At 70.9% G+C, this 461,373-nt stretch carries 338 protein-coding genes, 1 tRNA gene, 1 other RNA gene and 1 pseudogene (2 of these 341 cut by a window edge); 206 read left to right on the forward strand and 135 right to left on the reverse strand.

The window, feature by feature from the left end; translation table 11 throughout:
- From Pla133_RS08615 to murB, 16 genes are all read left to right on the forward strand, one after another.
- Window positions 1-1,370, forward strand: the 3' portion of a protein-coding gene (locus Pla133_RS08615) for a glycosyltransferase (RefSeq protein ID WP_419192478.1). 31 nt of this gene lie to the left of the window's left edge; 1,370 of the gene's 1,401 nt are visible here — the last part of the coding sequence; its start codon lies beyond the left edge, outside the window; its stop codon occupies window positions 1,368-1,370.
- Window positions 1,367-2,635 (forward strand): glycosyltransferase family 4 protein, encoded by a 1,269-nt coding sequence (locus Pla133_RS08620; RefSeq protein ID WP_145064512.1) that lies wholly within the window; start codon window positions 1,367-1,369, stop codon window positions 2,633-2,635. The genes Pla133_RS08615 and Pla133_RS08620 overlap by 4 nt, the downstream gene beginning before the upstream one ends.
- A 204-nt stretch (window positions 2,636-2,839) precedes the next feature.
- The gene (locus Pla133_RS08625; RefSeq protein WP_419195436.1) at window positions 2,840-3,751 is read left to right on the forward strand and encodes a HEAT repeat domain-containing protein; all 912 of its coding nucleotides are present in this window, start codon (window positions 2,840-2,842) and stop codon (window positions 3,749-3,751) included.
- A 42-nt stretch (window positions 3,752-3,793) separates the two neighbouring features.
- Window positions 3,794-4,507, forward strand: coding sequence for a hypothetical protein (locus tag Pla133_RS26110; RefSeq protein ID WP_419192257.1), 714 nt, complete (start codon window positions 3,794-3,796; stop codon window positions 4,505-4,507).
- Window positions 4,508-5,032: 525 nt separating this feature from the next.
- Window positions 5,033-5,530: a division/cell wall cluster transcriptional repressor MraZ gene (locus tag Pla133_RS08635; RefSeq protein ID WP_145064514.1), complete on the forward strand. Its 498-nt coding sequence runs from the start codon at window positions 5,033-5,035 to the stop codon at window positions 5,528-5,530.
- A 5-nt stretch (window positions 5,531-5,535) separates the two neighbouring features.
- Window positions 5,536-6,465, forward strand: coding sequence for a 16S rRNA (cytosine(1402)-N(4))-methyltransferase RsmH (gene rsmH, locus Pla133_RS08640; RefSeq protein ID WP_419192258.1), 930 nt, complete (start codon window positions 5,536-5,538; stop codon window positions 6,463-6,465).
- The gene (locus Pla133_RS08645) at window positions 6,462-6,707 is read left to right on the forward strand and encodes a hypothetical protein (RefSeq protein WP_145064516.1); all 246 of its coding nucleotides are present in this window, start codon (window positions 6,462-6,464) and stop codon (window positions 6,705-6,707) included. Before rsmH ends, Pla133_RS08645 begins: the two co-directional genes overlap by 4 nt.
- Window positions 6,704-9,328, forward strand: coding sequence for a penicillin-binding transpeptidase domain-containing protein (locus tag Pla133_RS08650; RefSeq protein WP_145064517.1), 2,625 nt, complete (start codon window positions 6,704-6,706; stop codon window positions 9,326-9,328). Before Pla133_RS08645 ends, Pla133_RS08650 begins: the two co-directional genes overlap by 4 nt.
- Entirely contained in the window at window positions 9,322-10,860 is a 1,539-nt protein-coding gene (locus tag Pla133_RS08655; RefSeq protein ID WP_419195437.1) for a UDP-N-acetylmuramoyl-L-alanyl-D-glutamate--2,6-diaminopimelate ligase, read from the forward strand. The genes Pla133_RS08650 and Pla133_RS08655 overlap by 7 nt, the downstream gene beginning before the upstream one ends.
- A complete protein-coding gene (locus tag Pla133_RS08660) occupies window positions 10,857-12,257 on the forward strand; it encodes a UDP-N-acetylmuramoyl-tripeptide--D-alanyl-D-alanine ligase (protein ID WP_145064519.1) in 1,401 nt (466 codons plus the stop codon). Before Pla133_RS08655 ends, Pla133_RS08660 begins: the two co-directional genes overlap by 4 nt.
- 1 nt (window position 12,258) lies before the next feature.
- Complete coding sequence (gene mraY, locus Pla133_RS08665) at window positions 12,259-13,407, forward strand: phospho-N-acetylmuramoyl-pentapeptide-transferase (RefSeq protein WP_419192260.1); 1,149 nt, start codon at window positions 12,259-12,261, stop codon at window positions 13,405-13,407.
- On the forward strand, window positions 13,408-14,595 hold the full coding sequence (locus Pla133_RS08670; RefSeq protein WP_145064521.1) for an FtsW/RodA/SpoVE family cell cycle protein: 1,188 nt from the start codon (window positions 13,408-13,410) through the stop codon (window positions 14,593-14,595). It abuts the gene before it with no gap.
- A 6-nt stretch (window positions 14,596-14,601) separates the two neighbouring features.
- Entirely contained in the window at window positions 14,602-15,747 is a 1,146-nt protein-coding gene (locus tag Pla133_RS08675) for a LysM peptidoglycan-binding domain-containing protein (RefSeq protein WP_145064522.1), read from the forward strand.
- Window positions 15,744-16,031, forward strand: a complete 288-nt coding sequence (locus Pla133_RS08680) for a hypothetical protein (RefSeq protein WP_145064523.1) — start codon at window positions 15,744-15,746, stop codon at window positions 16,029-16,031. The genes Pla133_RS08675 and Pla133_RS08680 overlap by 4 nt, the downstream gene beginning before the upstream one ends.
- 55 nt (window positions 16,032-16,086) lie before the next feature.
- Complete coding sequence (locus tag Pla133_RS08685) at window positions 16,087-18,690, forward strand: glycosyltransferase (RefSeq protein ID WP_145064524.1); 2,604 nt, start codon at window positions 16,087-16,089, stop codon at window positions 18,688-18,690.
- Window positions 18,644-19,642: a UDP-N-acetylmuramate dehydrogenase gene (gene murB, locus Pla133_RS08690; protein WP_145064525.1), complete on the forward strand. Its 999-nt coding sequence runs from the start codon at window positions 18,644-18,646 to the stop codon at window positions 19,640-19,642. Before Pla133_RS08685 ends, murB begins: the two co-directional genes overlap by 47 nt.
- A gap of 398 nt (window positions 19,643-20,040) precedes the next feature.
- On the opposite strand, the gene Pla133_RS08695 is transcribed toward murB, so the two are convergent.
- Window positions 20,041-21,657 carry a hypothetical protein gene (locus Pla133_RS08695; RefSeq protein ID WP_145064526.1) on the reverse strand — a complete coding sequence of 539 codons (1,617 nt, stop codon included), beginning with the start codon at window positions 21,655-21,657 and terminating at the stop codon, window positions 20,041-20,043.
- A 216-nt stretch (window positions 21,658-21,873) separates the two neighbouring features.
- On the opposite strand from Pla133_RS08695, the gene thrS reads away from it, so the two are divergent.
- From thrS to Pla133_RS08725, 6 genes are all read left to right on the forward strand, one after another.
- Complete coding sequence (thrS, locus tag Pla133_RS08700; protein ID WP_145064527.1) at window positions 21,874-23,688, forward strand: threonine--tRNA ligase; 1,815 nt, start codon at window positions 21,874-21,876, stop codon at window positions 23,686-23,688.
- Window positions 23,689-23,800: 112 nt separating this feature from the next.
- The gene (locus tag Pla133_RS08705) at window positions 23,801-24,772 is read left to right on the forward strand and encodes a HipA domain-containing protein (RefSeq protein ID WP_145064528.1); all 972 of its coding nucleotides are present in this window, start codon (window positions 23,801-23,803) and stop codon (window positions 24,770-24,772) included.
- A 70-nt stretch (window positions 24,773-24,842) separates the two neighbouring features.
- Window positions 24,843-25,691 (forward strand): HIRAN domain-containing protein, encoded by an 849-nt coding sequence (locus Pla133_RS08710; protein ID WP_145064529.1) that lies wholly within the window; start codon window positions 24,843-24,845, stop codon window positions 25,689-25,691.
- Window positions 25,692-25,708: 17 nt separating this feature from the next.
- On the forward strand, window positions 25,709-27,136 hold the full coding sequence (locus tag Pla133_RS08715) for a sulfatase (RefSeq protein WP_419192263.1): 1,428 nt from the start codon (window positions 25,709-25,711) through the stop codon (window positions 27,134-27,136).
- A 23-nt stretch (window positions 27,137-27,159) separates the two neighbouring features.
- Window positions 27,160-28,563 (forward strand): sulfatase family protein, encoded by a 1,404-nt coding sequence (locus Pla133_RS08720; protein WP_145064531.1) that lies wholly within the window; start codon window positions 27,160-27,162, stop codon window positions 28,561-28,563.
- Between the two features lie 71 nt (window positions 28,564-28,634).
- Entirely contained in the window at window positions 28,635-29,534 is a 900-nt protein-coding gene (locus tag Pla133_RS08725) for an AraC family transcriptional regulator (protein ID WP_145064532.1), read from the forward strand.
- Between the two features lie 168 nt (window positions 29,535-29,702).
- Here the strand turns inward: Pla133_RS08725 and Pla133_RS08730 are convergent, their stop codons facing one another.
- From Pla133_RS08730 to Pla133_RS26120, 13 genes are all read right to left on the reverse strand, one after another.
- Window positions 29,703-30,734, reverse strand: a complete 1,032-nt coding sequence (locus tag Pla133_RS08730) for an NAD-dependent epimerase/dehydratase family protein (RefSeq protein WP_419192264.1) — start codon at window positions 30,732-30,734, stop codon at window positions 29,703-29,705.
- Window positions 30,731-32,365: a fatty acid CoA ligase family protein gene (locus Pla133_RS08735; protein ID WP_419192479.1), complete on the reverse strand. Its 1,635-nt coding sequence runs from the start codon at window positions 32,363-32,365 to the stop codon at window positions 30,731-30,733. Before Pla133_RS08735 ends, Pla133_RS08730 begins: the two co-directional genes overlap by 4 nt.
- Before the next feature lie 89 nt (window positions 32,366-32,454).
- Complete coding sequence (locus Pla133_RS08740) at window positions 32,455-33,495, reverse strand: alpha/beta fold hydrolase (RefSeq protein WP_145064535.1); 1,041 nt, start codon at window positions 33,493-33,495, stop codon at window positions 32,455-32,457.
- Window positions 33,496-33,547: 52 nt separating this feature from the next.
- Window positions 33,548-34,372 (reverse strand): enoyl-ACP reductase FabI, encoded by an 825-nt coding sequence (locus Pla133_RS08745; protein ID WP_145064536.1) that lies wholly within the window; start codon window positions 34,370-34,372, stop codon window positions 33,548-33,550.
- Window positions 34,369-34,848: a 3-hydroxyacyl-ACP dehydratase FabZ family protein gene (locus tag Pla133_RS08750; RefSeq protein ID WP_145064537.1), complete on the reverse strand. Its 480-nt coding sequence runs from the start codon at window positions 34,846-34,848 to the stop codon at window positions 34,369-34,371. Before Pla133_RS08750 ends, Pla133_RS08745 begins: the two co-directional genes overlap by 4 nt.
- A gap of 19 nt (window positions 34,849-34,867) precedes the next feature.
- Window positions 34,868-36,313, reverse strand: a complete 1,446-nt coding sequence (locus Pla133_RS08755; RefSeq protein WP_145070797.1) for a phytoene desaturase family protein — start codon at window positions 36,311-36,313, stop codon at window positions 34,868-34,870.
- Window positions 36,314-36,412: 99 nt separating this feature from the next.
- Window positions 36,413-37,813 (reverse strand): phytoene desaturase family protein, encoded by a 1,401-nt coding sequence (locus tag Pla133_RS08760; RefSeq protein WP_145064538.1) that lies wholly within the window; start codon window positions 37,811-37,813, stop codon window positions 36,413-36,415.
- Between the two features lie 91 nt (window positions 37,814-37,904).
- The gene (locus Pla133_RS08765; protein WP_145064539.1) at window positions 37,905-38,180 is read right to left on the reverse strand and encodes an acyl carrier protein; all 276 of its coding nucleotides are present in this window, start codon (window positions 38,178-38,180) and stop codon (window positions 37,905-37,907) included.
- Window positions 38,181-38,227: 47 nt separating this feature from the next.
- Window positions 38,228-39,469: a beta-ketoacyl-[acyl-carrier-protein] synthase family protein gene (locus tag Pla133_RS08770; RefSeq protein ID WP_419192265.1), complete on the reverse strand. Its 1,242-nt coding sequence runs from the start codon at window positions 39,467-39,469 to the stop codon at window positions 38,228-38,230.
- Window positions 39,466-40,200 carry a GbsR/MarR family transcriptional regulator gene (locus Pla133_RS08775; protein WP_145064540.1) on the reverse strand — a complete coding sequence of 245 codons (735 nt, stop codon included), beginning with the start codon at window positions 40,198-40,200 and terminating at the stop codon, window positions 39,466-39,468. Before Pla133_RS08775 ends, Pla133_RS08770 begins: the two co-directional genes overlap by 4 nt.
- A 287-nt stretch (window positions 40,201-40,487) precedes the next feature.
- On the reverse strand, window positions 40,488-40,652 hold the full coding sequence (locus tag Pla133_RS26115; RefSeq protein WP_419192266.1) for a hypothetical protein: 165 nt from the start codon (window positions 40,650-40,652) through the stop codon (window positions 40,488-40,490).
- A complete protein-coding gene (locus tag Pla133_RS08780; RefSeq protein WP_419192267.1) occupies window positions 40,649-42,454 on the reverse strand; it encodes a carbamoyltransferase family protein in 1,806 nt (601 codons plus the stop codon). The genes Pla133_RS26115 and Pla133_RS08780 overlap by 4 nt, the downstream gene beginning before the upstream one ends.
- Window positions 42,455-42,467: 13 nt before the next feature.
- Complete coding sequence (locus tag Pla133_RS26120) at window positions 42,468-43,271, reverse strand: hypothetical protein (protein ID WP_419192268.1); 804 nt, start codon at window positions 43,269-43,271, stop codon at window positions 42,468-42,470.
- A 173-nt stretch (window positions 43,272-43,444) separates the two neighbouring features.
- Between Pla133_RS26120 and Pla133_RS08785 the strand changes: the two genes are divergently transcribed.
- Complete coding sequence (locus Pla133_RS08785; protein ID WP_145064542.1) at window positions 43,445-44,671, forward strand: radical SAM protein; 1,227 nt, start codon at window positions 43,445-43,447, stop codon at window positions 44,669-44,671.
- A 39-nt stretch (window positions 44,672-44,710) separates the two neighbouring features.
- Entirely contained in the window at window positions 44,711-45,793 is a 1,083-nt protein-coding gene (locus Pla133_RS08790) for an SGNH/GDSL hydrolase family protein (RefSeq protein ID WP_145064543.1), read from the forward strand.
- Window positions 45,794-45,801: 8 nt separating this feature from the next.
- On the opposite strand, the gene Pla133_RS08795 is transcribed toward Pla133_RS08790, so the two are convergent.
- Entirely contained in the window at window positions 45,802-46,521 is a 720-nt protein-coding gene (locus Pla133_RS08795) for a hypothetical protein (RefSeq protein WP_145064544.1), read from the reverse strand.
- A 36-nt stretch (window positions 46,522-46,557) separates the two neighbouring features.
- Window positions 46,558-47,595, reverse strand: coding sequence for a 3-oxoacyl-ACP synthase III (locus Pla133_RS08800; protein WP_145064545.1), 1,038 nt, complete (start codon window positions 47,593-47,595; stop codon window positions 46,558-46,560).
- 57 nt (window positions 47,596-47,652) lie between these two features.
- Here Pla133_RS08800 and dinB point away from each other — a divergent pair, with 57 nt between their 5' ends.
- From dinB to Pla133_RS08815, 3 genes are all read left to right on the forward strand, one after another.
- Window positions 47,653-48,885 (forward strand): DNA polymerase IV, encoded by a 1,233-nt coding sequence (gene dinB, locus Pla133_RS08805; protein WP_419192269.1) that lies wholly within the window; start codon window positions 47,653-47,655, stop codon window positions 48,883-48,885.
- An 84-nt stretch (window positions 48,886-48,969) separates the two neighbouring features.
- The gene (locus Pla133_RS08810; protein ID WP_145064546.1) at window positions 48,970-52,683 is read left to right on the forward strand and encodes a hypothetical protein; all 3,714 of its coding nucleotides are present in this window, start codon (window positions 48,970-48,972) and stop codon (window positions 52,681-52,683) included.
- Window positions 52,684-53,100: 417 nt separating this feature from the next.
- The gene (locus tag Pla133_RS08815; protein ID WP_145064547.1) at window positions 53,101-54,666 is read left to right on the forward strand and encodes an SGNH/GDSL hydrolase family protein; all 1,566 of its coding nucleotides are present in this window, start codon (window positions 53,101-53,103) and stop codon (window positions 54,664-54,666) included.
- A 379-nt stretch (window positions 54,667-55,045) separates the two neighbouring features.
- Here Pla133_RS08815 and Pla133_RS08820 read toward each other — a convergent pair whose 3' ends face one another.
- From Pla133_RS08820 to Pla133_RS08845, 6 genes are all read right to left on the reverse strand, one after another.
- Window positions 55,046-56,353, reverse strand: coding sequence for a serine hydrolase (locus Pla133_RS08820; protein ID WP_145064548.1), 1,308 nt, complete (start codon window positions 56,351-56,353; stop codon window positions 55,046-55,048).
- A gap of 40 nt (window positions 56,354-56,393) precedes the next feature.
- Window positions 56,394-57,215, reverse strand: a complete 822-nt coding sequence (locus Pla133_RS08825) for a hypothetical protein (protein WP_145064549.1) — start codon at window positions 57,213-57,215, stop codon at window positions 56,394-56,396.
- Window positions 57,212-57,817: an RNA polymerase sigma factor gene (locus tag Pla133_RS08830; protein ID WP_145064550.1), complete on the reverse strand. Its 606-nt coding sequence runs from the start codon at window positions 57,815-57,817 to the stop codon at window positions 57,212-57,214. The genes Pla133_RS08825 and Pla133_RS08830 overlap by 4 nt, the downstream gene beginning before the upstream one ends.
- Window positions 57,818-57,912: 95 nt before the next feature.
- On the reverse strand, window positions 57,913-58,215 hold the full coding sequence (locus Pla133_RS08835) for a YciI family protein (protein ID WP_145064551.1): 303 nt from the start codon (window positions 58,213-58,215) through the stop codon (window positions 57,913-57,915).
- 29 nt (window positions 58,216-58,244) lie between these two features.
- Complete coding sequence (locus Pla133_RS08840; protein WP_145064552.1) at window positions 58,245-58,874, reverse strand: NADPH-dependent F420 reductase; 630 nt, start codon at window positions 58,872-58,874, stop codon at window positions 58,245-58,247.
- Window positions 58,875-58,889: 15 nt separating this feature from the next.
- On the reverse strand, window positions 58,890-59,597 hold the full coding sequence (locus Pla133_RS08845) for a type 1 glutamine amidotransferase domain-containing protein (protein ID WP_145064553.1): 708 nt from the start codon (window positions 59,595-59,597) through the stop codon (window positions 58,890-58,892).
- 111 nt (window positions 59,598-59,708) lie between these two features.
- Between Pla133_RS08845 and Pla133_RS08850 the strand changes: the two genes are divergently transcribed.
- Window positions 59,709-60,305 carry a TetR/AcrR family transcriptional regulator gene (locus Pla133_RS08850; RefSeq protein ID WP_145064554.1) on the forward strand — a complete coding sequence of 199 codons (597 nt, stop codon included), beginning with the start codon at window positions 59,709-59,711 and terminating at the stop codon, window positions 60,303-60,305.
- Between the two features lie 73 nt (window positions 60,306-60,378).
- Here the strand turns inward: Pla133_RS08850 and polA are convergent, their stop codons facing one another.
- The gene (gene polA / locus Pla133_RS08855) at window positions 60,379-63,090 is read right to left on the reverse strand and encodes a DNA polymerase I (protein WP_419192270.1); all 2,712 of its coding nucleotides are present in this window, start codon (window positions 63,088-63,090) and stop codon (window positions 60,379-60,381) included.
- A 109-nt stretch (window positions 63,091-63,199) separates the two neighbouring features.
- Between polA and Pla133_RS08860 the strand changes: the two genes are divergently transcribed.
- Both Pla133_RS08860 and Pla133_RS08865 read left to right on the forward strand, forming a co-directional pair.
- On the forward strand, window positions 63,200-64,237 hold the full coding sequence (locus tag Pla133_RS08860) for a rhomboid family intramembrane serine protease (protein ID WP_145064556.1): 1,038 nt from the start codon (window positions 63,200-63,202) through the stop codon (window positions 64,235-64,237).
- 72 nt (window positions 64,238-64,309) lie between these two features.
- Complete coding sequence (locus Pla133_RS08865) at window positions 64,310-64,780, forward strand: GIY-YIG nuclease family protein (protein WP_145064557.1); 471 nt, start codon at window positions 64,310-64,312, stop codon at window positions 64,778-64,780.
- A gap of 160 nt (window positions 64,781-64,940) precedes the next feature.
- Here the strand turns inward: Pla133_RS08865 and rsgA are convergent, their stop codons facing one another.
- Window positions 64,941-66,098, reverse strand: a complete 1,158-nt coding sequence (rsgA, locus tag Pla133_RS08870) for a ribosome small subunit-dependent GTPase A (RefSeq protein ID WP_145064558.1) — start codon at window positions 66,096-66,098, stop codon at window positions 64,941-64,943.
- A 520-nt stretch (window positions 66,099-66,618) separates the two neighbouring features.
- Between rsgA and Pla133_RS08875 the strand changes: the two genes are divergently transcribed.
- Complete coding sequence (locus Pla133_RS08875; protein WP_145064559.1) at window positions 66,619-67,140, forward strand: flavodoxin; 522 nt, start codon at window positions 66,619-66,621, stop codon at window positions 67,138-67,140.
- 58 nt (window positions 67,141-67,198) lie between these two features.
- On the opposite strand, the gene Pla133_RS08880 is transcribed toward Pla133_RS08875, so the two are convergent.
- The 3 genes from Pla133_RS08880 to Pla133_RS08890 all read right to left on the reverse strand — a co-directional run bounded on the left by Pla133_RS08880 (window position 67,199) and on the right by Pla133_RS08890 (window position 69,731).
- Window positions 67,199-67,672 (reverse strand): hypothetical protein, encoded by a 474-nt coding sequence (locus Pla133_RS08880; protein WP_145064560.1) that lies wholly within the window; start codon window positions 67,670-67,672, stop codon window positions 67,199-67,201.
- Entirely contained in the window at window positions 67,669-68,946 is a 1,278-nt protein-coding gene (locus Pla133_RS08885) for a BtrH N-terminal domain-containing protein (protein WP_419192271.1), read from the reverse strand. The genes Pla133_RS08880 and Pla133_RS08885 overlap by 4 nt, the downstream gene beginning before the upstream one ends.
- A gap of 317 nt (window positions 68,947-69,263) precedes the next feature.
- The gene (locus tag Pla133_RS08890; protein WP_145064562.1) at window positions 69,264-69,731 is read right to left on the reverse strand and encodes an SRPBCC family protein; all 468 of its coding nucleotides are present in this window, start codon (window positions 69,729-69,731) and stop codon (window positions 69,264-69,266) included.
- A 222-nt stretch (window positions 69,732-69,953) separates the two neighbouring features.
- Here Pla133_RS08890 and Pla133_RS08895 point away from each other — a divergent pair, with 222 nt between their 5' ends.
- The 5 genes from Pla133_RS08895 to Pla133_RS08915 all read left to right on the forward strand — a co-directional run bounded on the left by Pla133_RS08895 (window position 69,954) and on the right by Pla133_RS08915 (window position 76,452).
- The gene (locus Pla133_RS08895) at window positions 69,954-71,342 is read left to right on the forward strand and encodes an MATE family efflux transporter (protein ID WP_145064563.1); all 1,389 of its coding nucleotides are present in this window, start codon (window positions 69,954-69,956) and stop codon (window positions 71,340-71,342) included.
- A gap of 94 nt (window positions 71,343-71,436) precedes the next feature.
- Window positions 71,437-72,222 (forward strand): hypothetical protein, encoded by a 786-nt coding sequence (locus tag Pla133_RS08900; protein WP_145064564.1) that lies wholly within the window; start codon window positions 71,437-71,439, stop codon window positions 72,220-72,222.
- Window positions 72,223-72,232: 10 nt separating this feature from the next.
- Window positions 72,233-72,784 (forward strand): RNA polymerase sigma factor, encoded by a 552-nt coding sequence (locus Pla133_RS08905; protein ID WP_145064565.1) that lies wholly within the window; start codon window positions 72,233-72,235, stop codon window positions 72,782-72,784.
- Complete coding sequence (locus Pla133_RS08910) at window positions 72,781-73,743, forward strand: FecR domain-containing protein (protein WP_145064566.1); 963 nt, start codon at window positions 72,781-72,783, stop codon at window positions 73,741-73,743. Before Pla133_RS08905 ends, Pla133_RS08910 begins: the two co-directional genes overlap by 4 nt.
- A gap of 243 nt (window positions 73,744-73,986) precedes the next feature.
- The gene (locus Pla133_RS08915; protein ID WP_145064567.1) at window positions 73,987-76,452 is read left to right on the forward strand and encodes a zinc metalloprotease; all 2,466 of its coding nucleotides are present in this window, start codon (window positions 73,987-73,989) and stop codon (window positions 76,450-76,452) included.
- 107 nt (window positions 76,453-76,559) lie between these two features.
- On the opposite strand, the gene Pla133_RS08920 is transcribed toward Pla133_RS08915, so the two are convergent.
- Window positions 76,560-77,174 (reverse strand): TfoX/Sxy family protein, encoded by a 615-nt coding sequence (locus Pla133_RS08920; protein ID WP_145064568.1) that lies wholly within the window; start codon window positions 77,172-77,174, stop codon window positions 76,560-76,562.
- Between the two features lie 99 nt (window positions 77,175-77,273).
- Between Pla133_RS08920 and Pla133_RS08925 the strand changes: the two genes are divergently transcribed.
- The gene (locus Pla133_RS08925) at window positions 77,274-78,338 is read left to right on the forward strand and encodes a DUF368 domain-containing protein (RefSeq protein ID WP_145064569.1); all 1,065 of its coding nucleotides are present in this window, start codon (window positions 77,274-77,276) and stop codon (window positions 78,336-78,338) included.
- 142 nt (window positions 78,339-78,480) lie between these two features.
- Here Pla133_RS08925 and Pla133_RS08930 read toward each other — a convergent pair whose 3' ends face one another.
- A complete protein-coding gene (locus Pla133_RS08930; RefSeq protein ID WP_145064570.1) occupies window positions 78,481-78,741 on the reverse strand; it encodes a hypothetical protein in 261 nt (86 codons plus the stop codon).
- A gap of 16 nt (window positions 78,742-78,757) precedes the next feature.
- Window positions 78,758-80,533, reverse strand: coding sequence for a single-stranded-DNA-specific exonuclease RecJ (gene recJ / locus Pla133_RS08935; RefSeq protein WP_145064571.1), 1,776 nt, complete (start codon window positions 80,531-80,533; stop codon window positions 78,758-78,760).
- Between the two features lie 270 nt (window positions 80,534-80,803).
- Here recJ and Pla133_RS08940 point away from each other — a divergent pair, with 270 nt between their 5' ends.
- From Pla133_RS08940 to selD, 3 genes are all read left to right on the forward strand, one after another.
- Window positions 80,804-81,994, forward strand: a complete 1,191-nt coding sequence (locus Pla133_RS08940) for a bifunctional methionine sulfoxide reductase B/A protein (protein ID WP_145064572.1) — start codon at window positions 80,804-80,806, stop codon at window positions 81,992-81,994.
- 82 nt (window positions 81,995-82,076) lie between these two features.
- Window positions 82,077-83,498: an L-seryl-tRNA(Sec) selenium transferase gene (gene selA, locus Pla133_RS08945; protein ID WP_419192272.1), complete on the forward strand. Its 1,422-nt coding sequence runs from the start codon at window positions 82,077-82,079 to the stop codon at window positions 83,496-83,498.
- A gap of 129 nt (window positions 83,499-83,627) precedes the next feature.
- Window positions 83,628-84,617: a selenide, water dikinase SelD gene (gene selD, locus Pla133_RS08950; RefSeq protein WP_145064574.1), complete on the forward strand. Its 990-nt coding sequence runs from the start codon at window positions 83,628-83,630 to the stop codon at window positions 84,615-84,617.
- A gap of 224 nt (window positions 84,618-84,841) precedes the next feature.
- Here the strand turns inward: selD and Pla133_RS08955 are convergent, their stop codons facing one another.
- Both Pla133_RS08955 and Pla133_RS08960 read right to left on the reverse strand, forming a co-directional pair.
- Window positions 84,842-85,675, reverse strand: coding sequence for an FkbM family methyltransferase (locus tag Pla133_RS08955; protein WP_145064575.1), 834 nt, complete (start codon window positions 85,673-85,675; stop codon window positions 84,842-84,844).
- A gap of 133 nt (window positions 85,676-85,808) precedes the next feature.
- The gene (locus Pla133_RS08960; protein WP_145064576.1) at window positions 85,809-87,473 is read right to left on the reverse strand and encodes a TolB family protein; all 1,665 of its coding nucleotides are present in this window, start codon (window positions 87,471-87,473) and stop codon (window positions 85,809-85,811) included.
- Between the two features lie 168 nt (window positions 87,474-87,641).
- Here Pla133_RS08960 and Pla133_RS08965 point away from each other — a divergent pair, with 168 nt between their 5' ends.
- The 5 genes from Pla133_RS08965 to Pla133_RS08985 all read left to right on the forward strand — a co-directional run bounded on the left by Pla133_RS08965 (window position 87,642) and on the right by Pla133_RS08985 (window position 94,767).
- Window positions 87,642-89,141, forward strand: coding sequence for a glycerophosphodiester phosphodiesterase (locus Pla133_RS08965; RefSeq protein ID WP_145064577.1), 1,500 nt, complete (start codon window positions 87,642-87,644; stop codon window positions 89,139-89,141).
- Window positions 89,142-89,234: 93 nt separating this feature from the next.
- Window positions 89,235-90,683, forward strand: a complete 1,449-nt coding sequence (locus Pla133_RS08970) for a sulfatase (protein ID WP_145064578.1) — start codon at window positions 89,235-89,237, stop codon at window positions 90,681-90,683.
- Window positions 90,680-91,936: a glycosyltransferase family 4 protein gene (locus Pla133_RS08975; protein WP_419192273.1), complete on the forward strand. Its 1,257-nt coding sequence runs from the start codon at window positions 90,680-90,682 to the stop codon at window positions 91,934-91,936. Before Pla133_RS08970 ends, Pla133_RS08975 begins: the two co-directional genes overlap by 4 nt.
- Window positions 91,933-93,252: a glycosyltransferase gene (locus Pla133_RS08980; RefSeq protein WP_145064580.1), complete on the forward strand. Its 1,320-nt coding sequence runs from the start codon at window positions 91,933-91,935 to the stop codon at window positions 93,250-93,252. The genes Pla133_RS08975 and Pla133_RS08980 overlap by 4 nt, the downstream gene beginning before the upstream one ends.
- A gap of 42 nt (window positions 93,253-93,294) precedes the next feature.
- Window positions 93,295-94,767, forward strand: coding sequence for a glycosyltransferase (locus tag Pla133_RS08985; RefSeq protein ID WP_145064581.1), 1,473 nt, complete (start codon window positions 93,295-93,297; stop codon window positions 94,765-94,767).
- 3 nt (window positions 94,768-94,770) lie between these two features.
- Here the strand turns inward: Pla133_RS08985 and Pla133_RS08990 are convergent, their stop codons facing one another.
- The 3 genes from Pla133_RS08990 to Pla133_RS09000 are packed head-to-tail and all read right to left on the reverse strand — an operon-like array spanning window position 94,771 to window position 97,057.
- Window positions 94,771-95,052 carry a hypothetical protein gene (locus tag Pla133_RS08990; protein ID WP_145064582.1) on the reverse strand — a complete coding sequence of 94 codons (282 nt, stop codon included), beginning with the start codon at window positions 95,050-95,052 and terminating at the stop codon, window positions 94,771-94,773.
- A 56-nt stretch (window positions 95,053-95,108) separates the two neighbouring features.
- Window positions 95,109-96,290: a glycosyltransferase family 4 protein gene (locus Pla133_RS08995; protein ID WP_145064583.1), complete on the reverse strand. Its 1,182-nt coding sequence runs from the start codon at window positions 96,288-96,290 to the stop codon at window positions 95,109-95,111.
- Complete coding sequence (locus tag Pla133_RS09000) at window positions 96,287-97,057, reverse strand: histidine phosphatase family protein (RefSeq protein WP_419192274.1); 771 nt, start codon at window positions 97,055-97,057, stop codon at window positions 96,287-96,289. Before Pla133_RS09000 ends, Pla133_RS08995 begins: the two co-directional genes overlap by 4 nt.
- A 193-nt stretch (window positions 97,058-97,250) precedes the next feature.
- Between Pla133_RS09000 and Pla133_RS09005 the strand changes: the two genes are divergently transcribed.
- The 17 genes from Pla133_RS09005 to Pla133_RS09090 all read left to right on the forward strand — a co-directional run bounded on the left by Pla133_RS09005 (window position 97,251) and on the right by Pla133_RS09090 (window position 117,917).
- Window positions 97,251-97,532, forward strand: coding sequence for a 2Fe-2S iron-sulfur cluster-binding protein (locus tag Pla133_RS09005; protein ID WP_145064585.1), 282 nt, complete (start codon window positions 97,251-97,253; stop codon window positions 97,530-97,532).
- 129 nt (window positions 97,533-97,661) lie between these two features.
- Window positions 97,662-98,342 (forward strand): isoprenoid biosynthesis glyoxalase ElbB, encoded by a 681-nt coding sequence (gene elbB / locus Pla133_RS09010; RefSeq protein ID WP_145064586.1) that lies wholly within the window; start codon window positions 97,662-97,664, stop codon window positions 98,340-98,342.
- On the forward strand, window positions 98,326-99,234 hold the full coding sequence (locus Pla133_RS09015; protein WP_145064587.1) for a hypothetical protein: 909 nt from the start codon (window positions 98,326-98,328) through the stop codon (window positions 99,232-99,234). Before elbB ends, Pla133_RS09015 begins: the two co-directional genes overlap by 17 nt.
- On the forward strand, window positions 99,231-99,974 hold the full coding sequence (locus Pla133_RS09020) for a hypothetical protein (protein ID WP_145064588.1): 744 nt from the start codon (window positions 99,231-99,233) through the stop codon (window positions 99,972-99,974). Before Pla133_RS09015 ends, Pla133_RS09020 begins: the two co-directional genes overlap by 4 nt.
- A 123-nt stretch (window positions 99,975-100,097) precedes the next feature.
- Window positions 100,098-100,913 (forward strand): prephenate dehydratase, encoded by an 816-nt coding sequence (locus Pla133_RS09025; protein ID WP_145064589.1) that lies wholly within the window; start codon window positions 100,098-100,100, stop codon window positions 100,911-100,913.
- A 186-nt stretch (window positions 100,914-101,099) separates the two neighbouring features.
- Window positions 101,100-103,079 carry a glycoside hydrolase family protein gene (locus Pla133_RS09030; RefSeq protein ID WP_145064590.1) on the forward strand — a complete coding sequence of 660 codons (1,980 nt, stop codon included), beginning with the start codon at window positions 101,100-101,102 and terminating at the stop codon, window positions 103,077-103,079.
- A 436-nt stretch (window positions 103,080-103,515) separates the two neighbouring features.
- The gene (gene ccoN, locus Pla133_RS09035) at window positions 103,516-105,819 is read left to right on the forward strand and encodes a cytochrome-c oxidase, cbb3-type subunit I (RefSeq protein WP_145064591.1); all 2,304 of its coding nucleotides are present in this window, start codon (window positions 103,516-103,518) and stop codon (window positions 105,817-105,819) included.
- Entirely contained in the window at window positions 105,806-106,003 is a 198-nt protein-coding gene (locus Pla133_RS09040; RefSeq protein WP_145064592.1) for a hypothetical protein, read from the forward strand. Before ccoN ends, Pla133_RS09040 begins: the two co-directional genes overlap by 14 nt.
- Window position 106,004: 1 nt before the next feature.
- Window positions 106,005-106,628: a cbb3-type cytochrome c oxidase N-terminal domain-containing protein gene (locus tag Pla133_RS09045; protein ID WP_145064593.1), complete on the forward strand. Its 624-nt coding sequence runs from the start codon at window positions 106,005-106,007 to the stop codon at window positions 106,626-106,628.
- Window positions 106,629-106,736: 108 nt separating this feature from the next.
- Window positions 106,737-108,158, forward strand: coding sequence for a cytochrome c oxidase accessory protein CcoG (ccoG, locus tag Pla133_RS09050; RefSeq protein WP_419192275.1), 1,422 nt, complete (start codon window positions 106,737-106,739; stop codon window positions 108,156-108,158).
- The gene (locus Pla133_RS09055; protein WP_145064595.1) at window positions 108,155-108,637 is read left to right on the forward strand and encodes a FixH family protein; all 483 of its coding nucleotides are present in this window, start codon (window positions 108,155-108,157) and stop codon (window positions 108,635-108,637) included. The genes ccoG and Pla133_RS09055 overlap by 4 nt, the downstream gene beginning before the upstream one ends.
- 3 nt (window positions 108,638-108,640) lie before the next feature.
- Window positions 108,641-109,411, forward strand: coding sequence for a sulfite exporter TauE/SafE family protein (locus Pla133_RS09060; protein ID WP_145064596.1), 771 nt, complete (start codon window positions 108,641-108,643; stop codon window positions 109,409-109,411).
- Window positions 109,404-111,863: a heavy metal translocating P-type ATPase gene (locus tag Pla133_RS09065; protein ID WP_419192276.1), complete on the forward strand. Its 2,460-nt coding sequence runs from the start codon at window positions 109,404-109,406 to the stop codon at window positions 111,861-111,863. The genes Pla133_RS09060 and Pla133_RS09065 overlap by 8 nt, the downstream gene beginning before the upstream one ends.
- A 321-nt stretch (window positions 111,864-112,184) precedes the next feature.
- Window positions 112,185-115,514 carry a hypothetical protein gene (locus Pla133_RS09070; RefSeq protein ID WP_145064598.1) on the forward strand — a complete coding sequence of 1,110 codons (3,330 nt, stop codon included), beginning with the start codon at window positions 112,185-112,187 and terminating at the stop codon, window positions 115,512-115,514.
- Window positions 115,504-116,943: a P-loop NTPase fold protein gene (locus Pla133_RS09075; RefSeq protein WP_145064599.1), complete on the forward strand. Its 1,440-nt coding sequence runs from the start codon at window positions 115,504-115,506 to the stop codon at window positions 116,941-116,943. Before Pla133_RS09070 ends, Pla133_RS09075 begins: the two co-directional genes overlap by 11 nt.
- 159 nt (window positions 116,944-117,102) lie before the next feature.
- Complete coding sequence (ccoS, locus tag Pla133_RS26125) at window positions 117,103-117,498, forward strand: cbb3-type cytochrome oxidase assembly protein CcoS (RefSeq protein WP_419192277.1); 396 nt, start codon at window positions 117,103-117,105, stop codon at window positions 117,496-117,498.
- Window positions 117,495-117,917, forward strand: coding sequence for a hypothetical protein (locus Pla133_RS09090; protein ID WP_145064600.1), 423 nt, complete (start codon window positions 117,495-117,497; stop codon window positions 117,915-117,917). The genes ccoS and Pla133_RS09090 overlap by 4 nt, the downstream gene beginning before the upstream one ends.
- Here the strand turns inward: Pla133_RS09090 and Pla133_RS09095 are convergent.
- The 4 genes from Pla133_RS09095 to Pla133_RS09105 all read right to left on the reverse strand — a co-directional run bounded on the left by Pla133_RS09095 (window position 117,898) and on the right by Pla133_RS09105 (window position 121,777).
- Window positions 117,898-119,904, reverse strand: coding sequence for an LTA synthase family protein (locus tag Pla133_RS09095; RefSeq protein ID WP_145064601.1), 2,007 nt, complete (start codon window positions 119,902-119,904; stop codon window positions 117,898-117,900). The two genes, Pla133_RS09090 and Pla133_RS09095, sit on opposite strands and share 20 nt — an antisense overlap.
- A 224-nt stretch (window positions 119,905-120,128) precedes the next feature.
- The gene (locus Pla133_RS09100; protein WP_419192278.1) at window positions 120,129-120,998 is read right to left on the reverse strand and encodes a DUF4013 domain-containing protein; all 870 of its coding nucleotides are present in this window, start codon (window positions 120,996-120,998) and stop codon (window positions 120,129-120,131) included.
- On the reverse strand, window positions 120,995-121,159 hold the full coding sequence (locus Pla133_RS26130; RefSeq protein WP_419192279.1) for a hypothetical protein: 165 nt from the start codon (window positions 121,157-121,159) through the stop codon (window positions 120,995-120,997). The genes Pla133_RS09100 and Pla133_RS26130 overlap by 4 nt, the downstream gene beginning before the upstream one ends.
- A gap of 129 nt (window positions 121,160-121,288) precedes the next feature.
- On the reverse strand, window positions 121,289-121,777 hold the full coding sequence (locus Pla133_RS09105; RefSeq protein WP_145064603.1) for a DoxX family membrane protein: 489 nt from the start codon (window positions 121,775-121,777) through the stop codon (window positions 121,289-121,291).
- 126 nt (window positions 121,778-121,903) lie between these two features.
- Here Pla133_RS09105 and Pla133_RS09110 point away from each other — a divergent pair, with 126 nt between their 5' ends.
- The 7 genes from Pla133_RS09110 to Pla133_RS09140 are packed head-to-tail and all read left to right on the forward strand — an operon-like array spanning window position 121,904 to window position 129,725.
- A complete protein-coding gene (locus Pla133_RS09110) occupies window positions 121,904-123,073 on the forward strand; it encodes a hypothetical protein (RefSeq protein WP_145064604.1) in 1,170 nt (389 codons plus the stop codon).
- A gap of 39 nt (window positions 123,074-123,112) precedes the next feature.
- A complete protein-coding gene (locus Pla133_RS09115) occupies window positions 123,113-123,493 on the forward strand; it encodes a hypothetical protein (RefSeq protein WP_145064605.1) in 381 nt (126 codons plus the stop codon).
- Entirely contained in the window at window positions 123,490-124,518 is a 1,029-nt protein-coding gene (locus Pla133_RS09120; protein ID WP_419192280.1) for an AAA family ATPase, read from the forward strand. Before Pla133_RS09115 ends, Pla133_RS09120 begins: the two co-directional genes overlap by 4 nt.
- 57 nt (window positions 124,519-124,575) lie before the next feature.
- Window positions 124,576-126,447, forward strand: coding sequence for a hypothetical protein (locus Pla133_RS09125; RefSeq protein WP_145064606.1), 1,872 nt, complete (start codon window positions 124,576-124,578; stop codon window positions 126,445-126,447).
- Window positions 126,444-127,379 carry an ABC transporter ATP-binding protein gene (locus Pla133_RS09130; RefSeq protein WP_145064607.1) on the forward strand — a complete coding sequence of 312 codons (936 nt, stop codon included), beginning with the start codon at window positions 126,444-126,446 and terminating at the stop codon, window positions 127,377-127,379. The genes Pla133_RS09125 and Pla133_RS09130 overlap by 4 nt, the downstream gene beginning before the upstream one ends.
- The gene (locus tag Pla133_RS09135; RefSeq protein WP_145064608.1) at window positions 127,376-128,851 is read left to right on the forward strand and encodes an ABC-2 transporter permease; all 1,476 of its coding nucleotides are present in this window, start codon (window positions 127,376-127,378) and stop codon (window positions 128,849-128,851) included. Before Pla133_RS09130 ends, Pla133_RS09135 begins: the two co-directional genes overlap by 4 nt.
- Window position 128,852: 1 nt before the next feature.
- A complete protein-coding gene (locus tag Pla133_RS09140) occupies window positions 128,853-129,725 on the forward strand; it encodes a DUF58 domain-containing protein (RefSeq protein WP_145064609.1) in 873 nt (290 codons plus the stop codon).
- A 44-nt stretch (window positions 129,726-129,769) separates the two neighbouring features.
- Here Pla133_RS09140 and Pla133_RS09145 read toward each other — a convergent pair whose 3' ends face one another.
- Window positions 129,770-132,541, reverse strand: coding sequence for a vWA domain-containing protein (locus tag Pla133_RS09145; RefSeq protein WP_145064610.1), 2,772 nt, complete (start codon window positions 132,539-132,541; stop codon window positions 129,770-129,772).
- On the reverse strand, window positions 132,538-134,373 hold the full coding sequence (locus Pla133_RS09150) for a vWA domain-containing protein (protein WP_145064611.1): 1,836 nt from the start codon (window positions 134,371-134,373) through the stop codon (window positions 132,538-132,540). The genes Pla133_RS09145 and Pla133_RS09150 overlap by 4 nt, the downstream gene beginning before the upstream one ends.
- A 178-nt stretch (window positions 134,374-134,551) precedes the next feature.
- Here Pla133_RS09150 and Pla133_RS09155 point away from each other — a divergent pair, with 178 nt between their 5' ends.
- From Pla133_RS09155 to Pla133_RS09170, 4 genes are all read left to right on the forward strand, one after another.
- On the forward strand, window positions 134,552-135,178 hold the full coding sequence (locus tag Pla133_RS09155) for a hypothetical protein (RefSeq protein ID WP_145064612.1): 627 nt from the start codon (window positions 134,552-134,554) through the stop codon (window positions 135,176-135,178).
- Between the two features lie 19 nt (window positions 135,179-135,197).
- Window positions 135,198-136,196, forward strand: coding sequence for an alpha/beta fold hydrolase (locus Pla133_RS09160; RefSeq protein WP_419192281.1), 999 nt, complete (start codon window positions 135,198-135,200; stop codon window positions 136,194-136,196).
- A 193-nt stretch (window positions 136,197-136,389) separates the two neighbouring features.
- Window positions 136,390-137,055 carry a SanA/YdcF family protein gene (locus tag Pla133_RS09165; protein ID WP_145064614.1) on the forward strand — a complete coding sequence of 222 codons (666 nt, stop codon included), beginning with the start codon at window positions 136,390-136,392 and terminating at the stop codon, window positions 137,053-137,055.
- A gap of 514 nt (window positions 137,056-137,569) precedes the next feature.
- Window positions 137,570-139,282, forward strand: a complete 1,713-nt coding sequence (locus Pla133_RS09170; RefSeq protein ID WP_419192282.1) for a hypothetical protein — start codon at window positions 137,570-137,572, stop codon at window positions 139,280-139,282.
- Window positions 139,283-139,627: 345 nt separating this feature from the next.
- On the opposite strand, the gene gcvP is transcribed toward Pla133_RS09170, so the two are convergent.
- Together gcvP and Pla133_RS09180 are read right to left on the reverse strand one after the other, a co-directional pair.
- The gene (gene gcvP / locus Pla133_RS09175; protein WP_419192283.1) at window positions 139,628-142,558 is read right to left on the reverse strand and encodes an aminomethyl-transferring glycine dehydrogenase; all 2,931 of its coding nucleotides are present in this window, start codon (window positions 142,556-142,558) and stop codon (window positions 139,628-139,630) included.
- 161 nt (window positions 142,559-142,719) lie between these two features.
- A complete protein-coding gene (locus tag Pla133_RS09180) occupies window positions 142,720-143,994 on the reverse strand; it encodes an SGNH/GDSL hydrolase family protein (protein ID WP_145064616.1) in 1,275 nt (424 codons plus the stop codon).
- A 108-nt stretch (window positions 143,995-144,102) separates the two neighbouring features.
- Between Pla133_RS09180 and Pla133_RS09185 the strand changes: the two genes are divergently transcribed.
- From Pla133_RS09185 to Pla133_RS09200, 4 genes are all read left to right on the forward strand, one after another.
- Entirely contained in the window at window positions 144,103-145,023 is a 921-nt protein-coding gene (locus Pla133_RS09185; RefSeq protein ID WP_419192284.1) for an ABC transporter ATP-binding protein, read from the forward strand.
- Window positions 145,020-146,699: a putative ABC exporter domain-containing protein gene (locus tag Pla133_RS09190; RefSeq protein WP_145064617.1), complete on the forward strand. Its 1,680-nt coding sequence runs from the start codon at window positions 145,020-145,022 to the stop codon at window positions 146,697-146,699. The genes Pla133_RS09185 and Pla133_RS09190 overlap by 4 nt, the downstream gene beginning before the upstream one ends.
- Before the next feature lie 47 nt (window positions 146,700-146,746).
- A complete protein-coding gene (locus Pla133_RS09195) occupies window positions 146,747-147,250 on the forward strand; it encodes a YHS domain-containing (seleno)protein (protein WP_145064618.1) in 504 nt (167 codons plus the stop codon).
- Between the two features lie 224 nt (window positions 147,251-147,474).
- Window positions 147,475-148,362 carry a YHS domain-containing (seleno)protein gene (locus tag Pla133_RS09200; protein ID WP_145064619.1) on the forward strand — a complete coding sequence of 296 codons (888 nt, stop codon included), beginning with the start codon at window positions 147,475-147,477 and terminating at the stop codon, window positions 148,360-148,362.
- 113 nt (window positions 148,363-148,475) lie between these two features.
- On the opposite strand, the gene Pla133_RS09205 is transcribed toward Pla133_RS09200, so the two are convergent.
- The 4 genes from Pla133_RS09205 to Pla133_RS09215 all read right to left on the reverse strand — a co-directional run bounded on the left by Pla133_RS09205 (window position 148,476) and on the right by Pla133_RS09215 (window position 153,055).
- Complete coding sequence (locus Pla133_RS09205) at window positions 148,476-150,356, reverse strand: ABC transporter ATP-binding protein (protein WP_145064620.1); 1,881 nt, start codon at window positions 150,354-150,356, stop codon at window positions 148,476-148,478.
- Complete coding sequence (locus tag Pla133_RS09210; RefSeq protein WP_419192285.1) at window positions 150,353-152,200, reverse strand: ABC transporter ATP-binding protein; 1,848 nt, start codon at window positions 152,198-152,200, stop codon at window positions 150,353-150,355. Before Pla133_RS09210 ends, Pla133_RS09205 begins: the two co-directional genes overlap by 4 nt.
- A 154-nt stretch (window positions 152,201-152,354) precedes the next feature.
- Window positions 152,355-152,483, reverse strand: a complete 129-nt coding sequence (locus Pla133_RS26135) for a hypothetical protein (protein WP_419192286.1) — start codon at window positions 152,481-152,483, stop codon at window positions 152,355-152,357.
- A gap of 131 nt (window positions 152,484-152,614) precedes the next feature.
- Window positions 152,615-153,055, reverse strand: coding sequence for an SRPBCC family protein (locus tag Pla133_RS09215; RefSeq protein ID WP_145064622.1), 441 nt, complete (start codon window positions 153,053-153,055; stop codon window positions 152,615-152,617).
- A gap of 116 nt (window positions 153,056-153,171) precedes the next feature.
- On the opposite strand from Pla133_RS09215, the gene Pla133_RS09220 reads away from it, so the two are divergent.
- On the forward strand, window positions 153,172-153,915 hold the full coding sequence (locus tag Pla133_RS09220) for a hypothetical protein (protein WP_145064623.1): 744 nt from the start codon (window positions 153,172-153,174) through the stop codon (window positions 153,913-153,915).
- Window positions 153,897-154,262: a hypothetical protein gene (locus Pla133_RS09225; RefSeq protein ID WP_145064624.1), complete on the forward strand. Its 366-nt coding sequence runs from the start codon at window positions 153,897-153,899 to the stop codon at window positions 154,260-154,262. Before Pla133_RS09220 ends, Pla133_RS09225 begins: the two co-directional genes overlap by 19 nt.
- A gap of 130 nt (window positions 154,263-154,392) precedes the next feature.
- On the opposite strand, the gene Pla133_RS09230 is transcribed toward Pla133_RS09225, so the two are convergent.
- The 6 genes from Pla133_RS09230 to Pla133_RS09255 all read right to left on the reverse strand — a co-directional run bounded on the left by Pla133_RS09230 (window position 154,393) and on the right by Pla133_RS09255 (window position 163,584).
- On the reverse strand, window positions 154,393-155,421 hold the full coding sequence (locus Pla133_RS09230) for an aspartate-semialdehyde dehydrogenase (protein ID WP_145064625.1): 1,029 nt from the start codon (window positions 155,419-155,421) through the stop codon (window positions 154,393-154,395).
- 59 nt (window positions 155,422-155,480) lie between these two features.
- Window positions 155,481-155,678 (reverse strand): hypothetical protein, encoded by a 198-nt coding sequence (locus tag Pla133_RS09235; RefSeq protein ID WP_145064626.1) that lies wholly within the window; start codon window positions 155,676-155,678, stop codon window positions 155,481-155,483.
- 168 nt (window positions 155,679-155,846) lie between these two features.
- Window positions 155,847-156,839 carry a hypothetical protein gene (locus Pla133_RS09240; protein WP_145064627.1) on the reverse strand — a complete coding sequence of 331 codons (993 nt, stop codon included), beginning with the start codon at window positions 156,837-156,839 and terminating at the stop codon, window positions 155,847-155,849.
- Between the two features lie 48 nt (window positions 156,840-156,887).
- Window positions 156,888-158,561, reverse strand: coding sequence for a glycoside hydrolase family 20 zincin-like fold domain-containing protein (locus Pla133_RS09245; RefSeq protein ID WP_145064628.1), 1,674 nt, complete (start codon window positions 158,559-158,561; stop codon window positions 156,888-156,890).
- Window positions 158,558-161,560, reverse strand: a complete 3,003-nt coding sequence (locus tag Pla133_RS09250) for an alpha-mannosidase (RefSeq protein ID WP_419192287.1) — start codon at window positions 161,558-161,560, stop codon at window positions 158,558-158,560. The genes Pla133_RS09245 and Pla133_RS09250 overlap by 4 nt, the downstream gene beginning before the upstream one ends.
- 50 nt (window positions 161,561-161,610) lie before the next feature.
- Window positions 161,611-163,584, reverse strand: a complete 1,974-nt coding sequence (locus Pla133_RS09255; protein ID WP_145064630.1) for a right-handed parallel beta-helix repeat-containing protein — start codon at window positions 163,582-163,584, stop codon at window positions 161,611-161,613.
- Window positions 163,585-163,692: 108 nt separating this feature from the next.
- Between Pla133_RS09255 and Pla133_RS09260 the strand changes: the two genes are divergently transcribed.
- The 6 genes from Pla133_RS09260 (at window position 163,693) to Pla133_RS09285 (ending at window position 171,303) form a co-directional block, all read left to right on the forward strand.
- Window positions 163,693-165,066, forward strand: coding sequence for an extracellular solute-binding protein (locus Pla133_RS09260; protein WP_145064631.1), 1,374 nt, complete (start codon window positions 163,693-163,695; stop codon window positions 165,064-165,066).
- Between the two features lie 3 nt (window positions 165,067-165,069).
- Complete coding sequence (locus Pla133_RS09265) at window positions 165,070-165,993, forward strand: hypothetical protein (protein WP_145064632.1); 924 nt, start codon at window positions 165,070-165,072, stop codon at window positions 165,991-165,993.
- 246 nt (window positions 165,994-166,239) lie between these two features.
- Window positions 166,240-167,115, forward strand: a complete 876-nt coding sequence (locus Pla133_RS09270; RefSeq protein WP_145064633.1) for a carbohydrate ABC transporter permease — start codon at window positions 166,240-166,242, stop codon at window positions 167,113-167,115.
- The gene (locus tag Pla133_RS09275; RefSeq protein ID WP_145064634.1) at window positions 167,112-168,011 is read left to right on the forward strand and encodes a carbohydrate ABC transporter permease; all 900 of its coding nucleotides are present in this window, start codon (window positions 167,112-167,114) and stop codon (window positions 168,009-168,011) included. Before Pla133_RS09270 ends, Pla133_RS09275 begins: the two co-directional genes overlap by 4 nt.
- 17 nt (window positions 168,012-168,028) lie before the next feature.
- Window positions 168,029-168,811, forward strand: a complete 783-nt coding sequence (locus Pla133_RS09280; protein WP_145064635.1) for a carbohydrate-binding family 9-like protein — start codon at window positions 168,029-168,031, stop codon at window positions 168,809-168,811.
- Window positions 168,808-171,303 (forward strand): glycoside hydrolase family 2 protein, encoded by a 2,496-nt coding sequence (locus Pla133_RS09285; protein ID WP_145064636.1) that lies wholly within the window; start codon window positions 168,808-168,810, stop codon window positions 171,301-171,303. Before Pla133_RS09280 ends, Pla133_RS09285 begins: the two co-directional genes overlap by 4 nt.
- A 59-nt stretch (window positions 171,304-171,362) precedes the next feature.
- Here Pla133_RS09285 and Pla133_RS09290 read toward each other — a convergent pair whose 3' ends face one another.
- Window positions 171,363-172,229 carry a glycosyltransferase gene (locus Pla133_RS09290; RefSeq protein WP_419192288.1) on the reverse strand — a complete coding sequence of 289 codons (867 nt, stop codon included), beginning with the start codon at window positions 172,227-172,229 and terminating at the stop codon, window positions 171,363-171,365.
- Window positions 172,230-172,490: 261 nt separating this feature from the next.
- Here Pla133_RS09290 and Pla133_RS09295 point away from each other — a divergent pair, with 261 nt between their 5' ends.
- Window positions 172,491-173,534 (forward strand): hypothetical protein, encoded by a 1,044-nt coding sequence (locus tag Pla133_RS09295; RefSeq protein ID WP_145064638.1) that lies wholly within the window; start codon window positions 172,491-172,493, stop codon window positions 173,532-173,534.
- 9 nt (window positions 173,535-173,543) lie between these two features.
- Complete coding sequence (locus Pla133_RS09300) at window positions 173,544-174,917, forward strand: S41 family peptidase (protein WP_145064639.1); 1,374 nt, start codon at window positions 173,544-173,546, stop codon at window positions 174,915-174,917.
- 102 nt (window positions 174,918-175,019) lie between these two features.
- Here the strand turns inward: Pla133_RS09300 and Pla133_RS09305 are convergent, their stop codons facing one another.
- The 6 genes from Pla133_RS09305 to Pla133_RS09330 all read right to left on the reverse strand — a co-directional run bounded on the left by Pla133_RS09305 (window position 175,020) and on the right by Pla133_RS09330 (window position 182,865).
- Window positions 175,020-176,396, reverse strand: coding sequence for an HNH endonuclease (locus tag Pla133_RS09305; protein WP_419195438.1), 1,377 nt, complete (start codon window positions 176,394-176,396; stop codon window positions 175,020-175,022).
- Window positions 176,397-176,959: 563 nt separating this feature from the next.
- A complete protein-coding gene (locus Pla133_RS09310; RefSeq protein WP_145064641.1) occupies window positions 176,960-177,385 on the reverse strand; it encodes a DoxX family protein in 426 nt (141 codons plus the stop codon).
- Window positions 177,386-177,480: 95 nt separating this feature from the next.
- A complete protein-coding gene (locus Pla133_RS09315) occupies window positions 177,481-179,577 on the reverse strand; it encodes an alkaline phosphatase D family protein (protein WP_145064642.1) in 2,097 nt (698 codons plus the stop codon).
- A 12-nt stretch (window positions 179,578-179,589) separates the two neighbouring features.
- Window positions 179,590-180,777, reverse strand: a complete 1,188-nt coding sequence (locus Pla133_RS09320) for a DUF819 family protein (RefSeq protein WP_145064643.1) — start codon at window positions 180,775-180,777, stop codon at window positions 179,590-179,592.
- 153 nt (window positions 180,778-180,930) lie between these two features.
- Window positions 180,931-181,695, reverse strand: coding sequence for a methanethiol S-methyltransferase (gene mddA / locus Pla133_RS09325; RefSeq protein ID WP_419192289.1), 765 nt, complete (start codon window positions 181,693-181,695; stop codon window positions 180,931-180,933).
- 126 nt (window positions 181,696-181,821) lie between these two features.
- Window positions 181,822-182,865, reverse strand: coding sequence for an inositol monophosphatase family protein (locus tag Pla133_RS09330; protein ID WP_145064644.1), 1,044 nt, complete (start codon window positions 182,863-182,865; stop codon window positions 181,822-181,824).
- 147 nt (window positions 182,866-183,012) lie between these two features.
- Between Pla133_RS09330 and trxB the strand changes: the two genes are divergently transcribed.
- The gene (gene trxB, locus Pla133_RS09335) at window positions 183,013-183,969 is read left to right on the forward strand and encodes a thioredoxin-disulfide reductase (protein WP_145064645.1); all 957 of its coding nucleotides are present in this window, start codon (window positions 183,013-183,015) and stop codon (window positions 183,967-183,969) included.
- Window positions 183,970-183,982: 13 nt separating this feature from the next.
- Here trxB and Pla133_RS09340 read toward each other — a convergent pair whose 3' ends face one another.
- Together Pla133_RS09340 and Pla133_RS09345 are read right to left on the reverse strand one after the other, a co-directional pair.
- The gene (locus Pla133_RS09340; RefSeq protein WP_145064646.1) at window positions 183,983-184,579 is read right to left on the reverse strand and encodes a sigma-70 family RNA polymerase sigma factor; all 597 of its coding nucleotides are present in this window, start codon (window positions 184,577-184,579) and stop codon (window positions 183,983-183,985) included.
- Between the two features lie 85 nt (window positions 184,580-184,664).
- Window positions 184,665-187,196, reverse strand: coding sequence for a bifunctional serine/threonine-protein kinase/formylglycine-generating enzyme family protein (locus Pla133_RS09345; protein ID WP_145064647.1), 2,532 nt, complete (start codon window positions 187,194-187,196; stop codon window positions 184,665-184,667).
- A gap of 286 nt (window positions 187,197-187,482) precedes the next feature.
- Here Pla133_RS09345 and Pla133_RS09350 point away from each other — a divergent pair, with 286 nt between their 5' ends.
- Window positions 187,483-188,277 carry an SDR family NAD(P)-dependent oxidoreductase gene (locus Pla133_RS09350; protein WP_145064648.1) on the forward strand — a complete coding sequence of 265 codons (795 nt, stop codon included), beginning with the start codon at window positions 187,483-187,485 and terminating at the stop codon, window positions 188,275-188,277.
- A 95-nt stretch (window positions 188,278-188,372) separates the two neighbouring features.
- On the opposite strand, the gene Pla133_RS09355 is transcribed toward Pla133_RS09350, so the two are convergent.
- The gene (locus tag Pla133_RS09355; protein ID WP_145064649.1) at window positions 188,373-189,617 is read right to left on the reverse strand and encodes a hypothetical protein; all 1,245 of its coding nucleotides are present in this window, start codon (window positions 189,615-189,617) and stop codon (window positions 188,373-188,375) included.
- 258 nt (window positions 189,618-189,875) lie between these two features.
- On the opposite strand from Pla133_RS09355, the gene Pla133_RS09360 reads away from it, so the two are divergent.
- Window positions 189,876-191,267, forward strand: a complete 1,392-nt coding sequence (locus Pla133_RS09360; RefSeq protein ID WP_145064650.1) for a hypothetical protein — start codon at window positions 189,876-189,878, stop codon at window positions 191,265-191,267.
- A gap of 142 nt (window positions 191,268-191,409) precedes the next feature.
- Here the strand turns inward: Pla133_RS09360 and Pla133_RS09365 are convergent, their stop codons facing one another.
- Both Pla133_RS09365 and Pla133_RS09370 read right to left on the reverse strand, forming a co-directional pair.
- Complete coding sequence (locus tag Pla133_RS09365) at window positions 191,410-192,735, reverse strand: glycosyltransferase (RefSeq protein ID WP_145064651.1); 1,326 nt, start codon at window positions 192,733-192,735, stop codon at window positions 191,410-191,412.
- Window positions 192,736-192,766: 31 nt separating this feature from the next.
- On the reverse strand, window positions 192,767-193,435 hold the full coding sequence (locus tag Pla133_RS09370; protein ID WP_145064652.1) for a hypothetical protein: 669 nt from the start codon (window positions 193,433-193,435) through the stop codon (window positions 192,767-192,769).
- Window positions 193,436-193,716: 281 nt separating this feature from the next.
- On the opposite strand from Pla133_RS09370, the gene Pla133_RS09375 reads away from it, so the two are divergent.
- The gene (locus tag Pla133_RS09375; protein ID WP_145064653.1) at window positions 193,717-195,900 is read left to right on the forward strand and encodes a glycosyltransferase family 4 protein; all 2,184 of its coding nucleotides are present in this window, start codon (window positions 193,717-193,719) and stop codon (window positions 195,898-195,900) included.
- Window positions 195,897-196,871 (forward strand): glycosyltransferase family 2 protein, encoded by a 975-nt coding sequence (locus tag Pla133_RS09380; RefSeq protein ID WP_145064654.1) that lies wholly within the window; start codon window positions 195,897-195,899, stop codon window positions 196,869-196,871. The genes Pla133_RS09375 and Pla133_RS09380 overlap by 4 nt, the downstream gene beginning before the upstream one ends.
- Here Pla133_RS09380 and Pla133_RS09385 read toward each other — a convergent pair.
- A complete protein-coding gene (locus tag Pla133_RS09385) occupies window positions 196,835-198,004 on the reverse strand; it encodes a glycosyltransferase family 4 protein (protein WP_145064655.1) in 1,170 nt (389 codons plus the stop codon). The two genes, Pla133_RS09380 and Pla133_RS09385, sit on opposite strands and share 37 nt — an antisense overlap.
- Window positions 198,005-198,204: 200 nt before the next feature.
- Between Pla133_RS09385 and Pla133_RS09390 the strand changes: the two genes are divergently transcribed.
- On the forward strand, window positions 198,205-200,505 hold the full coding sequence (locus tag Pla133_RS09390; RefSeq protein WP_145064656.1) for a hypothetical protein: 2,301 nt from the start codon (window positions 198,205-198,207) through the stop codon (window positions 200,503-200,505).
- Window positions 200,506-200,614: 109 nt separating this feature from the next.
- Here the strand turns inward: Pla133_RS09390 and Pla133_RS09395 are convergent, their stop codons facing one another.
- The 3 genes from Pla133_RS09395 to Pla133_RS09405 form a co-directional block, all read right to left on the reverse strand.
- Window positions 200,615-202,165, reverse strand: a complete 1,551-nt coding sequence (locus tag Pla133_RS09395) for an endonuclease/exonuclease/phosphatase family protein (RefSeq protein ID WP_145064657.1) — start codon at window positions 202,163-202,165, stop codon at window positions 200,615-200,617.
- A 255-nt stretch (window positions 202,166-202,420) separates the two neighbouring features.
- Window positions 202,421-204,502, reverse strand: a complete 2,082-nt coding sequence (locus Pla133_RS09400; RefSeq protein WP_145064658.1) for a vWA domain-containing protein — start codon at window positions 204,500-204,502, stop codon at window positions 202,421-202,423.
- A 167-nt stretch (window positions 204,503-204,669) separates the two neighbouring features.
- Window positions 204,670-206,049 (reverse strand): lipopolysaccharide biosynthesis protein, encoded by a 1,380-nt coding sequence (locus Pla133_RS09405; protein ID WP_419192290.1) that lies wholly within the window; start codon window positions 206,047-206,049, stop codon window positions 204,670-204,672.
- 323 nt (window positions 206,050-206,372) lie between these two features.
- Here Pla133_RS09405 and Pla133_RS09410 point away from each other — a divergent pair, with 323 nt between their 5' ends.
- Both Pla133_RS09410 and Pla133_RS09415 read left to right on the forward strand, forming a co-directional pair.
- Window positions 206,373-208,169 carry a hypothetical protein gene (locus tag Pla133_RS09410; protein WP_145064660.1) on the forward strand — a complete coding sequence of 599 codons (1,797 nt, stop codon included), beginning with the start codon at window positions 206,373-206,375 and terminating at the stop codon, window positions 208,167-208,169.
- An 11-nt stretch (window positions 208,170-208,180) separates the two neighbouring features.
- Window positions 208,181-208,576: a hypothetical protein gene (locus Pla133_RS09415; protein ID WP_419192291.1), complete on the forward strand. Its 396-nt coding sequence runs from the start codon at window positions 208,181-208,183 to the stop codon at window positions 208,574-208,576.
- A gap of 365 nt (window positions 208,577-208,941) precedes the next feature.
- On the opposite strand, the gene Pla133_RS09420 is transcribed toward Pla133_RS09415, so the two are convergent.
- Together Pla133_RS09420 and Pla133_RS09425 are read right to left on the reverse strand one after the other, a co-directional pair.
- A complete protein-coding gene (locus Pla133_RS09420) occupies window positions 208,942-210,333 on the reverse strand; it encodes a hypothetical protein (protein ID WP_145064662.1) in 1,392 nt (463 codons plus the stop codon).
- A gap of 265 nt (window positions 210,334-210,598) precedes the next feature.
- The gene (locus tag Pla133_RS09425) at window positions 210,599-211,132 is read right to left on the reverse strand and encodes a transposase (RefSeq protein ID WP_145064663.1); all 534 of its coding nucleotides are present in this window, start codon (window positions 211,130-211,132) and stop codon (window positions 210,599-210,601) included.
- A 199-nt stretch (window positions 211,133-211,331) separates the two neighbouring features.
- Between Pla133_RS09425 and Pla133_RS09430 the strand changes: the two genes are divergently transcribed.
- Complete coding sequence (locus tag Pla133_RS09430; RefSeq protein WP_145064664.1) at window positions 211,332-211,757, forward strand: hypothetical protein; 426 nt, start codon at window positions 211,332-211,334, stop codon at window positions 211,755-211,757.
- Window positions 211,758-211,768: 11 nt separating this feature from the next.
- Window positions 211,769-212,140 (forward strand): hypothetical protein, encoded by a 372-nt coding sequence (locus Pla133_RS09435; protein ID WP_419192292.1) that lies wholly within the window; start codon window positions 211,769-211,771, stop codon window positions 212,138-212,140.
- A gap of 87 nt (window positions 212,141-212,227) precedes the next feature.
- Here Pla133_RS09435 and Pla133_RS09440 read toward each other — a convergent pair whose 3' ends face one another.
- A complete protein-coding gene (locus Pla133_RS09440) occupies window positions 212,228-214,498 on the reverse strand; it encodes an FG-GAP repeat domain-containing protein (protein WP_145064666.1) in 2,271 nt (756 codons plus the stop codon).
- A 111-nt stretch (window positions 214,499-214,609) separates the two neighbouring features.
- Here Pla133_RS09440 and Pla133_RS09445 point away from each other — a divergent pair, with 111 nt between their 5' ends.
- From Pla133_RS09445 to Pla133_RS09470, 6 genes are all read left to right on the forward strand, one after another.
- Window positions 214,610-216,361 carry a collagen binding domain-containing protein gene (locus tag Pla133_RS09445; RefSeq protein WP_145064667.1) on the forward strand — a complete coding sequence of 584 codons (1,752 nt, stop codon included), beginning with the start codon at window positions 214,610-214,612 and terminating at the stop codon, window positions 216,359-216,361.
- Between the two features lie 78 nt (window positions 216,362-216,439).
- Window positions 216,440-217,984 carry a histidine ammonia-lyase gene (gene hutH / locus Pla133_RS09450; protein ID WP_145064668.1) on the forward strand — a complete coding sequence of 515 codons (1,545 nt, stop codon included), beginning with the start codon at window positions 216,440-216,442 and terminating at the stop codon, window positions 217,982-217,984.
- A 4-nt stretch (window positions 217,985-217,988) separates the two neighbouring features.
- Window positions 217,989-218,693, forward strand: coding sequence for an outer membrane protein (locus tag Pla133_RS09455; RefSeq protein WP_145064669.1), 705 nt, complete (start codon window positions 217,989-217,991; stop codon window positions 218,691-218,693).
- Between the two features lie 76 nt (window positions 218,694-218,769).
- Complete coding sequence (locus Pla133_RS09460; protein ID WP_145064670.1) at window positions 218,770-219,402, forward strand: hypothetical protein; 633 nt, start codon at window positions 218,770-218,772, stop codon at window positions 219,400-219,402.
- Complete coding sequence (locus Pla133_RS09465) at window positions 219,402-220,526, forward strand: MBL fold metallo-hydrolase (protein WP_145064671.1); 1,125 nt, start codon at window positions 219,402-219,404, stop codon at window positions 220,524-220,526. Before Pla133_RS09460 ends, Pla133_RS09465 begins: the two co-directional genes overlap by 1 nt.
- Before the next feature lie 82 nt (window positions 220,527-220,608).
- The gene (locus Pla133_RS09470) at window positions 220,609-222,768 is read left to right on the forward strand and encodes a hypothetical protein (protein ID WP_145064672.1); all 2,160 of its coding nucleotides are present in this window, start codon (window positions 220,609-220,611) and stop codon (window positions 222,766-222,768) included.
- A gap of 24 nt (window positions 222,769-222,792) precedes the next feature.
- On the opposite strand, the gene Pla133_RS09475 is transcribed toward Pla133_RS09470, so the two are convergent.
- Window positions 222,793-224,958, reverse strand: a complete 2,166-nt coding sequence (locus tag Pla133_RS09475) for a HEAT repeat domain-containing protein (RefSeq protein ID WP_145064673.1) — start codon at window positions 224,956-224,958, stop codon at window positions 222,793-222,795.
- 110 nt (window positions 224,959-225,068) lie between these two features.
- A complete protein-coding gene (locus tag Pla133_RS09480) occupies window positions 225,069-227,066 on the reverse strand; it encodes a formylglycine-generating enzyme family protein (RefSeq protein ID WP_145064674.1) in 1,998 nt (665 codons plus the stop codon).
- A 23-nt stretch (window positions 227,067-227,089) separates the two neighbouring features.
- On the opposite strand from Pla133_RS09480, the gene Pla133_RS09485 reads away from it, so the two are divergent.
- On the forward strand, window positions 227,090-227,818 hold the full coding sequence (locus tag Pla133_RS09485) for a DUF6624 domain-containing protein (protein WP_145064675.1): 729 nt from the start codon (window positions 227,090-227,092) through the stop codon (window positions 227,816-227,818).
- Between the two features lie 44 nt (window positions 227,819-227,862).
- Here the strand turns inward: Pla133_RS09485 and Pla133_RS09495 are convergent, their stop codons facing one another.
- From Pla133_RS09495 to Pla133_RS09515, 4 genes are all read right to left on the reverse strand, one after another.
- Window positions 227,863-229,209, reverse strand: coding sequence for a hypothetical protein (locus Pla133_RS09495; protein WP_419195439.1), 1,347 nt, complete (start codon window positions 229,207-229,209; stop codon window positions 227,863-227,865).
- 388 nt (window positions 229,210-229,597) lie between these two features.
- Complete coding sequence (locus tag Pla133_RS09505) at window positions 229,598-232,783, reverse strand: efflux RND transporter permease subunit (protein ID WP_145064679.1); 3,186 nt, start codon at window positions 232,781-232,783, stop codon at window positions 229,598-229,600.
- On the reverse strand, window positions 232,780-234,156 hold the full coding sequence (locus tag Pla133_RS09510; RefSeq protein ID WP_145064680.1) for an efflux RND transporter periplasmic adaptor subunit: 1,377 nt from the start codon (window positions 234,154-234,156) through the stop codon (window positions 232,780-232,782). Before Pla133_RS09510 ends, Pla133_RS09505 begins: the two co-directional genes overlap by 4 nt.
- Window positions 234,157-234,173: 17 nt before the next feature.
- Window positions 234,174-234,941: a TetR/AcrR family transcriptional regulator gene (locus Pla133_RS09515; protein WP_419192294.1), complete on the reverse strand. Its 768-nt coding sequence runs from the start codon at window positions 234,939-234,941 to the stop codon at window positions 234,174-234,176.
- A 193-nt stretch (window positions 234,942-235,134) separates the two neighbouring features.
- Here Pla133_RS09515 and hutU point away from each other — a divergent pair, with 193 nt between their 5' ends.
- Complete coding sequence (gene hutU, locus Pla133_RS09520; protein WP_145064682.1) at window positions 235,135-236,826, forward strand: urocanate hydratase; 1,692 nt, start codon at window positions 235,135-235,137, stop codon at window positions 236,824-236,826.
- The gene (locus Pla133_RS09525; protein ID WP_145064683.1) at window positions 236,826-237,263 is read left to right on the forward strand and encodes a VOC family protein; all 438 of its coding nucleotides are present in this window, start codon (window positions 236,826-236,828) and stop codon (window positions 237,261-237,263) included. The genes hutU and Pla133_RS09525 overlap by 1 nt, the downstream gene beginning before the upstream one ends.
- Window positions 237,264-237,451: 188 nt before the next feature.
- Here the strand turns inward: Pla133_RS09525 and Pla133_RS09530 are convergent, their stop codons facing one another.
- From Pla133_RS09530 to Pla133_RS09550, 5 genes are read right to left on the reverse strand one after another with little or no spacing between them, the layout of a single operon-like run.
- On the reverse strand, window positions 237,452-239,116 hold the full coding sequence (locus tag Pla133_RS09530) for a solute:sodium symporter family transporter (protein WP_145064685.1): 1,665 nt from the start codon (window positions 239,114-239,116) through the stop codon (window positions 237,452-237,454).
- A gap of 2 nt (window positions 239,117-239,118) precedes the next feature.
- Window positions 239,119-240,234, reverse strand: a complete 1,116-nt coding sequence (locus Pla133_RS09535; RefSeq protein ID WP_419192480.1) for a Gfo/Idh/MocA family protein — start codon at window positions 240,232-240,234, stop codon at window positions 239,119-239,121.
- Between the two features lie 5 nt (window positions 240,235-240,239).
- Window positions 240,240-242,531, reverse strand: coding sequence for a c-type cytochrome domain-containing protein (locus tag Pla133_RS09540; RefSeq protein ID WP_145064687.1), 2,292 nt, complete (start codon window positions 242,529-242,531; stop codon window positions 240,240-240,242).
- Window positions 242,528-244,024: a DUF1501 domain-containing protein gene (locus Pla133_RS09545; RefSeq protein ID WP_145064688.1), complete on the reverse strand. Its 1,497-nt coding sequence runs from the start codon at window positions 244,022-244,024 to the stop codon at window positions 242,528-242,530. Before Pla133_RS09545 ends, Pla133_RS09540 begins: the two co-directional genes overlap by 4 nt.
- The gene (locus Pla133_RS09550) at window positions 244,024-246,987 is read right to left on the reverse strand and encodes a PSD1 and planctomycete cytochrome C domain-containing protein (protein ID WP_145064689.1); all 2,964 of its coding nucleotides are present in this window, start codon (window positions 246,985-246,987) and stop codon (window positions 244,024-244,026) included. The genes Pla133_RS09545 and Pla133_RS09550 overlap by 1 nt, the downstream gene beginning before the upstream one ends.
- A gap of 89 nt (window positions 246,988-247,076) precedes the next feature.
- On the opposite strand from Pla133_RS09550, the gene Pla133_RS09555 reads away from it, so the two are divergent.
- The gene (locus Pla133_RS09555; protein WP_419192295.1) at window positions 247,077-248,291 is read left to right on the forward strand and encodes a substrate-binding domain-containing protein; all 1,215 of its coding nucleotides are present in this window, start codon (window positions 247,077-247,079) and stop codon (window positions 248,289-248,291) included.
- Here the strand turns inward: Pla133_RS09555 and Pla133_RS09560 are convergent.
- Both Pla133_RS09560 and Pla133_RS09565 read right to left on the reverse strand, forming a co-directional pair.
- Window positions 248,279-249,322 carry a radical SAM protein gene (locus tag Pla133_RS09560; RefSeq protein ID WP_145064691.1) on the reverse strand — a complete coding sequence of 348 codons (1,044 nt, stop codon included), beginning with the start codon at window positions 249,320-249,322 and terminating at the stop codon, window positions 248,279-248,281. The two genes, Pla133_RS09555 and Pla133_RS09560, sit on opposite strands and share 13 nt — an antisense overlap.
- Window positions 249,319-251,130: a class I SAM-dependent methyltransferase gene (locus tag Pla133_RS09565; RefSeq protein ID WP_145064692.1), complete on the reverse strand. Its 1,812-nt coding sequence runs from the start codon at window positions 251,128-251,130 to the stop codon at window positions 249,319-249,321. Before Pla133_RS09565 ends, Pla133_RS09560 begins: the two co-directional genes overlap by 4 nt.
- A 241-nt stretch (window positions 251,131-251,371) precedes the next feature.
- On the opposite strand from Pla133_RS09565, the gene Pla133_RS09570 reads away from it, so the two are divergent.
- From Pla133_RS09570 to Pla133_RS09590, 5 genes are all read left to right on the forward strand, one after another.
- Entirely contained in the window at window positions 251,372-251,968 is a 597-nt protein-coding gene (locus tag Pla133_RS09570) for a LemA family protein (protein WP_145064693.1), read from the forward strand.
- Between the two features lie 28 nt (window positions 251,969-251,996).
- A complete protein-coding gene (locus Pla133_RS09575) occupies window positions 251,997-253,988 on the forward strand; it encodes a M48 family metallopeptidase (protein WP_145064694.1) in 1,992 nt (663 codons plus the stop codon).
- A 93-nt stretch (window positions 253,989-254,081) separates the two neighbouring features.
- Entirely contained in the window at window positions 254,082-254,708 is a 627-nt protein-coding gene (locus tag Pla133_RS09580; RefSeq protein WP_419192296.1) for an RNA polymerase sigma factor, read from the forward strand.
- A 67-nt stretch (window positions 254,709-254,775) separates the two neighbouring features.
- Window positions 254,776-255,849: a FecR family protein gene (locus tag Pla133_RS09585; protein WP_419192297.1), complete on the forward strand. Its 1,074-nt coding sequence runs from the start codon at window positions 254,776-254,778 to the stop codon at window positions 255,847-255,849.
- Between the two features lie 272 nt (window positions 255,850-256,121).
- A complete protein-coding gene (locus Pla133_RS09590) occupies window positions 256,122-257,180 on the forward strand; it encodes a porin (protein ID WP_145064697.1) in 1,059 nt (352 codons plus the stop codon).
- A 34-nt stretch (window positions 257,181-257,214) separates the two neighbouring features.
- On the opposite strand, the gene Pla133_RS09595 is transcribed toward Pla133_RS09590, so the two are convergent.
- Window positions 257,215-258,249: an alpha/beta hydrolase gene (locus Pla133_RS09595; RefSeq protein ID WP_145064698.1), complete on the reverse strand. Its 1,035-nt coding sequence runs from the start codon at window positions 258,247-258,249 to the stop codon at window positions 257,215-257,217.
- A gap of 48 nt (window positions 258,250-258,297) precedes the next feature.
- Between Pla133_RS09595 and Pla133_RS09600 the strand changes: the two genes are divergently transcribed.
- The 4 genes from Pla133_RS09600 (at window position 258,298) to Pla133_RS09615 (ending at window position 263,738) form a co-directional block, all read left to right on the forward strand.
- Window positions 258,298-258,813: a hypothetical protein gene (locus Pla133_RS09600; protein ID WP_145064699.1), complete on the forward strand. Its 516-nt coding sequence runs from the start codon at window positions 258,298-258,300 to the stop codon at window positions 258,811-258,813.
- 71 nt (window positions 258,814-258,884) lie between these two features.
- Complete coding sequence (locus Pla133_RS09605) at window positions 258,885-261,125, forward strand: ATP-dependent helicase (protein ID WP_419192298.1); 2,241 nt, start codon at window positions 258,885-258,887, stop codon at window positions 261,123-261,125.
- Window positions 261,122-262,051, forward strand: coding sequence for a sigma-54 interaction domain-containing protein (locus tag Pla133_RS09610; RefSeq protein ID WP_419192299.1), 930 nt, complete (start codon window positions 261,122-261,124; stop codon window positions 262,049-262,051). The genes Pla133_RS09605 and Pla133_RS09610 overlap by 4 nt, the downstream gene beginning before the upstream one ends.
- A 202-nt stretch (window positions 262,052-262,253) precedes the next feature.
- On the forward strand, window positions 262,254-263,738 hold the full coding sequence (locus Pla133_RS09615) for an FHA domain-containing protein (RefSeq protein WP_145064700.1): 1,485 nt from the start codon (window positions 262,254-262,256) through the stop codon (window positions 263,736-263,738).
- Here Pla133_RS09615 and Pla133_RS09620 read toward each other — a convergent pair.
- Window positions 263,701-264,867 (reverse strand): lipopolysaccharide kinase InaA family protein, encoded by a 1,167-nt coding sequence (locus Pla133_RS09620; RefSeq protein WP_419192300.1) that lies wholly within the window; start codon window positions 264,865-264,867, stop codon window positions 263,701-263,703. The genes Pla133_RS09615 and Pla133_RS09620 overlap by 38 nt on opposite strands.
- Window positions 264,868-264,960: 93 nt before the next feature.
- On the opposite strand from Pla133_RS09620, the gene Pla133_RS09625 reads away from it, so the two are divergent.
- The 3 genes from Pla133_RS09625 to Pla133_RS09635 all read left to right on the forward strand — a co-directional run bounded on the left by Pla133_RS09625 (window position 264,961) and on the right by Pla133_RS09635 (window position 268,569).
- The gene (locus Pla133_RS09625; protein WP_419192301.1) at window positions 264,961-266,025 is read left to right on the forward strand and encodes an LptF/LptG family permease; all 1,065 of its coding nucleotides are present in this window, start codon (window positions 264,961-264,963) and stop codon (window positions 266,023-266,025) included.
- Window positions 266,022-267,164: an LptF/LptG family permease gene (locus tag Pla133_RS09630; RefSeq protein ID WP_145064702.1), complete on the forward strand. Its 1,143-nt coding sequence runs from the start codon at window positions 266,022-266,024 to the stop codon at window positions 267,162-267,164. Before Pla133_RS09625 ends, Pla133_RS09630 begins: the two co-directional genes overlap by 4 nt.
- A 142-nt stretch (window positions 267,165-267,306) precedes the next feature.
- Window positions 267,307-268,569 (forward strand): tetratricopeptide repeat protein, encoded by a 1,263-nt coding sequence (locus tag Pla133_RS09635; protein WP_419195440.1) that lies wholly within the window; start codon window positions 267,307-267,309, stop codon window positions 268,567-268,569.
- Window positions 268,570-268,598: 29 nt separating this feature from the next.
- Here Pla133_RS09635 and Pla133_RS09640 read toward each other — a convergent pair whose 3' ends face one another.
- Window positions 268,599-269,699, reverse strand: coding sequence for a glycosyltransferase family 9 protein (locus Pla133_RS09640; protein ID WP_145064704.1), 1,101 nt, complete (start codon window positions 269,697-269,699; stop codon window positions 268,599-268,601).
- 54 nt (window positions 269,700-269,753) lie between these two features.
- Between Pla133_RS09640 and Pla133_RS09645 the strand changes: the two genes are divergently transcribed.
- The 4 genes from Pla133_RS09645 (at window position 269,754) to Pla133_RS09660 (ending at window position 277,680) form a co-directional block, all read left to right on the forward strand.
- On the forward strand, window positions 269,754-271,781 hold the full coding sequence (locus Pla133_RS09645; protein WP_419192302.1) for an ATP-binding protein: 2,028 nt from the start codon (window positions 269,754-269,756) through the stop codon (window positions 271,779-271,781).
- Window positions 271,778-272,773: an NAD-dependent epimerase/dehydratase family protein gene (locus Pla133_RS09650; RefSeq protein WP_145064706.1), complete on the forward strand. Its 996-nt coding sequence runs from the start codon at window positions 271,778-271,780 to the stop codon at window positions 272,771-272,773. The genes Pla133_RS09645 and Pla133_RS09650 overlap by 4 nt, the downstream gene beginning before the upstream one ends.
- A 28-nt stretch (window positions 272,774-272,801) precedes the next feature.
- A complete protein-coding gene (locus Pla133_RS09655) occupies window positions 272,802-276,428 on the forward strand; it encodes a carboxypeptidase regulatory-like domain-containing protein (protein WP_419192303.1) in 3,627 nt (1,208 codons plus the stop codon).
- Between the two features lie 73 nt (window positions 276,429-276,501).
- Window positions 276,502-277,680 (forward strand): peptidylprolyl isomerase, encoded by a 1,179-nt coding sequence (locus tag Pla133_RS09660; protein WP_145064708.1) that lies wholly within the window; start codon window positions 276,502-276,504, stop codon window positions 277,678-277,680.
- A gap of 25 nt (window positions 277,681-277,705) precedes the next feature.
- On the opposite strand, the gene Pla133_RS09665 is transcribed toward Pla133_RS09660, so the two are convergent.
- Window positions 277,706-278,914, reverse strand: coding sequence for a GNAT family N-acetyltransferase (locus Pla133_RS09665; protein WP_145064709.1), 1,209 nt, complete (start codon window positions 278,912-278,914; stop codon window positions 277,706-277,708).
- A 46-nt stretch (window positions 278,915-278,960) separates the two neighbouring features.
- On the opposite strand from Pla133_RS09665, the gene Pla133_RS09670 reads away from it, so the two are divergent.
- Window positions 278,961-279,803: a glycosyltransferase family 2 protein gene (locus Pla133_RS09670; RefSeq protein WP_145064710.1), complete on the forward strand. Its 843-nt coding sequence runs from the start codon at window positions 278,961-278,963 to the stop codon at window positions 279,801-279,803.
- Here Pla133_RS09670 and Pla133_RS09675 read toward each other — a convergent pair.
- Window positions 279,733-280,083 carry a hypothetical protein gene (locus tag Pla133_RS09675; RefSeq protein ID WP_145064711.1) on the reverse strand — a complete coding sequence of 117 codons (351 nt, stop codon included), beginning with the start codon at window positions 280,081-280,083 and terminating at the stop codon, window positions 279,733-279,735. The two genes, Pla133_RS09670 and Pla133_RS09675, sit on opposite strands and share 71 nt — an antisense overlap.
- A gap of 134 nt (window positions 280,084-280,217) precedes the next feature.
- On the opposite strand from Pla133_RS09675, the gene galK reads away from it, so the two are divergent.
- Window positions 280,218-281,411 carry a galactokinase gene (gene galK, locus Pla133_RS09680; protein ID WP_145064712.1) on the forward strand — a complete coding sequence of 398 codons (1,194 nt, stop codon included), beginning with the start codon at window positions 280,218-280,220 and terminating at the stop codon, window positions 281,409-281,411.
- Window positions 281,412-281,476: 65 nt separating this feature from the next.
- On the opposite strand, the gene Pla133_RS09685 is transcribed toward galK, so the two are convergent.
- The 8 genes from Pla133_RS09685 to Pla133_RS09725 form a co-directional block, all read right to left on the reverse strand.
- The gene (locus Pla133_RS09685; RefSeq protein ID WP_145064713.1) at window positions 281,477-283,747 is read right to left on the reverse strand and encodes a LamG-like jellyroll fold domain-containing protein; all 2,271 of its coding nucleotides are present in this window, start codon (window positions 283,745-283,747) and stop codon (window positions 281,477-281,479) included.
- 245 nt (window positions 283,748-283,992) lie between these two features.
- The gene (locus tag Pla133_RS09690) at window positions 283,993-285,948 is read right to left on the reverse strand and encodes a LamG-like jellyroll fold domain-containing protein (protein ID WP_145064714.1); all 1,956 of its coding nucleotides are present in this window, start codon (window positions 285,946-285,948) and stop codon (window positions 283,993-283,995) included.
- A 78-nt stretch (window positions 285,949-286,026) separates the two neighbouring features.
- Window positions 286,027-288,540 (reverse strand): hypothetical protein, encoded by a 2,514-nt coding sequence (locus tag Pla133_RS09695; RefSeq protein ID WP_145064715.1) that lies wholly within the window; start codon window positions 288,538-288,540, stop codon window positions 286,027-286,029.
- Between the two features lie 80 nt (window positions 288,541-288,620).
- Window positions 288,621-290,387: an RNB domain-containing ribonuclease gene (locus Pla133_RS09700; RefSeq protein ID WP_145064716.1), complete on the reverse strand. Its 1,767-nt coding sequence runs from the start codon at window positions 290,385-290,387 to the stop codon at window positions 288,621-288,623.
- A 145-nt stretch (window positions 290,388-290,532) separates the two neighbouring features.
- On the reverse strand, window positions 290,533-292,863 hold the full coding sequence (locus Pla133_RS09705; protein WP_419192304.1) for a hypothetical protein: 2,331 nt from the start codon (window positions 292,861-292,863) through the stop codon (window positions 290,533-290,535).
- A 147-nt stretch (window positions 292,864-293,010) separates the two neighbouring features.
- Window positions 293,011-294,042, reverse strand: coding sequence for a hypothetical protein (locus tag Pla133_RS09715; protein WP_145168341.1), 1,032 nt, complete (start codon window positions 294,040-294,042; stop codon window positions 293,011-293,013).
- A 224-nt stretch (window positions 294,043-294,266) separates the two neighbouring features.
- Window positions 294,267-295,370 (reverse strand): aminotransferase class I/II-fold pyridoxal phosphate-dependent enzyme, encoded by a 1,104-nt coding sequence (locus Pla133_RS09720; RefSeq protein WP_145070818.1) that lies wholly within the window; start codon window positions 295,368-295,370, stop codon window positions 294,267-294,269.
- A 115-nt stretch (window positions 295,371-295,485) separates the two neighbouring features.
- Window positions 295,486-296,529, reverse strand: coding sequence for a HEAT repeat domain-containing protein (locus tag Pla133_RS09725; RefSeq protein WP_145064719.1), 1,044 nt, complete (start codon window positions 296,527-296,529; stop codon window positions 295,486-295,488).
- 122 nt (window positions 296,530-296,651) lie between these two features.
- Between Pla133_RS09725 and Pla133_RS09730 the strand changes: the two genes are divergently transcribed.
- From Pla133_RS09730 to hrpB, 3 genes are read left to right on the forward strand one after another with little or no spacing between them, the layout of a single operon-like run.
- Window positions 296,652-297,800 (forward strand): Glu/Leu/Phe/Val dehydrogenase dimerization domain-containing protein, encoded by a 1,149-nt coding sequence (locus Pla133_RS09730; protein ID WP_419192306.1) that lies wholly within the window; start codon window positions 296,652-296,654, stop codon window positions 297,798-297,800.
- A gap of 17 nt (window positions 297,801-297,817) precedes the next feature.
- The gene (locus Pla133_RS09735; protein ID WP_145064721.1) at window positions 297,818-298,861 is read left to right on the forward strand and encodes a DUF3108 domain-containing protein; all 1,044 of its coding nucleotides are present in this window, start codon (window positions 297,818-297,820) and stop codon (window positions 298,859-298,861) included.
- Window positions 298,848-301,391, forward strand: a complete 2,544-nt coding sequence (hrpB, locus tag Pla133_RS09740; RefSeq protein WP_419192307.1) for an ATP-dependent helicase HrpB — start codon at window positions 298,848-298,850, stop codon at window positions 301,389-301,391. Before Pla133_RS09735 ends, hrpB begins: the two co-directional genes overlap by 14 nt.
- Window positions 301,392-301,431: 40 nt before the next feature.
- On the opposite strand, the gene Pla133_RS09745 is transcribed toward hrpB, so the two are convergent.
- The gene (locus Pla133_RS09745) at window positions 301,432-304,455 is read right to left on the reverse strand and encodes an outer membrane protein assembly factor BamB family protein (RefSeq protein WP_145064723.1); all 3,024 of its coding nucleotides are present in this window, start codon (window positions 304,453-304,455) and stop codon (window positions 301,432-301,434) included.
- Window positions 304,456-305,476: 1,021 nt separating this feature from the next.
- Between Pla133_RS09745 and Pla133_RS09750 the strand changes: the two genes are divergently transcribed.
- From Pla133_RS09750 to Pla133_RS09765, 4 genes are all read left to right on the forward strand, one after another.
- Entirely contained in the window at window positions 305,477-306,085 is a 609-nt protein-coding gene (locus Pla133_RS09750; RefSeq protein ID WP_145064724.1) for a type IV toxin-antitoxin system AbiEi family antitoxin domain-containing protein, read from the forward strand.
- 6 nt (window positions 306,086-306,091) lie between these two features.
- A complete protein-coding gene (locus Pla133_RS09755) occupies window positions 306,092-306,952 on the forward strand; it encodes a nucleotidyl transferase AbiEii/AbiGii toxin family protein (protein ID WP_145064725.1) in 861 nt (286 codons plus the stop codon).
- Between the two features lie 293 nt (window positions 306,953-307,245).
- On the forward strand, window positions 307,246-308,109 hold the full coding sequence (locus Pla133_RS09760; RefSeq protein WP_145064726.1) for a metallophosphoesterase: 864 nt from the start codon (window positions 307,246-307,248) through the stop codon (window positions 308,107-308,109).
- A gap of 545 nt (window positions 308,110-308,654) precedes the next feature.
- On the forward strand, window positions 308,655-309,542 hold the full coding sequence (locus Pla133_RS09765) for a hypothetical protein (RefSeq protein ID WP_145064727.1): 888 nt from the start codon (window positions 308,655-308,657) through the stop codon (window positions 309,540-309,542).
- A 90-nt stretch (window positions 309,543-309,632) separates the two neighbouring features.
- Here Pla133_RS09765 and ygfZ read toward each other — a convergent pair whose 3' ends face one another.
- Window positions 309,633-310,742, reverse strand: a complete 1,110-nt coding sequence (gene ygfZ, locus Pla133_RS09770; RefSeq protein ID WP_145064728.1) for a CAF17-like 4Fe-4S cluster assembly/insertion protein YgfZ — start codon at window positions 310,740-310,742, stop codon at window positions 309,633-309,635.
- A 177-nt stretch (window positions 310,743-310,919) separates the two neighbouring features.
- Between ygfZ and Pla133_RS09775 the strand changes: the two genes are divergently transcribed.
- The 3 genes from Pla133_RS09775 to Pla133_RS09785 are packed head-to-tail and all read left to right on the forward strand — an operon-like array spanning window position 310,920 to window position 312,363.
- Window positions 310,920-311,465, forward strand: coding sequence for an RNA polymerase sigma factor (locus Pla133_RS09775; RefSeq protein WP_419192308.1), 546 nt, complete (start codon window positions 310,920-310,922; stop codon window positions 311,463-311,465).
- Complete coding sequence (locus Pla133_RS09780) at window positions 311,462-311,980, forward strand: zf-HC2 domain-containing protein (protein ID WP_145064730.1); 519 nt, start codon at window positions 311,462-311,464, stop codon at window positions 311,978-311,980. The genes Pla133_RS09775 and Pla133_RS09780 overlap by 4 nt, the downstream gene beginning before the upstream one ends.
- The gene (locus Pla133_RS09785; protein ID WP_145064731.1) at window positions 311,977-312,363 is read left to right on the forward strand and encodes a hypothetical protein; all 387 of its coding nucleotides are present in this window, start codon (window positions 311,977-311,979) and stop codon (window positions 312,361-312,363) included. Before Pla133_RS09780 ends, Pla133_RS09785 begins: the two co-directional genes overlap by 4 nt.
- A gap of 55 nt (window positions 312,364-312,418) precedes the next feature.
- On the opposite strand, the gene Pla133_RS09790 is transcribed toward Pla133_RS09785, so the two are convergent.
- A complete protein-coding gene (locus Pla133_RS09790) occupies window positions 312,419-313,459 on the reverse strand; it encodes a hypothetical protein (RefSeq protein ID WP_145064732.1) in 1,041 nt (346 codons plus the stop codon).
- Between the two features lie 318 nt (window positions 313,460-313,777).
- On the opposite strand from Pla133_RS09790, the gene Pla133_RS09795 reads away from it, so the two are divergent.
- From Pla133_RS09795 to Pla133_RS09810, 4 genes are read left to right on the forward strand one after another with little or no spacing between them, the layout of a single operon-like run.
- The gene (locus tag Pla133_RS09795; protein WP_145064733.1) at window positions 313,778-314,707 is read left to right on the forward strand and encodes a c-type cytochrome; all 930 of its coding nucleotides are present in this window, start codon (window positions 313,778-313,780) and stop codon (window positions 314,705-314,707) included.
- Window positions 314,704-315,693: a COX15/CtaA family protein gene (locus Pla133_RS09800; RefSeq protein WP_145064734.1), complete on the forward strand. Its 990-nt coding sequence runs from the start codon at window positions 314,704-314,706 to the stop codon at window positions 315,691-315,693. The genes Pla133_RS09795 and Pla133_RS09800 overlap by 4 nt, the downstream gene beginning before the upstream one ends.
- A 37-nt stretch (window positions 315,694-315,730) precedes the next feature.
- Window positions 315,731-316,642, forward strand: a complete 912-nt coding sequence (gene cyoE / locus Pla133_RS09805) for a heme o synthase (protein WP_419192309.1) — start codon at window positions 315,731-315,733, stop codon at window positions 316,640-316,642.
- Complete coding sequence (locus tag Pla133_RS09810; protein WP_419192310.1) at window positions 316,639-317,130, forward strand: DUF420 domain-containing protein; 492 nt, start codon at window positions 316,639-316,641, stop codon at window positions 317,128-317,130. The genes cyoE and Pla133_RS09810 overlap by 4 nt, the downstream gene beginning before the upstream one ends.
- 1,001 nt (window positions 317,131-318,131) lie before the next feature.
- On the opposite strand, the gene Pla133_RS09820 is transcribed toward Pla133_RS09810, so the two are convergent.
- Window positions 318,132-318,686 carry an NUDIX hydrolase gene (locus Pla133_RS09820; RefSeq protein ID WP_419192311.1) on the reverse strand — a complete coding sequence of 185 codons (555 nt, stop codon included), beginning with the start codon at window positions 318,684-318,686 and terminating at the stop codon, window positions 318,132-318,134.
- A gap of 74 nt (window positions 318,687-318,760) precedes the next feature.
- On the opposite strand from Pla133_RS09820, the gene Pla133_RS09825 reads away from it, so the two are divergent.
- Window positions 318,761-320,506 (forward strand): hypothetical protein, encoded by a 1,746-nt coding sequence (locus Pla133_RS09825; protein WP_419192312.1) that lies wholly within the window; start codon window positions 318,761-318,763, stop codon window positions 320,504-320,506.
- A 338-nt stretch (window positions 320,507-320,844) separates the two neighbouring features.
- Here the strand turns inward: Pla133_RS09825 and Pla133_RS09830 are convergent, their stop codons facing one another.
- Window positions 320,845-321,186 (reverse strand): hypothetical protein, encoded by a 342-nt coding sequence (locus Pla133_RS09830; protein ID WP_145064739.1) that lies wholly within the window; start codon window positions 321,184-321,186, stop codon window positions 320,845-320,847.
- Window positions 321,187-322,021: 835 nt separating this feature from the next.
- Between Pla133_RS09830 and hpt the strand changes: the two genes are divergently transcribed.
- From hpt to Pla133_RS09860, 5 genes are all read left to right on the forward strand, one after another.
- Window positions 322,022-322,567, forward strand: coding sequence for a hypoxanthine phosphoribosyltransferase (hpt, locus tag Pla133_RS09835; RefSeq protein WP_145064740.1), 546 nt, complete (start codon window positions 322,022-322,024; stop codon window positions 322,565-322,567).
- A gap of 443 nt (window positions 322,568-323,010) precedes the next feature.
- Entirely contained in the window at window positions 323,011-324,144 is a 1,134-nt protein-coding gene (locus Pla133_RS09840; protein ID WP_145064741.1) for an RluA family pseudouridine synthase, read from the forward strand.
- Window positions 324,141-327,167 carry a tRNA pseudouridine(13) synthase TruD gene (truD, locus tag Pla133_RS26140; protein WP_419192313.1) on the forward strand — a complete coding sequence of 1,009 codons (3,027 nt, stop codon included), beginning with the start codon at window positions 324,141-324,143 and terminating at the stop codon, window positions 327,165-327,167. Before Pla133_RS09840 ends, truD begins: the two co-directional genes overlap by 4 nt.
- Before the next feature lie 415 nt (window positions 327,168-327,582).
- Complete coding sequence (gene mtnP / locus Pla133_RS09855) at window positions 327,583-328,452, forward strand: S-methyl-5'-thioadenosine phosphorylase (RefSeq protein WP_145064742.1); 870 nt, start codon at window positions 327,583-327,585, stop codon at window positions 328,450-328,452.
- Window positions 328,453-328,740: 288 nt separating this feature from the next.
- The gene (locus tag Pla133_RS09860; protein ID WP_419192314.1) at window positions 328,741-330,411 is read left to right on the forward strand and encodes a M28 family peptidase; all 1,671 of its coding nucleotides are present in this window, start codon (window positions 328,741-328,743) and stop codon (window positions 330,409-330,411) included.
- A gap of 49 nt (window positions 330,412-330,460) precedes the next feature.
- Here the strand turns inward: Pla133_RS09860 and Pla133_RS09865 are convergent, their stop codons facing one another.
- The 4 genes from Pla133_RS09865 to Pla133_RS09885 all read right to left on the reverse strand — a co-directional run bounded on the left by Pla133_RS09865 (window position 330,461) and on the right by Pla133_RS09885 (window position 336,648).
- On the reverse strand, window positions 330,461-331,222 hold the full coding sequence (locus Pla133_RS09865) for a hypothetical protein (protein WP_419192315.1): 762 nt from the start codon (window positions 331,220-331,222) through the stop codon (window positions 330,461-330,463).
- A gap of 351 nt (window positions 331,223-331,573) precedes the next feature.
- Window positions 331,574-333,379 carry a S16 family serine protease gene (locus tag Pla133_RS09870; RefSeq protein ID WP_419192316.1) on the reverse strand — a complete coding sequence of 602 codons (1,806 nt, stop codon included), beginning with the start codon at window positions 333,377-333,379 and terminating at the stop codon, window positions 331,574-331,576.
- 557 nt (window positions 333,380-333,936) lie between these two features.
- Window positions 333,937-335,085, reverse strand: coding sequence for a DegT/DnrJ/EryC1/StrS family aminotransferase (locus Pla133_RS09880; RefSeq protein WP_419192317.1), 1,149 nt, complete (start codon window positions 335,083-335,085; stop codon window positions 333,937-333,939).
- A 39-nt stretch (window positions 335,086-335,124) separates the two neighbouring features.
- Window positions 335,125-336,648 carry an alanine/glycine:cation symporter family protein gene (locus Pla133_RS09885; protein WP_145070829.1) on the reverse strand — a complete coding sequence of 508 codons (1,524 nt, stop codon included), beginning with the start codon at window positions 336,646-336,648 and terminating at the stop codon, window positions 335,125-335,127.
- A 397-nt stretch (window positions 336,649-337,045) separates the two neighbouring features.
- Between Pla133_RS09885 and Pla133_RS09890 the strand changes: the two genes are divergently transcribed.
- Window positions 337,046-339,817, forward strand: a complete 2,772-nt coding sequence (locus tag Pla133_RS09890; RefSeq protein ID WP_145064747.1) for an FG-GAP repeat domain-containing protein — start codon at window positions 337,046-337,048, stop codon at window positions 339,815-339,817.
- 141 nt (window positions 339,818-339,958) lie between these two features.
- On the forward strand, window positions 339,959-341,317 hold the full coding sequence (locus Pla133_RS09895; protein ID WP_145064748.1) for a hypothetical protein: 1,359 nt from the start codon (window positions 339,959-339,961) through the stop codon (window positions 341,315-341,317).
- Window positions 341,318-341,338: 21 nt separating this feature from the next.
- Here the strand turns inward: Pla133_RS09895 and Pla133_RS09900 are convergent, their stop codons facing one another.
- Window positions 341,339-343,942: a carboxypeptidase regulatory-like domain-containing protein gene (locus tag Pla133_RS09900; RefSeq protein ID WP_419192318.1), complete on the reverse strand. Its 2,604-nt coding sequence runs from the start codon at window positions 343,940-343,942 to the stop codon at window positions 341,339-341,341.
- A gap of 909 nt (window positions 343,943-344,851) precedes the next feature.
- Here Pla133_RS09900 and Pla133_RS09905 point away from each other — a divergent pair.
- The 6 genes from Pla133_RS09905 to Pla133_RS09930 all read left to right on the forward strand — a co-directional run bounded on the left by Pla133_RS09905 (window position 344,852) and on the right by Pla133_RS09930 (window position 349,035).
- Window positions 344,852-345,112: a hypothetical protein gene (locus Pla133_RS09905; protein ID WP_145064750.1), complete on the forward strand. Its 261-nt coding sequence runs from the start codon at window positions 344,852-344,854 to the stop codon at window positions 345,110-345,112.
- A 158-nt stretch (window positions 345,113-345,270) separates the two neighbouring features.
- Window positions 345,271-346,392, forward strand: a complete 1,122-nt coding sequence (locus tag Pla133_RS09910) for a cytochrome-c peroxidase (RefSeq protein ID WP_145064751.1) — start codon at window positions 345,271-345,273, stop codon at window positions 346,390-346,392.
- A complete protein-coding gene (locus tag Pla133_RS09915; RefSeq protein ID WP_145064752.1) occupies window positions 346,382-347,224 on the forward strand; it encodes a cupredoxin domain-containing protein in 843 nt (280 codons plus the stop codon). Before Pla133_RS09910 ends, Pla133_RS09915 begins: the two co-directional genes overlap by 11 nt.
- Entirely contained in the window at window positions 347,224-348,129 is a 906-nt protein-coding gene (locus tag Pla133_RS09920; protein WP_145064753.1) for a hypothetical protein, read from the forward strand. Before Pla133_RS09915 ends, Pla133_RS09920 begins: the two co-directional genes overlap by 1 nt.
- The gene (locus tag Pla133_RS09925) at window positions 348,104-348,583 is read left to right on the forward strand and encodes a hypothetical protein (RefSeq protein WP_145064754.1); all 480 of its coding nucleotides are present in this window, start codon (window positions 348,104-348,106) and stop codon (window positions 348,581-348,583) included. Before Pla133_RS09920 ends, Pla133_RS09925 begins: the two co-directional genes overlap by 26 nt.
- On the forward strand, window positions 348,580-349,035 hold the full coding sequence (locus Pla133_RS09930) for a hypothetical protein (RefSeq protein WP_145064755.1): 456 nt from the start codon (window positions 348,580-348,582) through the stop codon (window positions 349,033-349,035). Before Pla133_RS09925 ends, Pla133_RS09930 begins: the two co-directional genes overlap by 4 nt.
- 35 nt (window positions 349,036-349,070) lie before the next feature.
- On the opposite strand, the gene Pla133_RS09935 is transcribed toward Pla133_RS09930, so the two are convergent.
- Both Pla133_RS09935 and Pla133_RS26145 read right to left on the reverse strand, forming a co-directional pair.
- Window positions 349,071-350,816 (reverse strand): glycosyltransferase family 117 protein, encoded by a 1,746-nt coding sequence (locus Pla133_RS09935; protein ID WP_419192319.1) that lies wholly within the window; start codon window positions 350,814-350,816, stop codon window positions 349,071-349,073.
- 154 nt (window positions 350,817-350,970) lie between these two features.
- Window positions 350,971-351,735 (reverse strand): hypothetical protein, encoded by a 765-nt coding sequence (locus tag Pla133_RS26145; protein ID WP_419192320.1) that lies wholly within the window; start codon window positions 351,733-351,735, stop codon window positions 350,971-350,973.
- A 294-nt stretch (window positions 351,736-352,029) separates the two neighbouring features.
- Between Pla133_RS26145 and Pla133_RS09940 the strand changes: the two genes are divergently transcribed.
- A complete protein-coding gene (locus tag Pla133_RS09940) occupies window positions 352,030-352,218 on the forward strand; it encodes a hypothetical protein (RefSeq protein WP_145064757.1) in 189 nt (62 codons plus the stop codon).
- A gap of 15 nt (window positions 352,219-352,233) precedes the next feature.
- A pseudogene (locus Pla133_RS09945) lies at window positions 352,234-353,022 on the forward strand (TlpA family protein disulfide reductase); the annotation flags it as partial.
- Between the two features lie 135 nt (window positions 353,023-353,157).
- Here Pla133_RS09945 and Pla133_RS09950 read toward each other — a convergent pair.
- Complete coding sequence (locus Pla133_RS09950) at window positions 353,158-354,582, reverse strand: aldehyde dehydrogenase family protein (RefSeq protein ID WP_145064759.1); 1,425 nt, start codon at window positions 354,580-354,582, stop codon at window positions 353,158-353,160.
- 129 nt (window positions 354,583-354,711) lie between these two features.
- Here Pla133_RS09950 and Pla133_RS09955 point away from each other — a divergent pair, with 129 nt between their 5' ends.
- Window positions 354,712-355,710: a peroxiredoxin family protein gene (locus tag Pla133_RS09955; RefSeq protein ID WP_145064760.1), complete on the forward strand. Its 999-nt coding sequence runs from the start codon at window positions 354,712-354,714 to the stop codon at window positions 355,708-355,710.
- 36 nt (window positions 355,711-355,746) lie between these two features.
- Here the strand turns inward: Pla133_RS09955 and Pla133_RS09960 are convergent, their stop codons facing one another.
- The 5 genes from Pla133_RS09960 to Pla133_RS09980 form a co-directional block, all read right to left on the reverse strand.
- Entirely contained in the window at window positions 355,747-356,994 is a 1,248-nt protein-coding gene (locus tag Pla133_RS09960) for an integrin alpha (RefSeq protein WP_419192321.1), read from the reverse strand.
- Window positions 356,995-357,367: 373 nt separating this feature from the next.
- On the reverse strand, window positions 357,368-360,352 hold the full coding sequence (locus tag Pla133_RS09965) for an O-antigen ligase family protein (RefSeq protein WP_145064762.1): 2,985 nt from the start codon (window positions 360,350-360,352) through the stop codon (window positions 357,368-357,370).
- Entirely contained in the window at window positions 360,349-362,058 is a 1,710-nt protein-coding gene (locus Pla133_RS09970; protein ID WP_145064763.1) for a hypothetical protein, read from the reverse strand. Before Pla133_RS09970 ends, Pla133_RS09965 begins: the two co-directional genes overlap by 4 nt.
- The gene (locus Pla133_RS09975; RefSeq protein WP_145064764.1) at window positions 362,055-362,786 is read right to left on the reverse strand and encodes a hypothetical protein; all 732 of its coding nucleotides are present in this window, start codon (window positions 362,784-362,786) and stop codon (window positions 362,055-362,057) included. The genes Pla133_RS09970 and Pla133_RS09975 overlap by 4 nt, the downstream gene beginning before the upstream one ends.
- Window positions 362,783-364,372 (reverse strand): sulfatase, encoded by a 1,590-nt coding sequence (locus Pla133_RS09980; RefSeq protein WP_145064765.1) that lies wholly within the window; start codon window positions 364,370-364,372, stop codon window positions 362,783-362,785. The genes Pla133_RS09975 and Pla133_RS09980 overlap by 4 nt, the downstream gene beginning before the upstream one ends.
- A 176-nt stretch (window positions 364,373-364,548) precedes the next feature.
- On the opposite strand from Pla133_RS09980, the gene Pla133_RS09985 reads away from it, so the two are divergent.
- The 6 genes from Pla133_RS09985 to Pla133_RS10010 all read left to right on the forward strand — a co-directional run bounded on the left by Pla133_RS09985 (window position 364,549) and on the right by Pla133_RS10010 (window position 372,501).
- Window positions 364,549-366,978, forward strand: a complete 2,430-nt coding sequence (locus Pla133_RS09985; RefSeq protein WP_145064766.1) for a HEAT repeat domain-containing protein — start codon at window positions 364,549-364,551, stop codon at window positions 366,976-366,978.
- A 13-nt stretch (window positions 366,979-366,991) separates the two neighbouring features.
- Window positions 366,992-367,567 carry a ferritin family protein gene (locus Pla133_RS09990; protein WP_145064767.1) on the forward strand — a complete coding sequence of 192 codons (576 nt, stop codon included), beginning with the start codon at window positions 366,992-366,994 and terminating at the stop codon, window positions 367,565-367,567.
- 607 nt (window positions 367,568-368,174) lie between these two features.
- On the forward strand, window positions 368,175-369,749 hold the full coding sequence (locus Pla133_RS09995) for a hypothetical protein (RefSeq protein ID WP_419195448.1): 1,575 nt from the start codon (window positions 368,175-368,177) through the stop codon (window positions 369,747-369,749).
- A 103-nt stretch (window positions 369,750-369,852) separates the two neighbouring features.
- Window positions 369,853-370,098, forward strand: a complete 246-nt coding sequence (locus tag Pla133_RS10000; protein WP_145064769.1) for a carboxymuconolactone decarboxylase family protein — start codon at window positions 369,853-369,855, stop codon at window positions 370,096-370,098.
- A 15-nt stretch (window positions 370,099-370,113) separates the two neighbouring features.
- Entirely contained in the window at window positions 370,114-370,428 is a 315-nt protein-coding gene (locus tag Pla133_RS10005; RefSeq protein WP_145064770.1) for a carboxymuconolactone decarboxylase family protein, read from the forward strand.
- 12 nt (window positions 370,429-370,440) lie between these two features.
- Window positions 370,441-372,501: an O-antigen ligase family protein gene (locus Pla133_RS10010; RefSeq protein WP_145064771.1), complete on the forward strand. Its 2,061-nt coding sequence runs from the start codon at window positions 370,441-370,443 to the stop codon at window positions 372,499-372,501.
- A 7-nt stretch (window positions 372,502-372,508) separates the two neighbouring features.
- Here Pla133_RS10010 and Pla133_RS10015 read toward each other — a convergent pair whose 3' ends face one another.
- The 6 genes from Pla133_RS10015 to rnpB form a co-directional block, all read right to left on the reverse strand.
- Window positions 372,509-374,215 (reverse strand): hypothetical protein, encoded by a 1,707-nt coding sequence (locus tag Pla133_RS10015; protein WP_145064772.1) that lies wholly within the window; start codon window positions 374,213-374,215, stop codon window positions 372,509-372,511.
- A gap of 28 nt (window positions 374,216-374,243) precedes the next feature.
- Window positions 374,244-376,010 carry a hypothetical protein gene (locus Pla133_RS10020; RefSeq protein WP_145064773.1) on the reverse strand — a complete coding sequence of 589 codons (1,767 nt, stop codon included), beginning with the start codon at window positions 376,008-376,010 and terminating at the stop codon, window positions 374,244-374,246.
- A gap of 251 nt (window positions 376,011-376,261) precedes the next feature.
- Window positions 376,262-378,727, reverse strand: coding sequence for a CRTAC1 family protein (locus Pla133_RS10025; protein WP_419195441.1), 2,466 nt, complete (start codon window positions 378,725-378,727; stop codon window positions 376,262-376,264).
- Between the two features lie 368 nt (window positions 378,728-379,095).
- On the reverse strand, window positions 379,096-379,329 hold the full coding sequence (locus tag Pla133_RS10030; RefSeq protein WP_145064775.1) for a hypothetical protein: 234 nt from the start codon (window positions 379,327-379,329) through the stop codon (window positions 379,096-379,098).
- A gap of 147 nt (window positions 379,330-379,476) precedes the next feature.
- On the reverse strand, window positions 379,477-380,181 hold the full coding sequence (locus Pla133_RS10035; protein ID WP_145064776.1) for a hypothetical protein: 705 nt from the start codon (window positions 380,179-380,181) through the stop codon (window positions 379,477-379,479).
- Window positions 380,182-380,589: 408 nt separating this feature from the next.
- Window positions 380,590-380,982: RNase P RNA component class A (gene rnpB / locus Pla133_RS10040), an RNA gene on the reverse strand.
- Between the two features lie 149 nt (window positions 380,983-381,131).
- Here rnpB and Pla133_RS10045 point away from each other — a divergent pair.
- Window positions 381,132-382,019, forward strand: coding sequence for an alpha/beta fold hydrolase (locus Pla133_RS10045; protein ID WP_145064777.1), 888 nt, complete (start codon window positions 381,132-381,134; stop codon window positions 382,017-382,019).
- A 136-nt stretch (window positions 382,020-382,155) separates the two neighbouring features.
- On the opposite strand, the gene Pla133_RS10050 is transcribed toward Pla133_RS10045, so the two are convergent.
- Together Pla133_RS10050 and Pla133_RS10055 are read right to left on the reverse strand one after the other, a co-directional pair.
- Complete coding sequence (locus Pla133_RS10050) at window positions 382,156-383,013, reverse strand: alpha/beta hydrolase (protein WP_145064778.1); 858 nt, start codon at window positions 383,011-383,013, stop codon at window positions 382,156-382,158.
- A gap of 481 nt (window positions 383,014-383,494) precedes the next feature.
- Window positions 383,495-385,525, reverse strand: coding sequence for a DEAD/DEAH box helicase (locus Pla133_RS10055; RefSeq protein WP_419192324.1), 2,031 nt, complete (start codon window positions 385,523-385,525; stop codon window positions 383,495-383,497).
- A 407-nt stretch (window positions 385,526-385,932) separates the two neighbouring features.
- On the opposite strand from Pla133_RS10055, the gene Pla133_RS10060 reads away from it, so the two are divergent.
- From Pla133_RS10060 to Pla133_RS10115, 12 genes are all read left to right on the forward strand, one after another.
- A complete protein-coding gene (locus Pla133_RS10060; RefSeq protein WP_145064780.1) occupies window positions 385,933-386,832 on the forward strand; it encodes a cell division protein FtsQ/DivIB in 900 nt (299 codons plus the stop codon).
- A complete protein-coding gene (locus Pla133_RS10065) occupies window positions 386,829-388,472 on the forward strand; it encodes a hypothetical protein (RefSeq protein WP_145064781.1) in 1,644 nt (547 codons plus the stop codon). Before Pla133_RS10060 ends, Pla133_RS10065 begins: the two co-directional genes overlap by 4 nt.
- 236 nt (window positions 388,473-388,708) lie before the next feature.
- Window positions 388,709-389,149 carry a 50S ribosomal protein L13 gene (rplM, locus tag Pla133_RS10070; protein WP_145064782.1) on the forward strand — a complete coding sequence of 147 codons (441 nt, stop codon included), beginning with the start codon at window positions 388,709-388,711 and terminating at the stop codon, window positions 389,147-389,149.
- 14 nt (window positions 389,150-389,163) lie between these two features.
- A complete protein-coding gene (gene rpsI / locus Pla133_RS10075) occupies window positions 389,164-389,562 on the forward strand; it encodes a 30S ribosomal protein S9 (protein ID WP_145064783.1) in 399 nt (132 codons plus the stop codon).
- Window positions 389,563-389,782: 220 nt separating this feature from the next.
- A complete protein-coding gene (locus Pla133_RS10080; protein ID WP_145168347.1) occupies window positions 389,783-390,532 on the forward strand; it encodes a YebC/PmpR family DNA-binding transcriptional regulator in 750 nt (249 codons plus the stop codon).
- Window positions 390,533-390,717: 185 nt separating this feature from the next.
- Complete coding sequence (locus Pla133_RS10085) at window positions 390,718-391,662, forward strand: GGDEF domain-containing protein (RefSeq protein WP_145064785.1); 945 nt, start codon at window positions 390,718-390,720, stop codon at window positions 391,660-391,662.
- 143 nt (window positions 391,663-391,805) lie between these two features.
- Window positions 391,806-392,972 (forward strand): hypothetical protein, encoded by a 1,167-nt coding sequence (locus Pla133_RS10090; RefSeq protein WP_145064786.1) that lies wholly within the window; start codon window positions 391,806-391,808, stop codon window positions 392,970-392,972.
- 44 nt (window positions 392,973-393,016) lie between these two features.
- Entirely contained in the window at window positions 393,017-394,369 is a 1,353-nt protein-coding gene (locus tag Pla133_RS10095) for a serine/threonine-protein kinase (RefSeq protein WP_145064787.1), read from the forward strand.
- 47 nt (window positions 394,370-394,416) lie between these two features.
- On the forward strand, window positions 394,417-395,394 hold the full coding sequence (locus Pla133_RS26150; RefSeq protein WP_419192325.1) for an RNA polymerase sigma factor: 978 nt from the start codon (window positions 394,417-394,419) through the stop codon (window positions 395,392-395,394).
- A 75-nt stretch (window positions 395,395-395,469) separates the two neighbouring features.
- Window positions 395,470-397,041, forward strand: a complete 1,572-nt coding sequence (locus Pla133_RS10105; protein ID WP_145064789.1) for a M28 family metallopeptidase — start codon at window positions 395,470-395,472, stop codon at window positions 397,039-397,041.
- A 232-nt stretch (window positions 397,042-397,273) separates the two neighbouring features.
- Window positions 397,274-397,867 carry a hypothetical protein gene (locus tag Pla133_RS10110; protein ID WP_145064790.1) on the forward strand — a complete coding sequence of 198 codons (594 nt, stop codon included), beginning with the start codon at window positions 397,274-397,276 and terminating at the stop codon, window positions 397,865-397,867.
- 218 nt (window positions 397,868-398,085) lie between these two features.
- Complete coding sequence (locus Pla133_RS10115; RefSeq protein ID WP_145064791.1) at window positions 398,086-400,164, forward strand: hypothetical protein; 2,079 nt, start codon at window positions 398,086-398,088, stop codon at window positions 400,162-400,164.
- A 158-nt stretch (window positions 400,165-400,322) separates the two neighbouring features.
- Here Pla133_RS10115 and Pla133_RS10120 read toward each other — a convergent pair whose 3' ends face one another.
- From Pla133_RS10120 to Pla133_RS10135, 4 genes are all read right to left on the reverse strand, one after another.
- The gene (locus tag Pla133_RS10120; protein WP_145064792.1) at window positions 400,323-401,357 is read right to left on the reverse strand and encodes a hypothetical protein; all 1,035 of its coding nucleotides are present in this window, start codon (window positions 401,355-401,357) and stop codon (window positions 400,323-400,325) included.
- Between the two features lie 223 nt (window positions 401,358-401,580).
- A complete protein-coding gene (locus Pla133_RS10125; RefSeq protein WP_145064793.1) occupies window positions 401,581-402,027 on the reverse strand; it encodes a Dps family protein in 447 nt (148 codons plus the stop codon).
- 177 nt (window positions 402,028-402,204) lie between these two features.
- Window positions 402,205-405,033 carry a pyruvate, phosphate dikinase gene (gene ppdK / locus Pla133_RS10130; RefSeq protein WP_419192441.1) on the reverse strand — a complete coding sequence of 943 codons (2,829 nt, stop codon included), beginning with the start codon at window positions 405,031-405,033 and terminating at the stop codon, window positions 402,205-402,207.
- Window positions 405,034-405,308: 275 nt separating this feature from the next.
- A complete protein-coding gene (locus Pla133_RS10135) occupies window positions 405,309-405,998 on the reverse strand; it encodes a hypothetical protein (RefSeq protein ID WP_145064795.1) in 690 nt (229 codons plus the stop codon).
- A gap of 98 nt (window positions 405,999-406,096) precedes the next feature.
- Here Pla133_RS10135 and Pla133_RS10140 point away from each other — a divergent pair, with 98 nt between their 5' ends.
- From Pla133_RS10140 to Pla133_RS10220, 17 genes are all read left to right on the forward strand, one after another.
- Window positions 406,097-407,299, forward strand: a complete 1,203-nt coding sequence (locus Pla133_RS10140) for a DUF1573 domain-containing protein (RefSeq protein WP_145064796.1) — start codon at window positions 406,097-406,099, stop codon at window positions 407,297-407,299.
- Between the two features lie 161 nt (window positions 407,300-407,460).
- Window positions 407,461-408,993 carry a DUF1573 domain-containing protein gene (locus tag Pla133_RS10145; protein ID WP_145064797.1) on the forward strand — a complete coding sequence of 511 codons (1,533 nt, stop codon included), beginning with the start codon at window positions 407,461-407,463 and terminating at the stop codon, window positions 408,991-408,993.
- Window positions 408,994-409,154: 161 nt separating this feature from the next.
- A complete protein-coding gene (locus Pla133_RS10150; protein WP_145064798.1) occupies window positions 409,155-410,831 on the forward strand; it encodes a GspE/PulE family protein in 1,677 nt (558 codons plus the stop codon).
- A 79-nt stretch (window positions 410,832-410,910) separates the two neighbouring features.
- Window positions 410,911-411,963, forward strand: coding sequence for a type IV pilus twitching motility protein PilT (locus Pla133_RS10155; protein ID WP_145064799.1), 1,053 nt, complete (start codon window positions 410,911-410,913; stop codon window positions 411,961-411,963).
- The gene (locus Pla133_RS10160) at window positions 411,960-413,654 is read left to right on the forward strand and encodes a GspE/PulE family protein (RefSeq protein ID WP_145064800.1); all 1,695 of its coding nucleotides are present in this window, start codon (window positions 411,960-411,962) and stop codon (window positions 413,652-413,654) included. The genes Pla133_RS10155 and Pla133_RS10160 overlap by 4 nt, the downstream gene beginning before the upstream one ends.
- 64 nt (window positions 413,655-413,718) lie before the next feature.
- Complete coding sequence (locus Pla133_RS10165) at window positions 413,719-414,864, forward strand: type II secretion system F family protein (RefSeq protein ID WP_419192326.1); 1,146 nt, start codon at window positions 413,719-413,721, stop codon at window positions 414,862-414,864.
- 146 nt (window positions 414,865-415,010) lie between these two features.
- Window positions 415,011-416,507, forward strand: a complete 1,497-nt coding sequence (locus Pla133_RS10170; RefSeq protein ID WP_419192327.1) for a sensor histidine kinase — start codon at window positions 415,011-415,013, stop codon at window positions 416,505-416,507.
- Window positions 416,504-417,751, forward strand: a complete 1,248-nt coding sequence (locus Pla133_RS10175) for a hemolysin family protein (protein ID WP_145064803.1) — start codon at window positions 416,504-416,506, stop codon at window positions 417,749-417,751. Before Pla133_RS10170 ends, Pla133_RS10175 begins: the two co-directional genes overlap by 4 nt.
- Complete coding sequence (locus tag Pla133_RS10180) at window positions 417,748-418,725, forward strand: CNNM domain-containing protein (RefSeq protein WP_145064804.1); 978 nt, start codon at window positions 417,748-417,750, stop codon at window positions 418,723-418,725. The genes Pla133_RS10175 and Pla133_RS10180 overlap by 4 nt, the downstream gene beginning before the upstream one ends.
- Window positions 418,726-418,963: 238 nt before the next feature.
- A complete protein-coding gene (locus Pla133_RS10185; RefSeq protein WP_145064805.1) occupies window positions 418,964-419,362 on the forward strand; it encodes a hypothetical protein in 399 nt (132 codons plus the stop codon).
- A 126-nt stretch (window positions 419,363-419,488) separates the two neighbouring features.
- Window positions 419,489-420,037: a MerR family transcriptional regulator gene (locus Pla133_RS10190; RefSeq protein ID WP_145064806.1), complete on the forward strand. Its 549-nt coding sequence runs from the start codon at window positions 419,489-419,491 to the stop codon at window positions 420,035-420,037.
- Between the two features lie 26 nt (window positions 420,038-420,063).
- Window positions 420,064-420,810, forward strand: coding sequence for an OmpA/MotB family protein (locus Pla133_RS10195; protein ID WP_145064807.1), 747 nt, complete (start codon window positions 420,064-420,066; stop codon window positions 420,808-420,810).
- A gap of 260 nt (window positions 420,811-421,070) precedes the next feature.
- Window positions 421,071-421,976, forward strand: a complete 906-nt coding sequence (locus Pla133_RS10200) for a formylglycine-generating enzyme family protein (RefSeq protein ID WP_419192328.1) — start codon at window positions 421,071-421,073, stop codon at window positions 421,974-421,976.
- On the forward strand, window positions 421,973-422,863 hold the full coding sequence (gene rsmA / locus Pla133_RS10205) for a 16S rRNA (adenine(1518)-N(6)/adenine(1519)-N(6))-dimethyltransferase RsmA (protein ID WP_419192329.1): 891 nt from the start codon (window positions 421,973-421,975) through the stop codon (window positions 422,861-422,863). Before Pla133_RS10200 ends, rsmA begins: the two co-directional genes overlap by 4 nt.
- A 677-nt stretch (window positions 422,864-423,540) precedes the next feature.
- Window positions 423,541-425,511 carry a DNA primase gene (dnaG, locus tag Pla133_RS10210; protein ID WP_419192330.1) on the forward strand — a complete coding sequence of 657 codons (1,971 nt, stop codon included), beginning with the start codon at window positions 423,541-423,543 and terminating at the stop codon, window positions 425,509-425,511.
- Window positions 425,512-425,593: 82 nt separating this feature from the next.
- On the forward strand, window positions 425,594-427,324 hold the full coding sequence (gene rpoD / locus Pla133_RS10215) for an RNA polymerase sigma factor RpoD (protein WP_145064812.1): 1,731 nt from the start codon (window positions 425,594-425,596) through the stop codon (window positions 427,322-427,324).
- A 414-nt stretch (window positions 427,325-427,738) separates the two neighbouring features.
- Window positions 427,739-428,434 carry a zinc ribbon domain-containing protein gene (locus Pla133_RS10220; protein WP_419192331.1) on the forward strand — a complete coding sequence of 232 codons (696 nt, stop codon included), beginning with the start codon at window positions 427,739-427,741 and terminating at the stop codon, window positions 428,432-428,434.
- A gap of 132 nt (window positions 428,435-428,566) precedes the next feature.
- Here the strand turns inward: Pla133_RS10220 and mnmL are convergent, their stop codons facing one another.
- Window positions 428,567-429,520 (reverse strand): tRNA modification radical SAM protein MnmL/YtqA, encoded by a 954-nt coding sequence (mnmL, locus tag Pla133_RS10225; RefSeq protein ID WP_419192332.1) that lies wholly within the window; start codon window positions 429,518-429,520, stop codon window positions 428,567-428,569.
- Between the two features lie 470 nt (window positions 429,521-429,990).
- Here mnmL and Pla133_RS26155 point away from each other — a divergent pair, with 470 nt between their 5' ends.
- Both Pla133_RS26155 and selB read left to right on the forward strand, forming a co-directional pair.
- Complete coding sequence (locus Pla133_RS26155; RefSeq protein WP_419192333.1) at window positions 429,991-434,277, forward strand: IPT/TIG domain-containing protein; 4,287 nt, start codon at window positions 429,991-429,993, stop codon at window positions 434,275-434,277.
- A gap of 230 nt (window positions 434,278-434,507) precedes the next feature.
- Window positions 434,508-436,412, forward strand: a complete 1,905-nt coding sequence (selB, locus tag Pla133_RS10230) for a selenocysteine-specific translation elongation factor (protein WP_419192334.1) — start codon at window positions 434,508-434,510, stop codon at window positions 436,410-436,412.
- A 43-nt stretch (window positions 436,413-436,455) separates the two neighbouring features.
- On the opposite strand, the gene Pla133_RS10235 is transcribed toward selB, so the two are convergent.
- Together Pla133_RS10235 and Pla133_RS10240 are read right to left on the reverse strand one after the other, a co-directional pair.
- Complete coding sequence (locus Pla133_RS10235) at window positions 436,456-437,007, reverse strand: ATP/GTP-binding protein (RefSeq protein ID WP_419192335.1); 552 nt, start codon at window positions 437,005-437,007, stop codon at window positions 436,456-436,458.
- Window positions 437,004-437,693: a histidine phosphatase family protein gene (locus tag Pla133_RS10240; protein WP_145064822.1), complete on the reverse strand. Its 690-nt coding sequence runs from the start codon at window positions 437,691-437,693 to the stop codon at window positions 437,004-437,006. Before Pla133_RS10240 ends, Pla133_RS10235 begins: the two co-directional genes overlap by 4 nt.
- Before the next feature lie 164 nt (window positions 437,694-437,857).
- On the opposite strand from Pla133_RS10240, the gene Pla133_RS10245 reads away from it, so the two are divergent.
- From Pla133_RS10245 to Pla133_RS10285, 9 genes are all read left to right on the forward strand, one after another.
- Entirely contained in the window at window positions 437,858-439,579 is a 1,722-nt protein-coding gene (locus tag Pla133_RS10245) for a hypothetical protein (protein WP_145064824.1), read from the forward strand.
- 90 nt (window positions 439,580-439,669) lie between these two features.
- Entirely contained in the window at window positions 439,670-441,208 is a 1,539-nt protein-coding gene (locus Pla133_RS10250) for a HEAT repeat domain-containing protein (protein WP_145064826.1), read from the forward strand.
- A gap of 273 nt (window positions 441,209-441,481) precedes the next feature.
- A tRNA-Pro gene (locus Pla133_RS10255) sits at window positions 441,482-441,558 on the forward strand.
- 1,432 nt (window positions 441,559-442,990) lie between these two features.
- Window positions 442,991-444,424: a transcription termination factor Rho gene (rho, locus tag Pla133_RS10260; protein WP_419192336.1), complete on the forward strand. Its 1,434-nt coding sequence runs from the start codon at window positions 442,991-442,993 to the stop codon at window positions 444,422-444,424.
- Window positions 444,425-444,502: 78 nt separating this feature from the next.
- The gene (locus Pla133_RS10265; protein WP_145064830.1) at window positions 444,503-445,444 is read left to right on the forward strand and encodes an ATP-binding cassette domain-containing protein; all 942 of its coding nucleotides are present in this window, start codon (window positions 444,503-444,505) and stop codon (window positions 445,442-445,444) included.
- Window positions 445,441-446,190 (forward strand): ABC transporter permease, encoded by a 750-nt coding sequence (locus Pla133_RS10270; protein ID WP_145064832.1) that lies wholly within the window; start codon window positions 445,441-445,443, stop codon window positions 446,188-446,190. Before Pla133_RS10265 ends, Pla133_RS10270 begins: the two co-directional genes overlap by 4 nt.
- Window positions 446,187-447,992 (forward strand): GldG family protein, encoded by a 1,806-nt coding sequence (locus Pla133_RS10275; protein ID WP_145064834.1) that lies wholly within the window; start codon window positions 446,187-446,189, stop codon window positions 447,990-447,992. Before Pla133_RS10270 ends, Pla133_RS10275 begins: the two co-directional genes overlap by 4 nt.
- Complete coding sequence (locus Pla133_RS10280) at window positions 447,992-449,047, forward strand: DUF4340 domain-containing protein (protein ID WP_145064836.1); 1,056 nt, start codon at window positions 447,992-447,994, stop codon at window positions 449,045-449,047. Before Pla133_RS10275 ends, Pla133_RS10280 begins: the two co-directional genes overlap by 1 nt.
- Window positions 449,044-450,888: a glycosyltransferase family 39 protein gene (locus tag Pla133_RS10285; RefSeq protein WP_145064838.1), complete on the forward strand. Its 1,845-nt coding sequence runs from the start codon at window positions 449,044-449,046 to the stop codon at window positions 450,886-450,888. The genes Pla133_RS10280 and Pla133_RS10285 overlap by 4 nt, the downstream gene beginning before the upstream one ends.
- Window positions 450,889-450,982: 94 nt before the next feature.
- On the opposite strand, the gene Pla133_RS10290 is transcribed toward Pla133_RS10285, so the two are convergent.
- The 4 genes from Pla133_RS10290 to Pla133_RS10305 are packed head-to-tail and all read right to left on the reverse strand — an operon-like array spanning window position 450,983 to window position 456,693.
- Window positions 450,983-451,921, reverse strand: coding sequence for a hypothetical protein (locus tag Pla133_RS10290; protein ID WP_145064840.1), 939 nt, complete (start codon window positions 451,919-451,921; stop codon window positions 450,983-450,985).
- 40 nt (window positions 451,922-451,961) lie between these two features.
- Window positions 451,962-452,624 (reverse strand): NUDIX hydrolase, encoded by a 663-nt coding sequence (locus tag Pla133_RS10295; RefSeq protein ID WP_145064842.1) that lies wholly within the window; start codon window positions 452,622-452,624, stop codon window positions 451,962-451,964.
- Complete coding sequence (locus tag Pla133_RS10300) at window positions 452,621-455,479, reverse strand: pyruvate dehydrogenase (protein ID WP_145064844.1); 2,859 nt, start codon at window positions 455,477-455,479, stop codon at window positions 452,621-452,623. The genes Pla133_RS10295 and Pla133_RS10300 overlap by 4 nt, the downstream gene beginning before the upstream one ends.
- A gap of 59 nt (window positions 455,480-455,538) precedes the next feature.
- Entirely contained in the window at window positions 455,539-456,693 is a 1,155-nt protein-coding gene (locus Pla133_RS10305) for a glycosyltransferase (RefSeq protein WP_419192337.1), read from the reverse strand.
- Window positions 456,694-457,685: 992 nt separating this feature from the next.
- On the opposite strand from Pla133_RS10305, the gene guaB reads away from it, so the two are divergent.
- The 3 genes from guaB to Pla133_RS10320 all read left to right on the forward strand — a co-directional run.
- Window positions 457,686-459,140: an IMP dehydrogenase gene (guaB, locus tag Pla133_RS10310; protein WP_145064848.1), complete on the forward strand. Its 1,455-nt coding sequence runs from the start codon at window positions 457,686-457,688 to the stop codon at window positions 459,138-459,140.
- Window positions 459,140-460,729 (forward strand): glutamine-hydrolyzing GMP synthase, encoded by a 1,590-nt coding sequence (guaA, locus tag Pla133_RS10315; protein ID WP_145064850.1) that lies wholly within the window; start codon window positions 459,140-459,142, stop codon window positions 460,727-460,729. The genes guaB and guaA overlap by 1 nt, the downstream gene beginning before the upstream one ends.
- 68 nt (window positions 460,730-460,797) lie before the next feature.
- A protein-coding gene (locus Pla133_RS10320) for a class I SAM-dependent methyltransferase (protein ID WP_419192338.1) crosses the window boundary here: on the forward strand, window positions 460,798-461,373 show its 5' portion. The gene runs 66 nt beyond the window's last position; 576 of the gene's 642 nt are visible here — the first part of the coding sequence; the start codon lies at window positions 460,798-460,800; its stop codon lies off the right edge, out of view.

Raw genomic sequence — 461,373 nt, forward strand, 5'->3', positions numbered from 1 at the left:
AGCAGGTGGGGGGGACCGAGCTCTCGGTCCGCACCCTGGCCCACAACTTGGTCGCCGAAGGGCTCGAGGTCGTGGTCATCGCGGGCACCCTCGATTGGTCGCCGGGCTTCGCCACGACGACTTCGATCGACGAGGGCGCGTCGCGTCCGATCACTGTCTACAAGCTCCATCGCGGCGATCTCTACTTCGATCACTGGCAGAAGGGACGTGAGCCCCGCGTCTCCCGCGCCTTCGCCGAGATCCTGCGCAGCGAACGGCCCGACGTGGTCCACGTGCACCATTGGGTGCGGCTCTCGAACGATCTGGTGGCTGTCGCGGCGCGCTGCGGCATTCCGGCCGTGGTGACCCTGCAGGACCTGTGGAGCACCTGTCTGTTGACCTTCCGCGTGCGGCCGGACACTCGCAGCTTCTGCGAGGCCGAGATGGCGCCCGACCCGTGCCTGGACTGCGCGAGCGTCCTGCGGCCGCGTACGCCGTGGATGTCGCGCGCCCAGGCCGAAGCTCGCTTCGGCGAGCGCACCGCGTTCCTGCGTCGCGAGCTCGACCTCGCGCGGATCCGCATCGCCGCCTGCGGCTCGCACGCCCAGACGGTGCGGCAGTTCCTTGGCGTGTCCGATGTAGAGATCGATCTCTTGCCGCCGGGGGTCGACGTCCAGCTGGCTCGCCGAGCGCCCCGCGCTCTGCCCGGCGAGGGGGAGCCGCTGCGCATCGGCGCTTGGGGGCACCTCGCGCCCCTCAAAGGAGCCGACGTCCTGATCGAAGCCCTGCGGCTGCTGCCGAACCCGAACGCTGTGCGGCTGGAGTTGGCCGGCGGCGAGGTCGACCCGGCCTTCGCGGCGCACCTGCGCGAGCGCAGCGAGGGCCTGGACGTCCACTTTCATAGCGCCTACGAACTGGCGGAGCTCGACCGCAACTCGGTCAGCGACGTGCACCTGATGGCGACTGGCACCCGCGCCCACGAGTCCTGGGGGCTCGTGCTCGACGAGGCCCTGCTGATGGGACTGCCGAGCCTGCTGCCGGCCGCCGGCGCCCTGCTCGATCGCGCCCAGGGCCGGGGCTTCGCGGCCCTGTACCGCCAGGGCGACCCCGCCGACCTGGCGCGGGTCATCGGCGAACTCTTGGCCGACCCCGCGCGCATCGAGGCCATGCGTGCCGCAATCCCGGCTCCGGACGATTGTCGTCTGACCGGCGTCGACCACGCGCGGCTCACGGTCACGCTCTACCAGCGCGCGATCACCGCCGGCGCGCCGGCAGTCGAACCCGTGGACGAGGCCGACGAGCAGCGCGCCATCGAGTTCCAGGACGCCTGGGACGAGGGACTCAAGGCCGCTTCCGCCGTGGAGCTCGGCTTCGAGGAGGAGCCGTCGTGAGGATCCTCGCCGTGGTCCACGACTACCTCCCGGCCCACATCGGCGGGACGGAGATCCACGCCCACCAGATGGCCTGCCACATGTTGGCCGCCGGCCACGAGGTGGCGGTGGCCTTCACCGAGCGCGATCTGAGCGCGCCCGAGGGCCAGGTGCGCCGCGGCGAGCTGGACGGCGTTCCAACCTTCGAAGTCGTGCACCAGCGCGAGTACGGCGACGTGCGCGAGACGTTCCGTCCGCCGGTCACGCCCAGCGTCTTCGCGCAGCTGCTGGCCGAGTTGAAACCGGAGCTGGTCCACTTCCAGCACTTCGCCCACTGGGGTGCCGAATGCGTGGGCCTCGCCCGGCGCTCCGGCGCGGCGGTGGTGGTGACCCTGCACGATTACCACCTGATCTGCGACGCGGCCACCCTGATGCGGCCCGACGGGTCGCTCTGCACCACGGCGTCCAGCGGCGACTGCAGCGCGTGCCTCGAGCGCTACCCCCACGCGGCCGTGGGTGAGCGGCCGGAGCTGGCGAGTTTCCGCTGGGCCGAGGTGGCCCGCGACCGCATCGAGACCCACCGCTGGTTCCTGCGCGAGGCCGACCGGGTCATCTGCCCGTCGCACTTCCTGGCCGCACGCATGGTCGAGGCGCGCATCCTGCGCGAGGACCAGGTGGAGGTCATGCAAGCGGGCTATCCGGGCACCTACCACCCCCTGCGCCCGGCGCGGCGCGGCGCGGCGCTGCGCGTCGGCTACATCGGCGGGATCTACCCGTCGAAGGGCGTGCACGTCCTGGTCAACGCCATGCGTCATCTGCCCGCCGGTGTGGCCGAGCTGAACGTGCACGGGATCCTCGAGTGGTTCCCCGACTACGTCGAGCGCCTGCGCGCCGCGGCCGAGGGCTTGCCGGTGACCTTCCACGGACGCTTCGAGCCGGCGGAGGTCGATCGGGTAATGCAGTCGGTCGACGTGCTCGTGGTGCCCAGCGTCTGGTACGAGAACATGCCGCTGACGATCCAGGAGGCCTTCCGCAACGGGGTGCCCGTGGTCGTCACGGGCTTCGGCGGCATGGCTGAAGCCGTGCGCGACGGCGTCGACGGCCTGCACTTCCCGCGCGGCGACGCCGAGGCCCTGGCCGGGGTTCTCACGCGACTAGCGGGCGACCGCGAGCTGCTCGAGCGCCTGTCCGCCGGCCGCCCGCCCGTGGCCACCGTGGAGCAGGTGGGCGAGCAGCTCGAAGCCATCTATCGCGCCAGCGTCGACCGTCGTCTCCGCGAAGCCTGAGGCTCCCCTTCGGCGGGCTGGGGACCGGCCGGGATGGCCTACAATCCCGCGATGGCAATCCTGGCAGGCGTCCTGGGTCGGAAACTCGCCGGCACCTCCCGGGCCGCGGGCGGCGATGCGCCACGCGCGCGGATCGCGGCGGATTCGAGCCCATGCCGCGTCATGCCCGGGACGACCCGGACGCCCGCGCACGACCGCGATCGAGTGAAGCGCGGCACTTCGCGCTCGCGGTTGGGACCGGCGGGTCTGCTCCTGGCCCTGGCCGCCGGCTGCAGCACGCCCGAGGGTCCCAAGCGAGTCTCATTCGACCAGCTCCCCCCCGAGTACCGCGCCGCCCTCGCGGCCTACGACGAGGGCGGGGAGACTTGGAGCGCGACGCGGGAGCAGGCCCTGGCGAACCCTGACTTGGCCCGGTTCCTGGTCGACAACCTCTCGGTCAAGATGGTGCGCTCCTTCGAGACGGCGAAGATGGGCTCGCCGGAAGCGCGCAACTTTCCCTTCCAGCGGGCCCAGTCGGAGCTGGTGCTGATGGCCCAGTACTCCCTGCCGTTGATGACCGGCATGGTCGCCACGGACGACGAGATCCTGGCGCACCTGGGGGCGGAGACCTGCGCTCGGATCGGGGTGTCGGCCCTGGAGCCCGCGATCGAGCTGCTCGGCCACGAGCGTTCCCAGGTGCGCCGGCGCGCCGCCGACCTCCTGGGTCGCCTGCCGAGCGCTGGCGAAGGCGAGCTGGAGCTGATCGCGGCCCTGGCACGCACCGCGAGCGACGATCCCGATTGGGTCGTGCGGGCCCAGGCGGTACGCGCACTCACCGCGCGCGCCGGACACCAGTTGCGAATCGGCGCCCTGCGCGAGGCCCTCGAACGGGCAACGCGCGATCGAGATCCGGCCGTGGCGGGGGAGGGTGCACGAGGCCTGGGACACCTCGGTGACCTGGAGGCGATCCCGACCCTGCTGAGTACACTCGAGCGCGCGTATGAGGACGGCGAGATGACCCTCTGGAACGACACCCAGGACGCGCTGGTCGCCCTGGCCGGCGGCCCCAAGCGCGATCTGGCGGGTTGGCGCCAGTGGTCGAAGGACCAACGCCGCCAGGACCGCAACCGACGCTGACGAACCCGCGGACCGATCCGCACGCGACCTCCCCGACAGGCCATGAGCCAATCCACCTGGAAGTACTCCCGCCGCCATCCCTCCTGCGTCGACTGCGAGCGGGAATTCGCCGATGGCGAGGCCCACTACTCGGTCCTGCGGGTCGACGACACGGCGGCGCTCCTGCGGGACGACGTCTGCAAGGCCTGCTGGAACGAGGAGCGCGAGGGCAGCGGAGACCTGTGGTGGAGGACACGGCGCCAGATCGAGCGCCGTGGTGGCCTGCAAGTCGACATGGAAGCTCTGGAGCACGTGTTCCACCAGTTGGCGGAGCGCGACGAGCCGCGCCTGCGCGAGCTGCGCTACGTCCTGTGCCTGCTGCTGATGCGTAAGCGACGCCTGCTCCTGGGTCGCGCGACCCGGCGCAAGGGCGGCGAGTACATGCTCGTCCGCCGGCCCCGCCGCAAGGAGGAGATCGAGGTCGAGGTCTTCGACCTGGGCACCGAGCGGCTGGACGAGGTGCGCGCCATGCTCCAGAGCCTCTTCGAGGGGGAGGGGCTGACCGAGGAGAGCCAGCTGACCGGCGAGGGCGAGCCTTCGGCCGACGGCAGTGTTGGAGCCAGCGACGGCGACAACAGCGACGACAGCGACGAGGCCGACGAGGCCGACGAGGCCGACGAGGCCGACGAGGCCGACGAGGTGGTTGCTGTTGCATCCGAGCCCGCGGATGCCGGCGACGGCTCCGAGGGGCGTCAGGACCTTCCGACGGGCAACTGACCCGGGCGCCGCGGAACCGGTCGGCCGGTCGCGGCGGCCGCGCCGGCAGCCGGGCCGTTCCACTTTCTGCCACCGCGCCGCGCGGGGACTGGTCGCGGCCTGGCCGCGAACGGCTCGTTCGGGCGCCTGGGCCTGGTCGAGTGCTCCACTTTGCCCCACCGCCTTGACGGGGTCGTGGGGGCCCCTCGCCGGCGCCCGGAGTGGCGCCAGCCGAAACCCCACCCCGGCCAGGTCCCCGGAATGGCCCTCGAATGCGGGATCTATTCCAGGACGAGGGGATTCCTACCACACGAGTTGGCGCTCGGTGGCATGATGTGCCGATAGGTGGTGGAGGGTGGAGCGAAGTGCTCAGCGCGTCTGGGCAGCCCCCGAGTGGGGCTCGCGACGATCGTTCCTGACCCGCCCGGCCGTGGGCGCCCCGACGGGGTGCCTGGACGTCGACGAGATCGACGGACGGTCCCGCGGGCCTGAACGCCGCCGCCCCCCCGACCCGGTCGGGATTCGCGCGCTGAAAGCCATTCGGTCGTGTACGGAAAGTCCACTCACAGTCTCGACGCCAAGGGTCGCGTCTTCGTTCCCAAGCGCCTGCAGTCTCACCTGCCGGTCGGGGACGACGGCCAACGTCTTGGAATGTTGTCTCGCGGCTTCGACGGCTGCCTGGCTCTGATGAGCCCGGAAGAGTTCGAGCGCGAGATCGCCCGTTTGGAGACCGGCCTCTTCGCCGGGCCCGAGGGCCGTCGTTTCCAGCGCATCTTCTTCTCGTCGACCTTCCCGGTCACCCTCGACAAGTCGGGCCGCCTGCAGATCCCCAAGGAGCTGCGGTCACTGGCAAAGCTGCCCGAAGAGTCGAGCGTCGAGCTGATCGGCATGCGCGGTCGGATCGAGATCTGGGGCGCCGACCACTGGCGAGACGAGGTCGAGTCGCACAGCGACGACTTCGATTCCATGGCCCCGCAGGTCTCCGATCCGTGGTCGTCCCAGAGCGGGACGGCTGGCGGCGGCGCGGGAGAGGGGGCGAGGTGATCGCCGTGGCGGAAAGGCAACCCGTCCACAGCCCCGTCCTCGTGGCTCCGATCCTCGCGGCCTGCGAGCGGGTGCTCGGCACCGATCCCCGGGGTTGGTTCGCCGACGCCACGGTGGGGGCGGGCGGGCACTTGACCGCCGCCCTCGAGCGCTTCGAGGGTCTCTGCGGTGTCGGCTTCGACTGGGACCCCGACTCCCTGGCGGAGGCCCGCGCGAACCTCGAGCCCTTCGGCGATCGAGTGCGCCTGGCGCGGTCGGCCTTCGCCGAGCTCGAGTCCGGCCTGGCGGCGACCGAGGTCGAGCGCCCCTTGGCGGTCCTGGCCGACCTGGGCGTGTGCTCCCTGCACTTCGACCGCCCCGAACGGGGCTTCTCGGCCCTCAAGGACGGTCCCCTGGACATGCGGATGTCGCCCGACGTGGAGCTGACCGCGGCCGAGATCGTCAACTCCTGGTCCGAGGAGCGTCTGGCCGACCTGTTCTTCATCGAAGGTGGCGAGCGCCGCTCGAGGCGCGCCGCCGCGGCGGTGGTGGAGGCGCGCCGGCGTGTACCCTTCCAGCGCACCATGGCCCTGGCCGAGACGGTCGAACGCGCCCTCGGCCCCGGCGGCAAGGTCCACGCGGCGACTCGCGTGTTCCAGGCCCTGCGCCGCGCGGTGAACGACGAGGGCGGGCAACTGGAGCACGGCCTGGCGGCCGCCGAGCGCGCCCTGGCCCCCGGGGGGCTGTTGGCGATCATCAGCTTCCACTCCGGCGAGGACGGCGTCGTGAAGCGCTTCCTCGCCGCAGCCGCCAAGGCCGGCCGCTTCGAGTCGGACGGGAACAAGCCCGTTGGGCCCGAGCGTTCGGAAGCTCTGGCGAATCCGCGTTCGCGCTCCGCGCGCCTGCGTACGGCCCGCCGCACCGACGTCCCCGCCCCCGCGGAGGAACGCCCGTGACCCGCGGCGTGCCCCTCTACCTGCTCGGAGTGTCCTGCGTCGCCTTGGGGCTCGCCGTGGCCTGGATCCAGTCCGAGAACCACGCCGTGGCCGACGAGCTGCAGCGCACCGAGCGCGCCAACCTCGACCTCGAGGTGCGGATCGAGGCCCTGGACAACGACTGCGTGATGGAAGTTCACCGGGTCCTGGCGGGCGAGCCCGCCGTCCTCGAGCCCGGCATCGACGGCGAGGTGATCCAGTGAGCCCCGCCCTGCTGGATCGTCGTCAACGCAACGTCACCGGCGCCGGCTTGTTCCTGCTGCTCAGCCTGGCCCTGGTGGGCGTGGGCGCGCGCATGGGCACCCTGGCCCAGACGGTTCCGACACCCGCCAAGCGGCTGACCCACGATCGCGGCGAGTTCAAGCAGCCGCCCTTCTTCACCCTGCTCGATCGAGACGGGCGCGCCCTGGCTCGATCCCTGCCGACCTACGCCGTCGAAGCGTCGCTCTACAACCTGTGGCTCGGCCACACGCCGGAGCGGATCATCGACGGCCTGGCCGAGGCCCTCGACCTGGACGACGCGGGCCGCGACGAGCTGCGCGACACCATGCTCGACCTGGACCAGGCGGGGGAGCGGCGTGTCACGCGCTGGCCCTTGACCCAGGTCGAGGCCCTGGCCCTGTCCGAGTGGATCGGCGCCGGGGGCCCCGGCGACTCCGGACGGCCCGTGCCCGGTTTCCGACTCGAGCGGTACGCGCCCGATCCTGACGTGGCCGACGCGGTCGCGCTCCTGGCCGATGTGTCCGGCCCCTTCTTCGAGCTCGTCTGGCGGCCCCAGGTGGTGCTGTCGGAGGAGACTCGCGAGCGCGTCTGCTCCGAGCTCGATGGCATGCGCGGAGCGGCGGCCCGTTGGGTGCGCGTGCTCGGGCAGGGCCTGGCGCCCTTCTTCGAAGCGGCGCGCGAGAGGGAGCTGGCCCTGATGCGCGCCAAGGGTGAGGCCGACGCACCCCGCTACCACGTGCTCGCGGCGGACATCGCCCCCAGCCGTGGTCTGGCCGCCGAGCTGCGCTCCATGCTGGTCGGCGACGCCAACGCTCCCGATCCCGACGAGTGGATCTTCGTCGGGCCCCTGCACGAGTGGGTCTTCGACGGCCTGATGCCCCGCCGCCACGCGGAGCTGGCCGCCCTGCTGCCCGTCGAGCACCTCGAGACGGTGCGCGCGTTGATCGAGTCCGAGGACATCTCGGCCTACCAGCTCTGGCTCCAACCCACCGCGGAGCGCGTCTATCCGTTGGGGGAGTCCGGCGTCGTCGGCTCCTGGGAGTGGTTGCCGCCGCTCGATCCCGAGCCCACCGTCGACGGGCGCGATCCCGATCCGGTGCTGCGTCCTTCCCGCGGCCTGGAGCACCTCGGCTTCACGGTGTTGCGCGCGATCGAGCAGAGCGAGGGCCCCGAGATCCCCCTGGTGGAGGACGGCCTGACCCTGCGCTTGGATCACCTCGTGGCTGGGGAAGGCGACGAGCTTCAGCGGCTCCTCTTGCGCCCGCGCCGACCGGGCACGCCGCGCGACTACTACCTCGACCGCCGCGACGGCATCCATCCCGCCGAGCTCGAGACCACACTCGACCTGGACCTGCAGGCCTACCTCGGCCAACGCCTCCAGCGCGTGGTCGAGGGGCAGGACGCGGCCCTGGTCATGGCCGTGGCGATCGAGTTGGAGTCGCGCGAGGTCCTGGCCATGGACTGGCGCTCGAAGTACGGCTCGATCACCTTCCCGCCGCTGCAGCACGGCTTCACGCCCGGCTCGACCTTCAAGCTGGTGACGATGGCCCTGGCGCTGCAACAGGGAGTCGTCACGCCGAATGAGTTGATCAACGTCGGCGAGGGGCAGTTCCAGGTGAGCCCGCCCGAGGGGCGTCGGGGCAGGGCCCGCATCATCCGCGAGGCCGAGGGCTTCGCGCGCGGCGTGATCACGGCCGCCATGTGCGTGGCGCGCTCGTCCAACGCCGGCATGGTGCAGATCGGCCTGCGCGTCCCGGTCGCCGTGTGGAAGCGCGCCACCGCGGACCTCGGCTACGGCACCGCGGCATGTCCCGAGCTGCTCGCTTCGGGCCTGCTCAACGTCGACGGGCAGATCGGCGAGAGCGACACCCGCGGGGGCGACCCCTGGGAGCGCCGCCGCAGCCACGCCTCGGTCTCCTTCGGCGATTCGATCACGACCACACTGCTGCAGCACGCCGCGGCCATCTCGGCCCTGCTCGACGACGGCGCCTGGCGTCCACTGCGTTTCGCCCGCGGGCTCGAGGTCGATGACGGCTACCACGAGCTCGTCGACGCCCGCAGCTGCCAGGTCGTGCGCCCCGAGATCCCGGGTCAACTGCGCGCGATGATGGCCATGGGCGCCACGATCGGAACCGGCAAGGACCTCGTGCGTCCGGCCGGCTTGACCCTCTACAGCAAGACGGGCACGACGGAGAAGCTGGCCTTCGACGTCTGCGAGCACAAATACCGCAGCGAGTACTCCCACGCCCTCGAAACGGGCGCGGACTGGGACGACGCCGCGGTGCGCAGCCGACTGCGCGGGGACTTCTCCCCGCGCCGGGCGTGCTACGTGCCTTCGATCGTCGTCATGGCCGCGCACCCGGAGACGGGGCGCGAGGTGCTGGTCATGCTGGTCGTGGACGACCCGCACGGCGACGAGAAGTTCGGCTCGAAGGTCGCGGGTCCCGCCGCGGTCGACGTTCTCTGCCGCGCGCTCGGACTGCGCGCGCCCTCCGAGCCGGTCGCGCAGGCGCAGGAGCAGCCGGTCCTCGATCTGGCCCCCGGCGCCGACTTGCCCTGGGCCCCCGCCGCCTCGGCCGCAGCGGAGGTTTCGCCGTGGTGAACCTCGGTCACCTCGTGCGCGACTTCGGCGGGCGCGCCGTGGGACTCGACGGGCCTGGCCCCGACGTGACCGACGTGCGCCTCGACAGCCGCCAGGTCACCGCCGGCGACCTGTTCGCGGCCCTGCCCGGTGCGGCCGCCGACGGGCTCAGCTTCGCGGGACAGGCCGTGGCCAACGGCGCCGTGGCGCTCCTCGCTCCCGAGGATGCGGGCGCGCACCTGGCCAGCGTCCCCGACCTGCGCGGCGTCCCGGTCTGGCTCCACGGCGAGGCCCGCCGCGCGGTGGGCGAGGCCGCCGCTCGCGTGCACGGCGACCCCTCGGCCAAGCTGGACGTGATCGCCGTCACGGGCACCAACGGCAAGACCACCGTGGCCTGGCTAGCCACGCAGTTGTTGCGGGCCGCCGGTCGCCGCCCGGCCTTCGTCGGCACGGTCGGACACGAGCTGAGCGCCGGGACCCTGGCGCCGACCCGCAACACCACCCCCGATGCCTGCGATCTGCAGCGGCTGTTGGCCGCGCACCTGGCGGCGGGGGGCGATTGCGTGGCCCTCGAGGCCAGCAGCCACGCCCTGGTCCAGGACCGCCTCGCCGGGTTGCACCTGGACGTGGCGATCTTCACCAACTTGACCCGCGACCACTTGGACTACCACGGCGACATGGCGAGCTACGCGGCCGCCAAGCGTCGCCTGTTCGAGTCCCTGCCCGAGGGCGGCACGGCGATCGTGCCGGCCACCGGGGAGTACGCGGAGTTCATGGCTCGCGCCGCCGCCGAGCGCGGCGCGCGGGTCATCACGTACGGCATGGGGTCCCGAGCGGACCTGCGTGCCACTCGACTTGTCGTGTCGCCCGAAGGTTCCACCTTCGCCATCGCTGGAATGGGGATTCCAACAAGCTCGGATCTGGTCACTGTCTCCGGGCGACACAACGTCGAGAACGCACTGGCGGCATTCGCCGCCGTGCTGGTTACGGGAGCGAGCCCTGACGCGCTGCGTTCAGGGCTGCGTTCCTGTGACCCCACGGCCTCTCACGACCGAATCTCTCTCTCTCTGCCCCCGGGGCGTCTCGAGCGCGTCTCGGCCCCGGGGCACCCCTTCCGCGTGTTGGTGGACTACGCCCACACGCCGGACGCCCTGCGCGCGGTGCTGACGGCCCTGCGGGAGGAGCTGGATGCTGCGGGCGAAGGCCGGCTGATCTGCGTCTTCGGCTGCGGCGGGAACCGCGATCGCGGCAAGCGAGCGCCCATGGGGAGCGTGGTGGGGGAGCTGTCCGACGTGGCCGTGTTGACCAGCGACAACCCGCGCGGCGAGACGCCCGAGGCGATCATCGACGAGGTGCTCGAGGGCCTCGTCGGCGCCCAGACGGAGCTGTTGGTGGAGGTCGATCGCCGCGATGCGATCGAGCGCGCCATCGGCCTCGCCCGGCCGTGCGACGCGGTGCTGATCGCCGGCAAGGGGCACGAGGACTACCAGATCCTGCCCACGGGCCGGATCGAGTTCGACGACCGCGCCGTGGCACGGGAGGTGCTCGGATGATTCGACTGACTTTCAAGGAACTGCTCGCGGCCACCGGTGCACGGGAAGTTCGGCCGCACCACGGCGAACCCATGGTCGGTGTCAGCACGGACTCCCGTTCCGTGCGACCTGGCGAGCTCTTCGTGGCCCTCTCCGGCCCCAACTTCGACGGCACGCGCTTCGCGCCCGGGGCCGCCGCGGCCGGCGCGGCCGCGCTGCTGGTGCGCGAGGGCGGCATGCTCGACCTCGAGGCCCTGCCGCCGGGCATCGGCGTCGCGGTGCACGACGACCCCCTGCGGGCTCTCGGTGACCTGGCGGCCTGGCATCGTTCGAGACTGAAGGCACCCGTGATCGCGATCACGGGTTCCTGCGGCAAGACCTCCACCAAGAACATCCTGGCCCAACTGCTGCAGCAGGCGGGCGAGACCGTCGCCAGCCCCGGCTCGTTCAACAACGCCATCGGCGTGCCCCTGACCCTGTTCCTCGCCGACGAGGACACGGACTTCGTGGTGGTCGAGGTGGGGACCAGTGGACCGGGCGAGATCGCGGCCCTGTGCCGCATCGCGCGACCGGACGTGGGCCTCGTGACGAACGTGGGGGCCTCGCACCTGCTCGGGCTCGGCTCTGTCGACGGTGTGGCCGAAGAGAAGTCGGCCCTGCCGGCCAGCCTCTCCGACACGGGCCTGCTGATCGTCAACGACGACTGCCGCTACTCGAAGCTGATGCGCTCGCGCAACCGCGGACGCACGATCGGGTTCAGCGTCGACGGCGACGGCGCCTCGGACCTGGACGCCACCGACGTGCTGTTCCACTCCGGAGGGACGAGCTTCCGACTGGACGGCGTCGAGGTGGCCTCGCCGCTCCTGGGGACGCACAACGTGCAGAACCTGCTGGCGGCTCTGGCCGTGTGCGACGGGCTGTCCGTCCCGCGCGCCAAGGTCCTGCCCGCGGTGCAGCGCCTGGCCGGCGCCCGTCGGCGCATGGAGCGCCACGAACTCGGTGAGCTGACCGTGTTCGACGATTCGTACAACTCGAACCCGTCCTCCGCCCTCGCCGCCGTGCGAGTGCTGGAGGGCCTGTTCGGCTATCGCCGCCGCGTGCTCGTGCTCGGGGACATGCTCGAGCTGGGGGAGCTCGCGGCTGAACTCCACCATCAGGTGGGAATGGAAGCGGCCCGCGCGGGCCTGGAAGTAGTCGTCGCCGTGGGGGAATTGGCGAAGGCTGCTGCAGCGGGCGCGCTCGAGGGAGGGATGCCACCGGAGGCGGTGCACCACCTCGAGCGCGCCGAGGATGCGGCGCGCGTCGTGCCGGACCTGGTCCGGCACGGCGACGCCGTCCTCGTCAAGGCCAGCCGCGCGCTGGCCCTCGAACGCGTCGTCGACGCGCTCATCGCTCGCCACCGCCGCGAGGCCTGCTGAAATGCTCGCGGAACTGCTCGGTCGCCTGTTCGGCTACTCGCTGTTCGACTACCTGTCGTTCCGCACGGCCATGGCGGCCATGACGGCGTTCGCCCTGGCGCTGATCACCGGGGGTCCGACGATCGCCTGGCTGCGCGCGCGCAGCGTGCGCGACAACGTCGACACGAGTGGTTCCGCGGACCTGGCCGAGAAGGCTCGGCAGGGCGGCAAGAACGACACCACCACGATGGGCGGGGCCTTCCTGATCGTCTCGCTCCTGGCGGCGGTGCTGCTGTGGGCGGACGTGACCTCGATGCCGGTCGTGCTGGCGGTGGTGCTGACCGCCGGCCTGGGCGCCGTGGGCTTCGTGGACGACTACCGCAAGCTGACCGAGCCCGAGAGCCGCGGCCTGACGCGTCGGGCCAAGCTGGTGGGCATGAGCGTGGTCACCCTGGCGGTGCTGGTGGCCCTGGTCCAGTTCGCCCTGCTGCGCGAGAGCGAGACCCTGCTTGCGCTCTATCCGCCCCTGTTCAAGGACGCGCGCATCGACTTCCTGGCCTGGGGTCCCTTGGGCTTGGTGGTCTTCGTCGGCTTCCAGTGGCTGGTGGTGGTGGGCACCGCCAACGCCGCCAACATCGTCGACGGTCTCGACGGCCTGGCAGCCGGCTGCATGGCCATCTCGGGCCTCGCGCTGACCCTGTTCTGCTACGTCACCGGTCGCGCCGACTGGACCGCCTACCTGAGCCTGCCCCACGTGCCCGCCGCCGGCGACATGGCCGTGGTCGGTGGGGCCCTGTGCGGCGCGTGCCTCGGTTTCCTGTGGTTCAACGCCTACCCGGCCAAGGTCTTCATGGGCGACTCCGGCTCGCTGCCCCTGGGCGGCCTGTTGGCCTGGATGGCCGTGGTCTCGAAGCAGGAGCTGGTGCTGCCCCTGATCGCGATCGTGCTGGTGGTCGACCTGGGCTCGTCTTGGTTGCAGACCTTCTGGTACCGCCGCTCGGGCGGCCGCCGCATCTTCACCTGCGCGCCCGTCCACCACGGCCTTCAGCTCTACGGCGGCGTCTTCAAGCGGCGCGCCGAGGGCATCCACGAAGTCACCGTCGTGATCCGCTTCTGGATCCTGGCGATCGTCGGCGCTCTCGCGAGCCTGGCCCTCTTGAAGGTGCGCTGAATGGTCCGCGTGCCCCTCCCCAGGTCGCGCCGCGACCCCGCCGCCGACAGCGGTCTGAAGCAGCTTCGCATCGGCGACGTGCTCCAGAGCGTCGTGCGGCATGTTGAGGACGCCGACCCCTCGCGGCCGGCCCGGCGCCTGTTCGCGGTGACCCTGGCGCTGCTGGGCTTCGGCCTGGTACTCCAGGCCAGCCACGCCGCGACGACCCTGGGCCCGGGTCAGTTCCGCGTGGACCTGCTCTGGGAGGTCGCCTTCCGCTCCGTGGCACTGGGTGTGCTGCTGGTCGCCGCCATGGTCGGTCCCGCGCGCCTGCGCCCGCTCTTGCCCCTGGTGATCTGTGGCGCCATCGCGCTGCTCGTCTGCGTCTGGGTGCCCGGCCTCGAGGCCCCCTACAACGGCGCCCACCGCTGGGTGCACCTGGGTTTCAGCCTGCAACCGTCGGAGCTGGCGCGCGTGGCGCTGATCCTGTGGATCGCCGATCGCACGGCCAAGATGGGGGACAAGGGGCGCACCTACGGTCGCCCTGTCTTCAAGACCCTGGCCCTGGTGACCCTCTTCGCGGGCCTGATCGGCCGTCAACCCGACCTGGGCGGGGCGCTGGTCCTTCTGATCTGCGCCTTCGCGACCATGTGGGAGGGCGGCGTGGACATCAAGCGCGCCGGTGCGCCCTTCCTGCTGCTGGTCGCCACGGTCTTCGGCTTCGTCGCCGCCGTGCGCCCCTACGTCCGCAGCCGCCTGGGCATGTGGTTCGGGGACGTCCAGAACGACCAGGTCGCCGCCAGCATCGAGGCCCTCTCGAACGCCGGGCCGGTGGGCACGGGTCTCGGCCTGGGCGTGCTTCGCAACCAGGGCTTCCACTACAACGACTCGGACTTCGTCTTCGCTCTGGTGGCGGAGGAGTTCGGTTGGTTCGGCATGGCCCTCGTGCTGCTGTTGCTGTTGGCCTTCCTGGCCTTCGCGCTGCAGCTCGTGGCCTCGATCCGCGATCGGTTCTGCGCGACCGCCGCATTCGGGCTGTGTATCTCGGTCCTGTTCCAGGCCCTTGTACACGTCCAGGTCGTCGCCGGAGTCGCGCCCCCCAAGGGAATGACGTTGCCGTTCTTGAGTGACGGCGGCACATCGTTGATCGTGTCCTCACTAGCGGTCGGTCTCGCCATAGGCGCCGGTCGCAGACACCGCACGGAGTGAAATCAGATGCAGGAGATCGAACGCTACGGACTGATCACGCTGCTCTTCCTCGTCGTCTCGGCGGTGGCCGTCTCCCTGTGGGACGGCTCCGACTCGAACGCGACGAGCGAGGGCGGGCCCCTGCCCCTCGTGGCTGACGTCGACCAGGCCCAGGTGGGCCGGGACTCGGCGGCGCGCGAGAACCGGCGTCGGGAGAGCGAGCGCCTCACCAGTGGGGCGCCGGTCGCTGAGCCCACGGGCCCCGCCGGCAACGCGAGTGCCCAGACCCGCGGAACGGCCGCAACGGCCGCAACGGGCGCGGGAGAGGAGCGGGGCCAGCGCGGACCTGGCGCGGCCGATTCCGAGGCCAACCGCCTGGCCAACGCCAGATCCGCGGGTGCGGTGCCCCAGGACGGGAGCAGGGGCGAGGCGCCGAGCCCGACTTGGTCGCCGGACGGCCGTCGCTTGACCCCGGCCGATGCCGACAAGGACCCGGCCCCGACCGCGTCGGAGCGCGAGGCACTCCTGGCCGCCCGAGCTGCCGCCGAATCGAACCGGACCGGCGACCGACGGGAAGGTCCCGTGTCTCCGGTGGGCGATGGCACTGTCGAGCGCCCGGGCGCCCGGAAGACCGCGGGAGCCCATGGCCTCGGGGGTGCCGCCAACGCGCCGCTGCAGGTCAAGCTGCCCGAGGGGGAGACCCTCTCCCACCTGGCCCAGCGCTACCTGGGCAAGGCTTCGCGCTGGCAGGAGATCGCTGCGGCCAACCCGACCCTGAACCCTGACAACGTGTTGGCGGGCACCCTGGTCACGATCCCGCGCACGGACGATTCCGTCCCCGCGGCAGCCCCGTCTTCATCCGGCAGGGACGCCGATTCCAAGTCGGCCGAGCCGAGTGCGTCCCTCGCCGAATCGGCGCGGGCCAAGACGGCAGCCGCCGACAAGGCCCAAGGCGCGGGCATGCCGTCCGGGACCCGCGCCTATGTGGTGGCCCGTGGCGACAGCGCCTGGAAGATCGCGGAGCGCGAGTTGGGCAGCGGCGCTCGCTACGTCGAGTTGGCCGCCCTCAACCCGAGCCTGAACCTCGATCGCCTGACCGAGGGCGCGACGCTCTACCTGCCGCTGGGGGCCGTGGCCTCGAATGGTCCCGGACGACGGAGCGGCGTCCGATGAGCCGAGGGCTCCTGACCGTCCTGCTGCTCGGTAGTGCGGCTGTGGTCGGCGCTCACCTGGGATCCTCGATCGACTCGGCCGCCGGCGCCGTGGCGCGGGCGATCGAAGTCGGTCGCGGTTCCACCGCCCTGATCGACGCGGCCCAGGCCCTGGGGCTCGGCGACGATCCCTCGGCGGCCGATGCGTCGGGGATCGAGGGCGTCGGAGCCGTCCTGATCGCTACCGAGGGCGAGAACGAGACGATCCTCGTCGCCAGCGCAGTAGAGCTCGACGGCCAGGGGTGAGTATCGTCGTGGCTTCGCAGCGCGCAGGCCACACCGAGACGCCCCCCCTCCGTCCTTGACCGCCTCCATCCAACCTTCGATCCCGACCCCCCTGCGGCTGGCCCTGGCCGGCGGCGGGACGGGCGGGCACCTGGCTCCGGGTCTGCACCTGCTCGACTGGCTGGTCGAGGCACGCGGCCTGGACGACGTCCTCTGGCTGGCCGGGGACCGTCGCGTCGACCGACGCATGCTGGCCGACCTGGCGGCGCGCCTGGACGGGGTGCCGGCGCGGGTTCGGTCCCTGGGGATCGAGGGCGGCCGCGACGCGGCCCCTTCCCACGGGACCCAATTGGTGCGGATGCCCGTCGCGTTCGCGCGCGCCCGTCGAGCGCTGGTGGAGCACCGCAGCGAGCTGCTCCTGGGCCTGGGCGGCTACGTCAGCCTGCCCGCGGTCCTGGCAGCACGCAGCCTGGGGATCCCGGTCGTGTTGCTCGAAGTCAACGCGGTGATGGGCGGAGCCACCCGACTCCTCTCGCCCCTGGCGGCGCGGATCCTGCACTCGGTCCAAGCGAGCATGCCCACCGGCGCTCCGAAGGACAGCCGTCACCGCGTCAGCGGCCCGCCCCTGGCGCCGGTCTACACCCAGGACGATGGGGCGGCTCAGGCGGAGGCGTCGGCCTTCGTTGCCGCGCTCGGACTCGATCCTGCGCGGCCCCTGCTGCTCGTGCTCGGGGGCAGCCAGGGGGCGGGTCCATTGAACGGCTTCGTGCGCGAGCACCTGGATCTGTTGTTGGAGGGCGGCGTGCAAGTCCTGCACCAGGTTGGACCCGGTCGTCGCGACGAGGGGGCGGCGGACCGGCCGGGCTACCGCGCCGTGGAGTTCGTCGATCCGACCCATCGGGCCCTGCGCGCGTCGACCGCGGTCCTGGCCCGCGCCGGCGCTTCGAGCCTGGCGGAGATTGCCGCGCTGGGCGTGCCCGCGGTGCTCGTGCCCTACCCCCAGGCCAGTGGCAATCACCAGCAGCTCAACGCCGCGCAGCTCGGCGCTGGCGTCGTCGTGCTGCCCCAGGCCCAGCTCGACGCGGAGCGCGCCTCGGCCCTGGCGCGCCTGATTGGCGAGGAGGGCGCAGAACGCAGGACCAGCATGGCCGCCGAACTTCGTCGCCGCGTGCCTGGTGACGGTTCCGCGCGACTTGTCGTCAAGCTCGAAGAGCTGCTCGGACGCACGATCGTCGAGCGCGCGCCCCGCGAGGTCGCGGTCCCCGCGGGGGGCGAGCCCCTGCACCCGGCCCTGCCGCGGCGCATCCACCTGCTCGGCGTCGGTGGCGCGGGCGTGTCGGGCATGGCCCGCCTGCTGGTTGCCCGCGGCCACCGGGTCAGCGGGCACGATCGCAGCCCGTCGCCCGCGCTCGAGCGGCTCGCCGCCCTCGGAATCGAGGTGCGCCACGGCGACTCGTCCGCCGACGGCCTGCCGCCTGAGGCCGAGCTTGTGGTGCGCTCCGCGGCCGTGCCGGAGGACGATCCCCAGGTCGAAGCGGCGCGGGAGCGGGGCATCCCGGTGCTGAAGTACGCGGCCGCCCTGGGGCGGCTGGCCCCGGCCGGCCGGACCCTGGCGATCACGGGCACCCACGGCAAGACCACCACCTCCTGGTTGACCCTGCACGCCCTGCGCGCGGCGGTTCATGAACCCACTCCCGGTGGGCTGATCGGCGGGGTGTGCCTCGACCTCGCCACCAACGCGATCCCGCCCGGACCCGACGGTTGGTTCGTGGTAGAGGCCTGCGAGTTCGACCACAGCTTCCTCGAGCTGCGTCCCACCGCCGCCGCGATCACCAACGTCGAAGCCGATCACCTGGACTGCTACGGCGACCTGCAGGGGGTGATCGACGGCTTCAGCGCCTTCGCGGCGCGGGTCGACCCTGGCGGACTGTTGGTCGTGGGGGCCAATGTGCCCGAGCGGGTCGAGCGGGCGGCGCGCTGCGCGGTCTGGCGCCTGGGGCGTGAGTTGATCGTGACGCCGCGCGGCCAGCGGGACGGCCACCACGCCTTCGCCCTCGCCGGGCCGGGCTTCGAGCTGGACCTGGTGGTGCCCGGGGTGCCCGGCCGCTTCAACGTGGAGAATGCGGCCCTGGCACTGGCCCTGGCCGTTCACGCAGCCGGCCCCGGCCGGGCCGCAGCGGCCGCCGAGGGCCTGGCGCGCTTTCGCGGTGCCGGTCGCCGCTTCGAGCGCTGGCTCGACGAGGAGGGCCTGGCCGTCGTCCACGACTACGCGCACCATCCGACGGAGGTCCGCGCGACCTTCGAAGCGGCGCGCGAGGTGTTTCCCGATCGACGCCTGGTGGTGCTCTTCCAGCCGCACCAATACAGCCGCACGGCGCACTTCCTCGAGGAGTTCGCGGCCGCATTGGCCCTCGCCGACGAGGTGCTCGTGTCCGACGTCTACGGCGCGCGTCGGCCCGCTCCCGGTGAGCCCTCCGCCGAAGCGCCGGATCTGGTCGCGCGAATCCAAGTGGCGGGCACCGCGGCCCTGGCGGCGGGTAACCTCTGCGCTGCCACCGAAGCCCTGGCCCAACGCTTGACGCCGCCCTGCGTCGCGATGGTCATCGGCGCGGGCGACGTGGAGTCCATAGCCCATGATCTCCTTGGAAGACTGGCCCTGCGCGGCGGTTCGCAACGCTGACCTCGCCGCTCGCACCACCCTGAAGGTGGGGGGCACGACACCCCTCTTGCTCGAGCCCGGCGATCCCGAGGAGCTGCGCCGCGCGGTGACCTGGGTGCGCGAGCGCGGCTTCGAAGTGCGCATCCTGGGCGGCGGTGCGAACCTGATCATCGCCGACGGCGAGGTGCCCGGCCCGGTGATCGCCACCGATCGGATTCGCCGCGCCTTCCGCTACGTGCCCTTCGAGCTGCGGATGGACCTGGGCGGCTCGCGCGAAGAAGAAGAGGCCGACCCCTTCGTCGAGGTGCAGCCGCGCCAGCACTTCCCCGAGTCCGAGCCGACGCCGCGCCTGGTGGCCTGGGCCGGCGCTTCGATGCCCGGCCTGGTCGGCATGTCCAAGCGCCTGGGTTGGAGCGGGATCGAAGGCTTGGCCGGGGTACCCGGCTCGATCGGGGGCGGCGTGGCCATGAACGCCGGCGGCTCGTGGGGCGACCTGTGGGACGCGGTCGAGCGCGTGCGCGTGATCGACGAGACGGGGGAGTTCAAGGATCTGCTGCGCGCCGACTGCCAACCGAGCTACCGCAACGGCAACCTCGGTGGGGCGATCGTGGCCGGCGTGGTGCTCGAGTTCGAGCCGAGCCACCCCAGGGTGGTCGACGAGGAGGTGCGCCGCTACCTGCTCCACAAGCGCCAGGTGCAACCGGTCACCGAGCAGTCGGCTGGCTGCGTCTTCAAGAACCCCGACCCCGAGCTCTCGGGCGGCCGCAGCGCGGGGCAGCTCGTGGACGAGGCCGGCCTCAAGGGTCGCACCCGCGGCGGTGCCCAGGTCTCCGAGAAGCACGGCAACTTCGTGGTCAACCGTGGCGGCGCGACCGCCGCCGACGTGCTCGCGCTGATCGAGGAAGTGCGCCAAGAGGTCGCCAGCCGCTTCGGCGTGGAGCTGGCCACCGAGGTCAAGCTCTGGGGCGTCTGAGCGCTCTGGCCCGGCCGCCGTGCGGGGCCACCGCGCGGGGCCACCGCATCCGGAGCCGCCGGTCGGAAACGTCGGGGCCGACGTCAGCCGGTGCCCGTGGCGCACCGATGGGAAGCCGGAAGCTCTTTGTATCGAGAGGGTTAGCGCAGCCAGTCCGGCAAGCGGGGCGCAGCGTGGACTGAACCACCAAGGTTCTGGGCCCAGCGCCCGATACCTGGTGTGCGGCCGCGGCACCCACCGAAGCCGACCCCCACCGCAGGGCGGACCGACCCCCACTTCCCCGTGTCCCCCCGGGCCCCGTCTCGCACGGAACCCATTGCCCTGCGACCCCCCTTTCGGAATCTCGCGGGTGCCGCGGCCGCAACTCCATTCGCCGGTCGGAGCTGATCGGTGCGGCGTCAGCCCTCCAGGATCAACGAGGTCGTGAAGGAGATCGCCAGCACGTCGCCGGCGCCGGGCACGTCGAAGACCAGGGCAGCGTGCCACAGGGTCGAGCCCGCGAGGGTCGCTGGGGCGCCGCTGGGCAGGGCGAAGGTCGCCGTCGCTGAACCGTCGGGCGCGAGGAACCCCGAACTCCCGATCAAGGGCGCAGTGCCCGGATGGGAGAGGGTGAGCAGGGTGTAGCCGTCGACCGTGAGGGGCAGGGTCAGGCCATCGACGAGGGGACCCGCGGCTGTTCCCGTCGCGCTGCCGAGCACCAGGTAGAAGCGGTTGCCCAGGCCGCCGCAACCGTCCAGCGAGAGGGTCTGGGTCCCGCCACTCGCGAGCGAGAGGCTGGCGGGTGCGCTCGACAGGGCCAGAGCCTGGGCGGCTGCGGTCCCGAGCACGTACACGGCGCCCGAGCGGGGCGCCGATGGATCCGCCAGCGGAGCGCCGACGAACGCGCCCAGGGAACCGAGGGCGACGGACCGTCCGAATTGATCCAGAGTCTGGGTGCTGTCCGGAACGACCTGCGTGTGTTCCGTGAAACCATTCGGCGTGCGCTCGAACAGGTGCGCCGAGCCCTGGCCGAGCGGACCGCCGCCCGGCGCGCCGGCCAGGATCCAATCGCCGCGGATGTCCACCGAGGTGCCGAGTTGGGCGTTGCCCGGCACACTGGTCGAAGCCAGGGTCGCGACCTCGACCCAGCCCTGGCCCGCGACCCAGTCGTAGACCGCGCAGGCACCGGACAGGCCGGCGGTGACGTTGGCGAGGGGCGCGCCGATGACCGCTGTGTCACCGTCCACGGCCACCCAGGCTCCGGCGAATGCGGGGCCCGAGGCCACCTGGGGCACCAGCTTCTGCTGCTCGACGAACAAGCCCGCCTGTCGCTCGAAGTAGTAGACCGCGCCGGCGTCCTCGCCGCCCTCGTCGTCGTGCCGCGCTCCCACCAACAGCCGGTCGCCGTCGAGGGCGAAGGACAGTCCGAAGTGGTCGTGCACGTGCGAGCCCGAGGACGCGAACGTCTGCACCAGTTGCCAACCGCCGGGCCCTGGCTCGAAGTGGTAGGCCCGGCCGGCTACAGGGGCTACGTCGTCGGCCACGTGCATCCCGACCAGGATCGTGTCGCCGTCGACGGCGCAGGACTCGCCGAAGCGTTCCTTGACCAAGGGCTGGGGGGCGACGAGCTTCGCCTGCTCGGTCCACGTGCGGCCGGTGCGCTCGAAGACGTAGGCCGCGCCCGCCTGGACCACGGTGCCGTCCGCCGTGTTGGCGCCCACCACCAAGCGCTCACCGTCGAGGGCGACCGAGTAGCCGAAGGTGTCGTTGGGCGCCGCGTCCGAAGCGGTCAGGACAGTCTCGAGGGTCCATCCCGGGGGGCTCCACTGGTAGACGTAGACCGCGCCGGCACCGGGGCCGGCGCTCGAGTCGAAGCGGGCGCCGACGACCAGGGTCGTGCCGTCCACGGCCAGGGCGTAGCCCAGTTGGGAGTTGAGGTCCCCGTCCGTCAGCAGGTCCAGTTCACACTGGGCTGCTGCAGTGGGCGCGGTCAGGGCAAGGGCGACGAGCAGGCTTCGGACCTTCGAGTGGCGCATGGCAAGAACTCCTGGATGCCGCGAGGCTAGGCCGTGTCGACGGCTCCAGCCAGGCCCCCGATCGCAGATCGCTTCCAGGTCAGGGGGCGAGAGGCCGCCGGGGGTGGGCTAGACTCTCACCCTCGCACGCCATCGGGGACGGCGTGCGACGTCGGCGTCCCAGGTGGGGGCGCGCGACGCGCCCAGATCCCCGCTTCATCCCGAAGGAGATCCGACATGGATCCCGCTTCTCAAGTCGCGTCCGGAGCCGAGTCGGCTGCCGGCGCTGACGCCTCGCAGGGCCCCTTCCCCCTCTCGACCCTGCGCCACTCGGTGTCGCACTTGATGGCCTCGGCCGTCGAGCGGCTGTACCCGGGCACGAAGTTCGGTTTCGGTCCGTCGATCGAGCACGGCTTCTACTACGACATGGAGCTCCCGGAGCCGCTCGAGGAGAAGGACCTCAAGCGGATCGAGAAGGAGATGCGCCGCATCGCCAAGCAGACCCCGCAGATGGTCTGCACGGAGCTCTCGCGCGACGAGGCCAAGGCCAAGCTCGCGGCCCAGGATCAGACCTACAAGGTCGAGGCCGTGGACCTGATCCCGGAGGACGAGACGATCACCTTCTGGTCCCACGGAGACTGGGCCGACCTGTGCGAAGGTCCCCACGTCGACCGGCTCGACCGCGAGTTCCACTTCAAGCTGCTCAGCCTCGCCGGCGCCTATTGGCGCGGCGACGAGAAGCGGCCGATGCTGCAGCGCATCTACGGCACCGCCTTCTGGACCAAGGAGGACCTCGAGGCACACCTGGCCTGGCTCGAGCAGGTCAAGCTGAGCGACCACCGCCGTATCGGCACCGACCAGGACCTGTTCTCGGTCCACGCCGAGGCCGGTGCGGGCTTCGTCTTCTGGCACCCGCGCCTGGGCGTCGTGCGCAAGGAGATCGAGGACTTCTGGTGGCACGAGCACCGCGTGCGCGGCTACCAGCCCGTGTACACGCCGCACGTGTCGCGCGAGGACCTGTTCGCCGTCTCGGGTCACCTCGAGAACTACGGCGAGATGATGTACGCCCCGATGGACATCGAGGACATCCCCTACCGGGTGAAGCCGATGAACTGCCCCGGGCACATCCTGATCTACCAGAACCGTGGGCGCAGCTACCGCGAGCTGCCCCTGCGTTGGGCGGAGCTCGGCACGGTCTACCGCTTCGAGAAGTCCGGCGTGGTCCACGGCATGCTGCGCGTGCGCGGCTTCACCCAGGACGACAGCCACATCTTCTGCACCCCCGACCAGCTCGCCGACGAGATCGCCGGGGTGCTCGAGCTCGTGCGCACGATCCTGGACGCCTTCGGCTTCAGCTTCACCGCCTACCTGGCCACCCGGCCGGAGAAGGCCATCGGCGAAGAGGACATCTGGGAGCGCGCCATCGACGCCCTGCAGCGCGGCGCGCAGAAGGCCGGAATCGAGCTCGAGCTCGACGAGGGCGGTGGCGCCTTCTACGGCCCCAAGATCGACTTCAAGGTCAAGGACGCCATGGGTCGCGAGTGGCAGCAGTCGACGGTCCAGTGCGACTTCAACCTGCCCGATCGCTTCGATCTGACCTACACCGACACGGACGGTCACAAGAAGCGGCCGATCATGGTGCACCGCGCCATCCTGGGCAGCTTCGAGCGCTTCGTCGGCGTCTTGATCGAGCACTTCAGCGGCAAGTTCCCCTTCTGGCTCGCGCCGGACCAGGTGGCCGTGATCCCGATCCGCGAGGACCACGCGGACTATGCCCGCGAGCTGACCGCGCGTATGGAGCGTGAGGGTTTCCGTGTCAACTGCATGGATGACCCGAGCCACATGAACAAGCGCATCAAGCACGCCCAAGGGGATCAGACACCGTTCATGCTGATCGTCGGCGAGCGCGAAGCGGCTGAAGGCACCTGCGCCGTGCGCCCGCGCGGCACCCGCGACCAGGTGGACATGCCCTTCGAGCGCTTCCTCGACCTGGCCCGCGACCTGCGCGCCAGTCGGGCCCTGGAGTTGCCGAACCTGTCGCCCGCGACGTAGCGGGGGTGAGACTCGGAGTTCCGGGTGCCTGACGCGCACCCGGAGCTCCGATTCTCGACCTTCGAGCTGTAACCTCGAGCCGCGCGACCAGTCCTGAGGCTGGAGACCTGACTTGAGCCTGTTCCCCATCTACGACTTGAGCTCGGCGTCGGTGGACCCCGAGCGGCCAGAGCCCGAGGGCACGAAGGCGAAGTTCTGGTTCGAAGCGACCGACGAACTGGCTGCCCGATTGGGTGTGCGCGTCGAGGACGCGGTGCTCTACAAGTTCCATCGCCTCGATCAAGGCCGCTACCGCGGCGAGGACTGGGCCGAGAAGATCGCGGCGGAGCTGGCCGGGTTGTTGGGGTTGCCCGCAGCTCAGGTGGACCTGGCACGCTACGACGGTCGTCGAGGTATCGTCAGTCCAAGCTTCCTGCGGCGCGAGTCACCCACGGGCAATCGCCAGTACGCCGCGCTGACATCGGGGGATCGACTGCTTCAGGAGGACGATCCGGACTATCCGATCGACCGTCACGATGGTCGGCAATTCCGCCGGGTCTCGAGGCATACGCTGGCGTCGATCCTTGCGGCCATCGACCGCCGCCCCGACGGGACCGAAGTGGGCGCACCTCGGACGGGACTCGCTCGATCAGACTCTGCCCCCGCCGGCGGGGGCGTTGAGGTCCGCATCCCGGCAAGCTTCTTCATGGTCGGCTACCTGATGCTCGACGCGTGGATCGCGAACACGGATCGCCACCATGGCAACTGGGGCGTGGTTCAGGAGCCGTCCGGCGGGCTGACCCTAGCGCCCACCTTCGACCATGCTGCGAGCTTGGGGGCGAGCCTACTCGAGGCGAAGCGGGCCGCGAAGCTGACCGGGGGGGTGACCATGGCGTCGAGGGATTCGCCCGATCCACCAAGAAAGGAGCCCGCTCAGCGATCTTCCTCTCTGAATGCGCGGAGGCTCCGGCATTCATGCACGACGTCTGGCGTGCGGCGTCTGAGCGCTACCCCGAGGCGGGCTCGCGGTGGCTCCAGGCTCTCGAGGCAGTGGAGCCCGAGGCGATTCGGACCCTGTGCGCTCGAGTCCCGGAGGAGTTCATGAGTCAGGACGCGCAGGAGTTCACCTGGCGGCTACTGGTCTACAATCGTCGGCGACTCCTCGAAGTGAACCAATGAGCGAAGCAACCCTCTATATCGCCTGGCAAGACGCCGAGCGGCGACGCTGGTACCCGGTAGCGCGTCTGGATCGCAGCGCAGATCACTTCGTCTTCGAGTACCTGCGCGGTGCTGCAGCCGCGGCGACCGAGAGTGAGTTCGGTGGATTCCTCGAGTTTCCGTCGACGTTGGATCGCTACCGATCGAAGGAGCTCTTTCCGTTGTTTCGCAATCGGATCCTCTCCAAGAGTCGACCGGAGTACGCCGACGTGATGCATTGGCTCGACCTCGAGGCAGGCGAGCTCGAGCCGATCGACGCCGAGCTGGAGGTTCTGGGGCGCTCCCACGGATTGCGTGGGACGGACCGGCTCCAGCTCTTCGCGCCGCCTCGACTCCGGGAGGATGGCCGGTGGGGCGTGACCTTCCTCGTACATGGCAGTCGCCACCTCAAACGGCGCGGGGGCGAAGTCTTCGAGGCGCTGGCCCCTGGCGACCGGCTACTGCCCATGCTCGACATGGAGAACGAGCAGGATCCCGGAGCGGTGTGCCTGCGGACGGACGATGGCCACAGCTCGGGGCTCCTGGTGGTGGGCTACTTGCCGCGATTCTTCGCGCCATTCGTGTATCGAGCGCTCGAATCGCAAACCGCCGAGATGCGAGGGCGGGAACCCATCGATGTCGCCATCGAAGTCGTGCGGGTCAACTCAGCGGCGACGACGCCCATGGCCTACCGCTTGCTCTGTCGGATGACGTGGCCGTCTGACAGCGTGGTAGGGGCGAGTATGCCGGGCGAGTCGTTCGAGAGCGCGGTGGGAGATGAGGGCGTCGCCGCGCAGCTGAATCCTCTGCGCCGGCATCCCGCGTGACCAGCACTTCCAGCGCAGTGAGTCGACGCGGTGAGGCGCCGGTCGTTGCGGTCCTCGCCGGGCTGCTGGCCCTGTCGCTTCCTGCCTGCTCGGCGGGGGATGATCCCGGGGCCGGGCGCGGGCCGGACATCATCCTGATCAGTCTCGACACGGTCCGTGCGGATCGCCTGAGCTGCTACGGGAACCCGGCCGAGACGACGCCGTTCCTCGATCGCACCGCGGCCCTGGGTGTGCGCTTCGAGCATGCCTACAGCTCGGCGCCGCACACGGCGCCGAGTCACATGAGCCTGTTCACCGGGCTCGATCCGATGGCCCACGGGATTCCCAACAAGCCGGCCGGGCGGGGGGAGCTGCGGATGGTCAATCCGGGGGTTCCGACCCTGCCCGAGGTGTTGTCGGCCAACGGGTACCACACCCTGGGCATCACGGATCGCGGGCAGCTCTCGCCGGCCATGGGCTTTGGGCGCGGCTTTGACGAGACCTACTTCAAGTACTCGAAGTTCGACGAGAAGCTCGACGCCTTCGGGGACCTGGTGGCCGAGGTGCCCGACGACGGCGCGCCGCTGTTCGTCTTCTTCCACAGCTACGAGTGCCACGCGCCCTACCTGCCGCCCCTGGCCGTGATGCGTCGCTTCTGCGACATGGAGTACCGGGGCGAGTTCCGTACCCGCTACGACAGCCTGCGGCGCAGTCCGACGGGCTTCCTCACCACCCAGGCGGGGCGCTTCCTGGAGCGCTTCCCCGGGATGGGGGACGAGGACCTCGCTTGGCTGCAGAGCCTCTACGACGCGAACCTGTCCTTTGCCGACAGCCAGGTGGCGGAGCTGTGGCGCCGGTGGGCCGAGCTGCGCGATGCGGACAACACGGTCCTCATGGTCGTCTCCGACCACGGCGAGGGCTTCGGCGAGCACGGCTTCCTCGGGCACCCCGCACGCCTCGAACGCGAGCTGCTGCGGGTGCCGCTGATCGTGCGCGGTCCCGGCGTGGGCGTGGGCGTGGTCGACGAGCCCGTGCCCACCAGTGGCCTGCTCGCGACGGTGCTGGAGCTGATCGGTATCGACGCACCGAGCCACGCCGAGCCGAGCTTCGTGGACGCCCTGCGCGATCCGAGCCGCGCCCCGGCACCCCGCGCCCTGCATCAGCAGCTCGTCGGCATCCCCGGCGACCGGCGCAGCGATGCGGTCGCCGTCGGCGGCGTGCGCCTCCTGCGCCGTCCGGGTCCCGAGGACGTGCTGTTCGATTTCCCCGGCGATCCGCTCGAACAGTCGCCCCTCGAGGCCGGCGAGGCGCGCCTCGAGCCCCTGCGCGAGGCGATCAGCGAGCGCAGGCGAGTGGGCATGGAGTTCCGCGACCGATTCCCAGCCGAGCTCGCCGATCCGGACGAGACAGATCGCGCAGACGAGCTCGAGGCCCTGGGCTACATCGAGGGCGCAGACGAGCGGTGAACTCGGGTTGTAGACTCGTGCCCATGATCCGGCGTCCCTCGACCCCTCTCGCCGTCGCCGCGCTCGGCCTGGTCAGTGCCTGTGGTGGCGGCGGCCCCGAGAGCCCGCCGGACATCCTGCTGATCAGCCTCGACACCCTGCGGGCCGACCGCGTGTCCGCCTACGGCTCGAGGCAGGAGACGACCCCCAATCTGGACCGCATCGCGGCCTCCGGGGTGCTCTTCTCCGAGGCCTGCTCGCCCGCCTCGCAGACCGCACCGAGCCACGTCAGCATCTTCTCCGGCTTGGATCCCTTGGCCCACGGAGTGCGCAACACGTCGCGCTACGACGAGAGCTCGACGCGCCTGGCCGACAATGCGCCGATGCTCAGTGAGCTGGTCCAGGCCGCCGGTTGGTACACCGGCGTGATCGGCGACACCGGCAACGTCCATCCGGACATGGGCTTCGACCGCGGCTTCGACTTCCAGGTCTTCGGGATGCAGCAGCTGCCCGCGAAGCTGCCCCAGGTGAACGACTTCTGTGACGAGGTGCCGGACGGCCAGCCGGCCTTCCTCTTCGTGCACACCTATCAGATCCACTCGCCCTACGTGCCGCCGGCGCGCTACTTCGGCAAGTTCGCCGACCAGGAGTACCAGGGGGTCTTCCGCCAGCGCTACGACCGATTGGTCGGCAAGCCGATGTCGGCGGTGTTCGGCGAAGCCGCCGAGTTCCTGACCGAGTTCGAGGGCATGGGGCCGGACGACGTGGCCTGGCTGTCGGACCTCTACGACGACAACGTGCGTTGGACCGACTTCGGCATCGGCAAGCTGCTCGAGATCTGGAGGGAACGTCGCGGCGAGGACTCGATCGTGATCGTGCTCTCCGACCACGGCGAGCAGTTCGGCGAGCAGGGCAACCTCGGGCACCGCACCGGCCTGACCCGCGTCTTGACCCATGTGCCGTTGATCGTGGCCGGCCCAGGAGTCGGTCGGGGCGTCGTCGATCGGCCCGTGAGCTTGACCGGCATTCCCGCGACCCTCTGCGACCTGCTCGGGCTCGAGATGCCTGCGGCCTTCCAGGTTGGCTCCTTCGCCGATGCGCTGCGGGATCCCGCCACCTTCGCGCCCGGCGGCCCGGCCTTCGAGCAGCTCCTGATCGGTCGCAAGGCCGGCTTCTTCGAGGGTGTCACCGACGACCGCTGGCACCTGGTGCGTGCGTCGGTGGACGGCGACGTGACCGAGAGCCTGTTCGACCTGGACTCGGACCCCAGTGGCCTGCTCGACGTGCGCGACCAGCACGAGGAAGTGGTCGGGTCGCTGCTCTCGGAGCTCTCCGACCGGCGGCGGCAGAACGTGGACCTGCAGACGCGCTTCGCGACCCTGCGCGGCCCCAGGCTCTCGGTCCAGCGCCAGCAGGAGCTCGAGGCCCTGGGCTACACCGATCGGTAGGGCTGCGGGCGGATCTGCCCTTCAGCAAGCACGATCAAGCACCGCGGACTTGGCCGGCCGAGGCTGGGGCCATGCAACAGACTCAGCCGACCGTGACCGAACCCCCCGCCCGCTCGGACCAGGACTATGCCGCCCGCATCCGGCGGGCCCAGCGCCTGCTCGAGGAGCGGTTGTCCGAGGACCTGCCCCTGGCCGAGGTGGCCGCGGCGGCGGGCCTTTCGCCCTTCCACTTCCACCGGCTCTTCCGCGGGCTCGTCGGCGAGCCGGTCGCGGCCCATGTGCGGCGCCTGCGCCTCGAGCGTGCCGCCCACCGGTTGGAGCAGACCGACGCCGACATCCTGTCGATCGCCCTCGACGTCGGCTACGGCAGCAACGAGGCCTTCACCCGGGCCTTCGCACGGCAGTTCGGCGTGGCCCCCTCGACCTACCGAGCCGAGGGTGCCTCCAGCGGTGGGGGCGGCGATAGGGAGGGTGACGGCGGAGGCGACGATCTGCCGCCGATCGACGTGCGCCTCGAGCCACGCGAGCCCGAGCGCGTGGCCTGCGTACGCCACGTGGGCCCCTACTCCGATGTCGCGAGCGCCTGGAAGACCCTCTTCAAGTGGGGTTGGCGACACATGATCTTCGGCCGCCCGGCGATGTTCGCCCTGTGCCACGACGACCCGGAGGTGACCCAGCCCGAGCGCTGCCGCTACGACGCCTGCCTGGTGGTCAAGGCCAGCGCGAGGATCGCCGGACCGGTCAGCGAGATCCGCCTGCCCGGCGGCAACTTCGCCGTCGTCCGGCACCGCGGACCCTACGACGGGTTGGGCCAGACCTACGCCGCCCTGTTCGCCCGCGTCGCCTCGGGCCCGATCGACGGCGAATGGCGCCGCCTGGGCGACCCGCCCTCCCTCGAGCGCTACCTCAACGATCCGCGCAAGACGGCACCGGAAGACCTCGAGACCGAGGTTTGGATGCCGCTGGTCTGAAGAACTCGCGGGTAGATCGAGGGGTCGCGCCGAGTTAGAGCAACGCCGTCGCGCGCGTCAGGCCCGGGTCGTCACCCATTGGCCCCCGCGGCCCCGGGACCTGTTCATTGCTTGCCGCCCGCGTTCCGAAGCCGATCCGATGCGGCCAAGCCGCTTTGATCGGAAGCCCTACGCGCAGCAGCCCTCGATCACCCGCCTGGTGCACCCGGCCAGGGAGAAGCGCTCCTCGTAGCCGAAGTCGCGCACCGCGGGCTCGATCGAATAGGTGTGGTCGAGGGCCAGTTGCTGGGCCACGAAGCGCGTCATCGGCGGCTCGCCCGAGAATCGCAGGAGCTTCCACAGTCCTTCGAGCGCGGCGCCGAGGCGGTAGGCCGCGGGGGCCGACAACCGACGGCCCGGGCGAGGTGCGCCGGCGGCGTCGAGGATCTGGCCGATCCAGTCCCACAGCACGACTTCCTCGCGCTGGTTCACGAAGTAGGCGCGGCCGGCGTGGGGGGCGTCGGGCGCCAGGCGCGCTGCCGCCTGGACGTGGGCGGCCGCGGCGTTCGCCACGTCGGTGATCGAGACGCGATTGCGACCGTCGCCGACGATCGCCAGGCGGCCGGCGCGGGCGCGGTCGAGCAGGCGCGGAACCAGATGGGGATCGCCGGGGCCCACGATCAGGTGCGGGCGCAGGGCGACCGTGGCCAGGTCGCCGCCGCCGGCGAGGGGGCTGCCATTGGCCGTGAGGACGCGACGCTCGGCCTCGGCCTTGGACTCGGGGTAGGGCGACAGGAAGCGCGTTGGGTAGTCGAGCTCGTCCGCGGTGGCGCCCAGATGGCCCCTGCCGCCGAAGACCACGCTAGGACTCGAACAGTGCACCAGGCGGACGACGCCTGCGTCGACGCAGGCGTCGAGCACGCTCTGGGTGCCGTCGACGTTGGTGGTCCAGAAGTCGGCCCGGCGGCCGAAGACGCCGGTCAGGGCGGCCACATGAAAGGCCGTGTCGTGTCCGGCGAGGGCGGCTCCGACGGCCGTGCGGTCACGCAGGTCCACCGCCGCGCACTGGGCGCCGAGGCGCTCCACGGCCGGATGCCTGCTGCGGCTGGCGCTGGTGACCTCGCAGCCGGCCGCGCGCAACTGGCGCACCAGTTCGAGGCCCAGGAACCCGCCGCCGCCGGTCACGAAGCAGCGCCCGAGTTGCGCCGACAGACTGCTCAACGCAGTTGCTCCGTGGCCCATTCGGCAAGCAGCGGGCGATCGATCTTGGCGTTGTGGCGCACGTCGACCGGGAAGCCGGGGTGGAACAGGGTTCGCGTCACGCGGCTCGCGGTCGCCACCCGATCGCGGCCGTGGGCCAGGATGGCGTCGGCCAGGGCCTCGGTCGGCCGCTCGCTCGGTTCCAGCTCGATCACCAGCACCGGCAGTTCGGAACCCCGTGCTCCAACCCCGACCAAGGCCGTGCGCCGCACCGCCGGATGGGTGTTGAAGGCGTTCTCGGTGGGCACGCAGGGCAGCACGCCCAGCTCCGTCTCCAAGCGGTGACTCTTGCGACCCTGGAACCAGAACCGACCGTCGCCGTCGACGCAGCCCAGATCGCCCATGCGGTGCCAGACGCCGCCGCGGCCGTCGTCGATCTTGGCCAGGGCCGTGGCGCCGGGGTCCTCCGCATAGGCCGGCGTCACCACCGGCCCGCGCACGCAGAGCTCACCCAACTCGCCGGCTGCGACCTCGAGCTCGTCGCTCCAACTCGCGATCGGTCCGTCGTCGATGCGGATCACGCGCAGGTCCATGCCCGGGGCCGGTCGGCCGATGCAGTTGCCGCCGCCTGTCTCCGAGTGGGAGCGGATCGAGGCGTCGACGATCTCCGCGCCGGAGACACTGGACACCGGCAGGGACTCGGTCGCGCCGTAGGGAGTGTGGACGTCGCCGCCGTCGGGCAGCACCGCGCGCAGCGCTTCGACCAACTGCGGCGGGACCGGGGCTCCGGCCACGAGCACGCGGCGCAGCCCGCCCAGGCGTTCGCCGCGGGCCGCGCACCAGGGCGCCACCCGGCGCCAGATGGCGGGCGAGCCGAAGGCCAGGGTCGCCCCGCTCTCGACCACCGCCCGGTGGATCAGGGCCGGATCGCACTGCGCCGGGCGCGTCGGATCCATGTCCGGGAAGACGCTCGTCATCCCCAGGGCGTTGTCGAACAGGGCGAAGAGCGGGAAGCAGGCCACGTCGACCTCGCCCGGCTGCAGGTCGTACAGGTCGCGCAGGGCCGCGACCTGGGCTTCGAAGATGCCGTGGGTGTAGACCACGCCCTTGGCCGGACCGGTGCTGCCGCTGGTGAACAGGATCGCCGCCGTCTCGCGGGCGGTGGTGTCCGCGTGGGTGAAGCGGCCGTCGCCGGCGGCTTCGAGGGCATCGAGGCGCAGCGCGCCGAAGTGCGGGCCGGGGCCGACGCCGACTCGCACGCGGCAGGTTCGGAAGGCGTGGCGGAAGAGCAGCCGAGCCACGTGGGCGCGGCGCACGCCGATCAGGGCCGCCGGCGCCATGCGCTCGACGCAGGCCAGGAAGGAGCTGCGGCCCATGCCCGGATCGATCAAGACCGGCACGAGCCCCGCGCGCAGGCAGGCGTAGGTGATCGCGATCAGGTCGATGCCGGGCTCCACCAAGAGGCTCACGCGGTCGCCCCGCACGAGCCCCTGGGCCAGGAGCCCGGACGCGATGCGCCGACTGCGCGCGGCGAGCACCGCGAAGCTCTGGGACTCCCACTGGCCCGGTCGCCTGCGCACGGCAGCGCGCACCGCCGGGCGCTCGGGGGCGTCGGCGGCGAAGCGGTCCAGGTGGCGCGCGACGTTGGCGATCCCATCGCCCGCAGTCCCATCGCCCGCAGTCCCTCGTCCCGAGCCGTCGGTGTCACCGCGCGATCGGCGCGGAGCCCCCGCCGGCCCGGTCACGCCCCGCTGGCCCCGGGGGCTGCCGCGACCTCGACCGGGTGGGCTTCGAGGAAGGCCGCGATGTGGTTCAGCACCTCTTCGGGCGCGTCCTCGAGCACCCAGTGCCCCGCGTTGGCGATGGTGTGGACCTCGGCGGCGGGGAAGAACTGCTGGTAGCGATCGCGGAACTCGGTGGTGAAGCACCAGTCGCGCGCGCCCCAGACGATGCAGGTGGGTCGATCGGCGAGCCCGCTGAGGGACTCCTCGATCGCGACCAGGTCGTTCCAACTGCGATGGGAGGGGTCCATCGGGATGTCGTCCACGAACGCCTGGATCGCGACGCGATCGGCCCAGGAGGCGTAGGGCAGCAGGTAGCCGCGCCGCTCGGCGCGGGTCCAGCGCTTGCGCTCCACCGCCCACATCAGGGCCAGGCGCGAGAAGAGCCCGAGGCCGCGGATGCCCAGGCGACCCAGGAAGGGCACGCGACCCATGGCGATGCGCCCGGGCATGCGCGTCGAGCGAAAGGCGCCCGAGTTGAGGATCACGAGGCGCTCGACCAGCTCCGGCCGACGCGCCGCCAGGCCGAGTCCGATGGCCCCGCCCCAATCCTGGACCACGAGCGTCGCGCGCTCGATGCCGAGCTCGTCCACCAGGGTCTCGAGCGAGTCGATGTGCCGCGCGAGGCGGTAGTCGAAGTCGGCCGGCTTCTCGGAGAAGCCGCAGCCGATCAGGTCCGGGGCCACCACGCGGTGGGTGAAGCGGAAGCGGTCGATCAGGCGACGCCAGTGGAAGGACCAGCTGGGGTTGCCGTGTACGCAGAGCAGCACCGGCGCGGCGGGGTTGCCCTCGTCGACGAAGTGCATCCACGGGCCCCCGTCCACGCGCACGAAGTGGGGCGTCACCTCGTACTCGGGGACCAGCTTGTTCTTGAGGCGGCGGCGGTCGTCGGCGAGGTCGAGCGGAGCCCGCTCGGCGCCGCGCTGACGCGACTTGCCTCCGGCCGGACGCACGGTGCGGCCCTGGGCGGCGGGCTCGGAGGTCGGATCGGTGGAGGGCATGGGAGGTGGGGGGGCGCGCAGAGGATAGCGGCCCGGCCGCCATCGGGAGCGATCAGACTCCGTCGGGTCGCGTGGCGCGGCTCACGATCTCTTGGTCGAAGTAGTTCAGCTCCATCCCGGCGTCGACCACCAGGCCCTGGCCGTTGAGGCCGCTGGAGCGGGGCGAGAGCAGGAAGACGGCCGTGTCGGCGACCTCCACCGTCGCCAGGCCGCGCTTTCTGGGGATGGCCGCCTCCGCGAAGAGGTAGCTCTCCAGGTAACCGGGGATGCCGGCGGAGGAGCTGGTCTTGAGCAGGCCGGCCTTGACGGCGTTGAAGCGCACCTCCGTGTCGGCCGAGAAGCTCTTGGCCAGGAAGGCCACGGACGAGTCCAGGGCGGCCTTGACCGGGGCCATGTAGCCGTAGTTCTCCGAGGCCATGCGGGTGGTCGAGATCGAGATCGTGACCACGGAGGCGTCGTGGGCGAAGAGCGGCTTGAGCGTGCGCGAGAGCTGCACCAGGGAGAAGCACGAGACGTTGATCGCCTGCAGGAAGTCGTCGCGGCCGGTCTCGTGGAAGGGCTTGGGGCCCTCCGAGTAGTTGGCGAAGGCGATCGAGTGGCACAGGCCGTGGAGCTGGTCCACGCCCGCGTCGCGCAGGGCGCCGGGTAGGGCCTCGATCTGGCCCTGGTCCTCGACGTCGCAGACCACCACGGGGCCGTCGCCGGGGAGCTTGGCGGCCAGCTCGTCGCGGCGCTGCTCGCTGCGAACGCTCCAGCAGACCCGAGCCCCGGCCTCGACCAGGCGCTTGCCCACCTGGAATCCGACGCTCTTCTTGTTGGCCACCCCGGCGATCAGGATGCGCCGGCCCGCGAGGCCCATGAAGTCGGTGGCGCTCATCGGTCCACGCGACCCATGGCGCCGGCGGCGCTGAGCACGAAGGAGAGGTCCACCGCCTTCTTGCCTCCGCAGCGCACCACGCCGCGCAGGATCCAGGCCGGGCCGAGGCGCTCGACCAGCTTGACCTCGGTCTCGACGGTCTCGCCCGGCAGCACCATGCGGCGGAAGCGCGCGCCCTCGAGCTTGGTGACCACGGGCACACCGTCACCGGCGTCGAAGCCCGCCAAGGCGCGGCTGACGAGCAGCGCCCCGGACTGCAGGGCGTGCTCGCACAGCAGTACCCCCGGAGTCACCGGCTGACCCGGGTAGTGCCCGCGGAACCAATCGGCATCAGCGGGCACGGTCCAGCGCGTGACGATGCGCTCGTCCTGCGCCTCGAGCACCTCGTCGACCAGCAGGAAGGGCTCGCGGTGGGGGATGGCGGCTTCGATCGCCGCGCGATCGGCGGGTGCCTCGAGTCGGGTGGACTGGGTCATGGGAGCGGTTCGCGCGGGGTCAGGCGCTGACTTCGGCCAGGGAGTAGAGCCAGGCGTCGACCTTGTTGGCGCAGATCGCGCCGTAGTTCGCCGCCCCGAGCCAACCGGACATGATGATCCCGACGCTGCCGGCGTGGAACAGGCCGCCGATCTCGTCGGGCAGCTGGGTCGAGACCTCGAGGCCCTCGAACTTGGTGCCGAAGGAGGTCCCGGTGGGGTGCTCGGTGTAGAAGGCGAAGGTGCGCGGCGTGGCGACCTCCACGTGGTCGATCAGTCCGCCCACCCCGGGCACGTAGCCCTCCAGGCAGGCCAGGGTGTCGGCGGCGAGCTTGTCCTTGGCGGCGTCGTAGGCGGCCTGGTCGAGCTCGGCCCAGTCCTCCCAGCGCGCGTTGGTGGAGCTGACCACGCTGTAGCGCGGACGACCCTGGGGGCGGGTCTTCGGGTAGTAGAAGGAGAAGGTGCGGCTCTCGCCGTGGAAGTCGCACAGGGACTCGGACGTGAAGGTCGGCCGTGTGGACGTGAACAACAGGTCCGTCACCCAGGGCAGCTCGGCGCCATCGCGCACGCCCATGTAGACCTGGCAGCTCGACGTGTTCAGGCGCACCTTGCCGGCCTTGGCCACGAAGTCCGGGTCGAAGTGCGCCGCGCCGACCAGCTTGTGGACGGTGGTCAGCACGTTGGCGTTGGAGACCACGGCCTTGGCGGCGATGAAGCGTCCCAGGGCCTCGACGCCGGCTACGCGGCGCTCACCCATGGGGCTCTCCTCGATCACGATCTTGTCGACCAGCACGGAGTTGAAGATCTCTACGCCGTTGGCGACCAGCTCGGCCTTCATCTTCTTGATCAGGGTGTCGGTGCCGCCACTGAAGGTGTACACGCCCTTGCTCATGAAGTTCGAGAAGACGATCCCGTAGCTGATCGCCGGGTCGTCGAGGGTCGAGCCGTTGGCGTAGCTGATCGGCTCCATCAAGAGCCGGTGGACGTCGTTGCGCCCGGGGAAGCAGCGCTCGAGCAGCTCGCCCGTGGTCTCGGTGGTCGGGTCGAAGAAGTCCATCCGACGCAGTTCGTCGTAGAAGGCCTCGACCTTCGCGCGCTCGAGCCCGAACACGTCGACCAGCTTGTTCGTGAAGTCGACCCGCGTGAACTCGGTCTCGAAGGAGAACTGCGGGTTGTCGAAGCGCACCCCGTCGAGCTGCTCGATCGAGTCGGCGATCTCCTGGGTCCAGTACTTGCGGCACGTCTTCTTCATCCCGATCGGGAAGCCGTGCAGGGAGATGTCGAACGTGTGCCCGCCCTTGCGGCGGAACCAGGTGGCCAGGCCGCCGAAGTTGTAGTGCTGCTCGAGCAGGGCCACCCCGTGTCCGGCGCGGCCGAGCACGTTGGCCGCGGTCAAACCGCCCAGGCCACTGCCGATCACCACCAGGTCGTAGGCGGAGGCGGCCCCTTCGAGGGGGTCCTTGGTCAGGGGCCGCTTGCCGTCGGTGCTGCCCTTGAAGTAGCGCACGTCGCGCTCGCCCCGGGGGCGCGGGATCTCGTCGGAGTGAGTCATGGCTGGAGTTCGGGGCTAGCGGGCGGCCATCGCGTGCTGGGTGGCGATCGAGATCCCCGAGACCGCCGCGCCGATCACGCCCAGGAAGCCCTGGTCGGTGCCGCAGAGGTACAGGCCCGCCACGGGGGTGGAGCCGTCGGGACGCTTGCGCGGGCTGCCGTAGATCGCGCCGCCGAGCTTGCGCGTGTACTTGGTGAGCGTGCGCGGTGTGAACACGTCCCGGAAGGTCTCGTGGGGGCGCACGTCGGCGCAGAAGGCGGTCGTGGCCTCGAGCGCTGCATCGGACAGGAGCTGCTTGCGGGCCACGTACTCGTCCTCTTCCAGCGCGACCCAGCGCTCGTGGTCCGCCAGCACCGTGACGCGGAACAGCGGCTCGCGCTCCGCCGGCGTGCCCGCGAAGTTGGTCGGCATCGAGATCACGCCGGAGCTCACGTCCACCAGGCGGTCGGGCCGCTCGTAGCGGAAGCGCTCACCCGTGGAATAGAAGATCACCGCTGCGTCCATGTCCGGCCCCAGCTCGTGGGGCCAGCGGTCGAGCACGCAGATCGTCTCGACGAACGACAGGCGGCCGGCGTCGCCAGGGCGCACGTGCTCGGACTCGAGCGCCTCTCCGCACAGGTGCATGGTCTCGACCCAGCCGGCGGAAGAGATCACCCGGTCGGTCGCCAGCCGCGTCCCGTCGGCCAGGACGACCGCGCGAGCCGCGCCGCCCTCGACTTCGATGCGCGCCACGTCGGACTTGAGCCGCAGCTCGGCACCGGCGGCGACGAGGCGGTCCTTGAACAGGGCCAGGAAGGGCCGGATGCCCTCGGCGGGCATGGCCAGGCCTTCCAGGAAGATCGAGCGGAACAGGATCACGAACTGGTCCCAATCCACGTCGTTCTCGCGCGCGCTGCCGTAGTAGCAGGTGGGCACCAGTAGGAGGTCGACGAGGTCGGCGTCGCCGAGGCGCGCCGTCAGGCGCTCGCGCGCGCTGGACGGGTCGGGCTCGCCCAGGGGGGCGTCGCGGAGCTCGTCGACCAGCGCGACAAAGGCGTCGACGCGCGCCGGGAAGCAGCGACCGATCTCCTCGATCAGGAGCTCGACCTGATTCGAAAAGCGCACGCGATGCCCGGCACAGACGACCTGCGACGTCTTCTGGGGCAACAGGTTCAGCTCGTCGTGGCTGATCCGCAACTGCTTGCAGACCCGGGCCAGGGGCGTGCCCCGGGTGCCCTTGGGCACGTAGTTCGTCAGGGCGTGCATCCCGGTGTCGAACAGGTGCCCGCCGCGCTTGTAGAACGAGTTGAGGCCGCCCCAGAGGTAGTGTTGCTCCAGGACGGCCACACGCTGGCCGAACATGGCCAGCCTGATCCCCGCCGCCATGCCACTCAGGCCGGCGCCGATGACGATCGTGTCGTAGCGCTCAGGGATCATGGAGAGGGACCATCCGCCGACAGCAGGCGCCCATTCGGCGCATGCTCCAACGCCGCCAGGCGTTGGGCCAACAGTACCTGCGCTACTCGGGCTATGCCCGAGAAGCGCAGTGAAGCTCTTTGTCCGCGAGCTTCGGGCCGAGGTAGTCGACGCAGCCCTGCAGGGTGCCGAGCTCCTTGTAGTCCTCCTCGGGGACCTGCACGCCGTAGAGCTTGCGCAGCTCCATGACGATGTCGAGGAAGTCCATGGAGTCCAGCTCGATCTGGTCGCGCAGGCGCTCGTTCATGTCCAGGCCGTCGACCTCCTCGTCGGGGGCGATGGTCTGGATGATGTCCTTGATGGCGACGACGACTTCTTCCGGGGTCATGGCGGTGGTGGGGTAGGCGGTCAGGGGTGGGGTGGTTCCAGGTGAACTCAGCCGCGGTGGTACTTCTTGACCACGACGGCCGAGTTGATTCCGAGCATCCCGAAGGACATGTTCATCACGTGCTCGACCTCGCCGATCCGGCGGGGCTCGTTCAGCACCAGGCCGCGCAGGTCGCACTCGGGGTCGAGGTCATCGACGTTGATCGTGGCGTGGACCACGCCGTCCTCGAAGCTGGGCAGGTTGCCGGCCAGCTCGAGGGCGCCGGCCGCGCCCATGGCGTGGCCGATGAAGCTCTTGGTGTTGTTGACGTGGACGCGCGGCTCGTCGCCGAAGACCTCGCGCACGGCTCGGCACTCGACGGTGTCGCCCGAGGGCGTCGAGGTGGCGTGGGTCGACAGCACGTCGATCTCGCCCGGCTCGATCCCGGCGCTCTCCAGGGCCAGGCGCATGCAGCGGTTCTGGCCGTCGGAGTCGGGCAGCACGAAGTCGGTGGCGTCCGAGTTGACCGAGTGCCCGACGACCTCGCCGTAGATCCGCGCACCGCGGGCCAGGGCGTCGTCCAGGCGCTCGAGGGTGTAGAGCGCGCCGCCCTCAGCCACGACGATCCCGTTTCGAGCGGTGTCGAAGGGTCGCGAGGCCTTGGTCGGGTCCGCGTGGGTGGCCAGGGCGCCCTGGGCGTTGAACGAGGCGAAGATCCCGAAGGTGTGGATCGACTCCGAGACGCCGCCCGCCAAGGCCAGGTCCACCTGCCCGAGCTGCAGCATCTGCATGCCCTGGATCAGGCCGAGGTTGCCCGCCGCGCAGGCGCCGCCCAGGCAGTAGGCCGGCCCGCCGATGCCGAGGTTCAGGGTCACCTCGCCCGCGGGGTTGTTGGCCACCGTGCGCGGGTTGTGGTGGTGGGACCAGTAGGAGCAGTCGTAGCCGTACTGGCTGATGTTGAAGACCTCGGCCTCGGTCTCCACGTTGCCGTGCTCGGTGGTGCCGATGTAGATGCCCACGCGGTTGCGGTCGCGGGTCTCGAGGTCGATCCCGGCGTCGGCCAGGGTCTCGTTGGCGCAGAACACCGCGATCGAACCGGCGCGGGTGCCGCGGCGGACTTCCTTGCGCTTCTGGTAGCGCAGGGCGTCGAAGTCGCAGATGCCGGCCAGGGTCTTGCCGAAGTAGCGGATCTCGTAGGGCTGGACGCCCGAGACGCCCGCGAGCAGGTTCTTGCGGTACTCGGCCAGGGAGTTGCCGTTGGGGCTCGTCAGCCCGATCCCGGTGATCACGACGCGGGGCAGGTCGATCACGATCGGGCCTCCTGCGGCTCGTCGTCGCCCGACGGACCCTCGAGGGTGGACTCGGCCTGTTGGCGGGCCTCCTCCTCGGCGCGGATCGCGGCCAGGGCCGGGGTGGCGAGGGCGACGAGGTCGTCGGTGGTAGCGTCCTTGCCCTTGCCGCCGAAGCCGACCTTCAGGGCGGCGTGGATCGCGCGGCTCAAGATCGACTGGCTGTCGCCGAGGGCGTTGGCGACCGCGCCCACGAGCAGGGTCATCAGAGCCTCCGCGATCTCGCAGGCCGAGATGATCGAGCGCAGGGTCAGGACCCGCGGGTCCCGCTCGCCGTAGCGCTTCTGGACGAACTTGAGGGAGCGGTCGGCGGTCAATCGGAACTGCTGGAAGGCCACCGCCTCGCGCCGGCGCAGGATCGTCGCCGCGATCGAGAGGGCGTTGCCGACCGGGCTGTGGAGGTGGCAGCGGCGGTGGCTGTCGAAGGTCCGCGTGACTGCGCCCCACTCGACCAACTCGCCCAGGGTGGTGCTGGCCGCCCCCTGGCTGATCTCGATCTGCTCGCAGATGTCCTTCGCGGACAGGTGCTGCTCGGAGAGCACCAACAGGCCCCAGACCCGGCCGTGGACGCGCTTGAACCCGAAGGTCTTGAAGAACTGCTCGAACGCCGGGAGCTCGGCCGCAAGCTCGGGGTCGAGCGGCGTCAATCCACCGCCGGTGGCAGTGGAGGGGGGGTGGAGGGTCGAGGACATGGCTGGCGGGGCCCCGGATTTCAGGAATCCCTGAAATCGGGGGCGGGGGTTGTCCCACAAGCCGGTTGCCCTGTCCACCGGTCCAGATGCCTTTTCCGCCAGCCGGGACCAGCACCCGGCGACGCGCCTCACCGGCCCGAGCAGCGGCCGGGACAGGCGCGGATGGCGGCTCGGCGTTCAGGGCACTCGGGCCTTGCCCCCGAGCCGGGGTGGGCCGGCAGGGCCCCGCCCCTGGTCAGAAGGACGGGGCTCGAGCCCCCTGTGGAAGCCCCCAGGTCCTGCGCCCCTCAGAACATCGAGTACAGGAACGGCGACAGCAGGGGGAAGGCCGCGCCGATGCCGATCACCGAACCGACCAGGACCAGGGCCAAGACGATCACCAGCATGTGACGGTTCTCGCGCCGGGTCGCTTGCCCCACCAGATCGGCGAGGGTGGAGAGCTTGTCCTTCATGCGCTGGGCTCCAGGGTCGCGCTTTCGGCCGGGACGGGAACCGGGTCCTTGGCCGGTCGAACGAGGTGGGGGTAGGCGGCGAGCAGGCCCAGCCCGCAGCGGCGGGCGGAGCGCAGGCCGTCGTCGAGGCTGTTGACGATCGGCTCGCCCGCGTCGTTGAAGCTGGTGTTCACCAGGGCCGGGATGCCGGTGAGCGCGTGGAAGCGGGCAAGGACCCGATGCAGCAGCGGTCCGTCGCAGGGTCGCAGGCACTGCACCCGCGCCGAGCCGTCCACGTGGGTCACGGCCGCCAGGCGCCCGCGCCACGCCTTCCGGGTCGTGACCGTGGCCAGCATGTGCCGCTCGAGCTCGCGCCCGGGGCACAGGCCCTCGAACAGCTCCTCGGCCCACTCGTCCAGGACCACCGGGGCGAAGGGCCGGAAGTCCTCGCGGTGCTTGACCATCCGGTTGAGCCTGCGCTGCTGCCCGGGCGAATCCGGGCGGGCCAGGATGCTGCGCGCTCCGAGCGCCCGCGGACCCCACTCGGCGCCGCCCTGCATCCAGCCCACCACCTCGTCGTCCGCGAGGGCCTGGGCGACGTGCTCGACGAACTCGTCCTCGCTCTGCGTTCGCTGGAACGAGTCGGAGCCCGAGTCGGAGCCCGAATCGTCGAACGTCAGCCCCGCGAACTCCGCGCTAGACACGTCCAAGCCCAGGAAGGGGCTGAACGCTCCAGCCGGTCGGTAGATGCCGTGGCTGGCGCAATAGGCCAGGGCCGCTCCCAGGGCGCCGCCCGCGTCACCTGACGCCGGGTGGATGAGCAGGCGCGAGAAGGGACCTTCCCGCGCCAGCTTGCCGTTGGCGACGCAGTTCAGCGCCACACCGCCGGCATAGCAGAGCACCGACTCCCCGGTCAGCTCCCGCGCGCGCTCGAACAGGCGCAGGAGCTCCTCTTCGAGCACCACTTGGAGCGACGCCGCGATGTCCGCGCAGCGCTGGAACTCGGTGCCCTCGCGCCCCAGCCGCAGTGGACGGCCAGGATTGCGAGGCGGGCCCAGGAGACGCTCGAGCTCCGCCGACCAGCCGCGAGTGACCGAGCGGTCGTGGCTGAAGTAGCGCAGGTCCAACTCGAACAGCCCATCGTCCGGGTGCCGGATCAGCTGCCGCAACTCCGGTACGAAGCGCGGCTGGCCGTAGGGCGCCAGGCCCATCACCTTGTACTCGCCCTCGTTGACGCGAAAGCCGAGGAAGGCGGTCAGGGCCGAGTACAGCAGGCCCAGGGAGTGGGGGAAGTCGACGGACCCGAAGACGTCGTAGACCATGGCCCCCTCGGCGCGCGACAGGCGACCCAGGGTCGTCGAGGTCCACTCGCCCACGCCGTCCACCACCAGCGTCGCCGCCGAGGGCACGTCGTGGGTCAGGAACGCCGCGGCGGCGTGGGACAGGTGGTGGTCGGAGAAACGCACCCTGTCGAGCGGGACTCCGAGGGCCTTGGCGATCTCGCTCTTGATCCAGAGCTTGCTCTCGAACCAGGAGTGCAGGGCGCCCTTGAAGGCGCGGAACCCGCCCGGCGCGTTGGCGAGGGACGTCGAGACGATGCGATAGAACTTGCGGAAGGGCTTCTCGTAGAAGACCACCGCGTCCAAGTCGGTGGCTTCGATGCCGCCTCTTTCCAAGCAGAACGACGCCGCGCGGATCGGCAGGCTCGAATCGCCCTTGCGCCGGGAGAAGCGCTCCTCCTGGGACGCGGCAATCGGGCGACCGTCGATCACGAGGGCTGCTGCCGAGTCGTGGAAGTGGGAGGAGAGACCGAGGACTTTCAAAGACGGCTCCGGGCTACTGCTCGGCCCAATAGGTCGAGTCGAGCTGAACGCGCTGGGGCGCCACCGGCCCGTCTGTTTCTGTTCGGCGTAAGCGGTCGCGACGGGCGAGACCCAAGAGTCGCAGGCCGAAACCATAGGGCGTGACGAGCAAGAAATAGAACAGGCTGCCCATCACCGCCGAGCCACCGACCTGGATCAGCTTCGAGAGGTCGACGAGGTCTTGCCGCGCGATGTAGACAGCCACGCGTGCGGCGCCCCTGATGCGCGCCAGGGGCGCGCGGCGAAACTCGCGCCAAGCGTAGTGCAGCGAATAGGCCACGTGCCGCTTCTCGTCCACGAGCACGCTGGGGATCCAGGTTCGGCAGCGCTCGTCGTAGCGGTTGAGCCACTGGTAGAGCTTGAACTGGATCACCGCCCGACTCTCCGACAGGAAGATGTAGAGCATGTAGTCCCCGAGCTCGGGCAGGCGCCGGTTGGGCGCGGCCTCCTGCTCCGCGGACCAGCGCACCGATCGACGATCGGGCTGCTCGACGCCATCGGGGTCACCGAAGTTGACGCCGTTGTTGTGCGAGGCCGTATAGGGCGCAACCCGCTGGGCCCACTCCTTGAAGATCTTGTAGTGGCGGCCCTCGTCGCTGGCGTGGCGCTCCATGGCCTCGCGCACCTCGCCCTCCTGCCGCCGCGCCACGGCACCGATGTCGTAGCTGGTGTACAGCTCCGTGTACGCGAACTTCAGTAGCTGACGACTGAAGCGCGGTTTCGACAAAACCACAGCGGGCGAAATCAACCCAGCAATGAACTCTCGGATGTAGATCATGGCGAGCGCCTCGTGTGCCCGGACCGGGCGGGGGGCCCGGACTGCGAGTTGGGCCATCCTAGGGGCGGCAGAGCGGTCCGTGTAGGGGTGGCCGTGAAGTCCCACGAGGACTCGAATTTCGGGCAAAACCCACCGCGCGCCGATGGCGAGCGTTGGTCTAGGGTGGGGCTTCGATGAGCGGCAAGATCCCTAATCCCAGGCGGCTTTCGGGCCGGCTGCTCAATCGGTTGGAGTCCAGGCTGGGGCGCGAGCGACTCCATTCCAAGCCGGTTGCCGTCGATGTCGTGTTGACCAAGGCCTGCAACCTGGCTTGCAGCTTCTGCCGCGACTACGAGCTGGTCGGTGCCAAGCGCATGACCGTCGAAGGCATGGAACTCCTGGCGGCGGAGCTGTTCCCCAATGCCGCCTGGGTCAACATCTGCTCCGGTGGCGAGCCCTACCTGCACAAGGGCTTGGAACACCTGCTGCTCCTGGCCCAGGGGCACGGGGCCCAGCGTTGGGTGCTCTCCAACGGCATGCTGCTGGAGGGTCAGCGCATGCAGTCCATCGTCGAGCGGGACCTGATCACGCTCCACGGCTTCTCGGTCGACGGTATCCGTGCAGACACCGTGGAGTCGATTCGAACCGGCGCCGAGCTGCCGCGCATCCTCGCCAACATCGAGCGCTACCTGCGGCTCGGCGAGCAGATCCACGGCCGTCGCTCGCGGGTGGTGATCCGCTACGCGCTGATGCGGCGCAACGTCGACCAGTTGGCGCAGGCCGTGCGCTACTGGGGCGAACGCGGAGTCGAGCGCATCGACGCGGGCTACCTGGCCCTGGCCAACGGGATCGATCGCAACGAGAGCCTGTTCTTCCACCAGGACCACATGCGGCGCGCCTTCGACGGGGCCCGCGCGGTGGCCGAGGACTATCCCGAGACCGAGCTGCGCCTGCCCCCGACGGTGGAGGAGGACCGTGCCCGGCGTGACTCGCCCAAGGCCTGCCGCGCGCCCTGGGAGTTCGTGATGATCGACGCGAGCGGTGCGGTGCTGCCGTGCTACCGCGCCTTCGAGGCGATCCAGATGGGGCACGTGCTCGGCTCCGAGGCGCGGCCGTTCAACGAGATTTGGAACGGACCCCTGTACCGCGAGCTGCGCCGGAACGTCAACGTCGATCGCGACACCGGAGACCCCGCCGCGCCGAACCGCAAGGGCTATGGCTACTGCCGTGTGTGCGAGAACCGCTTCGGTTGGAGCTCGATCGAGCCCCACCTGGGCGACGACACGTGGCAGCGGACGGCCATGGGCGAGGGGGGCCAGGCCATCGACCACCGACGCCAGGGATTCAGGGACTGGTCACCCGAGGCCAGGCCCGCTGGCGGGCCGATCGACGGCCAGCGGGATGGAGAGCAGCGCGCCTGAGGCGCGCGCGGTCGAGGGCGGCCGCCGACGGGAGCATCGATGCGTAGACGGACCTTCTTCCTGACCCTGGCGGCGATCTTCGTAGGTGGTCTCGGCGCCGCCGAGTGGGTCGTGCGCCTGCGGGCCCATTCGATCTACGGCGAGTACCTGGACATCTACGAGATCCACGAGCGCCTGCCGGAGCTGGACCTGATTCGTCCCCTGCCGAACCTGGACGTCGTGTTCGGCAAGCGCAGCCGCATCGAGACCGACTCCCACGGCTTCCGCAGCCCGGAGCTGGCCGAGCCCAAGCCGGGAGGGAGCCTGCGCCTGGCCTTCGTGGGCGGATCGACCACCTTCTGCGCCCAGGCCGAGACGAACTCCGGCACCTGGCCGGCGCGGGTCGTCGAGGGGCTGGGCGAGCGCTTTCCCGAGGTCCAATGGGAGTACCTGAACGCGGGCGTGACGGGCTACCGCACCGTCGACTCGCGCACGAACATGGCCCGGCGCATCGCGCCCCTGGAGCCGGACGTGGTCGTGATCTACCACGCCACCAACGACCTGGCCGTGGACAGTCGACCACTGGCGGTGGACGCGGGGCTGGTGGACGAGGTCGAGCCGCGGCCGCCGTCGGGGCCGTCGCTCCTGTGGAACCTGGTGGTGAAGAACCTGCGCTACATGGCGGCCCAGGAGGCAGGTCGCGACGATGGGCGCAAGTTGAGCTACGACGCGGGTGAGTTGGCGCGCACATTCCACGGCCACCTGCTGGAACTGGTGCGGGAGTGCCAGCGATCGGCAGACCTGGTCGTGCTGGTGACCTTCAGCCAGAAGGTCCGCCGGGACCAGCCGCGCGAAGACCAACTCGAGAACCTGCAGCAGGCTTTCACCTTCATGCCCTACTTGAGCGTCGAGGGCATCCTCGAGGGCTACGAGGCCTTCAACGCCACGATCCGCGCGGTGGCCGCCGAGACGGGCGCGCTCTTGATCGAGGGCGAGGCGTCGATCCCCGGCGATGACGCGCACTTCATCGACTCCGTGCACTTCACCGCCCTGGGCTGCGAAGCGATGGCCCAGCGGGTGCTCAGGGGTTTGAGCGAGTCCGGGGCTCTGTCTGCGCTCGCATCCGAAGCCGCGCGCCGCTGACGGCCGGCCTAGCGCTTCCGCACGGTCGCGCCGATGTAGACGCCGCCCGGGTGAATCGGGTTGGCGAAGTACCGTTCGACCTGATCGGGCGTCAGCACCTGCCCCAACTCGTCCACGAACGTCTCCTTGTCGGCCCTGGCCCTGTCCGCGAGGACCTCCTTGTCGACCCGGTCACGCCACAGTCGCGCCTGGTCTTCCTCGCGCGCGACCTTGGCATGCAGGACCGATGCCAGCCTCTCGGCCTGGTCCGAGGTGATGCCCAGGTCCTCTGCGAGGCGGGGCATGACCGTCTCGATCGTCGAGCGCTCCGCAGCGAGTCGGGAGAGCCACTTCTCCACGCCCTCTTCGTGCTCGAGCTCCTCGATCGCCGCGGCCACGCGCTCCCGGAAGCGCGCGGGATCCGCAGCTCCGTCGGTCGTTCCTGCATCGCGCTCGGTCAGGGCAGCCAAGAGCTCCGCGCGCAGGGCGTCGAGATCTTCGCTCGACGCGGCGTCCGGGGAGACGGCGACGCGGGCGCTGCTCACTGGGCGCAACTCGAGGGCGTCGAGCCGCTCGCGGAGGTCGCGATTCTCCGCGGCGAGTTGGTTGACGCGATCGAGCAGAAGGGGCTCCGGCACGGCAACGGCTTGATCGAGCGTGCGGACGGGAGAGGGGCGCAGGAGCGTCAGCGCCAGTGCGGCGCCGCCGAGGGCCATGGCGAGGGCGGATGCAGCGTGGGAAGGGTTCATCAGCCTGCTCAGTCGTGTGGGCGCACGGCCGGGCCTCTAGACCTCGACCCCCAGCATCAGGCACTGTAGCCCCGAGCCGATCCCCAGCAACGCCACCCGCTGCCCCGCCACGATGTGCCCCGCCTCGCGCGCCAGGGCGTAGGTCGCCGGAAGGGACACCGAGCCGATGTTTCCGAGCACCTCGACCGTCGGCCAGTCGAGCTGCGGATCGACGCCGATCGAGCCCAGCAGTGCGCGCCGGTGGGCGACGCCCACCTGGTGGGTCACGATGCGGTCCACGTCGCTCGCCGACCACTCGAGCTCCTCGAGGAACCGTGGCCAGGTCTCCGCCGCCAGGGCGCATCCGGCCACGAGCAGCGCCTCGCTGTCGGTTTCCATCAGCGGACCGCTCGCGCCCTCCACCCGGTCACCGCGGCAGAGGTGGTTGTGCTCGGTCGCCGCGCGCAGGAGGCCACCGCGCAGGCGCGCGCCGTCCGGGGCCAGGTCGGCGTGGCACAGCACCGCCGCCGCACCCCCGGAGCCGATGGTGAGCGAAGCGAAGGCGCGCTTGAGCTCCGCCTTGCCCACGGACTCGGCCCCGAGCAACTGTTCGATCGTGGCTTCCACCAGCGGCCCCCCGTCCTCACCGGCCACCACCAGCGCCGCCTCGAGGTCGCCGCGCTCGATCTGGCCCGCCGCCACCGTCATCGCGTGGGCGAAGCCCAGGCAGGCGTTGGACAGATCGAAGGCGGCGCAGTGGTGGGCCAGTCCCAGAGCAGCGTGGACCACGGTGGCCGTGGCTGGCTCCATGAAGTCGCGGCAGACAGCCGAGTGCACCACCAGACCGATTCGAGCGGGGTCGATCCCCGCCTCGCCCAGGGCCCGCCGGGCGGCCGCGATCGAAGCGTCGCTGGGCAGTGTCCCCGGATCCCAGAAGCGTCGCTCGCGGATGCCGCTCATCAGCTCCAGGCGCCCGACGCGCAGCCTCAGCGCCTCGTAGACCGGGCTCAGCCGCTGCTCGAGCTCCTCGGACGTGACCACCCGTTCGGGCAGGGCCGGGGCCAAGGCGGCGATACGTACGTCGCGGAAGCGCATGGGGGCGTTAGCTTACCCGGTTCCGCAGGGGAGATTCCCCAGCCGCGACCACCCCCCATGACTGCCGCCGCACCGGATCCCAAGATCCTCCACGTCGACATGGACGCCTTCTATGCGTCGGTGGAGATCCGCGATCGGCCCGAGCTGGCCGACCGGCCGGTGGCGGTGGGGGGCACGGCCGAGGGCCGCGGGGTGATCTCCGCCGCCAACTACCCGGCGCGCGAGTACGGCGTGCGCTCGGCCCTGCCCACGGCGCGCGCCTTGCAGCTGTGTCCGGAGTTGGTGCTGCTGCCGCCGGACTTCGACAAGTACACGACCGTCAGCCGCGAGATCATGCGGATCTTCCGCAGCTACACGCCGCTGGTCGAACCCCTCTCCCTCGACGAGGCCTTCCTCGACGTGTCCGGCTGCGAGCGGCTGCACGGCAATGCCGAGACCATCGGACGCAAGATCCGCTCGGACATCCTGCGCGAGACAGGCTTGGTCGCCTCGATCGGCGTGGCCCCGACCAAGTTCCTGGCCAAGCTCGCCTCCGACCTCGACAAGCCCGACGGCTTCCGCGTGATCCGCGGGCCGGAGCTGCGCGAGGTGCTCGACCCCCTGCCGGTCTCCAAGATCTTCGGCGTGGGCGAGCGCACGGCCAAGCGCCTCGAGTCCATGGGCGTGACCACCATCGGCCAGCTCGCGTCGAAGTCGCGCGACGAGGTCAAGGCGACCTTCGGCGCGACCGGCACGTGGATCCACGACCTGGCCCACGGCATCGACGACCGGCGGGTGACGCCCAACCGGGTCGAGAAGAGCCACGGCAAGGAGCGCACCTTCCCCGAGGACGTCACGGACCGCGAGCTGCTGCGACGCTGCCTGTACGACTTCGCCGAGGAGGTCGCCTACGACCTGCGCGACCGCGGCCTGCGCGGCAAGACGGTCTCGGTCAAGGCGCGCTTCTGGAACTTCAAGACGGTCACGCGCTCCAAGACCCTCGACTTCCCGACCAACCTGGGCCCGCGCATCTTCGCCACCGCGCGGGAGCTGCTCGAGCGCGTCCCGGCCGGGCCCCTGCGCCTGCTCGGCGTACAAGTCTCGAACCTCGAGGACGTGCGGACCCCGGTGCAGACCGGATTGTTCGACGACGGGGCCGCTTTCCAGGCGCCGCGGGAGGACACCCGCCTGGGCCGCGCCACGGAGGGCGTCGACCAGTTGCGGCGGCGCTTCGGCCGCGACGTGGTCAGGCCCGCCAGCTTGATCGACGCGCCCGACGAGCGGCGAGGATCGCGCGACCCGCGCCCCTGACCTTCCGCGGCGCAGAGTACCTTCTAGCCTCCCGCAGACTGCCGAGGCGCGCTTGCCCCGGCCGCGAGGGCGCGAGAACCAGCGATGACCCAGGTGGCGATTGGCGACGACGAACAGCAGCAGCTCCGTGCCCCGCGCGCGGCTGGGCTGGTCCTATTGGCACTGACCGCCCTGTGCGGCGCCCCGGCCTGCGGCGGTGGGGGTGGCGGAGGACCGGCCGCCACCAGCGTCGGTCCCGCGAGCCCCAACCCGCTGGGGATCTCGATCGTGCCGCCGCCCGCTGCGACCCTGGCCCCGGTGGTCGTCGTCGCCGGCAAGGCCTCGGCCGCGGGGAGTGCGGTCACGGTCCAGGGCGGCGCGAGCGAGGCGAGCGTCGTCGCGGGCACCGACCGTTCGTTCAGTGTCAACGTGCCGCTGGTCGCCGACCGCCGCAACGCCCTGTTCCTGCGCGAGACCACACCGACCGGCGAGGGCCTCCCGGCCGTGCCGCTCGAGGTCGTGCAGGACGGAACGCCGCCCCGCGTGGCGATCGAGTTCCCCGCCGACGGCGCCACGTTGACCAGCTCGACCACGGCGGTGAGCGGTCGCGTCGGTGACCTGTTGAGCGGCTTCGCTGGACTCTCGGTCACCGTCGACGGCGTCCCGGCCGTCGTCGACCGCGGCTTCGGGTCCGACGGGAGCTTCTGGCTCGATGGCGTGGTACTCGATCCCTTCGCGCCGACGCAGATCGAAGTCGTGGCCACGGACGCCGTCGGCAACGAGTCCACGACGAGCGCCACCGTCGTCTTCCAAGAGCCCGCCGGCTTCACCCTCGCGGCGGATGGCGGGGACGGTCAGACCGCCGTCGCCGGTCAGTTCGCCGCAGCGCCCTTGGAGGTGGGTCTGTCGCGTCCCGACGGCAGCCCCCTGGCGGGCAAGTTGGTCCGCTTCGAGGTCGCCGCCGGCGGCGGGAGGCTGGCGCCGGACGACGGATCCGGCGTGGATCCGAGCTCGCCCCAGCGGGTGCAAGTCCTGACCGACTCGATCGGCGTCGCGCGCGCCCGCTTCGAGCTCGGGTCCCGCGCCGGTCGCGGGGTCCACCGCGTGCGGGCCGACAGCGTCGACGTCGAGGGCCAGGCCTGGTTCCTGGCCTCCGCCGTCGCCGGATCCGAGCTGCAGGTGCACGCGGTGACGGGCGAGCTCCAGTCCCAGGTCGCGGGCGGCGTCGCGGGCCGCATGCTCGAGGCGCGGGTCACCGACGGGGCCAACCCGATCGCCGGGCGCGCCGTGCGCTTCCAAGTCATGGGTGGCACCGGAGTCGTGCGCAATCCCGCCACGGGAGTCCAGGCCGCCGCGGTCACGGCCAACAGCGACGCCACCGGCCTCGCTCGAGTCCAGTACTTCACGGGCGCCGAGCCCGGCATCGAACGGATCGAAGCGCGGCTCGACGGGCTGCCCGAAGCGGGCCTGACGCAGTTCACTCTCCGGGTCCTGGCGGCGGGGCAGCCCGCGACGTCTTTCGGCGGCTTCGTCATCGACGGTGGGCTGCAACCCCTCGTCGGCGGCACCTGTCGGTTGCAGCTCGGCGAGCTCGAACTGACCGCGGTGACCGACGAGCGCGGTCGCTTCCTCTTCAGCGGCATCGAGGGCGACGGCCCGGCGACGCTCACCATCGACGGCGATACGGTTTCGGCGGTGCTCGGCCCGGCGGGCTTCGTGCCGGTCAGCGTGGTCGCGCCCTACCCGACGGTCACACGCGAGGTCTTCATCGCGCCCGGGGTGGCCGGCAGCCTGCCGGGTCCCCTGGTCCTGCCGCGCCTGCCGTCCAGTGGTGGCCAGCTCTACAACGGGACCAGTGACGTGACGCTGACCCTGGCCGGGCTGCCGGGCTTCCGGCTGACGATTCCCGCGGGCTCCCTGACGCTCCCGCCGCACACGGTGCTGGGCGACGGTTCCTCGCTCGGCGCCACGGTCACTCCCTCGCCCGGCGATCCGCTGCCGGTGCCGGCGATCCTGACCGCGGTCCAGGTCGCCATCGACGACCTGCCCGCGCCGCTTCCGGACGGCGCGCCGGCCCTCTTGGGCTGGTACCTCTCGCCTGGTGGTGCGAGCGTCTCGGCGCCGACGACCCTGAAGCTGCCCAACCTCGGCGGCCTGCGCCCCGGCGCGCGCGCGGCGGTTCAGTTCTTCGACGAGGCGGGCGGACGCTTCGAGCGCTTCGCCCTCGCCACGGTCGAACCCGACGGTCGAAGCCTCGTGGCGAGTCTCGAGGGCGGCCTGGCGACGAGTGGCTGGATGGCCCTCTCCGCCGGCGGCGCCGCGGGGATCGCCGCGACCTTCGACGAGAGCGCCGCCGCTACACCGAAGTTCAGCCCCCTGTGGTCCATCCGACTCGGTGGCCGCGTCGTCCCCGGCGGGGCCCAGGGTGGCTTCGAGCTGCGCGACGTGCCCGTCCGCGACGGCATCGGCGATCAGGGTGCCGGCGGCGTCGCCGATGGCCTGGCCGATCGAATGCTGCGCGTCACCGGCGTGCGCGAGAGCGGCGGCGGCCTGCTCTTCGCGACGACCGCGCCCCTGACCTTCTCCGCCGGCGAGAGCCTGGCGGTCACCCCCGGCTCCCTCTCGAGCCTGCCGCCGAACCTGCCGGCCTCCCTGGCGTTCGGTCTGGACCTGACCGCCCTCGTCAGCGGCGGCGTGGCCTTCCCCAGCTTCGTGGCGACCCTCTCCAACGGCGCCAAGGTGAGCGTGGTCTCGGCTGCCGCGGGGGCGACCTACGTCAGCACCGATGCGCACGTCGCCACGGTCGACGACGGCGGGGTGGTCACGGCGACGGGCGCGGGCAGCGCCACCATCGGGGCCTTCAACGACGGCTTGGCGGCCTCGGTCGACGTCGCCGTGACGAATCCTGCGCCACTCACGGTCTCGGTGGTGGGGTCGGTCGTGACCGCGGAGGGCGCGCCGGTGCCGGGAGCCACGGTGAGTCTCGGTGGTCTGGGTGTTTCGGTTCTGAGCGCCGCGGACGGTTCCTTCGCATTGGCCGACCTGGTGGTGCAGCAGGGGGCGGGTTTGTCGGTGACCGCGCTGCTCGAGGTCGGCTCGAGCCTGCTCCTGGGCAGCGCCGCGCTGCCCGCACCGGTCGACGACGGAATCGTCGATGCGGGCCTGTTGTCGCTCCAGGTCGCCGACCGCGCGCTGGTCTTCGGCGAGCCGGTGGACGGGACCTTCCAGGCCGAGCTCGTGGCGGACGCCCTGACGGCGGCGGGTCTCTTCGCGGAGTACCTGCCCACCCTCCCGACCGACCTGGACGCCTATGCAGTCCTGTGGTGCGCGGAGACCTTCGGCTCCCTGACCCTGGCGCAGGAACAAGCACTGGTCGAGTTTGTCCAGTCAGGTCGGGGACTGCACCTCTCCGGTGAGCGCGATGCCTGCTGCTCGGCGGCCAACGCGTTCGTCCAGCGCATCTTGGACGGGTTGCTCGTGAACGGTGTCACGGTGGGCGGGGCGGGCGACGTCTCCGGGCCCTACCTGGTCAATCCCTCCGCCGCGGGCAACGCGGACAGCCAGCCCAACGACCTGGCGCAGCTGCCCCTGTGCGCCGCCGGCGCGCTGGTCGGCAGCATTGCGCCCAAGAACGTCCTGGCAGCCGGCGTCACCGATCTGGTCGTGGCCGCCGTCTTCGAAGGCAGCGACCTGATCGGCGGCCTGGGCCGGGTGAGCGTGGTCATGGACACCGACTGGGAGTTCCTCGCCGGCTGCGAGAATCCCAACGCGGACGCCTTCGAGGCCATCGCGAACATCGCGTCGTTCCTGGCGCCCTGATCGCGAGCGCGGCGCCGCGCGATGGGCGGCCTGGACCGGGGCCCGAGCTCGCCGGCGGACTCTGCCAGTTCCTGGCAGGTCGTCAGGTCGATGTCCTCGAACTCCTGCCTGCGCTCGGGGCGCGCGATCACCAGTGTCCCTTGCCGTCCAGGTCGATCCGGACATCGACCCCATGTGGCGCGGAGTTCGAGGCACGGCCGGGAGATCGGCAGCCCCGAACCGTGTTCACGACCGCGGGATGGAGCTCCCGTTGCTCGAGTCTGAATTCGACTCTTGCACCCAGGTCCGTGATCGGACTCCTGTCGCTCGGCCTGGCATTCAGAAGCGCGAACGAAGCGACTCCAGGACCCGAGCCGCTCGAGAAGAGGTCCACCGCCACTTGGATCCGGTTGTAACCTAGACCCGGGGACTGCTTCCTTGGAACGAGCTGACTTCAAGAATCGACTGGCGGCAGGCGTCGTCGGGGTTGCGCTGGGGCTCTTCGTGACGGAAGGAGTCGCCTCCTTGCTCGTGGGGACCTCGCTGCGGCAACTGCGCGTCGAGGTCGAGGGCAGCGGGCCCGCAGGGGTGCTGGGGGAGGCCGAGCGCCGGGCAGCCGGGGCACTCACGGAGGGGCCCTACCGACTCAGCGTCGACCCCCTGGTCTGCTACGAGTTCAAGGCCGACTGGAACGCCGCCTACTTCGGCGTGCCCGCCAGCACCGACGCCCAGGGACTGCGTTCGCGCCTTGGACCCGAGCCCACCGCCGACGCGCCTCGGATCGTGATTCTCGGCGACTCCGTGGCCTTCGGCATGGGGGTGCGAGATGACGAGACTCTCGCGCACCATCTCGAGGCGATCTTGACCGAGGCTGGTGGCGTCCGTCCCATCGTCCGCACCGTCGCATGCCCTGGCTGGAACTTGCTCAGTTCCACGGCCATGCTCCGCGCGCGGCTCATGGAGTTGCGACCGGACGTCGTCCTGCTCGTCCCGGTCGGCAATGACCTCAGCGATTCCATGGTGGTGACCGAGACGGGGCACCTCACCGTGGGCTGGAGCCCGGCGACCGGGATCGCGGCCCCCTACATCTCGGACGCCTTTCCGCAGTTCTTGTATTCGGAGCTGGCTGAGATCCTCCCCGCAGCGCAGTACCGCGAGCTGACGAGGCCGGCGATCAGCATCGCACTCATGGGGGCGGTGACGCCCGAGTCGCTGCGCCGCTACCGCGAGGCGGCGCAGGCCATCATCGGTCTCGAGCGGCAACTGCGCGAGTTGGACTGTGAGTTCGGACTCGTCTTCACATCGGAGGGCTACTTCCAAGAGCGGCTGCAGCAGGTGGTGGCGGCCACCGGCGCGACGACGGCTGTCCTGCCGGTCTTCGAGGGCTTCGACAATGCCCGCGACCGTCTCAGCGACAACGCTCACTTCACCTCCAGCTGCATGCGTGCGATGGCCTGGCGGCTGGCCGAGGCCCTGGTCGATAGGGGCTGGTACGAGCTGCCGCCGGGCGCCGCGCTGCCCCCCGAGGATGAGGACTACGTGGGCAATCGCGGCCGCTTCCCTGTCGGGGACGAGCTCGTGGCCGAGAGGCTTCGCATGGACGCGCAGGCCGCCGCCCTGCTGCGGCCGCGAATCGACATGACGACCGGGACCGGAATCGACCAGGTCTACGGCGGCCTTCGACCCGACGGCCACTTCGGTATCTCCTGCCTCGTGGCCCTCGCGAACCCCGGAGGGGGCCGCCTGCGATTCGAGCTCGAGCCCCTCGCCGACTCCCCGGGGCTGTATCCGCTGGAGCTCGCGATAAGCGTGAACGGTCAGTTGGTGGCGGCCATCGAGGTCACGGACGGATCCTCCGCCTCCCACTCTGTCGAGCTGCCACCGGAGCTGCGCGGGGCCCCCTCGTTCGACGTCTTGATGTCTGCGTCGGCCTGGATCCGCGAGAGCTATCGAGGGCTACAGCGGCTCGGGTCGGTCCGCTTGCTGCGGATCGAGGCCGAGTAGCGCGCGGACGCGTAGTGCCAGGCGGAGCCGAGCGCTGGCGCGAAGGCTCCGACGCCTGACGGGACCGCAGCAGGCCTCAGCGCGAATGGGCGGCGAGCCCGACCGATTCGCAGCTCTCGGCCGAACCTGGGATCGCGGGACGGTCACGATGGCGCCCAGGGCCGAGATCGAGAGCACGACCGGCGTCCGTCGGCGCGCGCCTGACTGGGCAGGGCCAGGTGTGCAGGCAGGACGGTCTTGGGCGTCGGCATGGGAGCGCGTCTCGGTGGACGGTCGGGCCGTCGCCATGGAGGCTCCCGCGTCACGCAGTCCCCATGGGCCGCGGTCACCGTTCGGGGCCGCGATGGGTTCGGCGCTCTTCGCGGCCCCCCGAGCACCGCTACTCGCTTCGACGTGCTGGCTCCAGCTCGATGGTCAGGTGCTCCTCGCCCCGCCGCAGCTCGAGCAGCAAGGTCGCGCCGCCGTTGAGCGCGGGGCCCAGTGCAGCCATCGGATCGGGCCAGATCGAGCTGCCGTCGGCCCCGACGATCACGTCACCGGCGCGGATGCCGGCCGCCGCTGCGGGACCGCCGGGGGTGACCGAGGCCACCACCAGGGACTGGGGCGGTTGGAACTCGAGCTCGAGCCCCAGGGTGAAGGGCGGCCGGGCCTCTGTCAGGCACAGCTCGGCGATCGGCTCGGCGACGCCCGCGAAGGCGTCCATGGTGTCGGGCCCCACGGAGTTGCTGACCACGAACATGTAGGTGTCGGGCCCCTCGGTGTAGAGGATCTCGAAGCCCCACATGTCGCCGCCGTCGAGCACCGCGCCCGGCGGGGACCAGTAGCGGGCCAGGAACTCAGGGCTCAGGATCTTCCCCGCTCGCAGGGCACGGAACCAACGGTCCATGTCACGGGTGGTGGAGACCATGCCGCCCGAGCCCATCACGAGCCACGAGGTCGGTCCCCAGTGGGGCGGCTTGTTGACCTCGCCGGTGGTGCGGAACCCGTAGCCGACGGCGACGCGTTCGTCGGGCAACTCGACTCCGAAGAACTCGGTCGAGGCCATGCCCGCGGGGCCGAACAGGCGCTGCTTGGTGAAGTCGGGGTAGCTCTTGCCGCTACGCAGCTCGACGATCGCGGCCAAGAGGCCCCAGGCCGCGTGGCTGTGCTCGTTACCCGTGCCGGGTTCGAACAGGAGTTCTTGACCGAGGATCCGGCGCACGGCCTCCGCACGGTCGATCCAGAAGTGGTCCGGGTCCCGGTCCGTGGGCAGGCCGAGGAAGTCCTGCAGGCCCGACGCGCCGCTCATCAAGTGCGTGATCGTGATCTGCCGTTTGTCCGCCGGGACCCGCTCGCCGAAGAATGCCGGCAGCTTCTCGTCGAGGGTCAGCTTGCCCTCCTGCGCCAGGAGCAGGATCGCGGCCCGCGTGAAGTCGATCGGCGTCGAGCCGATGGCGAAGATCGTGTCGGGCGTGCAGGGGATCTCGTGCTCGCGGTCGGCCAGGCCGTAGCCGCGGTCGAGCACCACCTCGCCGTCGCGGATCACCAGCGCCGCGCCGCTGAATCCCGCGGCTTCGGCGGCCTCCAGGTGAGCGGGGAGCTGCTCCCAGGTGAGATCGGGGCCGCTCGCAAGGGACTGGGTGGGGTTGGCGAGGGCGAGGGTCGCGCCCAGTAGACAGACCGGTAGATACATGGCGGATCGCTCCATTGCGGTAGATCGGACTCGCGCGGCGCGCAACGCGCCGCGATCAGCGGGGACGCTCGGGCTCCAGGCGGACCTTGATCCGCCCGTCCTGTGTCTCGAGCGTGGTGGGGGGCGCAGGCGCTTGCGCGGCGCCCTCGGAGAGGCGCACCAGCAGCTCGAGGTCGAAGGCCTGCGCTGCACTCAGGTGCACGGCCAGGTCGCCGCCGTCGAGCAGCTCGCACTCCACCAGCGGCGCCGAGTCCGGAGGGAGGTCCGGCAGGCGGCTCGTGACCACGGCTCGGCCGGCGTCCTGGTGCGGCCGGAAGAGCAACAGGCGCGGGCCTGCGGGGCCGCGGTCCAGGTACAGCGTCGCCACGTGCCCCTCGGCGTCGCGACCGTCGAAGATGGGCGCGAGGCCGTCCAGGTCCCCGATCGAGACCCATTGGAGCTCGCGGACCGGCGCCCCGAACACGTCGTCGGACTCCTCGACCTCGACCCGGCCGTCCTCGCGGTGCTCGATCGACATCTGGCGGCGCGACCCGCCCTCGGGCAGGGACTCGTTCGACACCTGGACGCGGGCCTCGCCGCCGGAGTCGGTGGTGAAGAGCAGTGCCTGCTGCTCTCCGTCCCCGAGGGGCCCCTCGACGCGGGCGCCATCGACCTCGACCGTGACCCACAGGGAGCGCAGCCAATCGACGCCACCCCCGGCCGCGAAAGCTATGCCGGTCAGGGCGCTGGTCGCCACGAGCAGCGGCAGCAAACGCGGCCGGCGCCGGGTCCAGCGGTGCTGGGCGAGCAGGCGCACCTCGAGCGTGCGATCGGCAGGCTCCAGTCCTTCGGAGTCGCGCAGGGCCTGCAACGCGAGATCGACTCGATCCTGGCTCACGACGTCACCTCCGCGGATTGGACTTCCAGCCGCGCGCGCAAGAGCTCGCGGCCTCGGGACAGGCGCGCCTTGACCGTCCCCGGCCGGCAGCCCATGACCCCGGCGACTTCCAAGACCGACAGGCCCTCCAGGTAGTGCAGGGCCAGGGTCGTCTGGTAGCGCGCCGGCAGCGACAGCAATGCCACCCGCGCCGACTCGGCCGCGTCCACGGCCGGCGCCTCGCCAGCGTGGGCCGGCTCCGCGGTCTCCTCGAGGCCGCAGTGGCGCCGGTGCACCGAGCGCCGCAGCCAACGTCGGATCCCATTCGACGCCAGCCCGTAGAGCCAGGAGCGGAAGGGCAGGCCCCGGTCCCGATAGCGCCCGAGCTTGGCCAGGGCCGTCGCGAAGGTGTCGGCCACGAGGTCGTCGGCCGTGTCCCGGTCGCCGACGCGCCGCCGGATGTAGCGCGCGATGGCCGGGTGGTGCAGCCGGTAGAGCTGGCCGAAGCTGTCGGGGTCGGTGCGCGCCCGACGGACCAACTCGGCCTCGCTCGAAAGCCCCGGGTCCGGCAGGTTCCCGGTGCCCGACAGGCCTGGCAGGGTCGAAGGGGTGCTGGCGCGCATGGCGGTCACGCCCACCAGAAGCGCCGAGGCCCCTGCGAGGTTGCACGAAAGCTCGAAAATGGTCGATCGGGCGGGGTTCTTCCACGCCGCGCCGATCAGCCCAGGCCCGGCTCGAACAGTGTCTCGTAGGGCGTGAACGCGCCGACCGGGATGAACCGGAATTCGATCAAGCCCGCCTTCACGAGCGGGAAGGTGTCGGTGATCGACCGGGCCTGCTCGACCGAGTCGACCTCCATCACGATCAGCGCGCCGGGCTTGTCCGTCCGCAGGTAGTTCTCGCGGATGACGCCCTGCTTGTAGAGCTCCCAGGCATGGCGGGCCTCCTGCTTCAGAAGCGGCGCAACCTGCTCGAGCGTCACGCCCGGCTTGAATTCGTCGAAGGCGAATACCTTGGCCATCTCGAGCTCCTGTCGGCGCGTGGGCGCGGTCAGCGACGCAGCAGGCCCCACGCGAAGCCCCGCTCTTGTCCGTGCTTGGTCACCAGCTCGATCCAGAGCACGGCGTGGGGCTCCAGGAGCCGAGCGCTGGTCAGCTCGCCGACCTCGATCGCCTCGAAGCCCAGTTCGCTGACGAGCGCCGTCGTGGTCGCCCGCGCGTCGGCGTCGTCGCCGGCCACGAACATCACGGCCTTGCGACCCGCGAACACCGGGTCGGCCATGTTCTCGAAGCCCGTCTGGTTGAGGGCCTTGGTCACGCGCCCGCCCTTGGCCCAGGAGGCGATCTGCTCGGCGCCGGAGGTCTCGAAGCCGAGCTTGAGGCCCTCGCCCCAGACCCAGGGGTTGGTGCAGTCGATCAGCACCTTCGAGCCGAGGTCACCCAGGGACTCGACGGCGGCCTGCGCTGCACCCCACGGGACCGACAAGAGGATCACCGCGGAACCCGCAGCGGCGTCCTGCACCGTTGCGACCTCAACGGATCCCTCGCAAGCGCGGGCCAACGCATCCGCCTTCGCGTCCGGAAGCGACCGCACGCCGAGGGTGACCTCGTGGCCGAGCTCAGCCCAGCGCGCAGCCAGTGTTCCGCCGACGTTCCCCGCACCGATGATCGCGATCTTCATGTTGCCGCCTAGGAGTTAGAGCCCGAGCGCCTTGGCGACCGCTTCGCCCACGAGGCCGCCCGAGAAGTTGTTCTGGCCCGTGATCAGCCGGCCCTCGCGCGCGACGGTCAGGTAGGGCGTGAAGGGGTCGCCTTCGCTGTACCGGCCGCCCTTCTCGATCAGCGCGTCCTGGAGGTAGAAGGGCATGTACTTCTGGCCGATCTGCTCCTCGGCCATGTGCTCTTCCCGGTTCGAGAAGCCGGTCACCGACTGGCCCTCGATCAGCGGTCGCCCGTCGGCCTCGACACCGAGCAGGGCCGCGGAGCCGTGGCACAGGGCCGAGACGATCCCGCCCCGCTTCCAGATGGTCTCGGCGCTGCGCTTCACGTCGCGGCTCTCGGGGAAGTCGAAGATCGCCCCGTTGCCCCCGGCGAAGACGATCGCGTCGTAGTTCTCGAGCTCCACCTCCGACAGCTTCGCGGCCCCGTCGAGCAGGCCCGACTGCTCGGCCAGGAAGCGCTTGGTGACCTCGTCGTCCTTGGTCTTGCTGACCTCCGTGCCGGGGTCCGAGAAGGGGTCGATCGGAGGGCGGCCCCCGGCGAGGGTCGCCAGGTGGACCGAGGCGCCGGCCCTGGTCAGGGCGTCGAACGGATGGGCGACCTCGGTCAGCCACACGCCGGTCGGATAGCCGGTGGTGCCGAGGGTGTCGTGGCTGGTGGCGACGACCAGGACCTGCTTGGTCATGGGGAGCTCAACGGGTGACGGGGCGGGGGGATGACTGGATTACGATACGGTGCGGTATCGTAATGCTCAATGGGCGGAGCCGTAAGATCACCAGCCTGACCAGGAGCGGACTTGCCGAGCGAGAACCACCAACAGACCGAGCGCAACGCTCCCGGACGCCGCCGAGATCCGGACATCGACGAGGCGATCTTGACCACGACCCTCGACCACCTCGGTCGGATCGGTTTCACCGCCATGTCCATCGCGGGGATCGCCCGCGACGCCGGGGTGACCAAGCCGGCGATCTACCGCCGCTGGTCGTGCAAGGCGGACCTGGCAACGGCCGCCCTCTCGCGCCTGCAGGCCGCCGAGGGATCCCCGTCCACCGGCTCCCTGCGCGGCGACCTGATCGCCCTGCTCGACAACTTCCAGGGCTCCCTGACCCGACCCCAGGGCTTGGCGATGATCGGCATGCTGCTCAGCGAAGAGTCGCGCATGCCCGAGCTGATCGCGCACTTCCGCGAGCGCATCACGACCCAGCGTCGGGCGATGTTCAGGGAGGCCTTCGAGCGCGCGCAGCCCGACGAGTTGCCGCCGGGCTTCGACGTCGACGCCGCGGTCAACATGCTGATCGGGTCGCTCTACGCGAAGTACATCGCGGACGGTTCGATACCGAAGCGCTGGGCCGCGCGGGTGGTCGACACACTCCTGCCGCAGTCGGAGACCTGATCGCGGCGACCGACGCGGGCCGATCCGAAAGCGCGGCCCGCTGGGGGACGAGCGCCGACGCCCGCCGGGCGGCTCAGTGCGCCTCGAGCCAGTTGGCGCCCGTACCGATGTCGACCAGGAGCGGCACGTCCAGGGCGACCGCGTTCTGCATGCCGGTTCGCACCAGCTCGGAGAGGGCCTCGACCTCGGACTTCGGGCACTCGAACAGGAGCTCGTCGTGGACCTGCAGCAGCATCCGCGCCGAGAGCTCCGATGCCTTCAGCGCCGCGTGAACGTCGATCATGGCGCGCTTGATGATGTCTGCCGCGGAACCCTGCACCGGCGTGTTGATCGCGGCGTTCTCGGCGAACGAGCGCTGGCGCGGGTTCTTCGAGTCGATGTCCGGGATGCGGCGCCGGCGCCCCAGGAGCGTCTCCACGTAGCCCTTCTCGCGCGCCTCGGCCAGAACCCTGTCCATCCAGTCGCGCACGGTGGGGAAGGACTCGAAGTAGCGCTCGATGAAGGCCTTGGCCTCCGGCACGGTCATGTCGTTCTCGCGCGCCAGGCGCTGGGGCCCCATGCCGTAGAGCAGGCCGAAGTTGATCACCTTGGCGCGGCTGCGCATGGTCCGGTCGACCTTGTCGGGCTCCACGTCGAAGATGATCGACGCCGTCGAGGCGTGGATGTCCTGGCCCTCGACGAAGGCCTGGCGCATCAGCGCGTCGCCGGACAGGTGCGCCATCACGCGCAGCTCGATCTGGCTGTAGTCGGCGGCCAGGTAGACCCAGTCGGTCTCGCCCTTCGGCCCGCGGGGCACGAAGGCCTGGCGCAGCTTGCGGCCCTTCTCCGTGCGCACCGGGATGTTCTGGAGGTTGGGGTCGCTCGAGGCCAGTCGCCCAGTCGCCGCGGCCACCTGGCTGAAGGAGCAGTGCACGCGCCCCGTGTTCGGGTTGACGTAGCGCGGCAGGGCCTCCACGTAGGTGCTGCGCAGCTTGGAGAGCTCGCGGTACTCGAGCAGCACCTCGACGATCTCGACGCCCTCGTAGGACTGCTGCAACGTCGCCGCGTCGGTCGAGTAGCCCGTCTTGGTCTTCTTCGGGTTCTTGACCCCGGCGGCGTCCTGGATGCGGAGCTTTTCGAACAGGATCGTGCCCAGGACCTTGGTCGAGTTGACGTTGAAGACCTCGCCGGCCAGGTCGTGGATCTTCGACTCCAGGCGGTCGATGTCCGCCGTCAGCTCCTTGCCGAAGACCTGCAGCATCTCGGTGTTCAGGGCGATGCCGTTGAACTCCATCTCGATCAGGGTCGGCACCAGGGGCATCTCCAGCCCCTCGAACAGCTCCCGCGCCCCGGCCTCGTCCAGCTCCGGGTCGAGCACCTCCACCAGGCGCCAGGTGGAGTCCGCGTCCTCGCAGGCGTACTCGGCCACCGTGTCCACCGGCACCTCGGCCATGGTGATCTGCTTGGCGCCCGTGCCGATCAGCTCCTTGGTGGGGATCTTGCGCAGGTTGAAGTAGTGCAGCGACAGGCTGTCGAGGTTGTGTGCGCGGGTCGAGCCGGCGATCGAGAAGCTGGCGACCATCGTGTCGAAGTCCGGCGGCGGGCAGTGCACGCCCTTGCCGGCGAAGACCAGCCAGTCGTACTTGGCGTTCTGGGCGCAGCGCTCGAGCTGCGGGTCGGTCAAGAGGCCCTCCAGGCGCTTCAGGAGTGAGGCCGGCCCATCGGGATCGACCGGCGGGTCGAGGTTGAAGGGCACGTAGAAGGCACGGCCGGCCTGGCCCGAGAACGACGCACCGACGATGTCGACCTCGAGCGGCTTGAGGCCGGTGGTCTCGGTGTCCACCGCGAACTTGCCCAACTCGCGCAGCTCGGCCTCCATCGAGGCCAGCTCGTCCAGGTTGCGGATCGTGACGTAGTCGCGCTCCTGTTCGACCTTGGGCGCGTTGCCCCCGAGGTCCGCGAGCAGGCTCTTGAACTCCAGCTTGCCGAACAGCTCGGCCAGGATCTCCGCGTCCGGCTCGGCCGGGCCCACGACCTCGAGCCCGGGATCGAGGGGCACGTGGGTGTCGATCGTGACCAACTCGCGCGAGAGGGTCAGGTTCTCGCGGTCCGCCTCGATCTTCTCGCGCAGCTTGGGCGTCAGCTCGTCCAGGTGCTCCAGCACCCCGTCGACCGTGCCGTACTTCTCGATCAGCTTGATCGCGCCCTTCTCGCCGATGCCCTTGACCCCCGGCACGTTGTCCGAGCTGTCGCCCATGATCGCCAGCACGTCGATCACGTGGTCCGGCGTGGTGCCGAACTTCTCGGCCACGGCCTCGACGTCCTGGATCAACAGGTCCTCGCCCGCCTTGAACACGTTCCAGAGCTTCACGCGGTCCGACACCAGCTGCATGAAGTCCTTGTCGCCGGTGACGATGAAGACCTCGTCCCCGGCCGCCTCGGCCTCGCTCGCCAGGGTCCCGATCACGTCGTCGGCCTCGAAGCCCGGCACCTCGAAGATCGAGATCCCGTGGGCCCGAACCACGTCGCGGATCCAAGGCCCCTGGGCGATCATCTCCTCGGGCGCGCGGTCCCGGGTGGCCTTGTACTCGGGGTACTGCTCGTGGCGGAAGGTCTTGCCCTTGTGGTCGAAGGCGATCGCGATGCGGTCCGGGTTGCCTTCCTTGAGGATCCGCCGCAGCACCATCGTGAAGCCGTAGGTGGCTCCCGTGGGCTGTCCATCGGCCGTGGTCAGCCCCATCCGGGCGAAGGCGAAGTGGGAGCGGAAGGCCAGGGCCGTGCCGTCGAGCAGGAATACGCGCGCCATGGGCCGGAAGATAAGGGCGCGGGAGCCGCCAGCGAAGCGGAGTGACGAGTGAGATCGTCCGGCCGCCGGTCCCATCGGCGCGTGGGCCCCGTAGGCTCGTCCCACGGCCATGCAGGAACCCAGACCCCAGCGCAACGTCGACCGCGGCGAGCCGGCACCCGGTGACGGTCCGCGGCCGGTGGGCCAGCCGCTTCCATCGAGTGGCCCGCAGCCCCTGGGGCCGGTGGACCGTCGTCCGCGCCGTCCGACGGAGGCCGACCTGCCGCCGACCCGCGTGGTCGTGTTCCGCGGGCCGAGCCCGCGCTCCTGCTCGGAGCCCTCCCTGGTGCTGTCGGCGGTCGGGATCCCCAGCGAGCTGGTGCGGATGGACGGCACGACCCTGCTCACCGTCGCCGAGGAGGAGTCCGAGCGCGCGCGCTACGAGCTGCGCCAGTACATCCACGAGAACCGCCGGCGCGGGGTGGTGACGGAAGAGTTCCACCCCCTCTCGGACGGCGTGGCGATCGGCGCGGTCTGGTGCCTGTCCCTGATGTTGATCCGCGCGGCGGCCGTCACCGGCGCCGGGGGCTTCGACTGGAACGACCTGGGCGGGATGCGAGCGGGGCTGCTGCTGGAAGGGGAGTGGTGGCGCGCGATCACGGCCCTGTTCCTGCACGTGGACGCCCTGCACCTGGGCAGCAACCTGGTCTTCGGCACCGTCTTCGCGGTCTTCCTGGCCCAGCACCTGGGCGGCGGCGGCGCGGCGTTCACGCTCGTCGCCGCGGGCGCCCTGGGCAACTGGATGAACGCCCTGGTGCTGTCCCCCGATCACCGCTCGATGGGCGCTTCCACCGCTGTCTTCGCCGCGGTCGGCGCCTTCGTCACCGACGAGTTCCTGCGCCGCCGGCGCACCTCGCGCGAGGCCATGCGCCGCTGGGCACCCATGGTCCTGGGCGTGCTGATCCTGGGCTGGTACGGCGCCGGCGACGAGCGCACGGACGTCTCCGCCCACGTCTTCGGCTTCCTGGCCGGCATCGGCGTGTCGGCCTGGCTGGCCCTGATCGACCGCCACTGGTCCCTGCGCGAGCGCGGCATGCAGGCCCTGGGCTGGAGCCTCGCGGGCCTCGCGTCGACCGCCGCCTGGTTGTGGGCCTTGGGGTTGGTCTGACGCGACGGCCGCGGAAGTCGTACGCGATAGGGGGAGTGCTACGCTTCGTGGCCACGACCTGGAGCGATAGCCATGAACCTCAGCCTCGACTGGCACAAGCCGATCGCCGTGAAGCGAGTGACCGCTCGCACGCTGGAGTACGCGATCGACATCGATCTCGTGCCGCGTGAACCCGGCGTCTACATCTTCGCCAGGAGGTGGGGAGCGCGGTACGAGGCGCTCTACGTCGGCAAGGCGCGCAGGTTGCGGGGGCGGATCCAGAGCCACCTGAACAACCGCAGCCTGCTCAATCACTTGGCGGACGCTCGGACGGGCAAGCGAGTGCTGCTCCTCGGCCTGTTGCAGTCGCGGCCCGGCCAGCAGTTGGACCGCTGCCTGACCGTCGCGGAACGGGCGCTGATGCGGCACTTCCTCAGCGAAGGGCACGACCTGGTCAACATCCAGGGCACCAAGATCCGGCGGCACGTGGTCGAATCCACGGGACACGCGCCGAAGCGTTTCCTGCCCCAGGAAGTCCAACTAGAGGTGGGGCGCGGGGAGTGAGACCCAGGGCGCGGGTCTCGAGGTTCTGAGTAGGCGCGCCGTCGCACGTCGAAAGTCCGGACGGGATCCGAGCCGAGGCCTCGAGTGGCAATCGACCCGTCGCCCCCGGGGGCTGGCGCCCCGGACCGACGGACCGATCACCACTCGACGCCTCGCGAACTCAACCCGCGCCCATGCGCCGGTACGCGTCCCAGCGCGCCCTGTCGAGCTCGCCGCTCTCCAGGGCTGCGCGAACGGCGCAGTCCGGTTCGGAGTCGTGGCGGCAGTCGCCGAAGCGGCAGTCGGCGGCGAGGGCTGAGACCTCCGGGAAGGCCTCGTCCAGGGCGGCTAGCTGCTCGGTGGCCAGGCCCAGGGCGCGGATGCCGGGGGTGTCGATCAGGACCGTGCCGTTCGATAGGCGCCGCAGCTCGCTCGAGGTCGTGGTGTGGCGGCCCTTGCCGTCGCTCTCGCGCACCTGGCTCGTGACGCGCTCCGCACCCTCGGGGTCGAGGGCGTTGAGCAGGCTCGACTTGCCGACGCCGGAGTGACCGACGGCGACGATCGTGCGCCCGGCGATCTCGCGGATCAGCTCGTCGAGCCCAAGGCCGGCCGAGGCCGAAACCAGGTGCACGCGCACGCCCGCCTCGCGGTAGGGCGCGAGCCTCGCCTCGAGCTCCGCTCGCGCGTCCTCGTCCGCCAACAGGTCGACCTTGTTGACCACCATGCGCGGCTCGATGCCGCCGGCGATCAGGGCCACCTGGAAGCGGTCGAACAGGCCCGGCTTGAAGGGCGGGCCGACCACCGAGAGCACCACTAGGGCCAGGTCCACGTTCGCCGCCAGCACCCGGCGACGGCCGGGCATGGTCGGATCGGCGCGGGCCAGCTCGGTGCGCCGCTCGTGACGCCCGACCAACCGCGCGAGTTCAGTCGTCAACGGGATCACCCGGGCGCGGTCGCCCACGGCCAGGTCCTCCTCGCGGCGCATCGGCACCTTCAGGGTCTGGGAGCCGCACACGACCCGCGCGCCGTCGCGGGCCACGGCGATGACCGTGCCGTCGAGGGCGCCGGGGGTGTCTGGCGGACCCGCCGCCACGGTCGTCGAGGAGACCCTCGGCGCGAGGGGACCCTTGCGGCTGGAACCCATGGGCTGGAAGTCCTCCAGCTCGTCCCAATCGTCCTCATCTCTCACGCGCTCGCGCGCCCGCGGCTCGTCGCCGCTGCGGCGGGCCTTGCGTTCCTTGGCGCGCTGCTTGCGTTGCTTCTGCTCGTCGAGGCTCACGGCGCGGTCGAAGTTGGCCATCGCCCTGCGCCGCGTCTCGTCCTTCTCTTCGGGGGTCATCCCCCGTCCACGTTTTTCCAATGGATCGATACTCGTGCTGCTCCCGGATCTTGATCGATCGGCGGGGAGCGCGCACCGTGCGCACTCACCCGCGGCCCCAGCTCGCAAGCTGGATCGGGCGGCGCGATCGGACCGGTCGCGAGCGGCGGAGGAGGGAGCGAACCTCTGGCGCTGGACGAACGGGAAGCACGCCGCCGAATCGGCGGACGGTGCCTCCAGCGCGCGCGGACGGGACGGGACCCTCGGGGCCCCGGGCCAGCTCAGCGACGCGCGGAGGCGCGTGCGGCGGTGACTTGCTTGTTCGTCATCGGGGGCCTCCAGTGTGTTCGTCGGGTGCGGGTGGCGGGCCGCGCTGACTCGCGCGCCTCGCCGGGCGGGATCGCGACGCTCGCGATCCGACGGCCGCACGCTACCCCGAATCCGGGGCGGCGTCGAGGGGGCACTGGCGCGGGCGCGCCGCTATCCTGCTCGGCCCTCCCCCCGACCCGACCCCCGTCCGCGCGCCCCGCGCCCCCTCTCGATGAAGATCGGCCTCGTCTACGGCAGCACCACCGGCAACACCGAGGATGCCGCCGAGAAGATCCGCGACCACTTCGACGACCACGTCGACGAGTGCCTGAACATCAGCGGCCTCGACCTCGAGCGCCTGAAGGCCTTCGACGTGCTCCTGATCGGCATCCCGACCTGGAACATCGGCGAGCTGCAGCAGGACTGGGACGAGGTCTTCAACAAGCTCGACCCCGTGCGCTTCGACGGCATCCGGGTGGCCTTCTTCGGCCAGGGTGACCAGCGCGGTTACCCCGACAACTTCCAGGACGCCCTGGGGATCTTGCGGAACAAGCTGGTCCAGCTCGGCGCGCAAGCCGACCTCGGGCACTGGTCCACCGAGGGCTACTTCTTCCAGCGCTCCCTGGGCGTGATCGACGAAACGAAACAGCACTTCGTCGGCCTGGCCCTCGACGAGGACGGCCAGCCGGAGCTGACCGACGAGCGCATCGAGGGTTGGTGCGCCCAGGTCAAGTCCGAGCTGGGGCTGGAGTAGCGGCGGCGCGGTCCCTCCTCGACCGGTGCGTTCAGCTGGGGAAGTGCCGCGACGATGCTCACGGGGTAGGCGGCGACGCGCCTGCCGATCGACGCCGCACGGACGCCCAACCGACGAGGATCCCGGTCAGTCCGAGCAGCGGGTTCGAGATTCGCGTGACCAGCGGCTCGCGTCCGTGCTCGGCCAACGCGGCCATCACCTCGCGGGCGCTCGCGCCCTCGACCCGGGGCGGCGGATCGGGCCGTCCGTCGCCCGCGATGGCCGCTCCGGTCCCGAGCACCAGGACCGCCGCGGCAAGCACGCGCGCGGGCCCGGTGCCGCGTCCGATCAGGGTGCTGACGACGCCCGCGCACAGGGCGGCAACCAGGGTGATCCCCGACGAGATCGCGATCCACAGCGGGCTGGCGTCGTAGCTGCCAGGCCGCAGCACGCGCTCGAACCCCAGGGCCATGGAGCCCAGGGCGAAGCCGGCCATCACGACCACGGTCAGCACGAGCCAACCGGCCAGCACGGCGAGGACCTTGCGACTCATCGCTGCACCTCCCCAGCGGCGAGCAGGGCGGCGTGGGCAGCGCGCTCGGCCTCGATCGCCGCGAGGAGCTGCCCCCGGAGGGACGCGTAGAGCTCGAGGGCATCGTCCCGTGTCAACTCGCACTCGCCCGTCGCGGCCTCCAGCCGGCCGCGCAGCTCGTCCCGCTCCGCCTCGGCGGCTTGGGCGTCGAGCAGCTCCGCGTAGGTGTCGAGCATCTCGCAACCGGAGCGGATCGCGGGCACGTCGCACTCCGCGATGGACGCGCTGATCGTGCGCCAGCGCTCCGCCGCCGCATCGAAAGCCCGAGCCGCGGCGGCCAGGCGATCGTTCCCGGTCAGCGGCGCCGCCTCGCGCAGGAACTCGGCGTAGAGACCCCGACCGGCGTGGGGCGGGGTCAACTCGTGCTCGAGCCCCTGGTAGGTGCGCCGCAGGGCCAGGCCGGCCCGCGCACCCTCGGGGAACAGCGTGGGCCAACCCTTGGCGTCCTTGCGATCCACCAGCAGGCGCGCCCACTTCTCCATCCCGGCCAGTCCGAAGTTCGAGGCGAAGCCCTTGTAGGGCGATTCGGTGTAGCGCCGCGCACAGTCGGCGACGGCCGCCTCGATCGCCGCCGATAGGTCGCCGTGCCCATGTCCTGGCGCAGCCGTGACCATGTGGTGCTTGGCCTTCTTGAAGGCGGCCCGCGCCGCGGCGAACACGTCGGCGTGGATCAGCGCGGGGTCTGAGCTGCCCTTGTCGATCAAGAGGTCGTCACCCTCCCGACCGACGACCGCGACCAGGGTCGGCGCCGTGCCCAACATGGCAGAGGGCGGATCGGTCCGCGCCAGGGCCAGGGCATCGACCACGCACAGAGCCGGACTGCCGGCGTCGATGGCGGCGTCGAGGGCGGCGCGCGCCTTCTTGGCACTGGTCGTCTGCAACGAGTCCAGCTCCAGCCCCAAGCGTTCCACGGCGCCCAGGGCAAAGCGGTCGGCCGCCGAGTCGAAGCGAGTCAGCACCGAGAGCAGCGGTGGCGTCCCCGTGTACTCGAACACGATGTAGAGGAAGCCGACGCCGCCGGCGAGGCCGGTCAGCATGGCCTCGCTCAGCGGGTCGGCGCTCCCGGTTGCCCGCACGCTGAGCGCCGCGAGCCAGTTCCGAACCGCCCCGGTATCGCCGCACACGCCGGGCTGGAAGGGATAGCCGGAGCCCGCCGTCGCCTCGCGCGTGCGGTAGCCGAGCTTGGCCAGGACCTGTGCTCGGGCGGTGGTGTAGCGCTCGCCTGTCTTTTCCATACGCGCCCTCACGGCGCGCTTGAAACTCTTCGCTCTCGTCATCGGATCATCTCGCTGCGGCGAAATGCACCACGACCCGTCCGTCGCCGTGCCTCCGCCGGTGTGCTGGGTCGGCCGATACGTCGATCGACCGGACAGCTGGGATGATCGGTAGTGGCGAACGCATCCCGGGGAGTCGAGCTCCTCTTTGCTCCCGTGGAGAGGTCCTGGACGGCGGACCGTTGGGAGTTGGGCGGGGGATGGACCGCCGAGGGGAATGGTCGTCGGGGATGGCCCGAGCGTCAAGGGGGCCGTCGCACCGGACCCCGGCCCCCCAATCAACGGGGCGCGGCGTCGAGGGCCGCCGACAGGCGCTCCAACTGATCGCCGTCGGCCCGACGCATGTAGCGGACCAGGGGCCCGACCAGGAGTCGGCCGAGGAGATTGGTGGGCTCACCGGTGCAGTCCATGGTCAGGTCGGTGCCGCCTTGGCCGTCGTCTGCGAAGGTGTAGCGGTAGCAGCATCGCACGCCCATGGCGGCCGACGACGCGGCGTGGACGAAGGGCGGCTCGTGGCCCTGGGACGGGCCCGAGTGCTCGACGATCGAGATCTGTGCGGTGCACTCGCGCCGCCCGATCTTGCGCGTCTCGCGCAGCACTGCGCCGTCACGCATGGGCCCGCCGCCGACAACCTCGCAGGCGAGCACATCGGGGAGCCAGGTGCGGATCCGCGCCAGGTCCGTCGCGAAGGCGAAGACTTGGGCCGGGGGGTGGGGAATCGACTTCTCGAGGCTGAATCCGGCCATTTCCGCAGCGCAGTTCGCAGGGGGGGCGTCGCGATCCTAACCCGCACCAATCGGTGTCCGCGCCCAGCGCGCCTGAACAGCGGGCTGCGGCTACTCCTCGCCCGCTGACGGCACCCCTCGAGCCGACCCGACCTCGGCGGGTCCTCGGCCCGCAGGGCACCGTCACCAGACGAGCTGTGCGGGCTGGCTTCCACGTCCCCCCGTCTTTAGCTTCCTCGCCCCGTGTCCACCTTCCGAGCCGAGCTGCGCACCCAGGTCCGTCTGGCGGGCCCCGTGGTCCTGGCCCAGCTCGGAATGATGGCCATGGGGACCGTCGACACGGTCATGGTCGGCCACCTGCCCGCCGACGGCACGGCGCGCATCGCCCTGGCCGCCGTGGGCATGGGCAACGTGATCTTCTTCGCGGGCGCGTCCTTCGCCATGGGCGTGCTGATGTCCCTCGACCCGGTGGTGTCCCAGGCCCTCGGCGCCCGGGACCGTACCGCCATCGGCCTCGGGGTGCAGCGCGGCTTCGTGCTCGCGGCCCTGTTGACCCTGTTGGTGCTGGCGCCGGTGCCCTTCGCCGACCGCATCCTGGCCCTGCTCGACCAGCCCGACGAGGTCGTCCCGGTGACCTCGGCCTACCTGCGGGCCATCGCGCCCAGCGTGCCGCTGTTCCTGATCTTCGCGGTGCTGCGACAGTCGCTGCAGGCGATGCACGTGCTGCGGCCGATGCTGATCGCGATCGCGATCGCCAACGTCGCCAACGTGCTGTTCAACTGGGCGCTGATCTTCGGCAAGTTCGGCTTGCCGGCCCTCGGTGCGGTCGGGTCCGGTCACGCCACGACCCTGTCGCGGCTGGTCATGGTCGCAGCGCTCTTGGTCTTCAGTTGGCCGGTGCTGCGCGAGCACGTGCGGCCCTGGCACCGCCAAGCCCTGAGCCTGAAGCCGCTCTTGCGGATGCTGAAGGTCGGGGTGCCGGTGGGCTTCCAGAGCTCGCTCGAGTTCTGGGCCTTCGGCATGGTCACGCTCTTGATGGGGCGCCTGGGATCGCTCGAGCAGGCCGCGCACATGGTCGCGATCCAGCTGGCGTCGATCAGCTTCATGGTGCCCCTGGGTGTGAGTGCGGCCGGAGCGGTGCGCGTGGGCTACAACGTCGGCCGCGGCGACCCCCCGGCGGTGCGGCGCTCGGCGGCGGTCTCGCTGCTGCTCGGACTGCTGGTGATGAGCTTTTCGGCGATCCTCTTCCTGCTCCTGCCCGAGACCCTGACGGGGCTCTTCTCGAACGACGAACAGATCGTGGCCCTGGCCGCTTCGCTGTTGCCCTTGGCCGCGGCCTTCCAGCTCTTCGACGGCACCCAAGTGGTGGCCCTGGGCTGCCTGCGGGGCGTGGGCGACACCATGGCGCCGATGGTGATCAACTTGATCGGCTACTGGGCCGTGGGCTTCCCGGTTGGCTACTGGCTCGCCTTCCACGGGGGCGCGGGGCCCCACGGATTGTGGTGGGGGCTGGTGGCGGGACTCGCGACCGTGGCCGTGGTCCTGGCCCTGCGCGTGCGCTCGCGCCTGGCGGGGGAGCTGCGCCGGATCGACCTGGAGGGCGGCTCCGAATCCGAGGGCTATCCGGGCTGAACTCGGCTAACAGGCGATCGGCGTCGTGGCTCTAGGGGTTGGCGCGCCGAAGTGCCGCGCGCATCGATCCAACCCTGACCCGACGGAGTCCGCCATGCTCGCCCTGCTGCTCGCCACGCCCCTGGTCCTGCCCCCCGCTGCCGCTCCGACCCTCGGGTGTACGGCCTGGGGAGCAGTGCCGTCGCTCGTCGTGACCTCGAGGGTGGCACCAGCGAGCGCAGGCCCCCCCGGCCTGTGCTTCCCCTTCAGCCTGCCCCGTGGTGCAGCGAGCCTGCCCTTCGGCAACGGAGCGTTCGAGATCGATCCCGATTACGACCTGGGCCAGATGGTGGGCGACACCCTGGCGATCCTGCGGGGCTCGGACGATCCGCTGGTCCACGTGGAGACGCTGCGCCGCGCGATCATCTATGCGGACGGCAATCTGGGCGCGCCGGAGCGATCCTCGGCGCCCTCGCGTGCGTTCCTCGCCGACGCCCTGCGTGCGAGCCTGATGTTCGAGCTGCACGCATTCAGCGAGGACGTGGCCGCCGGACGCCGCCCCGCCGACGAGCGTCGATCGGCGTTGCTGTACTTGGACCTGGGTTACTTCCAGGGAGCGACCCAGCAGAGCGGCAGCCGCCGCTTCGACGACACGGGCGACCTGCTCCGGTCGGCCGTTGAGTTGGCGCCCGGCGACGGCGCCCTGCGACTGGCCGGCGCCATGGGCGGATTCGATGCGCTCGAGCGGCACGAGTTCGAGCGCTGGATGCTGGCCGCGCTCGACGGACCCGAGCGCGCCGACGGCCTGATCGCCGACAACGCACTACAGGTCGGCAAGCGCTTCTACGGGGCCGAAACGGTGGCCGCCCTGCGCGAGCGGCTGCGGAGGGAGATCGGCTGAGCCGAAGCGGGTGATCGAGGACGACGATGTCGCAGCGGCGCCCGTCGCCGACGAGGTGCGGGCGGCGCGGTCGGGAGACCGCGCCGCCTTCCGGCGTTTGTTGGCCCGCTTCGGCCCGGCGGCCCACGGAGCGATCGTGGCCCTGGCGGGCGTCGTCGAGGCGGAGGACCTGATGCAGGATGTGTGCTTGACGAGTTGGCAGAAGCTGGACGACCTGCGCGAGCCGTCGCGCTTCGGACCGTGGCTGCTGAGCATCGCACGCAACGCGGCGCGGCGCTCCCTGCGCGCGCAGGGCAGTCGCGTCGAAGTCGGAGCCGTCGAGGTCGAACCCGCGCAGCTCGCAGGGGACGACGATGCCCTCGCCGCGACCGAAGTGCTGGCACAGCTCGCCAAGGTGCCCGAGGCCTTTCGTGAGGTGCTGGCCATGCGCCTGGTCGACGGACTCAGCGGCCAGGAGATCGCCGCGGCCACCGGGCGCAGCCACGGCGCCGTGCGCGTCGCCCTGGCGCGCGGCATGGAGCGGCTGCGAGAAAGGCTGATCCAGGAAGGTTGGCGGGCATGACCGAAGAGCACGAACTCGAGCGACTTCTCGCGCGGCACGCATGGAGCGGCGAGATCCCCGAGCTTCCGGAGCGGGTGGTCGCGCCGGTCCGTCGGCCGCCCTCGCCCAGGCCCTGGCTGCGTCCCTTGACCCTGGCGGCGGTGGCCCTTGGCGTGGCATCGATCGGGCTCCTGTGGCTGTTGACCCGGATGGTGGAGCAGGTCGGAGAGGTCGCAATCGAGGGCCGCAGCTACCCCGTGGCCTACCTCGAGGGCGGCGCGGGCTCGCAGCTGCGCCGCATCGAGCGGGGCGACACGATCGCCACCGGCACCGGGGAGCGGCTCGAGATCGAAGTGGGGGACATCGGTCGGCTGTTCCTGGAGCCCGGTTCGCGTCTGACGGTCGCAGAGCCCACGGGCGAGGGCGCGAAGCACCAGCTGCGGCTCGATCTGGGTACGGCGCGGGCTTCGATCGTCGCCCAGCCGCGCGCCTTCCAGTTGGAGACGCCGGCGGGCGTGGCGGTGGACCTGGGCTGCGTCTACCGCACCGAAGTCCGCGTCGACGGGACGGCGCGCGTCGCGGTCGAATCCGGTCGGGTGGCCTTCGAGCGCTCCGGCCAGCGGATCCTGGTCCCGGCCGGAGCGGAGGTCGAGGTGGCGACGGGCGCGGTATTCGTGCTGCCGGTCTGGAGCGACGACGGCGACGCAATCCGTGAACTCTGCCGGCAGCTGGCGCGGCCCGCCGTCTCGCCCACAGGCCTGGCCGCTGGTCTGGTCCAGCTCGAGGCCGCCGGGGCGCGGCGCGGGAGCCTGGCCCTGTTCCACCTGCTCGACCATCCCGACCAGCGCGTACGCCTCGAAGCGTGGCGAGTTCTCACGCGCCTGGTCGATCCACCGGTCGAGGCCACTCGGGAGCGGACCCTGGCCGGCGAGGCCTCCGCGCGGCGACTCTGGGAACGCCGTTTGCCCTGGCCGGGCTGAGACGTAGACGTCCCCAGGGCCGCGGATCCCCCTCGTAGGGCCCGCGGAGCCCTATCTCGGATCGCCGGCACCGAGGTTGGCGGAGGAGGAGTAGTCTCGGTTCGGCCCGAGTTCCCTCGGCCATCAACCATCGGCGATGCCTTCCGCTTCCCCGCGGAAACCACGGATCGCCGGCCCCCCGTCCCGGTGCGCCCTCCAGCCCAGGGGCACTCCCAACCCCCACACCAAGCGATCGTGAACTCGATGCAGCTCCACACCCTCCGTGCTCCGAGCTTGATCTGGCTCGGTGCCCCGCTGGCCCTGATGGCGCCCTCCGCCATGGCCCAGGACATCACCCCCATCGGCTCCCAACTGGTTCAGGCCATCCAGACCGGGGTCAACCCCTACATCGCGGGCAAGTCGACCATGGCCCGCGTCGCGCTGAGTGTCGAGGGCACCCTCCCGGCCGGCGCCGGGGTCGACGCGCTCATGCGCGTCTTCGTCGGCGGCGTCGAGGTCGCCGAGTCCCCGTACTACTCGGTCAACGGCCCGATCGATCCGACCCTGTCCCCGGCCCAGACGGACCTGGACACCACGGTCAATTTCGAGTTCCGCCCGCCCCAGGGCACGGACGTGACGCTCGAGATCGAGCTCAACCCCTCCGGCCCGGGCCAGCTCTTCGAGACCGACTACTCGAACAACACCCTGGTCCTGGGTCCGATCAACTTCCAGTGCCGCGGCCTGCCCGAGGTCGTGTACTCGCCGATCGACTACCGCCCCAGCGGCGGCGCCACCCCCAACCCGCCGAACCCCCTGCTGATCGAGCCGGGCGTGGGTGACAACTTCATCCAGGGCATCTGGCCGTCGGAGGACATCGAGTACCACCGGACCGACGCGCCGACCAAGCTGTGGACCAGCTCGCTCTCGGGCTCGGGCTCGGCCCTGAACTCGTCGCTGCTCAGCGACCTGAACATGATGAATCCCCAGCCGGACTTCATCTACGGCTGGATCCCCGGCTCGCTGCCCTACAACGGCCAGGCGATCGGCATCCCCGGCAAGGCGGCCATGGGCAACACGGATCCGATCCGCCACCAGCGCACCTTCGCCCACGAAGTCGGTCACCTGTTCGGGTTCAGCCACATCTCGAGCAAGATCAGCACCGTCGGCATCGACGTCGAGGAGCACCTGGCGATCACCGAGGGCCTGGGCCAGATCAAGGTCTCCTCGCTGAACGACATCATGGTCGCCGGGCAGTTGACCAACACGGCTTGGATCTACTCCCCGAACTACAACTCGATGGCGGCCCACCCCGCCTTCACCTGCGCCGCGCCCGACTCGGCGGACGTCGAGCAGCGTGAGTCGTTCATGCTGGCCGGGGTCTGGAACCCGAACGCGGGTACGGTCGAGGTCGTCCACGCGGTGACCTTCCCGGGCGGTCGGGCGACCGCCAGCGATCCGATCGCGGAGTCGCAACTGGCCCTGCGCGCCTACGCCGGTGGCCAGCTCGTCAGCGAGGTCACCCTGCTCGCCAACGGCGCGCCGGACTGCGCGGTCAACGAGGTCGACCACGAGCACGGCGAGGCCTGCGAGCACGGCGACGAGAGTGGTGCCGACAGCGAGGTCGAGCTCCCCGACGTCGGCTTCTCGGTGGTCTTCCCGGCCTCGGTCGATCCGGCCACCCTCGAGCTGGTCGAGGTCGTCGAGCTCGCCACGGGCAAGGTGCTCCGCAGCCTCGTCGCCAGCGACAGCGCGCCCGCGATCAAGCTCGTCGAGCCGCGCCCCAGCGCCGTTCTCGGCGGTCAGGTCGAGGTCATCTGGGAGTCGAGCGACGCCGACGGCGACGCCCTGCAGCACTTCCTGCGCTACAGCCCCGACGGCGAGCGCATGGTGCCCCTGGCGTCGAACGTCGAGGGCAGCCGCTTCCTGGTCGACTTCGACCAGCTTCCGAAGCTGGTCCCCGGCCAGGGCTACCTCGAGGTCCTCGCCACCGACGGCCTGAACACCTCGCGTGCGCTCACGGTCGATCTGACCGGCGCCGGCCTGACGCCGGAGGGCGGCGGCAGCAACGCGCCCTTCTGTCACATCCTGACCCCCGACAGCGGCAAGTCCTTCCCCAAGGCGGCCAACGTGCTGCTGCACGCTTCGGGCTGGGACCTCGAGGACCGTGGCCTGCACGGCAGCTCGATCGTTTGGACCAGTGACCTCGACGGGCTCGTCGCCGTCGGTCGCACGACCGCCATCGCGACCCTCTCGGTCGGCGTCCACCAGCTCTCGGTGACCGCCACGGATTCGTCCGGCATGACCACCACCGACACCCACACGGTGACCATCACCGACCGGGTCGTCCCCGACGGTGGCGGCAGCGGCGTGACCTGCCAGACCGACCTGGGCTCCCAGGGCCCCGGCGGCGCGGTGCTGACCCTGTGCGGCGGCAACCTGTCGAGCGGCACCACCGCCGACCTGGAGCTCGTCGGCGCGGCCCCGAACTCGATGCTCTGGATCGTGCTCGGCGCGGGCAACAGCCCGACCCCGCTGTTCGGCGGCACCCTTGTGCCGACCGCTGACAACGTCCTGTTCGACATGGCCGATGCCGGCGGCGCCTGGATCGCCCCGAACATCCCCGGCGGCGGCGGCCCGGCGACCCTGTACCTGCAGGTGGTCTTCGACGACGCAGCGCTCGCGGGCGGCTTCGGCTTCTCGAACGCGCTGCAGGTCGACTTCCTGCCGTGAGCCCGATCGGTGGCTGAACGATCAGCCGCTTCGAGTGCAACGGGCCCCCCGCGGTGTGAATCGCGGGGGGCCCGTTGCGTTCTCGGGGTGGTCCTCGTGGAGCGGCCCTACTCGCGCCCGACCGCCCGGCGCAGTTGGCGCTTGATCTCGTCCGGCAAGGACCCGATCGGCAGATCCGCCAGCCCCGACTCGATCGCCCACAGGAGGTTGAGGGTGGGGGCGTGCCCCGCTTCCTCGACCGCCAGGAAGGCCCGGGCGGCGCCGGCTCGCTCGAGGGCGGCTCGGTCGCCGATGCCCGCGTCCTGGAGCATGCGGCGAGAGGCCGGGCCCAGGTTGCGGACGGAAGTCAGGCTGGCCGGCTTCGAGCTCTTGCACCTGCGCGCGGGTTTGCGCGCAGCGGCGGCACGGGCCTCGGCCAGGGAGGACTCGATCCACGGCCTCGCGCGCTCGGGCGAGTCGAGCAGCTCCTCGGGCAGCTCGCGGTAGGCCATCGGCTTGCCCTGGCCCATGGGATCGAAGTGGGCCGCGTCCACCGCGTCGAAGCGCGTCCGGTTGCCGTCGCCCACGCGCAGGAAGACGGAGCCGTCGTGGATCACGCCGACGAAGACCTCGTCGACCCAGAGCCCGACGCCCCCGAACATGCGCTGCAGCCTCGGCCGGCCCACGGGCGCGAGCAGCTCCCGCGTCGCCAGCACGATCGGATCGTCGAGGGACATGCCCATGGCGGCCGATGGTAGTCCGGGGCCCCGCGCCCCGTGGCAGAATGCCCGGCTCCGCCGAGCGCGGCCCAGACTCCCCGGTCCCCCCAGCCCACGCCCCCCGTGTCCAACGCTGATTCCCCCAGCGGCGCCCACGCGTCGACCCACGCCCCCTCACCTGCTTGGCGCACCGCGCTCGGCGGCTTCCTGATGGGCCTCGCGAACCTGGTTCCCGGGGTCAGTGGGGGGACGATGATCCTCGCCCTGGGGCTCTACGATCGCTTCATCTCGTCGATCGCGGAGCTGACCACCCTGCGTTGGTCGAAGTCGCTGTTCGTCTTCATGGCGTTGATCGGCAGCGGCCTGTTGGTCGCCCTCTTGTCGATGTCGGGTCCGGCCGTGTGGCTCGTCTCCGAGCACCGCTGGATCGCCTACAGCATCTTCGTCGGGCTGACCCTGGGCGGCGTGCCCGAGCTGATCAAGCTCTGCGGCGGCCTGCGCCCCGGGGCGCTGATCGCCGGCGCGGTCGGGGTCGCGATCATGGTCGCCCTGGCGAATTCCAGCGCCAGCAGCGTCCCGCCGACCTGGATCAACCTGGTGTGGATCGGCGCACTGGCGGCGTCGAGCATGATCCTGCCGGGCATCTCGGGCTCGTACCTGCTGCTGATCTTCGGCCTGTACGAGACGGTGGTCGGCAGTCTGTCGCTGCTGAAGGAAGAGCCGGTCGAGGCGATCGGGATCCTGGTTCCGGTGGGCATCGGCGCGGCGATCGGGATCGCGGCCCTGTCGAACATCCTCAAGGTCGCCCTCGAGAAGCGGCCGGTGTCGTCGCACGGCCTGCTGCTCGGGCTCCTCGTCGGCTCGGTGGTGGGGCTGTGGCCCTTCCAGGAGGCGGTGCACCCCGACCTCGCGAACCGTCCGATCCGCAAGGGCATCGAGCTGGTCGTGCTGGAGGGCGCGGACGCGGCGCAGGTGAACGAGGAGCGCGGCCTGGGCTGGACCGACGAGGACGTGGCACGCGCGACCGCTGAGTACGGTGGCAAGACCAAGAACGAGCTGAAGGCGCTCTCGAACGAGCTGCGTAGGTTCGCGCCGTCGGGCGGGCAGATCGCCGGAGCGGTGGGACTGTTGGTGCTCGGCTTCGGGGCGACCTTGCTGCTCGGGCGAGGACGCCCCGGGGCCCGGTAGGCGTTCGTACGGTGCCAGGCACAAAACCGCCGCCTAACCAGGATGGCCCCAGCCGCCGAAGGCGGCTGGGGCCATCCTGGTTAGGCGGCGGTTTTGTGCCTGGCACCGTACGAACGCCTACCGGATCCCACGCCCCAAGGGACTACCCGGGTGTGGCCGAGCCGCGGTGTCGGATGAATCGACTCATCGCGAGCCCCCAAGCTCCGCCGCCCGCGAGCCAGATGGGCAGGCTGGCCGCGGCCAACAGCGGCAGGTCGTCCCAACCCCAGTCCATGGCGACGATCATCAACGGGCACCAGACGATCCAGACCGGGAGACCCCACCACAGCACGCCGCGCTTGATCCACGCCTGGCGCCTGGCCTGTGCCCCCTGACTCTCGGACTCGTGAAGGGTCTGATCCATGTCCTCGCTCCCGTCTCTAGCTGATCTTCGGGTCGTCGCCGACCTGGAAGTCGAGCGCGATCAGCTCCAGGTTCGTCTCGCCGCGGAAGGTATTCCAACGCGGCGTGTGCACCAGGTGCAGGGGTGCGCCGAGGACCAGCTCGTCGGCGCGGTGACCGGCGGAGAAGGCCATGGCTTTCAGGACGTGGGCGCCGCTGCGCACGCGCATCATGACGTGACGCCGATCGGCCCCGACCAGGCGCGGCTCTTCCGCCAGGCGCACGTTGCGCGAGAGCAGCACCGGCTTCTCGTTGGCGGCGCCGAAGGGTTCGAGTCGATCGAGCTGACGCATCAACGTCGGTGTCACGTCGCCGAAGGCGATCTCGGCGTCGATGGAGAGCTCCTGCTCGGGGTGCTCGGCGCCCTCCAAGATCGACTTGGCGCGCTCGCAGATCGCCGCGCGCGCCGCTTCGATGTCGACGGCGCGCACTTCACAGCCCGCGGCCTGCTCGTGGCCGCCGTAGCGGCCGAAGATGCCGTCGGCGCCGCGCATGGCGTCGAGCACGTTGAAGCCGGGCACCGAGCGCGCGCTGCCGCGGCCCTCGTCGCCGTTCAATCCGATTACCAGCGCCGGCCGGCCGTACTCCTCGGTCAGGCGCGCGGCGACGATCCCGACCACGCCCTGGTGCCAGCCCTGGTCGGCGAGCACGAGCACCGGCGGGTCGCCAGCGGCCATCAGGGCCTGGGCCTGCGTCCGAGCCTGCTCGAGCACCTCGCGCTCGATCGTGCGCCGGCGGGTATTCAGCTCGTCCAGCTCCGCCGCCAGGCGCCGCGCCGTCGGCACGTCGTCGGCCAAGAGCACCTCGACCGCGCGCTCGGCGCTGCCCAAACGGCCCGAGGCGTTGATCCGCGGACCGATCTGGAAGCCGACGTCCTCCGCGGTCAGAGGGCGCCCGTCGATGCCCGCCGCGGCGCACAGGGCGCGCAGGCCGGGGTTGGTCGAGGTCCGCAGCGCCTTCAGACCCCAGTGGGCGAAGACGCGGTTCTCGTCCACCAGCGGCACCACGTCGCAGACCGTCGCGATGGCCACGTAGGCCATGGCCTCGGTCAGGAATTGGCGCAGGTCCGGCCGCACCTTGTCGGTGCCGGAGATCTTCTTGGCCAGGCCCCAGGCCAGCTTGAACGCCACCGCGCCGCCGCACAGCTCGCGGAAGGGGTAGGTCGAGCCGTCGAGCTTGGGGTTCACGATCGCCGCCGCGTGGGGCAGGGCGCCGTAGACCGGGTGGGGCAGGGGCGGCTCGTGGTGGTCGGTGACCACCGTGTCGACCCCGGCCGCCGCCAGCTCGGCGATGGTCTCGAAGGCGCTGGTGCCGTTGTCGACGCTGACGCCCACGGTCGCGCCGGTCTCCCGGGCCCGCGCCACGCTGTGGGCGCCGAAGGAGTAGCCGTCGGTCAGGCGGTTGGGGATGTGCCAGCGCGCGTCGGCGCCCAGCATCCGGAACAACCGCATCAAGAGCGAGGTTCCGGTCACCCCGTCCACGTCGTAGTCCCCGTGGATCAGGATCGTCTCGCGGTCCACGATCGCCCGGTGCAGGCGGTCGCAGGCGGCCTCCATGCCCGGCATCAGGTCGGGCTCGTGCAGGCCCTGGGCGCTGCGGGCCAGGTGCGCCGGGGCGGTCTCGAGGGTCTGGCCCCGCAGGACCATCAGCCGCGCGAGCAGCTCGGGGAGCTGGTGCTCGACGGCCAGGGCGCGGGTCAGAGCGCCGTCGGCGGCACGCAGCTTCCAGGTGACTTTCGTTTCGGTGGGCGGCACCGGGCCAGTGTCCCGTCCGTCGCGCAGGGAAGCGAGGGCCGTGGGGCGCGAAGCGCCGCGGGCGCCCCGAATCGTGGCGCGGGGACGGGTTTGCGATCGATCGCGCCGACGGACGCGCAGCGGCGAGCGGCGAGGACGGCGCGACTTCCCGGCGCCCTGGGCCCGGATTGGCCGCCGGCCTGTCCGACTGACGACGCGGTCCCGTAACCTCCGTCGGAACCCTGGCCCGCCGAGCTTGATCGCGCGCTGTCAGGGCCTAGGAAACCGACCATGCTGACGACTCGACTGCTCGCCGCCCTGGCTCCGATCGCCCTGACCCTCGCCGCCTGCGTCAACCAATCCGACGGGACGTCGGGGGTCGCGATCGGCGGAACGGCCAGCGGGAACGCCGCCGGCGGGGTTTCCGAAGCGAGCCCCGGCGAGTCCGACGCGCCGACTCGGCCCGGCGAGTTCGTCAAGCCCTCCGACCAGGAGCTGCGCGAGCTGCTCACGGACGAGCAGTACCGCGTCACCCAGCAGAGTGGCACCGAGCGCGCGTTCAGCGGCGAGTACGACAAGTTCTGGGAGCCCGGGATCTACGTCGACGTGGTCAGCGGTGAGCCGCTGTTCAGCAGCCTCGACAAGTTCAACTCCGGCACCGGCTGGCCCTCCTTCACGCGGCCGATCGAGGCCGAGAGCGTGGTCGAGCTGGAGGACCGCGACGGGCGCTGGGTTCGGACTGAGATTCGCAGCGCCAAGGCGGACTCGCACCTCGGCCACGTCTTCCCCGACGGGCCCCGCGAGGCCGGCGGCATGCGCTACTGCATGAACTCGGCGGCCCTGCGCTTCGTCCCCCTGGACGAGCTCGGCAGGCGCGGCTACGACGAGTACCTGGGACGATTCGAGGCGGCGGGTCTGGTGCCCGCGGCGGATTCCGCGACCGATCAACAGGCGACGGGCGAGCAGGCGATGGGTGAACAGACCGAGAAGGCAATTATCGCGGGCGGCTGCTTCTGGGGCATGGAAGAGCTCCTGCGGAAGATCGACGGCGTGCTCGACACCGAGGTCGGCTACTGCGGCGGCTCCAACGCGGATGCCACCTACCGGAACCACCCCGGCCACGCGGAGGCCGTGCTGGTGACCTTCGACCCGTCGAAGATCAGCTTCGAGCGGCTGCTCACCGACTGGTTCTTCCGCATGCACGACCCCACGACCCTGGATCGCCAGGGCAACGACCGCGGTTCGAGCTACCGCAGCACGATCTTCTACTTCGACGCCGAACAGAAGCGCGTCGCCGAGGACGCGATCGCCGAGGTCGGAGCGTCGGGCAAGTGGAGCGACCCGATCGTCACCACGGTCGAGCCGGTCAAGAACTGGAGCGTGGCGGAGCCCGAGCACCAGGACTACCTGGCGTCGCGGCCCAACGGCTACACCTGCCACTTCCTGCGGCCTTGGGACGAGGGCGTCACGAACCAGCGCTGAACTCGCGGACGAGCCGGGAACGCCCTGACCGCACCCGCGGATGGACGCTCCTGGGGCGCGCTCCTCTGGCTATGGTGGACCAATGCCGAGCGCTGCCGACAACCCCTACCGGGCCTTGCCGTCCGTGGACGCCCTCGCGGCCGAGCCTGCCCTGGCGGATCTGGCCGGTGAGTTCGGCCCCGAGCTCGTCACGCGGCTGATCCAAGGTGCCGTCGACCGCATGCGTTCGCAGATCCGCGAGCGGGACCTCGATGGATCCGCCGTGCGCGCGCGGGTCGATGCGGGCGACTTGGTGCGCGACGTGCAGGCCGCCGTGGCCCGCGAGCGCCGCGCCGGCGTCGTGCCGATCGTCAACGCCACCGGGGTCGTGCTGAACACGGGGCTCGGACGGGCGCCGGTGCACCCCGAGGCGGCGGCGGCCATGGCGGCGGTGGCGGGCGGCTACTGCGTGCTCGAGGTCGACCGCGAGAGCGGCAAGCGCAACCGCCGCGACGATCGCGTGGGGGAGTTGGTCGGACGCCTGGTCGGTTGCGAGGCAGCGATCGCCGTCAACAACTGCGCCGCGGCGGTCTACCTGTCCCTACAGACCTTCGCCGGGGCGCGGGCGGCGGTGCTCAGCCGCGGTGAGCTGGTGGAGATCGGCGGCTCCTTCCGCATGCCGGATGTGATGTCGCGGGCGGGAGTCAGGCTCGTCGAGGTGGGCACCACGAATCGCACCCGCGGCGCCGACTTCGAGCGCGCCCTGGACACCGAGCCCGACGTCGCGGCCCTGCTCAAGGTCCACACCAGCAACTACCGCGTGGTGGGCTTCGTGGAGGAGGTCAGCCCGGCGCAACTGGCGCAGATCGGCGCCGCGCGCGGCGTGACGACGATCTACGACCTGGGCTCGGGCCGCCTCGACGCGCCGGGCACGGCCTCCCTCGATTTCCTGGGCGACGAGCCCGACGTGCGCGAGGCCGTGGCCAGCGGCGTCGACGTGGTCTTGTTCTCCGGCGACAAGCTCCTGGGCGCCCCCCAGGCCGGGATCCTGGCCGGCAAGGCCGAGGCCATCGGTGCCCTGCGCGCCAATCCGATCTACCGCGCCGTGCGCCTCGACAAGGTCGGCCTGGCGGGCCTCGAGAAGACCCTGGAGCTGCTACTCGCCGGGCGCGGCGACGAGTTGCCGGCGCGCGCCCTGCTGACCGCCAGCGCGGCGCAGATCGAGCCCCGCGCCCGGGCCCTGGCGGCGGAGCTTGCCGGGCTGCCCCAGCTCACCGCGGAGGTCGTGGGGGAGCTCTCCCAACCCGGTAGCGGCAGCGCGCCGGACGTCTTCCTGCCCACGTTCTGCATCCGCGTGGTCCATGAGCAGCACTCGGCCGAGGCCCTCAGCCGCGCCCTGCGCCGCGGCGAGCCGCCGGTCTTCGCCCGCGTCCACGACGATCGGGTGCTGCTCGACCCCCGCACCCTGTTGCCCGGCGACGACGCGCGCCTGGTGCAGGCCTTCGCGATCCTCACCGGAGCCTGAGCCGTCGCGGATCCCCGCGAGCCACGTACGCCGCCCACGGCAGGCAGTATGCTGCCGACCCTTCCCATGCAAACCGAACCGAACAAGCGACTGACCGACTACGCAGCCTGCGCCGGGTGAGCAGCCAAGATGCCCTTGGGGCGGCTCGCGCAGGTCTTGCGTAGCGTCAATCGTCCGGGTGACGCCCGGTTGCTGGTCGGGCCTGACACGCTCGATGACGCTGGCGTCGTGCGCATTCCGAACGCGGATCCGACCGCGCCGGCCCTTGTGCAAACGGTCGACTTCTTCCCGCCGGTCGTCGACGACCCGTACTACTACGGCGCCGTCGCAGCGGCGAACGCCCTGTCCGACGTTTACGCCATGGGCGGCCAGCCCCTCTGCGCCCTGACCATCGCCGGGTTCCCCAAGGACTTCGACGAAGGGACCATCGGCGAGATCATGCGCGGCGGCTTCGAGAAGGTCGCCGAGGCGGGCGCGGTCGTCGCCGGGGGCCACACGGTCGAGAGCGACGTGCAGTTCGGCTTCGCGGTGACCGGCCTGGTCGATCCCGCGGCCGTGACCGCCAACACCGGCGCCGCAGCGGGCGACCGCGTCTACCTGACCAAGCCCGTGGGCATGGGCACCATGACCACCGCGGCCAAGCGCCAGGTCATCGACTGGCCCACGATGCTGCCTGCCGCGGTGCAGATGGCAACCCTCAACGCCGCCGCCGCCCAGGCCATGGTGTCTGCCGGCGCGCGCGCCGCGACCGATGTGACCGGCTTCGGCCTGATGGGCCACGGCCGCAACCTGGCCCGCGGCAGTGGCGCGACCCTGCGCCTTTGGCCCGCGTCGATCCCGGTCTTCCCGGGCGCCCTCGAGTTGGCCCGCCAGGGCATCGCCTCGGGCGGCTCCAAGCGGGGTCAGTCGACCCTGGCAGACGAGGTCTCCGTGGGCGCTGACGTGGACCCGGCCCTGGTCACGATCTGCTTCGACTCCGAGACCTCAGGCGGCCTGTTGATCGCGATCGCTCCCGAGCGCGCCGCGGACCTGGAGCGGGAGCTCGCAGCGCGCGGCGTCCCGGTGGTCGAGGTCGGCGAGTTCGTGGCCAGCACCGGGCGCCTGGTCGAGCTGGGCTGAGCGAGGCGGGGTAGCGGTGCCGAGCCGCGCCGAGCCGCGCCGATCGGCGCCGGTCGCGGTACGTCGCGCGTCCTCGCACCCTGCGCCGCGGCGTGCCGGCGCAAGTGCGCGCCGGCTGCGAGCTCGGGCGGCAGGGCTGCCAGGACCGCAGGGCTGCGTAGCCGCACGGCCGCGCCGATCACACCGCCGCGCAACCCGCACGGCCGCATGGACCGATCAGTGCCTCAGATCGGGCGGCAGAGCAGGGTGCAGAGGTCGGCCGGCACGTTGGCCGCGGTGATCGGCTCCAGTCCGTGGCCGCGTCCGTCCTCGCCGGGACCCACGCGCAGGGTCTCGTAGCCGGCCTTCCACAGGGGGCGCAGGGCCTCCACCGGGGCGTGACCGCGCGACAGGATCATGGGCGGGTGGAAGGCGAGCTGGATCACCGGGCGGACCTTGGACAGCAGTCCGGCCATGCCTGAGATGCCGGCCACCTCGTGGCCCTCGATGTCCATCTTGATCAGCTTCGGAGCGAGGCCCTTGGCCTGGCAGTAGTCGTCCAGGGACACGGCCGCGCGGGAGTTGCTGTCGGCGAAGTTGGTGAAGCTCACCGCTTCCCCGCCGGAGCCGATCGCGGCGCGCTCGACGGTCACGTTGTCGAGGCGGTTGTTCTTGGCGTGGCGCTCGATCTCGTCGGCGAAGTCCTCGAGGATCTCGAAGGCGACCACACGGCGCCCGGGGTTGTCGGCGGCGGCCAGCAGGCCGTAGTAGCCGATGTGCCCGCCGACGTCGAAGAACGTGTCGACGCCGGGCAACTGACTGCGGAACAGGCTGGTCTCCTCCGGCTCGTAGTCGAGTCGGCCGTCCGTCGAGTTGTGGAGCACGAAGTTGGCCGTCTCCCAGGTATCGGCGCGCAGCTTGACCGCGCGGCCGCTGGTCTCGATCTCCACCTCCCGGGGGCTCTCGCGGATCACCCGGCGGCGGGTGACCGTGTGGCTGTAGAGCCGCCGCATCGGGCCCACCAGGCCCGGGGCGGCGTCGTTCAGGAGTTCGAACAGGGTGCGGGCGGTCTGCTGCATGGTCGAGCCGGGGTGGTGCCGGGAGGGTGGGGCCTGCTCCTGGTTCGGCAGGCCGCCGCCCTCCCTGAGGGACCATCTCCCGCTCCGGGAGCCCGGGGTTCCGAGATCGAGACCCCGGGCGCCGCCGGGCGAGCTACTGGACCGTCACGGCGACCGAGTCGCTCCAGGTCCCGTCGAAGACACCGTCGGCGTCGTTGTCCACGTAGAAGTGGATCGTGTAGGTGCCCGCGGGCAGCACCGCGCCGTTCAGCACGCCCACGCCGGCGAAGTCGATCAGGGGGAACTGCAGCAACAGCTGGGGCGCGAAGGACGGAACCCAGGTCAAGGTCGGCAGCAGCCAGAAGTTGCCGAAGGGTGTCTCGGCCAGGACCCACCAGTCGGCGTTCTGACCGAAGAGGCTGCCCGCGTCGAGGCCCAGGGTCACGTTCAGGGGCGTGCCCGCCGGAACGGTCAGGGCCACGTCCGAGCCGTTGATCTTCACGTCCGGCTGGGGCACCGCGAAGGCGTAGTCGTGGACGAAGACGTCATAGAACCCGTTGAAGTCGTCGGTGACCAGATTGGTGGCAGAGGAGTCGTACGTGACGAACTTGCCGTCGGCCGAGATCTCGGGGTCGTAGCTGTGGTTGTTGGCCAGCACCGCGGTGGAAGAGACGGTCACCTGCTCGACCTCACCGGTGACCCGATCGAGGACGAAGACGTCCAGGTAGTTGGGACCCGCGGGCGGGCCGATCAGGTTGCTGGCCCAGGAGTGGAAGGCGACGTAGCGCCCGTCGTCCGAGAGCGACGCCGTGGTGCTCCGGCCGTTCGCCGCGGAACCGTCGTAGCCCTGACTGACCCTGGTCGTCTGACCTGTCACACGATCGCGCAGGAACACGTCGGGGAGGATGTTGGTGTCGCCGGGCACCAGGCTAGACGAGTACGAGTCGAAGGCCACGTAGCGGCCGTCGGCGGAGACGGTCGGATCCCAACAGTCGGAGTTCGCCTGCAGGCCGAAGGTGCTGATGCTGATCAGCTCGGTCGCCCCCGTCTGACGGTCGTACAGGAAGATGTCCTGCCAACCGTTGTTGTCGCCGGGAACGATGTTCGACGCATGGCAGGCGTAGACCACGTAGCGGCCGTTGGCCGAGACCGTGGGCTGGCGTGAGTCGCTGTTCGGGTTGACGCCGCCGACACCCTTCGTGACCAGCTCCGTCACGCCGGTGGTCATGTCGCGGGCGAAGACGGCCCACTGCACCGGGTCCTGGAGGGTCAGGTCGCTGGCGTGCGACAGGAAGACGACGACGTTGCCGTCGGCGGAGATGTCCGGCTCGTAGCTGTCCCAGTCGCCGACGGTGCCGTCGAGCGCGGCGCTGACCAGAGCCGTCGTGCCGGTGAGGCGGTCGTAGCGCACGATGTCGCGCCGGTTGTTGTCATCGCCGGGGATGATGTCGGTGGCGTAGGTCGCGTAGACGATGTAGCGGCCGTTGTCGGAGATCGCGGCCTCTTCGCAGCTCTTGTCCGGGTTGCCCCCGCCCGAGTCGCGGCTGACGACCTTGGTCGAGCCGGTCAAGCGGTCGTGGAGGTAGACGTCGAGGTAGAACTGTCCCGGCGTCGTGTCGCTCGGGTCGAGGTTGGCATTGGTCTGGAAGGCGACGTAGCGCCCATCGCCGGAGATCGACGGATGGTTGCTGGAGCCGGCGCCTTCGAGCCCGGAGCTGTCGACGCTGACGCGCGTGGTCTGGCCCTGGGAGATGGCGATGCCGGCCGAGAGGGCGACGGCGAGGGGCAGGCGGAGATACTGGAGACGGTGTGTGTTCATCGGGTCGGGGCCCTCCCTCGGGCCGTGGGTGTTCGCCCCCATATCCGCAGCCGCGCGCGCCCGTGGCACGGAATCTCGATCGAATCACGCCGCCGTGGCCCTCGGCTCGCTCGCGGAGCCCGCGCGCCCTGTGGCTCGGCCGCCGGCCCGGCCGTAGGCTCTGCGCCCATGCGCGAGGCCTCCGAGCTCGAGAGCGATGCCCCGCTCTTCATCCCGGGTCCGCCCTGGATCCTGGGCCACCGCGGCAGCCCGCGGGAGGCGCCCGAGAACACCACCGTGTCCCTGCGCCGCGCCCTGATCCACGGCCTGGACGGGTTCGAGTACGACGTCCACGGGACCATCGACGGGGAGCCGGTGTTGATCCACGACGACACCGTCACCCGCACCACCGACGGTCGCGGCGCGGTGGGGGACAAGCCCCTGACCGAGCTGTTGCAGCTCGACGCCGGCGGCTGGTTCCATAAGCGCTTCGCCGGCGAGCCCCTGCCCCTGCTCGAGGAGGTGCTGCCCCTCGAGCGGCCGGGGGATAGCGCGCTGGACCCGCCGATCCACATGATCGAGCTGAAGGAATCTGGCCTGGTCGATCGCGTGGCCCAGTTGGTCGAGGCCTTCGCCCGCGACCGCTCGATCCGCATCGCCTCCTTCCACCGCTCGGTGGTGTTGGCCGCCCGCGACGCGGGGCTGCCGACCATGCTCCTGGCCCACCGGCCCGACGAGGACGACCTGGGCTTCGTGCGCCGCGAGCGCATCGACGCCCACGGCCTCGAGGCGGGGGGCTGGGCCTGGCCCGGGGGCGATCGGACCTGGCCCTGCGAGCGCTGGGAGTGGAGCGTCGACGACCCCGGCGACCTCCTCGCCGCCTGCCGACGCCCGCTGTTCGGCTTCAACACCAACGAGGCCCGCCGCGCCCTGGCCGTGCGCGCCCTGTGCCACCTCACGCCCGACGACGAGGGCGGCTACCCCCTGGCCGTGCCCGAGCTCGAGATCCTGCCCGGCGATCCCTTCGCCCCGGCGGGGGAGTGGGCCGGGCGCTGGACCCTGGTGGCGTCGATCCGCAACCCCTTCCCCCACGCGGTCGACGTCGAGCTGGGCTTCGCCGGCCGCAATGGCGCCTTCGAGGTGGCCGCCGAGCCGAGCGCCATGACCCTGGCCGCAGGCGAGGCCCGTCCGATCGAGCTGCGCCTGGTCGGCGGCTCCTTCTCGCCCGGCGCGGATCCCCTGCTGTTCGCGCGCTTCGCGTGGAAGGCCGGTCCGGGGCGGTCGGCGGGGGCGCTCTTGCTCGACGCGCCCCTGACCCGGCTGCGGCGGGTCGTGCTGCGCGACCACTCGACGCGCCTGGACTGCCTGCGCGAGTCTCCGCGAGCCCGGGCCGCGTCCCTGTCCATGCGCCGCAGTGGGCGCTGGCTGATGCTCGCGATCGAAGACGCCGGCGGCCTAGCCGAGGCTCAGGTCGTGGCGCACCTGGACGGGCGCACCCATTTCGGCGCGCGCAGCCTGCGCCTGCCGCTCCCGGACGACTTCGACCACCGTCGCGGCGGCGTGTCCTTCAGCGCGGGGCTCGTGGGCCACGGGGAGGGATCCACCGATCCGCTCTACCGCCGCTGGGCCGGGGGTCTGCCCGCGGACCTCTTGTCGGGCTCGCCGGGGCGCCTCCTGCCGGCGGTCTGAAGCGGCGTCCCGGAGCGGCTTCCGCGGCGAGATGGAACAGGGCCGCGCCACGACGCTTGCCGGAGGCACCCCCGCGGGCGATCCTCCAGGCCCATGCGCGTCCCCGTCCGATCCCTGCTCGTCTCGAGCCTGGCCGCGCTGCCGCTCTGCGGGTGCGGCGTGGGCGGGGACGGGAGCCCTGGGCACGGGGTGCTTCTGATCGCGGTGGAGTCCCTGCGCGCCGATCACCTGTCGAGCTACGGCTACGACCGGCAGACCACGCCGGGGCTCGACGAGCTCGCGGCCGGCGGGGTCCTGTTCGAGCGCGCCCTGGCGGCCTCGCCCCTGCGCCTGCCCTCCCACGCGGCGCTGCTGACCGGTTCGGACCCGAACCTGTCCCGCCGCATGGTGCCCCAGTGGCGCGAGGCGACCCTGGACCAGGCCTGGAACATCCCGCGCGAGGTGCCGCGCCTGGCGGTCGAGTTGGCCGTGGCCGGCTACCGCACGGCGGCGTTCGTGGACGATCCCGAGCTGGCCGGCGGCTTCGGCTTCGACGCGGGCTTCCACACCTACGTGCACGGCTGGGAGGCCGACGATCCCCAGGCGCGCGGCATCGACAGCCAGTCCTTCCGCCTGCGTCAGTGGCTGCGCGGGGTGGACCGCGACGAGGACTGGTTCAGCTTCGTGCACCTGGCCGATCTGGAGCGCATCTGGATCGAGCCGGACGCCATGCGCGACACCTACTTCGAGCCGCGTCCGGAGCTCGACATGATCCCGCCGGTGGGGGGCAGCGACCCCTGCCTGTTCGCGATCCCGCCGTCCCGTTGGCTCGGCGGGTCGTTCACCCTCGGCCAGCAGGAGGCGCGCTACGACGGCTCCCTACGCAGCCTCGACGAGAACCTCGCCCGGCTCCTGCGCGACCTGGACGCCGACGGTCGCCTGGAGAACACGACGATCTGCATCGTGGGTAGCTACGGCGTGCAGTTCGGCGAGGCCGGGATGCTGCTGGACCACGGCCGGCTGTCCGCGGCCGACCTGCATGTGCCTTGGATCCTGAAGCCGGCCGCCGATCGCGCCCTGGCGGGCGGCGTGCGCGTGGACTCCGTCGCCAGCCTGTGTGACGTGGCGCCGACGCTGCTCGAGCTGTGCGGCGTTCCGATCCCGCCGCGGATGCTGGGGCTCAGCCAACTCGCCGTCGCGCGCGGCGAGGCCGAGGCGCCGCCACGCGAGTACGCCTTCGCCTCCTGCGCCATCCAGGGGGGCTACGCCGTCTTCGAGCACGACTGGGCCCTGGAGGTCGTCTTCCCGACCGAGGCCTCCGAGCGCCTGGTCGAAGCCTGGTACGGATTCACCCCCGAGCAACCGGGCGAGGTCCTCGAGCTGCACTACCGCTGGTTCGACGATCCCTACCCCGCGCTCTACGGAACACCGCCGCGCACGACCGCGCGCGCCCGCCTGCGCCGCGCAGGGAGCAGTTGGATCGGACACGTGGAGAACCTGCGCTCGGAGGTCCAGGTGGCGACGCCTTTCTTCCTGCCCGAGGCGCCGGAGGACGCGCCTTGAAGGACGGCGTGCGGCCGCTTCGCGTTCTGTTGGCCACCCTGCGCTACCCGCCCCACGTGGCCGGCGGGTACGAGCAGTTGGCCCAGGACGTGGCCGAGGGCCTGCGCGCCCGGGGTCACCGGGTGGATGTCCTGTGCGGCAACAGCGCCGATCTGGCCGGGATCGAGGGTTGTCATCCGCGGCTCGCCCCCGCGATCGACACGGACGAGAACCTGTTCGAGCTCGGCTATCGCAGCGGCAACCTCGAACGGCTCAAGCTGCACTTCCATCGCCCGGCCAATGCCGAGGCGACCCGGCGCGTGATCCAGGCCGTCCGACCGGACGTGTTCCTGTACCTCAACCTGGCGCTGGTCTCGCTCGCACCGCTCCTGGCCGCCAAGCGCGCCGGACTGCCGCGGGTCGGCATCGTCTGTGACCTGTGGCCGGGCAACCACTGGCTGCGCGACTGGCGCGAGCGCGGCGGCAAGACCGGGCGGTTGCGTCTCTTGGAGCTGGCCTGGCGCCTGTGGTCGCGCCACGTGGGTTGGGGGCGTGTGCTGACGCCCAGCGACGCCATGCGCGGGGCCCTCGCGGCCGAGGGACTGGACCCGGCCATCGTGGAGCGCCTGCCCACCGGCATCACCCCCGCGATCGAGGAGCGCGCCTTCGCCCATTCGATCGCCGTGCGCCGGCAGGGCGAGCCCCTGCGGATCGCGTCTACGTCCATGCTGTGGGAGGGCAAGGGCGTGCACGTGCTGCTCGAAGCGGCAGCGCTCGCCGTGGAGCAGGGCGTCGACCTGCAACTGCGCCTGGCCGGCGGCGGCGAGGGCGAGTACCTCCAACGCCTGCGCCGCCTCGCCGGAGTGCCGGCCCTCGGGGGTCGGGTCGAGTTCCTCGGCCTGCTGCCCCAGACCGAGCTCGACGGACTGCTGCGAACCAGCCACGTGTTCGCCTTCCCCAGCCTGTGGCACGAGCCCTACGCGCGCGGGCCCATGGAGGCCATGGCCTTCGGTCTGGCCCTGGTCGCCACCGACGCGGGCGGCACCCCCGAGCAGTTCGAGCACGACGCGAGCGGGCTCCTGGTGCCGGCGGGCGACCCCCGCGCCATGGCCGACGCCTTCGTGCGCCTGGACCGCGACGAACTCCTGCGCGAGCGCCTGGCAGCGGATGCCCGCGTCCACGCGCGCACCCACTTCTCGATCGATCGCTTCCTCGAAGGGCTGGAGGCGATCCTGGTCGAGAGCGCCGACGGGATCGGGGGGGCGAAGCGATGAGGATCCTCGTCGTCTCCAACGGCTTCCCGCCGCGCGGTCGCTGGGGCACCGAGTTCTACACGGCGCAAATGGTCGCCGGCCTGCGCGAGCGCGGGCACGAGGTCGCCGTGCTGCACCCCGATCGCTCGGGCTCGTCGCCGCGCTACACCGTCGAAGAGGTCAAGGGCGAGGGCGACGTGGACGTGTTCCTGCTCCACAACACGGGCGATCCGGGCAAGGCCTTCGACGATTCCTATTCGAACCGGCAAGTCGATCGCGTCTTTGGCGAGGTGATCGAGCGCTGGCAGCCCGAGCTGGTGCACTTCACCTACCTGCTCTGGGGTCTGTCGATCGGGATGCCCGAGGTCGCGCGCGCGCGCGGCCTGTCGACGGTGCTGACCACCACGGACTACGGCCTGTTGTGCCACCGCGGGCAGATGTTCGATTGGCACTACCGTCGCTGCGGTGGACCGCACCCGGCCGAGGTCTGCGCGCGCTGCGTGCGGGAGTTCTCGCGCGACGACGCTCCGCCGGTGGAACGCGCCCTGCGCCGCGCCCTGGTGGCCGGCTTGGCGGCGATGGGGGGCCTGGGCATGGTCGTCACCACCGCCGACCTGGAGCAGCGCGCCGCGCGGGTGGCCGAGGCCCTGGCCGCCGTCGACCACGTGATCCTGCCCACGCGCGTCCTGGGCGAGGCCTTCGCCCGCTCCGGCGTGCCGGCCGATCGCATGACCGACCTGGTCTACGGGATCGATGACCGCCCCTACCACGCCGCGCGCACGGCGCCGCCCGCGGAGCCAGTGGTCTTCGGCTACCTGGGGCAGTTCACGCCGCACAAGGGTCTCGACGTGTTGGTGGAGGCCGTCCACATCCTGCAGCACCGCCTGCCCGAGTCCGTCGAGCCGTGGTTCGTGCGCCTGTACGGTTCGGCCGCGGGTGGCCGCCACACGCGCTACGCGCCACGCGTGCTGGGCAAGCTCTCGCCGCGCATGGTGACCATGAAGGCCTTCTCGCCGGAGCAGGCGCCGACCGTTCTGGCGGAGCTGCACGCGCTGATCATGCCGTCCCTGTGGGACGAGAACGCGCCGCTGACCTGCCTGCAGGCGCGGGCCGCGGGGATTCCGATGTTGGCCAGCGACGTGCGCGGCATCTCCGAGGTCATCGAGCACGGGGAGCACGGGCTGCTGTTCCCGCCGGGCGACGCCGCCGCCCTGGCCGACGCGATGCGCGAGGTCATCCTCGGCCGCCTGGGCCGCCACCCGAACCCGTCCCTGCCGGTCGGACTCGACGAGCACCTGGACGTGCTCGAAGGGATCTACGACCGCGTCGCCCACTGATTCCCGCGCGCGCCGACGCGCCGCTCCGAGCCCCACTCCCAGATGCCCGCCGACACCTTCCAGTACGCCCGCGGCCGCGGCCTGAACATCGGACTGATCGCCATGGGCTGGCCGCCCGACGTGGGCGGCGTGCCCAGCCACACCGCCGACCTGGCGCGCGAGTTCATCGCGCGCGGTCACCAGGTCTACGTGCTGTGCCTCGACACGCGCGGCGAGCTCGAGCCCCTGTCGACCTTCGACAGCGACGTGGACGGCGTCGAGGTGCGGCGCGTGGCCTACGCCTACGGCGACCACGCGAAGCTCGCCGACCTGATGGTCCACGACGGCCTGCGCAACGTGATCCTGGGTTGGATGGCGGAGACGCCCTGCGATCTGATCCACGTGCACCACGTGACGGGCTTCGGCGCCAGCGCCCTGCACGCGGTGCACGACGTGGGCCAGCCCCTGGCCCTGACCCTGCACGACTACTGGCTGCTCGACCCTCGCGGGCAACTCTTCGGCAGCGACGGCCACGCGCGCGACGCGAACGACCTCGAGGGACTGACCGCGGACATCGCGTCGAGTTGGAAACACCTGTTGCCGTCGGGGGGCGGCGCGGCCGTCGGACCCCTCGGCGAAACCCTGACCGACGACCTGGCGGCCGTGCGTGCCCACCGCGAGTACGCCCTGGGGGCTCTGGCGCTGCCGGGCCTGTTGGTCGCTCCCTCGGAGGCGGCGCGGGCGGTGTACGAGTCGGCAGGAGTGCAGAAGGGGCGCATTCGCGTGGTGGAGAACGGAGTCGAGGCCGAGGACCTGGCCGCGGAGGTCGCCCGCCTGCGCGCGGCCGCGCCGCCGCGTCCGGCCGACGAGCCCCTGCGACTGGGATTGTTCGGCACGACCCTGCCCAGCAAGGGGGCCGCCGAGCTGGCCGAGGCCTTCGTCGAGGCGGACCTACCCAACCTGCGGCTGGTGATCGCCGGCAACCGGCCGAGCTTCCACGGGGACAACTCCTACGTGGAGCGGCTCGAGGCCCTGGCCGCCGCGCACGACTCGATCGAGCTGCGACCGGAGTACGCGCGCAGCGAACTCGCCGCGCTCTTGGCCGAGGTGGACGGTGTGGCCGCACCGTCGCGCTGGGAAGAGGTCTACGGACTGACGGTGCGCGAGGCGCGCGCCGCCGGTCTGCCGGTGCTCGTCAGCGACCGCGGCGCCCTGCCGGCGGTGGCCGAAGGGGGGCGCGCGGGGCTGGTGGTGCCAGCTGACGATCGCGCTGCTTGGGTCGATGCCCTGCGCCGGTTCGCCGCGGACGACGCCGCGCGCGCCACTTGGGGGTCACACGAGTCGAGCCTGCGCACGGCGTCGCAGATGGCGGCCGAACTCGAGGGCCTGTACCTCGACCTGGTGGAGGAGTCGACCGGCATCCGGCCGGACCTACGCCGCTCGGAGCCGGACGGGGGCGACGCGGAGCCCGCAGCGCCGAGCGCACCGGAGCAGCCCGCCAAGCGCGGCTTCCTGGGGCGTCTCTTCGGTCGCTGACGGCTACTCGTTGTCGGCGGGGGTCTCGAGCTCGAGTTCCCCGTCGCCCGACGGCCGCTCGCCCGAGATGGAGAAGTCGTCGGCCTCGCGGAAGCCGCGCAGGTTGGACTCCTTGGCGGCCGCGGCTTGGGCCGCCTCGGCCTCGTCCCAGGCCTGCTTGCCGGAGTAGACCGTCCACAACAGCCAACCCAGGCCGGCGATCAGGACGGCGTCGATGATCAGCAGGCGGCGGCGCCAGGTGGTGTCCATCACCTTGGGACCGTCGTGGGCGCTCGTGGAGGACATCGTGGGGGAGTGGGGGTCAGTCACGGGAGTTCTTGTAGCGGGTGGTCCGACCGGGCTCACCCCGCCGGCTGGGAAGTTTCGGGCCCGGTCCCCGCGGCGATGCGTCGCCACTGGGCCACCAGGTCGTGGGCCAACTCCGGCCATCGAAAGCGCCGCTCGGCCTCGATGCGACCGGCGCGGGCCAGGCTCGCGGCCTTGGACGGATCTGCCAAGGTCTCGACCAGGGCCGCGGCGATGGCCGCCGGCGTGTCCGCCAGGCGCAGGTGCCGGCCGTCCACGAGCTCCAGGCCCTCGGCTCCGACGCGGGTGCTGACCACCGGAGTCTCCATGGCCAGGGCCTCGGTGATCTTGAGTCGCGTGCCGCCGCCCACGCGCAGGGGCACGGCCAGGGCAGAGGCCCGCGCCAGGTGCGGGCGCACGTCGTCCACCGGCCCGACGATCTCGATGTCCGGCGCCGCCAGGGCCAAGACGTCGGGGTGCGGCGCGCGGCCGACCACCTCGAGCCGCGCAGCGGGGCGCGCAGCGCGCACCGCGGGCCAGACCTCGCGCACGAACCAGACCAGGCCGTCCACGTTGGGCGCGTAGGAGAGCGAGCCCAGGAACAGCACGCGGTCCGTCGCCCGCGGTCCGGCCAGGGGCGCGAAGTACGCCGGATCGAAGCCGTTGGGCACGATGCTGACGTCGAGTCCGTCGTGGCGCGCGAGAAGTTGGTGGCGGTCCTCGTCGCTACACACCAGGTGGTGCCGGAAGCGCCGCGCCGCCGCCCGCTCGAGCTGGGCGACCTTGGCCAGGTCGAAGCGCGCCATCAGGCCGCCGTCCGTGGCGGTCGAGCGTTGGAAGTCCAGGTCCAGCTTCGGATGGTGCAGGAGGGTGCGCGTGCGGTGTCGCCGGGGCAGGGCCCGCGCCAGGGGTAGCTCGTCGAGCTGAATCAGGTCGTAGGCTCCGGACTGGTCGGCCTCGCGCACGCGCCGCACCAGCTCGGCCGAGTGGAACCAACGCTCGATCTTGGGTCGCGCCGCCTGGCCGGGTACGCCGACCCGCGCGCGCGGGACGATCTCGAAGTTCGCGAAACGACCCGTCAGGGCCGCGCGGGCGCCCGCGTGGTCGACCTCTTCGTCCACCGCGAGCAGGTCGACCTCGACCTCCGTGGCTGCGTGGACGTAGAGCTGGTAGGAGCGGATGCGCCCGCCGGAGTCCTGGGGCCAGGGGACGAAGGGGGAGGCGATCAGGACTCTCACGGGTCGCGCCGGCTCCCTTCGTGCGCGTCCGCGGGCGGCGCCGACGGCATGGCGGCGAGGTCACCGGGGCGCACGCCCATGTGCTCGTCGCCGATGTCGTGGTTGCCCGGATCGGCGACGTTGCTGGCCAACAGGCGCCAGCCGTCGGCCGAATCTTCCAGGGCCACCGCGCGGCCCTTGTCGACGCGCAGGGCGAAGGAGCGCGCCGGCGGCAGGCCGAGGGCGCAGCCGGTCAGGACTCGGATCACGTTGTAGTGCGCGGCGATCACCAGCACGCCGTCCCCGACCTCGGCCAGGGCGCCGAGCACCAGGGGCCAGGCCCGCTCGGCCACGTGCCCGTCGCCCTCGCCGCCGTGGCCGTCGAAGTGCCACGGATCGGCGTAGAAAGCGCTCACCTCGGCGGCGCGGTCGCGGTGCAGGTCACCCACGTCCAGGGAGTGCCAGCGGCCTCGATTCACCTCGCGCAGGCGCGGGTCGAGGCGCAGGGGACAGGCGGCCTCGCGGGCGGCCCGCTCCGCCAGGTGGCGGGCGCGGCTCAGATCGGAGCTCAAGATCAGGCGCGGCCCCAGGCGTGCGACCGAACTCGCGAGCTCCGCGCTGCGCCGCTCGCCCTCGGTGGACAGGGGCACGTCCTGGTCGCCGCCGTAGGAGCGTCCGACCCAGTCCGCGTGAACCTCGGCGTGGCGCACCAACCACAGGCGAGCGCCGCGCGCAAGGCCGGGTCGAGGCCCAGCGAGGTGGGGCGGCGGGGGGAGCGGGGAGGACATCGGGGCAGGAGGGTAACCCCTCGGGCCCGATGCCGATCCGGTCGGGCGACCCACCCGCGCCGACAAGGCGAGGCCGGACTCGCCTTTGGCCCCGCGCGGCCTCGGCTTGCAGATCGCGGACGCACGGGGCACGATCCCGGCCGGCGCTCGCGCGCGTCCGCCTTCGAGAATCCCCACTGCCCCCCCGAGACAGATGCCCAAGATCACCTTCGAGCCCACCGGCATGTCCTACGACGTCGCCGCCGGCACCAGCTACCTCGAGTTCTGCCAGGACAACGAGGTTCCCCACGACTTCGGTTGCACGGTCGGGAGCTGCGGCACCTGCCGTTGCGTCGTCGCCGCCGCACCCGGCGCCGTGAACGAGATCAGCGACGACGAACGCGACACGGTCGAGATGGCCACGGACTTCGACGGCGCCCGCCTGGGCTGCCAGCTCGTGATCAAGGGCGACGTCAGCATCCGCCCCGTCGACTGAGAGCGGGGGGGGGGCACCGGGCTCACTGCTCGGGCCCACGGCTGGGCCGTGCTCGAGCCCGGGATGTGTTCCAGCCCGGGCCGTGCTCGAGCCCGGGCTTCATCCGTTGATTCCATCCCTCGAAATTCCATGGTCCGCGTCGGTGTCCTGTTGTCCGGTTGTGGCGTCTACGACGGCGCCGAGATCCACGAGTCCGTCCTGACCTTGCTGGCCCTCGAGCGGGCCGGAGTCGAGGTGGTCTGCATGGCCCCGGACATCGACCAACGGCACGTGATCGATCACCAGACCGGTGATCCTGCGCCCGAGACCCGCAACGTGCGGGTGGAGTCCGCGCGCATCGCCCGCGGGCCGGTGCGCGACGTGGCGGAGGTCGGCGCCGACGAGCTCGACGCCCTGGTTCTGCCCGGCGGTTTCGGCGCGGCCAAGAACCTGTGCAGCTTCGCGGTGGACGGCGCCGACTCGGTCGTCGATCCCGGCGTGGCGCGGTTGATGGGCGCCATGCTGGACGCCGGGAAGCCCCAGGCGGTGGCCTGCATCGCGCCGGCGGTCATGGCGACCGTGGTTCGCGATCGCGGCGAGAGTGTCGAGTTGACGATCGGCAACGAGCCCGGTGCGATCGCGGCCCTCGAGGCCATGGGCGTGCGCCACGTGACCTGCGACGTGCGCTCGGTCCACGTGGACCGCGAGCGGCGGGTGGTCAGCACCCCCGCTTACATGTTGGCGGCCAACGTCTGCGAGGCGGCCGACGGGATCGAAGCCATGGTCCGCGAGCTGCTCGCGCTGGTTGGAGCCGATGCCCGCACTCGCTGAGCGACCGGGGCGCGGCGGCGCGCGCGCGCTGCTGGCGAGCGTGACGTTGGGGGCGTCGCTCGGCCTGTGGGGCTGCGTGACGCCCGTCTGGCTCGTACCCGTGGACACGGTCTACGCCGACGAGGAGCTGGTGGAGGTCGAGTCCCTGACCAACGAGAACAAGACCTTCGCCCGGCACACCGCCCACATCTACGCCGTGGACGACCAGGTCTTGCCGGAGTTCGCCGACGCGGTCGTGATCGAGCCGGGCGAGCGGGAGTTGCGCGTGTCGGTCCGGCCCTGGCCGCGGACGGGAGCGGGGCTCCAACGCTTGAGCGCCCGGTTCGAGCCTGGCGAGCGCTACTGCCTCAAGGTGCGCGCCTCGGACCACGGCAACTCCACCGTGGTCGACGTGGTGCGGCGCGAGGGCGGGGAGCGCGTGGCCACGTCGGAGCTCCATCTGTCCGAGCTGGAGTCGGATCTGCCCGCCGCCGCGGCCCTGCCGGACGCCAGAGTCGTCGGCTACGGCGAGATGAGAGCGACCGGAGTCCTGCGCCGGTGGGTGACCGCCGAGGACGGGCGCGGCGTGCGCCTGCGGCTGCAGACCACGGCGCTCGAGGGTGCGCGCGCGCAGGATCGGATCGGGCCCGCGTGGCTCCTGGCGGGCGAGCTCGCTTGCTATGGCTTCGAGTTCGACATCGACGATCCGCGGACCCGCGTTCGCGAGAGCGGAGTCTGGTCGGCGGAGACCACGGTCGTGGACGGCAAGCGCAGCTTCGAGGTGTGGATCGCGAGCAACGGCCGCGACGTGGTCGTGGCAGAGGTGCCGAGCGGGCCGACCGCGCCCTTGCTGTTGGCGGAGCTGACCGGTCCGCAGATCGAGCGCCTCGCGCGGGCCGGGGCCGCGCGATGAGGCTCTCGGTCCTGGTCGCCTGCTTGGCCTCGACCTCGTGCGTCGCATTCGGGGGCAGTCTGGACGACGTGCTCGAGCCCGAGCGCCCCGCACTGGCGGGGGAGATCGTGGAGGGGCGCTACTTCGGTCCCGGGGGCGCCTGGTCCGTGACCTTGCCCCATCCGCCCCTGCTCGCCGCGTACGGTTCGATCGACGAGTACGACGCTTGGGCCGTTCCGATCACCGTGGAGGTCCCGGCCGAGGCCCCGATCCAGGCCGTGCGCTTCGCCCCGGTGACCAGGTTCACGTTCGAGACGGAGTTCTTCGTCGAGGTGGCCTGGTTGCCGCGCGCGGGCGGACCCACGTCCGATTTCGCGAGCTTCGAGGCGGCCGCCGTCTCGGGCTTCGAACAGGCCGCCGCGCGTCAGCCGGGGGGGCCGGCGCAGCTCTTGGTGCACGCACCCCTCGAACTGCCGGGCGGCCGGGGCTCGCGCTGGATCTACCAGCTCCATCGCGAGGGTTGGATCCTGCCGTACCTGCCCAGGGAGCGGTCCTTCTTCGTGATCCGGGACCTGGTCGAGTTCGAGCAGGGCTTCGCGGCCTGCATGGGCGTCGTCAACCTCGTGGACCTGGCGGGGCTGGAGTCCCGCGAGGACCTCGACGAGCTGCTGCCCACGGCGCTGGCGCGCTACGGCCCGACCCTCGACGCGGTCACCGCCAGCTTCCGGGTCCACCCCCAGCCCGCCGGTCCAACCGACTGAGTGCTGCTCGGGTAGGCGTTCGTACGGTGCCAGGCACAAGACCGCCTACCCCACCGCAAAACCTGCTCACGCTCCCGGCCGATCCGACCGATCGGACCTTGAGACGCCGAACACTCGCCTCCCATGCATCGCCTCTCCACCGTTCTCCCCGTGGCCTTCAGCGGCGCACCCGGTGCCTACAGCGAAGAGGCCGCCCTGCGGCACTTCGGGCCCGGCGCGCCGACCCTGACCTGCCCGACCGCCGCCGACGCCATCCTCGCGGTGGACGATGGAAGAGCGGGCCATGCGGTGGTGGCGGTCGAGAACTCGATCACCGGCCCCTTCGCGGGGGTCGCCGAGGCGCTCATGGACTGCAAGGTCTTCGCGGTGGGGGAGGTCATGCTGCCGATCCGCCACTGCCTCCTGGGCGCGCCGGGGGCGCGGCTGGACGAGATCGCCGTGGTGACCTCGCACCAGATCGCCCTCTCCCAGTGCCGTGACTTCCTCGCCCGCTGGGGCGTCGCCACACGCACCTCGCCGGACACCGCCGACGCCGCCCGCGAGCTCGAGCGGACGAGCGACGCCGCCTTGGCGGTGATCGGCAGCCGGGCCCTGGCGGACCTCTACGGGTTGCAGGTGCTGGCCGAGGGCGTCGCCGACCACGCGGACAACACCAACCGCTTCATGGTCATCGCCGCCAAGCCGACCTCGCCCGACGGCGCGCGGCGGACCGCCGCCCTGATCGGTCCCGGCGTCGCCCCCCGGTCCCTCAAGACCCTGCGGATCCAGCTCGAGGCCCACGGCGCCAGCCGCGTGCGCGCCCCCTTCCTGGGCTCCAGCGACGGCTCGCGCTACCTGGTCGAGTTCGATCATCGCGCCGGCTACGGCCCGGAGCTGGTCGAGCGGGCCTGCGCGCGCCTGCCGCACCGCTACCTGGGCTCCTGGGACCCCGAGAGCTGATCGAGCGCAGTCCGTCGGCGAGTCCGAGGCTCGCTCGAATACGACTTCGTTTCAATACCTAGCATCTCCAGGGAAAGTGGGCCCCAGCGGCGCGCCAGTTCGGCGAACCGTTCCTGGGGAGAGAAGGAGGCGGGCGCAAGCAACCTTTCCAGGGTCGCAATCTCAGCCCGCCAGCCACTCTCGAAGATGCTCAGCCTCCCCCTGGCGATTCTCGCCCTGACCCAGTCCGGACCTCCGCCCCAACCCGGGAACGGTGTCGCCTTCTTCGTCGACACTTTTGGTGCTACGCCCAACGATGACTCCGACGACGATGCCATCGCCATCCGGCAGGCGATCGATGCTGCGTCGTCGACCGATGACGACGTGATCGTCGTCTTCTCGGACGGCGTGTATCACTTGAAGTCGGCTGCACCCTCCGGCGGGACTTGCGGTGCCCACGCGCAAGCGTTCGAGATTGGATCTGGATTCGATCCGGCCTACGTCGCCGACTCCTTCCACTTCTCGGGCAACGGTGCCGAGTTCGTCATGGTGGACGGACCGGACTTCTGCGTGGAAGGTCTCGGGCAGAAGTCCATGGCCGACCTCAGCTTCATCCAGGTTCGAGTAGCCGAGAACTTCAAGGCGTCCGACTTCAGCCTGGACTATCTGGATTCCGCCGGCGATCCCGTGACCTCCACCATGGCGACGATCATCGCGGAGGCGAACAACGTGTTGGTTCCAGGCAGCAATCCACCCAAGTACGTCAGCACGACTGACGTGCAGATCCTGGCCGGGTACGGGCCGCCGGAGGTCGGCAGCTTCAGCAACTACTCGTTCAACGTGGTCATCGACCCGGCAACGCTCAGCGTCAAGCCGAGCTGCGGAAATCGCAGTGTCGGGCTGATCGAGACGATCGATGCACCGACCGGGCAGTACAGGCTCTACCACCAGAACATGGATCCAGGGTTCGACCAGGCAGCCGTCGGTGACCTGATCAAGATCCCTAGGCCCCAGATCGGAACTCAGGTTGCGATCAGGGTCGTACGCTCGACGGGAGTCGTGATCGAGGACGTCACCGTCCACTCCGCGCCGTTCTTCGCACTGCACTTCATCGGCACCACGGATACGGTCGTGGAGGGAGTGAGCATCGTTCCCGGCCCGACCCCTGCGCTGGCGACGATCCCCCGTCTGTTCTCCGCCAACAGGGACGGCATCCACTTCCAGAGCCCTCGTGGCGTCGTCGAAGTAGTGAATTGCGAGATCACGCACACGGGTGACGACGCGATCGCGATTCACGGCGCCGGGCTGATAGTCGACGGCATTGGCGCAGATCCCCACGATCTGATCGTCGATACCCAAGTGCTCGGTGGCGGCGCGGGGCCGATGGTCGGCGATAGTCTGCGCGCGTTCTTCGACTCGCCGACGCCTGGCGGGGACACGTACACCGACCTGACCGTCACGGCGTCGGCCTACCTCTCGGGTTCCACGTTCGCGATCTCGACTGCTCCAGCCCTGAGCTGGGGCGTCGGCACGTGGATGGAGAACTTCGATGCCATGGGTGTGGGCTACTTGGTAAGTGGCAACACCTGTTCCGAGATCGCAGGTCGCGGAACCATGATCCACTCGGGACCAGGGACGATCTTCGGAAACTCGATCGACCATACGGTCGGGACCGGGATCGCCGTTCACTCGGCGATCTACAACACCACTACCGACGCTCCGATTGCCGGTGTACCTCGCGGCGTCACGATCGACGGCAACTACGTCACCCACGCCGCCCTGCGCGAGGGACCAGAGGACTTCTACCGCGGTGCTATCTCGGTCTATCACACCACCACCAAGAAGCAGCCGCAGAACTGGACCTCAGCCGATCTGATCCAGAACGCGGTCATCACCGGCAACGTGATGCGGAGTACGCACGGCCCGGACCTGCTGATCTCGAACACCACGACTGCGACGGTGGTCGGCAATACGTTCCTGCTCTCGAACGTCCAGCCGCTCGGTGTGACGGATTCGTTCCGGATGGCGAACCTGGCGAGCCTGGTTGATCTCGAATGGGTGGACCAGATCCATTTCTCGGGCAACCATGTCCACGCATGGGGCAATCCCGGGGGCACGATCGTGGCCGAACGCAACACGTCGAGCGTGAGCCCGTCGCCCGCGAGTGGCGGATTCACGATCCACTGATCAAGGGGCTCGGAACTGAGAGCGAGGGGGGGGGCGGATCAGCCGCCCCCCCAGAAGAACTCGCACCCGGACGAGGGGAGCGCTTCGAGGCGACGGGGCCGACCCGAGCCGGGTCGTCAGGGGGCGACCGTCGGCGAAGAGGTGGTGCGCCCTGCGCAGGGGTCGTGGGCGTCCAACCGCCGGCCCGGGGAGGTCTGGGAGCGCCGAGCCGAAGTCCGCGTCGGACCGGCGGCTGACGGGGTTGCGACCGCTCGTGACCGAGCCTGAGTCTGGACAGCGGGCGCCTCCTTGCCTCAAAGGAGATATACGGGTCGAAAAAGCTGCTCAGAGTCCACGGGGCAGGCGATAGGGTTTCAGGCGACTTGGAGGTCTCGTTATCCAGGCGGCCGGCGGGCGGCCGCCGCGGACCTCCGAAGTGCCACAGCGCCAGTCCCTCATGGCCACCACCGTCCCTCCCTCGCCAGCGGTCGAGACCTTCCGCTACGACGACGACATCGTCCGAAAATTCGTCTTCGCCACCGTCCTCTGGGGCGTGGTGGGGACGTTGGTCGGGCTGCTCCTCGCTTTGCAGTTGGCCGCACCGGCCCTGAATTTCGACCTGCCCTGGTTGAGCTTCGGCCGCCTGCGCCCGCTGCACACCAACGCGGTCATCTTCGCCTTCGCCGGCAACGGCATCTTCGCGGCGATCTACTACTCGTCCCAGCGCCTGCTCAAGGCGCGCATGTTCAGCGACCTGCTCGGTCGGCTGCACTTCTGGGGCTGGCAGGCGATCATCGTCGCGGCGGCGATCACCCTGCCCCTGGGGATCACCCAGTCCAAGGAGTACGCGGAGCTCGAATGGCCCATCGACATCGCCGTCGTGGTCGTTTGGGTGATCTTCGCGATCAACTTCTTCGGGACCCTGGCGCGGCGGCGCGAGCGCCACCTGTACGTGGCCATCTGGTTCTACATCGCCACGATCGTCGCGATCGCGGTGCTGTACATCGCGAACAACCTCGTCCTGCCGGTCACGGCGACCAAGAGCTACTCGGTCTACGCCGGGGTGCAGGACGCGTTCATGCAGTGGTGGTACGGCCACAACGCGGTCGCGTTCTTCCTGACCACGCCCTTCCTGGGGCTGATGTACTACTTCCTGCCCAAGGCGGCAGGGAGGCCGGTGTTCAGCTACCGGCTCTCGATCCTCCACTTCTGGTCGATCGTGTTCATCTACATCTGGGCCGGCCCGCACCACCTGCACTACACGGCGGTGCCGGCCTGGATGAGCACCCTCGGGATGCTCTTCTCGCTGATGCTGTGGATGCCGAGCTGGGGCGGGATGCTCAACGGCCTTCTGACCCTGCGCGGCGCGTGGCACAAGGTCACCGAGGACCCGATCCTCAAGTTCTTCGTGGTCGGCGTGACCTTCTACGGCATGAGCACCTTCGAGGGCCCGATGCTCTCGATCAAGAGCGTCAACGCCCTCAGCCACTACACCGACTGGACCATCGCCCACGTCCACGCCGGCGCCCTCGGCTGGAACGGGTTCATGATCTTCGGGATGCTCTACTGGCTGGCGCCGCGTCTGTACCAGGCGCCGCTGCACAGCCGGGCATTGGCTACGACCCACTTCTGGATCGGCACGGTCGGGATCGTGCTCTATATCGTCCCGATCTACATCGCCGGCCTGACCCAGGGCCTGATGTGGCGCGCCTTCGACGCTTCCGGGGTGTTGTCCTACGGGGACTTCCTCGAGACGGTCCTGGAGCTGCGTCCGCTCTACGTGCTGCGCGCCGTGGGCGGGTCGCTCTACATCGTCGGCCTGCTGATCGGTGGCTACAACCTGATCCGCACCTGGGGCGCACGCCCGGCGAAGTACGCCGAGCAGGTCGCCGAAGCCGCGCCCCTGGCCCGCAACTTCGTCGATCCGCCGGTACCGGACAGCCCCCTGGAGGGCGTCTCCAACGTCGGCCGCAAGCTCGACTACTGGTTCCGCGCCGACTGGCACCGCCGCTGGGAGCGTCGCCCCCTGCGCTTCACGGTCTGGGTCGCGATCGCGGTCGTCTCCGCTTCGCTGTTCGAGATCATCCCGACCTTCGCGATCAAGTCGAACGTGCCGACGATCGCGTCGGTGCAGCCCTACACCCCGCTCGAGCTGGCCGGGCGCGACCTGTACGTGTCGGAGGGCTGCTACAACTGCCACTCGCAGATGATTCGGCCCATGCGCCACGAGACGGAGCGCTATGGCGAGTACTCGAAGGCCGGGGAGTTCATCTACGACCGGCCCTTCCAGTGGGGCTCGCGGCGGATCGGCCCGGATCTGGCGCGCGAGGGACAGACCAACACCTCGATCGCCTGGCACGTGCGCCACATGAACCGGCCTTCCGATACGAGCCAGGGCTCGATCATGCCGGCCTACCCGTGGTTGCTCGAGGACGACCTCGATTTCGAGGGCATCCAACGCAAAGTCGACGTGATGGCGGCCTTCGACGTGCCCTACGGCCCCGAGTTGGGTGATGCGCCGGGAATGGCGCGGGTCCAGGCCCAGGAGTTGTTCGACCGCTTCATCGCGGAGCTCTCGGAGAACGAGCGACCCGAGTGGGAGGGCAGTGGCCTCCAGGACAAGCAGATCATCGCCCTGGTGGCCTACCTGCTGCGCCTGGGGGTCGACATCAACAAGCCGATCCCCGGCACCAAGGCGGCCGAGCTGGCCGCTGCGGCCGCGAATGGCGCGTCGAAGGAGGTGCCCAGTGGTACTCGCTGATCTGACCGCCGGCCTGCCGGCCCTGCTCGGCCTGGTCTGGCTCAAGGACCTGGCCACGGTGCTGTTCTTCCTGTTCTTCGTGGGCGTGATCGTGCTCCTGGTGGTGCGCGGCAAGGCGCACTACGAACCCCAATCCAGAATCCCCCTCGAAGACGACGTGGTCGAGCCCCGGGAGGTGCGCTGACATGAGCGAACCCGAGAACGAACTGCTGCTGGACCACGAGTACGACGGCATTCGCGAGTACGACAACCCTCTGCCGGCCTGGTGGGTCTACACCTGGCTGGCGACGGTGCTGATCTGCTTCCCGTACGTCGCCTGGTTCCACGGCGCGGAAGGGCGCACGATCCAGGACCAGTACGAGCAGGAGCTGACCGACTTCGCCCAGGCCATGATCGCCACCTACGGTGATCTCGACGCCGACCAGGACACGATCCTGCGCTACATGCAGGACGACGTGGCCATGGCCGGGATGGCCAGCCAGTTCAAGGGCAAGTGCGCCACCTGCCACCGCGCCGACGGCTCCGGCAACGTGGGGCCCAACCTGACCGACGACTCCTGGATCAACGTTACCAAGGTCGAGGACATCGTCGGCGTGATCCGCAACGGCGTGCCGGCCAAGGGCATGACCGCCTGGGGCGGGACTTTCTCGGACACCCAACTGGTGCTGATGGCGGCCTACGTCGCCTCGCTGCGACTGCACCCGGTGGACGGCAAGGCGCCCCAGGGCAACGAGATTGCGCCCTGGCCCGAGCTGGCGCCGACGGCGAACGCCTCCGGCGCTCCTGCCGCCGACGCGGGGACGCAATAGCGCCCCGTACCCGGGCGGGCGTCACGACGACCGACGCCCGCCCGGGTCCGACCGATCCTTCTCGTCCGACCTCCCAGTCACCACCGTCCCTCCCGGGAGGAGGCCATCGTGAGCCCGCTCACCGACCACAACGCACCGTCGCGACCCCAGGATGGGGTCCTCGCAACCCTGAACGAGGACGGCAGCCGCCGCTGGCTGCGTCCGAAGCTGGCCAAGGGCCGCTTCCTGCCGCGCCGCGCGGTCGTGGCCTGGGCGCTGATCGCCCTGTTCACGATCACGCCCTTCATCAAGATCGACGGAACACCCCTGTTCCAGTTCGACGTCGCACACCGGCGCTTCACCTTCTTCGCGACGACCTTCAACGCCGACGAGACCCTGCTGCTCGCGCTGCTGGTGGTCTCGATCTTTGTCGGGATCTTCTTCGTGACCGCGCTCTTCGGTCGCGCCTGGTGCGGCTGGGCCTGTCCGCAGACGGTCTACATGGAGTTCGTCTACCGGCCCCTCGAGCGCTTCTTCGACGGCAAGCACTACACCAGCGGCGGGCGCACGCCCATGCCGAACTGGCGGCGAGCGCTCAAGTACGTCGCCTTCACGTTGATCTCGCTGCACCTGGCCAACACCTTCCTGGCCTGGTTCGTGGGCGTCGACGCCATGTTCGAGTGGACGCGGCAGTCGCCTTTCGAGCACCCGGGTCCCTTCGTCCTGGTCCTGGTGGTGACGGCGCTGATGATGCTCGACTTCTGCTTCTTCCGAGAGCAGATGTGCACCCTGGCCTGCCCCTACGGCCGGCTCCAGTCGGTGCTGCTCGACAAGGACTCGATGATCGTCGGCTACGACGCCCGGCGCGGCGAGCCGCGCGGCAAGCTCAAGAAGGGTGCGCAAGCCGAGGGTCGCGGCGACTGCGTCGACTGCAAGCTGTGCGTGCAGGTTTGCCCGACCGGCATCGACATCCGCGACGGACTGCAGCTCGAGTGCGTGGGCTGCACCCAATGCATCGACGCCTGCGACGGCGTGATGGACAAGATCGGCAAGCCCCGGGGCCTGATCCGCTACAGCTCCGAGAACCGCCTGGCGGGGATCGCGCCCAAGTTGCTGCGCCCGCGGGTGGTGCTCTACCCGATCGTGCTGGTCGTCATGCTGAGCGCCTTCGGCTTCGCCCTGGCCAAGCGCTCGCCCCTCGAGATCGAGCTCCTGCGGGTGCGTTCGACGCCCTACGAGGTGCTCGAGGACAGCCGGGTGTCCTCCAAGGTGCACGTCAAGCTGACCAACCGCGACGACGCGCCCCGCCGCTACAGCCTGGCCGTCGACGGCCAGGGCGCGGAACTGCTGGCGCCGGCCTTCCCGGTCACGATCGAGCCCGCCGACGACTTCGAGTCGACCGTCTTCGTGCTCGTGGACCGGGAGCGCTTCGAGCGCGGTCGCGCCGACGTCGTCTTCCGCGTGGTTGACGACCTGGGCCGCGAGACGCTGAAGCGGGGCTACGTGATGGGGCCGCTCTTCAGCTCGAGTTCGAAGGCGGGTGACCAATGAAGATCCAAGCACACCACCGTTGGGTCGGGATGATCGTGGGCCTGTTGGGCATGAGCTTCGTGATCCAGTTCACGGCCCTGTGGTTGGCGAACAGCGATCCGTCCTTCGCCGTGGTCGAGGACTACGAGCGCAAGGCGCACGACTGGGACGACTTCCAGGCCCAGGTGGCCCACAACGCGGAGTTGGGTTGGCGGGCGGACCTGCGCACGAGCCCCCTGGCCCGCGGCGTCGAGGTCGTGTTGACCCTGACCGACGGGGAGGGGGCCGCGATCGAGGGCGCCGAGGTGGCGCTCGTGGCCTTCCACAACGCACGCGCAGGCGAGAAGCTCCGCGTCGCCCTGCCGCACATCTCGGGCTCGCGCTACGGGATGGCCCTGCCCCTACAGCGCGCAGGCCTGTGGGAGTTCCAACTCGAGGTCCGCAGCGGCGATGACCTCTTCACCGACACGATCCGCAAGTCGGTTGCGGTGGGGGGCTGACCCATGTGGGAGCTGACCCTCGCAGTGGCCCTGGCGAGTCTGCTCGGCTCGGTGCACTGCGCCGCGATGTGCGGGCCGTTCGTCGCACTGTTGGCCCGGCCGGGCGAGCGGCGCCTGCCGGCCGACCTCGCCTACCAGGCTGGGCGGCTCGCGAGCTACGTGGCCCTCGGCGCGCTGGCTGGCGGCATGGGGGCGGCCCTCGACCTCTCCGGTGCGATCTTCGGCCTGCAGCGCGCTGCGCTCGTGATCGCGGGGGCGGGTCTCGTGCTCTTCGGCCTGGTCTCCCTGGCGCGCAACTTCGGCTGGCGGATCGGCTTCGGACACGGAGGCCGCCTCGCCCGCCTCGCCCGCGGGCTGCAGGTGCGCGCCGCCAAGGCACCGCCACGCCGGCGCGCGTTGTTCGTGGGCCTCGCGACCGGCCTCTTGCCCTGCGGCTGGCTCTACGCCTTCGTGCTGAGCGCCGCGGCGACTGGCGACGCTCTGCACGGCGCCCTGACCATGGCGGCCTTCTGGTTCGGCGCCCTCCCGGCCCTCAGCGCGGTGGGCCTGTCCGCTCGCCGGCTGCTCGGGCCAATGCAGCGTCGCGCACCCGCCGTCGGCGCCCTGGCCCTGGTGGCCCTGGGACTGGTCGCGCTCTCCGGTCGGTTCAGGGTGCCGGCGCTGAGCGCCCAGGGCGGGCGCGCCGGGGACCAATCGGCCCTCGGACTCGCCGAGGAGGCGGCGCTGGCCACTCCCTCGTGCTGCGCCGCCGATGGGGACGCCGTCGATGGCTGACACCAGCACGGAGCGACACCGAGTCTTCCGCGGCGCCGCGGTGCTCTGTGACCACTGCCGGCTGGTGGTCCCGCCGGGCCTCGTCGATCCGTCGGCGCAGTGGCAGTTCTGCTGCAACGGGTGCGCCACCGTCTTCGAGGCCATCCACGAGGCCGGCCTCGACCGCTTCTACGACCTGGCGGCCGACGAGGGCGAGGCGGCGACCGAGCCCGCCGCCCCCAGCGGCAAGCGCTACGACGAGTACGACGACCCCGCCTTCCGCGCTCTCTACGCGCGCGAGCTGCCGGACGGATCGAGCTCGATCGAGCTCTTCCTCGAGGGCGTCCACTGCGCCAGCTGCGTCTGGCTTGTCGAGCGCCTGCCGCGCATCGTCGACGGCTGCCTCGAAGTGCGCCTGGACCTGCGACGTCAGGTGGCGACCGTGCGCCACGACCCCGCGCGCGTGGAGCTCTCGGTCGTGGCCAGGGCCCTCGACCGCCTGGGCTACCCCAGCCATCCGTCGCGCGCGGCGGAGCACAGCGCCCTGCGCAAACGCGAGGAACGCGGGCACCTGCTGCGCCTGGGCATCGCCGGGGCCTGCGCGGGCAACGTCATGCTGGCGGCCTTCGCCCTCTACGGCGGCGCGGCGAGCGGCATGGACCCCTGGACCCTGCGCCTGTTGCGGGGCTGGTCCCTGGCCTTCACCCTGCTGGCGGTGCTCGGCCCCGGGCGCGTGTTCTTCGTGGGCGCTCTCGGCGCGATCCGCGCGCGCACCGCGCACATGGACCTACCCGTGGCCCTGGCCCTGACCATCGGGACCCTCTGGGGTGCCGTCAACACGGTTCGCGGCCGGGGCGAGGTCTACTTCGAGTCGCTCACGGCGGTGGTGTTCCTGCTGCTGCTCGGCCGCTGGTTGCAGCACCGTCAGAGCCGCGCCGCGGCCGAGGCGGTCGAGCTGCTGTTCGACCTGACGCCCTCGTCGGCCCGCCGGCTCGAGATCGGCGACGACGGAGCGGAGTCGGTGCGCGAGGTGCCCCTGGCCGCGATCGAGCCGGGCGACCTGGTCGAGGTGCGGCCCGGAGACTCGGTCCCGGCCGACGGCGTGGTCGCGAGCGGCCTGAGCCACGTGGACCTCTCCCTGCTGACCGGCGAGTCCCTGCCCGTGCCCCTGGGCCCTGGCGATCGCGTCCACGCGGGGACGGTCAACCTCGAGGGACGCCTGGTGGTCGAGGTCGAGGCCGCCGGGGCACAGACGCGCGTCAGTCGCCTGATGCAGTTGGTGGAGCGCGGCGCCGCCGACCGCCCGCCGATCGTGCGCGTGGCCGATCGGGTGGCGCATTGGTTCGTGCTCGCGGTGCTGGCCCTGGCCGCCGTGACCTTCGGCCTGTGGTGGAGGGTCGACCCCGCCCTGGCCGTGGAGCACACCGTCGCGCTGTTGATCGTCACCTGTCCCTGCGCCCTGGGTCTGGCCACGCCCCTGGCGGTCCAGGCGGCCCTCGGCCGCGCGGCGTCGCGCGGGATCCTGATCCGCAGCGGTGAGGCCCTCGAGCGCCTGCGCGGGACGGGAACGGTGTTGCTCGACAAGACCGGCACGCTCACCGAGCCGCGGCTCCATGTGATCGAGTGGATCGGCGACTCGCGCTGGCGCGCCCACGTGGCGGCGGCCGAGGCACAAGTGGCACACCCGATCGCGCGAGCCCTGGCCGCATTGCAATCGGAGCTGCCGTCGATCGAGGTGTGTGACCTACGCTCCTTCGGACGCGGCCTCGAGGCCCGTGTCGGTGATCACAGCCTGCGGGTCGGATCGCCGAGCTTCGTCGCGGCCCGGGCCAGCGCCGCGCCCCAGGCGATCGAGGCGGCCACGGCGACGTCGATCGCAGCCGGGCGCACGGTGGTCTGGATCGCCGTCGACGGCAGCACCGTGGCGGCCGCGAGTCTGGGCAACCCGCTCCAGGAGGGCGCGGCCCAGGCCGTGGGCGAGCTGCGACGCCTGGGCTTCGACGTGCGGGTCCTGTCCGGCGACGACGAGCGGGTCGTGCGCGCGGTGGCGGCCGAGGCCGGCATCGGGCCCGAGGCCTGCGAGGGCGGAGCCAGCCCCGAGCGGAAGCTGGCCGTGGTCTGCGAGCTGCGCGCGCGCGGCCCCGTGATGATGGTCGGCGACGGCGTCAACGACGCCGCGGCCCTGGCGGCGGCGGACTTTGGGCTCGCGGTCCACGGGGGCGCCGAGGCCAGCCTTGCGGCCGCCGACGCCTTCCTCTCGCGGCCCGGCATCGGCGCGATCGGCGACCTGATCCACGGAGCCCGGCGCGCGGTCCGCGTGATCCAGCGCAACTTCGCCGTCTCGCTGGTGTACAACGCCGTCTCGGCCAGCCTGGCGGTGGCCGGGATCATCCACCCCGCGGTCGCGGCGGTGCTGATGCCGCTGAGCTCGCTCTCGGTGGTGACCCTCTCCTACCGCAGCCGGACCTTCTGAAGGCGCGCCCGCCGTCGGCGGCGTTGTTCCCGCGGTGTCGCGTCGAAGCCGGGGCCTAGCAGCCCGAGGGTCGAGGCTCGACGCTAAGCCGCAACCTCGCTGACGCTTAGGGAAGCGCAATTAGAAGTTCGCATTGTTTTTTGGCCAAGCCGGGCTGGCGACCGCGTGGGGTTCCGTTCATCTCCAAGGACCCCAGCCCATTGCCGTCGTTGCCGTCCGAGTGTGATTCGGCGTGGCGCGACCACCGACAAGATCGGCGCCGAATCGCTCAGCGCTGCTTCGATCGAGCCCGTGTCATTCGAGGAGAGGGACGACCGGACCGTGACCATCTACGATCGACTCGCCGAGAGCCCCACGCCCTCCGACGTCCTGCTGAAGACCTTCTGGGGCACCCCCCCGCAGACGGATCAGTGGGCGGAGGTCGTCTACAAGCTCGCCTCCGACCTGTCGGGCTATCCCCACTCGACCCACGTCTTGATCCACGGGCGCTACGGGGTGGGCAAGACCAGCTTCCTGCTGAGCCTGCGCGAATGCCTGCGCGAGCGAGCCCGGGCGCGGGGCGCCGACGAGCCGCCGTTGCTCGACCTGTGGCTACACATGCCTATGGTGACGGCGAACTCCCCGGCGTCGGCGGCGTCAGTGATCGGAGCGATCGTCGAGAACCTGTGCGGACGACCGATCGTGCCCAGCTCGGGCATGGACGACCTGGAAAGCGTACGCAGCTGCGCGCCGGACGTGGAGGGCTTCTGCGCGCACCTGCTCGACGCCTTCGAAGAGCTCTGGAATCGGACGATCGAGAGCGGCCCGACCGTGGAGGCCACGTCGGAGCGCGAGCCGCCGCGGCCGACCCGCCTGGCGGGCAGTGAGGTGCGCCGGGCCAGCCGTACCTACCGCGCGAACACGATCGAGCAGCTGATCGAGCACCGCCTCGGCTGGTGCCCCGACGGCACGCAGGGGGCGCAGCTGGTCGTCTACCTGGACGACGTCGACCGCTGCCACGCCTCCGTCTCACGGGAGATCGTCGACCTCCTGCTGCGCTTCCGCGCCAACCGCGCGGTGCGCTTCGTGATCGCCTGCGACCGGACGCTGATGGAGAAGGGGGTGGCCGATTGGATGGAGAACAACGGGACCGTGGCCGACGGGCACCCGCTGGTCAACGCCAACTCGGCGCTCGAGAAGTACCTGGACCACATGGTCGAGCTGCCCGATCTCGGGCAGCACCCGATGGTCCCCGGCACGGCGCGCTTCGTGGCCTTCGACACTCGGATGGTCGAGCTGCTCATGACCCCCGTGCCGGGGGCCTCGGGTGGTGGCATCGAGCCGCTGATCCCGAGCGTCGACAAGGAGCTGTCGGGTCGTGGGCCGATCCTCGGGGACTTCCTCCTGACCTGGCTGATGCAGGACCTCGAGGAGGCCGACCTGCTGCACCGCACGCGGGAGGAGGAAGTCGACCGCCCGGGCTTGACCCTCCCCCAGAACCTGCCCGAGAACCTGCCCGAGAACCTGTCGTCGTCGGAGCAGGAAGACCTCGGTCCCCCCAAGGCGAGCGACCTCGGTTCCACAGTGCTGGAGCCGGAACTGGAGGCCCGAGTCGTCGAGGAGTTCGAGTCCATTCCGACCTCCGATCCCGAAACCGCTCGCAAGGACCGAGCTCACTCGGTCGAACAGGACGACGAGCCGAGGGCCATCACCGACCAGCATCGCTACGTTATCACCGACCAGCATCGCTACGTTCCCGAACAGAGCAAGGATGCGAGCATCCTCCGCAAGCCGCTGACGGCTCTCGCCGAGGGCCTTCGCAAGCTGTGTCGGATCGACCCGGAGTTGCGAATCCTGCGGCTCGTCGGTCGGTACCGGTCCTTGGCCTCCGTGCTGACGCCGAGGCAGCTCAAGGCCTACCTCCGCGCGCGGCTCTTCGGCACGACCTCGGCCGAGGACAACCCGGAGAGCACCCTGCTCCAGCAGGTCTTCCCGGCCTTCTACGAGCTCCGTCAGACGGAGCCGGTGCGCTTCGAGTACGCGACCAAGCTCGCGGCGACGACCGTCAAGTTCCGTCCACCGTCGGGGTTCCAGATGCAGGTCTTCGTCAGGCAGCTCGAGTGCTTGCTCGAAGACTCGGCCGTGCTGACCAAGGAGCGGCTGCGCACCGCCTGGCCCGCGAAGAGCAAGGAGCGGCTGCTCCTGATCTACCTCTTGGCCTTGATCGACTGGGATGGAGGCGCGGTCGCGGCCGTCGACAGCAGCACCGTCGGTGCCATCGACGGGATCGTGGGGGGGCAGGATCGGGAGTTCCTCGCCTGGGTCCAGCAGGCCGCGGGGGTCACTCCGGAGGGACCGACGCTCCAGGACCAGCTCTCGTCCTACCAGGACGCCGTCCTGGCGGCTTTCAACCGTGGTGACCAGGGGGCCGCGCTGACCGTCGCCGACTACGCCGGTCGCTTCGTCACCCGCCACATGCCCTATCTGGGTGAGCGTTCGGCGACGACCCTCTCGAACCTGGCCGTGTTGCTCAACGACCTGGAGCCCTACGAGGTCGAGTGCGACCGGCTGTTCGGCTTCGCGATCCAACTGGATCCGTCGGAGTCGCGCATCGCTCTCTACTACGCCGAGTTCCTGCTCGATGTGCTCGGGAAATCGCCTCGTCTGCAGCGGCTCCTCGGGGGCGATCGCTACGACAGCAGCGCCGACTTGATGGTCCTGATCGAGGAGCTGCTGCAGAGCGCCTCGCGCATCGGCGACCCGGTCAACCGGTTCTACCTCGAGCTACTGCGGCTGCGCCTGGCGGGACTCCAAGGGATGCCCCAGGCCAGCGTCGTCGATCGCATCGACGAAGTCACCCGGGAGCACATCCCGCTGCTGGTGACCACGGCGAAGAACTGGGACAACGAGCCCTTCTCGCGCTTGGTCAGCGCCCTCGATGAGGCTGTCCCGGCGAAGCAGGAGAACGCCGTGGCCCTGGCGAGAGTCTTCGGTCGGGTCTGGGGTGTGCTCGAACGGGTCGGGGCTCCCACGTGGGGGGCGATCAGCAACATCGCCAACTCGTTCATCGGCCAGAGCAGGGCCAACAGCCAGGAGGAGACCCTGGGCCTGCGGATGAACCTGGCGCTGATGACGGACCGGGACCTGATCGAGCTCAACAAGCGGCGCGTCTCGGCGATCTGGACCCAGTCGATCCTGACCTGGGCGCGCAGGTCGGCGGGCAAGACGCCGGAGTCCCGCCGGCGCGCGGCGCTCGGGATGTTGGCGTCGCTGGTCTACGGGATAGACAACCAGTGGGTGCCCCGGGCGCGCATTCTGTGGGACACCCTGGCGGGCACGGGGGAACCGACCTCGGAGGGGTTCATCCGGACGCTACAGGAGTCCGGCGATGTCGAGCGGTTGTTCGGCATGCTGAATGCGCTGCAGGAGGATCCGTCGAGCCCGGAGGCCATCGTCGAATTCGTGTTCGAGGGCGACCTGGGCCAGCCCCTGCACACGGTGGAGGAATTGGCGAGCGAGCAGGCCTGGCCGTTCTGGGATGAGTTGAAGCGTGAGATCGATAGCGACGCCGAGCGCTACCTGGAGCAGTCAAGCGGTGGCGACGGCGCGCCGGCAGAACTCGCAGAGCCGGAAGAGCGGGACTCGGAGGAGGAGACCAGTAATGACAACTGAGCGCGTGTTGCTCGACCGGACGGCCGTGCTCGGCCGCATTTGTGACAGCCTGGGCCTCGACGGGGACGCATCGGATGGAGCGGAGGCGCCGTGCCGCAACGTCCTGCTGGCCGGGCCCTGGGGTTCCGGTAAGACGACCATTCTCAAGCTCCTCGAGGCGCGAGCCGGCGCGGAGGAGACGGCGTACCACGTGCTGCGCTTCTCGCCCTGGGCACAGCTGGGCGACGAGGACCCGCGCCGGGGCTTCCTCAGATACTTGGCCACCCAGGTCATCTCGACGACTCCACCGCCGACGACCGCCGGCGAGGCCAAGCGGGCTTGGAGCATCTTCCGGGACTGGGGTGAGCGTTTCATCACGGACGGCTGGGGTCAGGCGGCCGTGGAGTCGATCGGGTCCATCGCCCCCGGCGCGCCGGTTGCGTTTGCGCTCGCACGCCTCGCCACCGACCTCGCCAAGGGCGGCAAGGAGCCGGCCGATGGCGATACACAGCCCCAGCTGCCGCCGCAAGGCGAAGCGCTGCGGAAGCAGCTTTCCGAGGTCCTCGAGACCCTGGCCGCAGCGAACGGAGCCAAGCGGCTGCTGCTGCTCGTCGACGACCTGGATCGGACGCGGCCGGAGTACGCCGTCGCGGTGCTGGAGCAGCTCCACCACCTGTTCCTGCCCCAGGAAGGCGAGACCGATTGGCCGCTCAGCAGCGTCTGGGCCGTGAACATCGAGGTCCTCGAGCAGTTCCTCTACGAGCACTATCGCCATCAACCCTCCTTCGATCCGACCGCCTACCTCGAGCGCCTCTTCGACCGCAGGGTGAACGTCCCGCCGCTCTTCCAGACCAAGGACTCCCAGGCGCCGAGCGAGCCAGAGCGGCTCTGGCGCGACTCCCTGGAGAAGTTCGCCGAGGACCTCTCGGCGCTCGCCGAGCGATCGCCCGAACGGAGCGAGGCCATTGCCGCCGCGTCCGAACAGTGCCGGGGATCGCTGGCCCGCGACCTCGCGGACGGCCTGAGCTACGCCTGCGTCGGGAACCTGCGGCTCTACGAGTCGATCCGCGAGGGCTGCGTCGACTACTGGCGTACCCAGCTCAAGGCCGGCGAGGAGGATTGGGACGCCGGGCGCTCGAAGCGACTGGTCGAGGACGCTCGGCGCATCACCCTGATCCTGGCCTACCCGGGTTTCCGGGAGAGCGTGGCGCTCTTCGACGGCATGTGGCCGTTCTTCGTGAACCGCCTCAACGACCGGATGTCGAGCACGGTCACCGAGGCCATCGTCCACCCCTCCTACCGGCACCTCGACGACCCGAACCTGGCGACCCTGCTGCAGGACCTTGGCGCGCTGCGCCACGAGGACAAGGCCGAGCGTTACGTGATTCAGTGGGAGGGGGTCAACCGGCTCTCGCGGGGGCTGGGCGACATGCTCCGGCAGGGGTTCTAGGCGCGGCCCCGACGCGGGCTCGCTGTCCCACGGCCGGCGGGGCCGAGCTCGAATCGCGGCAGTGTGGGAGCGACAGAGCGGCCCCGCTCGTGTAGAACGCGGCCCTGGGCCGGTCGCGGTTGCCGCGGGCGCGCGCTCCAGCAGGCGTCGTCCCCGTCGATGAATCTCCTCCTGATAGTCATTCCGATCGCGGGCCTGATCGTGATCGCCGCGCTGCTCGCCTTTCGCTGGGCGGTCAAGGACGGGCAGCTCGACGATCTGGAGACGCCGGCCCTGCGGATGCTGCACGACGACGAGCCTGGCCCGCGGCGGCGACCAGTCCCGGACCCCCCGCCCGGCGTGGCCCAGGAGGCCGATGACCCGGGCGCCGATGGCGGCGGCGATCCAGCCTCCGCGATGGTCGTCGCCGCGGTCCTGGCCGCAGGCGTCGAGGGAGATGCCGATTTGGACGGCGAGGCGAACGAAGGGGCGCCTGTCGGCGACGGGCCTGTCGACGACTCGTCGCGCGACTCTGGCGACTCTGGCGATGGTTCAGGCGGAGGAGACGACGAATGACCATCGTGCTCGCATCGATCGCCGTCGGCATGGTGGTCGCCATGCTCGGGGTCTACGCCGTCGCGCGGACCGAGATCAAGGACGGCCGCCCCCTGGGCTTCTCCTGGCGGCTCGGGTTGGCGTCGGTTCAGGCCTACATCTCCACCTGGGCGGTGGTGCAGATCGCCGCCGGCCAGGTCTTCGCCGGCGCGCCCTTCGACGAGCGCACCAACCAGCTCGTGACCTTCCTGCGCCGGCTGACCATGGCCGGGCTCGTGGGCTGGGCACCCTTCGCCATCGCGACGCTGACGATCGCGCTGCTGGCTGCCCGCCGCGGCGATCGGGACGCCATGTTCGCGCCCCTCGTCGCCGCCGCGATCTACGCCGTGGCGCTGATGGCCCTGTTCACGTCAGGCTGGCTCACGGGGCCGATTGGCTGAGCCTGCGCGCGTCCACCGCCAGAAGCTCGTCCGGCAGTCGGTAACTGCGCTCGCGGTAGAGGATCGACGGCAGGAGCGCGTAGGCCAGGGCCCGGCGCGCGAACTCGGGTTCGAGCTCGACAGGATTCAGGGCCTTGCCGTCCCAGAGGTACTGCGACGCGGGTAGCTGTGGCTGGTGGACGACGACCCGCTGCCCCTCCATGTAGGCCTGGTTCGAGCCGTACTGCATGATCGCTCGTCCCTCGGCGTCGTCGGGCAAAGCCGTCAGGTCGGTCCCGACCATCGGGTGGACGGAGTTGACCCCGATCAGGGACAGGAGCGTGGGCGCGAGGTCGATCTGGCTGACAACGCGCGAGTCCCTGCGCGGAGCGACATCGGTTCCGACGATCACCGCCGGGATGTGGAAGTGCTCGATCGGAACCAGGGAAGCGCCATAGACCCGCGAATCGTGGTCGGCGACGACCACGAACACGGTGTTGTCCCAGTAGGGCGCCTGACGTGCCGCGCCGAAGAAGGTGGATAGGGCGTAGTCTGCGTAGCGCACTGCGTTGTCGACGGTGGCCGGATCGTCGCCCTCGGTCTCGATGCGGCCTTCGGGGTACTCCCAGGGCGAGTGGTTGGAGACGCTGAAGACGACCGAGAAGAACGGCTGATCGCCGGCCGCGAGGAACGTCTCGTGGGCCTTGGCGAAGATGTCCTCGTCGCTGACGCCCCAGGAGCCCTCGAAGACCGGGTGCTCGAATTGACCGTTGTCGATGATCTCGGAGAAGCCGTTCCCGGTGAAGAACCGCTTCATGTTGTCGAAGTGGCTCTCGCCCCCGTAGATGAACTGGGTCCGGTAGCCCTTGCGGCGCAGCAGCTCGCCGAGGGTGAAGAAACCCTGTTGCGACAGGCCGAGCTTGACCACCGAGCGCGCGGGCGTGGGCAGGAACCCGGCGACCACGGCCTCGATACCGCGCACCGAGCGGGTTCCGGTGGCGTACATCTGCTCGAACCACCAACCCTCGTCGCGCAGGGTGTCGAGGAACGGCGTCGAGGGCTTACCGCCCAGGGTGCCGACGTATTGGGCGCCGAGGCTCTCTTCGAGGATCACCACCAGATTCAGGGGGCGCTCTCGCGCTACCGTGGCGATCTGCTGGTGCAGGGTGGGGATCGAACCTGGCACGAAGGCCTCGCTCGGGACTGTGACCATGGAGGCGCGAACCTCGTCGAACACGGCGGCCTCGCTCTCGAGCGAGCCGTAGACCGTTGCGGCGTCCTCCTCGTCCTTCATCTGCGCGACCGCGTAGGCCACCGAGTAGACCGAGCTGAGGGGCAAGTCGTTGAGCAGATGGTCGCCGCTGAAGGCCACCGAACTGGGGTTGGCCGCGCGGTGTTGGAGGCTCGACCGCGCGCCCAGGAAAAGGAGCGGCGCGAGGGCGACGAAGAGCAGGGCGCGCTTCCAGGCGGCGGTTGCGACCGTGGGTCGGACGTACCTGCCGTAGAGTCGCCAGACGAGCAGGGTTGCGGCGGTCGTGACGAGCGTCGAGACCAGGATCTCGAGCTTGTAGCCGCCGACGAGCATCGAGCCGACTTCCTTGGGGTGGACCAGGTACTCGACGAAGAGGCGGTTCGGTCGCGAATCGTACTCCTGGATGAAGGGCGGGGTCAGGACCTCCATGAACACGAACAGGGCCGTCAGCGCCGTCAGGTAGACGCGCACGGCGGCTGAGACCATGGGACCCGTTCCCGTGCGACCACCCGCGACCAGGGACAAGAGGAAGGCGGGGGCCACGGCGTAGCACAGGACGATCAGGTCCATCCGCACGCCCGAGACCAGGATCCTGCCGATACTGGCCGGATCGGGGACGCGCGCGCCGATCCAAGCCAGAAGTCCGAGCCGCGTCAGGGTCAAGAGCACCAGCAGCCCCACGACGAAGCGTGCATGGGCGCTGAGCAAGGCGACGGGGCGTTCGAGAGTTGGAGCGACGGTCTTGGTCGAGGTCATCGGAGCTCTCAGGACGATTCGAGAATGGCGATCCTGAGGGCCACACTGGCCTTGCCGACATGACGGGATCCTTAACCGCGCCGGATTGCACCGGGGAAATCCCTCGATCGACGCGTTGCCGGTCCGATGCGACGGTCGGGCGGGCCGAGCTGCAATCCGAGCGTCCCGGTTCTGTTCCTCGACCGACGGCTGCCCGCGAACCGAACTCACCACCCCGTCTCCGATCAGCTCGGCCGCCCCGGCAGGGGAACCGAGAAGACCGGTAGGTGCAGGACCCGGGCGGGGCCGTCCGCGGCCTCGACGGCTGCCAAGCCCCAGGCGCCGGCCGGTGCGAAGCGCGGGTCGGCGACCACGCGCGCCAGCCAACCGCCTGTGGCTTCGGTCTCCGAGTCCTCGAGCAGCAGCTCGTTGAACAGGGCCATCGAGGCGATGTAGGCCCAGAAGACTCCCCACGGCGCGAGGGGCAGCGCGAAGGGCACGGTCCAGTTCATCCAGGCGCCGTACCACCAGGCCGCCAGGTAGCCGCGCGGTTGCCGAGCGATGAACGGCAGGCTGCGCCGCAGGTCGAAGGCCGAGCGGAAGCGACCGGTCGAGCTCACCCGCAGGAAGCCCGCCGGTATCAGGAAGATGGCGGCGCTGAAGGCCGCAAGGAGCGCGGTGGCTTCCAACGGCGAGATGCGAGCCTCGCCCGCGATCGGGGAGGCGAGGAGCAGGCAGGCGGTGGGGAAGGCGAAGTTCGAGAAGAAGGGCAGGGCGACGAAGAAGGCGGCGACGCCCACCGCACCGAGGCCCGGTTGCCAGCCGCGCGAGAACGCCAGGGCGTAGAGCATCAGGTGCACTGGCGCCGTGTAGCCCAGGATCACGCCCATGGCGCGCAGGCCATTGGCCAGGTGCTCGCGATGGCGCCCGGTCCAGTCTGGCAGGCCCGTCGGCCGGTCCTCGAAGAAGTGCGGCGCGAGGGCCTTGCGGAAGCTGAGCAGCAGCGGCCAGCCGACGAAGGGCACGAACAGCAGCCAGCCGCCACGGCGCAGCTTGCGACGCCAGTCGGGATCGGCGAGCAGGTACAGGCTCGACGGGCGCGGACCGACGCTCACCAGTGTCGCCGCTCCAGCACGAACCAGATGTCGGCGATCGAGGTCGCCCGGTCGAAGGCCAGGATCCCGAGCAGGGCTGTGAACCACGCACCCCGCCGGCCGAAGCTCGGGAGCGCCAAGAAGAGCAGCGCGTAGGTCGGCCCACGCCGGAAGTGAATCACCAGCTCCGCCGGCGACTCGACCCACTCCCGCAGCCCGTGGAAGGCGGCGGTGTCCGTGGCGCCCAGGACGCCACGGCGAGCAGCGATCGGCTGGGGACTGTCACTTCATCCGAACCGGGCTCTCGGTCCTCACCAACCCCGCTTGCGCTTCGGGGCCCAGGTCAGCCACTGAGCCAGGCTCGCGTCGAGCACCAGGTCGAGCCCCAGGAAACGACCGGCGCCGGACATGAAGCAGCCGAAACAGCAGGCCGCCAGGAGCAGGTGCAGCAGCGCGGACTCCGCCGCGCCGAAGAGCCAGGCGTTCAGCATCAAGAGGGTCCCGATCGCGCCCAGGGGCCGCGTGAGGGCGCCGAAGACCAGGCCCAGGCCCACGGCCAGGACCAGCCACTTCCACAGGAAGGCGATGGCGTCGGGGTTCTCGAGCAGGACCGACTCACCCCACCAGCGGGCGAGGCCGGGCAGGTCCGGGAGGGCGGCTTCGACGCTGTCGCGGATGTAGGCGCCGCCGGTGGTCTCGCCAGGCAGGCCGAGCAAGCCGGCGCGGGTCAGGAGGGCGCCGGCGGCGACGCGGATCAGGACCAGGCCGGCGGTGGGGCGGGGCTGGGAGGAGGAGGCCATTGGGACGGATGCTAACGTGGCCCTCCGGCGGCAAGCCATGTGGACGGCCTTTGCGGTCCATTCGGCATGGTGATCCCCGCGATGCGTATCGCCCTCGGGCGGCGTTCCGGCCGCCACTGAATGCCCATGCACGATCAGAACAACGAGTCCGTGGCCCTCGCGGCCCAGGCCCTGCGCCGCCGAGCCCGCCTGGCCGCGGCCTGCGGCGAGGCTGCTCGCCTGGGCTCCTTGGCGCTGGTCTTGGCCGGGGCGGCGGCGCTGCTCGGCCGCGCGTTTCTCGGTTGGTCGATGGGTGAGGCCGCCTGGACCTTGGCGCTTCTCGTCGTCGTGCCGCCCGTCGCTTGGATCCGGGCGGCGCGGCGCACGCCGAGCCTGGAGTCGGCGGCGACCTGGCTCGACATCCACACCGGGGGCAGCGGCGCGGTCGTCGCGGCCCTCGAGCGCCCGCTCGACGGAGTCTGGGCCAGCAGCGCGGATTCGCGCCTGGCCGCCGGCCGCTCCGCCGGCGACCTGAAGCTGCCGCGCCTGCGGACGGCGCCGCTGCTGCGGCCTTCCGCGCCGGCTGCCGTCTTCTCGATCGCTTGCCTCTTGATCCCGCTCGGCTCGGGGCTGGTGGAGCCGCCGGACGCCAAGGCGGCCATCGAGCGGCGCGCCGAGGACCTGCGCGAGCAGCTGGAGGTCCTGGACGAGACCATCTCCCTCGACGACGACCGCGTCCAGGAGTTCGAGGACCGATTGCGCGCGGCCCTGGAGCAGGCAGCCGACGGCAACACCGAGTCCTCCTACGAAGCCATGGATCGGCTCGAGCTCGATGCGGAAGCCCTGGCCCAGCGCGCCGCCGAGGCCGCCGAAGAGGCCCTGCGCGCCATGAGCGACGCGGCCTCCGACATGGCCAGCGATCCCGCGGGCGCGCGCGAGCAGCTCGACGCCATGGCCGACGCGATGCAGGCCGCGGGCCTCGACCCCGGCGAGCTGTCGCCGGAGCTGTCGGCGGCGCTCGACGAGTTGGCGTCGCAGCTCGAGGCCCTGCCGCGCGGAGCGACCGGCGAGGAGGGCCTCGCGGCCCTCGAGCAGCTCGCGCAGGAGTTGGCCAAGATGGCCGAGCTCTCCGAAGAGCTGCGCGAGGCCCTCGCCAAGAAGCTGGGCGAGCTGGCCGAGGCCGGCCTGCTCGAAGGCGCCGCGCTGCCGAAGATGGAGATCGATCCGGCCATGCTCCAGGCCTTGATCGAAGCCCTGAAGAACATGGACCTGGACAAGTCCCTCTGCCCTCCCTCGCTCAAGCCCGGTGGGACCTGAATCGGCGGCAGTCTGGGCGGCGCCGGCGGCGCTGCCATCATGGGTCTGCAGGGACTCGCCCAGAACGAGGGGCCGGGGTCGGAGTTCGCCCGCGCCCTGGCCGAGAAGCTGAAGGCCGCCGGCGGCGGTGGGGTCTCACGCGGGCCCGGGGAGGCCTCCCTGGACTTCACCGGCGAGACCGCGCGTTTCTCCGAACAGTTCGAGGCCACGGCCCTGCCCAGTGGTCAGTACCCGGACCTCGAACACTCCCAGACCATCGGCATCAGCACCGGCGATCCCCAGGTGGACGTGGTGCGCCAGGGCGCGGCCCTGACCGAGTTCGGCACCGAGGGGGGGCAGTCCTCCTGGCGCCGTCGCCTGGCCCCGCGCCACCGCGACGCCGTACGCCGCTTCTTCCAGACCGACGAGAACCAGCGTTGACCGAATCGGCCGAGATCGACCCGTCCCAGCTCGCGCGCGCCAGCGAGCGGGCGAACGCCATCCTCGCGGCGCTCGACCGCACCATCCTCGGGCAACCGACTTTGACGCGGCTGGTCGTCACGGCCTTCTTCGCCCGTGGTCACCTCTTGCTCGAGGGACTGCCAGGGCTGGGCAAGACCGAGCTGGTCAAGGCGCTCGCGGCCTCGATCGGCCTGGACTGGCGCCGCGTGCAGTTCACCCCCGACCTGTTGCCCGGCGACATCACCGGTGGGGCGATCCTCGAGGAGCGCGACAACGGTCGGCGCGAGCTGGTCTTCCACCCCGGTCCGGTGTTCACCCACTTGCTGCTGGCGGACGAGATCAACCGCGCGAGTCCCAAGACCCAGTCCGCCCTGCTGGAGGCGATGCAGGAGCGCAATGTCACGGTGCTCGGTGAGACGCGGCCGCTGCCGCGTCCCTTCGCCGTGCTCGCGACCCAGAACCCGATCGAGCTGGAGGGCACCTACCCCCTGCCCGAGGCCCAGCTCGACCGCTTCCTGTTCAAGCTCGATGTGCGCCGCGTCGGCGCCGCGACCCTGGAGGCGATCCTTACCGAGCGCCGCGGCGGGGCGCCGCCGGCCCTCGAGGCGGTGGTGGACGCCGCCGAGCTCGACGAGGTCTTCGCCGCCGTCGATCGCATCTTCCTGCCGCGTCCGGTGGCGGCCTGGATCTCGCGCCTGGTGGAGAACAGCCACCCCGACGTGTCCCGCGCGCCCGAGGTCGTGCGCAACTACGTGCGCTTCGGGGCCTCGCCCCGCGCGGCGATCGCGATGGCCGAGGCCGCGCGGGCCCACGCCCTGCTGGCGGGCAAGCCCAACGCCGGCTTCGACGACGTGCGCGCCCTGGCGGCGGCCTGCCTCGGTCACCGCATGGTGCTCGACTACCGCGCGCGACTCGACGGAGTGACCAGCGCGGCGGTCGTCGAGGCGCTGCTGGACGCGACCCCCGAGCTGCGCGAGGATCTGCCCGCCGAGCTCGCCCGCTGAGATTCGTCGCTGCGCTTCTCACCGCCGAGTCGCATACCCCACGCCCCGCACCCAGCCTTGCCCCCTCTCAGACTCCTCCGCCAACTCCGTTCGGCGATCGCGCTGGTCGCCTTAGCGCTCGGGATCGCGCTCCAGCCCGCCCTGGCCCAGGGTTGGCAGAACTTTGCCCCACGGTTGGAGGCGCGTGTCTCGGTTGAATGGCCCGAGGGGCTCTCCAGCGGCTACGTGCCGGCCCGGGTGGAGTTCCGCTCGAGCCGCGCGGAGGAGGTCATCGTCGTCGCCCGCTCGTGGGCCGGCAACGACGTCCACTCGGGCACCACCAGCGTCAGCGGGATGCTGCCCCCCGGCGGCTCGACGACCCTAGAGCTGCCCATGCTGTCCGGGATCGTCGACGACCACGGCCTCAATGTCATGGCTTCGGTCGATGGCCAGGACGTCTACCTACACGCCTACGCGCGCAACCCGCGCGACGATCTGCGCGGGATCCTGGTCGTCAGCGAGCGCGCCGAGGGCGCCGGCTGGCCGGCCGATCGCGCACAGGCCCTCACCGGCGTCGTGATCCCCGACCGCGCGCCCTTCCGCGGACTGGCTCCGGCGTCGGCGGCAGCGCTGGCCTGGCAGATCGGTCTGCCCCTGCCCGAGCTCGTGCACCCCGCCACGCGCGCACCCGGACGTCCGGGCGCCCTCACGGGCACCTTCTCGGTGGCGCGGATCTCCGGTGCGTTGCTGCCCCGCAGAATCGAGAGCTACACCAGCCTCGCCGCGCTCGTGATCGACGGCGACGCGCCCCCGGCGAGCGCCGACCTGGGCGCGGCCCTGCGCTGGATGCACGCAGGCGGCACGGTGGTCTTCGCCGGCGCCGACCCGGAGCGAGCGGCACGCACGGTCCTCGCCGACGAGATTCTCGAGAATCGGTTCGAGCTGGCGCGCTTCGGCGAGGCGCGCGTGCTGCGGCGCGGCCTGGGCTACCTGATCCTCGCGCCCGGATCGCCCCTCGTGAGCCAGGACCAGGCGGACGCGATCTATTGGGTCGTCGAGCGCGCCGCCCGCTGGGTGCCCTCGGCGCCGATCCGCCACACGTCGTTCCGACCGAGCACGGGCATCGTCACCAGGCCGCCCGTGCTGGCGCTGCTGACGATCGTGACCCTGTTCACGATCATCGTCGGACCGCTCAACTTCGCCTACGCGCGCAAGCGGCGTCGGCCCGTGCTGCTGCTCGCGACGATTCCGCTGCTCTCGGTCTCGGCTGCCGTGCTGCTCTTGGCCTACGGGACCATGCGCGACGGATTCGGCTTGCGGACGGCGACGAGCTCCCTGGTCGTGCTCGATCAGCGCACCCACGAGCTGGCCGCGGCCAGCGCCCGTGAAGTCTTCGCGGGGCTCTTCAGCGAGCGCACCGCGAGGCCCCACGCGGGCACCGTGGTGCTGCCGGAGGTTCAGCGCTCCGACCTCGAGCGCCGAGCGCGCTTCCGCGTGGACTTCGGGACCAACACCGAGTTCAGCGGCGACGTGATCGGTACCCGCTCCGTGCGCCGCCTGCGCACGGTGGAGCAGCGCACGAGCCGACTGCGCCTTGACCTGCGCCCCGAGGGCGACGGCTGGCGCGTGACCAACGGCCTGGAGACGGGTCTGCGCGACCTCGTCTTCCGTGACGCCCAGGGCTCGCTGTTCACCATCGACCGCTTGGACGGTGGCGGCGAGGGGCTCTTGACGCCGTCGGGGGAAGAGCGCGCGCGGGACGTCCTGGCCTCCCTCGGCGTGGGCGATGGCGTGCCGCTCACGGACACGTTGTTGCCGGGTACCTACGTGGCCCTGGTCGAGGGCGGCGCGTTGATCGACGACCTGGGCCTGGGCGGCCGCTCGCTCGCCCAAGAGCACGGCTTGATCGGAGTCGTCGATTGGTCGACGGCGGGGGGGGCGGTCCGATGACGGCGATTCTCGAGGTCGAGCGGCTGACCAAGACCTTCGACGGTCTGACCGCGGTGGACCAGATCAGCTTCGAGGTCGGCGCCGGCGAGATCTGCGGCTTCATCGGGCCCAACGGCGCCGGCAAGACCACCACCATGCGGATCTGCGCCACGCTCGAGCTGCCCGACGAGGGCGACGTGCGAATCGGCGGCCATTCGGTGCTGGAGGAGCCGCGCTACGCGCGCCACCGGACTGGGTTCATGCCCGACCACTTCGGCGCTTACCCTTCGACCACGGTCGAGGAGTACATCGACTTCTTCGCCCGGGCCCAGGGCCTGCGCGGTGCGAAGCGCCTGTCGGCGGTGGGGGACGTGACCGAGTTCACGGGCCTCTCGCCCCTGCTAGGCAAGGCGGTCAGCGGACTCTCGAAGGGCATGCGCCAGCGCCTGTGCCTGGCCAAGACCCTGCTGCACGATCCCAAGCTCCTGATCCTCGACGAGCCCGCTTCGGGTCTCGACCCGCGCGCCCGGGTCGAGCTGCGCGAGCTGGTGGTGGCCCTGGCCGAGCTCGGCAAGGCGGTGCTGATCTCCTCGCACATCCTCACGGAGCTGTCGGAGATCTGCACCAGCGTGGCCGTGATCGAGCTCGGCCGCATCAAGGCCCACGGGAACTTGAAGGACATCCGCGCGCGGCTGTCCGGCGCGGGTCGTGCCTTCCTGCGCTGCATGGAGTCGCCCGAGCAGGTCGAGCGCGCGATGGCCGAACTTCCCGGCATTCAACAACTGGTGCGCGAGCAGGGCGGAGTCAGCTTCGACTACGGCGGCGGCGACGAGATCCTGGCAGGCATCGTCACCCGCCTGGTCACGGGTGGCCTGCGTCCGGTCGAGGTGCGGCAGGAGTCGGCGGACCTCGAGGACGTCTTCCTGGAGCTGACCGAAGGGCAGGTGCAATGAGCGACGAAGCCCAGATGTCCGTTTCGCGGATCGAGTTGCTCAGCGATCGGGTCAACCCGATCGTGGTCAAGGAGGTGCGCCAGGCCCTGCGCGGGGACGCCTTCTTCAAGTCCCTGTGGGGCGTGCTGATGCTCTCGGCCCTGGCCTGCATCGTGGCCCTGACCTTCGTCTCGAGTACGAACCAGGTGGAGCAGTTCGGCGTCGGCTTCTTCAGCACCGTCTACGTCTGCATGTGTATCGCGCTGATGGCCTTGACGCCCATCGGCGCCTTCCAGTCCCTGGCGGGTGAATGGGACGACGACAGCTTCGAGCTGCTCGTGGCCTCCGACCTCGGCCCGGGCCAGATCATCCGCGGCAAGCTCCTTTCGGCGCTCGTCCAGGGCGGACTGCTGGGCGTGGCCTTCCTGCCGATGCTCGCCGTCGCCCTGTCCCTGCCGGGACTCGACGTCCTCGCGGCCGGCAGCCTGATCCTGATGCTGGCGCTCGGAAGCTCCGCCGCCACGAGCCTGGCGCTGGGCATCGCCAGCGTCGCAAGACGGCGGCCGGTGCGGATCCTGGCTCTCGGTCTTCTGGTGGCCTTGACCCTGGCCCTGGCCGTGTCCCTGATCCAGTTCGGGGCGATCGTCATCGTCGATCCAGGGGAGCTCTTCGACTACGACGTCCTCGCGGCCCTGGCGACCCTCGGGAGCGCGGCGATCTTCTTCGCCGGCTACGCGGTGTTGGTGGCCCAGGCCCAGATCTCTCACCCGGAAGAGAACAAGTCGTCAGCGCTGCGGATCTGGACTGTGCTGGCGATGGTCTTGGGCGTGGCGATCTGCGGGCTGGTGCACCTTGTTGGCCCGACCCGGTCCGACGTGCTGGAGATCGCGGTTCCGATGGTGCTGGTGGGCGTATCGCCGGCCCTGTTCACCTTCGCCACCGAGTCCAAGCGCCTTCCGCGACGTGTCGAGTACGAGTTGCGCTCGGGCCGCGGTGGCCTGTCCGCGGATCTCTTGATGCCCGGTGGGGCGCGGGGGCTGCTCCTGGCCTGGGTGCTGGTGCCGATGCTGCTCTTGGTCGCCTCGATCTTCGGAGTCCTGTCCGGAGACCTCGGGGACCTCTCACCGACCTTCCTGATCGCTGTCTACTTACTGACCTACCTGTCCCTGGGCAGCTTGTTCGTGCGCCTGGTGGGTGGCAGCCGCCGGACCGGCAAGCTGCGCGTGGGCTTCGTCCTGATGGTCATCGCTTCGATGATCATTCCCTCGGTGATCGGGTCGACGCTGGGTAGCGATTCGATCGCGAGTGGACACCATGTCTTCAATCCCTTCTGGGTGCTCAGCGAGTACGGGGGACAGGACCTCGATCTGTTCGATCTCGCTGGGCCCCTGACGGTCTTCCTCTACATGGGGCTCGGCCTGGCGCTCCTCATCAACTTGCCCGGGATATTCGCAGCAATCCGGCACCGCAGGCGGCTGCGGCGGCAGGGCTGACGTGGCGGCGGCCCTCGAACCGGGACAGCGGCTGCGGCCGGGCCTCGCCGCGCGCGCCTTGCTCGACGCTTGGCGGCTGGTGCCGCCCCAGAAGCCGGTCGGTCGCCTTCCCGGCTCGGAGTTGGCATCGGGAGTCGGGGCCTCGCTCGAGATGCAGGACCGGCGCAGCTACGCGCCCGGCGACGACGTGCGCCGCTTGGACTGGGGCGCCTTCGCGCGGACCGACCAGTTGATGGTTCGCCAGTACCGCGAGGAGGTCGCGCCGAAGTTGGAGCTGCTGCTCGATGTGTCGGCGTCCATGGGCGTCGACGCGGACAAGGCCCAGTTGGCGGTGGACCTGGCCGCGTTGTTCTGCGGCCTGGCCCGCTCGGCCGGGGCCCCGGCGCAACTGGTGCTGCTCGGCGATCAGTTGACCCTTTCGGAGCCCGAGGCCCTGGACCACGGCGTGGCCTTCGAGAGCGAGCGCCCGGTCAGCGAGCTGCTGTCCGACGCCGCCGCCCACGCTCGCCCGACGGCCCAACGGGTGCTCGTCAGCGACCTCTTGAGCGAGGTCGACGCCAGCGGAGCCACGCGCTCCCTCGCCGGTCGCACCGAGCGCCTCTCGATCCTGCAGGTGCTGAGCCCCTCGGAGGTGGAGCCCGAGGCGTCCGGTCCCTCGCGCCTGGTCGACGCGGAGGGCGGCAGCAGCCTCGACGTGATCGTCGATCGCGGCGCGATCGAGGCCTACCGGCGCCGGCTCGAGCGCCTGCAGCAGTCCTGGCGCGAGTCGTCGCAACGCATCGGCGGGCGCTTCCTGAGCCTGACCTGTGGCCCGCCCCTGACGAGCCTGTGCCGCGAGCGCCTGGCGGTCGAGGGCTGGCTGGAACCGCGCTGACCGGCGTCTCCTCGCGCGCAACCTGCCGCGGTCGTGCGCGAACGTCAGCGATCGAGTCGCCGCGCCGATGCGCCGCGCGCCTTGCGCAGGGCGGACCCGAGGCTCGGTTGCTCGGGGCTCGGACGGGAGTCGGGAGCGGTCGAGGTCTCGACCGACGTCTCGCTCGGCGTCTGCCCGGCCTCCGCGTCAGGACCCGGCGCCGTCGCCCGCTGATTCGGCGTTCCGCGGATCGGCTGCACCCGGGCGCGCGCGCCGCGTCGCGGCAGCCTCACCAGGCCCCAGAGGTCGAGCCGTCGGAACCCGATCTCGATCAACAACACCAGGATCGCCGCGAGCAGCAGCGGACGACGCAGGGGGCGTCGGCCGGTGCCCGAGCGGGGACCCTCGAACAGCTCACCGGCCGCCGGTTCGACGCGGCCCCCGGAGAGGTCCGCCAGCCGCGCCAGGCGCCGCCGACCCACGTCGGGATCGGGTCCGCGCTCGAACTCCGGGGAGTAGGGCAGGCCGATCACGGGCAACTGCAGGGACCGGTCGTCGCCCAGGCTCACGGTGCCCACCACCACGCCGGCTTCGTCGATCGGGACCCGCGCCTCGAAGGAGCGCGGGCCGGTGCGCTCCAGCGCGACGACGCGGTTCTCGCCGCTGGGCAGGCGCAGGTTGGCCTCCAAGCGCGCGAGCTCGGTGTCCAGCTCGGCCTCGGGATCGAGCTCGACGGTGACCAGCGCCTCGTTGCCGCGGCGCTCCACGTCGGCGAAGACGCCCTCGGGTTCGCCCATGCCGACGAGCCAACGCACGATCGACGAGAACAACGCCTGGAAGCCGGGCCAGGCCACGATCGCGCCCCCGGACTCGCCGCCCACCTGCCCGGTGTAGGCCAGGCTGCGACCGAGCCCGTACCAGGCGTAGGCGATCACGGGCGCCTTGTAGTCGTCGGTCGTGACCGCGCCCGCGGTGGCCTCGGCCTGCAAGTAGGTCAGGTTGTAGCCCGCGAGGATCGGCAGGGCGTCGGTGGGCAGGTCGCCGATGCCGAGCAGCCCGGGCAGGCTGCGCACCTGGGTCGGCTCGTCGACGAAGCCCGAGCGCGCGGCGGTCAGGGTGTCCTGGCTGAACAGGCGCGGCAGGTCCTCGGCCTTCTCTGTGAAGTAGGCCTCGCCGCCGCCGGCCGTCGCAACCGCCTGCAGGAACTTCGCGTCGCTGTCGGTGTCCCGGCCCAGGGCGATGACCGAGCAGGTCATGCCCGCGCGGCGCAGGTCGAGCAGCAGCTCGACGCAGCCGTCTTGATCCTCGGAGTCGGCGGCGTCGGCGAACAGGATCAGGTGGCGGTTGATCTGCGGCGCCTCGAGGAGCGTGGCGGCCGCCGCCTCGATCGCGGCCTTGACGTAGATCCCGCCGCCGCTGGATTCGATCTTCAGGATCTTGTCCGCAATCGCGCCAGGCTGATCGACCTGGGTCAGCGCCACCACCTCGTGGGCAGCGGTGTCGACCGCGAAGACGACCACGGCGTCGAGGGGCGAGAGCATCTCCACCGCCGTCGCGGAGCCCTCGTTGGCCAGGTCCATCTTGGTGCGCCCGCCGGTGACGGGCGCCATCATCGAGCCGGAGCGGTCCAGGGCGATGCCCAGGGCCACACCGACCTTGCGGTGCTCGCGGCGCATCTCCAGCGACACCGGCAGGACCGGATCGAGGGGCGAGTTGTGGTAGCCGCCGCGACCGAAGCTGGCCAGGCCACCGGTCACCAAGAGGCCGCCGCCGCGGTTCTGCACGAAGTCGGTCAGGGCGTCGAGACCGTCGTAGCCGATGCGTCCTGCGTCGACGTTCTCGAGCACCACGGCGCGGAACCCGGCCAGGGACTGGGGCGTGATGCGGACCTCTTCGGGCGCCAGCACCACCGTCGGCAGGCCGGCGCCGACGAGGGCCGCGGAGAGGGGCGAGGTCGCGCCGCCGTCGTTGAGCAACAGGACCCCGCGCTCGCCGCGCACGCGCACGCCGGCCAGGGCGCGGTCGTTCTCCGGCGCGCGATCGCCTGCGGAGTCGACGCGCACGGCGTAGCCGGCGATGCCCGCGCTGGCCAGGCGGTCGCGGAAGACCACCCGGTTCATGCCGGGCTCGAGGACGCGCGCCTCGCTGCGCAGCTCGGCGCCGTCGCGCTCGAGGGTCACGCGCGCCTCGGTGCGCTCGTCGGAGCGCACCCAGGCCACGAACTGGAAGGTCTCGCCGACCGCGACCTCGTCGGGCAACTCGACGCGCTCGACCGACACGTCGGCGCCGTCGTTGCGGGCGGTCGTGCGGACGTGGACGGGGATGCCGCGGGCGAAGGCGTGGCGCGCGGAGCCCTCGAGGTCGCCGCCGCGGGCTTCGCCGTCGGAGATCACGACCAACGCGCCGGGGCGGCCGATGGGGATCAGGGACAGGGCGGTCTCGACCGCGCCGGCCAGGTCCGATCCGTCGGCGTCGGGCGCCGGGCCCAGCTCGCCCACCTGACCCTCGCGGGCGGGGCGATCGACGATCACCCCTTCGCCGAAGGTCACCAGTCCGAGTCGGTCGCCCGTTCGCGACGAGGCCTCGGCCAAGCGCGCGACCTCGAGTCCCAAGCGCTCGCCGTCCGCGGGCATCGAGCGCGAGCGATCGAGCACCACGATCAGATCGCGACCCAGGGCGCCCTCGCGCAGGTAGGGACCGGCGATGGCGACGGCCATGAGCGCGATCGCCAGGAAGCGGATGGCCGTGCCCGGGCGCGAAGCGCTGCGCCAGGTCCACGCGACCCACAGGGCCGGCGCGGCGAGCAGCAAGAGCTCGGGGTGCTCGAGACCGATCAAGCCACGCCTCCGCCGCGACGGCCGCGCAGGGTCCAGATGTCGAAGGCCACGGCCAAGAGGGCCAGGGCCGCGAGCCAGGCCGAGACCCGATCCGAGCTGATCGCGACGCTGGCCACCTGGGCCGCGCTTTGGCGCTCGCCGCTGGAGCGCTCGCGCAGCTCGGAGACGCTCTCGTCGGCGAAGGACTGGCCCAGGAGCGCGACCCGCTCGCCGTCGCGTTCGAGGGCGTAGATGCCGGGACGCTCGAGGGTGGCGAAACGCAGCTCGCGGCCCTTGTCGGTGGTCTGCTCCGCGGCGACGGGGCCGGAGTCGGCTTGGTCGAGGGGGCCGCGCAGGGTGTAGGTGCCGGGCTCCTCGACCAACCAGACCAGGGCCTCGCCGGCGCGCAGGTTCGTGGCCCGTGGTCCGGGCAGGGCGCGGCGCGCCTGCTCGATCAGGTTGGCCAGCAGGATCGGCCAGTCGGGCGACCGTTGCAGGGTCGAGCGGGTGGGGTCGAGATCCAGGTGCAGGTCGACGCCGCCCGAGCGCTCGACGCGCGTGACCAGGGCTTGGGAGCCCGCCGCGACCACCGGCGCGCCGGGCAGTGGGGACTGCTCGTGGCCGGTCCAGACCACGCCCTCCAGGGTCAGGCCGTCGAGGGGCGGCGTGGCACGCTCGACCAGGAACGGACCGACCCAGGAGCGCGTGGCCTCGCCCGCGGCCGGTGCGTGCAGCACGAGGCGGAAGTTGCTCCCCCGGTTGCTGTCCGCTTCGACCAGCGCCAGTTGGGCGACCTCATCGGCACCGGCCAGGCGCACGTCGGGCACGAGCTCGAACAGGTGGTCGAGGGGCGAGCCGCCGGCGGAGCTCAGGCCCAAGAGTCGCTCGGTGGCCGCGTCGAGCTCGCTCGCGATCGACACGGTGCGGGGCGGGGCCGGCGCCAGGAAGGCCTGGTCGTCGACGGCGAGTAGGTCGCCATCCAGCGCCAAGCGCACCGCGCCGGTGCCCTCGGGGAGGGCGAGCTGCAGGTGCGAGCGTCCCCCCGCTACCAGCTCGACCTCGCGCTCGAGCAGCGGCGAGTCGGCCGGGATCGGCGCGGTGAACGCTCGCAGGGTACGCGTGGCGACGGCGTCGCCCAGGTTCGCGACCACGATCGAGATCGACTCCGCGCCGGCCTCGCGGCTGCGGTGGGCGCCGACGATCGCGACGTTGGGCGCCGGCCGCCCGAAGGCTTGGACCCCGACCAGGTCCGGCTGGCGTTCGGGCTCGAAGCGGTCGGTGTAGAGCTCGACGGCCACGTCGGCGCCCGGGGTCCGGGAGCTGGCCAGGCGCAGGGCGAGGGTCAGGGCGTCGCCGAGGTCGTGACGCGCTGCGGCCGGTTGCCAGCCGCCCAGGAAGTCGCCCAGCTCGCGCGCCAGGCCGCCGGGGCCCACGCGCACGGCCGCTTCCGGTCCGCTCTCGATCAGGGTCACCCGCGCGTCGCCGGGCAGCTCGTCCAGGCGCGCGCGCAGGGCTGTCGTGGCTCGCTCGGCGGGTGAGCCACCGGGCAGCTCGGCCGCCATCGACGCCGACCCGTCGATCACCGCGACGAGGTGGGGGACCTCGCGCGGACCGCTGCAGCGCGGACCCGCCAGGGCCAGGGCCAGGGCCAGGGCGGCCAAGAGCTCGGCCAAGAGCGAGGGCGAGCGGATCAGGCGCTCGCGAGTGCGTCCGCTGGCGGGCGTGCGCTCGCCGCCGCCCCACAGGAACAGGGCACTGGTCACGCGACGGCGGTAGCGCCGGCGGAAGTAGTGCAGCGCGAACACGGCCGGCAGGGCCAGGAGCGCGAGGAGTCCGAGGGGGTTGACGAACACGGCTGGAGGGAGCCTATACGGGCGCGGGGGCCCTCCATGGCCGCGGCGTCGGAAAGGGGGCCCGCGTCGCGCTCCCGGACCCGGCTTCCGGCGGGAGAGGCCTCGCCCGAGCCTCGGCGTCGGCCGATGGGGTGGTTAGACTGCGCGCACTCCAGCCACCCCGACCGGAACTCCCGCGATGACCCCCCGATTCGACCTCGGCCGCACCGGCCTCCTGCTCGCTCTGGCGCTCCCCCTGACCTCCTGCGACCCCGTCTTCGGCTCGCGCCCGATCGGCGGCGGCGAGTGGAACGGTTCCCTGGCCAAGATCGAGGCCCCCGCGGCCGACGTCTGGACCGCGGTCAGCGAGGTGCTCGAGGAGCTCGACGCCGGCAAGGCCACGCCCTACCCGGAGGGCTCCGCGACCTCCGTGCGCGTGTCCTGGCAAGGCAGCTGGGCCAAGGTCGCCGTGGACTCGGCGCGCCCCTACGACAGCGTCGTTTCGGCGTTCACCATGGGTCAGGACGATCACGGCGACCACAGCCACGGCGGCGAGGAGCTGTTGAGCGAGCTGCTGGCCGGTCTGAAGTCGCGCGGTTTCGCCGTGGACGAGACCTGGGAAGGCCACGGGCCCCACTCGGCCGTTCCCGCCGGTGCGTTCCAGACCGTCGGCAAGGCCTACCGCATGCCCGGTTGGGAGGAGTTCCACGAGGAGCTCTACGGCGGGCACGGTGGTGGGCACGGTGGCGAGCACGGCGATGCCGGACATGGCGACGCCGGACACGGTTCCGCCCCCGCGTCCGGTCACGGACCGTCCAGTCACTGATCTCGAGGATCCGTCGATCGTGAGCGCGTCCACTGCGAACACGCGCTCCGTGCGGGTCAAGCGCGCCCGGCGCGTGGCCGTGACCGCCGCTGCCATCCTGGTTGCAGCGACGATCACGGCCACGTTCATTTGCACGCGGGTCGCGGAGGGCCAGTTCCCCTTCGATCCGGGCGACGGCTTCGAGGCCCACGCCCTCGAGGTCGACGGGGTGAGCCTGCGCACCATCGAGATCGGTGAAGGCCCCGCCATAGTCTTCCTGCACGGCGCCTACGGTGGAGCGGAGGACGCGATCGAAACCCTCGCCCCGTCCCTCGCCGCCGACTTCCGCCTGATCTCGATCGACCGCCCGGGCCACGGCTACAGCCAGCGCGGCGGCGCGCGGCACGACGATCCACGCGGGCAAGGCGAGACCATCGCCGCAGCCCTCGAGGCCCTGGGTCTCGAGCGACCGATCCTGGTGGGCTTCTCCTACGGCGGCGCGGTGGCGGCAGACCTAGTCGCGCGCGATCCGTCGCGGGTGGGCGCGCTGGTGCTGATCGCCGCGCCGCTGTTGCCCTGGGGCGGCGGCTCCGACGCCACGGATCTGGTCCTGGGTGCTCCGGTGGCCGGCCCGGCCCTGGCTTGGTTGGGCGCGAGCCTCTTGGCTGAAGCCATCGCCCCCGCCGAGCTCGACGCCGTCTTCGCCCCGGAGCCCGTGGCCGAGAGCTTCGACCGCTCGCCTACCGCCCTCGCCGTGCGCCCCGGGTCGCTGGTGGCCAACTCCCGCGACATCGCCCACCTCAACGACGAGCTGGCGGAGTCGGCCGCACCCTACGCAGACATCGACGTCCCCGTGGTCCTGCTCCACGGCCTCGAGGACCGCACGGTCTGGTTCGACTACCACTCCGAACCCGTCGCGCAGATCCTGCCCGACGCGGACTTGCGCCCGATCGAGGGCGCGGGGCACCTCTTGCTCTACACCCGCACGGCCGAGGTGGTGGACGCGATTCGAAGCGTGGCCGCTCGCGCGGCGAGGTGACCCCGCGGGCGCGGCCGCCGGGAGTGCACGACGCGGGTCGCGGTCAGATGACGGCAAGCCGCGCCGCCCCGGGGCCCCAGGATGCCCGCGGCCTGGAATACGCCGACTCAGCGTTGTCGGCCGCCTCGCTCGCGGACTAGGGTCGCCGGGTCCGCGCGCCGCGGCACCGGTAGGACGACGGAGTTCGAAGCTCATGTGGGAACGAGTACGCAGCGTCTGCGCGGGGCGCGCCAAGTGGATCGCCGTCTGCGGCCTGGCCGTGGCCGTACCGCTGGTCTGTGACGCCAGCGTTTCCTGGTCGACCCACGTGTTCGACGACAGCGCGACGATTCCGCACCGCTCCGTGGCCCTGGTCCTGGGTACCTCGCCGACCCACGAGGGGCGCCCCAACCGCTTCTACGTGGCGCGCATGGACGCGGCGGCCGCGCTCTTCACCGCTGGCGCCGTGGACGGAATCCTCGTCAGCGGAGACAACGGGCGCCCGGACTACGACGAGTCGAGCCGGATGCGCGCGGACCTGGTCGCGCGCGGCGTTCCGGCGGAGCTGATCACCTGCGACTTCGCGGGCTTCCGCACCCTGGACTCGGTGGTGCGTGCCAAGGAAGTATTCGGCCTGGATGAGGTGACGATCGTCTCCCAACCCTTCCACGCCGAGCGCGCGGTGGTCCTGGCCCGCAGTCACGGTCTCGACGCGATCGCCTTCGGCGCGGCCAACCCGGCCCTGGGCTCCTGGCTCAAGGTGCGCGCCCGCGAGGTGGTCGCGCGCACCCTGGCGGTCGCAGACCTGGCCATCGGCCGCAGACTGCACTTCCTGGGGCCGGGGGTCGCCGTAACGACCAGGACGCCGCGCCGGGGCTGAGCGCGACGGCTGCGGTTCAGGTCAGGGCAAGCTCGCAATGGTCCGATGAGAGCCGTGAAAGGAGGATCTCCCGCTCTCCTGTGAGGGCAGCGCGAACACTTCGAGAATGGTCGGCACTGACGCGGTTCGCTTCCTCAGGGGAGCGGTGGTCTCATGAGCGACACACTCTTCGAGCCAGGCGGCTTTGGCGCGAGATCGGGACATCGTCAGCGCAGGGCGGCGGAAATGGGGATTCTCGGTGCCAGTGAGACTGCCGAACGACGCCGAGCCCCCTACCTGAGTCTCCTGCCTGGAATCCAGGCATGGCGCATTTGGGTGTCAGTCAGCGTGCACTTGAACCGCCGGTTCAGAACCGGAGACGGGCAGCCGGCCGCTGAAGGGACTAGCCTTGTTCGACACTTTATCGAGCGAAGGCGACCGAGAATCGATTGAGTCCGGCTACCGAATGGCGATTTCGAAGTCGGCTCACGGGAGCCGTCAATATCAAGGTCACCACTCGAAGAAAGGTGTCGGCATGATTGCTCTGATCGTGCTCACGGCGACAGCGCTACAAATCGATACGCCGTGTGCCTCGGCGTCGCTCGAGGCTGAGACCCCGATTGCTGGGGCGATGTATGGGATCGAGCTAGAGTCGCTCGACGATGGCCGCGTCTTCGTGACGACGCTGAAGAACATCGGAGGCGGCGTCGGAGGCGGGTCGGTGGAAGTGCTGAAGCCAGGGGGAGGTGGACTGGGGTCGTCGCTCCTCCAGACCTTGCCGACAGTTCCGAGCTATAGCGGTCCTGAGAACTTCGGCCTGGCTCTCGACTATTCGGACGGTCTGCTCGCAATCGGGGCGCCGGGGTACAACCCAGATCCTGACGGAATCGGAACGAAGCCCGGGCAGGGAGCGGTTTACCTCTATGAGGTCAGTGGATCGGAATTCGTGGAGCGGATCAAGATGTTGTCTCCCATAGAGTTCGGGCAGAATGCGCATGACTCATTCGGGATTGATGTTGCGATCGATGGGGACTGCCTCGTGGTCGGGTCATCGGGTCGGCCGGTGGCGTGTTCGACGGGAGGGGTCTGCGACAACGCTGGGCAGGTGTTTGTCTATGACGTTTCGGATCCTGGGAATCCAGCCTTCATTCAGGCCCTGAATGCGCCGTTCGTCGACGATGATGGCCGTTTTGGGGCGGCAGTCGATGTCGAGGCGCTGAGCGGCGGCGGCGAGAGGCTCGCGGTGGGCGCCTTCTACGCCAACAACGGCGGCGTGGCACGGTCGGGGGCGGTGTATGTGTTCGAGCGCACCGGCGGGCTGTTCTCGAGCGCTGCCGTGAAGATCACGCAATCCCCTCCAGTGGCGCACGCGACCTTCGGTAAGTGCCTGGACTTGGAGGGAGATCTGCTGGTTGTCGGAGCGCCGAGCGTGAGCGTCGACCCAACGATCGAGGGGGCGGCCTACCTGTTCCAGGAGTCGGGAGGCAGCGGCTGGGTGGAGATCGGGGCGCTGACGCCAAGCCTCGGGTTCGCTGGCGACCAGTTCGGAGTCAGCCTGGATTTCGACGATGACCGAATCCTGATCGGAAGTCCCGGCCCGCCGCCGCCCGACTCGTCAGCGGTTGCGGGGAGCGCCTATCTGTTCGTGAAGCCCCACGCCGGCTGGAGTAGCGGGAGCGAAACGGCCGTAATGTTGCCAACCGCGCCCTCGCTCTCGGCGGGGGAGCGTTGGGGCCACGCAGTTGCGCTCGATCGCTTCTCGGGCTACGTGGGGAGGACCGGAGCAAAGCCCAATGGGATTGTCGATGCCGGGAGCGCTCAAGCGTTCGTGATTGGAGGACTGAAGCTGCATTCCTGCCCCTCGACGATCGTGCTCGGGAACGGTGGCACGCAGGTTCAGTTCATCGACTTCGACGATGAGATGGCTGGAGACGTGTACATCGCGCTCTACAGCAGCGAGGTTAAGGAGGTGGGGCTTGGCGGCGACCCGCAGGGGTTGCAGCTTCCCATCGGGGTTGGAGATCCCTGGTTCGGTGCTTCGCTCAGCGGGGCCGGGGACCCTCCGTTTGTCGGTTCATTGGGCCTGCTGGATGCGGCCGGGGATGGGAATGCGTCACTATTCACGCAGGCGCTCAACCCTGTGCCGCTGCCCCTCGTGGGGGTCGAGCTCTTTACGGCGGTTCTATCGATCGACCTCTCGGCAGGGGTCGTAGACATCTCCAACGCGACCCGGGTGCGGCTCAACTGATCCGAGTCCGTAGGTTCGGGCCGGGGGCCGGTGCACTCGGTTCGTCCGGTCGAGCAGGGGGCGGCGAGACAGCGGCTCGCAGTGCGAGCGACTGTCCGCATGTCGTGGGCTGAGCCGCTCCCGCGCGCGGCCGCGACTTCACTGCCGCAAGGGTGAGCTCCAGTCGATTGGCGGCGAATCGGTTACGGCGTAGCTGGTGCCGCGAGGACGAAGGGCATCGGCCGAGACGCACCAACACAGGGCGTCCTCGAGAATGGCCCCAATGAAGAGCGCCCGGATCGACTGCGGTCGATCCGAGCGCGCGGTGGGCCGAGAGCTTCGGCGTTGCAGCAGATGCCCCGACCCTCAGGCCAGAGCCGGCTCGCGCTGATCGGTGCTGTCCAGCTCCTCCTGCTCGGCCAGCTCCTCGACGGTGGGGCAGGTGCAGATCAGGTGGCGGTCGCCGTAGCCGTTGTCGATGCGGCCGACGAAGGGCCAGAACTTGAACTCGCGCAGCCACGGCACGGGGAAGCCGGCGGTCTCGCGGGAGTAGCCGCGGTCCCAGGTGTCGCCGGTGATGTCGGCCAGGGTGTGGGGGGCGTTCTCGAGGGGGTTGTCGCCCCGGGCCCAGCGGCCTTCTTCGATGGCGCGGATCTCGCCGCGGATCGACAGCAGGGCCTCGCAGTAACGGTCGAGCTCCGGCTTCGACTCCGACTCGGTCGGCTCGATCATGACCGTGCCCGCCACGGGCCAGGACATGGTCGGCGCGTGGAAGCCGTAGTCCATCAGGCGCTTGGCCACGTCCTCGGCGGTCACACCGGCGCTCTTCTCGAAGGGGCGCAGGTCGACGATGAACTCGTGGGCCACGCGACCCTTGGCGCCGCGGTAGAGGATCGGGAACTCGCCCTCGAGGCGCCGCGCCATGTAGTTGGCGTTGAGGATCGCGAGCTGCGACGCCTCGCGCAGGCCGCGGGCGCCCATCAGGGCGATGTAGACCCACGAGATGGTCAGGATGCTGGCGCTGCCCCAGGGGGCCGAGGCCACCGGCCCGGTCTTGCCTCCGTTGTCCACCAGGCCGTGACCGGGCAGGAAGGGAGCGAGGTGCTCCGCAACGCCGATCGGGCCCACGCCCGGACCGCCGCCCCCGTGGGGGATGCAGAAGGTCTTGTGGAGGTTCAGGTGGCACACGTCCGCCCCGAAGTCGCCCGGGCGGCACAGCCCGACCTGGGCGTTCATGTTGGCGCCGTCCAGGTAGACCTGGCCGCCGGCCTTGTGGACCAGGTCGCAGATCTCGATCACCGACTCCTCGAAGACCCCGTGGGTCGAGGGGTAGGTGATCATCAGCGCGCCGAGCTGGTCCTTGTGCTTCTCGACCTGGGCGCGCAGGTCGGCCAGGTCGATGTTGCCGGAGGCGTCGCACTTGACCGCCACCACGCGCATCCCGGCCATCACCGCGCTGGCGGGGTTGGTGCCGTGGGCCGAGGTGGGGATCAGGCAGACGGTGCGATCGCCTTCGCCCAGGGACTGGTGGAAGGCGCGGATCGCGAGCAGCCCCGCGTACTCGCCCTGGCTGCCGGCGTTGGGCTGCAGGGACACCGCCGCGAAGCCGGTGATCTCGGCCAGCCAGCGCTCGAGGTCCGCGAACAGGCGCGCGTAGCCGCGGGCCTGACTGAGCGGCGCGAAGGGGTGCAGGCCGCCGAACTCCGGCCAGGTCACGGGCACCATCTCGGCCGTGGCGTTGAGCTTCATGGTGCACGACCCCAGGGGGATCATCGAGTGCGTGAGGCTCAGGTCGCGCGCCTGCAGGCGGTGGATGTAGCGCAGGAGCTCGTGTTCGGAGCGGTACTCGTGGAAGACCGGGTGGGTCAGGTACGGGCTGGTACGCAGGTGTGGGCGCCCGAGCTGGGCCTCCATCGTGCGCACGACCTCTTCCACGTCGTGGGGCTTGGCCGCGATGCCGAACAGGTCGAGTAGCGCGACTACGTCCGCCAGGGTCGTGGTCTCGTCCAGGGAGATGCCCACGAACTGCTGGTCGATGTCGCGCAGGTTGATGCCGCGCTCGTGGCCGGCGCCGACGCGCTTGGGCGCACCTCCCGCGCCGCAATCCACGCGCAGGGTGTCGAACACCGGGCCACCGTCCACGTCGAAGCCGGCCTCGCGCAGGAAGGCGGAGACCGCTCCGGTCAAGGCGTGCACGCGGCGGGCGATACGGCGCAGGCCCTCGGGGCCGTGGTAGACCGCGTAGAAGCCCGCCATCACGGCCAAGAGCACCTGCGCCGTGCAGATGTTGCTGGTGGCCTTGTCGCGGCGGATGTGCTGCTCGCGCGTCTGCATCGCCATCCGCAGGGCGCGGTTGCCCTTGCTGTCGATGCTCACGCCGATGATGCGCCCCGGCATGATGCGCTTGAACTCGTCGGTCGTGGCCAGGAAGGCGGCGTGGGGGCCGCCGTAGCCCATGGGCACGCCGAAGCGTTGGGCCGACCCCACGGCCACGTCCGCACCGAACTCGCCCGGCGGGCGCAAGAGGGTCAGGGCCAAGAGGTCCGTCGCGACGACGACCCGGGCGCCGGCCGCGTGGGCGTGCTCGCAGATGGCGTCGAAGGCGTCGATGCGGCCGTAGGTGTCGGGGTACTGCAGCAGCACACCGGCCACGGGCGTGCCGGCGAAGTCGAAGCTCTGGGCGTCACCCACGTGGACCTCCGCGCCCACCGCGGCGGCGCGGGTGCGCACCACCTCGATCGTCTGCGGGTGGCAGCGCTCGGACACGAAGTAGGCCGCCGGGCTCTTGCCGCGCCCGGCCGCCAGGCACATGGCCAGGGCCTCGGCCGCGGCCGTGCCCTCGTCGAGCAGCGACGCGTTCGCCAGGGGCAGTCCGGTCAGGTCGGTGATCGCCGTCTGGTAGTTGAGCAGCGCTTCGAGACGCCCCTGGCTGATCTCCGCCTGGTAGGGCGTGTACTGGGTGTACCAGCCCGGGTTCTCGAGCACGTTGCGCTGGATCACCGGCGGCACGATCGTGCCGTAGTAGCCGGCGCCGATGTAGCTCTTGGCCACCACGTTCTGCGCCGCGATCTGCCGCAGCTCGGCCAGGAGCTCGTACTCACCGCGCGGCGGGCCGAGCTCCAGCTCGCGTCCCAGACGGATCGTGGCGGGGATCGTCTGCGCGACCAACGTCTCCAGCGAGTCGACGCCGATGGCGCCGAGCATCTGCTCGACGTCGTGGGGGCGCGGACCGTTGTGGCGATGGACGAAGGTGTCGCTGGGGCCCAGGGCGGGCTCGAGGTTGAGAGCGTCGCTCACCGTGGATCTCGGGCTGGGGGTGGTGGGGGACAGGCGCGCGGCGCCCGCCGTGGGACGGGCGGTGTGGTCGGATGCGAACCCGATCGGTGGCCCGGGAGCCGCGGATTGTAGCCCTTGTGGGGCCCTCGCCGTCCGTCCGCTAGCCCCCGGCCCGGGGCGCCTCAGCGCGACCCGTCGGTCGACGCCGGCCAGAGCTCGGGCCGGGCCTCGAGCCAGGCCAGCACGGCCTCGGCCACCCGGGCGTTGCCGTAGATCGACAGGTGCCCGGCCTGGCTCACGTAGATCGACTCGAGCTCGCTCCTGGGCGCGGGCAGACGCTGTGTCTCGCGCTCCAACTCGGCCAGGGGCTCGGCCAGGTCGATGTAGGGAATGCCCCGCTGGTCGAGGGCCGCGAGCAGGCCGCTCCAGTAGCGCTCGCCGGTGCGCTCGAACTCGAGCAGGTCCTCGTGGCTGTGGAAGATCACCACCGGCGCTGCCTTGGCGCCGCCCTCCAGGGCCTCGCGGTGGAAGCCCTCGAGCACCGCCACGCTGGTGCGGAAGGGTTCGCCCTCCGGATCCATCCACATCGTCCGCGGCTGCCGCGCCAGGTGGGCCAGCACCAGGCCCGCGACCCGCGCCGTGCCGAAGATCGCCAGGGGTCCGAGGGTCGGTCGCCCCGTCCAGTAGTCGTCCGGCGCCGTGAGGCGCGCGACCTCGCCGTCGCGCACCGCCCGCGCGTAGGCCATGCGATCGGGGTAAGGCGGCGGCAGCAGCAGCTCGAGCTCGTCGTTCTCGCGCAGGACGAAGCGCGGCTTGGCCGCCGGGCGCAGGGTATTCGGGCTCCAACGCGGGCGGAAGCGGTTGACGTTGCGCCCTATGTTCTCGAGCAGGATCCCGATCGCCACCACGTCGGGCTTCCACGTGGGCGAATGGCGCCGATGCAGCAGCCACGCCTGGTCGGTACCCCCGCCCGGCAGTCCGAAGTTGATCGCTTCGAGGGCGAGCCCGCGGGCGGCGGCCTGGTCCTCGAGCTGGTACGGATAGGCGGCGTGGTCGGGCACCTCGTCGCCGTAGGTGAACGAATCGCCGTAGCAGCACAGCCGCAGGGTCCCGCTCGGGGTCTCGCGCGGGTACTCGCGCGGCCCGCGCATGCCGTCGGGGGAGACCGATTGGTCGCCGTCGCCGGTGCCGCCGGGGCGCAGCGCCCAGCCGATCTCACGGTCCCAGATGCCGACACCCTCGGCCGGCTCCGGCTCGTAGACCGCCGTGGCCAACCAGATACGCTGGGCCTCGTTGGTGGTCGACCCGAAGGGTGGCAGGGGGTAGCCCATGAACGAGCCGTCCTGGATGCCCCAGACCGAGAGCCACAGCTCCAGACCGACCGCGGCGCCGAGGGCGGCCAACAGCAGGCGGGTGAAGGTCGGGCGCAGGCGCGATCGTCGGGGCGAGGCGGGCACGAGGGTGGCGAGGATAGCCCCTCGCGCCGGACGGCTCCCGCCTCGGGCGCGGAATCGACGGCGGGCCCCTGGGGGGCGAGCGCAGTAGACTTCGCCGACCAGCGCACCGTGACAGACAGCGACCAACAGCATCCCGGCGTGGAGCCCGCGCCGATGGCGGACCTCGCGCGACTCGGTGAGGACTCCGAGGCGGCGCCTTCCGACGCCGGGCAACTCGATCCCGAGCCCGCGGCGGCGCCGGCGGCGACGCTGCTGGAGGTCGAGGACCTCTCCAAGCAGTACGCCGAGACCCGCGCGGTCGATCGGCTCAGCTTCGCGGTGCGCGCCGGCGAGATCCTGGGGCTGGTCGGCCCCAACGGCGCCGGCAAGACCACGACCCTGCGGACCATCGCCGGGGTCCTGCCGATCCAGAGCGGGCGGGTCGCGATCGCCGGCTACGACCTGGCCACGGCGGAGCGGCGCGCCAAGTTGCAGCTCGCCTGGGTGCCCGACGATCCCCAGCCCTTCGAGGCCATGACCGTCGACGAGCACCTGGAGTTCACCGCGGCGCTGTACCGGGTCGGCCGCTGGCGCGCGCGGGCGGAGGAGCTGCTGGCGCGCTTCGAGCTGCTCGAGAAGCGCGGCGCCCTGGGCGGCGAACTCAGCCGCGGCATGCGTCAGAAGCTGGCCTTCTGCTGCGCCTGGCTGCCGCGGCCGCGCGTGGTACTGCTGGACGAGCCCCTCTCGGGCCTCGATCCCCACGGCATCCGCTCGGCCAAGGCCGCGATCCGCGACCTGGCTGCGGAGGGCTCGGCGATCGTGCTCTCTTCGCACCTGCTCGACCTGGTCGAGGAGCTGGGCACCCACCTCTTGGTGCTGCGGCGCGGCCGCAAGGTCTACGACGGGACCATGGAGGGCGCCCACCGCGCAGCCGCGGCGGCGGAGGGCACCAGCCTCGAAGAGGTCTTCTTCGCCGTCACCGGCGGCGAGCTCGGCCGCGATCCGGAGCGCGCGACCGCGACCGAGGGCGAGGCCGAGGGACAGGCGTGACCGCCATCCTCGGCGCGCCGGCCCTGCGCCGACTGCTCGGCCTCAAGGCGCGTGGCATGCTGCGCCGCGCCGGTCGGCGTCTTCGCACTCCGTCCGGGGCGGTCTTCGCGTTGCTCGGACTGGGCTTCGTCGTGATGTGGCTGACCAGCATCGGCGTCGCCTTCCAGGTGCGCGGCGATCGCGGCCTCGAGCCGCGCCTCGCCGTCCCGGTGGCGCGCCTGTCGGTCACGGTCCTGTTCCTGCTCTCGGTCTCCGGCACCATCGCCCACCGCGGCCTGTACCTGCCTGCCCAGGAGATCGAGCGTCTCTTCGCCGCGCCGGTCTCGCGCGCCGACCTGGTTCGCCATCGGCTCCACATCCTGATGGGGCAAAGCCTGGTCGGGGGGCTGATCGTGGCGCTGATCGCGTCGGTGCGCCTGCCCCATTCGCTGTGGGCGGCGGTGGGTGCGCTGCTCTTCGTGATGACCATCGCGATCGCCGGCCAGACGGCGTCGATCCTGCTCGGCGCCCTCGAGCGTCGACTGCCGGTCAAGGCCCTGCGCCTCGCGGCACGGATCTTCAGCTTGGCGCTGCTCTCGGCCGCCGTCGGCGTGTACGTCTTCATCGACAAGCTGCCGAGCGACCTGCAGACCAGCTTCGAGGCCGTGGTGACCCACGACGCCGCGCGCATCGTCTCCGCACCCTTCGAGCCCTGGGCGCAGTTGATGAACGCAGCCAGCCTCGCGAGCGCCGCGCCCTGGCTGATCCTGTGCCTGGTGGTGCTCCTGGGTCTGTTCGAGCTCACGGCGCGACTGCCCTTCGACTTCCGCGAGTTGGCCCTGGCCAACTCGGCCGACGTGGCCGCGCGCATGCGTCGTCTGCAACGCGGCGGTGGCGCCTCGGCCCACAAGATCTCGAGCGCCGGCGGTCTGCGCCGCGTGCCTTGGCTCTTCGGGCGCGGGCCGGTGGGCGCCATCGCTTGGCGCAAGACCGCCTCGATGCTGCGCCGCGCGCGTGCAACCCTGGGCTTCTCGGCCTTCCTGTTGACGGTCCTGGTGATCGCGGCGGTGGCCGTGGGCGACGGCGGCGAGCGCAGCACGCGCATCGCCGGCGCGGTGTTGGTGGGAGTGCTCGGCACCTTCTATCTGTGCAGCGGGCTGCGCTTCGACTTCCGCGAGGAGCTGGAGCGTATGGACGTGCTCAAGGCCTGGCCCCTGGCGTCCTGGCGCCTGTTCGCGGCCATGCTCCTGCCGGAGGCCGCGCTGATCACGGCCATGGTGGGCCTGGGCCTGGTCGCACACGGCTTGGCCACCGGCGGCGTCGACCCGGTGGGTTGGGTCGTGCTGGCCTTCATCCCGCCCTTCGTGGCCACCTGGCTGGCCCTGGACAACGCCATCTTCCTGCTCTGGCCGGTGCGTTTCGCTCCGGGGCAGGAGGGGGCCCTGCAGAACATGGGTCGGGCCGCGGTGGTCGTGCTGCTGCGGTTGGTGGTGCTGGCGGTCCTGGGCGCGATCGGTGTCGGCATCGGCTTGGGCCTGGTCTGGGTCGCGGGGAGCCTCGCCGACGCCTCGCCGACGGTGGCCGCGGTCGTGGGCCTGTTCGGCGGCTGGACCTGGCTGGTGGTGGGCTGCTGGGGCGCGATCGCCCTCGGCGGCGAGGTGCTGACGCGCTTCGAGCCCGACTCGATCACCAACTGACGCCCCGCAGGCGGTCCCGTTCCGCGCGACGCTTCGTAGCGCCCCGCATGCACTCCACCGCACCCCTCACGCGGGTCGCGGCGGCCGGACTGGCCCTTGCCCTGACGTCCTGCGTCGGGCCTTCGGCCGGAACCCTGCCGCCCGAGGCTGCCCACTTCAACGTCGGCCGCGAGCACCTGGCGCTCGAGGGCTGGGACCCGGTCTCCTACTTCCCCGAGGGCGGCGGCGAGCCGGTCGAGGGCAGCGAGAGCATCGAGACGACCTATCGGGGCCTGATCTGGCGCTTCGCCAGCGAGGACCACCGCGAGCAGTTCGTCGCCGACCCCGAGCGCTTCGAGCCCGCCTACGGGGGCTGGTGCGCCTGGGCCATGGTCGACGGCGAGAAGGTCGAGGTCGACCCGCAGAGCTTCCTGATCGAGGACGGCGAGCTGCTGCTCTTCTACGACGGCTTCTGGGGCGACACGCGCCAGATGTGGCTCGATGCCGGACCCGACGCGCACCTGCGCGACAGGGCGAATCGCGAGTGGGCGTCGATCCGCGCGATCGACTGAAGCGAGCAGCGTTCTACGGGGGGACCGGCGCGGCTCCGATGGCCGCGGCGCGCAGGGCCGCTGGAATCCGCCTCGATCGCAGATGCTGACCGGAACGCCGGTCCCGCTCTGGTTCTGACCGCGTACCCGCGATGGCGCCCGTTGGCATCCGCATCCGCGCGCGCTTCAAGAGCCCGGTACCAAGACCAACGGCCCGCGAACGGCGGGCCCCGACCACCACCGCCATGCGTAGCTTCCTCGCCGCCCTGTTCCTCGGAGCCTTCTTGACCCCCTTCGCCTCCGCCGTTCAGGGTGACGAGGCCCGCCCCGCCATCGACCAGTACAACCTCGGGCGCGATGGCCTGGCGCTCCAGGGCTACGACCCGGTGGCGTACTACGAGGTCGGCGGCGGCAGCCCGACCAAGGGCGACAAGCAGTTCAGCGCCGAGCACAGGGGCGTGACCTACCGCTTCGCGAGCGACGCGAACCGTCAGCTCTTCCTCGCCGCCCCCGCGCGCTTCGAACCGGCCTACGGCGGATGGTGCGCCTACGCCATGGCCAGCGGCGACAAGACCGACATCGACCCCAAGTCGTTCCTGATCGAGGAGGGGCGCCTCTTGGTCTTCTACAACGGCTTCTTCGGCAACACCCGCAAGAGCTGGGGCAAGGAGCAGGGGCCGGTCGAGCTGCGTCCGAAGGCCGACCAGGCGTGGCGTGAGTTCAGCGGCGAGGCTGTGCCGCGATCCCTGCGCGAGTTCGACCTGCAGCAGGGACTGGCGTTGAAGGGCATCGACCCCGTGTCGATCGCGACCGGTACTCCGGTCGCCGGCCTGCCGCGCATCGCCGTGGTGGAGCGCGGAGTGACCTACTACTTCGCAACCGAAGCGAACGCCGCCGCCTTCCGCGCGAACCCCGCCGCCCACGAGCCGGCCTTCGGAGGCTGGTGCGCCCGTGCCATGGCCGAGGGCAAGAAGGTTGCTGTCGACCCGCGCTTCTTCGTGGCGGAGAGTGAGCAACTGCTCCTGTTCGCGGGTGGCAACGCGCGCCAGCAGTGGATCGATGGGGGCGAGGCCCTGGCAGCCCGCGCCGAGGCGGCCTGGACCAAGCTGAACGCCCCCGTGGGCCAGGGCTGAGCCGCCGCCGCGACTGGCGCGGGCTTTCGAACCCCGTCACTCGCCTTCGGCGGGCGAGAGACAGCGGATCTCATGGGCGCGGCCGCGGAGACCCGCGGCCGCACCCGACCCCTTCATCGCACTGCTTCCCAGGCGGCCTTGCGCTCGCCGTCGGCCACTAGGCTCTGACCCGTGTAGAGCTCGTGGTAGCGGCCGCGCAGGGCCAGTAGCTCTTGGTGGTTGCCCTGCTCGAGGATGCGACCGGCGCCGATCACGAGGATCCGGTCGGCGGAGCGCACCGTCGACAGGCGGTGGGCGATGACGAAGCTGGTGCGGCCGTGCAGGACGGTCTCCAGGGCTCGCTGCACGGCGCGCTCGGTCTGGGTGTCCACCGAGGAGGTGGCCTCGTCGAGGATCAGGATCTCGGGCTCGGCCACCAACGCGCGTGCGAAGGAGATCAGCTGCTTCTGCCCGGTGGACAGGCGCGCGCCGCCCTCGCCGACCCGCGTGTCCAGGCCCTTCTCGAGCTTGTCCACGAAGGTCTGGGCGCCCACCAGTCGCAGGGCCGCGCGCACGTCCTCCTCGGTCGCGTCGAGCCGGCCGTAGCGCACGTTGTCGAGCACCGAGCCCGAGAACAGGTGCGGCGTCTGCAACACGATGGCCAGCTTGGAGCGCAGCCAGGCCAGGCCGCGCTGGCGGTAGTCGACGCCGTCGAACAGGATCTCTCCGGCGGTCGGCTCGTAGAACCGGCACAGCAGGCCGGCGATCGTCGACTTGCCGCCGCCGGTCTCGCCCACGAGCGCGATGGTCTGGCCCGGCTCGACGGTCAGGTTGAAGTCGGCCAGCACCGGCTCGCCCGCGTCGTAGTGGAACGACACATGCTCGAAGCGGATCTGGCCGATGCGGTCGGGCAGGCCGTCGGCTGCGAAGCCCGCCGGGCGTGCACGCCCCTCGCCCGCGGCGAGGATCGCTCGCACCTCGTCCGAGTCGCCGATCTCGGGCACCTCGTCGATGAGTCCGAGGATCCGCTCGGCGGCGGCCTGGGCCATCAAGAGCTCGGCGAAGCGCGCCGCGACCTGCTGCACCGGTTCGAAGAATTGGCGCGCGTAGGTCATGAACGCGATCAGGGTGCCGAGGGACAGGGCGCCCACGGCGACATGCTGTCCACCCAAGCCCAGGGCCAGTGCCAGGGCCAGGCTCCCGATGGTCAGCACCACCGGCAGGTAGACCGCCGCTTGCAGGGCATTGGCGATCGAGTGTTGCGCCATGCGCTCGGTCAACTGCGCGAAGTCCGCGTGCTGCTCGCGCTCGCGCGCGAAGCCCATGGTCGTGGCCACGCCGGCCAGGTCCTCGGCGTAGGCCGCCGTGATGCGGCTGTTGACACCCCGCACCGCCCGCGAGCTCTGCAGGATTCGGCGCTGGAACCACAGGCTGATCCAGGCCAACAGGGGCACGAAGACCAGCACCGCCAGGGCCAGGCGCCACTCCAGGAACAGCATCGCCGTGGCGATCCCGCTCATCACGGTCGCGCCCCAGACCACGTCGAGCACGCCCCAGGCGAGGATGTTCGAGAGGCGCTCGCAGTCCGACGTCATGCGCGCCACGAGCCAGCCCGAGGGCCGGCGGTCGTAGAAGCGCAGGGACAGGCGCTGCAGGTTCGCGTAGGCGTCGCGCCGGATGTCGCGGGCGATGCGCGGCCGCAGGATCCCCGCGCAGCGGATGAAGGTGAAGACCCCGCCGGCCAGGGCCAGGCTCACCCCGGCGTAGGCCAGGGCATAGGGCCAGAGCAGCTCGAACGTGTCGATCTCGGGCGGCGCCGCGGTCACCGCGTCGATGGCCCCTCGCGTCACCAAGGGGATGCCGGTGTCGGCCGCGCCGACGACAATCGCCGCGGTCACGAAGATGCCCAGGGTCCTGGGGTAGCGCTTGGAGTAGGCCAGGAGGCGCTTCCAAAGCCCCCAGTCGATGCGCGCCGCGGCGCCGGAGTGCTCGTCGTCCAGGATCTCGTCGGTCATGGCTTCACGCTCCCCTCGGGTGTGCCTTGGGCGATCTCGGCGCCCGCGGTCCGTTGCAGGTCGTCGTCCAGCTCGTCCTCCAGCGCGGTCTGGATCTGCCACAGGCGTTGGTAGGGCCCGTCCAGCCCGATCAACTCCTCGTGCCGACCCCGTTGCACCACCCGGCCACCGTCGAGCACGGCGATCTGATCGGCCGCGACCACCGACGAGAGGCGGTGGGAGATGACCACGGTCGTGGCGCGCCCTCGCCGCCGCTCGAGGGCGGCGAGGATCTCGGCCTCGGTGCGCGTGTCGACCGCGCTCAGAGTGTCGTCGAGCACCAGAATCGGCCTGTCCGCCAGGAGCGCCCGAGCCAGGGAGAGGCGCTGGCGCTGGCCGCCCGAGAGGGTCACGCCCCGCTCGCCGACCAGGGTCTCGTAGCCCTTCTCGAAGCGCTCGATCGAGGCGTGCAACGCCGCGTCCCGCGCGACGCGTTCCAGCTCGTCCGCGCCCGCGTCGCGCCGGGCGTAGGTCAAGTTGGCGGCGATGGTGCGCGAGTAGAGGAACGGCTCCTGGGCCGCGAGGCCCACTTGCCGCCGCACCCACGAGCGCGGGAGGCGCGCCAGGTCGATCCCGTCCAGGGTGATGCGCCCCCGGTCGGGGTCGTCGAAGCGACCGAGCAGGCGCACCAGGGTCGACTTGCCCGAGCCGGGCGGACCCACCAGCGCCAGGCTGCTGCCCGCCGGCACCGTCAAGCTGATGCCGTCCACGGCCCGCGTGGACTCGTCGAAGGCGAAGGTCACGTCCTCGAACGCGAGCTCTCCCCGCACGGTCGCCGGCAGGGTCTGATCCAGCTCCGGATCCTGCTCCACCGGCTGGTCGAGGACCGCCTCCAGGCGCGAGATCGACACCAAGGCCTTGCCCGTGTCGGCCAGGACGCGACCCATGTGCCGCACCGGCCAAAGGAAGATGCCCACGAAGGCGATGAAGGCGAACAGATCGCCGACGGTGAGCAGTCCCGCGTGGACCCGCGCCACCCCGTGCAGCAGCACGAGGCCCATCTGGGTCATGCAGAGCACGTCCGAGAGGCTCCAGTAGATGGCGAACAGGCGCAGCAGCCGCTCGGTCCGCGCGCGGAAGAGGTCGTTGCAGGCGTCGAAGCGCTCGAGCTCGAACTCCTCGCGCCCGAACGCACGCACCACACGCACGCCCGTGAGGTTCTCCTGGATGGCCGTGGTCAGCTCGCCCTCGGCCTCGTCGACCTCCGTGAAGCGCTTCTGGATGCGCCCGAAGAAGGACACGGCGAAGACCAGGATCACGGGGATCACCACGATCGAGGTCACCGCCAGGGTCGAGTCCAAGAGGAACAGGATCGGCGCGGCCGTGAGCAAGAGCAGTGCGGCGTGGCCGATCTCGACCACCTGCTGGGCCAGGAACACCCGCAGCGTCTCCACGTCCGACGTACAACGCTGGACGACGTCGCCGGTCTCGGCCCGGTCGTGCCAGGACATTGGCAGCTCGTGCAGCTTGCGGTGCAGGCGATTGCGCAGACCCTCGACCAGGCGCTCGGACGCCTGGGCCGCCCAGCGACCGCGTAGGTAGGTGAGCAGCCCCGCGCCAGCGGTGATCAGCACGGCCGCTGTGCCGTGGAGCCACAGCACGCGAGGGGGCACGACATCGCCCGCGGCCAGGCGGTTGATGGGCTCGACCAGGACCAGGGGCACGCCCAGGGTCAACAGGCCGCCCGCCCACAGGGCGAGCATGGCGCCGCCATAGCGCAGCCGCTGGCCGCGGGTCAGCTCGAGCAGGGTGCGGTGGCGCGCGAAGCGGCCCGCCGCGGTCGATTCGGAGGCAAGTGAGGTCACGTGGATCCCTGGAGGCACGAGTCGGAGCCTTCGCCGGAGGGCCCCCGGAGGGGCGAGCGAGCGGCGGGTCATGCGGCCGGCGAAGGCACAAAACACAAAGACCCGCTCGAGTTGCCGTCGAGCGGGTCCAGGGGAGGAGAGCTGTGGGCTCTGCTTACTCCACTCGAGGGACCCCTCGATCCGCGGCGACCTTCCAGCCACCGACGACGCCACCGACAACGAAGACGCCGACGCGATAGCGCGGGGCGACGTTGCGGGGGTTCATGGGCTGGATGCGGATCATCTGGGTGTTCTCCTCGTTCGAGGTCGCGCGGCGCCAGTGGCTGGACCGACGTCGCGCGTCAGGAGGCTACGACGGAAACGCGGCGCGCAGCGTTCGCGAAATCCGAGTTTTTCTCGACGGTGCGCGTGAAATCAGGCCTCGGCCAGCTGCTTCAGCCGCGCCAGGTCCTCGGTCTGCTTCTGATCCAGCTCCGAGCGGATCTTGCCGGACATCAACTTCAGGGCGAAGTTCCCGAGCCCGACGACGGTCTTCTGTCGCATGCGCGTTCCGGACCCAGCGGCGACCAGTTCGACCTGGACCGTGAAGGTCACATCGCGGCCCTCGGCCTCGAACCCGAAGCGAATCGGCGCCTGGGCGACCGTCACGCGCCCCTCGAGGTCGATGTGGATCGGCCCTCGCTCCAGGCGTTGGCGGAAGCGCGTGCCGACCTCCGGGAGGGCGTCGGCCGATCCCTCCGTGGGGGCCGCCGAGACCAGCCCGCCGATCCACTCCAATTGCCCCGCGGAGGTCGCAATCCGGGGGTAGAGCTCCGCGGGAGGGACGGCGATGTCGATCTGGTGCTCGATTTCCATGGGGCGGTTCCGGTGGGGCGCGGGGCGGACGGGATCGGGCTGGCGCCCGCACTTGGCAAGCCGCAAGGTACGGGCCGCCGTCCGGCGACCCAAGTCCGTCCCCCTGTCAGACCCCGATGAAGACCCTGCCCACCGTCTCCACGACCTCCACCCTGGCCGCGCCCCGCAGGTTCGGCGTGGACCTGCTCTCGGCCGGCTGCGTCTGCTTGCTGCTTCTCGGCTGCGCCTCGACGGGCAACTCCCACGAAGGCCCCGGCGCGCGCGTCGCCGCCGCCTACGGCGTGGACCACTTCGGCGAGCTCGAAGCCCTGCGCTACACCTTCAACGCCGACCTGGGCGAGCGCGAGATCGCCCGCCAGTGGGAGTGGGAGCCCGGCACCGGCCGCGTGGCCCACCGCAAGGGCGACGAGCTCTTCGTCTACTTCCGCGGGTCAAACGGTGCCCCCGAGTCGCCCCGCGAGGTCGACGGCCAGTTCATCAACGACCAGTACTGGCTGCTGTTCCCCCTGCACCTCGTCTGGGATAGCGGCCTCGAGATCACCAGCCAGGGCACCGCGACCGGACCGATCACCGGGGCGGAATGCGAGCACCTGATCTGCACCTACTCGAGTGAAGTCGGCTACACCCCCGGCGACGTATACGAGCTGTTCGTCGACGAAGACGGCGACGTGCGCGAGTGGATCTTCCGCGCCGCCGGCTCCGAGGAGCCCACCCGCACCGCGGCCTGGAGCGAGCCCACCGCCATCGGTCCGATCCGCGCCAGCCTCGAGTTCCCGGGCCCCGACCCCGAGGCCTTCCGCATCTGGTTCACCGACGTCGAGTACAAGCTCGCCGGCGGCGAATGGACCGCGGTCGAGTGAACGCGGAGTCCGAGGTCGCGGACCGAACCGCCGCGAGCCGATCGCGCCCGCCGGCCACCAGCACCGGCGCGCTCCTGATCGCCGGCGCCGCGCCCCTGGTCGCGGTCGGCGCGGCGATCCACGTGGTCGCAGCCAACGCGCCCGATTGGGTGGCCGAGTTCTTCGACCCGATCTTCGCGGTGGCGGGCGGGGCGTTGGCGCTGGGCCTGGTCGTCTGCACCTTCGTCGCCGTGCGCGGAATGCGCCGCGGCGATCGCAGCGCCCTGCCCCAGGTCGCGGTGTGCGGCCTGGTGCTCTTGTTCGCCTACCTGTCGAGCATGTGGGCCCTCTTGCGCGGGCTCGAGTAGCGGCCGCTCGAGCACCGGCGCGATCGCCGCGCAACTCGCCGGCCTGTCTCCGCACCCCTGGCCAGCAACGCGTCCGGTTTCGCAGCCAGCGGCCGCCGCCGGTCACCGACACCTGTGCGCCCAGTCGGTCCTACCAGAGCTGCGCGATCTGAATCGCGTTGAGGGCCGCGCCCTTGAGCAGTTGATCGCCCGCCGCGAAGAGCTGCAGACCGCACGCACGACCGTCCGCATCGATGGCTTGGCTCGGATCCGCGCGCAGGCGGCCCACCAAGACCACCACCCGGCCGGCGGCCTTGAGCGGCGTCGGGAAGTCCCCGCGCCCGCGGTCGTCGACCAGCTCGAGTCCGGGGGCGCGGCCCAGGACCTCGCGCGCATCCGCGACACGGGCGGGCTCGGCCAGGGTCAGGTCCAGGGCCGTGCAGTGGGCGCGCATCACCGGCACGCGCATGCAGGTCGCCGCGACCCGCGTGGTGTCGTCGCCCCACAGCTTGGCGCTCTCGGTGACCAGCTTGCGCTCCTCCTCGTTGAGCCCGGTCTCGGGGTCGACCGGCGAGTCATGGCTGAACACGTTGAAGGCGCAGGGCTCGGCGAAGACCTGCGGCACGGGCGCCTCCCCCGCGAGCACCGCCGCGGTCTGGTCCCGCAGCTCATCCATGGCCCGTCGCCCGGCGCCGCTGACCGACTGGTAGCTGGTGACCGACATGCGTTCGAGTCCGAATGCCCGCCGAATCGGCGTCGCGGCCAAGAGCGCGATCACCGTGGTGCAGTTGGGGTTCGCGACCAGCCGGCCCGCGTACCCGCGCAGCACGTCGCCGTTGACCTCCGGAATCACCAGGGGCACCGCCGGGTCGTCGCGAAAGGCGCTGCTGTTGTCGACCACGCGGGCGCCCGCTTCGACGGCCACGGGAGCCCAGCGCCGCGCGGCCTCCTCACCCGCCGCCATGAAGACCAGGTCCGCACCCACAAGCGCTGCGCGCGAGGTCGGCACGAGCTCGACGGTCCCCGCGCCAAAGCCCAGGCGCTGGCCCGCGGATGCCTCGGATCCGCAGGCCCGCACTCGTCCAGGCTCAACGCCCGCCCCGGCCAGCACTCCCAGCAACTCCGCGCCCACGGCCCCCCGCGCGCCGACCACGGCGATCTCGAGCTCGGTCAGGTTCATCGCGCGGAGCTTCGACCGGCGCCGCCCACCGCGCAAGGCCTCGGCCGGCTCAGCTCGGATCAGCCCGCGGGTCGCTGGATGGAGCGATCTTCTGCGCCGAGGTCGACGACCGGTCCCGTCGGCTCGGCGGGGAGGGCCGGCGCGGGGCCGGGGGGTTCGTCCACGACGCGGCAGGCGATCCGCATGCCGAGCATCGGGGCGAGCATCTCGCGGCGGGTGGTGCGGGGCTCGAGGCGAGTGGTGGCGGGCAGGGGCATGGGAGCTCGGGGCGTGGGCGCTGTGGGGGGCTGGTCGGGATCCCCGACCCGATCGCGCGGGGAGACTAGGCCCGCTGGGTCAGCGCTCGGCGTCCGCACCGCAAAGAGCCTGCTAAACAGTCGCCGGACCATGGAGCTCGTCTTCGGACGCCGTCGACGCACAGGGCGTCAGCGGCGCTTCCTCTCGAGTTCGAAGCGCACCTGGCCGCCGGTCTCGTCCGTGTCGATCGTCCGCATGTGCGTGCCGACGTCCGGGGAGGCGATCAACAGGTGCAGGGTCCCGGGCGGGTGGTCGAGGGACGCGCGTCCGTCGACGACCTCGGCGTCGCGGGGAGCGATCATCAGCGGCGAGGCCTCGCCATCCTCGACCGAGACCCAGCGCAGGACCGCGTCGGTGAGCGGCTCGCCGGTAGCCCTCGAGACCAGGTCCAGCTCCAGGTGGGCCGTGGGCGGCGGCGCCTCGATCGTGATCTCGTTGGCGCCGGGCGCGAGCTGCAGCCGGCGCTCGCTGCCGCCGGGCTCGATCCGCAGGGCGTGCTCGCCGCTCGACAGGCCGTCGAGCCGGGCGACGAAGCCCGCGCCGTCGGGCTCGAGCACCAGCGGCCGGCCGATCGGATCGTCGCGGGTCTCGCGCCGCTGGGCCAGGGCTTCGTCCAGGGCGAACAGGGTCGCGCTGGGCGGACCATCCCCTTCACCCGCGGCGCGCAGGTGCAGCTCCAGGCTGGCCGGCGCCGGCGTGACGGTGCGCAGGTCGAAGGCGACGCCGTGGTGGCGATTGGGCAGCAGGCGGAAGCGCCGGGTGGCCTTCGAGGTCTGCGTCGAGAGTTCGATCGCCACCTCGCCGGGATCCAGGAACCCGACGAAGATCTGGTCGTCCACGGCCGTGCGCGGTCCCAACTCGCGCTCGAACTCACCGCCCGCCTCGAACTCGATCCGCATCTGGATCGGCTCGTCGCGGTCGTCGCTGAGCACGTGCAGCCACAGGGCGGACTGCTCGAGGAACACGTCACCCTTCGCGGCCGGATCGAAGCCGGGCCAGACGTCGTCGGCCACGGGCGCGCGGCTGCACGCGCAGGCGAAGAGGGCCGAGGCGAGGGCGGCCAGGGTCCGGCGACGGGCGGCGATGGGCGGGGCGACCCGATGGGGAGCGGGGCGTTGCATCGTCCTTCCCATCGACCCCCGGGACGGCCGACCTGAACCCCGCCTGCTTCAGCCGTCGACGCGGGGCCACCAGGCGAGGCTGTCCTCGAGTCCGCCCGGGCGCGAGCCGGCGAGCCAGAGGCGGCGGTGCTCGGCGCGCACCCGCGCGGGCAACTCCCCGGTCGGCTCACCGGCTCCGGTGCGTGCACCCAACTCGGCCTGGTCCAGGGCGTGGTCGAGCTCGGCGTCGAGCTGGGCGTCCACGGCCGGTCGCGCGGCGCGCAGGTCGGCGAGGCGCTCGAGCGCCGCGTGCCAGGGCGCGGGATCTGCGGGCAAGCGGAAGGGGAAGCCCGAGGGGTGCAGCCGCTCGAAGAGGGCGGTGGCGTTGGTCAAACGGCGCGGCGAGCCGTCCGCCTCGGGGACGCCCGACACCGCGCGCAGGTCGCGGTCGGCGTCGCCCAGCTCCGCGAGCCAGTCCGCGAGCCGCAGGCTCTCGTCGCCGAAGACCTGCAGGCTGATCGCGCGCGGGTCCGGCTGCGCCGCCGGGTTCCAGGCCCGGCTCGCGAACTCGGCCAGGGCCAGGCGACCGATGGGCTCCACCTGGCGGTGCCCCACGTCGCCCCACTCGGCGATCTGCACGCCTCGGGCGCCGTGTACCGCAGCGGCGGCGATGCAGCCCGCGAGGTTGGCGCGGCGCTCGGTGGTGCGCCCGGTGAAACTGCGCCAGGCCGAGGTGCCGCAGCACAGGTGGAAGGGCCGACCGCTCGCGGCCAGGGCACCGGCCTGGGCGTCGAAGGGGTGGTCGGGCTCGTAGCCCCAGGCCACCGGCACCAGGTCGGCGGAGAGCTCGGCCAGCCGGTCGGGGAAGTGCAGGGCGATGTCGGCCCAGAAGCGCGGCTCGAAACCCCGCTTGCGCGCCGCGGCGGCGACGCCGTCGAGGTGCCGGCGATACACCTCGAACACACCCACGGCCTGCACCTCCGCGCGCGAGCGACCCTGGCCCACGTCCTGGGTCTCGTCGCAGCCGACGTGGACCACGCGCGAGCTGAAGTTCTCGAGCAGCTCGTCCAGGAGGCCTTCGACGAAGGGCAGGCTGCGCCCGTCGGTGGGGCACAGGCTGAAGGGGCCTTGCAGCTCGATGCCCTCGAACACGAAGCACCCCAGGGTCTCGGCCAGGGGCGCGTAGCGCGGCAGGCGCAGCCAGCGCTCCAGGTGGCCGAAGCAGTTCTGGTTGGCGGCCAGGCGCACGGACCGACTCGCGAGCAGGGCATCGAGGCCGCGCACGTCGGCCGCGGTCAGGGGCGAGGCCGCGCGCCAGACCTCCTCGTGGTCGCGGTAGGCGAAGGTGTGTTCCGTGTACAGCTCGAGGTGGTTGAGCTTGAGCGCCGCCGTGCGCTCGGCGAGCTGGACCAAGAAGTGATTCGTCGGCACGCGATCGCGGCTGACGTCGAGCATGTAGCCGCGCTCGCCCCAGGCCGGCGCGTCCTCGATCGTGAGCCGCGGCAGGCGCGTGCCGTACTGGCGCCGCAACTGGGCCAGGGTCGCCTCGCCACGGGCGAAGCCGGCCTCGCCGAGGGCGGTGATCAACACGCCGTGCTCGTCCACGTCTAGGCGGTAGGCCTCCTCTGCGTAGCGGGTGTCGCGCCGACGGTCGGCCACGTGGTCGGCGCGCCAACCCTCGCGTCGGGTGAGCCGGCTGGGCGCCGGCACCAGCAGCGGGTCGAGCTCGCGCAGGTCGCTCATCGGTCCAGCTCGACGTCGAGGGTGGCGACCTGGAACGGGGCCAGGCGCAGGTGCGGCCGACCGTCCTTCAGCTCGACGGCGAGGCGCGGATCCGCAGCGCCGCGCAGGTCCACGGCGCGCGCCGCGCGGACGGGGGCCGGGAAGCTCGCCGAGACGTCCACCGGTGCTCCGACGCCCTCCCAGATCCGCAGTCGCAAGCCGCCATCGATCAGCCGCAGCGACGACACGAACGCCGCGCCGCCGCCGGCAACCTGGACGAGCTCGAAGGGGCCCGCCCGGCGCGCCGAGTCCACGTCGATGCGCGCCGGATCACCGCTCCAGGGCAGGGCCTCGGCGCGGGCGGTGATCTCCGCCAACGGCGCGGGTCCGTCGTGGGGCACGAGCTCGATGCGAAAGCTGAGCGGCAGGGAGCTGTCGGCGGCCGGGTCGGGGAAGCGCGTCGCGCGCAGCAGCGACAGGCCGAGGGTGTCGCCCGCGCCGCTGGCCCCGTACTTCGAGTCGTTCAACACGGCTAGGCCCGCGTCGTCGCCCGACAGATCCATCCAGCGTTGGATCGGCACCTCGAAGCGCGCGCGCTCGGAGGGCGTGTCCAGGGTCAGGGGCCGCTCGAGGAAGCCGAAGGGGATCGACGCCTTCCAATGGTCCGCGCGCACGGCGACGGGGAAGGCCATCCGCAAGAGCTTGCGCTCCTCCTTCCACGGGGTGCAGTGGATGCTCGCGCCCAGGCCGCGGCCGTCGGCGCTGGCGCGCCAGGTGATCTTGATCACGGTGCCGGTGGCGAGTCGGCGCTCGAAGACGAGGCCCGGACCGCCGGTCAGGGGCTCGATCTTCGTGCAGGGGCCGTCGAGCTCCGCGAAGCGCGCGTGGTCCTCGGGGTCGATGTCCCAGGCCTCCCAGCGACGCGGGCGGTCGTCGTGCAGGCGCAGGGCCGCGATGGGGCGGCCGTCGATCGCCAACTCGCGCCCGGCGGCGGTGACCAGCGAGCGCACGCGCCCCGCCTCGTCGAAGGTCGCGCGGAAGTGATCGGTGACGAGGGTCAGGTCGTCCAGCTCGCCCGCGGCGACGGCGCGGCTGCCGCCGGTTCGCAGGGTCAGGCCGAGCCCGGCGAGCGGCTCCTCGCCGAAGCACAGGACCTGCGCCCGGGTGGACGGATTGAAGACCACCTCCGTCGGGCGCGTCGCGTCCTTCTTCCAACCGCGGTCCAACTCGATCAGGGCCTCGATGTAGGCGTCGACCGCCTCCTCCACGACCTCGCGCGTGCCCGAGCCGGGGAGGATGTCGTGGAACTGGTTCAGGAGCAGCGTCCGTTGAACCCGCTCACAGGTGGCGGCGCGGTCCTCGTCGCCGGTCAGGGCCGCGATCACCTCGGACCCGCGCAGGCGCGCCTCGAGGAAGGCGTTGAGCTGCTTGAGCGAGGCCTGGCTGGTCCAGGTGCCCCGGTGCAACTCGAGGTACAGCTCGCCCTCGTGCACCGGCAGCTCGCGCCCGGCGTCGCGGGCGGCGGCGACCTCGGCGTGCAGGTGCTCGCAGAAGGCCGCGGTGCCGCGCGTGTCGACCCGCGGCAAGCCCTCGGCATCGGCGGCCAACTCGGCACGCCAAGCCTGTTCCGGCGTCGGCCCGCCGCCACCGTCTCCGAAGCCGTAGGGCAGGAGCCAATCGTCCACGCCCGCCGTCTCGCGCTCGGCCGTGATGCGCTCGCCGCGTCGCAGCTCCACCGGGTGCACCGTCGCGTTGTAGTCCTGGCCGGGCGTCAGGTGCGCCAGGATCTCGCTGCCGTCGAGCCCGCGCCAGGTGAAGGTCGTGTGGGGGAAGGTCGTCGTCTCGCTCCACCACAGCTTGTTGGTGATGAAGGTGTCGAGGCCGGCGAGGCGCGCGAGCTGGGGCAGGCTGGCGCAGAAGCCGAAGGTGTCCGGCAGGTAGAGCAGGCGCTGGCGACCGCTCACGCCGAAGCGGCTCTCCATGTAGCGCGTGCCCTGCTCGAGCTGACGGCACAGGCTCTCGCCCGAGGGCATGTTCGCGTCGGGCTCGATCCACATGGCGCCCAGGGGCTCCCAGCGGCCGGCATCGACGGCGGCGCGCACGCGCTCGAAGAGCTGTGGCGAGTCCTCCTCGAGCCAGGCGTACTGCTGGGGTTGGCTGCACAGGAAGTGGAAGGAGCCCGAGTCCTCGATCGTGCGCAGGGCGGTGGAGAAGGTCCGCAGTGCCTTGCGGCGGGTCTGCGCCGTGGTCCAGAGCCAGGCCGTGTCCAGGTGGGCGTGGCCCACCGCGAAGCAGCGGCCGGCGTCGTCGGTCGCTCCGTTTGCGAGGACGCCCGTGAGGTGGTCGAGAGCGGCCGCAGCACCCACGCCGGGCTCGCGCGGATCGACGAGCGTGCGCACGTGCTCGAGCGCCGCCTGGAGCGCGTCGCCCCGTGCCGTGCCGTCGCCCAGGTCTTCGACCAGGTCCGCCACGAACAGGAACGCGTGCAAGAGGCGCCAGGCCACCGGGTCGCGTCGACACAGGCCCGCGCCCTCGAAGCGCCCCGGGTTCGGCTCCGCCCAGCGCCGGCGGACCTCGGCCTCGTCGAAGAAGAAGGTCGTCGCGCCCAGGGGCCGGTTGCAGTCGGCCTCGATCAGAAGCTCCACCGCGTCGCCGGGCGCGCCCACCGGGTCGATCGGGATCCGGCGCCGGTTCTCGTCGAGCCCGTGGGTCGGCGCGCCGTCGCGCCAGAGCAACGCTTCGGTCCCCGAGCAGAAGCGCAGCCAGGTCTGCCCCGGATCGAGCCCCTCGCGAACCTCACCTCGCAGCCGGAACCAGGCCGTCGACCAGACCGGCCCCCAGCGCCAGCCGGGCTCCACCGGCTGCCAGCCCTCGGACTGCGCCGCCTCGCGGGCCGTCAACGCACGGCCGGGACGCAAGACCTCGGCCCGCAGGCGTTGGTCGACGGGGAAGGCGGCCGGTTCGAGGACCTGCTCGGCGTAGGTGCGCGCCCGCAGGGCGGCCAGGAGGGCATGGGTCACCACGCCGCGAGTCTAGTGGGGGCGGAGACGATCCGACGCCGCCCGGGCGCTCAAGGAAGGAACTCGAGCGGCGTCGAGCCCGAGGCAGCGCTGACTCCCGCCGCGCCGAGTGCGATCGCCGCGTGGTCGGCGCGCAGGCCCACCAGTGCCGCGGGCGCGCCGGGGGGCAGGGCGATGGCCGCCTGGGCGCGGCCGTCCTGGTCGAGGATCCCGAAGGTCTCGACGAGGGCACCCTGGTTGGCTGCGGTGAGGGTCGTCGAGGTGTAGGCGTCGAGCACGAGGGGCACGACCAGGCCGTCGACCGGGAGCCCGGGGGAGGTACCCGAGAGGCTGCCGGCCACCAGGTACGGCCTGCCGCCCTGGGTCGCACCCAGGTCGAGGGTGAGGTGCTGGGCGCCGCCCGCTGCCACGGACAACTGGGCCGTGTCGACGGTCAGGGCCTGGGCGCCGCGCTCGTGGGCGCCCATGTCGACCAGCGGTGCGCCGCCCGAGCCCACGTCCGCGGCCGGGTCGTCCTGGTTGCGTCCGCCACCCGTCAGGTCGAGCAGGGCCAGGCCCGCGACCAGGTCGTTGCGGCCCGCGTCGACGCAGGGCGAAGTCGCCGACAGGTGCAGGTCCCCGCCGACGCCGGGGACCACGAACAGCGGGTCCTGGTCGGTGCAGCCGGGCAGCTTCGAGGGCTCGATCGGGTCCTCGCCCGGCGCGTGGGGCGCGAAGATCGTCTCGACGCAGGACCAGGATAGATCGAAGCTGCCGCCGAGCTGCTCCTTCCAACCACCTTGGATCTCGACGTTGGAGGCCTGGTTGCCCCACAGGATCGAGTTGTCGATGGTCATGGTGGCGTTGTTGCCGGCGTAGAGGCCTGCGTACTTGACGGCCGTGTTGTGGGCCACGGTGCAGTTGACCATCCGCAACTCGGCACCGGCGTAGGAGTTGACCATCGCGGCGCCGCCCCAACCGCCCTGGTCGGTGATCGTTCCGGGCACCTCGAAGGCCACGTTGTCGGCGAATACCGAGTTGACCACCAGGGTCGGACCCCAGGTCATCAGGCCGGCCCCGAGCTGCGAGCGGTTGCGCCGGAAGACGCAGTCGCGGATCTCGACGCCCGCCAGGAACGACGACAGGCCGCCGCCGTGGGTGGGGTAGTTGCTCACCGAGTAGAACTGCTTGGTCTGGTTGTCCTCGAACAGACAACCCGTGACCTCGACCGGGAGCGTCCCGAACAGGTAGACGGCTCCGCCGGAGGCGTCACCGCTGGCGGCCACGGCCACGTTGCGGGCGAAGCTGCAGCGGCGAATCGTCGGCTCGCTAGCGCCCGCCACGTACAAGGCACCGGCGTTGCCGAGGTGGGTGTAGTTCTCGAGGAAGCTGCAGTCCTCGAAGATCGGGCTGGCGTCGAACACGTAGGCCGCGCCGCCCGAGGCGAAGGCGGCCTCGCAGTGCGCGAACGTGACGTTACGCAGGACCGGGGACGCGTCCCGGCAATAGAGACCGCCGCCGACCATCAGCTCGGAGCCCGCCGGTGTCCCGGCCGGGCCGAGCAGGCCCGCCTCGACCGTCAGGCCATCGACGATCGTTCCCGCCCCCACGTTCTGGGCCCGCAACACGTGCCCCGAGTTGGCGCTGTGGATGTTCCAACTCAGGTACCAGGACAGGCCGCTGCCGACCTCGTCGTCCTGCCCGATGTCGCCGGACAGCCGAGTCGGGTTGGCGATCCAGTCGCGCTGGGCCAGGCTCGTCTCCCCGCCCGCGAAGCCGCCGTAGAGCGCGACCCCGTCCACCAGCACGAAGCTCGCCGTGGCGTCGATGTCGGAGGGGGTGTAGACCCCGGCCGCGATCCAGATCTCGTCCCCGGCCGAGGCGGCGGCCAGGGCGGACTGCAGGTCACCGAAGGCGTCGGTCCAGGTGGTGCCGTCGGCGGCGCCGGTGGCCGCGGCGTCGACGTGGATCGTCGCCGCCTCGGCGAAGGGAGCCGAGAGGGGGGCCGCGAGGGCGATCGCGAACAGGGCTCGGGGTGTGTTCATGCGAGGGGGGAGTGCCGGGGTGCGGCGATAGTTCAGCCAATCACGGTTTTTCGTACGGTGTGCGCCGCGCTGCCGGCGCCAGCGGCCGGCGAGGAGCCGCGCCCCACCTTGGATGCCTCCCCCGAGCCCACCGCCCCCGGCGCCAGCGTCAGCCGTCGCGTCGCCCTGGGCCTGCTCGGTGCGGCCGGCGCCGCGGCCCTCTTGACTCCCGGCCGCCGTCGGACCGTCCCGGCCGGGCGCGTGCACCTGCGCTATTGGGAGAAGTGGACCGGCGCCGAGGGCGAGGCGGTCCAGCGCATCGTGGATCGCTTCAACGCCAGCCAGGACCGCTCCTGGGTCGAGCGCGTGCCCGTGGCCGAGATCTTCTCCAAGGCCATGGTGGCCATCGGCGGCGGTGACCCGCCGGACGTGGTGGGGCTGTTCTCCTGGAACGTGCCCTACTTCGCGGAGGCGCGCGCGCTGATGCCCTTCGACGACTTCCCCGGTGGGGCGGAGCTGGCGAGCGGCTACTACGCTCCGGCCATCGAACGCCTCTTGCAGCACGAGGGCCGGCTGTGGTGCGGCGCGAACACCTGCTACAGCCTGGTGCTCTACGCCAACCGCGCGCGCCTGGCCCAGGTCGGCCTCGACGCGCCGCCGGCGACGATCGAAGAACTCGACGCGGTCTCCGAACGCCTGGTCGAGCGCGGCGCCGACGGCCGCATCACCCGCGCGGGCTTCCTGCAGAACATTCCGCTGTGGTGGCCTTACGTCTGGCCGAGCCTGTTCGGCGCCGAGCTGATGGAGCCCGGTCACGGCGAGCGCCCGCCGCGCATGAGTCTGGCCTCGGAAGGCTGCCGCCGCGCCTACCAGTGGGTCTCCGACACCGCCGAGCGCCACGGCCGCGCCGCTTCGCGCTCCTTCGGCTTGTCCTGGGAACGCACGATGCTGTCCGCCGCGGATCCGTTCCTGTCGGGCGGGGTGGCCATGACCGTCCAGGGACCCTGGATGGCCAACTTCGCGCGGCAGTTCACGCCGAACCTCGACTACGTCGCCGCGCCCGTGCCGGTGCCCGCCGCGGACCTGGACCCGGCGCGTCCGCGCGGCCTGCTCGAGTGCGACACGATCGGCATCCCCCGCGGCTGCCCGCACCCGGAGGAGGCCTGGGAGTTCGTGCGTTTCACCCAGACGCGTGAGTCCCAGGAGGAGTTGGCTCGCGCCCACTGCAAGCCGAGCCCCCTGGCGACGACGTCGCCGGACTTCCTGGTCGGGCACCCCAATCCCTTCGTCGCCGTGCACGAGGCCGTGGCCAAGAGCCCGGCGGTGTCGGTCTTGCCCGAGACCCGCGCGTGGAAGGCGACCAGCGACCTCATGGTCCAAGCCTTCGACGCGATCTGGATGGGCGCGGACGTGGGCACCGAGCTCGAGCGCGTGCAGACGCGCGCCCAGGGTTTGCTCGAGGCCGCGCGCGAGCGCTACCGGGCGCGGCGGGAGCGAGTCTGAGCCGTGGCTGCTGCCACGAGGCGCGCACCCGTGGCCTGGGTGCTCAACTTCGATGCCGAGGAGGAGCTCGCGGTGCCGCGCCGCTACCAGCCCACGGCGGCGATGCTCGCCGTCCTCGCCCGGCAGCGAGCGCGACTGGTCGAGGAGTCGGCGCGCGGGCGCAGCTTCCTCGCACCCGGTGACCTGATCGTCGACGAGCGCACTCCGCCCGGCGCGGCCGCCGGCCTCGAGGGTCGCGCTTGGTGTCCGACCCCGCGGGCGGTGGGTCTGCTCGAGCGGGCGGGTGCGACGCCGCGCGGCGTCCTGGACGTCGACGTCCTGCGCCGCGTCAACGCACGCCCCTTCGCGGCGGAGCTGCGCGAGCGCCTGGAGGGCCCGGCGTTCGAGAAACGGATTGCTTCGGACCTCGACGAAGCTCTGTCTCTCGTCGCACGCCCGGCCGCCCTGGGCTGGCTCGTGCGCCGGACCTTCGGCGCGGCGGGCCGCGGCCGCCGCCGACTCGCGGCCGGACGCGTCGAGGGCCCCGACCGCGCCTGGCTCGCCGCGAGCCTGGCCCGCGGGCCGGTAGTGGTGGAGCCCTGGGCCGATGTCGTCGAAGAGCTCACCGTCTGCGGTGCCGTGACGGCCAGTGGCAACGTCCAAGTGCTCACCCCCGGCTTCCAGCTCACCACTCGCCAGGGCGCCTGGACGCGAACCGACGCGGCCGACCCGAATCACCTCGGCCGCGCGGACGATTCCACGGTGCTCGCCGCCTGCAATGAAGTCGGCCGCGCCCTCGCTGCCGCTGGCTACCGCGGTCCCTTCGGAATCGACGCTTTCCGCCACCGCCCCGCCCCGGGAGCCGCGCCGCACCTCAACGTCCTCAGCGAGATCAACGCACGCCTGACCATGGATCGGATCGAGTCGGTCGGAAGCGACAACCGCTGACCGAACCGCGCTCCCGGTCCGAAGCCGGGCCGCGGATCAGCCCTCCCGCGCACCGCGGACCGAGTGCGATCCGAGATCGTGTGGTAGCGCCACGGGTGCCCGGATTCCCGAGACCCTCCGGCTCGTGGCTCGAGGGACGGGCCTGCAGGCCTGCGCCCGCCGTCGCTAGGATGCGACGGTGAATCCCGGGCTCAACGACTGCGTGGCTCCTGCTCAGCGCGCCAGGGGCGTGGGCGAGGTCACAGGGTGAGTCGCGCTACCGAGCACCGCGCCGGCTGGATCTGGGCCTCGCCCTTCCTGGTGGGAGCCGTGGTCTTCCTCGCCGTGCCGGTCGGGTTGGCGCTCTACACCGGATTCACCGACTACGCCCTGATCGAGTCGCCCCTGTGGATCGGACTCGACAACTACCGGGAGATGGGGGACGACCCCGTGTTCTGGCAGAGCATCCGCAACACCGCCGTCTACACCGCCGCGGCGGTGGCGCTCAACTTCCTGGTGTCGCTGGGCCTGGCGCTGCTGCTCGAACAGCGGCTGCGCGGGCGCGAAGTGGTGCGGGCGGTGGTCTTCGCGCCGGTGCTCGTGCCGATCGTTGCCTCGGCCATCGGCTGGATGTGGCTCTACCACCAGGAATTCGGGCTGTTCAACGTGGTTCTGCGGCGGCTCGGGCTGTCCGGCGTCGACTTCCTCGGTGACGGGCGCTTCGCCCTGATGTCCCTGGTGGTGATGGGGGCCTGGGTGGTCGGCTCCCAGGTGCTGGTGCTGACGGCGGCCCTGCGCGGCGTGCCGCGGGAGTTGATCGAAGCGGCGGGCCTGGACGGTGCTTCGGCCATCTGGCGGCTGCGCGCGGTGGTGCTGCCGGCGATCGGCCCGGCGCTGATGTTCAACCTGATCGTCTCGATCATCTGGGCGGCGCAGGTCTTCGCCGCGCCCCTGGTGATGACCCGCGGCGGTCCGGCGGGGGCGACCCAGGTCTTCACCATGTCGATCTTCCAGAACGCCTTCCAGTACGGCCGCATGGGCTACGCCAGCGCCCTGGCCTGGTTGCAGTTCTTGGTCATCCTCGGGCTGACGGCCATCGCCCTGCGGCTCGGACGACGCTTCGTGCAGACGGAGGCGGTGTGAGGCGCTCGCGTTTGCAGGCTTGGCTGCTGTATCCGTTGCTGGTCCTGGTGGGGGCGGTGTGGGCCTTGCCTCTGTTCTGGATGCTGTCGACGTCGCTGAAGCCGGAGAGCCAAGCCCTGTCGGCGGACGTGGGGCTGCTGCCGGTGGTGGTCGACGCCGAGGGTGCGCCGCGCTCGGCCCTGGAGCCCGCCTATTGGGCGGAAGCCGCCGCGACCGCCGCCGACAACTACACCGACGTGTGGACCAGCCCCTCCGCCGACTTCCCGCGCTACTTCCGCAACTCCGTGCTCGTCGCGAGCCTGTCGACCCTCGGCATGACCCTCTCCAGCGCGATCGTGGCCTACGCCCTGGCGCGCCTGCGCTGGCGGGGGCGGCAGCTCGTGTTCGGCATCGTCCTGGCGACGATGACCCTGCCGTTCACCGTGTTGATGGCGCCCCAGTACCTCCTGTTCAAGCACCTGGGCCTGATCGGCACGCTCGTGCCCCTGTGGCTGCCGGCCTGGTTCGGCGGCGCCTTCTCGATCTTCCTTCTGCGGCAGTTCTTCCTGACCCTGCCCAAAGAACTCGACGAGGCCGCGGAGATCGACGGCTGCGGCCGCTGGGCGACCTTCTGGCGGGTGCTGATGCCCAACGCCGTGCCGGCCCTGGCGACGGTGGCCCTGTTGCAGTTCGTGGCCTCCTGGAACGACTTCATCGCGCCGCTGGTGTTCGTCAACCACCAGGAGCAGTACACCCTGGCGCTGGGTCTGCGGATGTTCCAGAGTCAGCACGGCGGCACCCAGTGGACCGAGCTGATGGCCGCCAGCGTCTTGACCACGGCGCCGGTGCTGGTGCTGTTCGTGGTCTGCCAGCGCTTCTTCGTCCAGGGCTCCGCCAGCGAGGGGCTCAAGGGCTGAGACCCCCATAGAGATCCATGCACCCCAGCGACCTGGACCCCGAGGACGAGACCGATCTGGCGCCCTACGAGCGCGAGCTGCCGCGGCGCCAGGTGCGTCGGCGCTACACCGCCAAGCGCGCGGCGGAGACCTTCGAGATCGACGGGGACCTGACCAAGAAGGCCTGGGCCGCAGCCGAGTGGACCGAGGACTTCGTGGACATCGAGGGGCCGCTCAAGCCCGAGCCGCGGCACCGCACGCGGGCCAAGCTGCTGTGGGACGCCCAGCACCTCTACATCGCCGCCGAGCTGGTCGAGCCGCACCTGTGGGCGACCCTCACCGAGCGCGACGCGGTGATCTTCCACGACAACGACTTCGAGGTCTTCCTGAACCCCTCCTGCGACGGGCTCAACTACTACGAGCTAGAGGTCAACGCCCTGGGCACCGTCTGGGACCTGGTGCTGCGTAAGCCCTACCGCATGGGCGGGCCGGCCGACAGCGAGTGGCGGATCGAAGGGCTCCGCACGGCGGTGCAGCTCGACGGCACGCTCAACGACCCGACCGACACCGACCGCGGCTGGACGGTGGAGATCGCGATCCCCTTCGCGGCCCTCGGGATCCACACCGAAACGCCGGCGGCGCCGGAGGTCGGCGACAGGTGGCTACTCAACTTCAGCCGCGTGCAGTGGGACCTCGAGGTGCACGAGGGCGCTTACCGCAAGGTGCCCAAGACCCCCGAGCACAACTGGGTCTGGTCGCCCCAGGGCATGGTCGACATGCACCTGCCCCTGCGTTGGGGCTGGCTCCACTTCGCCGAGTGAGCGCCAACTGCAGCGTCGAGGTCGGCGGCTGGACCCTGCGCCAAGCGGGACGGCGGCCCCGCGTCGAGGGCGAGATCGCGGCGGTGGTGCCGGGATCGGTCCAGGCCTCGCTGCTGGCGGCGGGGCTCCTGCCGCCGCTCGAGGAGGGTCTGGCCGAACTCGATTGGCAGTGGGTGCCGCGGGCCACTTGGAGCTACCGCGACGAGCTCGCGATCCCTGCCGAGCTCGCCGCTGCGCGCCGCCTGCGCCTGCGCTTCGGCGGGCTCGACACCCTGGCGCAGGTCCGACTGGGTCGACGGGATCTGGGCCGCACCGACAACGCCATGCGGACCTGGGACTTCGACCTGACCGGCTCCAAGCCCGGCACCCACGCCCTGCGCGTGGACTTCGAGCCGATCTTCGCCTACCTCACCGAGCGCGATCTCGAACGCAACCTGCCCGCCTGGGGCGTCGGCGCCGACAAGGACCACTCGGGGGCCTGGGTCCGCAAGCCGCCGGTGCACTTCGGTTGGGACTTCGCGCCGAAGGTCGTGCCGGTGGGGATCACCGGGAGCGTGTGGTTGGAGGCGACCGACCTGGCGCGGATCGATTGGGTGCGAGTGGATCAGGAGCACCGCCGCGGTCGGGTCGACCTGCGCCTGGGCGTCGAGTTGGATCGCGTCGGCCGCGGGTCCGTCGTCGTCACCTCACGGCTGTCCTTCGCGGGCGAGTCGATCGCAGAGGCGACCGCAACGGTTGGCGGCGCACGGTCGGAGCTGGGTCTGCGCGTCGACGATCCCAGACTCTGGTGGCCGCGGGGGCTGGGCGACCAACCCCTCTACGACCTCGAAGTCGTCGCGCACGATCGCGATGGCGCCGAGCTCGACCGCTGGAGCCGCCGGATCGGCCTGCGCCGCCTCGAGCTCGAGCGGCGCCCGGACGCCGATGGCGAGGGCTTCGCCTTCGTGGCCAACGGCCGACGCTTCTTCGCCCGCGGGTCGAACATCGTGCCGCCGCTGGCCCTGCCGACCCAAGGCGGCGCGACCGCCGGGGCCGAGGCCGCCCTGGTCGACGAAGCGGCCGCGGTCCACATGAACTGCCTGCGCGTGTGGGGCGGCGGGCCCTACGCCTCAGACGCCTTCTACGACCGCTGCGACGAGCTGGGCCTGATCGTCTGGCAGGACTTCCCCTTCGCCTGCTGCACCTATCCGACCTTCGACCGCGAGTGGATGGCGAACGTGCGCGCGGAGGCCACCGAGCACGTGCGGCGCTTGCAGCACCGGGCGTCGCTGGCGCTGTGGTGCGGCAACAACGAGCTGGAGAACGGCCTCTCGGGTCCGCGTTGGACCGATGTACGCATGTCCTGGAGCGACTACCGTCGGCTCTTCGACCGGCTCTTGCCCGAGGTCGTCACCGCCCACGACGGCACGCGCCCCTGGTGGCCCGGCAGCCCGCATTCGCCCTCGGGCGATCGCATGGCGTTCAACTCGCCGGACTCGGGCGACGCACACCTGTGGGGAGTCTGGCACGGGGGCGAGCCCTTCGAGAGCCAGACCGCGAGCCGCCACCGCTTCGTGAGCGAGTTCGGGTTCCAGAGCTTCCCGGCGCCGGCGACGTTCAACGCGCGCATCCCGGCCGCGCAGCGCAGATTGGATTCGGACGCGGTGGGGCACCGCCAGCGTTCAGGCGTGGGCACGGCGCGCCTGCTCGAGTACCTGCGACGCGAACACCGCCTGCCGCGCACCTTCGCCGATCAACTCTGGCTGACGCAGATCCTTCAAGCCGAGGGGATGCTGCTCGGGATCGAGCATTGGCGGCGCTCGGCGCGCTGTTCTGGCGCGCTGCTCTGGCAGCTCAACGAGCCCTGGGCCGCGCCGACTTGGTCGACGATCGACCGCGACGGCCGCTGGAAGGCCCTGCACTTCGCCCTGGCGCGGGCCTTCGCGCCGCGGGCCATGTCCCTGGCCCAGCGCGGCGGTCGGGTCGAGGTCTGGGCCCTCGACGACGGCGGTGCGGCCGAGGTGGAAGGCAACGCGCGGTTGTGGAAGTCCGACGGAGACCTGGCGCGGGAGTGGAGCTTCGGCGGGCAGATCGGTCGCAGCGGGCGGGGCAAGGTCTGGACCCTGGACCTGGCCGCTGCCTGCGCGGAGGTGTCGCTGCCGCAAGGCGAGGCCCTGTTGGCGGTGGACGTGACGGTCGCGGGTGAGTCCATCGCCAGGCCGCAGCTGGCGAAGTTGGTTCCCTGGCGCGAGGTTGCACTCGGTCATCCGAACGTCCGTCTCGTGGAGGTCGCGCGCGAGAACGGCCGCGTGCGCGTGCGCGTCAGCTGCGACCGCCCGGCGCCGTGGACCTTCGTCCAGGCGGGCGCGGGCGTGCGCGGCGAGGCGCCCCGACCGATCGCGGGGCAGGAGGGCGGACAATTCCTGCATCTGTTCCCCGATGTCGAACGGGATCTGGTCCTCGAGACCCGATCCCATTCGCTCAGCCCGCGGTCTTTGCAGTCCCTGACCTGAGGTCGGGTCTCCGATCGACGACATCCGAGCCGCCACCTGAGTCGAGGGACGTCGAGCGCTCAGGAGGGGCTCCGCTCGAGGTCCTCGAGCAGCTCTCGCCAGGCCTGGCGCTCGACCGGCGGGGCGAAGCGCGGTGCGAGTTCGCGGCTGCGCGCGCGTAGGTGCTCGAGGAATGCCCCGTCGTTCTCCGCGCGGCTCAGGATCGATGCCAGGGCCTCGGCATCTCCCGCGGGGAACAAGCCCGGGTGATCCTCCCCGAGCACGCCGACGTTGCCCGGCACGCGCGAGGCGACCACGGCGACGCCTGCAACGATGGCCTCGGTCAGAACCGCGGCGCCGCCCTCCGCGAGGGAGGGAACCAGGCAGACCTTGGAGTGGCCCAGGAGCTCGGCGGCGGCGCCGCGATCGAGTGCACCCAACCAACTCCATCGCGGCAGGTCGCGGCTCAGCTCCGCCGCCCGCTTGCCCAAGCCCGGGTCGAGCACGGCGCCCGCGTGCAGGATCCGGATGCGCGAGGACTCGGGCAGCAGCTCGGACGCCTTGGCCGGCAGGAGCGGGTCCTTGACCGCCCGCAGATGAGCGAGGACACAGACCTCGAAGACATCGTCCCTCGGCGTCGGATGGACCTGCGGGCTCGCCGCGGACTGGAGGATGACGCGCGTGCGCGCCTGAAGTCCGGCGGGAAGCGCTCGGCGCGACTCGGCTTGCAGGGTCACCAGCGCATCGCACTCGGCCACGAGCTCCGCGTCGATCCCCGGCTCGAGGTACAGGTCGGTGCCCGAGACAGCGCCGATCAGGTGTGGACGGTGGGGCAGGTCCGCCACTGCGCGCAGCAACGCGGCTCCGCGGCGCAGGTGCAGGACGATCACCAGGTCGAAGGCCCCGAGGTCGAGCTGCCCGGGATCCGCTTCCGCCGTCACCCGCACGGAGTGACCCAGGGAGCGCAGTCAGCGTGCCCAGCGCAGGACGGTCCGTCGGTTGCCTGCCAGGGATCCCCGCGGCGCCGGACTGGCGATCAAGATTCGCACGGGACGGAGTGTACGGCTCACACGAGCCGGCGCAGCGGGGCACCGTACGAACGCCTACCCCGCCCGCCAGGTGCAGTTTCTCCCGGATGCTTGCAGCGCTTGATCCCTCGGCGGCGAGTGGGGGTGAGACTCGCCGCTTCACCACGAAACCTCCGGCCCATGCAACTCGCTGCACTGTCCCTCGTCGCGCTGCTCCTCTCCGCCTCCCCGCTTCCGCGCCAGGAACCGCCCATCGCAGCCGTCGACACCTGGGGTCTGCGGAGCGTCGATCGAGCGACTGTCGTCGCGGCCCTCGGCTGGGCGCTGGGCGACATCAGCGAGCTGGACCGCGACGCGGCCCTGGCGCGACTCCAGGCCCTCGAAGGCGTAGCCGAGGTCAGCCTGATGGAGATGCTCGGCCCGGGGGAGCGGATCGTGATGGTCGGCATCCGCGAGGTCGGACGACCCCAGCGCAGGCTGCTGCCCGAGCCCGACGGCGATGCCCGACTCGATCCGGCACTGGTCGCCGCCTACGACCGCTCCATGGAGCTCCTCGGCGAAGCGATCGAGGCGGGGGTCTGGGGCGAGGACCACGTGGACGGTTACTCACTCTCCAAGTACGAACAGCGCCGCGCCGTCGAGCTGCAAGCGGTCGCGATCGCCCAGCGCCAGACGGCGACTGTCGCGCGCACCCTGCGCGAGTCGGCCGACGCCCACCACCGAGCGGCGGCGGCTTGGGCCCTGGCCTTCGGCGCCGACAAGGCCCTGGTCGCCCGCGAACTGGCCCGCGCCGCGTCCGATCCGGATTCCTCTGTGCGGAACAACGCCACCCGCGCCCTGGGGGTGCTGGTCGACCACGCCATCGCGCACCCGGAGTTGGAGCTGTCCATCGACCCCGAGCCCTTCGTCCAGATGCTCGATTCGATCGAGTGGACCGACCTCAACAAGGCCAGCTTCCTGCTACTGAGCCTGACCGCGCGACACGACGAGGTCCTCTACGCCGAGCTGCGCGCCACGGCCTTGGACGGACTCGCTGATATCGCCCGTTGGAGCTCGAAGGGCCACGCCTACCCCGCGGTCGTGACCCTCGGACGGCTCGCCGGTGTCGACGACGAGACGATCCGCGCGCGCATTGCCGAGGCGAGCGGGGTGGACGACCGCCGAGCCCTGGCGGAGGAGTTCCTGGCTCGCGCCGAGGCCGGAGCGACCGCGGCACGGCGCTAGGATGGGCCCATGCTGCGCCTGATCCAGTCCCTGCCGCTGATCCTTGTCCTCGCCTCGCCGCCGTCCGCGGTCAGCCGCGACAACCCCACGACCCCGACCGCCGCGAGCGCTTGCCTCGTCGGTCCGTCCGCCGCCGAGACCGACTACGCCGCCGACATCGACTTCGCCCTCGACCAACTCGAGCAGCAGTGTGGCCACTTCTTCGACCTCAAGCAGATCGACTGGAAGAAGGTCTCCAAGCAGTTCAAGAAGGAGGCCAAGGACGTCGAGACGGATCAGCAACACCTCGTGCTCCTGGTGCGCCTGTTGGCGCGGCTCGAGGACGGTCACGCACAGGTGCGGCCCCTGCCCGCCGGCGAGGACGTGCGTTGGCCGGAAGAGCCGGAGCGGACCGGCCCAGGCATCTTCTTGTGCGAGTCGGGCGGCAAGGTCTACCTCAAGAACGTCTGGAACGACGCGGCAGACCTGGGCCTCGAGCCGGGCATGGAGGTGGTCGCGATCGACGGCGTGAAGGCCGGCAAGTGGCTCGACGGGCGCGTCGAGACGCTCTCGGACACGCTCAGCTTCTCCACCGACCATCAAGCGCGCTTCTACGCCATGCACCAGGGACTGGCCCAGGAAGTCGGCACGCGGATGGACGTCGAGCTCAAGACTCTCGAGCGCAAGAAGAAGCAGCGCACCATCACCTACCGCAAGTCCAACCCGACCCCCTGGGGCCCGGCCTTCTACCCCGAGGGCCTGAAGTCGACCGATGACCTCAACTACGGCCTCTTGCCCTCGGGCCACGGCTACGTCCAGGTGCGGCGTTGCAAGGACACGGTCGTGGAGCAGATGGACACGGCCCTGGCGGCCCTCGGGCAGGTGCCCGGTCTCGTGCTCGACTTCCGCGGCAACTCCGGCGGCGGCTTCGACCACGAGCAGCTCCTGGGCCGCTTCGTCCCCGAGGGCTACACCCTCGAGCACGCCAAGCCCCAGGGCTCGACGGGCGCGAACCAGTACGGCGGCCCGATCGTCGTCATCGTCGACGCCACCTGCCGCAGCGCTGGGGAGACAGGCGCCGGCATGTTCAAGGAGGACGGCCGCGCCTACATGATCGGCGAGAGCCCGACCGCCGGCATGAGCTCGAGCAAGACCACCATCGACTTGCCCTCGGGCCTCTTCTCGCTCTACGTCTCGGTCGCCTCCAACAAGGGCCGCTTCAACGATGGCCGCGGGATCGAGGGCATCGGCGTGATCCCCCACGAGCTGGTCGAGTACGACCCCGAGGACCTCGCCGAGTCCCGCGACACCCTGATCGAGCGCGCGGCGGCGCTACTCGACGACTTCCCCCAGCGCGAGGTGTCCTACGACCCGAAGGACGCGGGCTGGGAGCATGGAGGCTAGTGTCCTGGATCAGCAATTCGGCGTCACTTCCCGGGCTCCGATCGCCCCTGGCGTCGCCAGCGCCTCCTCCGAGGATCGCAGCGAGTACGCGTCGTCGGCGCGCTATCCAGGGAGCTCGAGCAGACCGGACAGGTCTGACATGAAGTGGCGGTGCGGGCGCGGGATGAGGCGAATCTGTTCCCGCTGGCGCGTCGCTTGGCGCAGTCCGGCGCTCTTGGGGCGGTAGGGACGGTCGAGTAGCGCGCCCCTTGACCTCGGTGGAGTGCCCCCGTCGCTGCGGGTCCGGAGGATTCCTAGCCGACGACCGGCGTCGAGTAGGTAGCGCCAGTAGACATCATCGTTCTTGACGCGGCTCGAAGCGTGTATCGCTGTCTGGATCAAGCCTCGGGCTCGCTGGACTCGCTCGACTTCGCTGGTGACGCTCGAACGCAAGACGGACTCTGCCGCTTGGAATCCGGTGAGCGCCGCATTCCAAACGTCGCCGATTTCCATCAGCTCGAGAGCGCCCGCTTCCAGACGCTCGGCCGACTCGCCGAAGGAGCCGAGCTGGAACAGGGTATGGGCCACATTGAGTGTTCGGCGAACCTCGGGCAGGGCCCCCTGTCCCTCGACGCGATTGGCGACGGACTCGGATCTCGAGACCAGGGAGCTCGCGCTGGGGCGGAGCCCTCTTGGGTAGCTGGACCAACGAGCGACATCGCGTAGATGAATGAAGGCGTCGAGGTGGACGAGCGTTCGCTCACCATCTACTCCGATCAGTCGCAGTTCGTCCCGCAGGTCGTCCAGTTGCCCCATCCGGACGAAGGCCTTGGATGCGCGTCCAGACGTCATCAAGTGGTTCGCGAGCTCTGTCGTCCGCTTGGTGCGAATCAGAGTCTTGAAACGAAGAGAGAGCGGAGCCCGGTCCACGTAGCAGATGCTCTCCTCGGTCAGCCCCACGGCCAGGCTCATGTCGCCGAACATCTGGGCTGCCTGCGCGGCGATCGAGAAGGCTCCTGCGAGTTCGATGTCATCGTCTTGGTCCGTTGCTCGGAGGAGCCCCCGAGCGGCTCGCCACGCCTCGGCAGCCTTACCCTGCGCCAGGAAGATCTCCGCCTCCTCGGCCAACAGGCTCGGCCCTCCAGGAAAGCGAGCCTTCAGTTGCCAGATCTCTGAGCGAAGGTTGCCTCGTGGCTCGGCGTGGATCGCGCTAGCGATCGCGATGCGCTCGTACTCCGCCGTGGGAAGGGCCTCGCCCGGTCGACCACGAACATCGTCGAGGGCGAAGCGCAGGCGTTCGCGGCCATCGGTGCAATCGAATTCGCGGTGGTGTGGGAGACACAGGATGAAGACGTTCTCCGGGTCCGTGGCGCCACCCTGGGACCAGGCGCAGAAGTGTGCCTCCTCGATCTGGAAGTCGACGGGCAGAGCGGCCGATTCGCCATTGAAGCGCGCCTCGCGCAGGCACTCGAAGCATCGCCCGCCATCCCGCTTCAACACCTCGCGGCGCTCGGCTCCATTGAGGCGGCGCTTGATCGGCCTCGGTCCCGCTGAATTGTCGGTATCGCTTCTCGATCGCATGTTCGGCAGATCCGTTCTCGCGCGAAGTCGATCCAAGGCATTGCCGTAGGTCACCGTCGCCGGCGCTTCGTCTGTCGGACAGCGTCGCACGGGCCGGACCGGATCGTCGAGTGTCAGACTGCCGTCAAAGTGCGGTTTTCGCCGCCACTGACGGGCGCGGCCGGGCGGAGCGCTCCACCGACCGGCGAGGACGCCCCACTCACCTGGGAGAAGCCCTCGTTGGATCGATCCTCGAGATGGCCAAGGCCACCGGAAAGGTGCCTGGAACGAGCGCCCGACCGCCCTTGAGATGGTCTGGCCCTGTTGGTGGCAGCGCGGATTTCGAGCGGGATCACCGGTGGGAGCCGACAGAGCCCTCCCCGGAACGCGGAGGCCTTCAGGTCGCGCGTCTCGATCGGGCGTGGGCGGACGGAATGGTGCAGCGCTGGCTGCCGAGTGCTCGCAGGGGCGCTCTTGTGCCAATCGAGTAGCGGGCGAGGCTGTCAGGGGCGACGGGCAACCAGGCCCAGGAATGCCCGCCATTCGCACAGGAGCAAGAACACGGCCAGGCCGACCACGCCCAGGAACATCGGCTCCATCAGGCCTTCGCCGCCGGTGATGAACACATGGAAGGCGACGATGTTCACGATGATCGGGCACAGGATCAACAGACCCAGCCGGCGCAGGCGCGGGATCATCACCAGCGCTCCGCCGGCGACCTCGCAGACCTTGACGAAGGCCATGTAGCCGGTCGGGACCATGGCGCCCATGAACAGGGCCATGGGGGAGCCCTCGGGCGGGTCGGGTTGCTCCGGGACCATGTCCAGGAGGAAGGTCAGGCCGGCCGCGAGGAAGGCGAGGCCGAGCAGGACGCCGGCGATGGCCGGGACGACGGAGGTGAGCTTGGTGCTCTTGTTGGCTTTGGACATGGGGTTGGGGCCGATGGGGAGCATCGCTCGCCAGCGCAGCGTCGACAGGGTACGCCCCGGGTGGCCGCGCATCACCGGGTCGCCGCGCGCGCCGGCTACCGGACGCCACCGTGGCGGAGCGGCGGCGCAAGGGTCGACAACGGAACGTCCTCGCGCAGGCGCCGGCCGTCCTCGGCAGTCGCGGTCAAGCTCACCAGGGGATCCGGGCGCTCCCAGTCGATCTCGACCAGCCCCCAGTTGGCGACCCAGAGCGGCGAGCCGACGCGGTGGGGGTTCTCGATCTGGGTGAACTCCCAGCCCTGGTTCATGCCGCTGGAGGTCAACTCGAACAGGGGGTAGCCGACGCCGGAGTCCCAGGGATCGACGCGGCTCAGTTCGGCCCAGTGGGTGTCGCCCGAGAGCAGCACCACGCCACCGGCGCCGCTTTCGCGGATCGTGTGGAGGAGGCGTTGGCGCTCCAGGGGCATCATCGCCCAACCCTCCCAGTGGCAACCCTCCGAGAGGGCCTGCAGGCTGGTGCCGATCAGCCGCACGCGCGCCGGGGTCCGCAGTTGCTCTTCGAACCAATGCCACTGCTCCTCGCCGAGCATGGTGGCGCCGGGGTCCAGGTTCGGCGCGTAGCCGCCGGGGTGCCCGTCGCCGCGGGCGGGACCCTCGTGGCGTCTGACCCAGGGCGACTTGAAAGTGCGCAGGTCGAGCAGGATCACCTGCACCGAGCGCTCCGGCGGGCCGAAGGTCCACGAGCCGTAGACGCCCTCTCGCGCTCGCCGCGGGGAGTCGGCCGGGACGTCGAAGTGCGCGAACATGATCTCCTTGGAGTCGCGCTTGCGCGGATAGCTCGCGCCGCCGTCGTCCTGTCCGAGGTCGTGGTCGTCCCAGGTGGCCAGGACCCGGGTCCCGGCTCGCAGGGCCGCATACCCGGGCTGCGCCGCGAGCAGGGCGTACTGGGCGCGCAGGTGGTTCATGTCGACGGTGTCGCCGTAGACGTTGTCGCCCAGGAACAGGAACAGGTCCGGGTTCGCGGCCACGACGTGGTCCCACAGGGGCGTGGGCCGGCGCTGGTCGTTGCAGGAGCCGAAGGCGATGCGCGACAGGGCGCGCGGATCGACGACGTCGGGCTCGATTGCCGGGGCGCTCAACTCGTCGAGGAACAGGCGCCGTCGCATCAGCACGCCGCCGTCGCCCGCGTCTCGAACGGACAGCTCCACGTGGGGGCGCTCGGCGTCGAAGTCGATCTCGACCAGGCCGAAGTTCGGGCCGAACCACTGATCGCCCAGGCGCAGGCCGTTGCGCTCGGGCGCCCAGGTGCGCGACTGGTTGAGCGCGCTCGAGGTGACGTCGAACAGCGCATAGCCCGCGTCGAGCCCGTCGCGCTGCGTGGGCAGCACCGAGAGCTCGGCCGCGTGCCGGTCTCCGGAGAGGAAGACCACGCCCTTTGCCCCCGTGGCGGCCAGGAGGCGATTCATGCGCCGGCGCTCGTGGGGGAAGTTGCCCCAGTTCTCGCCACCGCTCTCGTGCGCGACGAACTGGATCGAGGAGCCGATCAGGCGCAGCTCGGCGGGTTCGCGCAGTTGCTGCTCCAGCCAGGTCCACTGGGTCTCGCCCAGCAGCGTTCCCTCGCCATCGGGGCCCGCCTGGTAGGGCGCTGCCCACTTCCATTCCTCCAGCGGGCCTTCATTGCGGGTCAAGGAAGTGCGGTGGTAACGGGTGTCGAGCACGATCACCTGCACTCGCTCGCCGGGAGGACCGAAGACCCGGGCGTGGTAGACGCCCTCCCGCGCACGGCGTGGCGAGTCGTCGCCCACGCCGAGGAAGTCCAGGAGCGCCGTTTGGGACTGGGCCTTGATCGGGAACTCGGCTCCGGCGTCGTCGCGCCCGTAGTCGTGGTCGTCCCACGTGGCGAGGAGCTCCACCCGTTCGCGCAGCCCTGCGAAAACCGCAATCGCCGCCAGCCGGGCCCAGGCCGCGGCCAGCTCGCTCGCATCGTCGCTGTCGGCGTAGACGTTGTCTCCCAGCAGCACCAAGAGGTCAGGCTCGGCTGCCGCGATGGTCGACCAGACCTCGGCAGGACCCTCCAGGCGATAGCAGGAGCCGAATGCGATGCGCCGCGGTCCTTCGTGACCGACGCTCTCGGCGATCGAGGCGCCCTGGGGGAGGAGCGCGCAGAGGGTGACGAGCAGGAGCTGCAGCATGGTGCTAGTGGATCAGCCGACCGTCGCGCCGCCCAGCACATGGCTCCCGACGACCATCCCCAGGAAGGTCCCGGTCGCCGTGCCGAGGCTGCCGACCAGGATCGCCGGCAGGACCAGGTCGGACCGCCCCAGGCTGCGCGCCAGGGCCAGGGCGCTGGACCCGCCGCCGACGCCCGCCTGACTGGCGACCGAGGCCAGCTCGGGCGCGATGCCGAACAGGCGTGCGGCGCCGAAGACCAGCACTCCGTGCACCGCCAGGGTGATCGAGACGAACAGCAGCATCTGCGGAGCGAGCGCGCCGAGGGAAGCCAGGGCGTTCAGGTCGCACAGGGCTCCGATGGTGGCCAGGAACAGGTAGACCGCGAACATGCCCAGGACGCGCGTGCCCTTGATGCGACCGATGGCCGGAACCTGGGCCAGTAGCAGGGCGATCAGGGTCAAGATCAAGTTGGGATGCAGGTGGACGATGTCCCGGACGTCGAGCTGAAGCGAGATCGCGCGCGACGCGGCCAGGGCCCCCAGTCCCAGGCCGAGGGCGAGGCCCAGGTCGATCGGATGCAACTGCTCGGAGTCGTCGTCGAGCCCGAGGTCCGGTCCTGAGCTGCCGTCGGTGTCGAGGGCCTCGGCTACCTTCCCGCCGCGCCCGCCGAGCATTCGCGGCAGCAGCACTCCGACCACCATCCAGACGGTCGTCATCAGGCTGTCGACCACCGCCGCGCCGGCGTAGAGGGCGCCGTCGTCCATCACGCGGTAGATGGTGGCGAGGGTGTTGAAGTTGAGGCTGCCGCCCGTGTAGGTGCCGACGAACATGGCGCCCAGGCCCGCGCCGTGCTCGCCGAAGGTCGCGGTGCCTCCGACCGCCCACATGGCCACGGTCACGCCGAGGGCGATGCCGATCGAGCCCACCGCGAACAGCCCGAGCATGGCCGGCCCGGCCCTCAGTACCTGGCGCAGCTCGACCCGCAGGAGCAGCCAGAAGATCGCCAGAGCGATGACCTCTCCGAAGAGGGCGTCGTAGAGCGGCGTGCCATTGCCGTAGGTCGGCACGATCCGCAGGTTGGCGAGGACCGCCGTGACCACGATCACCAGCAGCGCGGTGCCCACGTGGCGCAGGAAGGTCCGGCGCACCAACCACTCCGAGAGGACGATCGCGCCACACAGAACTGCGAGCACGGGCACGGTTCCTTCGAAGGACGGCATGGACGTCGATTCTAGGCGGCGACCCGCCGACCGCGAAGTCGTCGGACGGGGCCCACGGCTCCGCGGCCACGAAGCGGGCCCGACGCGAGCGGTTCGCGTCGGGCCCTGGGATTCCTCTCCTCTTCTGCTGGACGGTCCCCCGCAGGGGGACGCTCAAGCCGCCGGCTGCACGCTGCGCGCGCCGCGCGGCTTGGCGAAGGGCACCAGGCCCGGAACGCGGCGGGCGTAGTCGCGGTAGTCCTCGCCGTGCAGCTCGACCAGGGTGCGCTCCTCGATCCGCGTCCCGATCAGCACGTAGCCGGTGAAGGTCAGGCTGAACATCAGGTGGCTGACGGACATGACCGGCGTGGCCCAGAAAGCGATCAGCATGCCCAGCATGAGCGGGTGGCGCACGACGCGGTAGAGCGAGCGCTCCACGTAGCGCGGGGCGGTGTACTGGCGGCCGCGGAAGGCGAGCCAGGTCTGGCGCAGGCCGAAGAGGTCGAAGTGGTCGATCAGGAAGGTCGACAGCAGGACCATGCCCCAGCCGAGCCCGTTCAGGCTCCACAGTCCGATGGCCAGGGCTTGGTTCTCGACGCTCCAGACGGTGCCGGGCAGCGCGCGCCACTGGGTGAAGATCAGTGCCAGGCAGACGCATGTGGCGACCATGAAGGTCGAGCGCTCGATCGAGGCCGGCACGAGCTTGGTCCAGCGGCGCTTGAAGGCCGGGCGGGCCATGATCGCGTGCTGGATGCCGAACAGGGCCACCAGGGCCACGTCGATGGCGAGCGCGAGGCCGGTCGAGGTGACCGGAGCGCCGTCGAGGGTGAAGGGCACCTGGGGCAGACCGACCACGAAGGCGATCAGGTACAGGAAGGTGCCGAAGAACAGGGTGTAGGCGGTCAGGCCGTAGGCGAGGGTGGCGATGCGGGCGATCACGGCAGGCTCCGGGAATCGAGTTCTGGATGTTCGGGGACCCGTGTGGGTCACCCTCCCGTGGCGCGCATCGCCGCTGCCACCTGCCAGGGAATCTCGATTTCGCCGGAGCGCCGTCCGCGGCCCTTCCTAAACCCCGAGCACCGCCCGCAGGTGGGGCGCGAGCCGCCGGGCCGTGGCCGGGTTGTGGAAGGCCGCGAAGGCCACCGGGGTCAGCGTGTCGAGCTCGAAGTCCAGCTCGGAGCCGTCCGGGGCCTCGACCACGCAGCCGGCCTCGCGGGCGCAGAGCACGGCCCCGGCCAGGTCGTAGGGCTTCGAAGGCCGTGTGCTGCGCCCCAGCCGAGCCGCCACCAGCGGCCGCGCGTCCACGACCATGCGATAGCGCCCGAGCATCGTCAGTACGAGTTGGCCTGCCGAGCAGATGTACTGGTCGTCGAAGCAGTGCTCGACCAGGGCCTGCTCCTGGGTCTCGAGCCGCTGCAGGAAGGCCGACTCGAGGGCCGCGATGGGCGCGCGCAGGTCCGGTGCGTAGCGGAAGAAGGGGAAGTAGCCGTGGTCGGCGCGGTCGTCGTCGTCCGCCGTCAGCCTGCGCTCGCCGAGCAACCGGCCGTCCGCGACTTCGCGCTCCTCGATGCGGCAACCCTGGCCGCGGGCCGCGCTGACGACGCGGAAGCGCCCGCCGCGCGAATCGGGCAGCTCGGCGACGATGCCCGCACAAACGTCGCCCAGCCGCGGCGGCCCGGCACCGGCGTCGCAGTAGCTGACGAGGGTCCAGGCGCTGCGCAGGTCGTGCATCAGGTTGCGCGTGCCGTCGATCGGATCGATCGCGATGCGTGGCCCGCCGTGGTCGAAGTCGGGCAGCTCGCGCACGCCACCGCTCCCGTCCGGGCCGCGGTGGCGCCAACCCGAGTCCTCGGTCATCAACGACAGGGGAGCCCTTGCTGCAACGCGCTCGAGCCAACCGTCGAGCAGGCGCTCGGTGGGCACGTCGAGGCCGAAGGCGAAGTCACCGGCGCCGATCCCCTCCGCCCGCCCGAGGGCGTCGAGGCTTCCCGCCTCGAGGGCGCCGGTCAGGGAGGTTCGCACGGTGGCCCGCAGCTCCTCGCAGAGCGCACGCAGGCGCGGTTCCCAGGTGTCGCGGAAGGCGGGGGGGGCGTGGGTCGAATCGCTCATGGGTGGAGGAGTCCGCCGGAGCGGGTGCCCCGCCTCGGAACTCCCGATCCGGGACACTAGACTAGTCGCCCCCCTCGGCCGAACCGAGGCCCCAGCGGCCCGGTGGCCGGTCGCCCCGCTCCCGGGGCCCGCCCACGACCCATCCCCATGACCGATCTGCGCAACGTCATCATCGTCGGCTCCGGCCCCGCCGGCTTCACCGCGGCCATCTATGCCTCCCGCGCGAACCTCGAGCCGCTGATGCTCGAGGGCGAGCCGCGGCCGGAAGCGCCCGATCTGCTCCCGGGCGGCCAGCTGATGCTGACGACCGAGGTCGAGAACTACCCCGGCTTCCCCGAGGGCATCACCGGTCCGGACATGATGGACCTGTTCCGCAAGCAGGCCCTGCGCTTCGGGACCGAGGTGCTGACCTACGACGTGGCCCGCGCCGAGCTCGAGGGGCCGGTCAAGAAGCTGTGGACCACCGACGGCAAGGAGCACCACGCCAAGGCCGTGATCATCTCCACCGGCGCCAGCGCCAAGTGGCTGGGCCTCGAGTCGGAGACGGCCCTGCGGAACCGCGGCGTGTCCGCCTGCGCCACCTGCGACGGAGCCTTCTTCCGCAACAAGGTCGTGGCCGTGGTCGGCGGCGGCGACACCGCCATGGAAGAGGCGACCTTTCTGACGCGCTTCGCGTCCAAGGTGCTCGTGATCCACCGTCGCGAAGAGCTGCGCGCGTCGAAGATCATGCAGGACCGCGCCAAGCACAACGACAAGATCGAGTTCGTCTGGAACTCCGAGGTGGTCGAGGTGCTCGACGTGGAGGCCGGGCGCGTCACCGGGCTGCGACTGAAGGACACCCGGAGCGGCGACACGCGCACGATCGAGTGCGGCGGCCTGTTCCTGGCCATCGGCCACAAGCCCAACACGGGCTTCCTCGAGGGGCAGCTCGATACCGACGAGCTGGGCTACGTGACCGTGAAGGGCGGCACGCGCACGAACATCGAAGGTGTGTTCGCCGCGGGCGACGTCTCGGACAAGGTCTACCGCCAGGCGATCACCGCCGCGGGCATGGGCTGCCAGGCGGCGATCGACGCCGAACGCTGGCTCGAGACCCAGGAGTAGAGCCGCGGACCGCTCAGGCCGGCGGCGCCAAGGGGTCGACCGGGCCCTCGGGAGCGGGACCGTCGGGTTCCGGCTCCCGGGCCATGCCGCCGGACGAGTCCGAGAGCCGCCGGTGGAGCCAGGCGCGCGCGAAGTTCCAGTCGTGGCTGGCCGCGCGTCGGCTGATGGACAGCAGCTCGGATACCGCCGTGAGGTCCAGGCCCCCGAAGTACCGCAGCTCCACCACGTGTGCGTGGTGGGGGTAGCAGAGCGCCAGATCCTCGAGGGCCGCCGACAGGTCGAGCAGGTCGATGGCCTGGGAGTCGTCGACCGCGACCTCCTGGTCGTCGAGGGTCAGGCGCGCTTGGTAGCCGCCGCGCTTGGCGGCAGAGGCCGCGCGGCGCAGGTCGGTCAGGGTGTTGCGGAGGGATCGTGCCGCGTAGGCGCGCTTCTCGTTGTCCGACAATTCGAGCCAGCGGTCATGACGCGCGAGGCGCAGGAAACACTCGTGCACCAACTCCGTCGGCTCCGGGTCGTCGAGACGGCGGGAGAAGGACAGGAGGCGGCGGGCGAGATAGCGCAGCTCCTGATAGCGAGGGTCTGCGATGTCGGGCGGGGGGGGCGGGGACATCGGGGTTCCGGGCGCAGATTGTGCCCCAGGATCCGCGCCGTCCCCACCCCCTGGGTCGGGCGGCGCGCCGCTCCGGCTGTCCCCGCTACCTGTCGCCGACTTGCCAAGCGCCTGACAAGGCCCGGACCGTCCTGAACCCGAGATCGCGGTTGGTCTCGAGGCCAAACATCTCGTTGCGCGCGCCCGAGCGGCCGGCGGACCTGGCCTGGCCCTTGTGACGCACCGGGTAGTGGGGCCCGTAGGTGTCCTCGGGGTCGGGGTGTCGGTACTCGCCCGTTGCGGGGTTGAACTCACCCCTCTCGCGATAGCCCCAGTACTCCTCGCGGCACCACTCGCCGACGTTGCCCACCGTGTCGTGCAGGCCGAAGGCGTTGGCGGCGTAGATCCCCACCGGCGCGTGCAAACTGAGGACCGGCCAGTGGCCGGTGTGATCCCCGTCCACGAAGTCCACCGGTCCGCTGAGCGAGGTGTCGACGACCAGGTCGCGACCCGCTTCGAGGCGATCGCCGAACCAATAGATCGTGTCGGTCCCCGCGCGATTGGCGAACTCGAACTGCGCCTCTGTGGGCAGGTCGAGGCCGATGTGCTTGCCGAAGAGCACGGCCTCGCCGTGGCGCACGGTTTCGACCGGGTGCCGCGCCGTCACGACGTAGTCGAGGTGCCCCTCGCCTGGACGCCAGTAGCTCGTGTTGAAGCCCATCACGCGCTCGAACTGTCCCTGAGTCGTTTCGAACTTCGAGATGAGGAAGGGCGCCAGGGTCAGGTGCGAGCGGTCACCCAACCACTCGTGGGGCAGCGCCTCGGGATCGTAGTTCGGACCGTCGGGATCCTGCGCTTGGCGTCCGAACCAGAAGCTGCCACCGGGCACCAGCACCAGGACCACCGTTGTCTGCGACGTGCATTGAATCCTGTCGTCGGGCCCGGCGCGTTCGGGAATCTCGCCCGCGCGGCCCCACACGGCGAACTCCTCCAAGCCTGAGTGGGGATCCGGTCCCAGAGGAATCAAGCCAGGCTGGGGTTCGATCACCAATCCGCCGTAGGTCGGCGCCTGCGCGATGCGCTCGATCGTGGCCATCCACTCCTCGCCGAGCGCGCCGACGGTCGCCGCGTCTCGCGCGGCGGCGTGGCCGCGTCGATTGAGCACGTCGTAGTAGCCCCCGTGCTCGCGGGCAGGATCGAACAGATCGGTTGCGACCTCCTCGGGCTCACGGTCGCGCGGGGGGAACTCGCCCACGGGCCGGTCCCGCCACCGCGTGGTCGAAAGCTGAGGCTGCAACCGCTGGGCCAAGCGGTCCGCCTCGTCGAGCCAAGCGTCCAAGTCCCCGAGCCGACTCGGGTCGGCGGGCCACAGGCTGCGAGCCTGCTCCTCGAGCACCCGCGCACGGTCCAAGGCTGCGTTGTGATCGATGGAGCGGTTGAGGGCGCTGACCTTGCCGAGCGAGCCGAGGGTCACACCCAGGGCGATCGAGAGCAGCACGAACGTCGCCACCAGTCCGGCAAACAGACCGCGGTTGCGGCGCACTAGGGACTGCAGTCGGTGGAAGCCCGTCGCGCGGCGGGCGCGCACCGGAAGGCGTGCAACCGTGCGTCGCAGGTCGTCCGCGAACTCGCCCGCCGTGCGTGGGCGCAGCTCCGGATCCTTGGCCAGGGCAGCGCTGGCCAGCACCTCGAGGTCGCGCGGCAGGTCCGGGCGCACGCGCCGCAGCCGCCGCGGCGCGGTGCGCGAAATGCGCGCGATGGCCGAGGCCGGGTCGAGCCCCGACAGGTCGATGGGGGAGTGACCCACCAGCAACTCGAACAGCATCACGCCCAGCGCATAGACGTCGCTGCGCTCGTCGACCAGCTCCACGCGACCCTCGGCCTGCTCGGGGCTCATGGTCGCCAGGGTGCCGACGATCTGCCCGCTGAAGGTCAAGAGGGTCGAGCGGTCGGTGCCCGTGATCGCGGCGATGCCGAAGTCGAGCACCACCGCACGGCCCTCGCTGGTGACCAGCACGTTGCTGGCCTTGAGGTCGCGGTGGATGATCCCCGCGGCGTGCGCGACTTGAATGCCGTCGGCCACATCGGCCAGGGTCTCGACCACGCGCTCCCAGGTCCAGCCCACGCAGGCCCTGTCGATGGGCACACCTTCGATGCGCTCCATCGCGAACCAGGGCACGTCGACGCCGGCAATCGAGTCGACGCCTGCCGCGTAGATGCGCGCCAGGTTGTCGTGTTGGAGTCGCCCGAGGATCTCGGCTTCGCGCTCGAAGCGCTTGACGGCCAGGGGCGCGTAGCGATCCCAGCGCAGGACCTTGAGCGCTACGGTGCGCCGGGGACGCTCCTGCTCGGCCAGGTAGACCACGCCCATGCCGCCCCAACCGAGCTCGTCGAGGATGCGGAAGCCGCCGATGGAGTGGGGCCGCGCCGGCGGTGGACCGGGGGCCATGCGCTCGGGCGAGTCCTCGAGGAAGCCGGCCGCCTGGTCGTGGTGATCAAGCAGCTCGCGCAGCTCGTCGACGATCGCGGGGACCGCGGAACGGAGCCGGGCGAAGTGCACCTCGCGCTCTTTCATGCTGAGCGGCGCGAGGCGAGCGAACTGCTCCACCAAGCCGAGATCGGATTCCGAGGGCGCCATGAGAGCGCCGTGAGGCTAGCGCGCATGGGCCGCCGGGATCCAATCCGGAGCGGTCCAACCGGTTGCTGGCGGCCCCCGATCGCCCCTTGGCGGTGCTCTGTGAGTCGGCGCGTTGGCCGGTCGCGCCCGCGAGATGGGTTGCCGGGCACAGCCGAGGGCCCGTTGGGTCGAACGGTTGCCGAAGTTCGGGATCGATGGCGCGGCCACCCGCGTTCGCAGCCCTGGGCGACTCGGTCTAGACTGCGCCCCTGACCCTCTCCAGCGACCCTGACAGACCGCTCCAGCCATGTCCGCAACCGCCCGGCACCGCCTCACAGACCGCCACGTCCTCGTCACCGGAGCCGGTACCGGCATCGGCCGCGCGATCGCCCTGCGGCTGGGAGCCGAGGGCGCGCGCCTGACCCTGGCGGCGCGCACCGTGGAGCGCCTCGACGAGGTGGCCCAGCAGATCCTCACCGCCGGCGGGCACCTGCCGGGGACGGCCGCGCTCGACATTCGTGATCGCGCCGCCGTGGATGCGGCGTTTGCGGCGGCGGCGGCGGAGCGTGGGCCGCTCTACGCGCTCGTCGCCAACGCGGGCATCGGTGGCGCCAACGAGCCGGGCCCCGACGATCGCTTCGACGACCTGGTCGCGACCAACCTGACTGGGACCTACTCCTGCTGCCGCGCCGCCCAGCGCCACCTGGCCGAGGGGCCCGGGGCGCGGCACCTGGTGCTGATCGCGTCGATCCTGGGGCGCATCGGGGTCGCCGGCTACACCGGCTATTGCGCGTCGAAGACGGCCCTGACCGGGCTCGCGCGGGCCCTGGCCATGGAGCTCGCGGCGAACGAGGTGCAGGTCAACGCGGTCTGCCCCGGCTGGGTCGACACGGCCATGGCGCGGGAAGGCATCGACGGCATCGCGGCCGCCGTCGGCTGCACCCACGAAGAGGCCTACGCCATGGCGATGCGCGACGTGCCGCTCGGGCGAATGTCCGAACCCGAGGACGTGGCCGGAATGGTGGCCTGGCTCCTGTCGTCCGACGCGCGCGGGGTGACGGGTCAAGCGCTCGACATGAACGGCGGAGCCTTCATGCTCTGACCGCGGTTCGGCTGCCATGCCTGTGCGGGCGAACTCGCGCGGGGAGCAGCCCCCTGCGGTCCGATCCGCTCACGCAACCCCGTCCGGATCGGCGGCTACTTCCGCTGCGGCAGCGGCAAGGCGATCGCCGCGATGGCCGGGATCGGCGGGAAGGGCATCGAGAAACGCCAGCCGCGCAGCTTCTCCGACGACCAACCGACCTGTTCCAGGGCGTACGCCACGATTTCGGCGCATCCGGGCACCTGGGCCGAGGCGAGTCCCGTCAATCCGCGTCCTAGATCGACCACGCGTTCGCCGAAGGGCAGGCTGCGACCGGAGCGCTCACCGGCGGCGAAGGGTGAGTGCCCGTCCATGCGACCCAAGAGCCGCACCTCGGGGAAGGGCGGCAGTTGCAGGTCTTCGTGCACGAGCACGTCGAGCTGCACGTGTTCGACCGGTGTGATCAGGTTGGTCCCGATCTCGCTCCAGCCGTCATCCGTGTCGACGGTGGCCGGGCCGATCTCCCGCGTCACGGTTGCGTAGACGCAGGTGAGTTGTGCGGTGTTTCCGATCGGCCCGCCGGGCAGCACGTAGCGAACCTGGTCGGAGGTGGGCTCCGCGTCCACGCGGGGGAGGGGCGACGTGCAGAACTGGGGCAACAACGGTGCGCCGCCCGGACCGCCGGCGGGCGGCACGATCGGCTCGGACTCCGACGGCTTCGGGAGGCCGGCATCGAGGTCGTAGGACTGGCGTCCGAAGAGCTGCCAGCGCACCTCCGGTCGGATCCGGCGGAAGTCGAGCAGGCCGCCGATGTCGAGGGTGTCGACCCAGCCGGGCTTCGAGGCACTCGGGTAGAGCACGGTCGCCGACAGTTGCACCCGAGCCTGGACGCCCCAGATGGCGCTGTTGCCCTGGAAGGCCAGGCGCCGGGCGGCCTCGAGGGTCTCGGGCTCCAGGCGCTCGTGGGCCAGGCCCTGGACCAGCATCTCGAGCGAGGAGCGGTCCCCCGCGTGGCGGTTGACCATGGCGTCGAAGCGCTCGATGGCGGCGGCCAACTCGGCGTCCCGCTCGGCGCCGGCCATGCTCCCCAGGGTGTCCCGGACGATCTTGAGCCCACTGTTGCCCGGGACGAATCGCAGGGCGGCGGCCGGATCCGAGGAGGCGATCAGGCGCGACAGCTTCCAGGTCAGGTTCTTGTTGAGCCCGAAGCGGCGACTGAGGTCCTGGGGGCGGCTCGGATCGGCGTCCAGGGACCGCAGGAGCCGGTCGACGGCCTGGCGCAGCGACTGGACAGCGACACCGAATTCATCGGCGAAGGCGCCCGGGTGGGGCGGCGCGGCGGCTTGGGGGACGAGCTCCATGGGGGAAGTGTAGACCAGCGGGGGGGAATCGGAGCATCTCCCGCGATATTACCGGGGGAAAGTTGCAGTGAAGTGTCCGCGAACGCGGTACAACCTCCCACGGCGACCGCGCTCGACCCCACCAGGTCCCCGCTCCCGCCGAGAGACCCCCGCACAAGCGTCCCAACCAGTCGTCGGCCGAAGGCGACTCGGGACCTCCGACCCGCCCGGTGCGGGTCGCACTGAACCTCGCTACCCCAACCGCTGGACCCTCGGAACATGCAGAAGCTCACTCCCCTCGCCGCGCTCTTCGCCGGCTCGATGCTGGCCCCGGCCGCCCTGGCACAGGCCGAACTGGTCCAAGCCCTCGGCAACGGCGGCGCGATCGACGTCAGCCTCGACGGCTCGGTCGTCGTCATCGGCACCAACACCTGGACCGAGTCGGGCGGCTTCGTGCCGGTCGCCGGCACCAATGGCCTGGTCGCCATCGATGCCGCTGGCGTCAGGCTCGCGGGTCAAGTCGTCGACGGCCTCGCCTTCAACAACGCCGGCTACTGGGACGGCGCCACCTGGACGGCCCTGGGCAGCGTCAGCGGCAACTGCGACGCGAACAAGTCGTCGGCCTACGACATTAGCGCGGACGGCGGCACCGTCGTCGGCCTGGCCTGGGACGGCTGCACCGCGCGCGCCTTCTACTGGACCCAGCCCTCGGGCCTCGTCGCCCTGACCGGCGCCGGCAGCGGCAGCTACCGCGCCAACTGCGTCGACTTCTTCGGCAGCACCGTGGGTGGCTGGGACCGCATCAACGGCTCGAGCAACCAGCCCGCCGTCTGGACCGACCTGTCCATGCCCCCGACGATCGTCGGCGCCGACGGCGAAGTGCGCGCCATCTCGGCCGACGGCACCGTCTTCGCCGGTCAGGAGAGCTTCCAGGCCGCGATCATGCGGATCGGCCAGCCGGCCGAGTACATCCCGACCCCGGCGGGCGTCGCGGCGGGCAGCTCGATCCTCTACGACTGCGATGCGGCCGGACAGGTCTTCGTCGGCCAGGGCGGCGGTGCGGGTCCCTTCGCCGCGCCGGCGGCGATCTACTACCGCGCGGACGTGGGCTCGATCGCCCTCGCCGACCTCGCTGAAGGTCTCGGCGCGACCCTCCCCGTGGGCGCGACCATGTCGGTCGCCTCCGCGGTCTCCGCCGACGGCCTGACCGTCGTCGGTGGCCTGCAGACCTTCGCGCCGTTCCCCAGCGACGCGTTCATCCTGCGTCTGCCGGACGCCTTCCTGCTGCGCGACACGGCCGACATCTCCCTGAGCCTCGGCGGAACCCAGAACCTCGACGTGCTCGCGGGTCCGGACAAGGCTGGCGACCTCTACTACGTGCTCGGTAGCGCCAGCGGCTCCGCGCCCGGCGTGGTGGTCGACGGGATCAACATCCCGCTCAACCTCGACTCCTACTTCCTGTTCACGCTCAACAACGCCAACACGTTGATCGCGAACTCCTTCGGCTTCCTCGATGCCACGGGCAAGGCCAGCGCGTCGATCACCCTCCCGGCCGGCTCCGACGCGAGCCTCGCCGGCCTCAGCGTCGACCACGCCTACGCCGTCATCGACAGCACCCTCTTCGGGGTCAGCGCGGCCAGCAACACCCAGTCGCTGAACCTGATCCCCTGAACTCGAGCGGCGCGGACGGCGAGTGATCGCCACCCCGCCGCCAACGGTTCCCCCCCCGGCTGGCCCGGCGCGCTTCGGTTTCACCGTCGCGGGTCGGGCCGGCTTCGTTCGGGCTGGTCTGGATCGGCTTTGCCGCAGCGGGTCAGCGCTGACTCTCGAGCCACTGGATGTGCTTCTGCATCTCCAGTGCCCAGCGCTCCACTTCGTCGAAGCGGCGCAGGAAGGCGTCGGCCGGTGCGAGCAGGTCGTCCAGACCGTCCGGACAGGTCACGGGCCCGTCGGCCAGGACCTGGTCGTAGAGCTCCAAGAGGCTCGCCATGTGGCGCTCCTTGGTGAAGCGCGCCACGGAGTCGAGGCAGCCCTGTTGGATGCGCCGCTGCAAGGCGCCGTCGCCGAGCAATTCGAGGATCTTCGCCGCCAGGTCGCGCTCGTCGCGTGGGCGTGCGAGCAGGCCCGTCTCGCCCGGTCGCACCATCTCCGGCAGTCCGGCGATGTCGCTGGCGATCATCGGCAGGCCGCTCAAGTAGCTCTCGTAGGTCGTGACCGGCGAGTTCTCGCACCACCACGACGGCAAGACCTGGCAGGTGGCGCGGCCCAGGTGCTCGCCGACCTGCTCGTGGGGGACCCGGCCCAGGAAGATCCCGTCGGCGTCGAGTCCGAGTTCGGATGCGAGGGTCTTCAGCGGCTCCAGCTCGGGCCCACCGCCGACCACCGACAGAACCGCGTCGGGCCGGGCGGCGAGCACCAGGGGCCAGGCGCGCACGAGGGTCTCCACGCCCTTCTCGCGCACCAACCGGCCCAGGAACAGCACGCGATTGGAGTCCCTGGGGGGCAGGTCCGCCGCCGAGCGCGCCGAGTCGTCGCCGCCGTCGGTCCACAGGGGCACACCGATCGCGCGCGGGAAGCCGTGGGCCGCGAGCTGCTCGGCCAGGAACTGGCTGGGGCAGGCGAAGGCACGCAGGTTGCGCTTGAGCGCCTCGTAGCGCAGCTTCCAAGCGGTCACGATGCGGCCGTCGAAGGGATAGTTCGCTTCACAGCCGTGCTCGAAGCACTTGCGTCCGGGTCCGCCCGAGCAGACCGTCCCGTCGCCCCAGGTCATCCACGAGTTCGGGCACAGGTAGCCGAAGTCGTGGGCGGTCATCATCACCGGCACGCCGAGCCGAGCCGCGGCGCCCAGGAAGCCCACCGGGAAGTGGTGCACGTTGTGCAGGTGGATCAGGTCCGGGCGGAAGCCGCCGGCGAACTCGGTGAAGGTGCCCTCGAGCTCGGGGTCGTGCACCAGCCGCGCCGCGTCGAACTCGGGCCGCTGCACGATGCAGGTCCGATCGCTGCGCTCGGATCGCTCGGGGTCCCCGGCGAAGAAGGCCACGTCGTGGCCGCGCGCGCGTAACTCGTCGATGAGCCCGTGGCAGTAGATCTCGGCGCCGCCGACCTTGCCGGCGAAGGAGTTGACCTGGACGATCCGCATGGGGGGGAGTGTAGGAGGGAGGGCGCGGGACTCAGCGCAGCTTGCGGAGCAGTCGCGCGGCTCGGCGGCGAAGGCCGCGCAGACCGCCGGCCAGGGAGGGCCCACGCTCGAGATCGGAGCGGTGCCTCGCGAGCTCGCGCGCCCACGCGGCGACGCGCAGGTGATCCGCGAGCAGGTGCTCGGCGGCGGCGAAGAGGTCGTCGTCCACGGGACCCTGGCCGACGGGGCCCTCGGACGCGGGCGTGGCCAGGGCCGCCAGCACGCCTTCGATCGAGAGAGGCGGGCCGAGCAGCGCGACTCGCAGGGCCGCGGCCAGGTCCGGGTGGGGTGTGAGTGCGGCTGCCGCTTCGATCGGCACGGACGGCTCGCGCGGGCTCGCGGGCTCCGCGTCGCCGGCCCCCAGGGGCGCTTGCCCCAGGTTCACGGCTCCCAGGCCCAGGTCGGCGGGCAGCCTGGCGGGGTGGACAAGGACGGTCCGATCGGGGGCGAAGCTCGCCACCGCCGCTGCATAGGCCTCGGTCGCCGCCGGGCAGTGCAGACCGCGTGCCGTCGCTGACGACGCCGCTTCCAGGGCCATTCGCCGCACTTCGTGACCCGCCGCCGCGAGGGCCCGGGCCAGGTCTCCGGCCAGTGCACGCGCGGAGGGCGGGTCCGCCGCTGGGGCCCCGGCGGGGATCGGTTCGACCAATAGAAGTCGCATGGGGGACTGCGGCCGCGACGGGCGATCCCGGCGGGGCGTCCGGGAAGCTAGCCCACATCCGTCACCGGGATCCACGGCCAGCACGTCCAATCGGTGGCCCGCGGATGCCTGTCGCTCCCTGACAGCGCCTTCCGAGCCGCCTGGCAGGCAGAGCGCCGAGCCCCGGTAGCGGGGGGAGCGACGCGCATGGGCCGCCGACTGACGAGAGGCGGCCGTAGGCACGCCGTTTGGGCGTGCTGGGCGCGGATCCTGGTGACCGAAGTGGGCTAGCATGGGAGCCGATGCGCATCTGCCTTGTCGCGCACGGCTTTCCTCCCCACGAGCTCGCCGGCGTGGAGAACTTCACTGCCGGGTTGGCCCGTGGACTCGCCGCTGGCGGCCACACGGTGGAGGTCTTCGTGCCCCGTCGTCGCCCGGACCTGGCCGACCTGTCCCTGCGCCGTGAGCAGCGGGACGGGTACTCGGTGCAATGGCTGACGGTCAACCAGGGCGCGACGAGCCCGAAGGAGGTTCTCGAGCCGCGCGAGCACGCGGCCCAGTTCGGCCGCTACCTCGATCGCTTCCGGCCGGACGTGGTGCACTTCCAACACGTGTTCCGGGTCGGCGCAGCGCTGCTCGAGTCCGCCAAGCTGCGCGGCCTGCCGGTGGTCTACACCGGCCACGACTACTTCCCGGTCTGCCACCGGATCACTCTCCTGCGACCGGACCTCGAGCGTTGCGAGACGATCGGTGATCCCGACGTCTGCGCCCGCTGCGACCTCGGACTTTCGTTGCTCAACCAGCGCGAGGAGCTGGGCGACTACCACATGGGAGCCTTCGCCGAGGATCTTCCGGACGAGGTCCGGGAGCGACTGGCCGCGACCCTGGTCGGTGACGAGCCGGCTTCGGGCTTCCCGAGCGAGGAATGGACGGCCGCGCGCGAGCGGCGACGCGGCCTCGATGCCCGGCGCGCGGAACTTTATGGCCAGGTCGACCGCTTCCTGTGCCCGACGCGCTTCCTGGCCGAGCGCCTCGTCGAGGGTGGGATCGATCCGGACCGGATCGTGCACTTGCCCTACGGCATCGACACGTCCGCCCTCACCGGATTGGATCGTCCGACCGTAGCGGAGCTGGCGCGGCGCCCCCTGCGTTTCGGATTCATCGGCAGCCTGACCAAGCACAAGGGCGTGCACGTGCTGCTCGAGGCCTTCGAGCGCGTGCGTGGGCGCGCCGAGCTTGTGATCCACGGCGACTCGACCGATCGGGTCTACGTGCAGCGCATGGCCGAGCGCGCCGCGAGCTTGGGAGTGCGCCTGGCCGGCGCCTTCGACCAGCGCGAGCTGCCGACCCTGTTGGCGGCGATCGACGTGCTCGTGGTGCCGTCGATCTGGGTCGAGAACTACCCGATCGCGATCCGCGAGGCCTTCGCCGCCGGGCGCACCGTGATCGCCAGCGACGTGGGGGCCTTCCCCGAGAGCGTGCGGCACGGGGTGGACGGCCTGACCTTCGCCGTGGGCGACGCCGTGGCCCTGGGCGATTGCTTGGAGGCCTGCGTCGACGACCCCGAGTTTCTCGTGCGGCTGGTCCGCGGCATCGAGCCGGTTCACACGCTCGAAGCCCACGTGGCGGAGCACGAGCGCATCTACGACGAGCTGGTCACCGAGCGCATCGCGGCGCGGAGCCATGCGGTGGATCAGGTGCTGCCACACCTGCGCGGCATCGCCGCGCGCTACGAAGAGCTCGAGTCGCTCGCTTCCGAGGACCTCCTGCGGCGGGCCTTGGACGAAGTGGGCCGACTGGCGCAGCAACTCGGGGCGCCCGCTGCCTCGGCGGGGGAGTGGATGGCCAGGGCCCTGGCGCGGGACGTGCGGACCCAGGATCTGCTGCGCGATCGCGAGACCGAGGGGAACTATCTGCGCGCAGAACTCGAGCGTCGCGACGAGGTGTCCGCGGAGCTCGAAGCGCGCGATGCCTGGCGGGCGGAGCAGCTCCGGGGGGCCACGGAGAAGCTCGCTTGGCTCGAACAGCAGCTCGTCGGCCTGCGCGAGGAGAATGCCTGGCGCAAGGAGACGACCGAGTCCCTCGAGGGCACGGTGGAGTCGCTCCAGAGGTCGGTCAGCTCGCTCGAGGCGGAGCGCGACTGGCGCGTGGGCACCGAGGCGGCCGCCCAGGAGCAGGCGCAGCGTGCGTCGCGTCGCCTGATCGAACTCGAGGTCGAGTTGGACGGGCTCACGGCCGAGGTCCGCGCCCTGCGCGACGTGGTCGCCCAGCGCGAGGAGCAACTGGGCGAGTTGCGCCTGGTCCACGGTCGCAGCGAGCAAGAGCGAGCCTGGCGGCAGTCCGAGATGGACGCTGCGGTGGCCCTCGTCCACGGTCGCCTGCGGGGTCTGATTCCCGCCAGTTTGGCCCTGCGCGACGAGCTGCGGCGCTGGCGCGGAGAATCCGGTTCGGTAGTCGGCGATGAGCCTTCGGAGGCAGGGGCGTGAGTGGATCCTCGGACGCCAACCCGTCGCGACCGGTCTCGGTCGTGATGCCCTGCCTCGACGACCGCGAGCTCCTGCGCGAGCACCTGCCGCCGCTCCTGGCCGAGTGCGCCCGGCGAGGGCTCGGCGACGAGGTACTGGTCGTCGACGACACCGGGCGCGACGCCCTGTCGGCCTGGCTCGCCGAGCACTTTCCACAGGTGCGCTGCGTCGCGCGCGAGGTCAACGGCGGCTTCGCCCGCGCACTGTTGGACGGCGCCCAGCGCGCGCGGCACGAGCTGCTGTTCGCCATGAATCCGGACATCCTGGTACACCCGGGGTTCCTGGAGCCGCTCATCGCGCAGCTCGCCGAGGACGAGGTGCACTCGGTGGTGCCCAAGATCCTGTTGCGCGGTCAGCCCGACGAGATCGAGTCTCTGGTCGAGATCGACCACCGGCGCGATCTGGCCTACGTGCGACAGCGCGGCCTCGAGGGCGAGGCTGCGCGTTTCGACGGAGCGGCCCGCGACGTCAACTACGCCATCGGCGGCGCGATGCTGGTGCGGCGCAGCGAGTTCGTCGCGGCCGGTGGCTTCGATCCCCTCTACGAGCCCTTCTACTACGAGGACGTGGACCTGGGTTTCGCCGCCTGGCGCGCCGGCCGCCGCGTGGTGTACGAGCCTGCGAGCGTGGTCGAGCACCACCATCGCGGGACGATCGCCAAGCACGTGGACGAACGCTTGGTCGTGGCGGTGATCGAGCGCAACCGATTGCTGTTCCAGTGGCGCTTCCTGGATACGCCCGAGAGCGTCGAGCGGCACCTGTCCGGGCTCTACCGGGCGATCCTCGACGCGCACCTGCGCGACGAGCGGCAGGAGTTGATCTGGATCGCCCTGGCCCTCGAGCAGCTCGAGGCGCTGCGCGAGTCCCGCGCCCGCCTGGGCCCTGCGGCGCGGACCTACGACGAAGTCTGCGAGCGCAGCCGACCGAGCTGAACCTGCACGGCGCCTGCCGTCTGATCCCAGGTCCAACCGGCCGCGTGGGCGCGGGCGGCGGCCTCCCGCTGGGGCGTTCGATCGAGCTCGAGGCCTTCGCGCAGGGCCTCGAACCAACCGTCGACGTCGAGGGGCGCGATGTGCACGGCCGCGGTTCCCAGCACCTCGTTCAAGACCGGTTCGTCGGACGCGATCACCGGGCAGCCGTGGGCCATGGCTTCGAGCGGGGGCAGGCCGAAGCCCTCCGCAAGACTCGGGAAGGCGAACAGGCGCGCGTCGGCGTAGAGCGCCGCGAGCTCGCGCTCGTCCACCGATCGACGCCATTCGATCCTGTCGGCGGCGGGCGAGTCGCGCAGCGCCGCCGCGATCGCATCACAGCGATAGCCGGGCGGGCCGGCGATGATCCAGCGGTGGGGGAGCCCGGCGGCCACCAACCGCTCGAAGGCACGTAGGACCGTGACGTGGTTCTTGCGAGGGTCGAGCCTGGCGACCGTCAGCAGGTAGGGGCCGCGCGGGGTTCGGCCGAGGTCGGGAGTGACCCGCGTGGCGTGGTCGCAGCCCAGGGGCACGACGTCGATCCTGTCGGGATCTGCGCCCAGTTGCGCGGCCACGAGGTGGGCCACGTGCTCGGTCGGAACTTGCAGACGCGCGCACCGCTCGACCAACGCACGGGCGTGGCGCTCCATCCGCGCTGCCGTCGGCGGGTCGACGAAACCCGACCCGCCGTCCAGGTACAGGGTGTCGAAGATCGTCGCCGTCTCGATCGCGCGGCGCACGGGCAGGTGGTTGAGCTGGGTGTGGTGGAAGACGTCGACACCGCCGAGCAGGTCGTCCGCTCCGAGGCCGGTCAGGCGCCGCAGCGGGCGCCAGATCCGTGAGGGCACTCGCACCCGGAAGAGCCGCGCACTCGCAGGAAGATCGAGCTCGGATGCGGCCAGGCGCGGAGCGGCCAGGGTGGCGCCGAAGAGGCGCAGCCGGATCGCAGGCTCGCCCGCTCCGAGGGCCCGCACGGTCTCCCGAGCAACCCGGCCGATGCCCTCGCGGTTGACCAGGGCCGGCCTGAAGTCGATCCCGAGCCTCGTGGGACGCCCCTCGGGCGCCTCCCAGGCGCATTCCTTGGGGGCGAATTGCAAAGAAGTGCCGGGCTCAAATGGGTTGCAAGGGGCCCCTATCGGTAGTCTTAGTGCCCGAGCCCACGGCGACTGTCGCTGACTTGGACGCTTCTTGACCGGACCTTCTTCCCGGCCCCCTACCGTGGGCGGCTCGCGGCGGGCCGGTGGGCGTCGCCGTCGCGGTATCGGCCAAACCCTCGACGCTCGATTCGGCAACGAACATGAACTTCAAGACACTACCCCCCCTCACCTGTGCCGCGCTGGCGATCGCTCCGTTTGCGACCGCTCAGGACAGCGTGGCCATCGGTGGTCCGCTCCCCGGCGATGCCGTGGGCCCGTACATCACCTCCGAACAAGGCAACCGCTACACGGTCGACCTCCAGCCGCTCTTCAGCACCTGGGGCACCGAGTTTGCGATCGGCCCGATCTCGAAGTCGAGCAAGACTTCGAGCTCGTTCACGACCAACCTCATGGCGGCCTCCGGCGTCAGCCGTGAGATCCAGGTCAACGTCCCGCTCACCGGGACCTGGGCCGAGCTCACCGTCCCCGGCGTCGGTGTCAACGACGATCCCGGCGTGAACCTCGCCCCCGTCCAAGTCGCGGCCACCGCTGCCACGGGCGTTCAGCTCGCGGCCGGCTTCGCCGAGTTCGGCACCACCGACGGTGGCGCCGGCTTCGACGGTGCGATCGCCAACATCATCAACTACGACCCGACCAACCCCACGCGCCTGTACGTCAACCGCGTCAACGCCGCTACCAACGGCTGCAGTGACACGGACGAGCTGACGAACGTGGCCTTCGGTGCGATCAACGCGACCGGCGAGCTGCTGGTCCGCTCGGACGACTTCGGCACCTCCGGTGTCGGCTGCGCGCCTGGCACCACTGGGAACAACCTGTTCTACGTCAACGCGGCCACCCGCGATCTGACCAAGGTCAACGCCCTTTCGGGCTCGATCTTCACCTCGGGTGACTTCCTTTCGACCTTCGAGCCGGTCAGCGCCGCGACCGACACGTTCAGCACCCCCGCGATCATCGACATCGCCGGTGTGCCGTACATCGCGGCGACGAACTTCTCGAACGAGTGGGTCACCAAGCCGGCCCAGCTCGGCGGTCCCTTCCCGGGCAAACTGACGCACTTGGCCCCCGGCGTGACCAGCACCCGCGGCACCATGTCGGTGACCGAGGACGCCTTCCCGTTCCTCGGCGCCACCGAGGGCGTCGGCGCGATGATCGGTGACATGGGCAGCGGCACCGACACCATGAACATCTTCGGCATCGGCGCCGGCGGAGCCGTGACCGGCACCCTCGCGCTGACCCTGCCGGCGGTGATCACGGACAATCTGACCGGGTTCACCAACCTGGCCGGCGCCAACGAGATCGACCACTACCACAGCCAGGTCGCCTTCAACGGCGGCAACGGCCAGATCGCGATGAACGTCGACCACCTGGGCAACCTGCTCTGCGCCGTGGTCGTGGATCAGCCCAGTGACGGTGGGGCCGACTGGCCCGTGCACTACATCGCGGTGGCCCGCGTCTCCCCGACCGGCACGGTCGCCTGGACCATGGCGGCCTACCAGGACGGCGTGGGCGGCGGCAAGCCGTACACGGACGGCGCCGGCACCACCCTCGGTAACCTCGCCGAGCTCGGCGCGGTCACCGGCGGCGCCCCCCTCGGCCCGTCGACGAGCTCGCCGATGATCGATTCCTACGGGAACGTCTACTTCTTCGGCGCCTCCTTCGACCTCGGCCCGTCCGGCTTCGACACCGGTCTGTTCCGCGCGGTCTACGATCCGGCGACCTTCAGCTACGAGCTCGAGCAGCTCTTCAAGGTCGGTCGCGTGCTCGACAGCGGTCTCGACGCCGGCGGCACCAAGGTTCCCTACCAGATCCAGTTCGTCACCCTCGCTGACAGCAACTCGATCAGCAGCACCGCGCCGTTCAGCCAGAACATCAGCTCGGACGGTCACGCCGGTCAGACCCACTTCGGTGTCTCCGGTCGCGACTCGCTGCACCTGGGTGGCCTGGTCCTCTCGGCCAGCATCACCTACGACGTCGACCTCGACGGTGACTTCGACGACGACGCCGTGGCCGACCCGACGACGCTGGACCAGAACTACCAGGTCCAGCTCTTCATCGGTTCGCCGACGGCCTGTCAGCTCGACCTCGGCGTGGGTCAAGGTCCCGGCGACGCGAACCTGACGGTCTGCGGCACGGGCCTCGGCGCCGGCCAGTCCAGCCTGATCAAGCTGACCAACGTCGCGCCCTTCACCGGCGTGTTCGCGATCCTGTCGTTCCCGGGCCAGCCGAACTTCCCCATCGGTGGCGGCAGCCTGATCTCGGCCTTCGGCCTGGTCGGCGGCTTCCCCCTCGGCTTCAACGCCGACGCCAACGGTGAGTTCAACTTCACCCTCGGCGGCAGCGGCGTCCCGAACGACTTCGTGCTCCAGTTCCTGGCGGTCGACCTGCTCGCCCCGCCGAACTTCCTCGAGCTGTCGAACGCGGTCCTGCTCAGCTTCGGTTGATCCGAGCCGCGGGCGGTGATCCACCGCCCGCGGCCATGGACGAACAAGCGCCCCCGGCTCGATGCTCGAGCCGGGGGCGCTTTCCGACCCGGACGTCCCCCCGAGAGGCTCAGGGCGCGAAGACGGCGTTGATGGCGTTCGAGATCGTGAAGCCCTGGGTCTGGCTCGCGTCGAACACCACCACCTGGATCTGCAGTTGCAGCGGCCCGCCCCCGCCCACCAGTCCCGGAAGCAGGTACTCACCGGCGCCGTCGGTGACGAAGGGCAACAGGATGTCCGGCTTGGGCACGATTACCCCGCCGGCGAAGGGCAGGAACTGGGGCGAGAAGCTGGCCACGAAGGAACTCAGGGCGAGGGGCGGCGCGGAGGTCACCGCGATGTCCGAGCTCTGCCCGCTGCCGAGGCCCGTGCCGCACACGCTCAGAAGCGCGACGCCCGGCCCGCTGAAGCCGAGGTCCGGCTGGCAGATCACCGGCGGAGGGGTCGAGACGAGCGAGTAGTCCACGATCACGGGCCGGTGGTCGGACGCGATCCCGCTCAGAAGCGTCGGCAGCGCGGCGGTGGCGAGCTCCGGCGGCAGATTGCCGCCGGGCAGGGTGTTGGTCAGGAAGACGAACTGACGCACCGTCGTCGCGATGCTGTCCTGGGAGCCAATGTGGTCCAGCTTCGAGTTGCCCTGGGTCTTGGTCGTGCCGCCGAAGAACTCCGTGGCGGAGTCGTAGACCATGTCCGATCCGTCGCGGTCGGTGCCGTCGGTTCCGCCGGAGCTGTCGGCCACGTTCGACTTGGTGATCCAATCCGCGGGGCCCTTGGTGGCGCCGTTCTGGGCCTCGTCCTCGTTCCAGTCGCCGCCGAAGATGACCGGCGTCGCGGCCGGCAGCACGTTCTGCGCCATGGGGCTGTCGGCGATCTTGTTGAAGGGGTCGGGCGTCCCCGTACCGGCGCCGTTGAACCAGTACTCGATCACGTAGGAGGCGCGCTGGGCGGCTTCCACCCGCTGGTCGTGGTCGCTGCTGCTGCCGCCGGCCTTCAAGTGCGCGTTCATCACGACCACGTCGCCGTCGTAGCTGCCGTCGGGCAGGTCGATCTCGGCCACTTGGATCCCGCGCAGCCCGCCGGTGCCCGAGGCGTCGATCCAGGAGGCGGCGCTCGAGGCCACGAAGGGAATGTCGGAGCGGGTCGAGAATCCGTCGCCGTTCAGATCCGCGAAGGGGTAGCGGCTCATCACGACATTGCGGTTGAAGCCGTCCGAGATGGTGCTGACGAAGACGTGGGGCAGGTCGAAGGCGGGCGCGTACTTCTGCACGTAGGCCGTGACCGTGCCGCCCAGGAAGGGGTCCGAGCCGCCGTGCATGAAGCGGTCCAGGACCGTGTTCATCTCCGAGACGTTGTCGGCCCCGCCCACGGCGTCGGCGGTCTCCTGCAACAGCAGCACGTCGGGTTGGAGCACCGCCACGATGCGAGCCAGGGCCTCCCACTGGCCGCTGTTCTGGAGCTTCGGCACGGAGCTGGCCAGGCCGTCCTGGACGTTCCAGGTCATCACCCGCAGGTGCAGCGGGTCGTCCTTGCCCCAGTCGCCGGTGGGCGGGTTGAAGCCCTGGGCGAGGGCCTGGCTGGCGAGGGCGAGGAGGGCGGAGGTCAGGAACACGGGCTGTCGCATGGGGGAGTCTCGGGTGGGGGCAGGGGGGGCGCACGATCGGCGGTCCAAGTCTAGTCCGCCGATCGACATGGCTCGGAGCGAGCCCTCTCCCGGACGTCAAAGGCCCCCCTCAGGTGCCCCTCACGGCGTCCGAATCAACAGCACGCGGTTGTCGAAGGGCATGGCCACCGGCCCCGGCAGGCCCAGGGCCGCCGCCTGCCCGCGCTCCGCCAGGACCCGCACCAGGTTCCGGTGGGTGGTGCTACCGAAGGCGATCTACTGGTCGACCTCGGTCCGCGCCCCGGGCTCCAACAGGCGCGAGTCGACCCAGGTGCCCTGGCGCAGGAAGTAGGCCCGGTCGCCCAGGGGGATCACGCCGGTCAGCACCACCTCGTGGGACGTGCCGTCCAGGTGGCGGTTCATGCGGTTGAGCACCGCCTGCTGGCGCATGGAGCCCGCGTTGATCGACTGGGTCACCGCCGCCCGCCCGACCCGCGCGCGCAGGGCGCGGTCGGTGAGCAGCTTCAGGGTCAGTTGCAGCCACTTCTCCTGGGGCTCGGTGGCCTGCCCGTCCAGGGTCAGGAAGGCCGTGTACTCGGTCAGGGCCCCGAAGCGCAGGCCCAGACGCAGAAGCTCGACGGCGTACTGTTGGAGCTTGGCCGGGGTGTCGCCGCCGGCCCCGGCCGAGCGGATCGTGTCGATCAAGGCGGCGTTGCGGCGGGCGGCCCACAGCTCCGGCACATAGTCGTTGCCCCCGGCCGCGCGGGCGGGCTCGAGCGTCGTCCGGAAGGTCTGCGGCTGGCCCAGGAAGTCCCCCTGGAGCTCGAGCGCGATCGGCGCCAGGCCGGAGTAGCGACCCAGGACCAGCAGTTGGTCGTCGGCGAACATATCGGGCAGGTGCTCGGGCAGGACGTGGGTCACCGCGTCGACCAGCTCGCGGCCATGCTCGTCGACGGCGCGCAGCACGGGACGCGCGAGAATCCCTCCGGTCAAGCGCTCGAGCACCTCGCCCACCGCAAGCTCGATGTCCTCCTCGGGTGCAACGAAGCGGCTGGAGGCGCCGGAGCGATTGGCCAGCCCGTCCAAGAGTGGCGCATTCAGGTCGTCGCCGACGCCGAAGGTGAACAGGCGCCGGCCCGCCGCGTTGCGCTCGTCCGCGAGGGCCAGGAGCGTGCGCTCGTCCTTGACACCCATCGTCGGTCGGCCGTCGGTCAGGAACAGCACGAGCGGCAACTTGCCCGCCGCGGCATCGGGTCGCAGGGCGTACTTCAGCGCGTCATCGATGTTGGTGCTGCCTCCGGTGCTGGCCTGGGCCAGGAAGTCGCGGGCCTCGCTCAGGTGCTTTTCGTCCGCGGCCACCGGCGCGGCGAACAGGGGCTGCACGTCGCTCGCGTAGAGGATCAGGTTGAAGGACTCGTCCGGCCGCAGGCTCTCGAGTACCTGCCGCGCCGCCTCGCGCGCCTGCTCGAACTTCTTGCCGGCCATGGAGCCGGAGGTGTCGAGCACGAAGGTCACCTCCCGTGCGCGCCCGCGCGCCGCCTTGCGGACCGCGGCCGACGGCGCGGCGATCAACGCGAAGTAGCCCCCGGCCTCGGGCTTGTCCGGCAGGGTCGGCGAGGCCACGAGCAACGTGTCGAGCATGTCGTTCGAGGCGATCGGGAACAGCACCAGGGGGCCCGGCTCCGGGTAGCGTCCAGCCGTGGAAGTCAGGCGCAGCTCGTCCAGGGCCACGCGCTCACGCTCGAGCCGGTGCGAGGGGCAGAACACGTCCGCGAGGTCCGAGTCGAGGGCCACGCGCACGTCGAAGATCCACGGCACCTCGAAGCCCTGACCTGTCTCCGAGCGCGGCAGCTCGTAGACCCGCGCCGGGCGGCCGGCGTCGGCGCTGCGATCGGGCAGGGCGTGCTCGTAGGTGATCACGATCGACTGGCTGCCCGTCGTCAACTCGAAGGGCCCCGCCTCCAGGAGCGCATGGCCCGCGAACTCCAAGGGCGCGGGCGCGGCGACGCGCTTGGCCCAATCCATGGCCGAGTCCGGCGCTGAGTCCCGCGCGATCACCCGATGCGCGAGTTCGGCGCCGTCGTCGCCGTGCACCGCAGTCGAGGTCGGCGCGGCCGGCAGCGGCATCCACAGCACCACCGCGGTGGGCTCCTGGGCCGCGGACTCGATGGCAACCGTCAGCCGCGTGGTGGCGGAGGTCGCGCCCACGCGGCAACTGGCCGAAACGCTCGACAAGGTCGGCAGCGTGTCATGCGCGCCGATCGGAGCCACCCCGAGCTGGGGAACGATCAGGAACTGGGGCTCGGGTTGTGGCGACTGGAGCGCGAGCAGCGCGAGGGCGAGGACAGCGAGACCCATGGACGAGATCCTGTGGGGGGTTGAACGGCGGGTACCGCTCGATTGTCGACCACGCTCTCATTCCCCGCGGTCACCGGCGGGTAACGGCCCTTCTCGGCCCATGCTCGGATGCCTGCGACGGCGCTGCTGCTCACGGCACCGATTGCGATCGTGACGCGGGCGATCGATCAGTGGCCGGCGATCGCGCCGCTCGCCGCTGCACCGAGGGCGAAGCCGACCGGTCCGAGCAGCCAGGCCCAGGGGCGCGTGCGCGCGAAGCTGGGCGCGTGTACGGCCAATACCGCCGCGCTGGCTACGGCAACCGCGATCTCCGTGCCCAGGGTCGCGATCGCCGCGCCCTCGTGTCCGTACATCGGCACCAGGATCCCGTTGCCGACGACGTTGAGAGCCAAGGCGCCCACGGCGATCATCAACACGAACTTGGGCCGCCCGAGGGAGACCACCGCGGTCAAGAGCGTCGCGCCGGCGTAGACCGCCGCGGTCGCGCCCAGGAGCCACTGCAAGCTCGCCGTGGCAGCGCCGAAGGGCTCGCCGAACAGACCCTCCAGGATCGGGCGCGCCAGGGGCAGGGCCAGGCCACAGCCCAGGCCGGCGATCGCGCTCAGCGGCTGTCCCAGTCGCGCGGCCGCGACGCCCAGGTCGCCCGCCGCTCGCCGACGAGTGAGCCAGGGCAGGCCGGTCAGGGACGCGTACTGCGCCACCATGATCAGGAACGACATGACCCGGACCGCTGCGTTGTAGCGGCCCAGCTCCACCGTGCCGTCGATGGCCCGCACGAAGACGTTGTCCACGTAGAAGTAGGCCTGCTGCGCGATCAGCGCGATGCCGAGGGGCCAGGCCTCGGCGAAGACGCCCCGCGCCGGTTGGATCGCGATGGTCGGCTTCGGCAACAGGGGCCAGGCGGCGCGGTGCAGCAACAGGTTGGCCAGGGCCGAGCCGGCCGCGGTCGCCGCCAGGTAGGCGCCGGGGGTCTCCACGTCGAAGGCCAGCAGCGCGAACACGGCCACGAGGCGAAAGGTCGCCGCCGCCGCGCGGATCGCCACCGGGATGCCCCAGGCGAGCCTGTTCTTGAACACCGTCGCCGACAGCTCCCAGACGTGGGTGAGCGGGTAGAGGGCGGCGATGGCGATGAACTGCGCGCCGGGCTCGCCGATGGCGAAGGCGAAGGTTGTGACCGCGGCGAAGCTGACCAGGGCGATCCGCAGCCGGATCGAGCGCGCGGCCTTCAGGACCGGCGCCGTGGCCCAATTGTCCGCGGCGCTGCGACGCACCGCGACCGTGCCCGTACCGAAGTCGACCAGCGCGTCGAGCAGGGCGAAGATGGCCAGGTAGAACGTGTAGCGCCCGAAGTCCTCGCCCACGAGCGCTCGGGCCAAGAGGGCCAGGGTGACGAAGGTGCAGGCGGACCCATAAAAGCGTCCGGCCACCTGCAGGGCCGTCGCGCGCCACAGGCGAGCGGGGACCGCGTCGGTCTCGGCCGCGGACTCCGAGACTCCATGGCCCTGGGGCATCGCGGGGTCGCGCTCGATGGGGGGCGGCAGGCTCACTGCCGAGACGTTAGCGTGCGAATGTGCACGGCCGCCCCGCGAGGCTCCCAAAGGCGGTCTTGGACGAGCGACCCGACAACGGAGCGGGCACGAAGTAGGCCGCTCGCCCGCGCGGAGCGGACGAGCGGCCCGTGAAGGAGAAGGGCCGGCGACAGGCCTGACACCCTTCAACTTCGTCCTGGAGCCGTCGCCCCCCGCGTCGACCCCAGGATTCTCGTATCGGGCCTTACGCCCAGTCGCCGGGCCCGTGACCGCGGACCTGCATCTGCTGCGCCGGCGGTCGCAAGTTCGCGCGCCGCCGGCTGATAACATCCGCCGCGCCCATGCCGACCACCTTCTGGATGCTGCTCGCCCTGGCCACGACGCTGCCCCAGGGACCGCCGACCCCGCAGCCCGGGGGACCGACCGCACAGGTGTCGGTGTTGTGTAACGGTGCTTTCGATGAGACAGCACCCGGCGGCGATCAGCGCCTGCCCTGGTGGCGCGTCATCGCGGGCACGCCGCGCATCGAGACCGACGTGGCCGGCTCGGCCCTGGTGACCGCGGCCGGCGAGATCGTGCAGCAGCCCCTGCCGGCCATGGCCGGGGGCGAGTTGGTCATCCGCGGCCGACTGCACGGAGTCGGCACTCTGACCCTGATCGACGGCCTGGGCGGCTCGGCCAGCGAGACCTGGGACGGACCGGGGGACGAGGGCTTCGAGTTCGAGGTGCGCGCCTCGGACCTGGCCTCCGGACTGATGCGTGCGGTCGAGCCGCGCTTCGTGCTGCAGCTCGCCGGCGGCGACCCCCTGGTGCCGGGCGGGCAGGCGCGCTGGAGCGAGCTCTCCGCCCGGGCGACCTTCCCCTGTCCGACCGAGGACGACTTGCGATCCGAGATCCTCGGCCTACTGGAGTGGAGCTTCGACGAGCACCTCTCCCGCAGTCTCGACGACCTGGGTCCGCGGCCGACGGCCTTCGTGGCCCGCGAATTCGACGTCGACACGGGCGAGCCCGTCGGGGCGCCCATGGGTCGCGTCACCTTCCATCCCCTCTACGGCCAACTGCTGCGCGCCTGGGCCGTGGAGCCGCGGGCCGAGTGGGGGGCGGCTCTCGAGCGCTTCGTGCGCGACTTCCTGGAGCTGGGCCTGCACCCCGAGACCGGCTTGCCGCGCTACTGGGACCCGGTGGCCGACGTGCCCCTCGACGACGCCGGGATGGAGATCCGAGTCCACATGGACTTCCTGCTCGACGTGGCGGAGCACGGCCCCGAGGATCTGCGCGCCGACTGCCTGGCCGCGGCCACGCGCATCGGCGAGCACGTGCTGCGTGCCGGCGTGCTGCCCGACGGGAGCGTGGCCGCGCGCTACGTGCCCGGCGACGGGCGCCCGACCGGCGGCACGGTCGCGATTCGCCGGCTGGACGTGCCCTCGGTGCTGGCGCGCCTGGGCGGGATCCTGGGCGACGAGCGCTACCGGGACGTGGCGCGCGAGGCCGTGCTCGAGCTCTCCTACGACCACTACTGGCCGGGCACCTGGGACCGCATCGACCCGGGCTTCGACGACAACTACGGCCACTACGGCGAGCGCGCCCTGGTGATGTGGGAGGCCTGGCCCGACGAGCCGGCTTTCCGGCAGTTGGCCCTGTCCGGGCTCGATCACTACGCGCCCCTGTGGCGCGACGCCCTGCGCTTTGGCGGCAACATCGCGGCCGACCAGGTGCGCTGCTGGCGCATCGCCGCCGGCATCGCCGAGCTGGAGCCAGATCGCGCGGAGCTGGTGCGCGGTCTGCTGGCCGCCGCCGCCGACGTGCACCTGACCGGCCAACAGACGAACGGCGGTCCGTGGATCGACGTGACGGTGGTGAACTTCGATCCCCAACGCCTGCCGGTGGGGGACACCGCGGGCGTGCCCCAGAACCTGCTCGAGGGCCTGGGCCTGGTCTACTCCGACGAGCTCGGTCGGCGCACCGAAGCAGACCGCGCGGCTTTCACCGGTGTTGTGCGCCAGACCCTCGCCAGCTTCGGCGGACCCCACGGCCTGATCGGCACCACCCGCCGCGCCGCCGCCGAGACGGGCAACCCCGCCCGCGGCTCCCTGCGACTGCACCCCGGCCTGCTCGCCATGCTCGAGCAGCTCGATTGAGCGCATCGCCCTTGTTCCAACTCGACGACCAGACCCGTCCGCCCCAAGCCGAGGCCGAAGGACCTCCCGTCGTAGAGGACGAGCACGCCCCCGCCGGCCCGATCCAGACCTTCGAAGTCCTGGTCGAGGTCGAGCGCGCGCACATGTACTACGGCCTGCACCGACCGCCATGGAAGCGCGTCGCGCTGACGGTTCTCGGTGTCGTGCTGACCGTCGTGGGCCTACTTCTCTGGCTGACCCCGGTGCTGCCCGGCGGCTTCCTGGCCTACATCGGCATCCCCCTGCTCTTCGCCGCCTCCCCGCGCATCGAGTCGCGGATCCGGCGCTGGATCAAGCACCGCTTCCTTCGCCTGCGGGTGCGCTGGCGGCGGTGGCGGAGCCGAGCCGGGGAACGTGCGGACACCTAGGTTCGCAGAGCCTCCGAGCCGAGTGAGTCCGAATGCCGATCCTGATTCCGTCGGGTCGGGCCAGGTGCCGGCTCGACGCGCGATGAACGGTGCCGATCGAATCCAGCAGGCGGACGATCCGCCGCCTGTCGGACCGCCGTTGCGGGATGGAAGCGGAGAAGATGGTGAGGCTCCTGAGGAACTCGAATCGGAACTCGAGCGATTCCAAGGAGCACCCGACGAGCTGTACGTCGATCGTCGGATGCTGAAGGTCCTCCCACAGGGATCCTCTGCCGCGGGTTCGGCAACCACACTTCGCAGCGCCCCTGCATCAACGAATCGACGCCTCGGAGCGGCACCAGAGTTGAAGTCGTCGGCCGCGGTCGTTACTCGCTTCCGCAGGGAAGCATGTCGGCGTAACTCCAGCAACTACCCGTTGTGACCGTCACCTTCTCAGACCCGGTAACCCCGCCGCTGCAGATCAGCTCGTAGATGTAGTCCGTCTCGATGGGGTAGAGGTTCTTCTGACCGCACATTCCAGGATGCTGCGCTCCGGCGGACTTGGTCACTCGCATCCGCTTGGTGAACGTCGTCTTGGTCCCGACCTTCGTCGATGCTTCGAATCCGAGCTCGAGGACCTTTTGTGTCGCTGTGGCCGAGAACGAGTGTTGGGCAGCAGAATCCACCGTAACGCTGTAGGTCACCTCATTGTCAAACTGCATCGTGCCGTCGAGTGTTCCGCAGGGATCACAAAGGTAGGTCGCAGAGTCGATGGCCGGAGCGGTTCCGGTTCCGCAAGGTTTGGGGTCGATCGATAGGAGCTTCCACTCGCAGAAGTAGTGGTCGCCAAATGGATCGCCGATAGACAAGTCAGTCGAAGCCCCCGGCTCGGGAACCAGCCCCACCGACGGTCCGACTGGGAAGACCTGGAATCCTCTCACCCGATCGACTTCAACAACGACCTGGTCGCCGGCTTGGGAGTAGTCCAAGCTCTGGATCGCTGCATTGTCCCAGGCCAGCGCGCCGAGGTCGAACGACAGGGCCTCGAGGTCTCCTTGACCGGTGAAGGGCTCATCCACCCGTGCGGAGCCGAGGCTGACTCGAATCGCCTGTGGGAGCCCTCCGATGTCTACTGCGAAACCGTCCTCGTCCAGCAATACCATCCGCAATCCCGCAAGGCTCTCCTGGTAAGAGACGTCTTCGTTCGAGGTCAGGGGGTGCGAAGGCAAGAACACGTTTACGGTCGCAGAATGCGCGACAGGGGTAACTCCCAGGCGATATCTCGCGGTCCAGGTGCCCGGAGCAACTTCAACGGCGACGTTCTGTAAGAACGGTGCGCCGTCCGTGGTCTGTCCCGTGTCGTGGGAGAAGCGGAACACGCCGCCCGAAGGGCCAATGAATGGCGAGACGTACATGCTCTCCGGACACACGCGGAGCACTACGCCAGGATCGACTGCATCGATACAGGGAGTTGGGCCATGGACTGCGACAAGCTCCACCTTGCGAAAGTGGGGCGGGTACCCCGCCGCGACCACCTCGAAGACATGGGCGCTGGCCGCGCCCATGCCAGCGGTGAGAACGCCCAGGCCATTGGGGCCGGTCGTCACGAGATCGTCAGTGGTCAAGTCGTGGATCAGCGCATTGGAGATCGGCGCACCGGAATAGCCGTCAACGACATAGACGGACAGTTCTGTGCACGACTGTGAGGCGCTTGCGGGTACGAGGCTCATGCCCAGCATGAATGTCGGGATGGCGCAGGTCGGCAACGAATAATGCATGAGAAGGTCTCGTGACAGGTCTTGGCTCGCCGGAACTCTTAGTGGAAGCCGGTGGGCACGGCGCAGGTCGTTCGGGAATGTTCAGTCGGCGAGGCGCGACGGGAAGGAGCGACGGTTGCCGAGCCTCAGAACTCCCGTGGCGCGTGCGCCCCATCCTACATTTCGGGAGCCCAGGCCCAGGCCCAGGCCCAGGCCCTGGCCCTGGGCCTATCCAATGGTTTCGGTTCGGGTTAGGGCGCCCAAGAATTCGTGCTGGAGCTCTCGGTCATGCTTCTTGTGTCGTTCGGAGCTCTATTGCCTTCGCGGCCGTGATGATTCGCCTGATTGATGCTATCGAGATGAACCGTGCGCCAGGGGTACGAGATTTGATCAACCTTGACGATTCTACAAAGGCGGGCGCGCGCTGATGAACTCGAGATCGGCGTGCCAACAGCATAGAACTCGAAGGGGTTGGGGGGCTCGGATTGAGATCGTCGCAGCCGGCGTGGGCAAGGGCCACACTCGAACTGAGGCCGAACCAGATGCGAGTGGGGATTCCGGGTTGGATGTGCGCTGACGACATGAGATCCAGCCCGTCGAAGTAGAAGTAGATCGCATTGCGGGAGTGCACCCTCAGACAGAATCCACAGGCCATGCGCTTCACGCGTTGGAGCTTGGCGTCGACCGAGTCGGCGACGCCGTCCGCCAGCCCTAGGACGACGGCGTCGAGGATGCCGCAGAAGTGCTCGCTGGCCATCCTGGCGACAAATTCGACGTGGGGCAGCCTCGACCACCTCGCCCTGGCAAGCCAGTTGCCCAAGGCCCACTTGGTTCAGGTCTTGCTCTTGTAGGACCACAGGCCTCTCGCCGCCTCTCGGATGCTCCATGCGCGAGCGGTCTCGAGGGGCACTCTCAGCATGACCTTGAAGCTCCGGCGCGTGCTGGCGTCGAGGGTCCCGATGTTGCGGATCGAGGTGCACCTTGTGCCGACCTAGGTTCTGTCGCGCTCGGCCATCCAAGTGCGCTGCTGGCGCATCGCCGCCGGCATCGCCGAGCTGGAGCCAGATCGCGCGGAGCTGGTGCGCGGTCTGCTGGCCGCCGCCGCCGACGTGCACCTGACCGGCCAACAGACGAACGGTGGTCCGTGGATCGACGTGACGGTGGTCAACTTCGATCCCCAACGCCTGCCGGTGGGGGACACCGCGGGCGTGCCCCAGAACCTGCTCGAGGGCCTGGGCCTGGTCTACTCCGACGAGCTCGGTCGGCGCACCGAAGCAGACCGCGCGGCTTTCACCGGTGTTGTGCGCCAGACCCTCGCCAGCTTCGGCGGACCCCACGGCCTGATCGGCACCACCCGCCGCGCCGCCGCCGAGACGGGCAACCCCGCCCGCGGCTCCCTGCGACTGCACCCCGGCCTGCTCGCCATGCTCGAGCAGCTCGATTGAGCGCACCGCCCTTGTTCCAACTCGACGACCAGACCCGTCCGCCCCAAGCCGAGGCCGAAGGACCTCCCGTCGTAGAGGACGAGCACGCCCCCGCCGGCCCGATCCAGACCTTCGAAGTCCTGGTCGAGGTCGAGCGCGCGCACATGTACTACGGCCTGCACCGACCGCCATGGAAGCGCGTCGCGCTGACGGTTCTCGGTGTCGTGCTGACCGTCGTGGGCCTACTTCTCTGGCTGACCCCGGTGCTGCCCGGCGGCTTCCTGGCCTACATCGGCATCCCCCTGCTCTTCGCCGCCTCCCCGCGCATCGAGTCGCGGATCCGGCGCTGGATCAAGCACCGCTTCCTTCGCCTGCGGGTGCGCTGGCGGCGGTGGCGGCAGTAGCCCCAGCGGGGAGCGGCACGAGGCGCTGTCGACCGGGGAGTTCGCCATCGACCTACCGCTGGGCTCGGCGCGCGAAGGCAAGTGAGGTCAGCGCGGCAAGTTGTAGATCACCGACAGGTCGTGGCTGAAAGCGTTGGCCACCAGGAGGTCGAGGCGGCCGTCGGCGTTGAGGTCGCAGAGTTCGATCCCCAGGCAGCCGAGGCCGGCGCCGAGGTCGGGCCAGCGCACGAGGCTGCCACCTTCGGCGGCGAGCCAGACGTTGGCGTTGTGGGAGTTCTGTGCGGCGACGGCCAGGTCGCAGCGGCCGTCGCCGTCGAGGTCGCCGGCGACGATCTCGGCCGGGGCCAGGCCGGTGGGGTACTCGGGTCCGGGTTGCAGGGCGCCGTCGCGCGCGAGGTACAGGCGCAGGAATCCCTGGGGGTCGCCGGGGGCGCGCCTGGCGAGCCAGGCCACGTCGGTGCGCCCGTCGCCGTCGAAGTCGCCGCAGGCCAGGTCGGCGGGGTCGCCGTTGGCGGGGGCGTCGGCCAACTCGCGCAGCTTGCCGCCGGCGAGCTCGTACAGCACGAGCTTGGGCGAGCCGCCGCCGAAAGCCACGGCGATCGCGTCGCGACCGTCGGGAAGTGCGAAGGGCGCGACGGCGGAGGGGGCGCCGCCCACGGGGATCGGGGTCGCGGTGGGGGTCCACCCCGCCGGCAATGGGCGCGGCACGTCGACGATCACGAGCCGGGCGCCGAAGGGATCGGCGACCACGAGCTCGCGGCCACCGTCGCCGTTCAGGTCGGCCAGGGTCAGGTCGCTCGCATCGCCGCCCAGGTCGACCGCCGCAACGGCCGAGCCGTCCAGTGCGCCCGTTCCATCGCCCACGAGGATGGCGAGCCGCGCTCCCTCGGGCGGACGCACCAACGCCACCGCGTCGTTCTTGCCGTCGCCGTTCAAGTCGACCACGACGACTTCGGTCGGGGACGGACCCACCGCCACGTCGCGCCGCTCGCCCAGGATCGAATAGCGATTGAGCAGCACCGAAACAGTGCCGTCGCTCCCGTTGGCGACGAGCGCCTCGGGATGTCCGTCACCGTCGAGATCGCCGGCGCCGACGGCCAGGGGGTTGGTGCCGACCGGGTTGCGCCGCGCCTGGTAGAAGGACTCCTTCTCGCGCGCGGCGAGGCCGGTGCCCGGCAGCATGCTGACGCGCCGCGCGTCGCTGTTGGCGATGGCGAGGTCGCGCGTGCCGTCGCCGTCGAAGTCGGCCACGGCCAGGTCCACCGGGGCTTGCCCCGCGTACTCGGACAGACTCAGGGCGAAGCGGCGCGCCTGGGAGTTCCATTTGCCGACGGCACCGTAGCCCGAGTCGTAGAACTGGATCGTGAGCAGCTCGGGGCTCCCGTCGCCGTCGAGGTCGGCGGCTTCGAGGGCCACGGGGACGAGTCCCGGTGCGCGCTGGCGCTGGGGGGCGACCTCGCCCCAAGCCTGCGACCCGCCGCCCGCATCGATGCCGAGCAGCCACAGGTCCTCGTCGCCACCGGCGCAGACCAGCTCGGTGTCCCCGTCGCCGTCGACATCCGCCTCGGCCAGGGCGCGGGGGATGCCGGCGAGATCGATCGAGGCGATCGGCTGCGCCGCGCCGCCGGCCAGGTCGCTCGCCGAGTAGCCGTGCAACTGCGGGGGGAGCTGAGTGCCGACCCAGACGGTCGCGCCGTCACGGGCCACGAGCACACAGGTCGGGCGAGTACCGCGCAAGTCCGCGCTCCAAGCCTCGCCACCGGCGCCGAAGCCGTGCAGTCGCTCGCCCTTGACCGCGACCACGACGTCGGCGCTGCCGTCGACGCCCAGGTCGCCCGTGGCGATGGCCCGGGGCGACGCCCCGAGGGGCCAGCGCTCGACCACGGCGCCGCTGGCGTCGACCCGTTGCAGTTCCTCCGTCGTGCGCGAAGCCACGAACAACTCCCGCCCGGCGCTGTCGTGGGCGACCACCGCCGGCAGCGGGAACCCGCCCACGTCGACGCGCCGGGGCGCCGCGGCCAGGCCGCCGGTGGACGAGGCGAAGACCATCAGGGTCCCCGGCTCCTCCAGGGTCACCACCAGGTCCGCCCGGCCGTCCCCGTCGAGGTCGGCCGCGGCGGCGCCGATGGCCCGGCCCGGGACCTCGACCTCCTGGCGCGCGAGCAGGCGCGGGGGGCCCTCGTAGGTGGGCCGGGCGGTCGACGCAGGAGCTGCCCGGTCGACGTCGGCGTCCGCGGGCGCCCGCGTGCCCGCGGCGGGCCCCGGGGCCGCGCCGTCGTTCGAACAAGCCGCAAGCGCCGCGCTCAACAGGGCTGCGACGCCGAAGCGACGCGTGGGGGACTCGCGTTGGACGACCATGGTCAGGATTGTGTCCGCCCGTCCCCCGGGGTCCAACGGGGCAGGCGCGGGACAGGTAGACGATCGGTGCCCGTGACCCCGGCCTCATCGGGGACTAAGTTCATTCCCCGCATGACAGCTTCGAACCCCACCTCCGGTCGCGCGTCCGCCCTGCTCCTGGCCGCCGGAGCGATTCTGGGCGCGGTCGTCTTCACCCTCGTCTTCCTCAAGGACGGCAACCTCGGCACCGACGCGGTCGAACAGCCCGAGGTGGCCCTGCCGACGCCGAGCGTGCTCCAGCAGGGTGGGGCCGCTGATCCCGCGCGGATCGTCGAGCTGGTCTCGGTGGCGCCCGATGAGCGCAGCGACGAGCTGCAGTACGGCCCCAGCACCGTCCTTTGGCCGCTCGAGATCCACCTGGACCTGGTGCGCCCCGCGCTGCTGCCGGACGTGCCCAGCGGCCCGCCCCTCGGCACCGGCGCCACGGCCCAGCTGCGCGGCCGCATCACCGACCTCGACGGCGCCGGAGCCCAGGCCACGATCAGCCTCCTCGGTGGCCCCAACGACGGACGCGAGCTGACCACCGGCGCCGACGGGGTCTTCGGGGCGATCGACCTCTACCCGGGGCTGGAAGTGGTGGAGGTGCGCGGCCCGCGGATCCTCGGTTCCAAGCGCGAGGTGCGCTTGCAGCAGGACAAGGAGACGCTGCTCAACATCGTCTACGCCCAGCCCGGTGGAGCCCAGGGGCGGGTGCTCGACCAGCGCAACGAGGCGGTCGCCGGGGCGACGATCACCATCGACGGCCAGTCGACCCTGACCGACGCCAAGGGCAACTTCCTGATCCCGCACATCGCCGCCGGTCGCTCGGTGTTGGTCGAGATCGACCATCCGGACTACTCGCCCTTCCGCGGCGAGACCGGCATCGCGCGCTCCTTCGTGGCCGAACCCAGCCGGCTCGTCTTCAACATGCAGGACCCGGCCACGGTCGTGTTCGAGCTGGCGAACGACGTCGGCGGACCGGGCCCGGCCCAGGTGGTGCTGGTGCCGACCCACGGGGGGCTGAACCGCACCTACCCCTGGTACCGCGTCAACCCGATCGAGCTGGGCTCCGAGCCGGTGACGGTGACGGGCCTGCCGCCGGGGACCTTCTACGCCTACGTCTTCCGCCCGGGCGCCGTGGGCAACCCGGACCGCACGCGGGTGACGATCGCGGCCGGCGAGACGCGCCAGGTGAGCCTGGGCCTCGAGGTCGCGCCGACCCTGCGCGGCCGGGTGGTTCGCGACGGCCAGGTCATCTCGGGTGCCACGGTGCGCCTGGTTGCCGCCGACCCGGTGCGTGCGACCCTCGACGTCTTCCGCGAGGAGCGCGGCTTCCTGGAGACCGAGGTCCTGCCGGCCCTGCCGGCGGTGCGACAGACCACCACCACGGACTCCAACGGCGAGTTCCTCCTGACCCGCGGCGCCGATGTGTCCACCTATCGCCTGCTCGAGGCGGTGTCCCCCGATGGCCGTACCCGAGCGGTGCGCGCGGTGGGCCCGGACGACGAGCAGGTGGAGCTGGAGCTGGTGCCGGTGGAGGAGGGCGAGGCTTCGCTGCAACTGCTCCTGTCGGGTCGCTTCCAGCCCCTGCCGGTGCAAGTGATCCTGGACGGACGCCCGCGGGAGGTCTTCGAGCTGCCGCCCGATCGCGACTTCGAGCTCGGTGGGCTGGCCGCGGGCAAGTGGAACTTGCGCGTGGTCTGGTGGGCCGAGGAGCTCTTGAGCGTCGACGGACTCGAGCTCGACGGCGTCGTGCAGCGCAACCTGGCCCTGCCCGAGGATGCTCGCGTCGGCCAGGATCGCGAGACCTGGACCCGTGCCGGCCGTCGCTGGCCCATGGATTGACGGATCGGCGCCGCGCGAGGTCAAAGGGGCGGCGGCGCGGCGTGCCACGCGGCGCACGGCCGGTATGATCCCGGGCCCATGTCCACCCCCGTTCTGGCCCTCGACGGGCGCTCACTGTCCCTTTCCGACCTGCAGCCCCTCTTCCGGGGTGGCGACCTCGAGCTGACCCTGACCGACGCGGCGCGCGCGGCCGTCGCGAGCTCGCGAGCCCTGGTGGAGCGAACCGTCGAGTCCGGAGCCGTGGTCTATGGCCTGACGACGGGCTTCGGGCGCCTCAAGAACGTCGCCATCGAAGCGGGCGACCTGGACACCCTGCAGCGCAACCTGGTGCTCTCGCACTGCTGCGGCGTGGGCGAGCCGATGCCGCGCGCCGAGGTTCGCACGGCGATGGTGCTGAGGATCAACGGCCTCTCGCGGGGCAACTCGGGCGTGCGCGTGGAGCTGCTCGAGCAGTGGATCCGCCTGTTCCACGCGGGCTTCGTGCCCTACGTGCCCCAACAGGGCTCGGTGGGGGCGTCCGGCGACCTGGCACCCCTGTCGCACCTGGCGGCCGCGACCATGGGCTACGGGCGCGCGTACCTGGGCGACGAGCTGCTGGATGCCAGCGAGGCCCTTGCCCGCCTCGGCATGGCGCCGATCGAGCTGGTCGCCAAGGAGGGCCTGGCCCTGATCAACGGCACCGAGATCATGAAGGCCACCGGCGTCGGTGTCGTGCTGCGCGCGGCCGAGCTTTCGCGCTGCGCCGACGCCATCGCGTCCCTCTCCCTCGAGGGCCTGTTCGGCAGCGTCAAGCCCTTCGACCCGCGCCTGGCCGAGCTCAAGGGTCACGCCGGCCACGCCCGCGCCGCCTCGAACATGCGCGCGCTGCTCGCGAACAGCCAAGTGCTCGACAGCCACACGGACTGCGATCGCGTGCAGGACCCCTACTGCCTGCGTTGCATCCCGCAGATCCACGGCGCGGTCAAGACCGCCCTGGCGCACGTCTCCGAAGTCCTGGCCGGCGAGATCAACGCCGTCACCGACAACCCGGTGCTGTTCCCCGAGACGGGCGAGGTCATCAGCGCGGGCCAATTCCACGGTCAGCCGGTCTCGATGGTGCTCGACTACCTGGGCCTGGCCCTGTGCACCCTGGCCAATGTGTCCGAGCGCCGCGTCGAGCAGATGGTCAACCCGGACCTCTCCAGGCTGCCCGCCTTCCTGACGCCCAAGCCCGGACTGAACTCGGGCATGATGATCGCCCAGGTCGCCGCCGCGGCCCTGGCCAGCGAGAACAAGATCTACGCCCACCCGGCCTCGGTGGACACGGTCCCCACCAGCGCCAACCAGGAGGACCACGTGTCGATGGGCGTCACCGCCGCGCGCAAGGCGCGCATGATCTGCGACAACGTCGAGGCGGTGCTCGCGATCGAGTACCTCTGTGCGGCCCAGGCCCGCGAGTTCCATAGCGAGCTGCGCGCCGGCGTCGGCGCCCAGGCGGCCTACGACCTCCTGCGCGAGCGGGTCGAGCCCTTGGACGTGGATCGCTTCCTGCACGACGACATCGAGGCGGCGCGGGCGTTGATCGCCAGCGGCGAGGTCACGCGCCGCGCGGAAGCCGCCATGGGGGCGCCGCTCGAGGCTTGAGGCCGTGTTCGACCTCGCCGCTGCCTCGACCCGCTCAGGCCTGACCCGCGGAGTGCTCCTCGCCTGCGTCGTCGCCGCCGGCCTCGCGTCCTGCGTGACGCCCGAGTCCAATCCGCCCGGCCCGGTGGACTACCCCGGCTGGCGCGAGGACGGGCAGATGCACTTCGGCACCCGCGACTTCGCGAACACCGACCTGATGCCCGGGGGCGAGGACCAACTGGTCATGGGCCTCGAGCTCTACGGAGCGCCGGAGGCGGCCTTCCTGTCGGTCGAGTTCGGCCTGTGGACCTCGGCGCCCTACGACGGCTCCCTCGACGACTGGTTCGACTCGATCAGCGGCTACCCGGACGAGGAGACCGAGGACCCCTCGATCTTCGTGCCCACGGTCGAGGGCTCGTCCTCGATCGAGGCTTCCCTGGGTCTGCGCAAGGAGCTGGCGCTGTTCGACGGGTTCCTGCGCCCCTACGTCTCCGGCGGCGTGTCCCTGCTGCGTGCGCGCTCCTTCGTGGCCACCGGGGCGCAGGGCGTGGAAGAGGGCGACACGACCTGGGGTTACTACGGCCAGGTCGGCCTGCAGTTCGCGCTCACGCCCAACGCCAGGGTCGGGATCGCATGGCGCGCCTTCGAGGGCCAGCCGGTGGATCTGCTCGGGGTCAGCGGCCGGCCTGACTACCGGCAGCTCTCGTTCACGTTGGGCTTCAGCTATTGACGACCGCAGCTATTGAGGACCGCAGCTATTCAGGACCGTGCCTTGCGGCGCGCCGCCCCGGGCGGATGATGGCCCCATGGAGCCGCCGATCTTCGCCCTCGACCGCTACACGGTCCTGGCCAACTCCCCGCGGATCCTGACCAAGCCCATCGCCGGCGGCAATCAGGAGCTGCTGCGCGTGGGCTGCTTCATGGCGGTCGACGAGACGGGGAGTACAGTGGCCTTTCGCACCGACGAAGCGCCGCTCCTGCGTCCGCAGTTCGAGGTCTTCACCAACGGCGAGGCGAGCGAGCTGATGCTGCATGTCGCGCCCGAAGGCGAAGCCCAGGTGGTGCGCGCACCGGACTCGGCGGGCGACGTGGTCGGGCGTTTGCGTCCCCACGCGCGCGGTCCGCTGCTGGCGCGCTCGTGGCGCGTCGAGGGCCCCGACGGCACGACCGTGGGCGAGTTGGCCGATCGCAATGCACGCACGGCCCTGGCCCGGCGCTGGCGCCGCCGCCGCGCGCGAGAGGCCTTCGAGCTGCGGCCCGCGGGCGGTGGACCGGTGGCCTGGCTGCTGCGCGACCCCGACCCGGAGCCCTACCTGCTGCGGGTGGTGGCCAAGGCGGGCTTCGCGATCGACCGCCGCCTGCTCTTGGCCTGCGCCCTGGTCGTCCCCGCGCTGGAGGGGATGACGGATTACCTGCGGCCCCGGTCTCCGGTGCGCTGATGGCGGGCCTGCGCGCGCTCGGCCGGTGGATCGCAATCGTCGGATCACTGCTCGCACTGGTGTGTTCCTGTGGTCGCGAAGCGGAGCGGGCCCGGGACGAGGCCCTGGCCCAGGCCGCGCGCGCGAAGGCCATGCTCGAGGCCACGCGCCTGGAAGGAGAGCGGCTCGATGCGCTTCGCGCTCGCGATCGGCTGTCGACGGCCGAGGTGGAGTCGGCTCCCACCGCGCCCACCGATCGCCCCTACGTGCTCGTCCTCGGCACGGCCCAGGATGGCGGGCTGCCCCAGCTCGGCTGCCGGCGCGCGTGCTGCGTGGCCGCGCGCGAGGATCCCTCGCGCCGGCGGTCGGTGACCTCGCTGCTGTTGGTCGACCCGCGCGCGAGGCGACGCTGGCTGATCGACGCCTCGCCCGACATCGATCGGCAGCTCGAGGTCGCGGTCGACCATCCGCGAGGTTGGAGCCCGCCCGCGGCGCAGGGTGGTCGCCCGCCGCTCTTCGATGGGATCCTCTTGACCCACGCGCACACCGGTCATTACGCCGGCCTGCTGCCCCTGGGGCGCGAGGCCTACGGCGCCGCGGGGCAGCGGTTGTACGCGACCGAGTCCATGCAGGCCTTCTTGACCGACAACGGTCCCTGGTCCCTGAGTGTCGCTGGTGGCGGCTTCGACTTCGCGCGTATCGACCCCGAGCACCCGCTGCGGGCGGGCGAGGACCTTGTCGTCGAGGCCCTGCGCGTTCCCCATCGCGACGAGTTCTCCGACACCCTGGCCTTCGTGATCCGCGGGCCCGAGCGGTCCCTGCTCTACCTGCCGGACATCGACAAGTGGGAGCGCTGGGAGACGCCCGTGGAGGAGGTCCTGGCCGGGGTCGACGTGGCCCTGGTCGACGGGACGTTCTTCGGGCCTGACGAGCTTCCCGGGCGCGCCATGGCCGAGATCCCGCACCCCTTCATTTTCGAGAGCCTCGAGCGCTTCGCGCCCCTGTCGGAAACGGACCGGGCCAAGCTGCGCTTCACTCACCTGAACCACTCCAACCCCGCCGCCGACCCCGCCAGCGACGCCGCGCGGCAGGTACGCGACGCGGGCTGTTCCATCGCGCAGGACGGCGAACTGCACGCGCTCTGACTGCCGGCTGTGGGCTTCGGTCGCGCCAGTCGGGCTGCCGCACACACCGGCTGCCACACACACCGGCGGCCCGGCAAGCTCCATGACTCCCGACAACCGAATCGACGCCGCGACGCTCGTCCGCTCGCCTCGCACAGCCGTCGCCACAGCCCTTGCGCTCGCGGCCCTCTGGAGTGGGTCGGCGAGCGCCGTGGCCCGAGCGCTCCAGCCGCAGGTTGGCGAGACGGCCACCGCGGTGGACGACGCGCTCCTCGCCGAGCTCGCCGCCCGCTGCGGTTCGCGGGTCGACTGGGCCCCGGACTGGAGGCAGGCGGCCCTGCGCGCGCGGCGCGACGGGCGACGAATCCTGCTGGTGGCCTACCTCTACGGCAACCTTCAGCTCGGCGTGGACCTGACACGCGTGCCGATGTTCACGACCTTCGAGGACGACGAGGTCGTCGCCCTGGTCAACGAGCGCTTCGTGCCCCTGTGGTACCGCAGCGGCGATGCCGTGCCCTTCGTCGGTGCCTATGGTGTCGGGCCCCTCGCCTTCGGGCGGGGCATCTTCGTCGTCGAGCCGGACGGGCAGGTCGTCGCCGAGCTCGAGCGGGTCGATACCCCGACGATGGTCGACGCCTTCCTGCGCGAGCAGCTCGCGCCCGCGACTCCGCCCGGGCCCGAGGCCGTGGAGCGGGCCGATCCCCCGGAGCGCTACGCGCGCGCGGTCGAACTCGAGCGTGGGGGCGACCTCGACGCCGCCCTCGCTTGGCTGGCCGGCGTCGACAGCTTCGACGCTCTGACCCTGTCGGGCGACATCCACGCGCGACGCTTCGAGGCCGAGCCCGCCTTGACCGCCTGGCGTGCCGCGCGGCCCCTCGATCCCTCGCGCCTGGCGCAGCTGCAGGTGCGCGAGGCCGCCGTGAGGATCGGCCTGGGGGAGCTCGACGAGGCGGCCACGCTCTTGGCCGCGTGCCTGGCCAGCGACGACGGGGAGGTGCTGGCGAATGCGCTCACCCTGCGCGCGACCCTGGACCTGGCGGCCGGTGAGCCGGCCGAGGCCGACGCCGCGCTGCGGCGGCTGGTGAGCGAGTTGCCCGACCAACCACGTGCCCGGGCGGCGGCCGGGGTGATCGTCAGCGGACTGCTGGAGCTGGTGGAGCAGTCCGATCCCCGCTGGCCGAGTCCGACGCGCTTCGACGCGGCGGTCAGGCCATCGGCGCCCGCGACCCTGCCGGTGCGTCAGACCTCCGAAGCCATGCGAGCAGCCGTCGAGTGGCTGATCCGCGCGCAGCGCGCGGACGGTTCCTGGGCCGCCGGACACGAGCTGCGCGACGAGCCCGCGTCGGTGGCCCACGCCTTCACGGAGTCGGCCACCGCGGTGGCCGCCCGCGCCCTGCTGCGCGCTCCGGGAGATCGCGCGCGCGCCGCAGCGACGCGGGCGGTCGCCTACGTGGTGGGGCGCGCCCGATCGCGCGCGACAGCTCGTCCGCAGCCCGCGGGCATGGACTACACGCCCTGGGCCGACGCGATGCTGCTCGATGCCCTGTCCGCGGCGCGGGCTGCCGAGTTGCTCGATCCCGAGACCTTCGCCGAGGCCGTGGACGCCGTGGTGGGGGACCTGGCCAGTCGCGTGCAGCGCGACGGCGGATGGGGCTACTACGCCCCGGCCACGGACGATCCGGCGGGCTCGCCGTCGATCTCCATGAGCTTCACCACGGCCGCGGTGCTACAGGGCCTGGCCCGCGCGCGCGAGCAGGGTGCCGCAGTCGACGCCGCCGTGATCGAGGGCGCGATCGGCGCCCTGGAGGGCATGCGGTCCGCCGACGACTGGTACGGCTACCTGGCCGTCGAAGGCGTGCGCCAACCCGGCGATGCGGAGCAGCGAGGGGCGACGGGGCGCGGGCCCGTCTGCGCCATGGCCCTGTGGCGGGTGGGTGAGGTCCGGGGCCCGGACCTGGCGCTCGCCCTCGAGCGCTTCTTCGACGGCCTGCCCCTCCTGGCCCGCGAGCGCGGCAAGGTCCTGATGCACTGTGGCCCCGGGGGACTGGGCTGCCACTACCTGTCCTTCGATTACCTGTCGGCGGCGGAGGCCATGGCCTGCGGTGATGTCAGCCCCCGTGACGCGCTGGTGCTGATGGAGCGCGTGCTCGAGCTGCGCCGCGCGGACGGCTCGTTCAGCAGCACGCCGATCCTCGGCGCGAGCTACGCGACCGCCGCCGCGCTGATTACCCTCGACGAACTGCGCCCGCGCTCGGCGCGTTGAGCGCGCGTCGCGGGCGACCCGCGCTCAGATCGACACCTGCCACAGCTCCCGCATCCAGTCCGGCTGCACGTCGGGGTTGCTGCCGCGCACGATCTCGCCCAGGGCCAGGCCGTCGCGGCCGTCGACCAGGATCCCGGCCGCACCCAAGAGGGCTGCGCGCGTGCCGGCCGCCACGTCGTCGCGCCCGAGCAGGCCTACGGCCTCGCCCAGGGCCTCGACCGAATCGTGCAGGGCCAGGGCCACCGTGAACTGTTGGCGCAGCTCCGGCGCGGCCGAGGTCTCGATCGCCCGCGCGAGCAGCCCCGCGTCGGGGGCGTCGCCGATCATGCCCAGGCCCAGGGCGATGCCCGCGCGGGGCAGGTCGGAGTCTTCGCTCGTGAAGGCCTCGCGCAGCACGCCCCCCGTCACCGGCTTGCAGATCAGGCCCAGGGACAGGGCCGCGTGGTAGCGGTCGATGTTCCCCTGTGCGTCCTGCAGGCGATGTCCCGAGGCCTGCAATGCCAGCTCGTCGCGGGCGATTCCGCTGGCGACCACGAGGGCGCCTTCGGTGACCGAGGACTGGCGCTGCGAGAGGGCGGCGCGCAGGGTCGCGCGGTCGCCCGGGTCGTTGAAGCGCCGCGCGTGGATGCCGAGTGCGAGGGCCGCGTAGGGCCGCAGGTTGCTCGAGCCCTTCAGCAACTGGCGCTCGATGAACTCGCTGTGCTCCTCGCGCCCGCAGCCGCCCAGGGCGAGCAGCGCGTAGCCGCGGGTGGTGAGCTCGGCCTCGAGCTCGAAGGCCGTGGCGATCGCATCGGCGGCGAGCGGGTTCTGGGCCGACCCAAGCGCCAGTAGGGCCGAGCGTCGCAGTTCGATGGGGCCCTTGGAGGCCGCATCGAGCAGCTCGGCGATGATCCCCGCGTCGTTCGCCCTGTCCAGGGCCTCGGCCGCCTGGCAGCGCAGCAGTAGACCGGCGTTCTCGTCGTTCAGGACGGCTCGGGTGAAGGGCACGAGCTGCGGTGAGTCGGTCAGCCGCTGGTAGGCGAGCACGCCCAGGGTCTGCGGGTCGTGACCGCGCCCGCCTTCCACGCCCCGCGCGGCGTGGGCGACGATCGTGTCGAGCACCTCCGCCGGCATGTGTTCGCGAGCGAGACCCAGGGCGATCCCGGCGTAGTACGCGCCGTAGGGCGAGACCTCGGCCACGCGACCGCGTTCGTCGCGGCCGACCAGCAGCGCGCGCAGGTAGGGCACGTGCTCGGAGCGCCCGCTGAGGCCTAACCCGAGCACCGCGCAGTGGCGGACCTGGCTGTTCGAGTCGTGCAGCAGGGGCTCGAGCAGCTCACCCGCGCGCTCGGGCTCGACACGTCCGACGACCAGCGCCGCCGCCGCGCGCACCTCGGAGCGAGCGTGCTTCAGATCGTCGGCCGCGAGGACGGTCAGGGCTTTGGTGAGCGTCGCGCGCTCCGCCTCACCGGGACGGCCGTAGCGCTCGAGGTCGACCGCGCTGATGGTCCGCTCGACACGATCGGGCCGCAGGTAGTCGAGCTTGTTCATCTCCCACCACATCCACCAGTCGCCCACGTCGGCGCCGCTGGTCGTACCGGTGGTGGCCCCCGAGGGGTTGTTGCCCCCCGTGGACGGACCGGAGACCGATCCTCCGGTCACGACCCCTGGGGCGACGCCGATCCCCGGCCGCGGCACGGTCACCGGGCCCTGGATGCGCGCGGCTTCGCTGGCCGTGAGTCCGTTGTGCTCGAGCCACACTTGCAGCCGCGGGTCGTCCGCCAGCTCCACCAGCCAGGCGTGGTTGTGCTCCGCGGCGATCGAGTCCACGAGCGCGTCCTCGCCGCTGCGGTGCAGCAGCCAGGCCACCGCGCAGCGCCGCCCCTGCGGATCCACGAAATAGGGCGGACGCCCCCCGAGCTCGAGCAGGTCCTGACCCAGGTCGGCCCGCTCGCGATACTCGCGCAGGTAGCCGATCAGGGCGGCACGACGGGCAGCCGCCGCGGGGTCCAGACCGGCGGTCGGCGCCGCCAGCAACTCGGCCTCCACGGCCGCGTAGTGCGCGACCAGGGCCGCGGTGTCCGTGGCCCCCTCGGCCTGAAAGGGGTCCGTGGGGGCTCCAGCCTGGTCCTGAAGCGGCCCCAGGGGCTCCGTGCGGGCCGGAAGCGACAGGGCGAGCGCGGCGGGAAGGCAAAGGATGAGGCGCTTCATGTCCCCCCTAGCCCGCCACGGACCCGCAGTCTCAGCAGCCCCTGGTTGAAGTTTCTCGGCGCGGTCCGGCGTCCTGGTCCCACCCGGCGCCGGAACCAGCGCCGCGGGGTTCAGTCGACGACCTGCTGCAGATCCCGAGCGATCCGCAGGCCCAGGGCGGCGCCCTCGGCGTCGGGCGTCGCGCTGGAGCGTTGGACCAGGCGCGCGTCGAGGGCGCTCGAGTTGTAGGCCCCGCCTCGGTAGGTGCGTCGGGTCGAACTCTGCGGGTCGACCAGCGGATCCTCGACCAGGGCCGTCGAAGCCGGCAGCCGATCCTGATAGCCGTCGGCGCACCACTCCCACACGTTGCCGTGCACGTGGTGCAGGCCGAAGGCGTTGGCGCGGAAGTCGTCCACCCGCGCCATCACCGTGTGCCCGTCGTCGAGCCACTCCAGGCGCCCGGCCCAGTTGGCGCCGCCATTGGCGCCGGCGTAGCGGTCGGCGAGGTTCACCGAGCCGGAGAGTGAACGGGGATCGCCACCGGTCGACCAGGCGGTGCTCGCTCCGGCGCGCGCGTCGCACTCCCATTCGGCCTCCGTGGGCAGGCGCAGGCCATGCCGAGCCAGGGCCGTCGTGGCCTCGTCCCAACTCACATTGGTGACCGGGTGGGCCAGGTCCACCTCGCGTCCGCCCCAGGTTCCGGGGCCGTAGCGGCTGGGGTTCTCGCCCACCAGGCGCAGCCACTGACCCTGGGTCAGCTCGTGCTTGCCGATGAAGTGCGGCGAGAGCTCGACCTGCCGCGGGGGGCCCTCGGCGTCGGTGGCCAGGGGGTCGAAGTTGGGGCCGCCGCGATCGCGGGACTGGGCGCCGATCCAACAGCGACCGCCGGGCACCAGCACGAGCACAGCGGCGCTGTCGCCGCCGAGCTCCAGCCGCCCGTCGGGTCCACGCGGGGTCGCCCTGCCGCTCGCCAGCCAGGCGAACTCGAGCAGGCCGCTGTCGGGGTCGGGACCCAGGGGCAGCAACCCGAGCTGCGGCTCGAGCTCCAGTCCGCGGTAGTCGTCGGACGTCCGCGCGAAGCGGATCGACTCCGCCCACGCCTCCCGCGCGTCGCGGTCCTCCAGGGACCGGTCGACCACCGTCTCGGCGAAGGCGATGCGGCGCGCGACGCCCCAACCGAAGCTCGGCGACAGGCCGCCCAGGGCCCCGTGTTCGGGGTCGAGCAGCGCTTCGAGCTGGTCGACCAGACGGCCCAGTCGCTGGGCCCACCAGAGCTCGTCGGCGCTCGCTTCACCGGCGGCGATGCGCTGCTCCAGTCGCGCCAGGGCCGAGCGGTCGTGGTCGAGCCCGGCCAACTCGGCTTGTGCCGCGCGGATCCACGCCTCCATGGCCGGCACCTTCTCGGGCGTCGCCGGCCACAGCTCGTCGAGTTCGGCGACGAGCTCGTCGAGGCGCGCCGCGGAGGCCAGGCGCAGGAGGTCGTCGCGCTCGGTGCGGGCCTCGGCCAGCCGCTCTTGCACCACGGCCTGCTCGTCCTCGAGCGCCTGCCTGCGCGCGAGCGCGGCTTCCACCTTGGCCCGCGCGGCCTCGACCTCGAGCTGCCGTGCGGCGGCCAGGTCGGCGAGGCGCTCGTTCTCGGCCAGGGCCGCGTCGCGCTCGCGTTCCAACTCGGCTCGACGCTCGGCCGAGAGGACGAGTTCGGCATTGGCGCTCTCCAGGGCCGAGATCGCTTCCTCGAGTCGGAGGCTCGACGCCTCGGCTTCGGACCGGGTCGCGGCCAGCGTCGCCCGGGCCGCGCTCAGGTCCGAGCGGGTCACCTCGAGCGCCGCGGCCTGCTCCTCGAGCTCCGAGCCGGCGCGGGCCGAGGCCAGTTGATCGCTGACGTCCCGCAACCGCGCGGCCACCGCGGCTGCCTGCTCCTGGGCGGCGGTGGCGCGACGCTCGGCGTCCTCGCGCGCGCTGATCTCGGCCGCGAGGCGCGAAGCGGGGCTCGCCGCGCCCATCGCGTCCATGCCCGCCGCGCCGAGCGCTGGCGACGGAGCGTCCCCGGAGGACGCCCAGTATCCACCGCCCAGGCCCGCGCCGAGTCCGAGTAAGCCGACGACCAAGGTGCGTGCGACGACGCTCATGGCGCGATAGTACGATCCGAGCGATGTCGAATCGCGCCCGTGAGTTGCTCCTCTGCGTCGGAGTCGTCGTAGGCCTCGTCGGTTGCGCCGTCGATCGCGAGACCTCGCCCGCGCTGACCTGGCGCCCCGGCTTCGAGCAGCGCCTGGCGCAGCTCGACGCGGCCCTGGAGGCCTCCGACCGCGAGCTGGAAGCCCGCGAGCCGCGCATCGACGACGTGGACTGGGTGGTGGAGCAGTTGGCCCTGCTCGGCGCTCGAGACCGGCTGGTCCAAGAGTCGTGGACCTCGATGTTGGGCGACGTCCCGCCCCTGCAGCGCAGCTTCGTCCGCCAGCGCCTCGCGCGCCGGGTCCACGAGACGCAGCTGCGCAACGCCGCCCTGATCGAACCCCTGCTCGATCGCCACGGTTGGTTCACGATCAGCGACTTCGGCCCCCAGGCCGACCGCGACGCCTGGCGGGTGATCCAGCACGCCGACGGGCGGCCCGAGCTCCAGGAGCGCGTCCTCCTGGTCCTGGACGGGCTGGTCGAGGTGGGGGAGTGCGACCCGGCCCACTACGCCTACCTGGCCGATCGGGTGGCCATCGGCCGCGGCGAGCCCCAGACCTTCGGCACCCAGGGCGAGTGCGTGGGCACCGGAGTCTGGCGGCCCTTCGCGATCATCGAGCCCGAGAACGTCGACGCGCGCCGGGCCCAACTGCGCCTGGCGCCCCTGGCCGAGTACGTGGCCCTGGCGGGGGAGATCTGTCCCTGATCCCGACGGAACGCCCTGAGCAGGCGTGGACGCGACTGAAGCTCCTACTCCTGACCCCAGGACTCGGCCAGTGCTTCGAAGCCGCCCTGCTGCAGGAGTCTGAACGAGTCGCCAATCTGAGCGCCACCAGTCGCGTTCCAATCGGGCGCCGACATCACGTCCGTCAACCCCTGGTCCTGGATTGCACCGAGCACGGGCGGGGAGAGGAGTTGGTCGAGCAGGTCGGCGTTGGCGCGGACGACTCGTCGAGCACGGATCGCAATCATCTCGGTCCTTGGAGTTCCACCCGTCGTGACCCAGAACTTGGAGTCGGTGTAGATCACGAGTTGGATGACGAGCAGCGCCTGGAACTCGGGAAGCTCCTTGGATGCTCCCGACAAGAAGGCGCGCGTAGCGTCGTTCCGCGCGCTCGCGTTCGGGTCTCGCAATGCGAGTGCGATCAATCGGATCGCGTCGAGGGTTGCGCGGGCAAGGATGCTCTGGTCCGAGGCCTGATTCGCGTAACGCGCGAATCGATCTTCCATCTCGACCGACCAAGTCGACGGGTCGCCCAAGCTCCCGATCATCACCTGGCCGAAATGGGTAGCCAGGGTGCCGCTCGAAAGCGTGCTAGAGAGGATCATTTCCGGAACGAGCTCGTCGAGCTCTGCGAGCGTGTCGACCTGGTCCGCCGCAGCGAACGATGAGACGACCTTCTCCAGCGCCAGCGAGAAGCCTGCCGAGGCACGCACGGACTGGCTCGCGGCGACGACGCGAATCGCGCTCATCACTCGCTCTCGCTCCTCGATCGAGAAGGATTTGACGGCATCGAGCCTCGCGGCCATGTCCTTGAGGTCCAGTAGTCCATCGCGCGCCGTGAGCTCTCGCTGCAGCCCGCCGATATTGGAGTCCACTGCGGCATGCACCTGCTCGTTCAAGATCGTCTGCATGGCCTCGGCCTGGCGGAGGCTCTCGGTCTTGTAGTTACTGAGGTCGCGCGCGACCTTGTCGCTCGCGTCCTGAGCTCCTGCGGCCAAGGACTCGGCGCGATCCGCGGTCGCGGTGACCGGACCGACCACAGTCGTCTTGAGTTCCTCGCGCAACGTGCCGGCGATCGGTGTCGTGACCAGTGCTGCGACTGCGGAGAATCCGACAAAGCCGAAGAAGACAGTCAGGATCCCATAGAACCGTTGGGCTCGCTGTTGGGCGGCATGCAGTCGGCCGTAGACTCGTTCGGTCGTTTGGCTCGCGATGTAGTTGACCACGTGGTCCCGACTGACTATGAGGTCGTCGGACAGACCCGATCGCTCCTCAACCCCGCGGACTTGCACGCCCAAGACCGCCCCGGAGTCGACCGCCCCGGAGTCGACCGCCCCGGAGTCGACCGCCCCGGAGTCGACCGCGTGCGGCACGGTCGGTGTCGTCCCATCGGTCTGGAACGGTGTCGTTCCGTCGGTCTGGAGTACGGCCGTGGGTACGGCCGGGGGTACGGCCGGGGGTACGGCCGGGGGTACGGTCGAGGCTGCTGTCTGACATGAGGCTCCGGCGGCCTTGGAAGCGGCTCCGTCGGGGTCAGGAACAGCAGCGCCACGCGGCGCTTGGGGACGCAATTCGTCGTTCGACGACATGTCTGCTCTCCTGTTGCAGAAGGTCTGTCGATCTGAACGCAAATCTCCGCCGAGGCCGGCCAAGGAATCTCAATGCAGCCTTCGATCGCAACGATTGGTCCGGGGTCGTTGGCCGCTCTCGTGGCCAATCAACTACCCGGGCGACGAGATCCTCGGCCGGTCCCTCGTCGCCTCAGCCCACGGCGGGAGTCGGGACTTCTGCGCGGGTCTTGATTGGCGCGGACCGGCGCGCGAAACGCGGCCGCTCGCGGTGCAGCATCCGATAGGTGCAGGGCACGAAGGCCAGGGCCAGGATCGTCGCGCCGACCACGCCGAAGCCCAGGGCCACCGCGAGGGGCGGCCAGAACTGACCGCCGGCGATGATCAGCGGGGTGAAGCCGGCCATGGTCGTGATCGTGGTCGAGAGCACGTGGCGCGTGGAGCGCACGACCACTCGGACGATTGCCGCGGCATCTCCGGTGCGGGCCTCGAGGTCGTCGCGGATGGCGGCCAGGACCACGATGCTGTCGTTGATGGCCACGCCGATCAGGCCCATGGTGCCGATGATCGCCATGAAGCCGAACGGGAAGCCGAAGGCGTACAGGGCCAGGGTCGACAGGCCGGTCGAGAACAGGCCCACCGCGCCGATGATGGCGGCCATCCGGAACGAGTTGAAGGACAGCACCAGCACGGCGACCATGACCACCAGCAGCAGCCCGACGAAGGCCATCAGATTGCCGATGGCCTCGTCGCGTTCGGCCGATTCGCCCCCGACGGTGAGGGTGTAGCCGGGGGGCGCCTCGAAGCCGGCGGCGTCGAGCGCGGCCAGGAAGCCCTCCAGACCCGCACTGGGCAGGATGCCCGCTTCGAGGTAGCCCTGGACCGAGTTCTCCCGTTCGCCGTTGCGGCGGCGGATGGAGGCCAACTCCGGCTCGAGTCGCACTTCGCCCAGGGCGGCGAGTGAGGTCCAGGTGGGCGCGCCGTCCGCGCTGCGGACCTGGAGCGGCAGACCCTGGATCGAGGCCAGGTCGGCCCGGTCCTGGTCGCGCAGGCGCACGCGCACCGGCAGCTCCTCGCTGGCCTCGAGCAGGGAGCCGCCCAGGCGCCCGTCAAGCAGCCCTTCGAGGGCCCGGGCCAGGGCGACGCGGTCGAGCCCGGTGCGCGAGAGCTGCAAGTCGTCGGCCTCGAACCACAGCTTCGGGCGATCCGCGGCCACCGTCGTGCGCGTGTGCACGACACCGGGCACGCTGGCGAGGATCCCGCGCAGCTCGCGACCGAGTTGGTCCAGGCGTTCGACGTCCGGTCCGGAGATCTGCACTTCGACCGGCGCGTCGAAGGGCGGACCCTGCTCGAGCAGGCGCACCACGGTTTGTACGTGGGGGAGGGCTGCGTCGAGCTCCCGTTGCAGGTCGAGCGCCACGCGCTGGGCGCCCCGCGCCCCGCGCAGTTGGATCAGCGCCTGGGCATAGAAGGCCGCACCCTCGGTGCCTTCGGGGATGTTGTAGTAGAACTTCGGCGAGCTGGCGCCGACGAAGGCGTGCACCGCGGCGACATCGGGATGCTCCAGCGCGACGCGGCGCAGCTCGGCCACGGCCGCCGAGGTCTCGTCGATGTCGGACTGTTGCGGCAGCCACATCTGGACCTGGAATTGGTCGCGATCGGTAGGCGGGAAGAACTGCTCCTGCAGGCGCGGCATGGCCGCCCAACCGAGGATCGGCAGCACGAAGGACATGCCCACGCCCAGCAGCGGCCGCTTCACGATCCCGGTCAAGAAGCCGCGGTACACGCGCAGCAGCCCTGCGCTGTGCACGCCGCGGTGCCACCAGCTCGGCGTCTCGCCGAGGCGGGAGGCCCTGGCCATCAGGGCGGTGAACGAGGCGATCACGGTCACCGAGAGGAACAGCGAGCTGATCAGGGCCAGAGAGACCGTGATTCCGATCGCGCCCACGAACTCTCCCGCGGGCCCCGGCATCAGCACGATCGGCATGAACGCCAGCACGGTCGTCAGGGTCGAGCCGAGCAGCGGCACGAACAGCCGCCTCACGCTCTCGTTGACCGCCGCGCCCGGCGAGTGTCCCTGGTCCAACTCGTGGCGGACCTCGTCGACCATCACGATCGCGTTGTCGATCAGAAGACCCAGGGCGATGATCAACCCGGTGACCGACATCTGGTGGATCGGCACACCGAGGGTCCGCATGCCCTGCAACACCATCAGGGTCGTCAGCGGCAGGGCCAGCCCGACCAGGACCGCCGAGCGCCAGCCCATCATCACCAGCAGCGAGAGCACGACCAGCAGCGCACCGAGGCCCAGGTTGGCGAACAGGTTGTCGAGGCGCTGTTCGGTGTAGCCACTCTGGTCGAAGATCACTTCGACGCCGATCGAGCCGGACAGCTCAGCCTTGAACTCGGCCACCGTCTCGCGCGCACGCGCCGCCCAACGGTCCACGCGCACCGTGTTCTCGAGGATCGCGCCGACGGTCACGCCCGGCCGCCCGTCGATCCAGGCCAGGTCCCGGGGCGGGTCGGCCACGGTCTTCTCGATCTGCGCGACGTCGCCCAGGCGCACCACCTGCCCCGCGGGACCGGTGGCGACGATCGCGTCGCGCACGCGCGCCAGGGAGTCGAAGTCGCCGGTCACCTCGAGGGCGACCTCGGAGCCGACGGCGTGCAACCGGCCTGCGGAGACCTTGGAGTCGTCGTCGGCGACGAGGCTGCTCAGGTCGGCCATCGACAGGCCCAGGGAGGCGAGGCGCGCCGGGTCGATCTCGACCAGGATCTCTTCCTCGGAGTCGCCCAGGATCTCGGTCTCCTTGGTGCCGGGCAGGGCGCGCAGTCGGTCCTCGAGGTCTTCGGCCAGGCGCGACATCACGCCGCGCGGCGCGGGGCCAGCGCCGTTCCAGACCACGGCCGCGATCAGCGCCTTGGCGTCGACCTCCTGCTCGTCGAAGACCGGCTTCGAGGCCTCGGTGGGGAGCTCCTGCTCGGCGCCGCTCAGGCGATCGCGGACCCGCGACCAGACCTCGTCCACCTCCAGCACCTCGTCGGCCAGCTCGACGATCAGGGTCGAGATGCCCGTGCGCGAGTCGGACTCGAGCAGGTTGATCTCCTCGACGTCCTGCAGGGCCTCCTCGAGCTTCTCGGTCACCAGGGACTCGACGCGCTCGGCGCTGGCGCCGGGCAGGCGCGTGATGACCGTGGCGAAGCGTCCGGTGAGTTCGGGGTCCTCGCGGCGCGGCAGCAACTCGTAGGACGACAGGCCGGAGACGACGATCAGCGCCAGGGCCAGGAACATCAACCGCGGGTTGCGGAAGAACAGGGTGCGCCAGCCGCCGGGGGTCGCCTCCGCGGGGTGGCTGATCTCGGTGCGGGACGCTGTCACCGTTGCACCTCGACTTCGGCCGCCAGGCGCACCGCTTGCCCGGCCGTGACGCGCTGGGCGCCGTCGGCCAGGACCAGTTGGCCCGGGGCCAGGTCGCCGCGCACCAGCACCCGAGCGCCGTCGGTGGCGAGGCTCTCGAGCTCGCGGCGCTCGACCCGGTGGGTCGCGCCGTCGACGCCCGCGTCGTCGCCGGCGGCGAGGGGCGTCAGCACGTAGGCCGCCCACAGGCCGCGGCGGGCGTTGACGAGCCCTTCCGCGGAGAGCCACAGGCCTTCGAGCGGGACCCTCTCGACGGTGACCAGCTCGGCCAGTTGGCCGGGAACCACCGCGCCCAGCTCGACGTCCGCGAGGCGCAGCACCGCGGTGCGCGTGCGCGTCGTCGCATCCACGCCGGGCAGGCAGGCGATGAACTCGCCCTCGAAAGAGCGCTCGCCGATGCGCAGCTCGCGGCGGTCGCCGGCGGTGAGCTCTGCGGCCACCTCGGTCGGCAGGCCGATCCAGGCCTCGAGGTTCACGGCTTCGACCAGGGTCACCACGGGCGCCGCGGGTGCGGCGACCGAGCCCACCTCGGCCAGGACCCGCTCGACGACCCCGTCGAAGGGAGCCTCGATGCGGCTGCGGTCGAGGTCCACGTCGATCCCGACCAGCTCAGCGTCGAGTTCTGCGACGCGCGCCTCCTGGGCGCTGAGCTGTTCGGGGCGCGTGCCGGTCTCGAGCTCCGCCAGCTCGGCGCGGGCCATGGCCACCGAAGCGCCCAGGGCGGCGGCGTCGAGCCGCGCGGCGTCGAGCTCCTCGGCGGAGATGGCCTCGCTGGCGACGAGGTCGCGGCGGCGGCCCTCGACGATGCGCGCCAACTCCAGACGTTGTTCGAGTTCGTCGACGCGGGCGGCGGCGGCGTCGATGCGTTCGGTCCGCGGACCCGCGCGCAGCTCGTCGAGCTGGGCCTGGGCAGCGTCCCGCCGGGCGGCGACGGCGGCGCGCCGGGCCTCCACGTCGCGCACGTCCAGAGCGGCGATCAGGTCACCGGCGGACAGGCGCTGGCCCTCGTGCACGGCGAGGGTCGCGATGCGCGCGGAGCGTTCGAAGGCCAGGTCGCTGGCGCGCCGCGCCCGCACCTCGCCGGCGAAGGTGCGGCGGCGCTCGTAGCCGTCGACGGGGGTGACCCGCACGGCGTTGACCGGCAGCGCGTTGTTGCGCTCGGGCACGGCGCGGATGCCTCCGCTCTCGCCGTCGTCCGAGCCTGCATAGGTCACCGCGCCCCAGGCCGCAGCTCCCAGGGCCATTGCCCCCGCGGCAACCACCAGCACCAATCGCAGGCTGCTGCGTCCACGGGTCTCGGTCGCCGGTTCGATGCTCACGTCGCGCTCGCTCATGGCTTGTCCTCGCACGGTCAGTCCTTCTGCACGGGGCTGGCCGCGTCGTCGTCGCGCGCGGCCAACTGTTCGAATTCGTCAGCGAACACCTCCGCGCGCACGCGGGCGTAGGTCGCGTTCCAGTCGTGCTCCGTGAAGAGCGGACGCCAGCCATAGCCGTCGAGCAGGGCGTGGCAGTGGCGCATCAGCAGCTCGGGGCTGTCGGCGATGCCGAGGTGCTCGAGCGGGATGTCGAGCTGCGAGAGGGACTGGGCACCCCAGTGCAGGGACCACAGCCCGTGGGCCACCATGCCCGGCACCACGCCCGGCGGCAGTTGCAGGTCGCCCGCGGCGGCGGCCTCGAGCACCGTTCCGACCACGGCACCGGCGCAGGCCTCCTCGCACACCTCGAGCGCCTCGCGCCGCTCGGGCCGGACCTTCTCGCCCAGGGACTGGGCCTTGACGATCTGGGTCAGGCGGATGTCCTCGGGGTAGAGCGCGGCCCACAGGCTCGAGCCGATGCCGATCGCGCAGCAGCGCTCGCGCGTCCCACCGTCGAAGGCCGCCGCCCGCTCGAAGAAGCGGCGCTTGGCCTCGACCACGCGCAGGCCGAGGGCGGCGACGACCTCCTCCTTGTTGTCGAAGTGCAGGTAGACCGTGCCCTTGGAGTACTCGGTGGCCTCGGCGATGCGGTCCATCGTCAGGCCCAGGTAGCCGCGCTCGAGCAGGATCGAGCGGGCCGCGTCGAGCAAGAGCTCTTCGCGCTCGGCGATTTCGCGTTGCTTGCGGGTGGGGGGGGCGTCCATGGGGCGCACCTTCTCGCCGGCCGTCCTCCAGAGTTCAACTGACGTTCCGTCAAAAAATGACCAAGCGTCGTCCCCAGGGCCAGAATCACCGCCTGCGGCGCTCAGAGGGGCCTTGGACACCAAGGGAAGGCCGGAGCCCGCTCGGAGGCGGGTTATCCTGCCCCGCTCGCGCCACCACCCACGACGGCACCCCATGACTCCCCCCAGCACGACCTCCGCCCCCTTGCAGATCACCCCCGGCCCCCAGGTCGCGCCCCGCGGCCCCGAGCGGCGCTGCAAGACCTGGAAGGCCGAGGCGGCCCTGCGGATGCTGCTCAACAACCTCGATGCGGAGGTGGCCGAGGACCCGGGCAACCTGGTGGTCTACGGCGGCACCGGCAAGGCCGCGCGCACCTGGGACGACCTGCGCGCGATCGTGCGCACCCTCGAGCGGCTGGAGGCGGACGAGACCCTCCTGGTGCAGTCGGGCCGTCCGGTGGGGGTCTTCAAGACCACCGAATTCGCGCCGCGCGTCTTGATCGCGAACTCGAACCTCGTGGGTCACTGGGCCAACTGGGCCCACTTCCGCGAGCTGGAGGAGGCCGGGAAGATGATGTACGGCCAGATGACCGCGGGCTCGTGGATCTACATCGGCACCCAGGGGATCCTGCAGGGCACCTACGAGACGTTCGCGGCCTCGGCGGCCAAGCACTTCGGCGGTTCGCTCGACGGGCGCCTGGTGGTCACCGCCGGCCTGGGCGGGATGGGCGGGGCCCAGCCCCTCGCGGCGACCATGAACGGCGGCACCTGCATCGCCGCCGACGTGGACCCGGCGCGGATCCAGATGCGCCTCGACACGCGCTACTGCGACGAGCTGAGCCACGACCTCGACGCGGCCATCGATCGGGCGCTCGAGTGGAAGGACGCCAAGGTGGCCAAGTCGATCGGCGTGGTCTGCAACGCGGTGGATCTCTTGCAGCGCCTGATCGAGCGCGGGATCACGCCCGACGTCCTGACCGACCAGACCAGCGCCCACGACCCGATCGGGGGCTACGTGCCGTCGGGAATGAGCCTCGAGCAGGCCCTGGCCCTGCGCGCCAGTGACCCGGCCGAGTACGAGCGGCGCTCCTACGCCACGATGGTGCGCCACTGCGAGCTGATGATCGAGTTGCAGGCCAAGGGCGCCGACACCTTCGACTACGGCAACAACCTGCGCGGCCACGCGAAAGAAGCGGGCCTGGCCAACGCCTTCGACTTCGAGGGCTTCGTGCCCAAGTACGTGCGGCCCCTGTTCTGCGAGGGCAAGGGGCCCTTCCGCTGGGCGGCGCTGTCGGGCGATCCGGCGGACATCGCGGTCACGGATCGGATCGTCAAGGAGCTGTTCCCCGAGGACAAGGCGCTGTTGCGATGGCTCGACATGGCCGCCGAGCGGATCCAGTTCCAGGGCCTGCCCGCGCGCATCTGCTGGCTGGGCTACGGCGACCGCGCCAAGGCCGGGCTGGCCTTCAACGAGGCCGTGCGCCGCGGCGAGATCTCCGCACCGATCGTGATCGGCCGCGACCACCTCGACTGCGGCTCCGTCGCCAGCCCGAACCGCGAGACCGAGGCCATGAAGGACGGCACGGATGCCGTGTCGGACTGGCCGATCCTGAACGCGATGCTGAACGTCGCGTCCGGCGCCGCCTGGGTCAGCTTCCACCACGGCGGCGGCGTCGGCATCGGCTACAGCCTGCACTCGGGCCAGGTCTCGGTGGCCGACGGCACCGACGAGGCGGCCCAGGCCCTCGAGCGCGTGCTGACCAACGACCCGGGAACGGGCGTCATGCGCCACGTGGACGCGGGCTACGAGATCGCCGAGAACTGCGCCCGCGCCAAGGGCATGGACCTGCCGCTGCTCGAGAGCTGATGGAACCGATCCTCGATCACATCCAGATCACCGTCCGCGACATGGCCGTGGCCGAGCCCTTCTACGACCGGCTCATGCCCCTGCTCGGCTTCTCGCTCGAGCACAAGGGCGGGACCGTGATCGATGCGCACGAGTTCCACGTCGTGGAGTACTGCCACCCGCGCCTGGCCTTCGCGATCACATCGCCCCGCAGCGCGTTCGCGGACGAGCAGGTCCATCGCCGCCGGCCCGGGTCGGTGCACCACATGGCCTTCCGGGTCGATTCGCGGGACGAGGTCGATCGGCTGTACCGGGAGCTCGTGGCGATCGGTGCGACGATCGTCACGCCGCCCAAGGAGTACCCGGAGTACGTGCCGCCGGGCTACTACGCCGTGTTCTTCAAGGACCCCGACGGGATCAAGTACGAGATCGTCTGCGCGGGCGAGCGGGCGGGGTAGCGTCGAGGGGGCCGGTGGCGTGGGACGCACGGTGGCTGGGCGTACGGTGGCGGGACCATTTGTCCCAACGGGGCCCGAACCGCCGGCAACGCCGGCGGTTCGGGCCCCCGTTGGGACAAATGGTCCCGCCACCGTACGCCCACCCACCGTACGCCCAATGGTCCTGCCACCGTACTCCCACGCTCGAGCTACCAGAACACGACGTAGAGCACCACGGTCGCCGCGAGCACCGCAGCGCCCATCAACCCCGCGCGGGGGTGGGGCGTGAGGTCCACCACCGAGCGGTCCGCCAGCACGCACGGCTCGGCCAGGGGCGAGCGCCGCTCGAGCCAGAGCATCAGCGCCACCAGCACCAGGAACAGCACGAACATGTGGTAGAGGAAGGCCATGCTCGCGTAAGCGTAGAGCGCCGCCGCGATCGAGCCCGCAGCCTGGGCCTCCTCCGCGCTCCAGATCCAGGTCGGCGCGCGCGATGCCAGATACAGCAGCGGGCCCGCGAGCAGGGCGAACTTGGCCGCGGCCGCCGGCGCGCGCGGACGCAGGAGGCCGACGGCGAAGACCGCGCAGGTGGGGGCGGAGACGAAGCCCCACAGCTCCTGGATGTAGTTGAAGACCCCGTCGAAGCGGTGGATCACCGGCGCCCACAGGCACGCCGCGATGGCCAGCACCGCCGTGGTGATGCGACCGACCCGCACTGCCCCGCGCTCGGAGAGGTTCGGGTTCACGTGGCTGGCCCACAGGTCGAGCGACACGATCGTCGCCGCCGAGTTGAGGCCGGAGTTGAAGGTGCTCATGACCGAACCGGCGATGGCGGCCAGCATCAGGCCCAGCAGCCCGGCCGGCAGCAGCTCACGCAACAGCGCCGGGTAGGCCCCGTCCAGTTGGTCGGCCGGCAGCCGGTCGCCCAGGGTTTGTACCGCCATCATCCCCGGCAGCACGACGATCAGCGGCAACAGCAGCTTGATCGCGCCGGCGAAGAACAGGCCCTTCTGTCCCTCGGCCAGGGAGCCCGCGGCCAGGGTGCGCTGGGTGATGAATTGGTTCAGGCCCCAATAGAACATCACCGGGATCCACAGGCCCGAGATGAGCGACAGGCTGGGCACGTCCGGATCGTTCCAGGGCCGCACCACGTGCAGGCGCTCGGCGTTGGCCCCAGCGAAGCTCCGCCAGCCGGCCAATAGACCCTCCCCGTCGCCGAGCACGTTCAGGGCCATCACCGCAACCATCGCGCCGCCGATCAAGAGGGCCGAGCCCTGGATCAGGTCGGACCAGACCACCGCCTTGAGCCCGCCGACCACGGTGTAGATCGAGGCGGCGAAGCCGATGCCCCACACGCCGAGCTGGAAGGCCACGGCCTCGGCTCGGTCCGGCTCCAGACCGTAGCTCGACTGCAGCCAAGCGGGCACGTCCAGCACGTTCGACAGGAACGTCGCGCCGGAGTACAGCACCGTCGCCAGCACGGTCAACACGAAGAAGACCGCCATCAACAGCGCCAAGATCGAGCGCGTGGTGCGGTCGAAGCGGTACTCCAGGAACTCCGGGATGGTGAAGATCCCGGCGCGCAGGAACTTCGGCAAGAGCCACCAGGCCACGAACACCAGCGCCGGCGCCGCCAGCCACTCGTAGCTGGCCACCGCGAGGCCCGAACGCGCCGCGTTGCCGGTCATCCCGACGAAGTGCTCCGTCGAGATGTTCGAGGCGATCAGGCTGAAGCCGATCAGCCACCAGGACAGGCCGCGTCCGGCGAGGGAGTAGTCCGCGCGGTCGCGCTCGCCGCGCGAGGCGAGCAGCGAGACCGCCGCCACCAGGGCCAGGAAACCCACCAGCACCGCCAGGTCGAGGGTCGTCAGCACGACTAGAGGAACTCCGGGAGGTCGGGGACGTCGAGCTCGAGATCGGAGAGGGTCAGGCCCTCGGGGAGCTGGAAGTCCTGCGGCAGGGTCTCGTAGATGGCCTGGCGCCAATCGATCATCAGCCGGGCGATCACCGACGACTCGTCGTGGTCGACCAGCGGCCAGGTGGGCCCGAGCCACTGGCCGGATCGGACGAGGTCGCGGAAGGCCAGGGCTTCGAGGGCGAAGCAGTCCAGGGGCGACGGAACCTCGCGGCGCTCCACGTGGCCCTCGCGGTCGATCAGGATCGCGCCGACCAGGCCCCGCCTGCGACCTTCCGGCATGAAGGGGTGCTCGAGGGTCGCCGTGGCCCGGCTGCCCACGACTCGCGCCGAACAGCCGCCGTCGCGGGTGATGGCGGCGCGCAGGTGGGCCTCGATCTCGCCGATGCGGACGGTCGCGCGCGCGTCGCCGATGACCATGGACGGGGTCAGCTCGCCCTCCGCGGCGACCAAGGCGGCCGACTGGAGGATGTCCGACCCGCCGCCGGCCTCGGCTCGCGCGACGCCCAGGGCAAGCGAAAGGGGGTAGCCGCCCACGTCGAGGATCGCCCCGCCGCCGAGGGCGAACTTGAACAGGCGGTGCTGCGGGTCGAAGGGGCAGTCGAAGGCGAACTCCGACTCGACGCGACGGATGGTGCCGAGCTCCCCCGCGCTGATCAGCTCGAACAGGGCCGCGACCTGCGGGTGGGTCCGGTACATCCAGCCCTCCATCAGCGCCACGCGCGTTCGGCGTGCGTGCCGGATCAGGCCCGAGCACTTGCCCAAGGGCAGCACGAGCGGCTTCTCACACAGAACGTGGATGCCGCACTCCAGGGCCAGGCGCGCCGGCTGCAAGTGCTCGGTGTGGGGGGTCGCGATGTAGACCGCCTCCATCGGCGCGGCCGGGTCCTCGTCCATGAAGAACGCGAGCCTGTCGTCGAAGGCCCGGCCACCGAACTCGGCCGTGAAGTCCTCGAGCCGCTCACGACCGCGACCGAGCACCCGGGTGATCCGCGCCGCGCCGCTCTCGATGGCCGCGGCCGCGAAGACCCGCGCGACCTGGCCGGGTCCGACGATCCCCAGGTTCAGGGGCGCCATGTCGCTCACGGGGCGGCCTCCACGACGACGAGGTTGGAGAGTGCGTCGCCGAACAACTCGTGGTCCTCGAACTCCCAGACCAGCTCGCCCGCGGGGGTCAGCTCGACCGCCTGGGGTTGGCCCGGGCCCGCGTGGCAGTTGCCGACGAGCAGGTTCCCGCCGGACAGCTCCTGCAGCGCGGTGGTCCAGGCCAGGCGCACGCCGTACACGTCGTCCTGACCCAGGTGCCAGCGCAGGGAGCCGCTCGGCCGCACGCGCAAGAGGGACGAGCCGTTGCCGGTGGAGATCAGCGTGTCGCCGTCCGCCAGGCGCAGGGCGCAGAAGACCTGGTCGCCGTGGGCCTCGGGTCCGTGGCCGGGCGCGGGCTCGCGGTCGAAGAGCGGCACGTCGTACTCCCAGACCACCTGGCCGGTGCGGTCGTACTCACGCACGACACCGTCGCGCTCGTGGGCCACGAGGAAGGTGCCGGTGGGGGTCGGGCGCACCAGGCGCGTATCGCTGTGGACGCTGTGGCCGTCCAGGGTCAGCGGGAACTTGTCGACGATCTCGCCGGCCGCGTCGACGAACACCACGCGCCCGCGCCCGGACTCGGCCACCATCGTCGTGCCGTCCTCGAGCCGGCGGAAGGCGTGGACCTCCACCGGACCCTCGCCGCTGGCGGCCGCGTCGTACTGCCACAGCACCTCGTCCGTGGCCGTGTCGACCTCGAGCAGGTGGGTCCAACTGTCCTGGAACAGCACGCGGCCGTGCTCGCCGGTGGTCGCGCCGAGCCACTGGATGTCGTGCAGGTCGCGGATGGGGTGCTCCCACAGGAGCTCCGCGTGGCCGATGGCGACCTCGCGCAACAGGGCGATGCGGCCCGTCGACGCGTCGGCGGCCAGGACGCGGCGCACGGGGCGATCGGCCAGGGGAGCGCTCGGCAGACCGCCGTCGAAGCTGACCTGCAGGTCCTGGCGCTCGGCGGTCAGCTCGGCGACGTCCGCCGGCGTCAGCGCGGTGTCGAACAGCACGAGTTGCTCGAGCCGCTCCAGGCCCTCGATCGCCGGCAGGGCGAGGGACGTGACCCGCGTGGAATGCAGGTTGAGGTAGCGCAGGCGCGGCGCGCGAGCGGCAAGGGTCGCCACCTCCGCGTCGCCGGCGCTGGAGCGTTCCAGGTGCGCGCGGTCCAGGGCCGGGAGCTCGCCCAGGCCCGCGAGGCCCTCGCCGGCGAGGTCCAGCCCGGCGAGGCGCAGCTCGACCACGCGCTCGGCGATGGGGGCCAGGGCGGCGAGGTTCGCGGCGTCGGGCGTGACGCCGGTGCCTCCCCAGTCGACTTCCAGCCGCCGCTCGGCAGCCGGTGCGCCGAGGTCGATCACGAGGGCCGCGATGCGCGCGCCGCTCGCGAGGGCGACGTCCGCGACCGTCGACTCGGCCGCAGCGGCGAGGGCTCGGTTCGTCGAGAGCTCGGCCTCCACGTCGATCTCGGTCGCGCCGCGTTCGATCCAGCGCGCGAGCGCCGCGATCTCCGCCTCCGCCAGGGGCGCGCCGGTCGGCGGCATGGCGTCCTCGTCGTCTCGGGGCAGGGTCACGCGCTGGTAGATCGTCGAGCCGAGCGGAGCTCCGGGGCTGACCACCGACAGCAGCCCGTCGAGGAGGTCCAGGCGCAGGTCGCCCTTGGACTTCGACTCCCCGTGGCACTCGAAGCAGCGTCGCTCGAGGGCCCCGAGCACGAGCGTCGCATCGGCGCGGGCGGCGGTGCTGCCCTCGAACTCGCCGTCGGACGCCGCCAGCAGGCTGGCCGCGGAGCCGTCCGTGGCCGCAGGCTCGCGCGGCGGCCCGCCGAGCAGCACCGCCAGCACCGGCGGCGCCTTCTCGCTCAAGAACCTCGCACCGTGGGTCAACTCGCCCCCGTGGTGCCCCGCGATGACGGTCAAGCCTGCGCAGGCCACCAGGGCCACACGCCGCGCGACCGAGGACCACTCCGAGCGGCCGAACAGGTCGAGCAGCGCGACGAGGGTGGCGACAACGGCCACGGCGATGCCGAGCAGGCGGTGCTCGTCCACCAGCTCGCCGGCGTAATCGGCTTCGCGCCCGAGCAACCAACCGCTGCTCGCCGCGATCGCGGCCGAGAGGGCCAGGCCGACGATCACCAGCCGTCGCGGGACCGCGGCCGAGGCGCGGAAGGCGGAGACGGCTTCCAGCAGGAACGCTGCCGCCAAGAGACCGATCGGCAGGTGCAACAGCAGCGGGTGCAGGCGCCCGGCGAACTCCAGCCACTGCTCGGTCCCGAACACCTGCGCGGTGCCTTCGACGCTCAAGCCAGCACCTTGTGGATCGGCTCCGCGCCCTCGACGCCGACGAGCTTCTGGTCGAGCCCGCTGAAGAAGTAGGTCAGCCCGTTCGGGTCCAAGCCCATCAGGTGCAGGATCGTCGCGTGCAGGCGTTTCACGTGATAGCGGTCCTCGACCGCCTTCGAGCCCAGCTCGTCGGTCGCGCCGACGCTGGTCCCACCCTTCACGCCACCCCCGGCCATCCACATGGTGAAGCCCCACGAGTTGTGGTCGCGCCCGGTGCCCTCGGCGTACTCGGCCGTGGGTTGGCGCCCGAACTCGCCGCCCCAGACGACCAGGGTCTCGTCGAGCAGCCCGCGCCGCTCGAGGTCGACCAGCAGCGCCGCGATCGGCCGATCGGTGCGCCCCGCGTGGCGCGTGTGGTTGAACACCAGGTCCCCGTGGGCGTCCCAGTTGTCGTCGTTGTGGCCGCCGCCGGAGTAGATCTGGATGAAGCGCACGCCGCGCTCCACCAGGCGTCGCGCCAGCAGACACTTCGAACCGAAGTCGTGGGTGACCGGGTCGCCCAGGCCGAAGAGCTCGCGCGTCGCGGCACTCTCGGCGCTCAAGTCCACGGCTTCGGGCGCCGCAGACTGCATGCGGTAGGCCAGCTCGAACTGCTCCAACCGCGCCGCCAACTCGGGGTTTCCAGCGCGCGCCTGGGCGTGCAGCCCGTTCTCCTGGGCCAGGTGATCGAGGAGCAACCGCTGGGCGGCTGCGTCCATGCCCTGCGGGCGTTCGAGGGCCAAGATCGGGGCGCCTTGCGTCCGGATCTGGACCCCCTGCAAGGACGCCGGCATGTAGCCGCTGGTCCAGTTCTTCGCACCGCTGATCGGACCGCCGCTCTCGTCCAGCATCACCACGTAGCCCGGCAGGTCGCGGTTCAGCGTGCCCAGGCCGTAGTTGACCCAGGAGCCCAGGCTCGGGTGGCCGGAGATGATCCGGCCCGTGTTCATGTTCAAGAGCGCCGAGCCGTGGATCGGACTCTCGGCGTACATGCCGTGCAGGAAGGCGATCTTGTCGACCTGGGTACCGAGGCAGGGGAACAGGTCCGAGACCTGCTTGCCGCACTCGCCGTAGGGCCGGAAGCGCCAGCGCGGCGCGACCAGGCGCCCGCCGGGCCGCTTGCCCTGGCGGCCGAAGGTCGGCACGTCGACCGTGCGACCGTCGAGTCCGTAGAGGTGCGGCTTGTGGTCGAAGGTGTCGATCTGGCTCGGCCCGCCGTACATGAACAGGAAGATCACGTGCTTGGCGCGCGCGATGCGCTCCGCGCTCATCGGACGCCCGGCGACGGGGTTCGCGCCCGAGCCGTCGGCCGCGCGGGCCTGGGCGCCGAGGAACTCCGAGCCGAGCATGCCGGTCAACGCCACGGCGCCGAAACCACCGGCGGTGTCCCAAAGGAACTGACGGCGCGAGGTGACGCAGGCGCGACCGTGGGGCGCAGCAGCGTCGCGAGAGGGCTGCGGTTCGTCGGCGTGCATCAGTCGAGCCAGAGGAACTCGTTGCGATTCATGAGCGCGAGGGCGAACAGCTCGAGGGCGCGTCGCTCGTCCAGGGCGTAGCCGTCGCGCAGATCGACCAAGAAGGCCTCCGCGCGCTCGACCTCACCGTCCAGGGGCGCGCGGCACAGGGCGCGTTCGATGCCGAGGGAAAGGCGGGCGCGCGGATCGTCCGTAGCGGCGATCAGGGCCTCCGCGAGGGCGGCCGCACGCCCGTTCACGAACTCGCCGTTGAGGGTCAGGAGGGCCTGGGTCGGCACGTTGGTCGGAAAGCGCGCCGGGCAGGGCAGGTCGGGGTCGGGCTGGTCGTGGGCCGCCAGCAGCGGCTCGCGCAGGGAGCGCTTGACGTGCACGTAGAGGCTGCGCCGTGCGGCCTGGGCCGGGGTCGCCTGGCCCCAGGCCTCCGTGGGCCGCGAGGCGGTCGCCAGCACCTCGGCGGGTAGAGGCGGGAAGACGCTGGGACCGAAGCGCTCGGGCTCGAGCTCGCCGCTGACCGCGAGGGTCGCGTCGCGGAACTCCTCGGCCGTGAGTCGGCGCGGCTCGTAGCGCCAATAGAGGTCGTTCCGCGGATCGGCCGCCAGGGACGCGTCCGGACCGACGGTGGCCATGCGGTAGGTGCGGCTCTCCATCAGGTAGCGCTGCAGCGACTTCCTGGACCAGCCGCGCGCGATCAGCTCGCAGGCCAGGTGGTCGAGGAGCTGCGGGTGGGTCGGCAGGTCGCCCAGGCGGCCGAAGTCGCCGGAGGTGCGGCACAGGCCGCGGCCGAAGACCGACTGCCACAGGCGGTTGGCCTCCACCCGCGCGGCCAGGTGGGCGCCGCCGTCGAAGAGCCAGCCTGCGAGGGCGCGGCGGCGACCGCTCGACTCGGCCTCCAAGGAGACCTCGGGGAACGCGAGCGGGCCCGCGCCGGTTCGGGTGCCCACGGACCAGGCCCTCGGCGTCCCCGGTCCGACCTCGTCGCCGGGGGCGTGGACGCTGCCGCGCAGGTGCACGAATTGCGCCGGGGGCTCGCCGCCGCGCTCGTAGGCGACCTGGGCCGGGAAGGGCTCGGCCACCGGTGCGGTCAGCAGGGCCGCGCGTTCGTCGAGCGCGAGCTTGCAACGGCGCGCGAGGCCGTCGTCCGCGCGCTGGGGCAACAGGTTCTCGAGCGCCGCGAGGGTCGCCCCCTCCGCATCCCCGTCCCGCCCGGTGTCGAGGCCCGCGTCCAGGTACTGCCCGCCGGCGGTCTGGGTGCAGTCGAGCGCCAGCACGTTGCGCCCGACCACCAGGGCGGCGAGGGCGGTGTCGTCCAACTGGAACTCGCCGTAGTCCACGCGATAGCCCTCGCGGTGCAGCACGCGCTGGCCGTTGAGGAACACCGTCACGTCCTCGTCGTGGTGCAGGGCGAGGCGCAGAGCGGACGGGATCGCGTCCAGGCGGAAGGTCGTGCGCAGTTGGATGCGCGCGCTGTCCCAGACGGTTCCGACGCGGGCGCCGGGGGTTCCGACCGTGCCGAAACCGCCGGGGCCCTCGCTCCAGGTGCTGTCGTCGAAGGCCGGGTTGGTCCAGCCCTCGGTCGCTGAGCCGAAGTGGTAGCGCCAAGCGGCGCCGGCCCCCCGTGCGTCCGCGACCAGGACCTGACCGGCGCCGCCACTGGGCAGGCCGAAGTCGGCTGCGAACTGCTCGAGCTGCGCGTCGAGCTCCGCGACGCGCGCGTCGCGCTCGGCGGCCGTCGGCAGGAGCGCGGCGTCGGGAGCGCGGACGTCGCGCGTGGCTCCCGGACCCTGGCCCTGGCTGTAGCCACCCCCGCCGTAGCTGACCAGGCCGGCGAAGGTGGCGGTGAGCCCGTAGTACTCGCGCTGGCTGATCGGATCGGCCTTGTGGTCGTGACAGCGCGCGCAGCCCATGGTCGTGGCCATGAAGACCTGCGACGTGGTGTCGACGATGTCGGCGATCTCGTTCGCGAAGGCCTGCTCGGGATCGGCGGGCTCGTCGTCCCACACGCCCAGCCGGTAGAAGCCCGTGGCCAAGAGGGCCTCCGCGCGCGCCGCCGGGTCGTCGAGCTCGGTCGCGATCTCGTCGCCGGCCAACTGCAGCGCGGCGAAGCGGTCGTAGGGCAGGTCCGCATCGAACGCACGCACGACCCAGTCGCGATAGCGCCACACGTTGCGCTTGGCCCCGTCGCGCTCGTAGCCGTTGGTCTCGCCGTAACGCACCAGATCCAGCCACTGCCGCGCCTGGTGCTCGCCGTAGTGGGGGCTCTCGAAGAGCTCGTCCAGGAGTCCGGACCAGGCGCGCTCGAAGCCGTCGGACTCGACCCGCTCGAGGAACCTCGCACGGTCGTCGGAGCTCGGCGGCAGGCCGGTCAGGTCGAAGGTCGCCCGGCGCAGGAGCGCCTCCGGCCTGGCCTGTTCGGCCGGGCGCAGGCCCCGCTCGTCCAGGCGGTGACCGATGAAGGCGTCGATGGAGGACCGCGACCACTCCTGGTCGAGCACCTCGGGCACCACCGGCGGCACCAGCGGGTCGTAGGCCCACCAGGGATCGCTCGGCGCGGGCCCGTGGCGCTCCATCGGGTGGGCGTCGGGATCGGCCAGCTGGCCGGCCGCACCCTCGGGCCAGGTCGCGCCCGCGAGGACCCAGGCTTCGAGCAGGGCCCGGTCCGCCTCGGCCAGGGGCCCCGAGGGCGGCATGGCCAGGCTCGGATCGCCGTAGCCGATGACGCGCAGCAGCCGACTCGCGGCTGGGTCGTCGGCCTGCACCTGCGCTCCGCGAGCTCCGCCGAGGGCGAAGGTCGCCCCGTCCGCGAAGGACAGCCCGCTCTCGCGCTTGGCGCCCCCGTGGCACTCCAGGCAGTTGCGCTCGATCACCGCGCGCACCGCGGCGAACCCGTGACCGTCGGCCTGGGCCGCCGAGGCCAGCGAGGGCGAGGCGAGGGCCGCAAGGAGGAGCGAGGGAATGGGCTGCATGGATGGGGGAGAGCCGCTCTCCGGCGACCTTGACGGTACTGTGGGCGCCGCCCGCGCGGAACGTCCCCTTGGCCACTGACCCGGACCCCATGGACAGCGATCGACCCGACCGGACCGCCTCGGCGGTGGCCTGCGCGGGGTCGGCACCGCCTCGGACCGGACGCTCGGTACTCCTGGCCCTGTCCTGGTACGACCCCCGGGTGCACCGGGGCGTGGCCCGCTACGCGGCCGAGCGCGGCTGGCGCCTGGATGCCCGCATGGCCAACTCGCGCGAGCCGGTCTGGGGTTGGCAGGGGGACGGGGTGCTCTGCAAGCTCGGCTGCACCGCGGTCGACGAGCAGGTGGCCCAGCTCGTGGCCAGCTTGGGCTTGCCCGCCGTGGACCTCTCGGTCTTCGGTCCGCACCACGGCGTGACGGCGATCGAGTTCGACCCGGACCACATCGGCGCCCTGGCCGCCGACCACCTGCTCGCGCGCGGGATCCGACACCTCGCCTTCTTCCCCGACCTCGACGCCCCGCCGGTGCGGCTGCGGCGCGAGGGCTTCGCGCGGGCCCTGGCCGAGCGCGGGCTGGGCCTCTTGGACCTGGCGCCGGTGCAGACCGACCAAGTGGACGGCTGGATCGCGGCCGAGGAGGAGCTCGGTCGCCGCCTGGCCGAGCTGCCGCGCCCCGTCGGCGTGCTGTGCTTCAACGACACCTGGGGGGCCCAGGTGGTCCATGCGGCCGGGCGCGCGGGGCTGCGGTGTCCCGAGGACGTGGCCGTGCTGGGCGTCGACAACCAGGCCCTGGCCTGCGAGGCCCTGCCGGTGCCCCTGTCGAGTGTGGCCCTCGATCTGGAAGCCTGGGGCGAGCGGGCGGCCGCGCGGCTCGACGCCCTGATGGGGGCGCGCGAGCGCGGGGAGCGGCCGACCGAGCCGAGCCTGGAGCGCCTGGCGGTCGGCACCGTGGTCGCGCGGCGCAGCACCGACCTGGTCGCCGTCGCACACCGCGACGTGGCCGCGGCGGTGGCGTTCATCGCGCAGCACCTGGCCGATCCGGTCCGGGTCGACGCGGTGGTGGCCGCCGGGCGCCTGTCGCGCTCCGGCCTCAAGCAGGCCTTCGCCCGCCACCTGGGTCGCTCGATCCAGGGCGAGATCGAGCGCGCGCGGCTCGAGCGCATCCGCGGCCTGCTGCTCTCCACGGATTGGTCGCTCGAGACCATCGCCGGCGAGGTCGGTCTGTCGAGCGCGCGCAGCGTGCACCGCCTGTTCACCCGCGGCGGCGAGGCCGGCCCCGCCGAGTTCCGCCGACGCTACAAGGGCTGAGCGGCCGTGGCCGGCGTCATCGTCGGCGACTCGTGCCCGACCTCCGCATCGGCGGGCGGCTGGTTGAGTGCCTCTTCGGGGTGGTGGGCGGCGTTCTTGTAGAACTCGTTCTCCGACCAGTTGTTCGCGTCCACGCAGGTGCGGCAGGGTGTCAAGTCCTTCCCGCAGCCGGTCCGCGAGCGCAGGTGGTTCGCGATCGCGCCCCGGTAGGCCCCGTGCAGGGAGTCGCGCATCACGTTGCCGATCGCCAGGTCCATGTTCGTGTCGAGGTTGCAGGGCGAGAGGTCGCCGCGCCAGTCGATCATCAGGTAGCGCTCGTTCCAGATGTTGCAGGCGTGGGCGCGCACGGCCGGGTCGGCCATCTTGCCGCCGTAGCTGAGCATCTGTTTGAGCAGCACCACGTCCTCGGGACCCAAGCGCGGACGCCAGCGCTCGACGAACGGCAGGCGTTCGCCGGTGTTGTGGGAGCTCTTGACGAAGACCAGGCGCGTGGGGCAATGGTCCGCGAGGCCCAGCCAGTAGTCGATCTTCTCGTTGATCGCATCCATGCGATCGGCCTCGTCCACGATGTTGCCGTCCAGGTCGCGGACCTGCCCGGGCCGGGCGCGGTTGAAGACCTCGGGTGTCACCGCGTCCACCGACAGGCGCGCCAGGTCGAGGCGCACTTCGATCCACTTGGCGAGGGTCTCGCGGGTGACGAGGGACAGGTTCGTGTTGAGCTCGAGGGCGAAGCTCTCGCGGCGCCCCAGGCGATCGAGGTAGTCGAAGTAGCGCCGGTGCAGGGTCTGTTCGCCGAAGAAGCCGAGCTCGACCCAACCGGCGACGCGCTCGCACTCCTCGACGGAGCGCTCGAAGACCTCTGGCGACATCATCCCGGTGCGACGGTTGTAGGGCGCGCCGGCCTCGGTGACCCTGTCGCCCGTGAAAGCCTGGGGGCAGATCGGGCACTTGAAGTTGCAGGCGTTGGTCAACTCGAGGTCGACCCGCAGGCGTTGTTCTTGGGGGTAGATCGGCGAGACGGGCGCACTCATCGCGCGCCCCCGGGGACGCCGATGGAGCGCAGGCCGCCAGCGTTGGTCGGAGCGGCCACGGCGACCTTCTTGGCCACGATCGTGACCCGCGCTCCGTCGGCGTAGTCGTCGGCGTGGTCGACCCCGAGCGCCGAGCCGAAGGGGCAGGGCAGCACCTGGGGCTCGAAGCCGAGCTCGCGCAGCACCGCCAGCAGCTTGGCGCGGTTGGGGGTCACCTTGCGCCGCGTCTCGCGGATCGCGTTGAACTGCACGTCGCCGGGCTCGTCCACCAGCACCTCGGGGCCGTCCTGCACACGGGTGTCGACGATCAAGGTGCCGGTCGTCACCGCGGCGGCCCAGCGCAGGATCTCCGCGTAGTTCTCCACGTGGTAGAGGATCCCGGCGCAGAGGGTTACATCGAACGGACCGCGGTCGCGGATCGGGGCCCAGTCGGCGGAGTCGGAGATGTTGCCGCGCACGAACTGCGCCGCCCCGGCGGGCAGGAAGCCGTTGGCCTCCCAGTACAGGCGCGCCTGCTCCACGTGCCGCTCGCGCCCTTCGAGGCCGAAGACCGAGGTCGCGCCGGCGCGGGCGTAGTAGCTCGACCAGAAGGCGCAGTTGCAGGCCAGGTCGAGCAGGCGAGCGCCGCGCATGTCGATCGCGGCGAGCACGCCCTCGACCAGCAGCTGGGCGCGGTTCGCGGCGCGCGAGGTCAGGTACTCGGCGCTGCACGGACTGCCGATGCCCGGAAGCACGACATGGTCGCCGAGCTCGACGGGATAGAACCAGGGGTGCAGTGCCGCCGCTCGCGCGGCCAGGTCACGGTCGAGGGTCGCACCGGGGCCGACCAGCACGCCGCGTGGAGCACCGCCCGCCGGGGTGCCGTTGATCAAGTCGGTCAGCTGGCCGGGATCCTCGATGCGCGGTAGCTCCAGGCGCGCGTAGGCCCCGCGCAGGGTGTCGCTCGCCAGGGCGATGCGCACGCTCGAGCGCGCCTGCACTTCGCGCCAGCCGCTTGTCTCGCGCGGCGCGAGCACCAAGCCCACGGCCAGCGGTGTATCGCTGCCGAGCACGCGGCCATGGGCGCCCTCGATCGCGGCCAGGACCTCGCCCTCGTCGCCGTCCTGGCGCGGCTCGTAGAGCAGGGCCAGAACCGTGTCGTCGCGGTCGCTGAGCACGCCGGCGAAGGCGCGGAAGAACGTGTCCAGGACCTGGGGGTCGTCGTAGCGAGGCCAGGCCAGGACGATGGTCGGGTCACCGCCGCTCGTGTCGTCGGCCTGGACCTCGCGGGCAGCTCGGTCGACCTGGTCGGCCGCCTCGATCGGATGGCTGGCGATCGGGGCGGGGTCGTCGACACTGGCGCGGCGGTTGGTCGTCACCGTCAGGCCGAAGTCCTCACCGTGGGCGATACGCGGCGGGTCGAACCCCGCGGCGGACAGCTCGGCCGCCAGGCTCTCGCGGGTCCAGGCCCAGCGGCGGCCCGCTCGGTGCGGCGAGTCGGGATGCCCGAACAACGCCGCCAGACCCTGGTCGACCCCGTCGACCAGTCGCCCGACGAGGGCCGCGGCCACCGCCGCGTCCGGTGTGCGCAGAGCCAGGCTCCCCCCGGGCGCCAGGACCCTGCGCCACTCGGCGAAGGCGCGCCGGGCGGTGGGCAGGTCCAGGTCGCACAGGGGCGGGCGCAGCTCCAGGGCCCCGACCGAGCCGTCGGCCACGGCGACCAGCGCGATCGGGTGGGCCACCAGATCGGGCGCGTGCACCGGGTCCTGGTCGACGCGGGTCCAGCCGTCGCGGCGCTCGGGGCCGCATTCCAAGAGGAGTTTCTGCACGGGGGTCGGTGGGGGTCGTCGGGAGCTGGCCGCGCGCCCCGGGTGGGGCGAGGCGACCGAACCTCAGGTCGACCGGTGGCGGCCCGGTCTGGAGCGGTCGCGCGCGCCGGCACCCGCCCCTGGGAACCGCTCGGCCAGCGCTGACCGCGGCCCGCCGTTGAATGCCCCCCCGCAGGCGGCGTAGGGTCCGGGCTGCGTCCCGCCGGGCGCCGTGCCACCGCAACACCTGCCCGCCCGCTCCATGCTCTACGTCGTCCTCGGAGTCATCGCTCTGTTCGCCATCGTTCCCTTCTTCTGGGGCGTGGGCATCTACAACAAGCTGGTCGCCCTCCGCAATCGCTTCGAGAACGCGTTCGCGCAGATCGACGTGCAGCTCAAGCGCCGTTACGACCTGATCCCCAACCTGGTCGAGACCGCCAAGGGCTACATGAAGCACGAGAGCGAAACGCTCGAGGCGGTGATCGCGGCGCGCAACCAGGCGGTCAGCGCCGAGAAGCACGCGGCCGCCAACCCCTCGGACGGCAAGGCCATGGCCGGCTTGATGGGCGCCGAGGGCGCGTTGACCGGAGCGATGGGGCGCCTGTTCGCCGTGATGGAGGCCTACCCCGACCTCAAGGCCAACCAGAACATGATGCAGCTCTCCGAAGAGCTGACCTCGACCGAGAACAAGGTTGCCTTCGCGCGCCAGGCCTACAACGACGCGGTCACCAACTACAACACCAAGCGCGAGTCGTTCCCGGCCGTCGTGCTGGCGGGCATGTTCAACTTCGACGAGGCCTCGCTGTTCGAGATCGACGATCCGGCCGCACGCCAGGCGCCCAAGGTCTCCTTCAGCTGACGCGCGCCCGCGCGGACAGGCCCGGCGCATGGACTTCTTCGAGCACCAGGAACAGGCGCGCAAGCGCACCGGGCGATTGGTGGTGTTGTTCGCCATCTCCGTCGCGCTGATCGTGGTCGCGGTCTACGGGGTGGTCAGCGCGGTGCTGGTCAACACCCTGGTGGGCGACGGTCCGCAGGTGACGGTGCCGGCCTTCTTCGACCCCCTGCGCTTCGCGCTGGTCGCCGCGGGGGTCTGCGCGGTGGTCGCCCTGGGCTCGCTCTACAAGACGGCGCAGTTGGCCTCGGGCGGCCGGGCGGTGGCCGACATGATGGGCGGGCGCCACCTGGAGGGCGGCAGCGCGGACCCCCTCGAGCGGCGGCTTCTGAACGTGGTAGAGGAGATGGCGATCGCCTCCGGCATGCCCGTCCCACCGGTCTACGTGATGGACCGCGAGGACGGCATCAACGCCTTCGCGGCCGGCAAGCAGCCCGGCGATGCGGTCATTGGCGTGACCCGCGGCTGCATGGAGAAGCTCTCCCGCGACGAGCTGCAGGGCGTGGTGGCCCACGAATTCAGCCACGTCTTCAACGGGGACATGCGACTGAACCTGCGCCTGATCGGCGTGCTGCACGGGATCCTCGTGCTGGGGCTCGTCGGTCAGTACGTCTTCCGCAGCGCGATCTACGCCCCGCGGCGCAGCAACCGCGAGGGCGGCAGCGCGGTGGTGGTGGCCCTGGCGGCGGGCGCGGCCCTGGCGGTGCTGGGCGCGATCGGGACCTTCTTCGGCCAGGTGATCCAGGCCGCCGTCTCGCGCCAGCGCGAGTTCCTGGCCGACGCGTCGGCGGTGCAGTTCACCCGCAACCCGGGCGGTATCGGCGGCGCGCTCAAGAAGATCGGCGGGTTCCCGAGCCACGCCAAGGTCATGGGCAGCCACGCGGCCGAGGTCAGCCACATGCTCTTCGGCGAGCCGGGCACGATGAACTTCGGCGGCCTCCTGGCGACGCACCCGCCGCTGTTGGAGCGCATTCGCCGCATCGAACCCGCCTTCGACGGCAGGGTCGAGCGCCTGGCGGAGCCCACCGATGCCGAACTCCAGGGCCTGCGCTCGAAGGTCGCCGCCGAGCTGGCCGCGCGCAACGCGAGCGGCCCCGGCGCGGTGGCCATGGGCTTGGCCGCCGATGGGGCGCTCTTCAACGCCGCCGACCTCGCCGCCGCGCGGGCGCGGGCGGGCGACGTCGATCAACTGGACAACGAGCGGGCACGGGAGCTCCTGGCGTCGATCCCTCCGCTCTTGCGAAGGTCCGCCGGGGACCCTTTCGCCGCGCGGGCCGTCGTCCTGGCCCTCGCACTCGAGCCCGAGGACGCGGGTCGCGCGCGGCAGTTCGAAGCCCTCGAAGCGCTCGGCGACCTGCCCCTGGTGCGGGAGTTGCGCCGGCTGGTGCCGTCCCTCGGCGGCTTGGCTCCCGAGGCGCGCCTGCCCCTTCTGCAGTTGGCCCTGGCTCCCCTGCACCAGCTCGATCCGAAGCAGTACGCGGCCTTCGTGCGCGCCCTGGATATGGCCATCGAGTCGGACAACCGCGTGGAGCTGTTCGAGATGACCCTGCGCCGCATCGTGCGCCACCACTTGGATCGGGCCCATGGCCTCGACGCAACCCCCGCCGGCGGGCGGGAGCTGCAGCTGAGCCAGGCGGGCGCGCGGGCGGCGGTGGTGCTGGGGCTATTGGTGCGGGCGGGCCACGGCAACTCGCGCTCGGCCGAGCTCGCCTTCCGAGCCGCCGGCGCGGCCCTCGGCGTCCAGATCGGCGACCGCGTGCCCGATGCCGGTTCGACCCTGCGGAGCTTCGACACCGCCCTGGAGGCCCTGGCCCGGCTGCGGCCCGGGGACAAGCGGCGCTTCCTCCAGGCCTGCGAGGCCGCCATCGCCCGCGACGGGCAAGTGACCCGAGCCGAGGCCGAGCTGTACCGGGCCATCGCCGAGACCCTCGACTGCCCGGTTCCGCCGCTCGTCGCGGGTCAGCCCCTGGCCGTTGCCAGGTGATCCCGAATGGTTGCCGGCGGGGCCCTGAAGGGCGACAGTGGGGGCGTCCCGCGCGCCAGCGGGAAGTCAGCCGTGACCACCGCTCCCGATCCAATGTCCATCCAGGCCCCACAGGTCGACGACCAATTGGCCGCCGCCGCCGACGGTCTCTCGCGCCAGGTGCGTGAACGCCTGTCGCAGCGCGAGCCCGAGGCGCTGGAGCAGTTCTTCGACGCCTACTTCGACCGGATCTACGCCTACGTGCGCGGGATGGTGCGCTCGGACCACCTGGCGGAGGACCTGACCCAGGACATCTTCCTGCTGCTCTACCGCGGGCTGCCGACCTACGACCCCTCGCGCGCCCTGCGCCCCTGGGTCTTCACGGTGGCGATCAACCGCGTGCGCGACCACTGGCGCTCCCGGGCCCACCGCGACTCCCAGCGGGAGGCCTCGATCGACGAGGACGAGGCGGCCGAGATCGAGGGCGAGGGGGGCAGCCCGGACCTGCCCCTGCTCCAGCTCGAGGACGCCCAGATGGTCCGCGACGCCGTGGACCGCCTGCCCGACGGCATGCGCGAGACGGTGCACCTGCGGGTCTTCGAGGACCTCTCCTTCGCCGAGATCGGCGAGCTGCTGGGTCGCAACGAGGTCGCCGTCCGCAAGCGCTTCAGCCGGGCCCTCGAGGAGCTGCGCCGGACCCTGGGCGCCGAGCCCCGCACGGCCGAGGGCGAGGATCACTGAACCGAGCGGTCACGGCCGTCCGAAGAGAGTCGTAGCCCCCGCTGGCACGGCGAGCACTCAGAAGCAATTGGAACGACGTCTACGGGAGATCCTGGCCCGCGAAGGGGCGCGAGAGGGGTTTGCGAAAGCCCTGCGCGCGAGCTTCGTGTCCGGCCAGTTCGAGGGTGAGGCGGTCCTGCGCGGAGCCCCCGCGGCCGGGGCCGACCCCGAGTTCCGCGCCGAGCTGCGGGCTGGCTTCGCCGGCGGCTCGCTGGAGTCCGGTGGGGAAGGCGAGCTACCGCAGGCCCTGAGTTCCGGTCTGGCGCCGGCGCTCTCGAGCGTGCCGTCCGATGGCGGCTTCCGGGCCCAGCTGAAGGCCCGCTTCGTCCTGGGCGAGCTCGAGGTGGAGGGAGCGGGCGGTTCTGCGCCGGCGGGTGAGGCTGCACCGATCCACGACCTGGCCGCCGCTCGCGCGGGGACCTCGGTCCGGCGTCGTCCCACGCGGCATCTGTCGAGCGTTGCCGCCCTGTTGGTCGCGGCGGTGGCGCTGTTCGCATTCGTTCTGCCCACGTTCCTGGGACCCGATTGGCTGGTGCGCCACGCGCCGATCGAGGCGACCTCGGTTCTGTTCGACCGCACTCCACTGGATCCGAGCGTGCAGCGCCTGGACGTCGAGACCGGTCGGGTGCTGGCCTGCGGTCCCGAGGCCCTGCGATTGGCACTGGACGACCGCGCACTCGTGGAAGCTGCGCCCAACAGTCAGGTCCGATTCTGCGCCCCCGTGCAGCGGATCTTCGCGGACGCCCTGGCGCCGGTGCACCTGGACAAGGGTGAGCTGAACGTCCGCACCCTGCCGGGCGGGGCGGTGACCCTGACCATCGACACGCCGAACGCGATGATCCGCCTCCGCGACGGCGCCGTGTCGGTGCTCGCGACGGATAAGGGCACCTGCATCTGCGTGCTCGAGGGCCAGGTTGAGGTCAGCCCGGCACAGGGCGGCGCGCCGCGCGTGGTCCACGCCGACGAACGCATCTTCGTGCCGCTGGGCAAGGGCAGCTGTCAGTTCGAGGTGCACCTCAGCGAGGACCCGCACCTGGCCGAGGGCGAACGCCTCGAGCGCATGCGCCGGATGCTGGTCGACATCGACGCCGGCGTCTTCTGATCCGCAGGCCACGCGACGCGGGTCGAGATCCCCGGCTGTCGTCCATCCGCTCCTCCGTGCGCGCCCGCGATCCAGACCCCGCCGGTCGGTCGGCGCTCGGACAGGCTCGTCGATGCTGGGTCAGGCAATCGATCCATCGCCGCGGCCGAGGCTTCCGGGGGCGGATCCGGGTCCGGGACAGGCTCCCGCCGACGCTGGGGATTCGACACCGGCCCGTCACTCGCGGCGGTTGAAGCTTCTATGCGGGCTGCGGAGTCCCTATACCGGCTCCCATGATCTCCCCGCTCGCGGCGATCCTGCTGCCCCTGGCTCCCACGCCGCTGCAGGACACCTATCCGACGACACCCCCGGCGCTCGAGCTCTCGGCCGCCGCAGTCGTCACGTCCCCCCAGGACGGGGAGCTGTTCCCCTGGCAAGAGCCCGGCAGTCAGTGGGCTCCGATCGAGATCCACACCCTGATCCGCGCCCGGGCCGAGATCTCCGACGTCAGCTCGGAGATATCGAACGACGGTGGCCGTGTCCGCCTCGACGACGCGCGCCTGTCGATCAACGGCGGGCTGGTCGATGCCTTCGAGTTCCAGTTCACCCTGGATGGGGGCGACGCGGGCAGCCAACCGGAGGGCGAGCTCGAGTTGCTCGAGGGCTACGGCGACTTCCCCATCGGCGAGCGGCACTCGATCCGCTTCGGGCAGTTCAAGCAGCCCTTCCTGCGCGGCGCCCTGACGCCCAAGGCCAGCCTGACCTTCTTCGACCGCTCCGCGGTTGCCCTGGGCGCCAACGGGTACGACCTGGGCGTGCGCGCGGATGGTCACTACGAGCTGCTGGACCTGACCTTCGCCCTGCAGAACGGAGGCGACGACGGCGGCAACGAGAGCCTCGCCACCGCCCGCGCCGAGCTGCATCCCCTCGGGGGCGGGGTGCCCCTGACCCAATCGATGTTCGGCGACACGGGCGAAGCACGCCTGAGCTTCGGCCTGGCCTTCTCCGACGACTCGTCCATCGATCGGGGCTCGTCCTGGGCCCTCGATGCCGCCTGGCGCGCGAACAACTGGCAGCTCCTGGGCGAGTACGTCTCGAACGACGAAGACGTCGGCGACAACAACCCCTTCGCGTTGACCATGACCCACATGCTCTTCTCCGAGGAGTGGGAGTTCGGCGCGCGCTTCCAGGACCTCGACGACGTGGGCGGGTCCCAGGTGTACTCACTGGTGCTGCGGCGCTACTTCCTGCGCGGTCGCGTCTCCGCGCACTTGCAGGCCGACTACGCCGACTCGAACGACGTGGAAGTCGAAGGCACGCGCGGGCTGCTCGGCCTCACGGTCAACCTCTGAGGCTCGGCTCTGAGGCTCGGCTCCGGCGCGGCGATCACTCGCCGACGAGCAGGAACTCGACCACGGCGTTCTTGACCGCTTCCGCGTCGCAGTCCCAGCACAGGATGTGCTCGGACGACTCGGCGATGAAACTGGCCGGCTCCACGGAGTTGGTACGTGCCAGGGCGTCGAGCGAGCGCTCCGCCCCCGCCACCGGGTCGTCCGGCGCGGCGATCACGAGCAGCGGTTCCGTGACCCGCGCCAGGAGCTCGTCCCGGTCGACGGCGCGACCGATGGCGTCCGCTTGAACCACCGCGGCCAGGGGCAGGGCGCGGTACTTGAGGAACTCGTCCTCGTGCTCGCGGCAGCGCAGGGTCCTGACCCCCGGTCCGCTGTCCACGTAGGGCAGGATCCGCTGAAGCCCCGCCGCCAGGCCTCCGACCGTCCAGCCGAAGGGGCGCGGGTAGGGCAGGCCGAAGAAGGGTGCCAAGACGGCTACGCGGCCGAACTCGCGCTCCGCGGCCAGCTCCACCAGGAGCGCGCCACCCATGGAGAAGCCCACCCCGTCGACCCGGGGGAAGCGCGCCGCCAGATCGTCGAACTCCGCTCGCACGGCTCCGCGCCAATCCTCGGCCGTCTGGGCGCCGAAGTCCTCGGGACTCGTGCCGTGGCCGGGCAGGCGCATTACGCGCACGTGGAAGCCCCGGGCCTGAAGGCGCTCGGGAAGATCCGAGAAGTCGGTGGGGCCGCTGCACCAGCCGTGGACCATCAGGACCGCGGTCGTGGCGCCGGGAGCCTCGAGGGTGCGCGCAGCCATGCCGGGCCGCACGCCGCTGGCGCTGTCGAGGGGGAAGGCCGCCAGCTCGTCCTGGAGTACCTGCAGGCCGCGCAGACGGGCCAGGAAGATCCCGACGACGATCAGCGCCAGGCCGAGCCCGATGGCGGCCAGGGCCGCCAACACCAGCCGCCGCCGGCGCGACTGGGCCTTGGCGATCAACGGCCCCAGTCCCTGGAGCTGGCGTGTGCCTTCCGGCTCCGCCGCGAGTGGGTTGATGGGGCCGGGGCCAGCGGTCGGATCGGTCGGGTCCATCGACCCAGTCTGCCCGCCGCGCCATCCACGGCGCTATCCTGCCGCGCCATGACTGCGCTCCAAGCCCTCGAATCCGCCACTGGTCTGCTGCTCCTGGCGGCGATCGTCCACTCACTGCGGTTGCGGGCGCGGGCGCAACGGTTGCTCGGTGAGCAGCTCGGAGCCGAGTGGGGACGGGTCTGGAGCCGCTTTGCCGTGGCCGTTCCGGCGGCGACGGCCGCGATCTGGATCGCGCTATCCGTCGGCTTGGCGTCCGCGGCCCCGGAGCTCGCGCTCTTGGTCGGTGCGGTGGTGCTGGTGATCGTGCGACCCTCCTTCGACGATCGCGTCTGCGGTTCGCTCGGCCTGCGCGCCGGGTGGCACGTACTCGCCCACGACGAGCTGGAGGAGTGGCGCCTGATCGGCGAGCACCTGCGCTTCCGGCTCTTCGGCGAATGGGTCGCCGTGCCGCTTCCGGTCGAGCACCAGGTCGCCGTCCGCGAACGCCTGGTAGCACTGGTGCCCGAGCGCGAGAGCGCCTTCGGCCCGGGCACTGGCCGACCGGCCTACGACCCGGTTCCCTGAAACCGCGCACGGAACGCGAGCACGATCCGTGCGAGTTTCGCGGCCTTCCGCTCGCTAGAATCGCAGCCGCGATGTCGGGACTGAGCTGGATGGACGTGGCCGGATCGAACGATGCGGCCCAGGACCCGAACGGTTGGCCCGCGGAAGAGCAATTGCTCGAGGGGCTCAACCCGGCTCAACGCAAGGCCGTGGTCCACGGTGGCGGTCCGCTGCTGATCCTGGCCGGCGCCGGATCGGGCAAGACGCGCGTGATCACGCGCCGCATCGCCTGGCTCGCGGCCCGCGGCGGCGTCGGGTTGGACGGCATCTGCGCGATCACCTTCACCAACAAGGCCGCGCGCGAGATGCGCGAGCGGGTCGAGACCCTGCTGCCCACCCGGGGCTCGTGGATCAGCACGTTCCACGCCATGTGCGCGCGCATCCTGCGGCGTGACGTGGAGACCCTCGGCTTCGAGGACGGCACGCGCTACACGCGCGACTTCTCGATCTACGACACCGCCGATCGCAACTCGCTGATCAAGCGCATCGTCAAGGACCTGGGCTACGACACGACCCGCTTCCGCCCGGCCCAGGTAGGCGCCTGGATCAGCGAGCAGAAGAACCTGGCGCGCCGCGGCGAGGGCGAGGACAGCCTTGTGGAAGGCATCGAGCACGAGGTCCTGCGCCGCGTGGGGGAGCGCTACCAAGAGACCCTGCGCGCGGCCAACGCGGTCGACTTCGACGACCTCCTGCTGCTGGTGCTCGAGCTCTTCGACCGCCATCCGGGAGTGCGCGACAGCTACGCCACGCGCTTTCGGCACGTGCTGGTGGACGAGTACCAGGACACCAACCACGTGCAGTACCTGCTGACGCGGCACCTGGCCAGTGCCCACGGCAACCTGGCGGTGTGCGGCGATCCGGACCAGTCGATCTATGCCTGGCGCGGCGCCGACATCCGCAACATCCTCGACTTCGAGCGCGACTTCCCCGGGGCCGAAGTGGTGCGCCTGGAGCAGAACTACCGCTCCACCCAGGCGATCCTCGACGCGGCCCAGGCCGTGATCCGCCACAACTCCCAGCGCAAGGAGAAGGAGCTCTACACCGAGGGCGAGGCCGGCGAGCCGCTGGGGCTCTTGGAGTGCGGTGACGAGAACGAGGAGGCCGACCAGATCGCCCTGCGGATCGCCAAGCTGCGCAGCGAGGGCTTCGGCTACGGCGACCTGGCGATCTTCTACCGGGTTAACTTCATGCAGCGCGCCCTGGAGCGCGGCCTGCGCCTGGCGGGCATTCCCTACCGCATCGCCGGGGGCGTGGAGTTCTACCAGCGCAAGGAGATCAAGGACCTGGTCAGCTACCTGAAGCTGATCGTCAACCCCGACGACGACGTGGCCTTCCTGCGGGTGGTCAACGTGCCGGCGCGGGGCATCGGCGACCGCTCCCTGGAGCTGCTCTCCGGTTGGGCTGCCGATCGGCGCGTGTCGCTCCTGCGCGCGGCCGCCTCGAGCGAGGCGCGCTCGCAGATCCGCGGGCGGGCCAAGAAGGGTCTCGAGGCCTTCGCGGGGCTGATGGAGAACCTGCGCGACTTCGCCGGCCGCAGCGCGTCCGAGGCCCTCGAGGCGCTGCTCGAGGAGACCGACTACCTGACCTGGGTGGTGCAGTCCTCGGAGGAGAACGCGGAGACGCGCGAAGAGAACATCGAGGAGTTCCGGGCCAACGCGGAGACCTTCGACAGCGACGACCCCGAAGGCGGGCTGCGGGCCTTCCTCGAGGACATCGCCCTGGTCAGCGAGGTCGACTCCCTGGGGGAGGGCGAGGATGCGGAGGGGCGTGTGACCCTGATGACGGTCCACGCCGCCAAGGGCCTCGAGTTCCCGGTGGTGTTCCTGCCCGGGCTCGAAGAGGAGCTGTTCCCGCACTTCCGCGCCGTGATGGACGAGGCCGGCGTCGGCCTCGAGGAGGAGCGGCGCTTGATGTACGTGGGTCTGACCCGCGCCATGAAGCGGCTGTTCCTGTCCTGGGCCCGCACGCGGACGCACTTCGGGCAGAGCTCCTGGCGCGAGCCCTCGCGCTTCCTGCGCGAGCTGCCCCAGGACCTGGCCGCGGAGTCCGAGCCGGACGAGGTCGATCTGCTCGGGGCGTACGACGACAGGGAAGCCGGCGCCGGTCTGGGCGAGGGTGACTGGGTCATGCACGAGCACTTCGGCCGTGGCCAGGTCGAGCGCCTGCGCGGCAGCGGCGTCAACGCGCGCGCGACCGTGCGCTTCCCCAGTGCCGGCACAAAGACCCTCTTGTTGCAGTACGCCAAGCTGACCAAGCTCGGGGCGGGCTCGTGAGCCGGGGCGAAGGCGACGTGGGAGACCTCGAGCGGCGCGCGCGGGCCCTCGCGGCGGATGCCGTCGCGGCCGGCCGGGGCGACGAGCTGCGCGCCTGGATCGACGAATCTCTCGCGGAGGGCGCGAGCGGTCCGAGCGAGCCGGTCAAGGTCAAGCAGCCGATCCCCGGCCGTTTCGGGATGGTCGGCGACAGCCCGCCGATGCACGCGGTGTTCGACCTGATCGAACGCGTGGCGCCGAGCGACGTGCCCGTGCTCGTGCACGGCGAGACGGGCACCGGCAAGGAGCTGGTGGCCAAGGCGATCCACGACAACTCGAAGCGGGCCAAGAAGCCCTTCGTCGCCGTCAACTGCGCCGCCGTGCCTCCGAACCTGCTCGAGAGCGAGCTGTTCGGACACGTGCGCGGCTCCTTCACCGGCGCCGTTGCCGATCGCCCCGGGCACTTCGTGAGCGCCGACGGCGGCACCCTGTTCCTGGACGAGATCGGCGACATGCCGCTCGACATGCAGGCCAAGCTCCTGCGCACGCTGCAGGAGGGCGAGGTGCGCGCGGTCGGCGCCAGCAGGACGCGCAAGGTCGACGTCCGCATCGTGGCCGCGTCCCACCGCGACCTGGCCGCCATGTGCGCCGAGGGGACCTTCCGCGAGGACCTCTACTTCCGCCTGCACGTGATCCGCATCGAGCTGCCGCCCCTGCGCGACCGCGGGGGCGACGTGGCCCTGATCGTGCGCGCCCTGTTCGCCGGACTGGCGCGGGAGATGGGCAAGCCGGAGCCCGTCCTGTCCCCCGAGGCCATGGACGCCCTGTCCGCCTGGTCCTGGCCGGGCAACGTGCGCGAGCTCGAGAACGAGCTGCGCCGCGCCATCGCCCTCAGCGGCGATCGGGTGGGTCTCGAGGACCTGACCCCGGCCCTGGCCCGCGGCTGAACCAGGGCTGAACGGGCCGGCGGGTCGCGCTCGGTCCCTCGGGTCGTGGGGCGTCAGCCCGGGCCAGATCGCTCGCGCGGAGTGGGGGAACCCGGCCCGATCGGGGCGCCGCGCCCCTCCGCCGGGCCTGGGGCGTCCCCATCGGCGAGGTCAGCAAGTAAGCTCTGCGCCCCGCTCCCCTCTGACCCAGAGCACAACGACCATGCCCCGACTGATCGTCGACGACGCAGGCCAGAAGAAGGCCTTCCGCGTCTCCAAGGGTCGCCTGAGCATCGGCTCGGCTGACTCCGCCAAGCTGAAGCTGACCGCAGGTGGCGTCGAGCCCGAGCACGCGATCCTGGTGGTGCGCCCCGAGGGCGTCCAGGTCCAGGTCCACAAGCCCGTCAAGATCGGCGGCCAGTCGGTGGATTCCGGCGAGGTCGACCTGCCCTTCGGCGCGCCCCTGGCCGTCGGCGGGGCGACGATCACCGTCGAGGCCGACGAGGCCCCGGCGAAATCGGTGCCAGCCAAGGCGGTCCCCGCCCGGGCGATGCCGGCCAAGCAGGCGGGCCCGGCGGCAGCTGCGCCCAAGGCCGGCGCTGCCCGGGCTGGCGCGCCGAGCGCCGGAGCGGCCAAGCGCGGCGCGGCTCCGTCCAAGGCCGGCGCTGCCCGCGGCGGCGCGCGCGCTGGCGCCGCCGGAGGCGGACGTCAACGGGGCGGCGATCGCGGTGCGAAGAAGCAGGGTCTGCCGGCCTGGGTGCCCATGGTGGGCGTCGTCGCGGCGCTGGCCCTGGCGGTCTGGGTATTCTCCGGCTTCGGCTCCAGCAGCAAGGCGGACAACGCCATGACCGCCGCCACGAGCCAGTTGGACGACGGCAACCTCAAGACCGCGCGCGCCAGCCTGAGCTCGATCAATCCGGCCAAGCTCAAGCCCGAGCAGAAGACGAAGTACGAGGCCTTGATGGCCGAGCTCGAAGGTCGCGAGGCCTTCAAGGACGGATCCGAGGCGCGGCTGCGCGCCATGCGCGAGGTCGACGAGCAGCTCAAGGGGTTGGTCGATCGGCAGTTCAAGACCGATCCGGCCGAGCCGGAGAAGGTCCGCCTGCTCTGGGACCGCATCGCCGCCTGGCGCGAGGACTGGCCGATGTATAAGGATCCGATCTGGCTCGAGGATCCGAACTGGGCCGCCGACATGGCCTGGATCGCCGAGCAGGAGCAGAAGTTCGACTCGGTCATCGCCAAGGACGCGCCGTACAACCTGGCCGACGCCGAGTTCCGCGCGTACTACTTCCTCGACTCCGGGATCAAGCGCTACAACCTCGTGATGCCGGTCATCGCCGCCGCGGCCAGCAACACGACTGATTCCACCGAGCGCGAAGCTCTCGAGGCGCTCAACACACTGCTGAACGAGGAGCAGGTGGCCTACGCGCAGGAGCGCTTCGACAAGGCCCGTCAGTACTTCGAAGAGGGGCAGGAGGTCCAATCCGCGGCCATCCTGGTGGCGGACATCCGCACCCTGACCCAGCCCCAGTTGGTCGACCGGGCGGCGACCCTGTTGCTGGGCTTCCCCAAGATTCGGCCCATTCTCGAGGGCTACGAGCGCACCAAGCCGGAGACCTTCTCCGAGCTGATGCTGAACGGGAAGATCGCGGCCTTCGTGCGCGCGAACCTCAGCGACGCCGGCGAAGAGGCGCAGCCCGAGGGCTGATCGGCACCGACGACTCGGGATCGCGATCGCGCGGCCCGGTGAACGCGATGGGCGCAGCCTGTGCCCGCGCGGACACCGGGCCGCTCGCGTCCAGGCCGCGATCGGCGCTGCAGTCCGAGGGCGGCCAGCGATCGGGGGGCCGGGGTCCGTGCTCCAACACGGCCCAAGCGGGCGGACCTGGGGCGTGGCACAGCGGGGATGGGCCCCGCAGACGGTGTTCGGCATGGCGCGCCGCGCGGTTCCAGATCCGCGCGACTTCGTCCCGCTGGCCTGTGACGAGCGTGCAAGCGGGGCCGTGCCCGGTGGGCAGGGGGCGGGTGACGAACTCGCTCGGCCTGCCGACGGCCATGCGCGCCGCGCGAACGATGGCCGCAATCCGCTCGGGGCTCGCGCCTCGGGCCACCAGGACCCGCTCCCCGTCGACCGTCATCGACGCCACTCGCCCGCTGGAGCGCGACCAGCGATCCAAGTGGCGCTCGACGCGCGCGCACCGCGCCGCGCGACTCTCCCGCGCCAGCTGCTCGACCAGAGCGCGGCGCCCAGCGGGGTCATCCACGCCGGCGGCGCGCGCGAGATCCGCCGGCAGGGCGCGAGCCCAGGCCAGGGCCGCGGTGGCGAGCAGGGCCGCGGGGACGCGCTCGCGGGCCTCGCCACCCAGTGAAGCCAACTCCGCCCGGGCCCGGCGGTGTTCGAAGGCGACGATCCGCGCCTGGTGGAAGTCGATCGCGAAGAAGCGCCCGCGGCGGTCGAGCATCAGGTTGCCCAGGTGCCAGTCCGGTTGCCGCAGGCCGGCCGCGTGGAGCGCCGCCAGGGCCTCGCCGCAGCGCCGAGCGAGCAGGCGCGGCGCGTCCGGGAGCGCGGGCCACGGCGCGAGCCAACGCTCCAGTGTCCTTGCGCCCGGCAGCCAGGCAATGCGCGCGCAGGCGGCGCCCGCGCGGCGCTCGAGGCCCAGGGGCTCGGGCGTCGGCGCGCCCGCCGCTCGCAGGGCAGCCAGCACGGCGACCTCCCGCGCCGCCCGAGATCGATCGCGCAGCCGCGCCAAGGGGCCTGGTCGCCGGAAGGCCTTGACGAGCACGCGCTCGCGCCCGCGACCCTCACACCAAACGGCACGCCCCGGCAGTCGGCGCAACAGCCGCGCGCCGGCGGGAACGGCCGGGGAATCGCCGACCTCCCCGCCTCTTCTGCCGAGGATCCCCACGCCGCGCAAGTTACCCTCCGCGCCGTGACGCTGCTGCTCTACATCCTGCGTCAGCTGACCGTTTCGACGGCATTCGCGGTGGGGGCCCTGGCGTTCGTGGTCTTCCCCGGGATCGCGGTCTCGGCGGTCCAGCGCCTCGGAGGCGTCTCGCTCCAGGCGGTGCTGACCTACATCCCCCTGGTGGGGGTCGAGCTCGCGCCCTACCTGGTGTCCCTGGGCTTCCTGCTGGGCATCGTGAGCACCTTCGGCCGGCTGGCCGCCGACCGCGAGTGGGTGGCGATCTCCATGTCGGGGATCCACCCCTTCCGGACCCTGATCCCCGGGGCGATCCTGGCGGTGATCCTGGGCTTCGGGACCCACGCGCTGCTCGCGGACGTGTCGCCGGTGTGGAAGCTGGAGCAGGGCAACTTCCGCGGGAACGCACTCCTGGAGGCCTTCCGCAACCTCGCACCGGGCCGCTCGGAGTTGGACCTGGGGCCCTTCTACCTGGGCGCCGTCAGTCGCGACGGCGACGCCTTCGTCGACGTGCAGATCCACGTTCCGCGCGACGACGGCAAGGAGAACCTGGTGCTGGTGGCGGAGCGCGCGGAGCTGTCGATCTCCGAGGACGAGCTGTTCGTCCAACTGATCCAAGCGCGCACGGTCAAGCGCGACGAGATGCTGAGCAACGCGGCCCCCGCGGTGCAGATCAAGCTCTCGGACCTGATCACCCCGCGCCTCAAGGACCCGACCCGGGCCAAGCACCAGACAAGTTCCGCGATGCGCGCGGCCCTCGCCGAGGGCGAACTGGATCCCGAGCGTGAGCTCGAGTACCGCTTCGAGATCCAGCGGCGGATGGCGGTGGGCGCCACCTACCTGGTGTTCCTGCTGGTCGGCATCCCGACCGGTCTGTGGCTGCGCAGTGGCAATCAACTGGTCGGCATGGGGGCCGCGGCGATCTATGCCTTCACCTACTACATCCTGAGCTTGCGGCTGGGCAGCTCCCTGGCCCTGGCGGGCACCGTCCCGCCTGCGCTCGCGGCCTGGACCACCAACATCCTCGGGGCCGCGATCGGCCTGGTGCTGACCTGGAAGTTGGTGCGGCGATGAAGATGCCGCGCCGCAGACTGGCCCTGTTCGGGATCCTCGACCGCTACGTGGCCAAGCTGTTCCTCTCGGCCTACCTCGTGGCCCTGATGATGATCGTCGGCCTGTACCTGGTCGTCGACCTGGCCAGCAACCTGGACGACTACCTGCGCCCCAACGACCAGGGCACCTCGCCGGGGATCCTGGCGGTGGCGCGCTACTACACGCTCCACGTACCGTTCCTCTACCTGTCGGTCGCGCCCTTCGTGACCCTCATGGCCGCGCTGTTCACCGTCGCCAAGCTGCAGAAGGCGCGCGAGGTGATCGCGGCCCTGAGCGCCGGCATGAGCGTGCGTCGCCTGCTCCTGCCGCTGTTCGTGTCCGCCGCGTTGATCGCGGTCTTCATGGCCGGCCTGCGCGAGGTGGCCACGGAGTCCATCGGCTTCGAGCGCGACGCCCTGCGCTACTCCCTCGACAAGCACCTGGCCGAGGTCGAGATCGAGACCATGCGGGTCAAGGACGTGCAGGGCGAGATGATCCAGCTGGGGTCCTTCCGACCCGGGATCGGGGTCGACCCGCGGGGCGTGGAGCCGTCGGTCTTCCACGACCTGGACGCGATCCGCTTCATCGACGGCAACTGGTTCCACTTCGTCGCCGAGCGCGGGCGCTGGATCGGCGACCACCGGGTGGGGCACTGGGAACTCGAGGGTGGCTACCAGGAGCGCGTCAGCGACGAGGACCGTATCCGCACCCCCCTGGTGCAGCTCGACGGCCAGCTCGAGTTCAGCCCGCGCGACGTGTGGAGCGCCTGGAAGGGGCGCGGGAACGCCCTCGAGCTTTCGCTCCGGGAGGCCCGGAGCCTGTCCCGCCGGGATCCCGACAACGTCCAGTACCAGACCCTGATGAACTACCTGGTCACCTTCCCCCTGGCCAACCTGGTGCTGCTACTGGTGGGGCTGCCCTTCCTGATGCAGTTCGAGCGGGGGCGGGGGACCGAGGGCCTGGTGGCCGGCTTCCTGCTCTGCGTCGTCTACTTCGCCGCGGACTTCGTGACCTTGAACCTGGGCCTGCAGGGTCACCTCGACCCGCTCCTGGCCAGTGCCCTGCCGCCCCTGTTCTTCGGCAGTCTGGGCCTGGTTCTGTTCGGCTCGATCCGGACCTGAGCGGCCCGTCGGGAGGCTCCCGGGCCCCGTCGGCCCAGACCCTCCACGGGAGGGGGGAAGAAGGGGCCACTGTCGTCGTACCATTCCCCCGTCGGCCCCACGGCCGGCCTTCACACCGCCGAATCGGCCCGAGAGACCTCCCGTGACCCGACGCTCGATCTCCCGTCCCGCCTTGCTCCTCCGTTCCACCGGTCTGGCCACCGGCCTGGCCGCCCTGGCCCTGGCGACCGCCTGCGCCAGCCAGCCGAGGAAGGAGGTCACGGTCTCCTACCTGATCAACCAGGCGGACTACAACGGAGCCCTGGCCCTGGCCCAGGAGCGCGCTGCGGACGCTCCGGACGACCAGGCGACCCAGGCCGACCTGACCCGGGCGCAGGTGGCGATCCTGCTCGACCGGGCCCGCCGGGCGAACTTCGAGGGGCGCTACGCCGACTCGATCGAGCTGCTCGAGCAGGCCGAGGCCCTGTGGCCGGGGCAGAGCGAGATTGCCCTGTGGCGCACCAAGAGCGTGGCCCAGCAGGCGGAGTATCTGCGCGAGCACGCGCGCGACGCCGAGGCCACCGGCGACTTCGAGTCGGCCTACGCCGACTTCGCCGAGGCGGACCGCATCGACCCCGACTCGCCTTCGGCCCGCATCGGCACCGAGCGGGTGCTGCTGCGAGCGAACCACCGCGAGGGGCTGGGTGACGCGTACTACCGCAAGGGTGTGCGGGCCCTGCGCGAGTACCGCGCCGCCGAGGCCGTCCAGAACCTCGACGCGGCCCTCAAGTACAGCGACGACCCGCGCCACGTGGACCGTCGCAGCGAGGCCGCGAGCCTCTTGGCCGAGGAGCGCATGCGGATCGCGGAGGAGTTCGAGCGTCAGCTCCTGTTCCGCGCCGCGCGCAACGAGTACCGACTGGCCAAGCTGATCGTCGACGACCTGCCCGACGCCGACGGGGGACTCGAGCGAACCACGGTCGAGATCCAAGTGCTCGACTTCCTCGACGAGGCCGACCGCGCGCTGATCCTCGACAAGTTCGACCTGGCCCTGGTGCGGGTCGAGCGCGCCGCGGCGATCACCACCGTGCAGGCCGACGCGGTGGAGGCCAAGCGCAAGGAGGTCGTCGAGGCCAAGCTGCGTCACCTCTACCAGGAAGCCCGGGAGTTGGAGAGCGACTACGCGGTCCTGCCGGCCATCGCCGCCTACGACGAACTGCTCGAAGAGGCCGAAGGCTTCTACGACGACGCGATCGCCCGTCGCGACTCGCTGCAGCAGAACGTCGAACTCGCGGGTCGTCTGTACCAGCTGGCCAACGAGGCCGAGAGCACCGAAGACCAGCTCGACTACCTGCGACGCATCAACCTCTTCTGGCCGACGTACCGCGACGTGGCGACCAGGCTGAAGGCGCTGGGAGACAACTGATCCAGATCGACACGCGCCGCCGGTGGGGTTCATCCCCGCCTGCGCGAGAGGGCCTCGATCACCTGCTCGGCACGAATGCCAGCGGTGCATACGGGGCCCTCTTCGTGTTCGCAGCGGCGTTTGATGCAGGGGCGGCAGGGGGGCGCGGGGTGCGACAGCACGACCCGGTGGTGGCCGCCGCTGGGCGGGTAGGGACCCGTGCGCGCCGGGTCCTGGGGGCCGGCGATGAGCGTCACCGGAAGGCCGACGGCAGCGGCCAGGTGGCTCGGGCCGGAGTCGGTGCCCACGAAGTCTCCGCCCCGCTCGGCGACGGCGGCGAGCAACGCCGCGGTCTCGCGCCCGCCGCCGCGTTCCAGCACGGTGGCGAATCGACCGGCGCGGGTCTCACCCGTCCCTGAGAGGGCTGCGGAGAGGACCGCCAGGGCCTCGCCTTCCACGGGTCCGGCCAGGACCAGCACCGCTCGCCCCGCGGCGCTCAACAGCCCGGCGCACTCGGCGTAGCCGCGCAGCGTCCAGCTGCGCGGGTCCCCCGGGGCGCCGAGCTGGATCGCCACCGGGGCCGGTTCGTCGCCCAGCAGTCCCCGCAGGCGCTCGCGACCCGCGTGCCGCTCCGGCGCGGACAGCTCCGGATCGAAGCGCGGTGGCGCCTCTCGCCCCGTGAGCCAGCGCGACAGCGCCAGGCCGCGGTCGACCACGTGGGGACCCGCAGCCCGCGGGGCGTGGTGGGTCAGCGAGCGGCTGCCCATGGATTCGCGCCAGTCGTCGGGGTGCAGGCCCACTCGCAGGGGCGCGCGGCTCGAGAGGGTCGTCGCGGCGCTCTTGAGGTTGCCCTGGACGTCGACCGTAAGGTCCGGCGCGAAGTCCCGCAGCTGCCGCGCGAGGCGCCTCCAGGCCCCAATCCCGCCGCGACGCTCGAAGCTGCACACGCGCGCGATCCCGGCCAGACCCGCGACCAGGGGTGCGTGCTCGGTCTGCACCGCCCAGGCCAGCTCGGCCTCGGGCCAGCGGGCGCGCAAGCCGTGGTAGAGCGGCAGGGCGCAGACCACGTCCCCCAGAGCCGAAAGGCGCACGATCAGGATCCGGCGCGGCGGGCCGCAGTCGGCGAGGGGATGGGGTTCGGAAGCGGGCACGGCGTCGGGGATCGGTGCGCGATCGACGACGCCCGGTGGCGTAGGATCGGGCCCGTGTTCGGCAGCATATCGACCAAGCTGCTGGTGGCGGTGCTCGCCACGGTGGCCCTGCCCTTCGCCGGGTTCGCCTTCTTCATCGAGCATCGCGTGGCCGACACGCTGATGCTCGAGCTGGTGCGCCAGACCCTCAAGGGCCTGGCCGCGGACCTGGCCGACCAGGTGGATGCCGAGCTGGAGGATCGCCAGCAGGACGTGCGGCTGTGGGCCGCCGAACCGATCGCAGCCTGGGCCGTGAAGGAGCACACCGATGGGCGCGACGCGCTCCAGTCGGGCACCACCGGCCTGCTCGACGGTTGGGGGCCGGAGGCCACCCTGGAGTTCGCGCGCACCGACGGGGATTTCTTCACCTACAGCCTGTTCCGGTCGGCCCAGGTCCGCAGCTTCGACAACTACGTGCGCGAGCGGGAGCACTACGCCCTGCTGCTGTTGGTCGACTCCCAGGGGGAGCTGGTCGTCTGCAACTCGCGCGACCACGAGGGCCGCCCCTTGGAGCGGGCGCTGCTCTCGAGGTTGTTCGACCACGACTGGTCCGCGGAGGGCTGGTTCGACGAGGCCCTGCAGCGGGGCACGGCCCAGGTCGACCAGCACGTCTCCCCCTGGCTCTTTCCCGACGGCGCAGCCGGCGGAGCGCCCGAGGCCGAGGGCTACCACATCGGACTCGCGAGCTCGGTGGGCGACTACCTGCAGGACGACGTGCGGCTCGGCGTCCTCGTCGCGTTGGTGGACTGGAGCGCCTTCCAGGACCTGGTCTCGACGCCGGTGATCCAGGAGACCTTCCGCGGACTGGTCGCCTCGAGCCAGGTGCCCTCGCCCTACGGCTGGATCTGGGCCTCGGACGGCGACACGATCCTGGCCCACAAGGAGCGCGACCTCTACGGCGTGAAGGTCTCCTCCATGGGCCTTGGTCAGATGCGCGACGACGCCCTGTCCGCCGACTCGGGCCTGTACCGCGAGTACACCTTCGAGGGGGTCGAGAAGAACGCGGCCTTCTGCCACACCGACGGCCCGGAAGCGGGCGGCTTCGGCTGGATCGTGGGCGTCGGCATCGACAATGCCGACATCTATGCCGCCACGAGCAGCCTGCGCGACGAGCTGTTTCGCGGCACGGTGTTCCTGCTGCTCGCTGCGGTCCTGCTCGTGATGTTCGTCGCGCGGCGCATGACGGCGCCAATCCTGGCCCTCGAGGCCCACACCCGCCGCGTGGCTGGCGGCGACCTGGACGCGCGCATCGACATCGCCAGCGCCGACGAGGTCGGGCGCCTCGCGGCGGCCTTCAACCGCATGACCGGGCAGCTCGCCGAGCAGCGGCGCAAGCTGGTCAAGGCCGAGAAGGACGCGGCCTGGCGCGAGATGGCGCGGCAGATCGCCCACGACATCAAGAACCCCTTGACGCCGATCCAGCTTTCCCTCGATCTACTCGAGCGGGCGCGCGCCGAGAACTCGCCCCAAGCGGACGAGATCCTCGAGCGCACCATGGCGATGATGCGGCGCCAAGTGGCTGAGCTGCGCGAGATCGCCACCGACTTCTACGAGTTCACCGGCGGCCGCCGCGCGCGGCCCGAGACGGTCGAGCTGCGCGTTCTGGTCGACGAGGTCCTCGCCCTGCACCGCGCTTGGGCCGAGGAGCACCGCGTCGCGGTCGCTGTCGAGGGCCGGGGGCTGGTCCACGCCGATCCGGGCAAGCTGCGCCGGGTGCTGACGAACCTCGTCTCCAACGCACTCTTCGCCATGGGCGAGGGAGGCGACCTGGAGGCCACGATCACCCACGAGGGCAGCGGCGTGGTGCTCGAGCTGCGCGACACCGGCGTGGGCCTCGACCCGGCGGTTCTCGAGCACCTGTTCGAGCCCTACTTCACGACCCGCAGCGAGGGCACCGGCCTGGGCCTGGCCATCTCCAAGCGCGCAGTCGAAGAAGCCGGCGGGACGATCGACCTGCACGCGGCTGCGGACGATGGCCGCGGCGGGACGGTCGCGCGCGTGTGGCTCCCGGGTCCACCGACAGGGGCAACGGCGCCCCGATGAGAGTCGCCTTCGTCACCGGCGCCACCGGCTTCGTCGGCGGGCAGCTCGTACCGCGCCTGCACCGCGCCGGCTTCGCTGTGCACGCCCTGGCCCGTGCCAGCTCCGAGCGCGCGCACCTGGCCCAGTACGGCGTCACCTGGCATCTGGGTGACCTGTCGGATCCCGCCTCGATTCGCGCGGCCGTGGTCGCGTCCGCGGCGGCGGGGCGGGCGGCCCTGTGCGTCCACGCGGGCGCCGTGATCAGCTACCGCCGCGGCGACGGTGCCCTGCAGGAGCGGGTCAACGTCGAAGGCACCCGCGCGCTGCTGGCCGCCGCCGCCGAGGCCGCCTTCGAGCGCGTCGTGCACGTGGGCTCGGTGGTCGCGGTGGGCGTGTCCTCCGACGGGCGCGCGCTGCTGGACGAAGAGGCAACCTGGGACCCGGCCCTCGAGGTCGTCGACTACGTGCGGACCAAGCGCCGCGCCGACGAGTTGGCATGCGCGGCCCGTGCCGTGGTCGTCGATCCGGGCGCGATCTTCGGTCCCGGTTCGATCGACTCGAACACCACGCGCTTCCTGGACCAGGTCCGGCGCCGCGGCGCGCCGCCCCTGGTGCCGCCCGGGGGGCTGTCGGTCGTCGGCGTGGCCGACGTGGCCGACGGCATCCTGGCGGCGGCCCAGAACGGTCGGCCCGGGCACCGCTACCTACTCTGCGAGAGCAACTGGAGCCTGCGTCGGCTCTTCGGCGAGGGCGCCGCGCGGGTCGGCAAGCGCGGGCCCTCGGGGACGCTCCCCTCCGCCCTGTGGTCGGCCGTCGTGAGTGCGGCCACCGTCATCGACCGCCTGCATCCCCTCGACCTCTTGGCGCCCCAGGGGCTGCGCCTGTTGGGTCAGCACTACCGCTTCGACGCGTCGCGTGCCCGGTCCGAGCTGGGCTGGTCGCCGCGACCCTTCGACCGAGTTCTGGACGAGACCCTGGCCTGGCTCGAATCACGGACCTCGACCCGCGCATGAACCCCGGTCCGGGTCCAATAGCTCCCCCGTGCGAAGTCCCCTGCCCAACTCCCCCCGCTCCCGACCGACACCTTTCCGCGCCGGGCGTACCGCGGGCGGTCTGGCCATCGCTTCCGTCGCCCTGCTCGCGGTGTTGATCGCCCTCTACCTGTGGCTGCGGCCGACGGCGGGCTCGGAAGCGGCGACCGACCTCGGTCCGGCCCTGCCCCAGGTGGGCTCGAGCACGGCCTTGGGGTCCCTGCAAGGCGGCCCCGACTCCGGGCTGGGCACTTCGCCGATCGAGTCCGCGAGCCTGCGGGTGGGGGCCTCGCCCGGTGTGCGCCTGGCCGGGGACGGCGTGCTCGAAGGGCGCGTGGTCGACGTGGACACAGGTCAGGGCATTGGCGGCGTCACCGTTGACCTCCTGGCCCTGCCGCCCCTGGTGGGTGTCGAAGTCTCGCGCTTCCTGCAGTTGGGCTCCTTCCGCGGCGACATCCAACGCCGCACTGCGCCCATCGCGACCACGGTCTCGTCGTCGGACGGCGGCTTCGCCTTCGCCGGTGTGCGCCGCGGACGCTACTTCCTGAACGCCCACGGGGACTTCCACGTGCCCCTGGCGCCGGTGACGGCGCGGGTGGTGCCCTCCGGCGCCGGTGGGCCGGTCGAGGTCCCCGTGCGCGCGGGCGGCGCGGTGGCCGGCGTGGTGCTCGATGGCGACGGGCGACCCGTGCCCGGCGCGGAGGTGGCCATCTACCAGGGCATCACTTCCATCGTCGACGCGCTGCGCCGCGGCGATGCGACCCTGGTGCAAGGGCGCACGGATCGCTCGGGTCGTTTCCAGTTGGTCGGCGTGCCGCCGGGTGCGGGTTACGACCTGTCCGGTTGGGGCGCGCAGATGGCCCTTTCGCACACGCTCGACATCAGCGTGCGCGCGGGGGAGACCACCGAGGTCGAGCTGCGCGCGCGCGAGGGCGGCAAGGTTCGTGGCGTCGTCGTCGGCGAATCGGAGGAGGGCAGCGAGCTGGCCCTGCCCATCGCCGGCGCCCTGGTCGGCGCGGTGCCGCGGGGCCTGCGCGATCTGACCTTCGTCGCGTCCGTGCTCGAGCGTACGGCGTCCAAGACCGGCGCCGACGGCAGCTTCACCCTCGGCGGCGTGCCGCCCGGCGAGGTCGACGTCGTCGCCTGGGCGCCTGGACACTTGCCCCTGCACCGTGCGGGCGTCGCCGTGGCCCCCGGCGGCAGCGCCGACGTGGGCGAGTTGCGCCTCGGAACGGGCCCGATCCTGCGCGGTCGGGTGGTCGACACCGCGGGCCAACCGATCCCGGACGTCCGCCTGCGCTGGGACATGGTCGATTGGCGCAGCCTGGACCTGGACTTCAGCTTCGCGCCCTTCCTCTACCAGGCGCTGGACGAGTTCCTGTTCCCGACCACCGACGCGGACGGGCGCTTCGAGGCCGGTCCATTCGCGGGCCGACCTGCCTACGAGCTGTGGTTGCTCGCGACCGGCTTCGGCTGGGAGCGCTACCGCTGGGATCCCGCACGCGAGGCGGGCGAGGTCGAGATCGTGCTGACCCGCGGCGGCGCGGTCGAGGGCATCGTGATCGACTCCGAGCGCGCGAAGCCGGTGACCAGCTTCACGATCGAGTCCAGCCTGCGGGTGGAAGAGGCCTTCGACGCGCCGAGTCCCTTGAACCCATTCAGCGGCGGCGCCGAGGTCGAGCACCCCGAGGGGCGCTTCCGTCTCGACGGCCTGCTCCCGGGTCCGCGCTCGATCGTGGTCAGCGCGGAGGGCTACCGCGCCGAGCGCATCAGCGACCTGGCCATCGTCGAGGGCGAGACCCTCAAGGGCGTGATCGTCAAGTTGAAGCCGGGCCTGTCCCTGACCGGCACGGTCGTCGACGCCCAGGGCCAGCCGGTGGGGGGCGCCGTGGTGGTGCCCTTCGACGATCGAGGTCGCGCCTTGAGCGGTCCGCGCCGCGAGGCACTCGAGGACACGCCGCTCGAGTTCCTCGACGAGCTGCGGCGCCGAGCGCCGGTGGACATTGCGACGGGCTTGGGTGTCTTCGCGAGCGGGTCCGACCTGACCGACGCGGCCGGGCGCTTCGAGCTCACGGGCCTGGCGCCGGGCACGGTCGAGGTGACGGCCGTGCACCGCGACCACGCCCCGTCCTCCGCGGAGCTGGTGGTGTTGGTCGAGGGCGAGGAGGCCCCGGACCTCACGCTCGAGTTGCGGCTGGGTAGCACGATCGAAGGCCGCGTCACCGACCTGCGCGGCGGCCCGGTGCCCGGCGCCGTAGTGCTCGCCGCGCGCGCCCCCAATCGCGGCAGTGGCGGGCGCACCGGCGTGTACCAGAGCACCACCGACGCTGGTGGCGACTACCGCATGGACAACGTCGTGGCCGGGTCCTACTTCGTGGCCCTGACCCGTGGCGACGAGGCCCTCGACCCCATGAGCTTCCTGAGCTCCCTCGGCTTCGACCTGGTCACCGTGCCGACCGAGGGAACCGTGCGGCTCGACCTGGTCGATCGTTCCGCCGCCGCGACGCGGGTCTACGGGGTCGTGCGTGGCGGCGGTCAAGCGGTCAGCGGTGGGGGGCTCTTGGCCTTCGACTTCGACGGCGACAACCTGCTCGGGCTCGACGTCAAGATCACCCGCGTCGGCGCCGACGGCGCCTACGAGTTCCCGGGGCTCGCGCCGGGGACCTACCGCTTCCTCTATCAATCCGGGCGCAACGAGTCCGCGCTCGAGGTCGAGGTGCCGGAGCTGCCCGAGGTGCGCCTCGACGTGGACCTGCCCTCGGGCCGCATCGAGGGCAAGGTGGTCGACGCCCGCACGGGCGATCCGCTCGAGCGCTTCGAAGTCACCGCGCGTCGCGAGCGCTCGAGCCAAGGGCAGGGCCTCTTGGGCGGACTCCTCGCGCGCCAGTCCAGTGACGAGAACGACTACACCGACGCGGAGGGGGCCTTCGCCTTCGACGACCTGGAGCCGGGCACCTGGACCCTGGTCGCACGGCCGTCGCGATGGACCCGCCCCAGCGGCAGCTTTGCTCCGAGCGAGCCGCTCGTCGTCGAGCTCGGTGACGGCCGGACCGAGAGCGGCCTGCGGATCGAGCTGGACGCGGGCGCGAGCCTCGAGGGCTGGGTCGTCGACGAGTACGGCGCGCCGGTGCCGGGCGCGGACGTGACCGTGGTGCCGCGCGGCGACGGCAGCTTCGACCTGCGCGTGACCGAGACCGACGCCCAGGGGCGGTTCACCCTCTCGGGTCTCGCGGCGGGCCTGGTCGACCTGGTGGCCGAGGTCGCCGACCTCGCGCCGGCGCGCCTCGAGAACGTCACGGTCGGGCCCGAGCCCACGGGCCGGATCGAGATCGTGGTGACCCGCGGGACCGAGCTGCGCGTGCGGGCCCTGGTGGACGGCGCACCGGCGCCCGGTGCCGTGGGCCGGGTGGAGCGGGTCGGCTCCAACCCCGCCGAGCGCCAGCGCGTGGCCGAGAGCCTGTTCCGCGGCGTGGTCGACGGCCGCGGCGTGGCTGGGACCGACGGGGTCCTGGACTTCGGTCGCGTGGCCCCCGGACGCTACCGTGTCGAGGTCTCGCGCGGCTCGCTGCGGGCCGTGCTGGAGGAGTTCGAAGTGGACGGTCCCCAGCCCCTGCTGCTGCGCGTCGACCTTCGATGACCGTCTCCTGACGGGCCCAACCCCCGGCCCGCATCGCCCGTAGCCTGCCCCGCGGACGACGCTTCCGACTCCCATGCTCACCTCCGCACAGCTCCTCATCGCCGCCCTGGTCCAACTGGCCGGCGGCGCCGCCTTGCCGCACGCGCCCTCCGGGATGGCCCCGCAGTCTTCGACGGCCGGCGTTTCCCAGGAATCCCAGCGTCCGTCGCCCGGTGCCCGGCCGGGGACCTTCGACCCCTCGGAGTCGCTGCTGGTCGACCCGATCATCCAGACCGACGAGCCGCCCGAAGCCCTGTCCCTGCGACACCTGCAGCTCGTCTACAAGGGCAGCCTCGGCGCGCCGGCCAGTGTCCGCAGGAGCCTCGAGGAGACCCTCGAGCTGGCCGGCCAACTGCGTGAGCAGCTGATCGGCGGGGCGGACTTCGCGCAGCTCGCGCTGCAGTACTCCGCGGCACCCAACGCCGGCCGCGGCGGGGTCATGGGCACCTTCCCCAAGGGCGTGCTCGACCCGCGCATCGACGAGTTCCTGTTCAGCGCGGAGCTCGGCGAGATCAGCCAGCCGCTGCAGACGCCGACAGGAATCCACGTGGTCCAACGCGTGGAGCGCTGGGCCGCCGCACGGGGCATCCTGATTCGCGGCAACGGTCCCGATGCGCGCGCAGCCATGGCGCGGGTTCAAGAGCGGGTCGAGGCCGGAGAGGACTTCGCCGAGTTGGCAACCGAGGTCTCGCAGGACCCGATCACCGCCGCGCGCGGCGGCGCCCTCGGGATCTTCGAGCGCGGTCCGGTGGACCGGCTGCTCAAGTTGGCGACCTTCGAGGCCGAGGTCGGCGAGGTCGTAGGCCCGATCGAATCGCCCCTGGGCCTGCACCTGATCAAACGGGTACCCACCCAGGAGCTGAACGAGAGCCTGCGCGAGCGCAACTGGGCGCGGGTGCGTGCGATCGTGCTGATCCAATCGGACACGCCGCTCGCGATCCCGACCGGGAACCGAGACTCGACCGCGACCCTGCAGTTGGCCGAGGCCCTGGCCGCTCGTATCGAGGCGGGCGAGGACTTCGCGGCGCTCGCGAGCGAGTACAACGACGACTTCGCTGACGGCCGCGGTCGGGCCGGGGACCTGGGTTGGATCTACCGCCGCCAACCCAGCATGAGCCCGGCGCTGTCGGGCATCTTCGACGTCGAGCCGGGGGTCGTGATCGGTCCCACGCCGACGACCTTCGGCTGGATGCTCGTCAAGCGCGAGCAGTAGCGCGGCAAGTCACCGCAAGCGACGCTCAGGTGTCCGCGATCTCGAAGATCGGCGCGTAGGGCCAGCAGGGCTCCGCCGGCGCGAACAGGGCGCGCACCCGAGCCCAGCCCCGATGGTCGAGCTCGGAGCGGGCCAGGACCTCGGGGTTGTCGGCGAGGTCGCGTTCGCTGCGGTGACCCGTGACGAGGGAGCCGCCCCAACCGTTGGGGACGTGCAGGTGGCTTCCCGGTTCGCGTCCGGTGCTGACCTCCAGGCCCTCGGCCCCGATCGCGACGCGCAGCTCCTGGCCGTCGACCGCGATCGAGAGGGGGCCCCCGTCCGCGCTGCGCAGACCGCTCGACCAGGAGTCGGCCGTGTCTCGCACCAGGCCCGCCCAGTCGAAGACGCCCAACTGGGCCTCGTCGCCGAAGGCGCTCGAGCAGGCGAGGGCGCCGCGGTGGAACAGGGCGCGGGCGACCGGGTGGGGCGGCGGGACATGCACGTCGAGCCCGCCTGCGTTGTGCGCCTCGGCCTGGAACCGCAGGTAGCGCAGCAGGGATTCGACCGCGTCGGCGTCGGCCGCGGCGCATTCGCGCACGTTGAACGACCCGTCGGTCCGAAAGCGCAGTTGGGCCACCGGCAAGCCGTCGCGCTCGAGGACGTGGCAGTGGCCGGTGGGGATCGCGCTCTCCCAGTCGAGGGCCGCGGGGGCGCGGCGCTCGTAGCCGGGTGCGCCGCGGTAGCTGCGCTCGAGCAGGCCCGGGAGCCAGTTCAGGTCCTGGGCGGCCAGGGAGCGCCAGCCTTCGGCGCTGGGCGCGGGCAGGTCCTCGGTCCGCACCTGCACGGCGTGCAAGCGAAAGGCCGGCGCGTAGCCCTGGCGGCCGAAGAACGCGCGCCCGCCCAACACCACCGCGCCGCGCACGCCACGGGCCAGGCACAGCTCGCGGCCGCGCTCGAGCAGGGCGCGGCCCACGCCGCTGCCGCGCGCCTCGGCTCGCACCACGAAGGGGGAGGACACGGCCATCGTCACCCAGCTGCCGCGCAGCCGCAGTTGGCGCGGCAGGAACAGGGCCCAACCCAGCGGTCGACCGCCGTCGAGAGCCAGCAGGGCCAGCTCCGGGTCGAAGGCCGGGTGCTCCGCCTCGAGCCGGGCCACCAGGCGCGACTCCTGGTCGGCGCGCTCGAAGGCGTGGTCGAGCAGCTCGCGCACGCGCGGGTCGCGACCGGGTGATGCGGGGACGATCTCGATGGTCATGTGAGGCCCCCCTGGGGGCCAGCAGATGGCGGACTATACTCGGCGAATGACGAGCGGGCGCAGACGGCGTGTGGGCTTGGTGATTCCCGCGCTCGACGAGGAACAGGCTCTACCGCTGGTTCTGGCCGAGTTGCCTCGGGATCTGCTCGATCGGGTGGTCGTGGTCGACAACGGCTCCACCGATCGCACGGCGCAGGTGGCGAGGGAAGGTGGAGCCGAGGTGGTCTCCGAGCCGCGCAAGGGCTATGGCCAGGCTTGTCAGGCGGGCTTGGCGAGACTGCTCGAGGTTGACGAGCTCGCCACCGCGGAGGATTCGACCGACGGCGGGTCGGTGCCGGGTGACGCCTTCGAGGGCGTAGCTCGATTCACGCCCCTCGGAGCGGACGACGTGATCGTCTTCTGCGACGCGGACCACTCGGACTTCCCCGCCGACCTGGCGGTGGTGCTCGCGCCCGTGCTCTCCGGCCGGGCCGACTTCGCGATCGGCTCGCGCGTGCTCGGCGGCGCGGACATGGCGGCGCTCCTGCCCCAGGCCTGGTTCGGCAACCGCCTGGCCTGCGGTCTGATGCGCCTTTTCTTCGGCGCGCGCTACACGGACCTCGGCCCCATGCGAGCGATCCGCGTCGATGCCCTCCGACACCTCTCGATGACCGACCGGGACTTCGGTTGGACCGTGGAGATGCAGCTCAAGGCGCACACGGCCAAGCTCACGGTGCTCGAGGTGCCGGTGCGCTACCGGCCGCGCACTGGTCGCAGCAAGATCACCGGGACGATCACGGGCACCATCGGTGCAGGCGTGAAGATCCTGGGCTGGATCTTCACCTGGCGGCTGCGCCTGATTCGTCCGTCGGGACGAATCCCCAGGTTCCCGTCACGCGCGCGTACCTGATCCCGATCAGGTCCAGAAGCCAATCGACCGGACCGAGATTGGGGAAGACCCACTCGCTCTCGATGATCATGTTGGGCTGGCGCGAGTCGCTCGCGTTCTCGCGGGCGATGTCGATGGCGCGCTTCGGGAAGTCGTAGGCGAAGAGCGTCAAGGCCGTCCCGCTGGAAGTGAAGCTGCCCGACGTCTGGGTGTCACGGGTGAACGAGACGCTGGCGCAGGAGCCCAGGGTCGCGCAAGCGGCGAGCAACAGGGCCGCGGTCCCGAATCGGCGAAGACGCATGTGGGCACGATAGCCCCGGGACGGGAGCGAGGCCAGGGCACGCTGTCACCAGGGAGTAACCCCGGCGTCGGAGCCGACCGCGGTGATCGGGGCGGCGTGGCGACCGAACCGGGGGCTAGACTAGGCCCCCCCCGATGACTCTGAGCTTCCCCCGACCCCCGATCGACAGCGAGCGGTCCGAGGCGCTGCGAATCGCCTTCGCCGAGCGCTTCGGTCCGGGTGCTCCGCGGGCCCATTTCGCCCCGGGACGCGCCAACCTGATGGGGGCGCACTTGGACTACAACGGCGGCCCGGTGATGCCGATGGCCGTCGATCGCGGCACGTGGGTCGCCGTGCGCCGGCGGACCGATCGACGCGTCCGGATGGCCTCTACGGTGGAGGAGGGGGAGGTGGAGTGGTCCTTGGACGCCCTGCCCGACGCGCCCAGCGGGCGTTGGTTCGACTACCCGCTGGGCGTGTTGCGAGCGGTGCTCACACGGCCCGGGGAGCTGCCGGGCTTGGACGTGCTGTTCGGCGGCGACCTGCCCATCGGCGCGGGCCTGTCCTCGTCGGCCTCGATCTGCGTGGGAACCGCCCACGCCTTGACCGCAGCGGCTGGGGGCGAGCTGGAGCCGGACGAAGGTGTCGAGCTCGCCCTGGCGGCCGAGCGCGGTTTCGTCGGCGTGCAGTGCGGGATCATGGATCCCTACGCCGTCGCCCACAGCCGCCCGGGACACCTCCTGTGGCTCGACTGCAAGGATCGCTCGGTGGATCACGTGCCCCTGGACGCCACGCAGGTCACGGTCGCGGTGGCCGATTCGTTGGTGCGCCGAGAACTGGCCCAGGGGGCCTTCAACGAGCGCGTGGCCCAGTGCGCCGAGGCGTTCGAGCTCCTGCGCCTCCATGTACCTGCCGCCACCTGCCTGCGGGACGTGCCCCTGGGCGTGGTGCGAGCGCACCTGTCCGAGCTCGAGCCTGCGGTCGGGCGCCGTGCGCTGCACGTGGCCGGCGAGGTGGCGCGGACATTCGAGGCGCGCGACGCCCTGGTGCGCGGGGACGTGGCGGCCTTCGGCTCCGCGATGCTCGCCAGCCACGAGTCCCTGCGCGAGCAGTATGAGGTCTCTACCGACGAGCTCGATTGCCTGGTGGACGCCGCGGCTTCGGTCGACGGCGTGCTGGGCTCGCGACTGACCGGCGCGGGCTTCGGCGGCTGCACGGTGGTGTTGCTGCGGGCCGGGGCCGAGGACGACCTGCGCGCCGCCCTCGAGCAGCGCTACGCGGCGCGCTTCGGCCGCACGCCGACGGTCGCCTTCTACCGCGGCGACCCGGGCCCGCGCGAGCTGGACTGACCCGAACGGGCGACGGCCCGCCCCCGCGGAGGGAGCGAGCCGTCGGCTTCGGGTCGCAGCGCCGCTCAGGCGCCCGCGTGCAGGCCCGCGGACTCCGCCTGCAGCTCGGCGTCGGACAGTGGGCGGTTCCAGATCTTCACGTCGTAGATCACCCCCGCGAAGGCGCGGTTCTCGGTGGACTCGTTGCCGATCTGGAACATGCGGTCGGTCCAGACCGAGAGGTCGCCGCCCACGTTCCACGAGGCGATCTTGACCCCGTCGACGGACGCGCGCAGCACGCCTTCGCCGTCGTAGCACATGGCCAAGACGATCAGGTCGCCGAGTTTGAAGCTGTTCGACAGGCCGATCTTCGGGTGGTGCACCCCGCTCGAGCTGACCAGTCGGTACTCGGTGTCCATGCTGGGGCTGCCGTTGGGGAAGGCGTGCAACGAGAAGTTGCGGTCCGCGAGGGCCGTGCCCGACGAGAAGCTGACCAGGCGCGCGTAGCTGTGGGCCTGACCGTCGAGCTGGAAGGCGACCTGCACCGTGAACTCACCACTGCTCTGGATCGCCTCGCGCATCCAAGTGGCGTCGCCGGTCGAGCTGGTGCGAATGCAGGCGTCGCCGCTCGCGTCCTGGTCGAACTCGATGCCGCGGCCGTGGCCGTCGACGACCCAGTTCAGGTGCTCGTGACCCTCGTCCAGCCACAGGTTCATGTTCCCGGCGCGGTCCACGACCTTGTCGCCGGCCTGGTCCTCGAAGTCCCAGTGTGAGATCGGATCGAGGGAGTTGGGGACCTGGGTCGGGCAGGAGACGATGTCGACGTTGAAGTCGCCGTTCTTGTCGGAGATGTGCGGCCCGTTGCAGGGCTGCTCGAGCACCGTCATGTCGAACCAACCCGAGAGGCCATAGTTGGCGTTCTTGACGTTGGCGCCGACCCCGATCTGGAACGAGGGGCCCTTGCGCTCGATCGCCACCACGGCGCAGTCGAAGTCGCCCTTGCCGATCAGGACGCCGGTGGTCTCGGTGTAGTAGTGGAACGTGCTCGGGTCGACCGGGCCGCCGTGGCTCGCGTAGAGGTTGTCGCACAGGCCCAGCTTGGGGCTACCCGCCGGGGGGTAGTTGGCGTCGCCCGGCTCGACCAGGCCGCTCAGGAACACGTCGACGCAGAAGCGCTGGTTCGGCGACTGGGTGTTGTAGATCTCGCCCGAGAGGGTCGCGGTGCCGTCGGGCGCCTCGAACAGGTCGCCGGTGCCGCCGACGAAGCGCCAGTAGGCACCGAGCTCTGCGAACCACACGGCGTGGTCGCCGCTGGTGCAGTACTGACCGCCCGCCTCGGCGTAGGTCACGCAGATCGGGCCGTCGTCGCCCATGGGGCAGGTGCCCACGTCGATGGCGATGTCACCCATGCCTTCGGCGCCCAGGGTGGTGCCCGTCGTCGGCTGGGTGTCGACGCGCCAGGCGAGGTCCGCCGACAGGCCGTAGCCGCCGTTCAGGCCGTTCGCGCCCTGCCCGACCTGGGCCGGGGTTGCGCCGGGGAAGAAGTCGAGGCGCGCGCCCAAGCAATCGCCGCCCAGACCCTCGGCGGTGCCGCGGGTGACGATGTAGTAGTGCCACAGGTCGGTGTCGATCGGACCGCCGTTCTGCTCGTAGGCACCGGGGAACAGGTCCTGGACCGGGCTGCCCGCCGGGGGGTAGGAGGCGTCGAGGGGGTTGACGCGCAGCTCGAGGTCGAGGTCGAGGTACAGCTTGCAGTCGGCGTCGTCGACGGCGACGAGGATGCCCGTCACGCTCGCGCTGCCGTCGCCGAATTCGGCGAACTCACCGCCGCCGGCGAAGCGGAAGTTCTCCAGGGCGCCGAGGCCCGCCAGACGCAGACCGAAGTCGCGGTCGGAGGCCGTCAGGGCCGCGTCCGGCTGGGGGTCCGCGGGGCACAGGCCGCAGTCGGACGCCGCGCCGGAGAGCACGACCACTTCGGTGACGCAGAGGCCGGCGTCAGCGGGGTCGATGGTCACCACCTGCAGGAAGCAGGGCGCCTCGAGCAGGGGGCTGCCGCAACTGAGGTCGCAGGTCGCCGTCAGCACGCCCGAGGCGGGGATGTAGCCGAGGTTCAGGATCTGCAGACCCGCACCGAGGTCGACGCCGAGGGTCGCAAGGCCGGGCAGGACCACCGTGGCCGCGCCGTTGGAGGCCAACAGGTGCGCCACGTCACCGGGCTCGCCGGTCAGGGTCAGCAGGATCTCCTGGTCGGGCTCGTACTGGGCGAAGTCGAGGGAGAGGGTCGCACCATCGGCCAGGGCCGTGGAGCCGAGGACCAGGCTGGCTGCGAGGGAGAGGAGGGCGTTCTTCGAGCGCATGGGGGAGGGACGGGCGGAGGGGACGGCGCCGCGTGGACGCGGTCCGGGCCTCGCCAGGGGGCCAGGTTGAAGGGTTTTCCCGCTTGCGGGACGACCCCACATGGCAGCACCTGTCCAGGACTTCCACAAGGCGGCCCGGCCGAAATCCCCCGCCCATCAAAAGAAAACTCCTGCGCCATGGGCCGTCTGGAGGCGCCTGCGGTGCCTTCGCCGAGCTTGGCGAGGCGCTTGGCGCAGGTCGGCACCTACTCGCCCGAGCTCGCCGCGTCCGACTCGGCCCTCGGCGGCCTCACTCCGGCGCCGCCGACCAGGACCCCATGGGCGCCGCGCCCGCTCGCGTCGGCGATCCAGGGCCCGAACTGCCGATCGGCGTGGAGCAGCAAGAGGGCTCGGTCGTCAACCGCGTGCCGCCGCTCGGGCGCAAAGGTGTCCACCCCGTAGCGCGCGCCGAGGGACAGGCGCACCTCGTCGACTTGTCCGGCGAGCAGGGAGGTTCCGTTGCCATTGCGATCGACGTCGCCACCGACGACCAGGGGCAGGTCGTTGGGGGTGCGCGACCCGCTCGCCGCTGCCTGGGCGACGAGCTTCCCGTCCACGTAGAGCCGCACCTCTCGACCGTCGAAGACGCCTGCCAGGTGCTGCCAGCGGTCCGTGGCGAGCACGACGTCGTCGGCCGTGGCATCGGTGTAGCTGCCCCCCAGGTGGACCGTGAAGGACGGGGTGCCGCCGCTGGCGAAGATCCCGTACTCGCTGTTCTCGGTCTTGGTGACGATGCCCTGGCGAGCCGCGAAGCGCTCCCCACGGACCCAACACTCGAGCGTGAAGGGCCCATCCGGCAGGTCCAGGTCCTCGGCCGGCACCCGTGCGTAGCCGCCGTCCAATGTCAGCGCGCCAGCGGCGTCGTCCGCACTGATCGCCGGCAGCTCGCCGTCCAGCGGCACCACCGTGCGGCGCTCGGGCAGGGGCAGCCGGGCGGACTCGGCCAGGTAGTCGCTCCGCAGCACCAGCTCGGGCAACTCCAGGTTGCGGCCGAAGCCGGTCGCGTAGCGCGACGCGCCCAATCGGAAGCTGCGCGTCTCGCCGGCGCCGAGCGTGGCGTGCTCGTGGTCCGGCACGAAGACCCAGTCCCGATCGCCCGACTCCAGCGTCAGCTCGAGCTCGATCGGACGCGTACCCGGGTTGGAGAGGGCGACCTCGACGACTCCGGCCGCACCCCCGTCGGCGCCGATCGCGGGCAGGTCCGCGAAGCGCGGCACCAGGCCCGCTTCGAGGGCGTAGATGTCGGCGTTGACGTCACCGGTGATCGCGCGCGGATCCAGGGCGTCGCCGACAGCATAGGCGGTCACGTCGATGCCCGACGAGCGCACCGTCACCACGTGGTACTGGTGCAGGAAGCCCGCGCGCGGCGCCAGGCCCGGCTGGTGCCCGCCGACCGTGGCCAGGGCGAAGTACTCGATCCCGTCCAGGGGGTCGTAACGCATCTCGTGAATGTGCCCGCCGAACACCGCGCTGACGTTGCCCGCCGCGACCAGGCGCTCGTGGACCCGCCGCCAGTCGTCGCCGTAGTTGCGGCCGATCCAGCGCGGGTGGTGCAGGAAGACGAAGACGTGCTCGGCGCCGGTCGCGCGCTCGAGGGTGGCCTCGAGCCAATCGAGCTGCTCGGGGCTGATCCGTTGGCACTCGGCCTTGTTGAAATTGCGCTCGCCGGTCTCGGGGTTCGCCTCGTCGCTGTAGAGCACCACGAACCAAGAGCCCTTGTGCTCGAAGGCGTACCACAGGGGTCCGAAGTGCAGCTCGTAGTCGCCCTCGTGCTCCTGGGCGGGGCGATCGTCGCCGCGGAAGTAGATGTCGTGGTTGCCGGCCACCGGGAACCAGGGCATCGCGAGCCCGTCCATGATCCCGCGGAACTCGCGCATCTGCGTCATCCAGGGCTCCACGTCGTTGTAGCCCTCGACCAGGTCGCCGACGGTCATCACCAGGTCGGGCCCCAGCAGGTTGGTGTCGCGCACCGCATCGGCCAGCACCTCGACACCCTCGGCCGGGCCACCGGTGCGGTCGCCGAAGACGACGAAGCTGAAGGCGTCGTCCTGGGAGGGCAGGGACAGATCGCGCGGGTCGGGGCGGTTGGTGTGGATCTGGCGCTCGTCGTCGCCGGGGGCCACACAGGTGAGGATCGCAGCGATGAAGGCGGTGGGGCGCATGGCGACACTTTGCCCGCTGATCCCGGGCAGGTCATCAACCCACGGTGAAGAGCCCGTGCGGAGCGCGGCCCCGAGCGCTCAGGGCTTCGAATCCCGCAGCTCGATCTCGCCGAAGCCGACCCCGGCGTAGTCCGGGTGATCGGGGTGCACGCCGGTCACCTCGCGCACGCGGATCTCGATCTCCTTGATGCGCCGGCGGCGCCCGAGGTCGACCTGGGTCTTGGTCCAGTCGTCGTCGATCAGTTCGACTTCGAAGGTCGTGTCGCCGTTGAGCGTGATCGTCACCGCGGCGACGCGGCCCGTGCGCCAGGGTGCAGCCGACCAGGGCTCGTGGGCACGGCTCAAGAGCAGGGTGTCCGCCCGCACGGGCTCCTCGAGCTCGATCTTGATCGAGGGCCGCGAGTCGTCGTCGGCGCTGATCCAGCCCTTGGCCTGGAGCCCGTCGGTGGCCTTGCTCGCGTTCCATTGGCCGCCCAGCTCGCTGGAGACCTGGGTCCTTCGCTCGGCGCGGGCCAAGAGGTTGTCGCCCGAGTCGCGCGCGTAGTCGAGCAGCTCGGGTCGGTCGACGAAGTCCGTGTGCAGCGTCACAGGCTTCGAGCGCAGCGCCACCCGCTCGCCGTCGGCGAGCAAGGCCTCGACGGTCACACGCACGCGGTGATCCCCGCGGTCGCGGAAGCGCAGCTCGACCGGGAAGCGCACCAAGAGGGCGTCGCGATCGGCCACGCCGTCCACCCGTTCGAGCACCTCGAGCACCTGCCCGGCGCTGTCGACGAGTTCCCAGCGCACCTCGGCCACGCGCAGTCCGCCGCCGTCGGGCCACTGGACCTCGTCCAGTGCGTCCTCGGAGTAGCCCTGGATCCAGATACGCCAGGGGGCGTCGCCTGCGGCGCGCACCTGCACGTCGTCGTCGGGGCCGCCCGAGCTCGCGGTGGGGCGCCGGCCGCCCGAGCTCTCGCCGGTGGTGGCTCCGGTCGCGCGGCTCAGGAACAGCAGCGCGAAGCACGAGTCGCTGACTTCCTGGCCGTCGTCGCCGTAGGCGCGCGGGGTCCAGACGCCGTACTCGTTCTGATGGTCCAGCAGCATCCGCGCGCCCTGGGCGTACCAATCGTGGGGACCGATGTGGTCCAGGTGCAAAAGGCCCGCGACGCGCTCGAGTCCGTAGAGGTAGTAGCCCCACCAGCGGTCCTGGTCGTCGTAGGCGGCGCCCGGGGCGCGGGCGGGCTTGGGGTTGCGGGTCACCGAGAACTCGCGCGCGAGCCACAGCACGCCCTCCTCGACGGCACGCTCCCACTCCTCGGTGTTCTTGCCCACCTGCTCGGCGGCGATGGCCAGGATCGTGATGCCCGCGGCCGTCATGGCCCCGGTGGGATCATGCCCGACGCGATAGCCGAAGCCCGTGGCGGGGTCCGAGCCCTTGCTGCGCTCGCGGTGCTTCAGCGTCGCCTTGGCGGCGTTCTTCCAGACCTTGGACGGGATCTCGACGCCGAGGTCCGCCGCCGTGCGCAGGGCGAGCAGGGCGTACTGGGTGTTCGACAGGTCCACCTCGGCGCTCGGCGTGACCGGATAGGCCCAGCCGCGCACCTCGGTCTCGACCAGGTACTCGGCCAGCTCGTCGATCCGGCCCAGGTTGCCCACGGGATCGAACAGGGCCAGGGCCATGATCTGGATCGAGGCCACGTACACGTTGTCGCCGGGATGGGCGAGCACGTACTCGATCCCGCGCACGACGCTCGGATGGTCGCGACCCACGCCGCACTTGATCAGGGTGTACACCGCCAGGGCCGTGCTGCCGGTGCGGTTGGAGTCCTCGAGGTAACGCCACGACCCGTCGAGCTGTTGCCCGCGCAGCAGGGACCCGACGCCACGTCGGATGGCCTGGTCGACCGCCGCCGCCAGCTCGGCGTCGACCTCGTCGCCCATGGCGCCCAGGCGCACGCCTGCCTGGGGATCGCGGGTGACGGAGATGCGAAAGCGCCCCAGGCAGCGGTTGTCGGCGTGGTTCTGGTCGAGCTCCACCCGCAGGATCCCTCGACCCTTGTCGGCCAAGGGTGCGCCCAGGAAGAAGACCCCCTCGAGGTCGCGCTCGACGGTCCTGCTGGGCCCCCAGGCCGTGGCGACGTTGGAGTCGGCCGCGTGGCGGGCGGGGCCTGCGAGGTCGTCCGGCGTGCCCACGGCGGCGATGATCGGGACGGGTTGGGTCGTGCGGCTACGGGTGCTGCTCGAGACCCCGACGCGCACCTCGGCCAGCTTGAACAGGCCCCCGTCGCCCAGTCCCGGCCCGCCGGCCGGCAGGCGTTCGTCGCGCAGGGCCTCGACTCGCACGGCGCTGATGCCGGGCAGCTCGAGCTCGAAGTCGACCACCACCGTGTCGCGGGCGGCGAACTCGCCGACGGCCAGGATCGAGCGATCCTCGAGCAGTTCGTGCTCGACACCGTTGACCGAGGTGACGCGCGTCGGCTGGAGCACCTCCCAGACCACGGCGGTCTGATCCACCGCACCCTGGGTAGGGGCGGCAGGGCTGGGCCAGGCCGCGGAAGCGGCGGTCGAGAGCAGGGCGAGGACGAGAGCGGCGGGGGGGAAACGCTGCAGCATCGCGGCCCATCCTACCCCGGGCGCCTGGGGCCGCCGACGCCCGGGCCGTCGACGGCCCGACGACGCCGGCCGGCGCCGGCTCAGCGGGCGTCCAGCTCCAGCATCACCTGCAACCGGATGAAGTCCACGTCGACGACCTTGACCGCGACCGCATGGCCCTCGGTGAACGAGAGCACGCGCCGCCCGCGGTTGATCGTGATCGTCGGGCCCTCCAGCCTGACCCGGTCGCCGATGGCCTTGGACGGCAGGAAGCCGCGCACGTTGAAGTCCGTGAGCAGCACGTCCATCCCGGGCCGCGAGACCCGCAGCACCTTGGCCTCGACCTTCTCGCCGATGTGCGGCTCCATGTACTGGCAGACCTTGAGGTCGTCCATGGCCGTCTCGCACATGTCGGCCACGTCCGCCTGCATCGAGGCGTGTCCGGCCATGGCGTTCAGGTCCTCCACGAAGGCCTCGGCCTTGAGCTCCTCCTCGGCCTCCGCGCCCCGGCTCTCGATGGCCCACAGCCAGCGGTGCACGATCAGGTCGGGGTAGCGGCGAATGGGGGAGGTGAAGTGCAGGTACGCCTTGCGCGCCAGACCCCAGTGCTCGGCCACGTCCTCGTGGTCGCGCACCTCGTAGTAGGCGCGCTCGACCAGGCCCATGATGCGGCCGATCAACGCCTCGGCGTTGGGCTTGCGGCGCGCGGCGCGGATCAACCGCCCGATGTCGCGTCCGGTCAGGCGGTCCTTCTTCGGCACGCGGATGCCGAAGTCGTCCAGCATCTTGGTCACCGCGTCGATCTCGTCCTGGTCCTTCTCCGGGTGCACGCGGTAGATCGTCGGCAGGCCGCGCTCGCGGAACAGGTCGCCGACAGCCTGGTTGGCGGCCAGGGCGGTCTCCTCGATCAACGCCATCGAGAAGTAGCGAGGCGCGTCGACGATCGCCTTCACGTTGTGCTCGTCGTCGAAGACGAACTTCTTCTCGGTCGACTGGATCCGCAGCGAGCCCTTGGCGTCGCGGATGCGCTGCTGCTCCTTGGTCCAGCTCTGCAAGAGCTCGAGGGTGGGGCGCAGGAACTCGATCTCCGCGGTCTCCGCGCTCTGCACCCCGTCCAGGAGCTCCTGGACGATGCGGTAGGTGTTGCGGTGGGCCGAGCGGATCACACTCTTGTGCACGCGCTTGGCGACGCGGGCGCCGTCCTTGTCGAACTCCATGTAAACGGAGTAAGCGAAGCGGTCGCGCTTGGGCACCAGGGAGCACAGGCCGTTGGAGAGCTGCTCGGGCAGCATCGGCACCACCTGGTCCGGCAGGTAGACCGACGTGCCGCGCGCCAGGGCCTCGTCGTCGAGGGCCGTGCCCGGGCGCACGTAGTGGGCCACATCGGCGATGTGCACGCCCAACTCCAGGTTGCCGTTGGCCAGGCGCACCATCTCGATCGCGTCGTCGTAGTCCTTCGCGTCGTCGCCGTCGATGGTGAAGATCGTGCGCTCGCGCAGGTCGACCCGGCCCGCGTACTCGGACGGGGGCGGGTCGGCGGGCAGGGCGGCGACCTCGGCGGTCACGTCGGGCAAGAAGATCGTGCGCACGCGGAAGGAGTGCAGCAGCTGCATCTCCTCGGAGTCCGGATCGGCGTAGACCGCGGGCCCGTGCTCCATCGGTCCGAAGGCGCTGGGCCGCGCCGAGATGCGATCCCGGGCGTCGGAGTCCGGCGCCGGACCCTCGGTCAACTTGGACGGGTCGACCTCCGCGCCCTGCTCCTCCAAGTGCCAGCCGCGATCGTCGGCGTGCTCACCCTCGGTCTCGGCGTCGCCGCCGCGCGAGCGCAGCAGATCCTTGAAGCTCTTGAATCCGTCCTTGTCGGTCATGGTCGCGGTCCCTCGGGAACCCGGGCGAGCATATCGCCCCACGCGCCCGGACCCACGTCGCAGTTGCGAGGGGCTTCGCGAACGCCGGCGGGGCCGCCCCCGTCGGAGGCAGCCCCGCCACTTCGGCCTCGAGCCGTCGTCCGGCTCAGCCGCCGTACTGCAGCGTCTGCGAGCGGGCCAGGATCACCCCCGCGGCCTGGTCCTGGGCCAGACCGACCGCCAGCGCGTTGTCGAGCAGGTCCACGGCGGAGGCCGGAGCACCGGAGAAGAGCAGGTTGGCGGCCAGCACCAGGCGAGCCTCGTCGTCGGCGGGGTGGTCTTCCAGGTACAGCTCGAGCACCGCCAACTGGCGGTCGAACTCGAGCGGATCGCTGTAGAAGTTGCGCTTGTCGACCTCGCTCTCGATCAGCTCGGGTTCGAGCTCGAGGGCCTTGCGGATCGAGAAGGCGGCGTAGCCGTAGTCGCCCGTGGCGAAGAGGGCGTCGGAGAGCACAAGGTAGAAGACCGCGACATCGGGCTCGAGCTCGGTGGCCTTGGCGTAGAAGTGCACCGCGTCGGCGAAGCGCCCTTCGCGGAAGGCCCGGTCACCGAGGGTCAGGTAGCTGTCCGCCGCGGTCGAGACCGAGAGCGGCACGCTGCCGCGACCGATGGGGCCGCCGTCGGGTGCGGGAGCCGCCGCCGGGGCCGCCGCCGCGGGCTGCTCGATGATCACGATCGTGGGGGCGACCTCAGCCGGCTGCTCGACGATCACCACAGGCTGGGACTGGTAGCCGCCGTAGTAGCCCCCGTAGTAGCCGCCGCTGTAGTACGCGCCGCCGTAGTAGGAGTTGTGGTACAGAGCCGACGAGTAGTAGATCGACGGGCACCACGAGTAGCCGTAAGGATGGCCGTAGTAGCCAAAGCCCCAGTTGCAGTAGGGGTTGTACCAGTAGGGGTGGCAGAAGCTGTAGCCGTAGGGGCTGGCGTAGCCGCCATAGCCCAGGTAGGCGTAGGGCCCATAGCCGTTCGGCCCCCAGTAGAAGGACAGCCCCAGGTCGAAGTACCAACAGTCGTCCCAGTAGTAGTCGGGATAGCTGCTGTAGCCGGGGGGCTCGCTGCCAGCTGCCGCTTGATCGACCGCGGCGCCGGCGACGGCACCCGCCACCGAGCCGGCGGCCAGGGAGAGGGAGGCGCGGGTCGCGCGGGCGATCGCCAGGCCGGAGGCGGCCAACTCGCGGGCCGCGGCCGGGTTGTCGTCGGCCAGGGCCGTCATGCCCGCCAGAGCGCGGCGCGACGGTGCCTCGCGGTCGACCATGCGCGAGGTGTCCTCGCCACGCTGCTCGGCGAAGCGGCGCAGGGGGTCCGCTTCCCGAGCGAGCAGCGGCGATTGCCCGGGAATCGCGCGAGCCTGATCCCGGCGAATGGCCTGGGACTCGGCGAGGCTAGCCTCCTCGCGGGCGTTCTGCACGCGGGCCGTCTTGCTGCGCGCGGCCTGCACTCGCGCCGTCTTCTCGCGTGCATCCTGGATCCTCGCCGCCTGCTCGCGGGAGGCTTCAGCTGCCGCGCGCGCGGGCGGCTCGGCATCGGGCCGCTCGAGGCGATCGATGGGGCCGCGGTCGTAGGCGTAGCGGTAGGCCCGGGCCGAATAGCGATCGTCGAGGCCGGAGCCGCCGCGCACGCTGGATTCGGAGGCCGCGGGCACCCGCGAGTAGCGCTCCATCAGTCGGTCGAGATTGCGCGCGGTCGTCAGCCGCAGCGGGGAACCACCGTCGAGCTTGCTCCGCAGTCGCGCCCACTCGCCGGTCTCGACCGCATCGCGGTAGCGGTCCACGGCCCGCTGGGCCTCGGGGCGCGAAACGTCCACCGGCGACGAACCGCGGTAGGGGGCCGGCACCGGCACGTGCACGGGTCGCTGCGAGGGCTCGATCACGATCATGCCCTCGCTCGAAGTCGACGACGTCCGGGGGAAGCTCGCGGCGCCGCGCTCGGCGGAGACGGCCGCGGGTGCCGACGATCCAGAGCTGGAAGCTGAGCTACGCAGATCGACGGCCGAGGGAGCCTCGTCGACGCGCGACGAAGCCGGAGCCGGGGCGCGCTCGGCCGAGGGCGAGACCAGGTAGCCCGCGTCGCTGGCCTCCGAGGGGCTGAGCCGGATCACGCGCGGGGTCGAGGCGTCGCGCGAGCTCGACGAGCTGCCGTAGCTGGACGACGAGGTGACCGGCGCCGGGCTCGAGGAACGGCTGGACGAGCTGCCGTAGTTGGTGCGCGAGGTCGAACCCGTCGGCGCGGGTGTCGGGCGACTGGGCGCCGGCCGACTCTGCGGAGCGGGCGCCGGCGCGGGCCGACTCTGTGGCGCCGGGCTCGGCGCCGGCCGACTCGGCGCCGGACCTCCCTGCGACGGGCGCGACCCGCGCTGGGCTGCGTCGGCGCCGGGGCCGAAGCCACCGACGGTCAGGAGGGTCAACAGGAACCAGACACTTGCTTGGAGTCGTCGCATGGGGTTTTCCTCTGGGGTCACCCTGTTGTCACAAACAGCGTGCCAAGCCGGGGGGGCAACCTGGTGCCCGTCGAGAGGGGTCGCCGCCGCCGTCGTCCCCTCGAGAGGACACCCGCCGGGACTCCCCTGGAGGACGCCAGTACCCCTTCATTGGACCCCGTTCAGCGGCTGCACCAGGGTCGAAGGGCCGCCCTCGGCGCCGATCCGAACGTAGGGCGGCGGAGGGTCGCCTCCCGCAGGGACCTGAGCCGCCAGGCGTGCGACGTCGGGCGCGCCGATGCGATCGAGTCGCTCGAACCACAGGCGGGCCGCTCTCCCAGCTGGTCGGGCCTCCCAGCCCGTCGGCAGTGGACCGGCGGGGAACTCTTCCAGCGCCAAGAGCACCGCCGTCGGCCGACCCTGCCCGTCGACCTGCATCAGCCGCGTGGGGCGCAGGATCCGGCCGCTACCCGCCAACTCGGCGGCAACCTCGCCGCGCAACCGCGCCTCGTCCTCGAGGGCGGCAGACCATTCGCGCCGCTCGCGCGCGAGGGGGATGGCGCGGACCACCAGCGCGGTGATCTCGCCCACCCGCACTTCGCCACCGACCCCGTCGCCCGCGATCCGGTCCACCGGCAGGAAGTAGTCGTCCCGGAAGTTCACGTTGAGCGCGACCTCGGCGACGCGCTCGGTCCACACCGCTTGGCCGGCCATCTCGAGGCGCAGCTCCGTGGGGTGTTCGCGGCCGTCGGTGGAAGCCCAAGCGCCCACGGTCAGGGTCGCGTTCACCGAGCCGTCGGCGCTTCGGACCGACATGCTGCGCGGCCAGCCGTCGTCGTCGAGGGTCGCGACGAGGGACCCGATCGGATCCCCCGCGGGCTCGAGGAACAGGTCACAGCGCCGCAACGCGCCCTCGGCCACCCAGTCGAAACCCTGGGGCCACAGGAACAGGGCGCGTCGCAGCTCGAACATACCGAGGGTGCTGGCGCGCGACTCGCCCTCGAGCTCGACCGACTCCGAGTTCGCGTCAGCCTGGGCGAACAGGCGCGGACCCAGGTGGAACTCGTTGGATCGATCGGCCGGCCGTCCGCCGACCAACGCCAGCTCGAAGCGAGCACGGTCGGGGAACATCCAAGTGGCCGTGAGTCGATGGGGCCATTGGGGCGCGGAGTCGAAGGTCAGGTCCGAGACCACGCTCATTCCGCGCAGTCCGGCGATCGGTGCCAGGGACTGGGGGGCGAGGGGGTCGGCGCTCTGTGTCGCGACGGCCGGCGCCACCGCGTTCGGCGTGACTGTCGGTGCCGCGTGGGGATTGCCGCGCGGAGCCGCCGGCTGCGGCTCCTTGTTCCCGCAGGCCGAACCGGCAATGGCGAGGAATGACGCCGCTACCGACAGCGCTCCGCGACCGTGGGACCTTCGACCCCTCATCCCAGACGCTCGCGCAGGATCGTCGCCGCGCTCTCGAGGGTTTCACTGCGCTTGGCGAAGCAGAAGCGGATCAGGTGCCGACCGTCGCGCGGGTCGGCGAAGAAGCTCGAGCCGGGCACCGTCGCCACGCCGCCGCCCCGCACGAGCTCCATCGCGAAGGCCACGTCGTCCAGCTCCGTGTGGCGGCGGATGTCGACCATCGCGTAGTAGGCACCGCCCGGCGCGAAGACTTCGAAGCCCACCTCCTCGAGCACGCTCACCAGCGCGTCCCGGCGCGCCGTGTAGTCGACCGCGAGCCGCGCAAAGTACTCGTCCCCGAAGCCCAGGGCGTCCGCGGCCGCCTCTTGCAGCGGCGCGGCGGCCCCCACGGTCAGGAAGTCGTGCACCTTGCGGATCGGCGCCGTCAGCTCCGGCTGGGCCACGCACCAGCCGATGCGCCAACCGGTGGCGCTCCAGGTCTTGGAGAGGCCGCTGATCGTGACCGTGCGCTCGGCCATGCCCGGCAGGGTCGCGAGCGAGACGTGCTCGCGGCCGTCGTAGAGGATGTACTCGTAGATCTCGTCGGTGATCGCCAGCACGTCGTGCTCGACGCACAGCCCCGCGATCAGCTCCAGCTCGGCACGGCTCAGGACCTTGCCGGTGGGGTTGTGGGGCGTGTTGACGATGATCGCGCGGGTGCGCGGACCGAAGGCCGCCGCCAGCTCCGCGGGATCGAAGCTCCAGTCCGGCGCGCGCAGGGACACGAAGCGCGGCGCCGCCCCGGCCAGCACGCAGTCGGGCCCGTAGTTCTCGTAGAAGGGCTCGAAGACGATCACCTCGTCACCCGGGTCGACGGTGGCGAGCAGCGCGGCGATCATGGCCTCGGTCGCGCCGCAGCAGACCGTGACGTCGGTCTCCGCGTCGGTCGGGATCCCGTTGTAGGCCGCCGTGCGCCGCGCGATCGCCTCCCGCAGGCGCGGCGCGCCCCAGGTTACCGCGTACTGGTTGATGTCGGCCTCGATCGCGCGGCTGGCCGCCGCCTTCATGGGCGCAGGCGCCGCGAAGTCCGGAAAGCCCTGGGCCAGGTTGACCCCGCCCTCCGCGCGGCAGACCCGCGACATCTCGCGGATCACGGACTCGGTGAAGCGAGAGGCCTTCTGGGAGCTGAGCGGTCGCACGCCCCGATGCTATCCGCCCCGGCGCCGGATGTGACGCGCGTCGGTCCGCGACGGGTCGCTACGGCAATCCGAACGCCCAGCGGCGCCAGTACTTCATGTCGCCGCCGTAGTCGTTTCGCGCGAGCTTGGCGGCTTCGCGGCGCAGGAACTCGCGGCGGGTGGTGGGGGCCTCGTCGAGGGCGGTGACCAGCTCGCGGGCGACCGGGCCCTCGAGCGAGATGTCGCCCACGGCCAGGGCCGAGAGGGCGTCGAGGGCCGACAAGAAGACCATGTCGACGGGATCGCTGAGCAGGCCGCCGAGGTCGTCCACGGCATCGCTGTCCACGATCACGCCCAGGGTGCGCGCGGCCTGGACCCGCACCGGGGCTTCGGAGTCGAGCAGCGCCCGGCGCAGAGCCGGCCCCACGTCGGCGTCGCGCCCGCCGGCCCGCGCCACGCGATAGATCGCGTAGGCGGCGTTGACCCGCACGTAGCCCTCGAACGCCGAGCGCAGCTCCTCGAGCAGCGGGTCGAGGGGGGTGTCGGCGTCGGCGCGGATGCCCAGTCCGAACAGGGCCTGGCCGACAACGTCGCGGTTGGAGTCGCCGAGGGCCGCCAGGAGCGGACCCAGCACCTCCTCGTCCCGGGCGAAGCCCAGCCCGGCGGCGGCGATCCAGCGGTTGCGCAGGGGCCCGGACTCGAGTTCGAAGACCAGCTCGTCCGCGCGCACGGAGACGAAGCGTTGGATCTCGGCCTCCAGGCTCTCGCGGCGCCGGTCGTCCTTGGCCTTGCCGCTGGCCTTGAGGGTCATCCACAACTGGATCCGCACGTCGATCGCCGCCAGAAACTGCCCGATGGGCTGGTCGCTGGAGATGATCACCTCAGCGTTCGGAATCCGGCCCAGGTCGCTGTTGGCCAGGTCGCGTTCGTGCTCGCTGTACTGGTCGCCGGTGGAAGAGCAGCCGACCACGGCCGTCGCCAGGACCGTCGGCATCAGCAATCCTCGGCCCAACCTCGCGGCAAGGACTGCCAGCGGTCGAGCGGCGGAGTCGCGCGGACCGGCGTTGCCACTGCTGGTGGAGTCGGCGCGGGGGACGTCGGAGTGGTCGGAGGATCGCAGCATCGGCGGAAGGGGGCGGAGAGGGCGGCGGGCAGATTGGCCCTGGGACGACGCTCGAGCGCGGATCTTCCCAACCGGCGCCGCTGGGGAGCCAGGGTCGCGAGGCTATGCTCGCGGGCTGCCCCATGTCCATCCGACTGCTAGATGCCATGGCCCGCGAGGACTTCGAAGAGGTCGTCGCGGTCCAGGACCGGCGCTCCGGCCTGCGGGCCGTGGTGGCCCTGCACGACACCTCCGCGGGCCCGGCCTTCGGCGGCATCCGGCGTTGGAACTACGCCAGCGAGGCCTCGGCCGCCTTGGACTGCCTGCGCCTGGCGCGCGCCATGACCTGGAAGTGCGTCCTGGCCGGGCTGCCCGCCGGCGGCGCCAAGACGGTGGTGCTCGACCACGGCGGCCTGGACCCCGAGTCGGCCTACCGCCACCTGGGGCGGGTGATCGAGCGCATGGGCGGCCGCTACTACACCGGTCCGGACGTGAACACCGGCGAGCGCGAGCTGGCCTGGCTGGCCGCCGAGACCCGCTACGCCACCGACCCGGGCCCCGAGGGGCCCCAGGAGCTGGCCGAGTCCACCGCCGCCGGGGTCTTCGCCGGCATCGCCGCCGGCCTGCGGCACTTGGACGGCGAGGAGGACTGGTCCCGACGCTCCGTCGTGATCCAGGGCCTGGGGTCGGTCGGTCTGCGCCTGGCCCGGCGCCTGGTCGAGCAGGGCGCCAGGGTCGTCGGCGCCGACATCGACGAGCGCACCGCCCAGGTCGCGGTCACCGAGCTGGGCATCGAGACCGTGGCCCCCGGCGACGAGCTGGACGTGCCCTGCGACGTCTTCAGTCCCAACGCCCTCGGCGGCCTCGTACACGACCTGACTTTGGTGCGTCTGCGGGCGCGGGTGGTCTGCGGCGGGGCGAACAACGTGCTCGCCAGCGCGGCCCACGGCGATCGCCTGCACGCTCGGGGGATCCTGTTCGTGCCCGATTTCATGGTCAACGCCGGCGCACTGATCCGCGGCGCCCTGTTCCACCTCGAGGGGCGGCGGGAGCCGGTGGTCGAGATCCAGGCCCGCGTCGACGCGGTGGCCACCGAGCTCCTGGCCCTGGCGCGCGAACTCGGGCGTCCGCCCTCGCGGGTAGCCGTGGCCGAAGCCAGCCGTCGCCTGGCCGCACGGCGTAATCGGCTGCGCGGCTGCGACGACGCGGCGGCCCTCTCGGACAAGGGGCGGGTCAGCGGGAACCACACCACGAGCCCCGCCGACACCGATCGGAAAGACTCGGACGCGTAGCTCGAAGGTCGAAACAGATGAAGATGCAACGCACCACTGCCAGCGCCGTGCAATCCCTGAACCCGCTCGAGGCGGCGCTGCTGTTCGGCGCTCTGCTGTTCGGGGTCCCGGCCAGCGCTCTCGGCGACGACCAAGCCACCGCCGACGGCTTCGTCATTGATCGCGGGGCGGAGTCTGCGCCGCTGTCGATCCCCCGCAACGAAGTACTGCACTACGACGTGCGGGTCGAGACCGCCTTGATCAACATCAACGCGGGCACGGTCGAGCTGTCGTCGGGTGTCGAGCTCAAGCGCCCGTCGCTGCTCGGCAATCGCAGCGCGGGCGGGGCCGAGGTGGGTTGGGTCAAGGCCCACGCCTACGGCGACTACTCCCTGTACGTGATGGACGCGACGATCCATACGCGCTTCCAGCACGACGCGTGGCCGCGCATGATCCACAGCTACCGTCACGAGGGGACGGAGAAGCGCCGGCGCGAGATCCTGACCGGGGTCAAGGGTGACGCCTGGATGGCCAGCTACCGCTCGGACACCAAGACCGGCGCGCCCCAGGGCACGCGCATCTGGCGTCCGGCGGACGAGTTCTCGGTGCCGGCCGATGCGGTCGACACCTTGGGTGCCGTGTACCTGGTGCGCCATGCCTTGGCCCGCGGCGAGCGCAACCTGATCTTCCACATGCTCGACAACCAGCGCATCTGGAACGTCGAGGCGCGCTTCGGTGAGCTCGAGGTCGTCGAGACCGGCGCCGGTCGCTTCGAGGCCCGGCGTGTGGACCTGATCACCCACGAGGTCGCGAAGGAAGACATGGGCCTGCCGCCTATCTCGGAGGCCGATCGTGAGGCGGCGTCCACCGACGACGAGGAATCCAGCGGCTCCGGCAAGTTCGAAGGGCCCTTCGGCCTGCGCGGCGAGATCGTCCTGTGGATGGAGAATCGGACCGGCATTCCGCTCGTGATCCACGGCTCGATGCCGATGCTGTTGGGCGAGATCGAGGTTGACATTCGACTCTCCAGCACCGAAGGGGCACCGGCGCAGTTCGTGCCCCTCGCGAGTGACGAGGACTGAGCCGCTCCCGGTCGACGCGGTCCTGGCCGAGCTGGTCGAGGTGCTGCGTGGCGGGCGCGCGGCCGTGCTGCGCGCCCCGACCGGTTCCGGCAAGACCACGCGGGTTCCGCCGGCCCTGCTCGACGCGGGGCTCGGTCCGGTGTGGTTGGTGGTGCCGCGGCGCATCGCTGCTCGCGCCGCGGCCCGGCGCATCGCGGACGAGCGCGGCGGGCGCGTGGGTGAGGAGGTCGGCTACGAGGTGCGCTTCGACCGCCAGGTCGGTCCGCGCACGCGATTGATCGCCATGACCGACGGGGTCCTGCTCCGCAAGCTGCGCGAGGATCCGTTCCTCGAGGGCGTCGGCGCGGTGGTCTTCGACGAGTTCCACGAACGGCGCCTGGCGACCGATCTGGGGCTGGCCCTGGCCCGGCGTGTGCGCGCGGAGGTGCGGCCGGAGCTGGCCCTGGTGGTGACCTCGGCGACCCTCGATCCCGTGCCCCTGCGCGAGTTCCTGCGCGGCGCCGACGGCCATCCGGCGGCCCTGGTCGAGAGCGAGGGGCGCAGCTTCGAGGTGCGCGTCAGCCATCGCCCGGTGCGTCCCGACGAGTGGCTCGAGGAGCGCGTGTTCGGGGCGCTGGAACAGGTCGGCCCCGCGCCGGACGGCGGCGCGACCCTCGTGTTCCTGCCCGGTCGCGGCGAGATCGCCGCCTGCGCGCGGCGCCTCGAGGGCACGCCGATCGGGCGCGCGCACACCGTGCTCGAGCTGCACGGCGACCTCGCGGCCGGTGCCCAGGACGCCGTGTTCGAGCGCAGCGAGCGGCCCAAGCTGATCCTGGCCACGAACGTGGCCGAGAGCTCGATCACGATCCCCGACGTGCGCCGCGTGGTCGACACCGGCCTGTCGCGCACCATGCGGCACGATGCGGGCGTGGGCGTCGATCGCCTGGAGCTGGGCCGCATCTCCCGCGCGAGTGCCGAGCAGCGCGCGGGCCGCGCCGGGCGCACGGGCCCCGGCGAGGCCCTGCGCCTGTGGAGTCCCGCCGAGGAGCGCTCGATGGCCGAGTTCGAGGCGCCCGAAGTCGCGCGCTTGGACCTGTCGGCGACGGTGTTGCAGCTGATCGAACAGGGCGAGCAGGACCCCGCCGCCTTCGGCTGGTTCGAGGCGCCCGCGCCCCTGGCCCTCGAGCGCGCCCTCGAGCTGCTGGCGCGCCTGGGCGCGACCCGAGCGGGCGGCCTGACCGACCTGGGACGCGCCCTCGCGAGCCTGCCCCTGGCCCCGCGTTTGGGCGCACTCTTGATCGAGGCCGACCGCCGCGGCCTGCGCCGCCACGGCGCGGTGGCGGTGGCCCTGCTCGCCGAGCGCGATCCCTTCCGGCGCCTGGGCCGCGAGGAGCGCGGCCGCGTGCGCGACGCGGTCGACTCCGACCTGCTCGAGGACGTGCGCGCGCTCGAGGGGACGACGCGGCCCGATCGCCACCTCGATCGCGGCGGGGCGCGGCAGGTGCTGCGCGCCGCGGCGCAGCTCGAGCGCCTGCGTTGGCCGAAGGTCGGCGGCAAGCTGTCGCGAGGCGACGACCCCGACGAGGGCTTCCTGCGCGCCGTGGCCGCCGCCTACCCCGATCGCCTGGCCCGCCGTCGCCGCGCGGGCGAGCCCCGCGCGCTGATGGCCGGCGGCATCGGCGTGGAGCTCGGCGCCGAGAGCCGCGTGACCGACTCGCCCTTCTTCGTGTGCGTCGAGCTCTTGCAGACCCGCGCCGGGCCCGGGCGCGAGCCCCTGGTCGCTCGCGCCAGCGCCTTCGACCCCGAGTGGCTCGACGAGGACCGCATCGAGCGCCGCGTGAGCGTGGCCTACGACCCCGCCCGCGACCGGGTGGTGGCCACCGTCGAGCGGGTCTTCGGCGACTTCGTGCTCGGCGCCGACGAGCGGCCGGTGGAGGACATCGCGGCCCTCGAAGCGGCGCTGGTCACCGCCGCCGCCCTCGACGTGCCGCGCGCCCTGGACCTGGCCGACGAGGAACTGACGAGCTTCGCCGCGCGGGTCGCCTGCCTGGCCCTGTGGCGACCGGAGCTGGAGCTGCCGCTGATCGACGAGGACTTCTGGCGGGGGCTCTTGCCGGACCTCGTGCCTGGCCGCCGCAGCTTCGCCGACCTGCGCCGCTCGCCGCGCCTGGCCCTGGCGAGCGCGCGCCTCACCGGCCAACAACTCGCCGCCCTCGATCGCGACGCCCCTGAACGCATCGCCGTGCCCAGCGGCAGCCGCCTGAAGGTCAACTACGAGCCCGGCCGTGCGCCCCAACTCGCCGCGCGCATCCAGGAGCTATTCGGCCTGCGCGCGACCCCGCGCGTGGGCGGCGGGCGCGTGCCCGTGGTCATGCAGTTGCTCGCGCCCAACGGACGGCCCCAACAGGTCACCGACGACCTGGAGTCCTTCTGGGCCAAGACCTACTTCGACGTGCGCCGCGAGCTGAAGCGCCGCTATCCGAAGCATTCCTGGCCCGAGGATCCACTCAACGCCGAGGCCGAACGCAGACCGGGCCGACGCCGCAAGTGACGGCGCCTGCCCGGGACTGCCTCGGCGGACCGAGCGCGCGCTACGGAACCAAGGTCACCGACACCGCCTCGCTGGTGAAGACCGGCGCGAAGCCCGAGTCCAGCTCGACGAAGGCGTGGTGTAACACCAGGCCCGCGAGGCTCGGGTCGAGCCCCGTCGGAACGTCGATCCGGGCCCAGGCGTCGCCCTCGGCATCCAGGAGGCCGAGAGTGCCGACGAAGGGCGCCTGGTTCGGACCCGTCAGCATCGCGAGCAGGTAGGCGTCGACCTCGAGCGGCAAGACCAGCCCGCCGAGCGCGATGCCCGGACTCGTGCCCGTGGCGCTGCCCAGCACCAGGTACGGCGCAGCGGCCGAGCTCTGCGGCCTGTCGAGCCCCAACACAACGTTCGAGGGCGACGCGAGGGAGACCTCCGCGGGTCCGCCGACCAGGTCGTCGGGATCGAGGCGCACGACCGTCGCCGTTCCGCTCGGCACGATCTTCGTCGCGTCGAGCAGGGCCAGGACCTCGCCACCGTGGACGGCGAGGTTGCGGGCGCGGTCGCCCTCGGAGCCGCCGTCGAGCAGCGCGGTCCAGAGGGTCACGCCGCTCGCGGTGTCGAGGGCCTGGACCTCGGCCTGGCCGTCAGTGCGCTGGAGACTCAAGTAGAGGATCGCTCCGCCGGCGCCGGGGGTCGTGTCGAGCAGGGCCCGGGGGTCGGCCGCGTCGCCCAGTACTCGCTGCCAGGTCGCGGTGCCGGTCGCGAGGTCGAAGCCCGAGGCCAGGACGCGCGGCGCCGCTTGGCTCTGCGGCGCCTCGACCACCGCCGCGAGGGTGCCGCGGCCCTCGTCGAGCACCAGCTCACCGAAGTTGTAGAAGCCCGTGGGGAAGGGATCGATGGCCACGCCCCAGGCCGGCGCGCCGGTCACGCTGTCGATGCGCGCGAGCACCACGTGGGCGGGCGTCTGGGTGGTCCCCAGGTACTTGCCCAGGACGTAGGTGTCCGCGCCGTCGCCGCCGAGGGTCAGGTCCATGGGGATCGGATTGCCCAGCTCGACCCCGGGGGCGAAGTCCGAGTCCGTGAGCAGATGGGCTGCGATCAGGGCGCCGCTGGAGAGGTCGCGGACCACCACGCGGAACTCGTCGATCGGGATCTGCGCGCTGACCAACGTCGACACGCGCCCCCCCGGCCTGTCGACGGCGAGGGCCGAGGCGAACCAGGTGTCGAAGCTGCCGACGGGCCAGCCCTCCGTCCAAAGGATGTTCCCCCCGAAGTCGGTGGCCACGATCGCCGTGTCGGTGGCGGACGGATTCTGGTCGAAGAGGCCGACGGTCATCGGCGTCAGGCCTGGCTCCTCGACGACGGCCAGGTCGCGGGGCTGACCCATGCCGGGCAGATCGATGGTCCACAGGGACTGACCGGTGGCGCCGTCGAGGGCCGCGAGCTGGCTGGGTACGAAGGTCGACTGACCGTCGCGCACCAGGAAGACCGTCGAGCCGTCGTCGGTGGCGGCGAGGGGCGTGCCCGCGCCGAAGTTCACGAAGTCAAAAGGGTTGAAGCCCAACGGGACCTGCCACGCGAGGACCCCGCTGGCGAGGTCGATGGCGGCCACGGTGCGCTCGGCGTTGGAGCCGATCACTGAGGCAAAGGACCGCGGCGAGCCCTCCGGCGCGATCAACGCCTCCGCCCGCGGAACCACGGCGTCGAAGGCCTGGACGTTGGCCCAGACCGACTGGCCCGCGTCGGCGGTCCAACTGCGCACACCGAGGTCCGCGCTGTCGTCCTGAATCGAGCTCATCGCCCGCGCCGCGACCACCAGAGGCGTCCCCGCGAGGTCGACGAACTCGGCCCCGGCGATGCCGATGTAGTCGACGTCGCTCGCAACCGTCTGCGTCCATCCGGCGGCGCCGTCGACGGTGCTGAACACGTGGACCGTGGAGTCGTCTCCGGCGACGAAGCCGGGGGTGGAGGTGGAGTCGTAGTGGACCGCGCCGAGCTGGCTGACGGGCTCCACGCGCAGGTGCAGGAAGCCGCCGTTGCGCGCGGGCGGCCCCGCCGGGACGGACCACTGGACCACTCCCAGGGTTGGACGCACCGCGTGCAGCTCCAGGGGTGCCAGGATCCCCTGGTCCATGTCTTGGGTGACCGCGATCAGGTCCGGCCCGACCGGGTCGTAGGCCAGGCGCCGCACGGCATTGGGCAGCTCCGCGACCCACTGGACCGAGCCGTCGGCCATGGCCAGGCTGACGAGGTTCTCGGCGAACCCGTTGGTCGGGCGCGAGCCGACGAAGACGCGCGAGCCGTCGGGCGACATGCAGATCGCCTGGGTCACGGCCTGGTCGAGGATCGGCGCCAGGTTGCGCGTGAACAGGACGTTGCCGGTCGCGCCGTCGATCCCGAGCACGCGGTCGTTGGCCAGGGGGCCGACGCCCTCGAGCAGGACCGCCAGGCGCGTGCCCGACACGTCGCTGGCAAACGCCACGGGCGAGGCGTCGCCGGGCAGCTCACGGGCCCAGATCGAGGCGCCCGTGGCCGGGTCGTGGGAGACGAGCAGGTTCGAGGGCGAGTTGCGCTGGAGCAGGGAGAAGACCCGCGAGCCGTCCGGCGGGCCGGTCAGGTCCAGCACCGGCTGGTAGGGCAGTGGGTTGAAGCCGAAGGGGTTCTCGAGCACCACCGACCAGGTCTGGGTGCCCCCGTCGATGCGCACGATCCGGATGTCGCCGTCCAGGCTGTGGGCCGACGCGAAGACTCCTTGCCCCTCGGCGGGGACGAACATCCCGGCTGCCAGGTAGATCGAGTCGGTCGCGACCCAGCTCCATTCGACCGACCCGTCGGGGGCCAGGGAGGTGACGAAGGGCAGGCGATCGAGCCCCTGGGCGGAGTAGGAGCTGCCCAGGACGATCGTCGAGTTGCCGCGGCTCGCGGTCAGAAGCGGCACGTCCTGGAGCTCGGCCCCCAGGGGGATCGGCGTGGCGCCGACCAGGGCCACGTCCTCGTCGAGGGACTGGCCGGAGGCGGGGACCGCGACCGCGGCCAGCGCGGCCGTGAGGCGGAGGAGTCGGGTGGGGGCGTGGCGCTGAGTCATGGTGATTCCTCGGGGGCAAGGGAAGGGATCGCAGGGGGCCTGGTCGCCAGGCGGGCCGTCGTTACCGCGACACTGGGGTCAATCGCCGGTGCGTGGGGAGTCAGGCCCGCTGAGCATCGCAGCGGATTGCTGCTCGTGGGAAAGGCGGGGCTGTAATTCGGCGCGCGACGAAACGACTGAACCGACTCCCCTCGACCGTCCTCCCCCGATTCTCGGGGCTGTGCCCCTCTTGCGAGCGGTGGCCTTCCCACGCCCGACCGAGGGCCTAGTCGGCGCGACGGTCGCGCGCATCCGTCTCGACCGGGCCGCTCGCGACCTGGAGGGAACCCGCCCCCGACCGGAAGGCCGCCCGAGGTCGAGCGTCCCAGCGAGTCGAGCCGGACCGCGCGCGTTCGGCCCGCTCGACATGAGGTCGACCCTCGCGCGCCTCGCGAAGGTCGCTGCTGCGCCCCCAGGACTCGCCCTCACGCGGTACGTCGCGACCGGCGCGTACTGGAAGTACCGAATGACCCGTCGGCACGAGATCGTCGAGACCCTCGATCGACCGACCCCTGTCCTCGGGATCGAGGACGACTCGATCATCCTCCCCGGCGGGCGGCACCTCGCGATCCCGGGCGCGCCGCTGTCCCAGTCCGCCACAATCGTCGCTTGGGAGACTTCGCGCCATGGACTCGAGCTCGGCCCGGACGGTCGGCAACGGGGCTTGATCGAGGTCTTCCGCCCCAGCGGCACACCGCGGATCCGGCGCCACCTGGCGCGGGTGCCGGTCTTCGAGCTCGTCGCGCAGCTGGAGGACGAAGCAACCCGCAAGTCTCCCGGGCGGGCGACGGTTGTCCCCTTGGGGTCCGAGGAGCCCGCCCCGGCGAAGGGCCGCAGTAGCGATGGGGCCGCGGATCCACTCGCCCTCCAGAGGTGCCAAGACCCCTGGACGGGTGCATGGGGGTCGGCAGAGCCCCCCGCAGCTCCTTGCTCCGCCCAGTCTCGCTCTGCATGATTGTCCAAAATATTTGGACATGCGTGCATGAACTACCGAGATACTCAACAGGCCCGACGCGCCCTGGCCAGCACCGCTGCCGATCAAGGTGGCTACTTCACTGCCAAGCAGGCGACCGCAGCTGGCTATTCGCGTCAGCACGTCAGCTACCACGTCGCTGCCGGCAACTTCGAGCGCGTTGGGCGGGGGCTCTTCCGCCTTCCGACGATCCCGCTCGACAGTCACGACGACCTGATCCAGCTGTCCCTCTGGAGCCGAGGCCGCGACGACCTCCCGCAGGCGGTCGTGTCGCACGAGTCGGCGTTGTCGCTCCACGAGCTCAGTCAAATCCTGCCGGGCAAGGTCCATCTGACTGTCCCCACGAGCTTTCGCAAGCAGCCTCCAAGCAACTGCGTCCTGCACCGCGGTGTCGTCGGATCGGACGACCGGTCGCAGTGGACGGGGTTCGCCGTGACGACGCCACTGCGCACGCTCGTCGACATTGCACGGACCCGCGAGATCTCTAGTGCGCAGCTCGGCCTGGCCGTCGAGGACGCCCTCGATCGCGGGCTGGTTCGTAGGCGTGCGATACGAGCTGTGGTCGCCGGCAGCGCCGATCTGGAGCGGCTCGAGGAGGCCCTGATCGCGATCGACTGAACCGTCATGACCAAGCAGTACGACGACCCGGTTGCGTTCCGAGCGGCACTCCTCGCGCGGCTGCGGAACGTCGCCGCGGAACGGGGTCAGGCGATCCAGGATCTCCAGCTCCGGCTCCTGATCGAGCGCCTGCTCGCCCGACTCTTCATGGATCCCGATCCGCCGTGGCGTCTCAAGGGCGGGTTCGCGATGGAACTGCGCTATCGGCCTCGCGCACGAACGACGCGAGATCTGGACCTCACGATTCGCACAGTCGAGGCGGACTCGAACGCCACAGGGATCGACGAGATCCGCGATGCGCTCCAGGAGGCCGCGGAGTTTGACCTCGGTGATCACTTCGAGTTCCGAATCGGCGGGTCGACACGCGCACTGCCGGGGGCGCCCCTCGGTGGGGCCACGTTCCCCGTCGACGTCGTCCTGGCCGGCCGCTCCTTCGGCCGCTTCCAGATCGATGCTGGCCTGGGTGATCCGACCGGTGGGGCGGCAGAGCAGCTTCACGGCGACAACCTGCTGGCATTCGCAGGGATCGAACCGGTGACCGTACTCGCGGTGCCGAAGCCGCAGCAGTTCGCGGAGAAGCTGCATGCCTACACGTTCCCGTGGACAGGGCGCGTGAACTCACGCTCGAAGGATCTGGTCGACCTCGTGCTGCTCATCGAACGGGGCGACCTCGTACAAGCCGAAGTAGCCGCCGCCGTGGCCGAGACCTTCGCGAGGAGAGCGACGCATGAGCTGAGCGTGCCCATCCCCGCGCCCCCGGCGATCTGGCAGATCGAATTCGAGGCGATGGCGAAGCAGGTGGAACTCAGCGCAGCCACGCTCGAAGTGGCTTTCGAGAGGCTCGGTCAATTCGTGGGCGGGTTGTGAGGCGCGAGCGCTGGGACTGCACGGCCGATCCAGCGGAACGCTGGCTTTGACCTCCACCCCGCGATCGAGCCCTGAGCGAGGCGTGAGCCGGGTTCACTACAGTCCGAGGGAGCGGCTGATGGACCTGAGGGCTCGACGCGGCCTAGCTTCTGCGACGCCCTCGGTCAGATTCAGTCTCACGCCAGTCATCATGGACCTGCAGCCTGGAGTGGAGATGCTCGATCCGTTCGTCGAGCGGCGGAGCTCTGCCGGCAACCGATCGAGCACATGACGCCGCTCCAACGCCCACTCCCATGCCCCAAGTCGACGAGCAACTGAAGCGCGGGCGCGCGCCGCGCGGGCGCGGGCTCCTCGAGTCGGCGCTGTCCGTCGTGCACTCGGGTAGCTGGATGGCCCGCCTGTGGGGGCTCTGGCCGGGCTCGACCCGGGTGCAGGTCGTGCGTCACGAGCTGGGCCTACTCCCGCCCGGCTCCCCCCGCCTCCTGGTGGCGTTCCTGTCGGACATCCACATCGGTCCGACGACGCCGCCCGCGCTCCTCGACAACGCTTTCGAACTCGTCGAGCGTGCGACCCCCGACGTCGTCGTCCTGGGCGGCGACTACCTCTTCCTGAGTGCGACCGACGCGCGATTGGCGGAGCTGGAGCGGCGCGTCGGCAACCTCACCGCTCCCGTCAAGCTCGCGATTCTCGGGAACCACGACCTCTGGAGCGACTTCCGCGCGATCGAACGCGCTCTGGAGCGGGGCGGGGCCGAGCTGCTCACGAACCGATCGCGGCGACTTCCAGCGCCCCACGAAGAGGTCGCCTTCGTCGGACTCGACGAGCCGCAGTGGGGAGTCCCCGACCCGAACGCCGCCGTGGCGCACTGCGGCGACGCGGCGCTGCGGTTGGGGGTCTGCCACTCCCCGGATGGTCTGGATCTGCTCGCCGACGCCGGGCTCGCCCTGCTCCTGTGCGGGCACACCCACGGAGGTCACATCGCGACCCCCTGGGGGGCGCCCTTCGTCCCAGGCCGCGCGGGCCGGCGCTATCCCCACGGCCTCCACCGAGTCGGCGAGACACACCTCTATGTCTCCCGTGGCCTGGGCGGCATCAGCATTCCCTTCCGCACCTGGGCTCCACCCGATGTCGGAATCATTGAGCTGAGAGGTGTCTAGCTCATTGGCGTCCGCGCCGCTGGCCACGATTCCGTGGCCGAGACAAGAGACTCGAGCAACTGCTGCGCTGATCGAACTCAGGCGTACTTCTCCGCGGACTCCTCATGAGGTCCCATGGTCGTCGTACTCGACGAAACACCAGCTAGGTGATCCGAGCCGTGGCATTGCTCATACTCTGCCCCAGAACACGGCGATCGAATCGAAGGCGCGACAGGTCATGGCGGGTTCACCCTCCCAAGGATGTCCGCCCTCCTGAGTCGCGTCACCTCGGTGCACCCGCGCTCGATGTAGCGGCTGGTTGAGAGTCCAGAGTCGAGTAGCTCCTGAGGCGAGCTCTGCAAGCTGCACAGGAGCCTGAGGGTCAAGCACGAGTTCTGGGCCACGACGCAGGTTGAGGGGCTGGCTGGCTTCCGAACGCACCTGCTCGAGGCCTCGCGGGGGAGGGCATTCCACCGCCGGTCGGCAACCGGTAGCCTCGAGCCCTCTTGGACGTCCGGTCGAAGCCACGACTGACGATGCGCGTGGGGGTGACCAACAGGGAGCGGATGAAGCACTACACAGTGGATGGTGAACGGTCGAGGCGGTCGGCGACGCGTCCCTTTGAACTCGGCTGGTCGGGGCGGCTCCTCTCGGTACTGGCGGTGCTGGGATCTGCTTTCGCAGGCGGCCTTGTTGCCGTCGCCATTCTCGGTGGCCCGGCGCTCGACACCGATCTGAGCACTCGCCCATCCAGCGGTCCTCGGACGAGCGCCGCGCCGAGCGATGGCAATGAGCTCGACCAAGACCCCGTACGCCAGCAGGTGGCTGTGCTCGAGACGCCTGCAGTCGACCAGCGCACGGCACGCGACTTCCTTTCCGGTCGATCTGACGGTGAAGCCTACATCGCCGAGTTGGAGAGGAACGGGATCGACGTCGACGGTCTCCCCGCGCTCGAGCCGATCGACGCCGTGCTCCCGGAACTCGCGGATCGAAGCCGGCGATCGGAAGAGCGGATTGATGGGTTCATTGACGACATCGTCAATTGGACCGAGGGTGCTTCGGTCGAGCAGCTCGCACGGGACTTGCTCCTGAACCTGCGCGGGAAGGAGATCCCGCTGCCCGAGTTCGAGGCCGCTGCCGAGGTCTACAACGATGAGCTTCGCGGCGCCGCGCGCGCCGAGGCGGTGGCGAGCAATGCTGCAATCGACGTGGCCATGTCAGGCGGTGACTACGTCCTGTCGCCGTACCTGCACCTACCCGGTGCCGTTGAAGCCCACAGCACCAACCGCGGCGGGCGCATCTTTCACACGAGATCGAGTCAGCTGCGCGGATGGGTCATGACCGTCGCCCTCGACTCGGAGCGTTATGGGTTCTTCAAGGAGGCCACGGAGCGTAGAGCCGAGGCCAGCGATGCCAGGTTCCATGGGATGCAGGACTTCATCGACTCCTGGTGACCTCTCGGGCGCTCCGCTCCAGCCCGCGACGTAGGGCCGCGCGGACGCGCGCTCAGAGCCCGTCCGCTCGATGTAGCGCAGTCTCGCTGACTACTCGAACTCGCCGGTGATCGGACGCGCGCCGGCGCGTTGGGGGAGGGCCACGACGCGCGCCGTGCCCTCGGCGCCGTCGAGCTTGAACTCGGTGCCCACGGCCTGGTGGCGGCGTTTGACGTAGGCGAGCACCAGCCCCGTGTCGAGCACGAACGAGTAGGCCCAGGAAGTCACGATGCCCAGCTCGCGGTCCTTCTCGAGCTTGTCGTCCCAGGCGATCAGCTTGGCGCCGCGCGGCACCGGGTCGTCGTGGCTCACGGCCAGGGCGACCAGGCGCTTGTTGAGCCCGCCGTAGGTGTCGATCTTGGCCACGACCTCCTGGCCCACGTAGCAGCCCTTGTCGAGGGCGAAGGCCTCCTCGAGGCGCGCCTCCTGGGGGTAGACGTCGTCGGTGATGTCGACGCCGAAGATCGCCGCCCCGGCCTCCACGCGCAGGCAGTCGCGGGCGACGATCCCGGCGGGCTGGGCGCCGGCTTCGCACAGGGCGCGCCAGAGGGCTTCGGTACCGGCCGGACCGGCGTCGACACGCCAGCCCCAGGAGCCCGCGACGGGGACGCGCGAGAGCTCGACCGGCATGCCGCCGTGGTCCAGGCTCGCGAAGCCGTAGTCGCTCACTTCGGGCAGCGGGCCCAGGACCGCGCTCAGCACCTCACCCGCCTTTGGACCGCACAAATCGAGCGGGGTGTGTTCGCCAGTCACGTCGGTCAACTCCACCTTGTCGGCGAACAGGAACATGTCGAGGGCCTGGGCCAGGGCCGGCGCGGCGCCGGGCTCGGTCGAGAGGCGAAAGCGATCGGCCTCGAAACGCAGCTCGAAGTCGGCGAGGACCTTGCCCTTGGGCGACAGGAGCAGCTGGCGATTGCCCTGACCGGGCTCGAGCCCGCGCACCGTGTTGGCGAGGATCCGGTGGCAGAACTCCAGCCGGTCGTCGCCGCCCATGTCGAGGGCGCCGCGCCCGGTCGCGTCGAACAGGGCGCAGCCCTCGACCCCCGCCTTGTACTCCGCGGGCACGTCGCCGTAGGTCAACAGGGGGCTGCCGGGGGCCTCGCCGGCGAAGCGGGCGCCGGCGGCGCGGTGGACGGGATCCAGGATCGATGCGGCGGTCACGGGGGTAGCGCTCGGGGTCGTGGGGGAGGTGCGGGCGGGCGGGCCCTGAGAATAGGCCGTCCCCGGCGCCGATCCGCCCCGGGAGGTGGCATGTGGCCCCGCATTTCGCCGAAGAAAGGTCGATCGGCCTTTCACGGCCCCCCTCGCCGGCCGTCCACTGCCCCGCCGGCGCATTCCTTGGACCCGACCGATAGCGATCTCGTACGAGCGACCCTGCGGGGTGATTCCCGAGCCTTCGAGGCCCTGCTCGGCCGACACGGCCGGGTGGTGTGGGCGTCCGTGCGGCGCCTCTGCGCGGACCCGGAGGAGGCGCGCGAGCTGTACCAGGATGCCGTGGTGAAGGCCTACGAGAATCTGGGTGAGCTGCGGGAGGTCGAGCGGCTGCGCTCCTGGTGGCTCTCGATCGCCATGAACCTGTCGCGCGAGCGGCTGCGGCGCGGCGGGCGACGCGCCCGCTTGGAGGGGGACGGGGAGCTGCTCGACCAGGTCGCCGACGGCGCGGAGCCCACCGAGGCCGCCCTCGAGCGCCGGGAGGAAGCGGGGCGGCTGCGCGCCGCGCTCGAACAACTCCCCGAACGCCAGCGCGAGGTTTGCGACCTGCGCCTGGCCCAGGGCCTGTCCCACGCCGAGATCGGCGCCGTGCTCGGGATCACCACCGAGGCGTCCCGTGCCAACTACTATCAGGCGGTCAGACGCCTGCGCGAGAGACTGTCCGACGCATGAATGACCACCGAACCGGAACCCGGAATCCCGAGGCCTGCACGCGCGTGCGCGGGCGGCTCGAGGCGTTGCTCGACGGTGCCCTGTCGCCCCTGGACCGGGCGCGCGACGAGGGGCACCTGGAGGGCTGCGTCGAGTGCGCCGCCGCGCGCGACGGGGCGGCCGCGTTCCTGGAAACCCTGCGGAGCGAGTACGGCAATGGTGTCGATCCCAGCTGGCGCGACGCCGGCCTGGCCGCGCGCCTGGCCGCCGCCACACCCCCGCGCCAGCCCTGGAGCGTGCGCCTGGTCGGCCCCCCCGGCGACCGCGCCGGCCTGCCGGTGCTCGCGGCCGCGGCGGCGGTGCTGGCCTTGATCGCGCTCGGCTCGAGCGGCGCGGTCGACGACTTGACCATGGAGGTGCGCGAGCAGGTTCAAGTCACCGACGGCGAGCTGCGCGAGTTGCTCGATGGCGCCACGCGCACCGACCGTTGGTTCGAGACCCTTCTGAACGCGCCCGACCAGGCGGTGCCGCGATGAGCGCTCGCAAGCACCGCCGTCCGCTCTACCCCGCGGCCTGTGCGTCGGGCGCCCTGGGCTTCGCCGTGGGAACGGCCACCGAGAACCCCGGAGCCGGTCTGGTGGTCGCGTTCCTGGCGGCCCTGTTCGGGCTCTACGTGAGCGGCGTCCTGCGCCTCTTCCCTGTGCACCCGGCCGCGTTCCCCCTGCTCGGCGCAATGCTCGGGCCATTGCCCCTGTCGTTCATCGGGCGCCGGACCGGCGAGGCCGGCAACATGATCATGGTCGGGCTGATCCTGGGCCTTGCGCTGGGCCTGCTGGAGTGGGGCGTCGAAGCCGGGCGCGGCTACAAGGGTGCCGCTCCAAGCGAGCAGGCGCCCGCGGACGAATCCGCGGACGCCTGATGTCGCACTGCTCGAGTTTGCGCGACCTTCCCCCCCGGGAGGCCGCGCCGCTCGTTCAACTGCCGATGGTGATCTCGACCGCGTCGGCCAGCCCGATGAACACGCCGCCGGCCGCGACCGGATCGACGATCAGACCCTGGGCGTAGGCCTTCAGGCCGACGAGCACCGGGTCGTCCGGGATCGCCAGGCTGACCGTCGAAGGGCTGCCGGCTCCGCCCCAGGCGGTGCCGGGGATGAACAGGGACGGGCCCGCGGTGTCCACGAGGACCTCGCCGGTCGCGCCGGGGCCGCCCATGCCGAAGCCCGCGACCGTCAGACCGCAGGGATAGGCCGCCGAGGGCGCGAAGGCCACGAACGCCGCGGCGAGCGAGCCCGGCGCCTGGGTGCCGAGGGGGTTGTCCACGTCGATCAGTAGGGTCTCACCGATCGACGGCGAGCCGCCGCTGACCGCGACGCTGCCGACCGGGTTGACGCCGCAACCGAACACGGTCGCCGAACCGGTCAGGATCTCGGTCACGGACATCGACTCGAAGATCAGGCCGAAGGGGTTGAAGGGCCCATCGTCGATGGTCCAGTTGAAGACCGTGAGGCCGGTGAAGTCGTAGTTGCCCACCGCGTCAGCGATGTCCAGCGACGGCAGCTCGTCGCCGCCGTAGGTCACGTAGAAGTTGTGGTTGAACGGTCCGAAGCTGCCGTTGATGTCGAGCGGCACGCCGATCGGACCGTTGACGTCGGTCGAGATGTAGAAGCCGTCCACCGCCGGATCGTTGTTGCGAATGGTGAACAGCGGGTCGTTGCCCGTGTACGGAGCCTCGAGCGGCACAGCGCCGCCCGGAAACTGAAGCAGGTACGACGCCTTGTCGATCACGTAGCCGCGCACCGGGAACGACGGGCTGTTGACGAACAGGTCCGAGTCGACGGTGAAGGTCAGCGTGGCGTGGTCCCCGGGGTTGACCTGGGACAGGGGGCCGGAGCCGATGGCGTTGTATTCGACCTGGCCCTCGACGCGGATCTGGTACTGGGTCCCGGCCGAGGCCAGGGCCGGAAGGAGGGTGGCGGCCGCGAGGCTGCCGAGGAATTGGGATCTGGTGATCAAGGTTGGATCGCTATGGGGGGGATCGGAGCGGTCGCCGCCCGCTGGGGGAGGGGGTCCACCGGGGACCCGCGGCGACCGAATTGGAACGTCGAAGCTATGGGCGCGGGCCAGGCCCCGCAATGGCACTCGGGAGGGGGCGACTGCGATCGGGCCGTAGCGACGTCGGGGACCCCTCGGCGGGCGATAGGCCCGCCCCAGCTGCTGGCTACCCCGCCGGTGCGACAATTTGCCGTCTTCCACCGCCCCCCCCGCGGAACGAGACTCTGGGGTCCTGGCCCATGGGCCAGAGTCCCACGGCAACCGCCTCGACCCCACGAGATGACCCGTCCCCGCACCACTGGCTCACCGGCCGCCGCCACGGCGGTCCTGTTCGCCGCCGCTGCGCTCGCGCTCGCGGGGTGTTCGAGCGGTGGAGGCGCGGCGACCTACCAGTGGGGACTCGCGCCCGAGGTGCGCGCCAAGCTGGCCGGCGACCCCGAGGCCATCGCGCAGGTGGAGGCGACCCTTGTCGAGCTCTTCGGAACCCCCGCCGCCCCGCGCCCCGCGCCCCTGGCGGACGGCTCCGAGCCGTGGCTGCTCACGATCGACAGCCTGTCCGAGCGCCTGGCCAAGTCGGTGCGGATCGACAACGCCCACCGCTTCCACGACGACCTGGCGGCCCTCGCGAGTGGGCAGGTGATCGGGGTCGACTGGTCGGAGGTGATCGAGGACCAGGGCGAGGTGTGGGCGGCGGCCGTGCACGATGGCGGCGACGGCAAGGCCATCGCGGCCCAGGGCGAGGCGTACCTGCGCGACTGGCTACCGAGCCCGTCGCGCTCCGAGCGCATCTACAAGAGCCAGTGCGTCACCTGCCACGGCATCGAGGGCGGCGGCAACGGTCCCTCCGCCACCTACCTCCAGCCGCCGCCGCGCGACTTCCGCTCCGGCGCCTTCAAGTACTTCCACGAGTCCAACGGCCCGCGGCCCCGGCGCGACGACCTCGTCGACGTCATCTACGACGGGGTGCGCGGCTCGGGCATGGCGGCCTTCCGATCGATCGCAGCGCCCGACTTGATCGGCCTGGCCGACTACGTGCGCTTCTTGTCGGTGCGCGGCGTGACCGAGGCGGGACTGGCCGAGCACCTGGCGGCGGGGAGCGAGTTGACCCCCGAGGTGGCCGCAGCGATCTATGCCGAGGCCTGGGAGCCTTGGCTGGCGGCCCTGAACACGACGAGCCCTCCTGAAGTGGCCGAGGAAGGCACCCGATGACTGCCACCGAATCGACCGCGGCGCCTTCAGCCTGGCCCTACCGCTTCAGCCTCGGGGCGGTGCTCTGCGCCGTGCCCCTGTTCTTGTTCGGCGGGGTGATCACGACCATCGGCGCCGGCATGGCGGTCAAGGGCTGGTGGAACGCCGAGGGGCACTTCATGCCCCTGTTCCCGATCGACATGTGGCTGCGTGACTTCGGCACCTTCGTCGAGCACACCCACCGGCTGTGGGCCATGGCGGTCGGACTCTTCGCGCTCCTGGCGGTGGCCTTCGCCTTCCGCTCGGGCCGTGGCGCCTCGGCCCGTTGGGCTACGGTCGTCGCCCTGTTGGCGGTCATCGGCCAAGGCACCCTGGGTGGTTTCCGGGTGCTCGAGAACAGCCCCGATCTGGCCTTCCTGCACGGGGTCGCGGCCCAGGGGGTCTTCGCGATCCTGGCCGCTTCGGCCTTGGTCCTCTCGAGGCGTTGGCGGGTCGCTCAGCCGGCTCCGGCGGGGGTGGATCTGGGCGCGACCCGGGCCTTGGCCTGGCTCCTGGCGCTGCTCGTCTACGGTCAGATCGCCGTCGGTTGCTGGTATCGGCACGGCCTGCGCCAGATGGTCGGTGACGGTGTCGGCGGGCGGCTCCACGTGCACTTGACCCTCGCCTTCCTCGTGCTGGCGGCGGTGATCGTGGTGGCGCGCAAGCTCGGGGCCAATTCCGCGGCGGCGGGCGACAGCGAGGCCGCCGGCCGGCTGCGAGGACTGAAGGTTCGGCTGCACGCCCTGGTGGGGGTGCAGATCCTGCTCGGGCTCCTGGCCTGGTGGGCCTACGATGCTCCGGCGCCCGGGGATCCGAAGACCCACAGTGAGTTCGAGATCACCCTTTCGGTGCTCCATGTCCTCGGCGGGGCGCTGCTCCTGGCCCAGTCGGTGGCGGCGGCCCTGTGGCTGGGGCGGCTGGGCAACTCGGTCGCGGACGGCGCCCGCACGTCGGACGCCGTCGCCTGAAGCCCCGTCCCGAGTCAGCCCGCGCCCCACAAATCCGATGAGCGAACCGAGCACAGGACTGAAGACCAGCGCCGGGGCCTCCGAGCCCTCGGTACTCGTGGATTGGGTCACGCTGCTCAAGCCGCGCATCTCGAGCTTCGTCGCCCTGGCCGCCTATGTCGGCGGCTGGCTCGCGAGCGACGGGAACGCGAGCACGGCCCTGCTGATCGAGTTGTCCTTCTACGTGACCCTCACAGGCGGCGCCGCCGGCATCTTCAATCAGGTCATCGAGCGCGACACCGACGCGCTGATGCCGCGCACGGCCAACCGGCCCCTTCCCACGGGTCGCATCAGCGTGCGCGACGCGATCGCCGCGGCGGCGGTGATGGCGACGGTGGGGACGGTCGGCCTCGGCCTGCGCTTCGAGCCCCTGTCGGCGGTGTTGGCCCTGGCGACGATCGTCGCCTACGCCCTGGTCTACACGCCGCTCAAGCGTCACACGTCCTTCAACACCCTGGTCGGCGCCCTGCCCGGTGCGATGCCGCCGCTGCTCGGCTACGCCGCCATCGCGGGGGACGGCGGTGTCTGGGGTTGGAGCCTGTTCGCGGTGCTCTTCGTCTGGCAGTTCCCGCACTTCATGGCCATCGCGTGGCTGTACCGCGAGGACTACGCCGCCGGTGGCATGAAGATGCTGCCGAGCCTGCCCGGGACCGAGGGCATGGCCGGGCGGCAGGCGCTGCTCTATTCGGTGGTGATCCTGCCGGCGGCGCTGCTGCCGCTGGTGCGGGGCGAGGGCACGATCGTCTACGCGGTGGGGGCCACGGCCGCGGGGCTGGCCTACGTGGCGGCCTCGATCGCCTTCGCCATGGACGAGAACGTGGTGAGTGCGAAGCGCCTCTTGCGGACGTCGCTGCTCTACCTGCCGGTGATCTTCGCCCTGGCGATCTTCGACCGCGCGGTGATGCTGTGAGCGTCGGTGCGATCGCGTCCCTGGTCGCGATGCAAGGCGATGGGGGGGCGGGCACGCCCCTGCATCCCCTGGTGAACGCGTTCATGAACGGGACCGCGACGGTGTTGCTTCTGGCCGGACTGGCGGCGATCAAAGCCGATCGACGCGAGCTGCACGCGCGCCTGATGACGGGCGCCTTCGTCGCGAGCTCGATCTTCCTGGTCAGCTACCTGGCCTACCACTTCGGCCCCCAGAAGGAGCTGGGGCCCACTGCGTTCAACGGGCCGGGACCATGGAAGGTCGCCTACCTGGTGCTCTTGATCACGCACTTGATCGGCGCCGTGGTGAACCTGCCGATGGTGCTGCGGACCTTCTGGCTCGCCCACCGTGAGCGGTGGGAGGACCACAAGCGCTGGGCGCGCTGGACCTTCCCGATCTGGCTCTACGTCTCGGTGACCGGGGTCGTGATCTACCTGGTCCTGTACCCGTTCAATCCGCCGCCGGCTTGAAGTTCGAAGCCGAGGTGTAACCTCGGGCGATCGCGTTCGTCCATTCGGTGTGGGACGGACCAGTGGGGGCGATGGGGACCGAGGGCGGTTGGCGCACTTGCCGCTAGCCGCGCGAATGAGGCTGCTGGCGCGGCGGCTCGAGGCCGTTTGGCGCCTGACCCGTCGGAAGTCTGCGCGGTGGGTGCTTTCAGCTCGGAGGGCGGTGCTGGCGGGCTTGGCGGTGCAGTTGAAGGCGGTGCAGTTGAGGGCGGTGCTGGCGAGGGCGGTGCTGGCGAGGGCAGTGCAGTCGAGGGCAGTACGGAGGTCCATGTCGATCGCCCGCACGTGCCTTGCCAGGGCGAAGGACGTTGCCGCGCGATTGGGGGCGTGGCGGCCACTCGCGCTCTTGTGTTGTGCCGTGGCCAGCCTGGTCCTGGCGTTCGCATCGGGCGGGAACTGGGTCGCTGACGGCAGTCGAGACGCTGCGATCTGGGTTGCCGATCGGGACGGCAAGGCCGTCTACCGATTGGACCGGCGTCTGCTGGTGACGCGGCGTTTGGAGGTGCCCTCTCCGGTGGCTCTGGCGCCGAGGGCCTCGGGAGGAGTTTGGGTCGTGGCGGCCGTCGATGGCGATCCGGCCGGGGCCCTCGAGCTCTGGGAGCTGGACCGAGAAGCGACCCTGCGATCGCACGGCCCTTGGACGGCTGGGGGAGGTCTGGAGCGTGGACTCGATCCGCTCGCCGTCGAACGACTCACACGCGTTGCGGCCGGCGGAGCAGGCGGGGATTCGGGCATCGAGACCGTCGCCGGGCTCGGTTCGGAGTTCGAGGCCGAAGTCGACGCCGGCAGCGTGGAAGCGCGGATCTGGCGCTCGACGAGCGACCTCGACGGACTCGTTCGGGTTGCGCGCTTGGGTGATGGCTACCTGGCCCTCTCGCCTGGCGCCATCGCCTCGTTCGACGGGGCCGGTCGCGTCCTGCGCTCCCAGGGCGGTTTCGACTGGGCCGCGGACGCGATCGTGGTCAGCGGCGCAGCAGCAAGGCGGCGGCGACGAGGGTCTTGGCGTCGCGGCAGGGCAGGGCAATCAGCTCCTCGAGTCCGAGGGTCACCGTGGAGAGCTCCTCATCGTCGTCCGGCGACAGTCGATCTGCGCCCGCCGGGCTCAGGTCGCGCGCGACGTAGAGGGACATGTACTCGCTGCAGAAGCCGGGGGCCGGGAAGAACTCGGTCAGGAGCTCCAGGGAGCCGCAGCGCAGACCCGTCTCCTCTTCCAACTCTCGGCGGGCCGCCAATTCCCTGGGCTCGTGGGCTTCCACTCGGCCCGCGGGAATCTCGATCAGCTCCTGTCCGGTGGCGTGGCGGTACTGGCGCACGCAGACCAGGCGACCATCCGCGGTCAACGGCGCGACGGCCACAGCGCCCTGGTGGAGCACCAACTCGAGGTTCTGCTCGAGTCCCGAGGGCAGGCGAATCCTCTCCCGCACGAGGTCGAAGACCCGACCTCTATGCAGCACCTCGCGCTCCAGGGAGTCGGCGCCCTCGGCGCCCCGAATCGGGTCAGGGGGGTCAGTCTGCACCGGAAGTCTCTCGCTTCGAGTCGGGAAGGGGCGCGGGACTGTCCGCGCGCGGCAAGTATCCTCTCCGCGAGCTGATGAGCGAGGACGGATCCAGAACTGATCGACCGAAGCGGGTCGCCCTGAGTGCGCGACCACTCTGGGGGCTGATCGTCGCACTCGTGTTGGCGGTGGGCTTGTCCTGGCCCCTGGCCGTGTCCGGCGCCGGCTCGGTCCAAGCCCATCCCCTCGGGGAGTCCAGCGCTACCGCTTCGGGCCACGTGTTGGCCTGGGGTCTCTGGTCGGCGGGTGGTCCCAGCGGTCCCTTCGTCGAACGACGAGTGGCGAGCCCGGGGGGCGTGTTCCTCGGGGACGGCGAGCACGGCGCTGTGTGGCGCCTGGTCGGTTCCGAGTTGGCGTCGATCGTCGGGGTGCACCAGGCGGCCAACCTGTTGACCCTGTCGATCCTGATGGCGAGCGGAGTCCTGGCCTACCTCGTGGCGCGCAGGCTGCGATTGAGCCGGATCCAATCGATCCTCGCGGCCGTCCTGTGGGTCGCATCCCCCGCCTTGATCGAGCGGGGCCTCGCATCCCACGCCGGTCTGGCGCCGCCAACGGTCCCGGCGGCGGCGCTGCTGGCCGCGGCCCTGGTTCGATTGCGACGGCCACTGGCGGCTGCCATGGCCCTGGGCGTGGTCGGGGCGTTCGCAGCCGCAGCGGGCGAGGGAACGGCGTTGGCCGCCGCGCTCGCTGCCGCAGCAGGGGCGTGGTTCGCGCGACCCGCGATGCCGCGGGTCACGGGCGGCCCCACGGTCGTGGCCCTCGGCCTCACCCTGGCACTCAGTACGACCCTCGCGGCAGCACTCTGGCTCGACTGGGCTCGGGACGAAGCGCTCGGATCCGCGGCCGGCCCCGATGCGGTCGCACTTGTCGACGGTCCTGCCGAATCACCCGGCGTTGGTGGCGGGTGGCCGAGTTCAGCCCTGCCCGAGCGGATCGGGAGCGCCCCGATCGATAGGCGTCCGATCGCCGGTCCCTCGCCCTTCCATCCCCTCACACGCTTGCTCGTTACCGGGCACCCGGAGGGCGGGACTGGGCAGCCTGCGGAGCGGAAGAGACCGGCCCCGGCCCTGGGTCTGGCTGCGATCCTGCTCGGCGCCGTGGTTGTGCTGCGCGTGCCGACCTGGCGTCGACCCGCGATCGTCGGTCTCGTGGCCCTCTCGGTGGCCGCCCTGGCGCGATCGCTCTGGCTCGAGGCGGCCGTCCTGCCCCTGGCCACCTTGACCATGGCACTGGTCGCTGCCCGGGGAGTCGCGGCGATCCGATCGCGGCCGATCGCCATGGCTATCGGTGGGCTCGCGCTGCTCGAAGCCGTGGCCCTTCCTTGGCCTCTCCAGCGCTGGGCTCCGTCGAGCAACCTGGAGCAGCTCGCGGCGAGTCCCGTGCCGGGAGCGATCCTGGACCTGCCAGTGCGAGCCGGTTCGCAAGCGGCGCACTCGCGCCAGGTGATCCACCAGCGCTCGACCCCCCTGGCGCTCTTCCCGGAGCGCTCGGGCGGTTCGCTGGAGGCCTTGGTCCGGCGCGCACCGAGCGTCGGGCACCTGCTTCTGGGCCAGGTTCCGCCGGAACCCGAGCAACTCGCCGCGGAGCTGGAATGGGTAGGCGTCGGCCACCTCATGGCCGAGAAGGGCGCGCTGCTCCCTGCCATGGTCGACGCTTTGGACGCGCTCCCCGGCTGGGAGCGCGCCCCCGACGATGCGGTCGTGCACTGGTGGTACCGAACCCGAGGGCTTTGGACAGCCGACGCGCACGACATGAACCCTTCCGTGAGCGCGGCGCGCTGACTAGTGTCCTGGATCAGATCTGAATGCGCCCCGGCACCGCGACCGGCCGCGCAGCAGCCTGGCCGCACAGCAGCCACCGGCATGGCAGCCTGGTCCGGAGCAACCTCCGACAACTCGGGTCCACGGCGCGCCCGGGTCGCTGTCGTGAGCGCGGCCCCGCCAGCAAACATGGCCTTCGAGCTGCCTGTTCGCAGCAGGCCCCTCCCGTAGCAGGGGCGATTGCATCTGGACGCCAAGGCCCGGGACGGTGCCCGCGGCCGGGTCTTCCAGCGCTATGTGGCTCTGGAGCGAACGCGGGCCCTCGAGCGGGGGCAGCCGCTCGAAGGATTTCCGACCCTCTAACGAGCGAAGTCGCTGGTCGCGGAGGCCATCGCGTTCTCGAAGGCATCCAACTCGGCCTGCTCACTCTTCGTGGGCTTGCGCTCCTCCTCGTAGATGCGGTGCAGGCCCGCGAGGAACATGCTGGTCGAGTTCGCGATGTCGGGACGATCGTTGTCCATGGCGAGCTGCGCGAACCTCTGAAGTCGCTTCTGGACCTTCGGAATCTCCTGCACGACTGGAGAGAGAGCCCGAGCCTTCAGGTGGCGCTGGCGAATCTTCTCGCGCTGCTCCTCGATCTTCTGCTCGAGTTCGGCGATGCGCTCTTCGTCGGTGCGGCGGTTGTACTGACGCTTGGCCATTTTGGGTTCGTCCCGGAAATTTCGGGAGCTTCGCGACTCTCGGGTCGAATGGGACCTGAGGCTCGGAGATCTGAGTCTCCAGAGCGAGTCGGGTTTCAGACCGGTCCGTGAGACCGGTGCGTCGGGAGAGGGAGAGGGAGTTGGTTCTGAGTCAGCCCGGGAGTGGGGGAGCCACTCTCTTGGGCCGCTTCGCGCGACGGAGAAGAGCTTTTTCGACTCTTCCAGATTCATTACGGAGGGGCAGACGCTCCTGCCTCTTGTTGATCTCTTCTCGGGCAGCGTTCACCGATCGCAAAGAACCCTGCGTCGATGGCACCAATCGGTCAGGTCTGGTCGAGTGGCAACGGGACGACTTGCTCGGGGTTGCCGAGCTAGCTGGGGTTCTGAGCGAATCGGAGCCGGACGATTCGGATCCACGCCAAATCGGTCTCGAATCCGGGCGCCTCTTCCTTCGGACACCTCGATCTTCGGACGCCTCGAACTTCGAACGCCGTCCCCGATGGCCCGGATGAGGAGGGTCCGGATCGCCAGGGCCCGGGTGGGGAGCACGATTCGCGCCCCGCCGTCCTCGGGAGGGTCCACGGATTCACTCCGAGACTCCTCGAGCGGCCCGAGCGTGGCTCGGGTCACTCCGGCAGGGGGATTCTAGTGTCTGAACTCGCACGAAGGACCGTCCACCCCGGTGGTTTCGGCGAGAGCGAGTGTCCGCTAACCTGTCGGATCGACCCGAGGGCGATGAAGTCCTCCGACCGCCTCCCCCGCGGTCCCGTTCCCGCGGTGCCCGTCCAATCCTGCGCGGGCGACCTCCTCGACCCTCACTCACGGCCGATTCCAAGTGCACGACGACATCGAGACCGTCCTCTTCGACGAACGTGAGATTCTGAGTGGGATCGATCGGGTCGCGGCCGAGCTGACCGCCACCTACCGGGGCGCCGACTTCACGGTGGTCGGTGTGCTCAAGGGGTCCTGCATCTTCGTTTCCGACCTCGTCCGGCGCATTCCGATCCCCCTGGAACTGGCCTTCCTGGCGGCCTCGAGCTACCGCGACGGGACCACCTCCGGAGAGCTCGACCTGAACTTCTTCCCCTCCGAGAACGAGATCGCGGGTCGCCGACTGCTGCTCGTTGACGACATTCTCGACACGGGGCGGACCATGTCGTCCCTGCGGGCCGAACTCATGTCGCGCGGCGCCGCCGAGGTCCGGACCTGCGTCTTCCTCGACAAGCCCGCCCGGCGGGCGGTGGAGCTCAACGCGGACTTCCGCTGTTTCGAGGTCGACGACCTCTTCGTCGTGGGCTACGGCCTCGACTACGCCGGGCGCTACCGGAACCTGCCCTACGTGGGCGCACTCAAGCCCGAGGTCTACGGCGCCAGCGTCTGAAGTCCCATCGAGCTGCTGGACTCGACGGCCGGTTCCTTCCGAGCGAGGGACCGTCCGCCATGAACGCCCCGCGCCGCCAATCGCCGCGCTGCAGCCCGATCCCCACTGCATAACTCGCTCTCTACCGCCTAGTGTCCTGGATCAGAAATTTGGCGTCACTTCCCGGGCTCCGATCGCCGCTGGCGTCGCCAGCGCCTCCTCCGAGTATCGCAGCGGATACGCGTCGTCGGCGCGCCTAGCCAGCATCGATCGGACCTCCGGGCAGTGACGCCGAATTTCTGATCCAGGACACTAGCGCGGACCCCCGGCGCCGAGCATCCGCGCCGCCCCATCGCAACGACTGGCGACGCTCCCCGCCGCCAACTGCCCGACGACCTGTCGCCGGGCAGCGCTCTTCTCAACCAGGAACGCCTCCACGACGCGCCGCGCGCGTCCACGCCACCATGTCCACCGGCTTCGAAGGACTCGAAGACGCCGAGTACCACGTCGTCCCTGACGACTACCACGGGCTCGAGCTCGATGAATACCTGTGCCTGCTCTTCGCGGGGCGGGCCAAGGGGTTCCTGCGTCAACAGGTTCGCACCGGGCGGGTGTTGGTGGATGGCGAGCCTGCCCTGCCCTCCCAGCGAGTGCGCGGGAACCAGGTGCTGGTCCTGGCCATCGACCAGAGCGAGGCCGGCGCGGCGCCGGTGGCGCCCGAGTACGAGGTGCCGGTCCTGTACGAGGACGAGCGGCTGATGGTGGTCGACAAGCCGCCCGGCCTGGCTGTCGAGCCCGAGCGTTGGAAGCGTGACGCGGCGACCCTGGCCGGGGCTCTGCTGGCCCGCGCGCGGTCGGCCGGAGTCGTCCCCGCCGAGGAGACGGACGCCTCCGAGGGGGAGGACCCGGAGGCGACGCTCGAGCGGGCCCTCGGATTCCGTCCGCGCATCGTCCACCGTCTCGACAAGGACACCTCCGGGTGCGTCGTGGCGGCGAAAGAGCTGGAGACCGAACGCCTGCTTCGTGCGGCATTCGAACGGGGCATCCCCTCGAAGCGCTACCTGGCCCTGGTGGAGGGCGAACACCCCCTGCCCGACGGCGAGATGCAACTGATCGATCGGCCGCTCCTGGTCGACGCCAAGAAGGGCGGCAAGGTGCGCGTCTCCGGCGCCGGCAAGCCCTCCCAGACCGAGGTGCGCGTGGTCGAGCGATTCCACGGCTACACGCTGCTGGAGTGCCGCCCGCGCACTGGAAGGACACACCAGATCCGCGTCCACCTGGCGACCGAAGGCTTTCCGCTGGTGGTGGATCCCCTCTACGGCCGGCGCGATGCCCTGCTGCTGTCCGAGCTGAAACGTAACTACCGCGCCAAGCGCGGCCGACCCGAGCGCCCCCTGTGTGCTCGCCTGACCCTGCACGCGGCTTCGATCGCCGTGCCCACCCGACTCCCCGACGAGCGTCCGCTCGCCCCCGTGCCCGAGCAGCTCGGCACCGGACCCAGCCCCGACGGGGATTGGATCCGCGTGGTCTCCGAGACACCGAAGGACCTGCTCCAGACCCTCCGCCAGCTGCGCAAGGTGCGCCCCCTACAGCGATGAGACTCAAACAACGTGTCGGCGACTTCGTGGTTCGTGAGCTGCTGCGCTCCGAATACCTGGTCGACCATGGCCCCTTCCGCGTGTACCGCGTCACCAAGCGCAAGTTGACCACCCCCGAAGCGGTCTCGGTGCTGGCCGAGCAGGCGGGCGTGGATCGCGAGCAGATCTCCATCGCCGGCCTCAAGGACCGCCAGGGGATCACGGTCCAGCACATGTCCGTGCCCACGGGCCCGGAGCTCGTGATCGATCTGGGCGACATCAAGATCGAGTCGATCGGCTGCGCGACCGAGGCCCTCGAGAGCTCCCACAGCGACGGCAACGCCTTCGAGATCACGGTGCGCGCCCTGTCGCGCGGCGAGGTCGACGCCCTGCGTGCCAACCTCGAGGACCTGCGAACCTACGGCCTGCCCAACTACTTCGACGACCAGCGTTTCGGCAACCTGCGCTCGGGCCAGGGTTGGGTCGCGCTCGATCTCTTGCGCGGCGACGTGGACGGCGGACTGCGGCGCATGCTGTGCGAGCCCTCGCCCTACGACGAGGATCGCGTGCGTCGGGTCAAGCAGGAGCTGGACGAGAACTGGGGCAAGTGGGACGAATGCCTCGAGGTCGCCCGGCGCCTGGGCCTGCACCGCTCGATCTTCGAGCACCTGGTCGACAACCCCGAGGACCAGGCGGGCGCCTTCCGCTTCGTGGCCTCGCGCCTGCGGTTGATCCAGCTCTACAGCTTCCAGTCACACCTGTGGAACCGGGCGGTCACCGCCCTGATGCGCGAGTCCGTTCCGGTCGAGGAGCGTTTCGTGCTCGATTCGGTGGAGGGGCCGCTGGTCTGCCCGAGCGGCAAGCCGCCGATCTCCGACGGCATGACCGAGAGCTTCCCCCTGCCGGGGCCCGGCCTCGACGGGGTCGACAATCCGGTCCACGAACGTCTGTTGGCCGACGCTTTGGCCGAGCACAAGTTGGTTCCCGACCAACTGCGGATCGATAACGTGCCCGGCTTCCAGCTCAAGGACGAGCCGCGCCCGCTGATGATCGTCCCGCGCCACCTGCGCGTGCGCCCGGCCGAGTTCGACACGGAGAACCGCGGATCGAAGATGGTGCGGGTCAAGTTCGAGTTGCCGCGGGGGGCCTACGCCACCCTGGTGATCAAGCGCCTGTGCGCGACCCGCGTCGGCAGCGACGCGGAGGCAGACGCGGCCGCACGGGCGGGCGAATCGCGCGACCTGCGCGGACCGCGGGATCGCGACGGCGAGACGCGTGGTGGCGGTCAGGGCCCGGGCGGCGGCTACGGCCAGCGCGACTCCGGTCCGCGCGGCGGGGGCAACTTCGGTGACCGCAGCGGCGGTCGCCGGGAGTTCGCCGGAGGCGGGCGCGACGACCGCGGCTTCGGCGGCGGCCGGGGCGGCCCCCGAGATCATGGTGGCGGCTACCGACGCGACGATCGCGGCGGCTACGCCCGCAACGACCGCGACGGCGGTCCGAGCCGCGGCGGTGATCGCTACCAAGGCGGCCGCCCGAGCGGCGGGCCGGGCGATCGCGACGCACGAGCCGGCGGCGACCGCGGGGGTTACCGCCGCGACGACCGTGACCAGCGCGGCGGCGGCTACTCCGGCGGTGGTCGATCCGGCGGTGGCGGCTACGGCGGTGGCGGCTACGGCGGTGGCCGGCCCGGAGGCAGCGACTCACGTGGTGATCGGCCCGGCGGCGGCTACTCCGGCGGTGGTCGATCCGGTGGTGGCGGCTACGGCGGTGGCCGGCCCGGAGGCAGCGACTCACGTGGTGATCGGTCCGGCGGCGGCTACTCAGGCGGTGGTCGATCCGGCGGTGGCGGCTACGGCGGTGGCCGGCCCGGAGGCAGCGACTCACGTGGTGATCGGCCCGGCGGCGGCTACTCCGGCGGTGGTCGATCCGGTGGTGGCGGCTACGGCGGCAGCCGTTCCGGCGGGAGCGTTGGCGGCGGCGGATACAGCGGCGGCGGCCGGTCCGGCGAGGGCGAATCACGCGGTGATCGACCGGGTGGCGGCTATTCGGGCGGCGGCCGGCCCGGCGGCGGAGGCGGCTACGGCGGCGGCCGTTCTGGCGGAGGCTATGGCGGCGGCGGTCGTTCCGGCGGTGGCGATTCGCGCGGTGACCGGCCGGACGGAGGCTACTCGGGCGGAGGCCGGTCCGGTGGTGGCGGTTACGCCGGCGGCGGCCGATCCGGCGGAGGCCATGGCGGCGGAGGCTATGGCGGCGGCGGTCGTTCCGGCAGCGGCGCCTCACGCGGGGATCGACCGGGCGGCGGTTACTCCGGAGGCGAGCGCTCCGGCGGAGGCGAGTCGGGTGGCCGACGCTACGGCGGCGGCAGCTACGGCGGCGGAAGTCGACCCAGCGGCGGCTACTCGGGGGGCGGTCGATCCGGCGGAGGCTACGCGGGCGGTGATCGCTCCGGCGGTGGCGGATCGGGCGGCGGCTACTCCGGCGGGAGTCGCCCGGGGGGTGGCTATTCCGGTGGCGGACGTTCGGGTGGCGGCGGCTACTCCGGCGGAGGTGGCAATCGACGCGACGATCGCTCCGGTGGCAGCAGGTCCGGCGGCGCAGGCTGGGGTCGCGGCGGCCCGTCCGGTGGCGAGCGCACGGGCGGCGAATCCTCGGGCGGCGACCGGCCGGGCGGCGGCGGAGGCTATCGCGGCGGCGATCGAGACAGCGGGGGCGGCTACCGGCGGGATGACCGCGGCAGCGGCGGTGGCTATCGCGGTGGCGGTGCTGGCGGCGGAGGCTACCGAGGCGGCGGCGGCGGTGGCGGCGGTCGATCGTCGGGTGGCGGCTATTCCGGCGGCCGCTCCGGCGGAGGGTACGGAGGCGGCGGCGACCGCAACCGTGGCGCATCCGGCGGCGACCGCGGGAACGATCGCGAGCAGGGCCGCGGCGGTTGGGGCAAACGACGCTTCGATGCCGGTGGCGATCGACCGAAGTCGGGGCCCGATCGCGGATCCGACGGAGGTGATCGCAAGGGCTCGGACTCCGGCGGCTCGTCGGAGAGCTGATCGAGGCCAGGCGGCCGCCCCGATCCCCACCGCTCGCTGCGCCAGGGCGCGGCCAGAGCGGTGGGGGGGGCGGCTTCCGCCGCCTTGTGGGGCGAGGGGCCCGCGGCCGGAGGCGACCGTGAGGGCTCGGACTCCCGTGCTTCGACGCTGAACTGCTCGAGTCCCGGCGGAAGGGCCATCGCAACCGCTCGCTGCGCAAGGGCGCGGCGAACGCGGTGCCGAAGGCTGCTCTCGTCGTCTCTCAGCGCGATCGGCTTCGGGCGCTCCGCGAGCAACGCCGCGGCCCGCGTGGGCCTGCTTCGGGTGCGCTCGCGCCGCGGCAGGTCACGGTGTAGAGTCCAGCGCGCGGCCGCTCCTGCGGGTCGCCCCCGCCCCTGGCCTGCAACTCGCAGCCGCAACTGCTACGCCCTGGAACATGACCCAATCGGATGTTGTCGTCGGTGTGATCGGAGGCTCCGGCCTCTACGAGATGGACGGTCTCGAGGACGTGCGCGAGGTCAGCCTCGCGACGCCCTTCGGCGCACCGAGTGACGCCTACATCACGGGCACCTTCGCCGGCGTCTCGATGGCCTTCCTGCCGCGCCACGGACGCGGCCATCGCATCTCGCCGTCGGAGCTCAACTTTCGCGCGAACATCTGGGGCCTCAAGAAGCTCGGCGCGACACACATCGTGTCCGTCTCCGCCGTGGGGTCCATGCGCGAGGACATCGTGCCCGGCGAGTTCGTGGTCATCGATCAGTTCTTCGATCGGACTCGCCATCGTCCCGACACCTTCTTCAGCGACGGGATCGTGGCGCACGTGCTGTTCGCCGACCCGGTCTGTCCCGACCTGCGTCTGTTGATGCTCGAGGCCTGTCGCGAGGCGGGGATCAAGGCCCACGACGGAGGGACCTACCTGAACATGGAGGGCCCGCAGTTCTCGACCCGCGCCGAGTCGAAGATCTACCGGCAGTGGGGGGTGGACGTGATCGGCATGACCAACCTCCAGGAGGCCAAGCTCGCGCGCGAGGCCGAGATGAGCTACGCGACCCTGGCCATGGCCACGGACTACGACTGCTGGCACGAGGGGCACGATGACGTCACCGTCGAGGCTGTCCTGGAAGTGGCCCATCGCAACGTGGGCAACGCCAGGGCGGTCGTGAAGGCGGTCGTTCCCAAGATCGCGGCAGGTCCTCCCAGCCGCTTTGCGAATGCCCTCGAGCACGCGATCATGACCTCCAAAGAGCACATCTCGCCCGAGGTTCGTGAACGGCTCGGGCTGCTGATCGACAAGTACCTGGACTGAGTCTCACCCCTCGCCGCCGCTCCCCTGACCCCAGCAGCTCCCATGCGACGCCCCGCGCCACTGCCCAGCGCGTTCGATACCGACGACCGGTCGACCCTCGCCGCGGAATCCGCGCGGCACCGAGTGGTGGGATCCAAGCGCGGGGTGGCGGAGGGAAGAGCGAAGCGAGCGCTTCGGACGGCGTTACTCACGAGCGCGGTCGCCTGCGTGGGCGGGCTGGCCCTGTGGGGTTGCCGCAACGGTCCGTCCGCGGATCTGCTCCAGCGCAGCATCGCCGAGGCCGATCAGATGCGCGAATCCGAGGAGGCCTTCGACCCGCGCGGCGCGGTCGAGGCTCCGGCGTGGCATCGGGGACCGGGCGTGGTCGTCGAGGACACGGGCCCGGCGCGCTTCGTGCCCAAGATTCACGGCGCCTTCGACCCCGACCGAGCTTTCGAACGCGTGCGTTGGATGGAGGCCCAGTACCGCGCGCCGGGCAACGATGATTACGAGGCGGCGATGGACCGCTTGATCGAGGAGCTCGAGGCCCACGGCTTCGTTGCCGATGGCGGCTCCAGCGACGCGACTGGTCCTGGCGACTCGAAGCGGGACCGGACCCTCGAATTGCGTGTGATCGAGACTCCCGTGGACCTGCCGGCTTGGAACCCGATCTCGGGGTCCCTGACCCTGGAGGAGGCCGACGGCGAGATCCACCTGCTGCACGGCTTCGACGACGTCGCCGAGACGGACCGGACGATGTTGCCGATCAACGGGCCGGCGGGGGACGTGTCGGGTCCGATCGCCCTGAGCCTGGACGACCTGCGCCCGGGCGACGTTCTGGTGACCGAAGTGCGTCTGCCCCAGGTGGTGCGGCGGGCGGAGGCACGGGGCGCGGTGGCCGTGGTCTCCTCGTCATTGGGGAGCTACAACGTCGATCCGACCGGCGCCGACCGCCACCTGGACGCGATCCAGTACCGCCAGCTGCACACGGTTCCGGGGATTCCCGTCTGCCAGATCTCCCAGCGCTCGCTCGAGGTCATCACCGCCGCGACGGCCCGTGGAGGGGCACAGTTGCACCTGAAAGTCGAGGTGGAGTTCGCGCAGCGACCCCTGCGGACGCTGGTCGCCGTCGTCGTCGGCCGCAGCAAGGGGAACGAAGTCATGGGTATCTCGGCTCACCTGCATGAGCCGGGCGCCAACGACAACTCCAGCGGCGTCGCGACCTTGATGGAGTGCGCCGTGCTTCTCGCCGACGGCATCAAGGACGGCAGCCTGCGCCGGCCCGACCGCTCGATCGCTTTCATCTGGGGCCACGAGTTCCAGCAGACCGCCGCCTTCCTCGACAACACGGAGCGCACGGTGGTCGCCGGGATTTCGGCCGACATGACCGGCGAATCGCTGGAGCGAACAGGTGCCATCGCCCTGCTCGAGCGCATGCCCGATCCCGGTGCGCTGATCACCCTGCCGCCGGACGAGCACAGCGCCTGGGGCGCGGGCGACGTGACCGAGGACAAGCTCGTACCCAGCGGTCTGGCGGTGATCGCGCGCTGCGCGATGATCGACGTGGGCTTGGGCGAGGGCGGTTGGGAGTCAGCCGACCACCCATGGGAGGGTGGCAGCGACCACGACGTCTACTTGGCCGAGGGCGTCCCGGCGGTGCTCTTCTGGCACTTCACGGACTTCGCCTACCACACCAGTCTCGACCGCCTGGAGATGGTCGATCCGCTCGAGATGCGGCGCATGGGCTCGGCGATCCTCGGGACCGCCATGGCTGTCGCCGCTGCGAATCCAGGCGACCTCGACCGCTACGTGCGGAGCGTCGAAGTCGAGCGCTCCGTGCGCGTGAAGGCGGCGCGCGAGGCCTTCGAGTTGGACACGGCGCAGCAATGGGAGAGCTGGTCGAACGGCGCTCGGTCTTGGCTGCGCCGGCTGTGCCTCGGTCTCACCGAAGACGAAGCCGAGCCGTTCATCGGTCGCTGAAGGGCCGCTTGACGGCTGACTTCGGCGTTATCCCACCCCGGGTGCGCGCTCAGCGTTCGGGGCGCTTGCCGCCGAGGGCTGCGTCGAGTTCGGCGCTGCTCAAGGCGCCGTCGCCGTCCAGGTCGAGGCTGGCGACGACCGTCGCAGGCCGCACGGGCAGGGTCATCGGGAACTCGAGGGCGGTCAGGTCCTCGACGGTGATGCCGCCGTCGCGGTCGAGGTCCAGTCGCGTGAACGGCGGCACGGGGCCGGCGATGCGCGGCGGCATGGGCACCTCGCCGAGCCCCGCAGGACGCGAAATGGGGGTGCCGAAGAGGCCTTCGAGGGTCGTCGCCTCGGCGCCGAAGAGGTGCACCGGCGACGAGCGCAGGGTGTCCAGCAGCGTGGTCAGGAACCCGATCTCGTTGAGTTCGAGCCTTTGGGACGAGTCCGCGTCGAGCTGGCTCAGTGCCAGGGCGGGATCGATCTCGGGCACGTCGTAGTCGTCGAGCAGTCGAGTCAGCTCCGCCAGGTCGAGGGCACCATTGAGATCGGTGTCGTAGGCGTTGCGCAGTTGGTCCGTGCCCCGCGCCGGTGCGGCCACCGCTTCAGCGGGGGGGACCGGGGGCTGGAAGGCGCCCACGCGCTCGATCGCGGCCCTGTAGCGAGCTCCGAACTCCGCCTGACTGACGCGGCCATCGGAGTCGGTGTCATACCGACCGAACTCGTCGCGATCGAGCAGCAGGGCCTGCTCCGCCTCGCGGAAAGAGATCCAGCCGTTGGAGTCGTAGTCGGCGGTGCTGAAGTACTCGCGCTCTTGCACGGTCTGCACCGCGTCCGGGGCGGGGGCCGACTCGGCGGCAGTCGGTTCTTGCCCGGCCCCGGTAGCACCCCGGCCAGCTTGAGCCGCAGTCACGCTCCGAGCCAGAGGCAGGGCCGAGGCGAGGGCGCCGCCCGCACCGAGGGTGCAAGCGATCGCGATGGAAATCCCGGGTCGACGCATGCCCCCTAGACTACCCGCACGGGTCGAACGATCGCAGGCCCTGCACGCAGTGCCGATCGGAGTGACCGGCTGGTGACGGCCGATCCGGAGTCGGTCGCTGGAGCCTCCGCCCCACGGGCTCTCCTCGGCTGCTGTGGTGCCCCGTTGCCCGCCCGTCCTCTGCGGGGACGAGTCGGTGGGTTAGCGGGGGCCGGGCCGGCCCCGTGCGGCTCGGGGTTTGGACCCGCCCTCGTCAGCGCCGGGTCTCGGCCCCGGGGAACGGCCCGAGCCCCGTCCCCGGCGCGGCAAGAGAGCCAGCTCGAGAACCTCGTCGATGCGGCTCACTAGGTGGATCACCAGGGGCTCGCGAACTTCGCTGGGCAGCCGCATCAGCTCCTCGGCATTGCGACGGGGAACGACGACCTCACGCACCCCGGCCCGCGCAGCGGCCAAGAGCTTCTCGCGCAGGCCGCCGACGGGCAGGACCGCACCGTGCAGTGAGACCTCGCCCGTCAGCGCCAGGTCGTGCCTCGCAGCGCGCCGCGACAGCAGCGAGTACAGCGCCACGACGATCGCCGCCCCGGCGGAGGGTCCGTCCTTGGGGATCGCGCTGGCGGGGAAGTGCAGGTGCAGGTCAAGTTCGTCGAGATGGTTGGCGGCGAGTTTCAGTGAGCCGAGGCGCGTGCGGCCCCAGGAGAGCGCCGTCTGGAAGGACTCGCGCATGACCTCGCCCACTTGACCCGTCAGGATCGTGCGACCGCTGCCCGGCATGGCCAATGCCTCGATCGGCAGCAGCGCCCCGCCCGTGGACGTGTAAGCCAGACCGAGCGCCACGCCGATGCGCGGACGTCGCGCGCGCACCTCGCTCTCGACCAAGGCCGGGCCGAGCAGGGTGCGCACGTCGCTGCGTCGCACGCGCAAGCCGCTGCCGCCGCGCAGGACCTCGGCCGCGGCCTTGCGCGCGAGCGTGTCCAGCCTGCGTCCGAGTTGGCGTACCCCGGCCTCCTCGGTGTGCTCTCGGATGATCGCGCGCACCGCTGCCGGCGTCGGCGTCAAGGACGGCGCGTCGATCCCCGCCCGCGAGCGGGCGCGCGGCAAGAGGTGTCGACGTGCGATTTCGACCTTGGCGCGCTCTGTGTAGCCCCAGAACTCGATCACGTCGAAGCGGTCGATCAGGGCCTCGGGCATCTCCTCGTGATCGTTGGCGGTCGCGATCAAGAGGCAGCGCGAGAGGTCGAAGGGCAAACCCAGGTACTGGTCGAGGAACTCGCTGCGAAGGTCGGAGTCCAACAGTTCGAGCAACGGTCCCCCGGCGTCGCCGCCCCCGCCCAACTGCAGCTTGTCGAGCTCGTCGAGCAAGATCACGGCGTCGGCCCGCCCCGCGCGGCGCAGGCCCTCGAGGATCGCGCCCGGGAAAGCGCCTTCTTGTCGGTGGCTGACGCCGCCGAGCTGGTAGTCGTCGGTCATGGCGCCCGTCGCGAGGTTGACGAAGGGTCGCTCCATGGCGCGGGCCAGGGCCCGGGCGAGGCTCGACTTGCCCGTGCCGGGCGGCCCCACGAACAAGAGGGCGTCCCCGCGGCCAGTGCCGCCCAGCTTGGCCACGGCCAGGGACTCGAGCACGCGCTGAACGACCTCGTCGCAGCCGGCGTGGGTCTCGGCCAGGTGTCCGGCGATGCGGTCGAGATCGGGCAGGTCGCGCCCCTCCGGTGTCCCCGTCGAGCCGTCGCCAGGGCCTCCCGGCCAAGGCAGGGAGAGGACCCAGTCGATCCAACCGATCAAGCGGCCCGCTGTGGCCGAGGTGGGAGGCAGGTCGGCGAGTTGGGCGAGCTCTCGGGAGAGGGCGGCACGGTGCCCGGAGGGCAGGTTGCAGGACGCCAGGCGCTCCTGCAGGTGGTCGGTCAGCCTCGCCCCCGTATCGACCCTCGAACCACGCTTCGACCGATCTAGAACCCCCTCTAGGGGGCCCAGGGGCAGAAGTTGGCTGTCGTCTTCGAGTCGGTCGCTCATTGGAGAGGGGTCCTCGCTCGGCCTCGGGGACGCTCGCTGGACCTGATCCATGGTGCGCGGTTGGCGCCCCTGGAAGGGTCCGAACGGGGGAAGCCCGAGCAGCGTTAGGACCGCCTTCAGTATCGACCGGTTACAGACCTCGGGCGGGATCGAGCACCAAACGGCGCGTCCTTGCGTTCAGACCTGGGTCCGGACGATGCGCCAATCCTCGAAGGTCCAACGGGTTGGGGTCGAGGACCTGGCCGGGGTCTCCGGCGTCGACCTGGCGCAGGACTCCCGGCTGGGTTTGGGCCCACCCCTCCGGCTCCGTCAACCGGGTGCCGTCCTGGGCGGCACTGGCGGCACTGGCGGCACTGGCGGCACTGGCGGCACTGGCGGCACTGGCGGCACTGGCGGCCCGCGCCCGGCCCACGGCGCGGCGTCCGCCAGGCCCCGCAGCGCGGTCGCACGGCGCACTCGAAATCCGATCCGCTGGGGCCCCGAGGCCGAGTCGGCCGAACCACGCGAGGGGACCCGGCCGCGGCCCGCCGGGCGCCCGCCCTGGCCCCGCGCAGCGGTCAGCCCGCGGCCGTGAGGACCGCTTCGGCCACCCGATCGACGTCCCCGGGCTCCAGGAAGGGATGGATCGGCAGGCACAGGACCTCCCGCGCCAACTGCTCGGCGCCGGGGAAGTCCCCGGGACCGTAGCCCCAGTCCTTGGCCGCCTCCTGGACGTGGACGCAGCGGGGGTAGTGGACCGCCGCCGAGATGCCCTGGGCGGCGAGGGCCGCTTGCACCCGGTCGCGCGCGCCGTCCTCCCCGAGGATGCGGACCGCGAACTGGTGGAAGGCGTGGGTCGTGCCGGGCTCCACCCGCAGGGCCGAGACCGTCTGACTGCCTTCGAAGGCCGAGTGGTAGCGGGCGGCGTGCTCGCGACGCCGGGCGTTCCAGGCGTCCAGGTGGGGCAGCTTCACGCGCAGCACCGCCGCCTGCATCGCTTGCAGGCGCGAGTTGGTCCCGACGCGCCCGTGCATGTACTTTGCCACGCTGCCGTGGTCGCGGATCTGCGACGTGTCGCAGGCCACCTCACCGCTCTGGGTCAACACCATGCCGCCCTCGCCGGCAGCGCCCAGGTTCTTGGTGGGGTAGAAGGAGAAGGCCGCCGCGTGTCCGTGGACTCCGCAGCGCCATTCGTTTCCGTCGGCGTCCGTGCGACCGGCACCGTGGGCCTGGGCGCCGTCCTCCAGTACCCAGAGACCCTTCGGATCGGTGATCGCCCGCAGGGCCGGGATATCGACCAGCGCGCCGTAGAGGTGGACCGGGACCACGCCCACGGTCTGGTCGTCCAAGGCGGCCGCGACCTGGTCGAGACGCATCAGCGCCGTGTCCGGGTCCACGTCCACGAAGGTCGGCCGCGCGCCGGACCAGGCGATCGCGCCGGCCGAGGCGAAGAACGTGAACGGCGTGGTCAACACCTTGGCCCCGATCTCGAGACCCAGTGCGCGCATGGCGACCACCAGGGCGTCGGTGCCCGAAGACACGCCGACGCCGTGGGCAGCGCCCTGGTAGGCGGCGAACTCGCGTTCGAACGCTTGGACCTCGGGCCCCAGGACGTAGACCCCCGAGGCGAGCACGCGCTCGAGGGCTTCGATCAGGGCCGTTCCACATTGGGCGCGTTCCGCGACCAGGTCGAGGGGAGCGATGGGGCGGGGTTTCGTGGTGGTCACGGGAGTATGGGCGTTGCTGTGGGGGGCGCGGCGCGGCGCTTACTTGTAGGTGGGCATGTCGCCCGAGCGGAACAGCTTCCAGTAGTCGTCCAGGTCCGCCTTCACGCCCCCCGCCAGGAAGTAGATCCCGAAGATGTTCGGGATACACATGGCCATGATCATGGTGTCGCCGAAGGCGAGCATGTTGGTGGCGGAGAGGATCGAACCGAGAAAGGTGAAGGCCAGGAAGATCAGCTTGTAGACGATCGAGCTGCCCTCGCCGAACAGGTACGACCAGCAGCGCTCGCCGTAGTAGGACCACGAAATCATGGTCGAGAAGGCGAACAGCGCCACGGCGATCGCGAGCACGTACTTGAAGCCGGGGATGACCTGGTTCATCGCGGCCGAGGTCAGGGCGGCGCCGTTGTTGCCGTCGACGAAGTGGGCGTACTCCGGGTTCTCGTAGGCGCCGGTGATGACGATCACCAGGGCCGTCATCGTGCAGACCACGACCGTGTCGATGAAGGGCTCGAGCAGCGCGACGATGCCCTCGCGCACGGCGTAGGGCGTCTGGGCGGCGGAGTGGGCGATGGCCGCGGAGCCGACGCCGGCCTCGTTCGAGAAGGCCGCGCGCTGGAACCCGACGACCAGCACGCCGACGAAACCGCCCCAGGTCGCACCGGGGTTGAAGGCGCCCTCGATGATCTTCATGAAGGCCGTGGGGATCTCGCTGAAGTTGACCACGAGGATCGTCAGGGCCGCGAGCACGTAGACCCCGCACATGGTCGGGACGATCTTCTCGGCCACGTTGGCGATGCGTCGGATGCCGCCGACGATCACCAGACCCACGGCGAAGGTCATGACCGCGCCGTAGACCCAGCTGTTGTCCGCCAGGAAGGGGATCGTGGCGCCGATCGCGCCCAGGCTCTGGTTGACCTGGAAGCTGTTGCCACCGGCGATCGAGCCCCCGATGCAGAGCACCGCGAAGAGCACCGCGAGGGGGGCGCCGAGCGTCCCCAGACCCCTCTCGCGCAGGCCGCGCGAGAGGTAGTACATGGCGCCGCCCATCACGTGCCCGTCCTCGCGCACCTCCCGGTACTTCTGGCCCAGGGTGCACTCGACGAACTTGGAGCTCATGCCGAGGAGACCGGCGCAGATCATCCAGAAGGTCGCGCCCGGGCCGCCGATGCTGACCGCGATCGCGACCCCCGCGATGTTGCCCAGACCGACCGTCGCCGATAGCGCCGCCGAGAGGGCCTGGAAGTGGGTCACCTCACCCTCGGCCTGGTGGTTCGGGTCGGTGTACTTGCCGCGCACGACGTCGATGGCGTGCTTGAACCCGCGCAGGTTGATGAAACCCATGCGGATGGTGAAGAACGTCGCCCCGATGATCAGCCAGACCACGGCGAAGGGCACCGTGCGGGGCGACCCGTCGGCCTTTGTCCCGATGAACGGGAGTGGGTAGAAGACCAGGTTCTCCAGCGCGCCGTTGATCCCACCGAAGGTGTCGTCGAGGGCCTGCTGCCAGGCCGGCAGCTCCCGGACGACGGGATTCTCGATCGCGTCGCCCGCGCCGTCGACCATCTCGGCCGCCCCCTGGGGCGGGGGAGACTCGCTCTCCTGGGCCGACGCGGGGGCGTGGAGCAGGGCACCGGCGCAGAGGCCAACCAGGAGGAGCTGGGCGAGGAACGAGCTGAAGTTGCGTCGGCGCATGGGATGGGGCAGGGGGTCCGAGGTCGCGAGATCGTGCCAAGGGGGCCCGGCCGGTGCCAGGACGGCCCTTCCAACCGGCCTGGTCGTGCGGTTTGGCCCGACCTCCAGCGGGAGTCGAGAGTTGCGGAGACCCCTCGAGAGAGCGCTCCTTTCGCGACCCGCTTCCGAGTCGCCGGATAGGATAAAGCGGCTACCTATTGACCGGACCCCCCCCTCGACCCGGCATTCGCCCCACCTCGCGGCCTCGTCCGTACCTGCTCCAACAGCCATGGCCAAGTTCTCTCGTTCCGCAGCCTGCCCCGCGCTCGCGGCCTTCACCCTTCTCGCGGCCTCCGGCCTGGGTCAGGCCCAGACGGTCGTCGTGACGACCCCGCCCCCCGGCTCGCAGACCAGTCTGGTGAGCGCCGAAGTCGAGGGCCTGGTGGTCGGCCTGCCCGGCCCCGCCCCGGTCTCGTCGGTCTTCGTTCGGACCCGCTACCCGAATGGGACTTCCAACCCGCCGATGGCCAAGGACGGGGCCTACACCCCCGGCGTCCTCGGTTGGGAGTACGACCTCGACTGGAACGAGCTGACCGGCCTCGGGACCTGGAAGGGCCGCTGCCAGTGGCTCGCCAGCGGCACGAACTTCATGGACGTGTACCTGCCGACGGACACATTCGGCTCGCCGTCCTACACCCAGAGCCTGGTCTTCCAGGGCGCGGGCATCAACGTGTCCGACGTGATCGCGGCCATCCACCCCGTGCAGCGCACGGTCGACGTGGTGCGTGCCGACGGTAGCGACGGCGCGATCGAGTTCCTGATGGACGTGTTCAACACGACCCAGAGCCAGACCTACACGGTCGACGTCGAAGCCAAGATCGAGCTGCCCAGCGGCCAGATCGTCCAGCTCCCCATGGGCGGCCCGGGCATCGACGCGGTCAACTACACGATCATCCCCGGCGACTTCCAGTACACCTCCGTGGTGGACCCGGATGGAATGCGGTTCGCCTTCGACCTGACCCAGGCGCCCTTCCCGCAACCCGTGCAGGAGGGGGCCTACCGCATGGAGGTCTTCGTCTACGACGGCCCGGCGCTGATCTACCTGGACGAGGACGTCGACTTCTGGGTCACCGATCGCAGCGGCAAGGACTTCCGCGACGTCACCCGCGGCAGCGGTCTCGACGAGGTCTACCTGACCGGTGGCAACCTGCCCTCGGCCGGCAACGGGATGGCGGCCTTCGACTACAACAGCGACGGCCTGACGGACATCTTTTTCACCAACCCTGCCAGCGACAAGGCGTTCATCGCGATCGGGCCCAACTGGCCCTTCCCCGGTGGCCGCAACTACCTGATGCAGAACAACGGTGATGGGACCTTCACCGACGTGACGGTTGCCGCCGGTGTCGATGGCGATCCCACCGTCGGCTCCTACGGTGCCGCCTGGGGCGACATCAACAAGGACGGCTACAACGACCTCGTCGTCGGCAACCGCGACAGCGCCATCTACACCTACCGCAACAACGGTGACGGCACCTTCACCGACGTGGCCCTCAACTCCTTCGGCGGGCCGACCTCCGAGTGGAACATGGTGCCGCGACTGGGCGACTACGACGCCGACGGTGACCTCGACCTGTACATCGGCAAGTACATGGGCGGGTTCAACACGACCTGGGCGGTCACGGGCGATCGGGACCGTCTGTTCCGCAACGAGTTCGTCGAAGGCAACCTGGATCCGACCTTCACCGACTGGCCGCTCTTCACCGACGTGACGACCGTGTCCGGCACCGGCAACTTGGGTCTGGCCCTGGCGGCGACCTTCGCCGACGTGAACAACGACGGCAACCTCGACATCGCGGCCCACAACGACTTCGGCGCCTTCGCCATCCCGAACCAGCTCTACATGGGCGACGGTGCGGGCCACTTCATCGAGTCGGGCGCGACCACGGGCTACGACAAGCGCGAGTTCTCGATGGGAGTCTCGCTCTCCGACCTCGACCGCGACGGTTGGCTCGACTCCTACTCGTCGAGCATCGGTCGCAACTCCCTGCTGCTCTCCAACGGCGACGGGACCTGGACCGACTCGGCTACGGGCTCCGGCGCCGAGGGCGACTTCATGGCTTCCGGCCCCGAGGCCGACGGCCTGAACCTCGACGACAACTGGGGCATCATGTCCTGGGACTACGACCTGGATCAGGACACCGACCTCTACGTGGCCGGCTCGGACCTCTCGGTGGGCTACAACATGCCGATCGCCGAGCTGCACCCGGACTCGGTGTACGAGAACGACGGCACGGCCCACTTCACCCGTCGCGCCGTGGACCTGGGTCTGGCCAACGGAGCGCGGACCCGCTCGATCCTGTCCATCGACGTCGACCTCGACGGCGACCTGGACGTGATCACCTCGGCCGAGAACGAGGGCGTGACGTTGATGCGGAACGACCTCGTGACCACCAACCACTGGCTGCGCCTGCGGCCCAGCACGTGGCGGTCGGCCCCGGGCGGCTTCAACACGAAGTTCACCGTCAAGACCCCGGGTGTGACCCAGTACGGCGAGGTCATGACCGAGTCGGCCCACGCGACCTCGCCCGACAACACCCTGACCTTCGGGCTCGGCCCGAACACCAAGGCCGAAGTCGTGGCCCAGTGGCCCCGCGGCGGCTCGACGACCTGGTTCACCCGCAGCGGTGACACCGAGCATCTCCTGTACGAGACCGTGATCCAGGTCGCGGGCGGGATCGACGGCTCCGTCAACACGGGCAACATCCCGGACCTGAAGGTCTTCGGGCCCCCCGGGCACTTCGCCTTGGCGGCATTGGGCAACCCGTTGGTCGGCTTCGGCCTGCCCCTGCCCACCGGCGGCTCGCTCGACATCTTCCCCTTCTTCGACTACCCCCTGGCCCAGATCCTGCCCTTGAGCGGCAGCGGCGAAGCGAACTGGATCCTGGGTCCGGTGCCGGCCTCGGCCTCGGGCCTGGTCTTCGAGTTGCAGATGGTGACGCTCAACCCGGCCACCCTGGTCTTCGACTCGAAGTCCGGTGTGAGCACGTTGACGATCAACTGAGCCGAGTCCGCGCGCGCCGGCGGCCCCGTCCTTTCAACGAAGGGCGGGGCCGTCGGCCGTTCGGGGACTCGAAAGCTACGGGCCGTCGGAACGTAGGGCATCATCTGCGACGACCGCGGCCACCGGGTCGCGCACCGAACCATGCTGCAATCGAACCACCATCGCCTTCCCTCCCGTGCGGCCTCGACCTTCGCCCTGACTCTGGGCGGCCTGGGCTGCTGCATCTCGCTCACCGCGTGCTCCGGCGCTTCGGCCCAGGAGCCTGCGCAGAGCGAAGAACTCGCCGCGATGACGAAACTGGCGCGCGAGATCCAGGTCGAGGTCGCCGTGCTGCGCGGGCTCGACTTCAACGCCGACGTGCCGGTCGAGATCGCGACGTTGGAGGGCTTCAGGGCCTACGCAGCGGAGCGCATGGAGTCGGTCGGGAACCAGACCCAGCGTGAGGCCCAGGAGCTGGGCGCCAAGATGCTGGGGCTGATCCCGACCGAGATGGACTACTGGGGCGAGACGCTCGAGATCCTCGGCGGTCAAGTGGGGGGCTACTACGACCCCGAGCGCGACACCTTCTCGATCATGGCCGGGGTCACCGGCGCACTGGCCCAGAGCGTGCTGTCCCACGAGCTGGTGCACGCGCTCGACGACCAGCACTTCGACCTCGGCGGGGCCATGGAGAGCCGCGCCGAGGACACCGACCGACTGACCGCCTACCACGCCGTGGTGGAGGGCTCGGCGATGGTCGTCCAGACGGTCTGGACCATGCAGCACATCGGCGACTTCTCCGCCGCCGACATCGCCGAGATGAGCGATGTGACGCCCCAGGAGCTGTTCGAGACGGCGCCGTACATCTGGATGCCGGTGCTGTTCTCCTACCTGCGCGGTCAGTGCTTCCTGCAGCGCACCGAGTCCCTGCTGGCCGCCCAGACGCGCAAGTTCGATCCGGCCGACCTCGACCGGGCCTTCCGCGAGCCGCCGACCTCCACCGAGCAGATCCTGCACCCGGCGAAGTACTGGGATCCCGAGCAACGGGACGAGCCCGCGGTCGTGCGCGTCACCGCCCCTGAAGGCAGCGTTTGGCAGCCGGTCCACAGCGAAGTTCTCGGCGAGTTCGGGCTGCGCCTGGTCGCCGCGGCGCCCGACTCGATCGAGGTGCCCGACGCCGCCAACCCGATGTCCTTCCTGTCGATCGAGTTCACGTCGGACGAGTCCGATGGCTGGGAGGGCGACTGCGCCCAGCTCTTCGAGCGCGACGGGGCATCGCTGTTGGTGTTGGCGACGGTGTGGGAGACCGAGATCGACCGGGACGAGTTCGCCGAGGCCATGGACGCCCGCCGCGACGCCCTGTTGACCGCGGCCCAGGCCCTCGGCCGACATCGAGGCACGACCCTGGCCAGCGTCGCTGCGCAGCCGGTGGGCGAGCTCGAGTTCCAACTGGTGATCGGGATCGGCGTGGGCTCCCCCGACTTGGTCGGCACGGGCTTCGAGGTCGTGATCGAGCGCTGACCCTCGGTCGCCGGCCCGACCTCAGGGGAACCGCAGATCCAACCGGGTCGTTTCCCCGGCCGTCACCTCGGCCCGGGCCTGGAGGTCGTCGTCGGGGTTGCCGGGGCCCTGCGGCAGCACGCGCAGGTCCCAGGTTCCCTGCGCCAGACCGCCCAGGGCGACGGAGCCGTTGACGATGGAGTCCACACGGCGGTCCTGCCCCTGGGTTCCCCGGCGGGTAGCCTCCGCGATGTAGCGGCGCGGCGCGGAACCATCCGGATTGGCGACCGACACGAACAGGGTTCCGCCCACAACCAGCTCGAGATCGACGTCGCCGCAGACGACATCCCGCGCGACCTCGACCGGGCCGGCAGTGCCGGCGAGGTACTGGCCGCCCCAGGCCACGACGGTCAAGGGCGTGTCGGTCGGGACGCCGCGCAACACGTAGCTCCCGTCCGCTTCGGTGGTCACGCGTTCGACTGCGGGGACGCCCTCCTGCTCCATCAAGTACCGCTCGGGTCCCGTTCGGCCGGGCAGGGCTCGGATGGTCAGGTTGCTGAGGGACCCCGGCACGAAGCCGCCCTCGAAAACCGCGACGCGCATGCCCGGCAGCGCGGCGCCCGACGCGTTGCGTACCACCCCTCGGATCTCGGTCACTGGCAGGTCCAGGTCGAGTCGGTTGTCGCCCGGACTCAGCAGCAGCTGCTCCTCGTGGGCGGAGAGACGATCTGGATGGGTGATCCGCAGCAGGTAGCTGCCGACCTCCAGGGGCGGGAAGCGATAGGTCCCCTCGCCGATCGAGGTCGTCGAGGCCGCTGCGGGTGAGCTGGCGTCCCCCGGGTGGAGGGCCAGGCGTGCGCCGATCAGAGGGCGACCGCTCTCGGTGACCTGCCCGGTGAGCTCGCCCGTCGCGGGGGCGTGGACCGCCACGGTCGCCGTCTCACCGTCGACGACGTCGACCTCGACCCAGCCGCCTGTACCGGGCTGCTCGAAGTCGACGATCATCGACGAACCCGACAACAGGGTGGGGCTGATGGAGCGGCGCTCGAGGCGAAATCCGTGGCGGCCGGCTTCGAGTCGATCGATCAAGACTCGGCCGGACGGGTCGGTGACGTGGCGACGGCCCGTGCCCGGCGGCAGTGGCATCCGGGCGGCGTCGCGCTCCGCTGGCGGGCGGCGCTCGATACGGACATTCCGCAGGGGCTCGCCGTGCTCGTCGAAGGCCTCGACCAACACGGAACCTCCGGCGACCAGCAGGGCCTCGTAGTCCAGCAGCGGCTCGGAGGGTGAGACTTCGATGCCCTCGACCTCCAGCACGGCGTGGTGTGGCGACTCGACGCGCAGCACACACGGACCCAGCGCCGGTGCGGTCAGCACGGCGACTCCGGCAGAGTCCGTGCGCTGGACTTCGGCCAGGTCAGGGTTGCCGCTCTGCAAGCTCGCCTCGCCCCATTGCGCGGCGATAGCGTGCTTGAAGCGCCGTTCCGATGCGGCGAAGGGGTCGTCGCGCTGGGGACTCAGGGAGACGCTGGCCCCGGCGACCGGTGAGCGGTCGGCGGCGTCGAGCACCGTGACCCTCAGGGTTGGCACCGGCTCCAGGAGGATGTCGCCCAGCGAGAGCTCTGCACCGGGCACCAGGGCGATGTCGCGCAGCTCGCGTTGGGCGAATCCCGCGGCCTGAATCGTCAGCTGCAGGCGATCCTCCTCGTCGAAGGTCCCCAGGTCCTCCAGGAACACGCGCCCGCCCGGGTGCACCGAAAGGGGCGTGCCGTCGAAGTCGAGCAGCGGCCGCTGGAGCGCGTCGCCGTAGTGCACGACGAACTCCGAGAGGGGAGCTCCCGTCCGCCCGTTGAGGACCCGGAAGGAGAGCCCGGCCCCGGTTGTGTAGGCGAGGAGCACTCCGCGCTCGCCGGCGGATGCACGTGCGGACTCGGAGCGGACCAAGGCGCCGGCGAGGGCGCTCGGAGCGTTGTCGTACTGCCGCTCGAAGGCCTGAAGCTCGTACTCGCGGCCAGCGAGGAGGCCGGTCAGGGCGAAGCGACCTTCCCCGTCCACCGCGGCCATCGGGGTCCGGCGAAGCCCGGGAGCCTCCAAGGCGTCGTCCTGGCCGAGGGGTGACAGGCGGGCCTGGACTCGGACTCGTTCCAGCACGAACGACGGCGCGCCGGTCACGCGACCTTCGATGTCGGCACCCCGCTCGAGCGCGAACTCGAGACCGCTGCGCCGCTCGCCGGGTCGCTCGGCTCGGCCGTGGAAGTAACCGGACGGATGGCCCGCGGCCGTCACCTCGATCGACCACGGACCACAGGCCAGGCGGTCGATGGTGAAGGTCCCCGCGGCGTCGGAGGTTGCGAGGGGCGCGGGTGCCAGCAGGGCCGCGTCTTGGGTCGGGCCTCGTTCGTTCCGCAGCAACCGCAGCTCGGCTCCCACCACCGGCGCTCCGTCGAAATCGACGACCCTGCCTGCGATCTGCGCGCCCTGCACCAGGGCGATGGTCCGCAGCGTGGAGTCTGCGGCGAAGTCGCCGGTCAGGTCGTCGTCCTCGTAGGGAGCGAAGCCCGCGGCCAGGACCGCCAGGCGGAGGATCTCGGTGGGGGTGGCCGCGAGCTCGAAGCTGCCATCGGCGTCTGTCAGCGCCTCGCTCACGCCAGGTTGTAGCCGCGCGTTCCCGCGAGCACCGATCGCGGAGGGAGAGTCCGCATGGACGTAGTCCAAGGGCAAGCCCGGCCGCCCCGACGCCAGAACCCGCGCACCAGCCACCGGGTTCCCCGACATGTCGACCACGTGCCCCCCGGTTCCGATCGTCTCACCCTGCGCTGCGTCGTACGAAGTCGGCTCGGGCGAGGCCAGTGCTCGGGACCGACCGCCGGGTCGCTCGAGCTCGCCCGGGGCACCCAAGGGGCTCGGGTCTGAAAAAGCCGGTGTACCGACAGCGCTCGGGATTGCGCCACTGCTTGCCCTCGAAGCTCGGGCGTCGCCGTCGTCATTCTTCGGCCAGAACACTCCGCCGATCTTCGGCCAGAACACACCGCCGATCGTCACGACCAGAGCCGCGACGAGAATCGAAAGACCGGCCCGATAGTTCATTCTGATCTCCCTCGAGCGCGTCCCCAGGGCCAATCTCCGTCGGTTGTTCGAGGAGCAGCGGGAGGGGCAGCGCAAGTTCTGTTCAACGACTTCCCATCGCGAGGGCGACTTGCCCGTCGTCGATCGCCATCGCTTCAACGCTTCGATGCCGAGCCGAGCTTAGCCCGATTGCCGAGGGCCGCGAGGACTTTGTGGCGCGACCGGCCGACGCGCGAGAGCGGTCGATCGAAGCAGCCGTTGGGCTTTCGTATGTCGCCTGAATACAGCTTTCTTTGAACGGACATTGCTACTTCGAAAAGCACAAATCGTGCCACTCGACTTCACCGGCTTTTCTGGAATTGGATGCACTTGCGAGCCATGCAGGTGTGGCTAGCATCGCGATCGCTTTCCCGCAGGCTTCTCCCCGATTCGGTGTACGGCCTGCACTCAATGAACTGCCCGACGTGGGCATCTACGAAGGAGACTTTGATGAACGCACTCAAGAACTCGATGAAGGTCGCCGCCCTGACCTGCCTCTTCAGCGGCGCCGGCATGGCCGCTCTCGTCAGCGCGCAGGACGACACGCCGCCGGTGCCCCCGGGCTACGAGCACACCGGCGTCAAGTGGCACACGGGCCAGGTCGGCTACCTCGAGAAGCAGAACGACGACGGCACGTGGGTCCACACCGGCATCAAGGTCTACAAGGTGGCCTACAAGCTGAAGAAGATCGAAGTCGATCCGACCAAGTGAGACGCCTGACGTGACGTCCACCCGCCGGTGAACTCGAGGTCACTCGGCGACGTGGGCGCAGGTCGCGGAGGGATCGATCGATCCCCCCGATGCCCGGGTTCCCCGCGAACTGAGCGGGGAACCCGCGGCTGCGCTCGAGAGGACGGAGGGGTTCAAGCATGCACGCGATCGACCTTGCTCGGAACAACGGACCAGCGCTCTTGGGGGCGAGTCTTGCCGTGGTGGCAGTCGTTGTCTTTGCGGCCATCCGCGCTGGCTCGCCCCAGGCGGCGTCGGCGCCCAGCGCGGATCCGAATCGTTCCCTTACTCCGCTCCTGGTCGACAGGGTTCCACTGGGGCTGGATTGGGAGCCGGCGTCCTACCGCGGCCGAACCACGATCGAACCGGCCACGGTGGCTCTCGGCGAACGGTTGTTCTTCGACCCGCGCTTGTCGCGGTCCGGGCAGATGACTTGCGCGACCTGCCACCAGCCGGAGCGAGCCTTTACGGACGGCCGGGCCCTCGGCCGTGGCGACTCCGGCGAACTCGTGGGACGCAACGCCCCGACGATCCTCAACCGCGGCACCGGGACCCACCAGTTCTGGGACGGCCGAGCCGAGGACCTCGCCGCCCAGGCCCTGGGACCGATGCTCTCCGAGGTGGAGATGGGGTTGACCCACGAGCTGTTCAGCGAGCGCTTCGGCTCGGACCCCGAGATGGTCAGAGAGTTCCGCGAGGTCTTCGGCTCCGGGCCAGACCTGGAGCTCGCCGCCCGCGCCATTGCGGCGTTCGAGGCCACGCTGGTCACGGCGAATTCCCCCTTCGATCGTTTCGAGTGGGGTGGGGAGCGCGAGGCCCTCTCGGAGGCCGCCCAACGCGGCCTGCGCCTGTTTCGTCAAGAAGCTGGCTGCACCACTTGCCACACGGGAACCAACTTCACCGATGAGCTGTTCCACAACCTCGGCGTCGGTTTCGACGGCACGTCCAGCCGGCCAGGTCGCTTCGCCGTGACCGGGGACCACGACGACCTGGGGCGCTACAAGACTCCCACCCTTCGCAACGTGGAGCTCACGGCGCCCTACATGCACGACGGGAGTCTGGAGACCCTCGACGATGTGCTGACGTTCTACAACGAGGGCGGCCGAGCCAATCCGAACTTGGACCCGGAGCTGCGGCCCCTCGACCTTTCGCCGGCGCAGTTGGAAGACCTGCGGGCCTTCCTCGAGAGCCTCACCGGCCCGGTCTTCCGACTGGACAGCGGCCTGTTCCGTGAGGGAGCAAGGGACGGACATGCAGACTGAGCGCAATCGAGTCGCCGCCCGGGCCCTGGTCGCGCTCGCGACCATGGCGGCGGGATTGGTCGTCGGATGCGGCGCGGGCGATGCCGTCGAGCCCGCAGTGGTCCGGGCCGAGGCTCCCCTTGGCCGCGGCAGTCTGCGCTGCGAGGTGAGGTTGGTGGGTGAGGCGCCCGATGCGCCGCTGATCGTGGCGGACAAGAACGTGGAGCACTGCGGAGCCGAGCTGCGCGACCCCGTCCTGCGCGTCCAAGGCGGACGGATCGCCGACGCTGTCGTCTCGGTGGATCCGGGCGAGCAGGTCGCTGCCGGTGAAGCCCTGCACCTGGACCTGCGTTCGGCGGGCTGCCTGTTGGAGCCCCGCGTGCAGACCGCACCGGTGGGCAGTCGACTGCTGCTCACGAACCGCGACAACATCACCCACAACCCCCACGGCTGGCTCGATGGCGAGCGCACTGTGTTCAACGTGACCCTGGTGGACGAGGGCGTATCGCTCGAGCGGACCCTGCGCGATGCGGGCGTCTACCGCATCGACTGCGACACGCATTCGTGGATGCGCGCCTTCATTCACGTGTTCGACCACCCCTTCCACGGGGTCACGGGCAGTGAAGGTGAAGTACGGATCGACGGGTTGCCGGCTGGCCCCCGAGAGGTCGTGATCTGGCACGAGGTGCTCGGCTCGCGTCGGATCCAAGTCCAGATCGAGCCGGGGCGCGAGACCGCGGTCGTGGTCGAGTTCGAGGCGATCGACACCCGATCCGTCGAGCTCACGCCCCCGGGGATGGAGCCTTGGATCGCGCGGATGGATCCGCTCGAACTGCAGGAGGATCACAACTGATGGGCAAGTCCGCCGAACGATGGTTCAGCTTCGACTCCATCTGGGTCCAGCTCGGCCTGGCGTTGTTGCTGGCGACGACCTTCACCCTGACCTTGGGGCCGCGCCTGCTCGCGGCCCACGAGCCGGCCCCTCCACCGCCGGTGCTCGATCGGATGGTCACCACCGAGCGTCCCCGCGGGCTCTTCGACCTGGAGGACCTCATCTACATGGTGAGACCCGCCGAGCTCGGCATCGGATCCTGGGAGCCGGGTCAGTTCGCCGACTACCGACTCCTCGAACGCGGGGACGAGAAGCAGCCTGGTGAGGAGCGATACCTGCGTGACGTGCGCGCCGAGGTGCTGCGTGAGGCCGATCCCGCCGATGCCTACACGGCACAGTTCGGGATGGCCTTCCGCCCGATGCACTGGCTCCGGATCGCCGGTCTGCACGCCTTCCGCGGCAGGCTCGAGGAGACCTACCGACTGGCCAACCCTCGCGACCTGCGCATCACCGAGGCCACGCCGGCGGTGTCCTACCAGGACGGCTACATCCCCTTTGTCAGCACCGAGGGGCCGCAGGAGATCACCTCGGGCTACGAGTTGCGCGAGGGCCAGCAGGTCGAACTGCAGGTGGGGGATGGGAGCCTGCCCTGCAGGACGTTCGAGGTCTTCCTCCTGGATGCCGGTTCGGAGTCAGGTGACGAGTTGGTCGGCAAGCTGTGGTTCAGCGCCGACGTGGCCCCCCTGGGCATCGTCCGGCTCCAGACCCAGCGCGAGGCGGTCGAGTTGATCGCTTGCGGCAAGGGGGGCGAGGCCGCCTTTGCCGCGGACATGGCCCCCCTGATCGAGGGGGCATCGACCTTCACCGGCTTCTGCCACGCCTGTCACGGAGAGACCTTCCATGAGCGCATCTACCCGCCCCATTGAGTGCGAGCGTCGGCCGGCGGGGCGCGGCGCCCGGGGTCGGATGCTCGGCGTCGCGGCCCCCCTGGCACTGCTGGCATTCACGGGTGGTGCCCAGGACTCCGGCGGCGGCACCCGCATCGAGTTCGACTTGCACGGCGAGTTCGTCTTCGACGTCGACCTGACCGAGGACTTCTACCACCGCTACCGCGCAGGCCTGTTCGTGCCCGAGAGCGAGCCGCTGGTGATGCGCGCCACGACCCTCGACGACGACGGCGACGTGATCATGGCCGGCGGTAAGTACCTCCGCTTCACCTGGGACCAGGGCACCTTCGACGTGCGCATCGACCGCAACGGCCTGGTAGTGCTCCACATGGACGACCAGGCTGCGATGAGCCACCTGACCACCGTGCTTCCGCCAACCGTGTCGAGCATGGCGCGGGAGTTTCCCGAGTACCCGAACCACCCGATCCAATGAAGCTCTGCCGAGGTGCAATCCTGGCCGTGGCCCTCTCGGTCCTGCCCTTGGCCGGCTGCGGCGTGGCCGGAGCCCAGGACCAGCGCGAGTTCCGCGGCCCCTTCCCCCTGGCCGAGCTGATCGCCGCGGGCGTCGAGCAGGTCGGTCCGGACACGGGGGTCGAGATCCGCATGGAGGTCAGGGGCGCGGACGGGGCGGTGGTGCCCTACGCCCTGGTGCAGCTCGACTGGGGCGATGGCGGACGCACCGCCTTCCAGTCCGACGTGGAGGGCGTGTTCTGGATCCGCTTCCCGCCCTTTGCGCTCGACTCGGAGGCCGTCGTCTCCCTCCGGACCATCCCGCACGGCACGGATTTCGTCGTCGAAGACTACGCGAGCTTCAGCCGGCCGCTCGAGGGTGGGGTCGCCGCGGTGCGCTTCTCGAGCTACGTACCGGCGGCGACGCGCGGCTGATTCGGACGCGACGGGCGAGGTTCCTGCGCGCGCCACTACCGGCGCACAGCCTCGAGCCGATCCGCGTCGGCCTCGCGGCCAGCGGCGCGGAGCGCTTCGGCGCGCGCGAGATCCCGCTCGGCGGCGAGGCCCGACAACTCCTCGGTCCATGGGTCGGCCGGTTGGCCCGCGAGCCATGCCCACGCGGGCCCCACCGGTTCCGGCTCCGGTGGGGGCGGGGCGCCCACGAACCACAGTCGCTCGTTGGGGGTGATCGGTCGGCCGCGCAGGACGTTGGCGCCCGGTCGCTCCACCAACACCACCGGCCGCGGACCGTCGAAGACTGTCTGTAGGAATTCGGCCGAAGCCAGACGTGCCTGGCGCGGGTCGCCGAAGCGCTCGGGATCGGCGCCATAGGTGTTGCCGAGGGCGAGGATCGCAGGCGCGAGGTCGGGCGCACGACCGGCGAGCTGCTCGCGGTACCACGGCGTGGTCAACAGCGCGCGGTCGATCGCTGTCACATCGGGGCGCAGGCCCAGGGCCACCTGGCCGTAGAGCACGGGGAAACCGAGGATGTCGGTGAAACCCATCCTGTTCAGCACCAGGATCGCGTCGGGGGGGCAGGCCTCGAGGGTCTCGCGCAGGTAGCGCTGGGCGCCGTCGGCCCGGGACATCCGCACTGCACCGGAGGCGACCGATGGCGCGGGGACCTGGGCCAGGGCGAGCGCTGCTGCCACCAGCAGTGGAGCGGTGGCGGCCCCGGCGCGCGCGCGCAGGCGTTGTTCGAGCGCAATCAACGCGGTCCCGCCGAGGGTCGAAACGAGCAGGACCAATGGAATGAAGGTCGGCGCTATCCGTGTGCGCAGGGCCAAGGGCGTCACGTCGTAGGGCACGGCCAGAACGCCGATCACCGCGCCGAGGACGAGGGTCGCTGCCAGTGAGCCGACCATCGCGGCGCCGACCCCGCGTCGGCCCAGCCAAAGGGCCAGGACCAACGCGAGGGCTGCGATCGCCGGCCATTGAAGCAACGCCTGCTCGAGCACGAACTGGATCCGCGGGCCCAGCGCGCCGCCGTCGCCCGCGTAGCCCTGTCGGGTGAGGTGCTCCAAGAGCCGCTGGCCCGTGCGGGCGTCACCCCAGTTGACCGCCGGGTCAGCGGCGGCCGCCAAGGGCACGTAGACGAATGGAAGGAGCCCCGCGACGCCGCCCGCGCTCGCAAGGGCAAGACCCCTGAACCGCGCTCCGCGCCAGGCTGCGATCGCCGCGACTGGCGCGAGCAAGAGCGTGCTGGCGTGGGCGCACAACCCCAGCCCGAAGAGCACACCCACCCGCAGTGATCGCGGCCGCGGCGCGAGGGCGACGGACAGGGCGGCCACCTGCACGAAGGCCGCCAGGGCGTAGACCTCGACGATGAGCGCTTGGGAGGTGAAGGTCGGCGCGGCCAGGGGCAAGAGGCCTGCTAGAACGGCCACTGTTGTCGATGCTCCCCACTTGCTGGCCAACCTGGCCAGGAGCGCGCAGGTTCCTGCGGCGCAGGTCGCGCTCAGCAGCACCAGGGCCCGCGCCGGGTCGAGGCCGATCCAACTCGCAAGGTGCGCCATGGGCGCCGCCACCAGCATCCACAGGGGATAGCCTGGCGGATGGGGAACGCCCCAACAGGACGCGGCCGCTGCGAGTTCGCCGGCGTCTTCGAAGGTCACGCCCGGCGCCGTGCGCGGAATCAGGAAGGCCAGGGCCAGGACCGCGGCGCCCAGTGCGGCGCGCGCGGGACTGCCGGGTTCGCGAGATTGGGCGCCGGTCATTCGCCGAGACGCTAACAGTGCCCGCAGGGCGGTGCCAGGCGCCGTGTCGGCCGCTGCCGCGAGCCTGGGCGAGCCATGCTGCCGCGAGCCTGGGCGAGCCATGCTGCCGCGAGCCTGGGCGAGCCCGGTGACCGCGAGCCCGGTCGCCGCGAACTCAGCCGAAGGCCCGACCCAAGCGACGGGTCGGCGAGGGCAGTCCGCCACTGATGCGACCACTGAACAGGAACGTCCCGCGCAGCCAATCACCCACGGCCGGCGTCCGCAGTCCGTCCGCCTCCAGCTGCCAGCGGCTGACGAAGACCGAGAGGGGCGTCCCCGGCGCGTGAACCTCCAGGCGTTGGACGGCCAGACCGGTGATCGGATTCTCCAGCTCCTCGGCCGCCAGGATCGGCAGGTGCAGCTCCACGCATCCGCCCGGGTCCTCATCGCCGCCCAAGGGCGAAATCCGTCCCTCGGGTCGCAGCCCCCTGGGCCTGCCGCCCACTTGGGCGATGTCGAGGGCGAAGCCGGCCGTACTGACGGCCAGGACATGACCGCTCTCGAGGGGGCGCGGCAGCCGGCGTCGATCGCCGACCCAGGTGGTGAAGCGGAAGCTGGTCTCCGAGTTCGCGAAGCCCGGTCGTGGAGGATTGGCCAGGCCCCGCAGCAGCCCGTCGAATGGCGCGTCGGGGATCAGATCGACACTGTCGACCGCCAGGCGCAGGCGCCCGGGGGAAGCATAGAAGGGCCACACGTCGGGACCGGCGAGCTGATCGCCCTCGTCGAGGCGCAGCTCGAGACCGCCCCCCAGGGCCAGACGCCGGTCGGCGCCATCGGGATCGCGCCACGGGGTCGCCTCGCCGAGCTGGCGAACCAGGTCGGGCAGACCGTCGTGGTCGTACTCGGGCGGGAACCCGATGCATTCGAGCAGGAAGTCCAAGGCGCTGGGCGAAGGTGGTTGTCCCCTCTAGCCCCTTGGACGGCCGTCGCCTACCGGTGAGTTCCACAGAGCGGGGTCCGAGGGCAGGATTTGCACCCAGGCCCCCCCCTGGCGCGGGTTCCGAGACGGCCGACCGGCGCTCTGGGCGACCCAGGGCCGGGGATCGGGTCTGGCGGGCGGCGGGACCGAGGCGCATCATCCCGGAGACGAACGCGGGTTCCCTCGCCCCCCGGAAGCGTCCCGCCGAGCGATCCCGCTCACGGTCGGGGCCCGCGACAACCGACAACCGACACCATGAGAAGACTCGCGGCACTACTCGCTGTGCCCTTGCTGGCCATCGGGCTGGCGGGCCCGGCCGACGCCCAGGTGGGCAAGGTCGTCCCCGACAACATTGAGCTCGACGATTTCGCGAACACCGATGCGAACGATTTCGGCGACTTCACCGGGCGCACGATCCTGATCGAATTCTTCGCCTACTGGTGAGGCCCCTGTGGGGCCTCGGTTCCGCACCTGAACGAGCTTCAGGCTGAGTACGGAAGCCGGGGACTCACGATCATTGGCGTGACCAATGAAGGCAAGTCCGACACCGAGAAGTGGATCAAGGACAAGGGAGCCACCTACCCCTACGCGTACTTCAAGGGCAGCGACCTGCAGAAGTTCGCGGAGATGAAGGGCTGGCCCCACGCCATCCTGATCAACCCCGAGGGACGCGTGGTCTGGGCCGGTCATCCGGGCAACCTGGGCGGAAGCATCATCGAGCAGAACCTCGACGGCGCCCTGCCGGTGCCGCTGTTCGACTTCCCCAAGAAGGCGAGCAAGATCAAGAAGGCCATCCAGGACCGCGAACTCGCCGTGGCCCTGGCCGAAGCCAAGGAGTACGAGGCCGCGGGTGAAGAGCTCGCGGTGGAGATTCGCTCGGCGGTCGAGACGCTGATCTCCTCGCGGGTCGACTCCCTCAAGAAGGCCCACGAGAAGGGCGACTTCATGACCCTGGTCGATCGCGGCCCTGACCTGGTCAAGTCCCTGGACGACCTGCCCCAGGCGGCGGAGATCCAGGCGCTGCTCGACCAAGTGGACGAGGACGACGACGCTCAGGAGGTCGTCTCCGCCCAGCGCGCCATCGCGAAGATGCGCGAGGGGCTGGAGAAGCTGAAGAAGAAGAAGGAAGTCGACAAGCTGGTCGAGAAGCTCGAGCAGCTGTCGGAAGAGTTCAGCGGCTCATTCGCCGCCGAACAGGCGCGCGACCTGATGGCCGAGTTGACTCAACTTCGACCCCAGCTCAAGTGAACTCGCGCTGACGAGCACGGGCGCCGGCCCTCCGTCCCGAAGCGGGCGGGGGGGCGGCGCCCGTCGCGTTCGGGTCCCTGTGGGTTCGAGAAGCCGGCTCCCGCGCTCGCTCGCCCGGGGGACGGGCGACGACCCTCAGCGCCGATGCAGGATCAGCGTGCGCAGCTCCGTCATCTCTTCGATCGCGTAGCGCGGCCCCTCGCGGCCCATGCCCGAGCGTTTGACGCCACCGTAGGGCATCGCGTCCGAGCGGAAGGTGGGCACGTCACCCACGACCAGGGCGCCCACCTCGAGCTGCTCGAAGGCGCGCAGGGCGCGATCCAGGTTGCCGGTGAACAGGCCCGCCTGGAGCCCGAAGGGGCCCTCACCGGCGCAATTCAGGGCCTCGTCGAAGTCGTCGAAGGGCTCCAGGACGGCGACGGGCCCGAAGGCCTCGGCGCACCACAGGGGTGAGTCGTGGGGGACGTTCTCGAGCAGGGTCGGTTGCAACACTGCGCCCTGCCGCTCGCCGCCGATCAGAGTTCGCGCGCCGCCCCGGGCCGCGTCGGCGATCCAGCCCTCCAGTCGCCGCGCGGCGTCCTCGTCGATCAGCGGGCCGACGACGGTCGCATCGGATCTGGGGTCGCCCACCACCAGCTTCGAGGTGGCGTCGATGAGGCGCTCGCGCAGCTCTGCGAAGAGCGAGTGATGGCCCACGATGCGCTGCACGCTGATACAGCTCTGACCGGACTGACCGAAGGTCCCGACGATCAGGCGCGAGACGGCGTCCTCGAGGTCACTGCCCTCGTCCACGATGCACGCGGCGTTGCCGCCCAGCTCGAGCGCCACCCGCCGCGGCGCCGCGCGCCGGGCCAGTTCCCAACCCACGCGGTCGGAGCCGGTGAACGACAGGAAGGCCACGCGCTCGTCGTCGATCAACGGCCCGGCGTGTTCGACCTCGAGCGGCAGGACGTTGATCGCTCCCCGGGGCAGGTCCGTCTCCAGCAACAACTCGCCCAGGGCCAGGGCCGAGCGTGGCGCCTTGTCCGACGGCTTGAGGACGAACGGACAGCCGGCCGCGATGGCCGGCGCGACCTTGTGCGCCACCAGGTTGAGCGGGAAGTTGAAGGGCGTGATGAGGCTGCACACACCGATCGGCACCCGCCGCGTCAGGGCCGAATAGCCCTCGGTCGCCGGCAGATGGTCGAGCTCCATGCTCTCGCCCCCCGCGCGGCTACACTCCGCCGCGCTCAGCCTGAAGGTCGACACCGCCCGAGAGACCTCCCCGCGAGCATCCCGCCGGGGTTTGCCCACCTCGGACACGATCAGCTCGCAGAACTCCTCCGCACGGGCCTCCAGGGCTTCCGCGGTTTGTCGCAGGGCGCGCTCGCGCGCGTGGCGGGCGAGGGCCGCGCATTCCCCACGGGCCGCGGCGCTCGCCGCCAAGGCGCCCTCCACGTCCTGGGGTCCGGCCAGGGCCACCTCGGTGGGCGGCCCGGCACCCGAGCGATCGGGTACTTCGAGGTGGCGCTCGCGGTGCTCGGAGCGCCCTGCAAGAATCAGCGGGGTCTGGTTCGCCATGGTCGTGGATTTGGGGTCCACGAAACATAGTCCCGATGGGGCACCTGCGACACCGCCCCGATCGCGTCGGGTCGGCGCTCGCACCCAGGCGCCGGACCACTCGCATTTCTCGACCGAAGGATGACTCCGATGTTCCTGCACACGCTGGCGGCCCCCGCCCGGGCCGCCGCCGCCGCGCTGGCCCTGTCCGCCCTTTGCCCCGCCCAGGTGGGCATGGAGATGATCGAGCCGCCCCTGCGCGAGTTCGGCAATACCGCCGCCGCCGAGTACCAGGACTACCTCGGGCGGGCCGTGCTGCTCGTCTTCGTGCAGCCCGGGGAGCAGACCTCGGATCAGCTCGTCTCACACTTGAACGTGCTGGTCGACACCTACGGTTCGCGGGGCCTCTCCGTCGTCGCCGTCACCCCCGAGGACGACGAGGCCGAGCTGCGCACGTGGATCGAGGTCCGCCAGGCGAAGTTCGGCTTCGCCCTGATGCGCGGAGAGGAGCTGCAGCGCTTCGCGCTGATCGCCTCCTATCCCCACGCCTTGCTGGTGGATCCGGCGGGCACCGTGGGTTGGTCGGGCTACGGCGGACAGGTCACGGCGGACGTGATCGCACCCCACATCACCGGCGCCCTGCCGCGGCCGATGTTCGATTGGCCCCGCGACGCCGACAAGGTCGCCCAGGAGATCCGCAAGGGGCGACTGGCGCAGGCACTGGAGGCGGCGACTGCCGTCAGGTCCGAGAATGGCGACCTGGGCACCGAACTGGTCGAGTCGGTCAAGGGCTTGGTGACCTTCCGCGTCGAGCGACTCCGCGCCGCGCGAGCCAGCGGCGACTACGCGCGGGTTCTGAACGAAGGCGACGACACGGTCCGCATGCTCGAAGGCCTGCCCCAGGCTGCGGACGTTGAGGCGCTGGTCGAAGAAGTCGAGGGCGACGACGCCGCAGTCGAGATCGCCGGGGCCCAGCGCGACGTCGCGCGCCTGCGCGGGCGCTTCGACAAGCTCAAGAAGAAGCGCGACGCCGACAGTCTGGTCTCGAAGTTCGAACGCCTGGCCGCCGACAACGTCGACAACCACGCCGGCGAGGATGCGAAGCGCGCTCTGGACGAGCTCAAGCGCCTGCGTATCGGCTTGCAGTGATCCCGCAATGGCCGGCGCTTCGTTGCAGCGCGAAACTCATTCAGGCCGGCGCTCGTACAGACGCAGGGAACCCTGGCGCGTCGGCGGGTCGCCGGCTTGGGGCGGGGTTCCGCGGCGACCGGGTCCGCCGATGGCGATGCCCACCGGGGATCCAGCGTCACGGGGGTCGCGCAGGACGGCCACGTTCCAACCGAGCAGCTCACCGCGCAGGCGAGAGGGAATGTCCTGGATCAGGGCGCCGTCGACTCCGCTGTAGCAGCGCAGCGCGCCTGCCCGTCGATCCGTACGCCCGATGCGCTGCGTCGCATAGGGCGATCCAACGATCAGGTCGGGCCAGCCGTCGCCGTTGACGTCGATCCCTCCGGCCAGGCCGCGGCCGAAGAAGTCGCCCGCGCTGCTGCCGTTCAGGATGAAGCGTCGTTCGCCGGACCGTCCGTCGAAGACCTGCACTCGGCCCACGTCGGCCAGACCACCGAACTCGGCCGAAGGCGAGGCCACCGCGTACTCGGAGCGTCCGTCGCCGGTCACGTCGCCGATCCCCGCTACCCGCGTGCCGAAGCGTTCGTGGGGCAGCTCGCCGTAGAGGGTTCGCAAGGGGCGCTGTGTGCGCGCGTTGAAGATCCGCACCGTGCCGGATTCGGGGTGGACTCCCCGCTCGTTCGGCGCGCCCACGATCAAGTCTTCGCGCCCGTCGGCGTTGACGTCACCTGCGGAGGCAATGGCACTGCCGAAGCGGTCGCCTGGGCCGCTGCCCCGCAGTACGGCGATCGGCTCGAGGGTCTTGCCCGAATGGATCCGTACGGTGCCCGCGTCGCGCGCCTCGCCGGGCGCTCCCACGGCGATGTCGCGAATTCCGTCGTCGTCCAAGTCGCCGATGATCGCCAGGGCGCTGCCGAACATGGCGTGGTCCACCTCGCCGGTCAGCAAGTGCTTCATGGGTGCCATCGTGCGTCCCGAGAAGAAGCGCACCTCGCCCCGCCGCAGTCCGCCGCCGGCCGCCGAGCGCACACCCACCAACAAGTCGCCGACACCGTCGTGATCGACGTCGAGGTCCCCGGCGATCGCGTATCCGAACTCCTCGCCCGGCGCGCCGAAGAAGTGGGCCAACTCGCGCCCAGTCTTGCCCGACAGGACCCAGACGGCGCCAGGGGTGTCCTCCCCGAGCGCCGGCGCCGACGCCGCCGCGTCCGCGATGCCGTCGCGATCCCAGTCGCCCACACCGGTGACGTCGAAGCCGAAGCCCGCCGTGCGCTCGCCGCGGGCGGCGTTCTCGGTCGCGTACAAGCGGCCATCGGCGGGGGGCGGAGGCGCGGGCGCCGCCTTCGACTCGGGCCCGGGTTCTTGGGTCGATCCGGCAGCGACGTTGGCGACCAGAGTCAGTGAAACGAGTCCGCGAAGCAGCAAGCAGGAGCCGCGGAAAGGGGAGCAGTCGTGGGGCATGGTTCCAACCCTATCCGACCCGACCTGCCCCGTTTCCATTCGGCCCCCGCCCGTCGCCAGGATCTGCGCTACAGACGCCCGCCTCGCCCTGCGGCGGCGCCCCGCGTGCCGCCACGACCTGGAGCTGGCGTGACGAGCCGGCTCGGGAGGGGCCCGCAGGCCTGCGCCAGCGGAAGGACGGAGCGCCCTGGTGGCGTGTACCTGGCGCTCGCCGCCCTCAGCCCGCAGTCAGGCGTCCGAAGGCGTCGAGCAGCTCCTCGGCGGCCAGGCCGCGGCCGGCGAGGCGGCCGCGCACGGCCCGCAGGAGGTCCGCGGGCTCGCCGCCCCAGGCGCGCAGGGCGCGGCGGGCGCGGGCGTCCATGGCGCCGGTGCGGTCCGGCGCCTCGAGCTTCGCGCCCAGGGTCAGGCCCAGGACCTCGATGGCGTCGAGCAGGGCCTCGCGGCTTGGCTCGGCGTCGAGGATGCGTTGCCAGAAGTCGGTCGCTGCGGCCAGACGGTCGTCCGGCTTCTGGGTGTCCTGAAGGGCCAGTCGCAGGGCGGCGGCGGCGTCGGTCCAGCGACCGGCCTCGCCCAACAGCTCGCACCGCAGGAGCGCGAGCGGGCGGTAGGTGCCGGCGTCGAAGAACAGGTCGTTGCCCTCGCGGGCGGCGTGGGCCTGCTCGGCCACCTCCAGCGCTTCAGCGTCCCTTCCGAGGGCGCGCAGAGCCAGGGCCTGTCGGAACAGCAGAGCCTTGTGGGCGGCGTCGGCCGTGTGGACCGCGAGGTCCAGCGCCTCCTGGGAGCGCCCCGCGGAGAGCAGCGAGTCGAGCTCGACCACCAACATGCTCGCCATCCGATCGACGCCGAGTCGCTCCGAATAGACACGCATCCACTCGATGCCACGATCCGGCCGGCCCTCGGCGCGGAAGCCGTGCACGGCGTCGATCAACTCCCGCCTGGCGCCCACGGGGTCGCTGTCCACACGCTCGATCGCGCGGCGCGCCACCTCGTCGAGAACGACCTCGAGCGGGATCGCAGGTCGCCCGTCCGCGCCCGCGAAGGCCAGACGCGGCAGTCCCTGTTCGTCGGGGGACAGCTTGACGGTCGGCAGTCGCTCCCAGGGCGTGCCGTGCACGAGGCAAGCGCGAATCAACGCTTCCAACGCCGCTGCATCGTCGCCCTCGGCCAGGTCCATGGTCGCCTCGAGCACCTCGAAGTCAGCGCGCTGTTCGCCGAGCGGGTCCAGCTCCCGTGCCTTGGCCAGACTGCGTCGCGCGGCCGGCAGGCGAAGTTGGGCGAGCTGCTCGCGCGCCAGGGCCAGGTGGGCGCTGGCGTTGCCGGGAGCGGACTCCACACGTCGCTCGCGCAGGGCCAGGGCCACCTCGCGCCTGCCCATGCGCGCGGCCATGCGCGCGACGGCCGGAAGTCCGCCGGTGTCGCCCGGGTCGATGGCCAGGGCTCGTTCCTGAACTGCGAGGGACTCGTCGGGCCGGCCGCGGTCGTGCAAGGCGATCGAGCGCTCGCGCAGGGCCGCGCCCGCCAGGGGCTGCGCGACGGCGAAGACCAAGCCGACGAGGGCCACGGCGAGCACCCCGGCGACCGGGGCTGGGGCGACGCGATGCTCGCGCACGGCCGCCGCTGCGAACCAGCCGAGCGCGATCCAACCCAGGGTCGGAACGAAGGTTCCCTGGCTCTGCCCCAGATCGAGCAGGTTGGACGCGTGCAGCGCCATCAGGCTGGCCAGGACCCCCGCCGGGAGCGCCCGATCGGCACGGGTCTCGGCGGCGCGCAGGGTTCGTCGCGCCGCCTCGATGGTGCAGAGCAACAGGGCTCCGTAGAGCAACAGCGCCGGCCAACCGGCGCCCTCGGCGATCCCCAGGGGCAGATTGTGGGTGTGGAGCGTCTGCGTCGTGCCGTCGTAGAAGGAGGGCAGGGCGTACTTGGCGTGGACGTGGTACTGGTTCGGACCGACGCCGAACCACGGCGACTCGCGCAGGGAGGCCAGGGCCATGCGCCAGAAGTGGTAGCGCTGGCCCAGGGCAGAGAGGCCGCCAGCCATGCCATCCAAGCGGACCCGCAGGCCGTCGGCGGCGGGCGAGGCCCAGAACCCGGCGCCGGCCGCGATCAGGAGCACGGCGCCCGCGTACCACGGCCGGCCGTCGCGCGGCGCGCGGCTCGTGAAGGCCAGCGCGAACGTGGCCAGTCCGGCGCCGAGGCCCAGCAGGCTGGCGCGGCTGTCGGTCTGTATCAGGGCGGCGACGGAGCAAAGGGCCAGGGCGACGCTGCCCCAGCGAACGGCTCGCGAGGACCCCCCGGCGAGCGCGAAGCCCAGGCCCAGGGTCGCACCGCCCGCGAAGAGCGGGCCGATGCCGTTCGGGTGCATGTCGAACAGCCGCAGGCGCGAATCCAGCAGCGCGGTCCAGCCGGTGACCTGCGCCGTCTCGGTGTAGCCGACCGCGAGCAGGGTCAGGCTCGCGCCGACGCCGGCCAGCAGGGCAACGGCCACGGCGCGACGACCGCTCGAATCGAGCAGGAGCCCCAGACAGAGGGCCAGGGCACCGCCGGCCGCGACGCGTGCGAAGACTCGCAGGCCCTGACCGACGCTGTCTCCGAGGAGCGCGGCGACGAGGACCCAGAGGGTGAAGCTGAGGCCGACGCCGAGCACCACGCGGCCTCCGCGACCCAGGGGCCGCAGGGGCGTTCGTGCCAGCTCGAGCACGAGCAAGAGCACGCAGGCCGCCAAGAGGGCGAAGACGGCCTCGTCGTGCCGCGAGAAGAGCTTGCCGTTGGCGGTGGCTCCGAACACGGCCAGCACCGCCAGCCGCGCGCCTGCGTCCTTCGGCCCGGCGAATCCCAGGGTCGCGAGTCCCAAGAGGGTTCCGATGGCCAGCATCCACGGCCACAGGTAGGGCGTGTCGCCCAGGTCGAAGTTGGTCGCGAAGGATGGCAGCTCGCACACGGCGCTGGTGCCGAGGGCCCACGCGACGACCGCGCCGGCCACGGAGGTCCAGCCGGGTCGCCGCCAAGCCGCGGCAATGAGTAGCAACGCCAGGCTCGACCGCGACACGACCGGAACTCGATCGGTCCAGGACGCCGCGCCCGGGAAGGTGCCAGCGAGGATCAGGGTCTCCACGGCGTAGAGGCCGTAGCTCGCTGCGACCAGGCCGATCGCGATCGCGACCACATCGGTTGCGGCGCGTCCGATCCTCGAGGGCTGGCTCATGCGGACGGTTCCGGGGTGTTGTTGTCGCTGGACGCCTGCACCGCGGCGCCCCGGCGCTCGCGGCCTCGAGCCCACAGCAAGCTCATCGAGACCACGATCGCCAGGGGCGCCACGTGCAGGATCAAGCGACCCGGAATGGTCGTGGTGTAGAGGTGAGCCAGGTCCCAGGGCGTGACCAAGAGGATCACGGCGTACATCGCGAACGTCGCGACGACGAGGATCAGCAGCGGGAGCATCGGATGACGCATCAGTGCCAGGGGACGGCGAATCGTCCACCAGCCGGCCGCGGCGCCGAAGACCACCCACAAGAGGTCCCAGCGCAGCACGTGGCCGAGCGAGGTCGCGAAGCCGAGCAGCACGACCGGCAGCCGAGCCAGGGCCCCGGCCAGATCGGTGGGGGTGTTGTTGGTCACGCCTGCGCCCGGCGGAGGCTCACCCAGTCCCGCCAGCGCGGCCAGGGCGCGGGGGTAGTCCTCGTCGATCGACGGGATCTGGCCCCGGATCGCCAGCCACGGCGCGATCAACAGGGCGCAAGTGAAGCCCGACACGACCAGGGCGACCAGCGGTCGAGTGTGCGCGGCGTCGGCGCTGGAGCGCACGATGCGTCGCCAGGGGATTGCGGCGCCGAAGATCGCGAAGGTCACCGCGGCCAGGGCCAGGCCTTCGTTCTTGACCAGCGCGGCGCCGCCCAGGCACAGGCCGGCCAACACGGAGTCGGCGCGGTCCGAGTCCAGCCCGCTGCCCGGGGAGCGTCGCAACAGGAGCACCGCGCCGGCCGCGAGGAGCACCGCCAGGGGCAGGTCGCCGGCCCCGTCGAGGGTCCAGCCGTCGGGCATGCGCCAGCCGGGCGTACCGACGTCGTCCCAGACCAACAGGCCGGCCGCGGAGCGCAGGAGCTCCAGCGGCACGACGGTCAAGGACTCGACGAACTGCGACTCGGCCACGCCGGCGTCGGTCGACCAGGACACGTAGTTGTAGGGCAGCCGCGAGTAGTAGAGCAGCGGCAGGGAGGCCAGCATCAACACGCCGTACAGGGCCGGCGAACGGCCGCGCGGTCGCAGCACGCTCCACAGCACCGCCGCGCCGATCAGGACGTACAGGCCCATCAGGCTGCGCGTCGCATCCTCGTCGAAGTGCCCGCCGACGGTGGCCACGGCCGCGTGCAGCGCGGGAATCCCCGGCGGGTAGTTGGGGTGCGTGATCGGTCGGCCGACGGAGCGGTGCGCTTCCAGCTCGGGCGGAATCACCATCCACGATTCGGTGCCGAAGCCCTCCTCGTGAACCAACTTGCCCTTGTAGGCGAAGTGGAACACCGGATCGAACAGGTGCATGGGCAGGGTCGACGTGTACACCTGCGCGAAGCCCAGGAAGAAGAGGCAGCCGGCGGCGAGACCGATCTGGGTCGGGCGCCAGGGCTCGCGCGGCAGGGGCGCACCGCCGCGCCGCAAGCTCGCTAGCCCGGGCAGGCCGACCAGTCCGAGCCCGATCACCAACCAACGCCCCGCTCCATTGGAGAGGGGACCACCGACGGCGACGATCGCGGTCCACAGGGCGGGCACGATCGACAGACCGAGCGCCAGTCCGAGGCCGAGGCGTTCCACGCGGGAGCGCGGGCGCCCGCCCCAGAGTCGCTCGATCAGGGCCAGGACGCCCAGGCCGAAGGACCACAGGGCGAAGCCGACCAGCAGGGAGGCGGGAGTGATCACGCGCCACCCCCTTCATCTTCCAGGGCTTCGGCGGCGGCCTCGGCGTCGAGCTCGGCCTGGGTCGGACCAGAGCCGATGCGCGGCGCCAACTCGATCGGCACCCACTCGCCATCGACGCGCTGGGCGAGGTCGACGCGGTCGATCAGGAAGCGCTTGGTGACCGGGTAGCGCAGTCGGTACTCGATCCCGAGGGCGTCGATCGCGGCCTCATCCCGTGCGACCAGGGACTCGCCGTCCTCGCCCTCGAGTTCGAGGAAGTGGTAGTCGAGCCAGCGCGGGTAGTCGACCAGCGTGCCGCTGGCCAGCTCGGGTTGTCGCACGTACACGCGGGCCGGGTAGGCGTAGTGGTTCAGGTACAGGAACCAGCGTGCCTGGCCGGTGTACTGCCAAATGCTGCGGCCGTCCGGCGTGATCTGGGGCTTGGGCTCCACGAGCACCTTGGAGCCCCGGGGCAGGGTGCGGGCCAGCCGCTCGTTGAACTCGAGGAAAGTGCGCTTGAAGAAGGGCACGCCGAGCAAGGTCGCGCGTTGCTCGTCGATGTCCTTGCCGGCTCGCACGCGCAGGTACCCCTGGGTGTAGTGCACCGCGAAACCCGCTGTGAAGACGGCCATCAGGGCGCTGACGCCGACCAGCACGGCGAAGAAGCGCCCCGGCGGATCGGCCAAGGGCGGCGCGATGTGCGGGTCGGTCTCCGCTCTCGCCGCAGGTCCTGAAGTCGCGCCGATCACTGCTCACCTCCCTCGTCCGGTCCACCGTCGCCGTCGTCCACCAGGTAGCCCGCGGCGATCAACTGCTCGCGCAGCGCGCTCGGCAACTCGCCCGGCGAGGCGCCGGCGCGCAGCGCGGCCAGGGCGTCGAGCTCGCTCCACAGGGTCTCGGCGCGTGCGAAGCGCGGGTCGGCCTCGCGCTCGGCCTGGGGCGGCACGAGGAAGCGACGCTCGCTCGGGTCGCGCCCGAGGTCGAAGAGGCCCGGCTTCAGCCCCGGCCCGGGTCGCAGGACCTTCCAGCCAGGTCCGCGCACACCGCGCACATCGAGGGACAGGGGCCGCACGGTCAGCTCCAAGGGCAGCGGGCGTTCCACCTGCGCGCCACCTTCGATCGCGGGGCGCAGGCTGTGCCCGAAGACGCCGCTGCCGAAGTCGACAAGACGCGCGTAGTCGGCGATCGTCGGCGCCACGTCGACCAGGCCCACCAGCGGCGCGATCGTGCGTCCGGCCGGGATCGTGCCGGGCAGTCGCAACAGCAGCGGCACCCGCAGAACCTCGTCGTACAGCCCGTTCTTGTGGCCGAAATTCTGGTGATCGAGGAACTCCTCGCCGTGGTCGGAGGTGACCACCACCAGTGAGTCGTCGAGCCGACCGCGCGCCTCGAGGGCAGCGAGCATGCGACCGATGTTGTCGTCCGTGTAGCGGATCTCGGCGTCGTACAGGGAGATCAGTCGCGCCAGGTCGCGGTCGTCGAGGGGCTCCTTGTCGACCAGGAAGCGCCGTCCGTAGTCCTTGAAGTCCTGACCGTCGATCGGACCGTCGTAGCGCTCGGCGCCGGGAAAGAAGATGTCGAAGGCGCGCGGCGCGTTGTAGTCGTAGTGCACGTCCCACATGTGCACGAAGGCGAAGTAGCGCTCGTCGTCGCCGATCTCCGCCAGGCGCCGCTCGAAGGCACCGACTACGGCCGGCCCGGTGACGCCGTGGTGGGAGCGCTCGTGCAGGCTGCGGACGTCGCCCCAGGCTTCGCTGCCGGGCGCAACGCCGTCGACGCCGAACATGCCGTCGGCGTCGGCCACCGCGACACTCGAACAGTCGTCGTAGGTCTCGAATCCGCGGCCGAAGCCGAACCAGGGGTGCAGGTTGGGTCCGGACCAGATGCCGAAGGTCCGCCAGCCCTCGTCGGCGAAGGCTTCGGCCAAGAGTTGGTGCTCAGGGCTCAGCCGATCGGGCAGGTCGCGCACCCCGTGCACCTCGTCAGGCTGGCCCGTGAGCAGGGCCAGGTGGGACGGCAGGGTCCAACTGGTGGTCGAAACGACCTGTTCGAAGCGCGTGCCCTGGTCGGCCAGCAGCCGGTCGATGTTGGGCGTGGTCGCTTCCGCAGGTGCCGTGCTGCTGCGGTAGCCGTAGGACGAGAGGTGGTCCGCGCGCAGGCTGTCGATGCTGATCAACAGGACCCCCCGCGGCCCGCTCTCAGGGCCACCGCCACAGCCCGTCGCCAGGCCGGCCAGGATCGCGAGGGCGGCCGCCCCGCTGTGGGGGCCCGCGACCGGTCGTCGATCGGCGGGTTGGATCGCCGCGGGTCGCGATCGTTGGTCGAAGCTGGGCATCTGGGGTGAGGGGCGGTGGGAGGGCCGGGCCAGCTCCGAATCGGGTCCGCGACAGGCGCAACCGTAGGTGGACCCCCCAGGGGCGGTCAAGCCGACCGATCGGTGCGACGGAGCGCTGCGGAGTCGGCTCCGGGGGCGCGGACTCGTTAGGATGCGCCGCCCGCTCTACAAGCTCCATGATCTCGTTCCCGCAGCTCCCGTCGGCCGTCGCGCCGGTCCTCCTCCTCGTCGCATCCACGCTCCTGGGCGGCTGCCGGTCAGCGACCGTCGACGGGCGCCCCGAGGGTGCCTCCGAGCCGGCTCCCGAAGCGCCGCCCGTGGCGTTGGAGCACGTCTCCCTGGCGCTCTCCGTGGATCCCGAGGCTCGGGTCATCCACGGCCTCGCCGACCTTCGGGTGCGGGCCGACGCGCCGCGGGTGGAGTGGTTGCCCCTGCGCCTGGAGCGCCTCGCGGTCGAATCGGTGACCGACGCCGCGGGCGCCGAGCTGCCCTTCAGCCACCAGGACGGCGAGCTGGCGATCATGCTCGGCGGTCCGCTGCTCGAGGGCGAGACGATCGAGGTCCAGGTTGCCTACAGCGGCCGCCCCGAGCGCGGCCTGGCCTTCGTCGACGAGCCTGCCATCGGCGGTCGCGTGGCCGTGACCGACGGCCGCCCCGGCACGTCGGCCTGGTGGTACCCGTCGGTGGTGCGCCCCGGGCAGAGGATCACGTCGGACCTGACCCTGGACCTGCCCGCGAGCTGGATCGCCGCGGGCTCCGGCCGACGCCAGCGCACCGAGGCCGACGGGCGGGCGACGGTGCGATTCGACTCGGTCACCAGCCACGCTCCCGATCAACTGGGCTTCGCCGCGGGACCCTACCTGCGCGTCGCGACGAACGTCGCAGGGGTGGAACTCTCCGCCCTCGGCGCGCCCGTGCGTCGCGCCGACCTGGAGGCCGCCCTGGCCGAGCTGGTCCGCGCCCTGGCGTTCGGCCGCGAGCTGATCGGCGCCGCGGCCCTGCCCCCGTCCATGAGTGTGGTCCACGCCCCCTCGGCCCAGCGCCCCGGCGCGGGGGCCTTTGGCGTCGCCTTCGTCGAGGATCTCGGTCGCTCGGCGGTCGCGACACGGACCCTCGACAGCGCCCTGTGCGGAGCGCTGGTTGCGAAGGAGTGGTCCGACGTCTGGTTGGCGCCGGCCCTGGGTCGCTACGCCACGGCCCTGTACGTCGAGTCCATCGGTGGGCGCGAGGCCCTCACGGCCGCGCTCGAGCAGGCCGCCATCCAGGGAGCTTCGCGCCGTCCCGACGGTCCCACCGGTGCCCTCTCGACCGAGGACTTCGTCGACCCCAGTGACTTGGTCGACGGCGGCTGGCGCGGCGCGGTCGGCGCGCAGGTGCTGCACCTGGTTCGCGGAGTTGCCGGCGACGCGGCCTTCGTCGAGGGCCTGCGCGAGCTGATCACCGCCGGGCGCGAGGGCGCGGTCACCGACGACTTCTTCTTCGCGCGGGTCGGCGCCCTGGCGCAGCTCGACCTGACCACCCTGCGCGAGCAGTGGGTCGACGCACCCGGTGCCCCCGACATCGAGGTCTCTTGGGACTACGACGCCAGCGCCGGCGAGGTCGCCCTGCGCGTGCGCCAGCGCCAGAGCGGCGGCGACGGGACGCCGCGGGTGTTCGAGGTGCCGGTCGAGGTCGAGGTCGTGGTCGGCTCCCAGACGGACGTCCACCGCACCGCGATCGGCGCGCGCAAGGAGACCCTGCGCTTCACCGCGACGTCGCGGCCGCGTTGGGTGCGCTTCGACCGCGGCGGTTGGCTGCCCGGCACGATCGTCGAGCAGAAGTCCGACGACGAGTGGATGGCCCTGACCACCGCCCGCGACGACGCCTTCGGGCGCGCGGTGGCGGTGCAGGCCTTGGCTCGCACGGCGGTCAACGCGCGGGAGAGCGAGCGCGCGATCTACTTGACCCAGCTCGGCGGCCGCCTCGAGCGCGACGACAGCGCGCGGGTCCGCAGGGCAGCCGCCCACGGCCTGGGCGACATGGGCGGCAACGCCGCGCGCCTGTGGCTCGAGCGCGCCGCGAGGGTGGACGAGGATGCGAGCGTGCGCGCCGCGGCGCTGACGGCGCTCGAGGCCTTCGCGCCCTCGGTCGACCTGGCCAACCTGGCCGTGCAACGCATGGAGCAGGATCCGGAAGTGGCCGTGGCCGCCATCGGCCTGCGGGCCGCCGCCGAGCCCGAGAGTGCGGCGTCCTTCCTGCGCTCGCGCTGGTCGGCCGCGCCCGACCCGCGGGTGCGCGCCGCCCTGGTCGAGGCCTTGGCCGCCAACCAGGGCTCCGAGAGCGAGCCGTGGCTCTTGACCACGGCGCGCGACGTGAGCCAGCCGACGATCGTGCGCCGCGCGGCCCTGGGCGCCCTCGCCGATCGGAGCAGCGTCACCAACAAGACCGCCGACGGTGTCGCGGCCCTCTTGGACGAGGCTCCGGTGGGGGTTCGCGAAGCCGCCGTCGAGGCCCTCGCCGCCTGGCCCAACGCACCCGCGCGCCGCGCCCTCGAGGCCCACTACGCCCACAGCGTGGAGCCCGCCGAGCGCCGCGTGATCGAGGCCGCCCTGCGCCTCGACCGATGAGCGCCCAGCGGCCATGAGCGCGGCGGACGGCGAGACGGAGCGGCGCGAGGCCGAGCAATCGGCCCGTGTGCCCGAGCCGTCCAGCGCTGACCTCGATCCGGGCGAGCGGGTGCCTTGGTCCCTGCCGCCCGACGTCAACGTCGACCTGCTCGGGCCGCTCGTGCGCGACATGGGCTTCGCCCTGCGCTCGGAATTCGGCGCCTACAGCATCTACATGCTGCTGCCCCTCGTCGCGCGCAACGCTGAGCTGCGCCGCCTCTTGGTCGCCCTGCGCGACGAGCAACGGGAGCAGGTCGCCGGGCTGCGCGCCCTGATCTCCGACCTGGGCGGCAACCCGCCGGCCAGTCGTTGGACCCGCGCCGTGGCCGCCTGGGGCCTGTTCGCGATCACACCGGTGGTCGGCTCACGCTTCGCCCTGCGCCTGTGCCTCGAGGCCGAGCGCACGGTCATGCGTTGGTACGCCGAGTACGCGATCCACCTGGCCGAACGGGGATTGATCGAGCCCGCCATCCGCTGCCGCGAGTTCTGCATGGTCAAGCGCATCCACGCCTCGCGCCTGGGGACCTTCGTGGATCGGGTGCGGAGCTAGTGTCCTGGATCAGTCCTTCGGCCTCATATCCCGGGCTCCGATCGCCGCTGGCGTCGCTAGCGCCTCCTCCGAGTCTCGCGGCGGATACGCGTCGTCGGCGCGCCTAGCCAGCATCGATCGGACCTCCGGGAAGTGACGCCGAATTTCTGATCCAGGACACTAGCCCGCGTCGGTGCGCGCAGGTCCACCGTTCGGAGGGCGATCGCGGCTCACCCGAGACGAGCTGCGCGGGGCACCGTCGACTTCGGCGGCGTTCGCGAGTGGTGGATCGGACCCCGACTTCGGCCCGGGGGCGCGTCGATGGGGCGAGGGCCCATGTCGGCGAGTGCAAGTAAGGCCGCCGTTCAGGGGCCGCGAGCCGAGCATTCAGCCGCCGCTGGCAAGGGTCCTGGGTGGGCAGCGCGGCCCGATCGCAAGGAGCCGAGCGTCCGGGTCGGGTCGCCGAGCCTATCCTCGAACTCCGACGTCGCGTTGCTTCCGATCGGGGAGAGCCTCGATCCGCGCGACGCTCTCTTGCTCGACCTTGAACCGAGGACTTGTCGTGAACTTCGATCTACGTTACGCGCTCCCGGCAACCTGTCTGACCGCCGCCCTCGCGACGCCCGCGATGGCCCAGTGTCACCGTCAATCCGTAGTCGATCCCCAGGCTGCCGGAGGCGATCGATTCGGAACCGCGGTGGCGTTGCACGGCGACCGCGCCGCCGTGTCCGCATCGCGGTCGGCGTTCGACCCCCTCGGCCCGGGGCGCATCTTCGTCTACCAACGTGTCGCGGGCGGCGAGTGGCTACCGGCTGGCTTCTTGGACGCACCCGCTGGCGAAGAGGTCTTGCTGTTCGGGCAGGCCATCGCCCTGGGCGGCGACTTCCTCGTGGCGTCGGGATACGCTCCCCAGATTCCCGGGGCCACCGGCACCAACGGCCTGTTCGTGCACGCCTGGAACGGGAGCGAGTTCAGCTTCGTCCAGAAGCTCGAGACCGAGCAGCCGATCAGCAGCGCCCAGGGAGGCATCGTCGTGGCGGACGGGGATCGGATCGCCGTCGGCTTCCCGGACGGCTCGCCGAAGGGCTTCGTCAAGGTCTTCGCCCGCCAGGGCGGCCTGTGGTCCCTGGAACAGTCCTTGGGCGCGCCCCACTCGCTCGACGTCTTCGACTTCGGTATCGGCCTCGACCTGGACGGGGACGAGTTGGTCGTCTCGGCCCGTCGAAATTTCGCCCTGCACTACCAGCGCGGCGCCAGCGGTACCTGGGACCTGACCCAGACCATCGAGCTCGAGCGCTGCTACGAGGCCGAGCTGGCGGGAGACGTCCAGCTCGTCGGCGACGACGTCCTCGCGGTCGTGCGTGCCGGCGGGCCGATCGACGACAACTGCTTCTCCCGCGTCGAGGTCTATCGCCGACCCGCGCCCGGGCAGCCCTTCGCCGCGATCCAGTCGATCCTCCAGCCGGCTGCGACCCTGGATCAGGCCTTCGGCATGGAGATGGCGGCCGACGGCGAGCGCATGGCCATCGGAAGCTGGGAGCCGGACTTTATCGCGGCCGTGCCCAATGGCGACGTCTGGGTCTACGCCCGCGAGAACGGCGTCTGGGGACCGGTCGGGTCGGTGGGCCCGCCGTGGCCGGCGAACAACTACACCGGCATCGGCACGGTGCTCGCTGCCTCGGGTGACACGCTGCTGACCGGCGCCATGGAGGACAACACCGTCGACTTCCAGGCCGGCTCGGCCTCGTTCTGGTCCCTCACGGGAGCGGGCTGCCCAAGCCTCTCCGCCCACCCGCCGGTGAGCTCGATCGACTACATGAATGGGGTGCCGAGCTACGCTCCGGCGCGCCGTCAGGACCTGGTGCTCGACGCTGGCCCGAGCCATGGGCTGGAGCTGTACCTGCTGCTCGGTTCTCTCTCGGGGACGTCGCCGGGCGTCGCGGTCGACGGGCTCCTGCTGCCGCTGGTGGCGGACTCGTGGTTCGCCCAGACCCTCGGCGCGCCGAATCAGCCGCCGATGGAGCACTCCTTCGGCGCCCTGGACGCCCAGGGACGAGCCCTTGCCGCGATCCAGGTCCCGGCGCCCTTGGACCAGTCGTTCGCGGGCGTCGAGTTCCACCACGCCTTCGTCACCATCGCCTCCGCCCCGGCCCTGGCCGTGACCGGCGTCAGCGAGGGCGTCGCCTTCACCCTGGTCCCCTGACGGGCGGCCCCCCGGCCGACGTCCCTCGCGGCGGGAGGCGTCGGTTCGGGCCCGCCCCCGCCGCAGTGGCTCCCCGTCTCCGAGCGGCGTAGGATCGCGCCCAATGGCGTGGATCCGCACCGTGTCCGACGACGAGGCCCAGGGCTTCCTCGCCCGGCAGTTCGCCGCCGCGCGTGCGCGGGCCGGGCGGGTGTTCGGGATCGTGCGGCTGATGAGCCTGCAGCCCAGGACCCTCGACGCGTCGATGGGGCTGTACCAGGCCGTGATGTTCGGCTCCGGCGGGCTCGCTCGGCGTCAGCGGGAGATGCTCGCCGTCGTGGTCAGTCGCGCCAACCAGTGCCACTACTGAACACGGGCGCACCAGATGGACCTCCGTGCCGAGCTGTCCGACTTCGACGAGGCCCGCCGCCACGCGTTGGTTGAGGCCCTGGGCGATGATTGGCGTCGCGCCGAGCTCGACGAGGTCGACGTGGCCCTGTGCGAGTGGGCTGAGACGCTCACGCTCCGTCCCGCGGACTGTGGTCCGCAGTCGCTCGATCGACTGCGCGCCGTCGGCCTGGACGACGTGGCGATCCACGACGCGGCCCAGGTGGTGAGCTACTTCAACTACATCAACCGCCTGGCCGATGGGCTCGGGGTGGACCTCGAGCCCGAGATGGACCCGCCGCCGTCGCGCTGAGCGGCCTCGCCCATGAGCAGCCCTGTTCGCATCGCCCTGGCCGCGCTCTTGGCGGCACCGACGGTGGCCCACTCCGTGTACCGCGGTGGCGACTCGGCCTGGCTCTTGGCTCTGCTGTTCCTATTGCCGATCGCCCTCGCCTGGCGGGATCCGGTGCGAGGACTGCTCGGCGGCATGGCCGGGGCGTTCCTACTGCCGCTGGTGCCGGTGATGTTGCACCTCATGCCCTTCGCGGCGGAGCGGGTCTGGCTGCACGGGACCCTCGCAGGGTTGGTGCTTTCGGGAGCGGCGACCGCGCGTGCGACGGGGTCCCTCGCGCCCTGGCTGCGCTGGACCGTAGCCCTGGGCGCGGCCTGGTCGATCGCCGCCGGCGTGCGCGGCGTGATCGTGGCCCTGCCCGAGGGTGCGCCCTGGGTGGGGGAGATGCTGGCGGTCGCCGCGCGCGATCTGGTCCTGCCGCGACCTCAGATCGAGGCGATCCATCCCTTGGCCGTGCTCGAGCTGCGGCTGGAGTACCTGACGCTGCTCTGGTTCAGTGGCGAGCTCCTGGCCGGACGCGACGACGCCGTGCGCCGACTGACGCGAGTGGTGGCCGGCATGCTGCTGGTCGGCCTGCTCGTCGGCGCCGCCGACTTCGTGATCGCCGCGCTGTACCGCGGCGAGAACTTGGTGGAGCGGCTGCAGGCCCAGTTTCCGCGCAACCACCGACCCCTGCTTGACCACAACGCACTCGGCACCACGATGGTGCTGTTGTTGCCGGTGCTGCTCGGGTGTGTGACCGCCGTGTTCATTGGGCGGCGCAGGGCGCAGCGCCCGCCCCTCGGCCCGGCCCTGGCTGGCGCGGCCTTCAGCTGCGCGACGCTCTACCTGATCTCCTCTCGCTCCAAGGCCGCCCTGGGCGCCTTCGCCGTGTCGCTCTTGCTGTTCGGGCTGGTGACGTTCGGCGTGCGGCGGGCCCTGGGGACCTGGTGGATCGCCGGTCCCCTGCTGCTGGGAGCGGTGAGCGCGGTCGGTCTGCAGTTCCTCCCGGTCGAGACCGCCCAACGCCTGGCCAGCAACCGCTACCTCGCTGATGCGATTCGCGTGGGCCGCCTGGACGCGGCGACGAGCTACCTGCGCGCCAACCGTTCGGCCCCCTGGAGCGCAGCCCTCGCCATGGGCGTCGACGCGCCCCTGCTCGGTCAAGGCCTCGGACGGACCCCCGCGCGCATGGTCGACTTCCGCGATCCCGAGCGCCGCGTGCAGTTCAACCCGCTGCACGAGAACGCCCACAACCAGGTGCTGCAGTCCTTCGCGGAAGAGGGCGCGGTCGGTGTGGTGCTGCTGTTGATGCCCTTCGGCCTGGCGATCGCAGGTGCCCGGCGCGGTCTACGTCGGCGGCGTGCGCTCGACGACGACCGCGAATGGCCAGTGGTGGCGGGCTTGGTGGTCGCGCCAGTGGCGCTGTTGATCAACTTGCAGGTGGGCCACGCGCTGCTCGAGCCGTCGGTGGCCTACATCGTTGCGATCCTGTTCGGCGCGGCGGCTTCCCTGGGCATGGACACCGGGGAATCCTCGCACGACGCCGCTACCGGCCGCGCGCGGCGCTGGTCGGCGATCGCCGTCGTGGTCTTGCTCGGTCTCTCTCCGGCCCTGTGGACCAGTCGCCCGCCCCTGGCAGGTTTCTCCTTCGGCTGCTTCCCCTGGGTCGAATGGCCGGGCGGGCAGCGCGATCGACTGCTGGGCCCCGACGCCCGCTGGATGCAGGTCTGGGGCGATGGCCCGCGGATCAAGATGCCGGTCAAGGACGGTCGCTCGGCCCTCTACACCACGCCCTGGTTCACGGACGTGGAGCTGAACGGTGTACGCGTGGTCGAGGACTACCAGCCGCCCCGCAAGGACCCGGCCGTGCGCGAGTTCCCCAGCGCGATCCTCTTCGCCGAGGCGCCCGAGGGCATCGTCGAGGGCGACCTGGTCGAGGTGCGCGTGCTGACGAACCCGCCCTACGCCGAGTCCATGCACTACGACATCGGTCGACCCTGGTTCGGACTGCGGATCGGTACGCCGTTCTTCCGCCGGCCCCAGGGCGAGTAGCTCGCTCCTACTGCTCGCGCAGCTTGGCCAGGGCGTTCTCGGCCGGTCCGAAGCCGGGGTTCAAGTACAGGGCCTGGCTGTACTCGCGCTCGGCGCTGACCTTGTCCTCGAGAGCTGCGTAGAACTTGCCGAGCCAGAAGTGGCCCATGGTGCGGCTGTGGTCCTTGATGTCGGCGCTGTCCATCAGGTCGACCACCGCGTGCAGGGTGCCGAGGCCCTGGCGGATCCAAGCCTCGCGGGTCGTGTCGTCCACGCCCGCCAGGGGACGCAAGTAGACGCGACGGTGCTGGTCCATCAGCCGCGCGAAGGTCTGGTCGTACCACTGGCGGTTGATCGGGTCGGAGCGCTGGATGCGGGCCCACTCGGTCTTCCAGTGCTGCACGGGGGTCGGCCGCTCTTCACCGGGCAGCGCGGCCAGGCCCTCGGGCGAATCGGCCCAGCGGTAGTGGAACTTGGTCCAGGGATTGACGGCGCCCAGGGCCGTGGCGGCGAGCGAGATCAGCAGTCCCACGACCAGCAGTGGCGCTGCGATCGGACCCGGTCGCCAGGGTCGACCCTCGGCATCGCGGCGGGCCAGGAACTCGGCCGGGAACAGGGCCAGCAACGGAACGAACACGGCGAACCAGCGCATCCCGAAGGACGAACCGCCGTAGTTGCTCGACTGGAAGACGTAGAAGACGGTGATGCCGATGGCCGAGAGGGCGGCCGCGGGCAACAGGCCGCCGATCAGTTGGGTGGAGCGCTTGGCCGCACCGTCAGCCACGCGCCGGCGCAAGAGCAAGAGCAGCCCCGCGGCGACGGCGAACAGCAGTTGAGGGTGGTGCGAGAACAGACCGCTGTGGCCGAAGGTCGTGCCGAGCAGGTAGGAGAAGCGCTGCCCCTCCGCCTGCACCTGGTCCACGCCCGTCAGGGACATGAACATGAACGGCGACATCGGGTAGCGGAAGGCCTCGTCGTGCATCCCGAAGGGCACCAGGTCGCCGGCCACGGCCCAGTTGACCGAGAAGTGCAGCGCGAGGACCGGTAGGGCGCCGATCCCGTAGCGCACCACGCCGCCCATCCCGCTGTTGCGGACCACGGGCCACAGGCAGGCCAGGGCGGGGAACACCGCGGTCAGATCGATGGTGGTCGCGAGGGCCAACAGGACCCCGGCCGAGATCCAACTCGCGCGCTGCAGGCACAGGAAGGCCAGGGCCACGAGACCCGCGGCCGTGCCGTGCTGGTTGAGGACCAGCGAATAGGGCAGCAGGAGCGTGGCGAGGCCCAGGCTCGCGATCAGCGCCGCGTTCCAACCGGGTCGGCAGCCCGTGGCCGCGATCAGACGCGAGATGGCCCACAGGCCGAGCAGCACCGGCAGACCGACCAGGGACAGGGTCAAGAGGCGGTAGGTCGGTGCCTGGTCGATCGCCAGGCCGAAGACCTGGTGCAGCAGGGCGAATGGCAGGGCACCGACCATCGCCATCATCGGCGGTTGGTGGCTGTAGAAGTGGGGCTCGAACCAGACCTTGTCGCCCTGCCAGACGTAGACCGAGTCGTCGATGGCGAGGGTGCCGCGGGTGACCAGGGAGTCGATGGTCGCCAGGCGCGTGGCGTCGGCCCAGGAGCCGGGGCCGTCCTTGGTGAAGACCAACAGCACCACGGCGATCAGTCCCAGCACCAGCCACACGGCGCGCGGCGTGGGCGACGGCGGGGCGAGTTGGTCGGGGTCGCTCATGGGCGCTGGAGATTAGCGCGGCCGCCGCTCACTCGGAGCCGCGGAGTTGCGCCGCCCGGGCCTGGCAGTGACGCACCGAGCGACCGAGGCGGAACTTGGCGCAGGCCTCGGCCAGTGCGTCCCAAGCCGCGGGGTCGCTGCCGTCGCTGGCGTGGACGGCGCGCAGGAACGGGTCCAGGGCCGCGCGGACCTCGGCCGGGAAGAAGCGCGGCTCGCGCACGTCGGGGTCCGCTGCCAGCAGGGCCACCTCCACGAAGCCCTCGCGTGCGTCGAAGGGCAACCCCTGCGCCGCGTGCCAGCGCTCGAGGCTGGCCAGGGACTCGGCTTGGTCCGCGCGCAGCCAGACCTCGGCCGTGTCGTCGGCCCAGGCGCGGATCCACTCCACGTCGGCGTCCGGCGGCCGCCAGGGCCGGGCCTGGCCGTCGCGCACCACGAAGCGCTTGAACACGATCACGCGCACGTCCCGGGCGCGCAGCACCTCGCGCGCGAAGTCCGGATCGCGCTCGGCGCGCCAACGCTCGGGGATGATCTTCTCGAACAGGACCGTGCGGCCGTCGATGAAGGTCGGGTTGGCGTCCCCGAGGATCCAGCCCAGGTAGCCGCCCCATTCGTAGGGGTGGAACAGATTCCCGGTCAGGCCGGCCTCGCGCACCACGTCCGCGGCGAAGACCGGGAACAGGCGCGGGTCGACGCTCTGGGCGAAGTGGTCCTCGGCCAGGTCCCCGGCGGCGCCGCCCACGTAGTGGGTGGGGGCGAGCACGGCGAGGGCCCCGGCGGCGGTCGCGCGGGCCAGCCAGGGCGCGCGCTGGCGGCCTGCGGTCCAGCGCGCCGCGAACTCGCGCAGGGGGAACCACAAGAGCCAGAAGAAGCGGCGCGCGTCGAGAGCCAGGAAGCCGCAGGCGCCCAGGAAGCCGAGCTGCTCCCAGCGGGGCGCACGCCGGCCCGTCAGGCGCGCGAGGCCCCAGGCGAGGCCCAGGGCTCCCGTGGCCAGCAAGCACGCGGCGACCAGCACGAACAGGGGCACTGTCAGCGGCTCGAAGCGCGGGTCGCCGGGCAGGATCCAGGAGGGGAACCACTCCTCGATGTACTGCTTGGGGACGGAGCGCCGGAACAGGGCGTAGGTGTGGGGCGTGAGGCCGAGGGGCGAGACCAGGGTCCCGGCGAGGGCGCTGGTGAAGACGGCGGCCCAACGGACCAGGTGCGTGGGCCTGTGGGCCACGCTCGCGCGACCGAGGCCGCTCAGGCAAGCGCCCATCAGTCCGGCCAGGGCCATGATCGGTGCGAACAGGGCTTCGGCGTGGAGCTGTACCCATACGCAGGCGAGCAGGCCGACCTCGGCGACGGTGCGCCAGCTCGGCGTCGGGGCCGCTCCGGGGGCGAAGAGCGCGCGGTGCAGGCGCAGGACGAAGAATGCGCTCAGGAGGTGCGGCCGCAGCTCCCACTTGAGGGCGAAGAGCGCCGCAAAGATGCAGGTGGCCGCCGCGGCCCAGGCCGACGAGAGCTCGGCGCGCGCGCAACGGTAGGCATAGACCACGAGCAGAATCGCGAGCAGCGCGCCGACCACGCGCAGCCCACCCAAGCCTGTCGCCCCATGCAGTAGGGCGAAGAGCACCTGAGAGCCGTACTCCTGCAAGACCCACGGCTCGTCGCCCGCCGTGTGACTGAACGGATCCGTGGCCGGCAAGGCTCCGTGGGCGAGGATCCAGTCCCCGGTCCGCAGGTGCCACCAAAGGTCGCCCGATCGAATCGGTCCAGCGAGACCAAGGGCAGCCAGCAGGGCGGCGGCTGCGACCAACAGGAGATCGAGCGGGCTCGACGGCGCGGAGGAGTCGAGCCGACCGTCGTGCGCGCCAGACCGACCAGATCCGGTTGACCCTGGCGAACCCGTCGAACCGAGAAGTCCAGCGGTTGCGCCGGCAACTGCGGGCGCGTTCGGAACGGTGGACCCGCCAAGCTCGCTCGCGGCCTCGGACGCCGTCGAACCCGACCGTCCGCGCGAGCCCAGTGGTCTTGACGGACCGCTCGCGGCCCGCTGCTCGTCGGCGGTCATTCGGACTCGGGCTCCGCGATGCGGGTCCACTGGTCCAGTTCGACGGTGTGGCTCGAGGTCGCGCCAGAGGGCCACTGGATCTCGACGGTCGCCGGCCCCTCGCGTTCGCCGAAACCGAACAGCAGCTCGGGCGGGTTGCCTCCCAGGTAGCTGCGCCCCGCACGCATCGAGCGCAGTTGGGTCAGGTCGCCCACGGTGACCGTCACCCGCGCGCCGATCGCCCGCGTGTTGCCGTCCGCCCCGCGCAGCTCGATCCCGAGCCAGCTCGGTCGGTCCGCGCCGTCCGTGGCGCGGTTCTCGAGCAGCTGCAGCGGCCCGTTGTTCGTGGTCACCACCAGGTCCTCGTCCCCGTCGCGGTCGAAGTCGCAGGCCACCACCGCGCGCGAGGGCAGGGCGCGGTCGACGTCCGTCAATCCCTCGACCAGGGTGAAGCGAGCCTCGCCGTCGTTGACGAACAGGTGGTTGGGCTGGCCGACGCAGATACCCGTGCTCTCGTAGTCCGGGCTCGTGTAGCCGTTGGCCACGAACAGGTCCAGGTCCCCGTCGAGGTCCAGGTCGAAGAACTCGCAGCCCCAACTCGTGAAGCCGACCGAGTGCGGCCCGAAGCCCGCCGGTACCGTCACGTCGCGGAAGGTCGCCACGCGGTGGCGCTGGCTGCGGTGCGAGAGCCGGTTGTTGCGGTAGAGCGCATTGGCCTCGAGTTGCCAGTTGGTCAGGAACAGGTCCTCGTCCAGGTCCCCGTCCACGTCGGCCACGTTGACGCCCATCCCGCCGCGCGGGTCGTCCATCCCGGTCTGGAACGACACGTCGTGGAAGTGACCCTCGCCGTCCCCCGACCAGAGCACGTTGAAAGACACGTCGTTGGCCACGTACAGGTCCTCGGCCCCGTCGGCGTCGAAGTCGAAGAACAGGGGCTGCATCCCGCGCCCCTGCTCGTCGAGCAGGCCCAACTCCTCGGTCGCGTCGACGAACCTCATCCCCTCGGGCGTCGACTCGTTCCGGTAGTAGACGTTGCGCTGGCCCGGAAAGGCGAAGGGCAGCATCTCGATCGGATCCTCGCGCGAGAGCGGCAGGTCCTCGACCGGCGGCATCAGGGCGGGGTCGTAGGTCAGGTAGCTCGTCACGTAGAGGTCCAGGTCACCGTCGCGATCGGGATCCGCAGCGGCGACGCCCGCGCTCCAGCGGTCGCCGGTGATTCCGGCAGCCGCGGTCACGTCGCTGAAGGCCGGAGGTTCGAAGCCTCCGCCGAGCGCGAAGTGATAGCTGTTCCAGTGTCCGTAGAGGACGTCCTCGCCGTAGTTGGCGACGTACAGGTCGAGGCTTCCGTCGCCGTCGCCGTCGAAGAACAGCGCGCCCATGCCGTTCCCCGTGTCGGCCGCTCCCGCGGCCATCGTGATGTCCTGCAGGGCCTCGCCGTCCCACTGGAACATGCGGTTCGTGGGGGCAAGAGTGCCCTCGCGCCCGCCGCCCTGGACCACGTAGAGCTCGGGAGTACCGTCGTCGTCGACATCGCCCCAGGCGATGCCGGGCCCCATGGTGGGGCGGATGTCGAGTTGCTCGTCGGGGCCCTCGAAGTGAACCAGCCGTGGCCCCTCGCGCGGCAGCATGTCGACGAGGACGTCGCTGTCCCCCTCGCGAGCGTGGGCGATGGTGAGCGCGCCCGACGCGACCGGAGCCTCGTCGCCGGGCCGCGGTGGGCCCGCGCCGCGAGGAGCGTCGACGAGCAGGGTCCAGGTCCTGCCCTCGTCGCGGGGTGGGATCGCCACCCGAACCTCGGCGCCCTGGGGGTCGAGGGTCACCTCGAGCTCGGTGGGATCGCGAGGGACCCTCACGTCGGCCACGAAGAGCTGGTCGATCGTCGAGTCGACCAGGCTCAGCCTATGCCGCCCCTCGGGGAGCACGAGGGCGAATGCACCGCAGCCGCCGAGGCGCTGGCAACCGAAGGGAATCGTTCTCTCGTCCAGCTGACCGAGCGCACGCACGACGATCTGGGGCGCACTCGAGTCGGCCGTGCCCCGCGGCGCGGGGCCCGGGACGAGGATGAGCGGGCGCTCGACCGTGGTCGGAGTCTCGAGGAAGACCTCGAGCCCCTGCTCGGCGGTCTCCCCGTCCTGGTAAGCGATCAGCGCGACGAACTTCGCGTCGAAGTAGCCGACCCTCGGCGGAAGCTCCGGCGGCCCTACGACCCGGGGTTCGCCGTCGATGAGCAGCACTCGCTCGTCGGTCGAGTGGGCCACGGCGCGAATCCGCCACTCGCCTTCGATATCGGGCCGCACTCGCAATCGGGCCCCGACCGGACCCGGTGTCGCGCGGGCCACCAGCGGCGATCGAGTGTTGAGCGGGACGATCCCCGGCCCCAAACCGGAAGCGTCGGATACGAAACGCCACTCCCCATCGTCCCAGACTTGCAGCTCTAGGACCGGGATGGCGACGGCGGCCGCTAGAAGGACAGAAGCGATCATCGTGGCGCTGAGGCTAACCGACAAAAGAACGCCCCGCGCGAGGGATCTCGCACGGGGCGTGCAGGGTCGGAAGTCGGTCGAGTCTGCCGGGCATCTGGCCCGGCTACGCTCCAACGGCGCCAGCTGTTGGGCCAACGGCAACTTGCCGGGCATCTGGCCCGGCTACGCTCCAACGGCGCCAGCTGTTGGGCCAACGGCAACTTGCCGGGCATCTGGCCCGGCTACGCTCCAACGGCGCCAGCTGTTGGGCCAACGGCAACTTGCCGGGCATCTGGCCCGGCTACGCTCCAACGGCGCCAGCTGTTGGGCCAAGGGCAACTTCTGATCGGGTCAGCTGCTGTTACATCGAGCAGCGGTTTCGCTCCCGATCAGAACCGGACGTCGCGCAGCTCGTCGATGCCGAAGTCGAGGCTGAGCTCCTTGTCGACGTCGATCAGTCGGCCGGTGCCCTTGAATTGGTTGAAGACGAGCGCGCCCGTGATCTGTCGGCCGTCGCGGAACATCAGCGTCACGCGGTCGGCGGTGCGGGCGCCGAGGAGCATGTCGTAGAGCAGTTCCGTGTCGACGGCGGTCGTGCGCCGTGCGGAGGTTGCGGTGGCCATTGGGTCCCGACGTCGCCGTCGGGCCTCCTTGAGGGTGTCGTCCGCGTGGAGCCCGGCGGGCTCCGCGGGTCGGTCGCCGGGGCGACCTGAGAGAGTGAGTGAGAGAGAGTCGCGGCCGCGGCGCGGCTGCGGGGTCGTCGGCGTCGCTCAGCGAGCGGCGGTCGACGCAGCTCCGGAGGCATACTCCGGGATCAGTTCGTCGAGTCGGTCGAGCATCTGCGCCGACCAGGACTCGAAGTTCGCGCCCGCGTCGCGCATGGCGCGCAGCTCGTCGGGCGTGCGGAGCTCGCCGACCAGCACGTCCTGCTCGCGCACGGCGATGCGGGTGGGGTCGTCGACTTCCAGGACTTGCACCAGCCCCACGTGGACGGCGCCCACGGGGTTGGTGTCGTCGTTGATCATCCCGACCGGGCGCGGCGGGCCGCACTCGGGCAGGAACAGTTCCTCGGCGAGCTCGCGGCGCGAGCCCTCCGCGATCGGATCGCGATCGCCGCCGTCGGCAGCAATCGCGTCCGGGGGTTCGACGTGACCACCCACGCCGATCGAGAGCTTGTCGTGCAGTCGGGCATCACCGCCGGCCTTGGTGCGACGCAGGCACAGGATGCGAATCCCGTGCGCCTCGTCGCGGCCGAAGACCAGCGTGTAGGGGATGACCTGCTTGAGGTCGGGGTCGAGCTCGGCGCGGTCGCGCTGGGCGAAGAAGCCGTGCTGGCTGACCGTGGCTCGGAAAGACTCGAGGTCGTAGCCGCCGTTCGCCCGGGGGTCCCCGTCCGACCCGAACGGCACCAGGCCGTGCGGGTAGCAGGTGGGGAACAGCGCGCGACGCGGGACGGCGTAGACGAACTCGAGCATGGTTGTGGGGCGGGCGCGGGCCCTGTCCGGGCGCACTCGTCGGGGCGACTGGCCCGTGGCCCTGGGGTCGGAACCGCCGCGCGGGCGGGATCGAAGGGGCTGGGTCGGGTCGCAGCTCGTCGGACCGGTCGGAGTCGGGTCGCGCCGGGGATGGCCTCGCGGGCCTCTCGGTCGGACGGGACCGCGCGGGTCACGTCCAGGCAGGACTCGTTGCCGAACGGCCGCGGGAGCGGCTCTCGGCGGGTGCGATTCAGAGGCCGGAGTATCCGCCGACCCCGTCAAACCGTCAAGGCCTCCAACTACGGGGTGCGTGGTTGGGACACTCCACCACAAGATCTTGGGGGTCCCGACCCGCTTCGACCACCGGGCCGTGTCGGGGCCAAACTGCCAGCTAGCGGGAGGTTAGTGGACGCGAGCCACCCTGTAAGCCGGATCCTGTACCCCCGAAGGGGTGGCGACCATTTCTCTGGGACCGCACTCACGCACGGCCTCTAACGACCTACCCGGGGACCCTGGGCTGAGTCGACGCCGGTCCCTCTACGCGGTCTTTCTCCGGGCGGGGTTTACCCTGCCAGCCCTGTCACCAGGACCGCGGTGCGCTCTTACCGCACCGTTTCACCCTTACCTGACGCCACCGAAGTGGCGCCGGGCGGTCTGTTCTCTGTGGCACTTTCCCTAGCCTCACGGCCGGTTGTCGTTAGCAACCGCCCTGACTCGTGGAGTCCGGACTTTCCTCCGCGCGATCCTCGCCGACGGCCGAAGCCACGACTCGAAGCGCACAGCGGCCGCCCAGGTGCCTCGCGTCCGCTGGGGATCGTAGCTCGGCGCCGAGGCCCTGACGAGAGCGGCCCTCACGAGAGGGGCAACTGAACGTTCCGCGACGGGCGGACGGGCTCTAACCTGCCCGGCCCGCTTCTCCCCCGACGCCAGGTCCCGGCGCCACACCCCCCATGAGCGAGATCCTCAGCACTGTCACCAACCTCGAGCTGCGCGAGTCCAACCCGGACGGCAGCGAGGGCGCCGGCCTGTCCCACACGGCGGAGGGCATGTTCCTGCTGCACTGCCTCGAGATGGCGGGGGCGGGCGAGCCCCGCGGGGGCGTCACGATCGTCCACGACCTCTCCGACCATGGGGAGCGCTACCGGGGTCTGGGCGCGCGCCTGACGGAGGACGACTGGGCCCTGGCCCTGCCGGACATGCGCGGACACGGCCGCTCCGAGGGTCCCCGCGGCCACAGCTGGGGCATCAAGGAGCCGGTGCGGGACATCGACTCCGTCCAGGACCACGTGGCCTACCGTCTGCCCGACCACCCCAAGGTGATCATCGGCGTGGGGCTCGGCGGGCTCTACGCCCTGGCCTACGCCCAGGCCCATCCGGACCGGGTCCAGGCCCTGGTCCTGGTGGGGGCCATGCTGCAACCGACCTTCCCGGTCGCGGCCAAACCCGGCGGCCTCAAGGGGCTGTTCAAGAAGCCCACTCCGATCGATCAGGCGGACTTGGACTGGTCCCCGGACCAGATCTCCAGCGACGCCAGCGCCCAATCGGCCTGGACCGGCGATCCCCTCGTGCATCGCAAGGTCAGCCGTCACGTGGCCGAGCGGGTCGTGGCCGAGGCCGCCGAGGTGCGTCGCCATGCAGCGTCGATGACGGTGCCGACCCTCGCCCTGCACGGGTCCGACGACACGATCGCATCGGTCGACGCCGTACGCGGCATCGAGCGCGCGGGACTGGAGCTGCGTGTCCTCGACGGGCGCAGGCACGACCTGTTGCACGAGGCCGGCGCCAAGAGCCTGTACGACGACATCGCCCACTGGATCGACGGCGTCTGCCCGCGCTGACGCTCGCTCGCAGGTCGGCCCGAAACGAGAACGCCCGGCTGGATCAGCCGGGCGTTCTCGTTCGGGGCCCTGTCGAGTTCGGGGCCCCGTCGAGTTCGGGGCCCCGTCGAGTTCGGGGCCCCGTCGAACCGCCTGCTTAGCTCCGCCCGCCGCGCTTGGGCATCGCCTGCGCTTCGACCCAGTCGGACACATCCTTGCGAAGCTTCTTGTCGGTCAGGACCTCGGCCCCTTCGGAGCGCACTCCGACGATCGAGATGTAGCCGTCGCCCTCGACCTCCTCGACCAACTCGTCGGCCGCATCGCGCTGGTCGCGGCCGGCCACGATCATCACCGGCAGGCCTTCGACGTCGCGCAGGTCCGAGGTCAGGTCAAAGCCGTACAGCTCGCTCTCGAGTCCGACGATGCCGACGCAGCGGACGTTCTCGTCGTGAGCCGCGTGGCGCACCGCCAGGGCGCCGCCGGCGCCGACGCCGATCACGGTCAGGTTCGTGCTGTGGATGCCCTCGTGCTGGGAGAGCCAGCGCGCGGCCGTGTCGACGTCGCGGGTCGCGAAGGCCCACAGGGTCTTGCGCGCTTCCGCGTCCATGTCGGACCAGTCGAGATTCTCGGCAACGCTCTCGCCGTGGCCACGAAGGTCGAGCGTGAGCACGGCGAAGTTCGCGCGCTGCAGACCCTCGGCCATGTCCGTCAGGGTCGAGCGGTCGCTGCCGGCGCCGTGGATCAAGAGGACCGCGGGGGCGCGCCGGTCATCCTCGCGGGGCGCATAGAAGTCTCCCTTGAGGGCGATCTTGTCCGAGGTCCGCAGGGCGACCGGCTCGAGACCCGTCCGACCGCGTTGGGCCAGGGGCCGCGCCACGATCGGCGGACCCACGGCGATCGAGGGTCCTGCCGGAATCGAATGGGAAGTCGTCGTCGCACAGGCCGAGGGGAACTCGACCTGCACCGGAAGCAGGGGGCCGCTGAGGGCGGCTACGAGGAGGGAACTCGTCAGCATCGCTCGCGCCGGGCGCTTGCTGTTGGTCTGGCGGGACGGTTCAGGGGAGCCCGGTGGGGGCGGGCTGGCTCTGGCCGTTCGCGGGGATGATCGAGCCGGCCTGGGGCAGCCGTACCCGGGGAAACTTCGGCAGAGGGTAGTCGAGACCGGCCACCCTGCAAGCCATGCGGTACCTAGTGTGCCCTCCGGAAGCGGTTTACCAAGTTCCTGTCCACGGACTTACGTCGGTGGACCAGGCCCGACCTCTGCGGCCCCTGGGGGGAAGATCGCGGGGGAGGGAGGTCGGCCCGCAGTTGGCGAGCGAGGAGTCCCCGCCGGGACGCGGGCCGCCTCCGCGAGGATCCCCAAGCCAGAGGAACCCGGGAACTCGCCCCGGGCCCAGGGCGGCCCGTGGCGCCTTCGGGGTCCGGGAGGGTGGGTCGCAGCCCCCGTAGCCCCCGTAGCCCCCTTAGGCGCCGTAGGCGCCCGGAGCCCTCGAGCCTCAGCCCAGCTCGAGTTGACGCCTGGCGTCGACTTCGTCGCGGTTGATCGCGGCCATGGCCTCGTCCAGGCGCTCGACCAGGTCGAAACTGGGGTCCATCGCGCGCTTGACCTGGCGCATCAGTTGGATCGCCATTCGGAAGCAACGGCAGAGGTCGCCGGCCGTGGCGTCGGTCGTCTCCTCGAGTTCCTCGAAGGAGGCCCCCCGGGCCCAGGCGCAGACCGCGGGCGTCAGTCCCCAATCGACCGTCTTCATGGGCGTCGGGATCCCGTAGTGGGCTTCCTGCGCCGAAAGGCGGGTCAGGATCTGCCCGATGTGCCGGCGCACGCCGCCGTACAGCCGCGGGCTCACGAACGTCGGCTCGCCGCGCCGGCGCTCCTCGAATACGAGGGCCACGAAGACGACGCACAGGGCCTCGGCTCCGAGATTCTCGAGCGCCCCGCGCCACAGGAGCTCGGTGATCTGCAGCTCGTAGCCGACCAGCAGTCGCCCGATCTTGCCCTTGGCCGTCAGCTCGTCCTCGCCCTCGATGTAGCCGAGCTCGTACAGGAACTCCAAGTGCGCCTCGACCAGGCGCCGCTGCTCGCGGCTGTTGCGCTCGCGCGCCTTGCGGTTGCCTCCGCGGTGCTGCCAGGAGTTGAAGGACTTCTCCCAGGCCTCGAACAGGCGCTCGCGACCGATGCGGTCGATCAGGTGCAGGATCGACGAGTAAGACAGGCGGAAGCGGCTGTTGACCGGCTCGGGCTTGTTGGCCAGGAGGCGCTTCAGCGGCGCGTCCTCGAGGTCGCGGAACTCCAGGCGCGAGACCACCAGCCCCTCGTCGTCGATGCCCTGACGCCCGGCGCGTCCGGCCATCTGCATGTAGTCGCGCGTACGCAGGTAGTCGAAGTTGACGCCGTCGAACTTCTTCAGCCCGAAGAAGATCGCGGTGCGCGCGGGCATGTTGATGCCGAGCGCGAAGGTCTCGGTCGTGAACAGCAGCTTGAGCAGGCCGGAGGTGAACAGGCGCTCGACGACTTCCTTGTGCACCGGGAGCATGCCCGCGTGGTGGTAGCCGATGCCGTGCGAGGCCAGGCGGAAGATCTCGCCCTGCAGCTCGCCGTCGTGGAGCTGGAACATGTCGAGCAGCTCGCGCTGCAGCCCCTGCATGCGCTCGTACTCGGCATCGTCGAGCAGGTGGCGCTTCTGGTTGGCCAGGGCCAGCCGCTCGCAGTCCTTGCGGCTGAAGCAGAACACCATGGCCGGCAGCAGCTGCTTCTCCTGGATCTCGTCCAGCAGGGTCGAGAAGCTCGCCGCTTCGCGTCTGCGGTTCTCGTCGCGACGCTGCTCCCAGTCTCCGCGACCGCCGCGCCCACCGCGCTTGTCCTTGCCGCGTTTGCCACGTTCGGGCGCCCGAGCCTGGCGCTTGGCCCAGTCGAGCTTGTGCCCGTCGAACATGCCCAGGTCGGGCAGGTAGAAGCGGTGCCGCAACGGCACCGGGCGCTTCTCCGAGCGGATCACTTCGAGCTCGTGGTCGCGCAGTTGCCGCATCCACGCGCCCAGCTCGTCGAGGTTCTCGATCGTCGCCGACAGGCACACGAAGCGGATCGCGCGCGGGGCGAAGATCAGACTCTCCTCCCAGACCGTGCCGCGCTCGATGTCGTCCATGAAGTGGACTTCGTCGAAGATCACGAACTCCACGTCGTCGAGGGCGGCGGGGTTCTCGAAGATCGAGTTGCGCAGGATCTCGGTGGTCATGATCAACACCTGCGCGTGGGGGTGGATCGTGACGTCGCCGGTCATCAGGCCCACGTCGATCTTGGGGTCGTCGCGGAAGTCGCGGTACTTCTGGTTCGACAGGGCCTTGATCGGCGCCGTGTAGATGCAGCGCTTGCCGCGCGCCACGGCGTCCTCGATGGCGTACTCGGCGACGAGCGTCTTGCCGGCGCCGGTGGGGGCGCTGACCAAGACGTTGGCGCCGGCGCGGATCGCCTCGACCGCTTGGAGTTGGAAGCGGCTGAGACGGAAGCCCTTGTAGGTCGGCGCACCCACGGGGGCTCGTTCGACGCTCGTAGGTCCATCGGGGGCGCCACGGTGGGGAAGGGACCCGCCGGAATCAGCCAGCGCGGAGGCATCCCTGTCACTCGCAGCGCGCTGCGGGGCGACGGCGCCGAACTCGTGGCCGGGGCGTTTGCGTGCGGGCACGTCTTCGGCCGCTCGCGGCGATTGCCCGGTGCTTCCTCGGCGCGGGGCGCGGGGCGCTGAGTCGGAGTCGGAGGAGTGGTCGCGGCGGCGCGCCCGCTGTGGGCGCTCGTCGTCCCGGCGGCGCGGTCGGTCGGATTGCATCGAGGCAGAGCCTATCCGCCCGATGGGAGCGAGGAGAAGCTGCGCAGGCTGCGAAGACGGTTCCTGGCGAATCGAGCGCTATCCTCTCGGCGCTCCCGGAGCCTCCCCGTGCCATGGGACCCCGACCCAACCAACGATCTCGACCGCGTCCCAGGCGCCTGCCCCTGTGGCTGCCCTTGGCCGCGATCGTGGTGCCCCTGACCTGGATCGGTCTGCGCTCGGCGGACGACGCGCGCGCCAAGGGCTTCGGAACCCTGGATCCGTCGCAGCTGGAACTCGAGTTCCCGCAGGAATGGGTCGACCCGCGCTGGGAGGACGAGTTGGTGGCGACCTTCGAGGACTTCGGCCAAGTGGCCCTCGACGACGGAGCGCGCCTGCGCGAGTTGGCCGCTGCACTCGAGGGATTGGCATTCGTGGCGGAAGTGGCCTCGCCGCGGATCGTCTGGCCGGCCGGAGCCTCCTTCGCGATGCGGCTGCGCCGACCGGTGGCCTGCGTCGCCGTCAGCGATCGATTTCTCGCCGTGGATGCAGCCGGAGTGATCCTGCCGGGCTCCCACGCCACCCCGCCCAAGGTGGCGGGGGGCTTCCTGCCGCTGCTCGGTCCGAGGGACGGCCGTTTCCTGGACGCCTTGCCTGGGGATCGCATCGAGGACGATGCGGATCTCGATGGGCTCGCGATCGCCGTCAGCCTGTGGGAGTACCTGGCGCGGGAGGAGCGCGGGGCCCTCGGTCGCATCGTGATCGAAGCCCAGGACGCGGCGCGGTCGTCGTTGACGAACCCCGGCGCGGTCCTGCGCCTGGTCGAGGGGCGTGCCGTGGCCTTCGGCCGCTCGCCGCGGGTGGACGAGCCCGGCGAGTTGGCCCTGGCCAGCAAGTGGGCGCACGTGGCCGCCGCCTTGAGGGAGTTGGAGCAGGGCGGTGCCTCGGATTGGATCGTGCTCGACGCGCGCATGGACGACCCGGAGTACATCCGTCCCGTCCCCGCGCTGACGGAGTCCGAGGAGTCGCCGTGAGCCTGGGGCGGCTCCTGGTCGCCTGGTGCCTGGCCCTGGTCGCGCTCTTGGTGATCGGCGGCGCAGGTCCCCAGACGCCCTTGGCGGCCCTGTCTCCCACGGCAGTGGTGGCCCTCGCGTTGATCGTCGTGGTCGGGATCCCCGCCAGGGAGACGGAGGGCATCCGGCAGCACACGGGCCTGGCCTTCGCATTGGGCCTGTCCGCCCTGGCCCCGCCCCTGGCCCTGGCTGCCGCGGTCGACGGCGCTCGGGGGGAGCCGGCCGCGGCCCGCGCCCTGGCCTTCGCGGCGGCGGCGTCGATTGCCGCCCTGGCCTGGGGCGCCCGTTGGTCGGCCCGTGGCCGAGCGGCCCACCGGGTCCAGTCGGCCCTTCACTTCGGCATGGTGCTCGGACTGCCCCTGCTGGCGGCCGCCCTGGCCTGGGCCGGAAGGCCGGGCAACCACACGGTGGCCCTCTCCTCGTGGGTCGGTTGGAGCCCCGCCGGCTTCGTCTTCGGGATGGCGGGCGAGCGCGGCCTGCCGGCGCCCGCGGAGCTGCCCTGGATTCCGCCCACCGCAGTCGCGCTCTTCGGCGCCCTCCTCGTGCGTGGAGTCGCGGCCGGCGCGGGGCGCTCGCCGCGCGCGGCCACGGCGGTCGTAGGGGCGTTGGTCGTCTGTCTGGGTTTCGGGAGCCAGGCCCGGGCGGGGGAGCAACGCTTGTTCCCAGCGCGGGTCGAGTTGACCGGGCCCTTGACGAGTGTGCGCTTCGATGCCGGCACGGCGGGGAGCCTGGCGCTCGACATCGATCTCGCTCCAGGGGAAGTGCGCGAGTTGGTCCTACCCCTGCCGATTCTCGGGGAGTTGGCGCGAAGCCTGGGTCCGGCTCCGACCGTGGTGGCGAGCGGCGGCGGCGGCGCGCGCTTGGTGGGCTGGGTCGAGAGCGATCCCCTCGGTCGCGCCTGGGAGCGGCTGCCGCGTGGGCTCAAGTCGCGCGCCGCGCCGGTTCCGAGCGGAGCTCCGGGCGGTTGGAGCACCGCAGGTCTGCTGGTGCTGGTCGCCTCGCTCGTGATCGCAATTGGGGCCCTGCGGCGCGGAGGGTCGTTGGCCTGGGTCGCCATCCCTCTCCAGTTGGCCGTCGCGGCGTGCCTGCTCCTGGTGCCGTTCGGCATCCGCGATCCGGACCCCGGGCGTGTCGAGGTGCAGGACCTGGATCTCGACGCCGGGGTGGCGGCCCGGGTCTTCGCCGCTCGCGATCGAGTGGACCTGGGGGCCGCCCCTTGGCCCGAGCGGGTCGAGACGATCCCCGATGGCGTGCCGGTCGAGGTTCGAGCGGCCCTGCGCGGAACGAACGTAGAGGTCGAAGCGGTTGCGGCAGGGGCGATCCTGGTGGGGCGCTCGGCCTCGACCCTGGATCGCGGGTCGTTCGCGCCTCGGGATGGCCGTTCAGCCCTGGAGGCGGGCCTGGGCCCCGGGGTCGTCGGGCACTGGCGCGCGGCTGACGGGACCTGGCAGGTCCCCGACGGTCCGCCGCCGGCCTGGGCCGCGGCCGGCTTGCCGCCGGGAGTTCCCGGCGCGGTGCTGCGCTCGGCGGACGGCCGGCGTTGGCGCCGGGCCAGCGGTCTGGAGATCGGATCGATCCTCCGGGCAGGACAGGGCTTGTGAGCGCCTTGGCACGTGGGTAGCCTGTCGGGCCCTTTTCGACGCCGATGTCGTCCGCGAACGCCACGTTCGCTGCGAGGCGCCGCCCCGGGGACCCCGATCCCGGCCAGGCCGCTCCTGACTCGACTGAGCTTGACTCAAACGCGAGTCCGACGACGAGCGTCCGCCCGAACAGCTCCGCCCCGCCACCAAGCCTGACGTCACCGCCGAAACGAAGAGGCGGAGGCCCATCGACCCCCATGAAATCCACTCACGTTCGCGCTGCCGACATCCAGGAGCGCTGGTACGTCTTCGACGCTTCGACCCAGCCCCTGGGTCGCATGTCCGCGAAGATCGCGACCCTGTTGATGGGCAAGGACCAGCCCACGTACACGCCGAGCGAGCTCTGCGGAGCCCACGTCGTCGTGATCAACGCGGCCAAGGCTCAGGTGTCCGGCAAGAAGGACGACCAGAAGACCTACAACTTCTATTCCGGCTACCCGGGTGGATTGAAGGAACTCAGCCTCGAGACCATGCGAGAGCGGCGTCCCGCCGACATCGTGACCCTCGCCGTGCGTCGCATGCTGCCCAAGAATCGCCTCGGTCGTCAGATGCTGAAGCACCTGAAGGTCTACAGCGGCAACGACCACCCGCACACCGCCCAGCAGCCCGTGCCCTACGAGGCCCCCAGCCAGGGCTGAGCCCCTTTCATTCCATGACCGTCAACAACCCGTACACCTGGGGCCTCGGCCGCCGCAAGAGCGCTGTCGCCCGTGTTCGCATCAAGCCCGGCTCGGGAGCCTTCAACGTCAACGGCAAGCCCGTCGACGAGTTCTTCCCGACCATCCGCGATCGCAAGGCGTCCCAGTCGCCCTTGGCGCTGCTCGCCGAGGGCGAGAGCTACGACATCAACGCAACGGTCCACGGGGGCGGTCCCCACGGGCAGGCCGGCGCCGTGCGCCTGGGCCTCGGCCGCGCGCTCAAGGAGGTCAACCCGACCCACTTCGAGGACCTGCGCGAAGGCGGGCACCTCACCCGCGACCCGCGGATGAAGGAACGCAAGAAGCCTGGTCGTCGCGGCGCTCGCCGGGGCTTCCAGTTCTCGAAGCGCTGATCGATCCACGAGCGTCCTGCGCGGTCTTCGGATCCGCTCGCTCGTCGCTCTCGGAGCTGTACTCTTCGGGCCGTGCGCCGTTCTTGGTGTGCGGCCCGTTTTCTTGGACGGCCCGAGCGCAACGTTCTTGCCCGACGCCTTGAAGTCCGCCGGGCGCACCGCACTGACCCAGCCCATTCCTCCAGCCCCTCGCCGCCTCGGCCCCAGCCCAACCAGTCCCATGGCAGGTCATTCCCACGCCGCGAACGTCGCGCGCCGCAAGAACTCGGTCGACGCCAAGCGCGCGAAGATCTTCTCGAAGTGTGCCAAGGCGATCATCTCGGCCGTCAAGCAGGGCGGTCCCGATCCCGATCAGAACCTCAAGCTGCGCTACGCGATCGAGAAGGTCAAGGGCGACAACATGCCCAAGGACAACATCCAGCGCGCGATCAAGAGCGCGTCGGGTGACAAGGGCGGGGAGATGGAGGAGCTGATCTACGAGGGCTACGCGCCGGGCGGGGTGGCGGTGATGGTCACGGCCCTGACCGACAACCGGGCGCGCACGGCTTCGGACCTCAAGCACATCTTCGACAAGCGCGGCGGCAACATGGGCTCACCGGGATCGGTGGGCTTCCTGTTCCAGTTTCGCTCGGTGTTCGTGGTCGAGACCGGGGAGCGGGACGAGGACGAGCTGACCGAGTTGGCCCTGGAGGTCGGCTGCGACGACGTGCAGGTGGCCGACGGCGCGGCGACGTTCTTCGCCGATCCGACCGAGTTCCTGGCGGTCAAGGACGGGCTCGAGGCCGCCGGTCTGGCGTTCATCAGCGCCGAGATCGGCTACGTACCGGAGAACGACGTCGAGGTCCAAGACAAGGGAGACGCCAAGAAGATCCTGGCCCTGGTGGACGCCCTCGAGGACAACGACGACGTCCAGAACGTCTACGCGAACTTCTCGATCGACGACGAGTGGATCGACGAACTGACCCGCTGATGCCAGCGGCGCGGCGTTTCTCCGCCGAGGTCTGGGCTGATGGTTGAGGAAGGGGCTCCTGTCCCAGCTAGGGGAATGGGATCTTCTCTGTCGGGGCGGGAGGAGCGGGGGCGCAACTCCGCGGACATGCTTGGACGATCCCCAGGGAGGCCGCCGCGCGCGGTCCAACGACTACGGAGGAAAGCTTGAGCGCAGCAGCCGATCAGGACGCGCCCGCACGGCGCATGTGGGTCATCACCGAGGACGACAGCCTCTTCGACGAATGCGCGCGAGCGGCGTCGTCCATGGATGGTTGGGCGGCCAGCGGTCCACACCGTCTGGAAGAAGTGCTCGAGGTGCCCGCCGGCGCCGGGCTGGCCATCGTGGACGGCAAACTCGGCGGATCGGGGCCCTTCGTGGCCGCGCGACTGCTTTCCCTCGCGGGCGCGCCTCGCACGGTTCTAGTGCTGCCCGATAGCGACGATCTGGTCGAGCCGATCGCGCGCTTCTGCGGCGCGGCGGGGGTACTCGCACGTGGCTTCGACCCTACGGAGCTGGCCGACATCGCGGCCGCCGTGGAACGCTTCTCGGGTCAGGGCAGCCACCCTGAAGAGCAGGCCGATCCCGTACTGCCGATGGCGCTGCTCGAAGAGCTGTCCGGCCAGGCGTCGCGCGGTGCCCAACTGATCGAGGCCCTCGCTGACCCCGAGACCAGCCTCTTCAACTACGAGTTCCTGACCTACAAGCTGGACGAGGAGTTCAAGCGCGCGCGGCGCTTCGGACAGCCCCTGTCCTGCGTGATGCTCGGGTTCGACGGCGAGGCCGACAGCGGCGTGCTGGGCAGCCTTGCCAGCATCTTCCTGCAAGCGGCCCGCGACACCGACATCCTCGGTCGCTTCGACATCTCGTCGTTCCTGTTCCTGCTGCCGAACACGCCCGCCCGCGGGGCCGAGGTCATGGCCAAGCGCATCCGCGAGTCGGCTGAACGCCTGGGCTTGGCCGACGTGATCGGCGACAGGCTCGAGCTCTCTGTCGGCATCGCGACCTTCCCCCACGCCAAGATTGGCCGCGCCGACGACCTGTTCCGTCTTTCCCGCGAGGCCTTCCAGCGCGCTCAGGCCGACGGATCGGGAGTGCTCCACTCGATCTGAACTGCCGGCCCGAAGGGGGCGTGCTGCAGGTCGGGCGGCGTGCTCTCCCCCGCTTCTCTTGAAGCCTCGCGCCCGCCGCGGACGAGAGTCCAACCGGCCGCTCTGGCGGAAATAGACCCGACCCGAGCCGCGCAATGGCTTGCGTGAGTCCCGCCCTCCGCGAGCACTCGGCGGCGGCAGATCCGCCCTCCGGGATCCCGGTCGTGTCCTTCGAGGAGGCCCGATCGGCCCTTGCCGGCAACGAGCCCGAGGTCGCCCTCGCGGCGGCCAAGGCGGCGCTCGAGGGGGATTCCACGCAACAGGACCCGCGACTCGACGATTGGGAGCGACTGCGCGACCAGGCCTTGAGCGACGTTCGGATGCGTGCCGAGCGCCACCGACGCGCCGGCGAGCCGGGTGCCGCCGCCCGCTGGCTTGGACTGCTGCTGCGCTACGACGCGCGGGCGGCGAACTCGGTGCACTTGGCGTGGGACCAGCCGGTGCCGGTGGATGCGCCGCCGGTCGACGGATCGGACGGAGTCGGCAAGAGCAGCGCCGCGGGGCTGCCAGGGGGCCGAAGGACTGCACCCGTGGGGGGCCAGGGGCCTGTGCCCGTTGGGGGCCAGGGGCCTGTGCCCGTTGGGGGCCAGGGGCCTGTGCCCGTTGGGGGCCAGGGGCCCCTTGCCATCGGCGCCGCTCGGCGCTTTCGCTGGGCGATCGACGCCGCGGGCGAGTTCCTTTGTCTGGTCGTCGACGAGGTCGTCCTGGCAAGTGGGGGCGAGACCGCGCCGCGCCTGGTGCGCCGACCGTCCCTTCGCGGCGGCGGAAGCTGGTGCCTGGTCCGGGGTGCCGCAAGCGCCCTCGTGGACGGCCGCGAGCCCCAACGGGACTGCCTGCGTCTGCGTTCGGGCGCGCGGGTCGAGCTGGCGTCCACCGCGGAGCGACCGCGGGTCTGTTTCACCCTGCGCTGCGACGACCCCGGCAGCCAATCGGCCCGGCTCGAGCTGGAGCGGGGCCTCGAGGCCGAGGGTGCCCAGGGGTTGCTGCTCATGGCAGAGGGGCGCGCCGGCCGCGTCAGCGTGGGAGCCGGGGTCCGTTCGCTGATTCGCTGCGACGACCTCGACCAGGCCCTCGAGCTGTGGATCGAGGGGGATGGGCTGCACCTGCGCTCGCCCCGCAGGGGCACGCTGCAGCGCGGGGAAGAGAGCCTCGCGGTCACCCCCGGTTCCGAACAGCACTTGGCCTGGCCGCTGCGCTCCCGGGCAGACCTCGAGCTCGCCCCGACCCGCCCCGGAAGTCCGCCGCTCTGGATGCGGGTCGAGCCGCTCTAGAATGTCCGCCCCGTCGCGCGTGAATCCCGCGCGGCTGCGAGCCGATGGTCGACTGGGAAACCTTCTACTCCGACTTCCGCAAGCCCGACTTCGTCCCGGGCTACGAGATCCTGAACCGTCTCGGGGGCGGCGCGTTCGGCGAGGTCTACAAGGCGCGCAAGCGGTCGATCGGCAAGGCTTACGCGATCAAATTCCTCAAGGTCGGCGATCCCCAGGCGGCGCAGATCGTCGAGCGCGAGCTCTCCCACGCGCGCCTCTTCGCGGCCATCGAGCACCCCAACCTGGTCGCGATCGAGGACCTCGGCTCGGTCGCCGGTGTGCCCTATGTGGTGATGGGCTACGCCGGCGAGGACACCCTCGCCCGTCGCCTGCGTGACGGCGCCCTCGAGCGCCGGCTGGGCTTCGATCTGTTCGTGCAGGTCTGCCGCGGGGTGCTGGCCCTGCACGATCGCCAGTTGGTGCACTTCGACCTGAAGCCCTCCAACGTCTTCCTGCGCGGCGACGTGGCGCGGGTGGGGGACTACGGCCTGGCGAAGCTCTTGACCGATGGTCGCCAGACCCTGTCGATCGGTCGCGGCACGCCGCACTACATGGCACCCGAGGTGCTCAAGGGCCGGGCCGACCAGCGGGCCGACCTGTATTCGCTGGGCACGATGCTGTTCGAGGTCTTCGCGGGCCGCGTGCCGTTCGAGGGCGAGAGCGGCATCGCGGCGCTCCTGCGCGACGAGCGCAGCGAGATCGAGTACCCGGCCGACTTCCCGCCGCCCCTGCGCGAGGTGGTGGAGCGCTGCTTGGCGGTGGAGCCGGCCGAGCGCTACCAGTCGGTGGCCGAGCTCCTGACGGATCTCGATCAAACCGGGCGGCCGGGCGACTCGATTCGGTGGCCCTTCCCCGGCAAGGAGGGCTCGATCCCCGCCGGTCGCTTCGACCGTGCGCCGACCCCGCGTCCCGTGGGGGTCCCCGTCGGCGCCGACGTGGTCGAGTGGGAGACGCTGGACGGGCACTCGGGCAGTGGCTCGGACGAGGTCGGCGACGACCTCCTCGAGTGGTCCGCCCTCGACCGAGCGGGCGCCGAGCGCGAATCCGCGGATCCGAGCCTTCGACGCAGCACGTCGTCCTTCGGCGAAAGCAGGGCGAGCTTCGCCAGCGCGCCCACCGTGCCCGTGCCTCCTCGACACGACGGGGGCTTCGTGGGCGGCGTCGTGGCGGTGGGGGCCCTGGGCGTCGAGATGGTAGGGGCGATCTTCCAGGGACCCGCAAACCTGGCCTTCGCAGCCGGCTCGCGCGGCGTCGGGTCGGCCCTGCGCGGTCTGGGTGGGCTGGTGCGTTGGGCGGCCTTCAGCTTCCTGTTCGGCGGGCTGGTCGCCGTCGTATTGGTCGTGCTGCTCCTGCGCTGAACCGCCGGGGCTGGCGTGCTGCTAAGATCGCCGGTCGAAATTCTCCCGTGACTGCCTCCGACTCGACTCCCACCCACTCCGATTCCGCGGAGCCGGCCCCCGCCGTCCCCGGTCCCGACTGGTCGCCCGACATCGCCCGCCTCCAGGGTCACGACGACTCCGAGTGGTTGCAGGTCGAGCGCAGCTTTTGCGGACGCTTGCAGGCCTACGCCCAGCGCCGGACCGGTGACGTCCAGGCCGCCGAGGACATCGTCCAGGAGACGCTCCTCGGCGCGGTGCGTGGCATCCCGGACTTTGATCCGACCTACAGCTTCGAGCAGTTCCTGTTCGGCATCTGTCGCAACCGCACGATCGACCACCTGCGCCGACGCCGGGCGCGGGCGATCCAGGTCTCGGAGGACGAGGACGGGACGCCGGGTCTCGACTCGATGGTGCGCGAGAGCGAGACGCCCTCGGCGATCGTGCGGGGCATCGAGCTGTCGGAGCGCGCGCGGGGCCTGTTGGGCGAGATCCTGCGCGACTGGGTCGAGGAGACCTGGGCCGCGGGCGAGTTCGTCCGCCTGGCCGTGATCGAGGCGCTGTTCTCCGGGGGCTGGCGCAACCGCGATACCTGGAAACGCTTCGGCCTGCGCGACGAAACCGCGGTGGCCGGGATCAAGTTCCGGGCCCTCAAGCGCCTGCGTCAGTTGGCCGCCGTGCGTGAGTCGGGCAGCGACCTGCTGCGCCTGTTGGCGGCCGCCGAAGAGGGCCACCGCCTGCTCGACATGGACGTGCAGGAGATCTGGCGCGAGCGCCGGGTGAGCTGCCCCGCCAGGCACTGGTTGGCCCTGGCGAGTTCCGGTGGCCTGGAAGAGGGGCCCGCCGGGTACATCAAGTTCCACCTGGAGGACATGCGTTGCCCCTGGTGCCTGGCGAATCGCGACGACCTGTCCGACCCGGCCCTGGGTGACCAGCTCCGACCGCTGCTCGAGCGCCTCGAACGTGAGACGCTCGACTACCTCAACGAGCGACGCGACCCGGTCTGATTCGGCTCACGCCGACCGCACCGTTGCGTACTCGAGCCCTGACCCGGCCTCGGCCGACGACCGCTGCATCTGACGATGATCGATCTCCTGCGGACCTCCCGTCGCACCCTCGCGGGTGCCCTTGTCGCCGGCGCCGTGGTGTACGCGGCGAACTTCGCCGCGGGCCAGTCTCCGGCGGTCGCACCTGCGGCGCTCGCCGAGGGCGGTGCGGTCACGCCGGTCGACGTCGACGAGATCGTCGGAACACCGCTCGAGCGCGCCCTGGCCACGATTCGCCCCGAGAACATCTTCGCGGACCTCTCGTTCATCGCCTCGGACGAGATGCATGGGCGCGACACGCCGAGCCCCGAGCTGTTGATCGCCGCGCGCTACATCCGCGCGCGCCTGCAGCGACTGGGCTTCCAGCCCGGTGGGCCCCTGGGCTCGTACTTCTACGAGTACCAGCTGGCCCACTCGCCCCTGGCCATCGACCGCTGCGAGGCGACCTGGACGGCGACGGACGGCACCACGGCGACCCTGCAGGCCGGGCGCGACTACTTCTTCGCCAGCGTCGGTGACGCCGGCGACCTGGTCACCAGCGGCGACCTCGTGTTCTGCGGCTACGGCCGCCGCGCGGACTTTCCGGACAACGCTCGCGGCAAGTGGGCACTGTGCGTCGACAACGGTAAGGGGCGCGGCCAGCGCTCGAGGACCGCGAGCCAGGCGGGCGTGGCGGGCCTGATTACCTTCCCTGCCCACGACTACGAGGGCGAATCCTACACCGAGCGCTTCGGCGGGGTGATGAGCATGCTCGAGCGGGGCCGCGTGAGCTGGCCCGGCGGGCGCGAACCGCGCGAGATCTTCCCGAGCCTGTTCATGACCCGCGAGCGCGGCCTGGCGCTGCTCGACGCGGCGGGCCGTCCCCCGGGCGCGGCGGAGGACTGGATGCCCGAGCAGGGCGCCGAGCTCGGCGTGAATTTGGAGGAGCGCCGCTCCCTGGCCACCCAAGGCGGCATGGCGACCCTAGAGAACGTGTGCGGATTCTGGCCCGGCAAGGACCCCGAGCGTTCGAAGGAGGTCGTGATCCTCTCGGCCCACTACGACCACGTGGGCGTCAGTGGCGACGACATCTACAACGGCGCCGACGACAACGGCACCGGGACCTGTGGCCTCTTGGCCCTGGCCGAGGCCCTGGCGACCTATGGGCCGCTCGATCGCTCGGTGCTCCTGATCTGGGTCTCGGGCGAGGAGAAGGGCCTGCTCGGCTCCAAGGCCTGGGCCGAGAACCCCTGGCTCCCCGAGGGCTGCAAGCCGGTGGCGAACATCAACATCGACATGATCGGTCGGAACGACCCGACGCAGATCCTGTACACGCCCACCGAGAAGCTGGAGCAGTACTACAACGACCTGGCCCAGGTGCTCGAGCGCCATGCAGCCTCCGAAGGCTTCACCAACCTCGGCAGCGCCGACGACTACTACCACCGCTCCGACCAGGCCTCCTTCGAGACCCTCGGCATCCCGGTCATGTTCCTCTTCGCCGACGTGCACGAGGACTACCACCAGCCCAGCGACACGGTCGAGAAGATCGACACCGACAAGGTCGCCCGGGTGACGCGCCTGGTCCTGCGGATGCTGGTGGACATCGACGACGAGGCGATCGAGCGGTAGGGCGCGGGCGGTGGTCCGCCCTTCCGCTAGCGGTGGCAGCCCTGACCGGCGCCGACCACGTCGGACCGACGGCCGCCGTCGACTCCGTTGCCAGGTCGGAAGGGACGACCGCGGCCGCAGTACTCATCCTGAATGTGACCGCGAGGGCGGCCCTGGCCGCCGGCGATGGGCTCTCCGGGAGGGACGCCACGCCGCCGCTGATGCCCGGACTTGGTCGGCGCGGTTGGCGGCGGTGGCCGACGACGAGCTGACGGAGCTGGCGTCGTTCCTGGCCCGACGCTTCAACGGGAGCCCTCGAATGGAGCCGCTCGAGCCGTCGTCCGCCGTGGCCGCCCTCTTGCCCGAGCCGGTCTTCGTCGGGCCGTTCGCCTGGTTCGATTCCGCGGAGCGAGCGGTGCAGATGCTGTTGGTCGCCGAGTTCCTGGGCGTCGAGACCGACGAGCCCGAGCCGATCGACGACGGGCGTTGGTTGCGGGATGGCCCAGCGGCGATCCGCGTCGACGCTCCGCTCGCCCTAGTCGGCGACAAGGTGCTCGTCTTCCGGGTGGTGAGGCCGGTCAGTCGCAATGGCGCGACGATCGACTGGAGTTGCGGCAAGCTCTGGGCCGCGCGCTCGGCGCCGGAGTACCTCCCTGTCTACCTCGAGCGGCCCCATCACCCTTGGTTCCTGCCTCGAGCGCAGCGGGAGATGGAGTCCGTCCCGCCAAGGCGCTCGGGGCAAAGGGGGGGCCGCAAGCCGCTTCGATCGCCAGGATTCGTGTCCAGTTCGTCCAACTCGTCCGCTGGCCGCCGATTGGGCGTGCTGGGCGCGGATCCAGGACACTAGGTCCGTCGGTCTGGACTTCGAGTGGTGAAGTCGATCCCAGGGCGTACAGATCCTGGACTCCCCGAATCTAGCGCTTGGAATCCGAAGCTTCCGAGGCGCCTCACGGCCTGGGGACGTGCTGGCACACCAGTTGCTCCAGGTGGGGGAGCCTTCGATCGGAGACGCGGGCGATCCGCTCGGCTCTGACCCCCGTCGACCCAGACCAACCGAAGACCGCCATGCGCCCCACACCCACCGCGCTGTTCGCTCCGCTCGCCCTCGCCGCCTTGACTGGCCCGGCCGTGGGCCAGGGCACCGAGCTGCTCTACTCGAACCCCTCGAACAGCAGCTACACGGCGGTGCAGAGCTACAGCACCCCGGTCTCGTCCTTTCCGTTGGAATTCGAAGCTGCCGACGACTTCAACGGTTCGGGCTTGGTCCAGCGCCTGACCGTCCACGGCAAGCAGTGCTTCCCGTGCCAGCCGGCGGACGTGGCCGAGGTGGTGGTGCGCTTCTACGAGTGGACCACGGCGGGTCCGGGTGCGCTGGTCTCGATGCAGTCGGTCGCGGCCGGCGACCCCGGCTTCGTCTACGACCCGACCGGGGTCGACGACCTGGAGATCGTTCTCCCCGCCCCCTACGTGATCGACGGGCCGGGTTTCGTCTCGGTGCAACTCACCATGGGGCCGGCGGACGGGTACTGGGGCTGGTGGATCAGCAACAAGGACGCGCCCAGCGGTAGCTCGGTGTGGTTCCGCAGCGCGACCCAGGGCGGCCAATGGGGGCCGGTGGACCAGATCGTCGGCGGCGATCTGGTGGCCGACTTGGCCTTCTCCTTGTGGGGTTCGACCGGCACGGTGCCGACGCCGAGCACCGATCCCTGCGGACAGTGGGGGATCCTCACGACTCCCCTTCCGTCCGAATCGAACAAGTCGATCCTGCGCGGTGTTGCCGCGATCTCCGACGACGACGTGTGGGCGGTGGGCGAGGCTGCCGTGACCGTCGCGCCCGGGGACGTCGACAACGTCGTCCAGGCCTTGCACTGGGACGGGAGCGGTTGGACGTCCGTGCCGGTTCCGGTACCCGATCCCTACCCGGGAGGTGGGAACGCCTGGCTGTCGGCGGTGGCGGCGACCTCCAGCGACGACGTCTGGGCGGCGGGTACCTACTCGGCCATCGGTGGCGATGGGTTCGTCACGCAAGAAGTGCTGATCGTGCGTTGGGACGGAAGCGACTGGTCCCTGGTGCCAAATGCTCCCAAGCTCGAACCTGGCGTGAGCGGCGCTTGGATCCGCGGCATCGAGATCTTGGCCCCCGACGACATCTGGTTCGTGGGTGACTTCCCCCGCGTGATCGATGGCTTCGGCGTGCGCTACGCAGGTGCCATCCATTGGGACGGCAGCGGCTTCACGATCTTCGACACGCCGCTCAACAACACCGACGAGAACGGACTGTCGGGCGTCTCCGCCGTCGCCCCTGACGATATCTGGGCGGTCGGCGGGCGCTATGGGGACGGCTTCCTGATCGATCCCTACGTGCTGCACTACGACGGGAGTTCGTGGCAACTGGTCACGACCCCGAAGCCCGGCATTACCCACTCCCTGTTCGACGTGGCCGCCATCGCCAGCGACGACGTGTGGGCCATCGGCCAGACGAACACGGGCGCCGGGATCGTCGGCTTCGCGCTGCACTGGGACGGCTCGTCCTGGAGCGAGGTGCCCTTCAGCGGCGGCTCCCTGGCCCTGCACGCCTTCGCTTCGGACGACGTCTACGCCGTGGGCGCGGTGGTGTCCCACTGGGACGGCGGCTCCTGGAGCGTGGTCGAGGACTTCGACGGTGCGAATGGCGTGTCCCTGGGCGCGGTCGACGCCTCGGCCCCTTGCAAGCTGTTCGCCGCCGGGCGTCACGCGGTGGCCGGCAACCTGGTCAACATCTCCGCCAAGCTCGACGCCGACCCTTGGACGGACCTCGGTGGCGCGTCGCCCCTGAACCCGGCTCCGTCCCTGGCCGGCGTCGGCAACCTGGAGGCCCAGAGCGAGGTCATCCTGCGCGCCGCCGAGCTGCCGGCCACGGCGCCCACCTGGCTGATCGTCGGCGCTTCGACCCTGAACCTGCCCATCGCCGGAGGGACCCTGGTGCCGAACCCCGATCTGGTCCTCTCAGGCCTTTCGACGGACTCCTTCGGCCGCCTCGACTACGAGGTCACCTGGGCACCGGGCGTTCCGGCGGGGGCTAGCCTGTTCGTGCAGATGTGGTCTCTCGAGCTTGTGGGCGGAGGCCTCGCGGCGACGAATGGCCTCCAGGGCGTGACTCCCTGAAAGCCGCCTCCCGTGCGGGCGGCTCGGGGCGCCTGGCCGGCACCGCGAACCGCCCCCTGACGCTCGGTGAATGGTGGTCTTGAAGGCCACGCGCGTGTCGGCTGAGGCTGCTCCGAGCAGAACCCACGTGCCGGTGTGCGCCCCTGGGACGCAGTGCGCTAACGATCTTCGACCGTCATCTCGATCTCGAGTCTGCCGCTGAAGGTCAGGCGGCTCTCGTAGGGCGGGCCCTCTTGCCCGTCGTCCTTGCGGGTCCGCAGTTCGCGGTCGATGGCGCCCGTGAGGTCGAGCTCGACCGGCAGGCCCGCTGCGATCGACCAGACCAGCGCGCCCTCGAGGGCGATGGTGGAGGTCTCGGTGTCGGTGGCCTCGCCGGAGGCGATGGGGACGTTGCTCAGGTCGCCCTGCTTGACCAAGGTCTCGACCAGCTCTCCGCGCAGGGCGATGCGGGCCAGGCCGTCCTCGACCGCGACGAGGGTCAGCTCGATCGTGCCGTCGAGCTCGCGCTCGCGCACTCGGGGCTGGTAGCGAGCGTCCTCGTCTGAGAACTCGAAGTCGAGGTTGCCGCAGGGCCAGATCAGGGCGGCGAGGGACTCGGCCGGCGCCTCCCACTTCGCGCCGATGGCGACGGGCGAATCGGGCAAGAGACCTCGCAGGTCCAGGTCCTCGAGAGTTCCCTCGGGAACCTCCTCGGCGGTCGGCTCGAGTGAAATCCCCTCGACCCGTTGCGCCCGAGGCTCGTCGTCGCCTTCGCTCCACTGGAAGTAGAGATGGTCGCCGACGAGGGGTGAGTCCGCCTCGTACTCCCAGGCCTGCGCCTCGACGCCTTCGCTGGCGGCCATCGAGCCGCTGCCCGTGTGGCTGGCCTGTTCGATCGTCCGCAGCAGTGCGCTCGGTCGACCGGACCCGGGCTCCAGATAGCGGTCGATGCACTGGACCCGAATCGTGTCCGTGAACTCGAGGTCGAGCCGCGGGAGGAACGCGGCCGGCACCGGCTGGCCGTTCATCCACACCTCGAGGTTCCCGCCGGACAACTGGGAACTGCGGCTGATCGAGCGCGACCAGCTCGAGTCCTTCGTGGGGCCGAAGGTCAGATTGTGGTCGGCCTGCAGCGGAACCAGACCGAGACCCAGGCCGAAGACGATGGGGGAACTGGAGCGGAGCAGTCCGAGGAGGGACGCGGCAGGTTGCATCTTGAGGTCAGGGTCGGCGTTGCGGGGGCCCGGTCGGGCCGGGATCGCGGGCCTGGTGACCTCGCCCGCTCAGATCCTTCGCGCGAGTCCAGAACTTTCGGCCATCGACCGGCGGATCCACGCCGGCGGACGAGCACGGCGGCCGTGAATTGCCGCGGGCGCGCCCTGCCGATCCAACGGATCGGGGGAGCGCGCCCGCTCGCTCACTTCGGGCCCCGCTGCTCTACTCGAGGTGCGCGGAGAGCATCCAGACGTTCTTCTGGTGCAGCTCGATGCGACGGATCGCCAGATCGGCCGTCGCGTCGTCACCGCCGGCTTCGGCGGCCTTGACCAGGGCGCGGGCGGACTCCACGACCTTGCGACCGTCCTCGGCCAGGATGCGGATCATCTCGGTGGCCTTGGGGATGCCAGCGGTCTCCTTGACGCTCGAGAGCTCGAGGAACTCCGTGTAGGTACCGGGGGCCGGGACGCCCAGGGCGCGGATGCGCTCGGCGATCTCGTCCACGGCGAGGGCAAGCTCGTTGTACTGGGTCTCGAACATCAGGTGCAGCGTCGAGAACATCGGACCCGTCACGTTCCAGTGGAAGTTGTGGGTCTTCAGGTACAGCACGTAGCTGTCGGCGAGCAGGTGGGCGGCCTTCTTGGCGATCTCTTGGCTTGCGTCGGGCATGGGTCTCTCTCGGTGGTCCGCCACGGGGGGGCGGCAAGGGGTGAAGGAGCCGGGGACTCCGTCTCCTAGGCCCGCCCATCCTGGCCCGAAAGGGCCCGCGAGTCGAATCGCAAGTGGCTATCCACGCGATAGCCCCTGGCAATCACCTGGGCGATGGTGATAGCCAGAGGCTGTCGATCAGTGCCGCAACCCCCGCGTCGCCGTCGAGCGCCGACGGTCCTCCACGTCGCCGCCCTTGGGTCCGTGGCGCAGCGCCGCCTGGGCCGCCGCCAAGCGCGCGATCGGCACCCGATAGGGAGAGCACGAGACGTACTCGAGCCCCAGGCGGTGACAGAAGTCGATCGACGACGGATCGCCGCCGTGCTCACCGCAGATGCCGAGCTTCAGGTCCGGCTTCACCTGGCGCCCCTCGTGGCAGGCGATATGCATCAGGCGACCCACGCCGACCTGGTCGAGCTGGGCAAACGGATCGTGGTCGAAGATCTCGTTCTCCATGTAGGCCGGGATGAATTTGCCGGCGTCGTCACGGCTGATGCCGTAGGTCGTCTGGGTCAGGTCGTTGGTTCCGAAGGAGAAGAAGTCCGCCACGGCGGCGATCTTGTCGGCCACCAGGCAGGCGCGCGGCAGCTCGATCATGGTTCCGAGCAGGTAGGGGATATCGATCTCCAGACGCTTGCAGACCGCGGCCGCCTCCTCGCGCACGACCATGGCCTGCAGCTCCAGCTCGCGCACGGTGCCGACCAGCGGGATCATCACTTCGGGGCGCGGCTTGCGTCCGGTCCTCTTGGCCACCCGGCAGGCGGCCTCGAACAGGGCGCGCACCTGACAGCGGGTGATCTCCGGGTGGGCGATTCCCAGGCGGCAGCCGCGGTGCCCCAGCATGGGGTTGAGCTCGGACAGGTACTCGACCTTGGCGTGCAGGCGTTTGAAGGGCACGCCCATGGCCTTGGCCAGCTCGCGCTGCGCCTCTTCCTCCATGGGCAGGAACTCGTGCAGCGGCGGATCCAGGGTGCGGATCGTCACCGGCCGCTGGCCCATCTCCATGAAGATGCCCTCGAAGTCCTCGCGCTGCAGGGGCAGGATCCGCGCCAGGGCCTCCTCGCGCGCCTCCTGGTCCTCGGCCAGGATCATCTCGCGCACGGCTTCGATCTTCTCGTCGCCGAAGAACATGTGCTCGGTGCGCGTCAGGCCGATGCCTTCGGCCCCGAAAGCGATCGCCGTCTCGCACTGGTCGGGTTGGTCGGCGTTGGTGCGCACGCCGAGCTCGCGCACCTCGTCGGCCCACTTCATCAGCGTCAGGAAAGCCTTGACGATGCCCGTGGCGGGGGCGTGCTTGGTGGCCTTGCGCGCCGGCTTGGTCTCGGCCGCGAAGAGGTGCTCGATCACCGCCGAGGGCTGGGTATTGACCAGGCCCTGGTAGACCTCGCCGGTGTTGCCATCGAGGCTGACCCACTCGCCCTCTTCGATCACGCGCCCACCGGCGGTCATGCAGCGACGCGCGTAGTCGATCTCGATCTCGCCCGCACCGGCCACGCAGACCAGTCCCATCTGCCGCGCCACGAGTGCCGCGTGGCTGGTCATGCCGCCGCGTGCGGTGAGGATGCCGACCGAGGCCTGCATGCCCTTGATGTCCTCCGGGCTGGTCTCGATGCGGGCCAGGATCACCGGCTCGGGGTGTTCGGCAGCGCGCCGCTCGGCCGCCTCGGGGCTGAACACGATGCGACCGGTGGCGGCGCCGGGGCCGGCGTTGAGGCCCTTGGTCAGAAGGCGCCCCTTGGCCCTGGCGACGTCGAGTTCCTTGGGGTCGAAGACCGGACGCAGGAGCTGGTTGAGCCCCTCCGGATCGACACGCAAGAGCGCCTCGTCCCGCGTGATCAGCTTCTCGCGCACCATGTCGGTGGCGATCTGCACGGCGGCGAAACCGGTGCGCTTGCCCGAGCGGCACTGGAGCATGTACAGGCGTCCCTCCTGGATCGTGAACTCCAGGTCCTGCATGTCGCGGTAGTGCTTCTCGAGCAACTTCTGGATGCGCTGCAGCTCGCGCCAGGCCTTGGGCAGGGTCTTCTCGAGCGAGGCGATCGGCAAGGGCGTGCGGATGCCCGCGACCACGTCCTCGCCTTGCGCGTCGATCAGGTACTCGCCGTAGAAGCGCTTCTCGCCTGTGGCGGGATCGCGGGTGAACGCCACACCGGTGCCCGAGGTCTTGCCCAGGTTGCCGTAGACCATCGCAACCACGCTGACCGCCGTGCCCCAGCTCGAGGAGATGCCCTCCATCTGGCGGTAGGCAATCGCGCGGTCGTTGTTCCAGGAGCGGAAGACGGCCTCGATCGCGCCCCAAAGCTGTTCCTGGGGATCGTCCGGGAAGGGCTCTCCGGTGCGGTCGAAGACAATGCGCTTGAACTCGCCCACGAGTCGTTCGAGGTCGGCGGCGGAGAGCTCCGTGTCCTCCTCGACGCCGACGCGGTTCTTGAGCGCTTCGAGTGCCATGGTGAAGGGGTCGTGCAGCTCGCCGTCGACTGCGCCGACGCCCAGGACCACGTCGGAGTACATCTGCACGAAGCGACGGTAGGCGTCCCAGGCGAAGCGCCGATTGCCGGACTTGGCGGCCAAGCCCTCGACTGTCTTGTGGTTCAGACCGAGGTTCAGGACCGTGTCCATCATCCCGGGCATCGAAACCCGCGCTCCCGAGCGGACCGAGACCAAGAGCGGATCGTCGGCGTCCGCGAACTTCTTGCCGATCGAGCGCTCGACCTTGACCAGGGCGGCGGCGACCTGCTTGCGGACACTCGCGCTGAAGACTCCCTTCTCGGCCAGGAAGTCCGTGCAGACCTCGGTCGTGATCGTGAAGCCGGGGGGCACCGGCAGCCCCATGCGGCTCATCTCCGCCAGGTTGGCGCCCTTGCCGCCGAGCAGCTCCTTGTCCTCCTTCGACCCGTCGGCGACGCCGTCGCCGAACCAATAGACGTCACGCCTGGCGCGGGCTGCGCGGGCTGCGCGGGCGGCCATGGCCTTGGGCGGGGCCTTGGGCACTGCCTTCTTGGTCGCCTTGGCAGCGGGTTTGCGGGTCACGGTCTTCTTCGGGGCGGTGCCGCGCTTGGCGGCCTTGCGCTTGGCCATGGTGGGGGGGCTGGGCGGGGAGACGTCGATGCCCGCACTCCTCGCGGCGGGCCGACGGGAGGCTTCGGCCGGGGAGCACGCGGAACTCCAACCATTAGACCGACGATAGTGCCGAGGCCCACGTGAAGAGCCCGTGGGCGCCCCGCGCCGCCTCGCGGTTCGCGTCAGGAACCCTTCGCGATGAGCTCCTCGGCCTGTTCGCGCTCCAGGGGCAGCAGGCTGTCGATCTTCCATTCCCGCCCCACGCGCAGCTCGTCGACGGCGTCGGGGTCTACGGGCGTTGCCAGGCCGAGGGGGTCCTCCACGTCGACCCAGGCCCACAGCAGGGGCTTGCCCTCGCTCTCGTCGAGGAACAGATTTCGGCCCAGGTCGACGGCCCCGTCCAGCACCCGCCTCTCGCCGACGTAGAGCTCGAAGAACTCCTCGGTCACCAACTCGACCAGCAGGAAGCGGTGGATCCAGAGCACCTTGACCTCGGCCACCAGGGCCCAGCGGTCTGCGCCCACCGGCCAGGAACGCCGCACCTTCGCCGCGGCCACGCGCTTGAGGCCGGGCGTCGAGGACAGCAGCTCATCCCGCGCGATGCGGTAGGTGGCGCTGTCGATGCCCTCGCGCAGCTTCATCGAGGTCGCCAGGCAGCGGTACTCGAGGTCCTCCTGGTCCGTGGCGAAGGCCGTTTGGAAGGTACGGAAGCACTGCTCCGGGGTCCGGAAGCCCACGTCCAGCCAGGCCTCGGGTGTCGGGCGCGGCGCGCTGCAACTTGCGAGCAGGGCCGCGCCACAGGCGAGCAGGGTCGTGAGCAGGTCGTTCGCGCGGCCGCGGGAGCGCGAGGCGTGGAGCTGATGGAGGGCCATCGGGGCAGGTTAGCCATCGGGCGTGCCGCCGTCCCGCACCGGAATCGGCGGCCTTCGGCCCTCACGCAGCGGCGGCGCTGCCCGTAGTCTCGTGAGCCATGACCGGTCGCCACGCTCTGCCCATGGTTGGGCTCCTGATCCTTCCCCTCGCTGCCTGTGGAGGCAGTGAGCCCGGTGTCGCAAACGGCTCGACGGGATCGTCGCCGACGAACTCCGGTGTCGCAGCCGCGGTCGCGGGGCCCGCTGCCGCGCAATCGGCCGGCCTGCACTGCGCCGAGCCGGCCTTCAACTTCGGCTCGATCTGGGAGGGACAGATCGTCGAGCACACCTTCGAGCTGGTCGCCGCCGGCGATGCGCCCGTGAAGGTGGAGGCGGTGCGAACCACCTGCGGCTGCACGATTCCGCGCTTGAGCCGCTCCGACGGCCGGACCTTCGTCGAAGGCCAGACCCTCGAGCCCGGGGAGGGCCTCTCCCTCAACGTACGCTTCTCGAGCCTGCAGCGCACCGGGACCCACGACCGTCCGGTGACCCTGTACGGCAACGTGTCCCCCGAGGGCCGCTACCAGGTCAAGCTCACGGGCGTGGTGCAGCCGCGGCTCCAGGCGAACCAGGAGGTCGCGGAGATGGGGACCCTGCTGCGCTCCGAGACGGCCCGGGCCGAGGTCGAGCTGGTCTCGGCGGACGGTGAGCCCGTGCTGCTGCTGCCGCCGCGACCCCCGGGTGGGCCGGCGGGGAACAGCGTCGCCCCCTGGCCAGCCGAGCTGGGCTTGCAGCTGGTGCCCGAGGATCCCGATCAGCGCGGACGCTCGGCGCACTGGACCGCCGTCCTCGAGTTGTCCGCTGGCGGTGAGTCCGCGGCCTTCCACTGGCCGGTCAGGATCGAGATCGCCGACGAAGACGGTGACTACACGAGCACCGGCGCGACGATCTACGCCCGATGGAACCGGGTCCGCCCGGTGGAGTCCATGCCCCGAGCCCTGGCCCTTGGGGTGCTGCGCCAGGGGGTCCTCAAGTCGGCGTCGGTGCGGCTGGTAGCCCACTCCGAGGACGTCGACCTGGCCGGGCTGGACGTGGCCGGGGCGACGATCGAGGCCGCCGTCCAGGGCCAGGAGGTGGGGGAGTTCCTCCAACTCGTCCTCCGTCCGGGTGAGACGTCGGCAGAGGCGAACCTGGAGCTGGTGGTCGACGGGCTGCCCAGCGGCCTCACCGGCCCCCTGCGCGGGCGTGTCCTCCTGCCCCTGGGACGCGAGGACCAGGAGTTCCTCGAGGTTCGGCTCGACGGTGTGATTGCCGCGGGTTGAAGCACTTCGCCAGGTGCCTCCAACCCTCTTGCCGCTCGGCCGTAGGCCCCTTGGAATCCCGCTCCGCGGCGCCGCGGACGGTTCCGATTGTCGATCTGGCGGCTAGACTCGCCTGGCCGCGATGCCCCCGACCACCTACGGTCGAACGACCCCGACACGCCATGCAACGACTCGATCGATCCGCCGCCCTGGCTGCCCTGCTCACCGCAGGCCTGGCTGGCGCCTGTGCCAACCCGTCCGACGCCTCCGAGAACGTGCTCGAGGTCAACGCCTCCGGATCCGCGCTCGCGGCCGCGGGGAGCGGAGTTTTCACGATCAGTCCGACCGGTGAGCGCCACTCGCCCTGGAGCCCGCCCGTGCTCGAGACCGGCGTCGACCTCTCGGGTGTGCGCCTGCCCGTGGGCGCCGCGCCCGCCCCGGCGCCGGTGACCGGCCCGCCGGCCGTCGGTCCGCAGCCCGCTCCCGGCGCCGCGGCTAACCCCGGGGCCCCGGCGAGCACCGCGGTGTTCAACGGTCCCGACGGTGCGTTGACCATCGAAGAGGGCGGCGACTCCCACGACTTCGGGCCCCTCGTGCAGGGTGCCGTGGTCGAGCACACCTTCACCCTGCGCAGCACCGGTGAGAGCCCGCTGATCGTCCAGAGCACGAAGCAGTCCTGTGGCTGCACCGTCGCCACCTCCCAGCGGGTCAGCGCCTCGGGCGAGAAGGAGCCCTACGTCTTCGGCGGAGAGATCGCTCCCGGAGAGTCCCTGGAGATCACCGCGCGGGTCAACACCGAGGGCAAGAAGAACCAACTGCACAGCACCGTGACGGTGTTCTCGAACGATCCGGCGCGCACGCATCAGTTGAGCCTGAGTGCCGACGTGCAGCCGTTCTTCAACTTCGAGCCCAACGCCTACATCCAGTTCGGGCGCCTGTTCGCCAACGAGACGCGCACCGAGCAGGTCCGGGTGACCAGTGGGGTCGTCGACCATTTCGGTCTTAGCCTGGCAACCGAGGGCATTCCGGAGCACCTCTCGATCGAGCTGCGTCCCGTCGATCCGGACGCCGACGGCCGAGCGGCCGCCTGGGACGTGCTGGCCACGATCCTTCCCGGCGCGCCCGAGAGCCCGAGCCAGAACTTCCCCCTGCGCCTGGTCTCCGACGTGCCCGTCGAGGGTGCGCCCGCGATGCCCGACGGCAGCGCCCGGACCCAATCGGCGATCTGCTACACCGTCGCCCAGGTGGTCGGTCTGGTCTCGGCCAACCCCTACTACGTGTCCTTCGGTCTGGTGCGGCCCGGCCAGGAGCTCGAGCGCTCGTTCACGATCGAAATCGCGGACGACGAGTTCGTCGCGGGCGAGATGCCGGTGACCCTGCGCGGTCGCCAGCCCCAGGACGAGGAGCTGCTCGCCGATCGCCTGACCTGGAGCGTGGTGCCGGTGGACGGTGATCCGCACAAGTACGAAGTGCGCCTGACCCTGGCTGACTTGCCCGACAGCTACACCGGCCCCTTCGGCGGGTACGTGGACGTCGAGATCGGTCACCCGACCAAGCCGACCCTCTCGATCCCCTTCTCCGGTGTGGTCCGCACCAACGTCGTGCGTCCCCAGGCGCCGCCGGCGACGCCCATCCCCGGAACCTCGGGCCCGGGAACTTCCGCGACGGGAACTTCCGCGACGGGGAGCGGTAGCTCGACCACCAGCGGCAACTAGTATCGGGGGGCCGGGTCGCTCCACACCCGAACCTCCAGCCACTGCGGGCCAAGCGGTCCGCGCAGGCTCCATAGCCAGCACGGGACCCGCCGCGGAACATCACCGCGGCGGGTCCGTTTCCCCACCTGTCGGCGCATCCCCTGGCGCCGGACTCGCAACGCATGACCGACCGACTCGGTGAGCTGCTCGTCGCCGCCGGCGTGATCGACGAGCGGCAACTCCGCGAGGCCCAGGCGCACCAACGCGGTAGCGGCGACCTGGGACAGGCCCTCCTGGACCTCGGCTTCGTGGACGAGGTGCAACTCGGGCGGGCCCGTGCCAAGGAGCAGGGACTGCCCTTCGTCGACTTGACCCGCGGCCGAGTGCCCGACGCGCTGCTGGAGATGGTTCCCGCGGACGTCGCCAGGGAGTACCTCTTGGTCCCCGTGGCGGAGCGTGACGGAACCCTGATCGTCGCCATCGACGACCCCCTGCGGCGCTTCGTCGCCGACCAGTTGCAGTTCCAGCTCGGACGCAACGTCGCCTGCGCCCTGGCAGCGCCGAGCGCCCTACGGGCGGCGGTCACCGAGTACTACGGGGCTCCCGACGCGGCTCCCGATCCGGCCGCGGAACTCGCCAAGCAGGCCGGCAGTGGTGACGAGGCCGACGCCCCGGTGGTGCGGCTGGTGACGCGCACCTTCGCCGACGCCCTGGCGATGCGTGCCTCGGACATCCACTTCGAGCCCTTCCACGACACCCTGCGCGTGCGCTTTCGCATCGACGGGGTGCTGCGCGTGGTGGCCGAGCATCCCGGGCACCTGGCGGCGCCGCTGCTCACGCGCCTTAAGGTCATGGGCAGCCTCGACATCGCCGAGCGCAGAAAGCCCCAGGACGGGCGCATCGCGCTCAAGGTCGGCGGGCGCGAGATCGACGTGCGCGCCGCGATCCTGCCTTCGAACCACGGCGAGACGATCGTCATGCGTCTGCTCGATCGCTCCGCCAACCTGATCAGCCTGGCCGAGCTGGGCTTCGAGGGCGACGACCACGTGTGGTTCAAGCGCCTGATCTCGCGGCCCAACGGGATCGTGCTCGTGACCGGTCCCACGGGCTCGGGCAAGACGACGACCCTCTACGGCGCCCTGGCCGAGCTGAACCGGCCCGACGTCAAGATCATCACTGCCGAGGATCCGGTCGAGTACCACATCAGCGGCATCAACCAGGTGCAGGTCAACAACAAGGTGGGGCTCAACTTCGCCCGCATCTTGAAGGCCATGCTGCGGGCTGCGCCCAACGTGATCCTGGTGGGGGAGATCCGCGACCTGGAGACGGCCGAGACGGCGATCCAGGCCGCGCTCACCGGCCACCTGGTCTTCTCCACCCTGCACACCAACGACGCGGTCAGTGCGCTGACCCGCCTGGTCGACATGGGCGTGCAGCCCTTCATGGCCTCGGCGGCCGTGCAGGGAGTCGTGGCTCAACGCCTGGTGCGGCGACTTTGCAATCAGTGCCGCGAGGCCTACACGCCGGACGGGGAGGAGGTCGCCATGCTCGGTCTGGACCCGTCCAGCGCCGCAGGGTCCACCTTCTACCGCGCGCGCGGCTGCCGCGCCTGCGAGGGCGCCGGCTACCGCGGTCGAGTGGGCCTGTTCGAGCTGTTCGAGCTCGATGCGGACCTGCGCGAGCTGGTCTACCGCGGGGCGAGCCTGGACGCGCTGCGCGCCGCGGGGCGCTCCTCGGGACGCCTGCGCGAGATCATCGTGGACGGCGCGCGCAAGGTCGTCGACGGCCACACCACGGTGGACGAGGTGCTGCGCGTGACCCGCGCCGCCACGGACCATCTGATGAACAAGTCCGTCTGAGTCGAGCTAGCCCAACCAGCCCGCGCAGGTGGCCTCGGCCGGACCCGCGCTCTCCAACCTCCCGATCGATCGACCCAAGATGGAAGTCGTCCAGCTCCTCGAAGCCGCCCTGACCCGCGGTGCGTCCGACATCCACGTGAGTCCCGGCAGGCCCCTGACCCTGCGGGTGAACGGCCGCTTGCAGTCGATCAGCGACCGTCCGGTGACCCCCGAGGTGTCGGAGCAGATCGCGCGCGGGCTCACGCCGGAGCGCCGCTGGCCCGAGCTCGAGGAGTGCGGGACGACCGACTTCGCCCTGGCCCACTCGACCGGCGACCGCTTCCGGGTCAGCGTCATGCGCCAACGCCGAGGCTACGCGGCGGTGCTGCGCTTGATCCCGGACGACCTGCTCGACCTGAATAAAATCGGCCTGCCAGAGGCCTGCCGCAAGCTGCTCACCAAGCCGCGCGGGCTGGTCCTGGTGACCGGGCCCACCGGCTCGGGCAAGTCGACGACCCTGGCGTCGATGGTCGACTGGATCAACACCAACCTCGACCGCCACATCATCACCATCGAGGACCCGGTCGAGTACTTCCACGAGTCGAAGATGGGCGTGGTCACCCAGCGCGAGGTGGGTGAGGACGTACCCGATTTCCCCGAGGCCCTGCGCCGCGCCCTGCGCCAGGATCCGGACGTGATTCTGGTCGGCGAGATGCGGGACCTGGAGACGATCTCGGCCGCGATCACCGCCGCCGAGACCGGGCACCTGGTCTTCGGCACGCTGCACACGACTGGCTCCTCGCGCACGGTCGACCGAATGATCGACGCCTTCCCGGCCAACCAGCAGGAGCAGATTCGCGCCCAGCTCTCGGTCTCGGTTCAGGCGGTGATCAGTCAGTTGCTGCTTCCGCGCCTAGACGGTGCAGGGCGCGTGGCGGCCTTCGAGGTGATGCTGATGACGCCTGCGATCGGCAACCTGATCCGCAAGAACGAGACCAACAAGATCCAATCCACGATCCAGACCTCGCGGCGGATGGGGATGATCACCCTCGACGATCACCTGCTGGACATGGTCAAGCGCGGCATCATCGCGCCCGAAGTGGCCCTCGACGCGGCTCAGGATCGCGCCGACCTGGAGGTTCGACTCGGATGAGCGGCAGCGCGGAATCGGGCAGCGGGGGAAGGCGCCTCTTGGGGCAGATCCTCAAGGCGCGCGGCGTCGTGCGCGAGGGGCAGATCCAGGACGCGCTGGAGGCACAACGCAACGAGGGCGGGCTGATCGGCCAGCACCTGGTGGCGATCGGCGCCTGCAAGGGTGGCGACGTGGCCATGGCCCTGGCCGAGCAGGCCGGGATCGAGTCCGTCGATCTGTCTTCCGTCAGTCCGACGGACGAGGCCCTCGAGCTGATCGACGGGACCACCGCCTACGCCTACGGGATCCTGCCCTTGCGGATCAGTGGGGGCGAGTTGCTGGTGGCCCTGGCCGATCCGCTCAACCTGGCCATGTTGGAGGACCTGTCCTTCTCCACCGGTCGCACGGTGCGCGGCGCGGTGGGCGACGCGGAGCTGCTCAAGGTCAAGATCCGCGAGGCCTACGGCGAGGAGAAGTCCCTGGCGGACGTGATCGCCGAGGCCGCGCGAGCGGGGCTGGGTGACGACCCCGAGTCGGCCGGATCGAGCGCGCCGGTGGTGCGGCTGCTCAACTCGATCCTGTTCCGCGCGATCCGCGACCGAGCCAGCGACGTTCACTTCGAGGTCTACGAGAACGCCTTCCGCATCCGCTACCGGGTGGACGGCTCTCTCTACGAGGTCGAGTCGCCGCCGGCCCACTTGGCGGCGGCCCTGCTCTCGCGCATCAAGGTGCTCTCCGACCTCGACATCGCCGAGACCAAGGTGCCCCAGGACGGTCGCATCTCCCTGTCCATCGACGGTCGCCCCGTCGATCTGCGCGTGGCGACCCTGCCGGGCATCTCGGGCGAGGGGGCTGTGCTGCGCGTCCTCGACCGGGCGGCCGTCAACCTGGACCTGGCGGCCCTGGGCTTCGACGCCGCGGACGAGGCGGCCCTGCGGGCCCTGACCAAGCTGCCCAACGGGATCGTGCTCGTGACCGGTCCGACCGGGTCCGGCAAGACCACGACGCTCTACGCGATGCTCAACGAGGCCAACGACCCGGCGGTCAAGATCATCACCGTCGAGGATCCGGTCGAGTACGACATCGACGGCATCGTGCAGGTGCCGATCAACCCCGACATCGGCGTGGACTACGCGGCCGTGCTGCGCACGATCCTGCGCCAGGACCCGGACAAGATCCTGGTGGGGGAGATCCGCGACGGCGAGACGGCCGCCACGGCGATCGAGGCCAGCCTGACTGGTCACACGGTCTTCGCCACGGTCCACACCAACGACGCGCCCAGTGCGATCACGCGGATGCTGGACATGAAGGTCGAGCCCTTCCTGCTCACGGCGACCCTGGAGACTGTCGTGGCCCAGCGCCTGGTGCGGACCGTCTGTCCCCACTGCCGCACGTCTTTCACGCCGGACGAGGAGTTCCTGTTGGAGCTGGGCCCCGACGCCGACCGCATGCGGGGACGCGAGCTGAAGTTCGGCAAGGGCTGCGCCGAGTGCTTCCACACCGGCTACCTGGGCCGCACCGCCCTGTGCGAGATCATGCACCTGGACCACGACATCCGGGCGGCGATCCTGGAGGGCGAGTCCACCGCCGCGATCCGGGCCCGCGCGCGGGCGACGGGCATGCGGAGCTTGCGCGAGGTCGGCCTGGATGCTGTCCTGGCCGGCATCACGACGGTCGAAGAGGTCCTGCGCGAGACGGCCGCGACCTTCTGACGGTGCCGCCCGACGGGGCCACGGCAAGCAGCAAACGCGCCCACTTCCACTCCGACCCATCCGAATGGCCAAGCGGATCCAACGCAACGTCAACCGCGGCAGCACCGCCGCGCCCCCCAGCAGCTCCGGCGAGGCTCCCCGTCGTCGGGCGAGCGCCGTTGGTCGGCGCGTCTCCGGTCAACTGGTGACCGAGTTCACGGTCCAGCTGGCCACCCTGACCTCGGCCGGCATTCCGGTCGTGCGCTCGCTGACGATTCTCCATGGCCAAGCCCGTCCGGGGCCCTTCAAGGAGGTCCTGGCCGACCTGGTCGAGGACGTCTCCGCCGGCACGCCCCTGTCGGAGGCCATGTCGAAGCGTCCGCGGGCCTTCGACAACCTGTACTCGTCCATGGTGCGGGCCGGCGAGACCGGGGGGGTGCTCGGGGCAGTGCTCGAGCGGGTGGCCAAGTTCCGCGAGCGCGCGGCCGAGATCCGCAGCAAGGTCACCGGCGCCATGATCTACCCGGTCGTGGTGCTGGTCGTGGCCCTGTCGGTCGTGGCGGCGGTGATCACCTTCGTGATCCCGCGCTTCAAGGAGGTCTTCAAGTCCTTCGACATCGAGATGCCACGGCCGACCCAGATCCTGCTCGACGTCAGCGACGTTACGGTGCAGTACTGGTACCTGGTCTTCGGCGTGCCGCTGCTGCTGCTCGTGCTGCACTTCGTCTTCCTGGCCCGCGGGGGCGCCTATCGGCGTCTGATCCACCGCTGGATCCTCAAGATCCCCTACCTGGGTCAGGTCATGGTGCGCTCGAACGTGGCGGCCTTCGCGCGCACCTTCGGGACCCTGGTGCAAGCTGGCGTCCCGCACCTCGACGCGCTCGAGATCTCCCGCGAGACGGCCGCCAACGAGACCTTCCGCCTGGCCATCGAGGACGTGCGTCGCACGGTGCGCGAGGGCGAGACCATCGCGCGACCCATGGGCGAGAGCGGCGTGTTCGACGACCTGGTCACGAACATGGTCGAGGTCGGCGAGCAGACCGGGGAGCTGGACTCGATGCTGCTGCGGGTCGCGGAGGCCTACGAGGCCCAGACGGAGCGCAAGATCGACGCCCTGTTCAAGGTCATCGAGCCGGCCCTGCTGATCGCCCTGGCGGGCTTCGTCGGTTTCATCGTCGTGGCCTTGTTCGTGCCGCTGACGAAGATCATGAGCGCCGTCAGCGTGGGCTGACTTCGATGCCGCAGGTGCCAAACTCGAACGCCGACCCTCCCGTGGCAGGAGTCGACGTGGCGGTGCCCTCCCACGCGAGGCCGTCAACTGCGGCATCTGGCGCGCGGCCTGGTGAGACCCATCCGACCGCCGGTCGACGACGTGGCATGGGCAAGCCCGGGCTCGGCACGCGGGTTTTTCTGGTCGTGGCGGGGGTCAACGCAGGGGTCTTCGGCGTGGCCGGTGGTGTGCTGTTCGAGCGCCTCTCCTCGGCCAGGAACGAGGTCGCCGTGGAGTTGGCGGACAATCTCGTCGCGACCCTGCGTAGCTCGGTCCGAAGCGACGAGGCCAACGTGACCAGCATCCTCGAATGGCCGGGTTGGAAGGAGGTCGACGACGCGGTGCTCGTGGACCGCAACCTGCGCGACGACCGCGGTGCACTGCGTCCGCGCGGGGTCCTGGTGCACCCCGTCGGCTCGTCCAGGCGGGATCCGGGCCTCGACATGAAGCAGCTTCTGGCGGAGCTCGAGGCCTGCGTCGTCGAGGAGCAGGAGTTCCGCGTGGCCGGCGGCCGGGCCCTGCCTATCGCGGCGGGGAACAACGTCTGGGGCGCGGTCTGGCTGCGGATGCGCGGGCGCGAGGACGTCGGCCAGGCGGTGCAGACGCTCTTGCCCTGGTTCATGCTCTCGACGGTGCTCTTGACGGGCGGCACGTTCCTGGCGGTCCGGCGGTTGGTCTTGGTGCCGGTCGAGCGGTTGGTCGCTGGTTCGGACGCGGTGCGTCGAGGCGACCTCTCGGCGCGGGTGCCCGAGACCGGACGCGACGACGAGCTGGGCGAGCTGATCGTGTCGTTCAACGCCATGACGGCGCGGGTGGAGGGCTTCAATCGCGAGCTCGAGCAGCGCGTGACCGAGGCCACCGCCCAGGCCCGGCGGGCCGAGCACGAGGCCATGATCCAGCGCCGATTGGCGGCGATGGGGGAGCTGGCGGCGGGCATCGCCCACGAGATCAACAATCCCCTGGGCGGGCTGCTGAACGCGGTCGAGGCCCTGCGCCGCGAAGAGCTGCCGGACGAGCGACGGGCGCGTTACCTGGATCTGCTGCGCGACGGGCTCGAGCGGATCGGAATCACCGTCGGTCAGGTGCTGCGGATGGCACCGCGTGAGACCCGGCCCGACCGGGTGGAGCTGCTGGATGTGGTCGAGGACGCCCTGGCCCTCGTACGCCACCGAGCCGAGTCCGAAGGAGTAACGATCGAGCGCGTCGTCGACGAAGGCGCCGCGCCGACCACTGTGTTGGGTGCTCGCAACGAACTGGGTCAGGCGCTGTTGAACCTGCTCGTCAACGCCCTCGACGCCCTGGCGGACCGCGGGAGGCCCGGGCGGGTGACGATCCGGCTCAGTGGCGACGAGTCTGAATCGCCGCCCAGCCTGCGCCTGTCGGTGCAGGACGACGGCCCCGGCGTCGACGCTGAGACGCTGGAGCGCGCCACCGACCTGTTCTTCTCGACCAAGGAAGTCGGCCGCGGGTCGGGACTGGGGCTCTCGATCGTCCACAACGTCGCCGACAGCCACGGCGGCCGGCTCGAGCTGGCGAGTGAGGTCGGTCGGTTCTTCCGGGCGACGTTGGTGGTTCCCCGCGCGAGGCGGGAGGGGCGGACGTGATCGACGCTCCCTTGTGGCTCTACGGCCTGTTGGCCGGACTGCTGGGCGCGTCGGCCGTGTGCAGCGCGTCGGAGACCGCGTTCTTCTCGCTCGAACCCGCCGAGCGCGCGCGCGCCGGTCGAGCAACCAGTGTGCTCCACGATCGCCAGCGCGACTTCCTGGTCACGGTGCTGCTCGCCAACCTGGTGATCAACATCCTCTACTTCGCCTTCGCCGACCGGCTGGGCGCGGGCCTGGTGGGTTACGAGCACCTGGGGGTGATCCTGGCGACCCTGCTCGCCCTGCTGATCGTGGGCGAGATCATGCCCAAGACCGTGGGCCTGCGCGGTCGCCTGTTCCTGGCCCGCACGATGGCACCCTTCTGGCTGGTGATGATCGGACTCGTGGCGCCCATCCGCCGCCCGCTCGTGCGCCTCTTGGAGGGCGTTGGGCGGCTGGTCGTGGCGCGCGCGGGCGATGAACGCGACCTGACCCCCGAGGAGCTTGCCGACGTGCTCGAGCGGAGCGCCGCCGAGGGCGACCTGCTCGACCACGAGGCCGACTTGATCGCCGAGGTGGTCGAGCTGCGCTCGATCCGCGTGCGCGAGATCATGACCCCACGGGTGGACGTGATCTTCGTCGAGTACGACGGCAGCAACCGCGAGCAGGCGGCGAATGCGGGCTTGGCGATTCGCGCCACTTGGCTCCCAGTGGTGGATGGCGGGGCCGATCGGGTCGTCGGTCAGGTGCGCGTGCGCGACCTGTTCGTGCACCCCCTGCGCAGCGTGGCGCAGCTCAACATGCCGGTGCAGTTCGTACCCGAGGTCGCCAGCGCCCTGGACCTCTTGCGCGTGCTGCGCGACGAGCGCACGGCCGAGGCGGTGGTCGTCGACGAGTGGGGCGGAACCGCTGGGGTCGTCACCATCGAGGACATCCTCGAGGAGATCGTCGGCGAGCTGCGCACCGAGGGCGAGGCGCGCTTGGTCAACGCCGTGCCCCTGGGCGAGGGCGTCTTCCGGGTGCCCGGCGGGCTCTCGATCCGCGATTGGAACGAGCACTTCGGGCACCGCGTGGTGCCGACGGAATTCGAGACGGTGGGGGGCTTCGTCACGGCCTTGATGGGCCGCATTCCCCGCGCCGGCGATGTGGTGCGCTTCGGCGGTCTGCGCCTGGAGGTGCACGAGGTGCGCGGGCGGCGTGTGCGCTTCGTGGACATCCAGGTCGAGAGCGAACCCGCCGCGGGTACCGGAGGTCCGAGCGCATGAGCCTACCCGCGACCCTCTTCGCCCTGGCCCTGTGCCTCTTCCTGTCGGCCGTGTTTTCAGGCTCCGAGACGGGCTTCTACGGGCTTTCGCGTGTGCGCCTGGAAGCCGATGCGCGGGCCGGCCGGCGCTCGGCGCGACTGGTGGAGCGCCTGATCGGCGACGACCGTGGGCTGTTGATCACGATCCTGATCGGCAACAACCTCATGCTCGAGCTGGTCACGACCCTGGGCGACGATTCCTTGGTCCTGGCCGGCGGCGTGCCCACGGCCTACCGGGAGTTGGTGCTGACTGCGATCTTGACGCCCGTGGTCTTCGTCGCCGGTGAGCTGCTGCCCAAGGACCTCTTCCGCCACCGGCCCCACACCCTCTTGGGCTTCGCGGCGCCGATCGTCGGGGCAGCGCGACTGCTGTTCATGCCCCTGGCCCTGCCGCTGCGGGGCCTGGCCGTGTTGCTCGAGCGCGCGCTCGGCCTGGGGGGCGAGGAGGTCAGTCGGGCCCTGTCCCGCGAGGCCGTGCTCGACATCATCGACGAGGGCGCCCGCACCGGCGCCCTGGCCACCCACGTGCAGACCCTGGCGCGCAACGTGCTGCAACTGCGCTCGATCCCGGTGCGCGAGGTGATGGTGCCCTGGAAGAAGGTCCAGTCCATGGAGGCCGAGTGGGCCGGCGAGCGGCAGTGGGAGGCCCTGCTGCAATCCCCGTTCACGCGCCTGCCGGTGTCGGCCGGCGACGGTCGGGTGGTGGGCTACGTCCACGAGCTGGACCTCTTGGGGGACGGCTACGCGCCCGAGCCCGTCACCCGCCTGCGGCCCATGGTGGCCCTGGACCCGGAGCTACCGGTGGACGCCGCCATCTCGCGCATGCGTACCGCCGGACTGCGGATGGCCCTGGTCGGGACCCCGGAACAGCCCCAGGGCCTGGTGACCTTGAAGGACCTGGTCGAGACCATCGCCGGGGACCTCGCAGGTTGGTGACGGGGCGACCATGCGGTCGCCGCAGGACGTGGTGGGGGGCCCGATCCCAGCTCGGCGGTCCGAGGCTCGGGCCCGGCGGCCGGCGCCTGCCCGGGCGATCTGGATCCGTCGGTAGAGCGGCCCGGTCCCGGTGGATACGATGTCCCGCCGGACGACCACCCGGCTCGCGCTCCGGCCCCACCGGACCGCGGTCGGCTGTTCCCGAACCCCCAGCGCCCGACCCGGGCGACCCATGGCCATGATGCCCAAAGCCACCACAGTCTCCCTGCTCGTCGCGGGCTTCGTCGGAGGCCTCTGCGCCAACTCGATCGTGGGCGCCGCCCCGACCCAGGGCGGGGGGACGGTCTCCGTGCCCTACCAGATGCCCGCCTACGCCACCGGGGACTCCAACGGCGCGATGATCGCCGTGACCGGAGTGGACCTGACTGGCTCGTCGGTGCTCTATCTGGTCGACACCGAATCCAAACAGCTCGCCTGCTACCAGGCCACCGGCGGCAGCTCGAGCACCCAAGGCCTCAAGCTGATTGGCGCGCGCAGGATCGACCTCGACCTGCAGCTCCACGGCTTCCGCGACAAGAGCGAATACTCCTACCGCGATCTCGAGAAGCAGTTCGCCGGCCTCGAAGAGGGCGAGTGAACGATGGGCGAGGACCGCTACCGCCGGTAGCCTCGCTCCGAGCCCTTCGCCGATCGAACTGACCGAGCCCAGCATCCCCCGGCCGTCCGCGGCCGCTCCAGCAACCCGACCCCGGAATCACAACCCGTGAGCGACACTACCCAAGACTTCTACAGCTTCGACGAGGCTCTCAACCAGCTCCGCCTGAAGGAAGAAGAGCTCAAGCGGCTCGTGTCCGAGGGCGAGATCCGCGCCTTCCGCGAAGGCGACACGATGAAGCTGCGGCGACGCGACGTCGAGCAGCTCCGCGACGAGTTGACCGGCGGCGAAGTCGTGGAGCTCGGCACGGGCGGCGACGACGCGCTGGTCTTCGAGGACGACCTCGAGGATCCGGGTATGGCCACCGAGGAGCTCACCGCCGCCGACACCATCGTCGACGAGGACCTCGAGATCGAGGAAGCCCTCAGCGTGCTCGACGAGGAGGAATTCGAGGAGGTCGAGGACGAGCCCGAGGAGTTCGCCGCGTCGGCGGCGCCGGCGGAAGAGGTCCAGGACAGCCCGTTGGTCATGGCCGCGGCCCTCGGAACCCTGCTGCTCTTGATCCTGGCCGGCCCGCTGTTGGTCTCGATTACCACCGGCAACATGTCCGACTTCGCCAAGTCGATCGCCGGGATCTTCACCGAGATCGACGGATGATCGGCCGTTCGATGATTAGCCGCGGAATGGATCGATTCGGACGCACGCTGGCGGCGGCCGCGGTGCTCGTCGGCGCCTCGACCTTGGGTGGTTGCATCACCCAGGGCGAGTACGACGAGCAGATCCGCAACGCCGAGAACTTCCAGCTCCTGTACCAGGACCTGCTGGGCTACGTGGACGAGCTCGAGGCCGAGCTGGCCCGCGAGCGGGTCGAGACCGTCACGCCGACGGAAGCCGCGGTTCTGATCCCGCTTGCCGACGGTCCCGACGCCGCGGAGCTCGAAGCCCGCAAGGCGGCGCTCGAAGCCCGCATCGCCGCTCTGGACGGCGGGCTCGGCGCGCTGACGGCTATCGACGTCGAGGGGGGCTACGGCTTCGCCTTGGCCGAGAACATCGTCTTCGACTCCGGTCGCGCGGAGCTGCGCGACGAGGGGCGCGAGCTGCTGGTCAGTCTGGCGCGGCAGATCGCGGGCGAGGAGTTCGACACCATCTGGGTCCGGGGCCATTCCGACGCGATGCCGGTGCGCCGCGCCGAGACGCTCGAGCGCTTCCCCCACGGGAACCTGCAGCTCTCGGCCGCCCGCGCCGTCGAGGTCGCCGCCGCGATGATCGAGGAGGGTGGCCTGCCGACCGCCAAGGTCATGGTCTCGGGCTTTGGTCCCACCCGTCCGATCGCGGACAACGGCTCGGCCGAGGGCCGCGCCCAGAATCGCCGCGTCGAGATCTTCGTGATCCAAGCCGGCGAGGACGCCGACCAGCGCGGCGGACTCTGATAGACGACCCGAGGAAGGTGCGCGGTTTGTCCTCGGTAGCGGCCGCGGCTGACTCGAGCCGATCAGGTGTTAGGGCGCTCGACGGGGCGCCCCTTCGCGTGGGGGGGCGCTCGCGCGAAGTCGGCGCCGACGCATCGTATGGCGCCGCCGGCGCGCTCGACATGCCACCCGCCGGCCGAGGCCGCCGCCGGGTAGGGGCCCGTTTCGGTGGATGGCCCCGCGGTAATTGGCCCCGCGGTGGGGCCGCCGCGCTGCTCGCGTTGGCTGGCGCGGCCGCCCAGGCGGGTTGTGCGGCGGAGGAGGACGGCTCCCGGTCGCTGTTCGAGGTCGAGCGCATGGCGTTCGTCGCGGCCGGGTCCGCGCAGCTTCCGTTCGAGGCCGCCGCCGGCGCGGACTACGGCAGCTCGGTCGACCTGCTGGTGGACCGCTTCGAGGTCGCCCGCGAGGACTGGGCCCACTGGACGGGGGCGCCTCCGGAGCCGGACGGGCTCTCCACGGGCCTGGCCTACACCGGGGCGGGTCGCGAGACCTGGCCGGCCTTCGCCAGCTTCCACCAGGCGCGGGAGTTCGCGCAGTTGCGCGGGATGCGCCTGCCGACCGCGCGGGAGTGGCTCTGGATCGCGGCCGGGCCGCGCGCCCTCGAGTACCCCTGGGGGGTCCTGCCCCAGGCGTCGGTGGCCAACACCTTGGAGCTGGACCTGCGCCGACCCGTGGCCGTGGGCACCTTCGAGCAGGGGCGCTCTCCCAACGGCTGCTACGACCTGGCGGGCAACGTGGCCGAGTGGGTCGAGCTGGACGGGATGACGTTGGGCCAGGGCCTGATGCCCCTGTTCGACGTCGAGACCGCCGTGATGGGCGGGTCCTACCTCAGCAAGCTGCGCCCGCTCTTCGGACGCGAGCCCGGATCCACCCGGCAGCGAATCGCGGGCGAGGTGCTCACGCCCGGGACCCGCGGCGTCGAACTGGGCCTGCGATGCGTGGCGGACGCGGAGAGCTTCCTGCTGGACACCAGTGGCGAATGGCGCGACGTCCCGGACGCGCGCGAGCGACTCGAGCGGTTGGGCCAGCGTTGGGGCACCCCGGCGCGCCCGCTGTTGGAGCGGATCGCGGATCCCTCCGACCCGCGCGATCCGTTGAACTGGCTGTTGGAGGGCGCGCGCCCGTGAGTGGTCGACCCGAGAAGTGGAGTGCGATCCGCGCTCACCTCGAGTCCGTGGGCTTTCGCCCGTCCCGGCGCCTGGGGCAGAACTTCCTGCTCGAGGACAACGTCTGCGAGGCGATCGTGCGCGACGCCGAGCTGGAGCCGGGCGAAGTCGTGCTCGAGGTCGGCGTGGGCCTCGGATTCCTGACGCGCCACCTCCTGGCCACGGGCTCGCCCGTGATCGGCGTGGAGATCGATCCGCGCCTGTCCGACTTCGCCGCGGACCGCCTGGCGGGGGAGGGCTCGTTCGAGCTGCTGAGGACCGACGTCCTGGCGGCCAAGAATCGCCTCTCCGAGGCCGTCCTGGCCGCGGTGCCCAAACAGGGGCGTTGGTCTCTGGTCTCCAACCTGCCCTATGCGGTGGGGTCCCCGGCCATGGTCCTGCTCTCGCGCCTGGCGGTCCCGCCCCGGCGCATGACGGTGCTAGTGCAACTCGAGGTCGGCGATCGCCTCTGCGCGGATCCGGGTACACCGGAGTGGGGCGCCCTGGGCGCGCGCCTGCAGGCGGTCTACGAGGCCCGACTGGTGCGACGGGTGGCTCCCGAAGCTTTCCGGCCGCGTCCGAAGGTGGACAGCGCCGTGATGCAGCTGGACCTGAGGGAGGGTGCTCCCGACTCCGTGGAGCTGGTTCGCTTCGACAGGCTCCTGACGGCCCTCTTCCCCCAACGACGCAAGCGCGTCCGCAACCCCCTGGCCAGCCACCTCGGGGGTCGCGAGGCGGCTGACCGGGCCCTGGCCCAGGCGGGACTGGACCCCGAGGCCCGGGTGGCCTGGCTGACCGTCGACGACTGGCGTCGCTTGGCGGCGGCGATCGACGCCACCGCCCCGTCGGGTGTCGGGGGTGTCGAGTAAAAAGTCGAGACGCTCGAGCGATTTCCTTCCAGGAACTGGGTTCATTTGTCCCTCGGGATTGGGCCGACCCGGATCAGGTGCTACCTTTCCGGGTCCGAGGCGATAGCGCGGTCAAAAGAGCACAGGGCGTGCCCACTACCCGTTTCACGGCAGCCCTCCACCCCGCTCGGCCCCGGATGGCCCTGGCGTCGTTGCGAATCCGCTGGAGGATTCGTTCCCCGATGACGCCCCCCGTGTGCTCCTGACCGCCCCCTGATTTCACGGCCCCCGTGCCGTGTGTCCTCAACAATCGCCGCTTCTCGCGCAGAGAGCCGCCTCGGCTTCGCGCTCCCGGACCAATCGCTGCGTCCCCGCCCTGTGTCGGGGGTCGTTCCGAATCTTGGTCCTCGGGCCCGGAAATCCTGTCGTTCCCGAATCCTCCGTCCGTTGGGGGATTGTGGGGCACTCGATGGGTTGCCGACCGCGGCCCTCGGCCCGCAAGCCCTTCGCTGGTCGTGCTCCGCGGAACAACGCCTTCTCGGGCGTTGACTCGCCGCACGCCGACGGGGCGCCCAAGGTCCACGGCGCGGGGGCAGTCGCCGCCAGCTCCGTGCTCTCCGCGCTGTAACGACCGAATCCACCCTTCCGGCACGCTTCCCGATTCCGCCCGGGAATCGCGCCGGCAGACCGTGATCGCCTTGGACGACTCCGAATTCCGACGCTTCATCGAACGAGTCAAGCTCGCCGCCCCCGTGGAGGAGGTGGTGAGCGCTCGTGTCGGTGCCCTCAAGCGCTCGGGGTCGAACCTCAAGGCCTGCTGCCCCTTCCACGACGAGGACACGCCCTCCTTCGTGGTCACGCCCAGTCGCGGCACCTGGCACTGCTTCGGTGCCTGCAGCGAGGGCGGCGACGCGATTTCGTTCGTCCAGCGCGACGCGGGGCTGAGCTTCCGCGAGGCCGTCGAGGAGCTGGCACGGTCGTTCGGCGTGGACCTGCCCAAGGGGTGGGGCAAGGGCGGCGGGTCGGATCCCCGCACGGAGGCGGCCTTCGACGTGCTCGCCCGGGCGGAGAAGTTCTTCCAGCGCAAGCTCAAGGGCGAGGAGGGCGCGCGGGCCCGTGCCTACCTGGCCGAGCGTGGCCTGGATCCCGCGACGACCGACGCCTTCGGCCTGGGCTGGGCGCCCGGTGGCAACCAACTGCTGCGCTCCGCCCAGGGTGGCGGCGCCGCCACCACCGCACTGGTCGACGCCGGACTCGTCCGCGAGGGTGACCGTGGCGCCTTCGACTTCTTCCGCGAGCGCCTGACCGTTCCGATCCGCGACGCCTTCGGGCGCACGGTCGGGTTCGGTGCGCGACTCCTGCCGGGGGTCGATGGGCCCAAGTACGTGAACACGGCCGAGACGCCCCTGTTCCAGAAGGGGCGGCTGGTCTACGGCTTGGATCTGGCCCGCGAGGCCATTCGGCGCCAACGTCACGTGGTGCTGGTCGAGGGTTACACCGATGTGATCGCGGCCCACCAGGTGGGGCTGCGGCACGTCGTCGCCGTGCTCGGCACCGCGACCACCGCGGACCACGCGCGCCTGATCCGCCGTCAGGGCGCCCATCGGGTGACGCTCCTGTTCGACGGCGACGCAGCCGGCCGACGGGCGGCGGCCAAGGCCCTCGACGGGCTCTTGACCGTGGGTGAGCTCAAGGTCGATGTGGCGGCCCTGCCCGAGGGCATGGATCCCTGCGATGCCTTCCTGGGGCCGGAACGTCCGGCTCTGGAGGCTCGTCTGGCCCAGGGCCAGCCCTGGTTCGAGTTCCTGGCCGATGGCCTCGTGGGCCTGCCGGCCGACGAGATCGCGAAGGGGGTCGGGGAGCTCTTGACCCTGCTCGAGCGCCTGCCCAATGCCGTTGAGCGCGACGCTCGAGCGGGCGAGTTGGCCGACCGCCTGGGCCTCAGCCGCGAGAGTGTGCGTGAGCAGGCCCGCGGGGTTCGCCGGCAGACGGAACTCCAGCGCGAACGCGACCAGCGCCGCGCCAGCCTGGCCTCTCGTCCCGGGGCCGGGGCGGTCGGTTCCTCTGGCGCGCCTATGGACGGTGATGACGACTCCGGCTCGACCGCGGCCAGTCGTGGCGCCTCCAGCAGCGGCAGCGGGAGCGCCCCCGGCGGGGGACGGGGCGAGTCCGACGGGAACCCGACGGATCCGCAACACGTCCAATGGCGTCGGACCGAGGCGCGCGCCTGGGGCGAGATCGTTGGTGCGCTGCTGCTCGACAACAGCTTGATTCCGATCATCCGAACTCGACTGGAGGCTTGGGGTGGGCCCCGGGGCTGCGGCGACCCGCGGATCGCGCGCGTGCTCGAGGTGGTGCTCGCCATCTACGACGCCGACGAAGAGGGCGAGGAGACCATCGACGCGTCGCGCGTGATGACCGAGCTCGCCGACGACCCCGCGCGCACCCTGGCCGAGCGGGTCGAGGCCTACGCCGCGCGGGCGGAGAGCCCGCGAGCGCTGGTCGACGGCTCCCTCAAGACCCTCGGGCGAGTCACGTCCGAACGCCGTCGAAGGGTCGAACTCGAGCGCGCCGCCGCCCATGGTGATGGGGGTGAGCAGTTGCTCGAGGCCGCCAATCGAGACCTGGAGCGCATGCGCTCCCTCAAAGGACATGCGGCCGGCGCCTGATTCGCGCCGGCCACGAACCCGTACACGACCGACATGCCCGGCGCACGCCGCCCGGTGCCACCGCTAGGACCGATAGCTTCCGATGGCCGAGAAGACCGAAGACATCATCAAACTCCTCGTCGACGAGGGCAGCCGTCGTGGGTTCTTGACCTACCAGGAGATGAACAAGCTCCTGGAGGACCAGTTCCTGCCGCCCGAGAAGATGGACGCGGTCTTTTCCGCGCTCGAGGACGCCGAGATCGAAGTGGTGGACGAGAGCGACGCCGACCAGGCGGAGCTGCGTGCGCCCTCCGAGAAGGTGGCCGAGCGTGCGGCGGGACTGGTTGCCGCCCGGGTCGAGGCTCCCACGACCAAGGGGGTGGTCACGCCCGAGAAGATCGACGATCCGGTGCGGATGTACCTCACCCAGATGGGTGAGATCCCGCTGCTCACCCGCGAGGAGGAGATCTTCCTGGCCAAGACGATCGAGATCACCCGCAAGCGCTTCCGCAAGAAGTGCCAGGGCTCGGGGCTTTGCATGACCGAGTCGATCGCGACGCTCGAGCAGGTGCAGCGCGGTGAGCTGGCCTTCGACCGCACGCTGAAGGTCAACCCGAACCCCAAGCCCGACGACGACCCCAAGATCGTCGAGACCCTCGGCAAGCCCTTCCTGGCCAAGCGACTGCCGGTCAACGTGGCCACGATCAAGCGCCTCTTCGACGAGGTGCGTGAGGCCTACCGTCCGCTGCTCGATCCGAAGCTGCCCAAGAACAAGCGCTCGGAGTCGGTGCTGCGGGTCCAGAACCTGCGCCGCAAGCTGGTGATCCTGATCGAGGAGTGCCACCTGCAGGTCAAGAAGGTGCGCCCCTACATCGACGACGTCGAGGAGCACTACCGTGAGATGCGCTCGGTGGAGCGCAAGATCGCGGCCATGAAGGCGGCCAAGCGCTCGGGTCAGCCGCTCAAGGAGCTGCAGGACCAACTGGCCGAGTTGGAGTTGGTGGCGCTCGAGCCGACCAGCGCCCTCAAGCGGCGGGTGGAGCAGGTCAAGCTGCACCACGACGAGTACGAGGAGGCCAAGCGCCTGCTCTCCAGCGGCAACCTGCGTCTGGTGGTCTCGATCGCCAAGAAGTACCGCAACCGCGGCCTCTCCTTCCTGGACCTGATTCAAGAGGGCAACACCGGCCTGATGAAGGCCGTCGAAAAGTACGAGTACCGTCGCGGCTACAAGTTCTCGACCTACGCCACGTGGTGGATTCGCCAGGCGATCACCCGCTCGATCGCGGACCAGGCGCGGACCATCCGCATCCCGGTGCACATGATCGAGACCATGAGCAAGCTGCGCAACGTCACCAAGAAGCTGGTCCAGGCCAAGGGTCGCGAGCCGTCGGTCGAGGAGGTCGCCGAGGCGGCCGAGATCTCGATCGAGGAGGCCAAGCGGGTGATGAAGATCTCCAAGCACCCGATCTCCCTCGACCGCCCGATCGGCGACAGCGAGGACAGCTACTTCGGTGACTTCATCGAGGACGAGTCCGCGGAGAGCCCGGTCCAGGCGGCCGGTCACGAGATGCTGAAGGAACGCATCAACGACGTGCTCTCGACGCTGACCTTCCGCGAGCGCGAGATCATCAAGCTGCGCTACGGCATCGGGGACGGCTACACCTACACCCTCGAGGAGGTCGGCCGGATCTTCCGCGTGACCCGCGAGCGGGTGCGGCAGATCGAGGCCAAGGCCGTGCGCAAGTTGCGCCACCCGGTGCGGGCACGTCAGCTCTCCAGCTTCCTGGACGGCATCGTGATCGACGACAAGGGCGCCGACGAGCCCCTGAATTGAGGCCGACGGGTGCCCTGATCCGAGGTCGACTCGGGCGGCTCACCGAGAGCGGTGACTCGACCCCCTGACCGACCGAATCGCGTCGCCGCGGGCGTCATCCGGAGATCCCGGGTGGCGCCCGCGGCCGTTCGGGCGCGCCAGCGCCTCAACTCGGGGACACGGGCCGACGGGAAAGCCGGATCCGCCGGGGGGGGACCGTTCCCGGCGCTCCGAGGCGCTGCGGGGGGGGCGGCGGTGGGAATCGCGGGGGGGCCCCGGTAGACTCTTCCGCCGCGCCAGCGCCCGGGAGCCCGGGGGCTGGCGCTGTCGTCCCCGCCGATCCGCGACGCGCTGCCTTCCGCGAGACGCCCCGTCTCCCTCGAACCAGCGTCGCCCAGAAACCCGACCCAGCCCGCCCCCCCCATGAAGGACGTCATGCGAACCCTCCGCGACCTCCAGGAAATCGACGAGGACCTCTTTCGCGTGAAGGGTGAGCTGAAGCGCCTTCCTGCCGAGCGTGACAAGCGTCGGGCGGTGATCGACGCGCGCTTGCAGCGGATGAAGGAGATCGACGCCGACATCTTCAAGCTGAGCTTGCAGGTGAAGGAAGTGGAGGACATGACCAAGGCCAACCGCCAGCGCATGATGAAGCTGGAGCGCGAGGCCGGGAACACCGCGGACCAGGCCCTGCTCGCGGCCTACTCCCACGAGATCCGATCGCTCAAACGGGAGAACGCCGAGGCCGACGACGAGGGCCTGAAGCTGATCGAGCGCAGCGACGCGTTGCAGGCCGAGCGCGACGCGATCCAGGCCCAGGTCGACGAGGAGGAGGCGGCCTTCGCCGTGCTCGCGGCCAACGTGGAGGCCGAGATCGCAGTCGCCGAGCAGAAGCGCGAGGGACTCGACGCGCGCCGCAAGGTCGCCATGGGCGACGGTGTGCCTCCGGACGTGCTGACCACCTACGAGCGGATGCTCGAGGCGCGCGAGGGCATGGCCCTGGCCGCTCTCGAGTCTCGAGTGTGCCAGGGCTGCTTCATGGGCGTGCCGGCCAACGTCGCGGTCAAGCTCACGCGGGGACGCGAGCTGGTGCAGTGCCCGAACTGCCAGCGCATCCTCTACACCTGGGAGTGAGACCGCAGCGGGGCGCCAGGTGTGCGCAGTCGTTCCGGGCGTAGTCGCGTCGGCAGCGCAAAGTGGGCTCGGGCGGGGCGCTGCGTTCCTGGTGACTATCCGCGAGCCGATCGTCCGCGCGCGGGTGTTTCGTCACCGCCCGCCGCGTTCGACCCCCGGTAGGGTCGGGTGGAGCGATCCCTGCCGAGTGCCCCGCGCCGCGAGTTCGGCGTTCAGTAGGTCCCGCACGGCGCTCTTGTGAAGGTCCCAGCGCGGAGCGAGGCGCTCCTCGAGCGGGGCGTCGCCGGTGATGCGGTGCAGCACCTGGTCGGGCCCCAGTCGTTCGACGAAGTCGGCGAGCCAGGACACGTAGGTCTCGGGCTCCAGGATCTCGACCTCCCCGTCGCGCCACCAACGCTCGAGCACGGTCCGCCGCAACACCATCAGGTTGTGGACCTTGACCCCGGCGCACTTGCTGCGGGCCAGCACCTCCGCCGACCGCCGAGCGCCGTCACGACCGTCCCCGGGCAACCCGAGGATCGCGTGCCCGACGACCTCGAGGCCCGCCGCGTGGCAACGCTCTACGGCCTGTTCGAACTCCTCGACCGTGTGAAAGCGCTTGATTCGTTCGAGGATTCCGTCGTCGGCAACCTCGAGCCCCAACTCGACCCACACGGACACCCGCTCGGCGAGCCGACGCAGACGGTCGACGGCCCACTCCGGCAGGGTGTCGGGTCGCGTCGACACGGCGACGACTTCGATCCCGTCCTCGAGCCGCGCTTCGACAATGCTCAGGACCTGATCCAGCCGCTGGGGCTCGACGTAGGTGTTGGAGTAGCTCTGGAAGTAGGCGATCACCCCGAACTCGGGGTCGCGCCGCACCACGCGCCGGATGCCATCGCTGAGCTGCTGGGCCAGTTCGCTGCCCGTGCGCAGGGCGCCGGTCCCGGACCCCTCGACGTCGCAGTAGACGCAGCCGCCGTAGCCCTTGGTCCCGTCCCGATTGGGACAGGTCGAGCCCGCGTCGAGCGCGACCCGGTGGATCGGGTGCCCGAAGCGCTCGATCAGGTAGGGGCGCAGGGGGCGGAAGCGGAGGTCGGCGTGCATCGGTGCGGCTGACATGACCCGGTCGAAGATAGGGCCCGGTCGAAGATAGGGCCCGGTCGAAGATAGGGCCCGGTCGAAGATAGGGCCCGGTCGAAGATAGGGCCCGGTCGAATGGGGCCCGGTCGAATGGGGCCCGGTCGAGGCGGGGCGGCGGCGGCGCAGTGTAGTCCAGGCCCACCAACCCCCGCCCAGCCACCCTTGTGGACCGCCATTTCCAGCGCCGGTTACACCCAATCTCGACGCTGATACCCGCGCGGAAGCCGGGGCTAAATCGAGTGGTCGCCCAGGCTCATCGAGGACCCGTCCAGACCCCCCCCTAGCGGCCACCAATCGATGACCATGCCTGCCATCGGACGCCGGCCACGTGTTGTCCGGCGCAGCCTCTCGGACTTCGACTGTCAACTCCACTGCCCCTGCCTCGTCGCCGCCCCTGGAGTCCAGGTGCGCTTTCCTGCCGCTGAAGGCCTGCCATGCATCTCTCGCCGAGTCGTTGGGTCCCGCCCGTCCTGGTTCTGTTGGTCTGCCCGCCCGCCCTGGGCCAGGGGCCGACCGTCACCTCGGTCGAGCCGACTCTTGCGGCGACGCCGCAGACGATTGTCGTCACTGGCTCGGGCTTCGGTCCCGAGACGACCGTGACGATCGGCGGTCAGCCCGCGACCGTGACTCAAGCGGGTTCCAATAGCCTGCACGTGCTTCCAGCCCCCTCGGATCCCGGCTTTGCTGACGTGGTTGTCAGCGCGCCCGGTGGCACCGTCGTCGCGTCTGGCGCAGCTCAGATGTGGCCGACTCTGACCGCCAGCAACACGGGGTTGGGAGGGACCGCCTCGATCGAGATCGCCATCGGTGACGCGGGCACCTACGACCTGGCCTTCGCCATGGCCAGCCTCGACGAGCCCCTCTCCCTCGGGCCCGAGATCGCCTACGGCCTGCTGCTGGATCCCGCCGGACCGCTGGTGTTGCTGGCGTCGGGTCTGGCGCCCAACCTGGCCCCGAGCCAGTTGAGCTTTCCCGTCCCCGCGGGCCCGGAGCTACTCGGCGTCGAGCTCCCGCTGCAGGCACTGACCCGGCGCGGCCTGATCGAGCCCACGAGCTTCAGCCTGACGAACCTGGCTGTCCTCAGCTTCGACAGCGTCGCCTACGGACCGCCGACGAACATCGTCTACGCCGCGAACCCGGTGACCTACCAGTTGGGCCAGCCCGTGGCGCCCAACGTGCCGGCGGTGGATGGCTACGTGGAGTCGTGGGGCATCGCGCCCCTGCCCCAGTTCGGGTTCTACCCGCTCCCCGAGGGGCTCTTCCTCGACTCGACCAACGGCAACATCGTCGGCACGCCGACGAAGATCCAAGGGCCCAAGAACCACCTGGTCGTCGCCGTCAATGCGGCGGGTTCCACTTCGACGGCACTGAAGGTCAGTGTCGACGGCGCGGCGCCCCAACTGCTCGGGTACTCCACCGACCCGGCGGTCTACGACTTCGGCGCGGTGATCGAGCCCAACCTTCCGAGCGTGCAGGGCTACGTAGCTGACTGGGCGATCGAACCGGAGCTGCCGGCCGGTCTCGAGTTCAGCGCCGGGGCGATCACAGGCGCCGCCCTCGAGGGCAGCCTTCCGCAGCTCTACACGGTGACCGCATCCAACGAAGTCGGCAGCGATTCGACGACGGTCTCGATTGCCGTCACGGGCTCCTTGAAATTGACGGACATATCCGTACCCAAGGGCGCCACCTGGCAGATCAACCGTCCGATCGACTTCGACTTCTCGGCACCGATCGATCTCGCGACGGTCAATTCGAACACGCTCTCGATCAAGACCACTTCCGGGCTCTCGGCCCTCGGCACCTTCTCGGTTGATCCGAGCCGGCCCAGCAGGGTCCGCTTCCAGCCCTTCTGCCCTGGCAGCGGCGAACCGCTCGGCTACGGCTTGATGCCGGGCGGCGTGTCCTACCAGATCACGGCCTTCGGTTTGAAGTCCGGTCCCACGACGATCCAATCGGTCGACGGCCAGAGCCTCGGCGCGACGACCTCGGTCTCGTTCCAGACCCCCCTCGGGACGAGCCCAACCGAGGTCTTCTTCGACACGCAAGCTGGGCCACCCGCACCCCTCGTCGGAGGGCCAGGTGGGACCGCTGGGCCGGTGACCGCGCTGCTCGTCGCCGGTGTGGAACAGCCCTTCGAGCTCGACCTGGCCGGCCAGGCCATCTCGATCGTCGACGTGCCGCTCAACTTCTTCAGCGACCTCGCCGCGCAGGTGAGCGTGTTGCTGCGGTTCGACCAGCCGATCTCGCCCTCGGCAGGGAACCTGGCGCCGAGCATGGTCGGCATCGAGCGGTCGACAGGAGGTGGCCAATGGGATTCCATCCCGACCGAGGCTCAGCTCCTCTCGAACTGCGTCGAGGGTGGCGCGGTCGTCGCGTTGAAGCCCCTTGGCGTGTTGCCGCCCGCCACGGACCTACGCGTCCGAATCGGTGCCGGCTTCGAGGACTTGACCGGTGAAGGGACCCGCTCCCCGTCCGCGAACTTCGCCCTGCTACGGACCATCGATCCGAGCGATCCGGCCTTCACGCCCCCGGGCGACCTGGCCGACGAGATCTTCGAGTCCTTCAACGTAGGGGGAGCTCAAGCGTCGTCCTTCGAGGGCCCGCCCGACCCGCTGATCCCGGCAGCTGTTTGGGCCGATGGCCTGCTCACGGCTGCAGTCAGCTTCGAGGGCACCGGAGGTCCGGGGGGCGACTTCGACTGGCAGGTTCCCGACGGGACGGTCCAGGTCCTCTCGACCGACTCGTCCACGATTGTGGGTGGTCCAGGCTTCGTCCCCACCGCGGTGCAGAACGTCGTCGACGGCGTCGTGAACGTCCGCAACCTCCGCATCGGCGAGGGCGCGACCCTGCGTGTGATCGGACCCAATCCGGCGAAGATCCTGGCCTCCGGCAACGTCGAGATCCTCGGACGGATCGACGTCAGCGGACTCGATGCGCTGCCGGTGAGCCAGCCGTTCTCGCCGAACATCCCCAGTCCGGGCGCTGGAACGGTGGCGGGCAGTGGCCGGGGGGGCTCGGGTTCCCCCCTGACGGCGGCTCCCAGTCCGTCCGGTGGGGCGGGTTTCGGAGCCTTCCAGGTCCCCGGAAAGGGCGGCTCGGGCGGAGAGGCGGGCTACTCGCCCAGCAACAGCTTCGAGTCCAATCGTGGCGGCGGCGGAGGCGGGGGACGATTCGCGGCCGACTCGTCGACTCCTCCGGACGACCACTTCAACGCGCTCATCGGGGGGCCGGGCGCGCCCTCGGCCACCGGGGCCCTGACCGGACTGATGCCGCCCCAGCCAGGGGCCAACGGGCCTTCGGTCTTCGTGGACGGCGATCCGTCGAACGACTTCTGGGGGCTGCTCTACGAGCCCGGAGACCCGGCGGACCCCGCTGACGACCTGATCGTGATCGGGGAGCTGCCCCAACCCTGGGCCGGCGCCGGTGGCGGCGGCGGTGGTGACTCGATCAAGGCGTCTTCCTGGCCGCCGCCGACGCTCGTGCCTTCCGACAACAAGCGCGCCGCCGGTGGCGGCAGTGGAGGCGGACAACTACAGCTGCAGGTTCTCGGCGACATCGTCCTCGGCGCCCAGGCCCAGTTGGTCGCAAACGGCGGCGACGGCGCCGAGGGTGAGTCTACTTCCGGCACCAATCAAGTCGGCGGTGCCGGCGGCGGAGGGTCGGGCGGGCACCTGATCCTGCAGGCGCTCGGGCGCCTGGACCTGTCCGCCACGACGGGAGTCGTGCTCGAGGCCATCGGTGGTCAGGGTGGCATCGGCAAGGGCGATGGTGACAACGACCCGCCGGACGTGGCCCAGAGTTCCGGAGGCGACGGCGGCGCGGGGGTGATCCAGGTTCACCTGCCCGACTTCGCCGAGTTCGATCCCCAGTCCGGCGCCGGCCATGTGATCCTGCCTTCGCCCGGAGGCGACGTGGCGGCGGCCATCGCTGGCATCAGCGCGCCGAATGCCTGGCAGCTGTACCCGTCATTCTCCCAACGCTCCCGCGCGCGGTCGATTCCGATCGCCCTCGGGGCTGGGATCGACAACCCCCTGTCGGCCGCGCTCCAGCCCCTGTTCGACTTCGACGGGACCGTCGCGGATTCCGCCGCGCCTGACGCCGGTCAAGTGCAGACCCTGCTTGACCAGGTCGCCAGTCTCCCGAGCATCCTCTCGGGTCAGCCACTCAGCGTGGACCCGGTCGCCCGGACGGTCGTGGTCGACGCGACAGCACTCCTCACGGACGCCAGCGGGCCCTTCTCGAAGGACGTCTATCTGCGCAACCCGCAGTTGCTGCGGCAGTTCGAACTGGAGCTCGTCTCGGGCTTCACCGAGCTCTCGTTCACGGTGGCCAGTGCCGACTTCGATGCGAGCGACTCGAACCTGACGCTGCACCTGGACCAGAGCGGCGGACCGCTGTCGTCCTTCGGGGGCCGGGGCACGAGCTTCGAGTTGGTGCCGCGCTACTTCCGTGTGCGTAATGACGGGCTCCAGGATGTGCTTGCCGCGCCAGCGTCGATCATGATCCGCTTCCAGGGCTTGGCTGCCGACTCTGGCGGCCTTCCGCGCCTCGACAACCCGCTGGTCCCGTGGACGAGCGACGTGTCCAAGTTCAACGACCCCGGCATGCCCGCGCCCATCGAGTTCGTGCAGTTCGAGGTCACCTTCGACCTCGGGCCCTCGGGGAACTCAGCCAGCCCGCTGCTTTCGCTGGAGTTCATTCGCCTGCCCTTCCGCTTCTGAGATCGAGGACCGTCGGTCCGCAACCAGGCCCCTCGGAGCACAGCTTCGGGGGGCCTGTTCCGTCTCCGTCTCCGTCTCCGTCACGCTTGGCCCCGCTCCCGCTTGGCCCCGCTCCCGCCCCCTGCCGGGCCCACCAACCCCCGCCCAGCCACCCTCTGGACCGCAGGAATCGCTCCGCGGTAACACCTCGATCCGAGAACTCCCGCGCGGCGTCCACTAGGATTCGCCCCGTGGAGATTCAGCCTGTCGTCGTCGGCACCGCCGGTCACATCGATCACGGCAAGTCGACCCTGGTCCGGGCCCTGACCGGGATCGATCCCGATCGGCTCAAGGAGGAGCGCGAGCGGGGGCTCACCATCGATCTCGGCTTTGCCAACTTTGCCCTGGCCGACGGGAGGCGGGTGGGCATCGTCGACGTGCCGGGGCACGAGCGTTTCGTTCGCAACATGGTGGCGGGTGCGACCGGGGTGGACCTGGTGGTGCTGGTGGTGGCGGCGGACGACGGGGTCATGCCCCAGACTCGCGAGCACCTGGCGATCATGGAGATGCTGGGGCTGGAGCGGGGCTTGGTGGCGCTCACCAAGATCGACGCAGTGGACCCGGAGCTGGCCGAGATGGCGGCCGAAGAGGTGGGCGAGTTCTTGGCCGGGACCTTCCTCGCCGATGCGCCCGTGATGCCGGTCTCGGGCGTGACGGGCGCCGGTTTGGAGGAGTTTCGCGAGGCCCTGACCGCGCTGTGCCTCGAGGCACCGACACGCTCGGCTGGGGGCGTCTTCCGCATGCCCGTGCAGCGCGTGTTCAGCGCCAAGGGCTTCGGGACGGTGACCACGGGCATCCCGGTCAGCGGGACCGTCGAGCCAGGTGACGAGGTCGAGGTCCTGCCCCTGGGCAGGCGCAGCAAGGTCCGCGGGACCCAGGCCTACGGGCAGACGGCCGCGCGGGTGCGCGCCGGGCATTCGAGTGCGCTCAACCTGTCGGACATCGAACACGGCAGCGTGCGGCGCGGCGACGTCGTGGCGACGCCGGGCTACTTCCGCGCCGCGGACATGTTCGCCGTGCGGATCCGCGCCCTGCGCGACCTACCCAGACCGATCAAGGACCGCACCTTGGTGCGCTTCCACACCGGCACGGCCGATCCCCATGGCGAGCTCGTGCTGCTCGATGCGAGCGAGCTGAGACCGGGGGCCGAGGTTCTGGCCCAGGTGCGGCTGTCCGAGCCGATCGTGGCGGCGGCGGGGGATCGGTTCGTGCTGCGGCTGCTGAGTCCCGAGCGAACCCTGGGCGGCGGGGTCGTGCTCGAGTCGACCGAGCACCGCCTCAAGCGCGACCGGCCCGAAGTGCTCTCGCAGCTGGCCTCGGCCGAGAAGTCCCTCGACTCACCTGCCGCGCGAGCGCTCGCCGTCATGGAGCGGCGCGGACCCAAGGCCGCGTCACTCGAAGAACTGGCTGCCGAGCTCCAGCAGCCGCGGGCTGAAGTTCAGGTGCTGGTGGAAGAGTTGCGCGAACAGGGCTTGGTGCTCGCGCTCGGGCGTGCCGACCGTTTCGCCGCCGTCGGCGCGGTGGAAGACGCCCTCGCCCAGCTCGAGATCCATGCCAAGGGCTTCTACGCCGACCACCCCCTGCGTCTGGATGTGGGGGCGGGCGACCTGCGCGCGCGGACGGGTTGGGCCAAGGGCGAGCTCGAGCCGCTGCTCGAGCGCGCGGCGCAGGTGGGGCGAGCGGAGCATCGCGGCGCGGGAGCCTGGCGCTTCGACGCCGTCCGTCCGGCGGACCCCGCGGGGCTGGGCGCGGAGCTGGAGGCGGTCCACTCGAAGCTACGCGCGGGGGCCCACCGGCCTCCCGCGCCCGACGAGCTCGGCGGCGACGCAGCTCGCACCACCGCGTTGCTTGACCGGCTGGTGGACGAGGGCCGCGCCGTGCGCGTGGGTCCGGAGTTCTACTTCGATCGCGGGGCCTTCGACGCGGCCGTGACCGCAGTCAAGGAGAACTGCGCCGCCAACGGTTCGCTCGATATCCCCAAGCTCCGCGAGCGGCTCGACACGACGCGCAAGTGGGTCATCCCGCTGCTCGAGTACCTGGACGGCATCGGCGTGACGATGCGCCAGGGATCCCACCGGGTCCTGCGCTCGCGTTAGGACCCACGGCGCCCCTGCGCCGTCGCGAACTCGCGCGCGACGTTCAGCCTCCGACGATCGCGCGGGCCCATGTCAGGCGCGCCCGAGCGTCACCTGTCGACTCCGCTCGACAGACCTGCCCGGCGGGAGCAAAGCGTTCCAACAGGCCCTCGACGATCGACTGGAAGCGCAGTTGGGTCCAACGATCGGTCGAGCGCACGCCGTCGTTCTCCAGCGGAATCGCGCCCCAGGGCAACAGGAGCACGTGGTCGTACTCCCGGCCTTGCTCGAGCAGGCGCGCCATCGTGCGTTCGGTGCGTTCGCGGTCGGCCATGAAGCCGTAGTGCAGCCAGAACGCCGCGAAGTCGTAGGGCGAGCGGTCGGCGACGAAGCCGGTCGCGGCACAGGCCACCTGCTGTTCGTATTGCTCGTCCCACAACTCCTCGATCAGGTCCTCGTAGTCGCCTGGCCCGAACTCGTGCAACCGCAAGCCGCCCTCGAGCCTGCGACGCATGCCCTCTTCGATGAAGGGCAGCCCCAGCTCCTGCGCGAGGCGACGCCCGAGGGTCGTCTTGCCCACGCCGGCCGAGCCCGAGAGGGCGATGCGCGGCCTCAAGGGCGAGGCTCCAGCCAGGGTCGTTCCCCGAGGCTCTCGAGCACGCAGCCCGGCTCGCTCCAAAGCAGTCGGGTGTGGCTGCCGGTGGCCGGGGCGAAGCGCAGGCACTGATCCAGGGGACTGCCGAGCAGGGTGGCGAGCAACACGCGGATGACTCCCACGTGAGTGACCACCGCAGTGCGGCTGTCCAGCAACTGCTCCCGCTCCGCATCCCACCAGGCGCCCACGCGATCCGCCAGGTCGCGCAGCGACTCGCCCCCGGGCGGGCGGGTGCCCGCGTAGTCGTCCCAGTAAGCCGTGACCCGCGGGCAGTCCTCGGCGCTGATCTCCTCCCAGGTGCGGCCCTGCCAGGCGCCCATGGACTGCTCCCGCAGGGACTCGCGGAAACCGGGCTGGATCCCGGTGCGCGCTCCCAGGGCCAGGGCCATGGAGCGGCAGCGCGGGAGGTCGCTCGAGACGATGCGGTCGATCGGTCCTTCGCAGGCCGCGAACCAGTCCACCAGGGCCGATTGTTGCCGCTCGCCCTCCTCGGACAGGCCGGTGTCGAGCTGTCCGCGGACCACCCTGCGCTCCAGGTCCCGCACGGCCCCGTGCCGCAGGAGGTGCATTCGAGCCACCCGCGTCTGGGGCATCATCGCCTCCGTCGCGCGTCCGAAACGCTCTCCCGCCGCCTGGCCGCCGTCCACGGGGCAGAGCTTGGGGGGTGGGAACTCGCGCGACAAGTCCGCGTTGGACTCCGGTCCGAGTGGCCCCGCGGCCGATACCGGAGCGGCGAGCAGGCTCCCCCCCGCAGCGCGCGCGGCTCCAGGAGCAACTCCCGACCCACGAAACCATGGTCGGCCCTGACCCCATGAATCGCGATCAAGACGCGGGCGAACCCCGTGAAGACCACCTCGAGCTCGACCTCAACCCCGGCAACGCGGGCGGTGACGCCCCTGCGTCCCCGTCGGTCAACCGGCCGGCGGAGGGGGCCAGGGTGGTGACACCCGGCCAGGCCTCCAATCGGGCACCCGGCGGGGGAGGGGACTTCCTGGACCTGACGGGAGCCGTGGCGGACGAGGATCCGGCCCCCGCTTCGGCGGACCATGCTCCTCTGAGCCTCGAAGACGAGGCGCCCGACATCTATGCCGGCGTCGACCGTTCGATGCTCGACCTCGAGGTCGATGAACAGGAGCCCGGGCCCACAGGGGCGGACGCCGCCTCGGACTTCGACGCCCAAGAGGTCCAAGCGCCCGAGGCCATGGAGCCGGTCGCGGAGATCGACGAGCAACCGTCGGCGGACGATGGCGCAGGCTCCAACCTCGACCTGGACCTCGACGTCGACGACCCCGCGCCGCGGATCACCACCGCCGCGACCGCTACCAGCGAGCCCAGCGGGCTCGAGGCCGACGCGGACGACCTGGAGATCACGGACGACGCCCCCGAGGGCACCTACGAGCGTCCGCCCGAGGCCCAGGGCATGGGCGCGCCGGCTGTCCCCGTGGCCATCGGCGACGAGTCCGAGTCCGGGGTCACCGAGGACGAGGGGATCTTCGATCGCGATGGTCTGGGCATCGACTTCGACGCGCCCGCCGAACGCATCGGACCGCCGCGCGGCGCGATCGTCGGCGCAGCCCTCGCCGGCGCCGTGTTGACTGCCGCCCTCGCGATCGTCGATCCCGGCGGCGAGCCCGAACTGATCACGCCCGAACTGCGCGTCGCTAGCGTGGACCCGGCTGACCCCCGCACGACGGATGCCGAGACCGCGGCGGTCGTCGACGAGGACCGGTCGGATGCCGAGATGGACGCCGGTGGCGACGCGCCGGAGAGGACCTTTGGCCTCTTCAACCGCGACTTCGCGAAGCTCTTCAGCGACCCCTTCGGACAGGAGTCCGCGAGCGTGGGCAACGACGACGAAGTGGTCGAACCCTCCTATTCCCCTGAGGAGCTGGCCGCCATGGCCCTCACGTCGGGCGGAACCGGGGCCCTCCCCGCCGGGCTCGGCCAGCTCTCCGCGAATGCCGACGGCTCCCTGGTCAACGACGCGGCCGAACTCGATCGCGAGAGCCGCACCGCCGAGCTCAGCATCCTCGAGCAACTCAACATCCCCGAGGACATGTCCGGCCTGCGGATCATGCAGCAGGAGGACCTCGAGGACATCTGGCTCGGCAACGTCCTGCCGCCCCGCGGCGTCGACGGACGTCGCAATCGACTCACGCCTCACGTGGGCCCCGTGCGCCTGACCACCGACCTGGGCGAGATCTTCGAGGGCGACCTCTACTCCATTGGCGGCGGCGAGGTCTCGCTGTCCACCCACCTGGGTCGCATCACTTTCGAGGCCTCACAGGTCGAGTTGGTGCAGCGCCTGCCCGATGTGGCCGGCGCGGCGGCTGACGGCGACTCGAGCCAGCCCGGTGAGCGCGTCCGGGTCCAGACGCCCGGCGGCTGGATCCAGGGGCGATTGCTGTCCCGGGACGGGGCGCGGGTAACCCTGATCACCGACACGGGCGGACGGATCACCCTCGAGGGCGCCAACGTCCAACTGCTCGGGCAGCGCTCCGGAGGCGCGTTCTTGGCCCCACCGCGCCGCTGATTCTCTGGGGCGCGGCCCCCTGGGGCCCGATTCCCGGCGATCGCGGTTCGAACGCGAAACCGGGACACCCTGGGGCGTTAGCCTGTGGGCATGAACTGGGGTCGAGTCCTGCTCGCGCCGCTCTTGATCTGCGTCGTGGCCCTGTCCGCGAACGCCGACGAGACCGTCAGCGACTTCAAGAAGCTGTTCAAGAAGTTCAAGGAGCGCTCGGAGCGCATCGAGGCGGTCCTGGCATTGACCGGGATCGACGAGCCCGATGTGGTCGGGGCTCTGGCGCCCGTCATCACCGACGACGATCCGGAGGTTGCCCGGGCGGCGATGGACATCCTCGCGGCCCTGCGCGACCCGGCGTCGGTCCAGGCGGTGGTCGGCGCCTTGGTCGGCGCCAAGAAGGCACCCGAGCAGATCGCCTGGCTGCGGGTGCTGACGGCCAGCGGCCAGGAGCCCGGCGAGGAGGGTCGCGAAGCCCTGTTCGACCTGGTCAAGGAGCGCGATTGGCAAGTCCGTTTCCGCGCCCTGCAGACCCTCACCGCGGTTGGCGGGGAGGGCGTGGTGGTGGCCCTCATCAAGGCCCGGGGCGACGACGAGTTGGCCGTGCGTTGCGCCGCCATCGATGGCTTGGCGGCCCTGAAGGCGCCCGAGACGGTGGACCAGGCCCTGGCGGCCCTCGCAGTCCCGGACTGGCAGGAACGAGCGAGTGCCGTGGCGGCCCTGGGCAAGGTGCGTGAGAAGCGCTCCGTCACGCCGCTCATCGAGCGCATGGCGCTCGAAGAGGGGCGGCTGCGCGCGGACATTGGCGCGACGCTCGAGGGCCTGACCGGGCGTGGGTTCGGCGCGCGCCTGGAGCTGTGGAAGAGCTGGTGGGGGGCCGTCGAGGCCCGCTTCGAGCTGCCTACGGTCGAAGAGCTCGCAGCCGCTGAAGAGGCTCGTGCCCGCGATTCGGCCCAGTACGCGCCGATCGAGGAAGTCAGCTACCACGGCGTCAGTACGCCCAGCCGTCGCATCCTGTTCGTCCTGGACGTGTCGGGTTCGATGGACAACTTGGTCACCGATAGAGAGCGCTTCAAGGCCGAGGACTACCGCTCCTGGTCGCGGATGGACGTGGTGCGACGCGAGCTGCAGCGGGCCGTCGAGGGCCTGGCGGACTACGTCGAGTTCAACGTGGTGGCCTTCGCCTCCGAGGTTGATCCTTGGCGCAGCAAGCCGGTCAAGGCCAACGTCCTGCAGAAGCGAGCGGCGATCGACTGGCTCGACGGGCTCGAGACGATCGGCGGCAACGAGGACCAAGACCTGGCGGCTGTCGGACTCACGGGTTCGGCCAACCTCGAGGCGGGCAAGACCAACTCACACCTGGCGATGATGTATGCCCTGGGCGTGATGGACGAGCGCGGCAGGCGCCTCAAGGCCGACGAGTACGCCCTCGAGGTCGACACCATCTTCTTCCTCTCCGACGGCGACCCGTCCGTGGGGGAGTTCGTGGACCCCGACGACATCCTGCGTGAAGTGCGCGAGGCCAACGAGCTGCGCAAGATCGTGATCCACACCTTCGCGTTGGGTCACTTCCGCAAGACCTTCATGGAGCGCCTGGCAGCGGAGAGCGGCGGAACCTTCGTGGACCTGGGCAAGTGATGGCGTGTCTCCGGGCTTGCCCCGGAGGCGCTCGGCGCTACGGCCCGCGTCCACGACCGAGCTCGGGCCGTTCGGTTCACGCCCGGATGCGGCTGTCGAGCAGTCTGGAGGGGCGAGGACGCTCGGGACTGGATCCCTGGGGGCGGGACCCCCGGAGCCGGGGCATCGAGTGACTATCTGCCCCCGCGGAACGACTATCTGCCCCCGCGGAACGATGGGAGGATCACCGGCCTTGACTGCGGCCCCTCCGCTGCTATTGTTCCGTGTCCCAATCGGGGTGTGGCTCAGCTTGGTAGAGCGCTGCGTTCGGGACGCAGAGGTCGGAGGTTCAAATCCTCTCACCCCGACCACGACACTTCCCGAGGCCCTGGCGGACCCTCCCTGGTTCGGACCACAAGGACCTCGAGCTGCCCGAGCGCGCCGGAATGCCGGTCTCGCGATGATGGGCGGACAGGCACGGGCGGGCAGGGCAGTCAGGCAAGGAGTCGAAGTCGGGCCAAGTGTTCGACCCGCGGCCGATGCCGCGGCATCCCTTGGGCTGCCTGAGCTGACGGACCCAGCCGAGTGATTCCGCTGACGGCCGCTCGAAACGGAGTCGAGTCGGACGGTCAGCTTCGCCCGGAAGTTGACTATTCTCGACGCGCGACGTGAACTCGAGCAGCGTGAACTCGAAGCCTGCAAGGCCTCTCGATGCCTGCACGCGGGGGGGCCACGGAGACTCCTCGAGGAGCCGGCCGAGTGGCCTGTTCATCGCGGCCCTTCCAGGGTCGTCTCCCACCGAACGCGATCGAGAAGCGGGTAGACCATCGCCCCGAGCGCCGGGCTCGCCCACCGGCGGCAAGTGCCGAGCGGGGACGTGACCAGAGAGTGGCTCGACGACGAGACCCTTCTGAACCCTTGAATCCGGCCCGCTGAGTCCGACCCGATGGTCGTCAGCGGCCCTCTGAGAAACACCGCTCGGGTTCACCCGGGCGAACTGACTGCGGCTGACCGGGTGACCTGCGGCGTTTGTGCCTGCAAGAGCGCCCGTCAGGGAGCCGCAACCGATCCGAACGCGGTTGGCCTCTCCCACGCCATTCGAGGGCTCCTTCGAGCCTCGATTGCGCTGAAGGGGACTCGCCGCCGCAGCCACGGACCCGAGCCGAGTCGCCCCTCGGGGCGTCATCAGAACGACTCAAACAAGAGACAAGCCCGTGCCTGGTGGTCGCCGATGCGACCTCACGGGCCGGAATTCGCGACCGATCTCATCGGTCGCTCGGGATGCCGCCGCGAGGGTGGCGTCGTGAACGGACCCCCAGCGTGACCTCAAGCAACAGCACTTCGGACTCCAACTCGGAGACCGTGCCCTTCGGGGCCCTCGAGCCGCCCAAGCCCGGCGCGAAGCCTCGGCGCAAGGCCGTCGGGAAGAAGAAGGCGACCCGCAAGCCCAAGGTGGCGGGTGGAGCCGCAGATTCACCGGCAGGGGGCGATGCTTCGCCGGCGAAGGCCGAACGGCCCGCGCGATCCAAATCCAAGTCGACACCGAAGGCGGTTGAGGAGGCGGCGGACAAGCCGGCTGCGAGGCCAGTCGCGAAGTCGGCCGAGGTGTCCTCGAGTGCGGACACAGCGAGCGAGGGCGGGGAAGGGCGCGACTATCGGCGACCCGATGCCCGTCGGGGGAGTGGACGTCGCGGCGGTCGCAATCGACGCTCGCGCGGGGGCGAAGGCGGCGAAGCAGGCGAGACCCATGACCAGGGTGCGCCCCGTGTCGCGAACGACGACGACCGGGGTGGTGAGGCCAGGTTGGCCGACGGCGATTCGAGTGGGGGCCCCGGCGGTCGCTCGCGGCGCCGTCGGCGCCGAAATCGGGGCGGTGGGCGCGGTGACGACGAACGCCCGAGCGGGGCGCAGCAGGGTGGCCAGGGCAAGGGGGCCCAGGGTCACCGCCAGGGACAGGGCCAAGGCGGCAAGCAGGCGTACGGCAAGCACAAGGGTGGCCCGAAGCATCACGGCTCGCAGAAGCCTCACACTGCCCACAAGCACGGCGGGCAGGACCACAAGCACGGCGGGCAGGATTCGTCCGCGCTGAAGCACGGCGGCCCCAAGCCTGGCCAGGCGATCGGCGAGTGCGAGGGCCTGTTGGTGACCGACAAGGGCAACCACGGGAAGTTGCGGCAGAAGAAGAACTACTACCTGCCCGACAACAAGACGGACGTGCACGTGGCCCCGCGCACGATCGAGAAGTACAAGCTGCGCGACGGCTGCCTCGTCAAGGGCAAGTACGGCGCGGGCTACGGCAAGCACCAGTTCGACCTCTACGAGGTGCTCGAGATCGACGGTCGCCCCCCGGCCGAGTCGATGACTCTGCGGCCCTTCAAGTCGCTGACGTCGATCGATCCGGACTTCCACTACGCGGTCGGTGACTTCACCAAGGACACCTGCATGCGCGTGATGGACATGATCTGTCCCGTCGGGCGTGGATCCCGGGGTCTGATCGTTGCGCCGCCGCGTAGCGGCAAGACGACCTTGATGCGGAAGTTCGCCAAGGCCATCGAGGACTTCTACCCGGACGTGCACCTGATCGTGCTCCTGGTCGACGAGCGCCCCGAGGAGGCCACGGAGTGGAGTCGCTCCACCAAGGGCGAGGTCTACGTCAGCACCAACGACGAGCTGCCCAAGCGGCACGTGGAGCTGTGTGAGGTGGTCTGGAAACGCTGTCAGCGGCTGGTGGAGCTGGGCGAGGACGTGATCCTGCTGCTCGACTCGATCACTCGCATGGCGCGGGCCTACAACAACGTCCAGGGCAACAGCGGCAAGACCATGTCGGGTGGTCTCGACAGCCGCGCGATGGAACGTCCCAAGCAGTTCTTCGGTTCGGCCCGCAACACCGAGACCGCCGGCAGCCTCACGATCCTGGGCACGACCCTGATCGAGACCGGCAGCCAGATGGACCGGGTCATCTTCGAGGAGTTCAAGGGCACCGGCAACATGGAGCTGGTGCTCTCGCGCAAGCTCGCCGACCGGCGCATCTATCCGGCCATCGACATCGAGCGCTCGGGCACCCGCAAGGAAGAGAAGCTCCACTCGGCGGTCCGGCTGCGGCGGATCACGACCCTGCGCAGGGTCCTGGCGCGGATGAACTTCATCGAGGCCATGGAGCTCTTGGTGACCAAGCTCGACGACATCGAGCGCAACGACGACTTCCTGGCGCGCTTCGACGTCGACCCGGAAGCGTGACCTGGTCTCGATCGCGCGGATTCCGAACCGCAACCTTCCCCGCGAGCCCCTCTAGATCTCCCGACTGCTGAACGGTCGATGATCCGCGTATCCGGACTGACGAAGAGCTATGGCGCCCACCGGGCCCTCGCTGGTGTCGATTTCGAAATCGAGGCCGGTGAGGTCGTGGGCTTCTTGGGGCCCAACGGCGCCGGCAAGTCGACCACGATGCGGATCCTGACCGGGGTCCTGCGGCCGGACGAGGGACAGGTGAACGTCGCCGGTCGCGATGTCCTGCGCGAGCCCCTCCAGGCCCGGCGTCAGGTCGGCTACCTGCCCGAGCACACGCCCCTGTACCGGCGCATGCGGGTGGGGGACTACCTCGAGTTCGTCGGCCAGGTTCACGGCCTGGCGCGGCGCGAGCGGCGTGCGGCCATCGCCCGGGTTCACGGACAGTGCAGCCTGGAGGGCACCCTCCGCCGGCGTATCGACGAGCTCTCCAAGGGCTATCGCCAGCGCGTCGGTCTGGCCCAGGCGCTGCTCTCCGACCCGGCGGTGTTGGTGCTCGACGAGCCCACGAGCGGACTCGACCCCAATGAAGTGGCGCGCCTGCGGGCGCTGATCGCGGAGTTGGGGCAGACCAAGACTGTGCTGCTCTCTACCCACGTGCTGCCCGAGGTCGAGGAGGTTTGCAGCCGGGTGCTGATCCTGGCTGGGGGGCGCTTGGTGGCCGACGACAGCCTCGAGGCGATCGGTGCGTCCCAGTCCCAGAGCCTGCAGGTGGTGCTACGCGCACCTGCCGGTGCGGCGCACGAACTCCTGGCTGGCGTGGTTGGCGTTGCCAGAGTCGGTGTGCCCCGAGACGTCGTCGACGCCTGTGTGGCCTTCGAACTGGCGATCGACGGTGACTCGCGCACCTCCGAGCGCGTTTCGGCCGCCATTGCGTCGAAGGGCTGGGCCCTGGTGGAGCTGACCCGCCGCACCGAGACCCTGGCCTCAGTCTTCCAACGCTCGACCGCGCGGGTGGTGGACCAGCGATGACGCCGATCCTCGCCGTAGCCCGCCGCGAGCTCGCCGCGGCCCTCGAATCACCGACCGCCTGGATCGCCACCGCGGCGTTCGTGGCGGCGCTGCACGGACTCTTCTTCGTGGTCGGATATCCCATCGGCCAGCTGCAACTGCCGCCCTTCTGGGCCGGCGGCACGGCGAGCCTCGCAGTGGCCTTTGCCTGGATCCCCCCGCTGCTCGTGGGCCTGGCGCCCGCCCTGGCCATGAGCGCCTGGGCCGAGGAGCGCCGCAGCGGCACCGAGGAGCTGCTCTTGGCCTGGCCGATCCGCTCGGGCGAGGCGGTGATCGCCAAGTTCCTGGCCGGCTGGGCCCTCTTGGCGCTCTTGATCGTGGTCGCCATCGCGCCCCTGGCCCTGGTGGTCGCGAGCCTCGGCGACCTCGATTGGGGCGCGACGCTGACCGGGATCGCCGGCGCGATCGTCCTGGGTGGCGCGTGCCTCTCGATCGGACACCTGGTTTCGGCCCTCGCTCGCGAGCAGCTCGAGGCCTTCTTGATCGGCTCCCTGACCTTGGGCGCCCTGTGGGCCCTGGGCCTGGCGATCGGCAACCTTCCGGCGCCCGCCGCCGCCCTGGCCCACCTGTTCAGCCCGGCCGCGCACTACCTCGACGGCGCCGCGGTGGGCCTGCTCGACCTGCGCGACGGGGTCTACTTCGCGCTGCTCACAGCGGCCGCCCTGCGCGTGACCTACCTGGCGGTGGAAGGGCGGCGATCGCGATGAGCCTCGGCGCGAACAAGGCACCCACGCCCCGTTGGCTGCGCGGCCAGGCGCTGATCGGCGCCGTGCTGGCCCTGGCCCTGTTCATCGTCGGAGCCCGCCTGGCCGAGCGTCACCTGCGCCTGCGCGCGGATCTGTCCGAGGACGGGATGCTCAGCTTCTCGCCGGCGACCGACTTGATCCTCGGGCGCCTCGAGGACGTGGCCCAGCTCGAGATGTTCGTCACGGCCGAGATCGAGAACGGCGCGGGGCAACTGGCGCGCACGCGGCTGATGGAGCAGTTGTCCGAGCTCGAGGAGCGCTCCGGCGGCCAGCTCCAGGTGATCCTGCGCGACCCGGCCAGCTCCAGCCAGGCGAGGCTCGAGGCCCTCGACTACGGCATCCCCTACGAGAACATCGCCCGCGGCGGCAGCGGTGTGCTGATCGCCCAGGAGGTCTTCATGGGCGGGGTGCTGCGCTATCGCGGCGGCGAACGGGTCCTGCCGCGGCTGTACCCCGACGCCTTGGAGTACGTCCTGCTCTCGAGCCTGCACGCACTGATGCAGCCCCGGCCCATGCGGGTCGGCTGGTATGTGGGGGGCGACGACCCCCAGGACTTCTCGGTGGCCCGCGACCTGCTCGCGCGGCGCGTGGAGATCATGCCGGTGGGCGGCCTGGCGGAGGGTCGGCCCGTGCCCGATGTCGACGTGCTGATCCTCGTGCGCCCGGTGGACCTGCACCCGCGCGCGGCCTTCGAGGTCGACCAATTCGTCCAGCGCGGCGGCGCCCTGTTGGCGTTGGTCGATCGCAGCGCCGGCAACATCGCAGAGCGCAGGTTCGAGGCGATCGACTCGGGACTGGAGGACGTCCTCGAGTCCTGGGGCGTGTTCGTCAGCCGCGCGCACCTTTGGGACCAGCTCGGCCACCGCGCCATGCAGATTGGCGAGGTCAACCCGAACACGGGCGAGGTCGTGAACTACGTTCGCGTGCCCAATCCCATGTGGATCAACATCCTGCCCGAGGGGCTGGATAGCTCGCACCCGAGCACCGCGCGGTTGCCGGGCTTGGCGCTGACCTGGGCCCATCCGATCGAGCCGGGCGAAGCACCGCCGGGGGCCGAGCGGATCGAGCTGGCGCACACCTCCGATCGCACCTTCCTGGTCCCGCTCGAGCCCGAGATGGAGCTCGACAACGACAGCATTCGCCTGCGGGACACGAACTTCCTCGCCGCGGGCGGCGAGGCCAGCTACCCCGTGATCGTGGCGCTGACCGGCCCCCTGCCCTCGGCCTTCGCGGACCTGGGCCGACCCCCGGCCCGGGACGCCTTCACGGGCGAGGATCGCGTGGGCGAAGCGGGCACTGGCGCAAACGCCGCACCGGTGCTCTCAGGCGAGGGCGACTCGCGCGTGGTGGTGGTCGGGGACGCGGACTTCCTGGCTGCCCGCGGGCGAGACCTGCGCGTGGATCCCGTGTCGCAGCTCTTCCTCGAGAACATCGTCGACTGGCTCGGGGCCGCGCCAGAGCTCCTGGCGCTGCGCTCGAAGCTCCCGCGCGATCGCTCGATCACCGACTTCGTGGCCGAGGAGTTCCGCGCGGCGGGCCTCTCGAGTGTCCGCGGCAACGTCGGGCGTTCCGAAGCGCAGGGACCCAACGCCAACGAGAGCTCGGCCATCGAGCGGGCCGACAGGCGGCGCCGCCTGCACGTCGGCGCGACGGTAGGCGGCTCGGCCGCGGCCGCCCTCGTGCTCGCCCTCGCGGCCGCCCTGCGTCGGCGCCTGCGCTTGACCGCACTCGGTCGGACCGTCGGCGAAGGGGGCGGAGCCTGATGCTCAGCCGAGCCAACTTGCTGGCCCTCGTGGCCCTGGTCGCCCTGGTGGCCCTGGACCTCGCGACCCGCCCGGTCCCGGCGACTCGCGCGATCGGTGAGCGCCTGTTCCCCGACCTGAGTCTCGAGACTGCCCAAGCCATCACCGTCGGCAACGACGCGGGCGAGTCCTTGCGAATCGAGCGTCGCGAGGGCAGTTGGGTGCTTCCCGCTTGGGACGGCTTTCCCGCCGACACCTGGCTGGTGGAAGAACTCATCGCCGCGCTCGAGCAGCAGACCGACGCGACCCTGGTGGCCCGCACGCCGAGTGAGCCCGAGGTCTTCGGCCTCGGCGCGGCCGCTGGACCGCGTGTCGTCGTCGACGACATCGGCGGGCGACACCTGGCGAGCTACCTGCAGGGCAGCGACCTGCCTCGGGGCCCGGGGGCGTCCACCGGCATGCACCTGACCCGCGAGGGCGAGCAGGCGGTGTACCGCGCGCCCCTGGTCCCGCGAGTCTCGACCTCCGCCGAGTCGTGGATGCGTACGCGGACCATCGACGTCCCCACGGCCGCGGTCCTGGCCCTGCGCCTGCGCTTTGCCGGCCAGCGGCAGCTCGAGTTCCGGCGCGGCCCCGAGGGCCGCTGGTCGACGGAGGTCGGCGAAGCCCCGCAGGTCCCCTTGGATCGGCTGCTGTCGGGTATTGGGAGCCTGTTCCATTCAGGCCTGGCCGAGGTCGACGACCTGTCGACGGCCGGCCTCGCGCCACCCCTGCTCGAGATCGCTGCGGTGATCGCGGGCGAGGGAGGGAGCGAGACCGAGCGTTCGATCGCCATTGGCGGCGACCGCGCAGACGGCGGCAGCTACGCCACTTCGCCCCAGTGGCCCGAGCCCTGGATCGTCGTGATCTCCGCGCCGATGCTCGGCGATTTGTTGGAGGCGATCGAGGGTGTCGTGGCCCGCGCGACCTTCCCGGAGGGTCCCGAGAGTGGCGGCGGCGCGGTGGGTCCCGCGGCGCCGGGCGCCAACGAAGGCAGCACCGTGGAAGGCCGCAACATCGAAGGTAGCGACGGATGAGCGGCTGGTCGTCCACAGGTGTCGGCCGGCTGGCGGGTCTGTTCCTGCTGCTGGTCCTACCACTGAGTCTGCGCTGGCTGCCGATCGGCCACGGCCTGCCCCAGAACCACGTGCCGGACACCCACGTGGTGCGCTGCGCCCTGGGCATGGCCAAGGACAAGGACCCGTTTCCGCCGGTGGGTCGCTACTCGACCTATCCGTACCTGCTGCCCTACACCCTGCTGCCGGTCTACGCGGCCCAGTACGCGGTGGGGCGCGCGACCGGTGAGTGGAGCGGCTCCGGCGAGTTCGCGAACCGCGTGTTGGAGCATCCCGAGGACGTGCATTTGACAGCACGCTTGGTGCTCGCCGCGCTCAGTGCCCTGGCTCCCTGGCTGGTCTACCGCGGCGCGCGCGTCGCCGGTCTGCGAAGCGGCGCCTGGATCGCCGCCTGGCTGGTGGCCACAGGTCTCCTGCATCTGCACTTCTCCGTTCAGGAGCGACCCTGGGGGCCGATGATGTCGTTCTTGGCCCTGTCGATCTGGCCCGCGGCGCGCTACGTACGCGGCGGCGCCCTGCGCGACCTGCTGCTGTGCGGCGCGGCCGGGGGACTCGCGGTCGCCACTCACCAGGCCGGCCTGCCGCTGTTGTTGGTGGCGGGCATCGCATGGTTCGCGGGTCCCCACGGCTTCACGGGCGGCGCGAGCCTGCGCCGGCGACTGGGGCACGGTCTCGTCGCGGTGGGTGCCTTCGCCTTGGTCGGGCTACTCCTCGGCTATCCGTACCGTCTAGTGCACGGAGCGACCGATGCGGGGCAGGTGGCCGGGATCGCCGAGGCCGGCGAGTCGGCCGAGTCGAGCGGAGGCGTCGACCTGACCCTCGGCGGCCAGGGCATCGCCTTCGACATCCGCTGGGAGTCCCTGGAGCACCTCTCGAGAGCTCTGGTGGGCTACGACCCGGTGCTAGTGCTGCTGGGGGTCGCGGGCATCGCGCTCTCGGTTCGTCGTCGGGTCCTCTGGCCCGCCGTGGGCATGGGCCTGTTCTGGTTCGCCTTCTTCGGGACCAATCAGAACGACCACGTGCGCTACATGCTGCCCATGTCGGTGCTGCTCGCCTACCCGGCCGGGCTGGCCGGCGAGCGCCTGGTGCGCAGCGGCAACACCGGGCGTGCTCTGCTGCTCCTGCTCTTGGCGGTGCCGTTGATCCAGGCCCTGCGCCTGGTCCACGTCCTGCGCCAGGAGGACACCCGCACCTTGGCCCTCGCGCCCCTCGGCGACCTGCCGGCGGGAACCGTGGTCGCCATCGATCGCTACGGACCGCAGGTTCCCATGAATCGCGCCAGCCTCGAGCTGCTGGCTGGCCTGCGTCCACTCGGGAGCCGTGAGGCACACAGGTTGGAGCTGCTCGAGGCCAGCGCCGAGTACGACGTCGACCTCGATTCCATCGGCGGCCCCGGGATCGGCGTGGTGCCGGTGGGTGACCTGTTCGAATTCGACGAGCGCCATCGGGGCTCGCGCGTGGCCCAGGCCGCGATGGGCCTGGGCGATGGGTTCGACGAGGTCCTGCGGGGTCTGGGCGTGACCCACGTGTTGCTGGTGGACCGCGATCCGACAGACGACGTGCCCTCGCTGCTGGTGGATGAGGGCTCAGCCCTTCTCATCGAGCGGGGTCAGGGCCGCGGGGAGCTCGCTCCCAAGTTGAGTCCACTGTCCACAGGCCGGTCGCTGTGGACCATCGATCCGGCGCTCGGGGCATCCGGTGGCGAAGCACGCCTGCCGACCGAGCTCGATTTCGCGGCCACGGCCATCTGGCGCGTCGAGCGCCCCGGTCCGCGTCTCGAGCTGCGAGCCCTCGGCGGCTGAGCGTGCAACCCCGGCTCGCAGACCTCAGAGTCCGCCGCGCTCAGAGTCGATCGCGGGCGGCGACGCTGCGGCGTGTTCGCGGTCGCAGCGCGATTCAGTGGATCGCGCGCGTCTGCCAGTCCGGGAACAGCTCGTCGATCGAGCGCTGCTCGACCTGATCGCGCCCCGGCGGCCGCGGCTCGACGCTGGTGCCGACCAGCGTGATGCCCGCGAAGCCCGCCACGGTCTCGCTGGGGTGGTCCAGGCTGGATTCGAAGTGGCAGTCCTGGAAGTGCAGGGTGAAGCTGGTACGCAACTTCGCGGAGCTGAAGTAGGTGTCCCGGAAGGTGCAGCGATCAAAGCGCGCCATGAGCGCGCCGGAGAGCACCGAGAAGATGGCGCCCGAGCCGGGGGCAGGTCCGAAGCCGCCGAGGAACTCGGTGTCGCTGACCCGCAACATGCCGCAGGGCATGTGAAACACGGCCGCCTCCTCGGCTTCGTGATCGAAGCCGACGACCCGCGCGTCGGCGATGGTCATGGTCCCGCAGCCGTGGCTGTAGCTGAACAGGTCGTGGCCCTCGGTGTCGATCGTGCAGTCGCGCAGGGTCAGGCGTTCGATGGCAGCGTTGGCGCGCAGGTCAGAGAGCAGCAGCAGGGTCTCGTCCTTGCCGGCACCCTGCACGGTGAGGTCGGCCGCGGGCCGGTCGGGGGTCGCCAGGAGCGCCGAGAGGTCGACCCGGAACACGCCCGGGCCAAAGGTCAGCGTCGCTCCGTCCACGACCGCGCCGAGCAGGTCGGCGCCGAGGGTCATGTCCTGGAGCTCGGGTCCCACGTGCACGGGAGTGAAGAACTCATCGAAGCGGTTCGCGTCCTCGACGAGTTCGTTCTGGGGGCCACGCGGCTTCTCGATCATCCAGGACAACAGACTCTGGGCGTCGCCCGCGGGGCGTTTCGCGTCCGGGTCGAAGGCCAGGTAGACGCCGGTCGCGACCACCGCGACGCCGATCGCGATCGAAAGCGGCTTGGGGCCAGCCTTGGTCGGTTTGCGCTTCATGCTTCGGGGCTCGGTGGTCGGTGGCGTGGGGATGTCGCGCTCAACGGTCCAGGTGCGCGAGGGCGTAGAAGAGGGTCAGGGCGGTGAAACCGTCGGCGAAGACGCCCGCGTACAGGCGTCGCTCGACTTCGGCGCGCTCGAAACGGCGCAGGACCAGTCGCTCGGCGGCGTCGAGTTGTAGGTCGCCAACCTGGCGACAGCCGAGGGCCAAGAACGCGTGGGCGTAGTGGGCGCTGATCCCGTTGGTCGGGAAGAAGCCCGGCAGGCGCACCATCTCGCGGGCCTCGCAGCCGGCCTCCTCGCGCAACTCGCGGGCGGCGGCCAGGGCCGGGTCCTCGCCGCCGTGGATACGGCCGGCGGGGATTTCCCAGTGGCTGCGGCCGCTGGGGTAGCGGTACTGCCAGACCATCAGGAACGAACCGTCCTCGAGCACCGGCAGCACCGCCACGGCGTTGGTCACCTCGAAGACGTGGTAGTCCTGCTCGTGACCATTCGGGAGGCGGATGAAGTCCTGGCGCAGGCCGCACCAGGGCGAGTCGTAGACCCGTCGGGAGTCGGTGCGCTCGAAGGGCGGGAAGGCCGGCGGGTCGTCCGATTGACCGCGGTGGGGTTGGGGCTCGGCGCTGGTCCAATCGCCGTCGCCCACGAGGTCGGCGACCTCCTGGGTGCGGCGTCGCCGAGCCTCGTCGCCTGCTGCGCTCAACTGTCGCCCTGACCGGCGGGCCACAACTCGCGCCAGTGGGGGCGCGGACCCCCGCTCTCTCCATTGGCCAGGCGAGCGCGCAGGGACTCGGAGACGACGATGTTCTCGAGGGCCGTCTCGGCCAGCACGCGCCCGCAGGCGTCGAACAACGCGTCGGCGTCGAGGTGCTGGTAGGTGTACACCTGGTCGGGGCGACCGCACTTGCTGAAGCGGCGCACCGCACAGGTCACCTGGCGCACACCGACGATCGAACCCAAGTTGTCGAGCAGTCCGGCCTCGCCGTCGCACACGGCCACGATCGGCACGCGCCGACCGGCGAGCCCGATCAACTCGGCCTCGGCCACGACCTCGGCGGTGGACAGGTGCAGGTCGCCGTCGATGCCGAGCTCCACGCGCAGGTGACGGTAGTCCTCTTGGTCAGCCAGGATCCCGCACAGGAGGTCGGGCGAGGTGACCACGATCACGTTGGCGTAGATACCGCGCTCGAGCAGCCTGCGGCTGGCTTCCACGGCCTCGGTGGTGACCGATCCCATGCTGAACAACTGCACCACGTTGTCACCGGGCTCGTAGCCGGCGTAGCCGCGCCAGTCGATCAAGTAGTAGGCGCCGGCCAGGCAGGCACGGCGGACCGACTCGAGGATCTCGCTGTCGGGCTTGGCCTGCAGACTGGCCTCGTCGGTGCCCTGGTCCAGGAGCTCGGAGTCCGACGGCGTCAGGGTGACGCCGGCAGGGAGCTGGGCCTTGTGATTCGCGTGGCGGCGCAGGTGCTCGAGCATCTCGCTCTGCTTCAGCGCCCGCGTGACCCCGCGGATCAGCACGCCCGAGCGCCCCTCGTTGCGCTCCTCGATCTGCCTCGCGATGGCGTCCGACAGGATCCAATCGACCTCGACCGCGTAGAACGGCTCCCAGGCGATCAGGTTCGGCATCTGGATGTCGGACTTCCAGGAGTGCTGGGCACCCTCGGGCGAAAGGGTCACGCCGCTGGGCGTGCCGATGATCACGAACTCCGCACCCCAGTAGAGGTTGTAGTAGAGCTGGTCGAGGGCGCGCTTGAGGAAGAAGTCGTAGACCGTCATGACCGGCATCAGCGGCACGCCGGTCAGCTTGCCCATCATTCCGAACGACCCCGCGGCGCTCATCGCGTTGGCTTCCGCGATCTCGAAGCGCACGTGGCGTGTGAAAGCCTGTGCACGGGTGGCCAGTTCGGGGTGGCGGGCCTTGAACTCGTTGTCGTGCGAGTCAGCGTTGCCCGAGTCGTCTCCATCGGCGACCTCTCCACCGGGGCCGTAGATGCGCGAGTTCATCGTCGGCGCGATGTTCGTGCTCGTGCCCACGTCGGGGGAGAGGGTCATGAACAGCTCGGCAGCGGGCTGCCAGCGGGCCTCGAACTCGGTCAGCTCCTTCTCCGCGGACGCCGCGCCGCCCAGGGGCGCCCCGCCCTGGCCGTGGGTGCCGATGCGGATCAGCTTGGCGGCCAACTGACCCCACATCTGCTGGGTGTGGACCATGGGGAACATCGACAGGTCGATGGCCAGGGTCTCCGGGGTGCCGCCGGCGTCGTCGGCGCGCTGGCGATAGCCGTCGCGCTGGCGACGGGCGCGATCGGTGCGGTCTTCGATCCCGTCGCGGAAGCGCTCCTGGCGCTCGGCCAGGAAGGCGGCCTCGTCGCTGCCCTCGTCGAAGTGGGCGAAGGGGTCGTCCCACGACAGGCCGTTGCGCTCGAGGATCTCGGTCACCTCCTGCTTCGAAGGCAGGCTCGAGTGGTTGGCCGGATCGGCGAAGCACTCCAGACCCCAGCCCTTGATCGTGTGCGCGATGATCAGGTACGGCACTTCGGGCTCGGTGCGCGATTGCTCCAGAGCCTCGATCACGACCTCCATGTCGTGAGCACCCACGTCGCCGATCGCGCGCAGCACCTCCTCGTCACTCAGACTCTCGAGCAGCTTGCCGGCCTCCGCCGACTTCGCGCCGATCATCGAGCGCGTCTGCGCGGCGTCGCGGCGGAACAGCAGCAGCTGGAACTCGTAATCGGTCAGGTCGTGCTCGATCACGCGGCGCAACTCGCCACCGCCCTCGAGCTCGAAGAGCTCCTGACGGTAGCGCCCGTGTCGCAGTTGGATCACTTTCCAACCGTTGGCCAGGGCGGTGCGCTCGATGCGGTCGCAGTCCTTGAGGTCCGTGCCGCCCTCGTTGGTGATGCGCGTGCCGTCGAGGCTCTGGCGGTTGTAGTCGATGATCCAGGTCACGTTCCCCAGCTCGCGCTCGGCCGCTTCGGGCATGGCCTCGAGCAGCGAGCCCTCGCGGAACTCCGAGTCGCCCATGAGCGACCAGAAGTGGGCGTGCTTGGGGACTTCGTGGCCGTGGTCCGCGGCGAAGCGGTGGGCCAGGGCCAAGTAGATCGAGTTGACCGGCGGGATCCCGACCGTGCCCGAGGGCAGGAAGTGGAAGGAGTCAGGGTCGGTCTTGGCGTGGTAGCTCTGGAACACGTCCGACTGCCCGGCTTCCGCGAACTTGCGCAGGCGCTCCATGGCCGCCTTGCCGTCCTCGTCCGTGAGCCAGGTCCCGTCCTGACGGCGGAAGAGCCGCAGCAGGTTGTGGTAGGCGTGGTCGATCGGCGAGGCGTGGGGCTTGCAGGCCACGAAGTCGTCGACCTCACGCACCACCAGGTGCAGGGCGCCGAGCAGGTGGAAGCAACTGGCGCAGGCCGCCGGATGCCCGCCGACCTTGGGATCACCCGGCTGCTTGTCCTTGCGATTGTTCGCGATGTGGATCATCGCGATCATCTGCGCGAAGGCTCGATCGGCGATCCGGTTGAGGACGTCGAGGTCCACGCGTTCGAGGGACTGGGTGGTCATGGGCTGGGGGCGTCTTGGGGCGGCGATCCCGGGAGTCGGCGAGCCTTGGGTCGAACCGCCTACCTTAAGCCGGCTGCGGCCGCCTTCACAGGCCCCAGGGCCGCTCCATAGAGCTCGGAGTAACGTTTCAGCATGCCCGCGAGGGAGTAGCGCTCTTCGACCCGCGCCCGATTCTCCGCCCCCTGGGCCCGGCGCATTTGCGGCGACCCGAGGAGGGTCGCGGCGGCCGCGGCCAAGCGCTCGACCGCGTCGGGCGCCGTGGGTGCGACGATGCGCTCCTGCGAGCCGGGGGGCAGGATCGCGCGCACGTCGCCCACGTCCGAGGCGATCGCAGGCAGGGAGCTCGCCATGGCTTCGACCAGGGCTAGGGGCATCTGCTCGGTGTCCGAGGTCAGGGCGAAGAGGTCGAACAGCGAGTAGTAGGGCCGCGGGTCGCGAACCAGCCCGACGAAGTGGCAGCGATCGCCACCGGGGCCACGGCGGGCGCGGGTCTCGAGGACCTCGCGCTCGACGCCGTCGCCGACGAGGACCAGGTGCGCTCCCAACTCGGGCGGAAGGCTCGCGAAGACCTCGACCAAGCGCCCGAAGTTCTTCTCGGGCCGCAGTCCGCCGACCGACCCCAGGACCGGCGCATCGCGCCCGATGCCGAGTTCGCGTCGCAATGCCGGATTGCCGTCGGCGGGGTGGTAGTTGGGCAGGTCGACACCGTTGGGCACCAGCTGGACCCGACGGCGCGGGAAGCGCCAGTTCTCGAGGGCCACTTGCTCCAAGCGGCGCGAGGGCACGATCAAGGCGCTGGCACTCGAGAGCACGATGCGGCGCCAGATCGAGCGGCGTCTGAGCGGTCTGGCGAGCTCCTCGCGACCGAATCCATCCTCGTGGTGCACGTGGGGCAGCCCACCCGCGAGTTGCCCGGCAATGGCTGCGTCGGTCGAGCCCCAGTTGTAGGTGCAGAGCAGGTCGGGCCGACGCGCGCGGAGCAGACTCACGAGGGCTCGCGCCGTAGCGACGGTACCCGCGCGCGTGGGCGGCTCGATGAACTCGACTTCGCGCTCGGCGGGCAGGAACTGTCGCGCATCCGTACACCCATCGAGGGGCAGGATCGCGTGCCGCAGTCGAGCGTCGAGACCCCCGATCACGCGCGCCGTGCGGAGTTGGGCTCCACCGGTCTCGAAGCTCGGGAAGACGTGCAGCGCCAGGGGGCCGGGGGCCATGGCGCGGACCATAGCCGGCGAGGCCGGGGCTGACGAGCACCACCCCCTGGGGAGGGGGGCGCCGGGGAGCGGGGAGGGTCTGCCAGTCCCTCTCCCGACCCTCGATTTCCGAATCAGGAGACTGCCGGAGCAGGTCGAGCACCCCATCGGAAGGGGCCCTGAGGGCCACTGGAGGCCGAAAATCCCCCGGATCCTCCCAAGATCGACGCAACCTGCGCGGGAAACCGGAGTCGACTCCAGCCCGGGAGGCGCGACTCACGATACCCTTTCTATCTCCTCCTTCTTCTGGGGCCCGGGCAAGGCACTTCGGTGGCTTGTTCGGGCCCTTTTTAGTGGCCAGGGGGTGGTGGCGAGCTTCGGTCGGCGCGGGGGCGATCGGTCCTTCTCGAGGGACTGCGCCGAAATCCGGGCCGAGACCCGGCGGGCCGCCTTCCCGAGGCTCATGGTTCGAATCCCGAGGCCCCGGCGAACTTGTCCATGCCTCTCGCCGGCTGCGCGCGATGCAGCTCGTTGCCGGATTCAGTATCCGGTGGGGAACAGGAGCTGCGGCCGGTCCGCTTGCCCGTCGGACGGTCGCAGGCCGAGCCCTGGCCGGGGGCTCTCGCCGCTCCGCGGAGGATGGTTGGGCTCGCCCGGTACCGACATCGAGCGGGGGGCCGGCCGCAGGCCGCCGTTTGGACGTGCTGGGCGTGGATCCCCGCGACCGCTGGGGGCTAGACTCCCGGGCTTCATCCGACGGCGACGCGCCGTCCACGGCCCCTGCCGATCTCTCCCCGCCTCGCAGTCCACGGACCCGTGGACCAGGGCGCCCGGTCGGCGCTCCACAGCGGAGCCAGGGGGCCCGCGGCGGTCCGCGCCGCCGGCACGCCCACAGGACCCGCTGCCCGCGCCAGACGGCCGCCTCCCGCTCCGACCGTCGCGGCAGCCCCCTTCGCCCGTCCGTCCGTCCCACTGCTCCCGGTCCAGCCCCAGACCGGGTTCGGCCGCCGCCCATGGTCCTCGAGTTCCCCGAAGGTCTCACCTTCGACGACGTCCTCCTCGTCCCGCGTCATTCCGACGTCCTGCCCACGGACGTGGATGTGCGCACGCGCTTTTCGCGCAACGTTTCGTTGGCTATCCCGATCTCGTCGGCGGCCATGGATACGGTCACCGAATGGCGATTGGCGGTGGCCCTGGCGCGCGAAGGAGGCTTGGGTGTGATCCACCGGAACCTCCCGATCGAGCGTCAGATCCGCGAAGTCGACAAGGTCAAGCGGTCGGCCAACGGGATCATCGAAGACCCCGTCACCCTGGCCGAGAACGCCACCATGGCCGAGGCCCGCAAGGCCATGGCCACCTTCAACATCTCGGGCCTGCCGGTGGTTGACACCGAACGGCGCGTGATCGGCATCCTGACCAGTCGCGACTGCCGTTTCGAGACCTCGGACGACACGCCGGTGCGCGAGGTGATGACCCACGAGAACCTGGTCACCGCGCCCCCCGGCACGTCCCTCGACGAGGCCCGGGACATGCTCTTCCGGCACAAGGTCGAGAAGCTGATCATCGTCGACGGTGAGGGTCGCCTGAACGGCCTGATCACCATGAAGGACGTCGACATGCTCGAGGCCTTCCCCAGCAGCGCGACCGACGCCCGCGGGCGACTGATCGTCGGCGCGGCCATCGGTCCGCGCGATCAGGAGCGCGCCGAGGGCCTGGTGGAGGCCGGGGTCGACGTGCTGGTGGTGGACACGGCCCACGGTCATTCCAGCAACGTGCTCGAGAGCGTGCGTTGGCTGAAGTCGAAGTTCTCGGTCGACGTGGTCGCCGGCAACGTCGCGACCGGCGAGGCGGCGGTGGCCCTGGTCGAGGCCGGGGCGGACGGCGTCAAGGTCGGCATCGGACCCGGCTCGATCTGCACCACGCGGGTGGTCGCGGGCGTCGGCGTTCCACAGCTCTCGGCGATCCTGGACGTGCGTGCGGCTATCGGCGAGTCCGACGTGCCGATCATCGCCGACGGCGGCATTCGCTTCTCGGGTGACGCTGGCAAGGCCCTGGCCGCGGGCGCGTCCTGCATCATGCTCGGGAGTCTGTTCGCGGGCACCGAGGAGAGCCCGGGCGAGCAGATCCTCTACAAGGGCCGCACCTTCAAGACCGTGCGCGGCATGGGATCACTCGGAGCCATGGTGGAGGGATCGAAGGAGCGCTACCGCCAGGGCAACGTGACCGACACCCAGAAACTGGTGCCCGAGGGCATCGAGGGCATGGTGCCTTACAAGGGCCACCTGTCCGCCTTCGTCTACCAGATGGTGGGCGGTATCCGCGCTGGAATGGGCTATTCCGGGGCGGCGACGATCCCCTCCTTCTGGGATCGCGCGCGCTTCACCCGTGTGACGGCCGCCGGCATGCGGGAGAGCCATCCGCACGACGTGACGATCACCAAGGAATCACCGAACTACCACCACGAGTGATGCCCGAAACGAAGAGTATCGAGACCGCGTCTGCGGTCCCGGCGACCGCTCCCGATGGGATTCTGGTCGTCGACCTGGGCGCGCAGTACGCCCAACTGATCGCGCGCCGCGTGCGCGAGGCCAACGTGTGGAGCGAGATCGCGCCGCCGTCCCTGGCGCTCGAGACTGCCGCGCGCATGAACCTGAAGGGCATCGTGCTCTCGGGTGGTCCGGCCTCGGTCTACGCCTCCGACGCTCCGCAGATCCCTACCGAGTTGCTCGAGCTCGGCGTCCCCGTGCTCGGCATCTGCTACGGGATGCAGTGGATGACGCAGACCCTGGGCGGTGAGGTCCTGCCGGCCAACGCGCGCGAGTTCGGTCGCACGTCCATCGCCGTGGCCGAGCCCGAGGCCCTGTTCCGCGGTCTCGACGGTCATACCGTCGTTTGGATGAGTCACGGGGACCAGGTCGCCGAGTTGCCCGAGGGCTTCCGAACCTATGCCACGAGCGAGAACTGCCCGTTCGCTGCGGTCGGGGATCCGGAGCGCGGGTTCTTCGGGATCCAGTTCCACCCCGAGGTGACGCACACGGTCCGCGGCCGCGAAGTGATCGACAACTTCATCCATGCGGTCTGCGGTGCCAAGGACGACTGGTCGCCCGACAGCATCGTCGATGCGCAGGTGGCGCGGGTGCGCGAGCAGGTCGGCGAGCACGGTGAAGTCGTGCTGGGCCTCTCCGGTGGCGTGGACAGCTCGGTGGCGGCGGTGATCCTGCACAAGGCCATCGGCGACCGGTTGCACTGCATCTTCGTGGACAACGGACTGCTGCGGAAGGGCGAGCGACAGGTCGTCGAGACGCTCTTCGGCGAGCACTTCCAGATGGACCTGACGGTCGTCGACGCCGGGGCCAAGTTCCTCGCCGAGCTGGCCGGGGTCACCGACCCCGAGCGCAAGCGCAAGATCATCGGCCACGAGTTCGTCGAGGTCTTCCGCGAGGAAGCCAAGCGCTTCAAGCAGGCGAACTTCCTCGGCCAGGGCACGCTCTACCCCGACGTGATCGAGTCGATCGCCGCTCACGGGGGCTCGACCGACGTGATCAAGAGCCACCACAACGTCGGCGGCCTGCCTGACGACCTCGAGATGGAGCTGATCGAGCCCCTGCGGGAGCTGTTCAAGGACGAGGTGCGGGCCATCGGTCGGCAGCTCGGCCTGGCCAGCGTCGTGGTGGACCGGCAGCCCTTTCCGGGACCCGGGCTCGCGGTGCGGATCGTGGGGGAAATCACCCCGGAGAACGTGCGTCTGCTCCAGGAGGCCGACGCGATCGTGACCTCCGAGATCGAGGCCGTGGGCGCCGACGAGGGCCTGTGGCAGTACTTCGCCGTGCTCCTGCCGGTCAAGTCGGTGGGCGTGATGGGCGACGCCCGGACCTACGAGAGCTGCTGCGCCTTGCGAGTGGTCCAGTCCGAGGATGCGATGACGGCCGACTGGGCCTACCTGCCCCAGGAACTGCTGCAGCGCATCTCGAACCGCATCATCAACGAAGTGCGCGGGATCAACCGAGTCGTGCTCGACATCAGTTCGAAGCCGCCGGCGACGATCGAGTGGGAGTGACCGAGTGGGAGTGATCGCGAGGGGGTAGATCCGGCTGTTGGGCCAGGAGGTCGAGGACGATGGACAGGGTGACGACGAACACCGTCGAGTACTGGGATCGCGTCGCGGAGTCCTCGCGCTTCTCCCATCCCCTCGACGCGAGCGCCCTGAGCGCTGCGGTACCCCGCAGCGCGCGGTTGGTGGACCTGGGCTGTGGCTACGGTCGTCTGCTGGGGGAGCTGATCGACCTCGGCTACCGCGATGTGGTCGGGGTCGATCAGTCCGCGGCCATGCTGGACCGCGCCCGGGCGCAGCATCCCGCGGCCCAGCTGATCGAGGCGCCCCTGGACCGCTTGCCCCTGGCCGACTCCAGCGTCGATGGGGTGCTGCTCTATGCGGTGTTGACCTGTATTCCGGCCGATGACCTGCAGCTCGCAGTGATGGCCGAGATCGAGCGCGTGCTGGTGCCCGGCGGGCACTTGTTCCTCTCGGACCTGCCGCTCCAGACGGATCGGCGCAATCGGGCGCGCTACCGGCGCGACGCCGACCACTGCGGTCAGTTCGGCGTGTTCGATTCGGGCGACGGGACTCGCTTTCGCCACCACGAGGAGAGTTGGCTCGATCGACTGACGGCCAACTTCGAGGGGCGCGGATCGCGATCGGTT

The organism is Engelhardtia mirabilis (genome assembly GCF_007748095.1).
Taxonomy (GTDB): Bacteria; Planctomycetota; UBA1135; order UBA1135.

Bases quoted from the DNA above. Each gene is read 5' to 3' on its own strand.
- Pla133_RS10135 (WP_145064795.1), bottom strand. From the start codon at position 405,998: ATGGCCCTCCATCAGCTCCACGCCTCGCGCTCCCGCGGCCGCGCGAAC.
- Pla133_RS09220 (WP_145064623.1), top strand. From the start codon at position 153,172: ATGAAGACCCTGCCCACCGTCTCCACGACCTCCACCCTGGCCGCGCCC.
- Pla133_RS08800 (WP_145064545.1), bottom strand. From the start codon at position 47,595: ATGCGCTTCCGCGACGTACGTATCGCCGCCTTGGCCCCGGCCCTGCCC.
- mnmL (WP_419192332.1), bottom strand. From the start codon at position 429,520: ATGCACGCCGACCTCCGCTTCCGCCCCCTGCGCCCCTACCTGATCGAG.
- Pla133_RS09615 (WP_145064700.1), top strand. From the start codon at position 262,254: ATGCCCCGACTGATCGTCGACGACGCAGGCCAGAAGAAGGCCTTCCGC.
- Pla133_RS09750 (WP_145064724.1), top strand. From the start codon at position 305,477: ATGAACTACCGAGATACTCAACAGGCCCGACGCGCCCTGGCCAGCACC.
- Pla133_RS10010 (WP_145064771.1), top strand. From the start codon at position 370,441: ATGAGCAGCCCTGTTCGCATCGCCCTGGCCGCGCTCTTGGCGGCACCG.
- Pla133_RS09240 (WP_145064627.1), bottom strand. From the start codon at position 156,839: ATGCAACGCCCCGCTCCCCATCGGGTCGCCCCGCCCATCGCCGCCCGT.
- guaB (WP_145064848.1), top strand. From the start codon at position 457,686: ATGGTCCTCGAGTTCCCCGAAGGTCTCACCTTCGACGACGTCCTCCTC.
- Pla133_RS09700 (WP_145064716.1), bottom strand. From the start codon at position 290,387: ATGACCGACAAGGACGGATTCAAGAGCTTCAAGGATCTGCTGCGCTCG.
- Pla133_RS08660 (WP_145064519.1), top strand. From the start codon at position 10,857: ATGATTCGACTGACTTTCAAGGAACTGCTCGCGGCCACCGGTGCACGG.
- Pla133_RS09950 (WP_145064759.1), bottom strand. From the start codon at position 354,582: ATGGCGAACCAGACCCCGCTGATTCTTGCAGGGCGCTCCGAGCACCGC.
- Pla133_RS26155 (WP_419192333.1), top strand. From the start codon at position 429,991: ATGCATCTCTCGCCGAGTCGTTGGGTCCCGCCCGTCCTGGTTCTGTTG.
- Pla133_RS09560 (WP_145064691.1), bottom strand. From the start codon at position 249,322: ATGAGTGCGCCCGTCTCGCCGATCTACCCCCAAGAACAACGCCTGCGG.
- Pla133_RS09745 (WP_145064723.1), bottom strand. From the start codon at position 304,455: ATGACTCAGCGCCACGCCCCCACCCGACTCCTCCGCCTCACGGCCGCG.
- Pla133_RS09065 (WP_419192276.1), top strand. From the start codon at position 109,404: ATGGCTGACACCAGCACGGAGCGACACCGAGTCTTCCGCGGCGCCGCG.
- Pla133_RS08795 (WP_145064544.1), bottom strand. From the start codon at position 46,521: ATGAACCCTTCCCACGCTGCATCCGCCCTCGCCATGGCCCTCGGCGGC.
- selD (WP_145064574.1), top strand. From the start codon at position 83,628: ATGCCCTTGGGGCGGCTCGCGCAGGTCTTGCGTAGCGTCAATCGTCCG.
- rplM (WP_145064782.1), top strand. From the start codon at position 388,709: ATGAAATCCACTCACGTTCGCGCTGCCGACATCCAGGAGCGCTGGTAC.
- Pla133_RS09910 (WP_145064751.1), top strand. From the start codon at position 345,271: ATGCACGCGATCGACCTTGCTCGGAACAACGGACCAGCGCTCTTGGGG.
- Pla133_RS09410 (WP_145064660.1), top strand. From the start codon at position 206,373: ATGCCGACCACCTTCTGGATGCTGCTCGCCCTGGCCACGACGCTGCCC.
- Pla133_RS09165 (WP_145064614.1), top strand. From the start codon at position 136,390: ATGTGGGAACGAGTACGCAGCGTCTGCGCGGGGCGCGCCAAGTGGATC.
- Pla133_RS08865 (WP_145064557.1), top strand. From the start codon at position 64,310: ATGAACCTCAGCCTCGACTGGCACAAGCCGATCGCCGTGAAGCGAGTG.
- Pla133_RS09360 (WP_145064650.1), top strand. From the start codon at position 189,876: ATGCAGAAGCTCACTCCCCTCGCCGCGCTCTTCGCCGGCTCGATGCTG.
- Pla133_RS10145 (WP_145064797.1), top strand. From the start codon at position 407,461: ATGCAACGACTCGATCGATCCGCCGCCCTGGCTGCCCTGCTCACCGCA.
- Pla133_RS09955 (WP_145064760.1), top strand. From the start codon at position 354,712: ATGTTCCTGCACACGCTGGCGGCCCCCGCCCGGGCCGCCGCCGCCGCG.
- Pla133_RS09020 (WP_145064588.1), top strand. From the start codon at position 99,231: ATGAGGCTCTCGGTCCTGGTCGCCTGCTTGGCCTCGACCTCGTGCGTC.
- Pla133_RS09225 (WP_145064624.1), top strand. From the start codon at position 153,897: ATGGACCGCGGTCGAGTGAACGCGGAGTCCGAGGTCGCGGACCGAACC.
- rsgA (WP_145064558.1), bottom strand. From the start codon at position 66,098: ATGACCCCCGAAGAGAAGGACGAGACGCGGCGCAGGGCGATGGCCAAC.
- Pla133_RS08810 (WP_145064546.1), top strand. From the start codon at position 48,970: ATGACCCAGGTGGCGATTGGCGACGACGAACAGCAGCAGCTCCGTGCC.
- Pla133_RS09870 (WP_419192316.1), bottom strand. From the start codon at position 333,379: ATGAGCGACCGACTCGAAGACGACAGCCAACTTCTGCCCCTGGGCCCC.
- Pla133_RS09720 (WP_145070818.1), bottom strand. From the start codon at position 295,370: ATGTCGCGGGTCTGCCGCGCGGAGGGCGGGGTCAACCTGGCCCAGGGC.
- Pla133_RS26135 (WP_419192286.1), bottom strand. From the start codon at position 152,483: ATGATCCGCATCCAGCCCATGAACCCCCGCAACGTCGCCCCGCGCTAT.
- Pla133_RS09115 (WP_145064605.1), top strand. From the start codon at position 123,113: ATGGGTCTGCAGGGACTCGCCCAGAACGAGGGGCCGGGGTCGGAGTTC.
- Pla133_RS10035 (WP_145064776.1), bottom strand. From the start codon at position 380,181: ATGCTCGAGTTCGTCTACGCCGTCCCGCGTCGCGCGCTGTTCCCCACC.
- Pla133_RS09595 (WP_145064698.1), bottom strand. From the start codon at position 258,249: ATGGACCCGACCGATCCGACCGCTGGCCCCGGCCCCATCAACCCACTC.
- Pla133_RS09930 (WP_145064755.1), top strand. From the start codon at position 348,580: ATGAAGCTCTGCCGAGGTGCAATCCTGGCCGTGGCCCTCTCGGTCCTG.
- truD (WP_419192313.1), top strand. From the start codon at position 324,141: ATGAGACTCAAACAACGTGTCGGCGACTTCGTGGTTCGTGAGCTGCTG.
- Pla133_RS09315 (WP_145064642.1), bottom strand. From the start codon at position 179,577: ATGCTGCAGCTCCTGCTCGTCACCCTCTGCGCGCTCCTCCCCCAGGGC.
- Pla133_RS08830 (WP_145064550.1), bottom strand. From the start codon at position 57,817: ATGCGCGCCAGCACCCCTTCGACCCTGCCAGGCCTGTCGGGCACCGGG.
- Pla133_RS08845 (WP_145064553.1), bottom strand. From the start codon at position 59,597: ATGACCAAGCAGGTCCTGGTCGTCGCCACCAGCCACGACACCCTCGGC.
- Pla133_RS09580 (WP_419192296.1), top strand. From the start codon at position 254,082: ATGTCCATCCAGGCCCCACAGGTCGACGACCAATTGGCCGCCGCCGCC.
- Pla133_RS09350 (WP_145064648.1), top strand. From the start codon at position 187,483: ATGTCCGCAACCGCCCGGCACCGCCTCACAGACCGCCACGTCCTCGTC.
- Pla133_RS09345 (WP_145064647.1), bottom strand. From the start codon at position 187,196: ATGGCGCCCTCGGAATCCGATCTCGGCTTGGTGGAGCAGTTCGCTCGC.
- Pla133_RS09840 (WP_145064741.1), top strand. From the start codon at position 323,011: ATGTCCACCGGCTTCGAAGGACTCGAAGACGCCGAGTACCACGTCGTC.
- Pla133_RS10245 (WP_145064824.1), top strand. From the start codon at position 437,858: ATGAATCGCGATCAAGACGCGGGCGAACCCCGTGAAGACCACCTCGAG.
- Pla133_RS09525 (WP_145064683.1), top strand. From the start codon at position 236,826: ATGGAACCGATCCTCGATCACATCCAGATCACCGTCCGCGACATGGCC.
- ccoN (WP_145064591.1), top strand. From the start codon at position 103,516: ATGGCCACCACCGTCCCTCCCTCGCCAGCGGTCGAGACCTTCCGCTAC.
- Pla133_RS09765 (WP_145064727.1), top strand. From the start codon at position 308,655: ATGAAGCACTACACAGTGGATGGTGAACGGTCGAGGCGGTCGGCGACG.
- Pla133_RS08675 (WP_145064522.1), top strand. From the start codon at position 14,602: ATGCAGGAGATCGAACGCTACGGACTGATCACGCTGCTCTTCCTCGTC.
- Pla133_RS09330 (WP_145064644.1), bottom strand. From the start codon at position 182,865: ATGAGCGATTCGACCCACGCCCCCCCCGCCTTCCGCGACACCTGGGAA.
- Pla133_RS09695 (WP_145064715.1), bottom strand. From the start codon at position 288,540: ATGCTGCAGCGTTTCCCCCCCGCCGCTCTCGTCCTCGCCCTGCTCTCG.
- Pla133_RS09925 (WP_145064754.1), top strand. From the start codon at position 348,104: ATGAGCGCATCTACCCGCCCCATTGAGTGCGAGCGTCGGCCGGCGGGG.
- Pla133_RS10220 (WP_419192331.1), top strand. From the start codon at position 427,739: ATGCGAACCCTCCGCGACCTCCAGGAAATCGACGAGGACCTCTTTCGC.
- Pla133_RS08885 (WP_419192271.1), bottom strand. From the start codon at position 68,946: ATGGAAAAGACAGGCGAGCGCTACACCACCGCCCGAGCACAGGTCCTG.
- Pla133_RS09005 (WP_145064585.1), top strand. From the start codon at position 97,251: ATGCCCAAGATCACCTTCGAGCCCACCGGCATGTCCTACGACGTCGCC.
- Pla133_RS08695 (WP_145064526.1), bottom strand. From the start codon at position 21,657: ATGCGCCACTCGAAGGTCCGAAGCCTGCTCGTCGCCCTTGCCCTGACC.
- Pla133_RS09800 (WP_145064734.1), top strand. From the start codon at position 314,704: ATGACTGCCACCGAATCGACCGCGGCGCCTTCAGCCTGGCCCTACCGC.
- Pla133_RS09550 (WP_145064689.1), bottom strand. From the start codon at position 246,987: ATGCAGCCCATTCCCTCGCTCCTCCTTGCGGCCCTCGCCTCGCCCTCG.
- Pla133_RS09605 (WP_419192298.1), top strand. From the start codon at position 258,885: ATGTCGGGACTGAGCTGGATGGACGTGGCCGGATCGAACGATGCGGCC.
- Pla133_RS08940 (WP_145064572.1), top strand. From the start codon at position 80,804: ATGCTGACGACTCGACTGCTCGCCGCCCTGGCTCCGATCGCCCTGACC.
- Pla133_RS10060 (WP_145064780.1), top strand. From the start codon at position 385,933: ATGGGACCCCGACCCAACCAACGATCTCGACCGCGTCCCAGGCGCCTG.
- Pla133_RS09630 (WP_145064702.1), top strand. From the start codon at position 266,022: ATGAAGATGCCGCGCCGCAGACTGGCCCTGTTCGGGATCCTCGACCGC.
- Pla133_RS09400 (WP_145064658.1), bottom strand. From the start codon at position 204,502: ATGGGTCTCGCTGTCCTCGCCCTCGCGCTGCTCGCGCTCCAGTCGCCA.
- Pla133_RS09755 (WP_145064725.1), top strand. From the start codon at position 306,092: ATGACCAAGCAGTACGACGACCCGGTTGCGTTCCGAGCGGCACTCCTC.
- Pla133_RS08970 (WP_145064578.1), top strand. From the start codon at position 89,235: ATGCGCGTCCCCGTCCGATCCCTGCTCGTCTCGAGCCTGGCCGCGCTG.
- Pla133_RS09670 (WP_145064710.1), top strand. From the start codon at position 278,961: ATGACGAGCGGGCGCAGACGGCGTGTGGGCTTGGTGATTCCCGCGCTC.
- Pla133_RS09310 (WP_145064641.1), bottom strand. From the start codon at position 177,385: ATGTCCAAAGCCAACAAGAGCACCAAGCTCACCTCCGTCGTCCCGGCC.
- Pla133_RS10115 (WP_145064791.1), top strand. From the start codon at position 398,086: ATGCGCCCCACACCCACCGCGCTGTTCGCTCCGCTCGCCCTCGCCGCC.
- Pla133_RS08740 (WP_145064535.1), bottom strand. From the start codon at position 33,495: ATGCCCTCCACCGATCCGACCTCCGAGCCCGCCGCCCAGGGCCGCACC.
- Pla133_RS09075 (WP_145064599.1), top strand. From the start codon at position 115,504: ATGACAACTGAGCGCGTGTTGCTCGACCGGACGGCCGTGCTCGGCCGC.
- Pla133_RS10030 (WP_145064775.1), bottom strand. From the start codon at position 379,329: ATGGCCACCGCAACCTCCGCACGGCGCACGACCGCCGTCGACACGGAA.
- Pla133_RS09200 (WP_145064619.1), top strand. From the start codon at position 147,475: ATGCGTAGCTTCCTCGCCGCCCTGTTCCTCGGAGCCTTCTTGACCCCC.
- Pla133_RS09255 (WP_145064630.1), bottom strand. From the start codon at position 163,584: ATGAACACACCCCGAGCCCTGTTCGCGATCGCCCTCGCGGCCCCCCTC.
- Pla133_RS10305 (WP_419192337.1), bottom strand. From the start codon at position 456,693: ATGGCCCCCGGCCCCCTGGCGCTGCACGTCTTCCCGAGCTTCGAGACC.
- Pla133_RS09590 (WP_145064697.1), top strand. From the start codon at position 256,122: ATGATCTCCCCGCTCGCGGCGATCCTGCTGCCCCTGGCTCCCACGCCG.
- Pla133_RS09355 (WP_145064649.1), bottom strand. From the start codon at position 189,617: ATGGAGCTCGTCCCCCAAGCCGCCGCGCCGCCCCACCCGGGCGCCTTC.
- Pla133_RS09060 (WP_145064596.1), top strand. From the start codon at position 108,641: ATGTGGGAGCTGACCCTCGCAGTGGCCCTGGCGAGTCTGCTCGGCTCG.
- Pla133_RS09890 (WP_145064747.1), top strand. From the start codon at position 337,046: ATGGCCAAGTTCTCTCGTTCCGCAGCCTGCCCCGCGCTCGCGGCCTTC.
- Pla133_RS09980 (WP_145064765.1), bottom strand. From the start codon at position 364,372: ATGCCCAGCTTCGACCAACGATCGCGACCCGCGGCGATCCAACCCGCC.
- Pla133_RS08745 (WP_145064536.1), bottom strand. From the start codon at position 34,372: ATGAGCGCCACCGACTTCATGGGCCTCGCGGGCCGGCGCATCCTGATC.
- Pla133_RS09935 (WP_419192319.1), bottom strand. From the start codon at position 350,816: ATGACCGGCGCCCAATCTCGCGAACCCGGCAGTCCCGCGCGCGCCGCA.
- Pla133_RS08960 (WP_145064576.1), bottom strand. From the start codon at position 87,473: ATGAACACACACCGTCTCCAGTATCTCCGCCTGCCCCTCGCCGTCGCC.
- Pla133_RS26115 (WP_419192266.1), bottom strand. From the start codon at position 40,652: ATGAAGGACAAGCTCTCCACCCTCGCCGATCTGGTGGGGCAAGCGACC.
- Pla133_RS08875 (WP_145064559.1), top strand. From the start codon at position 66,619: ATGAAGATCGGCCTCGTCTACGGCAGCACCACCGGCAACACCGAGGAT.
- Pla133_RS09915 (WP_145064752.1), top strand. From the start codon at position 346,382: ATGCAGACTGAGCGCAATCGAGTCGCCGCCCGGGCCCTGGTCGCGCTC.
- Pla133_RS08710 (WP_145064529.1), top strand. From the start codon at position 24,843: ATGAGCGAAGCAACCCTCTATATCGCCTGGCAAGACGCCGAGCGGCGA.
- Pla133_RS09030 (WP_145064590.1), top strand. From the start codon at position 101,100: ATGCTCAGCCTCCCCCTGGCGATTCTCGCCCTGACCCAGTCCGGACCT.
- Pla133_RS09470 (WP_145064672.1), top strand. From the start codon at position 220,609: ATGACTCCCGACAACCGAATCGACGCCGCGACGCTCGTCCGCTCGCCT.
- Pla133_RS08720 (WP_145064531.1), top strand. From the start codon at position 27,160: ATGATCCGGCGTCCCTCGACCCCTCTCGCCGTCGCCGCGCTCGGCCTG.
- Pla133_RS08785 (WP_145064542.1), top strand. From the start codon at position 43,445: ATGAGCGGCAAGATCCCTAATCCCAGGCGGCTTTCGGGCCGGCTGCTC.
- Pla133_RS09830 (WP_145064739.1), bottom strand. From the start codon at position 321,186: ATGGCCAAGCGTCAGTACAACCGCCGCACCGACGAAGAGCGCATCGCC.
- Pla133_RS08790 (WP_145064543.1), top strand. From the start codon at position 44,711: ATGCGTAGACGGACCTTCTTCCTGACCCTGGCGGCGATCTTCGTAGGT.
- Pla133_RS10105 (WP_145064789.1), top strand. From the start codon at position 395,470: ATGATCGATCTCCTGCGGACCTCCCGTCGCACCCTCGCGGGTGCCCTT.
- Pla133_RS26120 (WP_419192268.1), bottom strand. From the start codon at position 43,271: ATGATCTACATCCGAGAGTTCATTGCTGGGTTGATTTCGCCCGCTGTG.
- Pla133_RS08900 (WP_145064564.1), top strand. From the start codon at position 71,437: ATGCTCGCCCTGCTGCTCGCCACGCCCCTGGTCCTGCCCCCCGCTGCC.
- Pla133_RS09370 (WP_145064652.1), bottom strand. From the start codon at position 193,435: ATGCGACTTCTATTGGTCGAACCGATCCCCGCCGGGGCCCCAGCGGCG.
- Pla133_RS09990 (WP_145064767.1), top strand. From the start codon at position 366,992: ATGAGCGCGGCGGACGGCGAGACGGAGCGGCGCGAGGCCGAGCAATCG.
- ccoS (WP_419192277.1), top strand. From the start codon at position 117,103: ATGAATCTCCTCCTGATAGTCATTCCGATCGCGGGCCTGATCGTGATC.
- murB (WP_145064525.1), top strand. From the start codon at position 18,644: ATGATCTCCTTGGAAGACTGGCCCTGCGCGGCGGTTCGCAACGCTGAC.
- Pla133_RS10270 (WP_145064832.1), top strand. From the start codon at position 445,441: ATGACGCCGATCCTCGCCGTAGCCCGCCGCGAGCTCGCCGCGGCCCTC.
- Pla133_RS09515 (WP_419192294.1), bottom strand. From the start codon at position 234,941: ATGGACGCCCCCCCCACCCGCAAGCAACGCGAAATCGCCGAGCGCGAA.
- Pla133_RS08880 (WP_145064560.1), bottom strand. From the start codon at position 67,672: ATGAGTCGCAAGGTCCTCGCCGTGCTGGCCGGTTGGCTCGTGCTGACC.
- polA (WP_419192270.1), bottom strand. From the start codon at position 63,090: ATGGCGCGCGTATTCCTGCTCGACGGCACGGCCCTGGCCTTCCGCTCC.
- Pla133_RS09685 (WP_145064713.1), bottom strand. From the start codon at position 283,747: ATGCGCTCGAAGAACGCCCTCCTCTCCCTCGCAGCCAGCCTGGTCCTC.
- Pla133_RS08835 (WP_145064551.1), bottom strand. From the start codon at position 58,215: ATGGCCAAGGTATTCGCCTTCGACGAATTCAAGCCGGGCGTGACGCTC.
- Pla133_RS09390 (WP_145064656.1), top strand. From the start codon at position 198,205: ATGAACTTCAAGACACTACCCCCCCTCACCTGTGCCGCGCTGGCGATC.
- Pla133_RS09545 (WP_145064688.1), bottom strand. From the start codon at position 244,024: ATGCACGCCGACGAACCGCAGCCCTCTCGCGACGCTGCTGCGCCCCAC.
- Pla133_RS09420 (WP_145064662.1), bottom strand. From the start codon at position 210,333: ATGCATTATTCGTTGCCGACCTGCGCCATCCCGACATTCATGCTGGGC.
- Pla133_RS09245 (WP_145064628.1), bottom strand. From the start codon at position 158,561: ATGAGCGACCTGCGCGAGCTCGACCCGCTGCTGGTGCCGGCGCCCAGC.
- Pla133_RS09000 (WP_419192274.1), bottom strand. From the start codon at position 97,057: ATGTCCTCCCCGCTCCCCCCGCCGCCCCACCTCGCTGGGCCTCGACCC.
- Pla133_RS09600 (WP_145064699.1), top strand. From the start codon at position 258,298: ATGACTGCGCTCCAAGCCCTCGAATCCGCCACTGGTCTGCTGCTCCTG.
- Pla133_RS10180 (WP_145064804.1), top strand. From the start codon at position 417,748: ATGAGCCTACCCGCGACCCTCTTCGCCCTGGCCCTGTGCCTCTTCCTG.
- Pla133_RS10150 (WP_145064798.1), top strand. From the start codon at position 409,155: ATGACCGACCGACTCGGTGAGCTGCTCGTCGCCGCCGGCGTGATCGAC.
- Pla133_RS10080 (WP_145168347.1), top strand. From the start codon at position 389,783: ATGGCAGGTCATTCCCACGCCGCGAACGTCGCGCGCCGCAAGAACTCG.
- Pla133_RS10195 (WP_145064807.1), top strand. From the start codon at position 420,064: ATGGATCGATTCGGACGCACGCTGGCGGCGGCCGCGGTGCTCGTCGGC.
- Pla133_RS08980 (WP_145064580.1), top strand. From the start codon at position 91,933: ATGAGGATCCTCGTCGTCTCCAACGGCTTCCCGCCGCGCGGTCGCTGG.
- Pla133_RS08930 (WP_145064570.1), bottom strand. From the start codon at position 78,741: ATGGATCAGACCCTTCACGAGTCCGAGAGTCAGGGGGCACAGGCCAGG.
- Pla133_RS08725 (WP_145064532.1), top strand. From the start codon at position 28,635: ATGCAACAGACTCAGCCGACCGTGACCGAACCCCCCGCCCGCTCGGAC.
- Pla133_RS10095 (WP_145064787.1), top strand. From the start codon at position 393,017: ATGGTCGACTGGGAAACCTTCTACTCCGACTTCCGCAAGCCCGACTTC.
- Pla133_RS10290 (WP_145064840.1), bottom strand. From the start codon at position 451,921: ATGAAGCGCAAACCGACCAAGGCTGGCCCCAAGCCGCTTTCGATCGCG.
- Pla133_RS08820 (WP_145064548.1), bottom strand. From the start codon at position 56,353: ATGGAGCGATCCGCCATGTATCTACCGGTCTGTCTACTGGGCGCGACC.
- Pla133_RS09665 (WP_145064709.1), bottom strand. From the start codon at position 278,914: ATGACCATCGAGATCGTCCCCGCATCACCCGGTCGCGACCCGCGCGTG.
- elbB (WP_145064586.1), top strand. From the start codon at position 97,662: ATGGTCCGCGTCGGTGTCCTGTTGTCCGGTTGTGGCGTCTACGACGGC.
- mraY (WP_419192260.1), top strand. From the start codon at position 12,259: ATGCTCGCGGAACTGCTCGGTCGCCTGTTCGGCTACTCGCTGTTCGAC.
- Pla133_RS08985 (WP_145064581.1), top strand. From the start codon at position 93,295: ATGCCCGCCGACACCTTCCAGTACGCCCGCGGCCGCGGCCTGAACATC.
- rpsI (WP_145064783.1), top strand. From the start codon at position 389,164: ATGACCGTCAACAACCCGTACACCTGGGGCCTCGGCCGCCGCAAGAGC.
- Pla133_RS09885 (WP_145070829.1), bottom strand. From the start codon at position 336,648: ATGGTCGACGGCGCGGGCGACGCGATCGAGAATCCCGTCGTCCGGGAG.
- Pla133_RS09715 (WP_145168341.1), bottom strand. From the start codon at position 294,042: ATGAGCGTGGTCTCGGACCTGACCTTCGACTCCGCGCCCCAATGGCCC.
- Pla133_RS09110 (WP_145064604.1), top strand. From the start codon at position 121,904: ATGCACGATCAGAACAACGAGTCCGTGGCCCTCGCGGCCCAGGCCCTG.
- cyoE (WP_419192309.1), top strand. From the start codon at position 315,731: ATGAGCGAACCGAGCACAGGACTGAAGACCAGCGCCGGGGCCTCCGAG.
- Pla133_RS09555 (WP_419192295.1), top strand. From the start codon at position 247,077: ATGGACAGCGATCGACCCGACCGGACCGCCTCGGCGGTGGCCTGCGCG.
- Pla133_RS08680 (WP_145064523.1), top strand. From the start codon at position 15,744: ATGAGCCGAGGGCTCCTGACCGTCCTGCTGCTCGGTAGTGCGGCTGTG.
- Pla133_RS08890 (WP_145064562.1), bottom strand. From the start codon at position 69,731: ATGGCCGGATTCAGCCTCGAGAAGTCGATTCCCCACCCCCCGGCCCAA.
- dinB (WP_419192269.1), top strand. From the start codon at position 47,653: ATGACTGCCGCCGCACCGGATCCCAAGATCCTCCACGTCGACATGGAC.
- Pla133_RS10165 (WP_419192326.1), top strand. From the start codon at position 413,719: ATGGCCAAGCGGATCCAACGCAACGTCAACCGCGGCAGCACCGCCGCG.
- Pla133_RS09730 (WP_419192306.1), top strand. From the start codon at position 296,652: ATGTCCATCCGACTGCTAGATGCCATGGCCCGCGAGGACTTCGAAGAG.
- Pla133_RS10185 (WP_145064805.1), top strand. From the start codon at position 418,964: ATGATGCCCAAAGCCACCACAGTCTCCCTGCTCGTCGCGGGCTTCGTC.
- Pla133_RS09295 (WP_145064638.1), top strand. From the start codon at position 172,491: ATGCAACTCGCTGCACTGTCCCTCGTCGCGCTGCTCCTCTCCGCCTCC.
- Pla133_RS09215 (WP_145064622.1), bottom strand. From the start codon at position 153,055: ATGGAAATCGAGCACCAGATCGACATCGCCGTCCCTCCCGCGGAGCTC.
- Pla133_RS09130 (WP_145064607.1), top strand. From the start codon at position 126,444: ATGACGGCGATTCTCGAGGTCGAGCGGCTGACCAAGACCTTCGACGGT.
- Pla133_RS09860 (WP_419192314.1), top strand. From the start codon at position 328,741: ATGCGCGAATCCGAGGAGGCCTTCGACCCGCGCGGCGCGGTCGAGGCT.
- Pla133_RS09995 (WP_419195448.1), top strand. From the start codon at position 368,175: ATGGCCCAGTGTCACCGTCAATCCGTAGTCGATCCCCAGGCTGCCGGA.
- Pla133_RS10275 (WP_145064834.1), top strand. From the start codon at position 446,187: ATGAGCCTCGGCGCGAACAAGGCACCCACGCCCCGTTGGCTGCGCGGC.
- Pla133_RS08775 (WP_145064540.1), bottom strand. From the start codon at position 40,200: ATGTCCTCGACCCTCCACCCCCCCTCCACTGCCACCGGCGGTGGATTG.
- Pla133_RS10170 (WP_419192327.1), top strand. From the start codon at position 415,011: ATGGGCAAGCCCGGGCTCGGCACGCGGGTTTTTCTGGTCGTGGCGGGG.
- Pla133_RS09735 (WP_145064721.1), top strand. From the start codon at position 297,818: ATGAAGATGCAACGCACCACTGCCAGCGCCGTGCAATCCCTGAACCCG.
- Pla133_RS10125 (WP_145064793.1), bottom strand. From the start codon at position 402,027: ATGCCCGACGCAAGCCAAGAGATCGCCAAGAAGGCCGCCCACCTGCTC.
- Pla133_RS08765 (WP_145064539.1), bottom strand. From the start codon at position 38,180: ATGACCCCGGAAGAAGTCGTCGTCGCCATCAAGGACATCATCCAGACC.
- Pla133_RS10025 (WP_419195441.1), bottom strand. From the start codon at position 378,727: ATGATCGCTTCTGTCCTTCTAGCGGCCGCCGTCGCCATCCCGGTCCTA.
- Pla133_RS09375 (WP_145064653.1), top strand. From the start codon at position 193,717: ATGCGCATCTGCCTTGTCGCGCACGGCTTTCCTCCCCACGAGCTCGCC.
- Pla133_RS09445 (WP_145064667.1), top strand. From the start codon at position 214,610: ATGACAGCTTCGAACCCCACCTCCGGTCGCGCGTCCGCCCTGCTCCTG.
- trxB (WP_145064645.1), top strand. From the start codon at position 183,013: ATGACCGATCTGCGCAACGTCATCATCGTCGGCTCCGGCCCCGCCGGC.
- Pla133_RS09340 (WP_145064646.1), bottom strand. From the start codon at position 184,579: ATGTCCCCGCCCCCCCCGCCCGACATCGCAGACCCTCGCTATCAGGAG.
- rpoD (WP_145064812.1), top strand. From the start codon at position 425,594: ATGGCCGAGAAGACCGAAGACATCATCAAACTCCTCGTCGACGAGGGC.
- Pla133_RS09395 (WP_145064657.1), bottom strand. From the start codon at position 202,165: ATGCGACAGCCCGTGTTCCTGACCTCCGCCCTCCTCGCCCTCGCCAGC.
- selA (WP_419192272.1), top strand. From the start codon at position 82,077: ATGCCGAGCGCTGCCGACAACCCCTACCGGGCCTTGCCGTCCGTGGAC.
- Pla133_RS08670 (WP_145064521.1), top strand. From the start codon at position 13,408: ATGGTCCGCGTGCCCCTCCCCAGGTCGCGCCGCGACCCCGCCGCCGAC.
- Pla133_RS08760 (WP_145064538.1), bottom strand. From the start codon at position 37,813: ATGATCCCTGAGCGCTACGACACGATCGTCATCGGCGCCGGCCTGAGT.
- Pla133_RS10045 (WP_145064777.1), top strand. From the start codon at position 381,132: ATGAGCGAGATCCTCAGCACTGTCACCAACCTCGAGCTGCGCGAGTCC.
- Pla133_RS10015 (WP_145064772.1), bottom strand. From the start codon at position 374,215: ATGAGCGACCCCGACCAACTCGCCCCGCCGTCGCCCACGCCGCGCGCC.
- Pla133_RS09510 (WP_145064680.1), bottom strand. From the start codon at position 234,156: ATGAGCGAGCGCGACGTGAGCATCGAACCGGCGACCGAGACCCGTGGA.
- Pla133_RS08920 (WP_145064568.1), bottom strand. From the start codon at position 77,174: ATGGGCATGTCCCTCGACGATCCGATCGTGCTGGCGACGCGGGAGCTG.
- Pla133_RS10250 (WP_145064826.1), top strand. From the start codon at position 439,670: ATGAACTGGGGTCGAGTCCTGCTCGCGCCGCTCTTGATCTGCGTCGTG.
- Pla133_RS09230 (WP_145064625.1), bottom strand. From the start codon at position 155,421: ATGAACCTGACCGAGCTCGAGATCGCCGTGGTCGGCGCGCGGGGGGCC.
- Pla133_RS09235 (WP_145064626.1), bottom strand. From the start codon at position 155,678: ATGCCCCTGCCCGCCACCACTCGCCTCGAGCCCCGCACCACCCGCCGC.
- Pla133_RS09675 (WP_145064711.1), bottom strand. From the start codon at position 280,083: ATGCGTCTTCGCCGATTCGGGACCGCGGCCCTGTTGCTCGCCGCTTGC.
- Pla133_RS10265 (WP_145064830.1), top strand. From the start codon at position 444,503: ATGATCCGCGTATCCGGACTGACGAAGAGCTATGGCGCCCACCGGGCC.
- Pla133_RS10285 (WP_145064838.1), top strand. From the start codon at position 449,044: ATGAGCGGCTGGTCGTCCACAGGTGTCGGCCGGCTGGCGGGTCTGTTC.
- Pla133_RS10120 (WP_145064792.1), bottom strand. From the start codon at position 401,357: ATGCAACCTGCCGCGTCCCTCCTCGGACTGCTCCGCTCCAGTTCCCCC.
- Pla133_RS09300 (WP_145064639.1), top strand. From the start codon at position 173,544: ATGCTGCGCCTGATCCAGTCCCTGCCGCTGATCCTTGTCCTCGCCTCG.
- Pla133_RS09090 (WP_145064600.1), top strand. From the start codon at position 117,495: ATGACCATCGTGCTCGCATCGATCGCCGTCGGCATGGTGGTCGCCATG.
- Pla133_RS10280 (WP_145064836.1), top strand. From the start codon at position 447,992: ATGCTCAGCCGAGCCAACTTGCTGGCCCTCGTGGCCCTGGTCGCCCTG.
- Pla133_RS08860 (WP_145064556.1), top strand. From the start codon at position 63,200: ATGCAGGAACCCAGACCCCAGCGCAACGTCGACCGCGGCGAGCCGGCA.
- Pla133_RS10000 (WP_145064769.1), top strand. From the start codon at position 369,853: ATGGCGTGGATCCGCACCGTGTCCGACGACGAGGCCCAGGGCTTCCTC.
- Pla133_RS09025 (WP_145064589.1), top strand. From the start codon at position 100,098: ATGCATCGCCTCTCCACCGTTCTCCCCGTGGCCTTCAGCGGCGCACCC.
- Pla133_RS09280 (WP_145064635.1), top strand. From the start codon at position 168,029: ATGCACCCCAGCGACCTGGACCCCGAGGACGAGACCGATCTGGCGCCC.
- Pla133_RS09535 (WP_419192480.1), bottom strand. From the start codon at position 240,234: ATGGCGCCCCTGAACCTGGGGATCGTCGGACCCGGCCAGGTCGCGCGG.
- Pla133_RS08910 (WP_145064566.1), top strand. From the start codon at position 72,781: ATGACCGAAGAGCACGAACTCGAGCGACTTCTCGCGCGGCACGCATGG.
- Pla133_RS10050 (WP_145064778.1), bottom strand. From the start codon at position 383,013: ATGCTGACGAGTTCCCTCCTCGTAGCCGCCCTCAGCGGCCCCCTGCTT.
- Pla133_RS09365 (WP_145064651.1), bottom strand. From the start codon at position 192,735: ATGCGGATCGTCCAGGTCAACTCCTTCGCCGGCAAGGTCGGCGGCGCC.
- Pla133_RS10300 (WP_145064844.1), bottom strand. From the start codon at position 455,479: ATGACCACCCAGTCCCTCGAACGCGTGGACCTCGACGTCCTCAACCGG.
- Pla133_RS08955 (WP_145064575.1), bottom strand. From the start codon at position 85,675: ATGCAGCAGACCGCCCGCACCCTGTTCGAACTCCTGAACGACGCCGCC.
- Pla133_RS09055 (WP_145064595.1), top strand. From the start codon at position 108,155: ATGAAGATCCAAGCACACCACCGTTGGGTCGGGATGATCGTGGGCCTG.
- Pla133_RS09475 (WP_145064673.1), bottom strand. From the start codon at position 224,958: ATGAAGCGCCTCATCCTTTGCCTTCCCGCCGCGCTCGCCCTGTCGCTT.
- Pla133_RS26110 (WP_419192257.1), top strand. From the start codon at position 3,794: ATGAGCCAATCCACCTGGAAGTACTCCCGCCGCCATCCCTCCTGCGTC.
- Pla133_RS09705 (WP_419192304.1), bottom strand. From the start codon at position 292,863: ATGCGACGACTCCAAGCAAGTGTCTGGTTCCTGTTGACCCTCCTGACC.
- Pla133_RS08990 (WP_145064582.1), bottom strand. From the start codon at position 95,052: ATGTCCTCCACGAGCGCCCACGACGGTCCCAAGGTGATGGACACCACC.
- Pla133_RS09485 (WP_145064675.1), top strand. From the start codon at position 227,090: ATGTCGAATCGCGCCCGTGAGTTGCTCCTCTGCGTCGGAGTCGTCGTA.
- mtnP (WP_145064742.1), top strand. From the start codon at position 327,583: ATGACCCAATCGGATGTTGTCGTCGGTGTGATCGGAGGCTCCGGCCTC.
- Pla133_RS09780 (WP_145064730.1), top strand. From the start codon at position 311,462: ATGAATGACCACCGAACCGGAACCCGGAATCCCGAGGCCTGCACGCGC.
- Pla133_RS09135 (WP_145064608.1), top strand. From the start codon at position 127,376: ATGAGCGACGAAGCCCAGATGTCCGTTTCGCGGATCGAGTTGCTCAGC.
- Pla133_RS10140 (WP_145064796.1), top strand. From the start codon at position 406,097: ATGACCGGTCGCCACGCTCTGCCCATGGTTGGGCTCCTGATCCTTCCC.
- Pla133_RS08965 (WP_145064577.1), top strand. From the start codon at position 87,642: ATGCGCGAGGCCTCCGAGCTCGAGAGCGATGCCCCGCTCTTCATCCCG.
- Pla133_RS09785 (WP_145064731.1), top strand. From the start codon at position 311,977: ATGAGCGCTCGCAAGCACCGCCGTCCGCTCTACCCCGCGGCCTGTGCG.
- Pla133_RS09105 (WP_145064603.1), bottom strand. From the start codon at position 121,777: ATGGCCTCCTCCTCCCAGCCCCGCCCCACCGCCGGCCTGGTCCTGATC.
- Pla133_RS09795 (WP_145064733.1), top strand. From the start codon at position 313,778: ATGACCCGTCCCCGCACCACTGGCTCACCGGCCGCCGCCACGGCGGTC.
- Pla133_RS09205 (WP_145064620.1), bottom strand. From the start codon at position 150,356: ATGACCGACGAGATCCTGGACGACGAGCACTCCGGCGCCGCGGCGCGC.
- Pla133_RS09095 (WP_145064601.1), bottom strand. From the start codon at position 119,904: ATGACCTCGACCAAGACCGTCGCTCCAACTCTCGAACGCCCCGTCGCC.
- Pla133_RS09465 (WP_145064671.1), top strand. From the start codon at position 219,402: ATGGCGGGCCTGCGCGCGCTCGGCCGGTGGATCGCAATCGTCGGATCA.
- galK (WP_145064712.1), top strand. From the start codon at position 280,218: ATGACTCTGAGCTTCCCCCGACCCCCGATCGACAGCGAGCGGTCCGAG.
- Pla133_RS09690 (WP_145064714.1), bottom strand. From the start codon at position 285,948: ATGCGCCCCACCGCCTTCATCGCTGCGATCCTCACCTGTGTGGCCCCC.
- guaA (WP_145064850.1), top strand. From the start codon at position 459,140: ATGCCCGAAACGAAGAGTATCGAGACCGCGTCTGCGGTCCCGGCGACC.
- Pla133_RS09895 (WP_145064748.1), top strand. From the start codon at position 339,959: ATGCTGCAATCGAACCACCATCGCCTTCCCTCCCGTGCGGCCTCGACC.
- Pla133_RS09940 (WP_145064757.1), top strand. From the start codon at position 352,030: ATGAGAAGACTCGCGGCACTACTCGCTGTGCCCTTGCTGGCCATCGGG.
- hutU (WP_145064682.1), top strand. From the start codon at position 235,135: ATGACTCCCCCCAGCACGACCTCCGCCCCCTTGCAGATCACCCCCGGC.
- Pla133_RS08915 (WP_145064567.1), top strand. From the start codon at position 73,987: ATGCAGCTCCACACCCTCCGTGCTCCGAGCTTGATCTGGCTCGGTGCC.
- Pla133_RS09440 (WP_145064666.1), bottom strand. From the start codon at position 214,498: ATGGTCGTCCAACGCGAGTCCCCCACGCGTCGCTTCGGCGTCGCAGCC.
- Pla133_RS08840 (WP_145064552.1), bottom strand. From the start codon at position 58,874: ATGAAGATCGCGATCATCGGTGCGGGGAACGTCGGCGGAACACTGGCT.
- Pla133_RS09905 (WP_145064750.1), top strand. From the start codon at position 344,852: ATGAACGCACTCAAGAACTCGATGAAGGTCGCCGCCCTGACCTGCCTC.
- Pla133_RS09195 (WP_145064618.1), top strand. From the start codon at position 146,747: ATGCACTCCACCGCACCCCTCACGCGGGTCGCGGCGGCCGGACTGGCC.
- Pla133_RS09760 (WP_145064726.1), top strand. From the start codon at position 307,246: ATGCCCCAAGTCGACGAGCAACTGAAGCGCGGGCGCGCGCCGCGCGGG.
- Pla133_RS10155 (WP_145064799.1), top strand. From the start codon at position 410,911: ATGGAAGTCGTCCAGCTCCTCGAAGCCGCCCTGACCCGCGGTGCGTCC.
- Pla133_RS10005 (WP_145064770.1), top strand. From the start codon at position 370,114: ATGGACCTCCGTGCCGAGCTGTCCGACTTCGACGAGGCCCGCCGCCAC.
- Pla133_RS09650 (WP_145064706.1), top strand. From the start codon at position 271,778: ATGAGAGTCGCCTTCGTCACCGGCGCCACCGGCTTCGTCGGCGGGCAG.
- Pla133_RS08750 (WP_145064537.1), bottom strand. From the start codon at position 34,848: ATGACCCAGTCCACCCGACTCGAGGCACCCGCCGATCGCGCGGCGATC.
- hutH (WP_145064668.1), top strand. From the start codon at position 216,440: ATGTCCACCCCCGTTCTGGCCCTCGACGGGCGCTCACTGTCCCTTTCC.
- Pla133_RS09170 (WP_419192282.1), top strand. From the start codon at position 137,570: ATGATTGCTCTGATCGTGCTCACGGCGACAGCGCTACAAATCGATACG.
- Pla133_RS09570 (WP_145064693.1), top strand. From the start codon at position 251,372: ATGCTCTACGTCGTCCTCGGAGTCATCGCTCTGTTCGCCATCGTTCCC.
- Pla133_RS09575 (WP_145064694.1), top strand. From the start codon at position 251,997: ATGGACTTCTTCGAGCACCAGGAACAGGCGCGCAAGCGCACCGGGCGA.
- Pla133_RS09985 (WP_145064766.1), top strand. From the start codon at position 364,549: ATGATCTCGTTCCCGCAGCTCCCGTCGGCCGTCGCGCCGGTCCTCCTC.
- Pla133_RS09155 (WP_145064612.1), top strand. From the start codon at position 134,552: ATGACCCCCCGATTCGACCTCGGCCGCACCGGCCTCCTGCTCGCTCTG.
- Pla133_RS09920 (WP_145064753.1), top strand. From the start codon at position 347,224: ATGGGCAAGTCCGCCGAACGATGGTTCAGCTTCGACTCCATCTGGGTC.
- Pla133_RS09320 (WP_145064643.1), bottom strand. From the start codon at position 180,777: ATGCCGTCCTTCGAAGGAACCGTGCCCGTGCTCGCAGTTCTGTGTGGC.
- Pla133_RS09965 (WP_145064762.1), bottom strand. From the start codon at position 360,352: ATGAGCCAGCCCTCGAGGATCGGACGCGCCGCAACCGATGTGGTCGCG.
- Pla133_RS10160 (WP_145064800.1), top strand. From the start codon at position 411,960: ATGAGCGGCAGCGCGGAATCGGGCAGCGGGGGAAGGCGCCTCTTGGGG.
- thrS (WP_145064527.1), top strand. From the start codon at position 21,874: ATGGATCCCGCTTCTCAAGTCGCGTCCGGAGCCGAGTCGGCTGCCGGC.
- Pla133_RS09660 (WP_145064708.1), top strand. From the start codon at position 276,502: ATGCTCACCTCCGCACAGCTCCTCATCGCCGCCCTGGTCCAACTGGCC.
- Pla133_RS09460 (WP_145064670.1), top strand. From the start codon at position 218,770: ATGGAGCCGCCGATCTTCGCCCTCGACCGCTACACGGTCCTGGCCAAC.
- Pla133_RS09045 (WP_145064593.1), top strand. From the start codon at position 106,005: ATGAGCGAACCCGAGAACGAACTGCTGCTGGACCACGAGTACGACGGC.
- Pla133_RS09480 (WP_145064674.1), bottom strand. From the start codon at position 227,066: ATGAGCGTCGTCGCACGCACCTTGGTCGTCGGCTTACTCGGACTCGGC.
- Pla133_RS09015 (WP_145064587.1), top strand. From the start codon at position 98,326: ATGCCCGCACTCGCTGAGCGACCGGGGCGCGGCGGCGCGCGCGCGCTG.
- Pla133_RS09725 (WP_145064719.1), bottom strand. From the start codon at position 296,529: ATGCTGCGATCCTCCGACCACTCCGACGTCCCCCGCGCCGACTCCACC.
- ppdK (WP_419192441.1), bottom strand. From the start codon at position 405,033: ATGGCCGCCCGCGCAGCCCGCGCAGCCCGCGCCAGGCGTGACGTCTAT.
- Pla133_RS09825 (WP_419192312.1), top strand. From the start codon at position 318,761: ATGAGCGAGGACGGATCCAGAACTGATCGACCGAAGCGGGTCGCCCTG.